General features: G+C 56.0%; 401 protein-coding genes, 18 tRNA genes, 7 rRNA genes, 6 pseudogenes, 1 riboswitch and 1 other annotated feature (2 of these 434 running past the window's edge). Of the genes and pseudogenes, 250 read left to right on the top strand and 182 right to left on the bottom strand.

The genetic code is table 11. From position 1 onward, the window contains the following. From ispD to rpoS, 6 genes are all read left to right on the top strand, one after another. A protein-coding gene (ispD, locus tag CPA59_RS18015) for a 2-C-methyl-D-erythritol 4-phosphate cytidylyltransferase (protein ID WP_107760278.1) crosses the window boundary here: on the top strand, positions 1-561 show its 3' portion. 168 nt of this gene lie to the left of the window's left edge; 561 of the gene's 729 nt are visible here — the last part of the coding sequence; the start codon falls outside the window, past its left edge; it ends in the stop codon at positions 559-561. Between the two features lie 3 nt (positions 562-564). After that, complete coding sequence (ispF, locus tag CPA59_RS18010; protein ID WP_038666217.1) at positions 565-1,062, top strand: 2-C-methyl-D-erythritol 2,4-cyclodiphosphate synthase; 498 nt, start codon at positions 565-567, stop codon at positions 1,060-1,062. Beyond that, entirely contained in the window at positions 1,056-2,105 is a 1,050-nt protein-coding gene (gene truD / locus CPA59_RS18005; protein WP_049853870.1) for a tRNA pseudouridine(13) synthase TruD, read from the top strand. The genes ispF and truD overlap by 7 nt, the downstream gene beginning before the upstream one ends. A gap of 121 nt (positions 2,106-2,226) precedes the next feature. After that, positions 2,227-2,853, top strand: coding sequence for a protein-L-isoaspartate(D-aspartate) O-methyltransferase (locus CPA59_RS18000; RefSeq protein ID WP_038920051.1), 627 nt, complete (start codon positions 2,227-2,229; stop codon positions 2,851-2,853). 307 nt (positions 2,854-3,160) lie between these two features. Beyond that, positions 3,161-4,381: a murein hydrolase activator NlpD gene (gene nlpD, locus CPA59_RS17995; RefSeq protein WP_038920050.1), complete on the top strand. Its 1,221-nt coding sequence runs from the start codon at positions 3,161-3,163 to the stop codon at positions 4,379-4,381. 53 nt (positions 4,382-4,434) lie between these two features. Further along, positions 4,435-5,427: an RNA polymerase sigma factor RpoS gene (gene rpoS / locus CPA59_RS17990; protein WP_107760276.1), complete on the top strand. Its 993-nt coding sequence runs from the start codon at positions 4,435-4,437 to the stop codon at positions 5,425-5,427. A gap of 76 nt (positions 5,428-5,503) precedes the next feature. Here the strand turns inward: rpoS and proS are convergent, their stop codons facing one another. The 6 genes from proS to metN all read right to left on the bottom strand — a co-directional run bounded on the left by proS (position 5,504) and on the right by metN (position 11,120). After that, positions 5,504-7,222 carry a proline--tRNA ligase gene (gene proS, locus CPA59_RS17985; RefSeq protein ID WP_107760274.1) on the bottom strand — a complete coding sequence of 573 codons (1,719 nt, stop codon included), beginning with the start codon at positions 7,220-7,222 and terminating at the stop codon, positions 5,504-5,506. Positions 7,223-7,337: 115 nt separating this feature from the next. Further along, a complete protein-coding gene (gene tsaA, locus CPA59_RS17980) occupies positions 7,338-8,045 on the bottom strand; it encodes a tRNA (N6-threonylcarbamoyladenosine(37)-N6)-methyltransferase TrmO (RefSeq protein ID WP_033569274.1) in 708 nt (235 codons plus the stop codon). Then, positions 8,042-8,449, bottom strand: a complete 408-nt coding sequence (rcsF, locus tag CPA59_RS17975; protein WP_038666231.1) for an Rcs stress response system protein RcsF — start codon at positions 8,447-8,449, stop codon at positions 8,042-8,044. The genes tsaA and rcsF overlap by 4 nt, the downstream gene beginning before the upstream one ends. Before the next feature lie 114 nt (positions 8,450-8,563). Continuing rightward, the gene (locus CPA59_RS17970) at positions 8,564-9,379 is read right to left on the bottom strand and encodes a MetQ/NlpA family lipoprotein (RefSeq protein WP_038920047.1); all 816 of its coding nucleotides are present in this window, start codon (positions 9,377-9,379) and stop codon (positions 8,564-8,566) included. A 63-nt stretch (positions 9,380-9,442) separates the two neighbouring features. Beyond that, on the bottom strand, positions 9,443-10,096 hold the full coding sequence (locus CPA59_RS17965) for a methionine ABC transporter permease MetI (protein WP_038920045.1): 654 nt from the start codon (positions 10,094-10,096) through the stop codon (positions 9,443-9,445). Continuing rightward, positions 10,089-11,120: a methionine ABC transporter ATP-binding protein MetN gene (gene metN, locus CPA59_RS17960; RefSeq protein WP_107760272.1), complete on the bottom strand. Its 1,032-nt coding sequence runs from the start codon at positions 11,118-11,120 to the stop codon at positions 10,089-10,091. The genes CPA59_RS17965 and metN overlap by 8 nt, the downstream gene beginning before the upstream one ends. A 180-nt stretch (positions 11,121-11,300) precedes the next feature. On the opposite strand from metN, the gene gmhB reads away from it, so the two are divergent. The 9 genes from gmhB to CPA59_RS17910 all read left to right on the top strand — a co-directional run bounded on the left by gmhB (position 11,301) and on the right by CPA59_RS17910 (position 19,398). Continuing rightward, positions 11,301-11,867 (top strand): D-glycero-beta-D-manno-heptose 1,7-bisphosphate 7-phosphatase, encoded by a 567-nt coding sequence (gmhB, locus tag CPA59_RS17955; protein WP_038920043.1) that lies wholly within the window; start codon positions 11,301-11,303, stop codon positions 11,865-11,867. Positions 11,868-12,236: 369 nt separating this feature from the next. Beyond that, positions 12,237-13,778 (top strand): 16S ribosomal RNA (locus CPA59_RS17945). A gap of 69 nt (positions 13,779-13,847) precedes the next feature. Continuing rightward, positions 13,848-13,924: transfer RNA gene (locus CPA59_RS17940), tRNA-Ile, on the top strand. A 112-nt stretch (positions 13,925-14,036) separates the two neighbouring features. Continuing rightward, a tRNA-Ala gene (locus CPA59_RS17935) sits at positions 14,037-14,112 on the top strand. A gap of 167 nt (positions 14,113-14,279) precedes the next feature. Further along, positions 14,280-17,185: ribosomal RNA gene (locus CPA59_RS17930) — 23S ribosomal RNA — on the top strand. A 119-nt stretch (positions 17,186-17,304) separates the two neighbouring features. Next, a 5S ribosomal RNA gene (gene rrf, locus CPA59_RS17925) occupies positions 17,305-17,420 on the top strand. 14 nt (positions 17,421-17,434) lie between these two features. Further along, positions 17,435-17,510 (top strand) — tRNA-Thr (locus CPA59_RS17920). A gap of 42 nt (positions 17,511-17,552) precedes the next feature. Beyond that, a 5S ribosomal RNA gene (gene rrf, locus CPA59_RS17915) occupies positions 17,553-17,668 on the top strand. Together the 16S, 23S and 5S rRNA genes with 3 tRNA genes alongside form the textbook arrangement of a ribosomal RNA operon. A gap of 425 nt (positions 17,669-18,093) precedes the next feature. After that, the gene (locus CPA59_RS17910) at positions 18,094-19,398 is read left to right on the top strand and encodes an MFS family transporter (protein WP_107760270.1); all 1,305 of its coding nucleotides are present in this window, start codon (positions 18,094-18,096) and stop codon (positions 19,396-19,398) included. Here the strand turns inward: CPA59_RS17910 and CPA59_RS17905 are convergent. The 5 genes from CPA59_RS17905 to trxC form a co-directional block, all read right to left on the bottom strand. Continuing rightward, a complete protein-coding gene (locus CPA59_RS17905) occupies positions 19,395-19,718 on the bottom strand; it encodes a YfiM family lipoprotein (RefSeq protein WP_038921106.1) in 324 nt (107 codons plus the stop codon). The two genes, CPA59_RS17910 and CPA59_RS17905, sit on opposite strands and share 4 nt — an antisense overlap. Positions 19,719-19,835: 117 nt before the next feature. Next, a complete protein-coding gene (gene pssA / locus CPA59_RS17900; RefSeq protein WP_107760268.1) occupies positions 19,836-21,191 on the bottom strand; it encodes a CDP-diacylglycerol--serine O-phosphatidyltransferase in 1,356 nt (451 codons plus the stop codon). A 154-nt stretch (positions 21,192-21,345) separates the two neighbouring features. Continuing rightward, the gene (locus CPA59_RS17895) at positions 21,346-24,012 is read right to left on the bottom strand and encodes a bifunctional acetate--CoA ligase family protein/GNAT family N-acetyltransferase (protein ID WP_107760266.1); all 2,667 of its coding nucleotides are present in this window, start codon (positions 24,010-24,012) and stop codon (positions 21,346-21,348) included. 33 nt (positions 24,013-24,045) lie between these two features. Then, positions 24,046-24,762: a tRNA-uridine aminocarboxypropyltransferase gene (locus tag CPA59_RS17890; RefSeq protein WP_107760264.1), complete on the bottom strand. Its 717-nt coding sequence runs from the start codon at positions 24,760-24,762 to the stop codon at positions 24,046-24,048. 87 nt (positions 24,763-24,849) lie between these two features. Further along, positions 24,850-25,275: a thioredoxin TrxC gene (gene trxC, locus CPA59_RS17885; RefSeq protein WP_038666248.1), complete on the bottom strand. Its 426-nt coding sequence runs from the start codon at positions 25,273-25,275 to the stop codon at positions 24,850-24,852. 242 nt (positions 25,276-25,517) lie between these two features. On the opposite strand from trxC, the gene CPA59_RS17880 reads away from it, so the two are divergent. Continuing rightward, complete coding sequence (locus tag CPA59_RS17880; protein WP_038920038.1) at positions 25,518-26,621, top strand: tRNA/rRNA methyltransferase; 1,104 nt, start codon at positions 25,518-25,520, stop codon at positions 26,619-26,621. 92 nt (positions 26,622-26,713) lie between these two features. On the opposite strand, the gene emrB is transcribed toward CPA59_RS17880, so the two are convergent. The 12 genes from emrB to CPA59_RS17820 all read right to left on the bottom strand — a co-directional run bounded on the left by emrB (position 26,714) and on the right by CPA59_RS17820 (position 41,504). After that, positions 26,714-28,246, bottom strand: a complete 1,533-nt coding sequence (gene emrB, locus CPA59_RS17875; RefSeq protein ID WP_038920037.1) for a multidrug efflux MFS transporter permease subunit EmrB — start codon at positions 28,244-28,246, stop codon at positions 26,714-26,716. Between the two features lie 17 nt (positions 28,247-28,263). Continuing rightward, a complete protein-coding gene (gene emrA, locus CPA59_RS17870) occupies positions 28,264-29,439 on the bottom strand; it encodes a multidrug efflux MFS transporter periplasmic adaptor subunit EmrA (RefSeq protein ID WP_038920036.1) in 1,176 nt (391 codons plus the stop codon). Positions 29,440-29,610: 171 nt separating this feature from the next. Then, positions 29,611-30,123, bottom strand: a complete 513-nt coding sequence (gene mprA, locus CPA59_RS17865) for a transcriptional repressor MprA (protein ID WP_013319204.1) — start codon at positions 30,121-30,123, stop codon at positions 29,611-29,613. 173 nt (positions 30,124-30,296) lie between these two features. Next, the gene (gene ygaH / locus CPA59_RS17860) at positions 30,297-30,638 is read right to left on the bottom strand and encodes an L-valine transporter subunit YgaH (RefSeq protein ID WP_038920035.1); all 342 of its coding nucleotides are present in this window, start codon (positions 30,636-30,638) and stop codon (positions 30,297-30,299) included. Further along, positions 30,635-31,396 (bottom strand): AzlC family ABC transporter permease, encoded by a 762-nt coding sequence (locus CPA59_RS17855; protein ID WP_237431846.1) that lies wholly within the window; start codon positions 31,394-31,396, stop codon positions 30,635-30,637. Before CPA59_RS17855 ends, ygaH begins: the two co-directional genes overlap by 4 nt. A 99-nt stretch (positions 31,397-31,495) precedes the next feature. Continuing rightward, positions 31,496-32,698 carry an MFS transporter gene (locus CPA59_RS17850; protein WP_107760262.1) on the bottom strand — a complete coding sequence of 401 codons (1,203 nt, stop codon included), beginning with the start codon at positions 32,696-32,698 and terminating at the stop codon, positions 31,496-31,498. Positions 32,699-33,012: 314 nt separating this feature from the next. Continuing rightward, a complete protein-coding gene (gene proX, locus CPA59_RS17845; protein WP_049854380.1) occupies positions 33,013-34,011 on the bottom strand; it encodes a glycine betaine/L-proline ABC transporter substrate-binding protein ProX in 999 nt (332 codons plus the stop codon). A gap of 121 nt (positions 34,012-34,132) precedes the next feature. Continuing rightward, complete coding sequence (gene proW, locus CPA59_RS17840; RefSeq protein ID WP_107760260.1) at positions 34,133-35,350, bottom strand: glycine betaine/L-proline ABC transporter permease ProW; 1,218 nt, start codon at positions 35,348-35,350, stop codon at positions 34,133-34,135. Beyond that, positions 35,343-36,545, bottom strand: coding sequence for a glycine betaine/L-proline ABC transporter ATP-binding protein ProV (gene proV, locus CPA59_RS17835; protein WP_038666265.1), 1,203 nt, complete (start codon positions 36,543-36,545; stop codon positions 35,343-35,345). Before proV ends, proW begins: the two co-directional genes overlap by 8 nt. A gap of 696 nt (positions 36,546-37,241) precedes the next feature. Then, positions 37,242-37,958 carry a GntR family transcriptional regulator gene (locus CPA59_RS17830; RefSeq protein WP_107760259.1) on the bottom strand — a complete coding sequence of 239 codons (717 nt, stop codon included), beginning with the start codon at positions 37,956-37,958 and terminating at the stop codon, positions 37,242-37,244. Positions 37,959-37,975: 17 nt separating this feature from the next. Continuing rightward, positions 37,976-39,778, bottom strand: a complete 1,803-nt coding sequence (gene atzF / locus CPA59_RS17825; protein WP_107760257.1) for an allophanate hydrolase — start codon at positions 39,776-39,778, stop codon at positions 37,976-37,978. Positions 39,779-40,019: 241 nt separating this feature from the next. Then, complete coding sequence (locus CPA59_RS17820; RefSeq protein ID WP_049854384.1) at positions 40,020-41,504, bottom strand: NCS1 family nucleobase:cation symporter-1; 1,485 nt, start codon at positions 41,502-41,504, stop codon at positions 40,020-40,022. A gap of 152 nt (positions 41,505-41,656) precedes the next feature. Between CPA59_RS17820 and CPA59_RS17815 the strand changes: the two genes are divergently transcribed. The 3 genes from CPA59_RS17815 to puuE are packed head-to-tail and all read left to right on the top strand — an operon-like array spanning position 41,657 to position 44,127. Beyond that, the gene (locus CPA59_RS17815; RefSeq protein WP_038920026.1) at positions 41,657-42,400 is read left to right on the top strand and encodes a GntR family transcriptional regulator; all 744 of its coding nucleotides are present in this window, start codon (positions 41,657-41,659) and stop codon (positions 42,398-42,400) included. Continuing rightward, positions 42,397-43,134 (top strand): allantoin racemase, encoded by a 738-nt coding sequence (gene hpxA / locus CPA59_RS17810; RefSeq protein WP_107760255.1) that lies wholly within the window; start codon positions 42,397-42,399, stop codon positions 43,132-43,134. Before CPA59_RS17815 ends, hpxA begins: the two co-directional genes overlap by 4 nt. Before the next feature lie 45 nt (positions 43,135-43,179). Next, entirely contained in the window at positions 43,180-44,127 is a 948-nt protein-coding gene (gene puuE / locus CPA59_RS17805; RefSeq protein ID WP_107760253.1) for an allantoinase PuuE, read from the top strand. 54 nt (positions 44,128-44,181) lie between these two features. On the opposite strand, the gene hpxZ is transcribed toward puuE, so the two are convergent. Genes hpxZ through CPA59_RS17785 form a run of 4 tightly spaced genes read right to left on the bottom strand, consistent with a single transcriptional unit; the run spans position 44,182 to position 47,800 of the window. Continuing rightward, complete coding sequence (gene hpxZ, locus CPA59_RS17800; RefSeq protein ID WP_107760251.1) at positions 44,182-44,562, bottom strand: oxalurate catabolism protein HpxZ; 381 nt, start codon at positions 44,560-44,562, stop codon at positions 44,182-44,184. Then, the gene (locus CPA59_RS17795; RefSeq protein ID WP_107760250.1) at positions 44,559-45,971 is read right to left on the bottom strand and encodes an AtzE family amidohydrolase; all 1,413 of its coding nucleotides are present in this window, start codon (positions 45,969-45,971) and stop codon (positions 44,559-44,561) included. The genes hpxZ and CPA59_RS17795 overlap by 4 nt, the downstream gene beginning before the upstream one ends. Continuing rightward, positions 45,968-46,165 carry an oxalurate catabolism protein HpxX gene (gene hpxX, locus CPA59_RS17790; RefSeq protein WP_038666285.1) on the bottom strand — a complete coding sequence of 66 codons (198 nt, stop codon included), beginning with the start codon at positions 46,163-46,165 and terminating at the stop codon, positions 45,968-45,970. Before hpxX ends, CPA59_RS17795 begins: the two co-directional genes overlap by 4 nt. A gap of 45 nt (positions 46,166-46,210) precedes the next feature. Further along, positions 46,211-47,800: a gamma-glutamyltransferase family protein gene (locus tag CPA59_RS17785; RefSeq protein ID WP_107760248.1), complete on the bottom strand. Its 1,590-nt coding sequence runs from the start codon at positions 47,798-47,800 to the stop codon at positions 46,211-46,213. Between the two features lie 161 nt (positions 47,801-47,961). Between CPA59_RS17785 and CPA59_RS17780 the strand changes: the two genes are divergently transcribed. From CPA59_RS17780 to hpxK, 7 genes are all read left to right on the top strand, one after another. Then, positions 47,962-48,801, top strand: coding sequence for a MurR/RpiR family transcriptional regulator (locus CPA59_RS17780; protein WP_038920019.1), 840 nt, complete (start codon positions 47,962-47,964; stop codon positions 48,799-48,801). Between the two features lie 266 nt (positions 48,802-49,067). Beyond that, positions 49,068-49,859 (top strand): transporter substrate-binding domain-containing protein, encoded by a 792-nt coding sequence (locus tag CPA59_RS17775; protein WP_082170957.1) that lies wholly within the window; start codon positions 49,068-49,070, stop codon positions 49,857-49,859. A 9-nt stretch (positions 49,860-49,868) separates the two neighbouring features. Then, positions 49,869-50,534, top strand: coding sequence for an amino acid ABC transporter permease (locus CPA59_RS17770; RefSeq protein WP_038666293.1), 666 nt, complete (start codon positions 49,869-49,871; stop codon positions 50,532-50,534). After that, positions 50,534-51,190: an amino acid ABC transporter permease gene (locus CPA59_RS17765; protein WP_107760246.1), complete on the top strand. Its 657-nt coding sequence runs from the start codon at positions 50,534-50,536 to the stop codon at positions 51,188-51,190. The genes CPA59_RS17770 and CPA59_RS17765 overlap by 1 nt, the downstream gene beginning before the upstream one ends. Then, a complete protein-coding gene (locus CPA59_RS17760; protein WP_033570587.1) occupies positions 51,171-51,902 on the top strand; it encodes an amino acid ABC transporter ATP-binding protein in 732 nt (243 codons plus the stop codon). The genes CPA59_RS17765 and CPA59_RS17760 overlap by 20 nt, the downstream gene beginning before the upstream one ends. A gap of 62 nt (positions 51,903-51,964) precedes the next feature. Further along, the gene (locus CPA59_RS17755; protein ID WP_042860844.1) at positions 51,965-53,209 is read left to right on the top strand and encodes an alanine--glyoxylate aminotransferase family protein; all 1,245 of its coding nucleotides are present in this window, start codon (positions 51,965-51,967) and stop codon (positions 53,207-53,209) included. Beyond that, complete coding sequence (gene hpxK, locus CPA59_RS17750; protein WP_100850030.1) at positions 53,206-54,471, top strand: allantoate amidohydrolase; 1,266 nt, start codon at positions 53,206-53,208, stop codon at positions 54,469-54,471. The genes CPA59_RS17755 and hpxK overlap by 4 nt, the downstream gene beginning before the upstream one ends. Positions 54,472-54,923: 452 nt before the next feature. Here the strand turns inward: hpxK and CPA59_RS17740 are convergent, their stop codons facing one another. Together CPA59_RS17740 and CPA59_RS17735 are read right to left on the bottom strand one after the other, a co-directional pair. Then, positions 54,924-55,691: an amidohydrolase gene (locus tag CPA59_RS17740; RefSeq protein WP_107760242.1), complete on the bottom strand. Its 768-nt coding sequence runs from the start codon at positions 55,689-55,691 to the stop codon at positions 54,924-54,926. After that, a complete protein-coding gene (locus CPA59_RS17735; RefSeq protein WP_049842434.1) occupies positions 55,679-56,836 on the bottom strand; it encodes a pyridoxal phosphate-dependent aminotransferase in 1,158 nt (385 codons plus the stop codon). The genes CPA59_RS17740 and CPA59_RS17735 overlap by 13 nt, the downstream gene beginning before the upstream one ends. Positions 56,837-57,025: 189 nt before the next feature. On the opposite strand from CPA59_RS17735, the gene CPA59_RS17730 reads away from it, so the two are divergent. From CPA59_RS17730 to CPA59_RS17720, 3 genes are read left to right on the top strand one after another with little or no spacing between them, the layout of a single operon-like run. Beyond that, the gene (locus CPA59_RS17730; protein WP_107760240.1) at positions 57,026-57,640 is read left to right on the top strand and encodes a methylthioribulose 1-phosphate dehydratase; all 615 of its coding nucleotides are present in this window, start codon (positions 57,026-57,028) and stop codon (positions 57,638-57,640) included. Continuing rightward, positions 57,637-58,329, top strand: a complete 693-nt coding sequence (gene mtnC, locus CPA59_RS17725; RefSeq protein WP_038920012.1) for an acireductone synthase — start codon at positions 57,637-57,639, stop codon at positions 58,327-58,329. Before CPA59_RS17730 ends, mtnC begins: the two co-directional genes overlap by 4 nt. A 14-nt stretch (positions 58,330-58,343) precedes the next feature. Continuing rightward, positions 58,344-58,886 carry an acireductone dioxygenase gene (locus CPA59_RS17720; RefSeq protein WP_038666316.1) on the top strand — a complete coding sequence of 181 codons (543 nt, stop codon included), beginning with the start codon at positions 58,344-58,346 and terminating at the stop codon, positions 58,884-58,886. 61 nt (positions 58,887-58,947) lie between these two features. On the opposite strand, the gene mtnA is transcribed toward CPA59_RS17720, so the two are convergent. Then, the gene (gene mtnA, locus CPA59_RS17715; protein ID WP_038920010.1) at positions 58,948-59,979 is read right to left on the bottom strand and encodes an S-methyl-5-thioribose-1-phosphate isomerase; all 1,032 of its coding nucleotides are present in this window, start codon (positions 59,977-59,979) and stop codon (positions 58,948-58,950) included. Between the two features lie 146 nt (positions 59,980-60,125). Between mtnA and mtnK the strand changes: the two genes are divergently transcribed. Next, complete coding sequence (gene mtnK / locus CPA59_RS17710; protein ID WP_049842437.1) at positions 60,126-61,328, top strand: S-methyl-5-thioribose kinase; 1,203 nt, start codon at positions 60,126-60,128, stop codon at positions 61,326-61,328. 63 nt (positions 61,329-61,391) lie between these two features. On the opposite strand, the gene fadE is transcribed toward mtnK, so the two are convergent. Beyond that, positions 61,392-63,836: an acyl-CoA dehydrogenase FadE gene (gene fadE, locus CPA59_RS17705; protein WP_107760238.1), complete on the bottom strand. Its 2,445-nt coding sequence runs from the start codon at positions 63,834-63,836 to the stop codon at positions 61,392-61,394. 345 nt (positions 63,837-64,181) lie between these two features. Between fadE and lpcA the strand changes: the two genes are divergently transcribed. Continuing rightward, positions 64,182-64,763 (top strand): D-sedoheptulose 7-phosphate isomerase, encoded by a 582-nt coding sequence (gene lpcA / locus CPA59_RS17700; RefSeq protein WP_022634611.1) that lies wholly within the window; start codon positions 64,182-64,184, stop codon positions 64,761-64,763. Between the two features lie 61 nt (positions 64,764-64,824). Further along, positions 64,825-65,592 carry a class II glutamine amidotransferase gene (locus tag CPA59_RS17695; protein ID WP_038666330.1) on the top strand — a complete coding sequence of 256 codons (768 nt, stop codon included), beginning with the start codon at positions 64,825-64,827 and terminating at the stop codon, positions 65,590-65,592. Here CPA59_RS17695 and dpaA read toward each other — a convergent pair. Next, positions 65,563-66,288: a peptidoglycan meso-diaminopimelic acid protein amidase gene (gene dpaA / locus CPA59_RS17690; protein ID WP_038920007.1), complete on the bottom strand. Its 726-nt coding sequence runs from the start codon at positions 66,286-66,288 to the stop codon at positions 65,563-65,565. The two genes, CPA59_RS17695 and dpaA, sit on opposite strands and share 30 nt — an antisense overlap. Positions 66,289-66,676: 388 nt before the next feature. On the opposite strand from dpaA, the gene dinB reads away from it, so the two are divergent. Continuing rightward, positions 66,677-67,735 (top strand): DNA polymerase IV, encoded by a 1,059-nt coding sequence (gene dinB, locus CPA59_RS17685; protein WP_049854396.1) that lies wholly within the window; start codon positions 66,677-66,679, stop codon positions 67,733-67,735. Positions 67,736-67,801: 66 nt separating this feature from the next. Here the strand turns inward: dinB and pepD are convergent, their stop codons facing one another. Next, positions 67,802-69,262, bottom strand: coding sequence for a beta-Ala-His dipeptidase (gene pepD, locus CPA59_RS17680; protein WP_049854397.1), 1,461 nt, complete (start codon positions 69,260-69,262; stop codon positions 67,802-67,804). A 238-nt stretch (positions 69,263-69,500) separates the two neighbouring features. Continuing rightward, entirely contained in the window at positions 69,501-69,701 is a 201-nt protein-coding gene (locus tag CPA59_RS17675; protein WP_038920004.1) for a hypothetical protein, read from the bottom strand. Between the two features lie 243 nt (positions 69,702-69,944). Here CPA59_RS17675 and gpt point away from each other — a divergent pair, with 243 nt between their 5' ends. The 14 genes and pseudogenes from gpt to CPA59_RS17600 all read left to right on the top strand — a co-directional run bounded on the left by gpt (position 69,945) and on the right by CPA59_RS17600 (position 82,651). After that, complete coding sequence (gpt, locus tag CPA59_RS17670; RefSeq protein WP_038920003.1) at positions 69,945-70,403, top strand: xanthine phosphoribosyltransferase; 459 nt, start codon at positions 69,945-69,947, stop codon at positions 70,401-70,403. A 157-nt stretch (positions 70,404-70,560) separates the two neighbouring features. Then, positions 70,561-71,811, top strand: coding sequence for an esterase FrsA (gene frsA / locus CPA59_RS17665; RefSeq protein WP_038920002.1), 1,251 nt, complete (start codon positions 70,561-70,563; stop codon positions 71,809-71,811). Between the two features lie 101 nt (positions 71,812-71,912). Then, entirely contained in the window at positions 71,913-72,452 is a 540-nt protein-coding gene (locus CPA59_RS17660; RefSeq protein WP_049854398.1) for a YfiR family protein, read from the top strand. Between the two features lie 4 nt (positions 72,453-72,456). Beyond that, positions 72,457-73,725, top strand: a complete 1,269-nt coding sequence (locus CPA59_RS17655; RefSeq protein WP_049854399.1) for a diguanylate cyclase domain-containing protein — start codon at positions 72,457-72,459, stop codon at positions 73,723-73,725. A 156-nt stretch (positions 73,726-73,881) separates the two neighbouring features. Beyond that, positions 73,882-74,241, top strand: coding sequence for a sigma factor-binding protein Crl (crl, locus tag CPA59_RS17650; protein ID WP_038666354.1), 360 nt, complete (start codon positions 73,882-73,884; stop codon positions 74,239-74,241). A gap of 126 nt (positions 74,242-74,367) precedes the next feature. Beyond that, complete coding sequence (gene proB, locus CPA59_RS17645) at positions 74,368-75,471, top strand: glutamate 5-kinase (RefSeq protein WP_038919997.1); 1,104 nt, start codon at positions 74,368-74,370, stop codon at positions 75,469-75,471. A 10-nt stretch (positions 75,472-75,481) separates the two neighbouring features. After that, complete coding sequence (gene proA, locus CPA59_RS17640; RefSeq protein WP_107760234.1) at positions 75,482-76,735, top strand: glutamate-5-semialdehyde dehydrogenase; 1,254 nt, start codon at positions 75,482-75,484, stop codon at positions 76,733-76,735. Between the two features lie 155 nt (positions 76,736-76,890). Continuing rightward, positions 76,891-76,966: transfer RNA gene (locus CPA59_RS17635), tRNA-Thr, on the top strand. 306 nt (positions 76,967-77,272) lie between these two features. Further along, positions 77,273-77,410, top strand: a pseudogene (locus CPA59_RS23350) (cell filamentation protein Fic); the annotation flags it as partial. 397 nt (positions 77,411-77,807) lie between these two features. Next, positions 77,808-78,818: a hypothetical protein gene (locus tag CPA59_RS17620; protein WP_102802223.1), complete on the top strand. Its 1,011-nt coding sequence runs from the start codon at positions 77,808-77,810 to the stop codon at positions 78,816-78,818. Between the two features lie 106 nt (positions 78,819-78,924). Next, positions 78,925-79,161: an AlpA family transcriptional regulator gene (locus tag CPA59_RS17615; RefSeq protein WP_012768679.1), complete on the top strand. Its 237-nt coding sequence runs from the start codon at positions 78,925-78,927 to the stop codon at positions 79,159-79,161. Between the two features lie 128 nt (positions 79,162-79,289). Next, positions 79,290-80,699 (top strand): YfjI family protein, encoded by a 1,410-nt coding sequence (locus tag CPA59_RS17610; protein WP_102802222.1) that lies wholly within the window; start codon positions 79,290-79,292, stop codon positions 80,697-80,699. A gap of 227 nt (positions 80,700-80,926) precedes the next feature. Next, positions 80,927-81,550, top strand: coding sequence for an inovirus Gp2 family protein (locus CPA59_RS17605; RefSeq protein ID WP_102802221.1), 624 nt, complete (start codon positions 80,927-80,929; stop codon positions 81,548-81,550). 259 nt (positions 81,551-81,809) lie between these two features. Continuing rightward, positions 81,810-82,651, top strand: a protein-coding gene (locus CPA59_RS17600) for an IS5 family transposase (protein ID WP_102802220.1) whose coding sequence is annotated in 2 segments (ribosomal slippage) — positions 81,810-82,155 and positions 82,155-82,651 — 843 coding nt in all. Because the reading frame shifts where the segments join, the coding sequence is not laid out codon by codon here. A gap of 10 nt (positions 82,652-82,661) precedes the next feature. Here the strand turns inward: CPA59_RS17600 and brxL are convergent. From brxL to CPA59_RS17550, 10 genes are all read right to left on the bottom strand, one after another. Beyond that, positions 82,662-84,746 (bottom strand): protease Lon-related BREX system protein BrxL, encoded by a 2,085-nt coding sequence (gene brxL, locus CPA59_RS17595; protein WP_107760232.1) that lies wholly within the window; start codon positions 84,744-84,746, stop codon positions 82,662-82,664. A gap of 10 nt (positions 84,747-84,756) precedes the next feature. Then, positions 84,757-87,354 carry a BREX-1 system phosphatase PglZ type A gene (gene pglZ / locus CPA59_RS17590; protein ID WP_107760881.1) on the bottom strand — a complete coding sequence of 866 codons (2,598 nt, stop codon included), beginning with the start codon at positions 87,352-87,354 and terminating at the stop codon, positions 84,757-84,759. 197 nt (positions 87,355-87,551) lie between these two features. Then, entirely contained in the window at positions 87,552-91,094 is a 3,543-nt protein-coding gene (pglX, locus tag CPA59_RS17585) for a BREX-1 system adenine-specific DNA-methyltransferase PglX (RefSeq protein WP_107760231.1), read from the bottom strand. Between the two features lie 45 nt (positions 91,095-91,139). Continuing rightward, positions 91,140-94,781: a BREX system P-loop protein BrxC gene (gene brxC / locus CPA59_RS17580; protein WP_107760228.1), complete on the bottom strand. Its 3,642-nt coding sequence runs from the start codon at positions 94,779-94,781 to the stop codon at positions 91,140-91,142. 11 nt (positions 94,782-94,792) lie between these two features. Continuing rightward, on the bottom strand, positions 94,793-95,395 hold the full coding sequence (locus CPA59_RS17575) for a DUF1788 domain-containing protein (protein ID WP_107760226.1): 603 nt from the start codon (positions 95,393-95,395) through the stop codon (positions 94,793-94,795). Next, on the bottom strand, positions 95,392-95,994 hold the full coding sequence (locus CPA59_RS17570; RefSeq protein ID WP_107760224.1) for a DUF1819 family protein: 603 nt from the start codon (positions 95,992-95,994) through the stop codon (positions 95,392-95,394). The genes CPA59_RS17575 and CPA59_RS17570 overlap by 4 nt, the downstream gene beginning before the upstream one ends. A gap of 228 nt (positions 95,995-96,222) precedes the next feature. Further along, positions 96,223-96,741: a Mov34/MPN/PAD-1 family protein gene (locus CPA59_RS23345; RefSeq protein WP_159077957.1), complete on the bottom strand. Its 519-nt coding sequence runs from the start codon at positions 96,739-96,741 to the stop codon at positions 96,223-96,225. Continuing rightward, a complete protein-coding gene (locus CPA59_RS17560; RefSeq protein WP_158653990.1) occupies positions 96,719-98,587 on the bottom strand; it encodes a ThiF family adenylyltransferase in 1,869 nt (622 codons plus the stop codon). The genes CPA59_RS23345 and CPA59_RS17560 overlap by 23 nt, the downstream gene beginning before the upstream one ends. Beyond that, positions 98,580-99,746, bottom strand: coding sequence for a hypothetical protein (locus CPA59_RS17555; protein WP_102802212.1), 1,167 nt, complete (start codon positions 99,744-99,746; stop codon positions 98,580-98,582). The genes CPA59_RS17560 and CPA59_RS17555 overlap by 8 nt, the downstream gene beginning before the upstream one ends. Before the next feature lie 3 nt (positions 99,747-99,749). Further along, positions 99,750-100,289: a hypothetical protein gene (locus CPA59_RS17550; protein WP_233788994.1), complete on the bottom strand. Its 540-nt coding sequence runs from the start codon at positions 100,287-100,289 to the stop codon at positions 99,750-99,752. Between the two features lie 688 nt (positions 100,290-100,977). On the opposite strand from CPA59_RS17550, the gene CPA59_RS17545 reads away from it, so the two are divergent. The 8 genes from CPA59_RS17545 to CPA59_RS17510 all read left to right on the top strand — a co-directional run bounded on the left by CPA59_RS17545 (position 100,978) and on the right by CPA59_RS17510 (position 106,779). Further along, entirely contained in the window at positions 100,978-101,844 is an 867-nt protein-coding gene (locus tag CPA59_RS17545) for a GTPase family protein (protein ID WP_102802211.1), read from the top strand. 96 nt (positions 101,845-101,940) lie between these two features. After that, entirely contained in the window at positions 101,941-102,762 is an 822-nt protein-coding gene (locus CPA59_RS17540; protein ID WP_102802210.1) for a DUF932 domain-containing protein, read from the top strand. Positions 102,763-102,792: 30 nt separating this feature from the next. Next, positions 102,793-103,266: a DNA repair protein RadC gene (gene radC / locus CPA59_RS17535; RefSeq protein ID WP_012768688.1), complete on the top strand. Its 474-nt coding sequence runs from the start codon at positions 102,793-102,795 to the stop codon at positions 103,264-103,266. Then, a complete protein-coding gene (locus CPA59_RS17530) occupies positions 103,266-103,667 on the top strand; it encodes a type IV toxin-antitoxin system YeeU family antitoxin (protein ID WP_102802209.1) in 402 nt (133 codons plus the stop codon). Before radC ends, CPA59_RS17530 begins: the two co-directional genes overlap by 1 nt. Before the next feature lie 25 nt (positions 103,668-103,692). Beyond that, positions 103,693-104,013 carry a TA system toxin CbtA family protein gene (locus CPA59_RS17525; RefSeq protein ID WP_102802208.1) on the top strand — a complete coding sequence of 107 codons (321 nt, stop codon included), beginning with the start codon at positions 103,693-103,695 and terminating at the stop codon, positions 104,011-104,013. A 117-nt stretch (positions 104,014-104,130) separates the two neighbouring features. Then, positions 104,131-104,964: a DUF4942 domain-containing protein gene (locus CPA59_RS17520; RefSeq protein ID WP_102802207.1), complete on the top strand. Its 834-nt coding sequence runs from the start codon at positions 104,131-104,133 to the stop codon at positions 104,962-104,964. Positions 104,965-105,068: 104 nt separating this feature from the next. Beyond that, a complete protein-coding gene (locus CPA59_RS17515) occupies positions 105,069-105,716 on the top strand; it encodes a DUF4433 domain-containing protein (RefSeq protein ID WP_102802206.1) in 648 nt (215 codons plus the stop codon). A 13-nt stretch (positions 105,717-105,729) separates the two neighbouring features. Beyond that, positions 105,730-106,779: a macro domain-containing protein gene (locus tag CPA59_RS17510; protein ID WP_102802205.1), complete on the top strand. Its 1,050-nt coding sequence runs from the start codon at positions 105,730-105,732 to the stop codon at positions 106,777-106,779. A 74-nt stretch (positions 106,780-106,853) separates the two neighbouring features. Here CPA59_RS17510 and CPA59_RS17505 read toward each other — a convergent pair whose 3' ends face one another. Beyond that, positions 106,854-108,173, bottom strand: a complete 1,320-nt coding sequence (locus tag CPA59_RS17505; protein ID WP_102802204.1) for a site-specific integrase — start codon at positions 108,171-108,173, stop codon at positions 106,854-106,856. Positions 108,174-108,397: 224 nt separating this feature from the next. Further along, a pseudogene (locus CPA59_RS17500) lies at positions 108,398-109,036 on the bottom strand (site-specific integrase); the annotation flags it as partial. Positions 109,037-109,412: 376 nt separating this feature from the next. Between CPA59_RS17500 and CPA59_RS22935 the strand changes: the two are divergent. Next, complete coding sequence (locus tag CPA59_RS22935; protein WP_038666397.1) at positions 109,413-109,592, top strand: hypothetical protein; 180 nt, start codon at positions 109,413-109,415, stop codon at positions 109,590-109,592. Here the strand turns inward: CPA59_RS22935 and CPA59_RS17490 are convergent. Continuing rightward, positions 109,589-110,338 (bottom strand): SDR family oxidoreductase, encoded by a 750-nt coding sequence (locus CPA59_RS17490; RefSeq protein WP_038666400.1) that lies wholly within the window; start codon positions 110,336-110,338, stop codon positions 109,589-109,591. The genes CPA59_RS22935 and CPA59_RS17490 overlap by 4 nt on opposite strands. Before the next feature lie 158 nt (positions 110,339-110,496). Here CPA59_RS17490 and CPA59_RS17485 point away from each other — a divergent pair, with 158 nt between their 5' ends. From CPA59_RS17485 to CPA59_RS17450, 8 genes and pseudogenes are all read left to right on the top strand, one after another. Further along, positions 110,497-111,408: a LysR family transcriptional regulator gene (locus CPA59_RS17485; protein ID WP_107760222.1), complete on the top strand. Its 912-nt coding sequence runs from the start codon at positions 110,497-110,499 to the stop codon at positions 111,406-111,408. Positions 111,409-111,502: 94 nt separating this feature from the next. Next, positions 111,503-111,824: pseudogene (locus CPA59_RS23340) on the top strand (transposase); the annotation flags it as partial. 18 nt (positions 111,825-111,842) lie between these two features. Beyond that, positions 111,843-112,109 (top strand): type II toxin-antitoxin system RelE/ParE family toxin, encoded by a 267-nt coding sequence (locus tag CPA59_RS17475; RefSeq protein ID WP_107760220.1) that lies wholly within the window; start codon positions 111,843-111,845, stop codon positions 112,107-112,109. Between the two features lie 132 nt (positions 112,110-112,241). Continuing rightward, positions 112,242-112,691 carry a hypothetical protein gene (locus CPA59_RS17470; RefSeq protein WP_236883914.1) on the top strand — a complete coding sequence of 150 codons (450 nt, stop codon included), beginning with the start codon at positions 112,242-112,244 and terminating at the stop codon, positions 112,689-112,691. 503 nt (positions 112,692-113,194) lie between these two features. Beyond that, complete coding sequence (locus CPA59_RS17465; protein WP_174213751.1) at positions 113,195-114,340, top strand: D-alanyl-lipoteichoic acid biosynthesis protein DltD; 1,146 nt, start codon at positions 113,195-113,197, stop codon at positions 114,338-114,340. 126 nt (positions 114,341-114,466) lie between these two features. Further along, entirely contained in the window at positions 114,467-115,585 is a 1,119-nt protein-coding gene (locus tag CPA59_RS17460; protein WP_049854404.1) for a cytochrome c552, read from the top strand. After that, on the top strand, positions 115,582-117,018 hold the full coding sequence (locus tag CPA59_RS17455; RefSeq protein ID WP_038919977.1) for an AMP-binding protein: 1,437 nt from the start codon (positions 115,582-115,584) through the stop codon (positions 117,016-117,018). Before CPA59_RS17460 ends, CPA59_RS17455 begins: the two co-directional genes overlap by 4 nt. 18 nt (positions 117,019-117,036) lie before the next feature. Next, positions 117,037-117,258 carry an acyl carrier protein gene (locus tag CPA59_RS17450; RefSeq protein ID WP_033570547.1) on the top strand — a complete coding sequence of 74 codons (222 nt, stop codon included), beginning with the start codon at positions 117,037-117,039 and terminating at the stop codon, positions 117,256-117,258. Between the two features lie 316 nt (positions 117,259-117,574). Here the strand turns inward: CPA59_RS17450 and CPA59_RS17445 are convergent, their stop codons facing one another. Continuing rightward, the gene (locus CPA59_RS17445; protein ID WP_049854405.1) at positions 117,575-118,624 is read right to left on the bottom strand and encodes a GlxA family transcriptional regulator; all 1,050 of its coding nucleotides are present in this window, start codon (positions 118,622-118,624) and stop codon (positions 117,575-117,577) included. 171 nt (positions 118,625-118,795) lie between these two features. On the opposite strand from CPA59_RS17445, the gene CPA59_RS17440 reads away from it, so the two are divergent. The 9 genes from CPA59_RS17440 to CPA59_RS17400 all read left to right on the top strand — a co-directional run bounded on the left by CPA59_RS17440 (position 118,796) and on the right by CPA59_RS17400 (position 128,241). Further along, positions 118,796-119,584 (top strand): alpha/beta hydrolase, encoded by a 789-nt coding sequence (locus tag CPA59_RS17440; protein ID WP_049854406.1) that lies wholly within the window; start codon positions 118,796-118,798, stop codon positions 119,582-119,584. Between the two features lie 305 nt (positions 119,585-119,889). Continuing rightward, entirely contained in the window at positions 119,890-120,513 is a 624-nt protein-coding gene (locus CPA59_RS17435) for an FMN-dependent NADH-azoreductase (protein ID WP_038919973.1), read from the top strand. Positions 120,514-120,536: 23 nt separating this feature from the next. Then, complete coding sequence (locus tag CPA59_RS17430) at positions 120,537-120,845, top strand: YciI family protein (RefSeq protein ID WP_038919972.1); 309 nt, start codon at positions 120,537-120,539, stop codon at positions 120,843-120,845. A 505-nt stretch (positions 120,846-121,350) separates the two neighbouring features. Beyond that, a complete protein-coding gene (locus CPA59_RS17425; RefSeq protein ID WP_107760218.1) occupies positions 121,351-123,042 on the top strand; it encodes a sensor histidine kinase in 1,692 nt (563 codons plus the stop codon). Then, positions 123,036-123,761 (top strand): two-component system response regulator BtsR, encoded by a 726-nt coding sequence (btsR, locus tag CPA59_RS17420; protein ID WP_042860807.1) that lies wholly within the window; start codon positions 123,036-123,038, stop codon positions 123,759-123,761. The genes CPA59_RS17425 and btsR overlap by 7 nt, the downstream gene beginning before the upstream one ends. Before the next feature lie 286 nt (positions 123,762-124,047). Beyond that, positions 124,048-126,195 (top strand): carbon starvation CstA family protein, encoded by a 2,148-nt coding sequence (locus CPA59_RS17415; RefSeq protein WP_107760216.1) that lies wholly within the window; start codon positions 124,048-124,050, stop codon positions 126,193-126,195. Between the two features lie 99 nt (positions 126,196-126,294). Continuing rightward, a complete protein-coding gene (locus CPA59_RS17410) occupies positions 126,295-126,498 on the top strand; it encodes a YbdD/YjiX family protein (RefSeq protein ID WP_024106984.1) in 204 nt (67 codons plus the stop codon). Between the two features lie 33 nt (positions 126,499-126,531). Then, positions 126,532-127,494 (top strand): GTPase, encoded by a 963-nt coding sequence (gene yjiA, locus CPA59_RS17405; protein ID WP_038919968.1) that lies wholly within the window; start codon positions 126,532-126,534, stop codon positions 127,492-127,494. Between the two features lie 300 nt (positions 127,495-127,794). Continuing rightward, complete coding sequence (locus CPA59_RS17400; RefSeq protein WP_038666446.1) at positions 127,795-128,241, top strand: hypothetical protein; 447 nt, start codon at positions 127,795-127,797, stop codon at positions 128,239-128,241. 102 nt (positions 128,242-128,343) lie between these two features. Here the strand turns inward: CPA59_RS17400 and eutR are convergent, their stop codons facing one another. The 7 genes from eutR to ytfQ all read right to left on the bottom strand — a co-directional run bounded on the left by eutR (position 128,344) and on the right by ytfQ (position 137,912). Further along, complete coding sequence (gene eutR, locus CPA59_RS17395) at positions 128,344-129,387, bottom strand: HTH-type transcriptional regulator EutR (RefSeq protein WP_038919967.1); 1,044 nt, start codon at positions 129,385-129,387, stop codon at positions 128,344-128,346. A gap of 222 nt (positions 129,388-129,609) precedes the next feature. Beyond that, positions 129,610-130,965: an aldehyde dehydrogenase family protein gene (locus CPA59_RS17390; protein WP_049842449.1), complete on the bottom strand. Its 1,356-nt coding sequence runs from the start codon at positions 130,963-130,965 to the stop codon at positions 129,610-129,612. A gap of 529 nt (positions 130,966-131,494) precedes the next feature. Then, entirely contained in the window at positions 131,495-132,919 is a 1,425-nt protein-coding gene (locus CPA59_RS17385) for a phosphatidylserine decarboxylase family protein (RefSeq protein ID WP_107760214.1), read from the bottom strand. A 437-nt stretch (positions 132,920-133,356) separates the two neighbouring features. Continuing rightward, the gene (gene yjfF, locus CPA59_RS17380) at positions 133,357-134,346 is read right to left on the bottom strand and encodes a galactofuranose ABC transporter, permease protein YjfF (protein ID WP_100850014.1); all 990 of its coding nucleotides are present in this window, start codon (positions 134,344-134,346) and stop codon (positions 133,357-133,359) included. After that, positions 134,333-135,370 carry a galactofuranose ABC transporter, ATP-binding protein YtfT gene (gene ytfT / locus CPA59_RS17375; protein ID WP_038921093.1) on the bottom strand — a complete coding sequence of 346 codons (1,038 nt, stop codon included), beginning with the start codon at positions 135,368-135,370 and terminating at the stop codon, positions 134,333-134,335. Before ytfT ends, yjfF begins: the two co-directional genes overlap by 14 nt. Before the next feature lie 13 nt (positions 135,371-135,383). Next, positions 135,384-136,886 carry a galactofuranose ABC transporter, ATP-binding protein YtfR gene (gene ytfR / locus CPA59_RS17370; protein ID WP_107760211.1) on the bottom strand — a complete coding sequence of 501 codons (1,503 nt, stop codon included), beginning with the start codon at positions 136,884-136,886 and terminating at the stop codon, positions 135,384-135,386. 69 nt (positions 136,887-136,955) lie between these two features. Next, positions 136,956-137,912: a galactofuranose ABC transporter, galactofuranose-binding protein YtfQ gene (gene ytfQ / locus CPA59_RS17365; protein ID WP_038919962.1), complete on the bottom strand. Its 957-nt coding sequence runs from the start codon at positions 137,910-137,912 to the stop codon at positions 136,956-136,958. Between the two features lie 599 nt (positions 137,913-138,511). Here ytfQ and CPA59_RS17360 point away from each other — a divergent pair. From CPA59_RS17360 to mgtS, 3 genes are all read left to right on the top strand, one after another. After that, positions 138,512-138,859 carry a DUF3168 domain-containing protein gene (locus tag CPA59_RS17360; RefSeq protein ID WP_107760209.1) on the top strand — a complete coding sequence of 116 codons (348 nt, stop codon included), beginning with the start codon at positions 138,512-138,514 and terminating at the stop codon, positions 138,857-138,859. A gap of 104 nt (positions 138,860-138,963) precedes the next feature. Further along, complete coding sequence (locus CPA59_RS17355; protein ID WP_107760207.1) at positions 138,964-141,132, top strand: discoidin domain-containing protein; 2,169 nt, start codon at positions 138,964-138,966, stop codon at positions 141,130-141,132. 714 nt (positions 141,133-141,846) lie between these two features. Then, entirely contained in the window at positions 141,847-141,942 is a 96-nt protein-coding gene (gene mgtS / locus CPA59_RS22930) for a protein MgtS (RefSeq protein ID WP_022634566.1), read from the top strand. A gap of 87 nt (positions 141,943-142,029) precedes the next feature. Here mgtS and CPA59_RS17350 read toward each other — a convergent pair whose 3' ends face one another. The 4 genes from CPA59_RS17350 to CPA59_RS17335 form a co-directional block, all read right to left on the bottom strand. Further along, a complete protein-coding gene (locus CPA59_RS17350) occupies positions 142,030-142,623 on the bottom strand; it encodes an ankyrin repeat domain-containing protein (protein WP_107760205.1) in 594 nt (197 codons plus the stop codon). A gap of 60 nt (positions 142,624-142,683) precedes the next feature. After that, a complete protein-coding gene (gene katB, locus CPA59_RS17345; protein ID WP_369831438.1) occupies positions 142,684-144,159 on the bottom strand; it encodes a catalase KatB in 1,476 nt (491 codons plus the stop codon). Between the two features lie 514 nt (positions 144,160-144,673). Beyond that, the gene (locus tag CPA59_RS17340; protein WP_197724572.1) at positions 144,674-145,171 is read right to left on the bottom strand and encodes a MarR family winged helix-turn-helix transcriptional regulator; all 498 of its coding nucleotides are present in this window, start codon (positions 145,169-145,171) and stop codon (positions 144,674-144,676) included. 379 nt (positions 145,172-145,550) lie between these two features. Beyond that, entirely contained in the window at positions 145,551-146,324 is a 774-nt protein-coding gene (locus CPA59_RS17335) for a (S)-acetoin forming diacetyl reductase (protein WP_038666476.1), read from the bottom strand. Positions 146,325-146,672: 348 nt separating this feature from the next. Here CPA59_RS17335 and CPA59_RS17330 point away from each other — a divergent pair, with 348 nt between their 5' ends. From CPA59_RS17330 to cybB, 3 genes are all read left to right on the top strand, one after another. Beyond that, positions 146,673-147,326, top strand: coding sequence for a hypothetical protein (locus CPA59_RS17330; RefSeq protein WP_038666480.1), 654 nt, complete (start codon positions 146,673-146,675; stop codon positions 147,324-147,326). Positions 147,327-147,433: 107 nt separating this feature from the next. Next, positions 147,434-148,063 (top strand): LysE family translocator, encoded by a 630-nt coding sequence (locus CPA59_RS17325; RefSeq protein ID WP_038921090.1) that lies wholly within the window; start codon positions 147,434-147,436, stop codon positions 148,061-148,063. A 385-nt stretch (positions 148,064-148,448) separates the two neighbouring features. Further along, a complete protein-coding gene (gene cybB / locus CPA59_RS17320; RefSeq protein WP_049854417.1) occupies positions 148,449-148,982 on the top strand; it encodes a cytochrome b561 in 534 nt (177 codons plus the stop codon). Between the two features lie 82 nt (positions 148,983-149,064). Here the strand turns inward: cybB and CPA59_RS17315 are convergent, their stop codons facing one another. Further along, positions 149,065-149,574, bottom strand: coding sequence for an SRPBCC family protein (locus CPA59_RS17315; RefSeq protein WP_107760201.1), 510 nt, complete (start codon positions 149,572-149,574; stop codon positions 149,065-149,067). 1,797 nt (positions 149,575-151,371) lie between these two features. On the opposite strand from CPA59_RS17315, the gene pncC reads away from it, so the two are divergent. The 13 genes from pncC (at position 151,372) to luxS (ending at position 161,126) form a co-directional block, all read left to right on the top strand. Then, positions 151,372-151,860 (top strand): nicotinamide-nucleotide amidase, encoded by a 489-nt coding sequence (gene pncC, locus CPA59_RS17310; protein ID WP_038919955.1) that lies wholly within the window; start codon positions 151,372-151,374, stop codon positions 151,858-151,860. Between the two features lie 109 nt (positions 151,861-151,969). Further along, positions 151,970-153,046: a recombinase RecA gene (gene recA / locus CPA59_RS17305; protein WP_038919954.1), complete on the top strand. Its 1,077-nt coding sequence runs from the start codon at positions 151,970-151,972 to the stop codon at positions 153,044-153,046. 43 nt (positions 153,047-153,089) lie between these two features. After that, on the top strand, positions 153,090-153,578 hold the full coding sequence (recX, locus tag CPA59_RS17300; protein ID WP_049854419.1) for a recombination regulator RecX: 489 nt from the start codon (positions 153,090-153,092) through the stop codon (positions 153,576-153,578). Between the two features lie 137 nt (positions 153,579-153,715). Beyond that, the gene (alaS, locus tag CPA59_RS17295; RefSeq protein WP_107760199.1) at positions 153,716-156,343 is read left to right on the top strand and encodes an alanine--tRNA ligase; all 2,628 of its coding nucleotides are present in this window, start codon (positions 153,716-153,718) and stop codon (positions 156,341-156,343) included. Between the two features lie 321 nt (positions 156,344-156,664). Beyond that, complete coding sequence (gene csrA, locus CPA59_RS17290) at positions 156,665-156,850, top strand: carbon storage regulator CsrA (RefSeq protein ID WP_005972168.1); 186 nt, start codon at positions 156,665-156,667, stop codon at positions 156,848-156,850. Positions 156,851-157,155: 305 nt separating this feature from the next. Beyond that, positions 157,156-157,248 (top strand) — tRNA-Ser (locus CPA59_RS17285). A 7-nt stretch (positions 157,249-157,255) separates the two neighbouring features. Next, positions 157,256-157,332, top strand: a tRNA-Arg gene (locus CPA59_RS17280). A gap of 76 nt (positions 157,333-157,408) precedes the next feature. Further along, positions 157,409-157,485, top strand: a tRNA-Arg gene (locus CPA59_RS17275). A gap of 57 nt (positions 157,486-157,542) precedes the next feature. After that, positions 157,543-157,619: transfer RNA gene (locus CPA59_RS17270), tRNA-Arg, on the top strand. Between the two features lie 180 nt (positions 157,620-157,799). Continuing rightward, entirely contained in the window at positions 157,800-158,366 is a 567-nt protein-coding gene (gene yqaB, locus CPA59_RS17265; protein ID WP_038919951.1) for a fructose-1-phosphate/6-phosphogluconate phosphatase, read from the top strand. Continuing rightward, a complete protein-coding gene (locus CPA59_RS17260) occupies positions 158,363-158,791 on the top strand; it encodes a YqaA family protein (protein ID WP_107760197.1) in 429 nt (142 codons plus the stop codon). Before yqaB ends, CPA59_RS17260 begins: the two co-directional genes overlap by 4 nt. Positions 158,792-158,871: 80 nt before the next feature. Next, positions 158,872-160,425 (top strand): glutamate--cysteine ligase, encoded by a 1,554-nt coding sequence (gene gshA, locus CPA59_RS17255; RefSeq protein ID WP_100850006.1) that lies wholly within the window; start codon positions 158,872-158,874, stop codon positions 160,423-160,425. Positions 160,426-160,610: 185 nt separating this feature from the next. Further along, positions 160,611-161,126, top strand: coding sequence for an S-ribosylhomocysteine lyase (gene luxS, locus CPA59_RS17250; RefSeq protein ID WP_013319092.1), 516 nt, complete (start codon positions 160,611-160,613; stop codon positions 161,124-161,126). An 81-nt stretch (positions 161,127-161,207) separates the two neighbouring features. On the opposite strand, the gene CPA59_RS17245 is transcribed toward luxS, so the two are convergent. Further along, on the bottom strand, positions 161,208-162,002 hold the full coding sequence (locus CPA59_RS17245; RefSeq protein ID WP_038666514.1) for an inner membrane protein YpjD: 795 nt from the start codon (positions 162,000-162,002) through the stop codon (positions 161,208-161,210). 172 nt (positions 162,003-162,174) lie between these two features. Between CPA59_RS17245 and ffh the strand changes: the two genes are divergently transcribed. The 5 genes from ffh (at position 162,175) to rplS (ending at position 165,716) form a co-directional block, all read left to right on the top strand. Next, positions 162,175-163,536 carry a signal recognition particle protein gene (gene ffh / locus CPA59_RS17240; RefSeq protein WP_038919949.1) on the top strand — a complete coding sequence of 454 codons (1,362 nt, stop codon included), beginning with the start codon at positions 162,175-162,177 and terminating at the stop codon, positions 163,534-163,536. Between the two features lie 159 nt (positions 163,537-163,695). Next, on the top strand, positions 163,696-163,944 hold the full coding sequence (gene rpsP / locus CPA59_RS17235; protein WP_012768742.1) for a 30S ribosomal protein S16: 249 nt from the start codon (positions 163,696-163,698) through the stop codon (positions 163,942-163,944). Between the two features lie 18 nt (positions 163,945-163,962). Continuing rightward, positions 163,963-164,511, top strand: coding sequence for a ribosome maturation factor RimM (rimM, locus tag CPA59_RS17230; protein ID WP_033570517.1), 549 nt, complete (start codon positions 163,963-163,965; stop codon positions 164,509-164,511). Positions 164,512-164,549: 38 nt separating this feature from the next. Beyond that, a complete protein-coding gene (gene trmD / locus CPA59_RS17225) occupies positions 164,550-165,305 on the top strand; it encodes a tRNA (guanosine(37)-N1)-methyltransferase TrmD (protein WP_038919947.1) in 756 nt (251 codons plus the stop codon). A gap of 63 nt (positions 165,306-165,368) precedes the next feature. After that, positions 165,369-165,716 carry a 50S ribosomal protein L19 gene (gene rplS / locus CPA59_RS17220; protein ID WP_022634545.1) on the top strand — a complete coding sequence of 116 codons (348 nt, stop codon included), beginning with the start codon at positions 165,369-165,371 and terminating at the stop codon, positions 165,714-165,716. 76 nt (positions 165,717-165,792) lie between these two features. Here the strand turns inward: rplS and CPA59_RS17215 are convergent, their stop codons facing one another. Both CPA59_RS17215 and CPA59_RS17210 read right to left on the bottom strand, forming a co-directional pair. After that, complete coding sequence (locus tag CPA59_RS17215) at positions 165,793-166,743, bottom strand: cyclopropane-fatty-acyl-phospholipid synthase family protein (protein ID WP_038919946.1); 951 nt, start codon at positions 166,741-166,743, stop codon at positions 165,793-165,795. A 404-nt stretch (positions 166,744-167,147) separates the two neighbouring features. Continuing rightward, positions 167,148-167,498 carry a DUF2799 domain-containing protein gene (locus CPA59_RS17210; RefSeq protein ID WP_107760196.1) on the bottom strand — a complete coding sequence of 117 codons (351 nt, stop codon included), beginning with the start codon at positions 167,496-167,498 and terminating at the stop codon, positions 167,148-167,150. Positions 167,499-168,139: 641 nt separating this feature from the next. Between CPA59_RS17210 and CPA59_RS17205 the strand changes: the two genes are divergently transcribed. Continuing rightward, entirely contained in the window at positions 168,140-169,204 is a 1,065-nt protein-coding gene (locus CPA59_RS17205; RefSeq protein WP_107760194.1) for a 3-deoxy-7-phosphoheptulonate synthase, read from the top strand. Positions 169,205-169,216: 12 nt separating this feature from the next. Continuing rightward, a complete protein-coding gene (gene tyrA / locus CPA59_RS17200; protein WP_038919943.1) occupies positions 169,217-170,338 on the top strand; it encodes a bifunctional chorismate mutase/prephenate dehydrogenase in 1,122 nt (373 codons plus the stop codon). Between the two features lie 106 nt (positions 170,339-170,444). On the opposite strand, the gene pheA is transcribed toward tyrA, so the two are convergent. The 3 genes from pheA to bamD all read right to left on the bottom strand — a co-directional run bounded on the left by pheA (position 170,445) and on the right by bamD (position 173,336). Beyond that, the gene (pheA, locus tag CPA59_RS17195) at positions 170,445-171,602 is read right to left on the bottom strand and encodes a bifunctional chorismate mutase/prephenate dehydratase (protein WP_107760878.1); all 1,158 of its coding nucleotides are present in this window, start codon (positions 171,600-171,602) and stop codon (positions 170,445-170,447) included. A gap of 22 nt (positions 171,603-171,624) precedes the next feature. Next, positions 171,625-171,752: a sequence feature (Phe leader region), on the bottom strand. Positions 171,753-171,966: 214 nt separating this feature from the next. Next, entirely contained in the window at positions 171,967-172,302 is a 336-nt protein-coding gene (gene raiA / locus CPA59_RS17190; RefSeq protein ID WP_038919942.1) for a ribosome-associated translation inhibitor RaiA, read from the bottom strand. A gap of 299 nt (positions 172,303-172,601) precedes the next feature. Beyond that, a complete protein-coding gene (gene bamD / locus CPA59_RS17185; protein ID WP_038919941.1) occupies positions 172,602-173,336 on the bottom strand; it encodes an outer membrane protein assembly factor BamD in 735 nt (244 codons plus the stop codon). A gap of 133 nt (positions 173,337-173,469) precedes the next feature. Between bamD and rluD the strand changes: the two genes are divergently transcribed. From rluD to CPA59_RS17135, 9 genes are all read left to right on the top strand, one after another. Beyond that, positions 173,470-174,447, top strand: a complete 978-nt coding sequence (rluD, locus tag CPA59_RS17180; protein ID WP_049853574.1) for a 23S rRNA pseudouridine(1911/1915/1917) synthase RluD — start codon at positions 173,470-173,472, stop codon at positions 174,445-174,447. A gap of 19 nt (positions 174,448-174,466) precedes the next feature. Beyond that, complete coding sequence (gene yfiH / locus CPA59_RS17175; protein ID WP_038921087.1) at positions 174,467-175,192, top strand: purine nucleoside phosphorylase YfiH; 726 nt, start codon at positions 174,467-174,469, stop codon at positions 175,190-175,192. 134 nt (positions 175,193-175,326) lie between these two features. Continuing rightward, on the top strand, positions 175,327-177,900 hold the full coding sequence (gene clpB, locus CPA59_RS17170) for an ATP-dependent chaperone ClpB (RefSeq protein ID WP_038919939.1): 2,574 nt from the start codon (positions 175,327-175,329) through the stop codon (positions 177,898-177,900). 454 nt (positions 177,901-178,354) lie between these two features. Next, positions 178,355-179,896: ribosomal RNA gene (locus tag CPA59_RS17160) — 16S ribosomal RNA — on the top strand. Between the two features lie 86 nt (positions 179,897-179,982). Beyond that, positions 179,983-180,058 (top strand) — tRNA-Glu (locus CPA59_RS17155). A gap of 193 nt (positions 180,059-180,251) precedes the next feature. Further along, a 23S ribosomal RNA gene (locus tag CPA59_RS17150) occupies positions 180,252-183,157 on the top strand. 120 nt (positions 183,158-183,277) lie between these two features. Further along, positions 183,278-183,393: ribosomal RNA gene (gene rrf, locus CPA59_RS17145) — 5S ribosomal RNA — on the top strand. Between the two features lie 66 nt (positions 183,394-183,459). Beyond that, positions 183,460-183,536, top strand: a tRNA-Asp gene (locus CPA59_RS17140). A gap of 241 nt (positions 183,537-183,777) precedes the next feature. Next, on the top strand, positions 183,778-184,569 hold the full coding sequence (locus CPA59_RS17135) for an endonuclease/exonuclease/phosphatase family protein (RefSeq protein ID WP_107760188.1): 792 nt from the start codon (positions 183,778-183,780) through the stop codon (positions 184,567-184,569). 123 nt (positions 184,570-184,692) lie between these two features. Here the strand turns inward: CPA59_RS17135 and tnpA are convergent, their stop codons facing one another. From tnpA to gloB, 3 genes are all read right to left on the bottom strand, one after another. Continuing rightward, entirely contained in the window at positions 184,693-185,151 is a 459-nt protein-coding gene (gene tnpA / locus CPA59_RS17125; RefSeq protein ID WP_038918153.1) for an IS200/IS605 family transposase, read from the bottom strand. 186 nt (positions 185,152-185,337) lie between these two features. Further along, positions 185,338-186,738, bottom strand: coding sequence for a murein transglycosylase D (gene mltD, locus CPA59_RS17115; protein ID WP_038919937.1), 1,401 nt, complete (start codon positions 186,736-186,738; stop codon positions 185,338-185,340). Positions 186,739-186,808: 70 nt separating this feature from the next. Beyond that, positions 186,809-187,564, bottom strand: a complete 756-nt coding sequence (gene gloB / locus CPA59_RS17110; protein WP_107760184.1) for a hydroxyacylglutathione hydrolase — start codon at positions 187,562-187,564, stop codon at positions 186,809-186,811. A 46-nt stretch (positions 187,565-187,610) separates the two neighbouring features. Here gloB and CPA59_RS17105 point away from each other — a divergent pair, with 46 nt between their 5' ends. Then, positions 187,611-188,333 carry a class I SAM-dependent methyltransferase gene (locus CPA59_RS17105; protein WP_049853593.1) on the top strand — a complete coding sequence of 241 codons (723 nt, stop codon included), beginning with the start codon at positions 187,611-187,613 and terminating at the stop codon, positions 188,331-188,333. A 31-nt stretch (positions 188,334-188,364) separates the two neighbouring features. Here CPA59_RS17105 and rnhA read toward each other — a convergent pair whose 3' ends face one another. Next, entirely contained in the window at positions 188,365-188,931 is a 567-nt protein-coding gene (gene rnhA, locus CPA59_RS17100; RefSeq protein WP_161131269.1) for a ribonuclease HI, read from the bottom strand. Here rnhA and dnaQ point away from each other — a divergent pair. Further along, complete coding sequence (gene dnaQ / locus CPA59_RS17095) at positions 188,885-189,619, top strand: DNA polymerase III subunit epsilon (protein ID WP_038919932.1); 735 nt, start codon at positions 188,885-188,887, stop codon at positions 189,617-189,619. The two genes, rnhA and dnaQ, sit on opposite strands and share 47 nt — an antisense overlap. Before the next feature lie 130 nt (positions 189,620-189,749). Next, positions 189,750-189,826, top strand: a tRNA-Asp gene (locus CPA59_RS17090). Between the two features lie 52 nt (positions 189,827-189,878). Here the strand turns inward: CPA59_RS17090 and nrdF are convergent. The 7 genes from nrdF to CPA59_RS17055 all read right to left on the bottom strand — a co-directional run bounded on the left by nrdF (position 189,879) and on the right by CPA59_RS17055 (position 196,052). Then, the gene (nrdF, locus tag CPA59_RS17085) at positions 189,879-190,841 is read right to left on the bottom strand and encodes a class 1b ribonucleoside-diphosphate reductase subunit beta (protein WP_038919931.1); all 963 of its coding nucleotides are present in this window, start codon (positions 190,839-190,841) and stop codon (positions 189,879-189,881) included. 39 nt (positions 190,842-190,880) lie between these two features. Then, positions 190,881-193,028 carry a class 1b ribonucleoside-diphosphate reductase subunit alpha gene (gene nrdE, locus CPA59_RS17080; RefSeq protein WP_107760182.1) on the bottom strand — a complete coding sequence of 716 codons (2,148 nt, stop codon included), beginning with the start codon at positions 193,026-193,028 and terminating at the stop codon, positions 190,881-190,883. Further along, positions 193,007-193,414 carry a class Ib ribonucleoside-diphosphate reductase assembly flavoprotein NrdI gene (gene nrdI / locus CPA59_RS17075; protein WP_049853598.1) on the bottom strand — a complete coding sequence of 136 codons (408 nt, stop codon included), beginning with the start codon at positions 193,412-193,414 and terminating at the stop codon, positions 193,007-193,009. Before nrdI ends, nrdE begins: the two co-directional genes overlap by 22 nt. Positions 193,415-193,424: 10 nt before the next feature. Continuing rightward, the gene (nrdH, locus tag CPA59_RS17070) at positions 193,425-193,658 is read right to left on the bottom strand and encodes a glutaredoxin-like protein NrdH (protein WP_038919929.1); all 234 of its coding nucleotides are present in this window, start codon (positions 193,656-193,658) and stop codon (positions 193,425-193,427) included. Between the two features lie 250 nt (positions 193,659-193,908). Further along, positions 193,909-194,703 (bottom strand): adenosylmethionine decarboxylase, encoded by a 795-nt coding sequence (gene speD / locus CPA59_RS17065; RefSeq protein ID WP_038919928.1) that lies wholly within the window; start codon positions 194,701-194,703, stop codon positions 193,909-193,911. A gap of 29 nt (positions 194,704-194,732) precedes the next feature. Next, on the bottom strand, positions 194,733-195,596 hold the full coding sequence (speE, locus tag CPA59_RS17060) for a polyamine aminopropyltransferase (RefSeq protein WP_038919927.1): 864 nt from the start codon (positions 195,594-195,596) through the stop codon (positions 194,733-194,735). 108 nt (positions 195,597-195,704) lie between these two features. After that, on the bottom strand, positions 195,705-196,052 hold the full coding sequence (locus CPA59_RS17055; protein ID WP_013319060.1) for a YacC family pilotin-like protein: 348 nt from the start codon (positions 196,050-196,052) through the stop codon (positions 195,705-195,707). 238 nt (positions 196,053-196,290) lie between these two features. Here CPA59_RS17055 and CPA59_RS17050 point away from each other — a divergent pair, with 238 nt between their 5' ends. Together CPA59_RS17050 and CPA59_RS17045 are read left to right on the top strand one after the other, a co-directional pair. Then, positions 196,291-197,898 carry an iron ABC transporter permease gene (locus CPA59_RS17050; RefSeq protein ID WP_038921085.1) on the top strand — a complete coding sequence of 536 codons (1,608 nt, stop codon included), beginning with the start codon at positions 196,291-196,293 and terminating at the stop codon, positions 197,896-197,898. Between the two features lie 7 nt (positions 197,899-197,905). Beyond that, positions 197,906-198,970, top strand: a complete 1,065-nt coding sequence (locus tag CPA59_RS17045) for an ABC transporter ATP-binding protein (RefSeq protein WP_038919926.1) — start codon at positions 197,906-197,908, stop codon at positions 198,968-198,970. Between the two features lie 169 nt (positions 198,971-199,139). Here CPA59_RS17045 and CPA59_RS17040 read toward each other — a convergent pair whose 3' ends face one another. Both CPA59_RS17040 and CPA59_RS17035 read right to left on the bottom strand, forming a co-directional pair. After that, on the bottom strand, positions 199,140-199,472 hold the full coding sequence (locus CPA59_RS17040; protein WP_038919925.1) for a hypothetical protein: 333 nt from the start codon (positions 199,470-199,472) through the stop codon (positions 199,140-199,142). A 156-nt stretch (positions 199,473-199,628) separates the two neighbouring features. Then, positions 199,629-200,081, bottom strand: a complete 453-nt coding sequence (locus CPA59_RS17035) for a GNAT family N-acetyltransferase (RefSeq protein WP_038919923.1) — start codon at positions 200,079-200,081, stop codon at positions 199,629-199,631. 150 nt (positions 200,082-200,231) lie between these two features. Here CPA59_RS17035 and hpt point away from each other — a divergent pair, with 150 nt between their 5' ends. Next, entirely contained in the window at positions 200,232-200,762 is a 531-nt protein-coding gene (gene hpt / locus CPA59_RS17030; protein WP_038669363.1) for a hypoxanthine phosphoribosyltransferase, read from the top strand. Positions 200,763-200,806: 44 nt separating this feature from the next. Here hpt and can read toward each other — a convergent pair whose 3' ends face one another. Beyond that, entirely contained in the window at positions 200,807-201,448 is a 642-nt protein-coding gene (gene can, locus CPA59_RS17025; RefSeq protein ID WP_038919922.1) for a carbonate dehydratase, read from the bottom strand. 127 nt (positions 201,449-201,575) lie between these two features. Here can and CPA59_RS17020 point away from each other — a divergent pair, with 127 nt between their 5' ends. After that, positions 201,576-202,499 carry an ABC transporter ATP-binding protein gene (locus CPA59_RS17020; RefSeq protein WP_038919921.1) on the top strand — a complete coding sequence of 308 codons (924 nt, stop codon included), beginning with the start codon at positions 201,576-201,578 and terminating at the stop codon, positions 202,497-202,499. Next, the gene (locus CPA59_RS17015) at positions 202,496-203,266 is read left to right on the top strand and encodes an ABC transporter permease (protein ID WP_038919919.1); all 771 of its coding nucleotides are present in this window, start codon (positions 202,496-202,498) and stop codon (positions 203,264-203,266) included. The genes CPA59_RS17020 and CPA59_RS17015 overlap by 4 nt, the downstream gene beginning before the upstream one ends. Before the next feature lie 68 nt (positions 203,267-203,334). On the opposite strand, the gene panD is transcribed toward CPA59_RS17015, so the two are convergent. The 9 genes from panD to thpR form a co-directional block, all read right to left on the bottom strand. Continuing rightward, complete coding sequence (gene panD, locus CPA59_RS17010) at positions 203,335-203,715, bottom strand: aspartate 1-decarboxylase (protein WP_033569519.1); 381 nt, start codon at positions 203,713-203,715, stop codon at positions 203,335-203,337. Positions 203,716-203,740: 25 nt separating this feature from the next. Beyond that, a complete protein-coding gene (gene panC / locus CPA59_RS17005) occupies positions 203,741-204,595 on the bottom strand; it encodes a pantoate--beta-alanine ligase (RefSeq protein ID WP_038919918.1) in 855 nt (284 codons plus the stop codon). Between the two features lie 15 nt (positions 204,596-204,610). Continuing rightward, positions 204,611-205,405 carry a 3-methyl-2-oxobutanoate hydroxymethyltransferase gene (gene panB / locus CPA59_RS17000; protein WP_107760180.1) on the bottom strand — a complete coding sequence of 265 codons (795 nt, stop codon included), beginning with the start codon at positions 205,403-205,405 and terminating at the stop codon, positions 204,611-204,613. A gap of 160 nt (positions 205,406-205,565) precedes the next feature. After that, a complete protein-coding gene (gene folK, locus CPA59_RS16995) occupies positions 205,566-206,054 on the bottom strand; it encodes a 2-amino-4-hydroxy-6-hydroxymethyldihydropteridine diphosphokinase (RefSeq protein WP_038666614.1) in 489 nt (162 codons plus the stop codon). Next, positions 206,051-207,454, bottom strand: a complete 1,404-nt coding sequence (gene pcnB / locus CPA59_RS16990) for a polynucleotide adenylyltransferase PcnB (protein WP_072093487.1) — start codon at positions 207,452-207,454, stop codon at positions 206,051-206,053. The genes folK and pcnB overlap by 4 nt, the downstream gene beginning before the upstream one ends. Before the next feature lie 68 nt (positions 207,455-207,522). Beyond that, positions 207,523-208,431 (bottom strand): tRNA glutamyl-Q(34) synthetase GluQRS, encoded by a 909-nt coding sequence (gluQRS, locus tag CPA59_RS16985; RefSeq protein WP_107760178.1) that lies wholly within the window; start codon positions 208,429-208,431, stop codon positions 207,523-207,525. Positions 208,432-208,523: 92 nt separating this feature from the next. Continuing rightward, on the bottom strand, positions 208,524-208,979 hold the full coding sequence (gene dksA / locus CPA59_RS16980; RefSeq protein ID WP_012768782.1) for an RNA polymerase-binding protein DksA: 456 nt from the start codon (positions 208,977-208,979) through the stop codon (positions 208,524-208,526). A 189-nt stretch (positions 208,980-209,168) separates the two neighbouring features. After that, a complete protein-coding gene (gene sfsA, locus CPA59_RS16975) occupies positions 209,169-209,870 on the bottom strand; it encodes a DNA/RNA nuclease SfsA (RefSeq protein ID WP_038919914.1) in 702 nt (233 codons plus the stop codon). A gap of 12 nt (positions 209,871-209,882) precedes the next feature. Beyond that, a complete protein-coding gene (thpR, locus tag CPA59_RS16970; protein WP_049853587.1) occupies positions 209,883-210,416 on the bottom strand; it encodes an RNA 2',3'-cyclic phosphodiesterase in 534 nt (177 codons plus the stop codon). 213 nt (positions 210,417-210,629) lie between these two features. Between thpR and hrpB the strand changes: the two genes are divergently transcribed. The 5 genes from hrpB (at position 210,630) to fhuB (ending at position 219,642) form a co-directional block, all read left to right on the top strand. Continuing rightward, positions 210,630-213,071: an ATP-dependent helicase HrpB gene (gene hrpB / locus CPA59_RS16965; protein ID WP_107760176.1), complete on the top strand. Its 2,442-nt coding sequence runs from the start codon at positions 210,630-210,632 to the stop codon at positions 213,069-213,071. 104 nt (positions 213,072-213,175) lie between these two features. Then, positions 213,176-215,677, top strand: coding sequence for a bifunctional glycosyl transferase/transpeptidase (mrcB, locus tag CPA59_RS16960; RefSeq protein ID WP_038919912.1), 2,502 nt, complete (start codon positions 213,176-213,178; stop codon positions 215,675-215,677). A 232-nt stretch (positions 215,678-215,909) separates the two neighbouring features. Continuing rightward, positions 215,910-216,707: a Fe3+-hydroxamate ABC transporter ATP-binding protein FhuC gene (fhuC, locus tag CPA59_RS16955; protein ID WP_038669366.1), complete on the top strand. Its 798-nt coding sequence runs from the start codon at positions 215,910-215,912 to the stop codon at positions 216,705-216,707. An 11-nt stretch (positions 216,708-216,718) separates the two neighbouring features. Further along, entirely contained in the window at positions 216,719-217,630 is a 912-nt protein-coding gene (fhuD, locus tag CPA59_RS16950; protein WP_107760173.1) for a Fe(3+)-hydroxamate ABC transporter substrate-binding protein FhuD, read from the top strand. Beyond that, positions 217,627-219,642, top strand: a complete 2,016-nt coding sequence (gene fhuB, locus CPA59_RS16945) for a Fe(3+)-hydroxamate ABC transporter permease FhuB (protein WP_107760171.1) — start codon at positions 217,627-217,629, stop codon at positions 219,640-219,642. The genes fhuD and fhuB overlap by 4 nt, the downstream gene beginning before the upstream one ends. A gap of 70 nt (positions 219,643-219,712) precedes the next feature. On the opposite strand, the gene hemL is transcribed toward fhuB, so the two are convergent. Continuing rightward, complete coding sequence (gene hemL, locus CPA59_RS16940; protein ID WP_038919910.1) at positions 219,713-220,993, bottom strand: glutamate-1-semialdehyde 2,1-aminomutase; 1,281 nt, start codon at positions 220,991-220,993, stop codon at positions 219,713-219,715. A 178-nt stretch (positions 220,994-221,171) separates the two neighbouring features. On the opposite strand from hemL, the gene clcA reads away from it, so the two are divergent. Next, complete coding sequence (gene clcA / locus CPA59_RS16935; RefSeq protein WP_049853584.1) at positions 221,172-222,569, top strand: H(+)/Cl(-) exchange transporter ClcA; 1,398 nt, start codon at positions 221,172-221,174, stop codon at positions 222,567-222,569. A gap of 80 nt (positions 222,570-222,649) precedes the next feature. Beyond that, the gene (gene erpA, locus CPA59_RS16930; protein WP_038666648.1) at positions 222,650-222,994 is read left to right on the top strand and encodes an iron-sulfur cluster insertion protein ErpA; all 345 of its coding nucleotides are present in this window, start codon (positions 222,650-222,652) and stop codon (positions 222,992-222,994) included. 72 nt (positions 222,995-223,066) lie between these two features. Here erpA and btuF read toward each other — a convergent pair whose 3' ends face one another. Both btuF and mtnN read right to left on the bottom strand, forming a co-directional pair. Continuing rightward, positions 223,067-223,885 carry a vitamin B12 ABC transporter substrate-binding protein BtuF gene (gene btuF, locus CPA59_RS16925; protein ID WP_038919908.1) on the bottom strand — a complete coding sequence of 273 codons (819 nt, stop codon included), beginning with the start codon at positions 223,883-223,885 and terminating at the stop codon, positions 223,067-223,069. Between the two features lie 50 nt (positions 223,886-223,935). Beyond that, positions 223,936-224,637, bottom strand: a complete 702-nt coding sequence (gene mtnN, locus CPA59_RS16920) for a 5'-methylthioadenosine/S-adenosylhomocysteine nucleosidase (protein WP_038919907.1) — start codon at positions 224,635-224,637, stop codon at positions 223,936-223,938. A 313-nt stretch (positions 224,638-224,950) separates the two neighbouring features. Between mtnN and dgt the strand changes: the two genes are divergently transcribed. From dgt to CPA59_RS16885, 7 genes and pseudogenes are all read left to right on the top strand, one after another. Next, positions 224,951-226,468 carry a dGTPase gene (dgt, locus tag CPA59_RS16915; RefSeq protein WP_100849989.1) on the top strand — a complete coding sequence of 506 codons (1,518 nt, stop codon included), beginning with the start codon at positions 224,951-224,953 and terminating at the stop codon, positions 226,466-226,468. 164 nt (positions 226,469-226,632) lie between these two features. Further along, positions 226,633-228,081 (top strand): serine endoprotease DegP, encoded by a 1,449-nt coding sequence (gene degP / locus CPA59_RS16910; RefSeq protein ID WP_107760169.1) that lies wholly within the window; start codon positions 226,633-226,635, stop codon positions 228,079-228,081. A 173-nt stretch (positions 228,082-228,254) separates the two neighbouring features. Then, positions 228,255-229,412: a CdaR family transcriptional regulator gene (locus CPA59_RS16905; RefSeq protein WP_038666661.1), complete on the top strand. Its 1,158-nt coding sequence runs from the start codon at positions 228,255-228,257 to the stop codon at positions 229,410-229,412. A gap of 286 nt (positions 229,413-229,698) precedes the next feature. Beyond that, complete coding sequence (locus tag CPA59_RS16900; RefSeq protein ID WP_107760167.1) at positions 229,699-230,709, top strand: sulfate ABC transporter substrate-binding protein; 1,011 nt, start codon at positions 229,699-229,701, stop codon at positions 230,707-230,709. Between the two features lie 97 nt (positions 230,710-230,806). Beyond that, positions 230,807-231,619, top strand: a complete 813-nt coding sequence (cysT, locus tag CPA59_RS16895) for a sulfate ABC transporter permease subunit CysT (RefSeq protein ID WP_038919903.1) — start codon at positions 230,807-230,809, stop codon at positions 231,617-231,619. 9 nt (positions 231,620-231,628) lie between these two features. Further along, positions 231,629-232,513: a sulfate ABC transporter permease subunit CysW gene (gene cysW, locus CPA59_RS16890; protein ID WP_107760165.1), complete on the top strand. Its 885-nt coding sequence runs from the start codon at positions 231,629-231,631 to the stop codon at positions 232,511-232,513. Then, positions 232,503-233,456 (top strand): annotated as a pseudogene (locus tag CPA59_RS16885) (sulfate/molybdate ABC transporter ATP-binding protein); the annotation flags it as partial. The gene cysW and the pseudogene CPA59_RS16885, both read left to right, overlap by 11 nt. A gap of 87 nt (positions 233,457-233,543) precedes the next feature. Here the strand turns inward: CPA59_RS16885 and CPA59_RS16880 are convergent. From CPA59_RS16880 to CPA59_RS16860, 5 genes are all read right to left on the bottom strand, one after another. Then, positions 233,544-233,978 carry a DoxX family protein gene (locus CPA59_RS16880; protein ID WP_042860738.1) on the bottom strand — a complete coding sequence of 145 codons (435 nt, stop codon included), beginning with the start codon at positions 233,976-233,978 and terminating at the stop codon, positions 233,544-233,546. A 326-nt stretch (positions 233,979-234,304) separates the two neighbouring features. Beyond that, positions 234,305-234,380, bottom strand: a tRNA-Lys gene (locus tag CPA59_RS16875). A gap of 7 nt (positions 234,381-234,387) precedes the next feature. Then, positions 234,388-234,463, bottom strand: a tRNA-Val gene (locus CPA59_RS16870). A 43-nt stretch (positions 234,464-234,506) separates the two neighbouring features. Beyond that, positions 234,507-234,582 (bottom strand) — tRNA-Val (locus CPA59_RS16865). Positions 234,583-234,626: 44 nt separating this feature from the next. Continuing rightward, positions 234,627-234,702 (bottom strand) — tRNA-Val (locus tag CPA59_RS16860). Positions 234,703-235,020: 318 nt separating this feature from the next. Here CPA59_RS16860 and gltX point away from each other — a divergent pair. Continuing rightward, positions 235,021-236,436, top strand: a complete 1,416-nt coding sequence (gene gltX, locus CPA59_RS16855; RefSeq protein WP_038919899.1) for a glutamate--tRNA ligase — start codon at positions 235,021-235,023, stop codon at positions 236,434-236,436. A gap of 90 nt (positions 236,437-236,526) precedes the next feature. Here gltX and CPA59_RS16850 read toward each other — a convergent pair whose 3' ends face one another. After that, positions 236,527-237,795 (bottom strand): O-acetylhomoserine aminocarboxypropyltransferase/cysteine synthase family protein, encoded by a 1,269-nt coding sequence (locus CPA59_RS16850; RefSeq protein ID WP_107760163.1) that lies wholly within the window; start codon positions 237,793-237,795, stop codon positions 236,527-236,529. 273 nt (positions 237,796-238,068) lie between these two features. On the opposite strand from CPA59_RS16850, the gene CPA59_RS16845 reads away from it, so the two are divergent. Next, positions 238,069-238,144 (top strand) — tRNA-Ala (locus CPA59_RS16845). A 47-nt stretch (positions 238,145-238,191) separates the two neighbouring features. Continuing rightward, positions 238,192-238,267: transfer RNA gene (locus CPA59_RS16840), tRNA-Ala, on the top strand. Between the two features lie 134 nt (positions 238,268-238,401). On the opposite strand, the gene ung is transcribed toward CPA59_RS16840, so the two are convergent. Beyond that, a complete protein-coding gene (gene ung / locus CPA59_RS16835) occupies positions 238,402-239,088 on the bottom strand; it encodes a uracil-DNA glycosylase (protein WP_038919897.1) in 687 nt (228 codons plus the stop codon). 429 nt (positions 239,089-239,517) lie between these two features. On the opposite strand from ung, the gene grcA reads away from it, so the two are divergent. Beyond that, on the top strand, positions 239,518-239,901 hold the full coding sequence (gene grcA / locus CPA59_RS16830; protein ID WP_033569543.1) for an autonomous glycyl radical cofactor GrcA: 384 nt from the start codon (positions 239,518-239,520) through the stop codon (positions 239,899-239,901). A gap of 234 nt (positions 239,902-240,135) precedes the next feature. On the opposite strand, the gene srmB is transcribed toward grcA, so the two are convergent. After that, positions 240,136-241,488, bottom strand: a complete 1,353-nt coding sequence (gene srmB / locus CPA59_RS16825) for an ATP-dependent RNA helicase SrmB (protein ID WP_038666687.1) — start codon at positions 241,486-241,488, stop codon at positions 240,136-240,138. 134 nt (positions 241,489-241,622) lie between these two features. On the opposite strand from srmB, the gene CPA59_RS16820 reads away from it, so the two are divergent. Further along, the gene (locus CPA59_RS16820; protein WP_107760161.1) at positions 241,623-242,366 is read left to right on the top strand and encodes a tRNA1(Val) (adenine(37)-N6)-methyltransferase; all 744 of its coding nucleotides are present in this window, start codon (positions 241,623-241,625) and stop codon (positions 242,364-242,366) included. 70 nt (positions 242,367-242,436) lie between these two features. On the opposite strand, the gene nadB is transcribed toward CPA59_RS16820, so the two are convergent. After that, complete coding sequence (gene nadB, locus CPA59_RS16815; protein ID WP_049854677.1) at positions 242,437-244,038, bottom strand: L-aspartate oxidase; 1,602 nt, start codon at positions 244,036-244,038, stop codon at positions 242,437-242,439. Positions 244,039-244,395: 357 nt separating this feature from the next. On the opposite strand from nadB, the gene rpoE reads away from it, so the two are divergent. From rpoE to acpS, 11 genes are all read left to right on the top strand, one after another. Continuing rightward, positions 244,396-244,971, top strand: a complete 576-nt coding sequence (gene rpoE / locus CPA59_RS16810; RefSeq protein ID WP_022634480.1) for an RNA polymerase sigma factor RpoE — start codon at positions 244,396-244,398, stop codon at positions 244,969-244,971. A 49-nt stretch (positions 244,972-245,020) separates the two neighbouring features. After that, positions 245,021-245,686, top strand: coding sequence for an anti-sigma-E factor RseA (rseA, locus tag CPA59_RS16805; protein WP_049854665.1), 666 nt, complete (start codon positions 245,021-245,023; stop codon positions 245,684-245,686). After that, the gene (gene rseB / locus CPA59_RS16800) at positions 245,686-246,636 is read left to right on the top strand and encodes a sigma-E factor regulatory protein RseB (RefSeq protein WP_107760159.1); all 951 of its coding nucleotides are present in this window, start codon (positions 245,686-245,688) and stop codon (positions 246,634-246,636) included. Before rseA ends, rseB begins: the two co-directional genes overlap by 1 nt. After that, positions 246,633-247,103 (top strand): SoxR-reducing system protein RseC, encoded by a 471-nt coding sequence (gene rseC / locus CPA59_RS16795; RefSeq protein WP_107760157.1) that lies wholly within the window; start codon positions 246,633-246,635, stop codon positions 247,101-247,103. The genes rseB and rseC overlap by 4 nt, the downstream gene beginning before the upstream one ends. A gap of 261 nt (positions 247,104-247,364) precedes the next feature. Next, on the top strand, positions 247,365-249,164 hold the full coding sequence (gene lepA / locus CPA59_RS16790) for a translation elongation factor 4 (protein WP_042860728.1): 1,800 nt from the start codon (positions 247,365-247,367) through the stop codon (positions 249,162-249,164). Between the two features lie 16 nt (positions 249,165-249,180). Continuing rightward, positions 249,181-250,149, top strand: coding sequence for a signal peptidase I (lepB, locus tag CPA59_RS16785; protein ID WP_038919888.1), 969 nt, complete (start codon positions 249,181-249,183; stop codon positions 250,147-250,149). A 180-nt stretch (positions 250,150-250,329) separates the two neighbouring features. After that, positions 250,330-251,010 carry a ribonuclease III gene (gene rnc, locus CPA59_RS16780; protein WP_013319008.1) on the top strand — a complete coding sequence of 227 codons (681 nt, stop codon included), beginning with the start codon at positions 250,330-250,332 and terminating at the stop codon, positions 251,008-251,010. After that, entirely contained in the window at positions 251,007-251,912 is a 906-nt protein-coding gene (gene era, locus CPA59_RS16775; protein ID WP_038666713.1) for a GTPase Era, read from the top strand. The genes rnc and era overlap by 4 nt, the downstream gene beginning before the upstream one ends. Before the next feature lie 11 nt (positions 251,913-251,923). Continuing rightward, on the top strand, positions 251,924-252,658 hold the full coding sequence (recO, locus tag CPA59_RS16770; RefSeq protein WP_107760155.1) for a DNA repair protein RecO: 735 nt from the start codon (positions 251,924-251,926) through the stop codon (positions 252,656-252,658). 71 nt (positions 252,659-252,729) lie between these two features. Further along, the gene (pdxJ, locus tag CPA59_RS16765) at positions 252,730-253,461 is read left to right on the top strand and encodes a pyridoxine 5'-phosphate synthase (RefSeq protein WP_038919886.1); all 732 of its coding nucleotides are present in this window, start codon (positions 252,730-252,732) and stop codon (positions 253,459-253,461) included. Beyond that, positions 253,461-253,841, top strand: coding sequence for a holo-ACP synthase (gene acpS, locus CPA59_RS16760; RefSeq protein ID WP_038919885.1), 381 nt, complete (start codon positions 253,461-253,463; stop codon positions 253,839-253,841). Before pdxJ ends, acpS begins: the two co-directional genes overlap by 1 nt. A gap of 43 nt (positions 253,842-253,884) precedes the next feature. Here acpS and CPA59_RS16755 read toward each other — a convergent pair whose 3' ends face one another. Continuing rightward, positions 253,885-254,145, bottom strand: coding sequence for a YfhL family 4Fe-4S dicluster ferredoxin (locus CPA59_RS16755; RefSeq protein ID WP_107760153.1), 261 nt, complete (start codon positions 254,143-254,145; stop codon positions 253,885-253,887). Between the two features lie 348 nt (positions 254,146-254,493). Between CPA59_RS16755 and pdeH the strand changes: the two genes are divergently transcribed. Then, a complete protein-coding gene (pdeH, locus tag CPA59_RS16750; RefSeq protein ID WP_107760151.1) occupies positions 254,494-255,285 on the top strand; it encodes a cyclic-guanylate-specific phosphodiesterase in 792 nt (263 codons plus the stop codon). Between the two features lie 775 nt (positions 255,286-256,060). Beyond that, on the top strand, positions 256,061-257,578 hold the full coding sequence (locus CPA59_RS16745; RefSeq protein WP_038666731.1) for a bifunctional diguanylate cyclase/phosphodiesterase: 1,518 nt from the start codon (positions 256,061-256,063) through the stop codon (positions 257,576-257,578). 13 nt (positions 257,579-257,591) lie between these two features. Here CPA59_RS16745 and CPA59_RS16740 read toward each other — a convergent pair whose 3' ends face one another. Both CPA59_RS16740 and CPA59_RS16735 read right to left on the bottom strand, forming a co-directional pair. Continuing rightward, the gene (locus CPA59_RS16740; RefSeq protein ID WP_038919882.1) at positions 257,592-258,440 is read right to left on the bottom strand and encodes an HlyD family efflux transporter periplasmic adaptor subunit; all 849 of its coding nucleotides are present in this window, start codon (positions 258,438-258,440) and stop codon (positions 257,592-257,594) included. Then, on the bottom strand, positions 258,427-260,613 hold the full coding sequence (locus tag CPA59_RS16735; RefSeq protein ID WP_107760149.1) for a type I secretion system permease/ATPase: 2,187 nt from the start codon (positions 260,611-260,613) through the stop codon (positions 258,427-258,429). The genes CPA59_RS16740 and CPA59_RS16735 overlap by 14 nt, the downstream gene beginning before the upstream one ends. A gap of 725 nt (positions 260,614-261,338) precedes the next feature. Here CPA59_RS16735 and CPA59_RS16730 point away from each other — a divergent pair. The 4 genes from CPA59_RS16730 to tadA all read left to right on the top strand — a co-directional run bounded on the left by CPA59_RS16730 (position 261,339) and on the right by tadA (position 263,983). Then, positions 261,339-261,680: a tryptophan synthase subunit beta gene (locus CPA59_RS16730; RefSeq protein ID WP_038921083.1), complete on the top strand. Its 342-nt coding sequence runs from the start codon at positions 261,339-261,341 to the stop codon at positions 261,678-261,680. Between the two features lie 130 nt (positions 261,681-261,810). After that, positions 261,811-262,734, top strand: coding sequence for an N-acetylmuramic acid 6-phosphate etherase (gene murQ / locus CPA59_RS16725; protein WP_255412239.1), 924 nt, complete (start codon positions 261,811-261,813; stop codon positions 262,732-262,734). A 37-nt stretch (positions 262,735-262,771) separates the two neighbouring features. Further along, positions 262,772-263,416, top strand: a complete 645-nt coding sequence (gene yfhb, locus CPA59_RS16720; protein ID WP_255412238.1) for a phosphatidylglycerophosphatase C — start codon at positions 262,772-262,774, stop codon at positions 263,414-263,416. A 63-nt stretch (positions 263,417-263,479) separates the two neighbouring features. Continuing rightward, positions 263,480-263,983, top strand: a complete 504-nt coding sequence (gene tadA, locus CPA59_RS16715; RefSeq protein ID WP_038919879.1) for a tRNA adenosine(34) deaminase TadA — start codon at positions 263,480-263,482, stop codon at positions 263,981-263,983. A gap of 11 nt (positions 263,984-263,994) precedes the next feature. Here the strand turns inward: tadA and mltF are convergent, their stop codons facing one another. Next, a complete protein-coding gene (gene mltF, locus CPA59_RS16710) occupies positions 263,995-265,452 on the bottom strand; it encodes a membrane-bound lytic murein transglycosylase MltF (RefSeq protein WP_107760147.1) in 1,458 nt (485 codons plus the stop codon). Between the two features lie 277 nt (positions 265,453-265,729). On the opposite strand from mltF, the gene purL reads away from it, so the two are divergent. From purL to glnB, 5 genes are all read left to right on the top strand, one after another. Further along, on the top strand, positions 265,730-269,614 hold the full coding sequence (gene purL, locus CPA59_RS16705; protein ID WP_107760874.1) for a phosphoribosylformylglycinamidine synthase: 3,885 nt from the start codon (positions 265,730-265,732) through the stop codon (positions 269,612-269,614). 718 nt (positions 269,615-270,332) lie between these two features. Continuing rightward, positions 270,333-271,766, top strand: coding sequence for a sensor histidine kinase KdpD (locus CPA59_RS16700; protein ID WP_107760145.1), 1,434 nt, complete (start codon positions 270,333-270,335; stop codon positions 271,764-271,766). 2 nt (positions 271,767-271,768) lie between these two features. Then, the gene (qseG, locus tag CPA59_RS16695) at positions 271,769-272,566 is read left to right on the top strand and encodes a two-component system QseEF-associated lipoprotein QseG (RefSeq protein ID WP_038919876.1); all 798 of its coding nucleotides are present in this window, start codon (positions 271,769-271,771) and stop codon (positions 272,564-272,566) included. After that, positions 272,563-273,900, top strand: a complete 1,338-nt coding sequence (gene glrR / locus CPA59_RS16690) for a two-component system response regulator GlrR (protein WP_038666757.1) — start codon at positions 272,563-272,565, stop codon at positions 273,898-273,900. Before qseG ends, glrR begins: the two co-directional genes overlap by 4 nt. Positions 273,901-273,985: 85 nt before the next feature. Then, positions 273,986-274,324 (top strand): nitrogen regulatory protein P-II, encoded by a 339-nt coding sequence (glnB, locus tag CPA59_RS16685; RefSeq protein WP_013318986.1) that lies wholly within the window; start codon positions 273,986-273,988, stop codon positions 274,322-274,324. A 125-nt stretch (positions 274,325-274,449) separates the two neighbouring features. Here glnB and pemA read toward each other — a convergent pair whose 3' ends face one another. The 6 genes from pemA to hmpA form a co-directional block, all read right to left on the bottom strand. Then, positions 274,450-275,550 (bottom strand): pectinesterase PemA, encoded by a 1,101-nt coding sequence (pemA, locus tag CPA59_RS16680; protein ID WP_038919875.1) that lies wholly within the window; start codon positions 275,548-275,550, stop codon positions 274,450-274,452. Between the two features lie 82 nt (positions 275,551-275,632). Beyond that, positions 275,633-277,288 carry a pectin acetylesterase PaeY gene (paeY, locus tag CPA59_RS16675; RefSeq protein WP_107760142.1) on the bottom strand — a complete coding sequence of 552 codons (1,656 nt, stop codon included), beginning with the start codon at positions 277,286-277,288 and terminating at the stop codon, positions 275,633-275,635. 77 nt (positions 277,289-277,365) lie between these two features. After that, complete coding sequence (locus CPA59_RS16670) at positions 277,366-278,544, bottom strand: polysaccharide lyase (protein WP_038919873.1); 1,179 nt, start codon at positions 278,542-278,544, stop codon at positions 277,366-277,368. 527 nt (positions 278,545-279,071) lie between these two features. Then, positions 279,072-280,274, bottom strand: a complete 1,203-nt coding sequence (gene pelE2, locus CPA59_RS16665; RefSeq protein ID WP_038919872.1) for a pectate lyase PelE2 — start codon at positions 280,272-280,274, stop codon at positions 279,072-279,074. Positions 280,275-280,691: 417 nt separating this feature from the next. Then, positions 280,692-281,870: a pectate lyase PelA gene (pelA, locus tag CPA59_RS16660; protein ID WP_038919871.1), complete on the bottom strand. Its 1,179-nt coding sequence runs from the start codon at positions 281,868-281,870 to the stop codon at positions 280,692-280,694. Positions 281,871-282,380: 510 nt separating this feature from the next. Next, positions 282,381-283,568: an NO-inducible flavohemoprotein gene (gene hmpA, locus CPA59_RS16655; protein WP_245167453.1), complete on the bottom strand. Its 1,188-nt coding sequence runs from the start codon at positions 283,566-283,568 to the stop codon at positions 282,381-282,383. Between the two features lie 335 nt (positions 283,569-283,903). On the opposite strand from hmpA, the gene glyA reads away from it, so the two are divergent. The 5 genes from glyA (at position 283,904) to CPA59_RS16630 (ending at position 289,493) form a co-directional block, all read left to right on the top strand. Continuing rightward, on the top strand, positions 283,904-285,157 hold the full coding sequence (gene glyA, locus CPA59_RS16650; RefSeq protein ID WP_038919869.1) for a serine hydroxymethyltransferase: 1,254 nt from the start codon (positions 283,904-283,906) through the stop codon (positions 285,155-285,157). 134 nt (positions 285,158-285,291) lie between these two features. Next, complete coding sequence (locus CPA59_RS16645) at positions 285,292-286,440, top strand: 3-phenylpropionate MFS transporter (protein ID WP_038919868.1); 1,149 nt, start codon at positions 285,292-285,294, stop codon at positions 286,438-286,440. Positions 286,441-286,485: 45 nt separating this feature from the next. After that, on the top strand, positions 286,486-287,148 hold the full coding sequence (locus CPA59_RS16640) for a DUF1007 family protein (RefSeq protein WP_049854672.1): 663 nt from the start codon (positions 286,486-286,488) through the stop codon (positions 287,146-287,148). Continuing rightward, on the top strand, positions 287,139-288,179 hold the full coding sequence (locus tag CPA59_RS16635) for a nickel/cobalt transporter (RefSeq protein WP_107760138.1): 1,041 nt from the start codon (positions 287,139-287,141) through the stop codon (positions 288,177-288,179). Before CPA59_RS16640 ends, CPA59_RS16635 begins: the two co-directional genes overlap by 10 nt. A 192-nt stretch (positions 288,180-288,371) precedes the next feature. After that, positions 288,372-289,493 (top strand): ABC transporter substrate-binding protein, encoded by a 1,122-nt coding sequence (locus CPA59_RS16630; RefSeq protein WP_038919865.1) that lies wholly within the window; start codon positions 288,372-288,374, stop codon positions 289,491-289,493. Between the two features lie 133 nt (positions 289,494-289,626). Here CPA59_RS16630 and CPA59_RS16625 read toward each other — a convergent pair whose 3' ends face one another. The 4 genes from CPA59_RS16625 to suhB all read right to left on the bottom strand — a co-directional run bounded on the left by CPA59_RS16625 (position 289,627) and on the right by suhB (position 293,592). After that, on the bottom strand, positions 289,627-290,418 hold the full coding sequence (locus tag CPA59_RS16625; RefSeq protein WP_038666793.1) for an ABC transporter ATP-binding protein: 792 nt from the start codon (positions 290,416-290,418) through the stop codon (positions 289,627-289,629). After that, positions 290,415-291,404 (bottom strand): iron ABC transporter permease, encoded by a 990-nt coding sequence (locus CPA59_RS16620; protein WP_255412307.1) that lies wholly within the window; start codon positions 291,402-291,404, stop codon positions 290,415-290,417. Before CPA59_RS16620 ends, CPA59_RS16625 begins: the two co-directional genes overlap by 4 nt. 96 nt (positions 291,405-291,500) lie before the next feature. Next, a complete protein-coding gene (locus CPA59_RS16615; RefSeq protein ID WP_038919862.1) occupies positions 291,501-292,625 on the bottom strand; it encodes an ABC transporter substrate-binding protein in 1,125 nt (374 codons plus the stop codon). 163 nt (positions 292,626-292,788) lie between these two features. Next, a complete protein-coding gene (gene suhB, locus CPA59_RS16610; RefSeq protein ID WP_038666804.1) occupies positions 292,789-293,592 on the bottom strand; it encodes an inositol-1-monophosphatase in 804 nt (267 codons plus the stop codon). A gap of 126 nt (positions 293,593-293,718) precedes the next feature. On the opposite strand from suhB, the gene trmJ reads away from it, so the two are divergent. The 11 genes from trmJ to sseB all read left to right on the top strand — a co-directional run bounded on the left by trmJ (position 293,719) and on the right by sseB (position 302,945). After that, a complete protein-coding gene (gene trmJ, locus CPA59_RS16605; protein WP_038666807.1) occupies positions 293,719-294,468 on the top strand; it encodes a tRNA (cytosine(32)/uridine(32)-2'-O)-methyltransferase TrmJ in 750 nt (249 codons plus the stop codon). A 125-nt stretch (positions 294,469-294,593) separates the two neighbouring features. Beyond that, positions 294,594-295,088 carry a Fe-S cluster assembly transcriptional regulator IscR gene (gene iscR / locus CPA59_RS16600; RefSeq protein WP_013318968.1) on the top strand — a complete coding sequence of 165 codons (495 nt, stop codon included), beginning with the start codon at positions 294,594-294,596 and terminating at the stop codon, positions 295,086-295,088. 56 nt (positions 295,089-295,144) lie between these two features. Further along, complete coding sequence (gene iscS, locus CPA59_RS16595; protein ID WP_033569585.1) at positions 295,145-296,359, top strand: cysteine desulfurase; 1,215 nt, start codon at positions 295,145-295,147, stop codon at positions 296,357-296,359. 24 nt (positions 296,360-296,383) lie between these two features. After that, positions 296,384-296,767, top strand: coding sequence for a Fe-S cluster assembly scaffold IscU (gene iscU / locus CPA59_RS16590; RefSeq protein ID WP_013318966.1), 384 nt, complete (start codon positions 296,384-296,386; stop codon positions 296,765-296,767). A 25-nt stretch (positions 296,768-296,792) separates the two neighbouring features. Then, the gene (iscA, locus tag CPA59_RS16585; RefSeq protein WP_033569586.1) at positions 296,793-297,116 is read left to right on the top strand and encodes an iron-sulfur cluster assembly protein IscA; all 324 of its coding nucleotides are present in this window, start codon (positions 296,793-296,795) and stop codon (positions 297,114-297,116) included. 97 nt (positions 297,117-297,213) lie between these two features. Further along, a complete protein-coding gene (gene hscB, locus CPA59_RS16580; protein ID WP_038666815.1) occupies positions 297,214-297,732 on the top strand; it encodes a co-chaperone HscB in 519 nt (172 codons plus the stop codon). 78 nt (positions 297,733-297,810) lie between these two features. Continuing rightward, positions 297,811-299,661 (top strand): Fe-S protein assembly chaperone HscA, encoded by a 1,851-nt coding sequence (gene hscA, locus CPA59_RS16575; RefSeq protein ID WP_107760134.1) that lies wholly within the window; start codon positions 297,811-297,813, stop codon positions 299,659-299,661. 1 nt (position 299,662) lies between these two features. Then, entirely contained in the window at positions 299,663-299,998 is a 336-nt protein-coding gene (gene fdx, locus CPA59_RS16570) for an ISC system 2Fe-2S type ferredoxin (RefSeq protein WP_013318962.1), read from the top strand. 11 nt (positions 299,999-300,009) lie between these two features. Then, positions 300,010-300,210 carry a Fe-S cluster assembly protein IscX gene (gene iscX, locus CPA59_RS16565; protein ID WP_013318961.1) on the top strand — a complete coding sequence of 67 codons (201 nt, stop codon included), beginning with the start codon at positions 300,010-300,012 and terminating at the stop codon, positions 300,208-300,210. Between the two features lie 99 nt (positions 300,211-300,309). Continuing rightward, positions 300,310-301,605, top strand: coding sequence for an aminopeptidase PepB (gene pepB / locus CPA59_RS16560; protein WP_038919859.1), 1,296 nt, complete (start codon positions 300,310-300,312; stop codon positions 301,603-301,605). Positions 301,606-302,147: 542 nt separating this feature from the next. Continuing rightward, complete coding sequence (gene sseB / locus CPA59_RS16550) at positions 302,148-302,945, top strand: enhanced serine sensitivity protein SseB (RefSeq protein WP_038666825.1); 798 nt, start codon at positions 302,148-302,150, stop codon at positions 302,943-302,945. A gap of 80 nt (positions 302,946-303,025) precedes the next feature. Here the strand turns inward: sseB and sseA are convergent, their stop codons facing one another. Then, positions 303,026-303,880: a 3-mercaptopyruvate sulfurtransferase gene (gene sseA / locus CPA59_RS16545; RefSeq protein ID WP_107760130.1), complete on the bottom strand. Its 855-nt coding sequence runs from the start codon at positions 303,878-303,880 to the stop codon at positions 303,026-303,028. Positions 303,881-304,161: 281 nt separating this feature from the next. On the opposite strand from sseA, the gene ndk reads away from it, so the two are divergent. The 10 genes from ndk to CPA59_RS16495 all read left to right on the top strand — a co-directional run bounded on the left by ndk (position 304,162) and on the right by CPA59_RS16495 (position 314,250). Then, the gene (ndk, locus tag CPA59_RS16540) at positions 304,162-304,593 is read left to right on the top strand and encodes a nucleoside-diphosphate kinase (RefSeq protein WP_038669379.1); all 432 of its coding nucleotides are present in this window, start codon (positions 304,162-304,164) and stop codon (positions 304,591-304,593) included. A 172-nt stretch (positions 304,594-304,765) separates the two neighbouring features. Continuing rightward, positions 304,766-305,944: a bifunctional tRNA (adenosine(37)-C2)-methyltransferase TrmG/ribosomal RNA large subunit methyltransferase RlmN gene (locus CPA59_RS16535; RefSeq protein WP_100849967.1), complete on the top strand. Its 1,179-nt coding sequence runs from the start codon at positions 304,766-304,768 to the stop codon at positions 305,942-305,944. A gap of 200 nt (positions 305,945-306,144) precedes the next feature. Beyond that, positions 306,145-306,900: a type IV pilus biogenesis/stability protein PilW gene (pilW, locus tag CPA59_RS16530; RefSeq protein WP_100849966.1), complete on the top strand. Its 756-nt coding sequence runs from the start codon at positions 306,145-306,147 to the stop codon at positions 306,898-306,900. Next, a complete protein-coding gene (rodZ, locus tag CPA59_RS16525) occupies positions 306,890-307,891 on the top strand; it encodes a cytoskeleton protein RodZ (protein WP_038919855.1) in 1,002 nt (333 codons plus the stop codon). The genes pilW and rodZ overlap by 11 nt, the downstream gene beginning before the upstream one ends. A gap of 36 nt (positions 307,892-307,927) precedes the next feature. Continuing rightward, positions 307,928-309,049, top strand: coding sequence for a flavodoxin-dependent (E)-4-hydroxy-3-methylbut-2-enyl-diphosphate synthase (gene ispG, locus CPA59_RS16520; RefSeq protein WP_049854858.1), 1,122 nt, complete (start codon positions 307,928-307,930; stop codon positions 309,047-309,049). Positions 309,050-309,201: 152 nt separating this feature from the next. Next, positions 309,202-310,476 (top strand): histidine--tRNA ligase, encoded by a 1,275-nt coding sequence (hisS, locus tag CPA59_RS16515; protein ID WP_107760128.1) that lies wholly within the window; start codon positions 309,202-309,204, stop codon positions 310,474-310,476. A gap of 13 nt (positions 310,477-310,489) precedes the next feature. After that, positions 310,490-311,110 (top strand): YfgM family protein, encoded by a 621-nt coding sequence (locus CPA59_RS16510; protein ID WP_038666844.1) that lies wholly within the window; start codon positions 310,490-310,492, stop codon positions 311,108-311,110. 10 nt (positions 311,111-311,120) lie between these two features. Next, the gene (gene bamB, locus CPA59_RS16505) at positions 311,121-312,302 is read left to right on the top strand and encodes an outer membrane protein assembly factor BamB (protein ID WP_107760126.1); all 1,182 of its coding nucleotides are present in this window, start codon (positions 311,121-311,123) and stop codon (positions 312,300-312,302) included. Between the two features lie 140 nt (positions 312,303-312,442). Next, positions 312,443-313,933, top strand: a complete 1,491-nt coding sequence (gene der, locus CPA59_RS16500) for a ribosome biogenesis GTPase Der (RefSeq protein ID WP_038919850.1) — start codon at positions 312,443-312,445, stop codon at positions 313,931-313,933. Between the two features lie 80 nt (positions 313,934-314,013). Next, positions 314,014-314,250, top strand: coding sequence for a zinc ribbon domain-containing protein (locus CPA59_RS16495; protein WP_107760124.1), 237 nt, complete (start codon positions 314,014-314,016; stop codon positions 314,248-314,250). Positions 314,251-314,389: 139 nt separating this feature from the next. Here CPA59_RS16495 and CPA59_RS16485 read toward each other — a convergent pair whose 3' ends face one another. The 3 genes from CPA59_RS16485 to xseA form a co-directional block, all read right to left on the bottom strand. After that, positions 314,390-314,758 carry a protealysin inhibitor emfourin gene (locus CPA59_RS16485; RefSeq protein WP_038919848.1) on the bottom strand — a complete coding sequence of 123 codons (369 nt, stop codon included), beginning with the start codon at positions 314,756-314,758 and terminating at the stop codon, positions 314,390-314,392. Continuing rightward, positions 314,739-315,788: a M4 family metallopeptidase gene (locus CPA59_RS16480; RefSeq protein WP_049854861.1), complete on the bottom strand. Its 1,050-nt coding sequence runs from the start codon at positions 315,786-315,788 to the stop codon at positions 314,739-314,741. The genes CPA59_RS16485 and CPA59_RS16480 overlap by 20 nt, the downstream gene beginning before the upstream one ends. A 91-nt stretch (positions 315,789-315,879) precedes the next feature. Next, a complete protein-coding gene (gene xseA / locus CPA59_RS16475) occupies positions 315,880-317,265 on the bottom strand; it encodes an exodeoxyribonuclease VII large subunit (RefSeq protein WP_107760121.1) in 1,386 nt (461 codons plus the stop codon). Positions 317,266-317,436: 171 nt separating this feature from the next. Here xseA and guaB point away from each other — a divergent pair, with 171 nt between their 5' ends. Both guaB and guaA read left to right on the top strand, forming a co-directional pair. Continuing rightward, positions 317,437-318,900, top strand: coding sequence for an IMP dehydrogenase (gene guaB / locus CPA59_RS16470; RefSeq protein WP_038919844.1), 1,464 nt, complete (start codon positions 317,437-317,439; stop codon positions 318,898-318,900). Between the two features lie 87 nt (positions 318,901-318,987). Next, positions 318,988-320,565 carry a glutamine-hydrolyzing GMP synthase gene (gene guaA, locus CPA59_RS16465; protein ID WP_038666867.1) on the top strand — a complete coding sequence of 526 codons (1,578 nt, stop codon included), beginning with the start codon at positions 318,988-318,990 and terminating at the stop codon, positions 320,563-320,565. 485 nt (positions 320,566-321,050) lie between these two features. Here the strand turns inward: guaA and CPA59_RS16455 are convergent, their stop codons facing one another. Further along, positions 321,051-321,467 carry a helix-turn-helix domain-containing protein gene (locus CPA59_RS16455; protein WP_049842601.1) on the bottom strand — a complete coding sequence of 139 codons (417 nt, stop codon included), beginning with the start codon at positions 321,465-321,467 and terminating at the stop codon, positions 321,051-321,053. 87 nt (positions 321,468-321,554) lie between these two features. On the opposite strand from CPA59_RS16455, the gene CPA59_RS16450 reads away from it, so the two are divergent. The 9 genes from CPA59_RS16450 to CPA59_RS16410 all read left to right on the top strand — a co-directional run bounded on the left by CPA59_RS16450 (position 321,555) and on the right by CPA59_RS16410 (position 329,999). After that, positions 321,555-321,761, top strand: a complete 207-nt coding sequence (locus CPA59_RS16450) for a hypothetical protein (protein WP_107760119.1) — start codon at positions 321,555-321,557, stop codon at positions 321,759-321,761. Position 321,762: 1 nt separating this feature from the next. Beyond that, complete coding sequence (locus CPA59_RS16445; RefSeq protein ID WP_038919842.1) at positions 321,763-322,770, top strand: NAD(P)-dependent alcohol dehydrogenase; 1,008 nt, start codon at positions 321,763-321,765, stop codon at positions 322,768-322,770. Then, positions 322,745-323,029, top strand: a complete 285-nt coding sequence (locus CPA59_RS16440) for a hypothetical protein (protein WP_159077956.1) — start codon at positions 322,745-322,747, stop codon at positions 323,027-323,029. The genes CPA59_RS16445 and CPA59_RS16440 overlap by 26 nt, the downstream gene beginning before the upstream one ends. Positions 323,030-323,087: 58 nt before the next feature. Continuing rightward, entirely contained in the window at positions 323,088-324,017 is a 930-nt protein-coding gene (locus tag CPA59_RS16435) for a LysR family transcriptional regulator (protein ID WP_107760114.1), read from the top strand. Positions 324,018-324,176: 159 nt separating this feature from the next. Further along, positions 324,177-325,346, top strand: coding sequence for an MFS transporter (locus CPA59_RS16430; protein WP_038919839.1), 1,170 nt, complete (start codon positions 324,177-324,179; stop codon positions 325,344-325,346). Positions 325,347-325,645: 299 nt separating this feature from the next. Continuing rightward, complete coding sequence (locus CPA59_RS16425; RefSeq protein ID WP_100849956.1) at positions 325,646-326,707, top strand: NAD-dependent epimerase/dehydratase family protein; 1,062 nt, start codon at positions 325,646-325,648, stop codon at positions 326,705-326,707. 26 nt (positions 326,708-326,733) lie between these two features. Then, positions 326,734-327,750: an AraC family transcriptional regulator gene (locus tag CPA59_RS16420; protein WP_049842600.1), complete on the top strand. Its 1,017-nt coding sequence runs from the start codon at positions 326,734-326,736 to the stop codon at positions 327,748-327,750. A 152-nt stretch (positions 327,751-327,902) separates the two neighbouring features. Continuing rightward, positions 327,903-328,784, top strand: coding sequence for an AraC family transcriptional regulator (locus tag CPA59_RS16415; RefSeq protein WP_107760112.1), 882 nt, complete (start codon positions 327,903-327,905; stop codon positions 328,782-328,784). Positions 328,785-328,946: 162 nt separating this feature from the next. Continuing rightward, positions 328,947-329,999 carry an aldo/keto reductase gene (locus tag CPA59_RS16410; RefSeq protein WP_107760109.1) on the top strand — a complete coding sequence of 351 codons (1,053 nt, stop codon included), beginning with the start codon at positions 328,947-328,949 and terminating at the stop codon, positions 329,997-329,999. Positions 330,000-330,053: 54 nt separating this feature from the next. On the opposite strand, the gene CPA59_RS16405 is transcribed toward CPA59_RS16410, so the two are convergent. Beyond that, on the bottom strand, positions 330,054-331,127 hold the full coding sequence (locus CPA59_RS16405; RefSeq protein ID WP_107760107.1) for an alkene reductase: 1,074 nt from the start codon (positions 331,125-331,127) through the stop codon (positions 330,054-330,056). A 189-nt stretch (positions 331,128-331,316) separates the two neighbouring features. Here CPA59_RS16405 and CPA59_RS16400 point away from each other — a divergent pair, with 189 nt between their 5' ends. Continuing rightward, positions 331,317-332,216 (top strand): LysR family transcriptional regulator, encoded by a 900-nt coding sequence (locus CPA59_RS16400; RefSeq protein WP_049854870.1) that lies wholly within the window; start codon positions 331,317-331,319, stop codon positions 332,214-332,216. Positions 332,217-332,355: 139 nt separating this feature from the next. Here the strand turns inward: CPA59_RS16400 and fabV are convergent, their stop codons facing one another. Together fabV and CPA59_RS23200 are read right to left on the bottom strand one after the other, a co-directional pair. Next, a complete protein-coding gene (fabV, locus tag CPA59_RS16395) occupies positions 332,356-333,552 on the bottom strand; it encodes an enoyl-ACP reductase FabV (protein ID WP_107760105.1) in 1,197 nt (398 codons plus the stop codon). A gap of 37 nt (positions 333,553-333,589) precedes the next feature. Then, positions 333,590-333,841: a TetR/AcrR family transcriptional regulator gene (locus tag CPA59_RS23200; protein WP_107760103.1), complete on the bottom strand. Its 252-nt coding sequence runs from the start codon at positions 333,839-333,841 to the stop codon at positions 333,590-333,592. Between the two features lie 401 nt (positions 333,842-334,242). Between CPA59_RS23200 and CPA59_RS16385 the strand changes: the two genes are divergently transcribed. After that, complete coding sequence (locus tag CPA59_RS16385; protein WP_038919832.1) at positions 334,243-335,016, top strand: DUF3750 domain-containing protein; 774 nt, start codon at positions 334,243-334,245, stop codon at positions 335,014-335,016. A 90-nt stretch (positions 335,017-335,106) separates the two neighbouring features. Here the strand turns inward: CPA59_RS16385 and CPA59_RS16380 are convergent, their stop codons facing one another. Continuing rightward, positions 335,107-335,814 (bottom strand): hypothetical protein, encoded by a 708-nt coding sequence (locus tag CPA59_RS16380; protein ID WP_049854872.1) that lies wholly within the window; start codon positions 335,812-335,814, stop codon positions 335,107-335,109. A 324-nt stretch (positions 335,815-336,138) separates the two neighbouring features. Between CPA59_RS16380 and CPA59_RS16375 the strand changes: the two genes are divergently transcribed. Then, entirely contained in the window at positions 336,139-336,531 is a 393-nt protein-coding gene (locus tag CPA59_RS16375) for a VOC family protein (RefSeq protein WP_038919829.1), read from the top strand. Positions 336,532-336,663: 132 nt separating this feature from the next. Here the strand turns inward: CPA59_RS16375 and CPA59_RS16370 are convergent, their stop codons facing one another. Continuing rightward, the gene (locus tag CPA59_RS16370) at positions 336,664-337,446 is read right to left on the bottom strand and encodes an NAD(P)H-dependent oxidoreductase (protein ID WP_100849953.1); all 783 of its coding nucleotides are present in this window, start codon (positions 337,444-337,446) and stop codon (positions 336,664-336,666) included. Positions 337,447-337,531: 85 nt separating this feature from the next. Here CPA59_RS16370 and CPA59_RS16365 point away from each other — a divergent pair, with 85 nt between their 5' ends. Further along, positions 337,532-338,428, top strand: coding sequence for a LysR family transcriptional regulator (locus tag CPA59_RS16365; RefSeq protein ID WP_107760100.1), 897 nt, complete (start codon positions 337,532-337,534; stop codon positions 338,426-338,428). A 33-nt stretch (positions 338,429-338,461) separates the two neighbouring features. Here the strand turns inward: CPA59_RS16365 and CPA59_RS16360 are convergent, their stop codons facing one another. From CPA59_RS16360 to CPA59_RS16335, 6 genes are all read right to left on the bottom strand, one after another. Further along, positions 338,462-339,649: an MFS transporter gene (locus CPA59_RS16360; protein WP_107760098.1), complete on the bottom strand. Its 1,188-nt coding sequence runs from the start codon at positions 339,647-339,649 to the stop codon at positions 338,462-338,464. A gap of 105 nt (positions 339,650-339,754) precedes the next feature. After that, entirely contained in the window at positions 339,755-340,423 is a 669-nt protein-coding gene (locus tag CPA59_RS16355; RefSeq protein WP_107760096.1) for an amino acid ABC transporter permease, read from the bottom strand. Between the two features lies 1 nt (position 340,424). Next, the gene (locus CPA59_RS16350; RefSeq protein ID WP_107760094.1) at positions 340,425-341,150 is read right to left on the bottom strand and encodes an amino acid ABC transporter ATP-binding protein; all 726 of its coding nucleotides are present in this window, start codon (positions 341,148-341,150) and stop codon (positions 340,425-340,427) included. Then, positions 341,128-341,829 (bottom strand): amino acid ABC transporter permease, encoded by a 702-nt coding sequence (locus tag CPA59_RS16345; protein WP_107760092.1) that lies wholly within the window; start codon positions 341,827-341,829, stop codon positions 341,128-341,130. The genes CPA59_RS16350 and CPA59_RS16345 overlap by 23 nt, the downstream gene beginning before the upstream one ends. Before the next feature lie 6 nt (positions 341,830-341,835). Beyond that, on the bottom strand, positions 341,836-342,594 hold the full coding sequence (locus tag CPA59_RS16340) for a transporter substrate-binding domain-containing protein (RefSeq protein ID WP_107760090.1): 759 nt from the start codon (positions 342,592-342,594) through the stop codon (positions 341,836-341,838). A 430-nt stretch (positions 342,595-343,024) separates the two neighbouring features. After that, positions 343,025-343,420: a hypothetical protein gene (locus tag CPA59_RS16335; RefSeq protein ID WP_107760088.1), complete on the bottom strand. Its 396-nt coding sequence runs from the start codon at positions 343,418-343,420 to the stop codon at positions 343,025-343,027. 419 nt (positions 343,421-343,839) lie between these two features. Here CPA59_RS16335 and CPA59_RS16330 point away from each other — a divergent pair, with 419 nt between their 5' ends. From CPA59_RS16330 to CPA59_RS16295, 8 genes and pseudogenes are all read left to right on the top strand, one after another. Next, entirely contained in the window at positions 343,840-344,661 is an 822-nt protein-coding gene (locus CPA59_RS16330; protein ID WP_159077955.1) for a bifunctional 2-polyprenyl-6-hydroxyphenol methylase/3-demethylubiquinol 3-O-methyltransferase UbiG, read from the top strand. 15 nt (positions 344,662-344,676) lie between these two features. Further along, positions 344,677-346,383 carry a carbamoyltransferase C-terminal domain-containing protein gene (locus tag CPA59_RS16325; protein WP_159077954.1) on the top strand — a complete coding sequence of 569 codons (1,707 nt, stop codon included), beginning with the start codon at positions 344,677-344,679 and terminating at the stop codon, positions 346,381-346,383. Between the two features lie 147 nt (positions 346,384-346,530). Continuing rightward, positions 346,531-347,925, top strand: a complete 1,395-nt coding sequence (locus CPA59_RS16320; RefSeq protein ID WP_255412237.1) for a Gfo/Idh/MocA family oxidoreductase — start codon at positions 346,531-346,533, stop codon at positions 347,923-347,925. After that, entirely contained in the window at positions 347,925-349,262 is a 1,338-nt protein-coding gene (locus tag CPA59_RS16315; RefSeq protein ID WP_107760079.1) for a multidrug effflux MFS transporter, read from the top strand. The genes CPA59_RS16320 and CPA59_RS16315 overlap by 1 nt, the downstream gene beginning before the upstream one ends. A 72-nt stretch (positions 349,263-349,334) precedes the next feature. After that, a complete protein-coding gene (locus CPA59_RS16310; RefSeq protein ID WP_107760077.1) occupies positions 349,335-350,537 on the top strand; it encodes a MalY/PatB family protein in 1,203 nt (400 codons plus the stop codon). A 65-nt stretch (positions 350,538-350,602) separates the two neighbouring features. Next, a riboswitch (TPP riboswitch) is annotated at positions 350,603-350,707 on the top strand. A 34-nt stretch (positions 350,708-350,741) separates the two neighbouring features. Continuing rightward, positions 350,742-351,536 carry a hydroxyethylthiazole kinase gene (gene thiM, locus CPA59_RS16305; protein WP_049854883.1) on the top strand — a complete coding sequence of 265 codons (795 nt, stop codon included), beginning with the start codon at positions 350,742-350,744 and terminating at the stop codon, positions 351,534-351,536. After that, a complete protein-coding gene (thiD, locus tag CPA59_RS16300) occupies positions 351,533-352,336 on the top strand; it encodes a bifunctional hydroxymethylpyrimidine kinase/phosphomethylpyrimidine kinase (protein WP_049854884.1) in 804 nt (267 codons plus the stop codon). The genes thiM and thiD overlap by 4 nt, the downstream gene beginning before the upstream one ends. A gap of 423 nt (positions 352,337-352,759) precedes the next feature. Then, positions 352,760-353,615: pseudogene (locus tag CPA59_RS16295) on the top strand (sugar phosphate isomerase/epimerase family protein). A gap of 132 nt (positions 353,616-353,747) precedes the next feature. Here CPA59_RS16295 and CPA59_RS16290 read toward each other — a convergent pair. The 5 genes from CPA59_RS16290 to CPA59_RS16270 form a co-directional block, all read right to left on the bottom strand. Continuing rightward, a complete protein-coding gene (locus CPA59_RS16290; RefSeq protein WP_107760074.1) occupies positions 353,748-354,728 on the bottom strand; it encodes a LacI family DNA-binding transcriptional regulator in 981 nt (326 codons plus the stop codon). A gap of 103 nt (positions 354,729-354,831) precedes the next feature. Continuing rightward, on the bottom strand, positions 354,832-355,986 hold the full coding sequence (locus CPA59_RS16285) for a Gfo/Idh/MocA family protein (RefSeq protein WP_107760072.1): 1,155 nt from the start codon (positions 355,984-355,986) through the stop codon (positions 354,832-354,834). Continuing rightward, positions 355,983-357,053, bottom strand: a complete 1,071-nt coding sequence (locus CPA59_RS16280) for a sugar phosphate isomerase/epimerase (RefSeq protein ID WP_100849944.1) — start codon at positions 357,051-357,053, stop codon at positions 355,983-355,985. The genes CPA59_RS16285 and CPA59_RS16280 overlap by 4 nt, the downstream gene beginning before the upstream one ends. A gap of 21 nt (positions 357,054-357,074) precedes the next feature. Further along, a complete protein-coding gene (locus tag CPA59_RS16275) occupies positions 357,075-358,322 on the bottom strand; it encodes an MFS transporter (RefSeq protein WP_038919810.1) in 1,248 nt (415 codons plus the stop codon). 270 nt (positions 358,323-358,592) lie between these two features. Continuing rightward, the gene (locus CPA59_RS16270) at positions 358,593-359,372 is read right to left on the bottom strand and encodes a TIM barrel protein (protein ID WP_107760070.1); all 780 of its coding nucleotides are present in this window, start codon (positions 359,370-359,372) and stop codon (positions 358,593-358,595) included. A gap of 304 nt (positions 359,373-359,676) precedes the next feature. Here CPA59_RS16270 and psiE point away from each other — a divergent pair, with 304 nt between their 5' ends. Then, a complete protein-coding gene (psiE, locus tag CPA59_RS16265) occupies positions 359,677-360,084 on the top strand; it encodes a phosphate-starvation-inducible protein PsiE (RefSeq protein ID WP_038669395.1) in 408 nt (135 codons plus the stop codon). A gap of 185 nt (positions 360,085-360,269) precedes the next feature. Here the strand turns inward: psiE and yegQ are convergent, their stop codons facing one another. The 9 genes from yegQ to CPA59_RS16220 form a co-directional block, all read right to left on the bottom strand. Beyond that, on the bottom strand, positions 360,270-361,646 hold the full coding sequence (gene yegQ, locus CPA59_RS16260) for a tRNA 5-hydroxyuridine modification protein YegQ (protein WP_038919808.1): 1,377 nt from the start codon (positions 361,644-361,646) through the stop codon (positions 360,270-360,272). A gap of 169 nt (positions 361,647-361,815) precedes the next feature. Then, positions 361,816-362,778 carry a glutathione S-transferase family protein gene (locus CPA59_RS16255; RefSeq protein WP_107760068.1) on the bottom strand — a complete coding sequence of 321 codons (963 nt, stop codon included), beginning with the start codon at positions 362,776-362,778 and terminating at the stop codon, positions 361,816-361,818. A 128-nt stretch (positions 362,779-362,906) separates the two neighbouring features. Then, positions 362,907-363,638, bottom strand: a complete 732-nt coding sequence (gene baeR, locus CPA59_RS16250; RefSeq protein ID WP_107760066.1) for a two-component system response regulator BaeR — start codon at positions 363,636-363,638, stop codon at positions 362,907-362,909. 18 nt (positions 363,639-363,656) lie between these two features. Then, positions 363,657-365,015 (bottom strand): two-component system sensor histidine kinase BaeS, encoded by a 1,359-nt coding sequence (gene baeS, locus CPA59_RS16245; RefSeq protein WP_107760064.1) that lies wholly within the window; start codon positions 365,013-365,015, stop codon positions 363,657-363,659. An 8-nt stretch (positions 365,016-365,023) separates the two neighbouring features. After that, on the bottom strand, positions 365,024-366,427 hold the full coding sequence (mdtD, locus tag CPA59_RS16240) for a multidrug transporter subunit MdtD (protein WP_107760062.1): 1,404 nt from the start codon (positions 366,425-366,427) through the stop codon (positions 365,024-365,026). 87 nt (positions 366,428-366,514) lie between these two features. Continuing rightward, positions 366,515-369,604: a multidrug efflux RND transporter permease subunit MdtC gene (mdtC, locus tag CPA59_RS16235; protein WP_107760060.1), complete on the bottom strand. Its 3,090-nt coding sequence runs from the start codon at positions 369,602-369,604 to the stop codon at positions 366,515-366,517. Next, a complete protein-coding gene (locus tag CPA59_RS16230) occupies positions 369,601-372,741 on the bottom strand; it encodes an MdtB/MuxB family multidrug efflux RND transporter permease subunit (protein WP_107760058.1) in 3,141 nt (1,046 codons plus the stop codon). Before CPA59_RS16230 ends, mdtC begins: the two co-directional genes overlap by 4 nt. Beyond that, positions 372,741-373,988: an MdtA/MuxA family multidrug efflux RND transporter periplasmic adaptor subunit gene (locus CPA59_RS16225; protein ID WP_107760056.1), complete on the bottom strand. Its 1,248-nt coding sequence runs from the start codon at positions 373,986-373,988 to the stop codon at positions 372,741-372,743. Before CPA59_RS16225 ends, CPA59_RS16230 begins: the two co-directional genes overlap by 1 nt. 212 nt (positions 373,989-374,200) lie before the next feature. Beyond that, on the bottom strand, positions 374,201-375,382 hold the full coding sequence (locus tag CPA59_RS16220) for a NupC/NupG family nucleoside CNT transporter (RefSeq protein WP_038911659.1): 1,182 nt from the start codon (positions 375,380-375,382) through the stop codon (positions 374,201-374,203). Positions 375,383-375,636: 254 nt separating this feature from the next. On the opposite strand from CPA59_RS16220, the gene CPA59_RS16215 reads away from it, so the two are divergent. After that, positions 375,637-376,599: an aldo/keto reductase gene (locus CPA59_RS16215; RefSeq protein WP_107760054.1), complete on the top strand. Its 963-nt coding sequence runs from the start codon at positions 375,637-375,639 to the stop codon at positions 376,597-376,599. Between the two features lie 139 nt (positions 376,600-376,738). Here the strand turns inward: CPA59_RS16215 and CPA59_RS16210 are convergent, their stop codons facing one another. From CPA59_RS16210 to sulA, 6 genes and pseudogenes are all read right to left on the bottom strand, one after another. Next, on the bottom strand, positions 376,739-377,077 hold the full coding sequence (locus CPA59_RS16210; RefSeq protein ID WP_107760053.1) for a spore coat protein U domain-containing protein: 339 nt from the start codon (positions 377,075-377,077) through the stop codon (positions 376,739-376,741). Next, positions 377,077-377,292, bottom strand: a complete 216-nt coding sequence (locus CPA59_RS16205) for a hypothetical protein (protein WP_049842594.1) — start codon at positions 377,290-377,292, stop codon at positions 377,077-377,079. Before CPA59_RS16205 ends, CPA59_RS16210 begins: the two co-directional genes overlap by 1 nt. 203 nt (positions 377,293-377,495) lie before the next feature. Beyond that, positions 377,496-377,837, bottom strand: a pseudogene (locus CPA59_RS16195) (spore coat U domain-containing protein). 127 nt (positions 377,838-377,964) lie between these two features. Next, positions 377,965-378,171, bottom strand: a complete 207-nt coding sequence (locus CPA59_RS23335; RefSeq protein WP_049842592.1) for a spore coat protein U domain-containing protein — start codon at positions 378,169-378,171, stop codon at positions 377,965-377,967. 769 nt (positions 378,172-378,940) lie between these two features. After that, the gene (gene ompA / locus CPA59_RS16185) at positions 378,941-380,005 is read right to left on the bottom strand and encodes a porin OmpA (protein WP_038919798.1); all 1,065 of its coding nucleotides are present in this window, start codon (positions 380,003-380,005) and stop codon (positions 378,941-378,943) included. A gap of 363 nt (positions 380,006-380,368) precedes the next feature. Beyond that, entirely contained in the window at positions 380,369-380,863 is a 495-nt protein-coding gene (sulA, locus tag CPA59_RS16180) for an SOS-induced cell division inhibitor SulA (protein ID WP_038919797.1), read from the bottom strand. A 219-nt stretch (positions 380,864-381,082) separates the two neighbouring features. Here sulA and CPA59_RS16175 point away from each other — a divergent pair, with 219 nt between their 5' ends. Then, positions 381,083-381,712: a TfoX/Sxy family DNA transformation protein gene (locus tag CPA59_RS16175; RefSeq protein WP_038919796.1), complete on the top strand. Its 630-nt coding sequence runs from the start codon at positions 381,083-381,085 to the stop codon at positions 381,710-381,712. On the opposite strand, the gene yccS is transcribed toward CPA59_RS16175, so the two are convergent. Beyond that, the gene (gene yccS / locus CPA59_RS16170; RefSeq protein ID WP_107760051.1) at positions 381,709-383,877 is read right to left on the bottom strand and encodes a YccS family putative transporter; all 2,169 of its coding nucleotides are present in this window, start codon (positions 383,875-383,877) and stop codon (positions 381,709-381,711) included. The two genes, CPA59_RS16175 and yccS, sit on opposite strands and share 4 nt — an antisense overlap. An 18-nt stretch (positions 383,878-383,895) precedes the next feature. Further along, a complete protein-coding gene (locus tag CPA59_RS16165; RefSeq protein ID WP_038919793.1) occupies positions 383,896-384,342 on the bottom strand; it encodes a YccF domain-containing protein in 447 nt (148 codons plus the stop codon). A 153-nt stretch (positions 384,343-384,495) separates the two neighbouring features. On the opposite strand from CPA59_RS16165, the gene helD reads away from it, so the two are divergent. Beyond that, the gene (gene helD, locus CPA59_RS16160) at positions 384,496-386,553 is read left to right on the top strand and encodes a DNA helicase IV (RefSeq protein ID WP_107760049.1); all 2,058 of its coding nucleotides are present in this window, start codon (positions 384,496-384,498) and stop codon (positions 386,551-386,553) included. A 75-nt stretch (positions 386,554-386,628) separates the two neighbouring features. Here helD and CPA59_RS16155 read toward each other — a convergent pair whose 3' ends face one another. Next, positions 386,629-387,087 (bottom strand): methylglyoxal synthase, encoded by a 459-nt coding sequence (locus CPA59_RS16155; RefSeq protein WP_038901741.1) that lies wholly within the window; start codon positions 387,085-387,087, stop codon positions 386,629-386,631. A 127-nt stretch (positions 387,088-387,214) separates the two neighbouring features. Continuing rightward, complete coding sequence (locus CPA59_RS16150) at positions 387,215-387,862, bottom strand: DUF2057 family protein (RefSeq protein WP_038919791.1); 648 nt, start codon at positions 387,860-387,862, stop codon at positions 387,215-387,217. A 267-nt stretch (positions 387,863-388,129) separates the two neighbouring features. Here CPA59_RS16150 and CPA59_RS16145 point away from each other — a divergent pair, with 267 nt between their 5' ends. After that, complete coding sequence (locus CPA59_RS16145) at positions 388,130-388,543, top strand: CoA-binding protein (RefSeq protein WP_107760047.1); 414 nt, start codon at positions 388,130-388,132, stop codon at positions 388,541-388,543. Positions 388,544-388,643: 100 nt separating this feature from the next. On the opposite strand, the gene hspQ is transcribed toward CPA59_RS16145, so the two are convergent. Then, a complete protein-coding gene (gene hspQ, locus CPA59_RS16140; protein ID WP_013318896.1) occupies positions 388,644-388,952 on the bottom strand; it encodes a heat shock protein HspQ in 309 nt (102 codons plus the stop codon). A gap of 204 nt (positions 388,953-389,156) precedes the next feature. On the opposite strand from hspQ, the gene yccX reads away from it, so the two are divergent. Further along, positions 389,157-389,435, top strand: a complete 279-nt coding sequence (gene yccX / locus CPA59_RS16135; RefSeq protein ID WP_038919789.1) for an acylphosphatase — start codon at positions 389,157-389,159, stop codon at positions 389,433-389,435. A gap of 16 nt (positions 389,436-389,451) precedes the next feature. On the opposite strand, the gene tusE is transcribed toward yccX, so the two are convergent. Together tusE and yccA are read right to left on the bottom strand one after the other, a co-directional pair. Then, on the bottom strand, positions 389,452-389,781 hold the full coding sequence (tusE, locus tag CPA59_RS16130) for a sulfurtransferase TusE (protein WP_024106754.1): 330 nt from the start codon (positions 389,779-389,781) through the stop codon (positions 389,452-389,454). Positions 389,782-389,950: 169 nt separating this feature from the next. Then, a complete protein-coding gene (gene yccA / locus CPA59_RS16125) occupies positions 389,951-390,607 on the bottom strand; it encodes an FtsH protease modulator YccA (RefSeq protein WP_038667004.1) in 657 nt (218 codons plus the stop codon). 247 nt (positions 390,608-390,854) lie between these two features. Between yccA and CPA59_RS16120 the strand changes: the two genes are divergently transcribed. Beyond that, positions 390,855-390,942 (top strand) — tRNA-Ser (locus CPA59_RS16120). A 153-nt stretch (positions 390,943-391,095) separates the two neighbouring features. Continuing rightward, positions 391,096-391,620, top strand: coding sequence for an isochorismatase family protein (locus CPA59_RS16115; protein ID WP_038919787.1), 525 nt, complete (start codon positions 391,096-391,098; stop codon positions 391,618-391,620). A 12-nt stretch (positions 391,621-391,632) separates the two neighbouring features. Here the strand turns inward: CPA59_RS16115 and CPA59_RS16110 are convergent, their stop codons facing one another. Next, on the bottom strand, positions 391,633-391,995 hold the full coding sequence (locus CPA59_RS16110; RefSeq protein WP_038919786.1) for a DUF4186 domain-containing protein: 363 nt from the start codon (positions 391,993-391,995) through the stop codon (positions 391,633-391,635). A gap of 209 nt (positions 391,996-392,204) precedes the next feature. Here CPA59_RS16110 and CPA59_RS16105 point away from each other — a divergent pair, with 209 nt between their 5' ends. Further along, complete coding sequence (locus CPA59_RS16105) at positions 392,205-392,633, top strand: universal stress protein (RefSeq protein ID WP_038919785.1); 429 nt, start codon at positions 392,205-392,207, stop codon at positions 392,631-392,633. Between the two features lie 48 nt (positions 392,634-392,681). Here CPA59_RS16105 and CPA59_RS16100 read toward each other — a convergent pair whose 3' ends face one another. The 3 genes from CPA59_RS16100 to ppk1 all read right to left on the bottom strand — a co-directional run bounded on the left by CPA59_RS16100 (position 392,682) and on the right by ppk1 (position 397,224). Next, positions 392,682-392,948, bottom strand: coding sequence for a DksA/TraR family C4-type zinc finger protein (locus tag CPA59_RS16100; protein ID WP_013318889.1), 267 nt, complete (start codon positions 392,946-392,948; stop codon positions 392,682-392,684). Positions 392,949-393,620: 672 nt separating this feature from the next. Next, on the bottom strand, positions 393,621-395,150 hold the full coding sequence (gene ppx, locus CPA59_RS16090; RefSeq protein WP_038919784.1) for an exopolyphosphatase: 1,530 nt from the start codon (positions 395,148-395,150) through the stop codon (positions 393,621-393,623). Between the two features lie 4 nt (positions 395,151-395,154). Next, positions 395,155-397,224, bottom strand: coding sequence for a polyphosphate kinase 1 (gene ppk1, locus CPA59_RS16085; protein WP_038919783.1), 2,070 nt, complete (start codon positions 397,222-397,224; stop codon positions 395,155-395,157). Between the two features lie 222 nt (positions 397,225-397,446). On the opposite strand from ppk1, the gene CPA59_RS16080 reads away from it, so the two are divergent. From CPA59_RS16080 to CPA59_RS16055, 6 genes are all read left to right on the top strand, one after another. Further along, positions 397,447-399,603: an ABC transporter permease subunit gene (locus CPA59_RS16080; protein ID WP_107760045.1), complete on the top strand. Its 2,157-nt coding sequence runs from the start codon at positions 397,447-397,449 to the stop codon at positions 399,601-399,603. Beyond that, positions 399,600-401,246 (top strand): phosphate ABC transporter permease PstA, encoded by a 1,647-nt coding sequence (gene pstA / locus CPA59_RS16075; RefSeq protein WP_107760043.1) that lies wholly within the window; start codon positions 399,600-399,602, stop codon positions 401,244-401,246. The genes CPA59_RS16080 and pstA overlap by 4 nt, the downstream gene beginning before the upstream one ends. A 46-nt stretch (positions 401,247-401,292) precedes the next feature. After that, entirely contained in the window at positions 401,293-402,108 is an 816-nt protein-coding gene (pstB, locus tag CPA59_RS16070; RefSeq protein WP_038919780.1) for a phosphate ABC transporter ATP-binding protein PstB, read from the top strand. 305 nt (positions 402,109-402,413) lie between these two features. Then, positions 402,414-402,863: a DUF4879 domain-containing protein gene (locus CPA59_RS16065; protein WP_049842591.1), complete on the top strand. Its 450-nt coding sequence runs from the start codon at positions 402,414-402,416 to the stop codon at positions 402,861-402,863. A 458-nt stretch (positions 402,864-403,321) separates the two neighbouring features. Next, positions 403,322-403,885, top strand: a complete 564-nt coding sequence (locus CPA59_RS16060) for a YolA family protein (RefSeq protein ID WP_174213750.1) — start codon at positions 403,322-403,324, stop codon at positions 403,883-403,885. A gap of 267 nt (positions 403,886-404,152) precedes the next feature. After that, positions 404,153-404,593, top strand: coding sequence for a helix-turn-helix domain-containing protein (locus CPA59_RS16055; protein ID WP_038919778.1), 441 nt, complete (start codon positions 404,153-404,155; stop codon positions 404,591-404,593). A gap of 58 nt (positions 404,594-404,651) precedes the next feature. On the opposite strand, the gene CPA59_RS16050 is transcribed toward CPA59_RS16055, so the two are convergent. The 6 genes from CPA59_RS16050 to ppiB all read right to left on the bottom strand — a co-directional run bounded on the left by CPA59_RS16050 (position 404,652) and on the right by ppiB (position 410,884). After that, a complete protein-coding gene (locus tag CPA59_RS16050; RefSeq protein WP_107760041.1) occupies positions 404,652-406,022 on the bottom strand; it encodes an L-serine ammonia-lyase in 1,371 nt (456 codons plus the stop codon). Positions 406,023-406,084: 62 nt separating this feature from the next. After that, positions 406,085-407,368: an HAAAP family serine/threonine permease gene (locus CPA59_RS16045; RefSeq protein ID WP_038919777.1), complete on the bottom strand. Its 1,284-nt coding sequence runs from the start codon at positions 407,366-407,368 to the stop codon at positions 406,085-406,087. A gap of 469 nt (positions 407,369-407,837) precedes the next feature. After that, positions 407,838-408,908, bottom strand: a complete 1,071-nt coding sequence (gene purK, locus CPA59_RS16040) for a 5-(carboxyamino)imidazole ribonucleotide synthase (protein ID WP_042860615.1) — start codon at positions 408,906-408,908, stop codon at positions 407,838-407,840. After that, positions 408,905-409,414, bottom strand: coding sequence for a 5-(carboxyamino)imidazole ribonucleotide mutase (gene purE, locus CPA59_RS16035; protein WP_038919775.1), 510 nt, complete (start codon positions 409,412-409,414; stop codon positions 408,905-408,907). Before purE ends, purK begins: the two co-directional genes overlap by 4 nt. A 242-nt stretch (positions 409,415-409,656) precedes the next feature. Continuing rightward, positions 409,657-410,379: a UDP-2,3-diacylglucosamine diphosphatase gene (gene lpxH / locus CPA59_RS16030; RefSeq protein WP_107760039.1), complete on the bottom strand. Its 723-nt coding sequence runs from the start codon at positions 410,377-410,379 to the stop codon at positions 409,657-409,659. A gap of 10 nt (positions 410,380-410,389) precedes the next feature. Beyond that, positions 410,390-410,884 carry a peptidylprolyl isomerase B gene (gene ppiB / locus CPA59_RS16025; RefSeq protein WP_038667053.1) on the bottom strand — a complete coding sequence of 165 codons (495 nt, stop codon included), beginning with the start codon at positions 410,882-410,884 and terminating at the stop codon, positions 410,390-410,392. Positions 410,885-411,222: 338 nt separating this feature from the next. Between ppiB and CPA59_RS16020 the strand changes: the two genes are divergently transcribed. Further along, on the top strand, positions 411,223-411,645 hold the full coding sequence (locus CPA59_RS16020) for a DoxX family protein (RefSeq protein ID WP_038919771.1): 423 nt from the start codon (positions 411,223-411,225) through the stop codon (positions 411,643-411,645). A 407-nt stretch (positions 411,646-412,052) separates the two neighbouring features. Then, positions 412,053-413,438 carry a cysteine--tRNA ligase gene (gene cysS / locus CPA59_RS16015; protein WP_038919770.1) on the top strand — a complete coding sequence of 462 codons (1,386 nt, stop codon included), beginning with the start codon at positions 412,053-412,055 and terminating at the stop codon, positions 413,436-413,438. A 177-nt stretch (positions 413,439-413,615) separates the two neighbouring features. On the opposite strand, the gene ybcJ is transcribed toward cysS, so the two are convergent. Both ybcJ and folD read right to left on the bottom strand, forming a co-directional pair. Continuing rightward, positions 413,616-413,828: a ribosome-associated protein YbcJ gene (ybcJ, locus tag CPA59_RS16010; protein ID WP_107760037.1), complete on the bottom strand. Its 213-nt coding sequence runs from the start codon at positions 413,826-413,828 to the stop codon at positions 413,616-413,618. Between the two features lie 6 nt (positions 413,829-413,834). After that, on the bottom strand, positions 413,835-414,704 hold the full coding sequence (folD, locus tag CPA59_RS16005; RefSeq protein WP_038921072.1) for a bifunctional methylenetetrahydrofolate dehydrogenase/methenyltetrahydrofolate cyclohydrolase FolD: 870 nt from the start codon (positions 414,702-414,704) through the stop codon (positions 413,835-413,837). Positions 414,705-415,084: 380 nt separating this feature from the next. On the opposite strand from folD, the gene CPA59_RS16000 reads away from it, so the two are divergent. Further along, positions 415,085-417,025, top strand: a complete 1,941-nt coding sequence (locus CPA59_RS16000) for a methyl-accepting chemotaxis protein (RefSeq protein ID WP_107760035.1) — start codon at positions 415,085-415,087, stop codon at positions 417,023-417,025. 11 nt (positions 417,026-417,036) lie between these two features. Here the strand turns inward: CPA59_RS16000 and hutG are convergent, their stop codons facing one another. Further along, on the bottom strand, positions 417,037-417,837 hold the full coding sequence (hutG, locus tag CPA59_RS15995) for an N-formylglutamate deformylase (protein ID WP_107760033.1): 801 nt from the start codon (positions 417,835-417,837) through the stop codon (positions 417,037-417,039). Further along, positions 417,834-419,048: an imidazolonepropionase gene (gene hutI / locus CPA59_RS15990; protein WP_107760031.1), complete on the bottom strand. Its 1,215-nt coding sequence runs from the start codon at positions 419,046-419,048 to the stop codon at positions 417,834-417,836. The genes hutG and hutI overlap by 4 nt, the downstream gene beginning before the upstream one ends. A gap of 249 nt (positions 419,049-419,297) precedes the next feature. On the opposite strand from hutI, the gene CPA59_RS15985 reads away from it, so the two are divergent. The 7 genes from CPA59_RS15985 (at position 419,298) to hutH (CPA59_RS15955) (ending at position 426,061) form a co-directional block, all read left to right on the top strand. Next, a complete protein-coding gene (locus CPA59_RS15985; RefSeq protein WP_049854916.1) occupies positions 419,298-420,662 on the top strand; it encodes a formimidoylglutamate deiminase in 1,365 nt (454 codons plus the stop codon). After that, positions 420,662-421,210 (top strand): HutD family protein, encoded by a 549-nt coding sequence (locus CPA59_RS15980; RefSeq protein ID WP_049854917.1) that lies wholly within the window; start codon positions 420,662-420,664, stop codon positions 421,208-421,210. The genes CPA59_RS15985 and CPA59_RS15980 overlap by 1 nt, the downstream gene beginning before the upstream one ends. Before the next feature lie 255 nt (positions 421,211-421,465). After that, positions 421,466-422,323, top strand: a complete 858-nt coding sequence (locus tag CPA59_RS15975) for a transporter substrate-binding domain-containing protein (protein WP_107760029.1) — start codon at positions 421,466-421,468, stop codon at positions 422,321-422,323. Positions 422,324-422,338: 15 nt separating this feature from the next. Next, positions 422,339-423,061 carry an ABC transporter permease gene (locus CPA59_RS15970; protein WP_038919763.1) on the top strand — a complete coding sequence of 241 codons (723 nt, stop codon included), beginning with the start codon at positions 422,339-422,341 and terminating at the stop codon, positions 423,059-423,061. Further along, positions 423,058-423,774 carry an ABC transporter permease gene (locus CPA59_RS15965; RefSeq protein ID WP_107760027.1) on the top strand — a complete coding sequence of 239 codons (717 nt, stop codon included), beginning with the start codon at positions 423,058-423,060 and terminating at the stop codon, positions 423,772-423,774. Before CPA59_RS15970 ends, CPA59_RS15965 begins: the two co-directional genes overlap by 4 nt. Beyond that, a complete protein-coding gene (locus tag CPA59_RS15960; protein ID WP_038919762.1) occupies positions 423,767-424,549 on the top strand; it encodes an ABC transporter ATP-binding protein in 783 nt (260 codons plus the stop codon). The genes CPA59_RS15965 and CPA59_RS15960 overlap by 8 nt, the downstream gene beginning before the upstream one ends. Before the next feature lie 9 nt (positions 424,550-424,558). Then, complete coding sequence (gene hutH / locus CPA59_RS15955) at positions 424,559-426,061, top strand: histidine ammonia-lyase (RefSeq protein ID WP_107760025.1); 1,503 nt, start codon at positions 424,559-424,561, stop codon at positions 426,059-426,061. Between the two features lie 90 nt (positions 426,062-426,151). Here hutH (CPA59_RS15955) and CPA59_RS15950 read toward each other — a convergent pair whose 3' ends face one another. The 3 genes from CPA59_RS15950 to CPA59_RS15940 all read right to left on the bottom strand — a co-directional run bounded on the left by CPA59_RS15950 (position 426,152) and on the right by CPA59_RS15940 (position 430,001). After that, complete coding sequence (locus CPA59_RS15950; protein ID WP_038919760.1) at positions 426,152-426,844, bottom strand: response regulator; 693 nt, start codon at positions 426,842-426,844, stop codon at positions 426,152-426,154. A 23-nt stretch (positions 426,845-426,867) separates the two neighbouring features. Beyond that, positions 426,868-428,481 (bottom strand): sensor histidine kinase, encoded by a 1,614-nt coding sequence (locus tag CPA59_RS15945; RefSeq protein WP_038919759.1) that lies wholly within the window; start codon positions 428,479-428,481, stop codon positions 426,868-426,870. A gap of 203 nt (positions 428,482-428,684) precedes the next feature. After that, complete coding sequence (locus CPA59_RS15940) at positions 428,685-430,001, bottom strand: PTS transporter subunit IIC (RefSeq protein WP_049854920.1); 1,317 nt, start codon at positions 429,999-430,001, stop codon at positions 428,685-428,687. Between the two features lie 406 nt (positions 430,002-430,407). Here CPA59_RS15940 and acnB point away from each other — a divergent pair, with 406 nt between their 5' ends. Then, a complete protein-coding gene (gene acnB, locus CPA59_RS15935) occupies positions 430,408-432,972 on the top strand; it encodes a bifunctional aconitate hydratase 2/2-methylisocitrate dehydratase (protein ID WP_107760024.1) in 2,565 nt (854 codons plus the stop codon). 334 nt (positions 432,973-433,306) lie between these two features. Here acnB and hutC read toward each other — a convergent pair whose 3' ends face one another. Then, entirely contained in the window at positions 433,307-434,056 is a 750-nt protein-coding gene (gene hutC, locus CPA59_RS15930; protein WP_038919757.1) for a histidine utilization repressor, read from the bottom strand. A 225-nt stretch (positions 434,057-434,281) separates the two neighbouring features. Here hutC and CPA59_RS23190 point away from each other — a divergent pair, with 225 nt between their 5' ends. The 8 genes from CPA59_RS23190 (at position 434,282) to hutU (ending at position 442,467) form a co-directional block, all read left to right on the top strand. Next, positions 434,282-434,494 carry a hypothetical protein gene (locus CPA59_RS23190; protein ID WP_049842567.1) on the top strand — a complete coding sequence of 71 codons (213 nt, stop codon included), beginning with the start codon at positions 434,282-434,284 and terminating at the stop codon, positions 434,492-434,494. A gap of 83 nt (positions 434,495-434,577) precedes the next feature. Then, positions 434,578-434,778, top strand: a complete 201-nt coding sequence (locus CPA59_RS23185) for a hypothetical protein (protein WP_255412236.1) — start codon at positions 434,578-434,580, stop codon at positions 434,776-434,778. Between the two features lie 359 nt (positions 434,779-435,137). Continuing rightward, positions 435,138-435,902 (top strand): YkgJ family cysteine cluster protein, encoded by a 765-nt coding sequence (locus CPA59_RS15920; protein WP_107760022.1) that lies wholly within the window; start codon positions 435,138-435,140, stop codon positions 435,900-435,902. Between the two features lie 570 nt (positions 435,903-436,472). Next, entirely contained in the window at positions 436,473-437,435 is a 963-nt protein-coding gene (locus tag CPA59_RS15910) for an ABC transporter substrate-binding protein (RefSeq protein WP_049842569.1), read from the top strand. Between the two features lie 96 nt (positions 437,436-437,531). Continuing rightward, positions 437,532-438,305 (top strand): ABC transporter permease, encoded by a 774-nt coding sequence (locus CPA59_RS15905; protein ID WP_369831437.1) that lies wholly within the window; start codon positions 437,532-437,534, stop codon positions 438,303-438,305. Then, positions 438,302-439,087 (top strand): ABC transporter ATP-binding protein, encoded by a 786-nt coding sequence (locus tag CPA59_RS15900; RefSeq protein ID WP_107760020.1) that lies wholly within the window; start codon positions 438,302-438,304, stop codon positions 439,085-439,087. Before CPA59_RS15905 ends, CPA59_RS15900 begins: the two co-directional genes overlap by 4 nt. A gap of 109 nt (positions 439,088-439,196) precedes the next feature. Further along, on the top strand, positions 439,197-440,753 hold the full coding sequence (hutH, locus tag CPA59_RS15895; protein ID WP_107760018.1) for a histidine ammonia-lyase: 1,557 nt from the start codon (positions 439,197-439,199) through the stop codon (positions 440,751-440,753). Positions 440,754-440,766: 13 nt separating this feature from the next. Then, complete coding sequence (gene hutU, locus CPA59_RS15890) at positions 440,767-442,467, top strand: urocanate hydratase (RefSeq protein WP_107760016.1); 1,701 nt, start codon at positions 440,767-440,769, stop codon at positions 442,465-442,467. 71 nt (positions 442,468-442,538) lie between these two features. On the opposite strand, the gene CPA59_RS15885 is transcribed toward hutU, so the two are convergent. Next, positions 442,539-443,132, bottom strand: coding sequence for a GNAT family N-acetyltransferase (locus CPA59_RS15885; protein ID WP_107760014.1), 594 nt, complete (start codon positions 443,130-443,132; stop codon positions 442,539-442,541). Between the two features lie 132 nt (positions 443,133-443,264). On the opposite strand from CPA59_RS15885, the gene CPA59_RS15880 reads away from it, so the two are divergent. Beyond that, positions 443,265-444,353: an iron-containing alcohol dehydrogenase family protein gene (locus tag CPA59_RS15880; RefSeq protein ID WP_107760012.1), complete on the top strand. Its 1,089-nt coding sequence runs from the start codon at positions 443,265-443,267 to the stop codon at positions 444,351-444,353. A 102-nt stretch (positions 444,354-444,455) separates the two neighbouring features. On the opposite strand, the gene pelI is transcribed toward CPA59_RS15880, so the two are convergent. After that, positions 444,456-445,490, bottom strand: a complete 1,035-nt coding sequence (gene pelI, locus CPA59_RS15875; protein ID WP_038667135.1) for a pectate lyase PelI — start codon at positions 445,488-445,490, stop codon at positions 444,456-444,458. A gap of 747 nt (positions 445,491-446,237) precedes the next feature. Here pelI and CPA59_RS15865 point away from each other — a divergent pair. After that, positions 446,238-446,573 carry a hypothetical protein gene (locus CPA59_RS15865; protein ID WP_225622596.1) on the top strand — a complete coding sequence of 112 codons (336 nt, stop codon included), beginning with the start codon at positions 446,238-446,240 and terminating at the stop codon, positions 446,571-446,573. A gap of 53 nt (positions 446,574-446,626) precedes the next feature. On the opposite strand, the gene CPA59_RS15860 is transcribed toward CPA59_RS15865, so the two are convergent. Together CPA59_RS15860 and CPA59_RS15855 are read right to left on the bottom strand one after the other, a co-directional pair. After that, positions 446,627-447,730 (bottom strand): M20 peptidase aminoacylase family protein, encoded by a 1,104-nt coding sequence (locus CPA59_RS15860; protein ID WP_107760009.1) that lies wholly within the window; start codon positions 447,728-447,730, stop codon positions 446,627-446,629. A gap of 485 nt (positions 447,731-448,215) precedes the next feature. Beyond that, a complete protein-coding gene (locus CPA59_RS15855) occupies positions 448,216-449,325 on the bottom strand; it encodes an ABC transporter ATP-binding protein (protein WP_107760007.1) in 1,110 nt (369 codons plus the stop codon). Positions 449,326-449,681: 356 nt separating this feature from the next. On the opposite strand from CPA59_RS15855, the gene CPA59_RS15850 reads away from it, so the two are divergent. The 6 genes from CPA59_RS15850 to CPA59_RS15825 all read left to right on the top strand — a co-directional run bounded on the left by CPA59_RS15850 (position 449,682) and on the right by CPA59_RS15825 (position 457,066). Next, positions 449,682-450,935, top strand: coding sequence for an extracellular solute-binding protein (locus CPA59_RS15850; RefSeq protein ID WP_038667165.1), 1,254 nt, complete (start codon positions 449,682-449,684; stop codon positions 450,933-450,935). A 73-nt stretch (positions 450,936-451,008) separates the two neighbouring features. Further along, positions 451,009-452,316, top strand: a complete 1,308-nt coding sequence (locus tag CPA59_RS15845) for a carbohydrate ABC transporter permease (RefSeq protein ID WP_049853666.1) — start codon at positions 451,009-451,011, stop codon at positions 452,314-452,316. Between the two features lie 10 nt (positions 452,317-452,326). Then, on the top strand, positions 452,327-453,238 hold the full coding sequence (locus CPA59_RS15840) for a sugar ABC transporter permease (protein WP_231348809.1): 912 nt from the start codon (positions 452,327-452,329) through the stop codon (positions 453,236-453,238). 5 nt (positions 453,239-453,243) lie between these two features. Next, the gene (locus CPA59_RS15835; RefSeq protein ID WP_049853667.1) at positions 453,244-454,443 is read left to right on the top strand and encodes an arabinogalactan endo-beta-1,4-galactanase; all 1,200 of its coding nucleotides are present in this window, start codon (positions 453,244-453,246) and stop codon (positions 454,441-454,443) included. Between the two features lie 133 nt (positions 454,444-454,576). Beyond that, positions 454,577-456,634 (top strand): beta-galactosidase, encoded by a 2,058-nt coding sequence (locus CPA59_RS15830; RefSeq protein WP_107760005.1) that lies wholly within the window; start codon positions 454,577-454,579, stop codon positions 456,632-456,634. Positions 456,635-456,751: 117 nt separating this feature from the next. Then, positions 456,752-457,066 carry a PTS transporter subunit EIIB gene (locus tag CPA59_RS15825; RefSeq protein ID WP_039691037.1) on the top strand — a complete coding sequence of 105 codons (315 nt, stop codon included), beginning with the start codon at positions 456,752-456,754 and terminating at the stop codon, positions 457,064-457,066. A 402-nt stretch (positions 457,067-457,468) separates the two neighbouring features. Here CPA59_RS15825 and CPA59_RS15820 read toward each other — a convergent pair whose 3' ends face one another. Then, entirely contained in the window at positions 457,469-458,740 is a 1,272-nt protein-coding gene (locus tag CPA59_RS15820) for a maltoporin (protein WP_038667196.1), read from the bottom strand. Between the two features lie 267 nt (positions 458,741-459,007). Here CPA59_RS15820 and CPA59_RS15815 point away from each other — a divergent pair, with 267 nt between their 5' ends. Further along, on the top strand, positions 459,008-460,081 hold the full coding sequence (locus CPA59_RS15815; protein ID WP_100850483.1) for a LacI family DNA-binding transcriptional regulator: 1,074 nt from the start codon (positions 459,008-459,010) through the stop codon (positions 460,079-460,081). Positions 460,082-460,177: 96 nt separating this feature from the next. Here the strand turns inward: CPA59_RS15815 and CPA59_RS15810 are convergent, their stop codons facing one another. Beyond that, positions 460,178-461,086 (bottom strand): LysR family transcriptional regulator, encoded by a 909-nt coding sequence (locus CPA59_RS15810; RefSeq protein ID WP_107760003.1) that lies wholly within the window; start codon positions 461,084-461,086, stop codon positions 460,178-460,180. Positions 461,087-461,221: 135 nt separating this feature from the next. On the opposite strand from CPA59_RS15810, the gene CPA59_RS15805 reads away from it, so the two are divergent. Continuing rightward, positions 461,222-461,373, top strand: partial view of an FMN-dependent NADH-azoreductase gene (locus CPA59_RS15805; protein WP_107760001.1) — the 5' end (the start) only. Its footprint extends 460 nt past the window's final position; only the first 152 of its 612 coding nucleotides appear in the window; its start codon is at positions 461,222-461,224; the stop codon falls past the right edge of the window.

Raw genomic sequence — 461,373 nt, 5'->3', positions numbered from 1 at the left:
GTGGTGATCGCCATCAGCGCCGATGACCGTTATTTTCCCGAACTGCCCCTCGCAACTGATCCGCGTATTCAGGTAGTGACCGGCGGCCGCCAGCGGGCCGATTCGGTGCTGGCCGGCTTACTGCAGTTGCCGCACACCGATTGGGTGCTGGTGCATGACGCGGCGCGGCCCTGTTTGCATCAGGACGATCTGTCCCGGCTGCTGGCGCTGACCGGGCAAAGTGAGGTCGGCGGCATTTTGGCGGCGCCGGTGCGTGATACCATGAAGCGAAGCCGGGATGGCGTCATCGACCATACGGTGGAGCGCGAGGCGCTGTGGCACGCCCTGACGCCGCAACTGTTCCCGCTGGCGCTGCTGCGGGGCTGCCTGGAGCGAGCGTTGCGCGAAGGCGCGACCGTTACCGACGAGGCGTCGGCGCTGGAATATTGCGGCTATCGTCCGCGGATTGTTCCGGGACGGGCAGACAACATCAAGGTCACGCGCCCGGAAGATCTGGCGCTGGCGGAGTTTTATCTGACGCACCGCCCGGATCATCATCAACAAGATAATAAAGGAGCCTGAGTGATGCGTATCGGTCACGGTTTTGATGTGCATAAATTTGGCGGAGAAGGTCCGCTGGTGATCGGTGGGGTACGTATTCCCTATGAGCGTGGCTTGCTGGCGCATTCCGATGGCGACGTGGTGCTGCACGCCGTCACCGATGCGTTGCTGGGCGCGGCGGCGATGGGCGATATCGGTAAACTGTTTCCCGACACCGATCCGGCCTACCGCGGTATTGACAGCCGCGAACTGCTGCGCGAAGCCTGGCGTCGCATCACCGCTAAAGGTTACCAACTGGGCAACCTTGATGTCACCATCATCGCGCAGGCGCCGAAAATGGCGCCGCACATCCCGCAGATGCGCGTCAACATCGCCGAAGATCTGCAATCACACATGGATGATGTCAACGTCAAAGCCACCACGACTGAACAGCTGGGCTTTACCGGCCGTGGCGAAGGGATTGCCTGCGAGGCGGTGGTGTTGCTGGTCAAGAGCGATGCTACCGGCGTGGTGGCATGGTAATGCGTGAATCACTGTTTTGGTTGCATGGCGAACCGGCCGCAACGGGGGTGCTGAAAGCATCGCCGGATGATTTTTTTGTCGCCGAAGATCTGGGATTTGCAGCGGATGGCGATGGCGAGCATGTGCTGGTGCGTGTGCGCAAACGCGGTTGCAACACCACGTTTGTGGCGGAAGCGCTGGCGAAGTTCGCCGGCATTCCGGCGCGTTCAGTCAGTTATGCCGGGTTGAAAGATCGCCATGCGGTAACCGAGCAATGGTTCTGCCTGCATTTGCCGGGCAAAGCGGAACCGGCGTGGGCGGCATTTGCGCTGGAAGGGTGCGAAATTCTTGAAGCGCAGCGCCATCGCCGTAAACTGCGTATTGGCGCGTTGCGCGGCAACCATTTTAGTCTGGTGCTGCGCGAAGTTAGCGACCGTGCCGATGTTGAAGCCCGTCTGGCGCTGATCGCCGGTGAAGGCGTGCCCAACTATTTCGGCAGCCAGCGTTTCGGTCGTGACGGCAACAATCTGGAACAGGCCCGCCGCTGGGCGAATGACGAGATTCGGGTTAAGGATCGCAGCAAGCGCAGCTTCTACCTTTCCGCCGTGCGCAGTGAGTTATTCAACCTGATGGCCAGTGCGCGTCTGGCGACGTATGGCGCAACGCAGGTGTTGACCGGCGATGCGCTGCAACTGGCTGGCCGCGGCAGTTGGTTTGTGGTCAAGCCGGAAGAACAGGCTGAGGCGCAGTCGCGCGTGATAGCCGGCGAACTGCAGATTACCGCCGCATTGCCGGGGCAGGGCGAATCAGGTGTGCAGGAACAGGCGCTGGCGTTCGAGCAGCAATGCCTGGAAGGCCAGACGCTGTTGTTGTCATTGCTGACGCGTGAGCGAGTGGACAGCGCGCGCCGCGCCGTCATGTTATATCCGCAAGACCTGCGCTGGTCATGGCGGGATGACGTCACGCTTGAGTTACACTTCTGGTTGCCGGCAGGGTGCTTCGCCACCAGCGTGGTGCGGGAGCTACTGCTTCCCGTGCAACAGGAAAACGAGTGGGCGGCCTGATAGCAGGCGGCTTTTTTCGGCTTCAGACGCGTGATTTATCCTGATACGGGCTGTCGATTTTCTTTGCTATCGGAGAACGGGGCGAATTGATGAGGTGGGCTAACGCCGGAGTTGACGGGGAATGGTGAATAAACGCGTGCAAACGTTGCTGGCGCAGCTTCACCAGCAGGGAATTCAGGACGAACGCCTGTTGCAGGCCATGGCCTCGGTTCCTCGCGAGCGTTTTGTTGACGAGGCGTTCGAACATAAAGCCTATGATAACGTCGCCCTGCCGATCGGTTCCGGACAAACCATCTCTCAACCTTACATCGTAGCCAGAATGACCGAGCTGCTGCGGCTGACGCCGGAGTCCCGCGTGCTGGAGATCGGCACCGGTTCCGGTTATCAGACCGCGATTCTGGCGCATCTGGTGCGGCATGTGTTTTCGGTGGAGCGTATTAAAGGCCTGCAGTGGCAGGCCAAGCGGCGTCTTAAGCAACTCGACCTGCACAATGTGTCCACCCGTCATGGCGACGGCTGGCAAGGTTGGGCGTCCAAAGGGCCGTTTGACGCCATCATCGTCACGGCGGCGCCGCCGGAGATTCCGTCCGCACTGATGGCGCAACTGGACGAAGGCGGCGTCATGGTCTTGCCCGTAGGCGAAGAGCAGCAGACATTACAGGTCGTTTTGCATCGCAACGGCGAGTTTATCGTTCAGACGGTGGAAATGGTTCGGTTTGTTCCGCTGGTCAAAGGAGAATTGGCCTGATACCGTTGCCAATCTCGGTAAAAAGTCCGTCTTTAAAATTTCAATACAACTGTCTTATGGTGATAACGGATTGATATTGATAGGCTGTGTCCCGTCGTTGTCCGTGATTCTGACCCTGTTGGTATGGCGTAACCGCCAGACAGACCTTATGGTACCGCCTGTTTGCGTCGACGAATAAAATAAACGGTAATCGTTTTACGTTCCTCGCTTCGCATGATTGCCTGCCTTTATCAGGGTGTTCCGAACGAAAATACGTGTCGGGACCGGACAGATTTCGTCATTTTTGGTTATAGGGGGAGTTTGGCGCATGGGAAGCCAAATCGTGAACTGGCGTCAGATCGCTGTGTGTTCGGTTATTACTCTGGGATTGGCCGGTTGTGCAAATGACAATAATCAGGCGGCCCCGATCAGCAGCGTGGGAGATAACGGCGCAGGAAGTCGTTCGGGCAGTACCACCACCTATTCGCCGCCGCCGCGCATTTCCAGCGTGGGCAGCGTGAGCAATAATACTCAAACCGTTCCTTCGGCGGGCATCAGCCGCCCTCCCAGCGATGCGGGGGTCACTACCCGTGAAGGTAAGATTGTCTATAACCGCAGCTATAACAGCATCCCCAAAGGGAGCTACAGCGGCAATACCTACACCGTCAAACGCGGGGATACCCTGTTCTATATTGCCTGGATTACCGGCAACGATTATCGCGAACTGGCGCAGCGCAACAACATTCAGGAACCTTACAGCCTGAATGTGGGCCAGTCGTTAAGCCTCGGCAGCAATATGAATGCCGGCGGTAGCACCCAGGGCATGGCGATTGCCAGCGCGCCGACGACGGTAACGACATCCGCACCGGTGGAAATCAGCCCGTCCAACAGCGGTCATATGCTGCCTGAAAATGCCGCTAAAGCCTCTGGCAGCGGCCGTATGCTGTCAGGCAACGCCACCGCCAGCAGCAGCGGTCATATGCTGCCGGCTAACGCAGCCGCCGCAGCTGCCGCGCAGCCGTCATCGGCAACACAAATGCAGACTACGCAGGTTGATTCTCAACCAACTAATGCGTATTCTGAAAGTTCGGGTAAACAGAATGTGGGTAAGATGTTGCCCACGGCGGGAGCCGCGACCACGCTTCCGACCACCGAACCGACGCAAACGAACACGGCAATTGCCAGCTGGCGTTGGCCTACAGACGGGAAAGTCATAGATAGTTTCTCAGCCTCAGAGGGGGGAAATAAAGGGATTGATATCGCCGGCTCACGTGGGCAATCCGTTATCGCTACCGCATCCGGGCGTGTAGTGTATGCGGGTAATGCGTTACGCGGTTACGGTAATCTGATCATCATCAAACATAATGATGATTACCTGAGCGCCTATGCCCATAACGAAACCATGCTGGTCCGGGAACAACAAGAGGTAAAGGCGGGTCAACAAATTGCTACCATGGGTAGCACCGGAACCAGTTCAGTACGCTTGCATTTTGAAATTCGTTACAAGGGGAAATCCGTAAACCCGCTGCGTTTTCTTCCGCAGCGATAAATCGGGCAGAGTATTTCGGTATTCTGCCATGGGATCACGGGTAGGAGCCACTTATGAGCCAAAACACGCTGAAAGTTAACGAGTTACATGAAGATGCTGAATTCGATGAGAATGGAATCGACGTTTTTGACGACAAAGCGCTGGCGGAGGAAGAAACCGGCGATAGCGACCTGCTCGACGAGGAATTGCTTTCGCAAGGAACTGCTCAGCGCGTGCTGGATGCAACCCAGCTTTATCTGGGAGAAATCGGCTACTCACCTCTTCTGACCGCTGAAGAAGAAGTTTACTTTGCCCGTCGGGCGCTGCGCGGCGATGTTTCGTCTCGCCGCCGTATGATCGAGAGTAACCTGCGGCTGGTGGTGAAAATCGCCCGCCGCTACAACAATCGGGGACTGGCGTTGCTGGACCTGATTGAAGAAGGAAACCTCGGTTTGATCCGCGCAGTCGAGAAGTTTGACCCTGAACGCGGGTTCCGCTTTTCGACTTACGCCACCTGGTGGATCCGTCAGACCATTGAACGGGCCATCATGAATCAGACTCGCACCATCCGTTTACCCATCCATATCGTCAAAGAATTGAATGTCTACCTGCGTACCGCACGCGAACTGTCCCACAAGCTTGATCACGAGCCCAGTGCGGAAGAAATCGCCGAGCGGCTGGATAAGCCGGTAGATGACGTTAACCGCATGCTGCGTCTCAACGAGCGCATCACCTCGGTGGATACGCCGCTGGGCGGGGATTCGGAAAAGGCGCTGCTGGATATTCTGGCCGATGAGAAGGATAACGGCCCGGAAGATACCACGCAGGATAACGATATGAAGCAGAATATCGTTAAGTGGCTGTTTGAACTGAACGCAAAACAGCGTGAAGTGCTGGCTCGCCGTTTTGGCCTGCTGGGATATGAGCCAGCCACGCTGGAAGATGTGGGTCGTGAAATCGGGTTGACTCGTGAACGGGTGCGCCAGATTCAGGTAGAAGGGCTGCGCCGTTTACGCGAGATCCTGCAGGTGCAGGGGCTGGACATCGAAGAACTGTTCCGCGAATAACTCGCACAATAACTAACATGGCAAAAAAATGGTGGGATACCCCACCATTTTTTATATCTGCAATTAGGTTCGTGCGTTATCGGGCACACTGAGACAGCAGGAACTCGACGATATCGCCGGCCTTGATCATCTCTTTTTCGCCTTTACGGCGGTGCTTGTATTCGATCTCGTCGTTATCCAGATTGCGATCGCCGATCACGATGGTGTGCGGAATGCCGATCAGTTCCATATCCGCAAACATCACGCCGGGGCGTTCTTTGCGATCGTCCAGCAATACATCGACGCCGTTGGCGCGCAGTTGCTGATAGATATTCTCGGCCACTTCCTGCACGCGGAAGGACTTATGCATGTTCATCGGCAGAATCGCCACCTGGAACGGCGCAATGGTGTCAGGCCAGATAATGCCGCGATCGTCATGGTTCTGCTCAATGGCGGCGGCGATCACGCGTGTTACGCCGATACCGTAGCAGCCCATGGTCAGCGTCTGATTGCGGCCGTCTTCGCCCTGAACCGTTGCTTTCAAGGCTTCGGAGTATTTCTTGCCCAACTGGAAGATGTGGCCGACTTCAATACCACGCTTAATCAGCAGCGTGCCTTTGCCGTCCGGGCTGCGATCGCCTTCCACTACGTTACGGATATCGGCAACTTGCGGCAGAGCGGTATCGCGTTCCCAGTTAATGCCGAAATAGTGTTTGCCGTCGATGTTGGCGCCGGCGCTGAAATCGCTCATCGCTGCCACGGTACGATCGACCACAACCGGCACCGGCAGATTTACCGGCCCCAGCGAACCCGGACCGGCCTTAACCACCGCACGGATTTCTTCTTCAGTCGCGAAGGTCAATGGGCTGGCGACCAGCTCCAGTTTTTCCGCTTTGACTTCGTTCAGTTCATGATCGCCACGCACCAGCAGCGCAACCAACTTATGGCCGCTTTCTTCGGTCGCTTTCACCAGCAGGGTCTTGACGGTTTTTTCCACCGGCACTGCGAATTGTTCCACCAGCTCGGCGATGGTTTTGGCGTTCGGGGTATCCACCAGCGTCATGGCCTGAGTCGGCGCCGCGCGGCCGTGCTCCGGCGCCACGGCTTCCGCCAGTTCAATGTTGGCGGCGTAATCCGACCCGGTAGAGAACACGATGTCGTCTTCGCCGCTGCTGGCCAGAACCTGGAATTCATGCGATGCGTTACCGCCGATGGAACCGGTATCGGCCTGTACGGGGCGGAAATCGAGATCCATGCGGCTGAAAATCTTGCTGTAGGCCGCGTACATGGCATCGTAAGTGACCTGCAGGGATTCCTGCGTGGTGTGGAACGAGTAGGCATCCTTCATCAGGAACTCGCGGGCGCGCATTACGCCAAAACGTGGGCGCACTTCGTCACGGAATTTGGTCTGGATCTGATAGAAATTCAGCGGCAACTGCTTGTAGGAGCTGATTTCATTGCGGATCAAATCGGTGATGACTTCCTCATGCGTTGGGCCGAGTACAAACGGGCGGTCGCCTCGGTCAACAAAGCGCAACAGCTCCGGGCCATATTGTTCCCAGCGGCCGCTTTCCTGCCACAGGTCGGCGGGTTGAACTACCGGCATCGAAATTTCGATGGCGCCGGCATTGTTCATTTCTTCACGCACGATGTTTTCGACTTTTTTCAGCACCCGCAACCCGGTCGGCAACCAGGTATAAAGGCCGGAAGCCAGTTTACGAATCATCCCGGCTCGCAGCATCAACTGATGGCTGATGACTTCGGCATCGGCGGGCGTCTCCTTCAGCGTGGAGAGCATGTATTGACTTGTACGCATGATGTTTGAGTTCCGTCAGAACAAATAAATAGCATTAACCACAACGTGGTTCAGGCAGAAAAAGTGGTTTAGTTTACCAGTGCGGGCCGTTCCCCAAAAGGCGCAGCCACGTTTTTTAACCGGCATCAAGGCTGATGACTTCCGTTTGACCGTCAATAACCTGCCATTTGACATTAAATTCCAGCAACCGCGCGGCATAGACCTTGAGGTCATCTTCTCCTTTGCGGTAAGCCGGGCGGGGGTCCTGCGCCAGCACCTGGCTAATGAAACGCCGCAGATTGGGGTGACGCTGCTGATGTTCCGTCAGTTGTTGCTCCGCCAGAACGGAAAAATGGATCGGCATATCGGCTTCGGGCGCCAACTGGGCAAAACCGGCCCGCGCCTGCGGCTGACTTTCCGCGAACGGCAGGTAGGGTTTGATGTCCACGACCGGGGTGCCGTCCACCAGATCCAGACTGCCCAGCTCCAGTATCACGCTATCCCGCATGGTGCGTATCGCTTTCAGTTCAACCAGCGACATACCGATCGGGTTAGGGCGAAACGTTGAGCGGGTAGCGAACACGCCCATGCGGGCATTGCCGCCCAGGCGAGGCGGCCTGACCGTTGGGCGCCAGCCCGCGGAGGCTGTCTGGTGGAAAATGAACAGCAGCCACAGGTGGCTGAAATCTTCGAGCCCGCGTACGGCCTCGGGTTGGTTATAAGGCGAGAGGAGATGTAATTCTCCGCCGCCATCCTTAATCAGACCGGGCTGTCGGGGTACGGCAAATTTTTCTTTATAAGGTGAGCGGATAACGCCGATCTGATTAAAGCAAAATTGGCTCATTGCGCGGAAACTTTCAGTGCATAACCCTGGCAGACAGCCTGACGGTAGCATCCCGCTACATTACTGATGATCTGGCAGTCATGCAGCAGCACGGCATTGGCTTTCATGGCGGTGGCGCGATTCTGCATTCTTCTACGGGCAGACGGAATGCTGGGCGGCGTGTCCTGCGCGCTGGCCTGGCAGGATGAACCAGACACTTCACCCATATCGCGGAACGGCTTACCTACCAACTCTTCGGCACTTTTATACAACACGGCAGGGGCGGGATGCGTGACCGGCTTCGGCTTCGGCGGAGGTTCCACAGCCACTGGTGTCTGCGGTTGTGGTGCCGGCGCAGCAGGTTTGTGCAGCAGGGAACATCCTGTCAGCGAAAACGCCAACAGCAGAACAGGTACAGCACGCATAAATTTTCCTCTGGCTTGGATAAAGTGCGGTTATTGAAGCAAGCAATACAGAAAATAACAAGACGGGCAGTTGCCCGTCTTTCATCTCTTTTATGCAAGAAAGTAAGTATTAACTTACCATCCTTTCACCGCGCCACCATTAAATGTTTTCAGCGCCGCCTGATTTACTTCGTCAGACTGATAAGCCTTTACGAATTTTTTCACGTTTTCTGCATCTTTATTGTCTTCACGAGCAACCAGCAGGTTAACGTACGGTGAGTCTTTTTCTTCTACGAACAAACCGTCTTTGGTCGGGGTCAGGTTGATCTGGCTGGCATAAGTGGTGTTGATGATGGCCAGAGCAATCTGATCGTCATCCAGAGAGCGCGGCAGCTGCGGCGCTTCCAGTTCGACCAGCTTCAGGTTTTTCGGGTTTTCAGTCACATCCAGTACGGTCGGCAGCAGGCCAACGTTGTCTTTCAGTTTGAGCAAGCCCACTTTCTGCAGCAGCAGCAGCGAACGGCCCAGGTTGGTCGGATCGTTCGGCAGGGCGATCTGAGCGCCGTTCTGCAGGTCATTCAGCGATTTGATTTTTTTGGAGTAACCGGCGATCGGATACACGAAGGTGTTGCCGACGGAAACCAGCTTATAGCCGCGATCCTTGATCTGCTGGTCGAGGTACGGTTTGTGCTGGAAAGCGTTCAGGTCGATATCGCCTTTGCTCAGCGCTTCGTTCGGCAGCACGTAATCATTAAAGGTAACCAGTTCAACATCCAGACCATATTTTTCCTTGGCGACTTTCTGCGCCACTTCCGCTACCTGCTGCTCGGCACCGACGATCACGCCCACTTTAATGTGGTTAGGGTTCTTCTGCTCCTGACCGCATCCGGCCAGCGCCAGCGCACCAATCAACGCACCAACCGCCGCGAGAGATTTCAATTTAATTGCCATTTTTTACCTCTGTTTAATGTTTTAACCTGCATCGAAGAATAATAGACGCGATGGTGAAACCCGTTATTTGTGGGTAACCGCGCGAACTGCTCTGTCACCAAAAAACTGAATGAGATAAACCAGAACCACCAACAGGACCAGCACGGTATTCATCACGGTGGCGTTATAGCCGACATAACCATACTGATAACCAATCTGCCCCAGACCACCGGCGCCGACCGCACCGCCCATGGCTGAATAACCTACCAACGTAATCAATGTAATAGTGGCGGCGTTGATCAGACCGGGCAGGGCTTCGGGTAGCAAAATCTTGCGGATAATCTGCAGCGGCGTAGCGCCCATCGCGCGTGCCGCTTCGATCAACCCGGTCGGAATTTCCAGCAGGGCGTTTTCCACCATGCGGGCGATAAAAGGCGCCGCTCCTACCGTTAACGGTACAATCGCTGCCTGTAGACCAATTGCGGTGCCTACAATCACTCGGGTAAAAGGAATCATCCACACCAGCAGAATAATGAAAGGAATGGAGCGGAAAATATTCACCAACGCGGAAATGCTGCGATAAAGCTTAGGATTGGCGATAATCTGCCCGGGGCGGGTGATATACAACAGCACGCCGACGGGCAAACCCAGCATAAAACCGAAAAAGCCGGACACGAATGTCATCACCACGGTCTCCCAAACGCCGCGGGCAATCAACCAGAGCATGGCTTCAGACATAACCCAATACCTCAATATTCACGTGATGTTGCTGCAGAAAGGCAATGGCTGCCTGGGTGTCGGTTTCCTGCCCGTGCATTTCGGCCAGCATGATGCCGAATTTCACACCGCCAGCGTAATCCATCTGCGCGCTGATAATGTTGTTGTTGACGTTGAACGTCCGGGCCACTTCGGACAATAAGGGCGCGTCGACCGACTGGCCGGTAAACTCCATACGCAGCAGCGGTACGCTGCCTGGGCGAGGCGTTGTCGACAGTCGCTGCTGATAGTCATCCGGAATATCCAGATGCAGGGTGGACTGGATAAATTTCTGAGCCAGCGGTGTTTTCGGATGAGAAAACACTTCGCTGACCGTATCCTGCTCAATCAGTTTGCCGTTACTGATAACCGCCACCTGATCGCAGATACGTTTAACCACATCCATTTCATGCGTAATCAACAGGATGGTCAGCCCCAGCCGACGATTGATGTCTTTCAGCAATTCAAGAATAGAACGGGTTGTGGCCGGGTCCAGTGCGCTGGTTGCTTCATCGCACAGTAGAACTTTGGGGTTGCTTGCCAGCGCGCGGGCAATGGCGACGCGCTGTTTTTGCCCGCCGGACAGATTAGCAGGATAGGCGTCATGCTTGTCCGACAGCCCGACCAAATCCAGAAGCTGATGCACCCGCTGTTTGATTTCAGCCGCGGGCGTGTTGTCCAGCTCCAGCGGCAGCGCCACATTGCCTAATACGGTACGTGAGGACAACAAATTGAAGTGCTGGAAAATCATGCCGATTTGGCGGCGGGTGCGCGTTAATTGGCTTTCCGACAGGCTCATTAGCTCTTTCCCGTCGATCAACACTTTCCCCTGCGTCGGTCTTTCCAGCAGATTCACGCAGCGAATCAGCGTGCTTTTACCTGCGCCTGATGCGCCAATCACGCCATAAATCTGACCCGCGGGCACGCGTAATGTCACGTCGTCCAGCGCAGTGACGGCGCGTCCTTTTTGCTGGAAAACCTTTGTAATATTAATCAGTTCAATCATAAGTTTTATCAAAGATGACGATGGCCGGACAAGAAACCATAATATTCCGACCCAATGTGGAGGGGATGTTAAGGCGTCTAGACGTCTAAGTCAATCGAGATCCCGTCAGGGATGACATTCTCTCTGGTGATGAAAACATGCGATACTAAGCACAATTTACGCCATCAGGAGCAAAGGTAAGTGGCAAACAGCGTCCCTGCAATTTTTCTCGACCGTGACGGTACCATTAATGTTGATCATGGCTATGTCCATGAAATCGATCAGTTCCAGTTCATTGACGGTGTGATTGACGCCTTGAATGAACTCAAAAAAATGGGCTTTGCTCTGGTGCTGGTGACCAACCAGTCAGGGATTGCCAGAGGTAAGTTTACCGAAGATCAGTTCATGCAACTGACCGAGTGGATGGATTGGTCGCTGGCCGACCGTGGTGTTGACCTGGACGGTATCTATTATTGTCCGCATCACCCTGATGCAGGTGAAGGGGAATATCGTCAACAGTGTGATTGCCGTAAACCTCAGCCAGGGATGTTTATCTCTGCGCAGCGTCATTTGCACATTGATATGGCCGCTTCTTATATGGTGGGCGATAAAGTTGAAGATATGCAGGCAGCGCAGGCAGCAGGGGTAGGAACGAAAGTATTGGTTAAAACCGGTAAACCGATCACCGAAGAAGGCGAAAAATTGGCTGATTGGCTAATAGATAGCCTGGCGGACCTGCCAAAAACGATCAAACAGCACGTAAAATAGCCGTAAGGGTGGAAAAATGCGCGAACGGAAAAAAAGATCGAGAAAGTGGTTGTGTAACCCGTTCGGATCCCTATAATGCGCATCCACTGACACGGCAACGGCGATGAGCCAGCGCGGTGTGAGGCGGAGAAAGCGAGAAAAAAGTCGTTGACTCTGAATGAGGAAAGCGTAGTATACGCCACCTCGCGACAGCAGGCTGTAAGCCGGTCGCACTGCTCTTTAACAATCAATCAGACAATCTGTGTGGGCACTCGCAGGACGCTTCACTAAAATATTTGTGAAAAGTCTTGAAGAGTGACAACAGTTAATTCATACGAACTAACAGTAAATTCTTTGAGCACGTTTTCTTCGGAAAACACATCAAACTTTAAATTGAAGAGTTTGATCATGGCTCAGATTGAACGCTGGCGGCAGGCCTAACACATGCAAGTCGAGCGGCAGCGGGGGGAAGCTTGCTTCCCCGCCGGCGAGCGGCGGACGGGTGAGTAATGTCTGGGGATCTGCCTGATGGAGGGGGATAACTACTGGAAACGGTAGCTAATACCGCATAACGTCGCAAGACCAAAGTGGGGGACCTTCGGGCCTCACGCCATCGGATGAACCCAGATGGGATTAGCTAGTAGGTGGGGTAACGGCTCACCTAGGCGACGATCCCTAGCTGGTCTGAGAGGATGACCAGCCACACTGGAACTGAGACACGGTCCAGACTCCTACGGGAGGCAGCAGTGGGGAATATTGCACAATGGGGGAAACCCTGATGCAGCCATGCCGCGTGTGTGAAGAAGGCCTTCGGGTTGTAAAGCACTTTCAGCGGGGAGGAAGGCGGCAAGGTTAATAACCTTGTCGATTGACGTTACCCGCAGAAGAAGCACCGGCTAACTCCGTGCCAGCAGCCGCGGTAATACGGAGGGTGCAAGCGTTAATCGGAATGACTGGGCGTAAAGCGCACGCAGGCGGTCTGTTAAGTTGGATGTGAAATCCCCGGGCTTAACCTGGGAACTGCATTCAAAACTGACAGGCTAGAGTCTCGTAGAGGGGGGTAGAATTCCAGGTGTAGCGGTGAAATGCGTAGAGATCTGGAGGAATACCGGTGGCGAAGGCGGCCCCCTGGACGAAGACTGACGCTCAGGTGCGAAAGCGTGGGGAGCAAACAGGATTAGATACCCTGGTAGTCCACGCTGTAAACGATGTCGATTTGGAGGTTGTGCCCTTGAGGCGTGGCTTCCGGAGCTAACGCGTTAAATCGACCGCCTGGGGAGTACGGCCGCAAGGTTAAAACTCAAATGAATTGACGGGGGCCCGCACAAGCGGTGGAGCATGTGGTTTAATTCGATGCAACGCGAAGAACCTTACCTACTCTTGACATCCAGCGAAGACTGCAGAGATGCGGTCGTGCCTTCGGGAACGCTGAGACAGGTGCTGCATGGCTGTCGTCAGCTCGTGTTGTGAAATGTTGGGTTAAGTCCCGCAACGAGCGCAACCCTTATCCTCTGTTGCCAGCACTACGGGTGGGAACTCAGGGGAGACTGCCGGTGATAAACCGGAGGAAGGTGGGGATGACGTCAAGTCATCATGGCCCTTACGAGTAGGGCTACACACGTGCTACAATGGCGTATACAAAGAGAAGCGACCTCGTGAGAGCAAGCGGACCTCATAAAGTACGTCGTAGTCCGGATTGGAGTCTGCAACTCGACTCCATGAAGTCGGAATCGCTAGTAATCGTAGATCAGAATGCTACGGTGAATACGTTCCCGGGCCTTGTACACACCGCCCGTCACACCATGGGAGTGGGTTGCAAAAGAAGTAGGTAGCTTAACCTTCGGGAGGGCGCTTACCACTTTGTGATTCATGACTGGGGTGAAGTCGTAACAAGGTAACCGTAGGGGAACCTGCGGTTGGATCACCTCCTTACCGAGCTGAAGCGCCTGCGTGGTGTCCACACAGATTGTCTGATGAAGTAAACGAGCGGTAAAACCTTATAGGCTTGTAGCTCAGGTGGTTAGAGCGCACCCCTGATAAGGGTGAGGTCGGTGGTTCAAGTCCACTCAGGCCTACCAGATTTCTCCTGATACTGCGTTGTGAAATAGCCCGCATACTGATGTATGCGCCGTCATTCCACGCCTTGTCTCAGAAGAAATTACGGGTAAAGGTTTACGTGTTGCATTCTATGGGGCTATAGCTCAGCTGGGAGAGCGCCTGCTTTGCACGCAGGAGGTCTGCGGTTCGATCCCGCATAGCTCCACCATTTACGAATGACTTCAGAGTATACTGGCGACAGTATGCTGCGAAGTATTCTGCTCTTTAACAATCCGGAACAAGCTGAAAATTTGAAACGACGGCATATGAATGTGAATTCATGTGTTGTTCGAGTCTCTCAATATACCCGCATCCCGAGACACTTTCGGGTTGTGAGGTTAAGCGACTAAGCGTACACGGTGGATGCCTAGGCAGTCAGAGGCGATGAAGGGCGTGCTAATCTGCGAAAAGCGTCGGCAAGGTGATATGAACCGTTATACCCGACGATACCCGAATGGGGAAACCCAGTGTGACTCGTCACACTATCATTAACTGAATCCATAGGTTAATGAGGCGAACCGGGGGAACTGAAACATCTCAGTACCCCGAGGAAAAGAAATCAACCGAGATTCCCCCAGTAGCGGCGAGCGAACGGGGAGCAGCCCAGAACCTGAATCGGCTTGTGTGTCAGTGGAAGCGTCTGGAAAGTCGCACGATACAGGGTGAAAGTCCCGTACACGAAGATGCACAGGCCGTGAGTTCGATGAGTAGGGCGGGACACGTGGTATCCTGTCTGAACATGGGGGACCATCCTCCAAGGCTAAATACTCCTGACTGACCGATAGTGAACCAGTACCGTGAGGGAAAGGCGAAAAGAACCCCGGCGAGGGGAGTGAAATAGAACCTGAAACCGTGTACGTACAAGCAGTGGGAGCACCTTTTGGGTGTGACTGCGTACCTTTTGTATAATGGGTCAGCGACTTATATTCTGTAGCAAGGTTAACCGTATAGGGGAGCCGCAGGGAAACCGAGTCTTAACTGGGCGTTAAGTTGCAGGGTATAGACCCGAAACCCGGTGATCTAGCCATGGGCAGGTTGAAGGTTGGGTAACACTAACTGGAGGACCGAACCGACTAATGTTGAAAAATTAGCGGATGACTTGTGGCTGGGGGTGAAAGGCCAATCAAACCGGGAGATAGCTGGTTCTCCCCGAAAGCTATTTAGGTAGCGCCTCGTGAATTCATCTCCGGGGGTAGAGCACTGTTTCGGCTAGGGGGCCATCCCGGCTTACCAACCCGATGCAAACTGCGAATACCGGAGAATGTTATCACGGGAGACACACGGCGGGTGCTAACGTCCGTCGTGAAGAGGGAAACAACCCAGACCGCCAGCTAAGGTCCCAAAGTCATGGTTAAGTGGGAAACGATGTGGGAAGGCCCAGACAGCCAGGATGTTGGCTTAGAAGCAGCCATCATTTAAAGAAAGCGTAATAGCTCACTGGTCGAGTCGGCCTGCGCGGAAGATGTAACGGGGCTAAAACCATGCACCGAAGCTGCGGCAGCGACGCTTAGGCGTTGTTGGGTAGGGGAGCGTTCTGTAAGCCGTTGAAGGTGGACTGTGAGGTCTGCTGGAGGTATCAGAAGTGCGAATGCTGACATAAGTAACGATAATGCGGGTGAAAAACCCGCACGCCGGAAGACCAAGGGTTCCTGTCCAACGTTAATCGGGGCAGGGTGAGTCGACCCCTAAGGCGAGGCTGAAAAGCGTAGTCGATGGGAAACAGGTTAATATTCCTGTACTTGGTGTTACTGCGAAGGGGGGACGGAGAAGGCTATGTCATCCGGGCGACGGTTGTCCCGGTTTAAGCGTGCAGGTGGGTGGACCAGGCAAATCCGGTCTGCTGTCAACACTGAGGCGTGATGACGAGGTACTACGGTACTGAAGTGACAGATGCCCTGCTTCCAGGAAAAGCCTCTAAGCATCAGGTAACATTGAATCGTACCCCAAACCGACACAGGTGGTCAGGTAGAGAATACTCAGGCGCTTGAGAGAACTCGGGTGAAGGAACTAGGCAAAATGGTGCCGTAACTTCGGGAGAAGGCACGCTGGGCATGGTGAAGTCCCTTGCGGATGGAGCTGAGCCCAGTCGCAGATACCAGCTGGCTGCAACTGTTTAATAAAAACACAGCACTGTGCAAACACGAAAGTGGACGTATACGGTGTGACGCCTGCCCGGTGCCGGAAGGTTAATTGATGGGGTTATCCGTAAGGAGAAGCTCTTGATCGAAGCCCCGGTAAACGGCGGCCGTAACTATAACGGTCCTAAGGTAGCGAAATTCCTTGTCGGGTAAGTTCCGACCTGCACGAATGGCGTAATGATGGCCAGGCTGTCTCCACCCGAGACTCAGTGAAATTGAACTCGCTGTGAAGATGCAGTGTACCCGCGGCAAGACGGAAAGACCCCGTGAACCTTTACTATAGCTTGACACTGAACCTTGAGCCTTGATGTGTAGGATAGGTGGGAGGCTTTGAAGTGTGGACGCCAGTCTGCATGGAGCCAACCTTGAAATACCACCCTTTAATGTTTGATGTTCTAACGTGGACCCGTGAACCGGGTTGCGGACAGTGTCTGGTGGGTAGTTTGACTGGGGCGGTCTCCTCCCAAAGAGTAACGGAGGAGCACGAAGGTTAGCTAATCCTGGTCGGACATCAGGAGGTTAGTGCAAAGGCATAAGCTAGCTTGACTGCGAGAGTGACGGCTCGAGCAGGTGCGAAAGCAGGTCTTAGTGATCCGGTGGTTCTGAATGGAAGGGCCATCGCTCAACGGATAAAAGGTACTCCGGGGATAACAGGCTGATACCGCCCAAGAGTTCATATCGACGGCGGTGTTTGGCACCTCGATGTCGGCTCATCACATCCTGGGGCTGAAGTAGGTCCCAAGGGTATGGCTGTTCGCCATTTAAAGTGGTACGCGAGCTGGGTTTAGAACGTCGTGAGACAGTTCGGTCCCTATCTGCCGTGGGCGCTGGAAGATTGAGGGGGGTTGCTCCTAGTACGAGAGGACCGGAGTGAACGCACCACTGGTGTTCGGGTTGTGATGCCAATTGCATTGCCCGGTAGCTAAGTGCGGAAGAGATAACCGCTGAAAGCATCTAAGCGGGAAACTTGCCCCGAGATGAGTCTTCCCTGGGAACTTGATTCCCCTGAAGGGACGTTCGAGACGAGGACGTTGATAGGCTGGGTGTGTAAGCGTAGCGATACGTTGAGCTAACCAGTACTAATGACCCGGGAGGCTTAACCTTACAACACCGAAGGTGTTTTGGTGAGAGAGACGAGAAAGATTCAGCTTGTTCGACGGATGGATTCTGATGGTTGTGCGGCGTGGTAGCGTGGGCATGACGGTTGGAATGAAAAGAATTTGCCTGGCGGCGAGAGCGCGGTGGTCCCACCTGACCCCATGCCGAACTCAGAAGTGAAACGCCGTAGCGCCGATGGTAGTGTGGGGTCTCCCCATGCGAGAGTAGGGAACTGCCAGGCATCAAATTATGTGTGCTGATATGGCTCAGTTGGTAGAGCGCACCCTTGGTAAGGGTGAGGTCCCCAGTTCGACTCTGGGTATCAGCACCACTTGTTTTAAATAGTGTTCGGCAAATTAAATAAAAGAATTTGTCTGGCGGCGAGAGCGCGGTGGTCCCACCTGACCCCATGCCGAACTCAGAAGTGAAACGCCGTAGCGCCGATGGTAGTGTGGGGTCTCCCCATGCGAGAGTAGGGAACTGCCAGACATCAAACAGCAAGAAAGGCCATCCATGCGGATGGCCTTTTTTCTTTTCTATGATCCGTCCTGAATAACGTTAAGACATGAGGTTCTACACGGGTAAAAGAAAGTATTGCCGCGGCACGATGGGGCACAATTCAGGTACGTTAAATGATGGCTTCTGTCCTGTTCAGGCAATGACTTTTCGAATGCCTTATGGCAAACGTTTTACTATAGAATCGCCATATTCACGGATTATATCCTTACCATATTCGCGGAATTCCCTGTTTTAATCGCAATGAAATAACCTCTGCTGTTATTTCATTGTAGAGTGACGCCGTCAGCTTAAATAATTACATGAGCCAGTTAGCCTTTGCCTGAACTACCGAGCCTGTTTTACTGTATCTGCTATAAGATAATCATTAAATAGCAGACAGGAAGGGTAACGCTTATATGGCAAATACAATAAACCCACAACAGGAAACAGAATCAACAACTATAAATACCGCCCGTCAACGCATCTGGGCGATAGTCGGCGCGTCATCGGGAAATTTGGTGGAATGGTTTGATTTTTATGTCTATTCGTTTTGTTCCCTTTATTTTGCGCATATCTTTTTCCCAACCGGTAATACCACAACGCAATTGTTACAGACCGCCGGCGTATTTGCTGCCGGATTTTTGATGCGCCCGATTGGCGGCTGGTTATTCGGCTATATCGCCGATAAATATGGCCGTAAAAAATCGATGCTGATTTCTGTGTGTATGATGTGCCTGGGATCCTTAGTGATCGCCTGCCTGCCCGGCTATGCGACGATTGGCGTCTGGGCGCCATTATTGTTGCTGATAGCGCGTTTGTTTCAGGGGCTGTCGGTCGGCGGGGAGTACGGCACCAGCGCAACCTACATGAGTGAGGTGGCGCTGGAAGGGCGCAAAGGATTCTATGCTTCATTCCAATACGTGACGCTAATCGGTGGTCAATTGCTGGCGTTACTGGTGGTGGTAATCCTGCAACAATTGCTTTCCGATACGGATTTGCGTACGTGGGGCTGGCGTATTCCGTTCGCATTGGGTGCGGCGTTGGCCGTGGTAGCGCTGTTTCTGCGTCGTTCGCTGAATGAAACCTCCGCCAGTGAAACCCGTGCCCGTAAGGATGCCGGATCGCTGCGCGCGCTGTGGCGTAATCGCAAGGCTTTCGTCATGGTGTTGGGTTTTACCGCCGGCGGTTCGTTGAGCTTCTATACCTACACCACCTATATGCAGAAATATCTGGTGAATACTGCCGGGATGAATGCCAAATCCGCCAGCGGGTTGATGACTCTGGCGCTGTTTGCTTTCATGCTGTTGCAGCCTTTGTTCGGCGCGCTGTCCGACAAAATTGGTCGTCGTAGTTCCATGCTGGTTTTTGGGGCGTTTTCGGCGTTGCTGACGGTGCCGATTCTGTCTACTTTGCAGGGCGTGACTAACCCGGTTATCGCGTTTGCTCTGGTAATGCTGGCTCTGGTGATCGTGAGCTTTTATACCTCGATCAGCGGCATTCTCAAGGCGGAAATGTTTCCTCCGGAAGTGCGCGCGCTGGGCGTTGGGTTGTCCTACGCCGTGGCGAACGCCCTGTTTGGCGGCTCCGCTGAGTATGTGGCGCTGTCGCTAAAATCGCTGGGTACGGAAGAGGCTTTCTTCTGGTATGTTTCGCTGATGGGCGCGCTGGCGTTTCTGGTTTCGCTCGGGCTGCATCACAGAGGGAAAGGCGAGACGCTCTAACGATGGGCTGCCTGCCATAAACAGTAGCCGGCCGTTGCGCCGGCTATATCCCAGGTGAAATCTTTCCAACTCCAGCCACTACCTTGCGGCCGGCTGTCGTAGGCTTCTTTGGCTGCGCCGATACTGACGGAAAACATCAATCCGAATGCGGCGCTGCGGTCGCGGCTCTGATGCTGATGTTCCACGAATTCACTGCCTGCGGCGCTTAGTAGCGCTGATGCCATGAAATGTTTCGCTTTGTCGGGCCCCGTCCACTGATCCTGCGCCATGTGCGCGCATCCTGAACAGACGGACAACAGTAATAGCAGCGCTTTGCGCATCATCTCCCCTCATGAGCTGTATACCGCCACTGGCCGAAGAAACCTGACAAAGCTTACTACAGGCATGATAATTCCCGGCAGAGCATTAACAAACTGTGCCGGGAATACGGCAGATGGTTACAAAATACGGCTGATCAGGCGATCGATGCGGATACGGCGCAGACGGCGGATAAGCTTGCGCACTTTTACCGGATATTGCGCGATACTTTGCAACTGCTGATAGTGCGTGATGATCTGGGTATGAGCGCGGATGCATTCCAGCTCTTGCTGACGCTGTACCTGTAATTCCTGCTCCGGGTCATGAATCAGAATGGCGTTTTCCAGATCCAGCCGCCAGGCGCGAGGATTGAGGTTGTTACCGGTCAGCAGTTGCCAGTTATCGTCCACCCACATGCCTTTGAGGTGAAAGCTGTTATCGCCGTCCTTCCACAGACGGATCATCAGTTGGTTGCTGTCGATGTATTTCTGCAACCGGCTCAGGAAACGACGCAGGTTGATTTCATACAGGTACGGCAGCGCGCCGATAATCCGGAACGGCTGATCTTCTGGGATGAAGAAGTCGTTTGCCGTCTTGTCGCCGATGATGATCTCGATCTGCTTGCCGTTGCGCAGCAGACGGATAATGTTGCGAACCAGCAGAGCCGGCAGATTGAAGTACGGGGTACACATCACCAAACGCTGCTCAGTGCAGTACATCAGGTGATGGATAGTCCGGTTCAGCGGGCTCTGTTTGCCCAGACCGACCAGCGGCGTCACCGTCAATTGGTGGTTGTTGTCGCCGACGCCAGGCAGCATATACGTTGCCGAACGCAATGACTGACGGAACTGGCGGATATCGTTTTTGATGTCGATGGTTTTGGGGCGAGACGAGCGGTCCAGCCGCTGCACGGCGGACGCAGCCAGCAGGTCCTGCACATAACGCGCCATCACATCAGCCAGCACGGGGTTATGAATCAGCTGATAGCGGTCATAACGGTATTTTTCATGCTGATGCAGGTAGACGTCGTTCAGACTGGCGCCGCTGTAAAGCACCGTGTCATCGATAATAAACCCTTTCAGATGCAGGACGCCCAGCGCTTCACGCGTATTGACCGGGACGCCATAAATCGGGAAGGGCGCATCATCGTACCGCTGCGCCATTTCGTAGTACCAGTCAGCGTTGGTGCTGTCGGCGGCAACGCCGATGCGGCCGCGCTGGGCGCGATGCCAGTCGACCAGTACGGTGATCTCCAGTTCCGGGCATTGGCGTTTGGCCTGATAGAGCGCCGACAGAATGCCTTCGCCGCCGTCATCGTGTTCCAGATACAGGGCTACCAGATAGATGCGTTTCTTCGCCTGCAGAATCTGTTCTGTCAGCGTAGTACGGAAAAGCGCTGGGCTGTGAAGCGTCTGGACGTCATCGGCAGACTGAGGAATTTTAGGCAGTTGTGCAAGGTGTTGTTGATATTTCGTACGCTTTAATTTTGACAACATCACAGTGCGATTCTTCTCTCATCGTGGGATGACCGCGTGGTCATAAATATACGTTAAGGCATAGCCGAATCGGGCGATGATACCACTACTTGGCAAGCGTTGTGAGCAAGTTTTACTGCCTGTAGCGAGATCCCGCCCGCATCTGCACGCCTGATTATGGCTGTGCGGACGAGTCCAGCGGCAGCTCCAGCGTCACAATACCGTCTTCCAGTTGCACATCAACGGCGAAGCCCAGTTTTTTCGCCAGCGTGACCATACCCTGATTCGTCGGCATGGTGATGCCGCTCAGACGCGCCAGACCGTGGGCGCGGGCATAGTGGATCAGTTTTTCCAGTAGTTTCCTGCCTAATCCCAGCCCTTTCAGATCGGATCGCACCAGTACGGCGAATTCCGCGTTGGTATTATCCGGGTCGGCGATGGCGCGTGTGACGCCGATGATCTCCGGCTCACCTTCCGTACCTGACCGCACAGCAATAAAAGCCATCTCACGATCGTAGTCAATTTGGGTCATATTGGCTAAATCTTCATGGGTAAATTCGTTGATTTCACTGAAATAGCGGTAATACAGATCTTCGCGGGTTACTTTGCCGATAAAATGGGCCAACAGCGGTTCGTCTTCGGGCAGGATGGGGCGGAACAGACAGGACGCGCCATCCTTGAGCCGGACGGTTTCTTCCAGTTCCTGCGGATAAGGGCGGATAGACAGACGAGACTGCGGGTCGCCGCTGAAAGGCGCCAGATGCAGCGTAACATCCAGCAGCGTGAATTCCTCGCCGGAGGCCAGCAGCGGGTGAATATCCAGACGCGAGATCTCCGGGCAATCCAGAATCAGGTTGGAAACCTGCACCAGCAACCGGCTTAGCGCCGGAATATCCAGCGGCTTGAGCGCGTTTTGGCTGCGGATTTTGCCGCTTTTCAACGCCTGAACGATTAGATAGCGCGCCAGCGCCATATTCAGCGGCGGCAAGGCCACCGCCGCCTGTGTTTCCCGACTCCATTCCATGCCGCCTTCACCCAGCATGATGATCGGACCAAAGATGGCATCCTGTTCAACCGCGATACGTAACTCCAGCGCGCCGGTACGATTAGCCATGCCCTGTACCAGCAAGCCGAGTACGCGTGCTTGCGGATTGGTATGTCTGACTCGTTCCAGCATTGCTTCCGCAGCCAGTTGCACCTCCTGAGCATTCTGCAGGTACAGCACGACGCCCTGAATTTCCGATTTATGGGGGATATCCGGGGATCGCAGTTTAAGCACGACCGGGTAGCCGATTTTTTCCGCGATGTACACCGCTTCGGTACTGTCGCCGGCAATCCAGGTTGGCAACGTATTCAGGCCATACGCCTGCAGAATCGGCTGGACCTCGTGGGTATCGAGCCGGGTGGCGCCTTCCTGCAGCGCCTGACCGATCAACCGATGCGCCTGTGCGGCATTGGCGGTGAGATCCGATGGCAGCGCCGGGGTTTCTTTCAGTTGCTTCTGGTTACGACGGTATTCGACGATATGCATGAACGCGATCACCGCGCCTTCCGGGGTGCGGTAAGTCGGGATGCCCGCCTCGTTAAACAGACGGCGCGCTTCCTGGGAAGAGAATTCACCGCACCAGTTGGTCAGCAACGTGATGCGTTTGCCGCGCGAATGTTGCTGCAACAGCTGAATAAGGCTTTCAGCGCTTTCCGTACCCGGCGCGGCGGCGCTCGGGGCGTGGATAATCAGCAACGCGTCGTAATCGTCGCTGTCCAGCAGCGCCGACAGCGCCGCCAGATAGCGTTGCGGCGTGGCGTCGTCGCGCAAGTCCAGCGGGTTGCCGACGGAGACGGTATCGGGCAACACGGCACGCAACGCCTGCTGCGTCGTCTCGCTCAGCGTCGCCAGCTTGCCCTGACGCGCAATTAACTGATCCAACGCCTGGGCGGCGGGCGATGCGCCGTTGCTGACGATCAGCAAACGCTCGCCGCGCAACGGGCGTAGGTGGCTGAGGGTTTCCACCGCCGAAAACAGTTCGTGGGTATCCTGCACCCGCAGCAGCCCGGCGCGCTGGATGGCGGCGTCGTAGGCGGCGTCCAGCCCGTGCTGGCCGTCATGCAACAGCTGTTGCGCCTGTCGGCTGCGCCCGCTTTTGATCACCAGAATCGGCTTGTTGCGGGATGCGCTGCGCGCTGCCGAGAGAAAACGCCGCGCGTCGCTGACATGCTCCAGATGCAGCAAAATAGCGCTGGTTTTACCGTCCCGCGCCAGAAAATCCAGCAGGTCGTCGACGTCAATATCCAGGCTGTCGCCGAGCGCGATAAAGTAGGAGAAACCGATGCCGCGCTGTTGCGCCCAGTCCAGTATGGTGTTGGAAACCGCCGCCGACTGGGAAATAAACGCCAGTTTGCCTTTTAGAATCGGCACCGGCGAAAAGCTGGCGTTGAGTCCCTGCCAGGGCGCCAGCAGGCCGAGGCTGTTTGGCCCCAGAAGCCGTACGGCATAGCGGGCGGCGCAGTTTTTCAATTCGGCGAATTGCGCCGGCGGCGCGGAAAGTATGATGACCGTTTTACAACCGCGCTGCCCCAGCGCTTCCAGCAGCGGCAGATTACGGTCGGCGCGGGTGCAGATAACGGCGAGATCGGGCGTCATCGGTAAGCTGGCGACATCACGGTACGCCAGTACGCCGCAGACTGCCTGATATTTGGGCGTAACCGGCAGCACCGGTCCGTTGAAGCCGCCGTCAAGCAGGTTGCGCATCATCAGAAATCCGGCTCTTCCCGGTTTTTCCGACGCGCCGATTACGGCAATCGAACGGGGCCGCAGCAGAGCCTCTAATCCGCGCTGACTCATCAGTTACTCCTGTTAGAAGACACCTGATTGATCTTAAACGTCTGTTGCCGGTTTTGCTGTGACAGTGGAAGAAATTTTCTTTTTCGCGTGATGGGCTTTGCCTGCCAGATAGTGGCGGCGAAAACGGTCGAAATGCTGCGCCAGCGCTTCGGCGGCATCGTTATCGCCGGCCTGACGCAGCAGGGCGATGGCGATTTCCGCCGTGCAGTGCTGCCCGGCGCTGCTGGCCTCCCGTAGCTGGTAGCTGGACAAAGCGCCCACGCTTAACGACAGGATCGGCAACGTATCGAGGTACGGACTTTTGCGAAACATTTTTCGCGCTTCCGGCCAGGTGCCGTCCAGCATCACGAACAGCGGCGGTTTGCCGTCGGCGGGCAGTTGGTGACAGACCTGACGGCCGCTTTCATCGTCGTCCGCCAGAAAGACCAGCCAGGGTTGATACTCTTCTGTTTGCAGGGCGGCAAGCAACGCCGGGTCCGGCTCGGTACGGGACCACAGAAAGGCATCAGTCTGCGGCAGGACATCGGCAATCAGGCGACCGGTATTACTGGGTTTCATCGGTTCGGTGTCGAACATCACCAGACAGAAGCGGCTGCGGGCGGTGCGCGGCGAGAGGGTGTCGCACAGGCAGTGGACTTCCGGCAGCAGGCAACGCTGGCAGCGGATGACACGGCAGCCGCGGGCGCGAAACGGGCGCGTGGAAAGAGCAAGGCGTTGCTGGCGCAGACGCAGGACGGCGTTACCGGTCATGATTTTCCATTAAAAAGGGACATTCTAAACGACCGGGCTGCCGACCTGAAGCCCCGCGTGTTGGCGGGGCGTCTGGTGAGGAATGATTTACAGCGATTCACTAAGCCAGCTTTCAAAAGGGGCTTTGGGCATGGCGCCGTTGAGCATATCAACCACTTTGCCGTGTTTGAACAGCATGATGGTAGGAATGCTGCGGATACGGAAGCGGGCGCTCAGGCCGGGTTCCGCTTCGGTGTTGACCTTGATGAAGCGGATTTTGCCGCCGTTTTCGTCGGCGACGCTTTCAAATACCGGGGCAAAGTTAACGCACGGTCCGCACCAGGGCGCCCAGAAATCCACGACCACCGGCAGATCGTCCTGCAACAGTTTATCCAGCGTTTCTTCAGTGGCGTTAATCACCTTGCCGCTGAACAGCGCCTGACCGCAGCGGCCGCATTTGGCGTGTTGATGATCATTGCTGCGTTCTTCTGGCAGGCGGTTGGTGGCGTTGCAGGATGCACATACCGTATTCATAAACGGGCCTCGGTAGCAAAAGGGCTGGAATCAAGTGTACTGTTGACGGAAGCGCGCCCAGCATACGCGAAGAGATCAACAGACGGTGGTGCGAAAGCAGGATAAGTATGGATAGCGGGTCGAACGCCAACAAGGCGTTTTACCCAATGGTTATAATAGTTAGTGACTTTTATGATCGGGTTGGTGGCTAAGCCGGTGGACATAGGGTAATCTTCGCGCCCAGCGCGTAGGTGGAGAACAACATGAGCGATGAATTAAGTGGAAAGAGCGGCAAAGTCCGCGTCATGTACGTCCGCAGCGAAGACGGGGACGAGAAGAACGGTAAGCAGAAACGTACGCCGGATAAGCGTCGTGGCGATGGCGACAACCGTGGCCGTAAAGGGCGAGATAGCGCGCCGCGCGGCGGGCGGGACAGAGATAATAAAGATGGCGCCGAGCGTGGCGGCAAATGGCGTAGCGAGTCGGCGGGGCGTGAGCGTCCGCGTCCACCGCGTCGCGAGCCGGTTGATCATGCGGATTCTCCGTGGAAAACGGTATCGCGCGCACCGGGAGAAGAGCCGGATCACGGCGGTATCAGCGGTAAGAGCCAGATCGATCCGGAACAGATTCGTCGCCAGCGGTCGGAAGAGACCCGCGTCTACGGAGAAAATGCCTGTCAGGCGCTGTTCCTGAGCCGTCCGGAAGCGATTGTGCGCGGTTGGTTTCTGCAGGAAGTCACGCCGCGTTTTCGTGAAGCGCTGCGCTGGATGGCGGCCAATCGTAAGGCTTACCACGTGGTGGAAGACGACGAGCTGATCCGCGCGTCCGGTACGGAGCATCACGGCGGCGTGTGTTTCCTGATCAAGAAACGTCGTGGTCTGGATGTGACGGCGTACCTGCGCGAAGCCGGGGATACCGACTGCGTGCTGGCGCTGGAAGATGTCGGCAATCCGCATAACCTGGGCGGCATCATGCGTAGCTGCGCCCATTTCGGCGTGAAAGGCGTGCTGGTGCGCGATGCATCGCAGCTGGAATCCGGCGCGGCGGTGCGCACGGCGGAAGGCGGTGCCGAGCACGTGAAAGCGATCAGCGCTGACGGTCTGGTCGATGCGCTGGCGCAGTTCCGTGCCGCCGGTTACACCATCGTCACCACCTCCAGCCACAAAGGCACGACCTTGTCGAAAGTCTCGCTGCCTGCCAAAACGGTGATTGTGCTGGGGCAGGAAGGGGATGGCTTGTCTGACAACGCCTGGCAGCAGGGCGACGTCAAAGTGTCGATTGACGGCACCGGCAACGTGGAAAGCCTGAATATCTCGGTCGCGACCGGGATCCTGCTGGCGGAATGGTGGCGCCAGAATCACGGCTAAAACCCTGAGTCGTGTGATGTCGTGCGGCAATAAAAAAGGTGGCGTAGCCACCTTTTTTGCTTTTGCGCTTTAGCTCTGCTCGGCGTGGGAAATCAGTGTGCGCCGCCAGCCGAGTGACTGCCGAATGGCGGTTTGGCGAACCACACCAGCACGATCAGCACGACGAACACCCCGGCCGACAGCCAGAAGATTTCGTTGGCGCCGATAATCAGCCCCTGCGCCGTGATCTGCTGAGCCAGATAGCTGGATACCTGCTGCTGACTCATTCCCATCGCTTCCAGTTGCTGATAGGTCTGCTGCGCCAGCGGGTTGTAGGGATTGATCACCTCGCTAAGCTGTTCGTGATGCAGCGCTTCCCGACGCTCCCACAATGTGGTGGTGATCGACGTGCCGATGGAGCCCGCCAGCGTACGGGCAAAGTTCGACAGACTGGAGGCGGCCGCCATCCGTTCCGGCGGCAGGCCGGAGAGGGTGATGGTGGTCAACGGCATGAAGAAACAGGCCACGGCGAACCCTTGCACGAACTGGGGCCAGGCGGACGCGCCGAAATCCATTGCCGGCTCAAAGGTGTAGGCTCGCCAGTAGAAACAGACCGCATACATGATGAAGCTGAACGTCACCAGACGGCGCATATCGAGCTTATGCATGAACCGCCCGATGATCGGCGAGAGAATCACCGGCATCAGGCCCACGGGAGCGGAAGCCAGCCCGGCCCAGGTGGCGGTATAGCCGAACACGACCTGCAGCAACTGCGGCAACAGTACGATGGCGCCGAAATAGAGCATGAACGCCAGGCTGGTGCACAGGCAGCCGATAGTAAAATTGCGCATTTTGAACAGCGACAGATCGACCACCGGGTGATCGTCGGTCAGCTCCCAAACCACCAGCACGGTGAGCGAAATCACCGCAACCACCGCCAGCACCACGATTTCCGTCGAGTTAAACCAGTCCAGCTCTTTGCCGCGGTCCAGCATCATCTGCAGGCAGCCAATACCCGCCGCCAGCAGAATCAGCCCAATGGTGTCGATGGGGCGAATTTCGGTTTTGGTTTCGCGCCCGCGTAGTGTCTGCAGGGTGATCAGCACCACCACGATGCCTAACGGCACGTTGATGAAGAAGATCCACCCCCAATGGTAGTTGTCGCTGATCCAGCCGCCGAGGATCGGGCCGAAGATCGGGGCAACCACCACCGTCATTGACCACAAAGCCAGCGCAATGCCTCGTTTGGCAGGCGGGTAGTTATTCAGCAGCAGGCTTTGGGACAGCGGAATGATCGGCCCGGCAACCAGACCCTGCAGCATACGGGAAACGATCAGCATTTCCAGACTGGTGGACATGCCGCACAGCCAGGAGGTCAGGGTAAACAGCACGGTGGCCCAGATAAACAGGCGCACTTCGCCGAATCGTTTGGCGAGCCAGCCGGTGATGGGGATGGAGATGGCGTTTGCCACCCCAAAAGACGTGATGACCCAGGTGCCCTGTGAGTTGGATGCGCCGAGATTCCCGGCGATGGTCGGAATAGCTACGTTGGCAATTGTCGAGTCCAGCACCTGCATGAACGTCGCCAGCGACAGGGCGATCGTCATCAGAGCCAGCGTCATGCCCTCAAGTGGTTTTCTTGTCACGCTGCTCTCCTCTGGGGTCAGCCAGCGTTGGCGCCGATGATCTGGTCGATCATCTGATCAACCGGCGTCAGATCCAGATCCAGTGCATCACTCTGATAGGCCGGTGTCGCGCGGGACGCATCGGACAGCACCTTGCCGTCGGTATTGGCGGTATCCACTTTAACCAGCATCGACAGGCCGATACGCAGCGGGTAATCGGCCAGCTGTTTCGGATCCAATTCGATACGCACCGGCAGGCGCTGTACTACCTTGATCCAGTTGCCGGTGGCGTTCTGGGCCGGCAACAGCGAGAAGGCGCTGCCGGTTCCCATGTCCAGACCCACCACTTTGCCTTTGTACACCACGCTGTCGCCATACAGGTCGCTGACGATGGCCGCCGGCTGACCGATGCGCATATTGGCTAACTGGGTTTCCTTAAAGTTGGCGTCGACCCACAGCGGAGCGGCCGGCACCACCGCCATCAGAGCGGAAGACGGGGTGACGCGCGCGCCCAGTTGCACGCTGCGGCGGGAGACATAACCATCCACCGGGCTGACGATATGGGTGCGTTTGAGCGCCAGCCAGGCGTTGCGCAGGTCAGTGGCGGCCTGAGCAATGGCGGGCTGCTGCTCTAATGGGGTATTCAGCACCAGCGCCTGAGTGGCGGCATACTGCTGTTTGGCCGCTTCCAGCGACGCTCTGGCGCTGGCGACCTGATCGCGCGCATGTTGCAGGTCTTCCCGGCCGATAGCATTGGCCCGCCCCAGCGCTTCACGGCGGTTCAGGTCGCTGATAGCCTTATCCAGCGCAATCTGCTGCAGGTCGATGTTGGCTTTGTACTGGCGGACGTTGATCATCTGCTGATGAACCTGACGCACGCTGTTGGCCAGAGTGGTTTTCGACCGTTCAAAGGCCTGCTCGGCGTCGGTTGGGTCGAGCTCTACCAGTACGTCGCCTTTTTTAACGAAGTCGGTATTGTCGACGTTGACGCGGGCGACGCTGCCGTTGACCTGCGACATAATTTGAATCTGGTTGCCTGCGACGTAGGCATCATCGGTTTCCTGATGGTGCCGCAACACCAGATACCAGTAGGCAAACCACACACAGCCAATAAAGAAAAACAGAATCATCAGCAGCGTGAGAATTCCCTTACGCGATTTTCTGGACTTCGATGGCATAGTTGGTGGAGTCTGCTTTTCCACGTTGGCACTCATGGTTCTCTCCCAGTTAAATTTCTTTTTTTTCGGCCTTTCATGGCCTTTGATTGCCTTTCATGGCGATATCGCGCGGTGACGGTTTTTTAAAAAAAACACGACTCCCCCTGCAAACCATTAAGGTTTGCAGGCAACGATGGCGATGGTCTCTGTCAGGAATGGCGACGGGCGTTAAATGCCGTCCTGATCCATTTCATCAAGACGCTGTAACAGCTTGCGCATCAGCACTTCCAACTGATCTCTTTCACTGTCTTCAAGGGCGGAGCAGAGAATATTCAGGCTTCGGTGCTGAGGCGGCAGCAGTTCGTCCAGAAAGGCTTTACCTTTCTCGGTCATGTACAGGTACAGACAGCGGCGGTCGCTGTCGCTTTCGCGTCGTTCGATCCAGCCGCGTTTTTCCAGCTCATCCGCGATGCGGGTGGCGTTGGTGCGCGAGGAACCGAGCGCCGCACTTAATTCGGAAGGCTGAATGCAGTAGTTTTCCTGCGATTCAAGCGTAAGCAGCGCCATGAACAGGGTTTCATTGATATCCTGTTCTTTCAGCATACGGTTGCGGTGTTCCAGTATTTTGGTTTGCATATGCAGGAATAAACGCAGCAGCAGGACTTCACGATAAGGGAAATCCGGGCGGCGTGAAGCCCGCATACGCAGCATGTCTTCAATTGGGGCGAATGAACTTTCCATAGATGTCAACCTTATTAATCACGACCCGTATAGTAACGAATGTTACTAATTAGGTAAATGCGAGAAACTTGTCGATTAGTGCTTATTTTGTCACTGGTCGAAACATGTGCAGGTGGTACGGTCTGTCGCCGTTTATTGTTTTTGGCTGTGCGAGTGACGTTAGCCGGTTACGTTCAGGCCATCGTCTGAAACCATTTAAACACTATGCCGTAGCACAGCGCGCCCAACAGCGTCGACAGTACGATGCTGCGGGTTTTGTAAAAACAAAGCGTCAGCAGGGCGAACCCTGCCAGCGTTGGCAACAGTCTTTCTGTGTGCTGCATGATATCCGGCAGGGCGGACACCACCAGCAGAGCGCAAATGGAAGCAATGCCGATACTGTCGAGCAGCAGGGCGGTTTTGCCCCGACGCAGGTTACCGGACGCCCGGTCGGCGCCCAGCCGCAGCGGCAGGTATCGGAACAGAAAGTTAACTGTTCCCACCAGTAAACCAATCAATAATACTGAAGTATTCATCGCGTTTCTTCCTTTACTGATGCCGGTTGATACAGCGATGCCAGACAACCGCCGCCGATGCCGATCAGGATGGCGGCGGGAATGGACGATACCAGCAGCCCCAGACAGGCGCCGCCCAGCGCGGCGGCTACCACCAGGCTCTGACGGCGTTTGAAGGACGCGAGCAGGAAACTCAGAAACAGCGCCGGCAGCATAAACGCCAGTGCGGCCTCGACCGCGGGGTAACCTTCCAGCGGGCCATTGCCGAATACCGCGCCGAGCACGGTGCCGGCGACCCACGACAGCCAGGCGCTCAGCGCCACTCCCAGCATCCAGGACTCGCTCCAGCGCCGGTTATCCCGCGACAGCCGCGCCGTCGCGGCGGCGAAGACCTCATCGGTCAGTCCGAATGCCCACCAGACGGTTTTGCCGGTCGGCAGTCGCTGCATAATACGGCGGCGCAGCGAGGGGCCGTACAGCACATGGCGGACGTCCATCGCCATTACGGTCAACGCCGCCACCCAGATAGACGCGCCCGCGCTCAGTAGCGCGGTAATGACGAACTGGCTGGCGCCGGCGTAAATGATGCAGGAAAGAAAAATGGCTTCCAGCGGCGTGAAACCCAGCTTGACGGCGTTCAGGCCAAAGGCGAACGCCACCGGCACGTAACCGATGACGATCGGCAGGCTGTCAAACAGACCGCTGGCAAAAGAGGCGTCGGCCGTCGTGCGGGCATCAGTCTGGCTGGAAGAAACGGAGTTCACGGTGTCTGGGCTCATCCACGGATTGAAAAAATATACTGGTCGAAAAAACAACATCATAGGCGCAAACCGCCGTCAGCGATAGCGCTTTACCGTCAATTGGGCGGCGGCGGGGCGTCATCCGTGCGTCTCCGGCTGCGAAGATTCGTAATGATGATTTTGCCACCACACCAGCAGCGCCAGCAGACTTAGCGCGCCTCCGGCTCCCGATACCCCCAGCCAGCCGAAATGCTGATAAGCGTAGGCGGAAATCAGCGAGCCGAGGGCGCCGCCGATAAAGTAGCTGGTCATGTAACCGGCGGTAAGACGGTTGCGCGCGTCCGGCAACATACGGTAAATCGCGCTCTGGTTGGTGACATGCAGCCCCTGAACCGCCATATCCAGCGCCACAATGCCGATCAGCAACGGCGCTATGGCGCTGACGCCGGCGGCGATCGGCAGCCATGACAGCGCCAGCAGCAACAGCCCCACGGTGGTGGAGAGTTTGGCTTTGCCCTGATCCACCAGACGGCCGGCCCGGCTGGCGGACAACGCGCCGGCGGCCCCCGCCAGACCGAATAACCCGATCACGGCCTCGCTGTAATGGTAAGGAGGAGCGGAGAGCAGGAACGCCATCGATGTCCACATGATGCTGAAATTGGAGAAAGAGAGCGCGCCCAGTATCGCGCGGGTGCGCAACGGGCGGGAACTGCCGAATAACTGGAAGATGGAGATCAGTAACTGTGGATAGTTAAGGTTGGTTGACGGGTGATAACGCGGCAGCGCGCGCCACATCAGCAACGCCATTCCCGTCATCAGCAGGCTGGCGACCCAGTACACCGTGCGCCAGTCTCCCAGCGACGTCAGCGCGCCGGCCAGCGTTCGGGCCAGCAGGATCCCCAGCAGCAGGCCGCTCATGATCGTGCCGACGACCTTGCCGCGGCTTTCCGGCGAGGCCAGCGTGGCGGCCAGCGGCACCAGAATCTGCGCCACGACCGAGAACAGGCCGGTAATGGCGGTGCCGGCCACCATCAACCACAGTGAAGGGGCAGAGGCGGTAATCAGCATGCCGCCTGCCGCCAGCAGGGTCATCCCGACGATCAAACCGCGGCGCTCGAAGCGGTCGCCCAATGGCACCAGAAACATCAGGCCGCAGGCATAACCCAACTGGGCGGCAGTGACGATAAAACCGGCCTGATTGACCGACAGGCTGAATGCCTGGGCGATGGCGTCCAGCAGCGGCTGGGCGTAATAGTTACTGGCTACCGCCAACCCGGTGGCGGCGGACATCAACAGCGTCAGTGCCGGGCTCAGGCCGGCGGTGGTGGTAGATGCAGACATGCGAGAAATGTTAACTTAATGTTAAATCGGATTTATTAATTTAGTATTGAACAGTCACGCCGGAGAATCCAGCAATTTATCTTATAAATTTCCCTGAAAATAATCAGGAGTTTTATCAGCCAGACCGGAAGAAGCCTATTATTCTCCGCTTCCGACAAAGGGTAAGCGTTTACTTTCGGGGCGATAAAAACTGATAAGGCGGAAACCGATAAAAAGGGAAAACGGCGAAGGAAAAGCGGAGTCGATCCGAAACGGCGGGTAAGACATAGAGGATACCCTGGCGGGCATCCTCTGGATTATGGTGGCGTAGCGACTTACTTTGCCGCCGCGCGGGCGGAATTAATCCAGCCGTCAAACTGCGCCTGATGCGCGTTGATCCAGCCGTTGACGTGGCGCTCGATAGCTTCCTGAGACGCTTCGCCCTGATGCATGCGCAGGTTCTGGGCGTTGATGTCCGCCAGCGGCAGTTTCATGGTGGCGAACAGGGCGGCCGCGGCCGGGTTTTTCTCCGCCCACGCCTTGTTGGCGACGATGCGCATAGTGTTGACCGGGAAACCGTAGTTGGCGCCGTTAGGCAGTTTGGTGTCGGTGCCTTTCTGCTTGCCGGGCAGCGAGGAGAACGGCACCTGCAGCCACACCACGTCACGTCCCGGCACCAGTACGTCGCTCACCCAGTACGGCGTCCAGGTGAAGTACAGGATCGGTTTGCCCTGCTTGTAGCGGGTAATGGTATCGGCGATCAGCGCCGCGTAGTTGCCCTGATTGTGGTTGACGGCGTCGCTCAGCCCGTAAGCCTGAATCTGGTGATTGATGACGCTGTCGCAGCCCCAGCCGGGGTTACAGCCGGTCAGGTCCGCCTTGCCGTCGCCGTTGGTATCAAACAGTTTCGCCAGTTTCGGATCCTTAAGCTGATCCAGACGGGTGATGTGGTACTGGTCGGCGGTTTTCTTGTCGATCAAATACCCTTGCGCCGCGCCCGAAACGTAGACGCCCTGACGGTAGAATTTGGTATCGCCGCCGGCAGCCTGATACATGTCGTCGTGCAGCGGTTGCCAGTTGACGGCGGTAAAGGTGGCGTCACCGGCGGCAATCGAGGTGTAACCGACGTTGTAGTCCACTTCGCTGGGCTTATCGACGGTATACCCCAGTTTTTCCAGCGCTTTGCTGACCAGCAGGGTCTGGAACGTTTCTTCGGAAATGGTGCTTTGCACCGGTTTGACGGTGATGCCTTTGCCGGGAAGGTCGTCGGCGGCAAACAGGCTGGTACTGAGTACGGTAGTCAGGGCAAGCGTTGCCATGCTGATGTTACGCATACGGATAGTCCTCATATTGTCTTATTCAATAAGCAGTCGTGAACGACGCACAGACACCTGTGTCAGAGCGTGCGGCCAGCCGGCGCCGGCCGCAGGGTCAGGTGGTGCGGTCCGGGCGCGGTCAGGCCCGGGATTTGATGAAGGGGCGAACCAGCAGTCCCAGCGGGCCGTGGTGGTACCAGTGACGGTTGCCGCGGCTGCGGGCGTCGCGCCCCAGCGACTGGGTCAAACGATCCAGAATAATGGCCAGAATTACGATGCCGACTCCGCCGATGGACGCCAGCCCCATGTCGAGGCGGCCGATGCCGCGCAGCACCATCTGTCCCAGCCCGCCGACGGCGATCATCGAGGCGATCACCACCATCGACAGCGCCAGCATCAGCGTCTGGTTGATGCCGGCCATGATGGTCGGCATCGCCAGCGGCAACTGCACCTTAAACAGCATCTGGCGCGGGCTGGCGCCAAAAGATTGCGCCGCTTCCACCAGGTCCGCCGGTACCTGACGGATGCCGAGGATGGTCAGGCGAACAATCGGCGGCAGGGCGAAAATGATGGTCACCACCACGCCCGGCACGTTACCGATGCCGAACAGCATCACGATCGGCACCAGATAGACGAACGCCGGCGTAGTCTGCATGGCGTCCAGCAGCGGGCGCACGATACGAGCCGCGCGATCGCTGTGCGCCAGCCAGATCCCCAGCGGCAGGCCGATGATCACGCAGAAGAACAGCGCGGTCAGCACCAGCGCCAGCGTGACCATTGCCTGCGACCAGGCCCCGATGGCGCCGATGGCGACGAGCGACAGCAGTGTCGCCACGCCCATGCCGAAACTGGACACCTGCCAGGCCAGCAGCGAGAACACCAGAATGGCGATCGGCGCGGGCAGGCCGGTCAGCAGTTGCTGAAAGCTGGTGAGGATCACGTCGACCGGTACGCGAATGCCCTGAAACAGCGGGCGAAAATGCAGTACCAGCCAATCGATGCCTTCGGTCACCCAGCGGTCGAGCGGCACCAGCGTATGGCGGAACGGATCCATCAGGTTGATGTGTTCCTGTGTCGGTGTTGGCGCGCTGTTCAGCCAGTCGCTGCCGCTCTGGTGTACATCGCTGGCGGCGGGCGGCGGCGCATTGCTCCAGGCGTCGGCGGCGTTATCCGTCGGCGTGGCGTTGCCTGCCGGCGCTGATGACGCCGCCCAGGGGTCGGCCTGCGCTGGGGTACCCGAGGAGCCCGCCGTAGCGGCATGCCCGCCCGGTGTGGCGGCGGCGTGGTTGTGGCCGGCGTTGGTCGCCGAATCCGGCGTTTGGGTGTCGTCCCAGGGGTTTTGCGTGGTGTCAGTCATTCAGCGTACTCTCCTTATCCAGCGCCTGCAGCAGCATCCCTTTGGAGATAATGCCGAGATATTCATGGTTTTCGTCCACAACAGGTACCGCGCAGGGTGCTTGCGCCACCTGAGATATCAGCTCGTTGAGCGACATCTCCGCGGGGACCGGCGTCGGGGCGGGCAATAATGCCTGCTCCAGCGGTTGCTGCTCGCGCAGCGCCTGTTTGAGGGAGTCGATGGAGACTACGCCGATGAACTTGCGCCCCCGCTCCAGCACATAGCCGTACTCGCGATCCTCCTCTTGCAGGATCTTGAGCGCGGATCGCGGGCCAACGCCCGGCGTTTTGCGGATCACCGCGACCGGGCGGCGGCGGGCGATGTCTTTGGCGCTGAACACGTGGCTGATATCCACGCCGCGGAAGAAGGTGCGCACATAGTCGTTAGCCGGGTTATTGAGAATCTCATCCGGCGTGCCGACCTGAATCACCTCGCCGCTGTGCATGATGGCGATGCGATCGCCGATGCGCATCGCTTCGTCCAGATCGTGCGAAATGAACACGATGGTGCGTTGCTGGCGCGCCTGCAGCTTGATCAATTCATCCTGCATCTCGGTGCGGATCAACGGGTCGAGTGCCGAAAATGCCTCATCCATCAGCAGGATATCGGGGTCGTTGGCCAGCGCGCGGGCCAGGCCGACACGCTGGCGCATCCCGCCGGAGAGTTCGTCCGGGTAGGCGTTGGCGTACGCCTCCAGGCCGACCTGCTGCAAGGCGCTCAGCGCTTTCTGCTCGCGTTCCACGCGGGGCACCCCGGCCAGATCCATGCCGAATGCGGTGTTGTCGAGAATATTCAGGTGGGGCATCAGCGCGAAAGACTGAAACACCATGCTGATCTTCTTGCGGCGGATCGCACGCAGCGCGCCGTCCGGCAGGCGAGAGATATCCTCGCCGTCGATCAGTACCTGACCGCGAGTGGGTTCTATCAGGCGATTGAGAAGGCGTACCAGAGTGGATTTGCCGGAACCGGACAATCCCATGATCACAAAAATCTCGCCTTCTTCAATGGCCAGACTGGTGTCTTTTACCCCCACCGTCAGACCGGTTTTCTCAAAAATCTGATCCTTATTCAGCCCCTGTTCCAGGAGCCTGAATGCCCTATCGGGATGCTCGCCAAATATTTTATATAGATGTGTTACTTCAAGTTTAATTGCCATGTAATTAGGGGTTTCCTGTGTGGTTTAATTGTTTTTTCTCGCTGCCTCATGGTGGGTGACACTTTTTATACCCTACCATAAACCGACGCTCTGACAACCCTTTGGTGAGGATTGATGTCCATTTTTGGCGATTTGATGGCAATATTTATTCGAATTAATTCTTTATTTATGAAAAGTGAAAGAGAAATTTTCTGTGCGTAAAATTGTTTATTTTTATTTTAAATTCATGTCGTTATTGTTTTTGTTGTCTGGGGTTGAATTGAATTTTTGAAAAGGGATTTCATCAGAAAAACAATGATTTTTGCAAGGTGTAAGATGAGTGAAATAATAATGTCATTTAATGCGAAATTCATATGGATTGAACGGATTGCGTCAGTGGTTGAAATGGGATATTTATGGTTTGAGTGGTCGTTTTGAAATGAGTTTTGGCGCTAAAAAATAGTCTGGTTTGAGCGGCGATTTTGACGGGGATAATGCGGTGTGATATGCCGTATTATCACGATGAAATAATCGGATGATTCTGAGTGTTTATCCCCGAAATAATGTAAGGGGACAGAAAGGCGGCCACCGGGTGAATCCCCGGTGGCTTACGTTGGTCAGCGACGGGAGTGAACGGAGCAGACACCGCGCCAGCGGCGCGAATAATCGCGGAATGTAATCAGGAAATACTGCCGGGCTCGGCCGGCAGTATCGATGTCAATCGTTGGCCTGATTTCTGGCTTGCTGCAACAGATGCAGAGTAATGTTGCGAACCTCGGCTTTGCTGCCGGCGATATGTTCGGCAAGCAACCGGCAGGCTTGCCCGCTATTCTGAGCGAGGATGGCTTGCAGGATGGCGGCATGTTCCTGATAAGTGGCCTGAATGCGATCCTGACGGGTGAAATCCAGCCGGCGGATAATGCGAATTTTTTCGGTGACGTCCCGGTGCACGCGCGCCATTTCCCGGTTGCCGGCGGCCGCGACCAGCGCCAGGTGAAAGGCTTCATCCTGCCGGGAAACCTGCTGGCCGTCATCCTGCCGCGGGTCGTCTATCCAGTACTGATGCAACGGCTGGAGCAGCGCGGCGCAGGCGTCAGGCGACAGCAGGCACAGCCGCTGCACCGCTTCCCGCTCCAGTACGATGCGCAGGTCATACAGTTCCTCGAAGTAAGCGAAATCGAACGGTTTGACCTGCCAGCCGCTGCGGTAGTACACGCTCACAAACCCCTCGGTTTCCAGCCGGAACAGCGCCTGACGGATCGGCGTGCGGCTGACCGACAGGCGTCCCGCCAGTTCGTTCTCGGTAAAGCGATCTCCCGGCAGCAACCGAAAATCGAAAATATCCTGCTTGAGCCGTTGGTAAACCTGTTCCGCCAGTACCGGCGGTTTGCTTTTATGACGTGCGTTCCGGTCGTCGGGCGCAGAGAATTGCATCCTGTTTCCTCCCGTTGTCAGGCTGGTGAGCGTTGGGTTACAAAGGCGCGCCAACCGCCGAATTCGGTAATGTCCCGCGCGCCGTTAAGCGCCGCCGGTTCACAGATGAAACCTTTGACCTGACGGCCATCCGCCAGCGTCAGCGTGCCGATGCCGAGCGGTGCCGGGACTTCCGCCACCAACTCGCCGAAGCGTGCCAGCGGGACATCCCACAGCTCCACCGTAATCGGCTGCCCCTGACCGGTGTTGACCAGTCCGGGCTTGGGCGGCTGGGTATTCGCCAGCGCGTACAGGCGGTAGTCGGCTGATGTGACGGTTTCTTCCACTTTGACGGCGTTGCGGGTCAGCAGCTGAAAATTGAGCGGCATACCGCTTAAGTGAGCGCCTACTACGGCGAGTCGTACATGATGAGGAGAGGCTGTTTCCTGCGGCGGAACCGGCGGCAGGGTATTGCCGGTAGCGCCCAGCGGCAGCGCCGTGACTGACTGCCAGCGCTGACCGAACGCCGCCAGCGCGGCGTCGTGCCAGGCCGGCGCAATCAGTGTGATGCCGGCGGGCAGGCCATCGTCGCGAAACGGCGCCGGCAGCGCCAGCCCGCACAAATCCGCCAGATTGGTGAAGTTGGTGTAGAAGCCGAACTGTGAGTTGTAGGCCACCGGCTGTTGTTTCATCTCTTCCAGCGTATGAATGGTCGGCGCGGTGGGCACCACCAGCGCGTCAAACCCGCTTAACCGGGCGGCAATGTGCCGGGCCAGCCCCGCTCGCAGGTATTCCGCTTCAAACACCTCGCAGGCGCTGTAATCGGCGCCTTTGGCGATGATGCTGCGTACGGTCGGGTCCATCGCTTCCGGCTGTTCGTGCAGCAGGTCGCCGACCGCCACGGTGCGTTCCGCTACCCACGGCCCTTCATATAATTGACGCGCCAGCTGTTCGAACGGGCTGAAATCCAGCGGTTCCAGCGTCGCGCCCATTGACTGCAAGTGCGACAGCGCCTGTTGAAATGCCTGCTCCGCCTGCCGATCGCCAAAGAATTCCAGCGGATGCGGCACCGCCAGCCGTAACCGGGCCGACATCGTCGCCGGCGTGGTGCGGGGATGATGACGCGAATAGGCGTCGTCTTCGTCATAGCCGCCGGCCTGCGTAGCGACGAGCCAGGCATCGGGCACCGTCAGTGCGAACACCGACACGCAGTCGTTCAGACGGCAGGCGGGCACGACTCCCTGCGTCGACAGCCAGCCTTTGGTGGGTTTCAGACCGACGATATTGTTGAATCCGGCCGGAACGCGGCCGGAGCCAGCCGTGTCGGTGCCCAGCGCGAACGGCACCAGCCCGCGTGCGACTACCGAGGCGGAACCGGAGCTGGAGCCGCCGCTGACGTACTGCGGATTAACGCTGTTGGGAACCGCGCCAAACGGTGAGCGGGTGCCCACCAACCCGGTGGCGAACTGGTCAAGGTTGGTTTTGCCGAGCACGATGGCGCCGGCGGCTTTCAGTCGTGCGACCACCGTGGCGTCTTGCGCCGCGGTGTAAGTAAAAGCCGGACAGGCGGCGCTGGTGGGCCAACCGGCGACATCAATATTGTCTTTGACCGCAAACGGAATGCCGTAAAGCGGCAGGCGTTGGGCGTCAGGCTGGCTGAGCAGGTGGGTGATTTGCTCATGCAGTCGGGCTTCGTCGGGCAGATAAATCCACGCCGGGTCGTCAGCGCGCAGCGATCTCCAGACGGTCAGCAGGGTTTCAGTCAGGCGGTTCGGGTGCTGCTGGTGGTGGCGCTGCCACTGAGGCAACGTGAAGCCGGTATAAACAGTCTGCGATGTCATGCAATGCATTCCAGTTGGTATACAAGATGGAATGCAACATTCAAACCTTATGCCAGTTTTTTAATGCACTGTTTTTGCTTGCTTTATGGTCAGACAAGCCCGGTCTGGCAGCAGAAGAACGCACCGCGATGGCACAGCCGCATCCGGTGCGGGCTCGAAAACAGGGCATACGGGCATATGGAAAGGAGCATGGAAAGGAGCAAAGACGGATCGCGACGCCGCGCCGCGATCCCGGTGTGATTTATTCTTTACCCAACACGAAACCTGACATGCCGCTGGCGGCCGGCATGACGGCCTTTTCGCGGCGCGCCAGATAGCGGTAGCTGCCGGCGCCCAGCGCCACGCCGATAAACCAACTGAAATTGGCGACCTCATGCCAGGCCGGCACAAAGCTTATCACCAGCCCGATAGCCACCGAGGGCAGCAGCGCCAGCACCGCGTTCGGGTTGATGCCGTTGCGATACCAGTAGCGCCCGCTGGGGGTGTCGTTGAACAGCGCATCTACGTCGATCTTGCCGCCTTTGATCAGGTAGAAATCCGCCAGCAGGATGCCGAACAGCGGGCCGATAAACGCGCCCAGCACATCGAGCGTGTAGTGAATCAGTTCCGGCGAGTTGAACAGGTTCCAGGGAGTCAGCAGCACCGAGCCGACCGCGGCGATCATCCCGCCGGTACGGAAACTGATGCGCTGCGGCGCGCAGTTGGAGAAGTCGAACGCTGGAGAAACGAAGTTGGCGACAATGTTGATGCCGATGGTAGCGACAATCATGGTCAGCAGGCCTAACGCCACCGCCACGCTGTTGCCGACGCGGCTGACGGTTTCGATCGGGTCGGTGATCATCTGGCCGAACAGCGACTGGGTGCCGGAGACGATCACTACCGTCACGATGGAGAACAGCAGGAAGTTGAACGGCAAACCCCAGCGGTTGCCGCGACGGATTTCCTGCATGCTTTTACCGTAACGGGAGAAATCGCCGAAGTTGAGCAACGGACCGGAGAAATAGGACACCACCAGCGCCGTGGCGGTGATCATCTGCCAGACCTGCTCGCCGCTGCTGAGGGATTTGCTGCCCAGCGTGAAGGAGATATTCTCCAGCCCGGTTTTGTATACAATCCATCCGGCCAGCGCCAGCATCACTATGTAGACCGCCGGGCCGGCGATATCAATAAAGCGCTTGATGGCGCTCATGCCGTGCCAGAACACCATCGCCTGCAGCAGCCACATCACGCCGAAGCACAGCCAGCCCAGCGCCGACAGACCGAGCCAGTGGCTGGTGGTCAGCGGCGTGAGCGACGGCACGAATTTCAACAGCACCAGCATCAGCGCGTTGGCGGCCAGATAAGTCTGGATGCCGTACCAGGCGAAAGCGATCAGCCCGCGGATCACCGCCGGAATGTTGGCGCCGAACACGCCGAAGGACTGACGGCAAATCACCGCATAGGGTACGCCGCTGAGCTGGCTGGGTTTGGCCACCAGATTGGCGCACAGTTGCACGATGCAGATACCCGCCAGCAGGCACAGCAGCACCTGCCAGCTGGCCAGACCCAGCGTAAAGAAGCTGGCCGCCACCACGTAGCCGCCCATGCTGTGTACATCCGACATCCAGAATGAAAAGATGTTGTACCAGGACCAGCTTTGTACACGCGTCGGGGCCAAATCTTCATTGCACAGTCTCGGGCTGTAATGCGCCGGGGTGTTTCCGGCGGACGTCATGTTTTCTGGCATGGAATCTGCTCCTTTTGGTGACGATAAAAATAAAGGTGAAAAAATCAGGCAGTGGGGTGTTGCAGGATTTGGGCCAGATCAGTGAATTTTGTATACAATAAATTTATTTTGTGTGTACGATTTGGCGATGAACGTGATGACGGAAGAAACCGATGAGCGATATTTACGGTCTTGGAAATGAGACATTTTTCGAGCAAAAAGATGAAGTTATCTATCAGGCACTGTTAAACGCGATCGTCGAGCATCAATTGTTGCCCGGCGCTCGCCTGCCGGAGGAGGCGCTGGCGGAGGTGTTCGGCGTCAGCCGTACCGGGATCCGCAAAGTGCTGCAGCGTTTGGCGACGGTGCAAATGATCACACTGTTGCCCAAACGTGGTGCACAGGTGGCGACGCCGACGGTGGAAGAAGCGCGTGAGATCTTTCAGACCCGTAGCCTGATGGAGTGCGCCAACCTGCCCGCGGTGATCGCGCACTGCCAGCCGCCGCATCTGGCGGCGCTGGAGAAACTGATGGCGGCGGAAGAGAAGGCGCATCAGGATCGCAACGGGCCGGAGGCGATCCGCCTGTCGGCGGCGTTTCACATCCAGTTACAGGCGATTTCCGGCAACAGCGTGCTGACCAGCATGGTGTCGCAACTGACGTTGCGATCGTCGCTGGTGATCGCCGCCTACGGCGCGCCCTGGCAGCAGGGATGCCGCTGTCACGATCATCACGATCTGCTGGCGTTGTTGCGTAACCGGGATCTGGCGGCGCTGACCAGCGCCATGCAGCAACATTTCGACGATATCGTCGCCAGCCTGCGTTTTGACGGCGACGGCGCGACCACGCCGGATTTCTCGCGGTTGTTCAGCCATCTGAAGCCGTTCGGTCGTAATAAAGAGGAGCAAGCCGAATGAGCCAATGCGTAATTCAGGTGATCAACCCCAACACCAGCCTGGCGATGACCGAAACCATCGGCGCGGCGGCGCGGCGAGTAGCTGCTCCCGGCACCGACATTCTGGCGGTATGCCCGCCGCAGGGCGTGCCGTCGATAGAAGGACATTTTGACGAAGCGGTGGCGACGCTCGGGGTGCTGGAGCAAATTCGGCTGGGCCGCGAGCAGGGCGTCAGCGGCCATGTCATCGCCTGTTTTGGCGACCCCGGCCTGCTGGCGGCGCGGGAACTGGCGCGCGCGCCGGTGGTGGGCATCGCCGAAGCGGCGATGCACCTGGCGACGCTGGTGGCGACGCGCTTTTCCATCGTCACCACGCTGCCGCGCACGCTGATCATCGCCCGTCATCTGTTGCAGTGCTACGGTTTCGAGCATCACTGCGCCGCGCTGCACGCCATCGACCTGCCGGTACTGGCGCTGGAAGACGGCCAGGGGCTGGCGCAGCACAAGGTGCGGGAAATGTGTATACAGGCTAAGCGACAGGATGGATCCGGCGCCATTGTGCTTGGCTGCGGCGGTATGGCCGATCTGGCGCAGGCGCTGACGCAGGAACTGGGGATTCCGGTTATCGACGGCGTGGGCGCGGCGGTGAAAATGGTGGAGTCGTTGATCGGGCTGGGGCTGACCACCAGTAAACACGGCGATCTTGACTATCCGCTGGACAAGCCGTTGACCGGCGCCTTCGGGGCTTTGCGTTAATCGGCGGCGTACGACGTTGCGGTCACCACAATAAGGAAAGAAACCATGACACTCTCTCAGCAATGGGGCTCTGACCCTGACTACCCGCGCGACCTGATCGGTTATGCCGGTAAACCGCCGCACGCCCGCTGGCCCGGACAGGCGCGTATCGCGGTGCAGTTTGTGCTCAATTACGAAGAAGGGGCGGAAAACCATGTGCTGCACGGCGACGCCGGTTCCGAGCAGTTCCTGTCCGATATCATCGGCGCTGCCAGCTACCCGGCGCGGCATATGTCGATGGATTCGCTCTATGAGTACGGTTCCCGCGCCGGTTTCTGGCGTATTCATCAGGAATTTCAGCGCCGCGGCCTGCCGCTGACGGTGTTCGGCGTAGCGATGGCGCTGGCGCGCAATCCGGCGGTGGTCGAGGCCATCAGGGCGGCGGACTATGACGTGGTCAGCCACGGCTGGCGCTGGATTCACTACCAGAATATGGATATCGACGCCGAGCGCGCGCATTTGCAACAGGCGATCGCGGTGCACACGGAATTGTTCGGCCGGCCGCCGCTGGGCTGGTACACCGGGCGCGACAGCCCCCACACCCGGCAACTGGTGCTGGAGCAGGGCGGTTTCCTGTACGACAGCGACTACTACGGCGACGACCTGCCATTCTGGCTGCCGGTGCGGCGAGCGGACGGCGGGGTGCAGCCGCATCTGATCGTTCCCTATACGCTGGACGCCAACGACATGCGCTTCGCCTCACCGCAGGGTTTCAATAGCGGCGAGCAGTTTTTCAGCTATCTGAAGGACAGCTTTGACGTGTTGTATGCCGAAGGGGATGAGGCGCCGAAGATGATGTCTATCGGCATGCACTGCCGCCTGCTGGGACGGCCGGGACGTTTCCGGGCGTTGCAGCGTTTCCTCGATTACATCCAGCAGCACGAGCGGGTGTGGGTTTGCCGCCGTCAGGATATCGCCGAACGCTGGTATCGGGCACATCCGTATCAGGGGTGATGAGGCGCCACCGGCCTGATACGGCAATCTGCCGGCCTGATAAGCCGTATCGGGTTACGCCATCAGGCTGACGTGGGCGGCGACAATACGCCAGCCCTGCGCGGTGCGCAGCCAGGTTTGCATCTGGCGGCCGATTTTCTCACTGCCTTCACGACGAAATTCGGTGCTGGCGACCGCCATATCGCGGCCGTAGCTCGTGATCACCGTGTTTTGCAACCGGCGATCCAGCCCGGCCGACGGGCGAGCGGCGCGAAACTCGCGGATCTGTTCGATGCCGTACAGGTTTTCCGACGCGCCGTAGCGTACGGTGCATTCATCGTGCCAGAACAGCTCGTCCAGTACCTCGATGTCGTTGCCGGTGAGCGCCTTTTCATAACGATAAAACGCGGTGGTGATCTCGGCCAGAACGTCAGGCAGATTGATCTCGGGTGTCATACGGAAGCTCCTTGTGAATGAAGGGACACGGGCGGTAAAACCCGGGCAATGCCTTGTTGTTCCAGACGCCAGGCGGCGCGCAGCGCGACATCTTCCCGCCACGGCGCAGCGATCAACTGGACGCCGATCGGCAGCCCGCCGGCGGTTGCCAGCGGTACCGTCACCACCGGCAAGCCGACGAACGAAATCGGCTGGGTCAGCATTCCCATGCTGGCGCGGATCGGCAAATCGGTGTGATTGATGCGCATGGTTTCCTGACCAATGGGCGTTGCCGGGCATGGCGTGGCCGGCGCGATCAGCAGATCGGTATCGGCGAACAGCGCCAGCATGTCGCGGCGGAAATGATCGCGGAAACGCTGCGCCTGCACGTACCAGGCCGCCGGGATCATCGCCCCGGCCAGTAGCCGTTCGCGGGAGAGCGGTTCAAACAGATCCGGCGTGGCGCGCAGGGCGGGCAGATACTGGTTGCCGCCTTCGCTGGCGGAGAGAATAAACGCCGCCGTACGCGCCAGCGCGGCATTATCCAGCGCCACGTCATCAGCGGCGTTTAACGCATTCGCCACCTGTCGTACCGCGGCGGCGGCCTGTTCATCGCACCATTGCGCGAAGTAACCGCCCAGCACCCGGCTGCGCAGCGGCGTCTCGTCCGTCAGCGACGGTACGGTCGAGCGCAGCGGTTGAATCGCCTGAAATCGATCCGCCGGATCGAATCCTTGCAGCTCGTCATACACCAGCGCCAGATCTTCAGCGCTGCGCGTCAGCGGGCCGATATGATCGAGGCTGCCGACAAACGGCTGGGTGCCGTGGCGCGACAGCCGGCCGAAGGTGGGCTTCAGCCCGAAGATCCCGCAGAGTGAAGCGGGAACGCGGATCGACCCGTTGGTGTCGCTGCCGAGCGAGAAATTCACCAGTCCAGCCGCCACCGCCGCCGCCGATCCACCGGAAGATCCGCCGGCGATACGCGTCAGATCGTGTGGATTGCGGGTGGCGCCGTAGTGACTGTTTTCGGTGGTAAAACCGTAGGCGTAAGCATCCATATTCAGCAGCCCGGACAGCAGCGCGCCGCAGGACTGTAACTGACGCACCGCAAACGCGTCCTGCGTTGCCGGCGCGCGCTGGCTGAATAGTCTGGCGCCGGCCAGCGTGGTTTCGCCGGCGACGTCAAACAGGTTCTTCACCGCGTAGGGGACCGCCGCCAGCGCGGGCAGCGCCTTCCCCTGATGCCGCTTGCCGTCGATGTCGGCGGCTTCCGTCAGTATACGTTGCGCGGTGACGCCGGTATAAGCGTTGACCGCCGGATTGCGCCGTTCGATTTGCGCCAGCGTGTCGCGGGCGATGTCGGTGGCGGAAAGGTGACCGCCCGTCAATTCGGCCCGTAGCGCGCGGATAGACAGTTGAGCTGGGTTCATGGCCGGTACACTCCCGCCACTTCCTGGCGCTCGTCCAGCGGGAACGCCATCAGCGGCTGCGCCATCGCGGCGATGCGTGTGAATTGCACCTGCAGTTCCTGACGACGGGCATCATCCAGCTCTAGTTGCAGCAGGGTTTCCATCTGTTGCAGGTACGCGGCCAGCGCGTCCTGATCGATATCCTTTTTTTCCATGAGCAAAGACCTTATCGGGGGGGGGAGATTAGCCAGGTAGCGAGATTAAAATCCGGCGGCGCTGCCGTTGCTGCGCGGATCGCTGGCACCTTCCAGCATGCCGTTGGCATGACGGACGATGGCGCCGGCATGGCCGACGGTTTCGCTAAATCCGGTGAGCAGTTCCACGTCGTGGCCCAGCGTGCGCAGTGCCTCGACGGTGGCCGGGGTGAAGCGGTCTTCCAGTTTCAGCGTGTCGGAAGACTGGCCCCAGGTACGGCCCAGCAACCAGCGTGGCGCGGTAATCGCCTGTTGCAGCGGTACGCCCTGCATCACGTGGCGGATGAACAACGCCGCCTGCGTCTGCGGCTGGCCGTCGCCGCCCATCGAGCCGTAGACCATGGTGCGTCCGTCAGACAGTCGCGCCGCCGCCGGATTAAGGGTGTGAAACGGCTGCTTGCCCGGTTCCAGCGCCAGCAGGTGATCCGGATCCAGACTGAAGGAAGCGCCGCGGTTTTGCCACAGCACGCCGGTGCCCGGCAACACCATGCCGCTGCCGAATTCGTGATAGATGCTCTGGATAAACGACACCGACAGGCCGTGGCGATCGCATACGCCCAGCCAGACGGTGTCGCCCGGACCCTTGCCTTGTCCCCAGGGCGCGGCGGAGCGGGTGTCGACGTGCTTGCTCAACGTATCCAGATGGCTGGCGGATAGCAGCGCCTGAATATCCTGCGTAATCCGTTTCGGGTCGGTGATGTATTTGTCGCGCAGCCTGAAAGCCAGCTTGGTGGCTTCCACCACGCGGTGTATGGTCTGGCTGTCGCTGAGGTCTGCCATCCCCAGTCGGTCGGTGATGCCCAGAATCGCCAGCGACACCAGCCCCTGCGTCGGCGGCGCCAGATTGAACACCTCGCCTTTGCTGTGTTTCAGCACCAGCGGCGTGGCGCGTCGGGCACGGTAGTTCGCCAGATCGTCAGCGGTGACCGGCATACCCAGCTCCGCCATTTGTGCCGTCATGCGCGCCGCCAGCGCGCCGCGGTAAAAGCTGTCCAGCCCGTCCTGCGCCAGTTGCTGCAGCGTGTCGGCCAGATCCGGCTGGGTAAAACGACTGCCGGTGCGCGGGATGACGCCCTGCGGTATGAACACGCGGCAGAATTCGGCGAAATCGCTCAGTTCGTGATGACGGCTGATCAGCGCATCTTCCTGCGACTGGGTGACCGGAATGCCGTGGCGGGCATAGCCGATGGCGTCTTCCAGCAGGCTGGCGAGCGGCAACGGGCGGCTGATGTCCAGCTCGGCGGCATACGTCAGCGCTTCCTGCCAGCCGCCCACGGTGCCGGCTACGGTCAGCGCCGCCGTTGGGCCGCGGTGTGGAATGCGGCTGGCGCCGGCGTACCGATCGCGGGTCGCCAGAGAACCGGCCGCGCCGCTGGCGTCGATGGCAATCGGGTTGCCCTGCGGCGGCACAATCAGCCAGAAACCATCACCGCCCAGACTGTTCATATGCGGGTAAACCACCGCAATCGCGGCCGCGGCGGCGACCATCGCTTCGATAGCGTTGCCCCCGGCGCGCAGAATACGTTGCGCGCTGGCGCTGGCAAGATGATGCGGCGTGACCGCCATGCCCGACGGGGCGATATTGCTTTGCATCATGAGGGATAAGGCTCTTGTTGGACTGTAGGGTGGTCGATGCTAAGCAAAAGCCGTTCCACCTTTTCTGCTTGCTGCCGACCGACGGTTGTATGCTATGTTCAGCATAGCGCCGAAAGGATGAAACAAAAGTTACAGGATTCAAAAAAATGGCAGAGACAGGCATGAAACAGATTGATGAACGGCTACGCAGTCAGTACAGCGAGTTGTCGCCGCAGGAACAGCGGGTGGCGGAGTTTATCTTCGATCATCTGGATGACCTGATCAGCTATAACAGCGCCGAACTGGCGCGGCTGAGCGGCGTGTCCAAAGCCACGGTCAGCCGCCTGTTCCGCCGCCTCGGTTACCCCAGCTACCGGGAGATGCGCGATGAGCTGCGCACCCTGCGCCAGAGCGGTATGCCGCTGACCGATAACCGGGACGCGGTGCAGGGCAACACGCTGCTGGCGCGCCATTACAAACAGGAAATGGCTAACCTGACGCAGTGGGTCAACCAGATCGATCCGCAGCAGTTCGGCGCGCTGATTGCCGCGTTGCAGCAGGCGCGGCGCGTCTGTGTTCTCGGGCTGCGCAACAGCTACCCGGTGGCGCTGCACCTGCGCCAACAATTGCTGCAAATCCGCCCGCAGGTGCCGCTGCTGGCGCAACCCGGCCAGACACTGGCGGAAGAGCTGGCGGATCTGGATGAACGGGATGTGGTGGCGGTGGTGGCGTTCCGCCGCCGTCCGCGCCTGATCCTGCCGCTGTTGCAGCAATTGCGCGCCCGGCAGATTCCGGTGTTGTTGCTGTGCGAACCGCAGGCGCATACGCTGCCGCCGCTGGCTTCCTGGGCGTTGACCGCGCCACTGGACAGCGTATCGGCCTTTGACAGCTACGCCAGCGCCATGAGTCTGGTTAACCTGATCAGCAACGCGCTGCTGCATCAGATGCTGGCGGAGGGCCGTCAGCGCATCCACGATATTGCCGACCTTTACCTGCAACTCGACGAACTGGAACAGCGATAAACGCGCGCCTCGCTGGTGCGATTGTTCTGTTTTGGTGCAACTCTTTCCCGTTTTTATGCCCTGTCATTGTGCGTTGCGGACGGCGGGTCCGGACGCATTCGCTCACTGAACGATAGCGTTGCTCAGCCTGTCTCTGCCTTTGCTATTAGTGGTGATGTCGCGATGTGATATCTGGCATGCATCTTGCTTTTCTTTCTGCAACGAAGGTTTCAATATTTTTATTGAAGAATCTTTGGTTTCAAACTAACTTGACCGGGGGCACAGCAATGAAGATCGGAAAACGTTTTTTGGCGGTAGTTGGCGCAGCGCTGTTGATGGTTCAGGCCGGACAGGCGATGGCGGATCAGTTGCAGGATATCCAGAAACGCGGCGTGCTGCGTGTCGCCGTGCCGCAGGATTTCCCGCCGTTCGGCTCGGTCGGCACCGATCTGCAGCCGCAAGGCTATGACATCGACATGGCGCGCTATCTGGCCAGTGAGATGAAACTAAAGTTGCAGCTGGTGCCGGTAACCAGCGCCAACCGCGTGCCCTATCTGCAAACCGACAAGGTGGATCTGGTGATTTCCAGCCTGGGTAAAAACGCCGAACGTGAAAAAGTGATCGATTTCAGCCGCGCCTATGCGCCGTTCTTCCTCGGCGTATTTGGTCCGAAAGACACCGCTGTCGGCGCGCCCGAGGCGTTGCAGGGCAAAACCGTCGGCGTGACCCGCGGCGCGGTAGAAGACATGGTGCTGACCGAGATCGCGCCCAAGGCTGCCGACATCAAGCGCTACGAAGACAACAACACGACGCTGTCTGCCTACCTGTCCGGTCAGGTGCAATATATCGCCACCGGCAACCTGGTGGTGGCGGCGATTGCCGAGAAGAACCCGGCCAACGCGCCGGTGGCGAAATTCATGCTGAAAGACTCGCCCTGTTACATCGGCCTGAAGAAGGACGAGCCGGCGCTGAAGGCGAAAATCAACGAACTGATTGAAAAAGCCGTCAAGGACAACACGCTCAACGGTCTGTCCGAGAAATGGCTGAAAGCGCCGCTGCCGGCCAATCTGGGCGCGTAAGGATAAGCCATGACCTACCAGCTTCATTTCGCGGCGCTATGGCCTTACTGGCCGGAGTTATTGGCCGGCCTGTGGGTCACCGTGCAACTGACGACGATGGCGACGATCGGCGGGATCGCCATCGGCATCTGCGGCGCGGCATTGCGCAGCGGTAAGCCGACCGTGGTCAGCCGCCTGTGGGGCCTGTACGTCGAGGCGATCCGCAATACGCCGTTTGTGGTGCAACTGTTTTTCATCGTGTTCGGTCTGCCGGGGCTGGGGCTCAAACTCACAGCCGGGCAGGCCGCCCTGCTGGCGATGCTGGTCAATCTGGGGGCTTACAGCACGGAGATTATCCGCGCCGGCATCCAGGTGACGCCGAAAGGCCAGTGGGAAGCCGCGCGGGTGCTGGGGCTGTCGCGCGCCCAGACATTTACACGGGTGATTCTGCCGCCCGCGCTGCAACGGATTTATCCGGCGCTGGTTAGCCAGTGCATCATCGTGATGCTCGGTTCGTCCGTGGTATCACAGGTGTCGTACGAAGAGCTGACCTTCGCCGCCAATTTAATTCAGTCCCGGACCTTCCTCAGTTTCGAGGTGTATCTGGTGACCACGCTCTGCTATCTGGCGCTGTCGATGCTGATGCGTCAGCTGCTGTTGCTGGCCGGGCGACGCTTTTTGGGGACGCCGCGCTGATGATGACGTTTACTGACTGGGATATTGTGCGCAACCTGCTGCTGGCCGGGCGCTGGACGGTACTGCTGTCGCTGGCGGCGTTTTTCGGCGGCGGGCTGGTCACGTTGCCGTTGCTGCTGCTGCGCCTGACCAAACGTCCGTGGCCGCTGCGTCTGACCCGGCTGTACGCCGATGTGTTTCAGGGCACGCCGCTGCTGATGCAATTGTTTCTGGCGTTTTTCGGGCTGGGACTGTTCGGCATCGACGTCAGCCCGTGGACCGCCGCCGCGCTGGCGCTGACGCTGTTTACCAGCGCATTTCTGCTGGATATCTGGCACGGCAGCGTGCAGGCGCTGCCGAAAGGACAGTGGGAAGCTTGCCGCTGTCTGGGGATGAGCTTCACGCAGACGCTGACCCGGGTGATCGCCCCTCAGGCGATGCGTATCGCCATCGCGCCGACGGTCGGCTTTTCGGTGCAGGTGATCAAGGGCACCGCGCTGGCGTCGATCATCGGTTTCGTCGAACTGACCAAGGCCGGCACCATGCTCAATAACGTTACCTTCCAGCCGTTCAAGGTGTTCGGGCTGGTGGCGCTGGGCTATTTCCTGCTGTGTTACCCGCTGTCGTACTACAGCCGTTATCTGGAGAAGAAATTCAATGCCGCTCATCACCATTAATCAGGTCCATAAATATTACGGCCAGAACCACGTGCTGAAAGGGGTGGATCTGGATATCGACGTGGGCGAGGTGATCTCTATCATCGGCCGTAGCGGCTCGGGCAAAAGCACGCTGCTGCGGTGCATCAACGGGCTGGAGGGCTATCAGGACGGCAGCATCAAGCTCGGCGGCATGACCATTACCGACCGCGACTCGCAGGCGCGGGAAATTAGCCGTTCGGTCGGCATGATTTTTCAGAACTTCAACCTGTTCCCGCACATGACCGCGCTGGAAAACGTGATGCTGGCGCCCAAACTGGTGCTGGGTAAAAGCGCCGCCGAGTGCCGTGAGCTGGGCGTGAAGATGCTGGAGAAAGTCGGGCTGGGCGAGCGCATCGATTACTACCCGTCCAGCCTGTCCGGCGGCCAACAACAACGCGTGGCGATCGCCCGCGCGCTGGCGATGAACCCGAAGGTGCTGCTGTGCGACGAGATCACCTCCGCGCTGGACCCGGAACTGGTCGGCGAAGTGCTGAAAGTGCTGGAGCAACTGGCGGCCGAAGGCATGACGCTGATTCTGGTCACCCACGAAATGAATTTTGCCCGTGAGGTCGGCGATCGGGTGGTGTTCATGCATCAGGGCAAGGTGTGGGAACAAGGAAAAGGCGATGAACTGTTCGCCAACCCGCAGACCGCTGAATTGAAGCAGTTTATCGCCTCGGTGCGGCTGTAACGCCGTGAGCCGTATGAGCCATTACGATTTTAATGTTATCAAGGACATCAGGAGTTCATCACATGCATAACGACCTGTTTGCGCAGATCAATCCGCCCCATCGTCTGCTGATGGGGCCCGGCCCGATCAATGCCGACCCGCGCGTACTGCGCGCGATGGCCAGCCAACTGGTCGGGCAGTATGACCCGGCGATGACCGAGTACATGAATCAGGTGATGGCGTTGTATCGCCAGCTGTTCCGCACCGACAACCGCTGGACCATGCTGGTGGACGGTACATCCCGCGCCGGTATCGAGGCGATTCTGGTCTCGGCGATCCGCCCCGGCGATCGCGTATTGGTGCCGGTGTTCGGCCGCTTCGGCCATCTGCTGTGCGAGATTGCCCGCCGCTGCCGCGCCGATGTGCACACCATCGAAGCGCCGTGGGGCGAGGTGTTCACGCCGGACCAGATCGAAGACGCCATTAAACGGGTGAAACCGCGTCTGCTGCTTACCGTGCAGGGCGATACCTCCACCACCATGTTGCAGCCGCTGGCGGAGCTGGGCGCTATCTGCCGTCGTCATGACGTGCTGTTTTACACCGATGCCACCGCGTCGTTCGGCGGTAATCCGCTGGAAACCGACGCCTGGGGGCTGGATGCGGTCTCCGCCGGGTTGCAGAAATGCCTGGGCGGGCCGTCCGGCAGTTCGCCGGTGACCCTCAGCCCGCGTATGGAGGCGGTGATTCGTCAGCGCAAATGCGTGGAGCAGGGCATCCGCACCGTCGATCATCAGGACGGCGACGACGAAATGATTTATTCCAACTACTTCGACCTCGGCATGATCATGGACTACTGGGGGCCGGAGCGGCTGAACCACCATACCGAGGCCACCAGCATGCTGTTCGCCGCCCGCGAATGCGCCCGCGTTATTCTGGAAGAGGGGCTGGACGCCAGTATCGCCCGCCACCAGTTGCACGGTAATGCGCTGCTGGCCGGCATCGAAGGCATGGGGTTGCAGCCGTACGGCGATATCGCCAACAAGATGAACAACGTGCTGGGCGTGGTGATCCCGCAGGGGGTCCACGGCGAGCAGGTGCGCAAGCTGCTGCTGGAGGATTTCGCCATTGAGATCGGTACCTCGTTCGGGCCGTTGCAGGGCAAGATCTGGCGCATCGGCACCATGGGCTACAACGCCCGTAAAGACTGCGTGATGCAGACGCTGACCGCGCTGGAAGCGGTGTTGAACCACCTTGGCTTCCGTTCCGCGCAGGGTGCGGCGTTGCAGGCCGCCTGGGATGTGTACGCCGCCGCACGGGCGCCGGCATGAGCGAGGTGCTGATGGAAAGCGTAATGACGGACCTCGACGCGCAGACGGCGGCCCGCCGGGTGATGGCGCGCTGCGATCGGCTGGCGGCCATCAGTGAAACCGCCGGCCAGCTTACCCGGGTTTATCTGTCTCCCCAGCATCTGCAGGCCAACCAGCAGGCGGGCGAGTGGATGCGGGAAGCGGGCATGCGCGTGTGGCAGGACAGCGTCGGCAATATTTGCGGCCGCTATGAAGGCTGTGCGCCGGGCGCGCCGGCGCTGTTGCTGGGATCGCACCTCGACACCGTACGCAACGCCGGCCGTTACGACGGTATGCTGGGCGTGCTGGCGGCGATTGAAACCGTGTCATTTCTGAATCAGCGTGGCGTTCGTTTGCCGGTGGCGCTGGAGGTGATCGGTTTTGGCGACGAGGAGGGCACCCGCTTTGACGTCACGCTGCTCGGCAGTCGCGGACTGACCGGCACCTGGCCCGATGGCTGGCTGTCGCGCCCGGACGCCAACGGCATTACCGTCGCGCAGGCGCTGGCGCAGGCCGGGCTGGATCCGGACGCCATCGCACAGGCGGCCCGTCCGGCAGCGGATATTCTGGCCTATCTGGAGTTGCACATCGAGCAGGGGCCGTGTCTGGAACAGGCCGGGCTGGCGCTGGGCGTGGTGACGGCGATCAACGGCGCGCGGCGGCTGAACTGCACCTTTATCGGTCATGCCGGCCATGCCGGTACGGTGCCGATGTCGCAGCGGCAGGACGCGCTGGCGGCAGCGGCGGCGTGGATGACCCAGGCCGAGCAGGTGACGCGCGACAGCGATCCCTATCTGGTGGCGACCTTCGGCACCTTGCAGTGCCTTCCGGGCGCCGCCAACGTGATTCCCGGTGAAGTCAGGCTGACGCTGGATATCCGCGGCCCGGACGACAAACCGCTGGATGCGTTGTTGCAACGGCTGCTGACGCTGGCGCACGACATCGCCATGCAGCGCGGCTGCGCTTTCAGCGCCGAAGAGTATTACCGCATCGCCGCTACCCGTTGCGACGACGATCTGCAACAGCGGCTGTCCGCTGCGGTGACGCAGGTGCAGGGCGATAATTTGCATCTGCCGAGCGGCGCCGGCCATGACGCCATCGCCATCGCCGAATGCTGGCCGGTAGGGATGCTGTTTATGCGTTGCAAGGGCGGCGTCAGCCACCATCCTGACGAGTCGGTGCTGACGGACGATGTAGCGCTGGCGGTGCAGGCGCTGCTGCTGACGGTGTTGGGATACCGATAATGAGGCTGTTGACAAACAGCTATATTGTCTTGTGAATGGTGAAGTTTGTTGGGGCAGGGAATAATTTCGTGCGGGATAAACGGTGTAATTTCTTTGCTGCTTCATCGCACGCACGACAAGGAGAGGTGCAAGCGCCACCTCTCCTTGACCACTGGCTGGTGGCTAAACTGCGGCGCTACGCGCTACCTTCGGCGTTCGACTTCGCGGTTCGGGCCGCCCGTGACGTGATTACTCGCCCCATCCCTGGGGCTCGCCCTACGGGCCAGCGTAAACGCTGTTCAAAAACGCTCCCGACGTTTTTGTCCAACACGGCACGGGCTTTCGCGACGTCCTGTCGCTCACCCGGCGAAGCCGCCCACCTCAGCGCAGTTTTTGACGCCGGAAAGATGCTTTGTCCTGTATTTAATACGTTTGTTAGCAGTCTGAATCCAAAGCGCTCTTGACTCTTGATATCACACACTGAACTTATCGGCGTCGCGCCAGGCCGGGAAGGCTTCACGGTAGCTTTGCAGCGTTTCCAGCGACAGTTCGGCGTCAAGACGCGCGGGTTGATGTTCCGGCGCGGAAGTCAGAATCGCGCCCTGTGCGTCGATAATCAGGCTGTCGCCCTGATAGCTGTGGCCGTTGCCGTCGATGCCGACGCGGTTGCAGCCTGCCACATAAGCCTGATTTTCAATCGCCCGCGCCGCCAGCAGCGTTTTCCAGTGCAGCGCGCGCGGCGCCGGCCAGTTGGCGACGTACAACGCCAGATCGTAATCCTGACGGTTGCGGGACCACACCGGGAAACGCAGGTCGTAGCAGATCAGCGGCAGAATACGCCAGCCGCGCCACTCCACGATTTCCCGCGTCTGGCCGGACTGGTAATACTCGTGCTCGCCCGCCATGCGGAACAGGTGGCGCTTGTCGTACTGGTACACCCGACCCTGCGGGTCGGCCAACAGAAAGCGGTTGACCGCGCCTTTGCCGGTTTGCACCGCCACGCTGCCGCCCACCAGCGCATTGCTGCGCTGCGCCCACTGTTTCAGCCAGGCTTCCACCACCGACTGTTCCAGACTGCTTTTGGCCGCTTCCATCGCGAAACCGGTGGTGAACATTTCCGGCAGCACGATCAGATCGCGGTCGGTAATCTCGCCTAACAGACCGTCGAAATGGCTAAGGTTGGCGGGGCCGTCCATCCAGACCAGCGGTTGTTGTAACAGGGTGACCTTTAAAGTTGACATAAGCGCTCCGCGGCAGCATCCAGGGTTGATTCCTGTTTGGCAAAGCATAACCGAATCAGCGTATGAGGGAAGGGGGCTGCGCAGAAAACGGACAGCGGAATCGCCGCCACGCCGACGTGCTCGGTCAGCCAGCGGCAGAAACTGACGTCATCCTGGCTGGAAATGGCGCGGTAGTCCGCCAGCAGGAAGTAGGTGCCTTCGCAGGGCAGAATATCCAGCCGGCTGGCGGCCAGCGCGTTAACGAACCGGTCGCGTTTGGCGCGATAGAAGTCGGGCAGTTCGCGCCAGTGCTGCGGCTGGTGTTGCAGCATATCGGCAATCGCCAACTGCGCCGGCGTATTGACGGAAAACGTCAGGTACTGATGAACCTTGCGCACCTCGGCGCTGAGCGCCGCCGGCGCGACGCAATAACCCACTTTCCAGCCGGTCATATGATACGTTTTGCCGAAGGAGGACACGGCAATCGCCCGCTGGCGCAGTTCCGGATGCGCCAGCACGCTGGCGTGACCGTCGGCGGCGAAACAAATGTGCTCGTACACTTCATCGCTCAGCACATAGATGTGGCGACTGGCGATGGCCTGCCAGAGCTGGCGGAAATCCTCCTGCTGCCAGACGGTGGCGGATGGATTGTGCGGCGTGTTGACGATCACCAGCCGGGTGCGATCGTTCAGCAAAGCGCCGAAAGCGGCCCAGTCGACGCGAAACGCCGGCGGCTGCAGGGCGATCCGCTTCAGTACGCCGCCGGCCAGTTGCACCGCCGGGGCGTAACTGTCGTAGCTGGGATCGAAGCAGACAACTTCGTCGCCGGGCCGCACCAGCGCGCTGATGGCGGCGAACAACGCCTCGGTGGCGCCGGCGGTGACCGTGACCTCGCTATCGGCGTCCGGCTGCCAGCCATACAGCGTCGCGGTCTTTTCCGCAATCGCCTGGCGCAGCGGCGCTACGCCGGTCATCGGCGCGTACTGATTGGCGCCCTGACTGACGTGATAAGCCAGACGCTGTTTCAGGTAGTCCGGGCCGTCAAAATCCGGGAAGCCTTGCGACAGGTTGATCGCCCGATGCTGCTGCGCCAACGCGCTCATCTGGGTAAAAATGGTGGTGCCGAGGGAAGGGAGTTTACTGTCGGGGATCAGTGCGGCGCTCATGGCTGAAAAGGACTCCTGCAAGCCTGTATTGCTGCCACTATATACAGGATGCTAGTATTTGGCAATCAAGACGCTTGGACGTTTAAACGGCTAAATTCCATAATTCTCTAAGCCATAACCAAAAATGATAAGCAGACTAATTAATTGGTTTGACAATTGCATGACAGCTTCACCTGCACAGGATGATTTATGAGTGATACTTCACAACTGGCCGCGCTGGTGGCGGCCTGCCACTCGATTGGCGAGAAAGGCTGGTGCCCGGCGACGGGCGGCAACATGTCCGTTCGCCTTGATGAACGGCAGTGTCTGATTACCGAATCCGGCAAGGATAAAGGCAGCCTGTGCGAAGACGATTTTCTGCTGGTCGATATCGCCACTAATCATGTGCCGAGCGGCCGTACGCCATCGGCGGAGACCGGGCTGCATACGCTGCTTTACCGCTTATCTCCGGCAACAGGCGCGGTGTTGCATACCCATTCGGTCAACGCCACGGTATTGTCGCGGGTGGAAAAAAGCGATGCGCTGGTGCTGCAAGGGTATGAAATGCAGAAATCGCTGAGCGGTCAGCGTACCCATCTGGATCAGGTGGCGATCCCGATTTTCGACAACGATCAGGATATTCCGGCGTTGGCGCAGCGGGTGGCGGCCCGTCATGAGGCGGCGCCGCTGCGCTACGGTTTTCTGGTGCGCGGGCACGGCCTTTATTGCTGGGGCAATGACGTTAAAGAGGCTCGTCGCCATCTGGAAGGGCTGGAATTCCTGTTCCAGTGCGAACTGCAACGACGTTTGCTGGAGGCTAAATGATCAAAGCGATTGTCACCGATATTGAAGGCACCACCAGCGATATTCGCTTTGTCCACAACGTGCTGTTCCCGTACGCCCGTGCAAGGCTGGCCGATGCGGTGGCGCAGGCGGACCGTGACCCGGAGATTACGGGCGCGCTGACGGTGCTGCGTCAGGAACTGGGGCAGCCGGACGCTTCGCCCGCGCAGCTGTTGGCCGCACTCAACCAGTTTATGGATGAAGATCGCAAATCGCCGGCGCTGAAGTTGTTACAGGGCATCATCTGGCGCAGCGGCTACCGTAACGGCGATTTTCGCGGCCATGTTTATGACGACGTAGCGCCGCAACTGCGCGGCTGGCGCGAGCAGGGCATCGCGCTGTATGTCTACTCGTCCGGTTCGGTGGAAGCACAGCATCTGTTGTTTGGTCACAGCGACGCCGGCGATTTGCGGCCGCTGTTCAGCGACTATTTCGACACCCGCGTCGGCGCCAAGCGCGAGACGGCGTCGTACCAGAACATCGCTCGCGCTATCGGGTTGCCCGCCGGTGCGTTGCTGTTCCTGTCCGATATTCGTCAGGAACTGGACGCCGCCGAACAGGCGGGCTGGCATACCTGCCAGTTGATCCGTGACGACGCGGATACCGACAGCCGTCATCGTCAGGTAAACCGTTTTGATCAGATCGATCTGAATGCCTATCAGGCCAACTAACAGGAGAACCCGTCATGAGTGCTTTAACCATTTTCAGCGATACGGATGCCCGTCAGCCGGTCTGGCAAAGCCGCGATGCGGAGGCGATTAAACAGCAACTGAGCGCCATCAATGTGCGTTTTGAACGCTGGCAGGCGGATCGTGAACTGAGCGCCAGTCCTGCCGCCGAAGAGGTGCTGTCCGCCTATCAGCATGAGATTGACAAACTGGTGGCGGAAAAAGGTTACCAGAGCTGGGATGTTGTCAGCATGCGTGCCGACAACCCGCAGAAAGCGGCGCTGCGCACCAAGTTTCTGTCGGAACACACCCACGGCGAAGATGAAGTGCGTTTCTTTGTCGAAGGCGCCGGGCTGTTTTGCCTGCACGTAGACGGCCGGATTTTCCAGATCCTGTGCGAAAAGAATGACCTGCTGTCGGTGCCCGCCGGTATTCCGCACTGGTTCGACATGGGATCCGAGCCGCATTTCACCGCCATTCGCCTGTTCGACAATCCGGATGGTTGGATTGCCCACTTCACCGGCGATGCCATCGCCGATGCCTATCCGAAACTGGCGTAACCCCGCATTAAGCCGTGTCTGCCTGTGCCAGACACGGCTTTTGGTTCCTATTCCTTTACTCTCATCCAGCCAGCGAGCGCTGAAAAACGCCGTTGCGTACGTGTTCCGGGGTGATCACGCCGCAATCCAGAACCCAGCCGCTGATAAGCGCTGCCGGCGTGACGTCGAACGCCGGGTTGTAAACCGGCGCGTTATGCGGCGCCCACTGACACTGACCAAAACTGCCGGACACGCCGGTGACTTCGCTGGCGACGCGCTGCTCGATCGGAATGGCATTGCCGTCCGGGCAGTGCGGATCATGGGTGGTATGCGGCGCGGCGACGTAAAACGGAATACCGTGGTAGTGCGCCAGCACCGCCAGGCTGTAAGTGCCGATCTTGTTGGCGACGTCGCCGTTGGCGGCGATGCGATCCGCACCGACCCAGATGGCGTCGACCCGGCCCTGCGCCATCAGCGAGGCGGCCATCGAGTCGCAGATCAGATGATACGGAATCCCCAGTTCGCCCAGCTCCCAGGCGGTCAGGCGGCCGCCCTGCAGCAGCGGACGGGTTTCATCCACCCAGACGTTTTCCACCTTGCCCTGCTGGTGAGCGCGCAGTATGACGCCAATCGCGGTGCCGACGCCCGCCGTCGCCAGCCCACCGGTGTTGCAGTGGGTCAACAGGCGACTACCCGGTTTCACCAGCGCGGCGCCGTTGTTGGCAATACGCTCGCACAGCGCTTTATCTTCCTCAATCAGCCGCAGCGCTTCCTGCGTCATGGCGCTGATGAAATCATCGGCGGCCAGCGCCTGCTTCATGCGATCCAGGTTGTTCATCAGGTTGACGGCGGTCGGGCGGGAAGCGCGCAACGTATCCAGCGCCTGCGCCAGCTGCGGCCGCGGCAGACCCTGCTCCGCCAGCAGCGCCAGCAGCAGGCTGGCGGACAGCCCGATCAGCGGCGCGCCGCGTACCCGCAGGGTGCGGATATGGTCGACCAACGCATCGGTATCCGGGCAAGGACACCAGATTTTTTCCTGCGGCAACGCCTGTTGATCAAGGATCCAGAGCTGATTATCAACGACGTTGAGGCTGGTGGTGTTAACGGTCTGCATGGGTGGTTAAATCCGTGTTGCGTTATTGCATCAGGATTCTTATTCTGCCAATATGCGATACAGAAGTATAGACGTCCAAACGCTTTTATGTCTAAAAGTAGGGCGCGCATAACAGCAAACACAAACGCACATCAATGAGGTGGGTCATGTCGCTTTACCGTACTTTTAACGCGGACGATGCCGTGCAGTACGCCCGTCAGTATGGCGGGGTTACCGATCCGCAGTCGTTGGTTACCGCCGATGAAATCGGCGACGGTAACCTGAATCTGGTGTTCAAGATTCGTGATACGCAGGGCGTTAGCCGGGTGATCGTCAAGCAGGCGTTGCCGTATGTCCGGTGCGTCGGCGAATCCTGGCCGCTGACGCTGGATCGCGCCCGCATCGAAGCGGAAACGCTGCTGGCGCACGCGCAGTATTGCCCACAGCACACGGTAACGGTGCTGCATCATGATCCGGAACTGGCGGTGATGGTGCAGGAAGATCTGTCTGACCATGAAATCTGGCGGCGTGAACTGGTGAAAGGGCGTGACTATCCGCAGGCGGCGGCGCAACTGGGGGAATACCTGGCGCAAGCGCTATTCCACCACACGGATTTCTACCAGTCGCCCCATGATAAGAAGGCGGCGGTGAGCCGTTTTACCAACCCGGAACTGTGCCAGATCACCGAAGATCTGTTTTTCACCGATCCCTACATCGATCATGAACGCAACCAGTTTGACCCGGCGCTGCTGCCTGATGTGCTGGCGTTACGCGATGATCAGCCGCTGAAATGCGCCGTCGCCGCGCTCAAGCATGCCTTTCTGAGCAAAGCGGAAACGCTGCTGCACGGCGATATTCACAGCGGCTCGATTTTCGTGGCGGAAAACCGCCTGAAAGTGATCGACGCCGAGTTCGGTTTCTACGGCCCGATTGGGTTTGATATCGGTACGGCGCTGGGCAACCTGCTGCTGAACTACTGCGGGCTGCCGGGATTGCTGCCGCCGCGCGAGGCTAGCGCCGCACGCGAACGGCGTCTGGAGGATATCGTGACGCTGTGGCAGACCTTCGCCAGCCGTTTTGCGGCATTAGGCCGCGAGAAGAGCCGGGATCCGGCGCTGGCGGTGGAAGGCTACGTTGAGCGATTCCTGCAGCAGGTGTGGCAGGATACGGTGGGGTACTGCGGCACCGAACTGATTCGTCGCACCATCGGGCTGGCGCATGTCGCTGACCTCGATACCATTGCCGATGACGCCGCCCGTCAATCCTGCCAGCGTCATGCCATTCAGCTTGGCAAGACGCTGATTCTGGCCGCCGCGCACATCGACGGCCCGGAGGCTTTACTGGCACGAGTGCGTCAAAGCGGCGCCTGATTCGGATAGCGCATAGCAGAAAAATGGCGCCTCTGTGCAGACAGCAAAGGCGTCGTTATTGTTTCAGGCGGCCGTATCGGCAGGCTGTCGTCGCTCTGCCGCCGCCTTGTGCGCGCTCAGCGCGTCCGGTGCGAAGTCGTCAACGTTGATGGAACGCAGCCGACTGGCTTCCGCCTGCATCAATACGCTGGCTTCTTCCGGCGTAATCACCCCTTCCGCCAGCCCATGTTCCGCCAGTTTATCCAGTTGCATGAAAGGCAACGGGTAACCAGCCGACTGCGACAGCCGTTGATGGATCGGCTCGGCAGCCAGAATATCCTGCAACGATTGCTCCAACTGCGCGGCCGGGTGGTGAGCCCCTGCTTTCAGGTACAGACCGCGCCCCAGTCGGCTGCGGGTCGCCGACGGCGCCTGCAACAGCCGCGCCAGTTGATGGTCCAACTGGTCGGTGGGTGCCGGGCTGGTACGGCCCAGCGGGAAGATGACCGCCCGCAGCAGCCCGGCTACCAGCCGGTTGGGGAAATTACGCAGTAGCTCGGTCATCGCCTGTTCCGCCTGATGCAGACAATCCTGCACGCCCCAGTGCACCAGCGGCAGATCGGCCTGCTGACGGCCCTCCTCGTCGTAGCGTTTTAGCGTGGCGGACGCCAGATACAGTTGACTCAGTACGTCGCCCAGCCGGGCGGAAAGGCGCTCGCGGCGTTTCAGGCTGCCGCCCAGCACGCCCATCGACACATCCGCCAGCAGCGCCAGATTGGCGCTTAGCCGGTTCAGGCGCTGATAGTAACGGCGGGTGGCGTCGCTGACGGGCGCACGGCTGGTGCGCCCGTTGGTCAAGCCCAGCCACAGGCTGCGCATGGTATTGCCGCCGATATGTCCCAGGTGGCCGAACAGCGCCCGGTCAAAGGCTTTCAGGTCGTTGTCCTGCGCCGCGCCCATCTCTTTCAACACGTACGGATGGCAGCGGATGGCGCCTTGCCCGAAGATAATCATGCTGCGGGTCAGGATATTGGCGCCTTCGACGGTGATGGCGATCGGCGCGCCCTGATAGTGACGGGCGACAAAGTTGGACGGACCAAGGCAGATGCCTTTGCCGCCGGTGACGTCCATCGCGTCGATGATGCCGCGCTGACCGCGATGGGTGCAGTGATATTTGACGATGGCGGACAGCACCGACGGCCGTGCGCCTTGCATGATGCCGCTGGTGATAAGCGTAGCGGCGGCGTCCATTACGTAAGCGTTGCCGGCCATGCGGGCCAGCGGCTCTTCAATACCTTCCATTTTGCCGATCGGCAGTTTGAACTGGCGGCGGATGCGGGCGTAAGCGCCGGTCGCCAGCGCCACGCTTTTCAGGCCGCCGGTGGCGTTGGACGGCAGGGTGATGCCGCGACCGACCGACAGACATTCCATCAGCATACGCCAGCCCTGGCCCGCCATCTGCGGCCCGCCGATGATGTAGTCCAGCGGAACAAAAATGTTTTCGCCCTGCGTCGGGCCGTTCTGGAACGGGATATTAATCGGAAAGTGACGGCGGCCGATTTTCACGCCTTCGGTACGGGTGGGGATCAGCGCGCAGGTGATGCCGATGTCGTCGCGGTCGCCCAGCAAATGGTCCGGGTCGTACAAACGGAACGCCAGACCCAACACGGTGGCGACGGGAGCCAGCGTAATGTAGCGTTTGTTCCAGGTTAGCCGCATCCCCAACATCTGCTGGCCTTGCCACTGGCCGTAGCACACCACCCCCAAATCAGGGATGGCGCTGGCGTCGGACCCGGCTTCCGGGCTGGTCAACGCGAAACAGGGGATTTCGTCGCCACGCGCCAGCCGCGGCAGGTAGTGATCCTTCTGTTCGTCGGTGCCGTAGTGCTGCAGCAGCTCTCCAGGGCCGAGCGAGTTGGGCACCCCGACGGTGATCGCCAGAATGCTGGATACCCCGGCCAGTTTTTGCAGCACCATCGCCTGGGCGTAAGCGGAAAACTCCAGTCCGCCGTACTCTTTTTTGATGATCAGCGCGAAGAAACGGTGCTGTTTCAGGAACTCCCACAGCACCGGCGGCAGGTCGGCGCGTTCGTGGGTGATTTCAAAGTCATTCGCCAGACGGCAAGCTTCTTCCACCGGCCCGTCCAGAAACGCCTGTTCTTCCGGCGTCAACGCCGGGCGGGGATAGGCGTGCAGGGTATGCCAGTCGGGCGCGCCGCGAAACAGTTCGCCTTCCCACCAGGTGGTGCCGGCGTCAATGGCTTCTTTTTCCGTTTTGGACATGGGCGGCATCACGCGCCGGAACGCCGTCAGCGCCGGTGCGGAGAGAAACCGTTGCCGCAGCGGCGTCGCCAGCAGCGGCAAGAGCAACAAGCCCAGCGGAATCAGCAGCCAGGCCGACCACAGATTCAGCGCCGCCATAGCGACGACCCAAAGTACAATCAACGCACTGCTCAGCCACAGCGACAGCCGGTGGTAGAACAGGGCGCCGATAAGCATCAAAACGATCAGGACACTGACTGCAACCATGGTTTTATTCTCCAGTCCGTATAATCAGTTCACGCTTGGTGGTCTGACCTGTTGGTATAATGTGGTTTTAGTTCAGTGAAATGTTTTTATCAATTCTTTTACAACGCAATTACAACTTGACTCACAAAGTCACATCCGAACGACACCGCTGACGCGCGATGCCGCCGTTTGGCAATTGTCTGCTTCTCGTGGTTTGGGCGATCCGCTACACTGCACGGCAGCACAGGTTATGTCCCTTCATGCCGGGTATCGCCGGCGCAGCCTGACTACATTGCGCTGCCGCGGCTCGTGCATCATCAAGGGGCACAGCCTAAATATCATGATGTCATTGAATGAGAGGATTCCATGTACCAGGACTTAATCCGTAATGAGCTGAAAGAGGCGGCGTCCACGCTGAACACATTTTTAAGTGATGATGCCAATATTCAGGCGATTCAGGATGCGGCCGTTTTGCTGGCGGATGCCTTTAAGGCGGGTGGAAAGGTGATCTCCTGCGGCAACGGCGGCTCTCACTGTGATGCCATGCATTTCGCGGAAGAACTGACCGGCCGTTATCGCGAAAACCGCCCCGGTTATCCGGCTATCGCCATTTCCGACCCGAGCCACCTGTCCTGCGTCAGCAACGATTTCGGCTATGACTTCGTGTTCTCCCGCTATGTGGAATCGCTGGGGCGTGAAGGGGACGTACTGCTCGGCATCTCCACCTCCGGCAATTCCGGCAACATCATCAAAGCGATCAGCGCCGCACGCGCCAAGCGTATGAAAGTGATTACGCTGACCGGTAAAGACGGCGGCAAGATGGCGGGCACCGCGGATGTGGAAATTCGCGTGCCGCACTTTGGTTACGCCGACCGCATTCAGGAAGTGCACATCAAGGCGATCCATATTCTGATTCAATTGATTGAAAAGGAAATGGCCGGCAACTGATCGCCGGTCATCGCACACAGCAGCTACAAGGATCAGACGCCGTTAATTAAAGGAATCGGACATGTGTGAACTGCTTGGGATGAGCGCCAACGTCCCAACGGATATCTGTTTCAGTTTTACCGGCCTGATGCAGCGGGGCGGCCGTACCGGGCCGCACCGCGATGGTTGGGGAATTACCTTCTACGAAGGCAACGGCTGCCGTACCTTCAAAGACCCGCTGCCCAGCTTCAACTCGCCGATTGCCGAACTGGTGCAGAACTATCCCATCAAGTCCTGCGCGGTGGTGTCTCACATCCGCCAGGCTAACCGCGGCGCGGTGGCGCTGGAAAACACCCACCCGTTTACCCGCGAGCTATGGGGCCGAAACTGGACCTTTGCCCATAACGGCCAGCTCAAAGGGTATCGCCGTCTGAAAACCGGCCATTTTCGTCCGGTCGGAGAAACCGACAGCGAATACGCCTTTTGCTGGCTGCTGTATCAGCTGTCGCTGCGTTATCCACGCACGCCGTCCAACTGGCCGGCGGTATTCCGTTACATCGCCACGCTGGCGGATCAACTGCGTAAAAAAGGCGTGTTCAATATGCTGCTGTCGGATGGGCAGTTCGTGATGGGGTTCAGTTCGACCAAATTGCACTGGATCACCCGGCGGGCGCCGTTTGGCAAGGCGACCTTGCTGGATGATGATGTGGAAATCGACTTCCAGCAGCAGACCACACCCAACGATGTGGTCACGGTGCTGGCGACTCAGCCGTTGACCGGCAACGAAACCTGGCACCCGATTGCGCCAGGCGAGTTCGTGTTATTTTGTTTTGGCGAGCGTGTAATTTGACTCAGGCTGACCGACGGGCGCGGACTGGTTAACCACGTACTGCCCGTTGAGCACCGACACCGCCGGCGGCTGGTGGGTCCGGTTGAAGTAGGCGTAACCCGGCTGCAGCTGACTCCAGAATTTGTAGTAGCTGGAGCGGCTGTGGCGCTTCATGTTCTGCTCGTTCATGCGGAACGGGTAAATCGCCAGCTCCACTTTCTGCTGCCCGTTGCGCAGCGCTTTCTCCACGTAAGTGTAAATCTCTTCGATATATTTGTTGGTCATGGCATAGCAGCCGATAGACACGCACTCGCCGTGGATCATCAGGTAACGGCCGGAATAGCCGTGCGCGCGATCGTACTCGTTCGGGAAGCCGACGTTGATAGCGCGATAATAATGGCTGTCGGGTTTCAGTTGCTTCAGATCAACCTGATAAAACCCTTCCGGACTTTTAAAATCGCCCTCGGTCATTTTGGGGCCGAGGCCGCCGGAATATTTACAGATCGGGTAACTCTGCACCAGCTTGTACTCGTCGCCTGTTCTGGTGTAAAGCTCCAGTACCCGTTCTTCCTTGAAGATCTGAATATAAACCGGTGATCCTGCCACCTGCTGTTTCATTTCTGTCGTCGCCGGCGACACCTGATTGGCGTAACTGTTGCTGATGGCGACGGAAGGCAAAATAAACAACATCGCAAGCGAAAGCGCGACTTTGTGCATTGTTAATCCTGATTATTGGAGCTGTTATTTTATACCCGTCATACTTCAAGTTGCCGGTGCGTTGTTCAACACGCGAGCGTATTGTCCGGTAAATCGAATAATCTTGGGTATATCTGATACGGTGTGTGGCGGTGCCGCCCCGCATCTCTTATCTGTCAGGCTTTGTCCTGCCATTAGGCTATGCCCCATAGCGAGGGATAGCCTGATGTCAAGTCGCGCAACCACATTATCACCGTATCCGTTTTATTCAGGAAGGAAAAAAGAATAAAAAATCGGACTATTCCGGCCAATAGCGCCCGCCGCTCATCTGATGCAGTGGAACCTTTAAGCGAAGGTGTTGCCTGTTGTAATATTGATCTGTATATTTATACAGTGATTTGGAGGGGCGATGCGCAAGATCATTCATGTCGATATGGATTGCTTTTACGCCGCGATAGAGATGCGGGATAATCCGCGCCTGCGTGATATTCCGCTGGCGATCGGCGGCAGCGCCGATCGGCGCGGCGTGATCTGCACCGCCAACTACCCGGCCCGCCGTTATGGCGTACGCAGCGCTATGGCGACCGCCACCGCGTTGCGGCTTTGCCCTCATCTGACGCTGCTGCCCGGTCGAATGGAAGTTTACAAAGCCGCCTCCTACCAGATTCGGGAGATCTTTTCCCGTTACACCTCGCTGATTGAGCCGCTTTCGCTGGATGAAGCTTATCTCGATGTGACCGACAGCCTGCATTGCGGCGGTTCCGCCACCCTGATGGCGCAGGAAATCCGCCAGACGATTTTCGACGAACTGCACCTGACCGCTTCGGCCGGCGTCGCGCCAATCAAGTTTCTCGCCAAAGTCGCTTCCGAACAGAACAAACCCAACGGGCAGTATGTGATTTCACCGGCGCAAATGGAGGCATTCCTGCTGGCGTTGCCGCTGGAAAAAATCCCCGGCGTCGGCAAAGTGACCGCCAAACGGCTGGCGGAGTGCGGGCTGCTCATCTGCGCCGATGTTCGCCGCTATGCGCTGACTGAGCTGTTGCGGGAATTCGGTAAATTCGGTCGGGTGCTGTGGGAACGCTGCCACGGTATTGACGAGCGTCAGGTGTCGCCGGATCGTCTGCGTAAGTCGGTCGGCGTTGAGAAAACGCTGGCGCAGGATATTCACGACTGGACCGCCTGCGAAGCGTTGATTGAGCGATTGTATGACGAACTGGAACTACGCCTGCGGCGTGTTCGCCCGGACCTGCATATTGCCCGACAAGGGGTAAAGCTGAAATTCGACGATTTTCGCCAGACGACGCAGGAACATGTCTGGCCGGTGCTGAATAAACCGGATTTGCTAAGGCTGGCGCGGGAGAGTTGGGAACAGCGGCGTGAAGCGCGGGGCGTGCGGCTGGTGGGGTTGCATGTTTCGTTGATCGACCCGCAACTTGAACGGCAACTGGTATTCCAGTGGGATTGACGCCCTGCGGCGAGGGCATCGGCATTTGGCGGTGATGCCCGACGGATCGGGCATCACCGGCGCGGGTTACGCGCGTTTCGGAATGGCTTTCAGCAGTGCGGTCAGCAGTTTCCAGTACTGGCCGACGCTGGCGATGTGAACCTGTTCATCCGGCGAGTGCGGACCGGTGATGGTCGGCCCAATGGAAACCATATCCATGTCCGGATACGGTTTCTTGAACAGACCACACTCCAGCCCGGCGTGGATCACCATGATGTTAGGCGTTTTGTCGAACAGCTTCTGGTAGGTTTCACGCACCAGATGCATCACCGGCGACTGGGCATCCGGCTGCCAGCCGGGGTAACCGCCTTTGGCCTGGGTGTCGGCGCCCGCCAGTTGACCCAGTGAAGTGAGCATGCTCACTACGTAGTCTTTGCCGCTGTCGACCAGCGAACGAATCAGGCAGTGAATTTCCGCCTGCGTGTCGGTCATGCCGACCACGCCGACGTTCAGCGACGTTTCCACCACGCCTTTCACGTCGTCGCTCATGCGGATCACGCCGTTCGGCGTGCTGTTCAGCAGGGCGATGAAACGATCTCGGCTGGCGGTGGTCAGCGCTGCCGCCGTGCCGTCTGTGGCTTCCAGCAGCAGGGTGATGTTCTTTTCCACCGCCGCGAGTTCGTGCTTCAGCACGGCCAGGTAGGCTTGCGCCGCGGCTTTCAGCGCGTCCGCCTTGTCGGCTGATACCGCCAGAGTGACGGCGCCTTCACGCGGAATGGCGTTACGCAGCGTGCCGCCGTGCAGGTCGATGACCCGCAGGTCCAGTTCTGCGGCGTGCTGGGCCAGAAAGCGCGCCAGCAGTTTGTTGACGTTGCCCAGCCCCAGGTGGATGTCGCAGCCGGAGTGGCCGCCTTTCAGCCCTTTGATGACCAGTTTCAGCGTCTGATAACCGGCCGGAACCGCTTCGCGTTGCAGCGGCAGACGGGTCAGGAAATCAATACCGCCGGCGCAACCCATGTAAATTTCGCCTTCCTCTTCGGAATCGGTATTGATCAGAATGTCGCCCCGCAGCCAGTTGGGTTGCAAGCCGAATGCGCCGTCCATGCCGGCTTCTTCCGTCATGGTCAGCAGCACTTCCAGCGGCCCGTGCTCCACGCTGTCGTCAGACAGCACTGCCAGCGCCGAGGCCATGCCGATGCCGTTGTCAGCGCCCAGCGTAGTGCCGCGGGCCTTGATCCATTCGCCATCGATGTAAGGTTGGATTGGGTCTGTGGTGAAGTCGTGTACTGTGTCGTTGTTTTTTTGCGGCACCATGTCCAGATGCGCCTGAATCACCACCGGTTTGCGGTTTTCCATGCCGGGCGTCGCCGGTTTGCGCAGCAGAATATTGCCCACCTGATCGCGCTCCGTATGAAGGCCTCGCTCCTGCGCCCAGGACAGAATGTAAGCGGCCAGCGCTTCTTCATGATAGGACGGGTGCGGAATAGAACAGATTTTGGCAAAAATGTCCCACAGCGGCTGTGGGGAGAGTTGAGACAAGGCAGACACTATTTAACCTCTCCAGTTAAGCATCCACGCGACGGATGGCGTGCGATGCCGAAAAACCGTTATTGATCGCCTGAAAACGCAGGCACGCTAAGACAGAATAACACTTTCCCACGATCGGGGAGAATGTCCGCGGCATAAGGATTATGAATAGTAAGAGAGGATAAACGATGAACGAACGTAAAGGATCAGGGAGAGGGAAGACGGGGAAGAGAACGCGCGCTCTTCCCATGATTCGGCCTTAATCGTAGTCGTTGCGACGGCGTGCGCTGGAGGGCTGCTCGTCCCGGCGAATCTCGACGGGGATCAGGGCGGGCTGGCGCCGCATTAACAGACGCAAGCTGATGCTCAGCTCAAAACAAAACAGTATCATCAACGCGAGGCCGGATACGGGGATGAACACGTCCAGTTGTGCAAGGAGGAAGCTGTCGAAAATAGTCATGAGTGTTCTCCTGGCTGTGGTTATTCAACCTGTTTTTAACGTATCAGTAACATCTAGTCTAATAACTTTTTTACATTATAGCGGCTTGATTGATTACGCAGCGTTACCATTTGATTGGCGTATGGCGCACATATTGTATAAATACTGGTTTTTGTCCGATCAGCTATCTATAATCTCGCGCAACCTTATTTTCCCCTTCCGACTCTGATTAAGCCGACTTCACCGTTGGCTGGGATATGTTTTATGAGTGAAAAGTACATCGTCACCTGGGATATGTTGCAAATCCACGCCCGTAAACTGGCTCAGCGTTTGCTGCCGGCCGAACAGTGGAAAGGCATTATTGCCGTGAGCCGTGGTGGTCTGGTGCCGGGGGCCCTGCTGGCCCGCGAGCTGGGTATCCGCAATGTGGATACCGTGTGCATCTCCAGCTACGATCATGACAACCAGCGCGAGCTGAAAGTGCTGAAACGGGCTGAAGGCGATGGCGAAGGCTACATCGTGATCGATGACCTGGTGGATACCGGCGGCACCGCCAAAGCTATCCGCGACATGTATCCGAAAGCTCACTTTATCACCATCTTCGCCAAACCGGCCGGCAAACCGCTGGTAGATGACTACGAAGTGGATATCCCGCAGGATACCTGGATTGAACAGCCGTGGGACATGGGCGTGGTGTTTGTACCGCCTCTGGCCGGCCGTTAATCCCGCCACATCGCTTTTTACGCGCCCGGTTATGCCGGGCGTGTTTGTTTCTGTGACCGGGATTGGCGCGCCGTATTTGTTTTTCACCGCTGCGGTTCGGTACACTTTTCCCTCATACCATTATCTTTCTTGTTTTGATTCGTCCACGGAGGCTGCTGTGATTAAGGCCAACCTGTCCGAAACGTTGTTTAAACCGTCGGTAAAACATCAGGAAACTTCTACGCTGATCCAACGTTCGCGCAATGCGGCCGGCGTGGCTGCCATGCAGTCGGCGCTGGAGGGGGAAAACACCCGCAACTGGTATCGGATGATCAACCGGTTGTTATGGATTTGGCGCGGCGTGCATCCGTGGGAGATTGAAGAAGTATTGGCGCGGATTGCCGCCAGCGAAGCGGAACGCAGCGACGATCAATTGCTGGATACGGTCATTGGCTACCGGGGCGGCAACTGGATATACGAATGGGTATCGCAAGGCATGCGCTGGCAACAGCAGGCTGGGCAGTATCCGCAAGGCGAGCAGGCCGGGCAGTGCTGGCTGAACGCCGCTAACCTGTACAGTATCGCCGCCTATCCTCATCTCAAAGGCGACGAACTGGCGGAACAGGCTCAGGCACTGGCCAATCGCGCTTATGAAGAAGCCGCCAGTCACTTGTCTTACGAACTGAAAACCCTGACCCTGCCGGTGGAAGGCGGGGGACAGGTGACGGCGTTTCTGCATCTGCCGGCTCAGGGGCAGGCGCCGTTCCCGACCGTATTGATGTGCGGCAGTCTGGATACGCTGCAATGCGATTATCATCGCTTGTTTCAGGACTATCTGGCCCCGGCGGGGTTCGCGATGCTGACGGTGGATATGCCGTCGGTGGGATTGTCTTCGCGCTGGAAACTGGATCAGGATTCCAGCTTTCTGCATCAGCAGGTGCTGCGGGCTTTACCGGATGTGCCGTGGGTTGATCACACCCGCGTCGGCGCTTTCGGTTTCCGTTTCGGCGCCAATATCGCGGTGCGGCTGGCTTATCTGGAGGCAAACCGGTTGCGGGCGGTCGCCTGTCTGGGGCCGATCGTCCATCATCTGCTTTCGGACGCCCGGCGCCAGCAGCAGGTGCCGGACATGTTTATGGATGTGCTGGCGAGCCGCCTTGGCATGACCTATTCCTCGGACGCCGCGTTGCTGGTGGAAGTAGGGCGCTATTCCCTGAAAACGCAGGGATTGCTGGGGCGACGTTGCCCAACGCCGATGTTCTCCGGCTACTGGAAAGACGACCTGATCAGCCCTAAAGAGGAGTCGATGCTGATCGTCAATTCGTCGCTGCAGGGTAAATTACTATCGCTGAATTTTTCGCCGGTGTACCAGACGTTTCATCTGGCGCTGCAACAGATGACAGACTGGTTACGTCGCCAGTTGCGGTAGCCTTTGCATCGTGTGAAAAAATTATGCCGTGGCGTCTGGTTCGCCGCCGCGGTGTCAGCTACTGTATGGCAACTTCGTTTCAACGGACGACCAGAACTAACATGGTAGGAAAAGCGACATTATTTGCCGTGATGGTACTGGCATCCATGCTGATTTGCCCCTCGTTAAGGGCGCAGGCGCCGCATGATGACCTGACGCAGGTTTCGGATGTCGATGTGCGCCGCACGGTATCCGGTATCATCAGTTATTCCCACTGGCCGCGTCTGAACGGGCTTCCCACGCTGTGCGTGTTCTCTTCCGCGCATTTTTTGTCGGGGTTGACCATGCCGGCGGAGGCACAGGAAAAGCGGCTCTTTAACACGGTGACCGTCAAAGACACTCAGGAGCTGTTTGCTTCCGATTGTGACGCGGTGTACTTCGGTGAAGAAACGGTCTCTGAGCAGGTGGATATCGCCAGTTACGCCGTCGGCCATCCGCTGATGACCATTGCCGAGCAGTCGCCCGACTGCCATGAAGGCAGCGCGTTCTGCCTGGTGTTCGCCGGGAAGACCGTCGGGTTCTCCATCAACATGGAGGCGCTGTCCCGTACCGGGGTCAGGGTGAATCCGGACGTGTTAATGCTGGCCCGGGTCCGGAACTGAACCGATGGCGATACCTGTACCGCACGCTTATCGACAGAAAACCTTCAGGCAGGCGCTGACCCGCATCAATACGCTGGGGGTGGTGATCGCCATGGTGTTTTCATGGCTGTTGATTACCGTCGCCTCCATGTTCTGTTTCAAGCAATATGCTGAGAAAAACCTGCAGCTGCTGGGTTATACCCTGAGTCGCAACGTCGAAGCGGCGGTAGTGTTTCGCGATGTGACGGCGGCAAACGAAACCTTGAGCAGTTTGGGGCGGCAAGGACAGTTCAGCAGCGCGCTGCTGACGGATGCCAAAGGCAAGCCGCTGGCGCAGTGGAGCGCAGGAGAAGCAGCAACGCCGGATTGGCTCAGTCATCTGACGTCAAAGTGGCTGTTTCCCGGTAGCGTGATACAGCCCATCACCCACCGCGGCCAGCGGATCGGGTATCTGGAAATCAGCGGCGCGGACACGCCCGCCAGAAATTTCGTGTTCTTCTCGTTGGGTTCGCTGACCTTATGCATGTTGCTGGCGTCGCTGCTCGCCATCGTGATTTCCCGCCGCCTGCACCGCGGGTTGATCCTGTCGCTGCATCATATTGCCGAAGTGGTGCATGATATCCGCGAAAATCGCCATTTTTCCCGCCGGGTGCCGACGGTCAAACTCGCCGAGCTGGATGGTTTTGGGCGTGACCTCAACAGCTTGCTGGATGAAGTTGAATCCTGGCAGCGCCAGATGCAGCACGAGAACGATTCGCTGCTCAGACATTCACTGCACGACTCGCTGACCGGGCTGGCGAATCGCACCGCTTTTCTCAGCGCGCTTGCCGGCGTACTGCAGGATCCGCAATACCAAACCAACACCGCGCTGCTGTTTATGGATGGCTACCGTTTCAAGAAAATTAATGACACTTACGGTCATGGCGCGGGCGATCAGGTGCTGCTGGCGGTAGCCAACCGGCTGACGCACTGCGCGTGCAACCAGGATTTACCGGCCAGGTTGGCGGGCGACGAGTTCGCGTTGATTCTGGTGGGAGTACACGACATGCAGGATGCGCAGCAACGGGTGGAGGCGATCCGGCAGATTATGCTTGAGCCGGTTATTCTGCCGGACGGGCAGGAAGTCGTGATGTCGCTCAGCATCGGCGTGGCGCAGGCATTGCCGTCGATGACGCCGGAAATGCTGATCGAACTGGCTGACAAGGCGATGTATCAGGATAAACAGCGTCAGCGTCGTCATGATTTTGAACGCGTTTTACGCTACTTTGATGAAGACGCGACGGTGAATCAGTAGTGTTGCTTATCAATATGATGCACATTGGTGTGACACGGCTCGCGCCCTGAAACGTCGGATGCGAAAAAACTTGAACCCATGTTGGAAGTCCGGCAGGGTTGACCCATCTTCGATCGCTGTGAATGCTTGGAAGTCTTCTGATTTAAGGAGGGTGTCATGGCAGTGAAAAGCAGGCTTATGAAGCGCTTTGCTTCGTTGGGGCCTTATTTGCGTGAAGGTCAGTGCGAAGAAAACCGTTTTTTCTTTGATTGCCTGGCGGTTTGTGTCAATGTAAAACCTGCGCCGGAAAAGCGAGAGTTTTGGGGCTGGTGGCTTAATCTGGAGTGGCAGGAGCAAACCCTGTTCTATGCCTACCGCATCGGTCTGTTTGACAAGGCTGGCAACTGGCGCGAAGAAAACATCAAAGATACTGAGGTACATGAGAAAGTGCTGGCTACCCGTGAAGATTTCCACACCCGCCTGCAGGCGCTGGTAGAACAACTCGACCCACCTTTTTCCCTCTCCGCACGACCGTGATGCTGTCCGGCATCGCGCCGGAGCCTGGGGTTTTCGCGTTGTGCCGGTTGGCATAGCGCGTCTCTCCTGTTACAACGTTTTTTTCATCCTTAATTATTTATTGTTCAACGCAACGGCAGAAAAATTATGAGTGGCAGCCAGACCTTGGTTGTAAAACTGGGCACCAGCGTGCTGACCGGCGGTTCGCGCCGTCTCAACCGTGCCCATATTGTCGAACTGGTGCGCCAGTGCGCCCAGCAGCATGCCGCAGGGCATCGCATCGTGATTGTGACTTCCGGGGCGATTGCCGCCGGCCGCGAGCATCTGGGGTACCCGGAACTGCCACCGACCATCGCCACCAAGCAGTTGCTGGCCGCCGTAGGGCAGAGCCGGTTGATTCAACTGTGGGAACAGCTGTTTTCCATCTACGGCATTCACGTCGGTCAGATGCTGCTGACCCGTGCCGATCTGGAAGATCGCGAACGCTTCCTCAACGCCCGCGACACCATGCGCGCCTTGCTCGACAACCATATCGTACCGGTCATTAACGAGAATGATGCGGTTGCCACCGCTGAAATCAAAGTCGGCGACAACGATAACCTGTCGGCGCTGGCCGCTATGCTGGCGGATGCCGACAAACTGCTGCTGCTGACCGATCAGGCCGGGTTGTTCACCGCCGACCCGCGTTCCAATCCCGATGCGGAGCTGATTCGTGAAGTGCAGGGCGTGACCGACGAACTGCGCCAGATTGCCGGCGGCAGCGTGTCCGGCCTCGGTACGGGCGGGATGTCCACCAAACTGCAGGCGGCGGATGTCGCCTGTCGTTCCGGCATCGATGTGATCATCGCCGCCGGCAACCGGGTCGGCGTGATTGCCGATGTGATTAACGATGTATCGGTCGGTACCCGTTTCCACGCGCTGGAAACCCCGCTGGAAAGCCGTAAACGCTGGATTTTTGGCGCGCCGCCCGCCGGTGAAATCACCGTTGACGACGGCGCGCTGTCCGCCATGCTGGAGCGCGGCAGTTCGTTGCTGCCGAAAGGCATCCGCGACGTGGCGGGCAATTTCTCCCGCGGCGAGGTGATTCGCATCCGCAGCCTGAACGGGCGTGACCTGGCACATGCCGTCACCCGTTATAACAGCGATGCGCTGCGTATGATCGCCGGGCATCACTCTCAGCAGATTGCGGAGATTCTGGGTTACGAATACGGCCCGGTGGCCGTCCACCGCGACGACATGATCATTATTTAAGGAGCAGGCGATGCTTGAGCAAATGGGTAAAGCGGCCAAAAAAGCCTCTTATCAGCTGGCGGCGCTCAGCACCAGCCAGAAAAATCGGGCGCTGATGACGATAGCGGATCTGCTGGAAGCGCAGCATGACGTCATTCTGGCCGCTAACGAGCAGGATCTGGCGCAAGCCAGAGCAAACGGCATGAGCGAAGCGTTGCTGGACCGTCTGCAACTGACCCCGGCGCGCCTGAAGGCGATTGCCGATGATGTGCGTCAGGTTTGCCGTCTGAACGACCCGGTAGGCGAAATCATCGACGGTCGCATTCTGGATAACGGTTTAAAACTGGAACGACGCCGCGTGCCGCTGGGCGTGGTCGGCGTAATCTATGAAGCCCGTCCGAATGTCACGGTGGATGTCGCCAGCCTGTGCCTGAAAACCGGCAATGCGGTGATTCTGCGCGGCGGCAAAGAGACGTATCGCACCAACGCGGCTACCGTGCAGGTCATCCAGCAGGCGCTGACCGAATGCGGTTTGCCCGCTGCGGCGATTCAGGCGATTGAAAGCCCGGATCGTGAACTAGTTAACCAACTGCTGAAACTTGATCGCTACGTCGACATGCTGATCCCTCGCGGCGGCGCCGGCTTGCACAAGCTGTGCCGCGAGCAGTCCACCATTCCGGTGATCACCGGCGGCATTGGCGTGTGCCATATCTATGTCGACGAGTCGATGGAGTTCGAACCGGCGCTGAAGGTGATTGTTAACGCGAAAACCCAGCGTCCCAGCACCTGCAACACGGTGGAAACGCTGCTGGTGCACCAGGGCATTGCCGACGCTTTCCTGCCGGCGTTGAGCGAGCGGATGAAACAGGTGGGCGTCAGTTTGCATGCCTGCCCCGCATCGTTGCCGTTGCTGACTAGCGGCCCGGCGGACGTCACTGCGGTAGCTGCCGCGAATTATGACGACGAGTGGCTGTCGCTGGATCTGAACGTGAAGCTGGTCGCAGACATTGACGACGCCATCGATCACATCCGTGAGCACGGCACCCAACACTCCGACGCTATCCTGACCCGTTCTCTGAGCCGTGCCGAACAGTTCGTGCGCGAGGTCGATTCCTCGGCGGTGTACGTCAACGCCACCACCCGTTTTACCGACGGCGGTCAGTTCGGGCTGGGCGCGGAAGTGGCGGTCAGCACCCAGAAACTGCACGCGCGTGGCCCGATGGGGTTGGAAGCGCTGACCACGTACAAATGGATCGGTTACGGCGACGATTTGGTTCGCGCTTGATCCACATCAAGGCCCGGCGGCCGTGTTTTCACCCCTGTCGGGCCAGTCGTTTATAAAATCGTCAGACGGTACCTTGAAGTCTTGACTTGCCAGAACGATTTTACTAGTTTGTCACCCCGTAGTTCATCGTCATGCGTTCGCAGGATGATTCCCTCGCCGATATAGCTCAGTTGGTAGAGCAGCGCATTCGTAATGCGAAGGTCGTAGGTTCGACTCCTATTATCGGCACCATAAAATCAGTAAGTTACGATATCATCCCTCTCTGAAATCTCCTTTTCTTGCTCTCGGGTACACTCTCGGGTACACAAATTACAATGTATAGGTTATCTCCGTGGTTTTTCACAAAATTCCCACCATCTCATTTTGCGATGCTTGCTTTGTAGCATCCAACGAGTTTGGGCCTGCCAGTTTTGTTTCCTCAGGGCTCGATTGGGATGCGCTGTCACGCGACGATAACCGTTCGTTGCCCGCTCTGCCTATCTGCTGAATGAGCAGCAACAGGCGAGCCTTATCCTCTTTGCTGTCGCGCACTGCCCGATGCTGGCAGGGAAGGGATTGCTGGATTACAGCCTGTGGAATAAGCATAAGGCGTTTTACTTCAAGGCAATTCAGGCGGGCGTATCAGGAAACTACAGCCCCATGATGCAACTGGCGAGCGACATAATGTCAGATTAACAACGGGCGAGGCCGACGGCTTTCGCCTGTGTCTGATTTTTTTGAGTTGCTGCTCAATTTGTTGCACAGAAACACCCGTTTCAATAGCGGTTGATCTGGTAACGGCAGGTAGATTTGTGCTTTAGTAATCTGGTTATGTGCTGTTTTTTGTCATGCTGAAAGCCCCATTCTTTCAATCCTGATTTAAGTTTGAATAGGAACAGCCCGCAAAGCCAGATACAGCTTTAAGTAGCCTATATTGATTAGGTCATCTTATTGGCATAGATTGATGTGTCACGCTGTATTCTTGTTGACGTAAAGTGATGGAAGATTCTTTTTGATTTTTTTGAAATAAATTTAAACATAACGGCTTGTCCTGATAGAATTTTTGGTAATGACAATATGTTGGCGGTGATAAATGAAAGAAAATTCTGATTTCCTTGATGCTATTAATTCTTTGCTTTATTCCTGCGATGCTGAACGGCTTGATATTTCTGATGATTTCTATCGCGTTGATGATTTCTCTAAGAAATCCCATGTAAAAATCGAAGAGATAATAGATGTATGGTTGAGTGGTAAAATAAAAATATATGTTTATCTTCGTTCTGTGTATTGCAGGATTAACCGTTATCCTAATAAAGAAGAGAATCGCTATGATACAAGTGAGATTGCTTTTGGTAGAGATTTTTATCAAGATGAGAGGAGTCCTCAGGATGCAATAAGAAAATTTATACCTTGTAAATACTCTGAAATTAGAGAGTATATGGATTTTAGCGGGAGTAGCAGTTTCAAATACGTTTACAATGGATATGCTAGTGGTTTTTGGCGGTTACAGCCGACTGGTACCACCCATTTTGCAAGGGATAATTACAACCTTAAAAATGCTAATGATGAATGGGTTTCAATCCCCGGTGAAGTTGATGTTTTTGGTAGAGATAAAAGGGATTATCTTCTGTTTAACACCGATGTTTATATTCCATTTGAACAGTTATATATTTCTAGTTCTGAGTTTAAAATAATAAAAGAATTTTTTTCTTACAATGAAAGTAATGAAATGGAAAGGTATGACCCACCTTATAACCGAATCGCAATGGTTCTTCTTATAAATAAAATTTTCAGTGTTAATGGTCATGTGACTTACTCAAATGTTAGTACAGCTCTTTCAAGTAATGGAATCAATGTTGGGCAAACAACCATAAAAAAAGTCCTTGAAGAAACATTTGAGAAAAGAGATAAGCCTTACAAAATACAGCCCCAGCATTCCAGGATAGCCGCTTGCTTAATCACGCTTCATTGCAAAAGTAAAAATATTCCTAAAACACCATCTAATGTAGCTCGAATATTGAACGATCTTGTCAAGTCATCACCAAGAGAATGGTGTATCGTTTTTACCCCCGAAATTGCTGCTAACATTATGAAAGTAAAGTGATAAATAGCTCTTGCTAAAGGCTTATTAAGCCTTTAGCAAGAGCTCCTCAGCTTTTCTCCACACTCGCACTGATTCATGCTGCACTTGTCGAAACAAAGGAGGCAGTATGAGTACAACATTTATTTCCCCAACCCCAGAACAACGTTTGCAAGTCCTGCGTAATTACGGTGAGAAAGGTGATCGTCTCGTGCGTGAACGGGAGCGACAACGTATTACGTCCATTTCCCGCTCTACCGCGTGGAAACTGGAGCAGGTAGGTAAGTTTCCGTTGCGCAAATCGCTTGGCGCTAAATCCTGTGGATGGCTCTTAAGTGATCTGCTTTGTTGGATCAATGAGCGCTAGCATCAGGCTTTTTTTTACATTTATTTTTTTCCTGAAATACCCATGTTCATCCTGCTATTTCCGCTATTAATAGCGGAATGGCAAGATGAGGGAGATCGTTTTCAACATTAACTGAACAAGAGGTGTCTATGCTGTGTAGTCGTCCTTTTCCCGTGCATGTGTTTCCGCCGATCATCAAAAACGCGGTTTATGAAGTGGAGCAGCATACGCAGGCTCCCCAGGCTTTGATTGTTACAGCGATACTGGGGGTTATTTCTCTTGCCTGCCAGAACCGGATTGATGTATGCCGACAAAGTAATTTGCGCGGACCGGTATCGCTTTTTTTATTGACGCTGGCGGAATCTGGTGAGCGAAAAAGTACGGTGGACAAACTACTGATGAAACCATTATATCAACTGGAAGAAGAATGGTTTGAAAAATATACCCAAGACCTGATTATCTGGCGGAATGAGGATACGGCTTTTAATATTGCAAAGAAAGCACTGATTTCAAAAATTAAATCAGAAATTCTCCGCAACAAAGATCATTCTACAACGGATGAACGACTGAAAGCACTCCTTGCGGAGACCCCGAAAATACCGGTCAGGTTCAAGCAGATTTTCAACGATGCCACACCTGCGGCAATAAAAGACTATCTCTGCGGACGTTGGAGATCTATTGGTCTTATGTCTGATGAAGCTGGTATTATCTTTAATGGCTACGCGCTGAATGAACTGCCTTTCATCAATAAAATGTGGGATGGCGGAATGTTTTCCGTGGAAAGGAAAAAAGAGCCTGAGAAATTAATTAGAGACGCCAGAATGACGCAGTCGCTGATGGTTCAGCCTGATGCTTTTAAGGGCTATATCGAGCGGAAAGGCGATATGGCAAAAGCGATAGGTTACTTCGCACGGTGTCTGGTGTGCCAGCCTGGCTCAACACAAGGCTACAGACAAATTACCAGCCCTGTTGTCTCAAGTGAGCATCTGCCGATATTTCATCAGCGACTGATAGATATCGTTAATGAGAGCATAGCTAAAAACGATGAAAATGAGCGTCAATGCCTGCACTTCTCTCCTGAAGCAGAAAAACGCTGGATCGAATTTTATAACAAAGTCGAGTCGGAAATGGGCCTGATTGGTTTCCTGTCTGATTTTAAGGATTATGCGTCCAAGATAGCAGAGAACATGGCAAGGATTGCTGCACTGCTGCATTATTTCAACGGTGATGAAGGCGACATATCCCTTAATGCGGTGGAATCAGCCGTAGCGATAAGCGCCTGGTATGTGGATGAGTATGTAAGGATTTTTTCTAAGCCAGAGCCCCTGCTGCTGGTCAGTTCCGAAGCGGATGAACTTTACGCGTGGATAAAAGATTATTGCTACAAGTGTTTCGTTCCATATATCAGGAAGACAACCATCCTGCAATATGGTCCGAACCGGTTCAGGAACCGGAGTAAAGTGAATGAACTACTCAGTACGCTTTACTCGCAAAAGAAAATACTGACAGAGAAAAGAGGGAAAACCATTTTTATACAACCTGTCGTTAATTTTATGTAACGGATAAACCTAATTTCAAACGATAATCATCGTTTTATTAAAGAGACATCGTTGCAACTAATTGCAGAGTAATTTTTGAACAGTAATCGTAGGCTGTGGCTATTCTTTTTCTGAAATAGAGTGTCGGATAGTTATTATATTATCATTAGCAATATCTGTATATCCATCACGTTAATAAGACATAGCCAGTAATGCTATGACTGTTATCCATCGAGGAATAATTTATTATGAATCTATACGATAGCGAGTATGGAAGTCATGTTAAATCATACAAAGAAAGAATTATCGACGTTATTAATAAGGCTGTTAAAGAACACAACCGTACACTGGCAGTACGGGTGGATCTTCATGACCCGGCTATTCTGGATAATGGTGATACCATTTCCTGTATCGCTAATACTGATTCAGGTGCTATATCAAGATTTACTAATTCACTAAAAGCAAAATTAATAGCAAATGAGCAGCGCAAGTACAGAGAAGGTAAACGGGTGCATCCTAACACGCTGAGGTATGCATGGGTAAGGGAATTTACCCAGAATGGTAAACGTCATTATCATGTATTTCTGTTCCTGAACAAAGATGCCTATTACCACCTGGGAGATTTCAATCTGGATGAAGATACGCTAAGAACCATGATTACCTCGGCATGGTGTAGCGCATTAAACCTGACTCCCGAAGAGGGACAGCACCTGGTGCAATACCCCCTTAATGGTAAATATACCCTGAACCGTGACGATATTCTCAATGGCATTTACACCAGCGACTTACTGAACCGGATTGATTATCTCACCAAGGTGAAAAGTAAGGTTTTTGGTGAGGGCGATCGTAACTTTGGCTGTAGCCTAAGCTAATTTATTTTTACAGTATTGGCCTTTCTCGCATAAGAAAGGCCAACGCTAAAGTAGGTAGCGATTTAGTCGACTAATTAATCTGTTTAGGTCTGCCACTCAGAAGAAAAAATAACATCCAGAATTTTGGTCGAGCTCAATAAAGTCTCAAGAGCTGATTTTTTGATATTATTAAAAATAAATTTGTTATCAACTAGGGTGTGTCCCGTAACTATTTTTTGTACAATCAGGGACATGATTTCACCACAAAAAGTCCTTTAATTTGGCTCGTTACGATTTTCCCGATGACGCCTGGGCGTTGATTTCTCCCATGCTGCCACCTGAAAGAGGCTCTTCCCGAGGCGGGCGTCCTTATTTTGCGCACAGACATGTCATGAATGGCATATTTTGGGTGCTTTGCTCTGGTGCACCCTGGCGGGACTTACCTGAGCGTTATGGTCAATGGAAAACCATTTACAACCGCTTCAATCGGTGGTCTAAAGCCGGAATAATGAACAGCATTTTCAATAAATTACTCCAGATTCTGGATGAAAAAGCGCTGATTGACTGGGATGTTATCGCGCTGGATGGCAGTAACGTTCGCGCCCTGAAAGCGGCCTCGGGTGCGAAAAAAAACATCCCGATGAATGCGAGGACCATGGGCTGGGTTGCTCTCGCGGCGGCTTTGGCACCAAAATCCATCTGGCAACAGATGGCACAGGATTACCGCTGAGTTTTTGCCTGAGCGGTGGACAGGCCCACGAAAGCCGATACGCGGAAAGGTTGCTCAACCGGGTCTGGATTATCCGAAAAAGCGGGCACCTGAAATCACGTCCGAAAGCGGTGCTGGCGGATAAGGGTTATTCAGGTAAAAACCTTCGCATTCATTTGAAAATGAAAGGAATAAAAGCAGTTATTCCGTTTAAATCGAATGAGAAGGCCAGTCAGGACGGACGTCGCCCCCTCGACACGCGCCTGTACAAAAAACGCAATGTCGTGGAGCGTTGCTTTGCGATACTTAAAGAAAATCGCCGTATTGTCACCCGCTCGGAGAAAACAGCCAGAAACTACCTGAGTATGCTAAAACTGGGAGCGATCAGGTTATTTTTAAAGCGGTTAAGTTAAGGGACACAGCCTAGTTGAATCCTAGTGTTTTATACACAGCATCCACCGGGTCAGAGTAAAAGCTCACTTGGAACTTGGTAAATAACTCTGCCGGAACAGTCGGAATATCTATCGCGGAAGACATCGGTAGAAGGACCTTTTTCGCGCCGCTGTCGAAGGCGAGTTGTAAGCTAGTCGCCAGATCCTGAACAGGGTTGATTACTCCACCGAGCGTCATGCTGCCTAATACGACCATTTGTTCTTGGACGGGTTTCGCCAGTAAAACGGAACATAGGGCAATAAGTGCTGCCAGACTGGTCGCGGTACTTGGTCCGGTATTGTGCAATTCGACTACGTGCAGGTGGAACTCATGTTCAGAATATTTCGCTGTTGCGCTAACACGGCTGAGGTTGCCTTTGAAATAGTCAAATCCAACCCGGATAGCTTCCTTCGCCGAGGTGCTTGATCCCAGACCAGAAACGCTATGCTTACCATTACCTGCGGTCATCTGGGTTTCAAAGCGATACAGACCTGTCATGCCACTTTCTGCTTGTGTAACCAAATGCACAACGCCGGGTTTCGGCATACCGGCGGGAATTAATTCGCTGCCACCCTGTTCTGGTACGCTGACGAAGAACTCTTCCAGCGTCTCGTTATCGATATAACTGAAATTCACATCGAAGAACTCAAGTCCGCCCAGCTTTTTAAGCTGTTCTTTGACTCGACGGCGAGCTTCCATGGCGTAGGTCAGACAAATTCGGACATCTTCTTTGCTGTAAGAACCATCGGGGTGAAGAAGTTTCAGTAAACCTGAAACAGTGCGCCTTACCGCGATAACGTCGCGTTGGTTGAGGTTATTACCCAGCTTGTAGAACTTATCAATCGCGTCGGAGAAGCTGCGCTTACGCATTTCCCGCATGTATTCGGCGAGATAATCTGTGATAAGGCCGTAGCGATTGGTAAAGAATTCCGGGCGCATTTTCGGGATTTCCCAGCCGGGGATATAGGCATGGAAGCGGTCGAAAAACGCCGTGTCGATCATAGCCGCAGGGAAGGGGGCTAACAGATGGCTGGTTTTGACTAACGTCTCAACGCTTTGATTAATGTTGCCGACGAACACCATCGATGCTTTGCCTTCAATCGAATCTCTGCCACGGGAAAATGAGCCAGACGCCATGTAATCTTTCATGATTTGCACGCCGTCTTTGTCTTTGAAAGTGATCCCTGCCACTTCATCAAATGCGATCACATCCCACATGCCAACCAGGCCAATCTGGCGGCTGGCCATGTTGTAAAACAGGTTTGCTACCGTGGTTTGACCGCCGGAAACTAACAGTGAGTTTGGCGAACACTCTTTATAGACGTGACTTTTACCGGTACCGCGTGGGCCAAGTTCGCAGACGTTATAGTTGTTTTCTACGAAAGGGATCATACGGGTGATCAGATGCCACTTGGTTCGCTGCTCAATGTTGGCGGGTTCCATACCCACGGAACGCAGCAGTACATCAATCCACTGGTCACGGTTGAAGTGCGTACGTGCGGTAAACACCTCTTCCATATCCATATTGGGCATCTGGATAGGTTTGAGGGTCATCAGGGAGAAAGGTGACGTTTTCTGTCCTTCCTCAAAAAAGTAGTTCACGGTGATCATGCACCAGATGCCGCCGGTCAACAGCTTCTCGTTGTCCTTAACCATCTGCGGTGGAACCAGTGCATCTTTTATACCGAGGTTGGAGAGCTGGGCTTCGTAAACGTCTTTTTTCTGATTGAGCTTTACCGATACTTTATCGATGATCTTGTATGAACCGCGTTCACGAATAAGTGATTTCACCTTCTCTGCTTCATCAGGGCGGACGTAGTTATCAGCCAGAATGCGTTTAACGTTCTGCAAGCCTTGCTCGACGATCTGGTCATCGTCGGAAGCGCAGTACATACCGAGCAGATACTCCAGCACATAGACCGGGACGTTAGCTCCTTCCTTGAGCTGCTTGGTCAGATCCTTACGCACCACGCGGCCGCGAAAATGCTGATTCAGTAAGGCGTCCAGATCGTAACCTTCTGCGACGAGTTCCCCTTCGGATACAGCTGGAACGGGTAAGTCATGATGGGTTTGCATATCGCCTCACTTAAAAGAAATCATCCTGAAATGCCAGATCGATAATGACAGGGTACTTCTGGTAACCCGTTTCCGTTTGCGCATCTTCCAGTATCAGCCAGTATTCATTACGGCGATTAAAATTCGCGCCAATCAGCTTCAGCGTAACGTCACGCACGCGTTTTTCCATTGTGTTGTTATCGCTGTCAAAGCAGATTCGCTCTTTACCGGATACCACATTATTGGCGTTGTCGACGATAAAGATGTTCAGGGTGCGCGGTTCGTATAACTCACCTACCGGATGGGTTTGCAGCAGGCTGACTTTATCAATGTTATTGACGAGTTTGATTAGCGGATGGTAATTCACGATGTCTACCGGACGACGCTGAGGTTGCTTCTCGGCTGCCGTTTTCTGCAGCGCTTTTACCTGCAATACGGGAACGCAGACTTCCTGTGGCATAGTTCCACCGTGTACAAACCGTGCGCCGCCAGAAAAATGGAAACGTTGGATCCCTTTCGGGATCAGGAACTCGCTGCTATCGCTGACGCCTGCTGTATCCGCCACTTTTCCTTTCCAGCAAAAATCATCGGCAGTAAGCTGATGGCCGATAATAAAGCGTTTGTGGTTTTTAATCGTATTGTCTGGCTTGATCTGCAGCGTTGTTTTATCCTGGCCGGAAAGGGGCTGCTGCTGGAACAGGAAACCGTGGTCCGCCGTGACGATAATGCGTGTACCGTGGAGACGGTTTATCACTCGGGTCACCAGGTCTTTCAGTTCAACCACTGCGTTGCGACACGCTTCGAAAGTCTTCTCCTCCGTCGATGCGCTATCACCCATGGCATCAATGGTGTTATGCCAGATATAAACGACTTCGTAATCGCGAATAAGATCCCGTCCTTCCTGATTTTTCCATTTGAGAAGATCGTCGGATTTTACTGCCATCCCTTTATATTTCTTAAGAATGGTATCGCGATTAGGCGTACCTGAGGTAGACAACCCGTCCGCATAAACGATGTCACCATTACCCGGTTGGTAGTACATCTCGTCGTGAGGCAGCAATGCCGCCATACCCAACTGGGTATAGCTGGGTAACACGCCTAACTGGGAACGCAATTCGGCAGTAAAGCGTTTTTCTGTATTGATCTGGTTGCCCAGCTCTTCTGCCACTTCATAACGCAGCGCGTCGGAGATAATCACGAATACGCGCTTGATCTGTGGATTGTTAAACTGCGGCTTAACGGCCTCATTATAGAAGTTCTGCTGTTGCGGAACGCCTGCAATACGCCACTCCTGCATAAGGTTTTCGGCTTCCAGAACCTTATTCCAGCTCCGGCTTAATTCTGCCAGGTACCAGTTGGAATACAGTACTTCGATATAGTCATCTAGGCTTTTTAGGATCATTGCGCCTTTGCTGTGAACCAACAGCGCGTATTCGTTAAACAGGCGGTAAGCCTGATCAAAGCGGAACAGCTCCTCGCAGTACGCTTTCCAGAACGTTGCGCTGTCCTGATAGTGGAAACCGTCAATATGACGATTACGCAGATTCAGCAGCCGCTCAGCCTGACGAAGCGCGTCATAGATGGCGTAGTATTCCTGACGCGTCTGGCACCAGTATTTGCTCTGTCGTTCGGACAGAAGCTTCTTGAAGGCTTCACGGTCAAGCGTGGTGCTCTCTTCCAGAAGCTGCGTCACCAGCGCATGAATAACGGTCTGTTCAATGCTCAGTGTGGTTTCGCACTCGTGCAGATCATACGGCGAGCTGAGACGGTACTGGTCTTCTGGTCGCAGCGCATCTTGCATCTGTTGTGCGCAATAATCATAGGCGTCTTTGTAGCGACGGTCGGCACGCCAGGTGACCATGAAGGCCAGCGCGGAGGCTCTGCCGGACGGCGTGGCCAGCATATTTTTTTCCAGCCATTCGCGTTTCTGCGGATCAGCCTGCGCGGAGAGATCGGTACAGAATAGCTTGAGGATCAGGTTTTCCAGCGAAGGATGCTCGGCCCGGTAGCCCATTTCCTGATTCAGAATGTCCCACAGCACGCCTTCCAGGTCGTGGCGTTTAAGAATTGCCAGCGTGTTCTCCAGGTCGCTGTCGTCATCTTTCTGCTGATTAACGTATTGGGTAATCAGGCTGAACAGAATCTCTTCCGTTTTTGCTGTTTTTACGCCAGCGCTGACTGCAACCATCTTCTTATCAAGAGAGGCTTCGTTTTCCTGCTCAGTGACCAGACCTTTCAAGGCAGAAAGACGTTTAGTGCTGAAAAATGCCTTGCGGCGTTGGATATGTTCGCGTAGGCCAAGCTGCGGAATACCTAGCGTATTCAGTGTGATGGCAGCGAAATCGGCGTGGAACTCCGTACTATAAAGACGAATATCCAACAGCCAGTCAGACTCTTTTGGGGGGACATCGTAGGGGAACCACAGCAAAAACTGCTGTTCAGGCTCATCAACCTCAATGCGCTTTTTCACCGCCAGTTGTGACTGGTCGGTCATATCGAGCAGCGTGACGTTCTCCAGTTCGATGTTACCTAGCTCTTCGAGAAAACGCTTATCGGGATCGTGCCAGAAAACGATGCGATGTTCGGCGAATTTTGCTTTAAGCCCGGCAATAAGTTCCTGATTTTGCAAGGTCACAATCCCAAGTTGATTCTTTAAATTTGACGATGTCAGAACGCTGAACATAAGAAACCTACGTTCCGCGTTCTGACACAAAGCCACATTTTATCATGAACTGGAGGTGACGGATTCCTGAATAAGGCAGGTTTCCCGTATCGAGATCACCACCGGGCTAAAGCCCGGTGGTGTGGGAAGGTATGCTATCTGACTTACATCACCTCAGGTGCACTGCCGGTAATGGCTTTCACATCCGCCAGCAGATCGCCAAACTTGCCGTAGTTAAACTTAACACCGTCGTCGAGATCAATACTGATTCTCTTATCAGCATAGTGGCGTAAGCGATCGTCGAAGCTGCGCAGTTCGTTGAATTTCTTGCTCAGGTTGTCACGCTCACGCTTGAGGCGCGTGGCTTCGCCGCCGGAAGCACCATCGACCTGTTCGTTCAGGCGATCGATATTGGCCTGGTAGCGTGCCAGCAGCGGCACCACGTATTCACTACGCATTCTCGCCAGCGTCGCGTAGTTGTAGCGATGCAGATACACCAGGCACTCAAACGCTTTCTCTTTACCGGAGCTGAACAGCCAGTAGATCGGACGCTTTTTATACATCTTCATATGATCTTTCCAGAACTGGGTGGAAAGATAGCGGCGGATGGTATCCAGCGCAGATTCACCTTTTTTCGGCTTGATCGCGTATAAACAGAGACTTTCGGCGATAAATTCGAGATTTTCCTGCAAGTGTTCTTCGCCCCAGACGGTGCGAACAAACTCTTTGACGCGAGAGGTGACGTCATCGTCAAACCACTCGTCATCCATCAGAGGCAGGATGCCGTCTTTATCGGCAGGGAAGGTTTTGTAGGCACCTTCAGCGACCAGTTCAGCAAAGCCTTTGTTGCCTTCGTGGGCGTAGACTAGGCCTTCGCGATCGAGGGAGTAGCGGCCCATCATGCAGCCGATGGAAAAACTTAATAAATTAAAGATATTGAAAATGCAATTAACAATTGAACTTTCCCTTGGCTCAAATGAAACATTCAGAGCTTGGGAAATTATTATATCGATATTTTTTTCAATTTTTTCTTTTTCAGTGATTTCATTTTTTATATATATGTCAATATCATTCAATGAACTCATCAAAACATTTTTTGTTAAATGAAATGTCGGTGATGTTTCATTTAAGGAATATAGTTTTTTCTCGAGACTGACAGCACTCTTTCCAAGAGTACCTAACTCTTTTTTCTGTTCTTCGGTTAGTGCAAGTGGTAATGAAAGCAAACTCTCAATTTTAATTCTTGGTGATGGTGAGTAAGCTTTTAGAAAAACTTGAGCTTGCTCTGAATTTAGATAAGCGAGAATATAATATAAATCCCCATCTGAAAATGCCATAGACCCCGTGGTATCAAATAAATATCCATGTTCAACGTACCTAAAAGATAAACCTCCATTACTGAAAGCTGACCATGTTATGCCCTCTTTTAAAGAGTACTCACCATTATAATTATGAGATCTAACTCTCCCTGAAACAATATCTTTATGATTTTTTATTTCTTCGCCATCTTTTTCCCAATTAACAATCCATTCATTATTGCCATACCACTTTCTGGCTTCTCCTCCTTTTTGATAAGGATACCATTTATTACTATCTTGTTTTAAATTATATATTTTTCTATTATTTACTTCCCACCAAAATCGCAGGAATCTATCATTGTCAGCAGTGGTCATGCCTTCCCTAGCATCCAAATAAGAAGACAATGGATTGTATTCTTGGAAGAAATCCACTTGGCGCTTTGTTAATTTAAAGGCTAGTTCTTGATTTGGAAGTTTATTAAAATAAACTAATGGCTTATTTATACTGTTACTTTTTATACTTGAGGGATCGTAACAAGAAGGTGTATTTTCAATGCTTTTGTAACTACATGAATACAGTTCTAATTTTTCATTGCAGATAATAAATGCAGATGTTTGGAAAGAGATTCCCATAACACCATTATCCATATGTAGTAAGTTTTCAACATATGCATTAGAAAACAGATCACGTCTCAATTTGGTGAAGTTAGATAAATACATCCATGTATGCATGGTAACGTATGCTATACGAGAATAGTTCTTAGCGAGTCCTTTTCCGGCGAGAAGAAAAGCTGAATAAAGATCAGATTTACCATAATTATAAAAATCCGAAATGAATTTTTTTAAAGTTGGGTATAAAAAATTACTACCCATATACGGCGGATTCGCCACCACCGCATCATACCGCTGCGCCAAGATCCACGCCTGCTGAATATACGGAATAAACGCTTTCGCTGCGGCCTTCTGCTGGAAGTCACCTTCCTGTTCCAGGCGATATAGCGCATCGAGAAACGCCTTCAGTTCCGCTTCTTCTTCCTGCGGCACCTGAATCAGCGAGCCCAGCGTTTTGGCGTTCACAAAGCGCTTCAGCGTGCGCATCAGTAGCTGATATTCTGCACTGCCGGTATGCGCTAATGCGGTATTTTCGGCAAACATATCTCCCATGCTGCCGGTCTGATTCTGCTGGTGGAAGTTCAGTTGCTGCCACAACTTAGCAATATCCAGATGCAGGCTTTCCTGCAGGGAGATAATATTCAGACACACATCGCGGGTGAATATCCGTCGGTCATCCTTTCGAGCCATCATTAATAATGCAAAGCCGGAAAGCTGGGCAGCACGGTCGTCAATGTCGAGACCAAAAATATTATTTTCCAGAATCAGCAGTGGAATATCACGGGCGCGATAGCCGCGCTCTTCGTAGATATTTTTCAGCACGTTATAGGCTTCAATCAAAATATGCCCGGAGCCGCAGGCCGGGTCGAGCACCTTAATGCTTTCCGGTTCAATGCTGGCAGGCGTAATGGCCGCCAGTTGTGCCTGCACTTCCGGCATCTGTTCGGCTGGCTCAATGTAGTAGTCCATTTTGCTTTTCAGCGGTGAGTCTGGGTAGGTCTGCAACCACTGGCGGCCGACGGAGTTTTGCACCAGATACTGTACAATCCAGTTTGGGGTAAACAGCTGGGTGGCGGCAGGAATATCTTCGCTCTTTACTACCTTGCCGATAACCGCATCTTTTTTCTCAGAGATATAAAACTGATACAGCCAGCCGATAACCTCAACGTCTTCCCAGTCTTCTTCCGGAATACCGTCCACCAGACCGCGCAGAATCGAGTCAGTACGGGTCAGGTTATCCGGCAGCAGCAGTTCAGCTTCATCGTCGACCGCTTCAAACAGGAACGGCATCGCGCGGTGCAGGGCGTGGCACTGGGCCAGCAGCAGGTCACGGTAGATGGCTTCGTCCTGGTTACCGGACAGCTTCATTTCGACCAGCTGTGCCTTTTTCTCCGGCAGTAGCGCTTCCGCCACTTCCGGCACATGGTCCAGCACTTCAAAGCCGGTCGGGTTATCCGGGTGCGAGAGCATACGAAAGCCGTGGTCAAGATAACCGTGGATTTCCATATAGCGAATGGCGCACAGGCGGTTGAACCAGGTGTAGGCACAGTGCTCAACCAGCACGTCAAAGCCCTGCTCGCGGGCGTGTTTGACCAGACGATCGCGGCGGGTGAGGGTGGACTTGGGGTAGTCGAACTGACCATAGCGCACGGTTTCGCCGACGATCTCGGCATCCGCAATTTGCAGAGTGCCTTTTTTATCGGCGGAAATCCCCAGCGTGGTCAACTTCTGGATCACCGCATCGCGGAACTGGTTACGGGCCTGTGGTGCGTATTTTTTGATGTTATTGGTATTCATGGAAAATCCTGCAAAGGGCAGCAGAGCGCTGCCCTAAAATGGGGGTTACTGAAGACGAATCCGGTCACCTGCCTCAATGGCTGCCAGCAGCGCAGTACGAAGCGTATCCAGCGCTTTTTCCACCTGCTCGGCGGTTTCCAGCACTTCACCACAGGTGGCTTTGCGCATCTCGCTAGCAACATTCACCAGATGTGTTTTTTTCGGTACCGGTTGGATAACGGGTTTTTCTACCACAACATAGGTCTGTTGTGATTCTGCAGCGTGTGTAGCGTCATTCGCTGCCCGTAGCTGGGCTTCCTGTTTTTTACGCAGCTCGTCGATCCACTGGTTAATCTTCTTCTCGGCATCCGTTTGCAGCGCCATTGTCTCTTGCTGTTCCGCCAGAATTTCCGGAATCGAATGGCTGACCTCAGCGCGCTTTCTGGCTTTTTGCATCGGCAGCAGAACGCTGTTTTGCAGCTCCGATGTGGCATGCGCTTCCTGCAAGCGTTGACGGCTCTCTTCGATGCGGGCATCAATACGTTCCAGGGCGTGCTGGCGGTGTTGTTCGACTAACTGATGGTTGACGTTTTGGACCTGCTCAATCAGCGGCGTGATGCGACTGAGGTGCTTATAAGGCTCCGGCATCTGCCAGATGCTTTCCAGCTCACCCAGCGCTTTTACCGCCACGGCGTCTTTTTCCAGCGCGCTGCGGTTGGATTTAAAGCTGCCATTCAGCGCAGCCCCCAGCTTTTGCCAGGTGGCGAACTGCTTGCGGTAGAAATCGACCAAATCTTCACGATCTTCACTGAAATCCAGCAATTCATTGGCCTGACTGGTGACTTTCTCAATCAGTGCAAAATCTTCTTTTTCGCTGAGAATGGAATTCAGCAGGCGCAGGCCTGACTCAATCTCTTCTTTTCCTGGATTGTTGCCACCTTCAGCCTTCGCTCTGAAGACATTCAGTTCTTGCTTCCAGTCATTGAAGACCTGGCGGATATGTTCAACCAGGGCCGGTTCTTCACGTTCGCTAAACGGCTGCTGGGCAATTTCCGCCATAGTTTGTGCGGCTTTGCGAATTTGTGATTCGTCGTGACGACGAATTTTGTGCAGACGTAACTCACTGTGACGACGGCTGTTATTAAACAGCTCCCACACCTGCTTACGCTCAATATTGTTATTCTGCTGGCTAAAGCTGAATTTGCCTTTGCGTGCCAGGCGAGCAACCAGCAGCTTCACTTCCTCTTCTGGCCATCCATAAGGACGACGGGCAAAGTGGTTCAGAATATCGCGTAAATAGACGGGCTTATTGTATTCGATGTTCATGCTGACCCAGGTTTCCACCTCGCGCATTGCGTCGGGGTTGGATTCCTCCAGTTCGCCCAGATCCAGCTCCGCATCATTCTCCACCGTTAGTAGCGCATGGATTTCACGTGCGATATCGCCATTGAACTGACGCAGCATTTTTAGTTTGGCAAACGTATTTTCAATCACATAGCGGCAGGCTTCATCCACAATGCTGGATGGCGTCGAAGATTTCTTCGGTAAACGCTCGCCAATCGCCCAGACGTCTGCTTCGGCAATAAGCGACTCTAGCTGGACGCGCAGCATTTTTTCGCGAACGCTATTTTCGCGGGCTTTTTCTGAAAGCAGGCTGGCCTGTTCAGGGCGCTGCCCGGCGTTGTCTCTGAGGAATTTTTCAGTCTGGACAACTAAATCGATATCGGTCCAGGTGCGACCCTCATCAGGCAGCCGAATCAAAATACAGCCATCACCTTCTGAGGTATAAGGACGACAGGCGGCGTCGCTGTTATAGAACGTATAGCTCGGATCTTTTGGCGTGAGGATTTTCACCACCAGATCGTTAAGCATCGCGCCGTCTAACGGGTGCCCGTTCAGGAAGCGGCTGATATCAAAGTCCTGCTTATTCGCCGGGTAGCGATATTTGCGGTTTTTCAGAATGTCATCAAAGATAATTGATGCCAGTTTTTTGTTGATTGCGGAGAAATCGACTTCGACATTGCGGATCTCATTCTCGATCTCTTTTTCTTCGTTGGTCAGGAACACGTATTTGTCTTCAACACGTGCAATCAACATTTCCCGTTCCAGCTTGTTCAGGCTTGTTTCAACGCGACGGCGCAGATCGACTTTATCAGCATCGATTTTATCAATGGAAAGGGTGACCAGATTATCGAGTGTACTTTTCAGCACATCGACATAGCGGATCAGGAACAGCGTTTTCAGTAAGTTGCCATCGAACTCATCAAGAATGCCATTCTGACAGGCCTGAGTGATGGTGCGGCTGACGGCCGGTTCCAGGAAGCTCTCAATCGCGGCATAAAAACGCCAGAACGGTACCAGAGAATCCAGACCTTGCGGGGCGATTTGCTGCGCCGCAGTCTGGAATGCTTCTAACTGTGAGCGTTCACCCATGGCTAACTGTTTACCGGCGGCACCTTTAGTACGAATGGATTCAAAAACCTTCTGCAGAATCTGGTAGTGCCACGGAACAAACGGGTAGTTATCAATAAATTCTTCTTCACTGGTGTAGGGGCGCAAAGAAGCGGTGGTTGTGGGATCAAAGGCAAGCTGGTTGCGCAGAATGTCGCCTTTTTCCTGCCAGACTTTAGCCAGCGCCGGTTTTGCGGCATCGGTTTTCACCAGCAAACGTTTTTGGATAACTTCGGAGGTGTTGGAGCTTGAAAGCTGCAAACGGGTAGAGAAACGGCCCTGGATTTTAGAGAAGTCCTGTCCGTCACGGCTGCTCATTCCACCAATGGCCGCATTAATATCCGCCTGGGAGGTAACAATAACCCAGGCGCGTCCACCGCAGATAACACCGAGGTTTTCAGTGATAGTCTGCAGCTTCAACATCATCTGGGTATTTTTACCGATGAACTGGCCGACTTCATCCACCATAAAGAGGATGTTTTTGCCATTTTCATCCAGCCACTCTTTGACCCACTGGCAAAAATTATTGATATCTAATGGGAAATTCTTATCCAGTTGTTCCACCCATTGACGCGAGGCGTCAACGCTTTGACCGGTGGCCTGGTTTAGGGCTTCTGCCATTTCATCGCTGATGAAATAGTAGGAATCACGTTCTTTTTCCCAGCTTGAGCCAGTGATAGCAGAGAATGCGGTCTTAAACGCGTCGTATTGGCCGCGTTTAGCCAGCTCACGCTCCAGATGAGCGATGTGTGGAAAATCAGCACAATAACCAACCCGCTCGTTAAACACCTTCAGGAAGACTTTTAGAATGGCGTCTTCTTTGTCGTCGACGTTAGCGCGAGAATCAATATTGAACAGAATTACTTCCGTCGGATGATGGACCGCTTTGTTGATATCAGCGAGGAACAGAGCATCTTTGATTTTGTCTTCAAAGAAAGCGTAGGCATGACGTTCTGTACCATTATGGCTGACTTTGCGGTTGGACAGCAGATACGACAGGATCTTGATAAAGTGCGATTTACCCGAGCCAAAGAACCCCGATACCCATACGCCAATTTTATTTTCCATGAGTATGCGCTCCGGACCGGTTGCCGGAACATAAGATTCAAAGAAATGGCGAAGATGTCCTTCCAGTTCCCGGGTGATGACATATTCATCAAGCTCAATCCAGGCACTAGCATCGTCCGTTTGCTCGGCTTTTACAACGCCATTGATATTTCGGTCCAGACGTTTCTCAAAGATCTGTTCAATATTCATTGCTGTGCTCTTTAACGAGGATTCAATGTCGCCGCTGGCCCACTTTCAGGCACCAGTCTGAAGGCGCGATAATAATTTCGAGAATCAATACCTGCCAGGGGGGAGAGATCGTGTCCGCTATAGGTTCCCGGATAAAACATCAGCAGGGGGGTAAAACCCATCACGTCCTGCAAGGCGCTCATCAGCTCATGGCCACGAACCAGCGGCCAGGCATTACCCATGCCCGTCAGGATGACAAATTCTTGATTCTGAAGATCGACTTTTTTTGCTATGTAATCCGCGATCTTTTTTTGATTCAATAAGCCTACGAGTTGTTTTTTCAGCGCTTCGGTACCTACTTTCACTTCCTGCTGACAGACGCGCTCAAATAACCCACGCACAGTGAGCATGTCGATAATGATCTGAAAGATGTTGAGGTGCACGAACTTGTGATCCTTTTCCAGATTACGGAACAGATACTTCAGGTGTTCACGTACCTGCAGCTCATTCTGAGCAGGATAATCAAAAATCCAGAACCCAATCTCATTGCCGGAGCCGTGATTTTTGAGGAAGCGTTCTTCGCTAATGCGGCTCTGAACCTGTGACAGGCGGTATTCAAGCACGGGATCGATCACCGTTGCCCCTCCAGAATAGAAACCAATTCCTGTTGCCCAAGGCGCTGTAAGGTCGCCTGAGTTTCTGGTAAAAGAAAGACGGACTGTAGATTGCGTCGACGCGGTGTATCCAGATAGCCCGCTTCAGCCAGTGCTTTGATCAGGTTGTTACCCATTTTTTTGATGGATGAATCTGAGTAACTGGTGAGTACGGGCTGCTGACGAAGATGGCTGGTCACAAATTCATCCCAGCTATCCATAGGGAGCTTTTCTTTAAACTGTCTGCGCAGGTCGTTCACCACTTCTGCCAGGAAGTCTTTAACAACCGGTGAATGGAGTACCAGAGCGACAAACAGCAATTGCTGACGTTCGCGCTCGCTTCCCTCAGCAATGAGCATCCACGCGGCTTTATCAAGCGTATTCAGGCGTAGTCTTATCGTTGTGGCATAGCGCTTAGCCGTATTGGCAGAGGAGGCTTGTAGAATGTTATGACCCACGATCTGCTCTTGCCAGGTCAGTTCATCGGGATCGGTAAGCATGAGCTCAGCGATGATTCGACTTTCCCTGCTCATCAGCGGTCCGCCTAACAGGTCTCCAATCCATGCCTTGTCGTTTTTCATCGCCATATTTACCTTCTAAAGACTGCTATGTAGCTTGCAAAAAAACAAACGATGATTCTAATGGGGTGAGGGGCGGGATGCCATGAGAAAAGGTAACTAGTCAGCCCGAAAGTCAGATTTAGTTGACTACTAATGATTTGTCTCTGCTGTGATTTATAAATCTGTAAGGTGAAATGTGTGATTCATGGACGTCGTTTCACTACAATGGCACGTTATGGGCAGAGAAATTCAACAGCGACTGCTGTGAGGCAGTCCATCGGCTCCCTGGTATACGAACTCATATAGTTCTTTCCCATTGGTGGCTGAGATATGAAGCAGTGATGCATCGGCTTCACTGGAGAGAATCAACATCAGAAACATCGGTAAATCATGTTTCGAAGACTGAAACAGTGATCGGATTGTGGACTTATCTTTCGGCGACGGGGTTGGATGTCGCTCGTAGTGACTGTGCCATTCACCGATGAAATGCTGCCCCCTACGAAATCGGCGTTCGATTTCTTTCCTGCCTCTGGCTCGGTCCGGAATAAAGCTGATCGGAGTGGCGCGATCACCGCCGCCAGGCAGAGATATTGCCGACACCTCGACACTGCTCCCGGCTAGGGTGCGAGTAAAAAGCATCCCCCCCGATTCCTTAGCTGCCGATGTGGTTTGTCTATATCCCCACAACTGAGCGAGTACTGCTACTGGTAAGTGCACTGTTAGCCCCAGCTCCGGACAGTAGTATTTATGCCCTAACTTTCCAGCCATCGACACCCCCAGCGTATTCAAGCTCCACAACCCGATCGCCTGCGCCAGGATCCCCAAACGCTCCAATCCATGATTCATTCCACTGTCCTCCCTGTTTAATAAGCTCCCGAGAGCTACCAATCCATACAAAGGCTTTGGGAGCCGCTTCATCATCAATCAGCGAGAGGACCACACGCGCCGCTAAGGCCTGTATGTGCGTCAGAGGGACAACGCCGTAGGGCTGGAATACACCGCCGCAGGCGGGTACCTGGTGAGTTGTCTGAGTGCCATACCAACTGGTAACCGGTATACGTAATGCCCCCACGCGCTGACCGGAGCAATAATGCAAGCTGTTGAATGCTTCGGAACCACTTGGATTGACAATCACATGCCCGGCCATTGCGTGGGCCTCGACCATCGCGAATACGATTGGAGGAGCAGAGGATGTCAGAGACTGTGCTTGTAGCAACTGCTGATCTGTCGTCCAATCAGCGGTGCAACTAACAACGATATCTGCACGACACATGGACTCCAAGCACTCGCTCTCCACGGATGTCCACGTGTTGGCATTCGCGGTGATGGTGGCGTTCGGAAATGCGCTGGCGAGCGTGGACTTTAAAGCGGCCACCTTCGGCATTCCTGCTGAATTAAGGCCTAGAACGTGACGTGAGCAATTTTCCGTCCCCAGCAGATCATCATCCCAGAGGTCTATGGTAGTGATGCCGGACTGCAGTAGTAATTTGGCGATTGCGGCACCAACAGATCCGCATCCGATGACAGCCACTCTGTGTTGAGAGAGGCTACTTACTGCAGGGTTCTTGTCTCGGCCATATACCCAGCTGTTATCCATCCGCCAGATCAATTGCCCGTAGACCTTCATCGTGCAACATCGGTTGACTAGCACCTGTAGAGGCAATGCATCCCTGAACCCTGTCAGAATGGGCCGAGATGCCCAATCATTCTGCTTAGGGCTTATCAGGTTTCGCTCAAATCGCAACCCAACCACACAGGGGCCTGTCGACGTCTGCATCGATACCAATGCGCCTGGCTGCCGAATCTTGTCATTCATCAAGACATGACACAGCATCGTGGCCAGCTGTTCTCGAGAGCGCTGATCCGGGACCATAGCGAGCAGATCAGAAATGGTCGAGGGATAGTCGGAGGGGGACCAAGCACCATCAATTACAAATAGCATCGACTTGCAGATCCCGGCTAGCATTCGCTCCCGCTGCTTGCATTTCTTTACTCTCCGCGCTTTTACCTTTCCTTGACGCTTCCCTTCCCCGTGAGGCACCAAGATCTGCCGGTTATCAAGCCATCGGATTAAATCAGCCTCACAGTCCGCATATACCAAGCCTACCTTGGTGCTGAAGCAGTAGATCTCTCGACTGGCCTGGTTATTCAAGTCACATAGGCTTATCGCCCTGCAGGTGAACTGTTTGCAGTGATAAGCCCAGTAACTCAATATTTCAGCTTGGAAATCGCGATCGAGCTCACCCGTTACTGCTTTGCGGAGAAGGTCTTCCGCCCGGGCAAGCAGGTACTCGAGGTATTTATAGTTCGTTGTATCAATGATGGCGTTCGATGGCAGTAGGCATAGCCGCCCATGGGCTTCGATATGGGGAAGCTCGAGCGGCTTAATGTCCGGAGTGGACACGTAGATTTCCGGGGGGCAACCCTCAATCGATTTACGAAACTGCAGTCGGAGCCGGACCGGGCGGCCTTGATGTCTGACATTGATTGGGATCTCCCAGCCAAATGCTGGCTCCTCTGGGCATGTTGACAGCTGATCTGCGGTTAGCCGATAACCGCCGTACTGGCGGAGCAGATCAGTGACCTGCTCCTCGGCGCGCGTGGCATCAAGCATACCCGCGTCCATCATCACTCAGGTTTACCGAATTCTTACCGGCCCCCGACAATGATAACTTTTTGAGGGCATTCTTCGTCAGCCCATCACTGGTGATCCAAAACTCCAAAGGCGTTTCTTCGCCATCTTTTTGATGGTCCGCAACGCATGTAAAGTTTGCTTTATCAGAGCGCAGGATCTTGCGATATTTCTTCATGGCAGCAAATGATGGAGGATCTTTATCATCGTCATGGATCGGCTTGCTACTTGAAACAATGAACGCTCCATCATTAGCTTGGCTCAGAGCGTTCCATGCGGCTTCAGATACTTCTGCCGTTTCATTGGCCGCTTTTTTGTCCTTCCAGCTATCATGAGATAGTGATCGCCATGAGCAATGATGCGGGGCTTGCAGCAAGTCGTATGCAAGCCAGTGCGTATTCCCATCAGCTGCCAGGTGTTCCCACAGGAGATCCCAGCAGACCACTTTGGCATCTCCGCCGGTGAGAAACTGGATTGACTGTCCGTCGCCCGTGATCTGATAGTTCATAATGACACTGCTCTCGTTCAGACCAAGAGCCACTTCTTGTTCTTCAATATCCGATTTCGGGGCAGGACCTAAAACTCGGGCGCGAAATACCGATGAGGATTTGTTGTTGATGCGACTAATCTCAGAATCTCGCGGGCACAGGATCTGGTGGGTGTTATCGAGGTTTCCATCTTCATCTTCGGTCAAGATCAGAACCTGGTTACCCACACCCTGAATGTATTGCCGATCTTGATACAGCCGAATGCGACGGCGGATCTCTTTGTGAAGAGCACTCGCATCCTCAGTGAGCTTGTGGTCCGTTTGATTGGCCCGTTTAAATACGATCGGACTAGCCCAGATCTCATTGATGAAGATCTTCTTACTTTTGTCTGCGTAATCTTCCGGCGTGCCGAGGTAAAAGTGTTCCCGGATCCCGCCGCAGTGGTCGTCGTGAGCGTGAGAACAAACAAAGACATCCACATAGGGACGCCCTTTCTCATCCGTCAGTAATCGTTCGGTGAGCATTGAGACGACATCCGGATAGTCATCCCCAGCCCTAATGCGACAGTCAATCAAGATCCGCTTACTGTCCTCAGTTTCAATCAGTGTCATGTCTCCATTCCCAACCGGGAAGAAGGTTATTCTTGCTGCCATGGCTCACTCCTCTGCTTTGGTTTTTTCCTGCGATGATTCTTTCGATGCTTTAGCTGTCCTGCTGAGCTCTATACCAAAAAGGCTCTGACCGAGGTCCTCCATCTTGGCCATGAATCGATCCACATTGATCCCGGCAAAAAGAGCAAAGACCAGGTACCCATAATCTCCCGCTGCACCGCCCTGCTGGGACGCATCCAGAACTACCAGCCCCGCTCGAAGACACAGGTACGCGGCCAGTCCGCAAACCGCGCTGGTGAGAGGACGCAGGTAATACCAAGGCAACCACCGGGGGTCCCAGCTATTCCGGACACAGTGATTCAGGTAAACAGCGCGTAGACAGTAAAGGCTGCCCCCAAGGCATCCGGTCAAGACGCATTTAATGCCCAGAAGGTTATCGACTATCCAGGAAGGAAGTCCAGAAGGCGCGTGCAGATTGCTATACACATAGATTAGGAGACAGAGGATCAGAATCAGATATAGAACAACCCTGACGATCTCGGAGTGAACAGTAGTTGTTTTTGGTGGTGTATCTTCAGTGCTCATTGACTGCCTCACGACCAGAAATGAGTACCGATATTACCATATATAAATCATGGTTATTAGACCCGCCATCATGCTTTCCTTATGTGGAATCTGTACATGCATACGAGCAAAGAAAAGCGCCGATGATAGTATCGGCGCTTGAGAGATGATGCATTGCGATGTACTTTCACATATATCGCCTAAGAGCATTAAACTCTTTGCCAGTAAGGCTTATAGCTGACACATCACCAAACTATGCTTCAATATGGAATAAGTCTGATAGGATTCTTTTTAATGAATTAGCTTCAACAACAAAATATCATGATGATTTATTGTGCAATCATTTAATCAGTAAATTTAACTTTGGAAAAATAAGGAAAGCCTTTAGCCTTAAATACAGAAAAACAGACATGAATTCCTTCCTTACTTCGATTATTCGAATGGTGGATACTACATTTTTTGTTCCGGAGTATATGAATAACCTAGGATGACCGGAGAGATTAAAAGCTATCATTATCGAAAACAATAAAGACAAGGCGAACTATTTAAGCGTTATAGCCTCTAATAAAACGGCTCATCGCCAGCCCCCCGCTCTGGAACGGCACACTCCATTTTTTTAAATTATTTCAGATAGATATCATCTCCCCGAACCTTCCCTTTAACGGCAGCGCCTCACGGTGCTGCCGTTTGTGTTTACCGAGGACATGATATGAATCATCAGGATGGGCCTGCGCCGTTGCGTCAGGCGTTGTCGGGGTTGCCGGAGTGGGTGACAGCGCAAATCTGGCAGCATATCCGGCAGTTAACCCACTACGAGCCGGTTATCGGCATTATGGGCAAGACCGGTGCGGGCAAGAGCAGCCTGTGTAATGCGCTGTTTGCCGGTGAGGTGTCGCCGGTCAGTGATTTGGCGGCCTGTACCCGTGAGCCGTTGCGTTTTCGCCTTAACGTGGGTGAGCGTTGTATGACGCTGGTAGACCTGCCCGGTGTCGGTGAAAGTGAACGGCGAGATGCGGAATATGCCGCGATGTATCGCCAGCAACTTCCGCATCTCGATCTGGTGCTGTGGCTAATCAAGGCCGATGACCGGGCGCTGGCGGTGGACGAGCACTTTTACCATCAGGTGATTGGCGAAGCCTGGCGGCACAAGGTGTTGTTTGTGCTCAGTCAGGCGGACAAGATTGAACCCACCGAGGACGGCGTGAAGGCGTTGTCTGCCACACAGAAGCAGAGCCTTGCGCGCAAAATCGCCCTGCTGCATACCCTGTTTTTGCCGGTGCATCCGGTCTGTGCGGTTTCGGTGCGGCTGCGCTGGGGGCTGTCGCACATGGCGGCGCTGATGGTGGCAAGCCTGCCGCGTGAAGCCAGCAGCCCGCTGGTCACACAGCTACAGCCGCCCTTTCGTAGTGAACGCGTTACACAAAAAGCCCGCGATGATTTTGCCGATACGGTGGGCAGCACGCTCGATACCGTCAGCCGTCTGTCGCTGATACCGGCCACGGTGCGCACGCTTATCCAGACGCTGCGCGATACCGTGGTGTCCGTGGCCCGCGCCCTGTGGTCGGTGTTCTTCTGAATCGTTAATTCTGCATTACCCATCCGTTTTCGTTTTCCGAGCCCGGTCGCCTGTGCGTCCGGGCTTTTTATTTTCAGCCATCTCAAGGAGTCTGCCATGACCCGTCTGGCCTCGCGCTTTGGCGCAGCAAACCTTATCCGCCGTGACCGTCCGTTAACCCGCGAAGAGCTGTTTCGCACCGTACCCAGCGTGTTCAGTGAAGACAAACATGCGTCACGCAGTTCACGCTATACCTGCATTCCCACCATCATCCTGCTGGAGAGCCTGCAACGTGAAGGCTTTCAGCCGTTCTTTGCCTGCCAGACCCGTGTGCGCGACGACAGCCGCCGCGAGCACACCAAACACATGCTACGCCTGCGTCGGGAAGGGCAAATCACCGGCCATCAGGTGCCGGAAATCATCCTGCTCAACAGTCATGACGGCTCCAGTTCGTACCAGATGCTGCCGGGGCTGTTCCGGCAGGTGTGCCAGAACGGGCTGATTTGCGGCGAAAGTTTTGGCGAGGTGCGGGTGCCCCATAAAGGCGATGTGGTGGGCCGGGTGATTGAAGGCGCGTATGAGGTGCTGGATACCTTTGAGCGCATCGAGGAAAAACGCGATGCCATGCAGTCGTTGCTGTTACCGTCTCCGGCGCAATCTGCGCTGGCAAACGCCGCGCTGACGTACCGTTTTGGTGAGGCGCATCAGCCGGTGACGGCAGCGCAAATCCTGACGCCGCGCCGCTGGCAGGACGACCGGCAAGACCTGTGGACTACCTTTCAGCGTATTCAGGAGAACCTGATAAAGGGCGGGCTGCCTGGTCGCAACCCGCAGGGGAAACGGGCCCGCACCCGTGCCGTCAGCAGCATCGACAACGATGTGCGGCTCAACCGGGCGCTGTGGGTGCTGGCGGAGTCGCTGCTGCAACATGCCGACTAAATCCTGTTTGTGTTTTCAGGGAGACCCCCGATGAATCAACCGGTTTTACCCACTCCGTTTACCGAACATGAGCAGCGCATCATCCGCCGGGCCCAGCGCCTGCTGGAGCGCCACCTGCGCCAGCCGGGCGAGCCGTTTACCGCCTCATCCTATACCCGAATGTGGCTGCAACTGCATCTGGCTCCGCTGGAGCGGGAGGTGTTCATGGTGCTGTTTCTCGATAACCAGCATCGCCTGATAGACCGGGAAATCATGGCGCTGGGCAGCATTAATCATGTCGATATTCCCATCAGAGAAATCGTCAAGGCGGCCCTGCGCCACAATGCGGCGGCGGTGATCCTGGCGCACAACCACCCCTCCGGCCATGCCGAACCGAGCACGCCAGACCGGGCGCTTACCGAGCGGCTGAAAAGCGCTCTTGAGCTGGTGGATATCCGCACGCTGGATCATCTGGTCATTGGCGGCAATCAGGTGGTGTCGTTCGCCGAACGCGGCTGGCTGTAATGCCTTTTACCGTCATTCCATCAACCTGTCAGGAGAAAAGAACCTTGTCATTATCGGATGCCCCGGAATGGGGACTTGAACACACCCTGAGACCGCGCTTTGGAGCCCGGCTGGTACAGGAGGGGTGTCGCCTGCATTTTCTCGCCGACCGTGCCGGTGTGACCGGCACTTTCAGTGCAACCGTGGCCTGCCATCTGGAACACCGTTTCCCACTGCTGGTGAGACAACTGGAGCAAAAGCTTGTGACCGGTGAGCTCGATCCCTACCGACAGCAACGCGTCACGCTGCATGACGGCGTACTGACCTGCGAGGCCGATACACTGGGTAGTGCTGGCTACGTCTATATCACGATTTACCCGACCACGGCGGCCACACCGACAACCACATTCCCTTTACCTTAAGCGTTTATCTTAAGAGAGCCTATCCATGCAAACACCATCCCCCTCCCCGGCGCGGGAGGCATCGTCATGCCTGTCACCTGTAAATGTCTGGCAACAGTTATTAACTTACCTGCTGGACAAGCACTACGGGCTGACGCTCAACGACACGCCGTTTTGTGAAGAAGCTGAGATCCAGGCCCACCTCGACGCCGGAGTTTCGCTGCCGGACGCCGTGAACTTTCTGGTGGAGCGCTATGAGCTGGTGCGCATCGACCGCAGCGGTTTTAGCTGGCAGGAGCAAAAACCGTTTCTGAACGCGGTCGATATTCTCCGCGCCAGACGCGCCACCGGCCTGCTCAAACCATAAAGACTGCGAGCTGCTTTCCAGTCACACAACGCCAAACCGACTTATCCTTCCCCCCGATGCATAATGCGCCAGCCCTTACCGGCTGGCGCATTGGCTGTTATGTATGGACAACACACTATGAAAACTGAACCCGAGGTGTTAACCGACCACACCGAGCTGATTGGCTCGACCAACATTGCGCGTATCGTCACTGGACGTGATGTCGCGCTGCAACAGATAGAACAGCTCATTACCCGGTTACAGGCCATTTCAACGCTAACGGCGACTATCGGTGGCGGCACCGTTGAAGACTGGGCATTAAAACCCGGGCATCGCTACGATTGCTGGCTGACAGAAACGCCTGACAAGGCGATGCCAGCCATTATCCGCACGCTGGACAGCCATATCTGGCGCGACCTGATGCTGAAATCCGGCATGTTGTCATTGATGGACGCACAAGCCCGCAGCCAGTGGCATAAGAATCTGGACGAGGGCGACCTGCCGACCATCAGCGAAGCCAATATCCTCAGCACGTTTGAACAGCTTCACCAGAGCAAGCGGGAGGTATTCGAGCGTGGCGTAATTAATGTATTCAAAGGGCTATCGTGGGATTATAAAACCAACCATCCCTGCTACTTTGGCAAGAAAATCATCATCAGCAATCTGGTGACATACCACCGTTGGGGCTTTGGCCTGAACTGGGGCTGGCGACGCGATCAACTGGCCGATCTGGAGCGGATGCTGTCCTTGCTGGATGGCAAACCCATTCCTGATAACCGGAGCGATGTGACTATCCGGCTAATGAACCATATTCGCGATAACCCCCACCATCAGCAGTACGAAGATGCGTATTTTAGTGTGCGTTACTTTCAGAAAGGCACCGGGCATCTCATCTTTAAACGCCCTGACTTGATCGAGCAGATGAACGATATTATCGCCAAACATTATCCGGGGATGTTGGCGGCGAGGTAGTCATTTCGTTTCTGGCAAGCTTAGGACTCATGCCTATTCCCGCCCTCAAAATTTGTTATTATTGCGGCAGATTAGCATTGAATTGCTACAAGGAGCTGGTTTGTATGCCGATCCCTGAACGTCCCAAGATTTACCACATCCTTCACATTGATCGGCTTCATTCAATCATTGCCGAAGGGTTGTTGTCTGACGAGCAAATCTCGGTTCGTCATGGTGCCGGTACAATGATAGGAATGAGTAGCATTAAACAGCGTCGGCTCAATGAGTTGACGCTTACAAACCATCCCAATCTGTATGTGGGACAATGTGTACCTTTTTATTTTTGTCCCCGCTCTGTCATGCTATACCTGATATACAGAGCCAATCATCCAGAGTTGGCTTACCGTGGTGGTCAGGAACCTATTTTGCATCTTGAAGCTGACCTCTATACAACCATTGCATGGGCGGAGCAACATCGCCAACGCTGGGCGTTTACGTTATCTAATGCCGGTTCACTTTACTTCGAAGATCGTTGTCAACAATCCCAGCTTGGAGAACTGAACTGGGAAGCGATACAAAGCAATCAGTGGAGCGGCGGTAATGGAACTAAAGAGGCGAAACAGGCTGAGTTTTTGATTGAGCGCTGTTTCCCTTGGCATTTAATTGAGCGCATCGGTGTTCATTCACCTTTGATTTATCAGCAGGTTGCTAACATGATCCCGCTTGATGGGCATCGTCCTCCTGTTGAGGTGAAACGAGAATGGTACTACTGATGAGGATTTCATAATGATTGAATACAGACAGGGCGACATCCTCCAGGCAGAGACTGAGGCTATCATCAATACCGTCAATTGCGTTGGCGTAATGGGGCGAGGCATTGCATTGCAATTCAAAAATGCCTACCCGGATAACTTCAAAGCTTATGCTGCATCCTGTAAAGCGAAACAAGTTGTTCCAGGCAAAATGTTCGTCTTTGAGACCGGGCAGTTAACAAACCCTCGTTATATCATTAACTTTCCGACCAAACGCCACTGGAAAGGGAAAAGTCGTCTTGAAGATATTGCCGCCGGGTTGGACGATTTGGTCGCCGTTATCCGGCAACATGATATTCGCTCCATTGCCATTCCCCCATTGGGGAGTGGCTTAGGCGGTCTGGACTGGCAAGATGTTAAGCCCCTGATTGAGTCTGCCGTTCAACCGCTTGAGTCAGTACTAATTGCGATTTACGATCCCAACGGTGCACCGTCATCGGAACGTATGGTACATAAAACAGAAGTGCCAAAGATGACAGCAGGGCGAGCCGCGCTGGTTGAACTGATGCAGCGTTATCTTAATGGGTTGTTAGATCCGTTCATCTCTTTGCTGGAATTACATAAGCTGATGTATTTCATGCAAGAATCCGGGGAACCATTACGTCTTAAGTACCAGAAAGCGCATTATGGGCCTTATGCGGAAAACCTACGGCATGTGCTTAACGCGATTGAAGGGCATATGATCTCTGGGTATTCAGATGGCGGTGATATGCCTGATAAGCAACTCTCGCTGGTTCCCGGAGTGGCAGAAGAGGCAAAAGCGTTTCTTGAGCAACAAGAAGAGACTTACCGCCGCTTTCAGAAAGTCTCGGATTTGGTGGCAGGTTTTGAGTCGCCTTTTGGTCTGGAACTCCTTTCAACGGTTCACTGGACAATGCAACATGAATCGCTGACGTCCCCTGAAGATGTTACTGATTTTATCTATGCCTGGAATGAAAGAAAGCGGCAGTTCACACCACGCCAGATATCTTTAGCGGTAGATACGTTGCATCGCAAGGGGTGGTTAACCTCTACCGCTGCTTAGGTTCAGTCTTTGCTTAATGACTCGCATGGCTCTTGCTGTTCACTGTACTAAGAGCCATGCCCCTTATGTGGTTTTTATTTACCACCAAACTGAACTTTAACGACATTATCTGGCCTCGATACCGAGGAGGTAATGATTTCCTGTTGAATAAAATCCCCCCAGCGTAGAAATAGCTTTTTCAGTTTGTCCGCTTGTTGCCCAACTTGATAAGTCCGAATTAATCGATCTTTAGGTACGTGGTTTAGCAGAAGCTCTATCAAGCGTTCTGGTGCATCCAGATATTCCGCACAACCCGTGGCCACGCTACGACGTAAGTCATGAGGAGAGAAGGGCGCAAGTTCCGCAAGATATTTAGATCTTACACGCTCCAGAGCACGAGTAAGGGCATCACCGGTTATAGGAAATCCAGGCTTGCTGGTGGAACCGAAAACATATGCCCCTTCCGCGATCACGCGCTGTTCTTGAATAAGGGATAGGGCGCGGGGATGTAGTGTGACAATATGGCTTTTGCCATTTTTTGTAGCTGGAATAGTCCAGCGATCACCGTTGATTTGATCCCAGCGCATTTCTGCTGCTTCTGAGCGACGAACACCCGTGAATATGATCAAGCGAAGTGCATTCGCAACGGATAATGACATTACCACGCTGGATGCTATTCCTCGTCCACCTGCTGCAATGGAGCCACCACCAACAGAGGCTTCATCGAGTGCTTTCCAAAGCATGTGGAGTTCGTCTTGTGGCAACCAACGTTCACGAGGTTTACCCATTGATGCACCAAACATGGCAGGTTTGAGCAGACGAGTAGGGTTATGTTCAATCAGCCCTTGTAACGTGGCATGATCAAGGGTCAGATTCAGGATGATTAATCCTTTGCGAACCCCTTCTGCGCTTTCCTTTCTCACGCGGCTGAGATGCTCGAAAATCACAGAGCGTGAAAGATCGTTAACGCGCATATTACCCAACGCCTTTTCAAGATGGCGGCGATAGGTGCCTTCATAGTCAGTAATGGTGCGGGCACTGATGGGTTTACTCTCAGTTCTGAATGCCAACCAGTTTTGCCACAAGTCAGCGAATATTGGCATTTGCTCGTTTTGCTGTTTCTCATTTTTTTTGACGTAACGAGGATCAATGCCCTTCTTCACCAATTCAGCTGCGTCGGCATGGGCCTGACGAGCCTGAGCCAGGCTCATAGCAGGGTAGCTACCCAATGTCAGTTTGATTTGCTTTTGTGCAATCCTGTAACGATAAATCCAGCTTTTACTCTCGCTGCCATAGCGTATGCGGACGTAGAGTCCTCCGCCTGCTTTTGATTTGACTGAGACAACATTTTCTTTCTCTTCTTCAGTGACTGAAAGGGATGCCAACTGTCGATCCTGAGTGATGATGATTGCCATAATAGGTCCTTTCTGGGGTACACTCTCGGGTACACATTTAGCATGATATCAGGGGAAACGACAGCGAACGAGTGGAAGCCAAAAAATTGATTAATCATTTGATTTTAAAAAATAAAAAATCAATTCTTGAAGAGTGTAAACAGAGGAAAACATTGGTCTATTGAGTTCGTAATGCGAAGGTCGTAGGTTCGACTCCTATTATCGGCACCATCTAAATCAATCGGTTACCTTGATTTCATATAAATCACATTCCCTCCTTGTGCCATATTTGTGCCATTTCGTTCTAAAATCGCATCGATTTTGCAGGCGTGTTCACTCAGATGCCCCGCCGACAAATGAGCGTACCGCTGTACCATTTCCAGCGTTTCCCACCCGCCCAGTTCTTTTAATGCGAGCAGAGACACGCCCGACTGGACAAGCCAGCTTGCCCATGTGTGTCTTAAGTCGTGGAATCGGAAGTTGCTAATGCCTGCCCTGCTGAGCCTTCAGTATTTGCAGAGCGGTCTCATTAAGCGGAACGCCTATCGTGTTACCTGCTTTGGTTTCATTCGGATGCATCCAGGCGATCCGTTTTCCGAGGTCCACTTGCGACCATTCGAGATCGGTAACTTTTGATCGTCGCAGCTTGGTTGTAATTGCAAACACAACCAGTGGGAAGAAATGCGGCGCGATGTTGGCAAATAACCGCTTTGATTCTTCCTCTGTCAGCCAGCGTATCCGTCCGTTTTAATCCGCGGTGTGGAGATCTTTGGTGCCTGGTCGAGCCACTTCCATGTGACGGCAAGATTCAACAGCGCGCGGATGAAAGCGAGGTGGGTATTGCACGTCGCCTTCGCTGCGGTTTTTCCCTTATACTCGGGTATCTACAAAGATGGAGTGAGTTATTTTTTAATATTATCAATAAAATAAGACACATGTTCTATTCCTATTACCGAACCATATAAATCAATCGATTACCTGAATTTCCTGCACTGGTTTTTACTCTGAGCTACGCCGGGGTTACGGTTCTCGGTACATTGGGCCGTTTACAGGCCGCTGTTGATTGGCTTGAATCGCTATTGCGCCGGCGAGCAGCGTGTATTTATCACAGCCGGTGGGTGGGCGTATTTAGTGGCTTGAGCCTGGAGGGAATGCTGTCAAGTACGTGGACTTGGTCCAGCGCCAGCCAACGGGCCAGTTGCATAAACTCCACCACTTCAAGCCTGCGCTCGCCATTCTTGATTTCGGCAATGAAGGATTATGGCTTGTACGCCAGCGTTGCTGTTGTTCCAGGTAGGGCTGTTCCAGATGAAAAAATGGCGGGCGATTCAGTTGTTGCGCGCCGGTAAGTCCTTGTGGTGCTATGGGCTCCTCCTGTGCCCGGGCCGCTGGCAGGGCGCAGAGCGCTATCAGCAGCAGCCCGATTGTTTTGACTCTTAAATCTGCGCCATGCCGCCATCGACAAACAGTTCGATGCCGTTAATAAAGCTGGCTGAACCGGAAGCGAGAAAAGCTACCGCTTTGCCAATTTCTTCCGCTTCCCCCAGACGTCCGAGTGGTACCTGAGCTGCCAGCGCGTCGTATAATCCCTGACGATGCTCGTCGGCGACCAGCCCGCCCAAGCCTGGCGTACGTATTGGGCCGGGGCTGACGACATTAACCCGAATGCCGCGTTCTTTGAGATCCAGCAACCATGAGCGCGCAAAGTTACGCACCGCCGCTTTGCTGGCGCTGTAAACACTAAAACTGGCCGTGCCCTGGACCGAGGTCGTTGAGCCAGTGAGGATGATGGATGCGCCATTGGTCAGTAGCGGCAGTGCTTTTTGCACGGTGAATAACACCCCGCGAACGTTGGTGCCGAAGATACGGTCAAAATGCTCTTCGGTAATCGCTCCCAGCGGCAACATGTCGCCACCGCCGGCATTGGCGAAGAGAATATCCAGTTGCCCGGTACTTTTCGCAATTTGCGCATACACCTTGTCCAGATCCGCCAGTACTGACGCATCGGCGCGAATACCGGTTGCACTGCCGCCGATATCAGCGACCGCCGAGTCGAGTTCTGCCTGACGACGACCGGTTATGAATACGCGTGCGCCCTGTGCCGCCAGCTCTTTGGCCGTTGCCAGGCCAATTCCACTCGTACCCCCGGTGATCAGGGCGATTTTTCCGTTCAGTTGTTTGCTCATTTTCATCTCCTCAGTATCAAATTCAGATTAATGGGTACGCTTGATGTGCTGCCTATGGCGCTACAGTAGCGCTGTCTTTTTTATTGATAAATAGTGAAAAATAAAAATAACTATTCACCATTGTGTATAATCTGATGGCTATTGTACGGAGGATTAGGATGGATCAACTGATGGCAATGCGGGCGTTTTCCCGGGTAGTGGAAGCGGGTAATTTCACCCGCGCGGCGGACTCACTGGCGATGCCCAATGCCACAATGAGTAAACTGATTCAGGAGCTGGAAGCGCATCTCGGCGTCCGTTTATTGCACCGCACGACTCGCCGCGTTACTGTGACTCCCGAAGGTCGGGAATATTATGAAAAGAGCACACGGATACTGCGCGATCTGGAAGATATTGACGGCGCATTCAATGCCGTGCGAAGCAAACCACGTGGACAACTGCGCATTGATATCGGCGGTTCCACTGCCTGCGATGTACTGATCCCCGCGCTGCCTGATTTCCTGACGCGTTATCCCGATATCCACATCGATTTAGGTGTCTCGGACCGTACCGTTGATCTGATAAGCGATAATGTGGATTGTGTCATTCGCGGCGGTCCGCTGGAAAATTCGTCCCTTATTGCGCGCTATATTGGCTCGGCAACGTTTGTAACCTGCGCCACGCCGTCTTACCTGAAATGCTACGGGACACCTTCCTATCCGGAAGAGCTTAAAAACGGGCATCGTCTGGTGAGCTTTATCTCGCCACAGAACGGCAAAGCCTCTCCTTTTCGCTTTGAACGTCAAGGGGAAAAAAAAGAAATTAAAATTGATCACCGTATCGGGATCAACGAAAGCAATGCCCATCTGGCCGCCGCCCTGGCGGGGATCGGTATTGTTCAGACATTCAGCTATTCTGCTGGTAAGGCTATTGAGGAAGGCGTTTTGACAGAAATTCTTCAGGAATGGCGTCCAGCCCCGTATCCTTTCCACGTTGTTTATCCGCAGAATCGTCATGTCACACACCGGCTACGCGTGTTTATCGAATGGCTGCTGGAAATATTTCCGCAGCGAGTGAAGGGAGCCGGCTAGTGGTTATGTCGAGCGGAAGGCGGTGCAGCAGCAAATTAGCTGTGACTCACGTACTCACGAGTAGCCGTAGCATAGTCAGGCTCTATCAATATGCTGGAGCACGGAGTTACTGACCCGTATCGTCAACCGGCTTTTTGACGTGACACTTCACCGCTCCACCTTGCACCGATACTTCAAACAGGCGGGTATGGTCTGGCGCAGAGCCGCGCCGACGAGCATTACGACGCACATACCGGCGAGCCAAAACCCTCACCGTGGTGGTCGATAACGACATCATCCATAAAAGCCGCAAAGTGGAGAGCTGGCTGGCGGAGAACAGGAAGTTCCGGCTGCTGTTTCTGCCGACCTATTCGCCGTGGCTGAATCCGATAGAGCGACTGTGGCTATCGTTACACGAAACGATAACGCGAAACCATTAGTGCCGGTCGATCTGGATGAGTTATAAGCTGGAGTTTGAAGAGCTCGCGCTGAAAGAATTTAAGAAACTGGGCGCGCCGGTGCGGGAACAGTTCATCAAAAAGCTGAAAGACGTGTTGCAAAATCCCCATCTTCCCGCCAATCGGCTGCATGGCATGACGGACTGCTACAAAATCAAACTGCGTTCCGCAGGCTATCGGTTAGTGTATCAAATGCTTGAGCATGAGGTCGTGGTGTTGGTTCTGGCGGTGGGCATCGCTGGTTTACCTGGCGGCGAAAGATAGGCTCTAAGCCGAATCAGCGTGCGGTATGGCTAAAAGGTGATGAGCCACTCACCACCCGTTCACTCGTTGATAAACAATCCGTTTATCAATGGTATATAGACCACACTTAGTGTGAGGTACTAGCTTACCCCTATGACAAGAAAAGCTTTTGTGTCCTTCATTCAGGCTGAGATGCAATCCATGCGAAAATGTATTCTTTTTTTTGCCATGACAATCCTGTTGACAGGGTGTATAGCAAAATCACAGGCACCCGATCCGTTACAGGTTCAGCTTGCTAATTATGGAACGCTACCCGGCGACTATAAGCAAAGCATTAAAAATCATTTTTATTATCGCTTAAAAGATCCCTACAGTGCCCATTATAAATTTTTTGAACCTTATAAAGGTTATTCGTGGGTCATGAATGTTCCAGCCGATAAAGAACAGTTAATGTTTGGCTGGATTATCCCTGTATCGGTCAATGCTAAAAATGGATTTGGTGCTTATGCCGGCACGGTTAGAGTTATGATTATTTACTCGAATGGTCAGTATCACGATCTTTCCACCATAAAAGGAACAACGAAAATTACGCGCGTACCATAAATATTTTTAGGTAACGGAGAGGCTCGTGTAAGTCTCCCGGCAATCCGAACCGGGTCTGGATGGTTGACTCACCAAGCCAGAAAGGAAGAGAACCACGATTGATAAGCGCTGGCTCGTCAGTTGGCGATGTTGCACTCCTGCTTTGCCACGGCATACCCGGTTTTATCAGAATGATGCATGATCCGATCCTGTAATCTGCCAAAAGTTCGATTTACCCCCAAAACCCCTTCATGCCCTGAAACCGGCGTACCGGACGGAAAGTGTATAACGGTGTCGCCTGGCAATGGCACCATCTCCTGCATTACCCCTTTTTCCGCTCATCCCAGTACCGGTATGGGGCTTATACTTAAGACGGGCTAAACCCTGTACATACCGTTACACAGCAGTACTCATCATCGAATATTAGCTTGGTATATAGTGTCGAAAAAAACAGTAGTCGATTCACTGTGAAGATAAAAAATTAACAATTTTTAAACAATTTGATACGATGTGGTTTTACTTTTATGATAAAAATTAAAAATACTATCTGCCTACATATCCTGATGGCGACCCTGGCCATCCTGTTTCTGAGCGTTCCCCCGCTGGTGACGAGCTTTGATCCGCCGCTAACATTCCAGCCGCTGATTAAAACCCTGGAAGGAACGCCAAAAGAGCTGAAGGAGAAAATGGCCACCATTTCCCATGCGTTGCAGGGAAATGCGATTTTTTTCATCGGTGCTTCGGAAGTATCCACATCTGAAGATGAACATTACGCGGTATATAATTACTTTAATAACCAGTTAAAACGACCGGTAGTCGCCTATGGTGATGCTTATATCGATAACGTCGCGCATTTTTTACTGCTCTCACGTTTTAAAAATGACCTGAATGCGAACAGCAAGGTGGTTTTACAACTGGCGCCGGATAGTTTTTACGGCGATGGCCTCCCACCGGCAGTTTTTGCCGACAATTTTCCGGCATCCGTTTTTAATCCCCTGATGGAAGATGCTCAGGCACGAAATTTTCTGGTTGATTATTTGCAGCATCATATTAATGAGGAAGAGATCAGCCATTTAACTTTTGCTCAAATGGGCATTTATGGCTGGAACCTGAATATTGTCTGGCAGGAAATAAGCTATCAGTTTGCGATCTTCTGCGAGATGGTAAAGAACGACTGGCTGGCAATGTTGGGAATTGTCCCTCAGCCTTCACAACCGTGGCCCACTCCGCCTGCGACTGAAATCGTTCCCGATTGGGATAACGAACTGGCTCACGCCCATGAACTGAATAAGTCTCGCCAGCAAAGCGCGGAGACATTGTGGATGGATAAGTCTGTATTCGATGAGGATCCCACGCAGGATGTGTGGGATGACGCACCGCTATATCCCACACAAATGGAAGCCTTCCAGGCGACCATCAAACTGCTGAAAGAGCGTCACGTTCAGGTTGTGGTGATTGTCGATGCGATTAATCCGTGGGCGATTAAAAACTCTGAGAAATTCCAGTCTATTGATAAGCAAATCAGGTCGGAGCTGGAGGCGAATCAGGTGCCTTATCTGGATATGTACGCGCAACCTTATCAGAACGGCTGGAATTGGGATCGCCTGCACCCGACAGACCCGGCATGGGTTGTGATGGACCGTTTTATTGCTGAGAGTTTTAAACGATGAAATACGCTATTCGCCTCTTTTTTCTTTATCTCTTTCTGGCGGTTACCATCGTCGCGTGGACCTCTGTTGATGACAGCATGAGTTTAAAAGTACATTTTGAATATCAAAAGTTCTGAAGGATGAATGATGTATAGCTCCGGAACATTTTTTTTCTTTCTGTTTTTATCAGCACTGCTGTTTGCGCTGGTTAATCGGCTATTTAATTACCGACTGACTTATTTATCCGCTTTTTCGGTGCTGACAATATTAGGCTGGGGATATATTTTCCAGGGTGATTATATTGTGCCCGTGGCAGTTTTCCTGGGCTTTTATATTCTGGTCACGCTGAAAGAGAAAGGGTGGTTAAAAACCTGGCAGGCGGTCTGCCTGACGTTGCTCCCGTTGTTTTTGGTGAAATTGCACCTCAACAACCATCTGGGTATGCTCGGCTTGTCTTTTATGACTTTCCGCGCTATTGATGTATTACTTTATCGCACCAAAAAAGATAGTCAGAATTTCCTGTATTACTTTTGCTATCTTTTCCTGCCATTTATTATCACGGCCGGTCCGATGTATCGCTGGCGGACATGGACTAATGATATTAATAAACAGGTTTTTACTATCACCCGTGAGCAGTTTTTACCCGCCATGGAGCAAATTTTTGTCGGTATTATCCAGAAGTTTTTATTAGCCATGCTTATCGACAACCTGGTTATTCAGTCATGGAGTCATCGTCCATTTACGTTAAGCGTTGGCGTCGTTATGTCGCTGGCCTACAGCGCGTATCTTTATTTTGACTTTGCTGGGTACAGTAATATGGCGATTGGGGCCGGGCGCTTGTTTGGCCTGAATATCCCGGCGAACTTCAATATGCCCATTCTGGCGAAAAATCCACAGGATTTCTGGCGTCGCTTCCATATCAGCCTGTCTGAATGGTTGAGGGACGTGGTCTTTATGCCGATTTATATGAATTTGATGAAGCTCGACTTTTTCCGCCAGAACAAAACGCTGGCGCAGAATATCGGCATTTTTTGCACCCTGTTTTGTATGGGGGCATGGAACGGACTCGAACGACACTATATCATTAGCGGCGCGCTGTTTGGCGCCATTTCCGTTGCACACAACATGCTACAGTGGTCAGCCAAACGCAGTCCGACGCTCAGCAACTGGTTACATTATCCAGTTATTGTGTTTTTGGGACGAATTCTGACGCTGGCAAGCGCCGCTGTCTCCCTTTACATCTTTAGCGGAATGTCACCTCTATGAACCTTCACTCCGAGCTTCAGGAACTGCAAGATTTCTTGCGTACGGCATTACTTGAGCCCGCGAACCCACATCAGTTGGCGATTAGCGGTAGCGACGAAGCGATGACCTGGCAACAGCTATCCGTAGCCGTTACCGACTGGTCGCAGCGCTATCAGCAGTGCCGGCAGCCTGCCGGGACACCGGTAGTTTTATACGGACATCAGCAGGCTGAATTTGCCGTGGCTATCTATAGCTGCCTATTGCATAACATTCCGTATATCCCGGTGGACTGCATCTATCCTCAGGAGCGGCTTAAAGAGATTTGCCAGCTGGCGAGCGCCCCTTACTATTACGATGTGGCGACAAAGCAGTTCGTTGCAACCGGTGAGCTTGGTCAGGTGCTGGTCGAACAGGATCTCGCCTATATCATGTTCACCTCTGGAAGCACCGGAAAGCCTAAAGGGGTGCAGATCGGGCGTGAAAGCCTGTGGCACTTCATGAAGTGGGTGCGTCAGGACTTTTCACTGCCTGAAGTGCCGGTGCTGATGAACCATGCGGTGTTCAGCTTCGATCTCTCGTTGATCCCGCTGCTGGCGAATCTGGCAACCGGGGGGCATATCGTTCTGAATGCGAAAGAGGATATCGCCGCGGAAAACTGGCTTGAGCGACTGAAAAACAACGGCGTTTCCGTCTGGGTTTCAACGCCTTCGTTTGCCTACCAGAGGCTGCTCTCTCCGCAGTTCAACAGTGAATATTTACCTGAACTCAGCGTCTTCGTGTTCATCGGCGAAGTGTTAAACAAAGCGCTGGTAAAACAGTTACGCCGTCGCTTCCCGCACGCCAAAATTCTTAACTCGTATGGCCCAACGGAAGCCACCATTGCGACAACCGTCATTGAAATCACCGATGAAATCCTGCACAGCGAAAACGACCTGTTGCCGATCGGCGTGATGATGCCGGACACCAGAATGGAAATCACCGCAGACGGTGAGCTGGTGATCTGGGGCAAACATGTGATGCGTGGCTACCTCGGGCTCTCGAAGGAGAACGCAGAGAAGTTGCTGCATCGGGAGAGTGAAGCGTTCCGGGGTTACAGAACCGGCGATCTGGGCTATGAAGACGATGGTATCCTGTACTGCCAGGGCCGAAATGACAGCCAGATCAAGCTGAATGGCTACCGTATCGAAATCAACGAGATTGAAAATCGCCTGCTGGCGATGTCCGATATCAGCGAAGCGGTGGTGCTGCCGCTGATGAAATCGGGCGGCGGCGTTCTGCGTATTGCGGCGTTTTGCGTGACGAACTTAGCCCCTGAAGCGATTAAAACCTCGCTTTCGAAGGTGATTCCACCCTATATGGTGCCTTCTCAAATTATAATTAAAGACGCGCTGCCGCTTAATCCTAACGGCAAAATCGACCGTAAGCTGCTGGATACCCATGCCCGCACTAACTGATCACACCAGGAAAAAATGATGGAACAAGAAATACTCGCCCTGTTTGAAAAGGTCTTATCCCGCAAAGTAGGCTTTAACGATGAGCTGATTGAGTCCGATATTCTCGACTCTATTCTGGCGGTAGATCTGGTGCTGGAAGTACAGGACGTTTACGGCTGCATGATCCCACCGACCGAAGTCGCCAACGTTCTGAAGACTCCGGCGGATTTGGCTCGTTACATTGAAGAGAATCGCGGCTAACCCTTAACCGGCGAAGGCTTTCGTACTTTCAAGACCCTGGATGTCATCATTCAGGGTCTTTTTTTCAGGTGACGCGGATAAGAAAAGCAGCAGAAGCATCAGCCTCCAGGCTGTCCCGCCGCTATGGCTTTTGCCGACATCTATCACTGGTTCAATCTTGAAGGCCTGCCTCACCGGTTATCCATATATCCGATGCGATCCACCCGGTTAATAAAGGGGGGATGAAGATGAAAGCGAATTGCCGGGCAGCGCGATTTTGCCCGGCAACCCTATTTTTCCCGGCCACCATATAGAAACGGTGCGAGCATCACGCCGCTCAGGATTGGTCGTGGTTATCCGATATTATGTTTTTATCGTTTCTCAGCAAATTATCATTTCTTAATAGCGCCCACTTTCGATACTGGATTGGCGCCATTCCCATCAATTGTGAAAAGGCGCGCCTGAAGGCGGTGTCTTCACTGTAACCACATTCCCGGGCCACCTGTTTGATGTTGGCTGCCGGGTTTTCGAGAAGCAGACAGGCCGTTTCGATCCTAACGCGTGTAATAAAGTTTTTGGGGCTTTCGTTAGTCAGCTCCTTAAGCTTTCTGTGAAGCGTCCGATCGCTAAAGTTCAGGGCGCTGGCTAATTCCTCCGCGGTCATGGACGGGTTTTCGTATCGGATCAGGTGTTCAGCACGCAGCAGCAAAGGATCAACCGTATTCATAAATCCTTGCGGAGCATAAATACGTTGCGACAAGGGCTGGCTGTCGGCAACGGCGATATCTGCCGCCAACTTGGCGACGTTGGGCCCAGCTTTATGCCGAATAATATGCAGGGCAAGCTCAACCCAGGATAAGGGGCCGCCGGTGGTTATGATGCCATCCTGTTCCTCCAGCGCTTTGCCCCATACCGGTTTTGCCTTTGGGTATTTTTGCTTGAAAGTATGGTAGAGCCACCAGGTCGTGCTGCAAAACCGGCCATCCAGCAGCCCGGCATCCCCCAGAATGAAACTCCCTGCGCATGCGCCGCCTATCAGCGAGCCACGCTGGTATTGTTCTCTTAGCCAGCTTGCCGATTCGCTGACCGATGACGTTGCTACCGGCAATTTATCGGGGCCGAGCACCATTCCCGTTGCCAGAACCACGTCGGATTTGCCGATTGCCTCAAACGAACTGTCGACATGAATAAGCCTTCCCTGCGCGTCGCGTACTGGTTTTCCGTCGACGCTGACAATGGCTGTTTCAAAAGACAGGTCAGGGGGAGAGGATAACGGGTTCTTCTCGGGCCGTGCCATCAGCGCCTGATTCACAATCCAGAACATATCGGCCAGTCCCGCTATGGCCGACAGCATACTGCCCGGCAACGCCAGAATTGAGATACGCATGGTGATTTTCTCCCGTCATACAATTTGGCGAATTTTGCATGAACTATGTCAAGTTTGCCACCTTACCACAAGCGTTTGCGCAGGCTAAACTTCAACCATTCCGTATCGTCAGGGGAATACCGGCACCAGGGAAAACCCGGCGATCAAGATTAATCCGCCAAAGGAGAGCATATGACCGATTCCCGCATGACATGGCTGCACAATCTGGTTATCGCCGTGGTTCTGACGCTCTGCTTCAGTGTTCAACAGGCTGCGGAGGCTGCGAAAATTAATAATATGAATATCAAGAATATCGTGTTGGTGCATGGCGCATTCGCGGACGGCTCCAGTTGGTCGTCCGTAACGGCCAAATTACAAGGCATGGGATACCATGTCACCGCCGTGCAAAACCCTCTTACCTCTTTGGCCGACGATGTCGCGGCGACAGAGCGCGTGTTGCAAAGACAGCAGGGAGACGTCTTGCTGGTGGGGCATTCATGGGCGGGAGCCGTCGTCACCCAGGCGGGGAATGCGCCGAACGTTCGCGGCATCGTCTATTTATCGGCGCTGGTTCCAGACAGCGGAGAATCCGCCGCTGACTTATTGCAACGGCTGGGCGCGCCGATGGAAGGGATGGCGCCGGATGCCAATGGGTTAATCTGGCTGGATAATCCGGAACAGTATCGTGCGGTGATGGCAGGGGACGTGCCGTTAAAAAAAGTACTGGAATTAACCGCGGTACAACAGCCAATCGCAGCCAAAGCGTTTGGCGATAAGGTTCAGCACGCTGCGTGGAAAGATAAACCCACGTGGTATTTGCTGACGGAGAATGACCACGCATTACATTCATCGGTTCAGAAAAAAATATCCGACCACATCGGCGCAAAAGTCATGTCGATTTCATCCAGTCACATGTCTCTGGTGTCGCACCCTGATGCTGTCGCGAATTTTATTGATAGTGCCGCCAAAGCAATTAAATGATTATACCCGTCATACTTCAAGTTGCAGATGCGTTGGCTTTATTACTCGGCCCATCCCTGGGCCTCGCCCCTGCGGGGCCGCGGTAAACCGCGTTCAACGCTGCTCCCGGCAGCGTTGTCGCTCACCCCAGTCACTTACTAATGTAAGCTCCTGGGGATTCGCTGCGTCGCCGCGTTACAAGACTCATTATGAGTCTTGCCCTGAAGGGCCAACGCTTTGCGTTGTTCAAAACGCAACACGTTTTGTCCTGCAACTCGAATTATTTAGGGTATAAACGGTAACGTTAAAATAAAGGAGAAGTTATTGTGAAAATCTTACATATAGACTCCAGTATTCTTGACGACGGTTCAGTAACACGGCAGATTTCCGCTGATGTTATTGCGCAGTTGATCAAACACTATCCGCAGGCCACCGTGTCTTACCGTGATGTCGTTAAACATGAAATACGCCATCTGACCGGTGCTATCGCCGCTGGTTTTCGCCAGATAGCGTCAGCGTCGGTGGACAGTTCGACGTTGCAGGAGCATATGATCTCTGAACAGCTGGTGTCAGAGTTTCTGACCAATGACGTAATTGTCATCGGCGCGCCGATGTACAATTTTTCAGTACCCAGTCAGCTGAAATCGTGGCTGGATAGAATTGCACAGGCAGGAAGGACATTTAAATATACCGAAAAAGGGCCGGTAGGCTTGTCCGGCGGCAGAACCATCATTGTGGTATCTGCGCGCGGCGGATTTTATACCGAGCAGCCTTTTGCCGGTATGGACTTTCAGGAACGCTATCTCCAGGCCTTTTTCCGGTTTCTCGGTATTAACGATATTTATTTCATTCGTGCGGAAGGCGCATCAAAAGGCGATGAAATAAAAAATCATGAAATCCAAAATGCGAAGGCGTCCATCCAGACAATCATCGACTCCCTTGCCGTCTAATTTACTTAATTAAGGTGGTAGCTATGTTATATGCAATTACGCTTGAGTATGCCAGCCCCAAAAACGAACTTGAAAAGCATATTGATTCACATAAAAAATGGCTGGCTGATAATATCAAACAAGGGACCGTGATTTTTGCTGGTCCATTAGAAGACGGAACCGGCGGGTTTATTCTGGCTTATGCCACGGATAACGCGGCAGTGCGTGCCTCGTTGTCAGACGACCCGTTCGTCAACCTGGGTTTGGTTAAGGTGGATATAAAAGCGATTGAACCGGCAATTTGCTCTGGGCACTTTTATTCCGGATGGGCCGGGAACGCAAAATCGTTGTAATAATCTGAATCCCCCAATGAATGATTTCTGTGCTGGCGAAACGATAATATCATCCGGAAGTCAATTCTGTATTGACGTGTAATACAGTCTGTTTTCAATGCAATATATGGTGTCGGGTTGGTTTTTTACTTGCTGCATCATGTTTAATTCAATGTCGGGGTTTTAGTTAAATATAATATTTTTAGTTTAATACCGTACATACCCTAAATCATTCGGGGGGCGGTAATACCGTATATCCCCAGCCACGGACCTGAGTCTGTGGTTGGGGAGCATTGCCGGTGCCAGTCTGAACAACGTTTGCTGCACTCCCGAAGGGGAAAGGCCCAGGAAGTGGGCCGGGCAAAACAGCCGACTCGTTCTTAACGAGGAGTGTGACGGAGATACAAAACCGGCGGGGATACAAATAAGTGAATCTCGTCAAAGTAACGCCGCGCTTTTGTGTTAGGGTATGCTTCCCTGAGCATCGCCAGATTTCCGGTTTTTTTGCCCCGTCCGAGTTTTTATCATGTATGAGTTCAAACTGGTTTTACTGTTGCTCCAGCAGATGTGCGTCTACCTGGTGATCGCCTATCTGCTCAGTAAAACGCCGCTGTTTATCCCGTTGATGCAGGTGACGGTTCGGTTGCCGCATAAGCTGTTGTGCTACGCCATGTTTTCCATGTTCTGCATCATGGGCACCTATTTCGGGCTGCATGTGCAGGACTCCATCGCCAATACGCGCGCGATCGGCGCGGTGCTGGGCGGCCTGCTCGGCGGGCCGGGCGTGGGCATGCTGGTGGGGATGACCGGCGGGCTACACCGTTATTCGCTCGGCGGCATGACCGCGTTCAGCTGTATGGTGTCGACCATCGTCGAAGGGTTGCTGGGCGGCATGGCGCACCGTTTGCTGATGCGTCGCGGGCGGGTCGACCGGCTGTTCAATCCCTTTACCGTGGCGGGGGTGACGTTTATCGCCGAATTGCTGCAAATGGCGATTATTCTGTCGCTGGCGCGGCCGTTTGATGATGCGCTGAAACTGGTCAAGGACATTGCCGCGCCGATGATTGTCACCAACAGCATTGGCGCGGCGATGTTCATGCGCATCCTGCTGGACCGGCGCGCCATGTTCGAAAAGTACACCTCGGCGTTTTCGGCCCGGGCGTTGAAAATCGCCGCCTGTACCGAAGGTATCCTGCACCAAGGTTTTAACGAAGAAAACAGTATGCGGGTGGCGCAGGTGATCTATCAGGAGATGGATATCGGCGCGGTGGCGATCACCGATCGCGAAAAGCTGCTGGCCTTTATTGGCATCGGCGACGATCACCATCTGCCGGGAACGCCTATCGCCTCGGGCCATACCCGGCGCGCCATCGAGCACAACGAAGTGGTGTACGCCGACGGCAACGAAACGCCTTACCAGTGTTCGTTGCAGTCCACCTGCCGGTTGGGGTCGACGCTGGTGATCCCGCTGTGCGGCGAGAATCAGCAGGTGATCGGCACCATCAAACTGTATGAAGCCAAAAACCGGCTGTTCAGTTCGATCAACCGTACCTTCGGCGAAGGCATCGCCAGCCTGCTGGCCGCACAGATCCTGGCCGGTCAGTATGAGCGCAGCAAGCAGTTGCTGACGCAATCGGAAATCAAGCTGCTGCATGCCCAGGTCAACCCGCATTTCCTGTTTAACGCGCTCAACACGCTGCTGGCGGTGATCCGCCGCGACAGCGAACAGGCCGGTCAACTGGTGCAATCATTGTCGACGTTCTTTCGCAAAAACCTCAAACGCTCTGAAGAGATCGTCACGCTGGCCGATGAAATTGAGCATGTGAACGCCTATCTGCAAATCGAGAAAGCGCGTTTTCAGGAGCGGTTGCAGATCCGCTTCAATCTGCCGCAGGCGCTGATGTCGATGCGATTGCCGGCGTTCTCGTTACAGCCGCTGGTGGAAAACGCCATTAAGCACGGTACCGCGCATCTGCTGGGTACCGGCGTGATCACCATCAGCGCCAGCCAGCAGGGCGATCGTCTGTTGTTGAGCATTGAGGATAACGCCGGTCTGTACCAGCCGCGTACCAACTGCACCGGGCTGGGGATGAATCTGGTTGATAAGCGCATCCGCAGCCGTTACGGCAACGACTATGGCCTGAGCGTGGAATGCGAGCCCGATCGCTACACCCATATCCATCTAACCCTGCCTTGCGAGGAACGCCACTCATGCTGAGCGTGCTGATTGTTGACGATGAACCGCTGGCGCGGGACAACCTGCGTTGCCTGCTGGAGCAGGATGACGGCCTTGAGCTGGTGGGGGAGTGCGCGAATGCGGTGGAAGCGATCAGCGCCATCCACCGGTTTCATCCCGACGTGGTGTTTCTGGATATTCAGATGCCGCGTATCAGCGGGCTGGAGATGATCGGCATGATCGATCCGGACAACATGCCCTACATCGTGTTCATTACCGCCTACGATGAATATGCCATCAAGGCGTTTGAGGAACAGGCGTTCGACTATCTGCTCAAGCCGATCGACCCGCCGCGGCTGGCGAAAACCCTGCGTAATCTGCACCGGGAGCGCCCCGTGCAGAATGTCGATAAACTGCCCGACCATCAGGCCGGCCTCGACTACATCCCTTGTACCGGGCACAGCCGTATCTATCTGATGAAAAGCAGCGAAGTGCAGTTTGCCAGTTCGCGGCAGAGCGGGGTGTATGTGACCGGCCCGCAAGGGGAGGAGTGCTTTACCGAACTGACCCTGAAAACGCTGGAAAGCCGCACCCCGCTGGTACGCTGTCATCGGCAGTATCTGGTCAATATGGACCATCTGCGCGAAATCCGGCTGGAGGAGAGCGGTCAGGCGGAAATTGTGCTGAAAAGCGGCCAGCCGTTGCCGGTCAGTCGCCGCTACCTGAAAACCCTCAAGCAACTGCTCGGCCTTAAAGGCTGAAAGCCGGGTCCGTATTGGTACGGGCCGGCTGACCTGCTGTTTTTCCGCTTTTCTGTCACCGTATTTTCGACCGACGCGTTGGCTGGCGTCGGCGTATCTCTTGTCCGGTTTTTCCTGCCCGTCGAAGCGTGAATTTTCGTCAGTTTAGGTAAAAATCCGTCACCGCTTATTCCGGTATGCGACCGGTCGTCGGCTTATCCGACCGCTAACCTAAATTCCGCTTTTACCCGACTTGTTGGCTGAATAAAGTCACGAAACGTTACTACTACATAAGAAGAGTAAAGAGATGAAAGATAAACTTCTCAAGCATCTTCCCTGGGTATTGCTGGGGTTCATCGGGGCCTGTTGTCTCGGCGTGGTCGCGCTGCGTCGCGGCGAGCACGTCAGCGCCATGTGGATCGTGGTGGCCTCGGTAGCGGTCTACCTGGTCGCTTACCGTTACTACAGCCTGTACATCGCCCGCAAGGTGATGGAGCTTGACGCCAACCGCGCCACACCGGCGGTGGTCAACAACGACGGGCTCAACTATGTGCCGACCAACCGCAATGTGTTGTTCGGCCACCACTTCGCGGCTATCGCCGGCGCCGGTCCGCTGGTAGGTCCGGTACTGGCGGCCCAGATGGGCTACCTGCCCGGCACGCTGTGGCTGCTGGCCGGGGTGGTGCTGGCGGGCGCGGTGCAGGACTTCATGGTGCTGTTCATGTCGACCCGCCGCAATGGCGTATCGTTGGGTGAAATGATCAAAGAGGAAATGGGGCCGGTGCCCGGCACCATCGCGCTGTTCGGCTGCTTCCTGATTATGATCATCATTCTGGCGGTATTGGCGCTGATCGTGGTGAAAGCGCTGGCGGAAAGCCCGTGGGGCGTATTCACCGTCTGCTCTACCGTGCCGATCGCGCTGTTTATGGGCATTTATATGCGCTTCCTGCGCCCCGGTCGGGTAGGGGAAGTGTCGGTGATCGGCATCGTGTTGCTGCTACTGGCGATCTGGTTCGGCGGCGTTATCGCTAACGACCCGTACTGGGGCCCGGCGCTGACCTTCAAAGACACCACCATCACCTTCGCGCTGATCGGCTATGCCTTCATCTCCGCGCTGTTGCCGGTGTGGCTGATTCTGGCGCCGCGCGACTATCTGGCGACTTTCCTGAAAATCGGGGTGATTGTCGGTCTGGCTATCGGCATCGTGATCATCAACCCTGAGCTGAAAATGCCGTCCATGACGCAGTTTGTCGATGGCACCGGGCCGGTGTGGAAAGGCGCGCTGTTCCCATTCCTGTTTATTACCATCGCCTGCGGCGCGGTATCGGGTTTCCATGCGTTGATCGCTTCCGGCACCACGCCGAAGCTGCTGGCTAACGAAACCGACGCCCGCTTTATCGGCTACGGCGCGATGCTGATGGAGTCCTTTGTCGCCATCATGGCGCTGGTCGCCGCGTCGATCATCGAACCGGGTCTGTACTTCGCCATGAACACCCCGCCGGTGGGGCTGGGCATCACCATGCCTAACCTGCATGAGCTGGGCGGCGCCAACGCGCCGGCCATCATGGCGCAACTGCAAGACGTCACCGCGCATGCGGCGGCCACCGTCAGCTCCTGGGGCTTTGTGATTTCGCCGGAGCAGATTCTGCAGACCGCGAAAGACATCGGCGAACCGTCCGTGCTCAACCGCGCCGGCGGCGCACCGACGCTGGCGGTAGGTATCGCGCATGTGTTCCATCAGATTATCCCGAGCGCCAACATGGGCTTCTGGTATCACTTCGGTATCCTGTTCGAAGCGCTGTTCATCCTGACCGCGCTGGATGCGGGCACCCGTTCCGGCCGCTTTATGCTGCAGGATCTGCTGGGCAACTTCGCGCCGTTCCTGAAAAAGACCGATTCGCTGGTGGCGGGTATCGTCGGTACCGCCGGTTGCGTCGGCCTGTGGGGTTACCTGCTGTATCAGGGCGTGGTGGATCCGCTGGGCGGCGTCAAGAGCCTGTGGCCGCTGTTCGGCATCTCCAACCAGATGCTGGCTGCCGTGGCGCTGGTGCTGGGCACCGTAGTGCTGATCAAGATGAAACGCACCCGTTATATCTGGGTAACGCTGTTGCCGGCGGTCTGGCTGCTGATTTGTACCACCTGGGCGCTGGGTCTGAAGCTGTTCAGCAATGATCCGCAACTGGAAGGCTTCCTGTATCTGGCTCGCGCTTACAAACAGCGTATTGCCGAAGGCACCGACCTGAGCGCACAGCAGATCAGCAACATGCATCACATTGTCGTCAACAACTATACTAATGCTGCGCTGAGCGTTTTGTTCCTGGTGGTGGTGTATAGCATAATTTTCTATGGCATCCGCACCGCGATGAATGTGCGCAACTCGTCGGAACGTTCCGACCGGGAAACACCGTATGTGCCGGTGCCGGAAGGCGGCGTGAAGATCTCATCCCATCACTGATAGACTACGGGGATGACGTCGCCGGCAGGCGCCTGTACGGGTCTGCCGGCGTTCATGTCCTGCCGGCGCGCAGACCAGCGGATACAAAGAGAGGGCGATATGTTCGGAAACCTTGGGCAAGCGGGAAAATATCTGGGGCAGGCCGCCAGAATGCTGGTGGGCATCCCGGATTACGATAACTATGTGCAGCACATGCAGACCAACCACCCGGGCAAGGACATCATGAGCTATGAGGAGTTTTTCCGTGAACGCCAGCAGGCACGCTACGGCGGCAGCGGCAAAGGCGGTTTCCGGTGCTGTTAAGCGCGCAGGCGCGACAAGGAGCTTTTTCCTATTATGACCAACGTATTACCCGCGACTATTCTCACCGGTTTTCTCGGCGCCGGTAAAACCACGCTGTTGCGGCATCTGCTGTATGCCGACCACGGTGAGAAAATCGCCGTGATTGAAAATGAATTCGGCGCGGTCGCCATTGACGACGCCTTGCTGGGCGACCGGGCGACCCGCATCACCACGCTGAGCAACGGCTGTATCTGCTGCAGCAGCGCCAACGAGCTGTCCGATGCGCTGCATGACCTGCTGGACGGTATTGACCGCGGCGAACTGCTCTTCGACCGGCTGGTGATCGAATGCACCGGTATGGCCGACCCGGGGCCGGTGATTCAGACCTTTTTTTCCGATGAACGCCTGAGCCAGCGTTTCCTGCTGGACGGCGTGATTGCGCTGGTGGACGCGGTGCACGCCGACGAGCAGTTGAGCCGGCATACCGTGGCGCAGGCTCAAGTGGGCTATGCCGACCGTTTGTTGCTGACCAAGACCGACCTGGCGGGCGATACGTCGGAACTGGAGGCGAGACTGACGCGCATCAATGCGCGCGCCGGCCTGCATCGGGTGGTCAACGGTCAGATCGACCACCGCCAGATCTTCGGCGTCGACGGTTTCATGCTCAACGATCGCCTGTCGGTGTCTCTGCCGCGTTTTCGGCCGTTGATCGAACAGGATAACGCCATCACCTCGCTGGTGGTGCGGCTGACGCGCCCGGTAGACATGGCGGCGGTATCGGCGGTGATGGAGCAGTTGTTGCTGAACTGCGCCGACAACCTGCTGCGTTATAAAGGCGTGCTGGCGATCGACGGCGATGACCGTCGCCTGTTGTTTCAGGGGGTGCAGCGGCTCTACAGCGCCGACTGGGACCGGGAATGGCGCGCCGATGAACCGCGCGAAAGCGTGATGGTGTTTATCGGCATCCGGTTGCCGGAGGACGACATTCGCCGCGCGTTTGATGCGCTGAGTGCATGACCTGACGCTTGCCGGATGAAAACGCATCCGGCAATGCTCCTGCTGCTCTTTCCCTGTTTCAGCACACCGCCTGTCTGATCTTCTCCTTGCCGCGCGTGCGGTGATGCCGCAAAGGGATAACCGACCTCATCAGGCACGAACCTATCACCGTTCTGGCATCAATCGTCAACACCCACACCGCCGGGCTGGTGGTCCATCACTTCTATTTTAAACCGCTTATTATAGTCAATAAATTGATTTTTAAAGATATTTGTATGATTATCTGACGGCTAATCAATTTATTCAGAAGGATATTGAATCATGAAAAAGGTTACCAAAATTTTAGTGGCTACGGCTTCGCTGCTGGCGTCTTACTCGGCGATGGCCGGCTGGCAGCCGTATAAAACCGTGACGCTGGATGGGTATAACAATACCGTTCCGGGAGGAAGCGCCTACAATGAAACCACGATTGCATCGGGGGTTTATCGTTTTCGCATCGACCCGACGTCGGCTGGGATTGACTATGCCACAGGGCAGGCCGGTAATACGCGTTCAAAATCGGCGGCGCTGATGGTGTATGACCGCACCAGCACCACTGACAAGACCGCCGCTGTCAGCTATTACGGCCTGAATGACGACGGGATGCATGCCGCCGCCATCATCCATGCGTTCCCGCAAACCGGGGGCTTCGACTTGTACCTCCAGGACTGGCAGCGCGTGGACAATTCGGGCACGGTGAAAGTCATCATTGAAAAATGGCAGGATTGATCGCCTGATAATCGCCTGAGATGACGAGCCGATTTCGGTCGGCTTGTCATACACCGCCTGATACCTATGTCCCCCAGACCACCGCTTTCCCTTCTTTCTATCCTATCCGGCTAATCGTGCTTTTAGCGTTACCGATGGTTTTTCATCAAACAGCCGCTGGTAGTCGCAGGCGAACTGGCTCAGATGCCAAAACCCCCACTGCATGGCGGCATCCTGCACGGTGCGGTGGTGGGAATAAGGGCTGACCAGCTCGCGGCGTACCGCGTTGAGGCGGATCATCTTCAGCCAGGCGTTAGGGCCGCACCCCATCACATCGCAGAACGCGTTTTGCAGCGTGCGGCGGCTGACGTGCAGGCGGCGGCACAGGTCGAGCACGGTGACCGGTTCCGACTGCTGGCTGAGGACGTATTCTCTGGCGCGGCCGATCAGGCTGCGGTAACCGATGCGTTTGTCGGTGTGCGCGCTGCTGGCGACGGCAGGCTGGGCGCTTTCCAGAAACGAGATCACCGTGGTCAGCAGGTTGTGCTTCAATACCTTGACCGCATTGCTATGGCGCAGGCGTTGCGGTTCATGACCGCCATACCAGAGCGCTTCGCGCACAAACGACCAGAAGATCTCGCGCCGGCGCGGCTCCACCAGCAGCGTGGCGCTTTGCGACAGCAGGCGGGTCAGGTGTTCCGGCTCTTCCAGTACGTCGGTGTATTGCAGCAGTTCGTCGCGGGAGACTACCACCCCCAGAATGGCGTAGTCATCCGGCGTGTTCAGTTCGAACTCTTTACCGCCGGGGCTGACGGCAATCGCGCTGTTGCTGATGGGATGGGAGCCGATGAACCCCGTCCCGACATGACGGGCCGGGATGCCGAACCAGAAGGAATCCGGCCACACCATGCAGGACTGGCGCAGCGCCAGACTGGTGTATTCGTGACAAAGCTGGATGCCGTCGAGCAGGATTTCTTGCAGTTCGCCGTTGAAATGCCCCGGCGAAACCTGATCGTAAATCTGCTGCCAGGCGGTAATGGTGCGGGACTGGGCGTAGACGTCCTGCGTCTGGCGTTGATGCACGTTATCGCCCGGCGACACCACTGCTGTTGCCGGAAGACGGCGCAACGCATCCAGATGATGCAGGTTGACCGGATTGTGTTTCATCGTCAGCTCCCCTCCGTGACAATATCGGGCGAGGTCCGCAAGGCATGATGGCCGGGCTTTGCCGGCGACAGGGCTTATGCAGACCTGCGCATTACCCGTTATACGGCATTCGGTTGGGGAGGAACAGGCGCTGCGGCACACTTTATTCCATCCCCTGTTTCCCCCTTGCTCCCTGTTGCTGTGTCGTGTCGCCGCCGGCTGTTGTCGGCGGCGAACGTGCGGTCAGGCGATACGGAACATGTCCACCAGTACGCAACGGCGCAGACGGACAAAGGTGCGCGCCGAGGTCACGCCTTCGCCGGTCGGGGTCGAGATGGTCATCGAAGTCCAGCCTTCGCCGCCCAGTCCCAGCCCGGCGATACAGGGGCCGTTTTTCACAAAGATGCTGGTATTGATGGCGTTAGCCATTCGGTTCAGGTTCCTGATGTTGGTGGAGTGCATCGCCGCGGTGTGGCGACAGCCGTTTTCCAGCGTAACCGCCAGCGCGATCGCGTCGTCCACGTTCTTCACCCGCACCACCGGCAGTACCGGCATCATCAGTTCGGTGACGGCGAACGGGTGGCTGGCATCGGTTTCCGCCAGCAACAGACGGGTATACTCGTTGACCTCCAGCCCGATGGCGGCGGCGAGTTTAGTGGCGTCGCGGCCGACATAGTCGCGGTTGACGCGGCCTTTACCCTGCGCGTCGATATCGCTTAGCAGCACCGGCAGCAAGCGTTCAGTCTGTTCGGGCGTGAGCAACACCGCATGGTTGCGCTGCATTTCCGCCAGCAGCGCATCGGCCACGCTGTCCACCACGATCAGCACCTTCTCGTCGGCACAGATGATGTTGTTGTCGAACGAGGCACCCTTGACGATAGCGCGGGCGGCTTTCGGGATATCGGCGGTTTCATCCACCACCACCGGCGGATTGCCCGCCCCGGCGGCGATCAGCCGTTTGTCGGTGTGCTTGCGCGCCGCTTCTACCACCGCTTCGCCGCCGGTAACCACCAGCAGGCCGATGCCGGGATAGCGGAACAGGCGTTGCGCGGTTTCGATATTCGGGTCGGCGACGCTGACCAGCAGGTTCTCCGGGCCGCCCGTCGCGACAATCGCTTTATTGAGCAGGCTGATGGTGCGCAGCGACACCTTTTTCGCCGACGGATGGGGCGCGAACACCACGCTGTTGCCCGCCGCGATCATACTGATGGCGTTATTGATCACCGTAGCCGCCGGGTTGGTGGACGGGGTAACCGAGGCGACGACGCCCCAGGGCGCGTTTTCGATTAGCGTCAGGCCGTTATCGCCGGTCAGCACTTCCGCCGACAGGCATTCGATTCCCGGTGTATGGCGCGCCTGAGACACGTTTTTGATGTATTTATCGACCACGCGGCCCATGCCGGTTTCGGCCACCGCCATTTCCGCCAGCACCTGCGCGTAGCGCTCGCCGGCGACGCGAATCGCCTTGATCACCTGCTGGCGCAGTTCAACGCTGGTCAACTGTTGCTGGGCCTGCGCCGCGGCCTGAACCGCATCGTCAAGCGAGTCGAAAATACCGCTCGGCGCGTCAAACATCACCGGGGTGGGCATCGGTACCATCGGTTCAATCACGGGGTATTCCATAGGGTCTATCCTCTTGTTATGTCACCTGTTTAAACCACGTCAGTCAAAAGTACGGATGAGGTAAAAGTGCTGATGCGGCAAAAGTACGGATGCGAATTCGGTGTCTGGTTCAGGTCGGACAGCGTCCGGTTCGGCAGCTGCAGACCACGCTTTACCGGCATGGAAAACGGGTGCCGATGGGCGGCCTGCGTCATTTCGCCGCGCTCGGGGGGAATCTCATCCCTGAGAGAACCCTTCCATTATTCAGGCCTGGCCCCTCTGACGGGCCGGTCTGATGTCTCCTGTGTTGACTTGTGGTCATTGTGGCAACGGCGCGCCAAAGCGAATAACAAAAATCGGCATCCGGCGGCAAAAGGTGAAAGGGATCACGAAAAAAGAAACGCCGGATGAGCAGATAAAGGAAGCGCTGGTGATGAGGTGGGGGCCCGGCCCGGGCAGCAGGTGACGGGAACGGCGCTGCTCCGGATAAACGGGCCCGGCCGCAGCCGGAGCCCGATGCGGGCGCTTATTGGCCTTGGTGATCCAACGCGGTGGCGATCACGCTGCCCAGCGGGGTGGGATTTTTATCGTTGCGGTGACGGGCGGCGTCGATGGCCCATTTTTCCAGCGCCACCCGATCTTTCTGGAAGATCATCATGTGGGTCGAACCGCCGAACTCGAAGTGACCGATTTCGACGCCGCGGGTGATGCTGACCGGCTCGGCGCTCTCTTCAACGATAAAGGTGCTGGGTTCGATTACGCAACTGGATACCTCCACCATGCCGATGCAGATCAGCGCCACGTAACCGCAGGTCTTGTGCCGGAAGATAAACACCGCGCGCGCGGCCACATGGCCGAGATAAGGTTGCGACTCGGTGCCTTCCCAGGTGCCCTGATCTTCGCCCTGCCCCGGACGCTGGGCGAAGTAAGTGCCTGGTTCGACCCAGGAGCGCACCAGAAAACCGTCCAGCGGCGCGTTCCAGCGATGGTAGTGGGTGGCGGAGAGGAACCCCTGATAGAGCTGTCCTCCCTCGAACAGTTTGGCCCATTGCCGCTGCCCGCCGAACAGATCGAGCAGCGAATAGGGTATGTCTTTGACCCAGAATCGGCTCTCCAACTGTAGCTTGTCGGCATGGCGCCACGGCGTGGTTTCACAGCCGATGTCGATCTGCGTTTTCGGATCGCCCTGGAATGGGCGAGCGCCGGGCACGAACTGACGGATAAAGAAATCGTTCCAACTGGCGAAACCGTAGCCCGGCAGTTTGGGATCGTGCTGCATCTGGTGCCAGACGCCGGCCTGGTGCGCGGCTTTGGAGATCCAGGAACCCGCTTTTTCCGGCTGTGCGATATCGAGTTTGTCGAGCGAGGCGCTGCTTTTCAGGAAGCTGTTCCAGGCGTCCAGCACCTGGCGGAACTGCTGATTGAAGGTGGCGTCGTGGAACAGCGCCACGCCCGCTTCCGTTCCCATCGCCACCGCCAGAAACGCATTCATCGGCGTCCCGACCTGCGCGGTGGTGTTGAATGACGGCGAGGTGGTGATGATTTCGTTGAGGATCTCGAAGAAGCTGTCATAGCTGTCGATCCAGGTGGCGTCGCCGTCGTCGCTGATTTCCTTACGGGTGGATTCGGGCAGGGAGGCGACATAGGCGTTGGACTGTTCGATCATGCTATTGAGCCACATGCGGTAGACGCTGTGGTTAGTCACCCAGTTTTTAAAGTTCTGGAGCACCGGCTGCATCGGCGTCAGGGTATTGTCCTGTTTTCTTTTGGCGATATGTTCGCGCAGCGGCGTCAAAAATCTGGCTGTGGCCCATACCCGATTGGGTACCCAAAATCCCATCTGGATCGGCCCGGCGTTATCAAGGGTCAGCAGGTTGTGTCCGCTGCTTTCGTAATGCGGCTGCTGTTCTGCTGCAGATGTACTTGCTGTGTGGCTTTTGGCGCGAGTCATGGCATTTCCTCTCGATAGAACGTGTCAGTGTCGAAAATGAATGTGCGTCGAAAAATAGATGTGCGTCGAAAAATGAACGTACAGCCACCCGAAAAAATCGTTACGCAGGCCAACCGTCGGGCTGACGGCAGCCTATCGTTATGTTTTAACCGCGTACGACCTGGTGGGGTGAAGAAAGGAAAGCGAAGGGTGGCAAGGGCGAAAAGCGCTATGGCTATATATGCCGGGTCGTTGCCCGGTGACCACATGCGCTATCTCTGTATTCAAGCATAGGCGGACTCCGGGCGATGGCAAGTTTGCCGCCGGCGTGGACATTGGCTGAAAACATGGGCGACCTGCTGTGGGAGGATTAATGCAGAGCGCGCAAACGTAGGGTGAGGTCTGGGAAGATGAATCTCACACCTACGTTTGGGGCGGGATTACCGGGTCTGCCGTCATCAGTGCGGGGCGATACGGCGCACCGGTGCGTTTTGGCGGTTTTCCCACAGCGCGGTCAGCCCGCGTTGCAGGGCGATGAACACAAACAGCAGCACGCCGATGGCGATCTTGGTCCACCAGGAGCTCAGTGTGCCGTCGAAATTGATATAGGTTTGAATCAACCCCTGAATCGCCACGCCGAACAGCGTGCCGAGCACGGTGCCGACGCCGCCGCTCAGCAGGGTGCCGCCGATCACCACCGAGGCGATGGCGTCCAGTTCGACGCCGACCCCGGCCAGCGCATAACCCGCCGAGGTGTAAATGGAAAACACGATGCCGGCGAGGGTCGCCAGCCCGGTGGACAGCATGTAAATGCGGATGGTGGTGCTGCGGGTGGAGATGCCCATCAGGTTAGCGGAGGTGCTGTTGCCGCCGATGGCGTAGACCTGATTACCGAAACGGGTATGGCGCGCCAGCACGATGCCGACGGCGACCACCAGCAGCATCAGCAACCCCATCGCGCTGAGCCGACCGCCGCCGGGGATGATCCACGCCAGACTGGAAAGCGTCTCATAGATCGGGTGGTTGATCGGCAGGGATTCTTTCGACACCAGATAGCTGGCGCCGCGCAGGAAGAACATCCCCGCCAGCGTGATAATGAACGCCGGGATTTTCAGCGCGTCGATAAGCAGGCCCATGAACGCGCCGAAGGCGCAGCCCATCAGCAGGATCAGCGGGAACGCCGCCAGCGGCGACAGCCCCCAGACGCCGATGGCTTTGGCAAGAAACACGCCGGTGAAGGCGATCACCGACCCGACGGACAGGTCGATGCCGCCGGAGAGGATCACAAAGGTCATGCCGACGGCGATGATGCCGAGAAAGGCGTTGTCGGTGAGGATGTTGCAGATCACCCGGGTGGAGGCGAAGCCGGGAAACTGGGTCAGGCAGTACAGGTAACCCAGCACGAATACCGCCAGGGTGATCATCAACGGCAGATTACGCTTTATCATGATGGCCAGCTCCTTTCAGCAAGGTCATGAAACGGGGCGACTGGACGATCAACACGCACAGCACCACGATGGCTTTCACCACCTGATTCAGTTCCGGCGGAAAGCCGGACAGCAGAATGCCGGTGTTCATGCCCTGAATGATCAGCGCGCCCACCACCGAGAGCGCCAGATTGAAGCGCCCGCCCATCAGCGAGCCGCCGCCGATGACGACCGCGAGAATGGCGTCCAGCTCCAGCCACAGGCCGGCGTTGTTGGCGTCGGCGCCGCGAATGTCGGCGGTGACGATCACCCCGGCGATGGCGGCGCACAGCCCGCTCAGCATGTACGTCATCGTGACCATCGCGCGGGTGCTGACCCCGGCGTTTTTCGCCGCCCGGATGTTGATCCCCACCGATTCAATGAACAGCCCCAGCGCGGTTCGCCGCACCAGCAGCCAGAACAGCATCAATGTGACCAGCGCGATGATCACCGGCGTCGGGAACCAGAACAGCGCGCCGCTGCCGAGCCACGCCAGCGGCGGCGAGTTGAAGGTGACGATCTGCCCGGCGGTGATCAACTGGGCGATGCCGCGCCCGGCCACCATCAGGATCAGGGTGGCGACGAACGGCTGGATCTTCAGCACCGCGACCAGAATCCCGTTCCACAGCCCGGCCAGCATGCCGACGCCGAGCGCCGCCAGCAGCACCACCGGCAGGCTGTAGCCCTGCACGGTAAGCGACGCGGCCACCGCGCCGGCGATCGCCATGATGGCGCCGACCGACAGGTCGATGCCGCCGGTGGCGATCACCAGCGTCATGCCGATAGCCAGCAGCGCCACCGGCGCCGCCCGGTTGAGAATATCGATCGGGCTGCCGAACAGGCGGCCATCCTGTACTACGATCTGGAAAAAGTGGCTGGCGACCAGGCTGTCCACCAGCAGCACCAGCGCCAGCGCGACGATCTGCGGCATACCTTGCGGCAACCGTAACGGCGGCCAGCGAAACGGGCGTTTGTCGGAGCCCGGTGTGAGCAGTGATCGAGGCATCACCATGCCCTCCTTATGCCGCGATGGCATTCATGATGGCGGAAACGGACAGCTGGTCGAGCGGGATTTCCGCCACCTGCCGCCGGTCACGCATAATCAGTACCCGATCGGCGTATCCCACCAGTTCCTCCAGCTCGGATGAGATCACCAGCAGCGCCAGCCCGTTGGCGCACAGACTTTCGATCAGGCGGATGATCTCGGCGTGGGCGCCGACGTCGATACCGCGCGTCGGTTCATCGAGGATCAGGAATTGCGGCTTGGTCAACAGCCAGCGGGACAGCAACACTTTCTGTTGATTGCCGCCGGACAGCAATTCGATGGGCTGTTCGGCGCTCGGCGTGCGAATGCCAAGCTGGCGGATGAAGCGCTCGGCGATGGCCTGCTGCTCCTTGCGGGGGATCGGGCGTAGCCAGCCGCGCTGGGCTTGCAGCGCCAGAATGATATTTTCCCGCACCGAGGCGGCGGCGATGATGCCGTCGGTTTTGCGATCTTCCGGGCAAAAGCCGATGCCAAGGCAGGAGGCCTGATGCGGCGAGCGCAGCGCCTGCGGCTTGCCTTTGATCACCGCATCGCCGCGATCGGCCGGTTTGATGCCGAAAATCACTTCGGCGGTTTCCGTACGACCGGATCCCAGCAGCCCGGCAAGGCCGACGATTTCGCCGGGGCGCACCGCCAGTTCGAACGGCTCAATAACGCCTTTTTTGCCGTAGCCTTTGAATTCCACCACCGGCTTGTCGCTCAGCAGCGTGCGGCCGGCGCGTTGCAGCGCGTTCTGCTCCAGCTCGCGTCCCAGCATCATTTTCACCAGTTCTATCTGCGGCAGCGAGGCGGTGTCGCGGGTGCCGACGAACGCGCCGTTGCGCAGCACCGTGATGCGGTCGGTTACCTGATACACTTGGTCGAGAAAATGCGTGACGAAAATCAGGCTGACGCCCTGATCGCGTAGCTGACGCATCAGGGTGAACAGCATCTCCACTTCCTGAGTGTCGAGGCTGGCGGTGGGTTCGTCGAGGATCAATACCTTGGCGGAAAGGTCGATCGCGCGGCAGATGGCGACGATTTGCTGCATCGCCACTGAAAAGCGGTTCAGCGGTTCGCGGACATCCAGTTCGAAACCGTAGGAGGACATCAGCGCGGCGGCGCGTGTTTCCATCTCTTTGCGCTGCAGTAATCCAAAGCGCCTGGGTTCGCGGCCGATAAACAGGTTATCCGCCACCGACAGGTTGGGCAGCAGGTTCACCTCCTGATACACCGTGCCGATTCCCAACTGCTGGGCGTGAGCGGTGTTTTTGGGCGAGATGGGCTGGCCTTCGAGGTAGATGGCGCCCGCATCGCGCTGGTACACCCCGGTGAGGGTTTTAATCAGCGTGGATTTCCCGGCGCCGTTTTCCCCCAGCAACGCCATGATTTCCCCGCGCCGCAGGCTGAAGTCCACCTTATCCAGCGCTTTTACCCCGGGAAAGTGTTTGCTCAGCCCTTCCGTACGCAGGATGTCCTGATTGTCGAAACCGTTCATGCGATTCTCCCTCACAAAACAGGCGATGTCCTGCCACGGCGGCGGCAGGACGGGGATGACGATAAACGATCAATATCCCATGTTCTTTTTCTTATCGAGCTCGGCCTGAGCGCTGTCGGGTTTGAACAACGTGGACGGCGTCAGAATCAATTTGGGCGGCAGCGTGCCATCCTTTTTATATTTTTCCAGCGCGTCAAACGCCGGTCCGGCCATATTCGGCGTCAGTTCGACCGAGACATTGGCTTCGCCTGCCAGCATGGCGCGGAAAATATCCGGTACGCCGTCAATCGAGCCGGTCAGAATATCTTTGCCCGGCTTTAATCCGGCTTCCTTAATAGCCTGAATGGCGCCAATGACCATATCGTCGTTATGGGCGAAGACCATGCAGATATTTTTGCCGTTGTTTTCCGACTTGATAAAACTTTCCATCACCTGCTTGCCGCCGCTACGAGTGAAATCGCCGGACTGAGAACGGATGATTTTAATCGTCGGCGTTTTGGCGATGGCCTCTTCAAATCCTTTTTTACGGTCAATGGCGACGCTGGCGCCGACGGTGCCTTCCAGTTGAACCACATTACAGGTTTTGCCGTTTTCGTTTTTAATCAACCAGTCGCCAATCAATGCCCCTTCTTTGATATTGTCGGCGCGTACGGTGGTGAGATAGAGCGACTCGTCTTTGACGTCAATGCCGCGGTCCAGCAGGATCACCGGAATCTTGGCTTCTTTGGCTTCTTTCAGCACCGGTTCCCAGCCGGTCGCCACCACTGGCGCGATGAAAATGGCGTCCACCCCTTGCGCGATGAAGGAACGTACCGCCTTGATCTGGTTTTCCTGTTTTTGCTGGGCATCGGCAATTTTCAGGTTAATGCCGCGTGTTTTCGCCTGTTCTTTTGCGACGGTGGTTTCAGCCGCGCGCCAGCCTGATTCCGAGCCGACTTGAGAAAACCCCACCGTTAATGGCGCTGCCAGCGCGACGGATGACAGGGACGCACACACAGCTGAAGCTAAAATGACGCGTTTCCACATAAAAGTGTCCTCTCTGGTAATCATTGGCTATCGGTCTTCGTTCTTGGGGACAGCGGTATTATTCGGTATTCAGAATTGTCGCCCGTATTCGGGATGCGTCAGGCGGCGTTATTTTTCCTCCGTCAAACCGTCATGACAAAACAGTAGTTTTTGCCACGAGGAGAGGGTCAGGGCGTATTCGCTGATCTTATGGATAAAATAGCCATCAGCGGGGAATCTGTGACTCCACGCAAATATTGTTTTAGGTCATTTTTTCGGTATTGAACGGATGATCGCCATATTCTGCTAGCGACGTCATGTTTTTTTTAAATAGCAGTATTTATCACGCCGGGTGATGTGTTGTGGACAGCCGGCGTATTTCCCGTCGACCTGATTTTTTTACCGTGTCTGGGGCCGGCATATGGATATTTGGGGCATTCTGCTTTTTGGCTTGTTGCCGGCACATGGCACAACATGAACCATGCGAACATCGGGTGATTTCTCTTTATTATAACCATCGAAACGACGCGATGTTTCATTCATGGCTTAACCTTTTTAACGGCTGTTTGCTGATAAAAACAGGTTTGCGATAGGCGTACTTTAAAATAAGGCTGACAGAAATGACTGAAGAAGATATTTATCCGTTGCTGGGGAAACTGGCTGATGGACGTGTTTATTCCTATGCCGTACCTTGTTGTTCATACCATTCGCCTCAGCAGCAATGTGCATTCATTCTTTTTTCCCTGAGTCAGGAAAATAATTATGACAGCGTGCAGCAACTGGCGAACCAGCAAATTACCGTCAGCGTTGATTGCTATGCCCATACCGTAGCGGCGGCCCGCGCTTTGCGTGAGCAGGTACGCACGGCGCTGGCTGTATTGAAACCGCATAAAACGGTTGAATATAACGACTTTGACGTGGAGTACGAGCAGTTTCGTATGACGCTGGAGGTTAATATTTCCCGTTAGGTTTAATTCTCCTTTTACTTGATTTTTTATTGCTGAATATTCTGTGAAATAAAATTCATGGTGAAAGTTGTTTTATTTTTTTTCTGAAAATAAAGGAAATCTTTATGTGGTATAAAACGGGAAACTTGTCTCTTTTTTCCGGCAGTAAAGTGGTACTGGGAAATAACACCGCCTGGGCGGATAAAAATAACGGCGTGGCCGCGGGCGGCATGCTGCTGATCTTTGCCGACTGCAAAATCCGGATTTATGAAATCGAGTCGGTGGTTTCGGATACCGAACTGGTGCTGGCCAGCGAATATATCGGTTGTACCGAAAATCACGTGGGTTATGCCATCCCGGTATTCGGCAGCGGCGATACCTTTGATCACGCCGCTTATGTGGCCCAGATTGCGGCGATGCTGGCCGGTTATCAGGCGCAACTGGCGCAATGGAAAACGGTGCTGACCGAGCGTGGTCAGGTGACCCTGACGGACAGCAACGGCCAGAGCGTGGTGGTGAAAACCCTGCCGGATCTGACCGATGCGATCGGCCGGATGATGGACAAAACGCTGAACGGCGCGGATATTCCGGATAAGGCGAAGTTTGTGGCGAACCTGGGGCTGAGCGATGTGGTGCGTCAGTCGGACCTGGTCAATCACACCCATACCGCCACCCAAATTACCGATTTTACCGATGCGGTGCGCAAAGTGTTGGTGAGTACGCTGGCGGCTGGTCAGGGCGTTTCTCTGGCGTATGACAACAGCAGCAACCACCTGACTATCAGCGCTACAGGGACAGGCGGTTCCGGCTCTGGCAGCCATTACACGGTCGTTACCCGTATTGGTGCGACAGCAAACCAGATTCATTCGTTTCCTTTTACGGCTACTGGTCAGATGGACTATGGCTTTGATGCCTATGCGCTGAAGGAAGAAACCGGGCTGACCAGCCAGTCCGTCACGCTGGAATCTTTCGATGCTGTCAGCAAATCCAAATATGCTCAAACGGCATCTTTGGTTTGGGACGGGACGGTAAAACCTTATACTGGCGGCCAGTTTTCACTGGCTCAGGATGGGACGCTGTATTCCAGTGTGGTGGCGACGGAAGCTGGCGCGTTGTCAGTCAATTTACTGCCGACTTTACTGGTGCCCAAGCTGACATCCAATACATCGGCGTCGGGTGTGACGGTATCTCAAAGCAGTGTGTTCAATAATGATCCCAACTGGTTCGGTTGGAAGGCGTTTGACCGTAATGTGACGGGTGATAACACTCGATGGTCATCGCAAGGTGCTGCTCCGCAGTGGTTGTCGGTAGCGTTCGGCGACGCTAAAACCATCGATTCGTATTTTATTATTACGCATCAGAATATTGCTGCGGGTGGTGTTCCGAAAGACTGGGTCTTGCAGGGCAGCGATGATGGCGCCACTTGGGTAACTCTGGACTCCCGTAGCGGCATGACGTTTACCGCTAATGAAAAGAAAATTTTCAGCATTGCGCCGGCGACCTATAAAACGTTTCGGGTCAATGTAACTGCGGTGAACAGTTCCAACTTTGTGTCAATTACCGAGCTGGGATTGATGATTCGTACTCAGAAGGTGTTGCTGCGTGCAGGCAATGATTACTACACCAGCGTCAATGGCGTGCTGAGTGCGGTAAATGCGCCGGTTCAGGCTGGAGATATTACTGCTCAGGGCTTTATCGACTCAGGAAAAATCAGTGCGACCGCTCTGGTTGGTAAACTTCCGCTTAGTGTAGTGGCTGAACAAGGCGGGGACGTGGACGTACTGTTTTCACCGGCGCCGCAGATTATTTTGCCGCAATCGCTGATTAACGGTACATCCTGGCAAAGCATCAATTCGGCACAGCTGTCGACGGTTTTATCAGGCAAAGGGGCGGTGTCCGTTGCGGTTTCACGTGATTTGAATGATTGGGTGATCTGGAACGGTAGCGCCTGGGTATCGGTTGGTGCATTGTCTTCAGATGCGGTTGGCGCAAGTAAGTTGGCTGCAAATGGGATGTCTTCGTCGGTGCTGAATCAGATTACGGCCGCACAATGGGCTCTGCTGTATCCCGCCACCAACGGCGCGCCGGATAATCTGGCGTTTGCACTGGCGCTGAATGTGCCTGATCCATCAGTGGATAGCGTGGCGATTGATTCGCTGGTCTTGAATGTGAATAACATTTCAGCCTGGAAGAAACAGACCGAGGCTGAAGTGGAAATCCGCTGGTATCCCGACAAAGTGACGTTCAAAACCGTCGCTGTGGGTAACTACAAGCTGGCCTATCAGCAACCGTAACGGCGTATCGTTTTCGTCGACGCCGGTTGTCGCACGCGGGCTGTCAGAGCAGCCCGCGTTTTCATTGCCCGCATTCTCATGGCGGCAGGGCGGTTTCGCCGCACATCACCACAGGGCGTAGCTGTTGTATCCGGCAATCCTTATTTTCACCGGTCTTCTCCCTGCAATTGCGGTGCGGCAGGTTATATATCCGTCATACTTCAAGTGACAGGTGCTGTCGTATGTCAGCCTGGCTTATAACTGTTTTTTTAAGGTTGGTATTTTTATTCGATTTTTTGTAATGACAGGCTGTCGGTCAGCGTTTTCAAAAAGCATTACATTTTTTCTGTGTTTTATTGTGTTGCTGACAATAAATGGTGTTGCTGACAATAAATATAGGTTTTTATTATTATCAATAAGCTGCATTACAATTAAATATATATTTAGGCGTATAGTTTTATCCGTGAGCAATGCCTGGTGGATGACTGATAACTGCTTTTGAAATAAGTGGTTACGGTGAGAGTTATTGGGTGAGTCGGCGGCGGTGAGTCCGACATGACGCTGGCAAAAGAGAGTGAGGACCTGTTGTTTGGCGTTTTTCGTCCTGCTCTGATTTTTTATCAATAAACGAGATATTAATGTTTGCTTAACTTTCGGCCGATAAAATCATCGTGTAGTGAGTGAAAGCGTAGTTAAACCATGAGGTCGTTTTACATGCAGATGTAGGAGGTTGTTATGATTGAACAGGTCACTGTTTATTTAGCGATACTGGCCGTTATCGTTGTTCCGGGATTTCTGGCCGCTTTTCTGAGCCCCAAATGGGATGACTGAATAATGCTAACCCAGCCTGATATCACACGCCCCGCCTGAAGGTTATTGATTCATGCGGGGCGTGCTATTTTAGGTGACGCACTTCGCTTATTGCCCTTTTACTTCCCCTTTTCCCAACGCCTGCACGCTATTGCCCATCGCGTCGGTGGCATTCATATCCGCGCCCTGTTCCTGTAACGCCTTGAGAATTTCCGCACGCTGAAATAACGATGCATACATTGCGGCGGTCTGCCCGGCGTTGTTGCGGGTATCCGGATTACATTTGGCCGCCAGCAGCAGGTGGGCAATTTTCAGCTCGCCTTTGAACGCCGCGCCCATCAGGGCTGTATTGCCGCGATTATCCTGCTGGCAAGGGTCGGCGCCGTGGTCGAGCAGCAGCGAAACCGTGTCGTAATGGCCGTGGTAAGCAGCCAGAATGACCGCGCTGTAGCCCTTTTCATCACGCGTATTGAGGTTATAACCAGCGCTGATGAATTCCCGGATCACGGCGTCGTTGCCAGTGCGGGCGGCATCCCACAAATACTGATTAAGCTGATTCTGAACCTGGCGCTCGTTTAGCGACGGCGCGGCGGGCGCGCTGGAGACTGATACCGGTGGGGTGACCGGCGCCGCGGGTTGCTGCGCCTGCGCCGTTGTCAGCGTCAACGCCAGCAGGCAGAGCAAGGGACGAAATGGTTTCATGATGACGGTTCCCTGGTCGTTGGCGCCGCCCGGATGTGATGTCCGGACGGCGACGTTCAGTTAGTCAGCCAGTTTGCTGGCCAGTGACTGCACTTTGCTCAGGTCGCCTTTGGCGACGCTGGTCAGACGGGTACCGTAGGTCGCGTCAGCCTTGTAGAAATAGGAAAGCATGATGGTTTTGCTTTCGGTATCGGCCATCGCCAGCGCGGAACCCAGGCTTTGCACCAGATCGTCCTGATCTTTCTTGCTGTAGGAGCGATACAGTTCGCCGGTCTGCTTGAAGTTCTGCTCCTTCTGGATCTTGCGCTGCTGGGTGGTGCCGTTGAGCGGCGTCTGGCTATAGCGCGCGGAGGCCAGTTCTTCACGCGGATACAGACGGCTCGGCTGGTAGTTCACCCCTTTATCTTGCGTGTGACCGCTGTTCAGGCTGCCATCCTGATTGATGTTGTTGGCTTTTTTCAGCGGGGCATTGATCGGCAGGCTCAGGCCGTTAGCGCCCAGCCGGTACATCTGGGTATCGGCATAGGAGAACAGGCGGCCCTGCAGCAGTCGGTCTTCAGACGGTTCGATTCCCGGCACCAGATTCGCGGGCGCCATGGCGACCTGCTCGGTTTCCTGGAAGAAGTTGTCCGGGTTCTTGTTCAGCACCATCTGACCGATTTTACGTTCGGGCACGCCCGGCCAGATTTTGGTGGCGTCCAGCGGGTTGAAATCAAACTTAGCCAAATCTTCCGGCGTCAGCACCTGAATGTAGAGATCCCATTTCGGATAATCGCCGCGGTTGATGGCTGCCACCAGATCGTTGGTCATGTGGCTGTAATCCTTACCCTGAACGTCCTCCACCTGTTTCGGGTCGAGATTTTTCACGCCCTGCAGGGTCTTCCAGTGGAATTTGACGTAATGCACTTCGCCTTTGGCGTTAACCAGCTTGTAGGCATGGACGCCGTTGCCGTCCATGTTGCGATAGCTTGCCGGCGTGCCTTCGTTGGAGTAGAGCAGGGTCAGGGTACGGATGGATTCCGGAACGTGAGAGAAGAAATCGAACCGGCGTCCGTCATTATCCTGATTGGTGCGAGGGTCGGGTTTGAACGCATGCACCATGTCCGGGAATTTGATGGCGTCGCGGATGAAGAAGGTGGGAAAGTTATTGCCGACCAGATCCCAGTTGCCTTGCGTGGTATAGAACTTGGTGGCGAAGCCGCGCGGGTCACGCAGGGTTTCCGGAGAATGGTTGCCGTGTACTACGCTGGAGAAACGTACGAATACCGGTGTTTCGCTGCCTTTTTTGAACACCTCGGCGATGGTCAGGTCCGAAATATCTTCGGTAGCGGTGAACTCCCCGTGTGCGCCGGTGCCGCGTGCGTGTACCACGCGTTCCGGAATGCGTTCACGATCAAAACGTTGCAGTTTTTGCAGCAGCTGAACATCCTGCAACAGAACCGGACCGTTGGGGCCGGCGACCTGTGAGTTCTGGTTGTCGCCGACCGGCGCGCCGTTGTCACGAGTCAGGGTATCGGCCATCGCCGGATAGGTCATTAACAGTGAAGACACGATCACCAGCGGCTTTTTCCAGCTGGGGACACGATGTGTGGCGGTGTGATTGCTCATAACTTTCCTCATCTTCCGTATGATTATTATCAACAATAGGGTTTGGTTATTGCTGTGAGTCCATTGCACTGCTTGAAGCTATAAGCAGAGAAAATTCACCATCAGGAACGCGGAAACAAAGTGGTGAATGTGGTTTACCTGTCGTCATGACCGGCAACGGTTTTTCGCTTATGGGCGGCGGCGTGGTTGCCACCGGTGTTACTGGAGAGTCGCAAAGGCCCACAGCAACAGCAGGTACTTTACCGTTTTTGACACAACGGATAACGGCAGTTGTTTCTATCGAATTAATAGGCATGCCCTGAATAGGGAATAGGAAAAACGGTGAAGACAACCACGGACAACGCAGGAAAAGGGAATTGCGCATGGGGATGAAGGAGGTGAGTAAAGCGTCATACCGGAAAGCCCGCGGTGCTGCTGGAAACGGGCTTTCCGGTACGGTGGTTCAGTCGAACGATTCTGTTTGCGAACTGAAGCGCTTGATCGGCACGCTGCCACGATGGTTGTTGCCTTCAACCAACGTTTTCATCATCTGAATAAAGGTCTTTCTTGACGCCGGCGGTAACGGCGCCAGTAATTTCATCTGCGCCTGATGCATGTCGGCGGCGGTTTTGTTCAGAATTTTTTTACCCCTGAGCGTGATTTCCACCGTTTTGCGACGGCGATCGGAATAGTGGATTTCGCGCCGGACATAACCCTTGAGCTCCAACTGTTCAATCGTGCCGGCCAGCGTGGTGCGGTCGGTCCCCAGCTCGGCGCCGAGCGTGGTCTGGTCCAGGCCGCCGCGGGCGCCGACTACCGTCAGCAGGCCGTATTGCAGCGGGGTGATGTCGCCCCTGAGCGCTTCAAAGAATACCGTATGGTGAATCTGGTTTAGGCGACGAATAAGGAAACCGGGGCGTTCCCACAAATCGTCGGTGTTGATTTCATCGTCTTGCATCATCCTGACTCCTTTGTATGACGGCGGCTGCATGATGGAGACGGTATGACGGCGACCGTCAGCCTACATCAATGTCCCTGTGCGCACGATGCCATGCGTTCTTATTCGGGGTGATCTGGATATTCAGGGGCATAGATACATGTGGCGTCGTGCACGACGTTGCCAGCATGAGGCGACGCTCTGGTCATAGCCTGCCAACCGGGTTGCCACCATAACACAACTCTGGTTAATTTTTCTTCTGTGTATCGGAACAGGATTCAGACAGGAAACATCCTCAGCGCACGTTAAGACGCGTGAGGATGTAAGAGGGCGCGACATGCAGATATGCAAGGTCGCGCAATCGTGCAGATTCAGTTGAATAACATATCAACTGAATACGGTATCAGTTGAATACCATACCGCCGTCGATCAGCAGGGCCTGACCGGTCATGTAGTCGGAATCCGGGCCGGCGAGGTAGGAAACGCAGGCGGCGACGTCTTCCGGTTCGGACAGCCGGCCCAGCGTGATGCGTTTGGCGAATTCCGCCGTACCGTAGCCGAGCGGTTTGCCGGCGGCTTCGGAAATCTGGCGGTCAATCTCTTCCCACATCGGGGTTTTGACGATGCCGGGGCAATAGGCGTTGACGGTAATGCCTAGCGGCGCCAAATCGCGGGCGGCGGTCTGGGTCAGGCCGCGCACGGCGAATTTGCTGGAGCTGTAAACCGCCAGTTCCGGGTTGCCGACGTGACCGGCCTGAGACGCGGCATTGATGATCTTACCGCCCTGACCCTGAGCCTTGAAGGCTTCCACCGCGGCCTGGATTCCCCAGATAACGCCTTTTACGTTGATGTTGTAAACCTTATCGACGATTTCCGGCGTGATATCTTCAATCAGTGTGGTGGGGGCGATACCGGCGTTATTGACGATGACGTGGAAACCGCCCAGTTGTTTGTGCGCGGTGCGTACCGCATCGAACACCTGATCGCGGTTTGAGACATCCGCGGTAAGCGCGATGGCGTTACCGCCGTGGTGTCTGATTTCCTGCGCCACCTGACCTGCGGTATCGCTGTTGTAGTCCACGACCGCTACGGCAAAACCGTCTTTCGCCAGACGAAGAGCGATGGCCTTACCGATTCCCTGGCCTGCGCCAGTGACCAATGCTACCTTCTGTTTCATGGTCTTTTCCTGTGTTGTGAATGAAAGAATAGCCACTGCAGGCAGGCTAGCGCGCGATAACAGGAATGAAAACTTATAGTAAATATCGAAAACTATCATTTTAATGGATTAACTTTTTTTATTTGAAAATAAACCTGTTAATTACCACTATTACCTGTTGGTCTTTATGCAGCTTTATTCTGAGCGATGAGCCAGAAGCTGAAGGAACGATTTGTCTCGCGCGGTAAAGCGTGGTCTGGAAAAGATTGGTCTGGAGAAGGCGGAGCACACAGTGTACCCTGCGAAGAACATCATCCGGGTCATGTCCCGCCGATATCTGTCTTGATGACTGTTTAAAAGCCGGTAACCATGAGCTACATCGATACCATCAAACACGAACTGGTTGGTTTCCTTAACGGATTGCCAATCTATCATCCGCTTGAAGAGGTGACGGATTCGCCCTGGGGCGCGGATGACTTTTCCTGTACGCCAGACAATCTGATTATCGGTGGCGGCGCAGGCGAGCATCCGGCGCTGGTCATCCACCAGTTGGGGGCGCTGGTGGCATCTTATCTGTTGCTGTGTCTGCAAAAACACAATGAATTTTTTCCCGAACAGCCTGACCCGCTGCCGGCAATCTCGGTAGATCGGCTGTACGAAATGGCGGAGCGGCAGCGCTCGCTGGAGTTTTGCGGCTGGTCGATGAACCATGTTAAGGAGTTTGTCGATCTGGCTCGTTCGCCGCTGCATCCCAACCCGTTATCGGAATTGGGGGTTGCCGAGGAGTGGGTGGAGCACTCTATCGGCGAGTTCGTTTATTATTCGTTACCGGAGCTTAACCCGCTCGATGCCAAAATAGCGCGGCTGCCCGGCATGGGAAGCTGGTTTCCCGGTTACTGGATGTGCAATGTTACCTGTCCGCCGCCAAACTATGTCAAAACACGAAAGCAGTCGTTACTGTCTGGCTCATTTCAGGATCACGGTTTTTTCCGCTGGGATTACCGCTATCCGCCGGAAGAGTAATCGGCGGCGCCGGTGGGGCGTGATGGCGGCCGGCACGAAATGAGATTGAGGCGGCCTCCAAAAACAGTTACATCTGAGGACTGTCTGCTGTTTGCCGAGGTTTGATGATGGTCAGTTCGTCCCAGTTGTTACCGTTTGCCGCCATTGCGTTAGGGCTGGTGTTGACGCCCGGTCCGAATATGATTTACCTGCTCTCGCGTACCGTCTGTCAGGGGCGGCGAGCTGGTCTGGTGTCGCTGTCTGGCGTTGCGTTGGGGTTCTTGATTTATATGAGCGCTGCGGCGCTCGGTATTACCGCTATCATGATGGCCGTACCGCTGGCCTACGATGTGCTGCGAATCGCCGGCGCGTGTTATTTGTTGTGGCTGGCCTGGCAGGCTGTGCGCGGCGGCGCATCGCCTTTTCAACTGCGCGAACTGAAGCCGGACAGCAATCGCCGCCTGTTTGTCATGGGGCTTGTCACTAACCTGCTGAATCCTAAAGCAGCAATACTTTATCTTTCGCTGCTGCCGCAATTTATTCGCCCGGAGCAGGGGAGCGTACTGGGGCAGTCGCTGACGCTGGGCATCACCCAGATAGCTATCAGCATGACGGTCAATGCGTCGCTGGTGATGGCGGCGGGGTATATCGCCGCCTTTCTGGCGGAGCGCCCGTTGTGGCAACGCGTGCAGCGCTGGCTGATGGGAACGGTGTTGGCCGGGCTGGCGGTAAGAATGCTGGTGGATAGCCGGCGCTGATCGGTGCGATGGCGGTCAGCGCTGACCGCCCTCTCTGTATGCACGGGCGCGCTTTTTGCCGTTTCTTTCCCTATCCGATAGCCCCCGTTCGACAATGTTATCCCTGTCAAATTCGACTTACATCCTGCCAACCAACCTTACCGACAGATGACAGTTCTATACACTGCAACTGGTAATGTTTGTCTCAACCCTTGTTGATGTTGTGTTATTCATCCCTGTCAGAGAGTAGTCATTTTCCCGCCTTCCCATTAAGGCGGGATTTTTTTGTCCAAAAGAACGTTTCGCTGCTGTCAGTCAAAAACTAATGCTAGCTTAATAGAGTGAAGCTAGGCTGTATGCGTTTTATATTCACACAGATTGTATGCTCATACAGAGAAGGAATTCCATGAAGACCAAGTATCATTCATCTCAGATTGTGTTGCACTGGCTGGTATTGCTGCTGGTGATCGTCACTTATGCCGCTATGGAGCTGCGTGGTTTCGCTCCGCGCGGGAGTAGTGCGCGAGCGCTGATGTCGACTATTCATTACAGCTGCGGCGTGTCCGTGTGGGTGCTGATGATCCTGCGGGTTGTGCAACGCTTTCGTTATCCTACTCCGCCTATCACCCCACAGCCGGGGCGGCTACTGGTGATTGCGTCCCATTCCGTGCATGGTTTTATTTATCTGATGTTTCTGGCGTTGCCGGTGCTGGGCGTGCTGGGCATGTACTATCGCGGCGCCGACTGGTCGGTGTTCGGTATTGCGATGCCGTTCGCTGCCGAATCGGATGAAGATATCAAACAGACATTGCTGAACATTCACGAACTGATTGCCAACGCCGGGTATTTCCTGGTGGGGCTCCATGCGGTAGCCGCCCTGTATCATCACTATGTGGTACGCGACGATACGCTGCTGCGGATGATGCCCGACAAGAAATAATACCGAGGGTTGTTAATACGACAGACGGCGGGTTTTCCCGCCGTCTGTTTTTTTATGAATGTCTGGATAATAAATGTGGGGCTTAATGCCCATCAGGCGGCATGGCGCCGGAGCCAGGCTGTTCCGCCATCTGTTTGAAGCGTAACAGCGTTTTGTGCAACATCTCTTTAGGCAGCAGTTGAAACACCTGGCTGAGGGTGCGTCCCAAAAAACCGCCTGGAGGATCGAAACGAATGCTGAGGGTTACTTCGGTGCCGTCACTGTGCGGAGCGGGACGAAACGAGAGACGTCCTTCATTCGGGATTCTGGCGCCCGGCAGCGAGCGCCAGTGAATAAACTGGCCGTGTTGTTCATCCACGATACGCGCCTGCCATTCGATATACTGGCCGAGCGGCGCTTTCATCCGCCACAGAGAATCCGTGCGGTTGATGATATCGATGTGGGCGACATGGTTCATCAGCACCGGTAGCGTTTTGGGATCGCGCCACAAATCGAACAGCACATCCGCCGGGCGGCAAATGACCAATGAACTACTGAGTCGGTCGGCGTGATTATCCGTTATGCCAGATCGACGTAAGAATGTGGGTGGCACGTTGTCTTCCCCTCCTGATTTGCCTGAGACAGACTCTGTTCTGCTATTGCTATAAGCGCTTATTGTCATAACCGCTCGAAATAGGCGAGTGAACCCTGTCTTTTACCGGACGTAGTCGTGTCTTCTGGCGAGTGTACGTGATGCCTGGGGAAACCTGCAAACCTACAGGAAGTAAAAGCCTGCTTTAGCTGATTGCCAGACCGCCGTTACCGATATCGGGTTGGGGAGGATGCGCATTCTCACAAAAACAGAAGAATAATGACCGCTGCCAGAGCAGGTTGGCGGATATCTGTTACACTTTTACTTAGTGTTAATTGACTGCCGTGCCATGTTATAGAGTAAGGAATTTTTTTTCGATTTTCATTTTTATTTGGCCCATCTTTTGATGGGCTTTTTGTTTTCTGATGATAATGACGATAGGGATTATTTTTGTGTGTTGGGTTTTCTGTTTTTTTCTGCTGTGATGGTCACGAAAATAAATGAGATAAATTGTTTTTTTAAGGTTGGTTTAATCTCTCTGGTGTAATTTTATCAGCAGGTAATGATTTTACCGCGCCACAACACCAGGTTTTTTTATAATTATTAGATAGTATTCGCCCACCTCTCGGTGGGCTTTGTTTTTTTGTCTTTTTTTATTTTTAGTGAACGGCTACGTTAAAAGTTGTTTTTTTTCTTTTTTCCTAATGTTGGCTTAATATTCATATCATAGAATTCTTATCAGGCAGCGGAACGCTGCCAACCTGTGTCTTCAGGATGCTTCATGCCAGAGAATAGTGTCATTTTCGCCCACCTTTTGGTGGGCTTTTTTTTGCTTTTAGTACAGTGGTTTATTTTGATTTTTATGGTGGATTTTTTTATCAATATTATGAGTGGTGAGATAAAACTAAGGTTATTTTAAGGAATGGCTGGTAAATTTATTTTCAGACAGTGGATAACTGTCGTGCCAGTACTACCAAATCTTTGCTGTTGAAAAACCCAATAGCTTTGCCCACCTTTTGGTGGGCTTTTTTTTATGTCTGTCAGCTGTCGCCGTATTCCAACATGACAATAGTTCAGCAGGGGATAATCATATCGTAAAATAAAAAATATTTTCTTTATGGGATAAGGTTATTGATTTCCCCGCCGATAAATAAAAGAGAAAAAGAGCACTCCAGAAAATAAGATATCATTGCAAAACGCACTTAAAGCAGAACAAGATGCGAAAACTAAATGGGAGAGTGTCGCGCTAATGACCCGCCAGGGATGAAACACCGATAACAAGGCTTTTATACCCAGGGAATTTCGAGTTTGCAGGACGCAGGCGAACAACTGAACCCTCAGTCGCTTGGCAAACAGTGACGGGGAAACGAAGCAGCCAATGCGTCAGCAGCTTGAAAGATAACAGGTATGTCGTGAAGTCGATTCGCCTGATGTGTTAATCCACCATGTAGCCAGTGGTATTTCGCAACACGGCGCCACGCCTTTCTTGGGTTTCCTACCCAACTGGCCTGTCAACCGGCAGGCCAGCATTATTTCAGGTCCAGAAACCACGTCTGCCGGGATTCATCGGCCGTGTCTTGTTACGCCAATAAAAAAAGCCCCGAGGCGGGGCATGCATGTCGTAAAAACGCTATCGCCGTTATTATTGTGTGTCAATCATATATAGGCTGGTTGACAATAATAAGACAAAGGGCCGCGCTATGTTGCGTGCCGTCTCGCATTCCTGTTAAGCAACGGGGCTGCACGAGGAAAAGTGCTACCCTGAGGGAGAATGTGTTCATTACTATTGAGCCGCAATGGATAAAACAGGGTGCTGCGATGACAGAAACTGAAATCTTGCGACTGAGCGCGCTGGTGGGAGAACGTCTGAAGGCGCGTCAGGCGAAAATGACCTGTGCCGAGTCCTGTACCGGCGGATGGCTGGCCAAGGCGATTACGGATGTGCCCGGTAGTTCGGCATGGTTTGACTACGGCTTTGTAACTTACAGCAATCAGGCCAAGCAGGCGCTGATCGGCGTGCAGGAAAATACACTGACGCAGTTTGGCGCGGTTAGCCGCGACGTCGTGAACGAAATGGCGACAGGGGCGCTGAGCCGCTCCGGTGCGGATATCGCCGTATCGATCAGCGGTATTGCCGGGCCGGACGGTGGAACGCCAGACAAACCGGTGGGCACCGTATGGTTTGGTTTTAGCGATAAAAACGGCAACAGCGTGGCCCAAAGAATGCAGTTTGACGGCGATCGCCATGATGTTCGTTTGCAGGCGGTGGCGTTTGCCCTGCAGACGCTGCTGGAGAGATTTTTATAAAATAGGCTTGATGCTGTATGAGTATACAGTATAATGCGGCCATCGGTTCGGTGAATCATGAATAAGCAACAGCGTAGAGGCAGCGGCAGGCTGCGCGACAGGAGCAGAAATGGCTATTGATGAGAACAAACAAAAGGCACTGGCGGCGGCGCTGGGCCAGATCGAAAAGCAATTCGGTAAAGGTTCTATCATGCGTTTGGGCGAAGATCGCTCAATGGATGTTGAAACGATCTCCACGGGCTCCCTGTCGCTCGATATCGCACTGGGTGTCGGTGGTTTGCCGATGGGGCGTATTGTCGAAATCTACGGTCCGGAATCCTCCGGTAAAACCACGCTGACGCTGCAGGTTATTGCGGCCGCACAGCGCGGAGGCAAAACCTGTGCGTTCATCGATGCTGAGCACGCGCTGGACCCGATCTACGCAAAGAAACTGGGCGTTGATATCGATAATCTGCTGTGTTCCCAGCCGGACACCGGTGAGCAGGCGCTGGAGATCTGTGATGCGCTGGCTCGCTCCGGTGCGGTGGACGTGATTATCGTTGACTCCGTGGCGGCGTTGACGCCGAAAGCAGAGATTGAAGGGGAAATCGGTGATTCGCATATGGGACTGGCGGCGCGCATGATGAGCCAGGCCATGCGCAAACTGGCCGGTAACCTGAAACAATCCAATACGCTGCTGATTTTTATCAACCAGATTCGTATGAAGATTGGCGTCATGTTCGGTAACCCGGAAACCACGACCGGTGGTAACGCGCTGAAATTCTATGCTTCCGTCCGCCTGGATATCCGCCGCATCGGCTCGATTAAAGAAGGCGAAGAAGTTGTTGGGAGCGAAACCCGCGTCAAAGTTGTGAAGAACAAGGTTGCCGCACCGTTCAAACAGGCCGAATTCCAGATTCTGTATGGCGAAGGGATCAACACCTACGGTGAGCTGGTTGATCTGGGCGTGAAATACAAACTGATTGAGAAAGCAGGCGCCTGGTACAGTTACAACGGCGACAAAATCGGTCAAGGCAAGGCTAACGCTTGCAATTTCCTGAAGGAAAATCCGGCTATCTCCGCTGAACTCGACAAGAAACTGCGCGAAATGTTGCTGCACAAGGATAATGAAGCCGTGCCGAGTGTTAGCGGTGAAAGCGCCGAGTACGATGCAGAAGCCGCTGGCGAACTCAACGACGATTTTTAATGAAACGTCGTAGCATGAGCAGCACATTCTCGGGATGACAGGTATGTCGAAAGTATTCCGTTATGCGATGAATGTGCTGGCTGTGCGAGATCATAGCGAGATGGAATTGCGCCGCAAAATTGCGGCGTATTTGCAGACAAACCGCGAATGCGACAATGCAGACGACTGCTCTGTGTTGTCCGAGCTCAATACCCAAATCGAGCAGGCGGTGGACAGTTGTCGGCAACAGGGCTGGTTGGATGATGCACGCTATGCCCTGCGTTATATTAGTAGTCGCTGTCGTAAAGGGTACGGTACTCAGCGTATTTGTGCCGAGCTCAGCCAGCGGGGCATCGATAAGCCTACCCAGCGCATGGCGTTACAATCTTGCAACATTGACTGGTATCTACAGGCGGAAGCAGTGGCGATCCGTAAATTCGGCTCACCGTTGCCAATGAACTGGCAGGAACGTGCCAAAGTTCAGCGTTACTTGCTTTACCGCGGTTTTTCCCACGACGAAATTCAGTCGGTATATATGAATTTTTCCGATTGAACGCATACGGGATTTTACTTCCCCCCTAAGAAAATTTATCTTATTCCCACTTTTTTGTTCGCGTTTGGCTCGGTCACATCAGCATGCTGCATCTACCTTGCCCGCGACTGTTCTTTTAGCTTGATTTCAGGACAATTATGAGCAAGAGCACCGCTGAGATCCGTCAAGCGTTTCTCGACTTTTTCCATAGTAAAGGACATCAGGTTGTCGCCAGTAGTTCTCTGGTGCCAAACAATGATCCTACGTTGCTGTTTACCAATGCCGGGATGAACCAGTTCAAGGATGTTTTCCTGGGGTTGGACAAACGTAATTATGTGCGAGCCACAACCTCTCAGCGTTGCGTGCGCGCCGGCGGCAAGCATAACGATCTGGAAAACGTGGGTTACACTGCGCGTCACCATACCTTCTTCGAAATGCTGGGTAACTTCAGCTTCGGTGATTATTTCAAACGCGACGCCATCACTTATGCCTGGGAACTGTTGACCAGCCCGCAGTGGTTTGGTCTGCCCAAGGAAAAACTGTGGGTTACGGTTTACGCCACTGATGATGAAGCCTATGACATTTGGGCGAATGAGGTTGGCGTACCTCGCGAGCGCATTATCCGCATCGGCGACAACAAAGGCGCGCCGTACGCGTCGGATAACTTCTGGCAGATGGGCGATACCGGTCCTTGCGGCCCTTGTTCTGAAATTTTCTACGATCATGGCGATCACATCTGGGGTGGACCGCCGGGAAGCCCGGAAGAAGATGGCGATCGCTATATCGAGATCTGGAACCTGGTATTCATGCAGTTCAACCGTCAGGCCGATGGCACCATGCTGCCGTTGCCGAAACCATCGGTTGATACCGGTATGGGACTGGAGCGTGTTTCCGCCGTCCTGCAGCATGTGAATTCCAACTACGAGATCGATCTGTTCAAGACACTGATCGCGGAAGCTGCCAGCGTGGTGGGAACCGATGATCTGAACAACAAGTCGCTGCGCGTTATTGCCGACCACATTCGTTCCTGTGCATTCCTGATTGCCGATGGCGTCATGCCGTCGAATGAAAACCGCGGCTATGTGCTGCGTCGAATCATTCGTCGTGCTATCCGCCACGGTAATATGCTGGGTGCGAAGGAGACCTTCTTCTATAAGCTGGTTGGTACCCTGATTAAGGTGATGGGGCCAGCTGCTGAAGAGCTTAAACGCCAGCAGAGCCTGGTGGAACAGGCGCTTAAGAATGAAGAAGAGCAGTTTGCCCGTACGCTGGAGCGCGGGTTGTTGCTGCTGGACGAGGAAATCAAACAGCTTAAGGGCGATACCCTGAGCGGCGAAGCGGCTTTCCGTCTTTATGACACTTATGGCTTCCCGGTCGATTTGACCGCGGATGTTTGCCGTGAGCGTAATCTGAAGGTGGATGAGGCGGGTTTTGAACGTGCAATGGAAGCGCAACGTCAGCGCGCGCGCGACGCCAGCGGCTTCGGCGCCGATTACAACAGTCTGATCCGTGTGGATGAGTCTACAACGTTCTGCGGTTACGAACGTACTGAACAGCAGTCGAAGGTTGTGGCGATTTATCGTCAGGGCGAGTCCGTGCAGGAAATCCAGGCGGGCGACGAGGCGGTCGTGGTTCTGAGCGAAACCCCGTTCTACGGTGAATCCGGCGGTCAGGTTGGCGATCAGGGTGATTTGACGTCGGCGACGGCCCGCTTCTCTGTCACTGATGCCCAGAAATATGGTCAGGCTATCGGCCATATCGGCAAACTGACTCAGGGCTCTCTGCGGGTGAACGACAAGGTGGATGCCGTGGTGGATCATGTCCGCCGTGACCGTATTCGTCTGAACCACTCAGCGACCCACTTGCTGCATGCGGCCTTGCGTCAGGTATTGGGCGAACATGTTGCGCAGAAAGGTTCGCTGGTCAATGACAGCTACCTGCGTTTTGACTTCTCTCATCCGGAAGCGATGAAACCAGAGCAGATTCGTCAGGTGGAAGATATCGTCAATACCCAGATTCGTCGTAATCTGCCGGTAGAAACGGACGTGATGGCGCTGGATGCGGCCAGAGCGAAAGGCGCGATGGCGCTCTTTGGTGAAAAGTACGAAGAGAATGTCCGCGTGCTGTCGATGGGGGATTTTTCCATCGAACTGTGTGGTGGTACCCATGCTCGCCGCACCGGTGATATCGGCTTGTTCCGGATCGTATCTGAATCGGGTACGGCTGCGGGTATTCGCCGTATTGAAGCGGTTACTGGCGAGAATGCAATTGTCGCTCTGCACCATCAGAATGATTTGCTGCATGAAGTAACGCAACTGGTGAAAGGCGACAGCAACAATCTGGCAGACAAAGTGCGTTCTTTGCTGGAACGTACCCGCGGGCTGGAAAAAGAATTGCAGCAGTTGAAAGAGCAGCAAGCCGCGCAGGAGAGCTCTTCGCTGTCCAGCAAGGCGAAAGATATCAACGGCGTGAAGCTGCTGGTGACGCAGTTAAACAATGTTGAGCCCAAGCTGTTGCGGACGATGGTCGATGATCTGAAGAACCAGTTGGGTTCTGCGGTGATTGTGCTGTCGACGGTGGCGGATGGCAAAGTCAGCCTGATCGCCGGCGTGACCAAAGAATTGACCGATCGCGTTAAAGCGGGCGAGTTGATTGGCTTTGTGGCAAACCAGGTCGGCGGTAAGGGTGGTGGTCGTCCGGATATGGCGCAAGCAGGCGGAAATGATGTCGATGCGTTGCCATCGGCGTTGACCAGCATTGAAGCCTGGGTGGTTGATAAGCTATAAATATTAAATACGTGTTATCCCGGCAAAAACGCCATGACTATGAGTGGTTTTGGCGTTTTTAGCTTGCGGTAAGGATGGCCGTAAACAAGACTGTTCATAGGTCGTCTGTGGGGCTCCAGAGACGGTCTATGAGGTGAGGTCTGGTTGTGATAACAAAAAGCGCAAGCTGTCTTATATCGACTAAACTGAACATTAGTAACAGACAATGAGTGAGATGATGAGACATTTTCGTCATCCAGGTTTACGTTTTCCCCAACCATGATGGATAATGACGGGAGAACGGAGAGACCTGACTCTTTATAATCTTTCAAGGAGCAAAGAATGCTTATTTTAACTCGTCGAGTTGGCGAAACCCTCATGATCGGCGATGAGGTTACGGTTACCGTACTAGGAGTAAAGGGCAATCAGGTTCGTATCGGTGTTAACGCGCCGAAAGAAGTCTCTGTACACCGAGAAGAGATTTACCAGCGTATTCAGGCAGAGAAGTCTCAGCCTACCTCCTATTGATTGAATAGCGTCTCGTGTTGGCGAGGCGCTGTTGTTCACGTGTTTCTGTTTGCTCCCTGTATTTTCCTTTTTTGCCAATGAATAGTCTCCCAGGCATTTGCAGTTGTGAATGCAAATAACTGGTTGTTTTATTGGCGATAAAGCATGCTTTTTGTCGTTAATCTGTTCTTGTTGGGTGCGAAGTGTTCAAACGGAACTGATATCGGAAAAATTGTTTGACTTATAAGTCCGGGAAAGTAATATGTGCGCCACGCAGACAGGTGAGCGCTGAATGAAAACGAAATTCAGTGATTGCCAGTCGGTACGGTGAGGTGGCCGAGAGGCTGAAGGCGCTCCCCTGCTAAGGGAGTATGCGGTCAAAAGCTGCATCGAGGGTTCGAATCCCTCCCTCACCGCCATTAAGATGCATCCGTAGCTCAGCTGGATAGAGTACTCGGCTACGAACCGAGCGGTCGGAGGTTCGAATCCTCCCGGATGCACCATTTAATGTGACGCGTTACCTGACAAAAGCACTGTCAGTTATACAATTTAAGAGAAGTTTGCAGTAAGTCTTGAAATGCATCCGTAGCTCAGCTGGATAGAGTACTCGGCTACGAACCGAGCGGTCGGAGGTTCGAATCCTCCCGGATGCACCATTCTCCTGATGCTGTTTCCTCTTGTTGTAAAATCATAGTCAGAAAGATTTCTAAAATGCATCCGTAGCTCAGCTGGATAGAGTACTCGGCTACGAACCGAGCGGTCGGAGGTTCGAATCCTCCCGGATGCACCATCTTCTTCAAATCCATCCCGGCTTACTTCCAAGGTCATCGTTTTTCTTTTATCGAATCTCCTGGTATTTTTCCTGTCTGATATATCTATTTCACTGTTTTTACTAAGGTTATTGAGTAAGCGACAATGTTTTGACTTTGCGTTAAAGTAATCGTCTCTTTTCGGTGGGTACGGAGTCATGATGTACGATCGCTATCAGGGCCTCATCTTTGACATGGATGGCACCATCCTCGATACGGAGCCAACCCATTGCCGTGCATGGCAACAAGTACTGGCAAAGCATGGTATGAGCTATGACAATGATGCCATGACAGCGCTGAACGGCGCGCCGACCTGGCGTATTGCCGAAGTGATTATCAACCAGCATCAGTCGGATCTTGATCCGCATAAGCTGGCGGCGGAGAAAGCGTCCCTGACCGAAACCATGCTGATGGACACCGTACAGCCACTGCCGTTGATTGACGTCGTCAAAGCGTATCATGGCCGTCGCCCGATGGCTGTTGGCACCGGGAGTACGCATGGTTTGGCCGATCGTCTGCTGCGCCATCTTGGCCTGCGGGATTATTTTTCTGCGCTGGTCGGTGCTGATGATGTGCAGCGGCATAAACCGTTCCCGGATACCTTCCTGCGTTGCGCAACATTAATCCAGGTTGCCCCTGAGCACTGCGTCGTGTTTGAAGATGCCGATTTTGGTCTTCAGGCTGCCGCCAGTGCAGGTATGGATGTGATTGACGTAAGAACGCTGTGAGCGAGTTTTGGGCGGCCTTTTCCCTGTTCTGGAGCAGTTTCCTGAGCGCGACGCTGTTGCCGGGCAGTTCGGAAGTCGTACTGGTCTCGTTGTTGTTAACTCACAGCACCAGCCCATTGCTGCTGATTGTTATCGCTTCCATTGGTAATACCTTGGGCGGGATCACCAATATTGTTGTCGGGCGCCTGGTACCCGAACTTAAGCCGCAAAAAGGATTGAATACCGCCCGACGCTGGTTGCAGCGTTACGGCACCGCAGCATTATTATTTAGCTGGGTGCCGGTAGTCGGCGATATATTGTGCGTATTGTCAGGGTGGCTAAGGATGCCTTGGGCAAGTTCCGTAATATGTATTTTTATCGGAAAAACGTTGCGCTATCTGGTAGTGGCCGGCGTGACGCTGAAATGGACGATGGGAACCGGGTGAGTTGTAATCACGATTGTTGTCCCCATATACCATCCATTATTCTTATTAACATGACTAAATCTTCATAGCGGGAGGTCAATTTGATCCCGGACGTATCAAAAGCGCTGTCCTGGCTGGAAAAACATCCTCAGTCGATAAAAGGGATCCAGCGTGGTATTGAGCGTGAAACACTGCGCGTGATGGCAAATGGACATCTGGCGAAAACAGGACATCCGGAGAAGCTGGGGGCGGCGCTGACTCACCCCTGGATTACCACGGATTTTGCTGAAGCATTGCTGGAATTCATTACGCCGGTTGACAAGGATATTGATCACCTTCTCGCCTTTTTGCGTGATATTCATCGTTATGTGGCGCGTCATCTGGGTGATGAGCGCATGTGGCCGTTAAGTATGCCTTGCTTTATTGAAGCAGGGCAGGATATTGAACTGGCACAGTATGGTTCCTCGAATATTGGTCGTTTCAAAACGCTATATCGTGAAGGACTGAAAAACCGGTATGGCGCGTTGATGCAGACCATTTCCGGCGTGCATTATAATTTTTCGCTGCCGTTGGCATTCTGGCAGGCTCGTGATGGCATTACCGACGCCATCAGCGGCAAGGAAGCGATTTCCGCCGGGTATTTTCAACTGATTCGCAATTACTACCGTTTCGGCTGGGTAATTCCGTATCTGTTTGGCGCCTCGCCGGCGATTTGCTCCTCTTTCCTGCAGGGCAAAGAAACCCACCTGCCGTTTGAGCGTTCGGAAAAAGGAATGCTCTATTTGCCGTATGCTACATCGTTGCGTTTAAGCGATTTGGGCTATACCAACAAATCGCAGAGCAACCTTGGAATTACCTTCAACAGCCTGGAAACCTATGTTTCAGCGCTGAAAAAGGCGATTCACACGCCGTCTGAAGAGTATGCGGGGATTGGTCTCAAAAAAGAGGGGAGTTATCTGCAACTGAATACCAATGTGTTGCAGATTGAAAACGAATTGTATGCGCCGATCCGGCCTAAACGCGTCACCCGTCCGGGCGAGTCGCCTTCCGATGCGCTGCTGCGCGGCGGGATCGAGTATATCGAAGTGCGTTCGCTGGACATTAATCCGTTCTCGGCAACCGGCGTCAGCGCCGAACAGGCTCGATTCCTCGACCTGTTCCTGATTTGGTGCGCGTTGGCGGATGCGCCGGAAATGAGCGAAGCGGAACTGCTCTGCACACGTAAAAACTGGAACCAGGTGATTCTGGAAGGCCGTAAGCCAGGGCAGACGGTAGGCATGGGCTGCGATACGACGCGTCAGACGATTGCTGAGGTTGGGCGCTCGCTGTTTGCGGATCTGCGGCGTGTTGCGGAATTGTTGGATCAAGGACACGCTAAGCCGTACTATCGACAGGTCTGCGACCAACTGGTGGAAGGGTTCGACGACCCGGACAAAACGTTCTCCGCACGGATTCTGGCGATGATGCTGGAAAATGGCAGCGGCGGCGTTGGTCTTCAACTAGCCGGACAATACCGCGAGCAACTGTTGCAGGAGCCGCTGGAGATTTTGTCTGAAGCCCAGTTTACTTCGGAGTGCGAGCGTTCATGGCAGCACCAGCGTCAACTGGAGTCGGAAGATACGCTGAGCTTTGATGCATATCTGTCCAGACAGTAACGCCGGTAGCCGGTGACGTAGCCGGTAAAAGAAAAGGCCACTCGATTGTCATCGGGTGGCCAAAGAAACATCTCTGATAATAGGGATGATGATAATAAATGCGCGTCTTTCATTTGTTATGACCGGTACCGGTAAGAAAAGTTTCCTGGAAACGAGAAATAAATTTTTCATGAGGAGGTGGCAACATGCCATTACTGGATAGTTTTACTGTCGATCATACTCGTATGGCTGCGCCAGCCGTTCGGGTGGCCAAAACCATGACAACCCCTCATGGTGATACGATTACCGTGTTTGATCTGCGTTTCTGTCGTCCTAACCAGGAGATCATGCCGGAGCGCGGTATCCATACTCTGGAGCACCTGTTCGCTGGTTTCATGCGCGATCACCTTAACGGCGATGGCGTGGAAATCATCGATATCTCTCCTATGGGTTGCCGTACCGGCTTCTACATGAGCCTGATTGGTACGCCGGAAGAGCAGCGCGTGGCTGACGCCTGGAAAGCGGCCATGACTGATGTGCTTAAGGTCACCGATCAGCGTAAGATTCCGGAACTGAACGAATATCAGTGCGGCACCTATGAAATGCATTCCCTGACCGAAGCGCAGGACATTGCACGCCACATTCTGGATCACGACGTGCTCGTCAACAAAAACGACGATCTGGCATTGCCGAAAGACAAACTGGCGGAATTGCACATCTGATTGCGTTCAGCGTATGTGCAGCAAAAAGAGAGCCGCGGCTCTCTTTTTTTATGTGCTGGATAAAGTCAGTCGCGGAAGCGGTCAATGCGCCAGGAAGTTCTGGATTACCCGGCTGCCGAAGTAGGAGAGCGTCAGCAACAGTGCGCCGATCAGGTTGAACCACACTACCCGGCGCCCACGCCAGCCTTCGTGATAGTGCCCCCAGAGCAGCAGAATGTAGACAAACCATGCCAGCAGGGAGAACAGCGCCTTATGCAGGTTCTCTTTGTTGCTGAGCAAATCGTTCATGTAGATAAGGCCGGTGCATAACGTCAGCGTCAGCAGAATGACGCCAATCTGGGTAATGTGGAACATCTTGCGCTCGATGCCCAGCAGCGGCGGCATGTCGGCGGTAAATCCCAGTTTCTTGGTTTTCAGCATGTAATCCAGCAACGCCAGTTGCAGCGCATACAACGCGGCAATCATCAGCGTAGCGTAGGCAAACAGCGCCAGACCGATGTGCACCATCAGACCGGGCATCGCTTCGAGGTGGGTAATAAACTCACCCGGCATGAAACTGGCGAACGCCAGATTAATGAACGCAAAGGTATAGACGATGGGCAGCAGAAACCAGCCGCGATTACGTGACGCCACAATGGTCATCACCGTACAGATAATCAGGCTGATGAGGGACCCGATGTTCAACAGACTCAGGTTTTGCCCAACCTGGACATCGAAAATACGCTGATACAAGGCCACTGCATGGCAGACCAGGGCGATCGTAGCGGATACCACTGCCAGACGGCGGTAGGTTCCGTTTTTTCGCACCAGACTGGGAATAATCAGCCCCAGACTGAGGAAATAGGCCGCTAAAGCTACAATGGCGAAGACAGACATAACGATAGGTTATTCATTATCAACTGAGTAAAATGAAAGGTCAGTATAGCCTTAGTCGCCACCGCCACCAACCAGTTATCCGTGCCGGCGCACGCAGATTGGTCTGGCTTTCGTGTTATACTCCCCGCTGTTCGCGTCGCGGTAGCGGCCAGTTTCACATTGAGCATGAGATATGTTTGAAAATTTAACCGATCGACTATCGCGCACTCTGCGCAATATCAGCGGCCGTGGGCGGCTGACGGAAGACAATATCAAGGATACGCTGCGTGAAGTCCGTATGGCGCTGCTGGAAGCGGACGTGGCGTTGCCGGTGGTGCGTGACTTCATCAACCGTGTAAAAGAGCAGGCGGTTGGTCACGAAGTCAACAAGAGCCTGACGCCGGGACAAGAGTTCGTCAAGATTGTTCAGAACGAGCTGGTGACCGCCATGGGCGAGGTCAACCAGGCGCTCAATCTGGCTGCTCAGCCGCCGGCGGTGGTGCTGATGGCGGGTCTGCAAGGGGCGGGTAAAACTACCAGCGTTGGTAAGCTGGGCAAATTCCTGCGTGAAAAACAGAAGAAGAAAGTGCTGGTGGTGTCGGCGGACGTGTACCGTCCGGCGGCGATCAAGCAGTTGGAAACGCTGGCGCAGACCGTCGGCGTCGATTTCTTCCCCTCGGAAGCGCATGAAAAACCTATCGACATCGTTAACCGTGCGCTGCAGCACGCCAAACTGAAATTCTACGATGTTCTGCTGGTGGATACCGCCGGTCGTCTGCATGTCGATGATGCCATGATGGATGAAATCAAGCAGGTGCATGCGTCGATTAATCCGGTGGAAACGCTGTTTGTGGTTGACGCCATGACCGGTCAGGATGCGGCGAATACCGCCAAAGCCTTTAACGAGGCGCTGCCGTTGACCGGGGTGATTCTGACCAAGATTGATGGTGATGCCCGTGGCGGTGCGGCGCTGTCTATCCGCCATATTACCGGTAAACCAATCAAATTCCTGGGTGTCGGCGAAAAAACCGACGCGCTGGAGCCGTTCTACCCGGACCGTATCGCTTCGCGCATTCTCGGTATGGGCGATGTGCTCTCGCTGATTGAGGAACTGGAAAGCAAGGTCGACCGTTCTCAGGCCGAGAAACTGGCTAAAAAGCTGAAGAAAGGCGATGGGTTTGATCTGACCGATTTCCTGGATCAGCTAAAGCAGATGCGCAATATGGGCGGTATGGCCAGCATGATGAGCAAGCTGCCGGGTATGGGGCAGATTCCGGATAACGTGAAATCGCAGATGGATGACAAGGTATTGGTGCGAATGGAGGCGATCATCAATTCCATGACGCAACAGGAGCGCGCCAAGCCGGAGATCATCAAAGGTTCGCGTAAGCGACGTATCGCGATGGGGTCCGGCATGCAGGTGCAGGATGTCAACCGACTGCTGAAACAGTTTGATGATATGCAGCGCATGATGAAAAAGATGAAGAATGGTGGCCTGGCCAAGATGATGCGCGGCATGAAAGGGATGATGCCGCCGGGTTTTCCAGGCCGCTAAGTCGGGGAAATGTGACCCCAACAGAAAAGTCGGTGGTGTGAATGCATGGTTTTAGATTGCTTTTTGCACCAAAATGAGTAAAATCTTCGGGCTTTTTATATGACACTGGGCCCCGTTCCTCGATGGGGCCCGGTTGTTTTATTAACTAAAGAGGATGTTATGGTAACAATTCGTTTGGCACGTGGCGGCGCTAAAAAACGCCCGTTCTATCAAGTCGTTGTGACCGATAGCCGCAATGCGCGCGACGGTCGTTTCATTGAGCGCGTAGGCTTCTTCAACCCGATCGCTACCGGTAAAGCTGAAGGCCTGCGCCTGGATCTTGATCGTATCGAGCACTGGGTTGGTCAGGGCGCAACCGTTTCTGATCGCGTTTCCGCGCTGATCAAAGACGCGAAAAAAGCAGCGTAATCTGTTGCGGTGGTGGTAATGAGCAAGCAACTCAGCCCGAAAGCCCCGGTCAACCCGATTACATTGGGGAAAATGGGGTCGACGTACGGCATCAAAGGTTGGCTCAGGGTATTTTCATCCACCGAAGACGCCGAAAGCATTTTTGATTATCAACCCTGGTTCATCCGGAATAAAGGGCTGTGGCAACCGATCGAAATCGAGAGCTGGCGGCACCATAATCAGGACCTGGTCATCAAGATCAAAGATATTGACGATCGGGATGCGGCGAATTTACTGACCAATTGCGAAATTGTCGTGGATTCTGCCCAACTGCCTGAGCTGGGTGAGGGTGATTATTACTGGAAAGATCTTATTGGCTGCGACGTCGTCACCGTAGGTGGCTATGAACTGGGAAAAGTCATCGACATGATGGAAACCGGTTCTAATGACGTTCTGGTGGTAAGAGCTAATCTGAAAGATGCTTACGGAGTCAAGGAACGGTTGATTCCGTTTCTGACTGAACAGGTTATCAAGCACGTTGACCTGTCTACGCATCGTATTGAAGTAGACTGGGATCCTGGTTTTTGAACTCTGTAGAGTCTGCAGTCAATGAGTGGAACGGCGCTATGTGGATTGGGGTAATTAGCCTGTTTCCTGAGATGTTCCGCGCCATTACTGATTATGGAGTCACAGGCCGGGCAGTTAAAAATGGCCTGCTGAGCGTACAGTACTGGAGTCCTCGCGACTTCACTTACGATCGGCATCGCACGGTGGACGATCGCCCTTACGGCGGCGGTCCCGGTATGCTGATGATGGTGCAACCCTTGCGGGATGCTATCCATGCAGCAAAAGCAGCGGCAGGCGAAGGGGCTCGGGTGATTTATCTGTCACCGCAGGGTCGCAAACTGGATCAGCAAGGCGTACGTCAACTCGCCGCACATCAGAAGATGATTCTGGTTTGTGGAAGGTACGAGGGCATTGATGAGCGTGTCATCAAAACCGAAATTGACGAAGAATGGTCAATCGGCGATTACGTTCTCAGTGGTGGCGAACTACCAGCAATGACGTTGATTGATTCTGTCGCCCGGTTTATTCCCGGCGTACTGGGTCATGAAGCTTCGGCACAAGAAGACTCTTTTGCCGATGGGTTGCTGGATTGTCCTCACTATACCCGGCCTGAAGTGTTGGAAGGTATGGATGTGCCGGCGGTATTGCTGTCGGGCAACCATGCGGAAATACGCCGCTGGCGTTTGAAGCAGTCGCTGGGCCGAACCTGGCTTAGAAGACCTGAACTTCTGAAAAGCCTAGCTCTGACTGACGAGCAAGCAGCGTTGTTGGCTGAATTCCAACAGGAATATCAGTCCGAACAACATGAGTATTAGGGGGCCGTTGCGGCAGCGCCGGACGAACCCATATATCAGTTTACCTAGGGTAAGAGACATATTATGAGCAATATTATCAAGCAGCTTGAACAAGAGCAGATGAAGCAAGACGTACCTGCGTTCCGTCCGGGTGACTCCGTGGAAGTTAAGGTATGGGTCGTTGAAGGTTCCAAAAAACGTCTGCAGGCATTCGAGGGCGTGGTTATCGCAATTCGTAACCGCGGTCTGCACTCTGCATTCACTGTTCGCAAGATTTCCAACGGCGAAGGCGTAGAGCGCGTATTCCAGACGCACTCTCCGGTAGTGGACAGCATTACCGTTAAGCGCCGTGGTGCTGTGCGTAAAGCCAAACTGTACTACCTGCGTGAGCGTGCTGGTAAGTCTGCTCGTATCAAAGAGCGTCTTAACTAAGCATACGCTTTCGCAACATCCGAAAGCGATAAGGGGTGGCATTTGCCACCCCTTTTTCTTTGGCGCCTTACTTGCGTTATGCGGCGTTTTCCATTTTCCGGGCGATCACGGTAGGGTACATCCGCATGCGATCATCAATAAAATGTATGTCGCTGAATCCTGCTTGCTCCAACTGGCGCTGTGTCTGAGCATAGGTGCGGAATGCGGTCCATCTGGCTTCCAGAATACGTGAGAACAGCAAATGCTGTAAGGGGAGTAAGCGCTGCTCTTCCTCGGTGACCTGCCAGGTCGATTCTGCCGATAGCACCGGGGGCGGCGTCAGAAAACTGGTGATCAGCGTACCCCCGGGTTTTAGTGCCTGATTAAATGCCCGATAGAGGTCCGTCACTTTTTCATCATCGTGTTCATAAACGTTGAGCCCATTACTGGTCAGGACATCCACGGGCTCAGGCAATTGTAATGACCAGGCATCGCACTGCAGCAACGTGATGCGATCGTCGCAATGCTGTTGTTTAGCCAGCGAATTCGCGGCTTCCAGCGCCTGCAGATCCAGGTCTACGCCGATTAACCGCACATCTTGATGATGCGAGTAATCCAGCAACAGCAAATCTCCCATCAGCCCGCAGGGAACAGAGGCAAATACCATTCCGTCGCGTAGGCGTGATTGTAACTGCTGGCGGAAAATACCAAACCGCTCACGGGTGGCAAGCACGGCGGGTAATCGCTCGTAAATCAATTTTTCCAGATCACTGTAGGATGACCGCGTCGCGAAAGCGGAAGGATTAGTGACCAGGTGGTGGGTCCAATAGGCATTCAACCCCCGGTGTACCAGAAGGAATTTCCCGAGGTCGAATGTCGCCAGTTCTTCGGCAATCGCGATTTGCTCTTCCACCGTCGCTCCGGGGAGATCGCCGGCCTGGCGAATTCTTGATCTGACAGCATCGAGAGTAGCGTAATGATCATCAGGTGAACTTGGGTGATGAGACAGTAGTTGTCCTTGTCCGGAATGCGATGACGTACTTTTCATAATGAAGTCCTGTTTGCCAGCTTATTGCGTGGATAGATGAGGTGAATGTCTGACCAGGGCAATGATGGCAATGCAAAACGAATGTGTGCGTTCAATTCCATTTGGCACCAGTGGTTTGTTGCGGATTGTTATGATTTAGTTGGGTTATTATAAGTTTGATTTATCACCAACGGTAGATGATTTATCCGAAAGCCATCTCAGCAGGTAACAAAACAGGCTGGATACTCAGACCGACTGCCGATGGGCGTGCCTGAAATGGCTGGCGAGCGTGAGTATGATGGATGCCTGCCAGCGACACGCTGGCCGGTTCATACAGATCTACCCAGGAGCTTAATAGAGGTCATTTGCAGGGAGAGGGGCAAAGAGTGGGGGGCGAAACAGCAGGCTGGCCTGTTATGACCAGTCTATTTATCCACCGTGTTTTGCCATACCTTTTTCAACTTTTCTGCGTCATTGACGCCATCACAGCCAGCCGGGAAGGATTTTCCCGCTCGCCCCCAGGCTGCGACATTATCGGGGTGGCACCATTCCGTCTGTCCGGCTCGATACCCATTCAGATAGGCATGACGATCTACATCCGGATTGCCAAACCATTCCGACAGTGTCTCGTTATCCCTGACAACCATACCGCTGGTGGCGTCCTTATATCCCGCTTCATACCAGAAATCGGACTCGCCTTTAGTCGGCGATACCGACGGAACGGACTGGCAGCCGGTGAGGAGCAACAACCCTATCAACACTATACCGTTTCTCATGATTGAACCTGTTTTTACAGCATCAGAATGGAGAGATACGGCCTAATATTACGCAATTTCCTGTTTTTCCTTTAATGATTTCAGTGCCCTGTGCTTGATTGGCGTTCTTCACTCAGTTCAGCGACGATACGTTTCCGCTTTCCCGAACACAACAACATACGGTGATAGCTGCGGCTGGGACGTGCTGGCATGATGCTGAATAATACGGTGTATAATTTTGTTTACGGTTGTAGCGTCACCGATGGTCGGCATTTTCGTCAGTCACGTGGTTTACCGCGGTTTAAACCGGTCGCCAGCATCTGTCCTGTGAAGGCCCGTAATCAGCATTCGTCAAATATCACCAGTAACATCATCAGGCTGTGAAATCATTTCAGATCTGCTGATTCTCTGCCGCTGAATACCTGAGAAACGGCGGCAGGTTGATAACGTCCAGCGCTTTCAATGAATTACTGTATTCGATGGTAAGACGCGCCCGATAGGCGAACGTTATTTTTGTGATTTCTAACCGGTTTTACGGGAGTAATTTTAACTTTACACCTATGGCTTGAAAAATTTACGACCTGTGTGTTAAGGTGTGAACCTGTTACTGACAATGACGAAATCGCTCCCCTTATACCAAAGGAACACACAGGATCATCATCATGCAAAAAGACACGCTCAATAATATTAATATCAGCGCCGAACAGGTTCTTATTACTCCCGACGAACTGAAAGCCAAATTCCCGCTCAATGAGCCGGAGCAGCAGGCGATTGCTTTGTCGCGTAAAACCATTGCTGACATTATTCATGGCAACGACAAACGTCTGCTGGTGGTGTGTGGTCCCTGTTCCATTCATGATACGGATGCCGCGCTGGATTACGCGCGTCGTCTGCAATCCCTGTCAGCCGAATTGAGCGATCGGCTGTATATCGTCATGCGTGTCTATTTTGAGAAACCCCGTACCACTGTCGGCTGGAAAGGGTTGATCAATGATCCCTACATGGATGGTTCCTTTGATATGGAGGCGGGGCTGCATATCGCCCGCGATTTGCTGCTTAAGCTGGTAAACATGGGGTTGCCGCTGGCGACCGAAGCGCTGGACCCGAATAGCCCGCAATACCTGGGGGACTTGTTCAGCTGGTCGGCGATTGGCGCCAGAACCACCGAATCCCAGACTCACCGCGAGATGGCTTCCGGGTTATCAATGCCGGTGGGTTTCAAGAACGGCACTGACGGTAGTCTCGGCACCGCCATTAATGCCATGAAAGCCGCATCAATGCCGCATCGTTTTGTCGGTATCAATCAGAGCGGTCAGGTTTGCTTATTGCAGACGCAGGGAAATCCGGATGGGCACGTGATCCTGCGTGGCGGCAAAAAGCCGAATTACAGCGCGGAAGACGTGGCTGAGTGTGAAAAACAGATGCGCGATGCAGGACTGAATCCGGCGCTGATGATAGATTGTAGCCACGGTAACTCCAGCAAAGACTACCGTCGGCAGCCGCTGGTGGTGGAGTCGGTGATCGAGCAGATCAAATCCGGTAACCGTTCTATTATCGGGCTGATGCTGGAGAGCCATATCCACGAAGGCAATCAGTCTTCCGAGCAACCGCGCGCCGACATGCGTTACGGGGTATCGGTGACGGATGCCTGCATCAGTTGGGAAAGTACAGAGACATTGCTGCGCTCGGTTCATAAAGAGCTGAGTGCGCGAAGCACCAATCAGTAAGGAGAAGAACAGATGGTCGCTGAACTGACCGCATTGCGTGATCAGATAGATGAGGTAGATAAAGCATTATTGGCGTTGTTGTCGCGTCGGCTGCGTCTGGTGGCGGAAGTCGGCGAGGTAAAGAGCCGTTATGGTTTGCCAATTTATGCGCCTGATCGGGAAGCAGCGATGCTGAGTTCACGACGTAAGGAAGCGGAAACGCTGGGTGTTCCCCCGGATTTGATTGAGGATGTTCTGCGTCGGGTGATGCGGGAGTCCTACGCCAGCGAGAATGACAAAGGGTTTAAAACGTTGTCTCCGTCGCTGCGCCCGATTGTGATCGTGGGAGGGCGTGGTCAGATGGGGCGCCTGTTTGACAGAATGCTGACGCTGTCCGGCTATCAGGTACGTATCCTGGAGCAGGAGGACTGGCCGCAGGCGGAGACGCTGCTGGCGGATGCCGGCATGGTGATCGTCAGTGTGCCAATCCATGTCACCGAACAGGTTATTGCCCGTCTGCCCCAACTGCCGGATGACTGTATTTTGGTGGATTTGGCGTCGGTTAAGAATGGTCCGCTGCAGGCGATGCTGGCGGCGCATCAGGGGCCGGTGCTGGGGCTGCACCCGATGTTCGGCCCGGATATCGGCAGCCTGGCCAAACAGGTTGTCGTGTATTGTGACGGACGCCAGCCGGAGGCCTATCAGTGGTTGCTGGAGCAGATCCAGGTGTGGGGCGCCCGGCTTCATCGCACCAGTGCGGTGGAACACGACCAAAACATGGCGTTCATTCAGGCGTTGCGCCATTTCGCGACATTTGCCTATGGCGTGCATCTGGCGGAAGAAAATGTGCAGCTGGAACAATTGCTGGCGCTTTCTTCGCCGATATACCGGCTTGAACTGGCGATGGTGGGGCGGCTGTTCGCGCAGGATCCGCAACTCTATGCCGACATCATCATGTCTTCCGGCAACAATCTGGCATTGATAAAACGTTACTACCAGCGTTTTGGTGAGGCGATTTCATTGCTGGAAGCGGGAGATAAAGCTGCGTTTGTCAGCAGCTTCAAGAAAGTCGAACACTGGTTCGGTGATTATTCGCGGCGATTCATGGCCGAAAGCCGTACTCTGCTGCGTCAGGCGAACGATATCCGCCAGTAGCGCAAAGGGCCTTGATGGTTTCCTGAAAAACCACCCTCGTTGAGAGGGTGGTTTTTTTATTGACGGGGTAGTCCATAGCTCCTGGCGGATACTGATGCGAAGTGGGTTATGCCGGTTCCACAGGCACCACATTTTCGCTGGGATAGCAGCCCAAAACCTTGAGCGAGCGGGTAATCGCGGCCAGCCCCTGCAGCGCTTTACGGGTATTGTCGTTGCGCAGATTGGCCTGCACATCAATATAAAACATCTCTTCCCACGGATTGCCGTTTATCGGCCGCGATTCCAGTTTTGTCATCACGATGCCGTGTTCGCGCAGCACCAGCAGCGCTTCCACCAGTGCGCCGGATTGCTGTCCGGTAGCCATGATTAAGGTGGTTTTAGCCGGCACTTGTTCGGTGACGTCGATCGGCTTGCGGGCCAGTACGATGAATCGGGTGATGTTTTGCACCTGATTGGCCAGATTCTGCTCCAGCGCCTGTAACTGATAAAGCATTCCACCGGCTTCGCTGCCCAGCGCGGCGGCATGCGGGGAATTGAGCTCGGCGACTTTCGCCATCGCGGCGGCGGTGCTTTCGCAGTACTCGATTTTCCAGTGCGGAAAACGGTTGATGAAATGGCTGCACTGCTGGAAAGGCTGCGGGTGGCTGTAAACGGTCTGGATCTGGTCCAATTGCGTATCCACCGCAACCAGCACGCAATGGTCGATAGGCGTGGTCAGCTCACCGACGATGGATAACCCGGTGTGCTGCAGCAGGTCGTAGACATCGTTGATTGAACCTGAGCTGGTGTTTTCTATCGGCAGCACGGCGTAATCGGCCTGGCCGGTTTCAACCAGGCTGATGATGTCCTGAAAACGCTGGCAGCCGCATTCAATAATCTGGTCAAAATGGCGCGCGGCATACTGACGGGCGGCTAAATGAGAGTAAGAGCCTTTGGGGCCGAGAAAAGCGACGCGGGCGGAATGCGACGCGCCAGAGTTGAGGTGCTGTTGCAGCAGCGCCTGCTGGGTCAGTACCGAATCTTCAATAATCAACTGGAACAGACGGGTAATGTAGTGACCGTCGAGCTGCCGCTTTTTACCTTCTTCTGCCAGCCGGGACAGTAAATTCCGCTCACGCTCTTTATCGCGAATAGGGCGATGAGAGTGCTGTTTGGCTCGCGCTACATCCAGCGCCAGCTCCCTTCGTTGTGCCAACAGTTCGAGCAGTTGCATATCCAGCGCGGTAATGCGCTCGCGCAGCGCCAGTAATGGATTATCGGTCATGGTGTGTACCTGTTTGCTGTCCAATAAAAAAGCCTCCTGATTCAGGAGGCTTTTTTTGTTCGTCTTCGTATTCTTACTCACACGACAAATCGCCCCCCCGGATCGGGGAGAGTAAAGAAGAATACGAAGAAAAACGGTTGTGGCGTCATGTCACCAAATCCTTGTTGGGAATGTTGATTAAGGTAACTGTTGCCTTTTCATCCTGTCAATACAAAATCGCCGGGAGCGATGCGCTCGCGTAGCGTTGTTCCATCAGGGAAGAGGAAACGTGAACCGTAAAAAACGCGCCTTGCGGCGCGTTTCAGGCAACGGACAGGATCTGTCATTAAAAATGGAGACGCGGTGGGCGCGTCATCAGGTACTGCTATTCTGCCGGGGCCTGCTGATTGACATCTTTGATGCAACTGTCCGCACGGCGGGCTTCGCCTTTGTGCTGGACCTTGTTCAGCTGTCGTTCCAGTTTTGTGATGAGTTCATTGACAGCGGTATACATATCTTCGTGTTTGGCGCTGGCCACCAACGGGCCATTGGGCGTACTGATGGTGGCGTCGACCACAAAACCCTGCGGCTCTTTAGACAGGATAATGTGCGGATTGATCAGGTGAGTCTGCCATTTATCCAGTTTGCTGAGACGGTCTTCGACATGCTGACGTATTGCGGGGGTAATATCCATCTGCTTGCTGGTAATGTTGATAGTCATAAAAACTTACCTCTCTGCCTTTTCCGTCTTGGGTGATTTCAGCATACCCCTAGTCGATGCAAAGTGGGTGATTTTGATCACCTTTTCTGGTCACTTTTCCGTCATGTGAATTGATTTGTGAGCGGCTTTGGGGAACCGGTGCGGCGCGCTTGTCGCCTTGCCAGGGCTGTGCCATTATCTATTGGATGTATTGGCGGGATTATCCGGTTACATTCAGGATGACTGGTCATAGATCGAAAAAACGGGGCGAAAAAAACGGCAACCGAAGTTGCCGTGGTAATAGGGTTTCAGGCGTCTCTTCAGGCAGAAGGGTTGGCGGCGATGATTTTAGCCACCTTGTCGGCCTGCGCAGTCAATCGCAGTTCCCGATAGGCATTTTCCATCAGCGGCAGCGCGGTGCGCGTTGCCTGCGTATCCGGATAGTCCTTCAGCATTTGCTCTACGCGGTTAACCACTGCGACATAAGCGCCGCGTTTCGTGTAATACTGTGCGACAGAAAGCTCATATTTGGCCAGACGTTCTTTCAGGAATGCCAGGCGCTTGCTGCCGTCTGTGGCGTATTGGCTGTTCGGGTAGCCCTGAAGCAACTGGCTGAAAGCTTTAAACGCTGAACGAGCATACTGAGGATCGCGGTCTGAACGGTCGACGCCGAAGAAGCCTTGCAACATGCTGTCATCCTGCGCCATGTTGGTCAGCCCGCGCATATAGAGGACATAGTCCACGTTCGGGTGCGTCGGGTTCAGGCGGATGAAGCGATCAATCGACGCCTGAGCCAACGGCAACTCGGCGGATTTGTAATAGGCGTAAATCAGGTCCAGTTGGACCTGCTGGGAGTAAGGGCCGAATGGATAACGGTTATCCAGCGCTTCCAACTGCGTGATGGCGGCTTTAAAGTTGCCGTCCTGCAGTTTCTCCTGGGCGGTGGCATACAGTTCTGAAGGTGGACGGTCGGGAACCGCATCTTTGGAATTGGAGCAACCAGCCAGCGTCAGGCTCAACGTGGCAGCAGCCACCAGGTATTTCATACGCGTCATGACGATTTGATTATCCTCAGAGTGTTTTTCCGGGAAACTGTCCGTTAAGCTCCCGATTAAGACCAGCTACAATGGTACATTATTTTAAACGGCATCGCCGTTAAAACCCAACGTTAATAAGAAGCAGCATACTATGTCCCAACAAGTACAACTCACCGCGACGGTGGCCGAATCCCAACTTGGACAACGTTTAGATCAGGCTTTGGCCGAATTGTTCCCTGATTATTCACGTTCCCGCATAAAAACGTGGATTCTGGAACAGCGGGTACAGATTAACGGCAAGATGGTGGATAAACCAAAAGAGAAAGTGCTTGGCGGGGAATCTGTCGCTATTGATGCTTTGATCGAGGAAGACGCCCGCTGGGAAGCGCAGCCGATCTCGCTGGATATCGTCTATGAAGACGAAGACATTCTGGTGATCAATAAACCGCGCGATCTGGTGGTACACCCTGGCGCCGGTAATCCTGACGGCACCGTGCTGAACGCGCTGTTGCATCACTATCCGGAGATTGTCGATGTGCCGCGTGCGGGGATTGTCCATCGCCTGGATAAGGACACCACCGGCTTGATGGTGGTGGCCAAGACTGTACCGGCCCAGACCCGGCTGGTGGAATCATTGCAGGCGCGTGAAATCACCCGCGAATATGAAGCGGTAGCGATCGGCACGATGACGGCGGGCGGCACGGTAGAGGAGCCGATTGCCCGCCATTCCACCAAACGCACGCACATGGCGGTACACCCGATGGGGAAACCGGCCGTGACGCACTATCGCATCATGGAACATTTCCGTGCGCATACCCGGCTGCGGCTGCGGCTGGAAACGGGCCGGACCCACCAGATTCGCGTCCACATGGCGCACATCAACCATCCGCTGGTAGGCGACCCGTTGTATGGCGGTCGTCCGCGTCTGCCCAAAGGGGCTTCCGAGGCATTTATCGAGACGCTGCGCAATTTTGATCGCCAGGCACTGCACGCCACCATGTTGCGCCTTTATCATCCTATCAGCGGTATCGAGATGGAGTGGCATGCTCCCTTGCCGCAGGATATGGTGAATCTGATTGCCGCGTTGAAAGCGGATACCGATGCGTTTAAAGATCAACTTGACTGGTGATGGCATGGCGTCTGACAACATGATGTTAATACCCGACTGGCCTGCTCCGGCGACGGTTCGAGCCTGTAGCACCACTCGTCTTGGCGGCGTCAGTGGCGCGCCGTATGACTCGCTCAATCTGGGTAATCATGTGGGAGACGATCCGCTGCATGTGCAGGATAACCGGCAACGTCTGGTTGCCGCGGCCGGATTGCCGGTCATGCCGCACTGGCTGGAACAGGTGCATGGCACAGAGGTGATTAACCTTGATCAGACATCGCCTGCGTCACTGACGGGCGATGCCGCTTATACCACCCGTAAGGATCGGGTATGCGCGGTAATGACCGCCGATTGTCTGCCGGTCCTGTTCTGCTCTGTTGATGGACGCGAAGTGGCGGCGGCGCATGCCGGCTGGCGTGGCTTGCAGGCAGGCGTGTTGGAACAGACGCTGCGTCATTTTCGTGCTCGCCCGGCCGACATTCTGGCATGGATGGGGCCGGCGATCGGTCCGCAGCAATTTGAAGTCGGGGGTGAGGTCCGTGAGGCTTTTATGCAGGGCGACCCCGCCGCCGATTGCGCTTTTATCCCCCGTAATGGTAAATTCCTCGCCGATATTTACCAGCTGGCCCGTTTACGTTTACAGGCCGCTGGCGTCAGCCAGGTGTTCGGCGGCGACGACTGTACGGTCAGCGACGCCGGCCGGTTTTTCTCCTATCGACGCGATGGAACAACCGGACGTATGGCAACTTTGATTTGGCTGATATAACCTATTGAATTAAGACGATCCGGAGGATTAACGTTTTTCCTTCTATTATTACTGGCAAAATCATCTTGAATTTTTGAGGGATGACCTCACTTAATCTCCAGTAGCAATTTTGACCAGTATGTATGGGAGGAGTTATGCGTCTGGATCGTCTTACCAATAAGTTCCAGCTTGCCCTCGCTGATGCCCAATCTCTCGCCCTCGGACGAGATCATCAATTCATTGAGCCGCTGCATTTGATGAGTGCCCTTCTGAATCAGGAAGGGGGCACCGTCGGCCCGTTATTGACAGCAGCTGGGGCAAATGTGAGCCGTCTTAAAAGTGAAATTGAACAGGCAATCAGCCGATTACCACAGGTGGAAGGCACCGGTGGCGATGTTCAACCGTCCAGCGAGCTGGTACGGACGCTCAATATCTGCGACAAGCTGGCGCAGAAAAAGGGCGACACATTCATTTCTTCAGAATTATTCGTGCTGGCGGTGTTTGAATCGCGCAGCGCATTGGGTGATCTGCTAAAAAATGCAGGCGCCACTCAACAGAATGTCACTCAGGCTATCGAGCAGGTTCGCGGCGGGCAGCAGGTCAACGAGCAGAGCGCCGAAGATCAGCGTCAGGCACTGAAAAAATTCACGATTGATCTCACGGAGCGTGCCGAACAGGGCAAGCTGGACCCGGTGATTGGCCGTGATGAGGAAATTCGACGCACTATCCAGGTGCTGCAGCGCAGAACCAAAAACAACCCGGTTTTGATCGGCGAGCCTGGCGTCGGGAAAACCGCCATTGTTGAAGGGTTGGCGCAGCGTATCGTCAATGGCGAAGTCCCTGAGGGGCTGAAGAATAAACGCGTGCTGGCGCTTGATATGGGTGCGCTGGTGGCGGGAGCCAAATATCGCGGTGAGTTCGAGGAACGTCTGAAAGGCGTGCTGAACGACCTGTCCAAACAGGAAGGTAACGTCATCCTCTTTATCGACGAGCTGCACACCATGGTCGGTGCCGGCAAGGCTGACGGCGCGATGGATGCCGGCAACATGCTCAAGCCGGCGCTGGCGCGCGGCGAGTTGCACTGCGTAGGGGCGACGACGCTGGATGAATACCGGCAATACATTGAAAAAGACGCCGCCCTTGAGCGCCGTTTCCAGAAAGTGTTTGTCGCCGAACCGACTGTTGAAGACACCATCGCCATTCTGCGCGGTCTGAAAGAGCGCTATGAGCTGCATCATCACGTGCAAATCACCGATCCGGCGATTGTCGCGGCGGCCATGTTATCGCACCGATACATTTCCGATCGGAAATTGCCGGATAAAGCGATCGATCTTATTGATGAAGCCGCATCCAGTATTCGTATGCAGATCGATTCCAAACCGGAGCCGCTGGATCGCCTTGATCGCCGAATTATCCAGCTGAAGCTGGAACAACAGGCGCTGAAGAAAGAGTCTGATGAAGCCAGCCTGAAACGTCTGGAGATTCTGAATGCCGAGCTGGAGCAGAAAGAGCGCGAATACTCAAAACTGGAAGAAGAGTGGAAAGCCGAGAAAGCATCGCTGACGGGCACACAAAATATTAAGGCGGCGCTGGAGCAGGCAAAAATTTCTCTGGAACAGGCAAGACGCCAGGGGGATTTAGGCCAGATGTCGGAATTACAGTACGGCAAAATTCCTGAATTGGAAAAACAACTGGCCGCTGCCACACAGGTTGAAGGCAAAACCATGCGCTTGCTTCGTAACCGGGTAACGGATGCCGAGATTGCCGAAGTGCTTGCCCGCTGGACCGGTATTCCGGTTTCACGGATGCTGGAAAGCGAGCGGGAAAAACTGTTGCGCATGGAGCAGGAGTTGCACCAGCGGGTGATTGGACAGAACGAAGCGGTGGAAGCCGTCGCCAATTCTATTCGCCGCAGCCGTGCCGGATTGTCGGATCCCAACCGCCCCATCGGTTCGTTTCTGTTCCTCGGGCCGACCGGCGTGGGTAAAACCGAATTATGCAAGACGCTGGCGTCTTTCCTGTTCGATAGCGATGACGCCATGGTCCGTATTGATATGTCCGAGTTCATGGAGAAGCATTCGGTTTCCCGTCTGGTGGGCGCTCCTCCGGGATATGTCGGTTATGAAGAAGGTGGGTATCTGACTGAAGCGGTACGCCGCCGGCCTTATTCCGTCATCCTCCTGGATGAAGTGGAAAAAGCGCACCCTGACGTGTTCAACATTCTATTGCAAGTGCTGGATGATGGCCGACTGACTGATGGACAAGGCCGCACGGTGGATTTCCGCAACACGGTGGTGATCATGACCTCCAACCTGGGCTCGGATCTGATCCAGGAACGGTTCGGTGAGATGAATTACAACCAGATGCGTGACATGGTGTTGAGTGTCGTCAGCCATCATTTCCGTCCGGAGTTCATCAACCGTATTGATGAGGTTGTGGTATTTCATCCGCTGGGTAAAAACCATATTACTTCAATTGCGCAGATTCAGTTGCAGCGGCTCTACAAACGGATGGAGGAGCGCGGCTATACCGTCACAATATCCGATGCGGCGCTGGAATTGCTCGGTAACTCAGGTTTTGACCCGGTGTACGGCGCCCGGCCGTTGAAACGCGCCATCCAGCAGATGATTGAGAATCCGCTGGCGCAGCAGATATTGTCAGGGGCTTTAGTTCCCGGTAAACCGGTTACCCTGGATGCAGATGACGAGGCGATTGTTATTCGCCAGTAATCGTTATTCTTATGATGAAGCCCGGCTAATGCCGGGCTTTTGTTTTATTTATCGCCTAATGGAGTGGTAAATCGCCATTAATTGTGGTTTTGGTTCAAAATGTGAGCGGTTGAGTTTTTTTTTGAAAATTAGTCTTGTCAGGCCAGAAGAACTCCCTATAATGCGCCTCCACTGACACGGCAACGGCGACAAGCCAGCGCGGTGTGAGGCGGAGAAAACGAGAAAAAAGTCGTTGACTCTGAATGAGGAAAGCGTAGTATACGCCACCTCGCGACAGCAGGCTGCAAGCCGGTCGCACTGCTCTTTAATAATCAATCAGACAATCTGTGTGGGCACTCGCAGGACGCTTCACTAAAATATTTGTGAAAAGTCTTGAAGAGTGACAACAGTTAATTCATACGAACTAACAGTAAATTCTTTGAGCACGTTTTCTTCGGAAAACACATCAAACTTTAAATTGAAGAGTTTGATCATGGCTCAGATTGAACGCTGGCGGCAGGCCTAACACATGCAAGTCGAGCGGCAGCGGGGGGAAGCTTGCTTCCCCGCCGGCGAGCGGCGGACGGGTGAGTAATGTCTGGGGATCTGCCTGATGGAGGGGGATAACTACTGGAAACGGTAGCTAATACCGCATAACGTCGCAAGACCAAAGTGGGGGACCTTCGGGCCTCACGCCATCGGATGAACCCAGATGGGATTAGCTAGTAGGTGGGGTAACGGCTCACCTAGGCGACGATCCCTAGCTGGTCTGAGAGGATGACCAGCCACACTGGAACTGAGACACGGTCCAGACTCCTACGGGAGGCAGCAGTGGGGAATATTGCACAATGGGGGAAACCCTGATGCAGCCATGCCGCGTGTGTGAAGAAGGCCTTCGGGTTGTAAAGCACTTTCAGCGGGGAGGAAGGCGGTAAGGTTAATAACCTTACCGATTGACGTTACCCGCAGAAGAAGCACCGGCTAACTCCGTGCCAGCAGCCGCGGTAATACGGAGGGTGCAAGCGTTAATCGGAATGACTGGGCGTAAAGCGCACGCAGGCGGTCTGTTAAGTTGGATGTGAAATCCCCGGGCTTAACCTGGGAACTGCATTCAAAACTGACAGGCTAGAGTCTCGTAGAGGGGGGTAGAATTCCAGGTGTAGCGGTGAAATGCGTAGAGATCTGGAGGAATACCGGTGGCGAAGGCGGCCCCCTGGACGAAGACTGACGCTCAGGTGCGAAAGCGTGGGGAGCAAACAGGATTAGATACCCTGGTAGTCCACGCTGTAAACGATGTCGATTTGGAGGTTGTGCCCTTGAGGCGTGGCTTCCGGAGCTAACGCGTTAAATCGACCGCCTGGGGAGTACGGCCGCAAGGTTAAAACTCAAATGAATTGACGGGGGCCCGCACAAGCGGTGGAGCATGTGGTTTAATTCGATGCAACGCGAAGAACCTTACCTACTCTTGACATCCAGCGAAGACTGCAGAGATGCGGTCGTGCCTTCGGGAACGCTGAGACAGGTGCTGCATGGCTGTCGTCAGCTCGTGTTGTGAAATGTTGGGTTAAGTCCCGCAACGAGCGCAACCCTTATCCTCTGTTGCCAGCACTACGGGTGGGAACTCAGGGGAGACTGCCGGTGATAAACCGGAGGAAGGTGGGGATGACGTCAAGTCATCATGGCCCTTACGAGTAGGGCTACACACGTGCTACAATGGCGTATACAAAGAGAAGCGACCTCGCGAGAGCAAGCGGACCTCATAAAGTACGTCGTAGTCCGGATTGGAGTCTGCAACTCGACTCCATGAAGTCGGAATCGCTAGTAATCGTAGATCAGAATGCTACGGTGAATACGTTCCCGGGCCTTGTACACACCGCCCGTCACACCATGGGAGTGGGTTGCAAAAGAAGTAGGTAGCTTAACCTTCGGGAGGGCGCTTACCACTTTGTGATTCATGACTGGGGTGAAGTCGTAACAAGGTAACCGTAGGGGAACCTGCGGTTGGATCACCTCCTTACCGAGCTGAAGTGCCTGCGTGGTGTCCACACAGATTGTCTGATGATAAGAAAGAGTCAAAAGCGTCTTGCGAAGCTGACAAGTGATGTCCCCTTCGTCTAGAGGCCCAGGACACCGCCCTTTCACGGCGGTAACAGGGGTTCGAATCCCCTAGGGGACGCCAGTATGACTGACAGTGGGTGAAAGGCACGGTCAACGCTAACCTAAAACTGATTAGTGATAGTCAGGTTTATGTTATCTGCTCTTTAACAATCCGGAACAAGCTGAAAATTTGAAACGACGGCATATGAGTGTGAATTCATGTGTTGTTCGAGTCTCTCAAAATACTTGCATCCCGAGACACTTTCGGGTTGTGAGGTTAAGCGACTAAGCGTACACGGTGGATGCCTAGGCAGTCAGAGGCGATGAAGGGCGTGCTAATCTGCGAAAAGCGTCGGCAAGGTGATATGAACCGTTATACCCGACGATACCCGAATGGGGAAACCCAGTGTGACTCGTCACACTATCATTAACTGAATCCATAGGTTAATGAGGCGAACCGGGGGAACTGAAACATCTCAGTACCCCGAGGAAAAGAAATCAACCGAGATTCCCCCAGTAGCGGCGAGCGAACGGGGAGGAGCCCAGAACCTGAATCGGCTTGTGTGTCAGTGGAAGCGTCTGGAAAGTCGCACGATACAGGGTGAAAGTCCCGTACACGAAGATGCACAGGCCGTGAGTTCGATGAGTAGGGCGGGACACGTGGTATCCTGTCTGAACATGGGGGGACCATCCTCCAAGGCTAAATACTCCTGACTGACCGATAGTGAACCAGTACCGTGAGGGAAAGGCGAAAAGAACCCCGGCGAGGGGAGTGAAATAGAACCTGAAACCGTGTACGTACAAGCAGTGGGAGCACCTTTTAGGTGTGACTGCGTACCTTTTGTATAATGGGTCAGCGACTTATATTCTGTAGCAAGGTTAACCGCATAGGGGAGCCGCAGGGAAACCGAGTCTTAACTGGGCGTTAAGTTGCAGGGTATAGACCCGAAACCCGGTGATCTAGCCATGGGCAGGTTGAAGGTTGGGTAACACTAACTGGAGGACCGAACCGACTAATGTTGAAAAATTAGCGGATGACTTGTGGCTGGGGGTGAAAGGCCAATCAAACCGGGAGATAGCTGGTTCTCCCCGAAAGCTATTTAGGTAGCGCCTCGTGAATTCATCTCCGGGGGTAGAGCACTGTTTCGGCTAGGGGGCCATCCCGGCTTACCAACCCGATGCAAACTGCGAATACCGGAGAATGTTATCACGGGAGACACACGGCGGGTGCTAACGTCCGTCGTGAAGAGGGAAACAACCCAGACCGCCAGCTAAGGTCCCAAAGTCATGGTTAAGTGGGAAACGATGTGGGAAGGCCCAGACAGCCAGGATGTTGGCTTAGAAGCAGCCATCATTTAAAGAAAGCGTAATAGCTCACTGGTCGAGTCGGCCTGCGCGGAAGATGTAACGGGGCTAAAACCATGCACCGAAGCTGCGGCAGCGACGCTTAGGCGTTGTTGGGTAGGGGAGCGTTCTGTAAGCCGTTGAAGGTGGACTGTGAGGTCTGCTGGAGGTATCAGAAGTGCGAATGCTGACATAAGTAACGATAATGCGGGTGAAAAACCCGCACGCCGGAAGACCAAGGGTTCCTGTCCAACGTTAATCGGGGCAGGGTGAGTCGACCCCTAAGGCGAGGCTGAAAAGCGTAGTCGATGGGAAACAGGTTAATATTCCTGTACTTGGTGTTACTGCGAAGGGGGGACGGAGAAGGCTATGTCATCCGGGCGACGGTTGTCCCGGTTTAAGCGTGCAGGTGGGTGGACCAGGCAAATCCGGTCTGCCGTAACACTGAGGCGTGATGACGAGGTACTACGGTACTGAAGTGACAGATGCCCTGCTTCCAGGAAAAGCCTCTAAGCATCAGGTAACATTGAATCGTACCCCAAACCGACACAGGTGGTCAGGTAGAGAATACTCAGGCGCTTGAGAGAACTCGGGTGAAGGAACTAGGCAAAATGGTGCCGTAACTTCGGGAGAAGGCACGCTGGGCATGGTGAAGTCCCTTGCGGATGGAGCTGAGCCCAGTCGCAGATACCAGCTGGCTGCAACTGTTTAATAAAAACACAGCACTGTGCAAACACGAAAGTGGACGTATACGGTGTGACGCCTGCCCGGTGCCGGAAGGTTAATTGATGGGGTTATCCGTAAGGAGAAGCTCTTGATCGAAGCCCCGGTAAACGGCGGCCGTAACTATAACGGTCCTAAGGTAGCGAAATTCCTTGTCGGGTAAGTTCCGACCTGCACGAATGGCGTAATGATGGCCAGGCTGTCTCCACCCGAGACTCAGTGAAATTGAACTCGCTGTGAAGATGCAGTGTACCCGCGGCAAGACGGAAAGACCCCGTGAACCTTTACTATAGCTTGACACTGAACCTTGAGCCTTGATGTGTAGGATAGGTGGGAGGCTTTGAAGTGTGGACGCCAGTCTGCATGGAGCCAACCTTGAAATACCACCCTTTAATGTTTGATGTTCTAACGTGGACCCGTGAACCGGGTTGCGGACAGTGTCTGGTGGGTAGTTTGACTGGGGCGGTCTCCTCCCAAAGAGTAACGGAGGAGCACGAAGGTTAGCTAATCCTGGTCGGACATCAGGAGGTTAGTGCAAAGGCATAAGCTAGCTTGACTGCGAGAGTGACGGCTCGAGCAGGTGCGAAAGCAGGTCTTAGTGATCCGGTGGTTCTGAATGGAAGGGCCATCGCTCAACGGATAAAAGGTACTCCGGGGATAACAGGCTGATACCGCCCAAGAGTTCATATCGACGGCGGTGTTTGGCACCTCGATGTCGGCTCATCACATCCTGGGGCTGAAGTAGGTCCCAAGGGTATGGCTGTTCGCCATTTAAAGTGGTACGCGAGCTGGGTTTAGAACGTCGTGAGACAGTTCGGTCCCTATCTGCCGTGGGCGCTGGAAGATTGAGGGGGGTTGCTCCTAGTACGAGAGGACCGGAGTGAACGCACCACTGGTGTTCGGGTTGTGATGCCAATTGCATTGCCCGGTAGCTAAGTGCGGAAGAGATAACCGCTGAAAGCATCTAAGCGGGAAACTTGCCCCGAGATGAGTCTTCCCTGGGAACTTGATTCCCCTGAAGGGACGTTCGAGACGAGGACGTTGATAGGCTGGGTGTGTAAGCGTAGCGATACGTTGAGCTAACCAGTACTAATGACCCGGGAGGCTTAACCTTACAACACCGAAGGTGTTTTGGTGAGAGAGACGAGAAAGAATTTGGCTTGTTCGACGGATGGATTCTGATGGTTGTGCGGCGCGGTAGCGTGGGCATGACGGTTGGAATGAAAAGAATTTGCCTGGCGGCGAGAGCGCGGTGGTCCCACCTGACCCCATGCCGAACTCAGAAGTGAAACGCCGTAGCGCCGATGGTAGTGTGGGGTCTCCCCATGCGAGAGTAGGGAACTGCCAGGCATCAAATTGTGGTGTAAGAAAACACCGGTTATCGGATTGACTCCTCTGATAACGTACAGAATCGGTGGTGCGGTAGTTCAGTCGGTTAGAATACCGGCCTGTCACGCCGGGGGTCGCGGGTTCGAGTCCCGTCCGCACCGCCAACATATAAAAGCCCTGAGCATAAGCTCGGGGCTTTTTGCTATTTTCCCTGCTCATCATTCTCTGACTGACGCTGGCGATCGTTTTTAACTCGTAATCGATCTTTTCAAAGCTATCATCTGCCGCATTACATGCTATTCGATCTTGATACCGAATTTTTCATCTGACGAGTTATACCCATTGAAACTCGAAGATAAAAACCCTATAACGATTAACAGTTCATCGGTTATAAGCAGGAACAATGTGCGTAAGAAAACCTATGCCATGAGGTACGTTGCCGGACAGCCTGTTGAACGTATCTTTCAGCCTGCGGCAATGCATTATTTAAAACAGCAGCCTGCATCTTCGGGTCCTCTGATGCCAACGGAGGATCGCTTGCGGGTGATGGTGTGGAATATTTTTAAACAACAGCGTACGAATTGGCTCTCGGTCCTGAAAGGTTTTGGCGAGAACACCCAGTTGATGCTGTTGCAGGAAGCACAATCAAGTCCTGAACTGATTCGTTTTGCCACTACGCATTATCTTTCTGCCGAACAGGTACCCGCTTTTATTCTTCCCTCTCACCCTTCTGGTGTGATGACGTTATCATCTGCACAACCTATGTATTGTTTTCCGTTGCGCGAGAGAGAGCCGTTGATTCGTCTGGCTAAATCAGCGCTGATCACTGTGTATTCACTGAGCGATGGGCGTTTATTGATGGTCATAAATATTCATGCTGTCAATTTTAGCCTGGGTGTTGAGGCTTATACAAAACAGCTGGAAACTATTGGCGAACAGTTGAAGCGCCATAACGGACCAGTGGTGATGGCGGGGGACTTTAATGCCTGGAGCCAGCCCAGAGTGAGCGCGCTTTATCGGTTTGCCCATCGAATGGGGCTTGGAGAGGTGGTGTTTTCTGACGATCAGCGGCGCCGCGCATTTGGCCGTCCGTTGGATTTCGTCTTTTATCGCGAGCTGGGGGTGGCAAATTCGTCGGTGCTGGTTACCGACGCATCCGATCATAACCCTTTGCTGGTGGAATTCGATGTTTCCTGAGCTCCTGCTGCACCAATAAATATCCTCCGGCATAGCCGGAGGTTTTTCAGATGCGCCTATAAGGCTCTGTTACCAGCCGCGCCCTAACAGGCGCATACGATCTGACATTTGCATCAAACTTCGTTACTTACGGCCCGTAAACGGGCTACCCGGATAAGGGATCGACAACTGCTCTCCCATTTTATCCTCTTCAAGCTGGTGCTTTATGTATTCCTGTATCTTCGCCGTGTTCTTCCCTACCGTATCTACGTAATATCCCCGGCACCAGAACTCCCTGTTCCTGTATTTGAATTTCAGATCTCCAAACTGCTCATAAAGCATCAGACTGCTTTTCCCTTTCAGATATCCCATAAAGCCGGATACGCTCATTTTGGGCGGGATTTCCACAAGCATATGGATATGATCTGCGCAGCATTCCGCTTCCAGAATACGTACGTTTTTCCACTCACACAGCTTTCTTAAAATGCTGCCTATCGCCAGGCGTTTCTCCCCGTAGAACGCCTGTCTTCGGTATTTTGGCGCAAAAACTATGTGATATTTACAGTTCCATCGGGTGTGCGCTAAGCTCTTTTCGTCCCCCATTGGGACCCCCTTTTGATTTCTTGTTGAACTTTTGCAGTTGCCAGACCGCAAGGTGTTTTAACAAATCAAAAGGGGTTTTGATAACTGGCTCAAAGCTGGAAGCTTTACGGAACCCCCAGCCTAGCTGGGGGTTTTCTATAGACAATAAAAAAACCGCCGTAAATGGCGGTTTTTTACTTACAAGTATCAGGAGTCCGGTGATTGTCTGTTGGTGACATAAAGTGTCAGCCTGTCGCCTGGCTGGAGGTTGGCATCTTTGATGACCGTATTCCAGCGCATGACATCAGCAATGTTAACGCCATGGCGTTTGGCAATGCTTGCCAGCGAATCACCTTTGCGAACCTGATAAACAATCGAGTTCGACTTGTTGTTGCTTGCTACGACACCGGCCGTCACGGGCACCGTTGCTTTGGCAACCTGCAATGTTTGACCCACCTTCAGAGCGCTGCCCTTGAGGCGGTTCCAGCTTTGCAGATCCTGCGTGCGGACATTCATTCGTTTGGCGATGCTTGATAACGTATCACCTGCGCGAACTTTGTATCCTACAGAGCGAGTCGCGACCGCCGGTTGCGCGGCTTTAGCCGGTTGGACAGCGGCAATGTCACCGTCTGCCAGCGAGTCTTTCAACTGTCCCACATGAGACTTGGGTACCATAATGTAATGCGGCCCATTTGGCGCAGTAACATCACGTGTGTAACCCGTGTTGTAGCTCTTCAGCTTGGTGACAGATAATCCCGCCAGTTCAGCTGCTTGCGTCAACTCCATCTGCTGACCCAGATCTACTCGCGCCAGGGCGCGGTTTTCATTGGGCTTAGGCAGCTCAACTCCATATTTTTTGCTGTGCTTGAGAATATCGCTCAGCGCCAACATCTTGGGTACATAGGTTGACGTTTCATACGGCAACGCCAGCGCCCAATAATTAGTTGGACGGCCTTTCGCTTTATTCGCTTTCACCGCTTGCATGATTCGCCCTTCACCCGCGTTGTAGGCAGCCACGGTTAGTAACCAATCGCCGTCAAACATGCGGTTCAGGCGCTGCATCATATCCAATGCAGCGGTCGTGGATGCAACAACATCACGACGTCCGTCATACCATTGGGTATGTTTCAACCCATAATTGCGCCCGGTGCCAGGAACAATCTGCCAAAGCCCTACGGCGTTGGATGATGACCTGGCGTTTGGGTCAAAAGCGCTCTCCACTATGGGTAGCAGTACCAGTTCCATCGGCATCTTACGTTCTTTAATCTGCCCGACTATCCAGTACATGTACGGCTCTGCCCGTAATGTTACATCGTGGAGATAGCTCTTATTTTTTAAGTAACGCTGTTTTTGCTCGCGGATCCGGGTGTTTTCCGGAACCTCCATCTTCAGCTCGTCGCCAATGAAGTTCCACAGATCTCGTTGCGCGATGCTGTCATCATCCAGCCACCGCGCACCGGTCTCTCGACCATCTGTGTACTTTCCTGCTTCACTTTGACCTGCCGAAGACAGACTCTGTGCATGCTGTCTGGGTTGGGAGGTGTCATTAGGCGGCACCTGGCAACCGGTCAGCACGACTGAGGCGATAAATATCGCTTTAGTCTTCATATCTGTGTCAATAGTTGCTTAAAAGACAAACAATGATACTTTGATTGGCAATTCAGTACAACAAAAACCGTCAGAATCGGTCTTTCATGGCGCGTAAGTGCGCAAAAATCTGCCAATCACCCTTGTGGTCCGTATTAATGGACAATTTTCTTTGCAAATCAATGTCATGGTAACGTAAAAAAATATTTATTCTTCGTTCCCGCCCCAGTGTGGAAGGGAGGGATGATTCTCCTTTTTTACGTAATTGCCTGATTTTAAGTAGATAATCATGGATATTCGCATCTTCTGGCCAAACGTGGTGCGCGAACTCCAGATTGGATAATGTGTACTCGTGTGCACAACATACTTGGGTTTCATCGGGTAAATCAGCCAACTTGATCAATGATTCGAACATTTGTTGTGCTGTACCTTCAAAAATGCGACCGCACCCAGCAGAAAATAATGTATCGCCACAGAACAGATATGGGCGGCTATGATACGCGATATGTCCTGCGGTGTGCCCGGGCACGGAAAAAATAGAAAATTCCGAGCCGGCCGCAGTAATTACGTCGCCTTCCTGTACTGTATGTGTCGCGCCACACGGTTTGGTTTCCTGTGGGCCGTAAATTTGTATGCCGGGGTAGTGTTCCGCCAGTTGGCGAACGCCGCCAGTATGATCATTATGGTGATGGGTCAACAGAATGGCGACAGGGAACAGCTTGTGATCTTCCAACGCCTGTAGCACGGGTGCGGCTTCGCCCGGATCCACAATCACGCATTGCTTTTCATCGTTGGCCAGTAGCCAGATGTAGTTGTCTTTGAAGGCCGGTACACTGATAAGATTCATGCTGCATCCTCATTTTTTGCGATTAGCCTGCGGAAGATACTAAAACATGAAGCCAGCACAAACATCCCAGAAGATCGTAGCGCCTGATAGTTGGGAGGCGATTCCCTGGGGAGAGTACTATCTTCATACGCTGAATTCGGCGCTGTCCCCGTGGTGGAGTCGGATATTTGGATTCCACCTGCTGAAAATCGGCCGGTTGAGTACGGCGATTGACAGCCAGACGTGTACGATTCCGCATCAGGTCAACGTCAGCCGGGAGCCGCAAGCGGCGCATGTCATGGCGGATCCTTACCAGCTTCCGTTTGTCGAGAAGTCGGTGGATGCCTGTCTGCTGGCTCATGTGCTGGCTTATTCTGCCGATCCTCACCGGATTGTACGCGAGGTGGACCGGATCTTGATTAACGATGGCTGGATCATCATCAGCGGGTTCAACCCGGTCAGTCTGGTTGGTCTGGGGCGTCTGGTGCCCGGTATGCGCCGGCGTCAGCCGTATTGCAGCCGGATGTTCAGCCAGATGCGTGTGATGGACTGGCTAAGCCTGCTGAATTACGAGATTGTGCATCATAACAGTTTGCAGGTGCTGCCCTGGCGTCAGCCCGGCCAGGGCAAGTGGAACAATACGCTGCCGCTGCTGGGATGTCTGAACCTGATTGTCGCGCGCAAACGCACGATTCCGCTGACCATGACGCCGTCCAAAACCCTGCTGAGGAAATCACCGCTGAATCGCCCGGTCGGGGCGACGAAAAGCTATCGTTATCGGCATGATTGAACGTCAGTCAGGGGGGCTCGTTACGGTAAGGCTACTCCGGCTGATAGCCGGTGTCATCAAGCGTGGGTGCGCTGGCAGCCTGGCGGGCCAGTTCATCACAGCGTTCGTTTTCCGGATGGCCTGCATGGCCTTTCACCCATTGCCAGTGCAGGGTATGACGCTGAATAGCCTGATCCAGCCGTTGCCACAGGTCGACGTTTTTCACTGGTTTTTTATCCGCGGTTTTCCAGCCGCGCTTTTTCCAGTTATGGATCCAACTGGTAATGCCCTGGCGGACGTACTGGCTGTCGGTAGTGATGGTTACCTCGCAAGGTGTGGTCAGGGTTTCCAGCGCGACGATTGCCGCCATCAATTCCATCCGGTTATTGGTGGTGAGCCGGTAGCCTGCGCTGAGGGGTTTTTCGTGTTGCTTGTAACGCAGCAGCGCCCCGTATCCACCTGGACCGGGATTGCCGAGACAGGATCCGTCGGTGAAAATCTCTACCTGTTTTAGCATCTCTGGTAGACTCTTATTCATGGTCAAAAGTACAAGTCTGACATAAACGAAACCGATGAGCACTGTAATTACACGACAAATCGTTCTTGATACTGAAACCACCGGTATGAATAAACTGGGGGTTCATTATGAAGGGCACAAGATTATTGAGATCGGTGCGGTCGAGGTGGTGAACCGTCGTCTGACCGGGCGCCACTTCCATGTCTACCTCAAACCGGACCGGTTGGTGGATCCGGAGGCCTATAACATTCATGGCATCAGTGATGAATTCCTGGCGGATAAGCCGACTTACGGCGATGTCGTCGATGATTTTCTCGATTTCATCCGCGGCGCCGAGCTGGTGATCCATAACGCGGCGTTCGATATCGGCTTTATGGACTATGAGTTTCGCTTACTGAAGCGCGATATCCCGAAAACCGAGACGTTCTGCACCATTACCGACAGCCTGCTGATGGCGCGCCGGTTATTTCCCGGCAAACGTAATAACCTGGATGCGTTGTGCGATCGTTACCAGATAGATAACAGCAAGCGTACGCTACACGGCGCGTTACTCGATGCCGAAATTCTGGCCGAAGTTTATCTGGCGATGACCGGCGGTCAAACGTCGCTGGCCTTTTCGATGGAGGGCGATACCCAGCAGCAGGCGGCGCAAGCGGAAACCATCCAGCGCATTTCACGCCCGGCATCGGCTCTGGCGGTGTTGTATGCCAGTGACGAAGAACTGGTGGCGCATGAGCAACGTCTGGATTTGATTGTGAAAAAAGGCGGCAGTTGCCTGTGGCGTAACTGAGTTTATGGTCTTTGATCACAAAGGCGGCGCTGCGCTGAAAATGTAAGCAAACAGAAGCAGTTAGTGATAAAAAGCATTGACGCAACCGATGGCGCCCCGTAGTATGCACCTCGCTCACTGAGCACAGCGCGGTGCGGTAGTTCAGTCGGTTAGAATACCGGCCTGTCACGCCGGGGGTCGCGGGTTCGAGTCCCGTCCGCACCGCCAACCATTCCGAAGCCCTGAATCATCTGATTCGGGGCTTCTTCGTTTCCGGGCCTCAGAAATCCCAGTCTTCGTCTTCGGTTTCCACCGCTTTGCCAATCACATAGGATGAGCCTGCCCCGGAGAAGAAATCGTGATTTTCCTCTGCGCCCGGCGACAGGGCGGCCAGAATAGCCGGATTGACGTCGGTCATGCTGGCGGGAAACAGCGCTTCATAGCCCAGATTCATCAGCGCTTTGTTGGCGTTATAGTGCAGGAACTTCACTACATCATCGCTCCAGCCGACGCCGTCATACAGTTCGTGGGTGTAATCCACTTCATTGTCGTACAGAGTTTGCAGCAAATCGTAGGCGAAGGCCTGCAAATCCCGTTGTTGTTGCGTACCCACGTGTTTTAACCCCTGCTGGTATTTGTAGCCGATATAATACCCGTGCACCGCTTCGTCGCGGATGATGAGGCGAATCAGGTCGGCGGTATTGGTCAGCCGGCCGCGGCTGGCCCAGTACATCGGCAGGTAAAAACCGGAGTAAAACAGGAAGGACTCCAGAAAGACGCTGGCGATTTTCTTTTTCAGCGGGTCGTCATGCTGGTAATGCGAAAGGATCAGCGCCGCCTTGTTTTGCAACGGCTGGTTGCGTTCGCTCCAGCTATAGGCGTCGTCCACTTCGCTGGTCAGACACAGGGTGGAAAAGATGGCGCTGTAAGAGCGGGCGTGGACCGCTTCCATAAACCCGATGTTGGAGAGCACGGCCTCCTCATGCGGCGTCAACGCATCGGCCATCAGCGCAGGGGCGCCCTGAGTATTCTGCAATGTATCCAGCAGCGTCAGGCCGGTAAACACGCGCAGCGTGAGTTGACGTTCGATATCGCTCAATTGCGCCCAGGATGGCATATCGTTGGACAGCGCGATTTTTTCCGGCAGCCAGAAATTGGTGGTCAGCCGGTTCCAGACCTCCAGATCCTTGTCATCCTGCGGGCGATTCCAGTTAATGGCCTTCAGGGGCGAAAGCGGACTCATGCAGTTATCTCCGTTGTTCATGTGGTGCAGCAGCGTGTATTAGAGCGAGCAGGACACACAGCCCTGAATCTCGGTGCCTTCCAGCGCTTTTTGGCGCACGCGAATGTAGTACAGGGTCTTGATGCCTTTTTTCCAGGCGTAGATCTGCGCTTTGTTGATATCGCGGGTGGTGGCGGTATCGGGGAAAAATAGCGTCAGCGACAGCCCCTGATCGACATGACGGGTCGCCACGGCATAGGTGTCGATGATTTTCTCCGGGCCGATTTCATAGGCATCCTGATAAAAGCGTTGGTTGTCGTTGGTCATGTACGGTGCAGGGTAATAAACTCGCCCCAGTTTGCCTTCCTTGCGAATTTCGATGCGCGAAACAATCGGGAGGATGCTCGCCGTAGCATGATTGATATAGGAAATCGAACCGGTGGGCGGCACCGCCTGCAGGTTTTGATTGTAGAGCCCGTGGCGCATCACCTGCGCTTTCAGTGTCAGCCAGTCTTCCCGTAAGGGAAGCGCAATGCCGGCGGAAGCGAACAGGTCACGCACGCGTCCCGTGGCCGGTTGCCACTCCTGCGACAGATAACGATCAAAAAATGCGCCGCTGGCGTACTGCGAATCAGCGAAACCGGCGAAGGTTTGGTTATGCTCCTGTGCCAGCAGGCTGGAGGTGTGCAAGGCGTGATACGTCACGGCATAAAAATAGAGGTTGGTAAAATCCAGCGCCTCTTCCGAACCGTAAAACAGCCCTTCACGCGCCAGATAGCCGTGCAGGTTCATCTGCCCGAGCCCGATGGCGTGAGACTCAGTATTGCCGTTGGCGATAGACGGCACCGCGCCGATATGGCTCATATCAGACACGGCTGTCAGCGCCCGCACGGCAATTTCCACTGAACGGGCCAGGTTGCCGCCATCCATCACCCGGGCAATATTGAGCGACCCGAGGTTACAGGAAATGTCCTTCCCGACCTGACGATAATTCAAATCTTCCTGATACTCGCTGGCGCGGCTGACCTGCAGAATCTCCGAGCACAGGTTGCTCATGGTGATGCGCCCGGCCACCGGGTTGTGGCGGTTCACGGTATCTTCGAACATCAGGTAGGGATAACCGGATTCAAACTGGATCTCGGCCAGCGTCTGGAAAAACTGACGGGCGTTGATGGCCCACTTGCGAATCCCGGGGTGACTGACCAACTCGTCGTATTTTTCGCTGACGCTGATTTCCGACAGCGGCATGCCATACACCCGCTCAACGTCATAGGGTGAAAACAGGTGCATATCCTGATTGGCGCGGGCCAGCCGCAGTGTAATATCCGGAATGACCACCCCCAGCGACAGGGTTTTGATGCGAATTTTTTCGTCGGCGTTTTCCCGGCGAGTATCAAGAAAGCGCAGGATATCCGGATGATGGGCATGCAGATAAACCGCTCCGGCCCCTTGCCGGGCGCCGAGCTGATTGGCGTAGGAAAAGGCGTCTTCCAGCATTTTCATGATGGGGATGATGCCGGATGACTGGTTTTCGATGCGTTTTATCGGCGCGCCGGTTTCACGGATGTTGGTCAGCATAAAGGCTACGCCGCCGCCGCGTTTGGAGAGCTGCAGCGCGGAATTGACCGCCCGGCCGATGGACTCCATGTTGTCCTCAATACGCAGCAGAAAGCAGGACACCAGCTCGCCGCGCTGCTGTTTGCCGCAATTGAGGAAGGTCGGCGTGGCAGGCTGGAAACGACCGCTCATCATTTCATCCACCAGTTGGCGCGCCAGTTGGACGTCGCCCCGCGCCAGCGTCAGCGCCACCATGCAGACCCGATCGTCATAGCTTTCCAGATACTGGCTGCCGTCGAAGGTTTTCAGCGCATAGCTGGTGTAAAACTTGAAGGCGCCCAAAAAGCTCTGGAACTGGTAGCGATGTTTGGCCGCGCGCTGGAACAGATCGGCGATGAAGTCAGGCTGGTAGCGCGTCAGCACCTGGGGTTCGTAATACCCTTCCTGTTGCAGCCAGCGCAGTTTCTCTTCCAGAGACGGGAAGCGGCGGGTGCGCGGCAGCACGTGATCGCGGAAATAGGCCTGAATCGCCTGTCGATCCTGTTCAAACTGAATACGGCCATCGGCGTCATAAATGTTCAGCATGGCGTTGAGCGCATGGTAATCCAGCTGGCTGGAAGGCGCTTCGGTCAGGAATTCTGCTGTAGCCAAAATTGGGTCACTCCTCTGCGTACGTTGTCTACATCTTCCGGGGTGCCAGACAGCTCAAAGCGGTAAAGGCAGGGAACCTGGCATTTGGCGGCGATAATGTCGCCGGCGATGGCGTAGGCGGCGCCAAAGTTACGGTTCCCGGCGGCGATGACGCCGCGCAGCAACGCACGGCGCGATGATTGGTTCAGAAAGTGGATGACCTGACGGGGCACCGCGCCGTGTGTACTGCCGCCGCCGTAGCTGGGCACCACCAGAATGTAGGGGCTGGCGATATCCGGCATTGGCGCTTCGGCCTGCAGTGGTATCCGCATCGCCGGCAACCCCAGACGACCGACGAACCGATGCGTGTTTTCCGACTGGCTGGAGAAATAGATGATCGGATTCATCATCGTTGTCTCAGGCTGTGACGGCGCGCAGCGAGCGGAGTTTATCCGGGCGGAAACCACACCAGTGCGCCCCGTTGGTCTCCACCACCGGCACCTGACGGTAGCCGAGCGCCAGTACATGTTCCCGCGCCTGCTCATCGCTGGAGATATCGATCTTGCGGTAGGTCACGCCATAGCTATCCAGCGTGCGGCAGGTAGCGTCGCATTGGGGGCAGTCTGCTTTGCTATAAACGCTAATGATCATGATTCGTATTTACCTTTGTCATCGAAAGTGAGAGAGTCAGGGCGCTTTTGGGGGAGCCGGTTTTCAATGCATAGTTCAATACATGGTTCAATGCATACGGGCGAACCGTTGCTGTCCGTCTCGCAATAAATACTAGATATTGTGTTTTAAAATATCAACCACGCAATATATAGAGGTTTTGGCAAAGTGAACCTGGGAAAGGAATTGGTCGGCGAAGGAAACCTGAGGGCGGGCGCCCTCAGGTGAATGGTCAAACGGTCGCGATGTTTCTGCCGTAATAGATCTCCTGCATCTCTCGATACAGCAAATCGGTAATACGTTTGCGCTCTTCCGGGCTCAGTTCTTGCGGACTAACGTTAAACAGGTAGTGCTTCAGGTCGAAATCCTTCAGCAGCATTTTGGTGTGAAAAATGTTTTCCTGGTAAACGTTTACGTCCATCAGGTGATAGAGCGATTTTATGTCGTCAGACATGAAGTTCTGAATCGAATTGATTTTGTGGTCGATGAAATGCTTGACGCCGTTGATGTCGCGGGTAAAACCGCGCACACGGTAATCGATGGTCACGATGTCCGATTCCAGCTGATGAATCAGATAGTTGAGCGCTTTGAGCGGCGAAATGACCCCACAGGTAGATACTTCGATATCCGCACGGAAGGTGCACAGGCCGCCGCCGGGGTGGCTTTCCGGATAGGTGTGTACGCAGATATGGCTCTTGTCGAGATGCGCGACGACGGAGTTCGGTAGCGGGCCGGGATGTTCGGAGGTATCCACGTCGCGTGGGTCCATCGGTTCCTCGCTGACCAGAATAGTGACGCTGGCGCCCTGTGGTTCATAATCCTGGCGGGCAATATTCAAAATGTTGGCGCCAATGATGGAACAGGTTTCACTCAGGATTTCTGTCAGACGGTTCGCATTGTACTGCTCATCAATGTACGCGATATAGCCATCGCGGTCGGCAGGCGTTTTGGCGTAACAGATATCGTAGATACAAAAACTCAGGCTTTTGGTCAGATTGTTAAAGCCATGTAGTTTCAGCTTTTGCAATTTAATTCACCCCCTTATGGATGCCGTGGTCAGCGGGCGGCTGACAGGGCATTCAGTAAATATTGCGGCAGGGCAAAGCTGCCGGTATGAATGGCCGGATTGTAATAACGGCATTCGATTCCCGCGGCGTCGAACCGCTGCTGCAGGCTATTTTGATCGATCGTACGCAATGCCGGGTTGTTGCTGGCCCAGGCAAAGGTCATGATTCCGCCGTAGTAAGTCGGAATGGCGGTCTGATAAAAACTGACGTCGCTGAAATAGCGGCTCAGTTTCTGATGGCTGTTGACCGCTTCATCCTGCTGCAGGAAGCAGACGCCGTTCTGCGCCACGAAGATTCCCCCGTCGTTCAGGCAGCGTGCGCATCCCTGATAAAAGTCCGAGGTAAACAGACTTTCGCCGGGGCCGATAGGATCGGTGCAGTCGGAAATGATGATATCGAACTTTTCCTGACAGGCGTTGACGAAGTTAACACCGTCGTCAATCACCAGACGAAAGCGCGGGTCATCGTAGGCGCCGGCGCTGTGGTTGGGCAGATACTGACGGCAGAACGCCACCACGCCGGCATCGATTTCCACCATCGTGATCTGTTCCAGGTTACGGTGGCGGCAGACTTCGCGCAGCATGCCGCCGTCGCCGCCGCCGATGATCAGCACGCGTTTAGCGTTGCCGTGGGCCAGCAGCGGAACATGGGTCATCATTTCGTGATAGATGAACTCGTCGCGTTCGGTGGTCTGCACTACGCCATCCAGCGCCATAATCCGGCCCAGCGCGGCGTTTTCGAAGATGATCAGATCCTGATGGTCGGTTTTTTCATGATAGAGCACCTGGTCTATCGAAAAGTACTGACCAAAGTTGGCATGCAGGGTCTCATACCAAATTTCTTTCTGGGACATGTTAGGGCTTCCTCCGCGATAACAGCCATGAAAATTGGCGCGCTATGATAGCTAACTCTCATGGTGCTTGCACGGTCAAATTTCACGCAATGCGGAGGATTTTACGCTTTACTGAGTATTCGCGAGTAAACTTAGCGAATTTCGTGCCAGATACTGGCATTTCTTCGGGGTGGGGATGGCGATGCCGCTCAGGTCGCGGTAACTGGCTTCGCCAAGGGCGATCATATCGAACTGATTGTAGTTGCTCAAATCCCAGCGATTTTGCTGGGCAAAGATCACCAGCGCCCGGCGGATTTGCTCGTTGGGGAGATCTTTGTAACCACAGTTGTTTTTCAGATAAACAAAAATGGCGGTCAGATCGGCGAGGTCTTCAGCCTCGAAATCATTCAATGCCTTACTGGCGGAGGAGAAGCCCAACAGCGAAAGCAGGAGCAGCACCAGCGCGGAATGTTTCATAATTCAACCTGTTTCATCTTTCATCAGATGACGTTATCACAGTTACCGGCCCGGATTTCAAGTTTTATTAAGATCAGCGTGATATCCGCAAGAGGCGAAGAACCGCGCCGGGCGGGGCAAACGGAGGGGTGTATGTTCAATGGCGCAATTACCGGCTATTTATCAGCGATTGACACCATGACGCCAGCGTCTGGCTTTGATATTAATAGTGCAGTTTAAATTTATCTCACGATTTCTCATGACTTCAGGTATCTGGCGCATCAGTAGTGTGCTGTTGGCAGGAATACTTCTATTCCCGCTGGTAACCATGGTCGGGATGGCGTTGTCCGCTCCTGGCGACGCGGTGTCGGCGCTATGGCATGCTCTGCCCGTTTATGGCACGAACTCGCTGATGCTGGTGGCGGGCTGCGTGCTGTTCAGCCTGCTGTTTGCGTTGCCGCTGGCCTGGCTGATGTCGCGCTACCGTTTCGCCGGTCAGGTGTGGCTGCATCGCGCGCTGTTGCTGCCGCTGGCGATGCCCGGTTATCTGCTGGCTGCGGTCTATGGCGACGCGCTGGGGTACGAAGGGCCGGTCAAGCAAACGCTGTACGCCCTGTCGTTTGATACGGACGTTGCGCCCCAGACATTCTGGCAACAGGCGCTGATGGTGGCGTGCGCCAGCCTGTGTCTGGCGCTGGTGCTGTTTCCGTATGTCTACCTGCTGGTTCGAACGGCGCTGATGTCGCAACCGGTCAGTCTGCAACAGGCTGCCCGGCTGATGAACCAGACCCGCGCTCAGGTATTCTGGCGTGTCGTTTTTCCCATGGCCCGCCCGGCGATCGCGCTGGGTATGGTGCTGATGGCGTCGGAAGCGCTCGGCGATTACGGTATTTCCGCTTACTTCTCTTTGCAAACGATCACCACGGCCGGTCTGGACCTGTGGCGCGACAAGGCGCAGCACGGTACGGCGGCATTATTGATGTCGTTGCTGTTGCCGCTGGTGTTCCTGATCTGGTTTCAGGCGCGTCGCAGCCGCGCCCGTCAGTTGCGTTACCAGAAAAACTGCGGAATATGCCCGAACAACTTGCCGGTGCTGCACGGGTGGCCGCGTTTTCTGACGATGCTGTTTGGTGGCGCACTGGTGGTGATTGCGTTTGTGGTGCCGGTCGGTCGGATGGTGGGGTGGGCGATAGTGTCCGAAGCGCCAATCTGGAGTTTGCCGTTTTTGCTGGCGTTTACCAGTAGCTTCATGGCGGCCTCCTGCGCGATGTTGCTGGTGATTGGGCTGGCGGTGGTGTGTACGTTTGATTTCCAGGCAATCGGCAATCCCGCTTACCGTAACCCGCTGCGCTGGCTGAATCTCAATCGGTTATTGCCCTCAACGGCGTTGGGTATGGGCCTGCTGGTGCCGTTTCTGGGGCTGGATGCCTGGCGCGCCACGGCCGGCGGTGTGGTGGACGACCCCTGGGCGGGGTCAGTGCTGGTGCTGATTCTGGCTTACTGCATGCGTTTTAGCGGTTTGCTGATTGACCGGTTGCAAGTCCGTATGTCCCGTCTGTCGGGGGCCATGACTCATGTCAGCCAGTCGCTTGGCTATACGCCGGCCCTGCAGGTGCTGTGGGTTTATCTGCCGCAGTTGCGTCACTGCATGATTGTCGGCGTATTGCTGGTGTTTACCGAAAGCCTGCGTGAGCTGAATGCATCGCTGTTGTTGCAGCCGTTTGAAGTGGAAACCATGGCGACCTATGTGTTCCGCTTCATGATGGATGAACGGCTGCCGCTGGTGGCGACCCCCGCGCTGATGCTGGTGGGCGTGGGGATGATCCCGCTGTTTGGGATAACCCGATTGATGAGAATGGAAGGATAGGTAAGTTATGGCGACCCCGGAGATACTAACGATAGCCTCGCTCAGTTGCCGCTATCCGCAACTTTCCGTGCTGGAAAACGTGAGTTTTTCGGTGCATGAAGGCGAAATGGTGTGCCTGCTTGGGGCCAGCGGCGATGGTAAAACTACGCTGCTGAAATCGATAGCGGGTCTGCTGCCGCAGGAACAAGGCAGAATAGTCATCGCCGGTCAGAAGGCGGACTCCCTGGCGCAGGGCGCCGAGTCATCGCCGCGCGTCGTGGGGATGGTGTTTCAGGATGATGTGCTGTTTCCCCATCTGACGGTCATGGAGAACATTACCTTCGGGCTGCGCGGCAGGTCATCGGAAGAGGTCAGCACTCTGGCGATGGATGCGGTAGGGTTGATGCAACTGGAAACCTTTACCCGGTGTTATCCTCATGAACTGTCCAGAGAGCAGAATCAACGGGCGGCGCTGGCCCGTGCGCTGGCGTGCCAGCCTAAACTGTTGCTGCTGGATGAGCCTTTTTCCTCCGTTGACAGCCAAATCCGTTACCGCTTGATCAGCGAGCTGCGCCAGATTCTGCGGCAGCGTCAGATCGCCACGCTGTTTGCGACATCCGATCGGGAAGACGCCTTCGCCTTCGCCGATCACCTGATCCTGATCCATGACGGCGGTATTGTGCAGCAGGGGTTTTCCGCCGATCTCTACTACCGGCCGGTCAATCGTTATGTGGCAAGTTTTATGGGCAACACCAATTACCTGCCGGTGAAGATCAGCGGTGACCGTCAATGGCAGAGTTTTCTCGGCGAGCATCAGGCGACGCGAGCGTTGAAACTGCCGCATGGCGCACGTTATGACTGGCTGGTTCGTCCGCAGGAAATTGCGCTGGCGCTGGATGAGGAAGGCTCGGGCGTAATCGAAGATCGGTTGTTTATGGGAACCAGCAATTTTTACCGCGTCCGGGTCAATGAGCTGGAGCTTCAGGTGCAAAGCGGCAACTGGTTTGAACCGGGGCAGCCGGTCCGGCTCAGTATTCGCACCGATCAACCGGTTCTGTTTCCGCCGGAAACGGCGATCGGTTCGCAGGAGTAGCGGGCGTCAGGCCCGCCTCGTCCGTCGAACGCCGGGAGCGCCTGCTAACGACCTTGTTCAACACAGGCGCTCACCGTTCTGCTTTTTTCTCCGGGCTACCGGCATGGTCATCAATGCTTCGGTACTATCAGTTTCAGTACTATCAATTTCAGTACTATCACACGCGATGCTATTTGGCTGCATTCGGCGCGTGTGGTTCAGGCTGAGGCATGGGGGGAATTTCCCGCACGCTGATGCTGACTTCATAGGTTTTGCCATTGCCTTGCGGCACATTGGCGACTAGCTTGTTGACGGCTTGCACCGGGTCGGTCGCCTGCAGCGACGCCTGGTACAGCGCAGGCATCGGCGGCGGGAATCCGGGCGGTGGTGGAAATGCGCCGGGTTTGCTGAATGCCGGCGGCTCGGCGCCTTCCGGATGAGCGGAGGCCACGGATACGGCGGAAATCAGAGAAATACCGGCGATAAGCGCTGCAGTACGGCAAATTTTCGATAGTGATGTCATGTTACACCTCTCCATAGGTTGGTCATGACATATGAAAAACCTTGTACTGATGCAGCGCAACGCGTTTTACCCTCTTTTATCTGCCGATAACGAAATCCTGACTCTCTTGCGAATACGTTGATATTTTCACCACACTCGGCAAACCTCTCGCAGACCTCAACGCTCCAGCGCGAGAAAGTCGCCCGCCAGAATGTGCCAGGCGCTGGGGTGGGCTTCAAAGCCGATTTTGGGGTAATAATCCACGGCCTGAGGCGCGGCAATCAGAATCAGACGACACTGTGGTTTGAGCTGCTGTACGGTATGCGCGATAAGCTGACGACCGATGCCGCCATGCTGACAAGTTTCATCCACCGCCAGGTCGGACAGGTAGCAGCAAAAGTGATAATCCGTCACGCTGCGCGCCACGCCCACCAGTTCATCGCCGCGCCATGCCGTCACCAGCAGGTCCGTTTCGGTTAGCATGCCCGCAAGGGTATCCCGCTGATCCAGCGGTCGTCTCGGGCCCAGCGAGGTTCGGTTTAGCAGATGGATAAACTGATCGACATTGATGGGATCATTCACTTTATAGGTGATGGCGCTGTCAGCCATTGAAGACGATAAGGATGTCATGCTCTCTCCGCTAGTGGGGTGGGTGAACCCAGGCTTTCTGTTATACTGCGCGCCGTGATGAATTGCGGCACAGCCTGGCTGTGTGTCAGCATCGGAGTATGGCCCCAGAGGCCGATACTGGATACCTTTTTTCTGTGAGTTGTCAGTATGATGAAACATACGGTGGACGTCATGATCTCCGAGCGGGAGGTCAAGGCGCGGGTGGCCGAACTCGGACGCCAAATCAGCGAGCATTACCGCAACAGCGGCAGCGACATGGTGCTGGTGGGACTGCTGCGCGGCTCCTTTGTGTTTATGGCCGATCTGTGCCGCGCCATTGACCTTTCCCACGAGGTGGATTTTATGACCGCCTCCAGTTACGGCGGCGGCATGAACTCGTCGCGCGACGTGAAGATTCTGAAGGATCTGGATGAAGATATCCGCGGCAAAGACGTGCTGATTGTCGAAGATATCATTGACTCCGGCAATACCCTGAGCAAGGTGCGGGAAATTCTGCAACTGCGCGAGCCGAAGTCGCTGGCCATTTGTACGTTGCTGGATAAGCCGTCACGCCGTGAAGTTCAGGTACCGGTAGAATGGGTTGGTTTTTCCATCCCTGATGAGTTTGTGGTGGGGTATGGCATCGATTATGCCCAGCGTTATCGCCATCTGCCGTTTATCGGCAAGGTGATTCCGCAGTAAAGTGTGAAATCGCGCCCATGCCGGCATGGGCGCGATAGGAATGATTACAGCAGCGACGAGACCGCCCGGCGGTAACGCTGCTCCAGCGTCTCGCGGCTGGTGGCGGTGACTTCCAGGTCACGCAGACGACCATCCTGAATCCCGTAGACCCAGCCATGAATCGTCACCTTCTGGCCGCGTTTCCAGGCCGACTGCATGATGGTGGAGTGACCCAGGTTGTACACCTGTTCCACTACGTTGATTTCACACAGTTTGTTAATTCGCTGTTCGGGTGGCAATTCTCCCAGTAATGAGCTGTGCTTATACCACAGGTCACGGATGTGGAGCAGCCAGTTGTTGATCAACCCCAGTTCCGGGTTTTCAACCGCGGCCTGCACGCCGCCGCAGCCATAGTGGCCGCAAATGATGATGTGCTCCACTTCCAGAACCTCAACGGCGTACTGCACTACGGACAGGCAGTTAAGATCGGTATGGATCACCAGGTTAGCCACGTTGCGGTGAACGAACAGTTCGCCCGGTTCGAGGCTGGTCAGGCTTTCTGCGGGAACCCTGCTATCAGAACAACCAATCCACAGAAAGCGGGGACGCTGAGCTAATGCCAGTCGTTCAAAATAATCAGGGTCTTCTTTCACTATCGTTTCAGACCATTGCTGGTTATTGGCGATCAGCGTTTCTATCGTTTTCATGAAAGTAAATGACCTGTAACAACAAAAGGGCGGTGAGGGGTAATATAGAGCAATCACAGGGGTTTTGAAATCGAAAACTGGGTCCGACCAGGACTCGCTCAACTGATAATAAGGCACGCTTTCAGCTATGACATATGCACTGGAATTGATGAATGTGACCAAAACGTACCCGGGGGGCGTTCGCGCGCTGCGCGGTATCGACCTGCGCGTTGAAGCCGGGGATTTCTATGCTCTGCTGGGCCCTAATGGCGCAGGCAAGTCCACCACCATCGGCATCATCAGTTCACTGGTCAACAAGACCGACGGCAGGATTCAGGTGTTCGGCCACGATCTGGACCGGGATATTGTGAACGCCAAGCGGCAACTGGGGCTGGTGCCGCAGGAATTCAACTTCAATCCGTTTGAGACCGTGATGCAAATTGTGGTCAATCAGGCCGGTTACTACGGCGTTCCCCGGCAGGAGGCGTTGCGGCGCGCCGAAAAATACCTCAACCAGCTCGACCTGTGGGGCAAGCGCAACGAGCGCGCCCGCATGTTGTCCGGCGGGATGAAGCGCCGGCTGATGATTGCCCGGGCGTTGATGCATGAACCCAAGCTGCTGATTCTTGACGAGCCGACCGCCGGGGTGGACATCGAATTGCGTCGCTCAATGTGGGGGTTCCTCAAAGAACTCAACGGGCAGGGCACCACCATCATCCTGACCACCCATTATCTGGAAGAAGCGGAAATGCTGTGCCGCAATATCGGCATCATCCAGTCCGGGCAACTGGTGGAAAACACCTCGATGAAGGCGCTGCTGGCCAAGCTGCAATCGGAAACCTTCTTTTTCGACTTGGCGGCGAAGAGCGCCCTTCCCAGGCTGGAAGGCTATCAGCACCGACTGGTGGATACCTCTACGCTGGAAGTGGAAGTGAGACGCGAGCAAGGGCTGAACGGCATTTTCAGCCAGCTCAGCGCGCAAGGCATTCAGGTTCTCAGTATGCGCAACAAGGCCAATCGCCTGGAAGAACTGTTTGTCGCGCTGCTCAATAACAACGGAGATAAAGCATGATGGGGTTATATTGGGTAGCGTTGCAGAGCATCTGGAGCAAGGAAATCAACCGCTTCGCCCGGATCTGGATCCAAACGCTGGTGCCGCCAGTGATTACGATGTCGTTGTACTTCATCATTTTCGGCAATCTGATCGGTACCCGCATCGGCGAGATGAACGGCTTTAGTTACATGCAGTTCATCGTGCCGGGGCTGATCATGATGTCGGTGATTACCAACGCCTATGCCAACGTCGCGTCGTCATTTTTCAGCGCCAAATTTCAGCGCAATATCGAAGAGCTGCTGGTGGCGCCGGTGCCGACCCACATCATCATCGCCGGTTATGTCGGCGGCGGCATGGCGCGCGGCATCTGCGTCGGCGTGCTGGTCACGGCGGTGTCGCTGTTCTTTGTGCCGCTGCACGTCCATGCCTGGTGGATGGTGGTGGTGACACTGTTGCTGACGTCGATGCTGTTTTCGCTGGCGGGGCTGATTAACGCCGTATTCGCCAAAACCTTCGACGACATCAGCCTGATTCCTACCTTCGTGCTGACGCCGCTGACTTATCTGGGCGGCGTGTTCTATTCGCTGTCGTTGCTCTCGCCGTTCTGGCAGGCGGTGTCCAAACTGAACCCGGTCGTTTATATGATCAGCGGTTTCCGCTTCGGATTCCTGGGTATTCATGATGTGCCGCTGCCACTGACGCTGGCGGTGCTGCTGGCGTTTATCGTGGTGTTCTACGGGCTGAGCTGGTGGTTGATTGAGCGTGGGCGCGGCTTGCGCAGTTAATCAGGCGTTTTTGTCGGATGTGAAGCGGGATGGCGTGTGCCGTCCCGCTTTTTTATCGGCGCAATAATTCAGGCGATCTGCACCGGAATGGCTTTGGCGGTGCGCTGCAACGTATTGTTGTCGCCAAAATAGGCGACCTTCGGGCGGTGCTCGCGCGCCTGCTCATCCGGCATCTGCACATAGGAGCAGATAATCAGCTTGTCGCCGACGCAGGCGCAGCGTGCGGCCGCGCCGTTGACGGAAATGATGCGGGAGCCGCGTTCAGCGGCGATCGCGTAGGTGGAAAAACGATGGCCGTTGTCCACGTTGTAGATGTCGATCGCTTCGTATTCAAGAATACCGGCGGCGTCCATAAAATCCTGATCGATGGCGCAGGACCCTTCATAATGTAAATCTGCCTGGGTTACCTTCACCCGGTGCAGCTTACCTTGCAGCATGGTTCGAATCATCGGTCTGTCACTCTGGTTGGAAAAATCAGGTGGTCAAATCCACCTGCTGGTTGTCAATCAGGCGCGCCTTGCCCAGCCAGGCCGCCATCAGCACCACGGCACAGGTGCTGTCGATGGTCAGCGGCTGCAGCGTTGCGGCGTCGCGGATAAATAGCTCGTCGGGCGTGAATCCGGCTTCGCGCAGCGCCTCTGATGCGTTGGCGAGCATATCATCAATTTGCCGGTCGCCGTTGGATAATTGCTCTACCACCTCGTTCATGATGCGGCGAAGCTGTGGTGCCTGCTGACGCTCTTCGGCGGTGAGGTAACCGTTGCGAGAACTAAGCGCCAGGCCGTCTTTGGCGCGCACGATAGGTACGCCGACGATGCTGATGTCGTAGTCCATGTCGGCCACCATCTGACGGATCAGCGCCAGTTGCTGGTAATCTTTTTCGCCAAAGCAGGCTACATCCGGCTGCACCAGATTGAACAGCTTGCTGACGACGGTGGAGACGCCGCGAAAATGCCCCGGACGGCTGGCACCTTCCAGCATCTGCGACAGCCCCGGGACTTCCACGAACGTCTGCTGTTGCAGGCCGTTAGGGTAGAGAGTGTCGGGGGCGGGCGCGAACACCAGGTCAACGCCGCGCCGCGTCAGCTTCTCGCAGTCTTCCTGCAGGGTGCGCGGGTAGCGGGCCAGATCGTCCGCCCGCTCAAACTGCAATGGGTTGACAAAAATACTGACCACCACGATGTCGGCCCGAGCCCGGGCCTCGTCCACCAGCGTCAGGTGGCCGTCATGCAGGTTGCCCATGGTGGGCACCAATGCGATGCGTTTTCCTTCCTGACGCCAGCGGCGGAGTTCGCGGCGCAGCAGCACCGGCGTTTCAATAATCAACACACGCTTGCTCCTGTGTTAAACAAAACTGTATTGCTCGTCGGGAAAGGTTCCCTGTTCGACTTCCTGCACATACAGGCGAACGGCGGCGCGGATATCCGCTGCTTCCGCCATGAAATTGCGGGCGAACTTCGGCGTATGGCCGCCGGTCACGCCCAGCGCGTCGTGCATCACCAGAATCTGGCCGTCGGTGACATTGCCGGCGCCGATGCCGATGACCGGGATACTGAGTGCGTCGGTCACTCGCTGGGCCAGCGATACCGGCACGCATTCCAGCACCAGTAACTGAGCGCCAGCCTGTTCCAGCGACAGCGCGTCTTCCAGCAGCTGGCTGGCGGCGGCTTCGTCACGCCCCTGGACTTTATAGCCGCCAAAGATATTGACCGACTGCGGGGTCAGCCCCAGATGTCCACACACCGGGACGGCGCGTTCGGTCAGCATGCGCACGGTCGGCACGAGCCAACTACCACCTTCGATCTTGACCATATTGGCGCCGGCGCGCATCAACGCCGCGGCTTGCTGGCAGGCTTGTTCCGGCGTGGCGGCGCCCATGAAGGGGAGATCGGATAACAGCAGGCAATGCGGTGCGCCGCGCCGTACGCAGCGGGTGTGATAAACCATATCGTCAATGGTAACGGGCAGGGTCGAATCGTGGCCCTGCACGGGCATACCGAGAGAGTCCCCCACCAGCATTACGCGGATACCCTGTTCATAAAACAACTGGGCGAAGCTGGCGTCGTAAGCGGTCAGTGTGGCGAACTTTTTCTGTTCCTGTTTCCACTGGCGCAGATGAGAAATCGTCGTCGCTTTCATGGCAACCTTCCTGAGTCAACTCAAGGGCATTTCAAAGGTGAGTCATTCTAATGGAAGGCAGGCATCAGGAACAGCGATCTATTTCTATTTGTAAAACAAGAGATTGGTACCTATCCGGCGCCAACCACGCGTCGCGGTCGGCAGGAGAATGGGGGGATGGTTATTGGTCGGCCCACAGGGTCAGGCCGTTGCGGGGCACCTGCTGTAACCGCGTCGCCAGCGCTTCTCCATCGGGAAACACCAGTTCCGGCGCCAGTTCAGCCAGCGGGTAGAGCATGAACTCACGGTTTTTCATGTCATAGTGCGGCACCGTGAGTCGTTCGGTATGCAGCGTCAGGGAGCCAAACAGCAGAATATCAAGGTCGAGAGTACGCGGTCCCCAGCGGTGATCCTTACGTACTCGTCCTTGTTCCTGCTCAATGCGCTGGGTATGGTCCAGCAGCGTTTCCGGCGGCAACGCGGTCTGTAACTCGGCGACCGCATTGAGATAATCAGGCTGATCCTGCGGCCCGAGCGGGCGGCTGCGATAAAATGACGAACAGCGCGCCAGCCGGGTGTGCGGAATGGCGTCCAGCGCGGTTAGCGCCGCGCGCACCTGTTGCAATGGTTCGGACAGGTTGCTGCCCAGCGCCAGATAAACCCGGATCACCGGGCGTTGTCCCGGCGGGCAGGGCGCTTGCGCGGGCGACGTGAGCGGCGATGCGGCGTCGGGCCGTCATCCAGCGTGTTCAGCATCACCTGCTGGCGCGGCGGCGCGGCGACCTGAAACTCGCCCCACCACTGCGCCAGGCGTTGTAGCTCATGATGGTTTTCGATTTCCGCGCGCAGGCAGAGCAGGTCATACGCGGCGCGGAATTTCGGGTGTTCCATCAGCTTGAAGGCGCGTTTGCCCTGACGGCGCGACAGACGCAACTGCAATTGCCAGATATCGCGGACAAGCGAGGTAATGCGTTTGGGGATCGCCAGCGAGCGGCACTGTTCGTCCAGTACGTCGTTCATGGCTAAGGCGAACGCCTCGAAGTAGGCCAGCCCGCTCTCCTGCGTCAGTTTCTGGGCGTGCTCCACCAGCGGGTACCACAGCATGGCGGAAAACAGAAACGCCGGGTTGACGCGCATGTCGTTCTGGATGCGTTGATCGGTGTTTTTCAGCACCTGCACGATCATCCGCTCCATCGTACTTTCGCCGTTAGCGGTGAAATAACGGCTGATCAGCGGAAACAGCGGCTGAAACAGCTGGTATTCGCACAGCAACTGATAGGTCGGATAGCCGTAGCCCGCCTGCAACAGTTTCAGGGATTCTTCAAACAGCCGCGCCGGCGGAATATCGTGCAGCAGCGAGGCCAGACGGGGAATCGGCTCGGCGGTTTCCGGGCTGATGCGCATACTGAGTTTGGCGGCGAATCGCACGGCGCGCAGCATGCGCACCGGGTCTTCGCGGTAGCGGGTTTCCGGTTCGCCAATCAGGCGAATCAACCCCTGACGCAGGTCGTTCAGGCCGTTGGTGTAGTCACGAACGGTGAAGTCGGCGATGCTGTAATAGAGGCTATTGATGGAGAAGTCGCGCCGCTGGGCGTCTTCCTCGATGGTGCCGAAAATGTTGTCGCGCAGCAGCATACCGTTGTGGCCTTGCTGGGCGGCGTTTTTCGTTTCCTGTTCCTGATGCTGTTCGTGGTGGCCGCGGAATGTCGCGACTTCAATGACTTCGGGGCCGAACATCACATGCGCCAGACGGAAACGGCGGCCCACCAGCCGGCAGTTGCGGAACAACTTGCGGACCTGTTCCGGGGTGGCGTTGGTGGTGATATCGAAGTCTTTGGGTTTTTTGCCCAACAGCAGATCGCGGACGCCGCCGCCCACCAGATAAGCCTCATAGCCCGCTTTGCTCAGGCGATACAGTACTTTCAGCGCATTCTCACTAATGTCGCTACGTGAAATGGCGTGCTGGTCACGGGGAACGACCGTCATCGCCTGCGGCGGATTGTCCGCCCTGGCGGGCTCATTCTCACGATTCAGTACCTTGCGGCAAAAATTAGCTACCCGGGTAAAGATAATACACCTCGATAATCATTGGAAAATTAACGGCACAACAAAAAATAGCGGCTAATCATAGCTCACCCTCAGCCCTTTGAGAATGCTGATGTTATTTCCGGCGATGTAAGAGCGGCTTCGACAGGGACCGTAGCCAGCGACCAGTGCGCGACGGCCCACGCGAGCAACGCGTCCCGATCGAGGTCCCGCCAGTGCGCAGGCAATGGCTGGCGCAAAAAGGCCAGCGCCTGTGCCAGCACGGCCCGAGGATCGCCATCCGGCAGCGCCGGAGCATGGTTCTGCTTGGAGAGCTTATTGCCGTCGCAATTGAGCGCCAGCGGCAGATGTACGTAGGCCGGAGCCGGATAATCCAGCTGGTGGTACAGCGATAACTGGCGCACCGTCGGTTCGATCAGGTCCGCGCCGCGTACGATTTCGGTGACGCCCTGATCGTGGTCGTCGACCACGACGGCCAGATTGTAGGCAAACAGGCCATCGCGGCGATGGATAATAAAGTCTTCTCGCGCCAGCATCGGGTCGGCATCAATCTGCCCGCGCAAGCGATCGTGAAAGCTGAGAACCGGCTGGCTCTGGCGCAGGCGCAACGCCGCCTGATTGGACGGCAGGCCGCGATCGCGGCAGTGACCGTCATAGTGGCCGCCAATCTGCTGGATGCGTTGCCGGGTACAGGTACAGTAGTAGCATTTCCCCTGACGCTGCAGGTCGGCCAGCACCGCGCGGTAAAGATCGTGGCGGCGGGACTGGTACACCACGTCGCCGTCCCAGAGCAGGCCATACTGTTCCAGTTGGCGGAGAATGCGTGCGGCGGCGCCGGGCACTTCGCGCGGCGGATCGATATCCTCGATACGCACCAGCCAGCGTCCGCGGCCGGCGCGGGCCTGCAGATAGCTGCCCAGTGCGGCAATCAGGGAACCAAAGTGGAGATCGCCAGACGGAGAGGGCGCAAAACGTCCGACGTAAGGGCGTGATTCAGGCATACGGCGACATCATGCCGGTTGAAGGTGATGCTGACTGGTCATAACAAGCGAAAACCCGGCGGTAGGGCGTTTGCTCTCCCGCCGGGCTGATATCATCCGGCCATCTGCTTTTCGCGGATTTCGGCCAGCGTTTTGCAGTCAATGCACAAATCGGCGGTGGGGCGGGCTTCCAGACGACGGATACCGATTTCCACGCCGCAGGACTCGCAATAGCCAAAGTCCTCGTCTTCGATTTTCTGCAGTGTTTTGGCAATCTTCTTGATCAGCTTACGCTCGCGATCGCGGTTGCGCAGTTCAAGGCTGAATTCTTCTTCCTGCGCGGCACGGTCTACCGGGTCCGGGAAGTTAGCGGCTTCATCCTGCATGTGCGATACGGTTCGATCGACTTCGTCCCTGAGTTGATTGCGCCATGCTTCAAGAATACGCCTGAAATGAGCCAGCTGAGCGTCGTTCATGTATTCTTCGCCCGGCTTCTCCTGGTACGGCTCCACTCCGGCAATCGCGAGAATGCTCAGAGAGGATGTCTTACGGTTTTGCCCTTCTTGCATGTTGCTTCTCCTACATAAACACGACACGCAGTATCGACTCCCCCAGGGGGGAAAAACAGGCCGCTATAAATAACAGATGGAGGTTAGGTTGGCAATGATTCCCGACACCGGCCTGACAAAGTGTGAGAAACGGCATAATCCCATCAGATAATACATAACGTGCGGCAGAATTAGCTCGCTGTCGTCACGTTATTGAAACGGTAACAATTGCCCCAGCGTCATGCCATCAGGGGTGATATGGGCACCGTAACACAGAATTTCAACCCCCTGCTGCCGGGATAGTTGTAATAATTCGGCGTAATGTCGGTCAATGTGTTGCGCCGGCGAAATCCGGTCGATGCCGGAGTGCAGCGCGGCGAAACACAATACGGCACGACGACCCTGCGCCGCCACCTGTTGCAGTTCCCGCAGATGCTTTTGCCCTCTGAGCGTTACCGCATCGGGAAAGTAACCACATCCGTGTTGCAATAATGTGACGGATTTGACTTCAATATAGCAGTCCGCCCGGTCCTCTGCCTGCAATAACACATCTATCCTGCTGTTTTCCGAACCATAGCGCACTTCGGCGCGGATAGTGGTGTAACCTGTGAAATCGGCCAGCCGGCCTGCGTGCAGCGCCTCAAGCACCAACTGATTGGCGCGCAGGGTATTTACGCCGATCCAGTGTCCCTGCGTGGTTTGCGTCAGTTCCCAGGTATGGGGGTACTTGCGTTTCGGGTTATCCGAAGTGGAGTACCAGACGGTATCGCCCGGTGCGCCGCAGCCGGTCATCGCGCCGGTATTGGGGCAGTGCAGCGTCAGGGTTTTCCCGTCAGGAGTCACCACATCCGCCAGAAATCGTTTGTAACGTTTGAGCAGCGTGGCGGGTTGCAGGCGTGGGGAAAATTGCATGAATGATGTCTCTCAGGAAGTCAGCAGCGGCCAGTGGGCGATGGGGTGATAATGGGTTCGCCCCGCGTCGGCGCGCGATTCGTACAGAAAAAACCGCTCGACCGGCACCGTCCAGCCGAACGTGGCGGCCGGCACCGGCACCGGGCGGGTGGCGCCGCGCAGCAGCGTGATATGCGGATGAAACGGCTGAGGGGGTTGATAACAACCGTTACGTGCCGCCTGCGAGCGTAACATATCCGCCAGTTGCAGCAATCCTCGCGGCGCCTGACGACAACCGAGCCACACCACGCCAGGTCGGGGCCAGTGGCCGGCGTCGTTCAGAGTCAGGGTAAACGCCGGCTGGCGGATACGGCCGGCCAGCGTCTGCAAAATCTGCATTTTGGCGTCGCTGACCTCGCCGAGGAATGCCAGCGTCAGGTGCAGGTTGGCTGCCGCCACCGGACGCCCGGCTTCGGGAGCGAATTGCGCGGCGCGCCAGTGTACGATCTGCTGGCCGATCGCGTCCGGCAACGACAAGGCAAAAAACAGGCGGCGGGTCGGGGTCATGGCAATCTCTCCGTTCTGCGGGGTTCCGATGCTACAATGCCCGCCGCATAAAGTTAAGGTTGCGTTCCGCTATTCGCCGTGTTCAGACGCCGGCCGGCGCGCCGCTTTTCTATTTATTGAGATAATGTCTTTCGATAACGTCCGGCTAGTGTTGTGCAGTTGTTGTGCTGTATTGCTGTGCCGCCGGATTCAGCCATGATTACGGAGAGTTGTGTGAGTCTACCCCCCGTCAGCGCCGTACTGGATGACGTCATCCAGGCGTTGCATACCGCGCCGCAGGTGTTGCTGCATGCCCCGACCGGCGCAGGAAAGTCCACCTGGTTGCCGTTGCAACTGTTACAGCAGGGCGGGCTTCCCGGCCGCATTATTATGCTGGAGCCGCGTCGGCTGGCGGCTAAAAGCGTGGCTTTCCGGCTGGCGGAGTGGCTGGGGGAAACGCCGGGGCAGACCGTCGGTTACCGCATGCGTTCGGAAAGTCGGGTTAGCAGCCAGACCCGGCTGGAAGTGGTGACGGAAGGCATTCTGACCCGGATGCTGCAACATGATCCGGCGCTGGATGGCGTTTCGCTGGTAATGCTGGACGAATTTCACGAACGTAGTTTGCAGGCCGATCTGGCGCTGGCGCTGCTGCTGGATGTCCAGCAGGGGCTGCGCGATGATCTCAAGCTGCTGATCATGTCCGCCACGCTGGATAATTCCCGGCTCTCTTCTTTATTACCGCAATCGCTCAGCGTGTCGTCGCAAGGGCGCTCCTGGCCGGTGGAACGGCATTACCAGCCGATTGGCTCGCAGGAGCGGCTGGAGGAGGCGACGGCCCGGCTCATTTACCGTCTGTTGCAGGACGAAACCGGTTCGTTGCTGGTATTTTTGCCGGGCGTGGCGGAAATCAAACGGTTGCAGACGCTACTGGAAAACGCGGTGCCGGCTGAGGCGGATATCTGCCCGCTGTACGGCGCGCTGACGCTGGCGGAGCAACAGAAAGCGATTCTGCCGGCCGCCGCCGGGCGGCGCAAAATAGTGCTGGCGACCAACATCGCGGAAACCAGTCTGACCATCGAAGGTATTCGGGTGGTGGTGGATTGTGGTCTGGAGCGGGTGGCGCTGTTTGATGTCAAAACCGGGCTGACTCGCCTGATGACGCAGCGTATCAGCCAGGCATCGATGGTGCAGCGCGCCGGACGCGCCGGGCGACTGGAGCCGGGCGTGTGCTGGCATCTGTTCGCCCGCGAGCAGGCTGAACGCGCGGCGGCGCAAAGCGAGCCGGAAATTCTGCACAGCGATCTGTCCGGGGTGCGGCTGGACCTGCTGCAATGGGGCTGCAACGACGTCGCGCAGCTCTGTTGGCTGGATACGCCGCCTCAACCCGCGCTGCTGGCGGCGGACCGTTTGCTGGCGCAACTGGGCATGCGCGATGCGCAACAACGGCTGACGGCGGACGGGCGTAAGATGGCGGCGCTGGGCAGCGATCCACGGCTGGCGGCGATGTTGCATGCCGCCGGGCAGGATGCGGATGCGCTGGCGACGGCGGCGTTGCTGGCGGCGATCATCGAAGAGCCGCCGCGCGCCGGGTCGCCGAATCTGTCCGACGCCCTGCATCGTCCCGCCGGCCACTGGCAGCGCCGGGCGCAACAGCTGGCGCGCCGTGCCGGCAAGACGTCAGGCAAAGTGAATGAACGTCTGGCCGCAGGGTTGTTGTCGGCGGGATTCGCGGATCGCATCGCCCGGCGGCGTGGTCAGGATGGGCGCTATCAACTGGCGAACGGGTCCGGAGCCAGTCTGCCGCCGGAAGAGGCGCTGGCGGCGTCGGAATGGCTGCTGGCCCCGGTTCTCATGCAAAGCCCGCACAGCGCCGACGCCCGTATTTTACTGGCGCTGCCGATTGATATCGACCAACTGGCGCGGCAGCGGCCGGAACTGGTGACAGAACAGAATCTGATGCACTGGGACGAAGAAAAAGGTACCCTGCGCGCCAGCCTGCGAACGCAGATCGGTAGCCTGACGCTGTCGTCCCGGCCATTAGCTAAACCGTCGGACGAGGCGTTGCAGCAGGCGATGCTTAACTGGTTGCGTGAGCAAGGGCTGTCGGTGTTGAACTGGGACGAACCGGCGTTGCAACTGCGCCAGCGGTTGCTGTGCGCCCGGCAGTGGTTGCCGGAGGTGGCGTGGCCGGCGGTGGATGACGCCGCCCTGCTAGTGTCGCTGGAGCTATGGTTGCTGCCGTCGCTCAACGGCGTGCGGGATCGTCGCACGCTTAATCAGATCAACCTGAGCGAAGCGCTGTGGCGTTTGCTCGACTGGTCGCAGCGCCAGCGGCTGGATAGCGCGCTGCCCAGCCATTACACTGTGCCCGGCGGCAGTCGCTTGCCGATCCGTTATGATGCTGATCAGCCGCCGGTGCTGGCGGTGCGGCTGCAGGAGATGTTCGGCGAACAGGCCAGCCCGTTGCTGGCTGAAGGGCGGGTGGCGCTGGTGCTGGAACTGCTGTCTCCGGCGATGCGGCCGTTGCAGATCACCCGCGATCTGGCGGCGTTCTGGAACGGCGCCTACCGGGAAGTGCAGAAAGAAATGAAAGGGCGCTATCCCAAGCATGTCTGGCCGGACGATCCGGCGAATACGGCGCCGACCCGGCGCACCAGAAAATACCAGAATACCTAATTTCAGATGTTTCCCCCTTCCTTGCGCAGCGTGGGAGACACAGAGTAGACGGCCACGGCGGGCAATCCGACGGCCGTCAGTAACCTGATGGAGATGTCACTGTAATGTCTCGGGATGACCGCGAACCTATCGGGCGCAAACGTAGTGCGTCACGACAAACTCCCCCTCGCAGGCAAGCGACTCGCCGTCGCAGGGATGATGACTACGACGACGATTATGAAGAAGAGTACGAAGAAGACTATGACGACGATGAGGATGACGAGGAAGAAGTCATGAGCAAGCGGCCGCGTAAGAAGCGCCGCTGGCTGGGGTTGCTGATCCGGCTATTCCTGATTTTCGTGGTGGTGATGTCGATTTATGGCGTTTACCTCGACGGGGAAATTCGCAGTCGTATCGACGGCAAAGTGTGGCAACTGCCGGCGGCGGTGTATGGCCGCATGGTCAACCTCGAACCGGGCATGGCCTACAGCAAGAAAGAGATGGTCAATTTGCTGGAAGGCATGCAATACCGCGAGGTCAGCCGCATTACCCGGCCGGGCGAATTCACGGTACAGGCCAACAGCATCGAAATCCAGCGGCGTCCTTTCGACTTTCCGGACGGCAAGGAAGGCCAAATCCACGCCAAAATGATCTTCAGCAGCGACCGGTTATCGCAGATCCAGAACATGGATAATCAGCGCAATTTCGGTTTCTTCCGGCTCGACCCGAAACTGATCACCATGTTGCAGTCGCCGAACGGCGAACAGCGGCTGTTTGTGCAGCGTTCCGGTTTTCCCGACCTGCTGGTGCAAACGCTGATCGCCACCGAAGACCGCCATTTCTACGAGCATGACGGCATCAGTTTCTACTCCATCGGCCGTGCGCTGATCGCCAACCTGACGGCGGGGCGGGCGGTGCAGGGCGGCAGTACGCTAACCCAGCAACTGGTGAAAAACCTGTTCCTGACCAACGAACGCTCGTTATGGCGTAAAGCCAACGAAGCCTATATGGCGTTGATCATGGATTACCGCTACAGCAAGGATCGCATTCTGGAGCTGTATCTGAACGAGGTGTACCTCGGTCAGAGCGGCAACGATCAGATCCGCGGTTTTCCGCTGGCCAGCCTTTACTATTTCGGGCGGCCGGTAAACGAGCTGAGCCTCGACCAGCAGGCGATGCTGGTGGGGATGGTGAAAGGGGCGTCGCTCTATAACCCGTGGCGCAACCCGCAGGTGACGCTGGAGCGTCGTAACCTGGTGCTGAAACTGCTGCAGAACCAGCAGGTCATCGACGAAGATCTTTACAACATGCTGAGCGCCCGTCCGCTGGGGGTTCAGCCGAAAGGCGGGGTGATCAGCCCGCAGCCGGCGTTCATGCAGATGGTGCGCCAGGAACTGCAACAGCGGTTGGGCGACAAGGCGAACGATCTGTCCGGGGTGAAAATCTTCACTACGCTGGATCCGGTGTCGCAGGATGCGGCGGAAAAAGCGGTGGAAGACGGCATTCCGGCGCTGCGTGCGGCGCGCGGCGTCAAGGATCTGGAATCGGCGATGGTGATTGTCGATCGCTTTAGCGGCGAGATTCGGGCGATGGTGGGCGGTTCCGACGCGCAGTTCGCCGGTTTCAACCGCGCCATGCAGGCGCGCCGTTCGGTCGGTTCGCTGGCGAAACCGCCTACTTACCTGACGGCGCTCAGCATGCCGGATCGCTATCGCCTCAACACCATTCTGGCGGATGAGCCGATTTCGCTCAAACAGCCGAACGGTACGATTTGGGAACCGAAAAACTACGATCGCGAATTCCGCGGTCGGGTGATGCTGGTGGACGCGCTGGCGAACTCGCTCAACGTGCCGACGGTCAATCTGGGGATGGCGGTCGGTCTGGATCAGGTCAGCGATACATTGCAGAAGCTGGGGATCCCGCAGAACCAGATTCAGGCGGTGCCGGCGATGCTGCTCGGCGCCATCAGCCTGACGCCGATGGAAGTGGCGCAGGAATACCAGACTATCGCCAGCGGCGGTAACCGCGCGTCGCTCTCTGCGCTGCGTTCGGTGATCGCCGAAGACGGCAAAGTGCTGTATCAGAGCTTCCCGCAGGCTGAACGGGCCGTGCCGTCACAGGCCGCCTACCTGACGCTGTACGGTATGCAACAGGTGGTGGAACGCGGCACCTCGCGTTCGCTGACGGTGAAATTCGGTAATTACCACCTGGCGGGGAAAACCGGTACCACCAACGACCTGCGCGACAGCTGGTTTGCCGGCGTCGACGGCAAGGAAGTGGTGATCACCTGGGTTGGCCGCGACAACAATGGCCCGGCGAAACTGACCGGCGCCAACGGCGCGCTGACTATTTATCGCCGCTATCTGGAAAACCAGACGCCGTTGCCGCTGATGCTGACGCCGCCGGAAGGCATTACCACCATGACGGTGGACGGCAGCGGCAACTTTATCTGTAACGGCAGCGCCGGTCGGGCATTGCCGGTGTGGACGGATAACCCGCAGGCGTTGTGCCAGGCCAGCCAGCAAGCGGTGCAGCAGCCGGCCAATTCGCCGAACGGTCAGCCACAACAAAATCAGCAGGAAGGCGGCAGCGTTCCCGACTGGATTAAGCAGATGTTCGGGCAGTAAACGCCTAACGATATGTCAATACCCACGCCCGGTTCGCCGGGCGTGCTTTTTTCCTTCCTTCCTCCGCTATTTTCCCGGCGCCCGTATTTCATGCGCCCGTGTCTAAATCGGTTGCGGATAGCCTCGGCTTACGCCTATCATTCAATCTTTATAAGAATCATTATCGTTTTCATATTCGCCCGCCGTGATAACTGGCGGACGAACCGAATACCTTCAACGCACGAACTTCATGATGCAAAAAGCTATGATGCCGCCGGAGATCACCTTCCGGCTGAACGAGGTCAGCTTTTCCGTGGCTGACCGGGTACTGCTGCATCCGCTGACACTGACTTTTCCCGCGGGAAAAGTCTGCGGCTTGCTCGGTCATAACGGGTCCGGCAAATCCACCCTGTTGAAAATGCTGGGACGCCATCAGGCGCCTTCCGGCGGTTCGGCGTGGCTGGCGGAAAAACCGCTGCTGGAATGGGGCGGTAAGGCGTTCGCCCGCCAGGTCGCCTATCTGCCGCAGCAATTGCCCGCCGCCGACGGCATGACGGTGCGCGAACTGGTGGCGGTTGGTCGCTACCCGTGGCACGGCGCGCTGGGGCGTTTTGCACCGGCCGACCAGCAGAAAGTGGATGACGCCATTGAACTGGTGGGGCTGTCGCCCTTTGCCCACCGACTGGTGGACAGCCTGTCCGGCGGCGAGCGGCAACGCGCCTGGCTGGCGATGACCGTGGCGCAGGACAGCCGCTGTCTGCTGCTGGACGAACCGACGTCGGCGCTGGATATCGCCCATCAGGTGGAGGTACTGTCGCTGATCCGGCGGATGAGCCAGCAACGCGGTCTTACGGTGATTGCCGTGTTGCACGACATCAACATGGCGGCGCGTTACTGCGACGAACTGGTGGCGCTGCGTCAGGGGCGGGTAGTGGCGCAGGGAACGCCGCAGGCGCTGATGCAGGCGGAGGTGCTGCAGGCTATTTACGGCATCCCGATGGGGGTGTTGCCCCATCCGGTCGAAGGGACGCCGGTCAGTTTTGTGTGTTGAATGAGTGTCGTATGCTGAACAAGATGATGGGTAGCCCGAACAAACCGGATGCGCTCCGGCGCCGTCTGCTGGCGGCAATGCTGGTTGCCCCGTGGTTTTCTCCTTTTAGTACCCACGCTGCCGCGGTGGATAGCCAGCGCATCGTGGCGCTGGAATGGTTGCCGGTAGAACTATTGATGGCGCTGGGCGTCATGCCTATGGGCGTGGCGGATATCCACAACTACCGCCTGTGGGTGCAAGCGCCGGCGTTGCCGGCCAGCGTGGTGGATGTCGGCCTGCGCACCGAACCCAACCTCGAACTGCTGGCGCGGCTTAATCCCTCGCTGCTGCTTTATTCGACGGGGTATGGCCCGGCGGCGGAACAGCTTGAGCGCATTGCGCCGTCACTGGGCTTTGCGTTTAGCGACGGCAATGGTAAGCCGTTGCAGGTCGCAAGACAGTCGCTGACGACGCTGGCGGAACGTTTGGAGATGAACGCCGCCGCTGAACGTCATCTGACGGCGTTCGATCAGTTTATGGCGGAAGCCCGCGTCAGATTGCAGCCCTATACCCGCCGTCCGCTGTTGCTGTTTTCGGTGCTGGATGAGCGTCATGTGCTGGTGGTGGGAAAAAACAGCCTGTTTCAGGACGTGCTGGATCAGCTTGGCATTGAAAACGCCTGGCAGGGCAGTACCAATTTCTGGGGCAGTACGGTGATTGGCATGGAACAACTGGCGTCAGTCGGTCATGCCAATGCCATTTGCTTCGAACATGGCAACGATGGGTTGATGTCGCGGGTCAGCGCTAATCCTGTCTGGCAGTCGCTGCCGTTTGTTCGTGACCAGCGTTGGCAGCGTGCCGAGGCTGTCTGGCTGTATGGCGCCACCCTGTCGGCGATGCGTTTCTGCCGTCTGCTGGACGGGGCGATGGAGCGGCTGACATGACCGTGGAGAATGCCGTGAATATGCCAACGCGTGCGTCGAAGTCCGGTTTGCTGGCGGGGGTAGTGGCGGCGCTGTCGCTGCTGGCTATCCTGATGGCGTTCTATAATCTGCGTCAGCAGTTGCCGCTGGCGCTATGGCGGCAGGGCGCGCTGTCGCCCGATGTCGCCGATCTGCGTCAGTTGCTGTTCCATTACAGCCTGCTGCCGCGCCTGACGCTGGCGTTGCTGATCGGCGCCGGGCTGGGGCTGGTGGGCGTGCTGTTTCAGCAGGTATTGCGCAATCCGCTGGCCGAGCCGTCAACGCTCGGGGTGGCGAGCGGCGCGCAGTTGGGGCTGACGGCGGCGACGCTGTGGGCGTTGCCCGGCGGCTGGCTGACGTCGCAACTGGCGGCGATGGCGGGCGCGTTGCTGGTGGGCGCGCTGGTGTTTGGCGTAGCCTGGGGCAAGCGGCTGTCGCCGGTCACGTTGATTCTGGCCGGGCTGGTGCTGAGTTTGTATTGCAGCGCCGTCACGCAACTGCTGGCGCTGTTTCACTACGAGCAATTGACCAACCTGTTTCTGTGGAGCAGCGGTTCGCTCAATCAGCAAGACTGGCAGAGCGTAATGCGGGTGCTGCCGGCGCTGGTCGTCGGTGTCGTGTTGACGCTATTGCTGGCGCGTCCGCTGACGTTGCTGGGGCTGGATGACGGCGTTGCCCGCAATCTGGGGCTGAGCCTGTCAGTAGCCCGCGTCGGCACATTATTGCTGGCGATTTTCCTCAGCGCGCAGTGGGTCAACGCCGCCGGCATCATCGGGTTTATCGGCCTGTTTGCGCCGCTGATGGCGAAAATGCTGGGCGCGCGCCGATTGGGGCAACGTCTGTGGCTGTCGCCGTTATTGGGCGCGTTGCTGCTGACACTGACCGATCAGATCTTACTGTGGCTGGCGGGCGTCTGGCGTGAGGTGCCGACCGGCGCCGCCACTGCGTTGATTGGCGCGCCATTATTGTTGTGGCTGCTGCCGCGTTTGCGCTCTACCGCGCCGCCGGTGCTGCGGGACGGGCAGAAAGCGCTGACCGAACGCGCCAACTGGGGCGGATGGTGGTTGGCGGGGCTGGTTTTGCTGCTGGCGGTGGTAGCGGTGGCGCTGTCTCTGGGGCGCGAACCCGCCGGTTGGTACTGGGCGAGCGGCCAGGAGTTCTCGGCGCTGTTGCCCTGGCGCTGGCCGCGGGTGACGGCGGCGCTGACCGCGGGTGTGATGCTGGCGATGGCCGGTAGCCTGATTCAGCGTTTAACCGGTAACCCGATGGGCAGTCCGGAAGTGCTGGGGATCAGCGCCGGCGCGGCGTTTGGCGTGGTGGCATTGCTGTTTCTGGTGACGGGCAACGTCACGGACTGGATGCTGCCGGCCGGTACGTTCGGGGCGGCGGTCACGCTGCTGCTGATCATGATGGTGGCCGGGCGCGGCGGTTTTTCGACGCAACGCATGCTGCTGGTAGGGATTGCGCTGGGCACCGCGTTTACCACGTTGATCAGCCTGCTGCTGGCCAGCGGCGATCCCCGCGGCGGAAGCCTGCTGACCTGGCTGTCCGGCTCGACCTATCAGGTGACCGGCGCGCAGGCGATGACGTCTGCGGCGGTGGCGCTGCTGGCGTTGCTGGTGGTGCCGCTGTGTCAGCGTTGGCTGCGCATGCTGCCGTTGGGTGTGACCACGACCCGGTCGTTGGGGGTAGCGGTGACGCCGGTGCGTTTGCTGATTCTGTTGCTGGCCGCGGTATTAACGGCGGTGGCGACCATGACGGTGGGGCCGATGAGTTTTGTCGGGCTGATGGCGCCGCACATGGCGCGCATGCTGGGGTTCAATCGCGTGATCCCGCAGTTGGCCTGCTCGGCGCTGGTCGGCGGTGGTTTAATGGTGCTGGCCGACTGGTGCGGCCGGATGCTGTTGTTCCCAAATCAGATTCCTGCCGGTTTACTGGCGACCTTCATTGGCGCGCCCTATTTTATCTGGCTGCTGCGCCGTCAGGCACGGTAAAGCGGGAAGGAATAGCCGGTGGGGAAGGTCCCACCGGCACAGGGAGATAGCGTTTACAGGGAGATAGCGCTTACAGTTTGGCGAAGCAGCGACGGGCGGCGTCGACGGTGTGCTCAATATCCTGCTGACTGTGCGCCAGCGACATGAATCCCGCTTCGAACGCCGACGGCGCCAGATAGACGCCTTCTTCCAGCATCAGGTGGAAGAAACGTTTGAACCGTTCCACATCACACTTCACCACATCCTGATAGCAGGTCACCCGATCGGCATCGGTAAAGAAAATCCCGAACATCGCGCCGACATGGTTCACCACCAGCGGGATCCGCTGCGTTTTCGCCGCCGCCAGCAGGCCGTCCGCCAGTTGAGTGGTCAGTTCGGTCAGTTTCTGGTGGACGCCGGGCTTGGCGACTTCGCTCAGGCAGGCGAAACCGGCGGCCATAGCAATCGGGTTGCCGGACAGCGTACCCGCCTGATACACCGGACCGGTCGGCGCCAGCGCTTCCATGACGTCGCGGCGGCCGCCAAACGCGCCCACCGGCATACCGCCGCCGATAATCTTGCCGAGGCAGGTGAGGTCAGGACGCACGCCGTAGTACGCCTGCGCGCCGCCCAGCGCCACGCGAAAGCCGGTCATCACTTCATCGATGATCAGCAGCGCGCCGAATTCATCGCACAGCGCACGCAGCCCCGGCAGGAAATCCGGCAGCGGCGGAATGCAGTTCATGTTGCCGGCCACCGGTTCGACGATAATCGCGGCGATGTCCTGCGGGTATTGTTCGAACGCGGCGCGTACCGAGGCCAGATCGTTGTAGGTGCAGGTCAGGGTATGGCGGGCGAAATCGGCCGGTACGCCGGGAGAATTGGGTTGCCCCAGCGTCAGCGCGCCGGAACCTGCTTTCACCAGCAGGCAGTCGGCGTGGCCGTGATAGCAGCCTTCGAATTTGATGATTTTGTCGCGGCCGGTGAACCCGCGCGCCAGACGGATGGCACTCATGGTGGCTTCGGTGCCGGAGTTAACCATGCGCACCATCTCCATGCCCGGCACCAGCGACGTGACCAGCCGCGCCATATTGACTTCCATTTCGGTGGGCGCGCCAAAACTCAGGCCGCGCTCAGCCGCCTCGATCACCGCCTGACGAATGGCGGGATGGTTGTGGCCCAGAATCATCGGCCCCCAGGAGCCGACATAATCGATATAAGATTTGCCATCCGCGTCGTAGAGTCTGGCGCCTTGCGCACGTTCGATGAACAGCGGCACGCCGCCTACGCCGTTAAATGCGCGCACCGGCGAGTTGACTCCCCCGGGAATCAGTTGACGGGCGGCGGCATACAGACTTTCAGATTTATTCATTGCGGCTTCCTGATTGGATTTGCATAGCGAGTGGCGTCCATTCTAATGATCTGACCCACGTTATGAAATCGTCAGACACATTTTAGGCCGCAGTGGCCGGGATTCAGGCTGGGCAAGACGGCGGATACGGGACTAGAATGGTCGCCTTGTCCGTCATGCTAACCCTGATATTGCTGTCATGCCTTCTTCCTTTTCTTTACCGGCCGCGGTACGCAGCGCCGCTATCCGACAACTCGTTCGCCGCGATAAAACACCGGTGTATATCCTGATGATGGCTGCCCTGACCGGCACGCTGGTTGGTTTGGTCGGCGTGGGATTCAATCAGGCGGTCAATGTGGTGCAACATTGGCGGCTGACTTCGCTGTCGGCCTTGTCGGCGAGCGATTGGGTGTGGCCGCTGAGTATCCTGATATCAGCCTTGCTGGCGGCGATCGGCTACTGGTTGGTACGGCGGTTCGCGCCGGAGGCGGGTGGTTCCGGCATTCCGGAAATCGAAGGCGCGCTGGAAGATTTGCGCCCGGTGCGCTGGTGGCGGGTGTTACCGGTGAAATTCTTCGGCGGTATGGGTACGCTGGGCGCAGGCATGGTGCTGGGGCGGGAAGGGCCGACGGTGCAACTGGGCGGCAATATCGGCGGCATGGTGGCCGATCTGTTCCCGGGGCGGAAAACGGAAATGCGCCATTCGCTGCTGGCGACCGGCGCAGCGGCGGGATTATCGGCAGCCTTTAATGCACCGCTGGCCGGGATTCTGTTCATCATTGAGGAGATGCGCCCGCAGTTTCGTTACAGCCTGATTTCCATCAAGGCGGTGTTTATCGGCGTGATCATGGCCAGTGTGGTTTATCGCTTGCTGGAGGGCGATCAGGCGGTGATCGATGTCGGCCGGCTGCCGTCCGCGCCGGTCGGTACGCTGTGGCTGTATTTGCTGCTGGGTATTTTATTCGGCGCGGTGGGGGTCTTATTCAATGCGCTGGTGCTGGGGGCGCAGGCGCGTTTCCTGCGTTTCCACAGCCATTCAATGCCGCGTTTTCTGCTGGTCGGGCTGGCGGCAGGCGGTGTGTCCGGGCTGATGACGCTGGCGTTCAGCGACGCGACCGGCGGCGGTTTTGCGCTGATCCCGATTGCGGCGGCGGAACACTATGGCGTAGGGATGTTGCTGACGATTTTTCTGGCGCGGGTGGGCATGACGTTGCTCTGCTTCTGCTCAGGCGCGCCGGGCGGCATCTTTGCACCGATGCTGTCGCTGGGCACGTTGCTGGGCGCGGCGTTCGGCATGGTGTGTGCGCATGTGTTTCCGGCCTGGGAGTTGGGGGCAGGTACGTTTGCCGTAGCGGGCATGGGGGCGCTGTTCGCCGCGTCTGTCCGCGCGCCGTTGACCGGCATCGTACTGGTGCTGGAGATGACCGATAACTACCAACTGATTTTGCCCATGATCATCACCTGCCTCGGCGCTACGCTGGTGGCGCAGTTTCTCGGCGGCAAGCCGCTTTATTCCTGTATTCTGGCGCGCACGTTGGCACGTCAGGCGCAGCAGGAAGCCTCCGTCGTCGCGCCGAACGTCGGTATCAAATCTTGAACGTTGCCGGGTGCTGTTGGATAATAAAACGATAACGAGGGCTGTTGAATACCGCCCGGTATTGAATTGGGAGTAAAAAAATGAGCGATGATGTAGCACTGCCCCTGCAGTTTACGGATGCGGCGGCTAACAAGGTGAAACTCCTGATTGCTGATGAAGATAATCCGGAACTGAAACTTCGGGTTTACATCACTGGCGGCGGCTGTAGCGGCTTCCAGTACGGTTTTACCTTTGACGATCAGGTTAACGACGGTGATATGACCATTGAAAAGCAAGGGGTATCCCTGGTGGTCGACCCGATGAGCCTGCAATATCTGATCGGCGGTTCGGTGGATTACACTGAAGGGCTGGAGGGCTCCCGCTTTGTGGTGACCAACCCGAACGCGAAAACCACCTGCGGCTGCGGTTCCTCTTTCAGCATCTGACGGCATTTGGCGTTAAGAAAAACCCGTGGCCTGACCGGCGCACGGGTTTTTTTATGCGTAGCCGACAGCGCGTCAGCGCCGCCATGCGGCGAATTGCCGGCACAGTTGCTCTGCGGCGAGCATCAACCGCGGGCCGGTGCGGCTAAACCAGTCTTCGTTGACTGCGATCACCTCGGGGTTCAGTTGCGGTCGCCAGAATGCCGTAACCTGCTCCGCCGCGCCGGGCGGCCCGCTGATGACGATGACCTGCGGCTGACGCCGGATAACCTGCTCGCGGCTCACCTGCGGCCAGGGCATTGGGCTGTCGGCGAATACGTTGTCGCCGCCGCACAGGCTGACCACCTGGCTTTGCAGCGTCGCGCGCGATGAGGTAAATAGCGGCTGACTGCCGAATTGCAGGAACACCCGCACCGGCGTGCTCTGCCCGTACTGCTGCGCCAGCGTCTGTTGCTGCTGGCGGAATCGCTGCGCCGCTTCCCGCGCCTGTTCCGGATGCGGGCTGTACTGCGCCAGCATCTCCAACTGGCGCGGAATGTCGTCGAGCGTGGCCGGATCGAGGTACAGGATGCGGATGCCGAATGACGCCAGTTGCTCCAGCGGCCGCTGGGCGTTGCCCTCTCGCCAGGCCAGTACCAGATCCGGTTTCAGCGCCAGAATACGTTCCAGATTGATGCCCTGCCAGTTGGCGACCTGCTCGATGCGCCCGGCTTCGGGCGGATAGTTGGACCAGGCGCTGACGCCCACCAGCCGCTCGCCCATCCCGGCGGCAAACGCCATTTCGGTGGCGTGCGGCGCCAAACTGACGACGCGCTGCGCCACCGGCTCCGCCCGACAGGGGACGAGCCACAGCAGCGCCAGACAGCACAGAGCGTGAAAATACCAGGGCTTCAAAAAGCGTCTCCCGTTAAGCTACCGGGGCCGTGACCCCGGTTTGGGATGGATTAGCGCTGTTGCGCCAGTGACTGCAGCATGGTTTCCACCATGCGGGTGGATTGTTTGGCGGCGGTCGCCAGGAATTCGTCAAAGCTGAGGTGTGATTCCTGATCCGCCACGTCGGAAATGGCGCGCACGACCACAAACGGTACGCCAAACTGATGGCAGACATGGCCGATGGCGGTGGCCTCCATTTCCACAGCGATCGCCTGCGGGAAGGTCTGACGGATACGCGCCAGCGGCTCTTTACCGTTGATAAAGGCGTCGCCGCTCACCACCAGCCCGCGAACGGCGTTCAACTGCAACTGGCCGATGGCGCCCTGCGCCAGCGCGATCAGTTTTTCATCGGCGGTAAACGAGGCCGGGCAACCCGCCATCTGGCCGGGTTCGTAGCCAAATGCGGTAACATCGGCGTCGTGGTAGCGCACTTCGTCGGACACCACGATATCGCCCACCTTGAGTGAAGACGCCAGACCGCCGGCGGAACCGGTATTGATCACCACGTCCGGCTGGCAGTGTTCCAGCAGCAGCGTGGTGCCCAGCGCGGCCGATACTTTGCCGATGCCGGATTTCAGCAGCGCGATCTCCACGCCGTGCAACTGGCCGCTGTAGATCTCGCAGCCCGCGCGCTGGAAGGTCTGGCGGTTCTGGATCTGTTCTCTCAACAGCGTCACTTCTTGTTCCATTGCGCCAATAATGCCAACTTTCATAGGGTTCCCCACCGATTTGTCCGAAATAACAAAAATATGCCGTCTGGCAGATTGCTGACAAACACCTTAATTAATGACACCGTTTATCCCGCATGAAATCATTCACTGATTCAGACAGATATCCCCGTCCGCCAAACCAACCGGCTGTTTGTCAACACCCTCTAGTCTATCACGGCTTAGGCCGTGCAGCGATTGTGCCCCCGCCGGGGACGTGCTATGACTGAGTTGGCGCCCCGCCTGTTGGCATCAACGCCCGCGGTACGACGTTCAGGCGCGGGGCACCGCCTAATCAGGGCATTACATGGAGAGCAGTATGTCTGATATCGATTTTTCGAAGAAAATCAGTTTTCAGCGGCCTTTCAGTAAACCGAAAGACAAAAAAGATGCCTACGCCATCGAGAGGGAGTTCGAAAGCGACCGCGGGCGTATCATCAATTCCGCCGCCATCCGTCGGCTACAGCAAAAAACCCAGGTTTTCCCGTTGGAGCGCAACGCCGCCGTACGTTCCCGTCTGACGCACTCGATGGAGGTGCAGCAGGTCGGGCGCTATATCGCCAAGGAAATCCTCGGGCAACTGCGCAAAAACGGGCAATTGGGCGCGCTGGGGCTGGCAACGCTGGAAACGCCGTTTGAAAGTCTGATCGAAATGGCCTGCCTGATGCATGACATCGGCAATCCGCCGTTCGGGCATTTCGGCGAGGCGGCGATCAATAATTGGTTCAGCCAGCGGCTGGCGCCGGAAGGTAAACCGCCGGGCGCCAGCGAAGATCCCTGTCAGGTGGCCTGCCTGCGGCTGGATGACGAGGGAGACGCGGAACTGAATGCGCTGCGTAGCCGTATCCGCCATGATCTGAGCAATTTCGAAGGCAATGCCCAGGCGATCCGCTTAGTGCATTCGCTGCTCAAGCTTAATCTGACCTATGCCCAGGTCGGCTGCATTTTGAAATACACCAAACCCGCCTATTGGGCGCAGCCCATCCCGCCCGATTACAGCTACCTGATGAAAAAAGCCGGGTTTTACCTGTCGGAAGAGGCGTTTGTCCGGCAACTGCGCAGCGAGCTGGGGATGGGCGAGTTTCACCGTCATCCGCTGACCTACATTATGGAAGCGGCGGATGATATCTCCTATTGCATCGCCGATCTGGAAGATGCGGTGGAGAAGAAGATCGTGACTTACCAGCAACTGTACGAGCGGCTGGAGGACGCCTGGGGAGCGCGGGCGGAGAAGGACGTGTTCAGCCGTACTATCGAACGGGCGTACACCGAACGGCAGCATATGCAAGGGCGTAGCGAGAGTGACCAGTTTTTCATGAAACTGCGTGTGAACACGGTCAACACGATGGTGGGATACGTGACGCGGCGTTTTATTGAGCACTTGCCGGCGATTTATGACGGTAGCTTTAACCGTTCGTTGCTGGAAGAGGACAAGGACGACTACGGGCGGTTATTAAAGATCTTTAAAGATGTCGCCAGAAAGTTCGTTTTTAATCACCACGAAGTTGAACAACTGGAACTGCAGGGCGATCGCATCATCAGCGGCCTGCTGGAGATCTACAGTCCGTTGCTGAACATGCCGTACCGCGATTTTTGCCAGTTGGTGAATGACGATACCCACAAGCGCTATCCGATCGAAACCCGGTTGTACCACAAGCTTTCCAGTAAGCATTGCCACGCCTACCGCGAGGCGACTTGCGCCTTGTCGGCATTAGCCGACGCCGAACAGGAGGTGTGGGAGTATTACTACCGCGCCCGGCTGATTCTCGATTACATCAGCGGGATGACCGACTTATACGCCTACGATGAATACCGTCGGCTGATGGCGGTGGATTGAGAGCGGTTGACGAGAGGGAATGTTTTGTAAATACGGTCAATATTTCCTTACTCTTCACCATCTTGCACAGAGCGTGCGCTGCTGCGCATAGTGATTTCATTCCACCTGACCGCTGAAGGTAGCCGTCAGAGTTTGCACGTTGACTGAATGTGAGACATATCGCTATGAAAAGAAAATCGTTGATGCTGAGCGCGCTGGCATTAAGTCTGGCGATGGCCGTGGGGACGCTGCCGGGTACCGCCGCCGCCGCAGAATCGGTGTCTGCGTCCGGCGCGCAGTTGCCGAGCCTGGCGCCGATGCTGGAAAAGGTGATGCCGTCGGTGGTCAATATTTCTGTTGAAGGACATACCACCGCCAGCCGCGGCGCCAGCGCACTGCCGCAAATGCAGCCTTTCTTCGGCGAAAACTCGCCCTTCTGTCAGGAAGGCTCGCCTTTCCAGTCTTCGCCGATGTGTCAGGGCGAAGGAGACGATGACGAGAGCGATGGGGACGGCGCGCCGCAGCAGGCATTCCAGGCGCTGGGCGCCGGGGTGGTTATCAATGCGGCCAAAGGGTATGTGGTGACCAACAACCACGTAGTGGAAAACGCCGACAAGATTCAGGTTCGCCTCAGTGACGGCCGCAAGTTCGACGCCAAGGTCATCGGTAAGGATCCACGCTCGGATGTGGCGCTGATCCAATTGAAGGATTTCCGTAACCTGACCGAAATTAAGATGGCGGACTCCGATCAACTCCGCGTGGGGGATTACGCGGTGGCGATCGGCAACCCTTATGGGCTGGGGGAAACCGCTACCTCCGGGATTATCTCCGCGCTGGGTCGCAGCGGGTTGAATATTGAAAACTATGAAGACTTTATCCAGACCGACGCCGCCATCAACCGCGGTAACTCCGGCGGCGCGCTGGTCAACCTGAATGGCGAACTGATTGGCCTGAATACCGCGATCCTCGCGCCGGGCGGCGGCAACATCGGCATCGGTTTCGCCATTCCCAGTAATATCGTGAAAAACCTGGTCAGCCAGATTGTCGAATACGGTGAGGTCAAACGCGGCGAACTGGGGATTTTGGGCACTGAGCTGAATTCCGATATCGCTAAAGCCATGAAAGTGGATGCCCAGCGCGGGGCGTTCGTTAGCCAGGTGCAGCCGGATTCCGCCGCCGCCAGAGCCGGTATCAAGGCCGGCGATGTGATTGTGTCGATGAACGGCAAGCCTATCAGTAGCTTCTCTGCCCTGCGTGCCCAGATTGGGTCGCTGCCGGTGGGCAGCAAACTGGCGCTGGGGCTGATTCGTGAAGGGAAACCGGTGACGGTGGAGGTGACCCTGCAACAGAGCACGCAATCGCAGGTGTCGTCCGGCAACCTGAATTCCGCGATCGAAGGGGCTGAGTTGAGCAATACCCAGATCAACGGTCAGAAGGGCATCAAGGTTGATAAGGTGAAACCGGATTCCGCGGCGGCGAAAATCGGCCTGAAGCCTGATGACGTCATCCTCGGCGTGAACCAGCAGCCGGTAGAAAATATTGGCGAGCTGCGCAAAATCATCGACAGTAAACCTCCGGTGCTGGCGCTGAGCATTCGACGCGGCAACAGCGATCTCTACCTGTTGATTCAATAACCTGACTATGGGCATGACCGGGCGCTTCGACATCCGGTCATGCCATTTCCCGCCTGTTTTGTGAGTTCTTCCACAGATTCTGTGTGATTCCCCGGTTTTTGTTCATTTGCACAATGTATGACGCGATACCCGGCGCTATGCTGGTGCGGTTGTCTCTATCCCTTGAGGTTGAAATGGCGTCATACCACCTGAATAACAAACTGGCACAGGAGATCGTCGCGCGCACCATGAAAATCATTGATAGTAATATCAATGTGATGGATGCGCGTGGGCGGATTATCGGCAGCGGCGATCGGGAACGTATTGGGGAATTGCATGAAGGCGCGCTGCTGGTGCTGTCGCAGGGACGGGTGGTGGATATTGATGATGCGGTGGCGCGGCATCTGCACGGCGTCCGGCCGGGCATCAACCTGCCGCTGAAAATCGACGGCGAAATCGTCGGCGTGATTGGCCTGACCGGCAACCCTGGTCAGTTGCGCCAGTACGGCGAACTGGTGTGCATGACGGCCGAGATGATGCTGGAGCAGGCGCGATTGCTGCACATGCTGGCGCAGGACAGCCGTTTGCGGGAAGAACTGGTGCTGAACCTGATCCGTACCGATGATCTGTCGCCGGCGCTGATGGAATGGGCGCAGCGCCTCGGCATCGACCTCAATCAGCCGCGTGTGGCGGCGGTAGTGGAGGTCGATAGCGGTCAGCTAGGGGTGGACAGCGCGATGGCCGAATTACAGCAATTGCAGACGTTGCTGACGACGCCGGAGCGCAACAATCTGATTGCGATTGTCTCGCTGACGGAGATGGTGGTGCTGAAACCAGCGCTGAACAACCACGGCCGCTGGGATGCGGAAGAGCATCGTCGCCGCGTCGACACGCTGTTGTCGCGTATGGAAGAGAGCAGCCGGTTACGGGTACGGGTGGCGCTGGGCAACTATTTCACCGGTCCCGGCAGCATCGCGCGTTCCTATCGTACCGCCCGAACCACCATGAGCGTCGGCAAACAGCGAATGCCGGCGCAGCGCAGTTACTTCTATCAGGATCTGATGCTGCCGGTGCTGCTCGATAGTCTGCGCGGCGGCTGGCAGGCCAACGAACTGGTGCGTCCGCTGGCCAGGCTGAAGGCGATGGACAGCAATGGCCTGTTGCGCCGTACCCTTAACGCCTGGTTTCGCAACAATGTGCAGCCGGGAGCGACCGCCAAGGCGCTGTTTGTACATCGCAATACGCTGGAATACCGGTTAAACCGTATATCCGAACTGACCGGACTGGATCTGGGCAACTTTGACGATCGGCTGTTGCTGTATGTCGCGCTGCAACTGGATGAAGAGCAGTAATGCTCGTGTCGATGACGACGAGAAGCGGCGGGCGGTTGGCCTGCCGCTTACCTTAGATTCAAATGCACTGTTAAGCCGCCAATAATATAACCCGAGAGCATAAATTATCTCGAAACAGTATTTTTTCCCTCCCGCCTTATCCACTATTGTCCCTTCCATAGATAAAACCGGATACAGTTGCGTCGTTTAGCCGCTGTTCCGGTTGCATGATGACAGGCCGCCGGACTCTGGGGCTCTTTTGAACGCTCGCGCAGGCAACGGGCAGACTTTGAGGGGAGTAATAATAATGTCAATGCGTCGTTTGGGATGGTCGCTGGCTACTGCCGCGTTGTTATTTTCGGGTATGGCTTCGGCTGCCACGGAACTGCTGAATGTGTCTTACGATCCAACCCGCGAATTTTACCAGCAATATAACGCGGCGTTTATCAAACACTGGAAAGAAACCACCGGCGAAACGATTTCCGTCAAAAACTCCCACGGCGGTTCAGGCAAGCAGGCTCGCTCCGTGATCGACGGGCTGCAGGCGGATGTTGTGACGCTGGCGCTGGCGGGCGATATCGATGCGCTCAATCTCAATCAGCCGCTGATCGACCCTAAATGGCAGGCGCGTCTGCCGGACAACAGCACGCCTTATACCTCCACCATTGTATTTCTGGTACGCAAAGGCAACCCGAAACATATCAAGGATTGGGACGACCTGATTAAATCTGACGTGCAGGTCATCACGCCGAACCCGAAAACCTCCGGCGGCGCCCGCTGGAACTTCCTGGCGGCCTGGGCTTATGCCAAGCATCTGCCGGGCGGAACCGATGAAAGCGCGCAGAAATTCGTGACCGAACTCTACAAGCATGCGCCAGTGCTGGACACCGGCGCGCGTGGCGCAACCATCAGCTTTGTCCAGCGCCAACTGGGCGATGTGCTGATTGCCTGGGAAAACGAGGCGTATCTGTCGCTGAAAGAGCAGGGCGGCGACCAACTGGAAATCGTCACGCCGTCTCTGTCCATTCTGGCGGAGCCGCCGGTAGCGGTGGTCGACAAAGTGGTGGAGCGCAAGGGGACGCGTAAACAGGCGGAAGCTTATCTGAACTACCTCTACAGCGACGAAGGGCAGCGTATCATCGCACAAAACTTCTATCGCCCGCGCAACGCCAAAATCGCTGAGGAATTTAAGTCTCAGTTTGCGCCGGTGAAACTGGTGACGATCGATGAAGAGTTCGGCGGCTGGAAAAGCGCGCAGCCTAAATTCTTCGATGATGGCGGGGTGTTCGACGCTATCTTCAAACAGATTAATAAATAAGTTGTATTCTGAGCGTTAAAACCGCCCCCATCGGGGCGGTTTTGCCACGTTGGTTGTCTGAGTCGGCAATCCGTGTTTCATCATTGAAAGGCTTGTTATGTCGCGACGTATTTCACCGGTCATTCCCGGTTTTGGTCTGACTCTGGGCTTTAGCCTTAGCTATCTGGGGCTACTTGTCCTAATCCCGCTGGCGGCCATGTTTCTGTACGCCAGTCAGTTGACGCTGACCCAGTTCTGGGAACTGATCACCAGTCGCCAGGTGCTGTTTTCCCTGCAATTATCCTTTGGTTCCGCGCTGACGGCGGCATTCATCAACGGCGTTCTGGGGACGTTGCTGGCCTGGGTGCTGGTGCGTTATACCTTTCCCGGCAGGAAGATTATCGATGCGATGATCGATATGCCGTTTGCCTTGCCTACCGCCGTGGCGGGGATTGCGCTAACGTCGCTGTATGCGCCGAACGGGCTGATCGGCTCGCTGTTTCCTTTTCGTATCGCCTACACGGGGATTGGCATCACGCTGGCGCTGATTTTCGTCACGCTACCGTTTGTGGTGCGCACGCTGCAGCCGGTGTTGGCCGATATTCCCAAAGAAGTGGAAGAAGCATCCGCCTGTCTGGGCGCCAACCCGTGGCAGACCTTCCGCCATGTCCTGCTGCCGGCGATTCTGCCCGCCTGGCTTACCGGTTTCGCGCTGGCATTCGCTCGCGGCGTGGGGGAGTATGGCTCGGTGGTGTTTATTGCCGGCAACATTCCGTTCAAGACGGAAATCCTGCCGCTGCTGATTGTTTCCAAACTGGACCAGTACGATTACAAGGGCGCGACCGGTATCGGCGTGTTCATGCTGGTTGTCTCTTTCATCATGCTGTTGCTGATTAACCTGCTGCAACGGCGCATTCAACCGAAGTTATAAAGGATGAGCATGGATCACAGTATTTCTACGCCTGTGACGGTGCGTCCGTCCTCCGTCAGGCGCCCTGTTACCTTTTATGTGCTCACCACGCTGGCGTGGGCGGTGTTTTTACTGATTCTGGTATTGCCGCTGATCATGGTGGTAACCCAGGGATTGCATAACGGTATCGGCGCGTTCTGGCATGCGATCACCGAACCGGATGCGGTGTCCGCGCTCAAGCTGACGCTGCTGGCGACGGTCATTTCAGTGCCGCTGAATATGGTATTCGGGTTGGCGATCGCCTGGAGCGTCACCAAGTTCGAATTCCGCGGCAAATCGCTGCTGCTGGCACTGCTGGACCTGCCGTTTTCCGTGTCGCCGGTGGTAACCGGCCTGATGTATGTGCTGCTGTTTGGCGCCCAGAGCAAGCTGTATCCATTCCTGACCGAACATAATCTGGAAATCGTCTATGCGGTGCCCGGCATCGTGCTGGCGACCATGTTTGTCACCCTGCCGTATGTGGCGCGCGAGCTGATTCCGCTGATGGAGCAGCAGGGCAGTCAGGAAGAGGAGGCGGCCAGACTGTTGGGCGCGAACGGCTGGCAGATGTTCTGGCACATCACATTGCCGAATGTGAAATGGGCGCTGATTTACGGCGTAGTGCTGTGTACCGCCCGCGCGATGGGCGAGTTTGGCGCCGTGTCGGTGGTGTCCGGTCATATTCGCGGCCTGACCAATACCTTGCCGCTGCATATCGAGATTCTTTACAACGAATACAACATTGTCGCTGCGTTCAGCGTGGCGATTCTGCTGCTGGTGATGTCGCTGGTGGTGCTGTTGCTGCGCCAGTGGAGCGAAGCGCATTTGTCGAAACAACAAGAGAAACAACAGGAGCTGACCGGTAATGAGCATTGAGGTTCACAACGTTAACAAACAGTTTGGTCAGTTCCGGGCCCTCAATCAGATCAATTTATCGATCCAGAGCGGCGAACTGGTGGCGCTGCTGGGGCCGTCCGGTTGCGGCAAAACCACGCTGTTGCGCATTATCGCCGGCCTGGAAACGCCGGACAGCGGCAGCATTGTGTTCCACGGCGAAGATGTGTCGGGACACGATGTGCGCGATCGTCATGTCGGCTTTGTTTTCCAGCACTATGCGCTGTTCCGGCATATGACGGTGTTCGATAACGTGGCGTTTGGGCTGCGCATGAAACCGAAAGCGATACGGCCGTCAAAGCGGGATATCGAAAGCAAGGTGCGCGAACTGCTGAATATGGTGCAACTGGAATGGCTGGCGGATCGCTACCCAGAGCAGTTATCCGGCGGTCAGCGCCAGCGTATCGCCCTGGCGCGGGCGCTGATTGTGGAGCCGCGCATTTTATTGCTGGACGAGCCGTTCGGCGCGCTGGACGCCAAGGTGCGTAAAGAACTGCGCCGCTGGCTGTCGCGTCTGCATGAAGAAATTAACCTGACATCGGTGTTTGTCACCCATGATCAGGAAGAAGCTATGGAGGTGGCGGACCGCATCGTGTTGATGAACAAGGGCGTCATCGAGCAGATTGGCACGCCTGATGAGGTGTATAACCGCCCGGCCACCGAGTTTGTCTACAACTTCCTGGGTGACAGCAACCGATTGAAACTGGCTGGTCATGATCAGACGATTCAGTTCCGTCCGCACGAGGTGGCGTTGTCGAAGCAGACGCAGGCTGACTTCCAGCCGGTGGTGGTCAAGGATATCCGTCCTCTGGGCGCACTGACGCGGCTGGTGCTGAAGGTTGACGGCAACAATGAATTGATTGAAGCGGAAGTGGCGCATGATGACGAGGTGCTGGCCGGGTTGCACCGCGGCGATGTCGTACAGTTCAAGCCGAAACGCTATAACCACGACTGGGAAATCTGACCATAAAAAAACGCCCGCAAGGGCGTTTTTTTCAAGAGCATACGGAGATTAACGGTAGTCTTCGTTAGAAACCACGGAGTAACGGCCGCTGCCCACCAGCATAATCACCAGACTGCACAGGAAGTAGAACGCTTCCCCTTCCAGCCCCCATGCGCCCACATTGGTGATGGTGAATAATTTGCCCATGGTGACCAGCAATGTCGCGACCAGCAGGTTAAACGCCACCACGGCCGCAGAGATACGGGTCAATACGCCCAAAACAATCAGGATGGGGGCGAGTACTTCGCCGATGTAGGCGCCGTAGGCGATAAAGCCGGGCAGACCGTGCTGCGCCAGCATGCCGGCGATCCAACCCACGCCGTTTTCGATTTTGGCGACGCCGTGAAACAGCAGCAGAATACCGACGGTCAAACGCAGCAACAGTTTGCCGCCGTCCGGATGGTCGGTTAAACCGGTAAAGAATTTATTGGCTTTGGCTATCATCGTCTTACCCTTATAAGAATGCGTTTTATTACGATGCTAGTGTCGTCTTTTGGCGACGGAATAAAAAACCAATACATTTGACGTTCCTTATCAAAAATTTTGCGTGATACGCGGTGAGTTTTTGAACATTGCGAGAGCGGATACGGCCTGGCGGGTGTTTGAATGCGGGTGGCGATAAAGTGCGCTATTCGTAACGAGAGGACAATCTGAAGGTGATCGGAACAGAAATTAAAAGAAAACGGCACGAGAAATAGGAATTACCCTGCGCGGTAGCGCACGCGGTCTTCATGATTCTTGAGGAAAATGACCGGACTGGTCGAGGTAATTGGTGGGTCGTGCAGGATTCGAACCTGCGACCAATTGATTAAAAGTCAACTGCTCTACCGACTGAGCTAACGACCCGCAGAAGTGGTGGGTGATGACGGGATCGAACCGCCGACCCCCTCCTTGTAAGGGAGGTGCTCTCCCAGCTGAGCTAATCACCCACTTCTGTACTTCATTGTCATAAGAAGACCGCTGGTATGAGAATGGTGGGTGATGACGGGATCGAACCGCCGACCCCCTCCTTGTAAGGGAGGTGCTCTCCCAGCTGAGCTAATCACCCAATCTCAATTCTTCTTACTTTACACAGCGCGGCACTCTAAAGAGTGGTGGGTGATGACGGGATCGAACCGCCGACCCCCTCCTTGTAAGGGAGGTGCTCTCCCAGCTGAGCTAATCACCCCCGCTGTGTGGAGTCGCATTATAGGGATACTTGAATATGAGTCAACGCTTTTTAAAACGAAAATAGTCGTTCGTTGTAAAATTAGTCGATATGCCGTATTTATGGGCGTTATCGTTGAATCCCTGCGCATTTTACCGGAGTTAGGCTTGAGTCGACGCGGTTATAGCGTTGAGGAATCGGGGTGGAGTGATAGAATATTGCCCACTTTAAGCAGGCTGTGTCGCGCGCTGACAGCGCTCACCCTTGATGGCGGGGCACAGTCCGGAATCCTGGTTGGTGTTGACCGACCGTTGCTGTCTAATGAAGGCCGTAATCCCAATGAAAATCAAAACCCGCTTTGCGCCCAGCCCGACTGGTTATCTTCACGTTGGCGGTGCCCGTACCGCACTGTATTCCTGGTTGTTTGCCCGTCATCACGGCGGCGAGTTTGTTCTGCGTATTGAAGATACCGATCTGGAGCGTTCGACCAAAGAGGCGATTGACGCCATTATGGATGGCATGAACTGGTTGAATCTGGACTGGGATGAAGGCCCGTACTATCAGACCAAACGTTTTGACCGCTATAACGCGGTTATCGATCAGATGCTGGAAAATGGCACGGCGTATAAATGCTATTGTTCCAAAGAGCGTCTGGAAGCCCTACGCGAGCAACAGATGGCTGACGGCGATAAGCCGCGTTATGACGGCCGTTGCCGCGACTCCCACGAACATCACGCGGATGATGAACCGCATGTGGTGCGTTTCCGTAACCCGCAAGACGGTTCGGTTGTCTTTGATGATCGCATTCGTGGTCCTATCGAATTCAGCAACCTTGAACTGGATGACCTGATCATCCGTCGTACCGACGGCTCGCCGACCTATAACTTCTGTGTGGTGATCGATGACTGGGATATGGGCATCACCCACGTTATTCGCGGTGAAGACCATATCAACAACACGCCGCGGCAGATCAATATTCTTAAAGCGCTGGGCGCGCCGGTGCCGGAATACGCGCACGTTTCCATGATCCTGGGCGATGACGGCAAGAAACTGTCCAAACGCCACGGCGCGGTGGGGGTGATGCAGTATCGCGACGACGGCTACCTGCCGGAAGCGCTGCTCAACTATCTGGTGCGTCTGGGCTGGGCTCACGGCGATCAGGAAATCTTCTCTATTGATGAGATGAAACAGCTGTTCTCGCTGGATGCCGTCAGCAAATCCGCCAGTGCGTTCAATACCGAGAAGCTGCAGTGGCTGAACCACCACTATATTAATCACCTGCCGCCGGAATATGTGGCGACCCATTTGTCCTGGCACATCGAACAGGCGGGCATCGATACCCGTACCGGCCCGCAACTGAGCGAACTGGTGACGTTGCTGGGTGAACGTTGCAAGACGCTGAAGGAAATCGCCGAGTCCTGCCGTTACTTCTATGAAGAGTTCGCCGAGTTTGACGCCGATGCGGCGAAGAAACACCTACGTCCGGTAGCGCGTCAACCGCTGGAACTGGTGCGCGACAAGCTGGCGGCCATCACCGACTGGACGCCGGAAAATATCCACCATGCCATTCAGGGCACGGCTGACGAGCTGCAGCAAGGGATGGGGAAAGTCGGGATGCCGTTGCGTGTGGCGGTAACCGGCGCCGGCCAGTCTCCGGGCGTTGATGTGACGGTGCATGCCATTGGTCAGTCGCGTACGCTGACGCGCATCGAGCGGGCGCTGGCGTTTATCAGCGAGCGTGAAGCCCAGCAATAATCGCTTCGAACGATGCTGTTGTTAACGAAAACCCTGGCTTGCCAGGGTTTTTGCTTTTTGTCTTGGATGATTCGGTGGTGTATTGGCATGTCAGGCATTCAGCGCCTGCTCCAGATCGTCCAGCAGGTCCTCAATGGCTTCAATGCCGACCGACAGGCGAATCATTTCCGGTTTGACGCCGGCTTTGGCTTGTTCTTCGGGCGTCATCTGGCGGTGAGTCGTCGAGGCCGGATGGCAGGCCAGCGATTTGGCATCGCCGATATTCACCAGACGCTTGAAGATCCCAAGGGCATCATAAAACCGCACGCCCGCTTCGTAACCGGCTTTAAGGCCAAACGACAGAATGGCGGATGGCGTGCCACCCAGGTATTTCTGCGCCAGCGCGTAGTGCGGATGTTCCGGCAGCCCGGCATAGCTAACCCATGCTACTTTAGGATGGGAACGCAGGTATTCCGCAACCTTACGGGCGTTTTCCACATGGCGCTCCATGCGCAATGGCAGCGTTTCCAACCCCTGTAATAATAAAAAGGCGTTCATCGGCGACAGGGCCGAGCCGGTATTGCGCAGTGGGACGGTACGGACTCGGGCTATGAAGGCGGCAGGACCAAATGTCTCGGTATAGACCACGCCGTGATAAGCCGGCTCAGGCCGATTCAGTCCAGGAAATTTTTCCGGATACTGTTGCCAGGGGAATGTACCGGCGTCCACGATCGCGCCGCCCAGCGAGTTGCCGTGGCCGCCAACATACTTGGTGATGGAATGCACCACGATGTCCGCGCCGAACTGGATCGGCTTGCATAGCACCGGCGATGCCACGGTGTTATCCACTACCAACGGTACCCCATGCTGGTGGGCGATATGCGCCAGCGCTTCGATGTCGACGATATTGCCGGCCGGATTGCCGATGCTCTCGCAGTAGACCAACCGGGTTTTGTCATCGATCAGTTGCGCGATAGCTTCGGGCGAGTCATCGCTGGCAAAACGGACTTCTACGCCGAAACTTGGCAGCATATGGGCAAATAGCGTGTAAGTACCGCCATACAGCTGCGGGGTCGACACGATATTATCGCCTTGTCGGGTGAGCGTCTGCACCGCATAGGTAATAGCGGCGCTGCCGGCGGAAACCACCAGTGCTGCGATTCCCCCTTCCAGCGCCGCCAAACGTTGTTCCAGCACATCATTGGTAGGATTCATTATCCGCGTATAGATATTGCCCGGCACATCGAGGTTAAACAGGTCCGCGCCGTGCTGCGCATTGTCGAATTCAAACGCGACGTTTTGATAGATGGGTACGGCTACTGCTTTGGTGACCGGATCGGCGCTAAAACCGTGGTGCAGGGCGATAGTGGCATCTTTCATGTTTGGAAAACTCCAGCAAATAGAAGGGGGTGACGCATTGTTGGGGTTTTCGCGAAAAGTAAGAAAAACTTTTTTGTCATAAGCTAATCTCAAACAGGCTTGATTAGCGGTGGTTTTTACGCCTGAAAGTACGCGGCTTTTTTCCGTACGTTGCCATTCTCACCGCACTTTGACGGCTTTTTCAGCGGTTGATCGGATAAATGGATTTTGGCGTTGACAGGGTTGGGGGCGTTGCATATCATGCGACCCGTTCACACGATACAGTGTCGATACGGGGCTATAGCTCAGCTGGGAGAGCGCTTGCATGGCATGCAAGAGGTCAGCGGTTCGATCCCGCTTAGCTCCACCAAATCTTCATCCCATAGAGATTTGGTTTTTGACGGTATTATCTGGTGTGGGGCTATAGCTCAGCTGGGAGAGCGCTTGCATGGCATGCAAGAGGTCAGCGGTTCGATCCCGCTTAGCTCCACCAAATTCCTTTCGCAGTATCATCCTGTTTATTTCTCTGACGTTTACTCCCGTTTTTTCCGTTTTACACCAAAATTTATGGTCATTGTCTCCGACAAGCTAAAAGCCTCTAGCCAGCAAAGACAATGACGCGGCGTATTACGTATTTTCCGGCAAACGGGGTGTCCAGTCGATCGGCGAATCGCCCTGTTGTTCCAGCAACTGATTGGTTCTGGAGAAATGGCGGCACCCTAAAAAACCGCGGTGGGCAGATAATGGCGAGGGATGCGGCGCCTTCAACACATGATGCCGCTGCGTATCAATAATGCTGCCTTTTCTTTGCGCGTGCGATCCCCACAGCAGGAATACAATCCCTTCCCGGTGTGCGTTCAGCTTTTCGATCACCTTGTCGGTGAAGGTTTCCCAGCCCAGATTGGCGTGCGAATGCGCTTTTCCTGCTTCCACCGTCAGCACGGTATTGAGCAACATCACACCTTGCTGCGCCCAGCTCTGCAAAAAGCCGTGAGACGGAATTTCAAATCCGGGGATATCGTTAGCCAGTTCTTTGTAGATATTGACCAGCGACGGCGGCGCCGGCACGCCTGGGCGAACCGAAAACGACAGCCCATGCGCCTGATTCGGGCCGTGATACGGGTCCTGCCCCAGGATCACCACTTTGACATCGTGGAATTCAGTAAAACGAAAGGCGTTGAAGACGTCTTTCTGCGGCGGGTAGATCACCTTGCCAGCTGTACGTTCCTGATGAACGAACGACAACGTATTGACGAAATAGGGTAGTTCTTTCTCTTGGGCCAGCACGTCGTGCCAGGTCAGGGAAGTGGTCATGGGAGGCTCTTTGTTCAATACGGTAGTGAGTTCAATGCGCTAGTGGGCCGTCGCCTGAATGCCATCTGGCGACAGCGCAGCCTGATTAGTCAGTCCTGATGGGTAAGCTTACCGTCAAAGCTGAACAGGGAAAACCATTAACCGCGTTTGGCAGGCGATGAATCGCCTTTTGCTGATTTTTTTTAAAATTTACAAAAATAATTGCATTCGTGTTTTTGGCGTAAATTGATATAAAACAAACGATTATAAATTTCATGCCAAATGATGCCCGGTTAAAATTGACTTATATCAAAGAGTGGCTGGGAAAGGACTGGTATACAGATAGCCAGATTCGGTTGGTTTTGCGCTGGCGTTAATACCGTTGGCGATTTGTTACCAACCGTGGATTTTGTATTCGGTTCAATAAGACGCCGCTTAACGGAGGCAATAATGGTTACAGGTATTCAAATCACCAAAGCAAATAACAATGCCCTGGTTAACTCTTTCTGGCTGCTGGATGAAGAGAAATCTCAGGCGCGTTGCGTGTGCGCTAAATCCGATTTCAACGAAGATCAGATCGTTGCCGTCAGCGATCTGGGTCAGTTCGAATATCGCGAAGTGCCGCTGGAAATCAAACCGGAAGTGCGTGTCGAAGGCGGTCAGCATCTGAACGTGAACGTGCTGCGTCGTGAAACGCTGGAAGATGCGGTTAAACATCCGGAAAAATACCCGCAGCTGACCATCCGTGTGTCCGGCTATGCGGTACGTTTCAACTCGCTGACGCCGGAACAGCAGCGCGACGTGATCACCCGTACATTTACCGAAAGCCTGTAAGCTCGTCGGTAAAAAAGACCACGGTCTGGTTAATGCCGGTCACCTAAGGTGTCCGGCATTGTTTTTTCTGGGGAGTGAGTTCCGGTCGCTGTGGTTGATAGCGTGGAGCGGATTGATTTTGAAGAAGGGAACGTGCTGTGACATTAGGACGCACGTTCTTCTTACCGATAATGAAAAGGGAGCCGGTTGGCTCCCTTTTTTGTATCAACAGATCATCGTATCAACAGGCCTGATTCAGCTGTTATCCGCCGGTTTTTCTTTCTGCGGCTCCGCCGGCGTTTGGGCGCTGGGCTGGCGGCGTTTACCGATATTTTTACTGTCGCGATGGCGCACTTTGACCTTCGCTTTCTGTTTTTCTTTCTCTTTTTGCTTCAGCTCTTTGCGCTTGGCCAGCACTTTTTTAGACGGCTTGCCGGTGGTTTTGGGGCTCGGCGCTCGGGTAGTTGGACGCAGTTCATCGACCACGCGCGCTTTTAGCGGCTCATTCAGATAACGGCCGATCTTCTCCAGCAGCAGGTAGTCATGCGCCTCCACCAGCGAGATGGCGCAACCTTTACGACCGGCGCGGCCGGTACGTCCGATGCGATGCAGGTAAACGTCTGAAGTGCGCGGCAAATCAAAGTTGAACACGTGGCTGACGTCCTGAATATCCAGCCCGCGGGCGGCGACGTCGGTGGCGACCAACACTTTTACCCGACCTTCGCTCAACCGTTTGATGGCTTCGTTGCGTTTGGCCTGCACCATTTCCCCTTCCAGATAGCAGGACTCAATGCCCGCCGCCCGCAGCCAGTCCACCAGTTCATGCACTCGCTCGCGCTTACGCACGAACACGATCGAACGGGTTACGTCCGGCTGCTTGAGCAGGTGACTCAGTAGGGCGGTTTTGTGCTGAACATCGTCGGCGCGGTAGTACCACTGCAGGATTTTTTTGCGTTCGCGTCGTGACGGTTCGGCTTCCACTTCGATCGGGTCGTTCAGCAGACGCTCGGCGAAATCCTGAATGGCGTCGCCTTCCAGCGTGGCGGAGAACAGCATGGTCTGCTTGCGCCAGCGGGTTTCTCCGGCGATATGCTCGATATCCTGAGCGAAGCCCATGTCCAGCATGCGGTCGGCTTCATCCAGAATCAGGGTTTCCACCGCGCGGCAGTCAAAATTCTCTTCTTTGATGTATTGCAACAGGCGACCAGTGGTGGCGACCACCACATCCTGATTCTCGCTGAACACTTCGGCGTGATTCATGTAGGCCACGCCGCCGGTGATGGTGGCAATGTCCAGATGCGTGTGGGCGGCCAGCGCACGAGCCTGATCCGCCACCTGCATCGCCAGTTCCCGGGTCGGGGTCAGAATCAGGATACGCGGCGGGCCGGATTTTTTACGCGGAAAATCCAGCAGATGCTGCAATACCGGCAGCAGATACGCCGCGGTTTTACCGGTTCCGGTCGGCGCAGAGCCCAGTACGTCCCGTCCTTCCATCGCCGGGGGAATAGCCTCGGCCTGAATGGCGGTCGGGCGGCTGAAGCCCATGTCGCGCAGGGCGTCAAGCAGGCTATCGTCAAGATCAAACTCGGAAAAATTGGTCGCAGTCATGGTCTACCTCTGTTCGGGGCGCTGATTATAGACGCATTGGCGGGGTTGTTCATCTGTTTAAGCGGCCTCGACCACTTTTCCCGGGCTGGCGTTTCTCCTATGCTAACCCCGGTTCAGCAATAAATGGCACAACAATGACGTCTTTGCAGCATACACCAGCGTTGCGCGCGGGTGGTTTTACCTTCAAACAATTTTTTGTGGCGCACGACCGCTGTGCGATGAAAGTCGGCACCGATGGCGTGCTGCTGGGTGCGTGGGCGCCGTTGCGGGAAGAGTCGCGGATTCTGGATATCGGCTGCGGTTCCGGTCTGATTGCGCTGATGCTGGCGCAACGCAGCGGTGGGCGAGTTCCGGTGGATGGGGTAGAGCTGGACGCCGCCGCCAGCGAGCAGGCGGCAGACAATGCGGCGGCGTCGCCCTGGGCCGAGAGTATACGGATTCATCAGACCGATATTCTTGCGTATGCCCGTACTGCCGCATCGCGCTATTCACTGATTGTCAGTAATCCGCCTTATTTTACCCCCGGCGTCGACTGTGCCTCAGCCCAGCGTGCGCAGGCGCGTTATACCGCCACGCTGACTCATCAGACGTTGCTGGATTGCGCCAGCCGGTTGCTGACGTCAGACGGGCGATTTTGTGTGGTGTTGCCGGTACAGGCGGCGGACAACTTTCTGACGCTGGCGCAGCAGCTGGCGTGGCATGTCGATGCCTGGGTTGACGTCGCGGATAATGCGGCCCGGCCGGTGAACCGGGTGCTGCTGTCGTTGGGGCGACAGCACACGACGCTGGACCGGACATCGTTAATCATCCGTGACGACAGCCGTCGGTATTCGGCGTCGTTTCAGGCGCTGGCGCGGGATTTTTATTTATCGATGTGAGCTTGTTATCCATGTGAACGTGTTCATGGAATTTGTAGAAGGCGGCCGGGCGCTGGCCCGGCATTCATCATCAGGGATGCAGGATGGTGGGATGCGCCTTTTCCGCTCGCTGCGGATAATCAAGCGTATAGTGCAACCCGCGGCTCTCTTTGCGCGCCAGCGCGCAGCGTACAATCAATTCCGCCACCTGAACCAGATTGCGTAACTCCAGCAGATTGTTGGAGAGGCGGAAGTGGGCATAATACTCGCTGATTTCCTGCTGTAGCAGCGTGATACGTCGCTGCGCGCGTTCCAGTCTTTTCGTCGTGCGCACGATGCCGACGTAATCCCACATCAATAACCGCAGTTCGTGCCAGTTGTGCTGAATCACGACTCTTTCGTCCGAGTTTTCCACCTGGCTTTCGTCCCAGTTGGGCAGCGACTCGACCAGTGTTTTCTCCGGCAAATGCTGCAGAATATCCCCGGCGGCAGACCAGCCATACACCAGACACTCCAGCAGCGAGTTGGACGCCATGCGGTTGGCGCCATGCAGGCCGGTATAACTGACTTCGCCAATCGCGTACAAACCGTCCAGGTCGGTGCGTCCCTGTTGGTCAACCACCACGCCGCCGCAGGTGTAGTGCGCGGCGGGGACGATGGGAATCGGCTCGCGGGTCAGATCAAGGCCCAGCGACAGCAGTTTTTCATGGATAGTAGGGAAATGCTGCGTAATGAAATCCGCCGGTTTGTGGCTGATGTCCAGATACATGCAATCCGCGCCCAGTCGTTTCATTTCGTGGTCTATCGCCCGGGCGACAATATCCCGCGGCGCCAGCTCCGCCCGTTTATCAAAGGCTGGCATAAAGCGGCTGCCGTCCGGGCGCGTCAGCCAGGCGCCTTCGCCGCGCAGCGCTTCGGTCAGCAAAAAATTGCGGGCCTGCGGATGGTACAGACAGGTGGGGTGAAACTGGTTGAATTCCATGTTCGCCACCCGGCAACCAGCGCGCCAGGCCATAGCGATGCCGTCGCCGGAAGAAATATCGGGGTTGGTGGTGTACTGGTAGACCTTGGACGCGCCGCCGGTGGCGAGCACGACGGCTTTGGCGCGGCACGATTCGACATGCTCTTTTTCCCTGTTCCACAGGTAAGCACCTACCACCCGTTTGTGGCCGGGCAGGCCGAGCTTGCTGGAGGTGATCAAATCCACTGCATTACAACGTTCCAGCAATACGATATTGGGATGCTGTCTCACCTGGCTGACCAGGGTGGTTTCCACCGCTTTGCCGGTGGCGTCCGCAGCATGCAGGATACGGCGATGGCTGTGACCGCCCTCGCGCGTCAGATGATAGCGCGCTTCGCCGTGCGGTGCGGTTTCGGTATCGAACCGAACGCCCTGATCGATTAGCCATTGCACGCAATGACGGGCGTTACGGGCAATAAACGATACCGCTTCCCGGTCGCACAAGCCGTCGCCGGCAATCAGAGTATCGTCGATGTGGGCGTCGACGCTGTCGGTTTCATCGAACACAGCGGCGATCCCGCCTTGTGCATAAAAGGTGGCGCTTTCGCTTAGCGGCCCTTTGCTGAGCACCATCACGCGGGCATGAGGCGCCAGACGCAGCGCCAGTGATAACCCGGCGGCGCCGCTGCCGATGATCAGCACATCACAATGGTAGTCTTTGAGAGGCGACATAATAGTCTTGTTTAATTTATAAAACTGTATTTTTGAATTTAGCACGGAATTTATCTTAAATGCAGTTTTTTGTTTTATAAATTAAACAAGACTGATGCAAAATAGCAGAACGGGGTGCCAGCAGCAGGCTTTTGACGTATGATTTTTGCGGCTGTACGGGGCAGCAATGAGAATAAAACCCCGGAGGGCGGCACGGCGGTATGCGACGGGGATCCGGCAGGATGCAAAAAATGCTTCATGCAACGGAACTTTATGACGTAAAAAGACTCCAACCCGGTGCTTGCTCGATTGCAGATATATGGCTGGCAGTACGTGGCTTAGGCGTGGCGACACGGTTTTGGGGAGACATGATCTCGGATGAGCGAGCAGTTAGCGGATCAGGTGCTGGTTGAGCGGGTCCAGAAAGGCGACAGAAAGGCGTTTAACTTACTGGTCGTCCGTTATCAGCATAAAGTGGCGAGCCTGGTATCGCGTTACGTTCCCGCTGGGGACGTGCCCGATGTGGTGCAGGAGTCGTTTATCAAAGCCTATCGCGCGCTGGAATCGTTTCGTGGCGAGAGCGCCTTTTATACCTGGCTGTATCGTATTGCCGTCAACACGGCGAAGAATTATCTGGTGGCTCAGGGGCGGCGTCCGCCGTCCAGCGATGTGGACGCCAACGACGCGGAAAATTACGAAAATGCCAGCGCGTTGAAAGAAATATCGAACCCTGAGAACTTAATGTTGTCTGAGGAATTACGACGGATCGTTTTCCATACTATCGAGTCATTGCCTGAGGATTTGCGTCTGGCAATTACGCTGCGTGAACTGGATGGGCTGAGCTATGAGGAAATTGCCGCCATCATGGATTGCCCGGTCGGCACTGTCCGCTCGCGTATATTCCGCGCACGGGAAGCGATTGATAATAAAGTGCAACCGCTTATTCAGCGTTAGCTTGTTCTTAACGTTACTCATGACGGGTTTGACAAGGTAAGGTGAAGTTATGCAGAAAGAAAAACTTTCCGCTTTAATGGATGGTGAGGCAGTGGACAATGCACTGCTGGGCGCCTTGTCGAAAGACGACAAGTTGCAGCAAAGCTGGCAGCGCTACCATCTGGTGCGTGACACTCTGCGGGGCGATGTCAGCGAAACGCTGATGAATATTGATATCGCCGCTCGGGTAGCCGCCGCCCTCGAACAGGAACCGGTGCAGTTCAACCCGCAGGCGGTGCCGGAATCCCAGCCTCATCCCCGCACCTGGCAGGCGTTGCCGTTCTGGCACAAGGTTCGTCCTCTGGCCAGCCATCTGACGCAGATTGGTATGGCGGCTTGTGTTTCGCTGGCGGTGATTGTCGGTGTGCAGCATTACCAGCAAAGCAATGTGATGAGCGACAGTGTGGCGGATACGGCGCCGGCGCTCAGCACATTGCCTGTGATGGGCGGTTCAGCTTCTCCGGTCAGCCTGAGCGTGCCGGCTGAGAACAGCGTAGCGCATACCGGGCAGCGTCAGATGCAGGCGCAGCATGAGCGCATCAATGCGCTGTTGCAGGATTATGAACTGCAACGCCGCGTGCATTCCGATCAGCTCCAACTGCAACAGCAGGGGAGTCAACAGCAAGCCGCCGTACAGGTGCCTGGTACTCAGTCATTAGGAATTCAGCCGCAGTAATGAAGCGTTCCTGGTTTGCCGCATGCATATTGTTAGGCAGCCTGTCTTATTCCTCCCTCGCCCCGGCAAGTGATTCCGGGGCGTTGTTGCAGCAGATGAGCAGCGCCAGCCGATCACTGAACTACGAGATTTACTACATCAGCGTTTCCCGGCAGGGCATTGAGTCATTACGCTACCGTCATTCGGTGCAAAATGGCGAGACGCTGGCCGAGCTGATCCATCTGGACGGGCCGAAGCGTGAAGTGATTCAGCGCGGCAGCGACATCAGCTATTTCGAAGCGGATGCCGAACCGTTTACCCTGTCGGGCGACCATATTGTCGACTCGCTGCCGGCCCTGATTTTTGCCAATGTGGAACGGTTGTCCGCTTATTACGATTTTATTCCTACCGGCCGTATTCGTCTGGCGGACAGCCAGGGCGATGTGGTGAGAATCGTCTCCCGGGACGGCACCCGTTTCAGTTATATCGTCTGCCTTGATGCCGAGTCGCGTTTGCCGTTGCGGGTTGATCTGCTTGATCAGAATGGCGATCTGCTTGAACAGTACCGGGCGATTTCCGTAACGGTGGATAAAAATGTGCGGCTTGCCATGAAGCCGATGGATAAGATCAGCCAGCCGCCGCTGCTCAGCATTCCCACCACTGCGACCGCGAATTTCAACTGGGTGACGGAGTGGCTGCCGGTTGGCGTAGAAGAAGTGTCACGCAGTCAGCGGCCGCTGCCGGGGGTTACCGGTCCGGCGGAATCGCGTCTTTACAGCGATGGATTGTTCAGTTTTTCCGTCAATATCAGCCCGGTTGGGGAGAATCATCCTGACCAGAATGCATCGCTGGGCCGTAAAACTATCCATACCGAAGTGCGGGATAACCGGGAAATCACCGTGATTGGCGAACTGCCGCTGGCGACAGCCAAACGCATCGCGGATAACGTGATCTTCAAGGCGCAGCCATGATCAAAGAGTGGGCCACGGTGGTTTCATGGCAGGCCGGTATCGCTGTGTTGCATTGTGAACAGCGCTCCGGTTGCCAGAGCTGTCAGTCTCGCTCGTCCTGCGGCACCGGCGTGTTGAACCAGATTGGCGCAGCGGCAACGCATCAACTGACCGTCCCGTATTCGCAGCCGCTACTTCCTGGTCAACGGGTGGAAATCGGCCTGGCGGAATCAAGCCTGCTGCGTTCGGCGATGCTGGTTTATCTGTTGCCATTGCTGGGGCTGATGCTGGGCGCCGCCTTGATGCAATACTGGCTGGGCAGCGAACCGGCGACCGTGGCGGGGGCATTTGCCGGCGTGGCGGTGAGTTTCGCTGCTGTAAAGCGTTTATCGGCGAAAATCGGCAATAATCAGCGTTATCAGCCGGTGATTCTGCAGGTTTCTTTGCCCGAAAATCTGTTGCGTACCGATATGACGCCGGGGCGTTGAAACGCAGGCGGCTTGCTGGCTGGCTGGCCTGCCCGCCTCCCGATTTTTCGCTTTTAATGACTTTTTACCTCTGCTTTCATCTTCTCATTCGCAACCTTGCCATAATCAAGGAATTGATTCGGTGCGCCATGACTAGGTTTTCCACCGTCTGGCATGTAGAATGCTGCGATTCAGGTATATGACAGTGGCTATGGCTGTCATCACATTGCGCGTGCCGTTCGGCAAGAATTTCAGAAATACCAAGGTAGAAAAACTTTTATAATGAAGCATATACGAAATTTTTCCATTATTGCTCACATCGACCACGGTAAGTCGACGCTCTCTGACCGCATCATTCAAATTTGTGGTGGCTTGTCCGAACGTGAAATGGAGGCGCAAGTGCTGGACTCCATGGATCTGGAGCGCGAGCGCGGTATTACCATCAAGGCTCAGAGCGTGACGCTGGATTACAAAGCCTCTGACGGCGAAACCTATCAACTGAACTTTATCGATACCCCGGGCCACGTTGACTTTTCCTATGAAGTTTCCCGCTCGCTGGCCGCTTGTGAAGGGGCGCTGCTGGTGGTGGACGCCGGTCAAGGGGTTGAGGCGCAGACGCTGGCCAACTGCTATACCGCGCTCGAAATGGATCTGGAAGTGGTGCCGGTGTTGAACAAGATTGACCTGCCGGCCGCGGATCCGGATCGCGTCAGCCAGGAAATCGAAGATATCGTGGGTATCGATGCCACCGACGCGGTGCGCTGTTCCGCCAAGACCGGCGTAGGCGTGCCGGATGTGCTGGAGCGTCTGGTGCGCGAGATCCCGCCGCCGGAAGGCGATCCTGACGCGCCGTTGCAGGCGTTGATCATCGATTCCTGGTTCGACAACTATCTGGGCGTGGTGTCGCTGATCCGTATCAAGAACGGTACGCTGCGCAAAGGCGATAAGGTCAAGGTAATGAGCACCGGTCAGGTGTATAACGCCGAGCGTCTCGGGATTTTCACGCCCAAGCAGGTGGACCGCGACGCGCTGCAATGCGGCGAAGTAGGCTGGCTGGTGTGCGCCATCAAAGACATTCTGGGCGCGCCGGTGGGCGATACCCTGACGCTGGCGCGTAAACCGGCTGAAAAGCCGCTGCCGGGCTTTAAAAAGGTTAAACCGCAGGTGTACGCCGGTCTGTTCCCGATCAGTTCCGACGACTATGAAGCCTTCCGTGATGCGCTGGGCAAACTCAGCCTGAACGATGCGTCGCTGTTTTACGAACCGGAAAGCTCCACTGCGCTGGGCTTCGGTTTCCGCTGCGGTTTCCTTGGTCTGCTGCACATGGAGATCATTCAGGAGCGTCTGGAGCGTGAATACGATCTCGACCTGATCACAACCGCGCCGACGGTGGTGTACGAGGTGAAAACTACCGGCAACGACGTGATCTATGTCGACAGCCCGTCCAAACTGCCGCCGGTCAATAATATCGAAGAACTGCGCGAGCCGATTGCCGAGTGTCACATGCTGCTGCCGCAGGAGTATCTGGGCAACGTGATCACGCTGTGCGTGGAAAAACGCGGTGTGCAGACCAACATGGTCTATCACGGCAATCAGGTGGCGCTGACTTATGAAATTCCGATGGCGGAAGTCGTGCTCGACTTCTTCGATCGCCTCAAGTCCACTTCTCGTGGTTATGCTTCGCTGGATTACGGCTTCAAACGTTTCCAGGCATCGGACATGGTGCGTGTGGACGTGCTGATCAACAGCGAACGCGTGGATGCGCTGGCGCTGATCACCCACCGTGATAATTCGATGTATCGCGGCCGTGAGCTGGTGGAAAAAATGAAAGACCTGATCCCGCGTCAGCAGTTCGACATCGCGATTCAGGCGGCGATCGGCAACCATATTATTGCCCGCTCCACCGTAAAACAGCTGCGCAAGAACGTTCTGGCGAAGTGTTACGGCGGTGACGTCAGCCGTAAGAAAAAACTGTTGCAGAAACAGAAGGAAGGGAAGAAACGCATGAAGCAGGTAGGGAACGTCGAGCTGCCGCAGGAAGCGTTTTTGGCCATTCTGCATGTTGGAAAAGAAAGCAAATAAACCCTGAGGAGTTGGCATGGCCAATATGTTTGCCCTGATTTTGGCATTGGCGACGCTGGTGACCGGCATTGTCTGGTGTCTGGAACGGTTCAAATGGGCGCCGGCGCGTCGCGCCAAGATTTCCGCTCTGAGCCAGCAGGTTAATGGGGCTGTCGACGAGAAAACGCTGGCTAACAGCATCAAACAGCCGGGCTGGATCGAGACGTTTGCCTCGGTTTTCCCGGTGCTGGCGCTGGTGTTTGTGGTGCGTTCATTTATTTTCGAGCCGTTTCAGATCCCTTCCGGTTCGATGATGCCGACGCTGTTGATCGGGGATTTCATTCTGGTCGAAAAATTTGCTTACGGCATCAAGGATCCGATAACCCAGACCACCTTGATTGAAACCGGGCACCCGAAACGCGGTGATATCGCGGTATTCAAATACCCTGAAAATCCGCGTCTGGATTACATCAAGCGTGTCGTAGGCCTGCCGGGAGATCGCGTCAGTTACGACCCGATCGCCAAGCAGGTCACCATTCAGCCGGGGTGCGGCGACAAGCCGAGCTGCGGCAGCGCCTTGCCGGTGACTTACAGTAATGTGGAACCCAGTGATTTCGTGCAGACGTTCAGCGGAACCGGGCGCGAAATGACCAGCGGTTTCTACCAGATTCCGGTTGGTCAGAAGAGTGAAGGCATTCGCATGGCGGTTCGCAAGGAAACGCTGGGCGAGGTCACTCACAATATCCTTACCGTGCCGGGCGCTCAGGATCAGCTTGGGCTTTATTACCAACAGATGCGCCAGCCGCTGGGGTCCTGGGTGGTGCCGGCCGGCCACTACTTCATGATGGGCGATAACCGTGATAACAGCGCGGACAGCCGTTATTGGGGATTTGTGCCGGAGCGGAATCTGGTGGGTAAGGCGACAGCTATCTGGATGAGTTTTGAAAAACAAGAAGGTGAATGGCCTACCGGTGTACGTTTAAGCCGTATCGGTGGAATTCATTAATTGAATGTAAATAAACTCGCAGCATATTTGCGACTTCCGTTGTAGAATATTTCTGAATAATAAATGCTGGCTCCCGGGCGGGAGCCACTGCAAACGAAACAGTTTTGACTTTTTAGTGGCAAGACAGGGCTGTTCCGTATGCTGTTGTTTAAAAAGGCATTATAGATCTATTGGTAACACATGAACCCCATCCTGATAAATCGTTTACAAAAAAAGCTGGGCTATACTTTCCAACAATATGACCTTTTATTGCAGGCGCTGACTCACCGTAGCGCCAGCAGTAAACATAACGAACGGCTGGAGTTCCTGGGGGATTCTATCCTGAGTTTCGTTATCGCCAATGCGCTGTACCACCGGTTTCCGCGTGTTGACGAAGGCGATATGAGCCGAATGCGCGCTACGCTGGTGCGCGGCAATACGCTGGCGGAGATTGCCCGAGAGTTTGAACTGGGCGAATGCCTGCGTCTTGGTCCCGGCGAATTGAAAAGCGGCGGTTTCCGCCGTGAGTCGATTCTGGCGGATACCGTGGAAGCGTTGATTGGCGGGGTGTTTCTGGACAGCAATATCCAGACCGTCGAGCGGCTGATTCTGCAGTGGTACCAGACTCGTCTGGATGAGATTAGCCCAGGCGACAAGCAAAAAGATCCGAAAACCCGCCTGCAGGAATTCCTGCAGGGACGCCACCTGCCGTTGCCTACCTATCTGGTCGTGCAGGTGCGTGGCGAGGCGCACGATCAGGAATTTACCATTCATTGCCAGGTCAGCGGGTTTAGCGAGCCGGTAGTGGGTACCGGGTCAAGTCGTCGTAAAGCTGAACAGGCTGCGGCGGAACAGGCCCTGAAAAAGCTGGAGCTTGAATGAGCGAAGAACAGACCTATTGCGGCTTTGTCGCGATTGTTGGCCGGCCGAACGTCGGTAAATCCACCTTGCTGAACCAGTTGCTGGGGCAGAAGGTGTCCATTACCTCTCGTAAGCCGCAGACGACGCGTCACCGTATTATGGGTATCCATACCGAGGGGCCGTATCAGGCTATCTATGTGGATACGCCCGGGTTGCACATTGAAGAAAAGCGCGCCATCAACCGCCTGATGAACCGTGCGGCCAGCAGTTCGATCGGCGATGTGGAGTTGATCATCTTTGTGGTGGAAGGTACCCACTGGACAGACGATGACGAAATGGTGGTGAACAAGCTGCGCGACCAAAAAACGCCGGTGTTGTTGGCCATCAACAAAGTGGATAACGTGGCGGATAAAACCAAATTGCTGCCGCATATCCAGATGTTGAGCGAAAAGATGAATTTCCTCGATGTGGTGCCGATCTCCGCGGAGAAGGGGACCAATGTCGATACCGTCGCCGCAATTGTGCGCAAACATCTGCCGCAGGCCATTCACCATTTCCCGGAAGACTATATTACCGACCGCTCACAGCGTTTCATGGCGTCGGAAATTATCCGCGAAAAGCTGATGCGCTTTCTGGGCGAAGAGTTGCCGTATTCGGTTACGGTGGAAATCGAGCGTTTCGTTGCCAATGAGCGCGGCGGTTACGACATCAACGGCCTGATTCTGGTGGAGCGTGAAGGCCAGAAGAAGATGGTGATCGGCAACAAAGGCGCCAAGATTAAAACCATCGGCATCGAAGCGCGTCAGGACATGGAACAGATGTTTGAGGCCAAAGTTCATCTGGAACTGTGGGTGAAGGTTAAATCCGGCTGGGCAGACGATGAACGTGCGCTGCGTAGCCTGGGTTATATCGACGATCTGTAAGGTGTGCGCCGATGGAAGGCTGGCAGCGCGCGTTTGTCTTGCATGGGCGACCTTACAGCGAAACCAGCCTGTTGCTGGATCTGTTTTCTGAAAATGAAGGCCGCGTGCGGGTGCTGGCGAAAGGCGCCCGGGCGCGGCGTTCCAGTCTCAAGGGCGCTCTCCAGCCTTTTACGCCGCTGCTGGTGCGGTGGGGCGGGCGCGGCGAAGTCAAAACCCTGCGCAATGCCGAACCGGTTTCTCTGGCGTTACCGCTGAGCGGCCCGTTGTTATACAGCGGCTTGTACGTGAACGAGTTGCTGACCCGGGTGCTGGAACTGGAAACCGATTATTCCGCTCTGTTTTTCGATTATCTTCATTGCTTGCAACAGTTGGCTGCCGCCAGCGGCTCGCCTGAGCCAGCCTTGCGCCGCTTCGAACTGGCGTTGCTGGAGCACCTCGGTTACGGCGTGGATTTCCTGCATTGTGCCGGCAGCGGCGAACCGGTTGCCGATACCATGACCTACCGTTACCGGGCGGAAAAAGGCTTCATTGCCAGTCTGGTTGTGGATAACGTCAGTTTCACCGGGCGCGAGCTGCAGGCGTTGGCGTCAAGAGAGTTTCCCGATATCGACACCCTGCGCGCCGCCAAACGTTTTACCCGCATGGCGCTGAAACCCTATCTTGGCGGCAAGCCACTGAAAAGCCGTGAGTTATTTCGGCAATTTATGCCAAAACCCTATAAGACGGCGCCGGGCGGCAAGATCTAGTACCGTCAGGGTATCGTCATGCGCAGCCGGGGTGTACACTGCGGCGGTCATTTATTGTTGAAGGATGGATCATGGCTGAGTTGTTGTTGGGCGTAAATATTGACCATATCGCCACCCTGCGTAATGCTCGTGGCACGGCGTATCCCGATCCGGTACAGGCGGCATTTGTGGCGGAACAGGCGGGAGCGGACGGTATCACCGTACACTTGCGTGAAGATCGACGCCATATTACCGATCGCGATGTGCGCCTGCTGCGCCAGACCATCCAGACCCGCATGAATCTGGAGATGGCGGTAACGGATGAAATGCTGGCGATAGCCTGCGAACTGAAACCGCACTTTTGTTGCCTGGTGCCGGAAAAACGGCAGGAAGTGACGACGGAAGGCGGACTCGACGTGGCCGGTCAGCTCGACCGTATTACCGCGGCGGTGACGCAATTGCGCCAGGCCGGTATTCAGGTGTCGCTGTTTATCGACGCCGACCACGCCCAGATCGACGCGGCGGTAGCCAGCGGCGCTCCTTATATTGAAATCCATACCGGCGCCTATGCCGACGCGGAAAACGATGCGGCCCGGCAGCAGGAATTTGAGCGTATCCGTGAAGCGGCGGCCTATGCTGCGGGCCGGGGCATTAAGGTTAACGCCGGTCATGGTCTGACCTATCATAACGTCCAGCCGATTGCGGCGCTGCCGGAAATGCACGAACTGAACATTGGTCACGCCATTATCGGACGTGCGGTGATGAGCGGTCTGTCGTCGGCGGTGGCGGAAATGAAAACCCTGATGCGGGAAGCCCGTCGCTGATGGCGATTCTGGGTCTCGGCACGGATATCGTCGAAATCGCCCGTATTGAAGCGATCACCGGTCGTTCCGGTGATCGTCTCGCCCGCCGCGTGCTCAGTGAACAGGAGTGGTTGCAGTATCAGGCTCACTCGCAGCCGGTCCGGTTTCTGGCCAAGCGTTTTGCGGTCAAAGAGGCCGCCGCCAAGGCATTTGGCACCGGCATTCGAGATGGTCTGGCGTTTGCGCAGTTCGAAGTCGCGAATGATCCGCTGGGTAAACCGTGCCTACGGTTTCTGGCGCGCGCCGCAGAACTGGCCGAGGAAATGGGTGTTCGGCACGTGCATGTTTCGCTGGCGGATGAGCGCCACTACGCCTGCGCTACCGTGATTATTGAAAATTAAAATTGAGCGGCATCGGCCTGGTCGATATTACAATGATCGGCAATTACAACCGATCGGCATGGTGCAGCAGGACAAATTTTTCCCACAGTTGATCGTGGTTTTCCAGGTGGTTAGTGTCTTTGAGAATGGTGTTGTCTATCGGGCAGACCTTCTGACAGGTTGGCGTATCATAGTGCCCGACGCACTCGGTACAGCGTAACGGGTCAATTTCATAGATCTCATCCCCCATCGATATCGCCTGATTGGGGCATTCCGGCTCACACATATCGCAGTTAATGCATTTCGCGGTAATCAGCAGCGCCATGTTTTCTTTCCTTTCATAAATCAGCCGCCGATTATACTCTTCTGCGAGCCGGTTACACAGCCTGGTTACGGCATAAACGGTGCAGGCGGAGAAGGGCTAAAAAAAACAGCCTATTCGTTTGATTGAGAGACTATACGACGAAGACATTAATCACTATTATGCGATCGTAATGCATAATTTCTCATAGCTTTTTGATATAAAAAAACAAATATTCCCATGCAATGTATCCGTCATATTCGCTTTGTACTGTAGCTCGCATTACAGTTGGCCCGGATAAAGATTGTCGGGGCAAGGTCGATAAACTCATGTATGCATGTGGTATACTTTTATTCGTAAGCATATCCTTCAATGGCGGAACATATAGTGCAGCAAAATAGTCACTTTAATCAGCCCGGCTCTGAAGCCTCCATCACCGTGGAGGCACAGTTTGCAGACGCTGATTACTGGCACAGCTGCCACAGGCGGTACAGATTCCAGCCCATTTACCGTACTTCCGGTCGTCTAATGGGAATTGAATTGCTGACAGCCGTTTTTCACCCGTCCATGCCGCAAAAACTTTTATCTCCTGAACACTACTTTGCCCGCCTCAATGTCGAAGAACGCTTAAATATCGTTATTGAACAACTACAACTGCTGAGCCAATGGCATGAACGCTTTGTTCGGGACGCGCTGCGCGCATCCGTCAATATTGATGGGCTGACGCTGCTGGCGTTGCAGGGAAACCGCAAAGCCAAGAAACTGCTGACGACCATGCCCTGGTTGCGTTTTGAACTGGTTGAAAGCCTGGCGGTTCTACCTCACGACACACTGGCGACACTGCCCGAAGCGGGGCGGCTCTGGCTGGATGATTTTGGCTGCGGCGTGGCGAATTTCTCCTCGCTGTCGCCGGCAAGGTACGACTGTATCAAGATCGCCCGCGAGCTTTTCATTATGCTGCTTAAGAGCAAAGAGGGGCGGCAGCTGTTTCCGTCACTGGTCACTCTGATTGCCACTTACTGTAATGATGTCGTCATTGAAGGGGTTGAAACTGAAGAAGAGTGGGAAATCGTCAGACAATCTAATGCCTCGGCAGCCCAGGGGTATTTCTTGTCCCGACCTCAACCGTTTGAAAATTTGGAAGATCTTCGGTCAGAGTTGTAATCATCCCTTCGCTTATGCCCGCTTTGTTGCCTTTACCCGGGTATGTCATGTATTCAGACTCCCTGGAAACCTGCCGACGTTCTCATCAGCTCGTTGAGGGTAAAAGAAAAATTCATACTCCATCAATATACAGTATAAAATAAATGATTAGATTGCTAGTCATGGGATTTTCATTTTTTATGCCTTGTTTTTTATATAAATATAGTGTTTTATGTGGCCGAGGTTCTGTTTGCTGAACAAGTAAACTGTGACGGCAGTCGAAAAAAACAGCAATCATAAGAGAAAGAACTGATTGATTTTATTGTTGCAATTATTTGATTTATAAAGACAAAAAAATAAATGTTTGCTACCAACGATCAAAAAACGGCTGGTGATAGTTATTTTTGATTAAAATGGTGGGACTTATCGGTATAATTGATTTGCTTACGAAAAATTGATAGTCAAAATACTGCGCTACGAAATCTGTAAAGAGCTGTATCAAAATATTAGCCAGGCTTATGTCTATAACTATCATTAATATAACTGATTAAGCTAATTCTCTTGATTCTATTATTTAGGTCTGCACACGGCGATATAATGGAGGCTTTATGCTGTCGTTTTTATGGCTATGAACCTGTCCTGCAGAGCTGGATAGTTTTTTCATTCATCCTTTCTACTCTCCGGAAATGTGCCAACCCTGAAAATCCATACGAGGGGAGTTATTACCGGGATTTTTCGTCTTCAGTGATGCGATTTGTTCGATCAGGACCGTTCCGGGCCTGAGGAGAGTGTTATTGTGTATGAAATTATAATAACCCTATTAATAGTACTCTTAGGGATTTCTTCTGCAAGGAGCCGCAAATTCCAGGAAAAAGCTAACGCGGAACAAAAAAAGCAGGACTTCCTGAACATGGTGTTCTTTGCCGCCGAATACAGCCCATCATCCATTATGATCGCTAATGAAAGCTGTGAAATCGTGTACGTGAACCGGCAGTTCACCGTGATGTCGGGTTATGAAGCGGAAGAGGTGATCGGGCGCAAGACGAATATATTAAGTTCCGGCATGACCAACGCCAGCGTGTATGAGGAACTGTGGTCCACCCTGAATAAAGGCGAGATTTGGAACGGCGAGTTTATTAATCGTAAGAAAAACGGACAGTTATATTGGGAAAAAGCCAGCATTGTTAAAATATATAATAAAGCCAGCGATGCGGTTCAGTATGTCAGCATAAAAATGGATATCACTGAGCGCAAGACTCAGGAACACCATGACAACTCCTACAACCGCGCGCTGGAATTGCTGTCGAGCGGCGCGCCGCTGAAGGACATTCTGGATGCGATCATCTTCAGCGTAGAGGAGAAAAACCCCGGGAGAATTGTCTGCTCCGTTCTGCTGGTTGACAAGGAGAAGAAGTGTCTGACCCTTGGCTCGGCTCCCAGTCTGCCCGGTTTTTACAAGAACGCTATCCATAATGTAAAAATTGCCGATGGCGCCGCCTCGTTTGGTTCGGCCGCCTACTCCGGCAAGCGCGTGATTGCGGAAGATATTTCCACCCATCCCCATTGGGCGTTGTATAAAGGCCTGGCGTTGTATGCCGGCTTGCGTTCCTGCTGGTCTGAACCTATTTTCGGGCAGAATAAGGAAATTCTTGGGGTGCTGAGCGTGTATCACCGCAAGGTTTATTCTCCGACAGAGGACGAAATCGCTTCGATTGAGAAATCAGCGCAACTGGTGGCGGTGGCGATCGAGCGTTATCGGGCGATTGATATGCTGCGTCGCAGTGAAGAGCATTATCGACAACTGGCGCACTACGACTCCCTGACTTCGTTGGCCAACGGGCTGACTTTTGCCGAGCAAATGGAGCAGGCTATCCAGCTGTCTCGCCAGACCCATCGCAAGATCGCGTTAATGTTCCTCGATTTGGATAAGTTCAAGCAGATTAATGATACCTTCGGTCATGCGACCGGGGATTTGCTGTTGAAGGAAGCCGCGGCGCGTATGCGAGGCGCAGTGCGTGAAACAGACACGGTGTACCGCCGCAGCGGCGATGAATTTATTATCCTGCTGCAGGGGATCAAAGAGGTCGAGAACACGTTGTATGTCGCGGACAAGATACATCATGCCCTCAATGAACCGTTTTATATTGAGGGCAAGAAGCTGGATATTTCATGCAGCATCGGGATTGCGCTGTATCCGGAACACGGTACGGATTCGCTGACGCTGGCTATCAATGCCGACGCGGCGATGTATCAGGCGAAGGCTCTGGGACGAAGCCAGACCCAGATCTATCATGACTTGAACACCCACCAGTAAACGCCGATTCGCGTTATCTTTCCCGCAGCGCTTCCGCCCGAGCTTGCCGAATCGGTTTCAACAGATAGCTGAGCAACGTTTTCCTGCCGGTAATGATATTCACATTGGCGGCCATGCCGGGAAGAATCAGCAGCGGCTTGTCGATACTCCCCAGATAGTTTTTCTCCGTACGCAACCGAACAAGATAAAAGCTGTTACCGGCCTGATCGGTCACCATATCCTGGCTGATCTGATCGATATACCCCTTTAGCCCGCCAAATGTGGTGTCGTCATACGCAGTGAACGTCATCATTGCTTCCTGTCCAGGGCGCAAAAACGCCATATCCTGCAGCCTGACCCGCGCTTCGATCAGCAGCTTGTCATCCAGCGGCGTGATTTCCACCAGCGTTCGGCCGGGAGAAATCTGCCCGGTAGTGGCATCGACCAGAATGTATCTGATAATGCCCCGCACGGGAGACACCACCAGCGACAGCTTATCCGCCTTGTTTTCACCGGCGTCAGACGTGTTCGTGTTGGAAGACTGGACATGCTCCAACCTCATCAGGGGCTCGCCGACATTGACGATCTGCCCTTCGCGGATATACATGTCGCTGAGTTCGCCCGTTTCCTGCGCCTGAACCCGATAGCGCTGCGACTGGCTGACCGTTTTCCCTGTCGCATGCACCACCTCATCAATTTCGGCAACCGCCGCCCAACCGACCAGAAAGACCGCAAAAGCCAGCATGATCCAGATCGATAGTCGGATGATGCGGGGCGTATCTTCCACCAGCGCCTGACCCACGTCCGGCAGCGCCTGAGGATCCTGCGGGTGATGGCTGGAGAAATACGCGTTAAGATGTTGCATGAACTTAGCGAGACGCATTGATCTGCCCCTTCTTTAATGCATCCAGCACAATGGCTTTGGGACCATCGGCGATAATGCGTCCTTTGTCCACGATCACCAGCCTATCGACCAGCGTCAACATGGAAACCCGGTGTGTCACCAGCAGCAGCGTCTTGTTGACGAGACAGGTTTGCAGAGCCTGTTTAAACCGGTCTTCGCTGCTGTTGTCCATGGCGCTGGTAGGTTCGTCCATCACCAGAATCGGCGGATCAAGCAGCAGCGCGCGTGCAATAGCTACCGCCTGCCGCTGGCCGCCCGACAGTTGCATACCCCGTTCGCCCACCTGCAGGTTATAACCGTCCGGGTGCAACCGGGCGAAATCATTCACGCCGGCGATATCCGCCACGCGCAGCATCGCGTCGTCTTCTACATAGCGGGCGCCGCAAATCAGGTTGTCCCGCAGCGTACCGCTGAACAGTTGGATATCCTGCGGCACATAGCCGATGTGGTGACGTACATCGGCGATATCGAGCTGACGGGCATCCACGCCGTCGATCAGCAGGTTGCCGTTGGTCGGTTGATAGAGGTTGGCGATCAGCTTTTCCAGCGAACTTTTACCAGAGCCGGTACGACCGATAATGCCGACTTTTTCGCCGGGTCGGATCGACAGATTGATATCAATCAGGGCGCGATTCTTCTGTTCCGGATAACGGAAGGTGACATCACGAAACTCGATACTGCCCTGAATGCTTTCCCGTTTTAGAGGGTAGGGCTGTTCGCCTCGCTCCTGCGGTAATTCCATCAGACGTTGGGTTTCTTCCAGCGTCAGACGCGTCTGCTGATAGCGGGTAAACAGTTCGGACAGCGGCCCCAGCGTCATCAGCGCCCGGCTGTTTAGCAGATAACAGGCGAACAGCGTGCCCAGGGTTAGTTGGTTGTCCAGCAGCAGATATACCCCTGAGACAATCACCACTATACCGGCGAGATGCTGACATGATTGCGTCAGATGGGTGGCGATGGCCGATAACGTTTTCACCCGCGAGTCCAGCCGGCTGATGTCGCCGCTGATTTGTTCCCACTGGCGCTGGCGTTCGCCTTCCGCATTATTAATTTTGACGGCATCCAGCCCGCCCAGCGTTTCGGTCAGCAGCGCTTGTCGTTCGTCTGTCAGACGCCGGGAATGGACCAGCGCCGCCGTGATCGGCTTTTGCAACAGTCCGTTGATCAGCAGGACCAGCGGCAGCGTCAGCAATGGTATCCAGACCAGCGGACCACCCAGCATGCCGAGCAGAATCAGCATCAGCAGCGTGAACGGAAAGTCGATCAGCGTTCCCAGCATCAGCGACGATAACGTATCGCGCAAGGCCTGAAATTCCCGTACCCGGTGCGCCACCGCGCCGGTCCGGGCCGGAAAGGCCGACAGCATCATGCCGGTCAGGCGTTCAAACAAGGTGGCGGAAAGGATAAGGTCGGTCTTTTTCCCGGCGATATCGACGCAAATGCTGCGTAATACCCGCAGGATAAGGTCAAAGAGTAAGGCAATGCCGACGCCGGAGGCCAGCACCCACAAGGTGGTTGTGGTTTGATTGGGGATTACCCGATCGTAGACCTGCATGACGAACAGCGGGACAAACAGCGCGATGATATTAATCAGCAGGCTGGCGACCACGGCATCCAGATGCAGACTGCGCGATAGCTTCAGCGTGTCCCGGAACCAGGCCTTGCTTCGCGGCAGCAAGGCTGTCGGAGCGGCTTCGAAGCGATGAGCCGACTGGGCGAACATCACCAGCCCCAGATAGTTTTGCTGCAACGTATTGTGGTCGACCGTAATTTCGCCGCCTTCGGTTTCACCTGTCATCAGGCGGGCGTTGCCGTCTGCCGTCCAGCCCAACAGGATGGCGGCGCGCCCTTCGCGCAGTAACAGCATGGCGGGCAGCGACATCGCCGGAATGGCGTTCAGCGAGCGTTTGAGTATCCGGGCCCGTAAACCGGCGCGAGCCGCGGCGCGCGGCAACAAACTGGCGGGCAAACGCAGGTCTTCAAGCGGTAGCCCTGCGGTCAGCGTAGCGCGGCTGGTCGGCTTTCCCTGCAGCCGACACAGAACCAGCAGGCTGTCGAGCAAAGGGTCGTCGTGGCGGATGCGGGGATCCTGATGTTGCGGGGAATGATGATAATCCTCGCCGCCCGGTGGCTGCTCATGGTGTGTATTCATGTCGCTGCGCGTTCCTTAGCCATCGTGACCGCCTGCAGGCAATGCGATCACAGATAAAAAATAGAAAAAAGTGAGCAATATGGCCTGATTTTGTTGTTTTTTCAGGTTTTGACTGGCAAGCATTATTCATGGCGAACCTTGCCGGACGCAACCTTTCATTTCAAGGCCGCCTGTCGGAGTCATGCCGGGTTTGAGGCCGTCCCGTCGATCCGCTCTGGCTGGAAATCATTCATGGCGGTCAATATAACTGACATTTTGATACGACATAATACGTTTGGTAATCAGTAAGCTGATAATGCTCTGCACGCGATTCAACCGGTCGTAAAACGCGGAGCTCGGGCAGAGAATCACGTGGATAGCTTGCCCGGCGGTGGTGAAAATGCCATGCTGGTGGGTGGCCTGACGTGATGTGCCGATGAGGGATCGCGAGCTTGTTCAGGCCCCGTCGTGCGGTAGGTAGTATGCCCGTGCGGCGGCACTGATTCCACCCGACAGATGGCAGGCGGTGCGTCAACGTGTCATTCGGATCGGATGGAGAAGATGGGTTTCGATGCCGGCACTCCCTGGCAGAAGCGTGCGTGCGCGTTGAGACGTGCTAGCGTGGTCGTCCTCTGCTGGTGGCCGGACGTGCGATTATCGTGCGCGGTAACATCTGAAATCCTAATCAGGAGTAGAGAGCCGCCTTGCCGGGTGAGTTCTCTTTTGCAAATAAAAAAGGGCTTGGTATGTTTTATATTTTGCGTGACAGCAACGGCCATCTCATCAGGGTAGAGGAATCGCCGTTTCCCGAAATGAACGGCGAACTGCCGGATGGTTCTGTTGAAGCAATGGCGTGGCTGAATAATCAGCAGGCTATTCTGGCTAACATCGAGCGACTGCGCAGCAGCGATCTGGAAATGGTGCGTGTACTGGAAGATCTGATTCAGGTGTTGATCACCAAAGGTCAGATTAACATCACGGATTTCCCGGCGGCTGCACAGCTTAAACTCATCAACCGGGCACAGGCGCGTGAAGCGTTGGGTGATCTGGATTCGCTAATCCGCGAAGATGAGGACAAAATATTCTGATGTTGAGAAGTACTGACAAAACGGCTTGCCAGTTAACTTGCAAGCCGTTTTTTATTGGCTCGGCAGAGTGTTACCTATGAGCGCCGGTTGGCGGCGATCAACGCAGCTTGATGAGCAAGGCGACTGAATAATGATGAAAGACGAAAAAAGTATGGATTTCGGCGCGCTGGTGTCGGAAACACGTAATCCGGCGTCCATGAATCTGGATCAACTGTCTACGCTGGAGATGGTGTCATTGTTCAATCAGGAAGATCACCGGGTGCCGGAGGCGATCCGTGACGTTTTGCCGGCGATAGCTCAGGCGGTGGATGCCGCTGCTGGCTGCCTGAAGACCGGCGGACGAATTATTTACCTGGGGGCCGGCACCAGCGGCCGTCTTGGCGTACTGGATGCGTCGGAATGTCCGCCTACCTTTGGCGTGCCGCATGGCCTGGTAGTGGGATTGATTGCCGGCGGCCCCGGAGCCTTGCTGAAGGCGGTTGAAGGCGCTGAAGATGACCCGGCGTTAGGCGAAGCGGATTTGATCGCGCTGACGCTAACCGCTCAGGATATGGTTATCGGCCTTGCTGCGTCGGGGCGAACCCCCTATGTGATTGGCGGCTTGCGCTATGCGCGTGCGTTGGGCTGTCGTACCGCCGCCATTTCCTGCAACCCGCATTCGCCGATTGCGCAGGCTGCGGAGATAGCCATTTCTCCGTTGGTGGGACCGGAAGTGTTGACCGGCTCCACCCGGCTGAAATCCGGCACGGCGCAAAAACTGGTGCTGAACATGATTTCCACCGGCGCGATGGTGCGCTTGGGCAAGGTGTATCAAAACCTGATGGTGGATGTGAAAGCCACCAACGTGAAACTGGTGGATCGCGCCTGCCGTATCCTGATGGACGCCACCGGCGTTGATCGGGATACCGCGCAGCGCTGTCTGACGCAGACCGATTATGAGGTTAAACCGGCGATAGTGATGGTGGTGACCGGCTGCGACGCGCAACAGGCCAGACAGCGGCTGGCTGAGAAAGACGGCTATCTGCGCGATGCGCTGGGCGTGGAGAAGGCCTAATGCCATCAGCACTGATTCGAACCACCGGAGCACGAGCATGTTGAATTTATCGCCGACGGCCATGCGCGTTGTGTTCTTCGATCTGGACGGCACATTGCATCGTCAGGATCTGTTCGGCAGTTTTCTGTGGTTCTTGATCCGCCATTTACCGTTGAATTTGTTGCTGGTTGTTCCTTTGTTGCCTTTGCTGGCGGCAGGATTGACCATCAATGGTCGCGCCGCTCGCTGGCCGGTTAGTCTGTTGCTGTGGGCGATCACGGCGGGACGGCGTGAAGCGCGGCTGCGACAGCTGGAGCAGGCGTTTGTGGTCTGGTTCCGCCGGCGGGTCACTGCTTTTCCTCTGGTTCACCAGCGTCTGGAAGGCTATCTGGCCGACAGCCGGTCGCAGGTCTGGCTGGTGACCGGTTCGCCGCAGCGGCTGGTCGAACAAGTCTACCGCGATGCGTCGTTTCTGCCTCAGGTCCAGTTGATCGGCAGCCAGATGACGCGGCGCTGGGGCGGTTGGGTGTTGAGCCTGCGTTGTCTGGGGCACGAAAAAGTCGTGCAGATGGAGCGCCGACTGGGGGCGCCGCTTGAGCTTTACAGCGGCTACAGCGACAGCCAACAGGATAATCCGCTACTCTTTTTCTGTGCGCATCGCTGGCGCGTGACGCCGGCCGGTCATCTGCAGCAACTGGAATGACTCGCCGCCGCTGGCATGTATAATGCGCGCCGCACGTGATGAGGGCGGAAGCCAAGAGGAATGATGAGTAATCCAATGGATGATGAATTCTGGATGCGTCATGCACTGACGCTGGCGCAACGGGCCTGGGACGAAGGCGAGGTGCCGGTCGGCGCCGTGCTGGTGCAGGGAGATAAGATCATCGGCGAAGGCTGGAATCGCCCGATTAGCCGGCACGATCCCACCGCCCATGCAGAGATCATGGCGTTACAGCAGGGCGGACAGGCGCTGCAAAACTACCGCCTGTTGGATACCACGCTGTACATCACGCTGGAGCCATGCGTGATGTGCGCCGGCGCCATGATTCACAGCCGCATCAACCGGCTGGTATATGGCGCGGCTGACGCCAAGACCGGCGCGGCCGGTTCACTGGTGGATATCCTGCGCCATCCGGGCATGAACCATCATATCGCCATTACCGACGGGGTCCTGGCGGATGAGTGTTCTGACCTACTGAGCCGTTTTTTCCGTATGCGCCGTCAGCAGCAGCGTGACGCGCGCTCCGCCGAACGGGACTCGTCCGACTGAGCGGCCGTGCGTCAGCGGGAAGGATTGGCGGTTAACTGTTCCGGCGGTACGGCGGGATAAGCGCTGGCGGCCAGTTGCTGTTGTAACGCCCGGCTTTCTTTCTCCGAAAGATACCCGACCAGACTAACCATGTAGCGCCGGATGTTTTCCACGTAGTTGTAAGCCTCCTGACCGCGGGCGTAACCGTTGGGGGTCTGGGCGTAGTAGCGTTTCTGGCTCAGCATCGGCAGGCGTATTTTGACGTCGGCCCAACTGTCAGGATTCCCTTTCTGTTTTTCCGTCAGTTTGCGGGCATCCATCATATGGGCGTACCCCATGTTATAGGCGGCCAGCGCAAACCAGATGCGTTCGTCCGTCGGGATGGTGGCCGGCACCTGCTGCATCATCTGATTCAGGTATCTGGCGCCGCCGCGGATACTTTCTTCCGGGTTGAGTCGATCCGCCACATCCAGGCTTTCTGCGGTATTGCGGGTCAGCATCATCAAACCGCGCACTCCGGTCGGCGAGGTTGCCAGCGGATTCCAGTGCGACTCCTGATACGAAATGGCCGCCAGCAGTTTCCAGTCGATTTCTCTGGCGTATTTCTCGAACAGCGGACGCAGGCCCGGCAGGGTATTGTCGATGGCGCTGAGGAAGGTGGTGGTATCCACATAGTCGAACTCGCCGACATGCCCGAGGTACTTCTCTTCCAGACGGGCGAGGGTGCCGTCTTCCATCATCTGGCTGAAGAAGTCGAGCAGCGCGGCGGAGAGGCTATCGTCATGGTTTTGCCGCATATACCAGGTGACCGGCTCTTCGTCGCTGAGGTCGAACGACACCGCCAGCTGTGGGTGAATACGCTGCATCAGGCCGATGTTTATTGAGTCGGCGATGGTGTAATCCAGTTTTCCTTCCGCCACCTGTTTTAGCAGGTCCAGCTCGGACAGGTCGGTGGCGACCTCCCAACTTAGCTGCGGGTATTTATCGGCTTTGAAATCGCGCAGCGTGGCGGCGTGCGCCGAGCCGGACAACACGGTCAGCTTGCCCTGCAATTTGTCCAGCGCGCCGGGGCGAGCCGTACCCATGCGATAGACCAGTTGCTGCGACACCGAATAATAGGAAGGGCCGGCCCGGAAACGGCTCAGGCGCTCCCGGTTGTAAATCAGACCGGCGGCCAGCAGGTCGGCATTGTCGTTATCCAGATCGCTAAATAAGTCGTCGACGTTTTGGCGCACCGATACCACCAGCCGCACGCCGAGGTAGTCGGCGAACCGTTTGGCCAGTTCGTAGTCCAGTCCGGTGGGGGAACCGTTGCTGAGCGTATAGGTCAGCGGAGAGGTCACGGTGCTGATGCGCAGCTCGCCACGTGAAAGGATTTGCCTTAGCTGAACATCCTGGTGACTGCGCCAGGGAATATTTGGCCACAGTGCCAGCGTCAACAGCAAAGCGATCACCCCGATGAAAACATAATTTATCGTTAAACGCTTCAATGAGTTGTCTCTCGGCGGCCGGTTGGCCTGTCTGTCTGTAACGGCAGTTTCTTATGCATCTGTCCCAGAGTCGGGGGGCATTTTGCTTAACAAACCGCCAGTGTGCAACTTTTATTAGTTTGCCTACTGTTTGACCGCAAGGTGCTCTCAATGTTTAACAATCGCTACGCAAACGGTTTCGTCGCGCGCCACTATTCTCTATAATAGCGCGCGTTTCCCCCCTGTAGCGCCCTGACGCACTGTCTCCGGTGCCTCGAAGACGAGAGAAATTTAGATGATGGAAATACTGCGTGGTTCACCCGCCTTATCGGCTTTTCGTATCAATAAACTGTTGGCCCGGTGCAAGGAGTATCACCTGCCCGTCAGCGACATTTATGCCGAATACGTCCACTTCGCCGATGTGAACGCTCCGCTAAACCATGAAGAACAGTCACGACTGAGCCGACTGCTGAAATACGGCCCTTCTCTCGCAGAGCACGAGCCTACCGGGCGGCTGATTCTGGTGACCCCGCGTCCGGGCACCATTTCTCCCTGGTCTTCCAAGGCGACCGACATCGCGCACAATTGCGGTTTGCAGAAAATCCGTCGTCTGGAGCGCGGTCTGGCGTTTTACATCCACGCGCCGACGCTCAGCGATGCGCAGTGGCGGGAACTGGCCGCGCTGCTCCATGACCGCATGATGGAAAGCGTGTTTGACGACCTTCAACAGGCCAATCTGCTGTTTTCCCAGCATCAGCCGGCTCCGCTGAAACGGGTGGAAATTCTGCTGCAGGGCCGCCCCGCGCTGGAGGAGGCCAACCTGCGTCTGGGTCTGGCGCTGGCCGACGACGAAATGGATTATCTGCTGGATGCTTTTACCAAACTGGGACGCAATCCGACAGATATCGAACTCTACATGTTCGCGCAGGCGAATTCCGAGCACTGCCGTCACAAAATCTTTAATGCCGATTGGATCATCAATGGCGAGACGCAGCCGAAGTCACTGTTCAAGATGATCAAAAACACCTTTGAGCATACGCCGGACTATGTGCTGTCTGCTTATAAGGATAACGCGGCGGTGATGGAAGGGTCGGCTGTCGGCCGTTTCTTCCCTGATCCGCAGGGCGCTTACGGCTACCATCAGGAAGACGCGCATATCCTGATGAAAGTGGAAACGCACAACCACCCGACCGCCATTTCACCGTGGCCGGGCGCGGCGACCGGTTCCGGCGGCGAAATCCGCGATGAAGGCGCCACCGGGCGGGGGGCAAAACCAAAAGCCGGTCTGGTGGGATTCTCAGTATCCAACCTGCGCATTCCGGGCTTTATCCAGCCGTGGGAGCAGGATTTCGGCAAGCCGGACCGTATCGTCAGCGCGCTGGACATCATGACCGACGGTCCGCTGGGCGGCGCGGCGTTCAATAACGAATTCGGCCGTCCGGCGCTGACCGGTTATTTCCGTACTTATGAAGAAGCGGTGGACAGCCATAACGGCGTTGAAGTGCGTGGTTATCACAAGCCGATCATGCTGGCGGGCGGCATCGGCAACATTCGTGCCGATCATGTGAAGAAAGGCGAAATCAGCATCGGCGCCAAGCTGATCGTGCTGGGCGGCCCGGCAATGAACATCGGTCTGGGCGGCGGCGCGGCGTCTTCTATGACCTCCGGCCAGTCTGACGCGGATCTGGATTTCGCCTCGGTACAGCGTGATAACCCGGAAATGGAGCGTCGCTGCCAGGAAGTGATCGACCGCTGTTGGCAGCTCGGCGAACAAAACCCCATTCTGTTTATCCATGACGTCGGCGCCGGCGGCCTGTCCAACGCCATGCCGGAACTGGTTAGCGACGGTGGTCGCGGCGGCCGTTTTGAGCTGCGCGATATCCTGAATGACGAACCGGGCATGAGCCCGCTGGAAGTCTGGTGTAACGAGTCGCAGGAGCGTTATGTGCTGGCGGTAGCGCCGGAACAACTGGCGCAGTTTGATGAAATCTGCCGTCGTGAGCGCGCGCCTTATGCGGTCATTGGCGAAGCCACGGAAGAACAGCATCTGACGCTCGGCGATCGCCATTTCAACAACAAGCCGATCGATATGCCGCTGGACGTGCTGCTGGGCAAAACGCCGAAAATGCTGCGTGATGTTGAGCGCAAAGACGTGGAAGGCACGCCGTTGAATCGCGAAGGTATTTATCTGGCGGACGCGGTTGAACGTGTGCTGCACTTGCCGGCGGTGGCCGAGAAAACCTTCCTGATCACCATCGGCGACCGTACGGTAACCGGGATGGTGGCGCGCGATCAGATGGTCGGGCCGTGGCAGGTGCCGGTGGCGGACTGTGCCGTGACTACCGCCAGTCTGGATAGTTATTACGGTGAAGCCATGTCCATCGGCGAACGTGCGCCGGTGGCGCTGCGTAATTTCGCCGCTTCGGCGCGGCTGGCGGTCGGGGAAGCGCTGACCAACATTGCAGCGACGCATATCGGCGACCTGAAACGGGTGAAACTGTCCGCCAACTGGATGGCGGCGGCCGGGCATCCGGGCGAGGACGCTGGTCTGTATGAAGCCGTGAAGGCGGTAGGTGAAGAGCTGTGTCCGGCGTTGGGGCTGACCATTCCGGTGGGCAAAGACTCCATGTCGATGAAAACCCGCTGGCAGGAAAACGGCGAAGACAAATCGGTAACGGCGCCGCTGTCGCTGGTCATTTCCGCCTTTGCCCGCGTGGAAGACGTGCGTCATACCGTCACGCCGCAGTTGCGTACCGACAAAGATAACGTACTGCTGATGATCGATCTGGGCGCCGGGCATCACGCGCTGGGCGCTACGGCGCTGGCGCAGGTTTATCGCCAACTGGGTCGTAAAACCGCGGATGTGCGTAATCCGGCCCAACTGGCGGGCTTCTTCAATGCGATGCAGGCGCTGGTGGCGAATCAGGCTCTGCTGGCTTACCACGACCGTTCAGACGGCGGCCTGCTGGTCACGCTGGCGGAGATGGCGTTTGCCGGGCATTGCGGCGTCAAAGCCGACATCGGTTCCATGGGCGAAGATGCGCTGGCGGTGCTGTTCAACGAAGAACTGGGCGCGGTTATCCAGATCGAAGCTTCCCGCCGTGCTGAAGTGGAACAGGTACTGGCTGAGCATGGTCTGGCGGATTGCGTGCATTATCTGGGACAGGCGGAAGTCGGCAACCACTTCATCATTCATAGCGGTAACGATGTGGTGTATCACGAAAGCCGCACTACGCTGCGCAACTGGTGGGCTGAAACTACCTGGCAAATGCAGCGTCTGCGTGATAACCCGCAGTGCGCCGATCAGGAACATCACGCCAAATCCGATGACAACGATCCGGGGCTGAACGTGGCGCTGACCTTCGATCTGCGCGAGGACATTGCCGCGCCGTTCATCAGTCGTCAGGCGCGCCCGAAGGTGGCGGTACTGCGCGAGCAGGGCGTCAACTCTCATGTGGAAATGGCCGCGGCGTTCCATCGCGCCGGGTTTGACGCCATTGATATTCATATGAGCGATCTGCTGGCCGGTCGCCGTGACCTGCAGGACTTCCAGGCGCTGGTCGCCTGTGGCGGTTTCTCTTACGGCGATGTGCTGGGCGCCGGTGAGGGCTGGGCGAAATCAATCCTGTTCAACGATCGGGTGCGTGATGAATTCGCCGCTTTCTTCCTGCGTCCGCAAACGCTGGCGCTGGGCGTATGTAACGGCTGTCAGATGATGTCCAACCTGCGTGAACTGATTCCGGGGGCGGAGCACTGGCCGCGTTTTGTGCGCAACAAGTCAGACCGTTTTGAAGCGCGTTTTAGCCTGGTGGAAGTGACCAACAGCCCATCGCTGTTCCTGCAGGATATGGCCGGTTCCCGTATGCCGATCGCCGTATCTCACGGCGAAGGCCGCGTAGAAGTGCGTGACGACGGTCATCTGGCTGCGCTGGAACAGCATCAACTGGTGGCGTTGCGTTTCGTTAACAACTACGGTCAGGTTACGGAAGATTACCCGGTTAACCCGAACGGTTCGCCGAACGGCATCACCGCGGTAACCAGCGTCAGCGGCCGCGCTACGGTGATGATGCCGCATCCGGAGCGTGTGTTCCGTACGGTCAGCAACTCCTGGCACCCGGAAGAATGGGGCGAGGACAGCCCGTGGATGCGTATGTTCCGTAACGCACGCCGTCAGTTGGGGTGATGCGATAAAGTAATGCATTGATAATAAAGGGGCTTCGGTCCCTTTATTTTTTGTCTCAAATCAGCGACAACGCCGTATTAGCATGTCGCTAAAAGGTGACATTTATCTATTTGATTTTTAATGGTTGTTTTTGTTACCCATCAGGATGTCTTTTTTTAGCGACAAAAAGCTAAATTTCCGCCGGGTTGAAGGGCCTGCCGGATCGTTGCTGCGATAATTTTGGGTATGGTTATTTTATTTTTATTTGTATTTCAGTGTCTTGTTTTATTTTATTGATAATTGGCACGGTAAGTGCATAATAGCGTCGCTGCTCATTCAACTGGTTATGATGGCATGGTGAACGTCATATTCATGCTCATAACACCCGGAATGATGCCAAAAGATAAGGTGCCTATCGTCCAGCTTTATTGATAACTGCCTTCGGGCTTTATCGCACATCGGGCGACACGTTGAGTGAGGCACCGCCTATTCAGAGACCCGGTCAGACAGTTACTGTGTGACCGGGTTTCGCTTTTTGGGGCCGCCGCTTTTGATCTGTTCGACACTATTTTGCGAGCCGACTCATGCTTTGCGGCCGGATTTTGCATTGCTGCACGGCATGATTGCGTGCGATTTTCCGCGATCCTGACGGTCTGCTTTTGAGGTGATGCGGATAACGCGTACAATGACGCGTTATTGCGAGCGATATATCAGGCGGACTGTTCTGGCAGGTAACGATATGATTTCGTTGAAACGTTGGCGTTTTTTTCCACGCTCTTTGCGGCAGTTGGTCATTATGGCGTTCCTGCTGGTTTTGTTGCCGCTGTTGGTGCTGGCTTATCAAGCCTACGAGAGTCTGGATCACCTCAGCGAACAGGCCGCCGGAATCAATAACACCACACTGGCCGATGCCCGGCGTAGCGAAGCCATGACCAGCACCGCCGTCAGCATGGAGCGCAGCTACCGCCAGTTTTGCGTGCTGGGGGATCAAACCCTATCGCAACTGTATCAAAACCAGCGCAAGCAGTATTCCCAGATGCTTGACGCCCATGCGCCGATTCTGCCTGACCCTTCCTATTATCAAAATCTGCGGCAATACCTGACGCAACTGACGGATATCCGTTGTCAGAATAACGGTCCGGCGGCGGCATCCGCCACGGTGCTGGATAATTTCTCCCGCACGAATGCCCAGATGGTGCAGGCAACCCGCGAAGTGATTTTCTCGCGCGGGCAGCAGTTGCAACAAGACATTGCCGAGCGAGGCCGTTTTTTCGGCTGGCAGGCGCTGGTGTTGTTCCTGGTCAGCGTGCTGCTGGTGATGCTGTTTACCCGGATGATTATCGGGCCGGTGAAAGGCGTCGAGCGCATGATCAACCGGCTGGGAGAAGGCCGTCCATTGGGACGAATCGCCAGTTTCAGAGGGCCGACGGAAATTCGTTCTCTGGCGCAGCGAATCATCTGGCTGAGCGAGCGGCTGTCCTGGCTGGAAGCGCAACGTCACGAGTTTTTGCGCCACTTGTCCCATGAGTTGAAAACGCCGCTGGCGAGCCTGCGTGAAGGTGCCGCGTTGCTGGCGGACGAAGTAGTCGGCACGCTGACGGCTGACCAGAAAGAGGTGGTGGCGATTCTCGATAACAGCAGCCGCCATCTGCAGCAACTGATTGAACAACTGCTCGACTATAACCGAAAACTGGCGGATGCGCCGGCCGGGCTGGAGCAGGTGGATATCGACGATATCGTCAATATGGTCGTATCTGCTCACAGCCTGCCGGCGCGTGGCAAACTGATGCAAACGCATATTGAACTGGATGCGAAGGCGTGCCGGGCGGAAACCACGCTGTTGATGCGGGTGGTGGATAATCTCTATTCCAATGCGGTGCACTACGGACTGGAATCCGGTAACATTTGGATCCGCAGCCGTCAGGTCGAGGGCCGGGTTCAGATCGATGTCGCCAACAGCGGCACTCCGATTCCTGAATCGGATAAAAGCATGATATTCGAGCCTTTTTATCAGGGAACTCACCAGCGCAAGGGCGCAGTAAAAGGGAGTGGCCTGGGATTGAGTATTGCGCAGGATTGCATCCGCCGTATGCAAGGGGAGCTGAATCTGGTCACGGTGGATTACGCCGATGTCTGTTTCCGTATTGAATTACCATTGAACACTGAGAATTAACCATGATTGCACGGTTGTTAAGCCTCCTGTCGTTACGAGGTCCGGTGATGTTGTTGTCCGGCCCGGAGGCGGTTGCCGCGCTGAAAAAGCTGCTGATCCTGCCGTGGCTATTTTTGATGGCTGTTTTACTGGCTGGCTGCGCTCAGGATAACGACAATACCCCCGCCGAGCGGCGAGGGACAGAGATAGTCAGTCCGCCTAAAGAGCAGGTGGCGGATTACCGCACCATGTCCTGTGGGCGGTTGTGGCAACTCCATAACACCGATGCGATGAACAACGCGTTGTACTGGTTACGTGTGATGGATTGCGCTTCACGCATGACGCCGGCGCAGGCCCGGCAGCAGACGTTGTTGGTGGGAGAGAATGACTGGAGCGGTTTGTTCCGTCAGGCCATCTTGCTGGATAATGCCGAAACCACAGTGCAGGAGCGCCGCCAGATTATTGAACAACTGAACCGTCATCGGCTGAATGTGCCGCTGACGTTGCTGCCGCTGTTTCAGGTCTGGCTGGATAAACAGAACCTGATGTTGACCCTGGCCGATGAGCGCCAGCGCTTCCAGCGCACACAGGAAAACAGCGACAAACAGCTGGAAGTTATGCATGAACAGCAGAATCAGTTGCAATCCCAGTTGGAAGCCACGACGCGTAAACTGGAAAATTTGACCGATATCGAACGTCAGCTCTCATCGCGTAAGCCGGTTCAGGGCGATTTGCCGGATGGCGAAGGGCGTCGGGCGGTAAAAAGCGGTGAAAGCGAAACGCCGCCCGCTGTGGTGAAAAAAGGAATGAAAAGCGAATGACCACCCGAAAATCCGCCAGCCTGCTGTTAGTGGATGATGATCCCAGCCTATTGAAATTACTGGGAATGCGCCTGACCAGCGAAGGGTTTACCGTCACCACGGCAACCAGCGGTCAGGACGCGTTGCGGTTGTTGCTGCGGGAAAAAATCGATCTGGTGATCAGTGACTTGCGCATGGATGAAATGGATGGGTTGGCCTTGTTTGCCGAAATCCAGAAAAATCAGCCGGGAATGCCGGTGATTATCCTGACTGCGCACGGTTCTATCCCTGAAGCGGTGGCGGCAACGCAGCAGGGCGTATTCAGCTTTTTGACCAAGCCGGTTGATCGCGACGCGTTATACAAAGCGATTGATGATGCGCTTAAGCTGTCGCCGCCGGCAAGCGATGAGAGCTGGCGCGCAGCGGTAGTGACGCGCAGTCCGATTATGCTGCGCCTGCTTGAACAGGCCAAAATGGTGGCGCAGTCGGATGTCAGCGTATTGATTAACGGTCAGAGCGGCACCGGGAAAGAGGTGCTGGCGCAGGCGATTCACGCCGCCAGCCCCCGGGCGGGAAGGCCGTTTATCGCCATCAACTGCGGCGCATTGCCGGAACCTTTGCTGGAATCCGAATTATTCGGTCATGCCCGCGGGGCCTTTACCGGCGCAGTCAGCCAGCGCGAGGGGTTATTCCAGGCGGCGGAAGGCGGTACGCTGTTTCTGGATGAAATCGGCGACATGCCGCTCGCGTTGCAGGTGAAGCTGTTGCGCGTATTGCAGGAGCGTAAGATCAGGCCGCTGGGCAGTAACCGGGATATAGACATCAATGTGCGGATTATTTCCGCCACCCATCGTGATTTACCTAAAGCGATGGAGAAAGGGGAGTTTCGTGAGGATCTTTACTATCGCCTCAATGTGGTGAATCTCAAACTGCCTGCGTTGAATGAGCGAGCTGAAGATATTCCGCTGTTGGCCAACCACTTGCTGCGTGAAGCGGCGGCACGACACAAACCCTTTGTACGCAGTTTTTCGACGGACGCCATGAAACGCCTGATGGCGGCCAGTTGGCCGGGCAACGTGCGGCAACTGGTCAATGTGATTGAGCAATGCGTCGCGCTGACCAGTGCGCCGGTAATTGGCGATGCGCTGGTGGAACAGGCGCTGGAAGGGGAAAATACGGCGCTGCCTACGTTTGCCGAAGCGCGTAATCAGTTTGAGCTCAATTACCTGCGCAAATTACTGCAGATCGCCAAAGGTAACGTGACACAGGCGGCGCGCATGGCGGGGCGAAACCGTACGGAATTTTATAAATTGCTGGCGCGGCACGAACTGGACGCCAACGATTTTAAAGAATAGTGTTAAGTTATTGTGAATTGCATGGCCGATCATGATTTCGCCGTGCTGGCTCTGGCCGCTACATAGTGATGATTAGGATTTCACCATGAAAAAAATTGATGCGATTATTAAACCATTCAAACTGGATGATGTACGCGAAGCGTTAGCCGAGGTTGGCATCACCGGGATGACGGTCACGGAAGTAAAAGGATTCGGACGCCAGAAGGGCCATACGGAGCTGTATCGCGGCGCCGAATACATGGTGGATTTTCTGCCGAAAGTGAAAATTGAGATCGTGGTGTCCGACGATATCGTTGATACCTGTGTGGAAACCATCATGAGCACCGCGCAGACCGGCAAGATCGGCGACGGCAAGATCTTTGTCTTTGATGTAGCTCGTGTAATCCGTATCCGCACCGGCGAAGAGGACGAAGCCGCCATCTGACAGCGGTCGTGTTTTTCGTGTTTCGGAAAGACAAACAGCCAGCCGCTAGCGGCTGGCTGTTTTGTTGTCAGCCTTAAACCACCTCCTGGGGGAGGTGGCGATTGTGGCATCAGACTGGCAATCCGTCAGGGGAGTGTCGGCGTCCAGTCGCCCAGTACTTTGCTCTGGGTGTACTCTTTCGCCTGTGCGTCGGTCAGTTGCCGACGGTCTTTGCTCACCGCCGCTCCCGCACCATAGGATTTGTACTCGAAGAAACGGGAATCTTCCGGATTGAACCAGATGGTATTGCCGTCTTTGTCCTTGCCGGACATCTTGTCCCAACCATAAATATGGTTATCCATACTGGTGTTCAGGAAAACGGTCTGACCAATAGCGTTCGGATCCGCGTAACGGCCATCAGAGAACGTTGTTGTCGGATGCCAGGGGCGACCCAGCCCGTAGCTTTTTGCCGGTACCGAATCGCTTTCCCGAATCACGCGGCTGTTGGTGATCACCAGACCATACTTCTGATTGATGTTGGTGCTGGGCGCAGTCAGGTAACCGGAGATACCGCCGCTTTTCACATCAGCGCGATAACGGGAAACCAGATCGCAGTTGTCGAACAGCGCGGTGCCGTCGCCAAAGATAAAGTCAACTGTGCCGCTGATACGGCAATCGGAGAAGAAGCTGCGGCCGCCGGAAACATACAGCGTGTCCTGATAGCCGATCAGGCTGACGTCTTTGAAGTAGGCGCGGTCGCCGCTTTTGTTGACGTACAGCGCTACCGCCTGCGTATCCTTGATTTTACTGCTGTCGCTGTCGCTTTTGGCCTGATTGGCCGGGAAATCAAAGTCGTTGCGAATGGTCAGCGATTGGGCGCTGAAATCCTTGGCGCTGATGGTGATGGTGCTGCTGCCCGCCGTTCCCCATTTGCTGCCGTCCGACTTCAGGGTGCCCGCCGCCGTAGCGGCGGCAATGACGGCACCGCTACGGCTTTCGCCTTTCAGGTGCAGGTTACTGCGGGTAATCGTCAGGCGTTCGTTATAGACGCCGTTCTTGATCAGAATGACGAACGGCGTACTGCCCGCCGGGGCGCTGGCAATCGCGTCGGCAATGGTTTTGAACGTTTTGCCGTCGCTGGCGGATTTTGACACCACAGCGTTGTAGGTTGTCGCTGCCTGTGCCTGATGTACGCTGGCGGCGATAATCAGCGACAGCGCGAGGGTTCCTGAGATCGTTTTTAACATACACATATTCCTTTAGTGGTGGATGACAGAGGTCCAGGTGCTTCATGCACGAGTAACGTCCTATAAAACCTATTTCACAGCATTACCGACCAGTCGGTTGCAGCTTGCCCGCCAGTTCCCGCAGCGAAGGCGTGGCGCTGATCTGGTCGGCGACTATCGTCGCGACCGCCTGCGCGCCTTTCTGCTGGAAGTGGGTGGTGTCGGGCTGAGTCAGGCTGCCTGCCTGGTCGCGGTAATAGGGGTAACGTTCCGGGTCTACCGCTAGCCAGTATTGCTGCCATTGCTGGCCGTCGCCCTGATTGGCCAACGCCAGCGTCGCGGTTTCCACATCCAGCAGCGGCACTTTGTTCTTGCTGGCCGTATCGCGGATGGTCTGCGTGTAATCGCCGATAAAGGCATAACCGCCGGCTTTGTTCTGTTTTGTCAGGTGGCTGTGGACCGCCGGTGTCCCGTTCTTTCCTTCGGCGTTTTTGACGCGCGCCGTCGGGGTCAGCAATACCGGTATCATCCGATGCGCCCGCGCGTAACGAATGTAGCGTTCCAGTGAGATCTGGAAAGACATATCCGGTTTGCCCTGCGGGTATTGCGGCTTGCCGTCGGCGCTGTTGGGGTAAGTACAGAGGTTGGCGACATCCGCCGCGCCGCGAACCGCTTTCTGGCTATCGCAGTTCTGATCGTTGTGCCCCATACCGATAAACAAATAATCGCCCGGCCGCATGAAAGGCTCCATCTGGCGGAACCAGCCTTCGTAGTAGAAATCGCGTGAGCTGCGTCCGGAGCGGGCGCCATTCACGACGGCGATCTGACTGCCGGGGCGGAACTGCTGTTCAAATACCTGTCCCCATCCCATCCGGGGGAAGCGTGCTTTTTCATAGGTTGCCGCGGTTGAATCGCTGACGATGAAAATTCGGGTACGCGCCCGCTCAAGCGCTTTGCGATGCTGACTGGCGCTGGTCAGGTCCAATGGCTCGTAACTGCCGGAGGCATTCAGCCCGATAATCGGACGAAACGCGATGTCAGTCAGCACGGTGTGGCCGGCCTGGCCGCTGTCATTGTGGTAATTGCGGGCATGATTGATGACCTGCAAAACCTGGGTAAAAGCCGGGGTTTGCGTATCCGGATAGGTTAACGGGTCGAACTGGGCGGGAACGGTGATACCGGCCTGCTTCAGCGCATCGTCGAAACCGGCATGGAATTCGCGGTAGGCGGTTTCCCAGGATGCGGCCGACAATGCCGGCAAGGCAGTGGCATCGATCAGTTGCTGCGGGCCAATATAGCCCGCTGACGCGGCAACGTCAGACAGAATGCGATCGGTCAGCGGATTGATATTAATGTGATTTTCATGACCATCACGTAATTGTGGAACCAGCGCGCTCAGGCAGACGGCGCGAAGCTGGTTGCTGGCAAGACAGTTTTGCCCGCCAGCTTCGATGGCGGACAGGCGCAGAGGCGTAACCAGCGAAGATACGTCGGCATAAAATCGCCCCTGAATGTCGGTTTTTACTTTGCGCTCTACGCCGCGCTGGTCTTTGATCAGCAGCGTGGCGGGAAACCGTATGTCGCGGTAGGCCACTCTGCCGCTAATCAGGGTGTTGGGCGCCAGGGTAGCGACATTGAGTGTCGGGTTCGAGGGGGTAACAGATGTTTCCGGAGCGGTGCTTTCAGCCTGCGCAAAAGAGATGGGCAGACAAAGCAGGGAACCGAGAAAAAGGGTACGTTTCCAGGTAATTATTAGCATGATGATGACCTCTTCTCCCTGCGATTGATGCAAAAAACGGCCACTTTTTCAAGTGGCCGCTGTTGCCGGCAGAGAAATTACAGTTTGCCGTAGCCTGCGTTGCTGTTGATGCTGCTAGCCAGGCTGCTCGTCATGGTCTGAGCCGAATATTTGTACGGCAGAGTCGGTTTGTAAGCGGTGAGGCCGCAGGTATCCAGGTTCGTGGTTGACGAACCGTTAACCAGCGAGCCTTTATCGGAGAATACCTTGCTGTTAAAGGCTTTCACGATGCTGCATTCCGGGTTTTTGCCATCGATGCTCTTCAGGTTGGAGAGCGTGAAGGAGTTGGCTTCAGACAGGATGCTGCCGCTGGTGCCGAGACCGAAGCTGTACAGATACGGGTAGACGCTGTGCTTCACGTCGCCCAGATACACGTTGTTGTAAGCGTGGATGCTACCAAAGCGGACACGCGGAGTACGCTCGGTAACGCGGTCGAACACGTTGTTGTGGAAGGTCACGCGCAGTTTGCCGGAGTCCTGTGAGCCATTGCTGTCGCTGTGGCCGATCAGGATGGTTTTGTCGTGCAGTTCGAAGCGGCTGTAAGAAATGGTGACGAAGTCGGACCCTTTCTTGATATCCAGCGCGCCGTCGTGCTGGACGTATTTTTCACCGTTTTTGGTGGTGTATTTGTCATCGGTGAAGCTGCCGTCGCTGATGGTGACATGGTCAACCCAGACGTGGTCTGAGTTATCAATCACCGCGGCGTCCCACTCGGCGTTCCAACCATCCCCTGTTTCGTAATGCGGCGCCACATCCACCGGCGTTTCGAGATACAGGTTACGCAGAATAACGTTGCTGACGCCTTTCACTACCAGCGAACCGTTGGTGAACTTGCCGTTGCTGCCGATACCGATGATGGTGGTATTGGACGGAATGCTGATCTGGCTGCGGGCCTTCTGATCGTCAAAGCTGGTGTAGGCTTTGCCGCCGCTGATATCAATCGCCCCTGTTACCTGGATGATCTTGGGATCGGTATCCGTACCGTTCAGCGCCGCTTTGAATTCGCTGATGCTTTTTACTGCATAGATTTTGGCTGAGGTTGCTTTGGCGCCGCCGGTGGTGCCGTTGCTCTGCGTTGCCCAGCCGGTTGAGGCCGCTTCTGTCGCTTTAGTGGTTTGCAGGCTGGCTGCGTGGGCTGCGGAAGTCATCATCGCGGTGGCGATAATGGCTGCCAGTAGGCTTTTGGTTCCTGCAGAAGACACACGAGTGTTGTTCATAGACCGTTTCCTTGCGCTGTAGGCGCTAATCCAATTGCATTGTTGAAAATTAAAAAGTGTTTGTGAAAAAAATGAAATGCCATTTTGTCCTTTGGCAAGGCGGATTTTTAAGCGTTTTTGATTGTTTGTTTTGTGATCAAAATCTCGTTTTTTTTATGAGGGTGATTAATTTTATCTAAAGTGTGATCGAGACCGGTAACTTTTCATAATGGATGTTGAATTAAATTTTCTTTTAAATTCAGTGATATGGTCCGGTGTTTTTATCTGGAATAACTAAAATAGTTAACAATTGATTCGATTTTTATTAAATAGAATTTTATTAATCTGAGGTTCTTACTAATGCCGGTTTATCCCTGTCTTTCATGGGAAACCCGGTCGGCTGCTGGATGGCGCGCCTGCGGCAAGGCTGGATTAGCCAGAACTGTATTGGGACGATCTTTGGAGAAAACAGCAGCGATATGAGTGATGGGGATGTGGGGAAAGTAAAAGGCCACTCTTGCAGTGGCCTTGTGCGATGGAGCGGAAAATTACAGTTTGCCGTAACCCGCGTTGCTGCTGATGCTGTTTGCCAGGCTGGTGGTAATGGTCTGGGCTGAATATTTGTACGGGATCTTGGCGGTATATGAACTGAAGCCAAAGCCGCAACCATTCAGATTGTACGAAGCGCCGTTGATGATCGAACCCTTATCAGAGAAGATCTTACCGTTAAACGCTTTGACCACGCTGCATTCCTTGTCGCGTCCGCTGATCTTCTTAAGGTTATCAATGGTAAACGCGTTGGACTCAGACAGCAGGCTACCGCTGGTGCCGATACCGAAGCTGTACTGATAGCGGTAGGCTTTGTGGTTGACGTCGCCAACGTAAACGTTGTTGTAAGCGTGGACGCTACCGAAGCGTACGCGCGGGGTACGTTCGCCGACCCGGTCAAACAGGTTGTTGTGGAAGGTCACGCGCAGTTTGCCGGAATCCTGCGAACCATTGTTGTCGCTGTGGCCGATCAGGATGGTTTTGTCGTGCAGTTCGAAGCGGCTGTTGGAAACGGTCACATAGTCGGAGCCGCGTTTGATATCCAGTGCGCCATCGTGCTGGACATATTTTTCGCCGTTTTTGGTGGTGTATTTGTCATCGGTGAAGCTGCCGTCGCTGATGGTAACATGGTCAACCCAGACGTGGTCTGTGCTGTCAATCACCACTGCGTCCCATTCTGCGTTCCAGCCATCCCCTTCTTCGTAATGCGGCGCTACGTCTACCGGCGTTTCGATATACAGGTTACGCAGGATAACGTTGCTGACGCCTTTCACCACCAGCGAGCCGTTGGTGAATTTGCCTTTGCTGTCGATACCGATGATGGTGGTATTGGACGGAATGCTGATCTGGCTGCGGGCTTTTTGATCGTCAAAGCTGGTGTAGGCTTTGCCGCCGCTGATATCAATTGCCCCTGTTACCTGGATGATCTTGGGCGACGAATCGGTTCCGTTCAGCGCCGCTTTGAATTCGCTGATGTTTTTCACCGCGTAGATTTTGGATGATGACGCTTTGGCGCCGCCGGTAGTGCCGCCGCTCTGCGTCGCCCAACCGGTTGAGGCCGTTTCTGTCGCCTTGGCGGTTTGCAGGCTGGCAGCGGAAGCCACGGAAACCATCATGGTGGTGGCGATAATCGCCGCCAGCGCGCTTTTGGTTCCCAGGGCTGAACGTCCTGTTGTTTTCTGTGTTGAACGTGAGTTGTTCATGACAATTTTCCTTTTCCTTGTGTGCTCAGGGAGCGATCCAATGGTGTCTATTTGTTACTCGTGTGTCTAAAAACGAAATACCATTTCACCTTTTGTCTTGGCGAATGTTTATGCGCTTTTGGTGTCTATTTTGTGAGCTACATCACGACGATGGTAATGGCGTTTATTAATAAAAAATAACCTATTGACTGCATTTGTAACTTTGTGTTACGTGAATTTGTTTTTGTTTTTAATTAAAATCAATGAATTATGTTTTTAATCTCAATGCCTTGGGTGATTATAGTTAATTTATATTGATGATTTGGTCGGCGGCGTGAGCACGAAATTGGCATGAAGAAAGGGCAGGCGGATGAAGCCAGGGGGGACAAGTAAAAACGGCCGCCCGTGGGGCAGCCGTGGTGAACAAAAGAACGGGAATTACAGCTTGCCTGAACCGGCGTTGTCCGTAATGGATTGCGCCAGTTCGGTGGTCATCGGCTGAACGGCGTAAACGTAAGGAATCGCGCTGGTGTAGGCGCTGAAACCGCAACCGGACAGATCGGCGGCGCTGCCATTCAGGACGGAACCATTGTCGGAGAAAATGGAGCCGTTGAATTTCTTCACCACCTTGCACGCTTTGCTGGCGCTCAGGTTGGCGATGGTGAAGCTGTTGCCTTCGGACAGCACGCTGCCGCTGGTGCCGATACCAAAGCTGTACAGGTAACGGTACACCGGATCTTTTACGTCGCCTTTGAAGACGTTGTTGAAGCTGTGGACGCTACCGTAGCGTACGCGCGGCGCGCGCTCGGTTACGCGGTTGAACACGTTGTTAAACAGCGTGACGTGCAGCTTGCCTTTATCCTGAGCGGAGTTGGTGTCGCTGTGACCAATCAGCATGGTCTTGTCGTGCTGATCGAACAGGCTGTTGGAGATGGTAACGTAGTCGGAACCGCGTTTGATATCCAGCGCGCCATCGTGCTGGACGTAAGTTTCGCCGTCTTTGGTGGTGTACATGTCATCAGTAAAGCTGCCGTCACTGATGGTGACGTGGTCGACCCACACGTGGTGAGCGCCGTTGGTGATGTTCATGCCATCCCATTCGGCATTCCAACCGTCGCCTTTTTCGTAATGCGGTTCTACGTCAATTGGCGTCTGGATGTAGACGTTACGGATGATGACGTTATTGGTGCCGTCGGTACCGTCGATAATCAGAGAACCGTTGATGAATTTGGCGTCGGCGCCAATCCCGATCACGGTGGTGTTAGCCGGAATGTTGATCTGGCTGCGGGCTTTCTGGTCAGCAAAATCTTTGTAGGGCGTACCGCCGCTGATATCGACCGTGCCTTTGATCTGGATGATTTTTGCGACGGCGCCGGCGCTGAGTGCGCTGGTGAATTCGCTGATATTGGTAACGACGTAGATATTATCGCTGGTTGCGGCGGCGCCGCCGGTGGTGGAACCGTTTTGCGACGCCCAGCCAGCGGCGGGAGCGGATTCCAGCGCTTTGCTGTTAACCAGTTCGGCGGCGGAAACGCCAGAGGTCATCGCGCCGGCGATCAGTGCAGCCAGCAGACATGTTGAGGAGCGGGTAAAAGAACGTCCTGAAGCTTTGTTCATCGTATTTTCCTTACTAGAATCCTGTGTTGATTGTTAAAAATAATTTCCATATACATCGATGGGTTATTTTTATTTATTGCCCCCCAATGGCAGCCTGTTAGGCGTCTCATCACCTATTAATAATATTTAATTATCAATGTTGAAGTGTCGGCGATGCTGCCACTTAAGGGCCGCCAATGAATACGATCTATTTATTTGTTTTTCAATATCTGTTGATAATGAAATGGTGTTTTAAATGTAACATTGTGTTTTTTATTTCTTATTTATAAAGGCAGGCTTAACTATTTTTCCGTTCGGGAATAAAAAGCGAGCAGAGGGGCGGGGGCGTTGTTTTTCCTGGCCGGTTTTTATTTGTCAGCATGACGCGATGGTAAATGAAACGATTACGAAACAGCAGCGGTTAACCCGTCAGGTTATTTCTGCCCCGGTATTTGTTTTTGGGAAATAAATGGAAATAGAACAGGCCGAATTACCGGCCTGCTGGTGTGAATGAATATAACCTTTTACCGGTTATATCACCTTGTGCGGACCAAAGCATTCGTAATGAATCTGCGATTCGGTAATCCCCAATTCCAGCAACTGCCGGGCGGCAAATTGCATAAAGGCGACCGGGCCGCATAAATAACAGTGCAGGTTTGTCACCGGCAGTGGTTCCGGAAGATCATTCAGCGCCATCAGTCCGTGAAAAACCTGCGCGGGAGGTGCTGCTTGCGATGATGCTTCCCGATACCAGACATAGGATTGCAACTGCGGCAGCGTCGCGGCAATGTCGGCGACTTCATCGGCAAAGGCATGTACCTCTGTATTTTCAGCCGCGTGCAACCAGAAGATATCTGCCTGATGCTGCTGATTTTTCAGACTATGCAACATGCTGAGCATCGGCGTTTGACCGACACCGGCGGAAATCAGCGCCACCGGCGTCTTTGGCGCGACCTCAAGATAGAAATCGCCGTGCGGGGCCGCCAGCTCAATCACATCGCCTTCACGGGCGACATCGTGCAAATAGCCCGATACGCTGCCCATCGTTTCCCGCTTGACCGCAATACGGTAATAGCGCCCGTTGGGTTCATTCGTTAGTGAGTACTGACGAATCTCCTGATATTCAAAACGTTTATCGCGGATGTATACCGCCAGATACTGACCGGGACGGAATGCGGCGACCGGGCCGCCATCCACCGGTTCCAGCGTAAAGCTGGTGATCAGGCTGCTCTGCGGCTGTTTCGCCACGATACGAAACGGTCGTGTGCCATGCCAGCCGCCGTGTTGTCCGGTGCTGTGCTGATAAATGTCGCTTTCCCGCTGAATAAACACATCCGCCAGCACGCCGTAGGCCTTGCCCCAGGCATCCAGCACCGCCTGACCGGGCTGGAACATTTCTTCCAGCGTTGCCAACAAGTGAGCGCCCACTGTCTGGTACTGTTCCGGCCGGATATTGAAGCTGGCATGCTTTTGGGCGATGCGCTCTACCGCAGGCAACAGCGCCGGTAGGTTTTCGATATGTGTCGCGTAGGCGCAAATGGCATTAAACAGAGCTTCACGCTGATCGCCATTGCGCTGATTACTCATATTGAAGATATCTTTCAGTTCCGGATTATGGCGGAACATCCGCTGATAAAAGTGAGCGGTCAGCGCCGGGCCGGTTTCGGCCAGCAGGGGAATGGTGGATTTGATGGTGGCGATGGTTTGTTGATCCAGCATGGTGAACCTCATTGTTGTCTTTAAGTTGTATTTAAAATGCATCTTATTGAAAAGGGCGTTGCCTGTAAATCCCCTGTGGTGGTCAGGCGTGGGGCCGGGGTAACGCACAAGGGCAAAGGCGCATGAAAAAAATGCAGGTTGCGGATGAGAAAAAGTCAGCCAGAATGGCGAATCCCGGAAAGACGGAAAGCCTTGCGTAGCCTGTAGCTAATCGTTTGCGTAAAAACCTCTGTCAAGCCCTATCATCGCCAGTCAAAAACGGTTTACACTATGTGCCCACGGCCCTTTGGGTGATTTTTAATAAAGAAGCAAGTTAGCTGAGTCAGGAGATGCGGATGTTAAAGCGTGAAATGAACATTGCCGATTACGATGCCGAGCTATGGCAAGCAATGCAGCAAGAAGTGGTGCGTCAGGAAGAGCACATTGAACTGATTGCGTCAGAAAACTATACCAGTCCACGCGTCATGCAGGCCCAGGGGTCTCAGCTGACCAACAAATACGCCGAAGGGTATCCGGGCAAACGCTACTACGGCGGTTGCGAATACGTTGACGTGGTTGAACAACTGGCGATCGACCGCGCCAAGGAACTGTTTGGCGCCGACTACGCCAACGTACAGCCGCACTCCGGCTCTCAGGCTAACTTCGCTGTCTACACCGCGCTGCTGCAGCCGGGCGACACCATTCTGGGCATGAACCTGGCGCACGGCGGCCACCTGACTCACGGTTCACCGGTCAACCTGTCCGGTAAACTGTATAAGGTCGTGCCTTACGGTATCGATGACAGCGGCAAGATCAACTATGACGAAATGGCCGAGCTGGCCCGCACTCACCAGCCGAAAATGATCGTGGGCGGCTTCTCCGCGTATTCCGGCATCGTTGACTGGGCGAAAATGCGTGAAATCGCCGACAGCATCGGCGCTTATCTGTTCGTCGACATGGCGCACGTCGCTGGTCTGGTCGCCGCGGGCGTTTATCCGAACCCGGTTCCGCACGCTCACATCGTGACCACCACCACCCACAAAACCCTGGCGGGTCCGCGCGGCGGCCTGATCCTGGCGAAAGGCGGCGACGAAGATCTGTACAAGAAACTGAACTCCGCCGTATTCCCGGGCGGCCAGGGCGGCCCGTTGATGCACGTCATCGCCGGTAAAGCCGTGGCGCTGAAAGAAGCGATGGAGCCGGAGTTCAAAACCTACCAGCAGCAGGTAGCGAAAAACGCCAAAGCGATGGTAGAAGTGTTCCTGTCCCGCGGGTTCAACGTGGTGTCCGGCGGTACCGATAACCACCTGTTCCTGCTGGATCTGGTCAGCAAAAACCTGACCGGTAAAGACGCTGACGCGGCGTTGGGCCGCGCCAACATCACCGTAAACAAAAACAGCGTGCCGAACGATCCGAAGAGCCCGTTCGTGACCTCCGGTATCCGTATCGGTACGCCGGCGGCAACCCGTCGCGGTTTCAAAGAAGCGGAAGTGCGCGAACTGGCCGGCTGGATCTGCGATGTGCTGGACAACATCAGCGATGAAGCGGTTATTGAGCGCGTCAAACAGAAAGTGCTGGATATCTGCGCCCGTTTCCCGGTTTACGCCTGATAGCCTGCCTGATGCGTCCGAGTTGCTCGGGCGCGCCGCCAACGCCAGCCTTCGGGCTGGCGTTTGTTTTTCTGCTTCCCGTTGCTTCCGCTCCGGCTCTCTGACAGAGTAACCGACCGTAGAGGAGAGGCAATATGGTTCTGCAATCAACGTACTGGCTGGCGCTCGGCTATTTCACCTATTTCTTCAGCTATGGCATTTTTCTGCCATTCTGGGGCGGCTGGCTCAAAGGCGAGGGACTATCCGCCGAGGCGATCGGCATTCTGCTCGGCGCCGGGCTGGTGGCGCGGTTTGCCGGCAGCCTGTTCATTACCCCGCTGGTGAAAGACCCCGCCCGGCTGATTACCGTACTGCGGTTGCTGGCGTTGTTGTCAGTGCTGACCTCCATCGGATTCTGGCTGGGCAGCGCCTGGTTGTGGCTGATGCTGGTGATGCTCGGCTTCAACCTGTTCTTCGCGCCATTGATTCCGCTTACGGATGCGCTGGCGGCGACCTGGCAAAAACAGATCCCGCTGGATTACGGCCGGGTGCGGGTGTGGGGCTCGGTTGCGTTTGTGATTGGCTCCGCCGTGACCGGGCAACTGGTGGCGGTTTGGGGGCATCAGGCGATTCTGGCGACACTGGCGGCGGGGCTGCTGTCGATGCTGCTGGGTATGGCGTTGCGGCCGCATGTGATGCCCGCCTCAGTCAAACGACACCAGACGCAGACGGCCGCCACGCCGTGGCTCGTCTTGCTGCGCGAACCGGCGGTCTGGCGCTTTCTGCTGAGCGTGTCCTTGTTACAGGGCGCTCATGCTGCCTACTACGGCTTTAGCGTCATTTACTGGCAGCAGGCGGGGTATTCGGCGGCGGTTATCGGTTATCTGTGGTCGCTGGGCGTGGTGGCGGAAATTGTCATTTTTGCGCTGAGCAAGCGTCTGTTCGGGCACTGGAGCGCGTCCGGGTTGCTGATGCTGTCCGCGCTGTGCGGCGTGGTGCGCTGGAGCCTGATGGGCGCGACGGTGTCGCTGCCGTGGCTTATCGTGATGCAGATTTTACATTGCGGCACCTTTACGGTTTGCCACCTGGCCGCCATGCGGTTTATCTCCTCACGCGACGATGCGGACGTGCTGCGCTTGCAGGCGGCCTATTCGGCGCTGGGCACCGGGGGCGCGGTCGCCGTGATGACGGTGGTGTCCGGCTTTCTGTTTGAGTACCTTCAGGGCGGAACCTTCTGGGTGATGGCGTTGCTGGTGCTGCCGGCGTTCATGCTGCGCCCGCAGGTAAGCACTCGCTCGCGCTGAGTAAGACGGCGCATCAGTGACAGGCGAAAACGGTCAGGATAGAAAATGTTACATTATAACAATTTAGGCTTTTCATTCCGTTGGGTAAGCTGCCTGCTGTTGACCACGGTGGCGGTATCCGGCCCGGCGCTGGCCCATCCGCACAGTTTTATCGATATGAAAACCACCGTGGAAGGGAAAGACGATCAGATAACCGGATTGCGCATGAACTGGACTATGGATCCTATTACTTCCGCCGATTTGCTGTACGACGCCGGCAATGCCGCCAAAGACTCGGAGGTGTGGAAAAAACTGGCCGCCGAGGTGATGGCGAATGTGCTGGGGCAGCACTACTTCACGGATATTTATCGGGATGGAAAGCCGGTGAAATACCAGCCGTTGCCAACGGAATACCATCTCTCCCGCGCAGGCAACAAAGCGGTGCTGGAGTTTGTGTTGCCGCTGGCGCACCCGCAACCGCTGGCGGGCGCGCCGTTACTGATTTCCACCTATGATCCCACCTATTTCGTGGATATGTCCTATAAGGACGATAACGCGATTCAGGTAGCCTCTGCGCTGGCCGCGCGTTGTAAAACCACGCTCATGACGCCCAAACCGGATGCGTCGCTCCAGTCCTACGCGCTGTCGCTGGACAAGAACGCCAAACCGACTAAAGACGTGGAATTGGGAAAACAGTTTGCTCAACAGGTCACGTTGCAATGCCGGTAAATCATGCGCACGTGACCCGACATTATCTGCGCTGGTGGCCGCTGGCGCTGTTTTTACTGCTGACAGGCGCGGCGGCATGGCAGGCAATGGTCTGGTGGCCGTCGATTCTGATGCAAAACATTGAATGGCAGAGGTCGCTGCATCAGCAAATGTCGGATTTGATGGAGCAAGTGCGGGCGCAACCTCATCAGGCCGGCTGGACGCTGGTGATGTTCAGCCTGGCGTATGGCGTGCTGCATGCGGTTGGCCCTGGTCATGGCAAAGTGGTGATCGCCACCTATCTGGCGACCCACCCGTCCCGGCTGAAAAGCAGTTTGCAACTGACCTTTGCCTCCGCCTTGTTGCAAGGGACGGTAGCGATCGTACTGGTGACGCTGGTGCTGGCGGTGTTGCAGCTTTCCAGCCGTGCTTTGCACATCGGCAGTTTCTGGATGGAGAAAAGCAGCTTTGTGCTGGTGGCCGGGCTCGGCGGCTGGCTGTGCCTGCGCGCATTCAGACGTCTGCGGGCGTTGCTGTTTTCCCGCGCCAAACCGCGTATCCGCTCGTTAACGCCGCTTGATGCGTCGGCGTCCGGCGTCCGGCTGGCACCTGCCGTAGGCCATCAGCACGATGAACACTGCGGTTGCGGTCATCAGCACGTGCCGACGGCAGAAGCGCTCAATCACGGCGATGGCTGGCGTACCCGTCTGATGGTGGTGTTGGCGATGGGATTGCGCCCGTGTTCCGGCGCGATACTGGTATTGCTGTTCGCCAAAGTGCTGGACGTGTTTGTCTGGGGCGTGATCTCGGCCCTGACCATGGCGCTGGGGACCGCGCTTACCGTCTCGCTGCTGGGCGTGGCGGTGCTGTTCTGCCGCCGGCAACTGGAGCGTTTAAGCCGCGCCGGCGCGTTTTCCTCTCCACGCTGGCAAGCGCTTGTCTGGTCGGTGTTGTCGCTGGCGGGCGGTATGGCGCTGACCTTTGCCGGCATTGTGCTTTACCTCTCCACGCAACCGGATGTGATGGGCGGGATTCGGCCGCTGATGGGGTAGCGCCCCGCCGCGAATCAAGCCTGTTTCGTTGCTCTACGGCGGTCATGTTTCCGCCGTTCGATCACCATCACGTATCGATAAATATCCTGTCTTTTCATGTAAAAAAGATTGCCCGAATGTAACCGTAACTTTATTATTTACATTGAATGATAATGACTCTCATTATCCGTAAAACAGGCAGGGAATAACAGAATGAAAAAGTGGTTGTGTGCCGTTGGCATGGCGTTGGGGCTGGTTTCGGCAGTCCGGGCTGCCCCCATTGTGGTGGAAGACGTTAGCGGCAGAAAAGTCGAGATCAAGTCTGAAGTTAAGCGCGTGATTCTGGGGGAAGGGCGGCAGATTTATCTGCTGGCGGCGTTTGATACCGATGCGCCGTTCCAGCGCGTGGTCGGCTGGCGTGACGACTTGCCGAAAGCCGACTATGACGGCTATCTGGCTTATGAACATAAATATCCGCAGATTAAACAACTGCCGACCTTCGGCGGCGCCAAAGACGGCACCTTCAACGTTGAGCAGGCGGTGAACCTGAAGCCGGATCTGGTGTTGATGAACCTGGAAGCGAAAGCCGCTACCGATGAAGCCAAACTGATTGAAAAACTCAGCGGTCTGGGCATTCCGGTGGTGTTTATCGACTTCCGCGAAAAACCGTTTGAAAACGCCGAGAAAAGCATTCGCATTATGGGCCAGCTGCTGGGCAAACCGGCGCGCGCCGAAGAGATCGTTCAGTTCCGCCGTCAGCAGATTGATATCGTGACCGATCGCCTGAAGAACTATCAGGGGCCGCGTCCGAAGGTGATGATCGACCGCGCCGGTGGCTATGACGAAGAGTGCTGCATGTCATTCGGTAATGAAAACTTCGGGAAAATGGTGGAAGTCGCGGGCGGCATCAATATCGCCAAAGGCATTATCCCCGGTACTTTCGGCACCCTGAATCCGGAGCAGATTATCAGCGCGCGTCCGGACGTGGTGATCGTCACCGGCGCCAACTGGAAGAACTACAACACCGCCAACGGCTGGGTTGGCGTAGGGCCGGGGGCCGACCAGCAACAGGCGCTGCAGCGCTTGCAGAAGCTGATGGAACGCTCCGCATTCAAAACGCTGCCGGTCGCCACCAACGGCAAGGCGCATGCCATCTGGCATCAGTTCTATGACAGCCCGTATCAGTTTGTGGCGATTCAGGCGATGGCGAAGTGGCTGCACCCGGACTTGTTCAAAGATATCGATCCGGATGCCACCTTCCGTACTTTCCATGAGAAATTCCTGCCGTTGCCGTACCAGCCGGGTTACTGGGTGACGCTGCCGGCGAAATCCTGACCAGCGATGATGCCGCCTTTATCGGGCGGCTGATCGCAACAGAACGGCAATAACCAAACGTGAAGAAAAAACGTGAATAACAAAACGCCCCGATCATCTGCATGGTCGGGGCGTTTTTTATGAGCTGCGTGGTTTACAGGGTTGGTTCGGCAACCAGCCCGTCAATCATCACCTGCGGAATACCGCGAGAGCAGCGTTCGATGCGGCCGCGAACGCCGTACACCTGCGCCAGGCTCTCTTCACTGATTACCTCGGCCGGCTCGCCATCGGCGATCAGCTTACCGTCTTTGAGCATCAGCACGTGGTCGCCATGACGCAGCGCGATATTGATGTCGTGCACCACCACTACCGTCACGATATTGCGCTTGCGGGTTTCCTGACGTACCAGATCCATCACGTGGAACTGGTAGTTGAGGTCGAGCGCGCTGAGCGGCTCATCCAGTAACAGCAGCGAAGGCTGACGGATAAGCGACTGCGCCAACCCGACCAGCTGTTTCTGACCGCCGGAAAGCTGGTCCAGATAGCTCATCGCCAGATGCGAAATGCCCAACTGCCTGAGCAGCGTCAGCACCTCGTCTTCGTTGCTGCTGTGATGCAACCCGCCGGACGCGCGCTGGGCGACGATAATCGATTCCAGTACGTGCAGATGCACGCCAGCAGGCAATGACTGCGGCAGATACACCACTTTTTCCGCCCGTTTGGCGAACGGCAACTGCATCAGGTTGACATCATCCAACAGCAGATCGCCTTGCGCTTGCCCCAGCCCGGCCAGTGCGCGCAGCAGCGTCGACTTGCCGCTGCCGTTCGGCCCCAGCAGTACGGTGATCCTGCCGCGCGGCAGCAGCGGAACCGACAGATCGTTAATGACGGTTCGTCTGGGGTAGCCCGCTGAAAAACGAGAAATCGCCAGTCCGTTGTGACTCATACGTTCCCCCGGTTACGCAGAATGATGCTGAGGAAGAAAGGAACCCCTACCAGCGAAGTGACAATCCCTACCGGAATGATGACGCCCGGCAGCAGGTTTTTGGATACAACGGATGCCAGCGACAGCACCAGCGCGCCGGTCAGGGCGCTGGCCGGCAAATAGAAGCGGTGATCCTCGCCGAAAATCATGCGGGCAATATGCGGCGCCACCAGACCGATGAAGCCAATCGGCCCGACGAACGCTACCGACAGCGCCGACAGGAAACTGATGCGCAGCAGCGTGGCCAGACGCAAACGGCGCACGTTGATGCCGAAACTGATGGCGCGATCTTCGCCCAAACGCAATGCGGTCAGCTTCCATGAGCTCATCATGGATAGCGGCATCACGATAGCCAACACCGCCAGCAGAATGCCGAATTTTTCCCAGGATGAGCGCGCCAGGCTGCCCATGGTCCAGAACACCAGCCCCTGCAACGTATCTTCGTTGGCGATGAATTGCAGGATGGACACCAGCGCGTTAAAGGTGAACACCAGCGCGATCCCGAACAACACCACGCCGGATGTCGCTACCTTGGTCCAGCGGGTAATGCCGTCGAGCAGCAGCGCCGCCAGCAGCGCGAACAGGAAGGCGTTGGCTGAAATGAACCATTGCGCCGGAATACCCGGAATACCGATCCCCAATACGATTGCCAGCGCCGCGCCGAATGCCGCCGCGGAGGACACGCCCAGTGTGAACGGGCTGGCCAGCGGGTTGTTCAGGATGGTTTGCATCTCTGCGCCCGCCAGCCCCAACGCCAGACCGACCACCACCGCCATCAGCGCATACGGCAGGCGGATGTCCCAGACGATGACGCGGCTACCGGCGTCTGCGTTGGCGGGGTCGGTTAGCGTTTGCCACAGCACATCCAGCGGCAGGCCGGAAGGACCGAGCACAAAGTCCAGCAGCAGGGAGGCGACAATCGCTACGACCAGCACCGCCATCACCATCAGCCGATGGCGAATGATATGCCGATAATGGGTTAGCGCGCTGTTTTCAGCCGTGCTGACACGGCTGATAGGGGATTCGGTGGTTACACTCATGAATTACTCGGCCAGTTTGCGGGCAAACACAAAGTTGTTGTCAGGCAGGGTGGTGAAATGGCGAACGATATAGTGATAGGTATCGTCCGGGTTCAGCGTACTGAACTGCTTCGGATACACCGCTTTGGCCAGATACTCCATACCGACGATGTTGTACGGATGGTTATAGAAGTGGTGGTATACCCCGTAAACCTGACCGGCTTTAATCGCAGGAACCTGGTCGATGCCGGTACGGCTCAGCAGCGCTTTGGCTTTGTCCTGAATGTCGCTGTTGCTGGCGTCATAGCCGAACGGCAGAATCTTGCTGGTGCCGTTGCCGCGTTTGGAACCGGTCATGATGTAGGTATCGGGTTTTTCGCTGATCACTTTTTCCAGTGAGACAAAGCCGGACGCGCCCGGCAACAGTCCGGAACCGATGTTCTTCGCGCCGATGCCTTCCAGCAAGCCGCCCCAGCCGCTGTGGGAATGGGTGAAGCAGCAGGCATCGGTGTTGCCGGCGATAGGCTCAATGAACACGTTAGGTTTGGTGGCGATGCCTGCAGTCACCTTCTGGATGTTGTCAAAGTGCTGGCGGTAAAAGTCGGTATACGCTTTGGCGTTTTCTTCACGGTTTAGCACCTTGCCAAGCAGATCGACGCTGGGCGCGGTATTTTTGGCCGGATTGATTTCATAATCCACAAACACCAGCGGAATGTGCAGCGCGTTCAGTTTGCCGATCACGCCGTTTTCCATCAGAGCCGGTTTGGCACGCAGTTGGGCGATCATCAGGTCAGGTTTTTTGGCCAGAATACTTTCCAGTTCCACTTCACCCTTGTCGCTGAAACCCATGTCCAGAATGCTTTCAGACTGCGGCCATTTGCCTTTCAGCAGATCCCAGGTGGCGGTGTCCTGTTTTTTCGGCAAATTGTTCCAGGCGACCAGACGGTTAAACGGGTTATCGCGGTCCAGCAGCGCCATCGCCATGATATCGCGGCCGTCCTGCAGCACAATGCGCTGTGGTTCCTGTTTGATGGTGACGCTTTGTCCGTCGATATCAGTAACGGTGAGGGGATATTGGGTGGCGAAGCTGGTGAAGGAGGTGGTCAGTGTGGTAGCCAGCAAAAGGTGACGCCATGATTTCTTTAACATGATTCTTCCTGTCATGAACTGCTGATAGACGGGGATAATCCCCGACGCAAATGAATGAGTTTAATAATTATTATCATATAAAATTAAACTTTCACTCAACAGGGCTGAGTTGTAAAGAAAAATAATAGCAGGGGCATGCCTGACGACATGCCCACAGAAGGTGTTAACGCTTCAGCGCGTCGCTCAGTTGCTCGCGGATGGTCGACAGCAGGGATTTCACCACGCGCGGGTTACCGGCGACGATGTTGCCGGAAGCGAGATAGTTGTGGCCGCCGATGAAGTCGGTAATGATGCCGCCGGCTTCACGCACCAGCAGTTCGCCGCCAGCGAAGTCCCACGGTTTCAGACCGATTTCAAAGAACCCGTCCACACGGCCGGCCGCTACATAAGCCAGATCGAGCGCGGCGGAACCGGTGCGGCGAAAGTCGGCGCACTGGCCGAACAGCGCTTCCAGTACGCGCAGATAGCTGGCGCTGTGCTGTTTGTGCTTAAACGGGAAACCGGTCGCGAGAATAGTGCCGTCCAGATCGCGGGCGTTGCTGCCGCGCAGACGGTAGCCGTTCAACTGGGTACCCTGACCGCGGGTGGCGGTGAACAGCTCATTACGCATCGGATCGTAGACCACGGCCACTTCGGTGCGGCCTTTGACGCGAACGGCGATGGAAACGGCAAAATGGGGAAGACGTTTGATGAAGTTGGTTGTGCCATCCAGGGGATCGATAATCCATTGTACGTCCTGATCTTCGCCAACCAGTTCACCACATTCTTCACCAATAATGGTGTGCTGCGGATAGGCTTTGCGGATGACCTCAATAATCAGGCGTTCTGCATCACGGTCAACGTTGGTGACAAAATCGTTACTGCCTTTCTGGCTGGCCTCAACGGCGTCAGGCGTTTCATAGTTTTTAGCTATCAGGTTGCCGCCTTTGCGCGCTGCGCGCACGGCGATGTTAAGCATCGGATGCATGGTATCGTCCACAAGAATGTTAAAGAACAGAAAACGGCGCGGAGTATAGCAGATAGCGGGAGAAAGAGAAAACAGAGAAGTTTGTGTTAATATACGCCGGTTTTCGTTTCATATGACAGAGTCCGCATGTTACAGAATATACGCATTGTGCTGGTGGAAACTTCACATACCGGCAATATGGGGTCAACGGCCAGGGCGATGAAAACCATGGGGTTGACCAATCTCTGGCTGGTCAATCCGCTGGTCAAACCCGATTCGCAGGCCATTTCGTTGTCTGCCGGCGCCAGTGATGTTATTGGCAACGCCACCATCGTTGATTCTCTCGATCAGGCGCTGGAAGGCTGTGGTCTGGTGGTGGGCACCAGCGCCCGTTCCCGTACCTTGCCCTGGCCGATGTTGGAGCCGCGCGAGTGCGGCGTGCGCAGTATTCAGGAAGCGCAGCGCGCGCCGGTGGCGATTGTGTTCGGTCGCGAGCGCGTGGGGCTGACGAATGAGGAACTGCAGAAATGCCACTACCATGTGGCGATCCCCGCTAATCCGGAGTACAGCTCGCTCAATCTGGCGATGGCGGTACAGATCCTGTCCTATGAGGTGCGCGTCGCCTGGCTGGATCGCCAGCAACAGGGCGAGCCGGCGCATGAGGAGAGTCCATACCCGCTGGCGGATGATCTGGAGCGCTTTTATCAGCATCTGGAAGAGACGCTGCTGCACACCGGTTTCATTCGCCAGGCGCATCAGGGGCAGGTGATGAACAAGCTGCGCCGGTTGTTTACCCGCGCCCGTCCGGAAAACCAGGAGCTCAATATTCTGCGCGGCATCCTGAGCGCGATCACCAAGACCGCCTCGTCGACGGACAAGCCGCAGGACAATAGTTGAGTTATTTACTCGGTTAAATAGTTGACTGAAACACTCGGGAATGTCAGACTCATGACTGTGCTATGTATGATTGACTCATAATACTTGTCTTAATAATACATGTTTATCTTACGGATACCATTAACATGAGACTGACATCTAAAGGCCGCTACGCCGTTACCGCCATGCTCGATGTGGCGCTGCATTCAAAAGAAGGCCCGGTTCCACTGGCTGACATCTCTGAACGTCAGGGTATTTCGCTTTCTTATCTGGAACAGCTGTTTTCTCGCCTGCGCAAGCATGGGTTGGTTGCCAGCGTGCGTGGCCCGGGCGGCGGCTATTTGTTGGGTAAAGATGCCGCCGAAATCGCTGTCGGTTCGGTCATCTCCGCCGTGGATGAATCCGTGGACGCCACCCGCTGCCAGGGGAAAGAAGGGTGTCAGGGCGGCGATCGCTGTCTGACCCATACGCTGTGGCGCGATCTGAGCGACCGCATCAGCGAGTTCCTCAACAACATCACCCTGGATGAACTGGTTAATAACAAAGAGATTCTGGACGTCGCGGATCGTCAGGATGCTGACGTGCGTCGTACCGCCAACGGACGCATACAAGAAACCATTAACGTCAACTTGCGTGCCTGAAAAAAAAGAACAAAACGCCTTGAACGTTTTGAAGTGATGTACGGAGTTTAAGAGCAATGAAGTTACCGATTTATCTGGATTATTCCGCCACGACGCCGGTCGATCCGCGCGTGGCGGAAAAAATGATGCAGTTTCTGACCCTGGACGGCACGTTCGGCAACCCCGCTTCCCGCTCCCACCGTTTTGGCTGGCAGGCGGAAGAGGCGGTGGATATCGCTCGTAACCAGATTGCTGAACTGGTCGGCGCGGATCCGCGTGAGATCGTTTTTACTTCCGGCGCCACCGAGTCCGACAACCTGGCTATCAAGGGCGCGGCGAACTTCTACCAGAAGAAAGGCAAGCACATCATCACCAGCAAGACGGAACACAAAGCCGTGCTGGATACCTGCCGCCAGTTGGAGCGCGAAGGGTTTGAAGTGACTTACCTGGCGCCGCAGCGTAACGGCATCATCGACCTGAAAGAGCTGGAAGCCGCCATGCGCGATGACACCATCGTGGTGTCCATTATGCATGTGAACAACGAAATCGGCGTGGTGCAGGATATCGCTGCCATCGGCGAAATGTGCCGTAGCCGCGGCATCATTTTCCATGTCGACGCGACCCAGAGCGTGGGTAAACTGCCGATTGACCTCAGCCAGTTGAAAGTCGACCTGATGTCCTTCTCCGGCCACAAGATTTACGGCCCGAAAGGGATTGGCGCGCTGTATGTGCGTCGCAAGCCGCGTGTGCGCATCGAAGCGCAGATGCACGGCGGTGGCCACGAGCGCGGCATGCGTTCCGGCACCCTGCCGGTGCACCAGATCGTGGGCATGGGCGAAGCCTACCGCATCGCCAAAGAAGAAATGGCGGAAGAAGCGGCACGCCTGCGTAGCCTGCGCGATCGCCTGTGGAACGGTATCAACGATATTGAGGAAGTATACCTGAACGGCGACCTGGAACAGGGCGCGCCTAATATCCTGAACGTCAGCTTCAACTACGTGGAAGGCGAATCGCTGATCATGGCGTTGAAAGATCTGGCGGTGTCTTCCGGCTCGGCCTGTACTTCCGCCAGCCTGGAGCCTTCCTATGTGCTGCGCGCGCTGGGGATGAACGATGAACTGGCGCACAGTTCCATCCGTTTCTCACTGGGCCGCTTCACTACTGAAGAAGAAATTGACTACACCATCGATCTGGTTCGCAAATCCATCGGCCGCCTGCGCGACTTGTCTCCGCTGTGGGAAATGTTCAAGCAGGGCGTGGATATCGGCAGCATCGAATGGGCGCATCATTAATTCGCAGGAATCAGGACGTATATTATGGCTTACAGCGAAAAAGTAATTGATCACTATGAAAACCCGCGCAACGTCGGCTCGTTTGATTCGTCGGATCCGAGCATCGGCAGCGGTATGGTAGGCGCACCGGCCTGCGGCGACGTCATGAAGCTGCAGATTAAGGTTAACGAGCAGGGAATCATCGAAGATGCCCGCTTCAAAACCTACGGTTGCGGTTCCGCTATCGCCTCCAGCTCGCTGGTGACCGAGTGGGTGAAGGGCAAGAGCCTGAACGAAGCCGAATCCATTAAAAACACCCAGATCGCCGAAGAACTGGAACTGCCGCCGGTGAAAATCCACTGCTCGATTTTGGCTGAAGACGCCATCAAGGCCGCCATCGCCGATTACAAGAGCAAACGCGACAAATAACGGGCAGATGAATTAGAGGTTTGCTATGTCGATTTCCCTGAGCGACAGCGCTGCGCAACGCGTCAATGCCTTTATGGTCAATCGCGGCAAAGGCATCGGCCTGCGTCTGGGTGTGAGAACATCCGGTTGTTCCGGTATGGCGTATGTGCTGGAATTTGTTGATGAACTGAACACCGATGATGTGGTGTTTGAAGACAAGGGCGTGAAGGTCATTATTGATGGCAAAAGCCTGGTCTACCTTGACGGCACCGAACTGGATTTCGTCAAGGAAGGGCTGAACGAAGGCTTCAAATTCAATAACCCTAACGTTTCCAGCGAGTGCGGTTGCGGCGAAAGCTTTAACGTCTGACCGCCGGTCGGCCTGTTGACCGACTCCCGCCGCTTTGTGTGCTCCGGCATGTAAAGCGGCGGGCGCGCATTGATTGTCTGCGAACTCAGAGCACACTATGGATTACTTTACTTTATTCGGGCTGCCGATTCGCTATAACGTGGATGGCAGCCTGCTTGCTTCCCGGTTTCAGGAACTGCAGCGCCAGTTTCATCCCGACCGCTTCGCCGCCAGCCCGGAACGTGAACGCATGATGGCGTTACAACAGGCTGCGACCATCAATAATGCCTATCAGGCGCTGAAACATCCGCTGAAACGCGCGGAGTATATGTTATCTTTGCACGGTTTTGATTTAAGCAACGAGCAGCATACGCTTCATGACACCGCATTCCTGATGGAGCAGATGGAACTGCGCGAAGAACTGGACGAGATTGAACGTCGTCCGGATGCGGAAACCGCATTGGCGGCATTTGCACAGCGTCTGAATGGGATGATCCGTCAGCGCAGCGAGCAAATGCAGCGCGAGCTGGATGAGGAATCCTGGCCGGATGCGGCGGATACGGTACGTAAACTGCGCTTTTTTGATCGACTCCGGCAGCAGGTTGAACAACTCGAAGAACAATTGCTGGAACGATAAGTAAAATTCAATCCGGCGGGACCGTCGTTGGCCATATGGCCGTATCGTCGCCCGCCCGCCAATTGATGGAAGCTCAATATGGCCTTATTACAAATCAGTGAGCCGGGGCTGAGTGCGGCGCCGCATCAGCGTCGTCTGGCCGTCGGGATTGATCTGGGGACCACCCATTCCCTGGTCGCCACCGTCCGCAGCGGTGAGACGCAAACGCTGCCCGATCATGACGGACGCGATCTGTTGCCGTCTGTCGTCCACTACCATGCCGACGGGCTGACCGTTGGTTGGGAAGCGCGCCAGCAGGCGGCGGCCGACCCGGTAAACACCGTCAGTTCCGTCAAGCGGCTGATGGGACGCTCGCTCTCCGATATCCGTCAGCGCTATCCCCATTTGCCTTATCGGTTTGAAGCCAGTGAGAATGGCCTGCCGGTGTTGCAGACCGCCGCCGGCCCGCGCAACCCGATTCAGGTGTCGGCCGATATCCTGACGGCGCTGACCCGGCGTGCCGAAGAGGCGCTGAATGGGCTGCCTGACGGGGTGGTGATTACCGTGCCGGCCTATTTTGACGACGCCCAGCGTCAGGGCACCAAAGACGCGGCCCGGCTGGCCGGTCTGCATGTGTTGCGCTTGCTTAACGAACCTACCGCGGCGGCGATTGCCTATGGGCTGGATTCCGGCCAGGAAGGCGTGATCGCCGTGTATGATCTGGGCGGCGGCACTTTCGACATCTCTATTCTGCGTCTTAGCCGCGGCGTGTTTGAAGTGCTGGCCACCGGCGGCGACTCCGCGCTGGGCGGCGATGATTTCGACCACTTGCTGGTCGAGTGGATTCGCGAGCAGGCCGGGATCACGGCCCGAGACGATCATCAATTGCAGCAGGTGCTGCTCAATACCGCCATACAGACCAAGATTGCCTTGAGCGACGCACAAACCGTGCCGGTATCGGTGGCGGGCTGGCAAGGCGACATCACCCGCGAGCAGTTCAACACGCTGATTGCGCCGCTGGTGAAACGTACGCTGTTGTCCTGCCGTCGCACGTTGAAAGACGCCGGCGTTGACGCGGATGAGGTGAAAGAGGTGGTAATGGTCGGCGGCTCCACCCGTGTGCCGCTGGTGCGTGAGCAGGTAGGCGAATTCTTCGGCCGCACGCCGCTGACGTCTATCGATCCAGACAAGGTGGTGGTTATCGGCGCCGCGATTCAGGCCGATATTCTGGTGGGCAACAAGCCCGACAGCGAAATGCTGCTGCTGGACGTGATTCCGCTGTCGCTGGGGTTGGAAACCATGGGCGGGCTGGTCGAGAAAGTGATTCCGCGCAATACCACCATCCCGGCGGCGCGCGCGCAGGAATTCACCACCTTCAAGGACGGCCAGACCGCGATGATGATCCATGTGTTGCAGGGCGAGCGTGAGTTGGTGCAGGATTGCCGTTCGCTGGGGCGTTTCACGCTGCGCGGCATCCCGCCGATGCCTGCCGGCGGCGCGCATATCCGGGTGACGTTCCAGGTGGACGCCGACGGGTTGCTGAGCGTGACCGCGATGGAAAAATCCACCGGGGTGGAAGCCTCCATCCAGGTGAAGCCGTCCTACGGTTTGAGCGACGACGAGATCGCCGCCATGATTACCGATTCCATGCAGAACGCGCAGAGCGACATCGGCGCGCGTCTGCTGGCCGAGCAGCGCGTGGAAGCGGCGCGCGTGCTGGAAAGCCTCAATAGCGCGCTGGCGACGGATGCCGCCTTGTTGAACGACGAAGAGCGAGCCGCGATCGACGTCGCCAGCCTTCAACTGCAACAGGCCGCGCAGGAAACCGACGCCTCAGCCATTGAGGCCGCGATTAAAACATTAGATCAACAAACCCAGGAATTCGCCGCCCGCCGTATGGATGAGTCTATCCGCCGCGCGCTGGCGGGGCATTCCGTGGACGAGGTATAACATGCCCAAGATTGTTTTTCTGCCGCATCAGGACTTGTGTCCGGAAGGGGCAGTTCTGGAAGCGAGCAGTGGTGAAACTATTCTGAACGTGGCGTTGCGCAATGGCATCGAGATTGAGCACGCTTGCGAAAAATCCTGTGCCTGCACCACCTGTCACTGTATCGTCCGTGAAGGATTTGATTCGTTGGCGGAAAGCACCGAAGACGAAGACGACATGCTGGATAAAGCCTGGGGGCTGGAGCCGGAAAGCCGTCTGGGCTGCCAGGCGCGCGTCGCCGATGAAGATCTGGTGGTGGAAATTCCGCGTTATACCATTAACCACGCACGCGAGCATTGATAGGGGGAGTCATGGGACTGAAGTGGACCGATAGCCGTGAAATCGGCGAAGCGCTGTACGATCTCTATCCTGATGTCGATCCGAAGACCGTGCGTTTCACCGATTTGCACCGCTGGATTTGCGAACTGGATGAGTTTGACGACGAGCCGGAAGCCTCTAACGAAAAAATCCTGGAAGCGATCCTGCTGGTGTGGCTGGACGAAGCCGAATAACCAAACTGGTCAACGGGCTGCCTTGAGGCGGCCCGTTTTCTCTTTTTTATCATGGCGATAATGGGCTGATGATAATCAGGCCCAATCTGGAGTAGATGTATGACAACTGAAGCGATGCTGATTACGCTTTCCCATCAGCCAGCGGACGCCCGCTGGGGTGAGAAAGCCTCGTTAACCGCCAATGAGCAGGGATTTACCATTCATCTGTCCGGCGATAAACCGCTGACCGTCATCCAGCGCGCGGCCCGCAAAATCGACGGGCAGGGCATTAAACACGTCAAACTGGCCGGTGAAGGCTGGGATCTGGAAAGCAGCTGGGCGTTCTGGCAGGGATATCGCGGTCCGAAAGGCAAACGCGCGGTGGAGTGGGCGACACTGGCGGACGCGCAGCGACAGGAGCTGGATCGTCGTCTGAAGATCGTTGACTGGGTGCGCGACACCATCAACCTGCCGGCGGAAGATCTGGGGCCGGAACAGCTGGCGACCCGCGCTATCGACCTGCTGTGCAGCGTGGCGGGCGAGGCGATTTCTTACCGCATTACCAAAGGCGAAGATCTGCGTGAGCAGAACTACGCCGGCCTGCATACGGTAGGGCGCGGTTCCGAACGTTCGCCGGTATTGCTGGCGCTGGATTATAACCCGAGCGGCAAGGCGGACGCGCCGGTGCTGGCCTGTCTGGTCGGCAAAGGCATCACCTTTGATACCGGCGGCTACAGCCTGAAAGGCAGCAGCTTCATGGATTCCATGAAGTCCGATATGGGCGGTGCGGCGACGGTGACCGGCGCACTGGCGCTGGCGGCGGCCCGCGGCCTGCAGCAGCGCGTGAAACTGTACCTGTGCTGCGCCGACAACATGGTGAGCGGCAATGCGTTCCGTCTGGGCGATATCATCCGCTATCGCAACGGTAAAACCGTCGAAGTGATGAATACCGATGCCGAAGGGCGTCTGGTGCTGGCTGACGGCCTGATTGACGCGTCTGAACAGAACCCGCAGTGGATTGTTGACTGCGCGACCCTGACCGGCGCCGCCAAAACCGCGCTGGGCAATGATTATCACGCGCTGTTCAGTTTCGATGACGCGATGATCGATTCACTGATGGACAGCGCCCGCCGTGAAGGCGAACCGTTCTGGCGCCTGCCGCTGGAAGAATTCCACCGCCAGCATTTGCCGTCCAACTTCGCCGAGCTGAATAACGTGGCCGGCGCGGCGCATACCGCGGGCGCCAGTACGGCGGCGGCGTTTCTGTCTCACTTTGTGAAAAACTATCAGCAAGGCTGGCTGCATATTGACTGTTCCGCCACCTACCGCAAGTCGGCGGTAGAACAGTGGTCTGCCGGCGCAACCGGTCTGGGCGTGCGCACGCTGGCCGACTTCCTGCTAAGCAAAGCGGGTTGAGCCATCTGTTCAGACAGGCAGAGATGCTAAAACAGGGAACGGACGCTGTTTGTAAGGTTGCAGGCAAACCCTATAAGTGAAAAACGAAGGGTTTTTCTGGCGTCAAAAACTGTGCTGAGGTGAGCGACTTCGCCGGGTGAGCCGCATGGACGCGGCGAAAGCCCGTGCCGCGCCGGACAAAAACGCCGGGAGCGTTTTTGAACAGCGTTTGCGCTGGCCCGAAGGGCGAGCCCCAGGGATGGGGCGAGTAACCGCGTCACGGGCGGCCCGAACAGCGAAGTCGAACGCCGAAGGCACCGCGTCAGCGGCACAGTTTAGCCACCAGCCAGTGGTCAAGGAGAGGCGGCGCTGAGCCTCTCCTTGTCGTGCGTGCGATGGAATGGCAAAGAAACTACACCGTTTATCCCGCACGAAACTATTCACTGACCAGACAAAATTCACCGTTCGCAAGACAACACGGCTGTTTGTCTACAGCTTCACTGGGAGCAAATGCTCCCCCCTAGTGTTGTACTTACCGCTAACGTTAAGCGTTGAGGAGAGTTATGGAGTTTTCACCCCACAATCGGCTGGAAGAGGTGTTAAAGCTGGCCGCATCGGAACCGGCGCACCGGCCCGAGTTTTTCAGCGAACTGCTGGAGGCCACGGTGTATGTGCTGGGCCACAGCGAAGAAGACCAAACGTTTGGCGAAGGCAGCCTGCAGGCAGGCAGCGGGCTGCAGTTGCAGCACTGGGAAAAACCGGACGGCCATTCCGCGATTCCGTTCTTCTCGTCGCTGGAGGCGCTGCAACTGGCGGTGACCGACGAGCAGGCGTTTCTGGCGCTGCCGGTCAGAACGCTGTTTGATATCACCCGTGGCGCAACGCTGTTTCTGAACCCCAAGCTGCCGTATGGCAAAGAATTTCTGCCGCAGGAGATCGAACACCTGTTGTCCGGCGAGGGCAGTAGTCTGGTGCAGCAGCACATTCTGGATGGCGGCACCGAACTGAAAATCGGTATTCCGGCCGAGATGCCGGCGCAGATGATCGATTCTCTGACCCAACTGTTCAGCAAACACCGTAACGTAAAACGGGCGTTTTTGGCGCAGATTCAGGAGCCGGATGAAGAGCAGCCGCACCTGCTGATCGGTCTGGATGCTGATGGCGACGACTTAGACGAGTTGATTCAGGCGGCCGGATCGGTGGCGACCGATACCCAGCCGGACGATCGCCCGATCGATCTCTGTCTGGTGAGCAATGAGCAACCCGGCATCAGCCACTTCCTGATTCGCCATACCACGCCGTTTTACGAGCGGAAATGGGGCAGTTTCCTGCGCGAGTTCAAGAATAGCGGCCAGGCATAGCTCACGGCTAAAGGCGGAACGAAACGAATAAAAAAACGGCACGGGCGGATTTGCCCTGTGCCGTTTTTTTTACCGGCGAATCACCCGGTGACGACGGGCACGTCGTCCCGTGCGCCCCATTCGCTCCATGAACCGTCATAGAGCGAAACCTGCGGCGCGTTGAGCACAAACAGCGCCAGCATCACCACCGATGCCGTCACGCCGGAGCCGCAGCTGGCGACAATCGGGCGGCGGATGTCGACGCCGGCCTGATGAAAGATAGCGGCCAGCTCGTTTGTCGGCTTCAGCGCGCCGCTCTCAACCAGCAAGTTCCACGGAACGTTGAAACTCCCCGGAATATGACCGCGGCGCAGCCCTGGCCGCGGTTCGTCCACCTCGCCGAGAAAACGGGGAGCGGGGCGGGCATCGACAATCTGCTCGTCGCCGGTTTGACACAGGGTCAGCACGTCATCCAGCGAACGAATGGCGCCGGCGGCGGGCGTCCGGGCGTGAAACACCTGGGCGGTCGGCGAGACGTTGCCCTGTTCCAGCGGCATCCCTTGCTGCTTCCAGCCCGCCAGACCGCCACTCAGGATCGAGATGCGGGCAGCGCCTGCCAGCCGCAGCATCCACCAGGCGCGCGGCGCGGAAAACAGGTTGCCTTCATCGTAAATCACCAGATGCTGCTGCTCGTTCAGCCCCAGTTTGCCCAGCGCGTCGGCAAAGGCGGCGATGTCCGGCATCATGTGCGGCAGCGGGGTTTGATGGTCGGAAAGGGATTCGATATCGAAAAAGACGGCGCCCGGCAGATGCTCCGCCCGGTATTCGGCGGCGATATCGCGCGTATCATTGCCCGGCGGCAACATGCGGGCGTCAATCAGGGCGATATCAGCATCGTGGCGATGGTCGTTCAGCCAGGACGCGCTAACAAACAGTCCGGCGGCGGATGTGGACATAAAACCTCCCCGTGTGGGCCGGTTCTTCGGCCCCGAATGAGACAAGATATTGCATTGTCTGGAATTTTTTTGACCCGGGCAAGACGTCTGACGTTAACGCCGCGTCTGGATCAATCCTGTTATATACGTATGGGTAATCAGGATAAATTTTTTTTACGAAAATGTTATTTTCCCGATGGGAAAGTCATGGCGGTGCCTCTATAATCTGCGCCACTTTACACTGGCTGGTATTATAATTTTATCAAACCGGCTGTTACTGAATGTTGTTGGATGAGGCCAATATGACGGTAGAACGTACCTTCTCTATTATCAAACCGAACGCAGTTGCCAAAAACGCAATCGGCGCGATTTACGCCCGTTTTGAAAGCGCGGGTTTCACTATTATTGCTTCTAAAATGCTGCACCTGAGCCGTGAGCAGGCGGAAGGTTTCTACGCCGAGCATCAGGGCAAACCGTTCTTTGACGGTCTGGTGGATTTCATGACCTCCGGTCCGATCATGGTTCAGGTACTGCAGGCCGAAAACGCGGTGCAGCGTAACCGCGATATCATGGGCGCCACCAACCCGGCCAACGCACTGGCTGGCACGCTGCGTGCGGATTACGCCGACAGCTTCACCGAAAACGCGGTGCACGGTTCTGATTCCGTAGAGTCCGCCGAGCGTGAAATCGCTTATTTCTTCAGCGCGGACGAAGTTTTCCCGCGTACCCGCTAATTCTGGCGAAACACCGCCTTCCCCGGTAAAAAATGCGGCTGAGGTAGCGCGGGTGTTATAAAATTTGTACAATGCCGCGCCCCGGATGAGCACGTGCTCAGCCGGGGCGTTTCTTTATTATCCGTTTCCCTTTCGCGCCATAACGTGTAACAACGAGGCCATGAGTCAATTTATGTCTGAGCAAACCGTATCTCCCGTCGTCGCTGTGGCTGACGCCATCGCCGTTGCCGCTAACAGCAATGAAAAAATCAACCTGCTGGATTTCAACCGTCAGCAAATGCGCGCTTTTTTCGCCGAACTGGGTGAAAAGCCGTTCCGCGCCGATCAGGTCATGAAATGGATCTATCACTACTGCTGTGATGATTTTAACCAGATGACCGACATTAATAAGGTGCTGCGCGGCAAGCTGCAGGCGATTGCGGAAATTCGGGCGCCCGAGGTGGTGGACGAACAACGCTCTTCCGATGGCACCATCAAGTGGGCGATTCTGGTTGACGGTCAGCGCGTGGAAACGGTGTACATTCCGGAAGAAGATCGCGCCACGCTGTGCGTCTCCTCGCAGGTTGGCTGCGCGCTGGAGTGCAAATTCTGTTCTACGGCGCAGCAGGGCTTCAACCGCAACCTGCGCGTATCCGAAATTATCGGGCAGGTATGGCGCGCGGCGAAAATTATCGGCGCCGCTAAAGTGACCGGTCAGCGCCCGATCACCAACGTGGTGATGATGGGGATGGGCGAACCGCTGCTGAACCTGACCAATGTGGTGCCGGCGATGGAAATCATGCTGGATGATTTTGGTTTCGGCCTGTCCAAACGCCGCGTTACGCTGTCGACTTCCGGCGTGGTGCCGGCGCTGGATAAGCTCGGCGACATGATCGACGTGGCGCTGGCGATTTCCCTGCATGCGCCGACCGATGAAATCCGTAACGAAATCATGCCGATCAACAAAAAGTATGATATCGAAACCTTCCTGTCCGCCGTGCGTCGCTATCTGGAGAAATCCAACGCCAATCAGGGGCGTGTGACCGTGGAATACGTGATGCTGGATCACATCAACGACGGTACCGAGCATGCCCACCAACTGGCCGAGTGCCTGAAAGATACGCCGTGCAAGATCAACCTGATTCCCTGGAACCCGTTCCCCGGCGCACCTTACGGCCGCAGTTCCAACAGCCGTGTCGATCGTTTTTCCAAGGTGCTGATGGAGTACGGCTTCACCACCATCGTGCGTAAAACCCGCGGTGATGATATTGATGCCGCCTGCGGTCAGTTGGCGGGAGAAGTGGTGGATCGCACCAAACGTACGCTGAAGAAAAAGATGCAACACGACACGATTGCGGTAAAAACCGTCTGAAATTGACGTCAAATCAACCTGCCTTCTCAGGAAAGCAGGTGATAAATGCGTTTTCGGGGCTTATCATACGGTGTGGTCATTGATGACCTACAACTGCACCGTGTAGGCCGCCATCGGTGGCGGGCTGTCACGGGTGGCAGATTGCGGTAACATGTCACGGATTCGACGAGCCAGGATGGCTCGCGAGAGGAGTGTCAGGGATGAAACGGATGTTACTGGGTAAAGCCGTGGCGTTGGCCGCAGGCATGGGATTGCTGGCTGGATGCGCGCAAACGCCATCGCAACAGGTGAGTCCCGCGGCGGCGCAGACGCGGTTGCAACTGGGGCTGGAGTATCTGGCCCGTAATAATCTTGATGCCGCGCGCGACAATCTGCAAAAAGCGGAACAACTCGCGCCGGATGATTACCGGACCCAGTTGGGAATGGCGCTGTACGAGCAGCGCATCGGCGAGAATCAGGCCGCTGAGACACGTTATCGTCGCCTGCTGCGGCAGGCGCCCGCCAACGGCGGCGTAATGAATAATTACGGTGCGTTTCTCTGTGGTTTAGGGCAGTATGTAGCGGCGCAACGGCAGTTCGCAGCTGCGGCGCAACTCCCTGATTACCATCAGGTTGCCGATGCACTTGAGAACGCGGGATATTGTTTCCTCAATGCCGGTAAGCCGGATGAGGCGAGTCAGTGGCTCAGCCGTGCGCTGAGATACGATCCCGCCAGGGGAAACCGGCTTCTGGCGGAAGCGAACAGCCGCTTTGCCGCCGGGCGCTATGATCAGGCGCGATTGCTCCTGAATATTTACCAGCCATTGCTTACGGCAAACGCCGAAAGCCTGTGGCTACAGATTCGTTTCGCCGCGCTGGCGGGGCATCATGACGAGGTTAAACGTTATGGCGGATTGCTGGCGCGAAGTTTTCCACAATCCAAACAGTACCAGCAGTTCTTAGCTAATGAATACTGAAGCCACTCAAGATAATACTGCAGCAACGATAATGACCCCTGGCGAACGTTTGCGTGAAGCGCGCGAGCGGTTGGGACTGACGCAACAGGTTGTTGCAGAACGGTTGTGCCTGAAAGTGTCGACCGTTCGCGAAATAGAAGACAACAATACGCCCGCTGGCCTTGCTCCTACCTTTTTGCGCGGTTATATCCGCTCTTATGCCCGACTGGTTCACCTCCCTGAAGACGAATTGCTGCCGATGCTGGAAAAACAGGTCGTGCCGAGTCGCGTCTCCAATGTGGCGCCGATGCAGAGCCTGGCGTTGGGCAAAAGCCGCAAGAAGCGCGATGGCTGGCTGATGCTGTTCACCTGGTTGATTCTGCTTGGCGTACTGGGCCTGACGGTGGCCTGGTGGTGGCAGAACCATCAGGCGCAGCAGCAGGAAATCAATTCGATGGTGGATCACGCCAACGCGTCCCAGAACCGTAAAGACGGGCAGGCCGCTGATGCGAACAGCGATCCGGAACCGGTGGATAACGATGAAAGCGTGGCGGGCGCGCCGTCCGGCAACGGGCAGCCTATCGTACTTAACTCGCCTGCCGCCGCGCCTTCACAGCCTGCCGTTGCTACGCCAGTCGCTCCGACGACTAACGCGCCTGCCAGCGCGGCGCCTCAGGCTTCGACATCGGTTTCAGATCAGCCGTTGCTGAATCAGTCTGCCACCGCGCCGGCCAGTACTGCGCCAGCGGCTGATGCTTCCGGCGCGCCGGGTGCCATCGTGATGCGCTTTACCGCGGATTGCTGGCTGGAAGTGGTCGATGCGGCCGGCAAGAAACTGTTCAGCGGCGTGCAGCGTAACGGCAATGTGCTGAACCTGACCGGCCAGGCGCCGTACCGGTTAAAAATCGGCGCGCCGGGCGCGGTGCAGGTCGAGTTTCAGGGCAAACCGGTGGATTTGAGCCGTTTTGTCAAAAGCCATCAGGTGGCTCGTATTACGCTGACGGCTCAGTAATCGTGCCGTCGCACTGGCAATTGTGGAGAAGAAGTGATGCATAACCCCGCACCCATCAACCGCCGCAAATCAACCCGGATTTACGTCGGCAAGGTGCCTGTCGGTGATGGCGCGCCGATTGCAGTGCAGTCGATGACCAATACCCGCACTACCGACGTTGACGCCACGGTCAGGCAGATCAAGTCGCTGGAAAGGGTTGGCGTGGACATCGTGCGCGTCTCGGTACCGACTATGGACGCCGCCGAAGCATTTCGTCTGATTAAACAACAGGTGGATGTGCCGCTGGTGGCGGATATCCATTTTGACTACCGTATCGCGCTGAAAGTGGCGGAATACGGGGTCGATTGCCTGCGCATCAACCCCGGCAATATCGGTAGCGAAGAGCGTATCCGTTCGGTAGTGGATTGCGCGCGCGACAAAAATATTCCGATCCGCATTGGCGTGAACGCCGGTTCGCTGGAAAAGGATCTGCAGGAAAAATACGGCGAGCCGACGCCGGAAGCGCTGCTGGAATCCGCCATGCGCCATGTGGATATTCTCGATCGTCTCAATTTCCACACCTTCAAGGTCAGCGTCAAAGCGTCGGACGTGTTCCTGGCGGTGCAGTCCTACCGCTTGCTGGCGTCCCGTATCGATCAGCCGTTGCATCTGGGGATCACCGAAGCAGGCGGCGCGCGCAGCGGCGCGGTGAAATCCGCTATCGGCCTTGGATTGCTGCTTTCTGAAGGTATCGGCGATACGCTGCGCGTCTCGCTGGCGGCCGATCCGGTGGAAGAGGTCAAGGTCGGTTTCGATATTCTCAAGTCTCTGCGTATCCGTTCCCGCGGCATCAATTTCATTGCCTGCCCGACCTGCTCTCGTCAGGAATTCGACGTGATCGGCACGGTGAACGCGCTGGAACAGCGGCTGGAAGACATCGTCACGCCGATGGATGTATCGATCATCGGTTGCGTGGTCAACGGTCCAGGCGAAGCGCTGGTATCGACGCTGGGCGTAACCGGCGGCAACAAGAAGAGCGGTTTTTACGAAGACGGCGTCCGCCAGAAAGAACGTTTTGACAACGACGATATGATCGACCAACTGGAAGCCAGGATCCGCGCCAAGGCGTCTATGCTGGATGAAAAACAGCGTATCGCCGTCAATATGGTGGATAAGTGATCCGGTCTGCGCGAATGCGATCCGGCACCAATTCCTGAATTGAAGCGCCCGATGATAGCGGCAGCGACATTGAAGACATTGCGTCGTTGCTCCTATAATCGGGTCTATTTTTTAAAAGCGCATTAATTTCTGAAAACGCATAGAGAACTGACGTGGCAAAGAATATTCAAGCCATCCGTGGCATGAACGACTACCTGCCAGCCGAAACGGCACTGTGGCAGCGTATTGAAGACAGCCTGAAACAGGTACTCCGCGGGTACGGCTATAGCGAAATCCGTATGCCGATCGTCGAGCAGACCTCGCTGTTCAAACGTGCGATCGGCGAAGTAACCGATGTGGTTGAAAAGGAAATGTACACTTTTGAGGACCGCAATGGCGACAGCCTGACTTTGCGTCCCGAAGGCACGGCAGGGTGTGTCCGCGCCGGAATCGAGCACGGCATTCTGTACAATCAAGAGCAGCGGCTGTGGTATATCGGCCCGATGTTCCGCCACGAGCGTCCGCAGAAAGGGCGTTATCGCCAGTTCCATCAGTTGGGATGTGAAGTGTTTGGTCTGAAAGGACCGGATGTGGATGCGGAACTGATTCTGATGACCGCCCGCTGGTGGCGCGTGCTGGGTATCGATCAGCACGTCAATCTGGAACTGAACTCGATCGGCTCTTTGGACGCCCGCGCCCGCTATCGCGAAGCGCTGATTGCCTTCCTGGAAGAGCACAAAGATCAGCTGGATGAAGACTGCCTGCGTCGTATGTATACCAATCCGCTGCGTGTGCTCGACTCCAAGAATGCTCAGGTGCAGGCGTTGCTGGATAACGCACCGGTGCTGACCGATTATCTGGATGACGACTCTCGCGCGCATTTCGATGAATTGTGTGAACTTTTAACCCAGTCCGGCATCCCATATAAGGTTAATCCGCGGCTGGTTCGCGGACTGGACTATTACAACCGTACCGTTTTCGAATGGGTTACCAGTAGTCTGGGGTCTCAGGGGACGGTGTGCGGCGGCGGTCGTTATGACGGCATGGTCGAACAGCTTGGCGGCTCCAGTACGCCGGCGGTGGGGTTTGCCATGGGGCTGGAGCGTCTGGTGCTGCTGGTGCAGACCGTCAATCCGGCGTTCGCGGCGCAGCCTGGCGTAGACGCGTACCTGATTTCATCCGGTGCCGGCACGCAGCATGCAGCGATTCAGCTGGCAGAAAAAGTGCGCGACGCGCTGCCGCAGTTGAAGCTGATGACCAACTACGGCGGCGGTAATTTCAAGAAACAGTTTGCCCGCGCGGACAAGAGCGGGGCGCGGGTTGCGCTGGTGCTGGGCGAAACCGAAGTGGCTGCCGGGCAGGTGGTGGTGAAAAACCTGACCAGCGGCGAGCAGGAAACCCTGGCTCAGGCGGATGTGGCGGCGCGTCTGGCGGCGTTACTGAATTAAGGAGAAAGGCAGCGTGGAAGTCTATAGCACTGAAAACGAGCAGGTTGAGGCGATTCGCCGCTTCTTTATCGAGAATGGCAAGGCGTTGGCTATCGGCGTGGTGCTGGGTATCGGCGCCCTGGTAGGCTGGCGTTTCTGGCAAAACCATCAGGAAAGCAACGCGATGGCGGCTTCCGCTGCCTATCAGCAAGTGACCGAATCTCTGTCTGCCGGTACGCCGGAAGGCGTTGCCGGCGCTGAAAAGTTTGTCACCGGCGATCATGGCAATTACGGCGCGCTGGCTTCGCTGGCGCTGGCGCACCAGTTCGTTGAAAAAAATGATATCGCCAAAGCCGAGCAGCAGCTCCGTCAGGCATTGAGCCAGACCAAAGATGGCGATTTGCAGGCGCTGATCAATCTGCGCCTGGCTCGCGTACTGTTGCAGCAGAAGAAGCCGGATGATGCGTTGAAAACGCTCGATGCCATCAAGCTGGAAGGCTGGACGGCGATGGTAGCCGATGTTCGCGGCGACGTACTGGCGAGCAAAGGCGACAATCAGGGCGCGCGTGATGCCTACAACAAAGGCATGGCGGCGAAACCTTCTCAGGGGCTGCAATCCCTGTTACGTATCAAACTGAACAATCTGCCCAGCTAAGAGGGACTTCATGCAACTGCGTAAAACACTTTTGGTCGGACTGGTTTCCGTCACCCTGCTGAGCGGCTGTTCGCTGTTCGATCGCGAGGAAGACGTGGTCAAAATGTCTCCGCTGCCGCAGGTGACCAACCAGTTTACCCCCACCAAAGTCTGGAGTCGCTCCGTTGGAGACGGTACCGGTGAGTTCTACTCCAACCTGCATCCGACCTGGCAGGACAGCCGCGTGTATGCGGCCGATCGTCACGGCACGGTAAAAGCGCTGGATCTTAATAGCGGCGAAGAGAAATGGCGCGCCGATCTGGCGGAGAAAACCGGTCTGCTGTCCAGCAACCGTCCGGCGCTGCTGTCGGGCGGCGTGGCTGTGTCGGGCAACCATGTTTATGTCGGGAGCGAACGCGCGCAGCTGTTCGCCCTGAACGCTGACGACGGTACTGTGCAGTGGCAGACCAAAGTGGCGGGTGAAGTATTATCCAGCCCGGTGGTCAGCGATGGCGTGGTGATCGTTCATACCAGCAACGGCATGTTGCAGGCGCTCAGCGAGTCTGACGGCACCATCAAATGGACCGTGAATCTGGATATGCCGTCGCTGTCGCTGCGCGGCGAGTCTGCGCCGGTGACGGCGTTTGGCGCGGCGATTGTCGGTGGCGACAACGGGCGTGTCAGCGCGGTAATGATCAATCAGGGTCAGTTGATTTGGCAGCAACGTATCTCCCAGCCGGGCGGCGCGACTGAAATCGCTCGTCTGAACGACGTCGACACCACGCCGGTCGTGGCAGGCAACGTGGTGTATGCACTGGGATATAATGGCAACCTGACCGCACTGGATCTGCGTTCCGGGCAGATTACCTGGAAGCGTGAAATTGGTTCGGTGAATGATTTCATCGTCGATGGCGATCGTATTTATCTGGTCGATCAGGACGATCGCATTACGGCGCTGAACACCAACGGCGGCGTGGTGATCTGGCGGCAGGGCGATCTGCTGCACCGTAACCTGACGGCGCCGGCGTTGTATAATGGATATCTGGTGGTCGGCGATGCCGAAGGCTATCTGCACTGGGTCAACACGACTGACGGCCGCTTTGTGGTCCAGCAGAAAGTAGATAGCTCCGGCCTGCTGAGCAAGCCGGTGGTCGCCAGCGACAAGCTGCTGGTGCAGGCTAAAGGCGGCGAGGTTTACGCCTTTACCCGTTAACCGCTTCGCATGACCGGGACGGGCGGTGTATCCGCTATCCCCATAACGGCTCCTGATACTGTCAGGGGCCGTTTCGTCTTTTATCATCAGCAGTCCTTTCTGCTGTAACGAATTGAAATATAAGCAATGAGGTTGTAACAATGATACCTGTCGTCGCGCTGGTCGGGCGCCCGAATGTGGGGAAGTCCACGCTGTTTAACCGTTTAACGCGTACCCGTGACGCATTGGTGGCGGATTTCCCTGGGCTGACGCGTGACCGCAAGTATGGTCGTGCTGAGGTGGAGGGAAATGAATTCATTATTATCGATACCGGCGGTATCGACGGTAATGAAGATGGCGTGGAAACGCGCATGGCCGAGCAGTCGCTGCTGGCGATTGAAGAAGCGGATATCGTGCTGTTTCTGGTGGATGCCCGCGATGGCCTGATGCCGGCGGATCACGCCATTGCTCAGCATTTGCGTACGCGTGAAAAAGACACGTTTCTGGTTGCCAACAAAGTCGATGGCATCGATATCGATACCGGTATTGCCGATTTCTATTCGCTCGGGCTGGGCGAGGTGTATCCGATTGCGGCGTCGCATGGTCGTGGCGTCACTTCTCTGCTGGAAAAGGTGCTGTTGCCGTTTGCCGTCGATCCGGTGCAGGAAACGCGTGAACTGACCGAAGAAGAAGCGAACGCGGCTTACTGGGCGGAACAGCTCGGTGAAGGCGACGGCGATGGCGAAGAAGGTGAAGACGATGCGCTGAATCTGGAAGGGCTGCCGATTAAACTGGCTATCGTCGGCCGTCCGAATGTCGGTAAGTCAACGTTGACCAACCGTATTCTCGGGGAAGAGCGGGTGGTGGTGTACGACATGCCGGGCACCACGCGCGACAGTATCTACATCCCGATGGAGCGCGATGGTCGTGACTACGTGCTGATCGATACTGCCGGGGTACGTAAACGCGGCAAGATTACCGATGCCGTCGAGAAGTTCTCGGTGATCAAGACATTGCAGGCGATCGAAGACGCTAACGTGGTGCTGCTGGTGATTGACGCCCGCGAAGGGATTTCCGATCAGGATCTGTCGCTGCTGGGCTTTATCCTCAACTCCGGCCGTTCGCTGGTCATTGTGGTGAACAAGTGGGATGGACTGTCGCAGGAGGTCAAGGAGCAGGTGAAGGAAACCCTCGACCTGCGCCTCGGTTTCATTGATTTTGCCCGCATTCACTTTATTTCGGCGCTGCATGGTAGCGGTGTGGGCAACCTGTTTGAATCCGTCAACGAAGCCTACGAGTGTTCCACCCGCCGTGTGGGAACCGCGATGCTGACCCGCATCATGCAGATGGCGGCGGACGACCACCAGCCGCCGTTGGTGCGTGGCCGTCGTGTGAAGCTGAAATACGCCCATGCCGGGGGATACAATCCGCCGATCGTAGTGATCCACGGCAATCAGGTCAAAGATTTGCCTGATTCCTACAAGCGCTACCTGATGAACTACTACCGGCGCTCGCTGGATGTCATGGGAACGCCGATTCGTATTCAGTTCAAGGAAGGGGAAAACCCGTTCGCCGACAAACGCAACACGCTGACGCCGAATCAGCTGCGCAAGCGTAAACGCCTGATGCAGCACCTCAAGAAAGGCAAGTAAGCATAGCGGTGTAAACCCGCTGTTATATCGGGGCAGGAGCGATTCTGCCCCGTTTTTCATGTGTGATCCGGAGAAGGGCGATGGACGCTTATTGTCCCGAGTGTCAGCAGTCGATGGTGTGGTGCGGCAATGAACAGTACCGTTGTGAGGCTTGCCAGCGAGATTTGCTGCGTTTGGCGCTGTGTCCGCAATGCGAACAGCCGTTGCAGGTATTGCGCGCCTGTGGGGCGGAAAGTTATCTGTGCGCCGACGGTCTCGGGCTGATTTCACGTTCCCGCGTGGTCATTCGTTACCAGCCTAAGAGCCTATCTCAATAGGCGTAATTGGCGCAGCCAGTTTGGACACGGACAGCGCGGAGAACCCGGAGCGTACACGTAGTACGTGAGGATTTCGAGTACTGCCCAGGGCCAAAATGGCAAGTAAGATAGCCCTATTGGGATAGGCTCTAAGTAGCCGTCAGGAGGTTTGATCGTCGTCCAGACCATTGCGCCACAAGGCTTCCAGCTCCGATGGCGCGCTCTGCTCGGGGATCAGCAATACCCAGTCCGTTTGGCGGGTATCCGGCGTATTGCAGTAGTGAATATGGATACGGTAGTAGAACTGATCTCCGCGGCCGGGAGAGTCTGGCTGACCGGGTTGCTGCGCTGCCGGCAGAACGTCACGCAGCATGGCGCAGAGTTTCTCCTTCTTGGCGGCGGGGACTTCGGCCAGCGCGAAGCGGCGCAGGCCGGCCAGTCTGGGGATCCAGGCGAAACCGCCCTCGCGCGCCAGTTCAATAATCACATCATCCGTCAAATCGGGCAGGTTATTCCTGTTCGTGCTCATTAAGAATTCCCGTGTCGACCCCGACCTGATGCCAGGCACGCAGCACAGCGTCGGCTACTGCTTCATTAAAGCGCTTTTTGGCGTGTTCCACGGTAAATCTGGCAAAGATGGAGAAATCCGCATTTTGCGGCAGCGCTTTGTCGCACAGGGCGTCGTACCAGATACGCCCGGTTTTTTCCCAGGAGTAGCCGCCCAGCGCCATAGCCGCCAGATAGAAGGCACGGTTGGGAATTCCGGAGTTCAGGTGTACGCCGCCGTTGTCCTCGCGGGTATTGACGAAATCCCGCATATGGGCAGGTTGTGGGTCGGTGCCCAGCAACAGGTCGTCATAGGCGGTGCCGGGACGCGCCATGGAACGCAGGCCCTTACCATCGATGCCGTCGGCCAGCAGTCCTTCACCAATAATCCAGTCCGCCTGCTGTACCTTCTGATTGCGGTAGTACTGTTTGACCATAGAGCCAAACACGTCCGCGAGTGATTCGTTAAGCGCGCCGGACTGGCGGAAGTACAGCAGGTTGCTTTCACTTTCCACCACGCCATGCGACAGCTCATGGGCGATCACATCCAGCGCGATAGTGAAACGATTGAAGATTTTGCCGTCGCCGTCGCCAAACACCATCTGCTGCCCGTTCCAGAACGCATTCTGGTAATCCTTGCCGTAGTGGACGCTGCCGATCAGCGGCAATCCTTTGTTGTCCAAAGAGTTACGACCGAAGATTTTCCAGAAGAAGTCATAGGTAATGCCCAGATAGGTATAGGCTTCATCAACAGTGATATCGCCATTTCCCGGCTGACCTTCCGTCCGTACTCGTTTGCCGGGCAATGTCTGCTGGTGCTCTGCGTCGTAGATATTGCGCTGTATCTTGCCGGCAGGGTGTTCCTCATGGTCATCGGGGTGGATGACTGGGGCCACCATCAGTGACTGCACGTGCATCAGAGTTTGTTGCGCGCAACGACGTTCCTCATCCGATCCATTGTTGATAATGCGATGCAGAATATAGGGCGGAATGATGTTACGGGCGGATTGCATACTTCATCTCCTTATGCCTTGCAGTATGGTTTGCAACATATTATCAACACTGATCTATCACAGTTATGACACGATAAGTATAGCCTAATCACTAAATATTTTTCGTCTGGCGTCTGACGCGCGGTTTAGTAGATTCTTTTTTGATTTCAGTGATCTGACTCTCTACCCAGCCATCCTGCAGCCGAGTTTTCAAGATATCGCCCTTGATGGCCTGAGCGGTGTGTTTCATGACTTTGCCATCCGGGGCGGTGGTGACGCTGTAGCCGCGGGCCAGCGTCGCCAGCGGGCTGACGGCTTCGAGATGGGAACAGGCTTCGCCAAATCGTTGTTTATGCTGATTAAGTTGCTTTTCCAACGCGGATTGCATGCGGTAGCGCAACTGCTGCACCTGCTGCTGCGCACGGTGCAGGCGTGGTTGCGGTTGATGCTGCCGTAGCCGCAGGACAACACGTTCCTGACGGCGAGTCTGTTGACGCAGTTGCAACTGGATGGCTTCGTCCAGACGCTGACGCAGGCGAAGTAATTGCGTCTGCTGGCGGGCCAGACGCAGTTGCGGATGTTGCTGATGCAGCCGATGCTGCAACCTGACGAATTGCTGCTGACGTTGCGCCAGATAGTAGTCCATCGCCATTTCCAGCCGCTGGCGCTGAGACTGAATCTGCCGCAGCAGCTCCAGTTGGTTACGGCTGACCAGTTCCGCTGCCGCAGAAGGCGTCGGCGCGCGCAGATCCGCCACGAAGTCGGCGATGGTCACATCGGTTTCGTGACCGACTGCGCTGACAATCGGGATGCGGCTGGCAAAAATAGCTCGCGCCACCCGCTCATCGTTGAAGCTCCACAGGTCTTCCAGCGATCCGCCGCCGCGGCCGACGATCAGCACATCGCATTCCTGACGCAGATTGGCTAGCTCAATGGCCCGCACAATTTGAGCCGGCGCATCCACGCCCTGCACCGCAGTCGGGTAGACAACCACCGGCAGCGAAGGGTCGCGCCGTTGCAGAATATGCAGGATATCGTGCAGCGCCGCGCCGCTGGCGGAGGTAATGACGCCAACCTGACGCGCCGGTTTGGGCAGCAATTGCTTGTACTGTTGATCGAATAGCCCTTCCGCCGACAGGCGCTGTTTCAACTGCTCGAATTGCTGTTGCAGCAGGCCGTCGCCTGCCGGGTGCATGCTTTCAGCCAGCAACTGGTAGTCGCCGCGCGGTTCGTACAGTGTGATGGTGGCGCGAATCAGCACCTGCTGCCCGTTTTGCGGTCGGAAGGTGACCCGCCGATTGCTGGTGCGAAACATGGCGCAACGCACCTGAGCGCGCTCGTCTTTCAGCGTAAAGTACCAGTGACCGGAGGAGGGCTGGGAGAAATTGGATATTTCACCGGAGAGCCAGATCTGGCCCATTTCACCTTCCAGCAACTGTTTTACCGTCTGATTCAGGCGGCTGACGGTAAATATGGCGGATGACGGCAATGAGGACATTGTGACCCGGATCAAATAGTAAAACAGAGAGTTAATCCATCAATACTACCGGTCAGTGGGCGGTTCGCAAGCATTTTTATAAAAAAATACTGGAGGCAATCGATTTCGCCCTGTATAATGCCGCGGCAATATTTTATCTAATTCCCATCCCATTTCCGGTGAGATATTGCCATGTTACGTATCGCTAAAGAAGCTCTGACCTTCGATGATGTTCTCCTCGTTCCAGCCCATTCCACGGTTCTGCCCAACACGGCCGATCTGAGCACGCAACTGACTCAGCGCATCCGTCTGAACATTCCCATGCTGTCCGCCGCAATGGATACCGTGACCGAGTCCGGGCTGGCTATTGCGCTGGCGCAGGAAGGCGGCATCGGTTTTATTCACAAGAACATGCCGATTGAGCGCCAGGCGGAAGAAGTCAGCCGCGTGAAGCGCCATGAAAGCGGCGTGGTGGTCGACCCGCAGACCGTAACCCCGGAAACCACGCTGCGTCAGGTGAAAGAACTCACTGAACGCAATGGTTTCGCCGGTTATCCGGTGGTAACGAAAGGCAATGAGCTGGTCGGTATCATCACCGGTCGTGACGTGCGTTTCGTCACCGATCTGGACCGCCCGGTCAGCGCGGTCATGACCCCGAAAGAACGTCTGGTGACGGTAAAAGAGGGCGAAGCCCGCGAGGTGGTGTTGCAGAAAATGCACGAGCGCCGCATCGAAAAAGCGCTGGTGGTGGATGCGCAATTCCGTCTGGTCGGGATGATCACGGTAAAAGATTTCCAGAAAGCTGAACGTAAGCCGAACGCCTGTAAAGACGAACACGGTCGTCTGCGCGTGGGTGCAGCAGTTGGCGCCGGCGCCGGTAACGAAGAGCGTATCGACGCGCTGGTCGCCGCCGGTGTGGACGTGTTGTTGATCGACTCCTCGCACGGTCACTCCGAAGGCGTGTTGCAGCGTATCCGCGAAACCCGCGCCAAATACCCGGAGCTACAGATCATCGGCGGTAACGTGGCGACGGGCGCTGGCGCACGCGCGCTGGCCGAAGCCGGCGTGAGCGCGGTGAAAGTGGGTATCGGCCCCGGCTCCATCTGTACGACCCGTATCGTGACCGGCGTGGGCGTACCGCAGATTACCGCGATTGCCGATGCGGTTGACGCGCTGGAAGGCACCGGCATTCCGGTGATTGCCGACGGCGGTATCCGTTTCTCCGGCGACATCGCCAAAGCCATCGCCGCCGGCGCCGCCTGCGTGATGGTCGGTTCCATGCTGGCCGGCACCGAAGAATCGCCGGGCGAGATCGAACTGTATCAGGGCCGCGCGTTTAAATCTTACCGCGGCATGGGCTCTCTGGGCGCGATGTCCAAAGGCTCGTCCGACCGTTACTTCCAGTCTGACAATGCCGCCGACAAACTGGTGCCGGAAGGTATCGAAGGCCGCGTGGCTTATAAAGGCCGCCTGAAAGAGATCGTACACCAGCAGATGGGCGGCCTGCGCTCCTGCATGGGTCTGACCGGTTGCCCGACCATCGACGCGCTGCGCACCAAAGCCGAATTTGTGCGCATCAGCGGCGCCGGTATTCAGGAAAGTCACGTTCATGATGTGACCATCACCAAAGAGTCGCCGAACTATCGCATGGGCTAAGCGCGTTACCGGCTGATTTAATGTTACGAACCCGGTAAACTTGCCGGGTTCAATTTTTCTTTCGCTCCGTAGTGGAATACGCCTCTCATGACAGAAAACATTCATCAACATCGCATTCTTATTCTGGATTTCGGTTCGCAATACACGCAGCTGGTGGCACGTCGCGTGCGTGAGCTGGGCGTATACTGCGAACTGTGGGCATGGGATGTCACCGAAGCGCAGATTCGCGAGTTCAACCCGAATGGCATCATCCTTTCCGGCGGCCCGGAAAGTACCACCGAGTTCAATAGCCCGCGCGCGCCGGAATATGTTTTCCAGGCAGGCGTGCCGGTACTGGGCGTATGCTACGGCATGCAGACTATGGCGATGCAACTGGGCGGCAAGGTAGAAGGCTCCAGCGAGCGTGAGTTCGGTTATGCGCAGGTGGAAGTCAAGACCAACAGCGCGCTGATCCGCGACATTCAGGATGCCGTCAGCGCTAGCGGCGCGCCGTTGCTGGATGTGTGGATGAGCCACGGCGACAAAGTCACCGCCATCCCGGCTGACTTCGTGACCGTTGCCAGCACCGACACCTGCCCGTATGCCATCATGGCTAACGAAGAAAAACGTTTTTACGGCGTGCAGTTCCACCCGGAAGTGACCCACACCCGTCAGGGCCAGCGTATGCTGGAGCGTTTTGTGCGCGACATCTGCCAGTGTGAGGCGCTGTGGACCCCGGCAAAAATCATCGACGACGCAGTTGAACGCATCCGCGTGCAGGTGGGTAAAGACAAGGTGATTCTCGGCCTGTCCGGCGGTGTCGATTCCTCGGTGACCGCATTGCTGTTGCACCGCGCCATCGGCGATCGCCTGACCTGCGTGTTCGTAGACAACGGTCTGCTGCGCCTGAACGAAGCCGAGCAGGTGATGGAGATGTTCGGCGATCAGTTCGGCCTGAACATTGTCCATGTGCCGGCGGAAGAGCGTTTCCTGTCCGCACTGGCGGGCATTGACGACCCGGAAGCCAAACGCAAAACCATCGGTCGCGTATTCGTGGACGTGTTCGACGAAGAAGCGGGTAAGCTGACCGACGTGAAATGGCTGGCGCAAGGCACCATCTATCCGGACGTGATCGAGTCCGCCGCTTCCGCCACCGGCAAAGCGCACGTCATCAAATCGCACCACAACGTCGGCGGTTTGCCGGACGACATGGCGCTGGGGCTGGTTGAGCCGCTGAAAGAGCTGTTCAAAGACGAAGTGCGCAAGATTGGTCTGGAACTGGGCCTGCCGTACAACATGCTGTACCGTCATCCGTTCCCGGGGCCGGGTTTGGGTGTGCGCGTACTGGGCGAAGTGAAGAAAGAGTACTGCGATCTGCTGCGCCGTGCTGACGCTATCTTCATCGAAGAGCTGCACAAAGCGGACCTGTACGACAAAGTCAGCCAGGCATTCACCGTGTTCCTGCCGGTGCGTTCCGTCGGCGTAATGGGCGACGGCCGCAAATACGACTGGGTCGTTTCACTGCGCGCGGTTGAAACCATCGACTTTATGACCGCGCACTGGGCGCACCTGCCGTACGAATTCCTCGGCCGCGTCTCCAACCGCATCATCAACGAAGTCGACGGGATTTCAAGGGTCGTCTATGACGTGTCCGGCAAGCCGCCGGCTACGATTGAGTGGGAATGATCCAAGTTTCTTCAGAAACAATCGCCAACTATCGAAAAATCACCACGACAGTTTGATTCTTCATTAAATTGATTGTGGTGACTATCGGTGGCTACCGCCAGTCAGCAGAACCGGCTGGCGGTAGAGGCGACGGTAAGCCAAAAGACCCGGATTAACACCCTGCCGTTGATGATTGATTCTGTTTCGGTCGTGACGGTAAAAATTCCCTCCCGAAGTTAGACGTGATGCGGCTTTCATTGCATCTTTAGACTTCCTGACCCCTGACGGTAACAACCGCCATTGAACAGGAGGAAAAACGTGATGCTCTCCGACGCCGCATTGCGTACTCTCAAGCCCAAAGCCAGTCCGTATAAGGTTTCCGACCGGAACGGCATGTATGTCATGGTATCGACTGCCGGTACCGTCACTCCCTGACAAGCGAGCCGTCCATTTCCTCTTGTGACATAGCATTGCGTTGACCTGGCGGTTTTAGTCTGGGCTTTGCTTTATTCCCCTATGCCATTTGACCGTCTGGCGTCCATCACACGATGCAAGTGAGTTTCTATCCAGTCGGTAAGAACCGACACCTGCTCTGCGGCCTCTGAACCTAGAGGCGTCAGGCTGTACTCGACATGAGGCGGCACGACTGGATAGGAAACACGGTGGATGAATCCATCCATCTCCAGGCATTGCAATGTTTGCGCCAGCATTTTTTCACTCACTTTGGGTGAACGCCGTCGCAGCTCACTAAAGCGCAGTGTGCTGCCGCGTAAAGCCAGCAGGATGAGTACCCCCCACAGACTCGTCATGTGCTTCAGTACTTCTCTTGAAGGGCAATCCACGGTCTGCAATTCGCCTCGACGGACTTGCTCTGATAATGAAGGTTGCAGGCCATCGGTCTGAAAAACTGGCAAATCACTCATATACTTACCTTTTTGTGCGTACTTTCTAAAAGTTAGTTAGGAATATACACTTGCGCCTCAGTCAAAACAACCACACAGGAACGCATCATGATTCTGGTTACCGGCGCCTCTGGCCATCTTGGTCAACGGGTGCTTCATCATCTTAGTGAAACACTTACCATTCCGATCTCCGGCATCGTTGCCGCCGGTCGTGTTGCTACGGTCACGGACGATTTCCAGCAAATCACCGGAATCGCCCCGCAAACTTTCAGCGACTGGCTGAATGCTAATCAAACCTGGTTGGGGGAGCTCTGACATGAAAGCAGTTGTTTCTAATGCAGCACGTGGACTTGATGGCTTGCGTATTGTGGAGATGGACGATCCGGGATTGCCAGGCTCGGGTGAAATCCGGGTCCGTATCCACGCCAGTTCGCTCAATTACCATGACCTCGGTGTCGTCAGTGGTCATATGCCGGTAGCGGATAACCGTATTCCCATGTCTGATGGGGCAGGTATCGTGGAGGCTGTCGGAGACGGCGTGACTGAATTTGCCGTGGGTGACCACGTGGTCTCAACGTTTTTCCCCCAATGGCTGGATGGAGTGCCCACCGTCGCAGGTTTTGCGACAACGCCGGGAGATGGTGTCGATGGCTTTGCGCGTGAATACGTCGTCATGCCAGCCACCGCTTTTACCCGCGCTCCTCTGGGTTACAGTCATGTTGAAGCGGCGACGCTGACCACCGCAGGCCTGACTGCCTGGCGTGCTCTGGTGGTTAATGGTCAGATCAAGGCTGGCGACAGCGTCCTCGTCATGGGTACGGGGGGCGTTTCAATCTTCGCGTTGCAGTTTGCCAAGGCGCTGGGCGCCACGGTCATTGCAACGTCGTCGTCCGATGAAAAGCTGGCCCGTGTGCAGCAGTTGGGAGCTGATCATCTGATCAACTACCGCAAAGACCCCGAGTGGGGGACGAGCGTACAGGCCATCACCAATGGGCGAGGCGTTGATCACGTTATTGAAGTTGGCGGTGCCGGAACCTTAACGCAATCCATCCAGGCTGGGCGTGTCGGTGGGCATATTGCCTTGATTGGCGTGTTGAGCGGCACTAACGGCGTGGTGCCGACTGCCGAGTTGCTGATTCGTCAGCAACGCCTGCAAGGGCTCATCGTTGGCAACCGTCAGCATCAACAGGATCTTGTGCGGGCGATTGACGTGATTGGCGTTAAGCCTGTCATCGATCGTACTTTCCCGCTGGCAAATATTGCCGATGCCTTCCGTTTGCAGCAGGCAGGCGGCCACTTTGGCAAGATTGTCCTTGAAATCTGATGGGCGTTACTGCAGTGAAACATTCGTTGATGAAAAAATGATCATCGCCATGTCGTTTGCCAGCCTGTTCAGTGGGGTAGCGCAAGCCGGTGAACCGCCGGCGTCGACAGTGTCTCCGTCAGTGAAAGCAAGTCAATCCGCTAGCAACAAGCAGCGCGTGACCGATTATATGCATGCCTTGTTTGTCGAGCGGGATCTGGGGAAGGTTGAAACGTTCTGGGGTAAGGAAATGATCCAGCACAATCCCACGATGATTTAAGCTTGGTGTAGAGTCAGACATTGATAAACTCACGTTTTTCCATCAATGAGTCAACTTTATGGCTACCTTGTTTTCAGCAGAATCCTTGCGGGGTATTACCAACTTTGTTATCGCGGCACAGTCCCGTAGTTTTACTGAAGCCGCCGAACACTTGGGCATTACCAAATCTGCGGTAGGAAAAAGCATCGCCCGGCTTGAAGAAAGACTGGGTACCCAGCTCTTTCACCGCTCCACGCGCAAGCTGAGCCTGACGAGTGATGGAGAGGCTTATCTGAAAAGTTGCCTGTCGGCGCTGGATATTCTGGACTCGGCTGAACACGCGCTGTGCAGAAAGCAGGAAGTGCCTGCCGGCTCGGTGCGTATAGACATGCCGGCCTCATTTGGCCGAAATCTGATGATGCCGGTGCTGCTGGATGTTCTGGCCCGCTATCCTGCTCTGCGGCTCATTCTTACTTTTAACGATCGGCTGATTGACCCGGTGGAGGAGGGGATTGACCTGATTCTGCGTCTGGGCGAACTGCAAAGTACCGATGAGCTGATTGCTCGGCGTCTCAGCAGACAGCGGCTCATTCTGTGCGCCGCGCCTGCCTACCTTGAACGCTACGGGGAACCTGCCGATGTGGAGTCCCTGAAAAAGCACAGCTGCATTATGGGATATCGGCGGGGCGCGCCGCTTGCCTGGCGTTTCAGGGCTGAAGACCAGCGGGAAATTCGTTTTGTGTCAGCTACGGCCCATGAGATCAGCGATGGGGATGCGAAACTTCAGGCCTGTCTGGCGGGCGCAGGAATAGCTCAGTTCCCGGAGGCTATGGTTATCCGGTATCTTGAGCAGAGCCTTCTCGTGCCTCTCCTGGCTGAATACACTCCCGAGCCCGTCGAACTGAACATCGTCTGGCCCAGAACAAAACACCTTTTCCCCAAGATACGGCTTATCGTCGATGAGCTACTTAAAAAAGCCGAAGACGGACACTTCGGACCGTTAAGGTAGAATTCATGTCTACACTCAGGCGATTTTTGGGATGTTTATCACCTTTACATAAACTTTTACTCTGTCATTTCCGTTGCTGCCTGCACCGATACGCAGGTTTACCGGTATGTCACCCCGCGTGTCGGTACAGGCAGTTTTTTTCTGAACAGGATATTTGTTATGCCATTAGCTCTTCTGGCTCTGGCGATAGGTGCATTCGGTATCGGAACCACTGAATTCATTATTGCCGGCCTTCTCCCCGTTATAGCCAAAGAATTTAGCGTCAGCATTCCCGTTGCCGGCAACCTGGCAACCGCCTATGCGTTGGGCGTGTTTGTTTTCGCCCCGGCACTGATTGTTTTGGGAGCCAAAGTACCGCGAAAAGCCATGCTCGTTTTTCTGATGCTGCTGTTTGTAGCGGGTAACCTCATCACCGCTTTTGCCCCTTCCATGAGCATGGCGATTCTAGGCAGGATCATCACCTCCATGACGCACGGCGCCTTCTTTGGTATTGGCTCAATTATCGCCGCAGACATGGTTGCGCCCTCTAAACGCGTCAGGGCAATCGCATTCATGTTTATGGGACTGACACTGGCTAACCTGATAGGCGTACCAGCCGGGACGTGGATTGGGCAGCACATTTCGTGGCGCGACTCTTTTATGGTTATCGCTGTTATCGGGGCCATAACGGCTATCAGCGTGGTTACGCTTATTCCGCATCAGCCCCGGCCGGAAAACCAGAATTTTGCCCAGGAGTTTTATGCATTTCGTAACGTCAACGTACTGCTGGCAATGGGGATCACCATTTTCGGACCGGGGGCTTTTTTCACCTCCGTAACCTACATCGCGCCGATGATGACCGAGCTGGCTGGATACCGTGAAAGCAGCCTGGCCTGGCTGATGCTGCTCTTCGGTTTGGGGCTGTTTGTCGGCAACCAACTGGGCGGGCGATATGCCGATCGCGCCTTAATGCCCATGCTTTACGTGACGCTGGCGGCGCAGGCGGTGGTGCTGGCGATTTTTACTTTCAGCGTTCACAGCCAGATAATCTCTGCTGTCTGTATTTTTCTGATGGCGGCTTTTGGGTTCGCGACCGTTTCGCCTATCCAGAAACTGGTCATGGATAAAGCCAGGGCAGCCGGTGCGCCGACTCTCGCATCTGCCGTCAATATTGGGCTTTTCAACCTCGGGAACGCCGTTGGCGCATGGCTTGGCGGAGCCGTCATCGCCGCCGGTTTTGGCTTGCAGTCACCGAACTGGGCCGGTGCCGTACTGTCTGCCATCGCGCTTATCCTTGCCGTTTTATCCGGCCTGACGGATAAAACAGGCCATACTGCCGAGCAGTGCTGAAGACGCCGCCGCAGAGGTTGTGATCACCGGGAAAGCAATGGCTTTCCCGCAGAACCCTGACATCGAATCCTCAATGGGATAATGCTGAGGCAGGCGCGATGACGCGGAACAGCAGGTCTCTTCTGAAAACCACCGCCGGAATCGCCACTCTGGCGCGCGCTGAAGAATATTGGCGCACATTGCATATCACCTGGCGCGGACTGCGAGTGTTCTGGCGCGTATTACGAGAGAGAATGTCCTCAGAGTTTGCCGGCTGACACGTGGCCGCCTGGCATGCATCACACTATGAGGAATTCATCATGCTCGACATCGATAAAACCAAACCCGTTATGGTGACCGGCGCAACGGGCTATGTCGCCGGCTGGCTCGTCAAACGCCTGTTGGAAGAAGGCGTCACCGTTCACGCCGCCGTGCGAGACCCGAACGATGTCCGGAAGATCGGGCATCTGAATGATATGGCGGCAGGCAAACCCGGTACGCTTCGCTTCTTCAAGGCGGATTTGCTTGAACCGGGGTCGTATGCGGAAGCCATGAAGGGGTGCGGTATCGTGTTTCATACCGCGTCCCCGTTTAAGCTCGATATTCGTAATCCCCAGAAAGAGCTGGTTGATCCGGCCCGGCTTGGGACGCGAAACGTGCTGGAAACCGTCAACAAGGTCGAGTCAGTCAGGCGTGTTGTCTTGACCAGCAGCTGCGCTGCGATTTACGGCGATAATGCCGATATCGAGAATACGCCGAATCACATTCTGACGGAGGAGATCTGGAATACCAGTTCGTCGCTGGAACATGTTCCCTATTCTTATTCCAAGACCGTCGCAGAGCGTGACGCCTGGGATATCACCACAAAACAGTTGCGCTGGGATTTGGTTGTCATCAATCCAAGCCTGGTTATCGGCCCGGGGACCAATCCGTATGGCACCTCGGAGAGTTTCAATGTGGTGCGACAGTTGGGGAACGGGCGAATGAAAGCCGGTATTCCCGATATCGGCTGTGGCGTGGTCGATGTGCGGGACCTGGCCGAAGCCCACCTGCGGGCGGCTTACCTGCCTGGCGCCAGAGGGCGGTTCATCATTTCCGGGCACAATACCTCGCTTCCGGAGATTGCCCGCGCGCTGCTGCCGAAATACCAGGCTTACCCCATTCCGCGCCGCATTCTGCCCAAATGGCTGGTCTGGCTGGTCGCCCCGCTGGCCGACAAGAGCACCACGCGTAAGTTCGTGTCCCGCAACGTTGGATATTCATGGCAGGCGGATACCAATAAGAGCGTTCGCGAGCTTATGATGGTTTACCGGCCGCTGCAAATATCAATTCAGGATATGTTTCAGCAGATGATCGATAGCAACCAGATTCCTGGGTATTAAGTGTCCGTTGTTTGGGGAGAGCAGAGATGAAACGCGCCACGCACTTTTACGTTCAGCCCGGCTGGCGATTGCTGATGTGTGATATGGGATTTAATCCCGATCATGTGCTGCGCTTGGCCGGCCTTCCGGCGGACTTGCTTTCCCGTAAGGAGGCAAGCATCACCGCCGCACAATATTTTCAGTTGTGGCAAGCCCTGGAGGATTCGGCCGGGGCGGTTGCGTTGCCGCTCAAGGTTGGGCAGGCGATTTCCGTCGAAGCCTTCGATCCTCCGATTTTCGCGAGCCTGTGCAGCCCCAATCTCAATGTCGCCATGCAACGCCTCTCTTCGTTCAAGAGACTTGTCGGTCCTTTGATCCTGACGGTCGATGTCGGCCCCGTACAGACATCCGTAACACTGGAGTGCTACGGGAACGAGGGGCAGATTCCGAAAAGTCTGGCGCTCGGCGAGCTGGTCTTCATCACGCAATTGGTCAGGCTGGGCACGCGTCATCGGGTGGTTCCGCGAGAGGTGATTCTGCCGGCTATTCCTGAGCGCCTTGATGACTATGTCGATTATTTTGGTGTATTGCCGCGCAAAGGGGCGGCGATCCGCGTCTCTTTTTCGCATCAGGATGGCGTCCGGCCGTTTCTTACCGAGAACGAGCCGATGTGGAAGCATTTCGAACCTGGCTTACGCAAGCGGTTGTCGTCTCTGGACGCGATGGCGACGATGCGCGACCGCGTCAAGGCGATGCTGCTTGAAAGTTTGCCTGCCGGAGAGTACTCGATAGAAGTCGTGGCAAAACGTCTGGCGATGAGTCGGCGCTCGTTGCAGCGGCAACTGAGCGAAGAATCGACCAGCTTCACCGAAGTTCTGAACCTCACCCGCCAGCAACTGGCGCAACATTACCTCGGTCACCTTAGTATTTCGCAAGGCGAAATTGCCTTTCTGCTCGGGTTTCGGGATGCCAACTCGTTTATCCGAGCCTTCAAGGTGTGGACTGGCGTGACCCCAGGGGAGTACCGGTATCGCGTGGCCGCTGATGCGGTAAAGACAACTTGATGCCTGTTCCAATACAGCGGCGGTAGCGAGATAGCCTCTTTTTTCACGGCTGGCGTCGGATGGTGTTCGTGAACCGATTCGCCCCTGTAGCCAGATCGTCTTATTTCATTCACAGGAGATTTATCATCAAGTCGGTATGCCATCCTCATGACATGCGTATTCCCCTGACGGCTCTGATTGAGGGATGTACCCGCTGGGTGCCGGACGAAGGGGAGGAGGTTACCGGAATTCCGGGGCTCAGTTTCTACCGGAGCCTGTGGCCGACCACGCCGCACGCCGGCATGTACGAAGCCAATCTTTCCATTGTGGTTCAGGGCCGCAAGCAAGTCGTGTTGGGTCAGGAGCCTTATGAGTACGATGCGTCCCACTTCCTGATTAACTCGCTTGAGCTTCCGGTGGTAGCCAGAGTGATTGAAGCCAGTCCGGAACAGCCCTATTTATCGTTGCTGCTGAATATTGATTTGGTCGTTGTGCGTCAGTTAATGGTGGATATGAACCTGCCGCTCGCGCTGACCCATTCTCCCGCGAAGGCAATAGGACTCGGCGCGACGTTTTTTGAACTGCTGGATGCGGTTTTACGGTTGGCGCGTCTTATCGATCGTCCGGACGATATTCCTGTGCTTTCCGGGCAGATTCAACGCGAGATCCTGTATCGGCTGTTAATTTCAGAACAAGGCCCGCGCCTTCGTCAGATGGCCTTTGCAGACAGTCATGGTTTCCAGATTGGGCAATCTATAGCCTGGCTCAAACAGCATTTTCGGGAACCGTTTCGCATAGAACAACTGGCTTCGGCGGCGGGGATGGCGGTGTCTACATTACACCACCATTTCCGTGCAACGGTCGGTATGACGCCTCTCCAGTATCAAAAACATCTTCGATTGCAGGAAGCACGGAGACTGATGCTGATTGAGGGAGCGGATGCCGGTACGGCGGCGATCCACGTGGGTTATGAAAGCCAGTCGCAATTTACGAGGGAGTACCGCCGTATGTTCGGCAATTCCCCCATGCAGGATATCAAGTCCCTGCGCCGATGACGCAATACCGATATTTTCCCGCCGCCAGAGGATCAGGCAAAAAATAGGCAGGATCGCGTTAACGGATTTGCGGGCGTTCTTTTAAAAATACAGGACATAGATGCAGCCGGGGATCTTACCGTCCGCTTCCATTTTATTACTGTGTAGATAAAGGAGCGCCTTATGCGTTACAACCGTCTCGGCAATACCGGTCTTCTTGTTTCCGAGTTAAGTCTTGGCACCATGACGTTTGGTCAAAGCCGGTGGGGCGATATTGGCGGCGTGGAACAGGACGTCGCGGATCGGATCATCAGGCGCGCGTTGGATGGCGGTATCAACGTGCTCGATACCGCCGACGTCTATTCGGACGGGCAATCTGAAATTATGACGGGGAGGTCGCTGCGGAATCTCGGCGTGCGGCGTGAGGACGTTATCATTGCCACTAAAACCTACGGTCCGGTCGGTGATGGCCCGAATGACCGGGGATCGTCAAGGGCGCATATCCTCGACAGCGTTACCGCCAGCCTCAAAAGACTGCAATTGGATTACATCGACCTCTATCAGCTCCACGGTTTCGATCCTCTGACGCCAATTGAGGAATCGCTGCTGGCACTCGACTATGTGGTCAGGCAGGGAATGGTTCGCTATGTCGGCGTCTCCAACTGGGCTGCCTGGCAAATGGCCACGGCCCTCGGCATTTCCGCCCGTCTCAACCTCACCAACATTACCGCGGTACAGGCTTATTACTCGCTGGTTGGCCGTGAACTTGAACATGAGATTACGCCATTTCTCGAATCGACAGGGATGGGGCTGATTGTCTGGAGCCCGCTGGCAGGCGGTTTGCTGAGCGGCAAGTTTGGCCGCGACGTCAGTGCGGGAGAAGGAAGCCGCCGCAACACGATGGCGTTTCCGCCGGTAGAGACGGAACGGGCTTATGACATCATTGATGTACTTCGGTCTATTGCGGATGCCCGTTCTGTCTCAGTGGCGCAAGTGGCGTTGTCCTGGCTTCTCCATCGCCTGACCGTCACCACCGTGCTGATTGGTGCAAAAAGCGTCGGGCAGCTTGAGGATAATCTCGGCGCAACCGACCTTGTTCTCTCAGCCGAAGAGCTGGCGGTGCTTGACGACGCCAGCCGGTTACCGCTGATCTACCCTCGCTGGATGAATGAGGTCTACAACGTGGATCGCTTTAATCAATTCTGGAAAGTCGCCGCTGAGCGCAGGACGCGGTAGCGTAGTCGGGCATTGCAGCACGACGCGCTATTTTTTGAACCATCACCTTGTCCTTCAGGCTTTGCCGGCTGCCGACAGGGTCGGATAGTCGGTGTAGCCCTGCGCGTGGCCGCCAAAGAAGGTGTTGCGATCCGCATCGTTCATCGGCGCATGGGCACGCAGGCGTTCGACGAAATCCGGGTTCGCCAGCACCATCTGTCCGTAGGATTCCATATCCGCCAGCCCCGACGACAGGTCGGCGCCAATCTGTTCGCGCGCTCGCCCAGGACGATTCAGAATCAGCGGCTGTCGCCAGCGTTGGCGAATATCCGCCAGCAGCGCTTCATTGCCTTGATCCATGATATGCAGGTACGCCAGTCCCAGTTGGTTGAGCTCAGTGACCAGATAGCGATAAAGCGCCGGTCCTTCTTCCCCTTCATCGATACCCCATAACGCGGTGCCGGGCGACAGACGAATGGCGGTTCTGTCCGCACCGATTTCATCGGCAATCGCCGCCGCCACTTCGAGAGCAAAACGAGCCCGGTTTTCGATGGCGCCGCCATACTCATCAGTGCGGGTGTTGGCGTTTGGCGCAAAGAACTGTTGGATCAGGTAGGCGTTTGCACCGTGGATCTCGACGCCGTCAGCGCCGGCGTCGATCGCCCGGCGGGCGGCAAAACGGAAATCAGCCACGGTTTGGCGCACTTCCGCGGTAGTCAGCGCGCGTGGAGCGGGAATGTCCTGCATCCCTTTGGCCGTGAACATCGGCGCGCCCGGCGCAATGGCGGAGGGGGCTACGCTCTGACGGTGGTGTGGAGTGTTGTCGGGATGCGACATGCGTCCTGCATGCATCAGCTGAATGAAGAGACATCCCCCGTTATTGTGGACTGCGGAGATCACGTCGCGCCAGCCTGCGACATGCGCCTCAGTGTAGATGCCCGGCGTGGTCAGGTAGCCCTGTCCGTCATCGGAAGGCTGCGTTCCTTCGGTGATGATCAGACCGATACTGGCGCGCTGAGCGTAGTATTCCGCCGCCAGACGGCCTGGAGAGCCGTCATATTCCGCACGGCTGCGGGTCATCGGCGCCATGACCAGACGGTTTTTCAGGGTGTAGCGACCAAGCTGGGTGGGGGTAAATAACAAACTCATGTGAATTCCTTCTTCGGTGGCTTATTGGCGGCTTCGGTAGTGGGATGCGCGCGCTATGTTGTGACAACTGAACGCTGTGACAACTGAATGCTGTGACGACTAGTGATCTACAGGCGCATCATCGGCGAAAAATATGTCGGGATAAATTGGGTAAAATGGAAAACATTGATCCAATAATGGGATAATAAGATGGCGCTTCTCAATGACATGGCACTGTTTGTCGACGTGGTGAAAGCCATGAGCTTTCGGCGCGCATCTGAGGCGACAGGGGTGCCGACCTCAACATTGTCCCGGCGTATCAGTACGCTGGAAAAGCAGATAGGATTGCGGCTGTTACACCGCACGACACGCAGGATCGAGTTAACGGAATCCGGCCAAATCTATTACGAGCGGTGTCGCCGTATTGTCGAAGAAGCGCAGCTGGCGCATGAACAACTGGGCGAGATTCTGGCTCAGCCCAACGGCGTGCTACGGGCTTCTTTGCCGGTGGATTTCGCCATTACCTATATGGCGCCGCTGATGGTTGAGTTTGCCGCCCAATACCCGGGCATAACCTTTGAGTTTGATCTGACTCCCCGGCGGGTTGATCTTGTGGCGGAGCCTTTTGACGTCGCCATTCGTATCGGAGAGCAAAAGGATTCGAACCTGATTGCTCGCCAGCTCGCGAGTCTGCCGGCTTACCTGTATGCCTCGCCCCGCTATCTGGCGGCGTCCGGCGAGCCGTCGCATCCGTATGAACTCGGGCGGCATGAATGTCTGGGGTTTCCGAAAAATGGCCTGTGGAATTTGAATCATCCCGCAACGGCGGAAAATGCCGAAGTGACGGTAAGCGGGAGATTTGTGCTCAATAACGTCGGTATGATCCGGCGTCTTGCCGTATTTGGTCAGGGGATTGTGCTGTTGCCGGAGGAAGTGGTCGCCGAGGATGTGGCTATGGGGCAACTGCAACGTATATTGCCGCAATGGCAGGGGGCGCCGGTATCCGTCTATGCGCTGACCGAAACACGGCTGTTGCCGGCGAAAACGCAGCGTTTCATTGAATTCCTGCGGGAACGGCTGGGAACGGGCTCAGCCAAAAAATCCAGATAATGAAGCGAAATACCGCGACCTGATGCTGATTCCTGCCCGGTTGCACATCAACGGCAACCGGGATTACATCGCTTCTGACGGGGTTCGACGGTTTTATCGCGCAACCGCGTCGCCCCGATTTAAGACTGTCAGAAATAGATTATTTCTCAATCAGGCTGGGGATGAGGACGTTCGGATTGACATCCTCAGCGTAATCCACCCCGTCAATGTTAAAACCAAACAGCCGCAGAAATTCCTCTTTATAACCGGCAAAGTCGGTGACCTGATAAAGATTATCGGCAGTCACATTGTGCCAGTGTTGGTTGACGTAAGCCTGAATGTCCGTGGCCAGTTCTTTATAGTCGGTACGCAGGCGGCCTTCGGCGTCAATAATGGGGGAGGCGCTATACAGCGAATCGCTGAAAAGCCCGTAAATCTGTTCGATGCATCCCTCATGCGTTCCCTTTTCTTTCATCACTTTGAAAAGTAATGACAAGTAAAGCGGCATGATGGGGATCGCCGAGCTGGCCTGGGTGACGACGGCCTTCAGTACGGATACGTAGGCATCCCCACCGATATCAGCTAATGTTTCTCGGATATTTAATACTTTTTTATCCAGGTCTTTTTTAGCGGCGCCGATTGAACCATTCCAGTAGATGGCATGCGTGATGTCCGCGCCAAGATAGGTAAACGCCGTTGTTTTGGCGCCATGAGCCAATACGCCGGCTTCGTTGAGCGCGCTTATCCACATTTGCCAGTCTTCGCCCCCCATCACCGCTACCGTATTCTCGATCTCTTCCGCGGTTGCCGCTTCGAGCGCGAATTCTTTCACCAGTTCTTTGTCGGTATCAATGCCCGGTAAACGAATGTCGGCTCCGATCGGTTTTAACACGGATGAATAGACCTGACCGGTTTTGGGGTGGGTACGTCTGGGCGCGGCGAGGCTGTAAATCACCAAATCGACCTGGCCGAGGTCACGTTTAATGGTGTCGATGGTTAACGTTTTTATCTCATCGGAAAACGCATCGCCGTTGATGCTTTTGGCATAAAGCCCTTTCTCGTGGGCAAACTTTTCAAACGCAGCGGTGTTATACCACCCTGCGGTTCCCGGTTTACTCTCGCTTCCCGGGCGTTCAAATGCGATGCCGAGGGTGTCCGCACCGGCGCCAAATGCGGCGGTGATGCGCGCCGCCAGGCCATATCCGGTAGAGGCGCCGATAATCAGCACCTTTTTGGGGCCATTCGCGACGGGATTATTGGCGGTGACATAATCGATTTGCTGTTTGACGTTGGCTTCACATCCAGCTGGATGGGCGGTAATGCAGATGAAACCTTTAATCCGTGGTTTGATAACCATAGATATTCTCCTGAGTAATTTAGATATTGTCTTATCACTAAAAAAGAAACCGACAGTCGCCATGCTTACAGCCTGGTGATAAACAGGGGTTCTTTATTTTGGTATGGGCATAACCGGTTGATTTGGAAACAAGCGCCTCGCGCTGAATCATGTCTGTCGTGGTGGCGCTGAAACTATCGGTCAGGAATATTTTGCGCGCGGCTTCCAGAACGTGCTGCGCTTTAGGACGACGCTCGCCGTGATTGGCCCGTGTATCAACGCCATGTAGATTGGCTGCATCGGTTTGCATACTGGGGGTTTCCATTCTGCCCTCTCAGAGCGTTGAACACGGATAATTGACCACGGACAGTTGAACATGACTAGCTGAACACGGAATTTCCGGATCGTACCGTACCGTTTAGTTCGATTCAATGCGTGCAGCGCTATAGCGATACGACTGGGGCGAGGCAATCGTAAAGAAAAGGGGAATTATTTTTTATAAATCAGACTACTGCCGGATATCGCTCCGGTTGCTACAGGAGCAATACCGCTGCGTGAATCGCGGTGGCGGCGGTAAGTCGCTTGGGAAAACCACCGCTCGTATTTCCTGTCGCCCGTTCTGCTTCGGCTGCTGCGGTTGTGGTTAGACAGCGCGGCGCGATAGGCTTAATCTGCTTTAATTCCCCCGCGTTTCATGGAGAAACCCCATCAATGCACTACCTCAAAGTCGTGGGCTTCGTTTTTATCGGCGTGTTGATCCTGTCGTTTGGACAAAGCCTGGCGCAGGCCACGTGGGGCACAGAACGAGTATCCGGAAAAAACATCTGGGCGTCGCGGCGCGATTCGGCCGGCGTGGCGCCGGATCCGGCGGCTTTACGCGATACCGCGATCGTACAGGTTTATACCGCGCCCACCTACGGCTGGCGCGGGCTGGTGGCGGTTCACCCCTGGATCATCGTCAAACAAGCCGGGGAAACCCGCTACCAGCGTTACGAGGTGATCGGCTGGGGCGGCGATGATGTGATCCGCCGTAACTATACCGTCCCTGACGGATTCTGGTTTGGTTCAACGCCGCGGTTGCTGGTTGAACACCGCGGGGCAAGCGCGGCAGAGATGATCCCGAAGATAGAGGCGGCGATCAAAAGTTACCCCTGGCCGCATACCTATCACGCCTGGCCCGGCCCCAACAGCAATACCTTTATGGCGCATATCGGCCGGGAAGTGCCGGAACTGAAGCTGGATCTGCCAGCCAACGCCATCGGTAAGGATTTTCGGGCGTTAACGCATCCGGTTGGGTTGCCGCCCTCGGGAAGAGGTGTGCAGGTGTCGTTGCTGGGCGTACTGGGCCTGACGCTGGGCGTGGAGGAGGGCGTTGAAGTCAACATTCTGGGGGCCAACCTGGGGGTGGATTTCAACCCGCCGGCGCTGCGTTTGCCGTTTATCGGCCGCCTGGGGTATGACAATACCAAAACGCACGAAGGGTGACCGTCATGCCTGACCCAGAATGTATCCACCGACAATATGTGGATACATTCGCGTTCAGCTCCGATTCGGCATACGTATCAGGACGCTTTTTTAGGGGTACTGAACCAGCGTCCCCCCAACCATTTCAATGATTTTGTTACGGTCATCCTTACCCGACGACGTATAGTAGCGGTCAGCAAACCAGCGCTGCTTACCTGTGCCATGCGCAAATTCCTGTGTGACTTCTGCATCGTTTTTCATGACCCCATTGATGACAATACCCAAGCTGACGCAAATACCATCGGGCACCTGACTGCCAGCGCGGGGGGGTAATCCATGAGTACGATAAATGATCCGGCAATTTGCGAGGCCGTTGGGGTTAAATTGCGACACGCTGACGCCAGTGGCGGCTCCCCGATTAACCAGTCTTTGTAGCACCGCTTCATACCCTGCGTGCCACATGTTGACGTTATGGGATATTGGGGTCAGATAGGCGGCGTGGTTGCTTTGCCCGCCGCATTCGCCATTGACCAAATGGCCCTGAATCCAAATTGAGTTGTCCGGCGCGGGGTTTGCAGGCATCCAGCCATTCAGACCGGAGGGATTGTTCCAGTCCGGGGGGACTAAACTGGCCTGATTGACATAAATCAGTTGCCCCCAGGTTCCATAGTGATTAATGACGGGGCCAAACTGGTAACTATGTACGCCGCCGCCCAGATTGCTACCAAACGCCTGGCCTGATTGATCCGCCCAGCCGTTGATATTGCCATTATCCATCACATTATCAGCATCACCGGTATACCAGCCATTGATTGGCATTGTTTACTCCATAACACCTAAGGTGTGAATTGTGGATTGGAGATGTGACTCTATCGGCGAACGGGGGAAGAAACCTGGGCGGGATGATGGACAATAGCGCGGTATTTATTTTCTGCGCCTTATTATTACCCGATGGCGTCATACCGACTTCACGCGGGTTCTAGCCAATAAAAAATCATTTTTAATGAATAACTAAGCGTTGGCTTATAGATCTGGATCATCTTTTCCCACAGGCAACGCGATTATGTTGGTCATTCCGCCTCGTCGGACGTGAGGTAAATCGGGGCGGAAAACCACAGAATTCAATCGCCAAAGGGAGGGAACATGCTGGATCATTTGAGTATTCCGGTGTCGGATCTGCGTCGTAGCCGGCGGTTTTATGAACAGGCGTTAAAGCCATTAGGGTATGAGCAGGTCAAAGACATGAAATTCGCCGTTAGTTTCGGCGTGTTGATGGGGTACGGCCAGTCTTCCGATCCTGGCGGTGAATTCTGGATTTTTCAGGGCGAGGTAGCGTCGCGTCCGCCGGTGCATTTTGCCTTCAGCGCAGAATCAAGAGCGGAGGTGGATGCGTTTTTCGCCGCGGCGGTGGCGGCGGGCGGCGAGGATAATGGCCAGCCCGGCGTGCGGGCCAAATACCATCCTGATTACTACGCCGCCTTTGTGCGCGACCCGGACGGTTACAACATCGAAGCGGTGTATCACCGGGCGCCGTAACGGGTAGATGGCCTGCTGCAGGCAGGCTACCCCGATCAAAACCGTGGCGGGAAAGGGAAAACGTTCTCTCTTCCCAAAAGCGGATTTCCCAAAAGCGGATTTCCCAAAAACGAACTCCCCAAAAACGAAAGATCAGGCGCGGTCGATGTGGATGCCAAAGCCGCTGCGGTCGGGCTGGATGTCCGGTTTCAGCGTTAATGCCGGGATAGCGTAGTCGCCGGCATTCTGTTGCCGAAACCGTATTGGTTCGTCGCGCCACAGCATATCCAGACGCTGTTTCAACGCATCGCAGGTTTGCGCGTAGCGCGCGTCATCCATCCGGCTGGTGTGGTAGACCACAAACGGCGGCATCACCTCAAAGCCAGGGTAATACAACACGCCGTGCTGGATGGGAAACAGTAAATCGTCGATCGGCCCATTGATGCCGCGCGGACCGTAGTGCGATTCCCAGCCGCCGGTGGTGACCAGCAACATGGCGCGTTTGCCTTGCATTGACCCCTCCCCGTAGCGATCCCCCCAGTGTGTTGCCGAATGCTCCCCGACGCCATAGGCAAAACCGTAGGCGTAGACCCGGTCGATCCAGCCTTTGAGAATCGCGGGCATGGTGAACCACCACAGCGGGAACTGCAGAATGACGGTATCGGCCCAACGCAGTTTGTCCTGCTCGCGGGCGATATCCGGCGACTGTGTGCCCTGAGTAAATGCCCGCTGTGAATCCAGCGACGGGTGGAACGGGGCCTCCGCCTGCCGGTCGGTGTTGTCGAAGGCATCCAGCGTGGTTTTCCACTGCATGGCGTACAGATCGGATACCTGAACCTGATGACCGGCGCTTTCCAGATGGCTGACGACCACATTTTTCAGCGAGCCGTTGAGCGAGCGAGGTTCGGGGTGGGCATAAACCAGTAAAACTTTCATCACATCGTCTCCTTGTTGACAGGAGCACAGCATAGGAGGCGGTCTGTTATAGTTGAAATGAATGTTCATTATATCAGGCATAGTCATGAACAATATCAGAAGACTGGATCTGAACCTGCTGCTGACGCTGGACGCATTGCTGGCGGAGCATCACGTTACCCGCGCGGCGCGGCGACTGAACCTGTCGCAGCCGTCGGTGAGCGTACAACTGGCCCGGCTGCGGGAGATTTTCGACGATCCCCTGCTGTTGCCCGGCCCCAGAGGCATGAAGCCGACCGCCAGAGCCGATGAGTTGCGGGAGCCGTTGCGACAGGCGCTGGAATCGCTTGAGCACGCCATTGCGCCTTCCGCGACTTTCGACCCGGCAACCGCCGATAATACGTGGCGGGTGTCCGCCTTCGATTATGGCGAGTCGACCATTGTGCTGCCGGCGCTGAGCCAGTTACGCCGTGAGGCGCCGCATACCCGGCTGGCGATTCTGGAAACGCCGCCGTCCGCCATGTTGCGGCTAATGGAACAAGGCGACATCGATCTGGCGCTGCACACCAGCGACATGGCGCCGTCGGGAATGCGCCGCCGGATACTGTTCCGGGAACACTATGTACTGGCCGGTAGGGTCGGGCACCCGCATTTGGCCCATCCGCTGACGCTGGACCAGTTCAGCCGGCTTGAGCACGTGATGGTATCGCCGGACGGCGGCGGTTTTCACGGCGCAACGGATGGGGCGCTGGCGGCGATGGGGCTGGCGCGTAAGGTGGTGCTGTCGGTGCCGCACTTCCTGTTTATGATGTCGGTGCTGGCGACCACCGATCTGGTGGCGATGCTGCCGTCCCGGCTACTGCGCGACCAGCCCGGTCTGCAGGTTGCCGCGGCGCCGATCGAGATTCCGGGGTTTGAGATGGCGATGTACTGGCATGAGCGCTGGCACCGCGATCGCGCGCATCAATGGCTGCGGGGGCTGATCGCCCAGGCGGTGGCGTGAGCACCCGCTCCGGGGTAGCCCGCCGGCATAAGGCTAAGGGGATGACGGCGCCGATTTTTGCCGGACAAGATGATTAAGCTGGCTGATGCCCGCCGCCGCGAACAGCGCTACGGCGCCGCAAACGATCGCCATCGATACGGCATGGCTGGACGCCTGCAAGGCGCTGGTCAGCAGCGGGCCGATAATTTGCCCGACGCCGTAGGTAAGGGTGACCAGCCCGAGCATATTGATGCTGTGCGGCGCATGCAGCCTGCGCGCCAGCGGCATCACCAGCGATGTGGTGCCCATGAAGGTGGCGCCAAAGCCGAGGCCGCTGATGATCAGCAGCAGCGGGGAGTCGCTAAACAGCGTCAGCAGTACGCATCCGCCCTGAACCAGCAAATTGGCGGACAGACAAGGCAAGGTGCCCCAGCGGCGGGCCGCCCACAGCCAGAAAAAGCAGCCGGGAACGACCGACAGCCCGACCAGCGACCATAAATGCGCCGCGAGCAGCGACGTGCCCTGCGTTTTCACCATCAGCGGCAGATAAGTCGCCACAATGATGTAGCCAAACCCCGCCAGTCCGTATAGCGTCGCCAGCTGCCACCAGCTCATCGCCTGGTCGGCAGGCGGCGGCGCGGTGTGCCGGGCGGCGCTGTCCGCCTGACGGGGATAGAGCAGCCACAGCAGCAACAATAGCGCGACGGACAACAGACCGGCGCCCCACCATAACCCGCTGGCGGTCAACCCTTGTTTCAGGCCGATAATCACATATTCGTTGCCGAGCAGAATGCCGACGCCGACCCCGGCATACAGCGAGGCGATAACCCGGCTGTCGTGTGTGTGTTGCAAAACCAGCATCGAACCGAAGATCATCGCCGCCGCGCTGGCGACGCCGGCCATAAAGCGAATCACCACCGCCAGCATCACCGGCAGGTCGGGCGCCATGGCGAAAATCAACACGCCGGTGGCCGCCGCGCCGATGAACAGCATCAACGCCGGATGGGATGTCCGCCCCAGACGGCTGAACGAAAACAGCAGACTGCCGAACAGGTAGCCTGCGTAGTTGGCGCTGGCGATATAGGAAAGCTGGCTGAAGGTGAACCGGTTTTCACCGATCATTACCGGCAGCAAAGCGGTAAACAGGAAGCGACCAATGCCCATGCCCAGCGTCAGTATGGTCATGCCGAACAGCGCGGCTTTCAGCCGTTGTCCGGCGCTCATGTGCGGTGTGGTATCCATCAGGTAGCGGCAGTGAAGGGTGGTAAATGAAAGGTAAATGCAATGTTGCCTAAAGGCAAACAAAAGTGCAGAAAGGGCGTACCTGCCCGGGGACTCAAATTTGATTTATTCAGCGATGCCCAGTTTGCGTTCAATTACCCTGGATAGCATGACGATAAAAGTAATGAAAACCAGATAAACCAACGCAGCAAATAAATAGGCATCGAAAAACTCAAAATTCGTTGAGGCCACCTCCTGAATGCGGGAGAAAAATTCAGTGTACTGGATAAGAAAAGCAATAGAGCTGTCTTTAATATTGTTAATTACCTGATTAGTCAGTGCAGGTACAGAGGTAATGAAAACCTGAGGTAGTATAATTAATCGGAAAATCTGCCACCGGCTAAACCCCTGCACGATGGCTGCCTCAGTCTCATATTTTCTCAGTGAATTGTAAGCTGTTGTCATATAGGACGCATTATAGGCTCCGATGTTAAGTGTAAAGCCTGTTACTGCCACAACGAAAGACGACAGGTGGATGCCTGTCTGTGGTAAACCATAATAAATGACAAATAAAATAAGAATTAATGGTGTGCCGATGAAAAAATCCATATATATTTTTGTCATACGTTTAACTGTAGATTGATTACTGATGCTTAGGGAAAAAATGACAATGCCCCAGAGAAGACCCGAGAAGGAAACAATAATAGCAAGTTTACATGTTTCAACGATCCCGTCAAAAACCAGCGGAAGTTGTTCCATCAGATCAGTATAGAAATTAACCCATCCATCGGACATATTATTGCTCTCCAAAAAAATAATGAATGTCCGGATCGGCATCAAGGGATGAGAGTTCATCAAAAGACCCTTCTGCACGGATCCTACCGTAATTTAGGAAAGTAACTCTGTCACAAAGTTGTTTAGCAAGACGTATGTCATGAGTGACACATAGTATTGTCACTTTTCGCTCATTAAGCTGCTTAATGAGCGAACCCACTTCACGGGTCATCAGCGGGTCAAGGGCTGACGTAGGCTCATCGAACACAATCACTTCAGGGTCCGTTACCAGAGCACGAATAAGTGCGACACGCTGCTGTTGCCCACCAGAGAGCTGTGAAGGATATTTCATGCTGTGTGCAGTCATATCCAGCCTTTCCAGCTCGTATAAAGCTTTATCTCTGGCATCATTATGGGGAATGTTAAATACCTTACGAAGAGCCAGAGTAATGTTATCCATAACATTCAGATGGCGGTATAATGCGTAATTCTGGAAAACAAAACCAACTTTTTTCCTGAATTCAAGGGTGTTGAATTTTCTATCATTAACATCTTTGCCATGAAAGAATATATTGCCTGTATCTGGGGTTTCAAGTTGAGCCAGACAACGCAGTAGTGTCGTCTTGCCGCAGCCAGACGGGCCCATGACTATTTTTACCTCTCCGTACTTAATCTTTAAGTTGATGTTGTCTAAAACCTTTTTGCTGTTGAATTCTTTACTTACTTCACTTAATTCTATCAATGCCATACATTTTCACCCTCACTCTATTTAATTCATCACTTGTCATTTTGAATTTCATTTCAATCAGCCTGGCTGCAACAAGAGATAATTTGTAAATGAGAAAGTAAAATATTCCTGCAATGGTATAAATTACCAGGCCGTTCATGGTGACAGCGGTCAGGGTCATTGCCTGTTTTGTAATTTCAGATATACCCACGGTATAGGCAAAAGGTGTAGCTTTCAATACAGATGAAAATTCGTTTAATATCCCAGGGACAGCGAAACGGAGCATTTGAGGGAACTCTATGTTGCTTAAGATCTGTAGCTTACTTAAACCAGCCGCTTTAGCAGCTGTAATTTCTGATGGCTCTACCAATTGAAGCGCGCCGCGGAACACTTCCGCAAGATAACCGCCGCTGATTAATCCAATACTAAGATTCATTGCGAGCAATGGGGAAATACTCAGGCCTGTTGCCGGAAGACCAAAATAGACGAGAAAAACGGCTATTAAAACTGGAACTCCACGAAAAATGAAAACCAGGAAATCCAGAGTTTTCTTCATTGATGGAAAAGCCAGTCGCCGTAAAACGGCGACTGTCAATCCGGTAATCAATGCTGAGGTAAAACACGTAAATGTAACAATGAGCGTGTTTACGATACCCTCAAGCAAAAAATAACATGCATTTATCATATCTTGCGATGGCATGTGCTGTTATTTCATCCATTTATCTACGATGCCAGATATTTTTTCCTCGCCTTGCTCATTAAGCCAGGCGTTAAAATCATCCCGCACCGGCGAACCTTTCTTAAAAGCAAACCCAAGATGGTCAACACCTTTAAATACATAGCGGCTTTCAATAGGCATTTTTTGTTTATTCTTATAGTTAAAGTAAACCGGATCCTCTATGAATGCCAGGTCTACATTTCCATTTTTCAAATCGGCAATGGTTTCATTATAAGAGGGGTAAAGCTTTACTTTGCTTAATGAGTAATATCCTTTGGGTTCAAGAGTGGTTTTTATTAGGTCAGCATAAGCCATTCCCCGGGGGAACCCTATTGAATATTTTTTTAACTCATTCAGATCGCTCAGATCTATTTTACGATTCGCCAGACTGACCAGATTAAAGGAGTTAACATAATATGGAGATGAAAAATCCATTACTTTCTTACGTTTGTCTGTTATGGATATTCCTGAAAATGCTACATCTGCCTGACCGCTGGCTACCGCGCCAAGCATCCCATCCCATGAGTACTCTGTTATTTTTAGCTCGCATTTCCTTTCCTGACAGTAAGAAGAGAAAATCTCCAGATCAATCCCTTCCAATTTCCCGTCAGTAGTTTTGGATAGCATCGGTGGCGAGGCAGGGGACACGGCGACATTAAGTGTCTTTCCATTAACGGGATTGGCTGCGACAACAGTAAATGAGGTTATTCCTAAAATCATCACTAAAAGAAATTTTTTTAATAACATACAGGGCTCCTGGATTTAATCGGGGATACATAAATTTTTGAATTAACTGTAATAAGAAAAGTATGACCACTATTGCCGCCGTAAAAGGTTATAAGCAGCATTTCATCCAGAGGAAGGGCGTCGCCAACATACCAGACTCCAGTATGTGCTCCGTTTAATCTTAATATTATCTTATATGATAAGATGATAAATATCTCAGTGTCGTGAATGTCAGATATGCGATTATCACCTTACCAAACTACCAAGTGTTCAATATAAACAACGTTTTCTGTTTGTGCAAATTTTGTTCGTGCTTCGACTCAGGTGAAAGGCTTTATGATATGCGGTGCGGGCAGGTATTTCAGCGGTCTGCTGTTTTGTACCACGTTTAATCCAGCAACAGTATGATTGAAGGAGCCTGGCTAACCATAGTACTACACATACGATTATTCTAATTGTGACAAAAATATATTCTGATAATGGTTTTATTGTTTTTAACAAGAAGAAAAATCTTAATTATATGGATGTATTTTCTTATATTATGTGCGATACAGCAGTAAATAAATTCCCTGAAGCGTTGGCGGTTTTTTATCAACAGCCGCAGTTGTTGTTGCCTTGCCACCGTGCCGATGAACAGCATCAATGCCGGATTAGATGAGGTTTGCCCCAGACGGCTGAATAAAAAACAGCAGACGGTCAGACAGGTAGCCTGCGTGGTTGGCGCTGGCGATGCTGGCAATATAGGAGGCTGGCTGAAGGTGAATTGACGTTCGCTAATCATCACCGGCAACAGGGCGGTAAGCAGAAAACAGCTAATGCTCGTGCCCGGGACAGCCTGTGTAGTCATGACGTGAATTGTCGGGATTTCCCGGTTTTTCCTGGCTTCACGCCGACAGATAACGATGCGATGGAGATATTATGAATTTTATTATCATTATCATTCTGGCGAAAATATCGTGAAGTGAGTCGGTAGGAATATTCCAATTTTTAAATTTGTGCATTATCACTAATAAATGGTCTGAGTGAAAAACATAGTGATGTATTGTGAATACAACGCATTAAATGTAAGTCGATTCGTTAATCATCTTTGGTGGAAATATAGGTTATCACTGCCCATAATCTCTTTTTTAAATTGTGAGCGTTGTAATTAATAGCGTGTTCCCATAAATAACATTCGTTGACATCTATGATTTCGTAAACTACCATCCCCGGCGAATTATAGTTTTTCATGTTTCATTCTTTTATTTCAATAAAAGGAATTATCAGTTGAAAAACTTTTATGATAGTAAGAATATTCAGTTCTGGGATGAGCTGGCCCGAATTCATTCCGGGCAATCCGATTATGATGTTGGCAATTATGACCCGTGGCGATATCAGCTAAAAGATATCGAGCTGTCTGAGTTAGGCGATTTACATAATAAAAAAGTACTTCATCTGCAATGTCATATTGGCTTGGATAGCTTTGCCCTTGAAATAATGGGAGCGGATGTTACCGCAATTGATTATTCAGTTGAAGCCATTGAAACCGCAAATGCAATAAAACTTAAATTTGGTCTTAAATCGAATTTTTATTGCGCCAGTGTTTATGATGTTTCTGAGCTGAAGCTGGGCGAATTCGATCTGGTTTTTACCTCTTACGGTGTTCTGGTCTGGCTTCAGCACCTGAATTTGTGGGCGAAAACTATCGCTTCACACCTGAAACCCGGCGGCGAATTACTGCTGATTGACGAGCATCCTGTCGCAAAAATGTTCAGTAATCCTCATCAGGATAATGCACCGCTTGATAGCAATGCCTTATTCTCTTCTGTTCAGTCCGGTGCGCCGGTAAAAGCAAATTATAAATACTCTTATGCCAATGACCATCGCCAGATAGAGAATCAGGAACAATATGTCTGGTTTCACAGCCTGTCTGAAATTATCACCAGTCTGACCAACGAAAACCTGTGTATAACGGCTTTTCGGGAGTTCGATAAAGGTTTCTATAAAGCATTTTCTCAACTATCGCAGCATGAAGACGGCTGGTGGCGCTTCAATAATGGGCTTTCAGCTATTCCATTGACGTTTTTATTGCGGGCAAAAAAGTATTAGAAAAAAGGGATGGTTATGCAAGAGCTAATTTTAGCAGTAAATCTTCCGGTACTGGCGGATGGAACAGTAACTTACGATGGCAATGTGGTGCTGGCGACCCGCGACAAGGTGATTACCGCCATTGCGGAGGAGCGGGTTTCAAGGAAAAAGTATGATGGCCGGGTAACCTGTGCCGTCCGGGAAATTTTGCAACGCAATAAACTGGCGCTGAGTGATATTTCCGCTATCTCCGTTGTGAGCTTTGGACAGCCGATGAATGGCGCGCACGAGCTTGACGGCAAACTTAAACAGGAGATCGACGCGTTATTTCCGGGGTTTGATAACATTCATGCCGTGACGTCGCATCATTCGGCTCATGCGTTAAGCGCGGTCAGCCAGACGGATGTCAAACGCGCCTTGATCGTGGTGGCCGACCATACGGGGAATCTTATTGGCGAAAGAGCCGATGCGGTGATGCTGGAAAATAATGCGGCGGAGCAAGTCAGCTATTATTTGTACGAGAATAATGATTTGACCCTCCTCGCTCAGGATAATGCGCAACCTTGCGATCAGGGATATGGCCGGTTTTATGGCGATATTACCTGTTATCTGGGGTTTGACAGTTATCGTGAATCGGGAAAAACCATGGGGCTGGCCTCTTTCGGCAATCCGGCGGTATTTTCAAACTATTCGCCGTTTATTGAAACGCCGGCCGGAGAAATATCCGCGCTGAAAGATGAACGCTATGCCGATGATTGCACCAAGGATCTGAAAGCATGGTTTAAAAAGCAGGGTATGGATATTCCGGAGCGGCGGCGTAAAGGAGAAGTTATTCGTCCGTTTGATATGCATCTGGCGGCCTGGGCGCAGGATCAGCTGCAAAAATCGATTATTCGGCGGGCGAAGGCGCTGATTGAGCAATACCACATCGATACGTTGTGCGTCGCGGGCGGCGTGGCCATGAATTCCGTGATGAACCGTAAACTGGAAGAGGAATTGGGCATTACGGTTTACGTACCGCCTTCTCCGGGCGATGCCGGCCTGGCGCTGGGCGCCGCCGCGGAATATTTCTGGAAGAAAGATCACCGGGTTCCGCAATTTGAGAGTTCCCCTTATCTGGGGCCGGTTTATTCTGAAGAGGATATTGCCGGCAGCCTGCGCGCCTGTGAAGACGAATTTCGCATTCAACGTGTCAGTGAGCCGGAATATCAGGCCGCTCGTCTGATTGCGGAAGGAAAAATTATCGGCTGGTTCCAGGACCGCAGTGAATACGGGCCACGAGCGCTGGGTAACCGCAGTATTCTTGCTTCGCCTTCCAATAGCTGGACGAAGGAAATTCTCAACAGTCAGATAAAATTGCGCGAGTGGTTCCGACCTTATGCGCCCGTGGTGCTGGAAGAAGCCGCCGATAAGTATTTTGATATGCTGTCGCCGGTCCCTTATATGATGAAAGTCGCGCCGGTGAAAACCCAGGCCAAAGTCGATATGCCCGCCTGTATTCATGTCGACGGCACGGCCAGATTGCAGACCGTCTCCGCTGAATCCAATAAAAAGTTCTACCAGCTGATTAAGGCGTTGGGGAACCTGACCGGCGTGCCTGTGGTGCTCAATACCAGTTTTAATCTGGCCGGAATGCCGATCGTTGAATCGCCGGATGATGCTATTGACTGTTTCAGGCATGCCGTTGGTATGGATGCCTTGTTTATCGGCAATTATCTGCTGGAAAAGAAACAGAACCATTAATGCAAGGATTTGAGCGACTATCTTATGTTGACGAATAATAACGTTGTCAATTTGCTGCTAATCGGGTTCGGGCCTCACGCCAAAAGAATATATTATCCGCTGCTGGAGGCGTCCTGTGATGATCCCTCATTAAACTTATGCGCCGCGGTGGATTTTATTTCAGCAAAGCGGGGAATAGAGGCGTATCTTGCGGGCAAACGGCTACAGCCGGAAATCCTTTATTTTAATGACAGCGATAACAGCCAGACTGAATTAGGCGCCGATGCCAGAAAACGTCTGGATGACGTGGTGATAAAATACGCGATTAATGGCGTGATCATCGCCACCGAACCGCTGGCCCATACGCCGTATGCCCGCTGGGCGCTGGAGTCCGGTTTGTCTGTTCTGATGGATAAACCGATTTCATCTTATGAAGGCATTTCCACCTCAATTGAGAAATCGATAAAGATTGCCGAAGATTATCATGCGCTGAATGCCCTGTATCAAAAACAGCGGCGTGATAATTCCTGTCAGGTGTTTTCTCTCATGGCGCAGCGGCGCTATCAGACGTCGTTTAATCTGATCAAGCGTTATATTGCCGAGTGCTTTGCGCAGACCCATTGTCCGGTAACCAATGTGCAGACCTTTCATTCGGACGGTCAGTGGCGTATGCCGACGGAAATGGTGGAGCAGCATTACCATCCTTACAATCAGGGTTATGGAAAATGCTCGCACAGCGGTTATCACTATTTTGATATTGTGCCTTTTGTACTGGAAGCCGGATTTGGCGAAGGCAAACAGTTCGATAATATTGACGTCTTCTCGATGGCGATCCGGCCGGATGATGTGCTCAGTCAACTAGAGCTCGATGATTATCGTGCGCTGTTTGGGCAACGTCGTTTCGACGAATCCAACCATTATGATGAAAAACAGTTGGGGCTATTGCTGGGAACATTTGGCGAAGTGGATTGCAGCAGCAATATCTGTTTTAAATGCGGCGACAGGACGCTGACCGCGGCGTCCATTAACCTGTGTCATAACGGCTATTCGCAGCGAAACTGGGTAACGGCGGCGGGGAGAGATCTCTATAAAGGCAATGGCCGCGTTTCTCATGAGTCGCATATCTTTCAGCAAGGGCCGTTCCAGTCGATTCACTTTCATTCCTATAAGTCGGATGAGTTGCCCGACGATGCGTCGGACGAGCGGCATCGTGTCGGCACGAAAGAGCATCTGGAAATCTATATTTTCCGCAATGACAAAATGCTTGGCGGAAAACATGTCGAAGTGTTCGATATCGACGACATTATTGCGATGGAAGGCGGACGAAAAGGATTGAAAGGAAAATCCAAAGCCAAGGCGTTTTATGAATTTATTGCCGGCATGCGGGGCGAGATTGCGGCGGGCGATATGGTGTCTGATTTCAGTAAACATGAGGTGGGCGCGATGCTGACGTCGGCGATTTACCAGTCGATCAGCCATCGTTACCATCGGCTGAATCCGTTGATTAATCGTCGTTTCAAAAGCCGGGCCGCGGTTCTGCGGGCAGAAGCGCTCGTACCGTGATGGGGCTGAAAAAAGAGAGTCGTGGGTTGAAAAAAGAGCGTGTTGGGTTGAAGAAAGAGCGTGTTGGGTTGAAGAAAGAGAGTGTTGGGTTGAAGAAAAAGAGTATGGGGCGGGTTGCCGGCCTGTTTCCGTTAGTGATTGCCGCGCCGCTGGGGCTGGATATCTGCCTCCCCGGCGTGCCGCTGATATCCCATGAACTGGGCAGCATGCCGGGGATGACGCAATGGATTATCAGCGGATTTGTGCTGTGTTTGAGCCTCAGTCAGCTTTTCTTCGGGCCGCTGGTCGACCGCCTCGGCGCGCAATGCGTTTTGTTGTGCGGCAGCCTGGTTTACGCGTTGAGCGCGATCGGCGTGTATTTTACCGACACGATCACCTGGTTCATCGCGCTGCGGCTGGTGCAGGGATGCGGGGCTGGCGCGATGGCGGTTGCCGCGTCGGCCAGCGTGCCGCTGCGCTTTCAGGGGGTGGTCATCGGGAAGGTATTTAGCCTGCTTAACGGCGTGATAAGCCTGGTCCCGGTGCTGGCGCCGGTGATAGGTGGACTGCTGATCGTACACTATGGCTGGCGTTCCAGTTTTTATGCGCTGGGCGCTTTCGCGCTGCTGTGCGGCGTACTGGTGCTGTGGAAACCGCTGCCGGCTGCGTGCGGCAGGGCGCGTGATGGCGCACTGTCCCCGACACCGTCGTTAAGCGTTTTCTCCGGCTATCTGACTGTTTTTCGGCACCCCGAGTTTCGGTTGGGGTGTTTTGCCGCCAGCTTCGGTTTTGCCACGCAACTGATTTTCTTTTCCAGTTCACCCATCGTACTGATCGACACGCTGCATATCCCGGTGGATCAATTTGGATACTATTTTGCCGTCAACGCTCTGGCTATCACCGGCGGAAGCCTGCTGACCGCCCGGTTGCTGGGGCGAGTGAAAGAGACGGTGATTCTGTATGGCGGCGCAGTGCTGATGTTACTGGCCATGAGCGGCTTTATTCTGACGATCCATGTGCTGACCGTGTCGGTCTGGCCTTATCTTCTTTCAGCCACGCTGGGTAGCCTGGGGTTCGCCGTACTGATTGCGACCGGGGCGGCGGTGGCGCTGTCTCCGTTCACGTCGCTGGCCGGGCAGGCCTCCGCGCTGATGGCGGCGATACAGATGTCGTTCTCTTCGCTGGTTGCCTGGGCCGTGATGAACAGCTGGCGCGACGATTGGTCGCCGATGATTGCCGCCTATTTTCTGTTGGCCGTAGCGCTGCTGCTACAACTGCAGGCTTACCGGATGACGCGTGTCAGACGGCATCAATCGGAGCCGGCGGCGCTCGAAAAAACGTCCCCGAATTCGAATTGATCCCCGCTGGAGTGATGTCCGGCATGGGGGCGATATCTGGCAGCGGGATGATATAGGGAATTGGAGTGAGGTATGACTTGCCGTTTCGATGAGGTTATCGATTTTTCGCATTCTCATTTATTGAAATGGGAATACCCTTCTCCGTATCTGCCGCACCCCGCCTCACGGCCGCCGCTGCCTTTGTGGATTGCGGATATGGATTTTAGGTGCCCGGATGAAGTGCAACAGGCGCTGCACGACGCCATCAACCAGGGCGTTTTTGGCTATACGCGAGCCAGCGAAACCCTGTTTGACGCCATTATCCAATGGCAGTTGCATCATCATGGCTGGCGAATTCATGAAGACTGGATCGTGCAGAGTCCGGGGGTGGTGAACAGCCTGAGCATGATTGTGCAGACGTTTACCCAGCCGGGGGAGGGGGTGTTGATCCAGCCGCCGGTTTACGGGCCGTTTTATCACAGCGTAACGATGAACGACCGCCAGGTGGTGACGGCTCCGCTCACCGAAACGGCATCAGGGTATACGCTGGATCTTGATGCCTTTGAACAGGCGATCACGCCGACGACGCGGCTGTTTTTTTTATGTAATCCGCACAACCCGACCGGGCATGTCTGGAGCCGGGACGAGCTGCTGGCGATGGGCAACATCTGCCGGCGTCATGGCGTGATGGTCGTTTCCGATGAAATTCATCAGGATTTGATCATTAACCCCGCGAAACGGCATCAGCCGTTTGCCGGCATTAACGACGAATTCGCCGACCACAGCATTACCTGCACATCGCCGAGTAAAACCTTCAATCTGGCGGGATTGCACACCTCCAATCTGTTCATTCCCAATAAGACGATACGCGACGCGCTGAAACGAACCTATGCGCGCTGTTCATTGTATATCCCCAATATGCTGGGGCTGGCGGCCTGCGAAGCGGCTTACCGTCATGGCGGGCCGTGGTTATCCGCGTTGCTGGACTATTTGCGCGATAACCGGGCGTTGTTGCAGGCGAACCTTGGCCCGGACTCACCGGTCCGGCTGTTCGACGCCGATGCGCTCTATCTTGGCTGGCTGGATTTTCGGGAAAGCGGCATTGCGCCGGCCGATTTACCGGCGACCTTGCTTAACCGGGCCGGGCTGTGGCTGGATGATGGCGCGAAGTTCGGCGCGGCGTACGCCGGGTTTGCCCGGATTAATTTTGCCTGCCGACGCGCCCTGCTGCATTCCGCACTGGCGAAATTAGCCGATATGTTTACGGCGAGGGGGAAAACAGGAGGGCTGGTGTAGCGCGGCGCGGCATGGCGTCTTTTTTCCGCCATTGACCTTTTTAGCCAATGCTTCCAATAATGGCGTTCGTTGACTCGGGGTGCCGCGTTCCTGTCATGGAAAACGGCTGAGATATACCCGTATTACCTGATCTGGATTATGCCAGCGTAGGGAAGTCACGGTATCCCGCCGGTACCGCCTTCTTTCACGCCGGTTGGGAGGTTTATGAACGCTCGACCTGTACTTTTCCCTGCCGCGTCCGTCGCGGATTCCCTTGATGCTTTCCGTTTGCGCGCGCCGCTGGTGCACTGCCTCACCAATGAGGTGGTGCAGGGGTTTACCGCTAATGTGCTGCTGGCGCTGGGCGCCTCGCCCGCGATGGTGGTGGACGCGGGCGAGGCGGCGCAGTTTGGCGCGCTGGCTGATGGGTTACTCATTAATCTGGGTACGCTTGAAGCCGACCGTGCGCAGGCGATGCGCGCGGCGGTCGCGAGCGCCATCGAGGTCGGCACGCCGTGGGTGCTGGACCCGGTAGCGGTGGGCGGCCTGCGTTTTCGCACCGAGTTTGCTTTTGAACTGTTGGCGATGAAGCCGGCGGCGATCCGCGGCAACGCCTCCGAAGTCATGGCGCTGGCCGGCGAACGTTCGGCCGGGCGCGGGGTGGACAGCGGCAACGATGTGCTGGCGGCGCTGCCTTCAGCCGTTACGCTGGCGCGCCGCTGGGCCACCTGCGTGGCGGTAACCGGCGAAGTGGATTACGTGACCGACGGCGAGCGAGTGCTGGCGGTACCCGGCGGCGATCCGCTGATGACGCGGGTGGTCGGCACCGGGTGCGCGCTGTCGGCGGTGGTGGCCGGTTTCTGCGCGCTGGAGGGCGACCGGCTCAGTCATATCGCCGCCGCCTGTGCGGTGATGTCGCACTGCGGGCAACAGGCCGCGGCACAGGCGCACGGGCCGGGGAGTTTCATCCCCGCGTTTCTGGATGCGCTGTATACCCTGAACCGGGAGGCGCTGGCATGAAACGTATCAACGCGTTGACTATCGCCGGCACCGACCCGAGCGGCGGCGCCGGTATTCAGGCCGACCTGAAAACGTTCTCGGCGCTGGGCGCCTACGGCACCAGCGTGATTACCGCGTTGGTGGCGCAGAATACGCGCGGCGTGCAGTCGGTCTATCGCATTGAGCCGGCGTTTGTCGCCGCCCAGCTGGATTCGGTTCTGAGCGATATCCGTATCGATAGCGCCAAAATCGGCATGCTGGCGCAGACGGATATCGTGGAAGCGGTGGCGGACCGGCTGCAGCGCTATCCGGTGCCGTATGTGGTGCTGGACACGGTGATGCTGGCGAAAAGCGGCGATCCGCTGCTGGCGCCGGAAGCGGTGGCGGCGGTGCGCCAGCTGCTGCTGCCGCGGGTGTCGCTGATTACCCCCAATCTGCCGGAGGCGGCGGCGCTGTTGCAGTGCGCGCCCGCCGACGATGAGCGGGGCATGCGACGGCAGGGGGACGCGCTGCTGGCGATGGGATGTCAGGCGGTGCTGATGAAAGGCGGTCACCTGAGCGACAGCGAAAGCCCGGACTGGCTGTTCATGCCGGATGCGGAGCCGGTGCGGCTGAGCGCGCCGCGCGTCAACACCCGGCATACGCACGGCACCGGCTGCACGCTGTCGGCGGCGCTGGCGGCGTTGCGCCCGCGTTATGACAACTGGCCGGATACCCTGTCCGCCGCGCGGGCGTATCTGCAAGGCGCGCTGGAACAGGCGGATTCGCTGGAGGTCGGCCACGGCATCGGCCCGGTACACCATTTTCATCGCTGGTGGTGACGCATTTATTGATTGTCGGCGGTGGAAAAGGCCGTCGGCAATGGCCGCATCGCATCCAGGATCCACGCCTGACAGCGTGATTGCCGCAACAGCCAATGCGCATCGACTGAAAAGAGCATGTTATTGCAGCCAGATAAAAATGTATGGCCGTAAGCACCGCCTTATTCTGAAAACAGCGGCAGAATATTAAGGGGGGGGGTATTACGATATTCCTGTGTTGCCGTTTTTTTTGATGTAAGCCGTGAATCGCCAACGCCTTGTCGTTGGCGGTTGAGATATTTTTTCTTTCTGATTAACATGAAAAGTAATCGATTACTTTTTGTGGGAAACCTAATGGCGAAGGCCGGGAAATGCGTTTCGGCCGGCAGGAGTAATTGAGACATTGATAACAACAAAACAAGGAACATCTATCTGGAGAGTCTTATGTACCTGAAGCGATTTTTACGTTTATCACTTTTTATCTCGTTGTTTACCCTCAATGCGTTGCCATTACTTGCCAGAGCGAACCTTGAAGCGGGAAAAGGGAATGTGCCCATCGCGCTGCAAATGTACACCCATGCGTAATGTCGGCTTGTTGGAAGAACAGTTCGCAATGGCTAATAAGGCGGGATTTAATGCCGTCGAGTTGGTCGGCGACCATAATGTGTCATCTGACGAGATGAAAACGCTGCTTGAGAAATATAACCTGAAGGCGATATCGGCGCATGTTCAGCTCACGAGTTTGCGACAGGACAGTCAAGGCGTGGTCGCGTTTAACAATGCTATCGGTAATCGTGTCTTGATTGTTCCCTGGATTGAACCGGCTGACCGGCCGGACAGCGCGCAGGCATGGAAAAATATGGCGCAGGAGCTGGATAATCTGGCGCGCCATCTTAAAAAGCAGGGGATGACGCTGGGCTACCATAACCATGATTTTGAGATGAAAAAGTACAATGGCAAAACGGCGCTGGAAATTCTTTTTGATCATGCCCCCAATCTGGCGATCGAACTGGATATGGCCTGGGTGACGCGAGGCGGTCAGGACCCGGCGCGTCTGCTGAAAAAATATAAAGGGCGGGTGTTTGCCGTTCATGCCAAGGACCACGCACCGATTGGCATTCGTAATGATGAAATGAATTTTGCGCCGGCCGGGGAAGGTATTCTGACCTGGGATGAAATATTCCCGGCGGCAGAAAAAGCGGGCAAAGTCTGGTTTATCGTTGAACACGATGCCCCCAAAGATCCCTATTCGATTATCACCACCGCCAGGAAATTTCTGCTAAAGCATGTCAATCCCTAAGATGACATGATCTTTTTTTGAGTAGCTACAGACAACCTATTATGAGGTTGTCTGTACCACAGTCCGCGTTAATCAAAGAGAGCGTTATTGTTTTTCAGACCATCTGCCGGTCAGCGTGTAACGCATAATATCCTAACCGGATGCCCGGGAAATAAATTGCCAGTCCAGGATTCTTTTTTCAGGAAGGCTGTCAGGCTCGTTGATTTTTTGCAGCAGTAATTTTACGGCCTGCCGGCCAATTTCCTGTGAAGGCTGCTGGACGGTGCTTAATTGCGGCGAAGTAATATAGCTTAATTCGGTACCGTCAAAACCGATCACGGCGATATCTTTCGCCACCTGCAATCCCGCGTCTTCAATCGCTTTTAACGCCCCGGCCGCCAGTGTGTCTGATACGGCAAATACCGCATCCGGTTGTATTTCCTCATCAAGCAACGATAGCATGGCTTTTTTTCCCGCTTCGTAACTGAGTTCACTGGCATAAATAACCGAAGCGTAATGAAGGGCGTGTTCGGCAATCATTTCCCGATAGCCCTGTTCCCGAAGTTGGGCATATTTATAATTCAGGTCGTGATTGATCATGGCAATACGCTGGCGGTTATTGTTTAGCAGATGCTCAAGCACAAAACGGGAGGCCAGCCGGTCATCAATTCCGACGCTGGAAACCGCCGCCGCATCGGCGTATTCGGCACACTGCACCCAGGGCGCATCGCCTATCATCGTGGTCAGTTCCGGCAAACGGGATAACGCGTCCATGGTAATGACTCCATCGACCATTTTCCCGGACAATAATGACAGGCTGGATTTTGCCCGCGCGGTATCCGAGCCGGAATTACATAACAGGATGCGGTATCCGTTTTGCTCCGCTTCGGATTCAATGCCTTTTACCACATCGGCACAGAATGGATTGGCGATATTGGAAACCATGACCAGCAGCATATGACTTTTCGCGGTGCGTAATTGTCTGGCGAGTAAATTGGGCTGGTAATTGCTTTGTTGGATGGCGTTCAGTACACGTTCACGGTTTTGGGGCTTAACGGAGTCCTGATTATTCAGCACCCGCGATACGGTTGCCACGGAAACGCCGGCAAGTCGTGCGATTTTTTGAATCGACATAATGGGAAAACATTCCTGAACATGAGCTCTGCGCACAGGCTATCACAGTTTGTTTTCTCGAAAAAATCGATAGTCCGGCCGATATCCGCCGGACTATCGGGGATTATGCCGGTATGGCGATCCAGCGTTGTTCCTGATGGCTGCGCACTATCGCATCGATGATGAACATAATCGTGGCGCCGTCGTGGAACGTCGCGAAGTCGCAGGGATCGACCTGCGGCTGCTTGCCGTCCCGCAGATAGGTATAAAAGCGCAGCATCATGTTTTTAAACGCATCAGGCCAGCCTTCAATGTGGCCGCCGGGAAAATGGGCCTGGCTGGACACATCCGCATTCATCAATCCCGGATCATCGCACAGTAACTGATTGGGGCGGTCACGCTGCCCGATCCACAGATTTTGCGGCAGTTCCTGATCCCAGGCCAGCGAGGCCCGCCCGCCGTTAACTTCAAAGTGAAGGCGGTTTTTTCTGCCGGCGCTCACCTGAGATACCGTCAGGCTGCCGCGGCTGCCGTCATCAAAACGCAGCAGGATGGCGGCGAAGTCTTCGGTGGTTACGGGCTTGTTTTCATATTCCGCCGCCGCTGCGTCGGGGCCGCCGAAGGTGGCTGCCGCATGGCGGCTGGCCTTGCGCGTAGGGTAGACGGTGGAGAGGTCCGCCATCACTTCGACGATTTTGCGGCCGGTGACGAACTGTATGGTATCGCACCAGTGGGAGCCGATGTCGGCGACGGTGCGGGACAGACCGCCTTTGGCGGCATCGACGCGCCAGTTATAGTCGGTTTCGTAGAGCATCCAGTCCTGCAGGTAGCCGCCGTGTACGGCAAACAGGCGGCCCAGCGTCTCCTGGCGGATCATGCTGGCCGCCTGCTGCACCATCGCGAAGTGGCGGTAAACAAAGCTGACCCCATGAACGATGCCTTTTTCCTGCGCCAGCGCAACCAGTTCGCGGGCTTCCTCGCTGGTCATACATAGCGGTTTTTCGGAAAAGATATGTTTACCCGCCAGCATCGCCTGGCGATTGATGGCGGCGTGCAGGTAATTGGGCGTGCAGTTGTGCACCACCTCCAGACCGGGATGATTCAGCAGCGCGTCAACGTCGCCATAGGCGTGGGGGATAGCTAACTGACGGGCCTTTTCCTGCGCCAGTTCAAGGGTGCTGTCACATAACGCGACCACATTGACAAACCCCAAACGCCGGATAGCTTCGATATGCGCAGGCCCGATGAAACCTGAACCGATAATGCCGACATTGATCATGACGCGTCTTCTCCTTTCAGTCCCAGCATGTTCCTGATGGCCTGGCGATCGCTGGTGGTGGCCGCAAAGTCATCAAACGCTTTTCCGGCCACCGGGATGATGTGGTGACGGATGAATTCAGCGCCTTCCCGCGCGCCGGTTTCCGCCTCTTTCAGGCAACATTCCCATTCCAGAACCGCCCAGCCCGGATAGTCATATTGCGCCAGCTTGCTGAAAATGGACTTGAAATCGATCCGGCCGTCTCCCGGCGAGCGGAAGCGCCCGGCGCGTTCTGTCCAGGGCTGATAGCCGCCATAGACGCCGCTTTTGCCGCTGGGGGTAAACTCGGCGTCTTTCACATGAAAGGCCCGGATTCTGTCGTGGTAAATATCGATAAAGGCGAGGTAATCCATGTGCTGTAACAGCATATGGCTGGGGTCGTACAGCACGTGGCACCGTGGGTGGTTATCGACCGCAGCGAGAAAACGCTCAAAGCTGATGCCGTCGTGCAGGTCTTCCGACGGGTGTAATTCGTAACAGACGTCGATACCGTGGTGATCAAACACATCCAGAATAGGGCGCCAGCGCCGGGCCAACTCGTCAAACGCTTCCTGGATTAACGCCTCCTGGCGCGGCGGCCACGGGTAGAAATAGGGCCAGGCCAGGGCGCCGGAGAAGGTGGCATGGGCGCGCAATCCCAATTTTTCCGACGCCGCGGCGGCGTTTTTTAATGCGTTGACCGCCCATTGTTGCCGCTCCGTGTGGTGGTGGCGAACCGCCGGCGGGGCAAAGTCGTTAAAAGCGTGGTGGTAAGCCGGGTGTACGGCAATCAGCTGGCCTTCGAGATGGGTGGAGAGCTCGCTAATGACCAGCCCGTGCTCAGCCAGACGTCCGGCGACGTCATCGCAATAGGTCTGGCTGTGCGCGGCCGTTTCCAGATCAAAGATGTGCGGATGGTTACAGGGGATCTGGAGCGCCTTGAAACCGAGGCCGGCCGCCCAGCCGGCCAGCCCTTCCAGTGAGTTAAAGGGCGCCTGTTCCCCAATATACTGCGCGAGAAATAACCCCGGCCCTTTTATTGTTTGCATGCTGCCTCCCGATGTAATGGCTTAACGGTTGTCTTGCTCTTGATATTTAAAGGAAAGAAGGAAAATAAACGCGATGACGGCGGCCATAACGGCCGGGATCCACCAGAAGGTGACCCAGTTGTGTACGTCGGGCGGCGTGGTTTGGCCGAGCAGCCGGTTATACAGCGCGCCGGAGATTTGCGAGCCGAGCAACATGCCAATGCCGTAGGTAAACATGACAATCAGGCTTTGCGCCTGACCTTTGACCTTTTCGCCGGCAACGCGGTCGGTATAGATAAAACCGATGACAAAGAAAAAGTCGTAGCAAACGCCATGCAGCAGGATGCCGAGATACAACAGCCCGCGCCCTGTCTCGCTGACGCCAAGGGCAAACAGCGCATAGCGGAGGAACCACGCCAGCATACCGATCAGCAGCATGTATTTGATGCCCAGGCGGCGGAACAGCAGCGGGATAATCAACATGAAAAAGATTTCCGACATCTGGCCGAACGACATCGCCGTACTGACGTCTTTAATGCCGAGATCCGCGAGGAATGACGCGGTGTAGGCGTAGTAAGTGCCCAGCGGAATGGAAATCAGCGTGGCGCAGACAGCAAAAATCAGAAAATGGCTTTTCTTCAGCAAAGCGAAGGCGTCGGCGCAGAACAGATCGCGCAACGCCAGCGGCTGGCCTTTGGCCGGCGCTGGCGTATGGGGTAAGGTCAGGCTATAAACGGCCAGCATGACAGAGCACGCCGCGGCAAGCTGGAAAATCATCACGCTGGCGGCAATACCGGTAACGCCAATCAGGATCCCGGCGACAATCCAGCCTATCGTGCCGAACACCCGGACCACCGGAAAGGTTTTTTCCGCCTGCGCCAGACTGTGGAAGGCGATGTTGTTGGTCAGCGCCAGCGTCGGCATGTAGCACAATGTGTAGGCGAACAACAATGCAATCAGCTGTGCGCCGTTTTCACTGGTCAGCGCCTGCGGAACACACCACAGGATCGCCGCGCCGGCCAGATGCATTACCGCCATCACTTTCTGCGAAGGGAAAAAGCGGTCAACCAGCATGCCAAGCACAAAAGGGGACAGGATGGAGGCGATAGGCCCGGCTGAGAAAGCGTCGCCAATCAATGAAGACATGTTGTGCTGTGTCATCACCAGCCCCAGCGTGACCGACCAGCTTCCCCAGATAAAAAATTGCATAAACATCATGAATGACAGCCGGGGAACGAGCAGTTTATGCGGTGATGTTTTTAATTCGGTACTCATCATTGAAGAAGCCATATTCTCCCGCCTTTTAAAAGTAATCGATTACAAAACATCTTCAGGTAGAAAGTAATCGATTACTTTAATGAACTCTCTGAGTACGTTTTGGAAATGCGAGATTTATCACAGGAAACTATGGCTGGCAAACCCGTGACGGCGATGAAGCTGTGCTGGCGATCGAAAATATACGGTATCAGGACGGGTAGGCAGCAGCATTCAGCGTCTATCAAACCGGGCATGGCGCGACCGACGCCGCTTGTCTTCTCCGGGCCGCGCCAGCCGGGTGGGTCAGTCCAGCGTAAAATGCGCCCGAAACTGCGCCAGCGCCTCTGCGCTATCCCCCAGCGCCGATGCTTCCAGCGCTATCGGCCCGCGGTAATCCACCTCACTCAGCGTTCTGGCAATGTGGCGGTAATTGATCTCTCCGGTTCCCGGTTGGTGACGGCCCGGCACATCAGCCACCTGAATTTCCCCGATAAAGGGGTGACAGCGGCGAATCAGCTCGGTGAGATTGCCTTCGCCAATTTGTGCGTGGTAGAGGTCGAGATTCATCTTTAGGTAAGGGCTATTGACGGCGGAAACCAGCGCGAACGTTTCACTGGCTTTGGCAAACGGCGTTCCCGGATGGTCAACCTCCACATTGAGGTTTTCCAGCGTAAAGACGCGGCCGTATTGTTCGCCCAGACGGGCAATTTCATGCAGCGCGGCGGCGGCGTTTAACCACATCGAGCCGGTGAGGTTTTCGACCGGCGTTACCGGCAGCCCACTGGCATCCAGCGCGCTGCCGGTGAGATTAAGGTTCAGGCAATCCAGCTTGTCGGCCGCGATCAGCGACGCCCGCGCGGTCTTTAATAGCATGCGGATCCCCTCGCTATCGGTGAGGTTTCCGGCCAGAAAGCCGGACATGGCGGTAAAGCGGGCGCCGGTTGCGGCCAGTGCGTCGATATCCTTGTGTTCCCAGCTCCACATTTCAACACCGAAGCCCAACGCGTGAATATGCCTGACGCGTTCGATGAACGGGCGTTGCGGAAAAACCATTTCGGCACAGACGGAGAGTTGATTTTTCATGTTGTTGCGTGACCTCACGGTGGCGTTGCGTATGCCATGCGCGCTATAGGGGCGTGTATCTGCGAGCGCTTGCTCCTCGCAGACGCCATTGCGCGGATAAATTGGCGAATGGGTAAAAATATTGCATAGACAGTCCGCCCATGACCCGGTAATTTTGTGATCTACGTCAGATTATTGCCTGCGGCAGGGCTAGCGATCACCGGATTTTGGGGTGATGTTTTTTCTGAACGATCGTTTTTCTCTGAATGGTTACTTTTTTCTGAATGGTCGTTTTTCTCTGAGTGAGATTGTTGAGGAGATACTCATGGCGGGTTCAGCGCGCGCGGTCATGATTGCCAAAGGGCTGCAGACCATACTCAATTGCGGCCTGTTGGTGCTGGCGGTGATTCTGGTTGTCTTTCTGGGCAAGGAAACCTGGCATCTGGCTACGGTACTGCTGGTCAGCAATGAGAAAGAGTCGTCCTACATGCTGATCGAAAGCCTGGTGATTTATTTTCTCTATTTCGAGTTTCTGGCGCTGATCGTGAAGTATTTCCTGTCCGGCTATCACTTCCCGCTGCGCTATTTTATCTACATCGGCATTACCGCCATCGTGCGGCTGATCATCGTCGATCATAAAAACCCGGCGGATACCTTCACCTACGCCGGGGCGATTCTGATACTGGTGATCACGCTCTATCTGGTCAACAGCCCGCGCCTGAAGCGGGAATAACCAGAAAAGAAAAAGCCAGCTCAAGGGAGATTGAGCTGGCCAAGGAGGTGGTTCCTAGTAGCATAACTACGCTTATTTTTCGTTTTGTATTTTCTCAGCGCTGCAATAGTAACCAGTTAGCCAGGCCATTGATGTGATCTGATTCTAAAAAATGTCACAATTGGCACCATACTGTCACTTTTTTGTTATTTTGCGTGCGGATTGCGGGTGCTGGTACCCGGCAGATTTCGCAGCAGCAACGCGTATTCCAGCGCGATGTCGTCCGGCACCGGCAGATACACCGTATGGCCGTCGCCCGGCGCGACATCGATCGGCTGGCCTTTCGTGTTGAACAGGGTTTCGATGGTGAACTGGACGTTGCCGCCCGGCGTCATCATTTCCACGCTGTCGCCGCGGGAGAACTTGTTCTTGACCGCCACTTCCGCCAGCCCGTCGCGCCGCTCGCCGGTAAACTCCCCGACAAACTGCTGCTGGTCCGACACCGAGTAACCGTAGTCGTAATTCTGGTAATCCTCGTGGACGTGACGGCGCAGGAAGCCTTCGGTGTAACCGCGGTGCGCCAGCCCTTCCAGCGTTTGCAGCAGCGTCGGGTCGAACGGCTTGCCCGCTGCGGCATCGTCAATGGCGCGGCGATACACCTGCGCGGTGCGGGCGCAATAGTAGAACGATTTGGTGCGGCCTTCGATTTTCAGCGAGGCGACCTGCATGTTGGTCAGGCGTTCCACGTGCTGAATGGCGCGCAGGTCGCGCGAGTTCATGATGTAGGTGCCGTGTTCGTCTTCAAACGCGCTCATGTATTCGCCCGGACGCTGCTTCTCTTCCAGCATGAATACCTTGTCGGTGGGCGCGCCGATGCCCAGCGTCGGTTCCACCTGGACGGCGTCGAGCTGCGTGACGGCAATCGGCTCGTGGATATGCACGATGTTGCCCACCGTGTCTTCTTTGCCTTCCTGCACGTTGTATTCCCAGCGGCAGGCGTTGGTGCAGGTGCCCTGATTCGGGTCACGCTTATTGATATAACCGGACAGCAGGCAGCGGCCGGAATAGGCCATGCACAGTGCGCCGTGGACGAAGATTTCCAGTTCCATTTCCGGCACCTGGGCGCGGATTTCCTCAATTTCTTCCAGCGACAGCTCGCGCGACAGAATCACCCGGCTCAGCCCCATCTGCTGCCAGAATTTCACCGTCGCCCAGTTTACCGCGTTGGCCTGTACCGACAGGTGGATCGGCATCTGCGGGAAGTTTTCCCGCACCAGCATGATCAAGCCCGGGTCGGACATGATCAGCGCATCCGGGTTCATTTCGACAACCGGTTGCAGATCGCGCAGGAAGGTTTTCAGCTTGGCGTTATGGGGCGCGATGTTAACCACCACGTAGAATTTTTTGCCCAGCGCATGGGCTTCGCTGATGGCTTGCGCCAGCGTCTGGTGGTTGAATTCGTTGTTGCGCACGCGCAGGCTGTAGCGGGGCTGGCCGGCATAAATCGCATCAGCGCCATAGGCAAAGGCGTAACGCATATTTTTCAGCGTACCGGCCGGAGAGAGTAATTCCGGTTTGAACATGGTGTTTTCTCAAGTCTGATCACAGGTCAGGCTGTTCCCGGGCGGGAACAGTAAAGGCGGCAGATTCTAACGCCAACGGCGGGAAAAATCAGTAGTCAGCTTACAAAAAGTAAGCCTATTGACGTGCCGGGCTGTCGACGGCCGGACAACAGTCCGGCCGTTTACGGCGTCAGGCGGTACGGATACCGGCGGAGGTGCCTGCCAGCTCGCGCTGGTGCGTGCGTTCAAAGTCCACCAGCGGCCCTTTCGCGATGATAGCGGTAGGGTTGAGCCAACGGATACTGTAGTAACCGGCTTTGATGTGATCCAGCTTGACCGTTTCTTTGACCCCCGGCCACTGATACAGCTCGCGCAGGTAACCAGAGAGGTGCGGGTAATCCTCCAGACGGCGGATGTTGCATTTGAACGCGCCGTGGTAAGCGGCGTCGAAACGCACCAGCGTCACGAACAGCCGCCAGTCGGCTTCGGTCAGCGTGTCGCCCGCCAGATAGCGGTGGTGGGCCAGGTGGGCTTCTACCGTATCCAGCGAGGCAAACAGGTTGGTTACCGCCTGGTCGTAATGCGCCTGGGTTTTGGCGAAACCGGTTTTGTACACGCCGTTGTTGATGTTGTCGTAAATCAGGCTGTTCCAGCGGTCGATTTCCGGCTGCAGCTCTGCCGGGTAAAAGTCCAGCCGGTTGCCGGTCAGGTCATTGAAGGCGTGGTTGAGCAGGCGAATGATTTCCGACGATTCATTATTCACGATGCGGCCTTCTTTGCGGTCCCACAGCACCGGCACCGAGACTTTGCCGGTGTAGTGCGCATCGCTGGCGGTGTAGAGCTGGTGCAGATAACGCACCGGCGCCACTGTGTCGCCGGCATCCTGCGGGGTGCTGAATTCCCAACCCTGTTCGCCGATGCAGGGGGCCGCCACCGACAGCTGAATCACGTCCTGCAGGGCTTTCAGGTTACGGTAGATCAGCGTGCGGGATGCCCACGGACAAAGGTACGAGACGAACAGTTGATACCGCCCGGCTTCCGGCGCCAGCGATGTTGCACGAAATAGGGTTTCCTGACGGTGAAACGCGCCGCCTTTGATTTCTTCGGCCGCTACCTCGCCATCGACCCACTTGCCATTCACTAATCCCGACATGCTTACCCTCATCATGATTATTATGTTCAATGATTATGCTAGCAGCCAAACGCCAGGAGAAAATTGCAAATTTTTAACCGAGTCGGACAGTTTCTTTGACGGCTTGCCCGTCTGTGCGGGCGGGCTGCCTACATTTCCTGGCTGGCGGCCGCTTCCCAGCGGTAACCGATACCGTATACCGTGCGGATGAACGACGTTTCCTGATCAAACATTTCCAGCTTGCGGCGCAGGTTCTTGATGTGGCTGTCGATGGTGCGGTCGGTCACTACCCGGTAGTCGTCGTACAGATGGTCGAGCAATTGTTCGCGCGAAAAGACCCGTCCCGGCTCGGCGGAGAGGGTTTTCAGCAGCCGAAATTCGGCGGGCGTCAACTCCAGATGGCGGCCGAGGTAGCTGGCCTGATAACGGTTCTGGTCGATCAGCAGCGCGGGCAGCGCATCGCCCGGCAGCGGCTCATGTTGCCAGCGGCAGCGGCGCAGCAGGGTTTTCACCCGGGCGACCACTTCGCGCGGGCTGTAGGGTTTGCAGATGTAATCGTCGGCGCCGATTTCCAGCCCCAGCAGCCGGTCGATTTCATCGGTACGGGCGGTCACCATGATGATCGGCACGTTGGAAAAACCGCGGATGGCGCGGCAGAGCGTCAGGCCGTTGCGGCCCGGCAGCATCAAATCCAGCAGAATGAGCTGGCAGTGATGTTCCCGCACCCAGGGTTCAACCTCTTCGCCCTGCGTCAGCCAGTGGGTACGGTAACCCGCCGACTGCAGGTAATCCACCAGCAACTGGGCCAGTTTGGGCTCATCTTCAACGATCAGCACCGGCAGGTTTTCATCACCAGCCGCTGCAGGAGACGATGCTGTCATGTCGGTTACCTGCCTGTATCAGGATAGGTGCAACGGAAGCTCGACAGTAATTTGCACGCCGCCGAGCGCTGAATGATCAGCATACAGGCGTCCATCGTGCGCCTCAACGATATTGGCGCAAATCGACAACCCCAGACCCGAGCCGCCGCTGGCGCGGTTACGCGAGCTTTCCGCGCGGTAGAAGCGTTCGAAGATCAGCGCCAGCTGTTCATCGCTGATGCCGGGGGCGCTGTCGCGCCAGTGGATAATCAGCCGTTGCTGGCGCAGTTCGGTTTCCACTTCCAACTGGCCCTCGTTGTCAGTATAACGCAGGCTGTTTTCCATCAGGTTGTTGAACAGCTGGTTCAGACGATCCGGGTCGCCAAACACCACGGCTTCGGGGTGAAGGCGGGTGGTCAGCCGGATGCCTTTTTGCTGAAAACGCTCCCTGAACGCCGCCACCGACACCTGCAACAGGGCGCTGGCGTTGACGGCGGCCTTGCGATAAGCCAGTGCGCCCAGATCGGACAGCGACAGCTGATGCAGGTCGTCCACCAGCTTGGTCAGCAACGCGACCTCCGACTGTAGCGAGCCGAACGCCGCGGTGTCCGGCCGGCGCACGCCGTCCTGCAACGCTTCCAGTTCGCCGCGCAACACCGCCAGCGGGGTACGCAGTTCGTGCGAGATATCCGCCATAAACGCGCGGCGCGACTGCTCGTTTTTCTCCAGCGCCGAGGCCAATTGGTTAAAATCCTGCGCCAGACGCCCCAGTTCGTCGCGTCCGTTGGCGGAAACCCGGGTGCCGAAATCCCCGACCGCCAACTGGTGGATGCCGCTGACCAGCCGTTTGACCGGCGCCAGCAGGCCGCGCGACATCATCCAGGTCACCACCGCGGCCAGCAGGGTGGTGAAGGCGACAATCAGCCAACTGGTACGCTGTTGCTGGCGGTCGAAGCTGATATCGGCGCTACGGGTCAGCCCTTCCACCGGCGCGGCCACCAGCCAGCCGACGGTCTGTTTTTTCACGGTCAGCGGCTGCCAACTGCTGCCGGCAGGCATCGGGATCGGCGGGCCGATCAGTCGGCGGCGGTTCTCATCCATGATCCAAAACCGGGTGCGCCAGCCCTGCATCGCTTCGTCGTTGTTCTGTTCCATCGAGCGCAGCATGGGGAAAATGCCGCGCTCGTTGTTGTGCAGAAAATCCCAATTGCCGTACTGCTGGTATTGATCTTCCAGCCAGCCGCGAATTTGCACCACCCGCTGCTCGTTGCCGTGGCGGATATAGTCGATAAACCCTTTCTCGAAACTAAGCCGGACGCCAAAGTGCATGATCACCAGCACCAGCATGCAGGTGGAAAAAATCGCCAGAAATAGTCGGGCGGTAATGCCGAATCTCATCATTCACCTCATGAGGAACGCGTCAGCGTCGCCTGTTGAACGGTATCGGACGGCACCCGGTTGAAAATCAGCGCCGGGAACGCCATCACCACCACCATGCAGAGATAGGTGTAAAGGAATACGGTGTGGGTTTCCGGTGCGCCGCTCACCAGATGCTGGTTGGCGAAAATCCCCAGCAGCAGGCCGGCGATGGTCACCCCCATACTGGTGGATAACTGCATCGACATCGACAACAGGCTGTTGCCGCCGCTGGCCAGGGAGTCCGGCAGGTCCTTGAGCGTCAGGGTATTCATGGTGGAAAAGCGAATACCGTTCACCATGCCCACCAGCAGCAGTACCACCGGCATCATCCAGTGCCAGCTCATTAGCGCCACCAGCGCAAACAGCAGGGTAGCGAGCGCCAGCGCCAGGGTGGAGGCGATCAGTACCGCGCGGTAGCCGAACCGGTTAACGATAATCACCACCAGCCGTTTCATCCCCATGTTACCCAGCACCAGCGGAATCATCATCATGCCGGCGTGAAACGGCGTGTATCCCAGCCCGATTTGCAGAAACACCGGGGTCATGAACGGCAGCATGCCGCTGCCGATGCGCGCCAGCCAGCCGCCGAACAGCCCGATGGTAAAGCTGCGGGTGTCGAACAGACGCAGGTTGAACAACGACTGCTCATTGTTTCTGGCGTGCAGCCAATACCCCAGTAGCGCCAGCAGGCCGGTCAGCACCAGCGCGCTCAGCGCCGGCGCCGACAAACCGAGGCTTTTCTGGCCGTCCAGCGCCAGCGTCAGGGCGCCCATGGCGATGACCAGACAGACAAAGCCGCGCAGGTCGAAACGACGCGGCGGCATGGTGAAATTGGGCATCAGCCACCAGGTGGCGAGGGCGCCGACCAGGCCGACCGGAATATTGATCAGGAAAATCCAGTGCCAGCTGGCGTACTGCACCAGAAAGCCGCCGAGCGTCGGTCCCATCAGCGGGCCGATCTGCCCCGGCAGCGTGACGAAGGTCATCGCCGCCATGTACTGATCGCGCGGCACCAGCTTCATCACCGTCAGCCGGCCGATCGGCACCATCATCGCGCCGCCGACGCCCTGAAGCACGCGGGAAAACAGCAGTTCGTTCAGGGTGGTGGAGCGAGCGCACAGCAGCGAGCCGAGGCTGAACAGCACGATGGCGGAAAAGAAGACGTTCCTCACGCCTAGCCGGTCCGCCAGCCAGCCGCTGGCAGGCAGCATCATCGCCACCGTCAGCACATAGGCCACGATCACGGCATGCATACGCAGCGGGCTTTCATTGAGGCTGACAGCCATGGAGGGCAGGGCGGTGTTGACGATGGTGGTGTCCAGCGCTTGCATAAAAAAGCCGAAGGCCACAATCCACAATTGCCAGCGAACGGAGGCGGGCTGATTGGTCATGCTTGGTGTTACTCCCGGGAATATCCTGTCCCTTGCAGGCGCCGGGGCGAACCCCGGCGAATTGTTACAGGTACGGCTAGCGCGGCATCAGGCCGACGGTTCGGTATGTGTGGTCGCGTCAGGGCGTTCGCGGCGACGCCATTGCAGGCGATCAAAGAACAGGTACACCACCGGCGTGGTGTACAGCGTCAGCAACTGGCTCATCACCAGCCCGCCGACGATGGTGATGCCGAGCGGCTGGCGCAGCTCCGAACCGTCGCCGCTGCTCAGTACCAGCGGTAGCGCGCCGAACAGCGCCGCCATCGTGGTCATCATGATCGGGCGGAAACGCAACATGCAGGCGCGGAAAATCGCCTCGCGCGCCGGCAGTTTTCCTTCGCGCTGCGCCACCAGCGCAAAGTCCACCATCATGATGGCGTTTTTCTTCACGATGCCGATCAACAGCAGAATGCCAATCAGCGCGATCAGGCTGAACGGTTTGTCAAACAGCTCCAGCGCCAGCAGCGCGCCGACCCCGGCGGACGGCAGCGTCGAGAGAATGGTTAGCGGGTGGGCGACATTCTCGTACAGTATCCCCAGCACGATATACACCGTCAGGATCGCCGCGATGATCAGCACCACCTGCGAATGTTGCGACTGCTGGAACGCCAGCGCGGTACCGGCAAACTGGCCCCGCACGGTGGGCGGCACCCCCAGCGCGGTCATGGTGCGCTCGATGGCGGTGGTGGCGTCCGACAGGCTGGCGCCTTCCGGCAGGTTGAAGGAGAGGGTGGCGGCGGCCGACAGCCCCTGATGGTTGACCGCCAGCGGCGCGTTGGCCGGCTGCCAGCGGGCGAAGAACGACAGCGGTATCGGCTTGCCGTCGTTGTTGATTACAAACATCTTATCCAGCGAACTCGGGTCCTGGGTGTAGGCTGAATCCACCTCCATCACCACCTTGTACTGGTTCATCGGCTGGTAGATGGTGGAGATCTGGCGCTGACCGAAGGCGTTGTTCAGCAGCGTGTTGACGCTGGAGACGTTGATGCCGAGGCGCGCCATCGCGTCGCGATCGTACACCATCATCAGCTCGGCGCCCTTGTCCTGTTGGTCGGAACTGACGTCCGCCAGTTGCGGCAGCTTGCTCAGGGCATCGCGGATTTTCGGCTCCCAGGTTCTCAGCACCGACAGGTCATCCGACAGCAGCGAGAACTGGTAACCGGCGTTGGACTCGCGCCCGCCGATGCGTACGTCCTGCACCGCCATCAGGTACAGGTTGGCTCCCGGTTCTTTCGCCAGGTTGGCGCGCAGCCGGGTTATCACCTGCTGGGCGCTGACGTCACGCTGGGCCAGCGGCTTCAGGCTGATGAACATCGAGCCGCTGTTGGTGCGCATGCCGCCGGTGAAACCGGTGACGTTATCCACCGCCGGGTCGGCGCGCACGATGGTCATGAAATCCTGCAGTTTGCGCTTCATCGCCTGGAAGGAGATGCTCTGGTCGGCCTGAATAAACCCCATCAACCGGCCGGTGTCCTGCTCGGGGAAGAAGGTTTTGGGAATGCTGATGTACAACCAGACGCTCAGGCCGATAGTGCCAAGCAGCACCATCATCACCCAGCGCGAGTGGTTCAGCACCCAGCGCAGGCTGCGGCCGTAACCTTGTTGCAGCCCGAGCAGGAGCCGGTTGAAGCCGCGGGTGCGCGGCTGGCTGCGGGGCGCGTGATGGCGCAGCAGCCGGGCGCACATCATCGGCGTCAGGGTGATGGACACCAGCAATGAAATCAGGATCGCCACCGACAGCGTAATCGAGAACTCGCGGAACAATCGCCCCGGCAGGCCATCCATGAACAGCAGCGGAATAAACACCGCGATCAGCGACAGGCTCATCGACACCACGGTGAAGCCGACCTCCCGCACCCCTTGCAATGAGGCTTGCAGCGGTTTCATGCCTGCTTCGATATGGCGGGAAATGTTCTCCAGCACCACGATGGCGTCATCCACCACGAAACCGGTGGCGACGGTCAACGCCATCAGCGACAGGTTGTTAAGGCTGAAACCGCACAGGTACATGGCGGAGAAGGTGCCGATCAGCGACACCGGTACGGCGATGGCTGGAATCAGCGTGGCGCGCCCGGAGCGCAGGAACAAAAACACCACCAGAATCACCAGCGACACGGCGATAGTCAGCGAGCGCTCGACATCGCGCAGCGAGGCGCGAATGGTGGGCGAGCGGTCCTGCGCGACATTCAGGGTGATTGACGCGGGCAGCAGGGCTTGCAGTTCCGGCATCGAAGCGCGGATGGCATCGACGGTGGAAATGATATTGGCGTCCGGCGCCCGGCGGATCATCACCAGAATGGCGGGTTTGGCGTTGGTCATCCCGGCGTTGAGCACGTTCTGCACCGAATCTTTCACTGTCGCCACGTCGCTCAGGCGCACCGGCGCGCCATTGTTGTAGTGGACGATCAGCGAGCGATAGGCGTCGGCGGTTTTCAGCTCGTCGTTGGTCTGAATCTGGTAGTGAGTGCTGCCGCTGTCGACGCTGCCGAGCGGCTGGCGCACGTTGGACTGGGCGATCGACTGGCGCACGGCGTCCAGCGATACGCCCTGATTGAACAGCGCCTGCGGGTTGAGCGCCACTCGCACCGCCGGCAACGAGCTGCCGCCGATGGTGACGTCGCCGACGCCGTCGATCTGCGAGACGCGCTGGGCAATCTGGGTGGAGGCGTAGTCGTACAACTGGCCGGGACCATAGGTGTCCGATGTCAGCGTCATGATCATGATCGGCGCATCGGACGGGTTCACTTTACGGTAGTAAGGACGGCTCGGCATGCTGCTCGGCAACAGGCTTTGGGCGGCGTTGATCGCCGCCTGCACGTCGCGGGCCGCGCCGTTGATGTCGCGCTCCAGCGCAAACTGCAGGATGATGCGGGTATTGCCCAGCGAACTCATCGACGTCATTTCATTGACGCCGGCGATGCGGCCCAGCGAGCGCTCCAGCGGCGTCGCCACCGACGACGCCATGGTTTCCGGCGATGCGCCGGGCAGGGTGGCGGTGACCGAAATCACCGGATAATCCACCTGCGGCAGCGGCGACACCGGCAGCAACTGATAGCCGAGCAGGCCGCACAGCGCTATCGCCAGCGCCAGCAACGTGGTGGCGACCGGACGATGGATAAACAGCGCGAAGAACTTCACTGTACTTCCCCTTCCTGCGGCTGGCGGCGACGCAGACGATGCGCCAGGCGGTCAAACAGCAGGTAAATCACCGGCGTGGTAAACAGCGTCAGCACCTGGCTCATCACCAGCCCGCCGACCATACAGATGCCGAGCGGGCGGCGCAGCTCCGCGCCTACGCCGGTACTGAACATCAGCGGTACGGCGCTGAGCAGCGCCGCCATCGTCGTCATCAGGATCGGGCGAAAACGCAGCAGACAAGCCTGATAAATGGCCTGATACGGCGTCATGCCCTGTTCGCGTTCAGCGGCCAGCGCAAAATCGATCATCATGATGGCGTTCTTCTTCACGATGCCGATCAGCAAAATGATGCCGATGATGGCGATGATGTTCAGGTCGCTGCCTGCGATCATCAGCGCCAGCAGCGCGCCGACCCCGGCGGTCGGCAGGGTGGAGAGGATGGTGACCGGGTGGATAAAACTTTCATACAGCACGCCCAGCACGATATACATCGCCACGACCGCGGCCACCACCAGCCAGATGGTGCTGGTCAGCGCCGACTGGAACGCCAGCGTGCTGCCCTGAAAGCGGGTAATGATGTCGCTGGGCAACTGCATCTGCTGCTGCGTTTCCTGGATGACTTTCACCGCATCCCCCAGCGCGTAGCCGGGCGCCACGTTGAACGAAATGGTGGTGGAGGGGAACTGATCGATGTGGTTGATCGACAGCGGCCCCTGACGCTCTTCCACCGAGGCGATGCTACTGAGCGGCACCACGCCGCCGCTACTGTTGATCAGCCGGATATCGTCCAGCGCCGCCAGTCCGTTGCTGCTGTCGTGATGCTGTTCCAGCACCACCCGGTACTGATTGGACTGGGTATAAATGGTGGAGATCAGCCGCTGGCCGAAGGCGTTGTACAGCGCGCTGTCCACCTGCGACATGGTGATGCCGAGGCGGCTGGCGCTGTCGCGGTTGACCTTGAGGTAGGCCACCGCGCCGCTGTCCTGCCAGTCGCTGCTGACATCCTGCAACTGCGGCAGTTTCTGTAGCTCGGCGGTCAGCTTCGGCACCCAGGTGCTGAGTTCATCCAGCGACATGGTTTGCAGGGTGAACTGATACTGGGTGCGGCTGACCTGGGTATCGATGGTCAGGTCCTGCACCGGTTGCAGATAAAGCTGAACGCCGGGCAGGGCGGACATTTGTTGTTGCAGTCGTTCAATCACGCCCTGAATACGGTCGCTGCGCTCCTCCAGCGGTTTCAGGTTGATCTGCAATCTGCCGCTGTTGAGCGACGGGTTGGTGCCGTCGACGCCGATAAACGACGAGACGCTTTCCACCGCCGGGTCCTTCATGATCAGCGCGGTGACCTGCTGCTGTTTGTCCACCATGCCGGTGAACGAGATGGTTTGCGACGCCTGGACGGTACCCTGAATGATGCCGTTGTCCTGTATCGGGAAAAAGCCTTTGGGGATCACGATATACAGCAGAATGGTCAGCACCAGCGTGCTCAGCGCGACGCCGAGGGTAATCCACGGATGACTAAGCACCCGCGTCAGGCCGCGGCCGTATAGCGCGATCACGCCATCAAAGAAGCGCTCGCTGGCGCGGGTAAAACGGTTCTGCCGGCTCAGCGACTGGTGGCTGAGCAGGCGAGCGCACATCATGGGCGTCAGCGTCAGCGACACCACGGCGGAGATCAGGATCGACACCGCCAGCGTAACGGCGAATTCGCGGAACAGACGGCCGATGATATCGCCCATGAACAGCAGCGGGATCAGCACCGCGATCAGCGAAAAGGTCAGTGAGATAATGGTAAAGCCGATTTCCCCCGCGCCTTTCAGCGCCGCCTGCAGCGGTTTTTCGCCTTTCTCGATATAGCGGGCGATGTTCTCGATTACCACGATGGCGTCATCCACCACAAAGCCGGTGGCGATGGTTAGCGCCATCAGCGTCAGGTTGTTGATCGAGAAGCCGAGAAAATACATGGCGGCGAAGGTACCCACCAGCGACAGCGGCACCGCGATGCTGGGGATCAGCGTCGCCACCGCGTTACGCAGAAACAGATAAATCACCATCACCACCAGTGCGATAGCCAGAATCAGCTCAAACTGCACATCGTCTACCGACGCGCGGATGGTGGTGGTGCGGTCGGTGAGCAGAGCAACGTCCACCGATTTGGGCAAACTGGCTTTCAGCGTCGGCAACAGGCTGCGGATATGGTCGGCGGTGGCGATCACATTAGCCCCCGGCTGACGCTGAATGTTGAGGACAATCGCCTGATTCTGGTTGGCCCATGCCGCCAGATGGGTGTTTTCCGCCGCCTGTTCTACCGTGGCGACATCCTGTAGCCGCACCGGCGCGTTGTTTTTCCAGGCAATGATCAACTGGCGGTAGTCGTCGAGCGAACGCATCTGGTCGTTGGCGGATAGCGTGACCGCACGCGCCGGGCCGTCAAAACTGCCTTTGGGGGTGTTGACGTTGGCGGCGGTGATGGCGGTGCGTACCGTTTCGCTGCTCAACCCATAGGCGGCGAGCGCGCCCGGATTGAGTTTGACCCGCACCGACGGCCGTTGTCCGCCGGCCAGAGTAACCAGCCCGACGCCTTCCACCTGAGCAATCTTCTGCGCGATGCGCGTTTCGATCATGTCCTGCACCTGCGTCAGCGGCAGGGCGGTGGAGGTGACTGCCAGCGTCATGATCGGCGGATCCGCCGGGTTGACTTTGCTGTAGGTGGGCGGGAACGGCAGATCGCTGGGCAGCAGATTGGTGGCGGCGTTAATGGCCGCCTGCACATCCTGTTCCGCTACGTCCAGCGGCAGCGAAAGCTGGAACTGCAGCGTGATCACCGATGAACCGCCGGAGCTTTGGCTCGACATCTGCTTGAGGCCGGACATGCTGCCGAACTGATGTTCCAGCGGCGCGGTGACCGCCGAGGTCATCACGTCCGGACTGGCGCCGGGGTACAACGTCACCACCTGAATCGTCGGGTAGTCCACTTCCGGCAGCGCCGAAACCGGCAATGCGCGATAGCCGACGATCCCGGCCAGCAGGATAGCGATCATCAGCAGCGTGGTGGCGATCGGCCGGAGAATAAACAGGCGCGACGGCCCGCCGCCATCAAGCGGCGCGGCGTCCTGTAACGGCGTCGTCTCCTGCATCAGGATTTCTCCGCTTTATGCTGACGTTTTTCCGTGCCGGCGGTGGATTTGGCATCCGCCGTCGCGGGCGCCAGTACTTCAACGCGCGCGCCTTCGGTCAGGCGATCGATCCCGTCGGTGACCACCCGTTCGCCGGCGTTCAACCCGGTCGAAACCACGGTTTGCTGGCCGTACTGAATACCGGTGGTGACAAGGTGTTTGCTGACCTGATCCTGGTCGTTCAGTACCCAGACAAAGCGCCCTTCGTTACCCATCTGGATCGCGGATGATGGCGCCACCACCACATTTTGCAGGGTATCCACTTTCATCTTGATGTTGACGAACTGGTTGGGGAACAGCGCATCGTCGGTATTGTCGAAGCGGGCTTTCAGCTTGATGGTGCCGGTGGTGGCGTCGATCTGGTTATCCATGCTCAGCAGTCGGCCCTGAGAGAGAATGTGCTGATTGGCGCGATCCCAGGCTTCCACCAGTACCGGCTGACCGGATTTCTGCGCTTTCAGCACGGTGGCGATATCGCTTTCCGGCACGGTGAAAACGGCGTCGATCGGGTGGGTTTGCGTCAACACCAGCAGATTATCGGTGCTGGTGACGTAGTTGCCGATGTCAATCTGACGCAGGCCGACGCGGCCGCTAAACGGCGCGGTGATGCGGCTGTAATCCAACTGCAACTGCGCGCTGGCGACCGACCCCTGATCCGATTTCACCGTCGCTTCATACTGGCGCACCAGCGATTCCTGGGTGTCCAGTTGCTGACCGGAAACCAGACTGGTTTTGGACAGTTGCCGGTAGCGGGCCAAATCCTGACGGGCGTTGACCAGCAGCGCCTGATCTTTGGCCAGTTGCCCCTGTGCCTGCGTCAATGCGACGTCGAACGGGCGCGGATCGATTTCCGCCAGCAGGTCACCTTCCTTAACCTGTTGCCCTTCCTGAAAGTGGATCGCCATCAACTGGCCGCTGACCCGGCTGTGCACCGTGACGGTATTGGCGGCGGTAACCGTACCCAGACCCGACAGGTAATAAGGCACGGAGGACGAAGAAGAGAGTGCGGCCTGTACCGGCGGCGGCGCTGAAGAGCCGCCGCGGCGACCGCCGCCGCTTCGGCCTTGTCCCTGATGGGTGGCTTGCTGTGTGGCGGTCCCCCCGTTGGCGGATTCTGATTGTGATGTATGGAAATAACGCCAGGCGAAAAAAATGGCGGCAATAACAACAGCCAGTATCAGGAAGCGAGATAAGCGTGTGGCGTTCATAGCTATGGAAGGAACCTCCAATCAGCACAGGCCAAGATAAGCCCATGAAACACTGAATATTATGATACTAGTTTAAACAGCGAACGGAGGACAAAAATGGAGGAAATATGGAAGATATGTCAGGGTTTGTAGAAAAAGAATCCCCGGCGCGGTAAACGCCGGGGATGGTATGCCTGGTGTGTCAGCGAGATGTCATTCTCAAGACGGCTGGATTACAGCACCAGACCGGCGACGGCGGCGGACAGCAAGCTGACCAGCGTGGAGCCGTACACCAGCTTCAGGCCGAAACGGGAAACGGTGTTGCCCTGCATTTCGTTCAGCCCCTTGATCGCCCCGGCCACGATGCCGATCGACGAGAAGTTGGCGAAAGATACCAGGAAGACCGACAGGATGCCCACGCTACGCGGCGACAGCTGACCGGCCACTTTCTGCAGTTCCATCATGGCGACGAATTCGTTGGATACCAGTTTGGTCGCCATAATACTGCCGACCTGCAACGCTTCGGCTTTCGGAATGCCCATCACCCAGGCGAGCGGATAGAACGCGTAACCCAGCACTTCCTGGAAGCTCAGACCGAATACGGCGCTGAACAGGGCGTTGATGCCGGCGATCAGCGCGATGAAACCGATCAGCATAGCGGCGACGATCACCGCAACCTTGAAACCCGCCAGAATGTATTCGCCCAGCATTTCAAAGAAGCTCTGACCTTCGTGCAGGTTGCTCAGGTGCAGCTCTTTTTCTTCGTTGGTGTCGTAAGGGTTGATGAGCGACAGCACGATGAAGGTGCTGAACATGTTGAGCACCAGCGCCGCCACGACGTATTTGGCGTCCAGCATCGACATGTAGGCGCCGACGATTGACATCGATACCGTGGACATGGCGGTGGCGGCCATGGTGTACATCCGTTTCTCGGACATCTGCCCCAGAATGTCTTTATACGCGATGAAGTTTTCAGACTGGCCCAGAATCAGCGAGCTGACGGCGTTGAAGGATTCCAGTTTGCCCATGCCGTTGACTTTGGACAGGATGGTACCGATCAGACGGATGATGAACGGCAGGACTTTGATGTGCTGCAAAATACCGATCAGCGCGGAAATGAACACGATCGGGCACAGTACTTTCAGGAAGAACACGAAGCTATTGTTACCGATATTGCCGAAGACGAAGGTGGTGCCTTCTCCAGCGAAACTGAGCAGCTTGTCGAACAGACCCGCAAAGCCTTTTACGAAACCCAAGCCTGCGCTGGAATAGAGGAAGAAATAGGCAAGCAGAATTTCAATGACTAAAAGTTGAACAATATACCTGACGCGAATGCTTTTACGATCGCGGCACACCAGCAGTGACAGGCCGGCGACAACGAGCAGCGCCAGAATAAATTGCAGAATGTTGGACATGTTTGCTCCAAATTATGATAGGGGCCGATTTTTGGTCGTCATTTTATGTAACGATTGCGCTTAAAATGAGACGTAAGGCGCAAAAGCGAGATTATATCGCGGAAAATAACCTAAACTAAAGCGTGGGTCTCATAGCATTCACTTCTGTCTGGGTGATGTCGGGACGATTTCATCATGTCTGACCGGAAAATGCTGTGATGAAGATTCCCCGCCGGCAACCTCGTCGGGCTGGGAAACAACACAAGGAGATGACAATGCCTGCGTCTGACGCATTACGAGAACTGGGACATTCAGGAATTCGGGTGCCGTTGCTGACTTTTGGCGGCAACGTGTTTGGCTGGACCATTGACGAGTCAGCCTCGTTTCGGGTGCTGGACGCCCTGCTTGATCAAGGGCTGCACTTTATTGATACCGCTGATATGTATTCGACCTGGGCGCCGGGCAATAAAGGCGGCGAGTCGGAAAGCATTATTGGCAACTGGCTGAAACAACGTGGAAACCGCGATCGGGTGATTATCGCCACCAAAGTGGGCAAGGACATGGGCGGCGACCGGCACGGGTTGTCGGCCGTTTACATCCGTCGGGCGGTGGAAGATTCGCTGCGTCGCCTGCAGACCGATTATATCGACCTGTATCAATCCCATGATGATGATAAAAGCACCCCGCTGGAAGAGACGCTGTCGGCGTTCGACGCGCTGATCCGTGAAGGCAAGGTACGCGCCATCGGCGCATCCAATTATGACGGCGAACGTCTGGCGCAGGCGTTGCAGGTTAGCAAGGATAACCACCTGGCGCGTTATGAAACCCTGCAGCCGGAATATAACCTGTACGATCGCCAGCACTATGAATCCACGCTGGCGCCGGTGGTGAAGGCCAAAGGGCTGGGCGTGATTGGGTATTATTCGCTGGCGAGCGGCTTTTTGTCCGGCAAATATCGCTCGGCTGCCGATGCCGCAAAAAGCGCGCGCGGTCAGGGCGTGGTGGAACGTTATCTCAACCCGCGCGGTCTGGCGATTCTTGAGGCACTTGATCAGGTGGCCGAGGCGCATCGCACCACGCCGGGTCAGGTCGCGCTGGCATGGCTGATTGCCCGGCCCGGCGTGACGTCGCCGATAGTCAGCGCCACGTCGGTCGAACAGGTGGCGGAGCTGGCCAGCGCTACCCGGCTGACGCTGACGCCTCGGGAGATTGAACAACTGAATACCGCCAGCGCCTGATCGACGGGCGTACGCTGCTGTGGCGGCGTGGTATGACAGGGCGGGGAGCCGGTATCGGTTCCCTGCCCTGTTCGTTTTGGTCTTTATCAGATTTGAATGCGTGCCCAGGCTGCCGTGTCCTGCATGATGGGGGGACAGCTTAGTAAGTCAGCGTGATCGTTACGGTATCGGTTAAGTCCCTGCCGGCATCGGCGCCATCTGCCGCCGGTTGCCGAGATCGTTCGTGCCGCATCAGATTGATGCTGTAAGGGGGATTTTGGGTGCGCTGTACGGCGATGATGTTGCTGCTGACGGACGTGAATGCCGAAGGGAAGGCGGCCGAACCGAAATCGACATCCGGTGCGCTGATAATCAAACAGTCCTTCATCACCACCATATTTACCGCCAGCGTGCCGTCAGCGGGGGAATAATCCGGCACTTCATCAATAATAATGCGATAGGCTGTTTGCTGGCCGGCAGGCGGCGTGGTGAGCCTCATCACCGGATTAATTGCCGTTTTGCCGCTGGAATGGGGGTAAAGGACGGGCTGGCGATGACGTCATTTGGGTCATGATAAACATCGTGATTATTTTCCTGATGCCAGGCTACAACCTGTATCTGTAATTTTGTATCCTGGTGCGATTTATTTCCCAGCCAGACGGTGGTGCTGCGTTGGTTGGCTTCAATGGTTTGATAAATCGGCCAGACCGGCATGGGAGATAAACATTAAAACAAGCAGGAAAATTATTGTCGTCCGTTTCACATTTTCTCTAATTCAATATGAAATGGTTACCGTCATCTTATTCGTATCGGTACCTATGACGGGTTGCTGAGCTTGTCTAAATAACCAGTCATAAACGATATGCCACTGTATTTTTTTCCGGAAATGAACTCACGCTATATGTCAACGTGCTGTTTCACCAGATAGCGGAATAATTGGTATCCTGATAAAGCTGGTAGGCAATTTTATCTGCGGTATTCGTGTTTTTCAGATAGCGAGCAGAACTGCCGCCGCTATTTTAGTCGTAATCAAGCGTGATAGTCATGGACGAGTCTGGCGTACAGGTCACCACAATCGATCCGGCTCCTTCACCGCCTGCGGCATGGCGATTATTCGGGATTTCCGTATGCATTCCGAAATCAATCGTTCCCAGATCGCCGGAATAGAAGCCCATCGTGGTACCGAAGGCACAACCGGCAATGATGGTGGCGAAAACGTTAATGGTGGCCGTTCTGGTCTTGCTGACGGCATCAACCATCAGAAATAACTTCGCTGACCTATCCACTCGCAGTTAAAAAATATGGCTACCAGAAAAGCGTGGCGACAACGGTGTTGGTATAGGTTCCTATCGCTGGACTGGCGTTGCTTTGATCTCCCGGCAGTATTCAACCATAAACCGTAATATCCTGTGCGGTACCATTGGCGTTAATCTGTACGCTGCCGCCAATGGTTATTTCATTGGTGCGCGCGCTGTCTGAATATAAGCGATAGGGAATTTTGGTGGTTCTGCCGTCGCTGGAAACGCTGCGTAGTGCGCCGCTGGAATATAATCCACCGTCAGATGCGGAGCCGGACTTAACCCTGCTCTGCATCTGACGGTGGCGCTGCCAGTGGATGCCGAACCGGCTATACTGGCGCCTACGTTATTTTCTTTCATGTTAGCTGTGACCTCATTTGAATAACATCGACATATTACGGTGTACTTTCATCTGTGCATATTCACAGAGATTTAAAAGTTTTAATGTTAAATCTATTTCCTTCTGATGTGTTTACCCTGAAATTTGGATGTCAGAATGATATGGTTTTTATATGCTGTATATTTTCTCCATTGTCTTCACTCTTGATGACGACTCTTCTCATTCGTTCACCGGGACACTTTTAAAATCAGAAGTTAATGAGATTATCCGATGAGTTAATAAAGTCGATGTGTCTATTTTTTCAATCGAAAAACGTTGTCTTTAAAATTCAGTATTAAGACTGACAGCCAGTCTGCAATCCTGAGAGGGGAAAGTGAAAAAAAATCCGTTTTTCGATGACAGGAAACATCATTTTTTTGTGTCATTTTTGTCGCTTACTTAAGTAAGCATGGTATCGCTATATTTATCGGTTTATCTCTGTGAACGAAGACGTTGCATTTGCTGAGTAACATACCACTCGCCTGGTATCGCTATAACATTCATATCATTGATTTATTCTATGAGGGGAAAGCGAAATCCTCGGGGTAGGATAACGTTATTGATGGGAAGTATTGATTTGTGGAAATAAAAAACAGTCTCTGTAAAACAGAGACTGTTTTCTGTGGAAGTGACAGCAACCTTATGGAGATTACCGCACTTCTTGTAAGTGCAATCTCAGCGGCAATTAAGCCTGAGGCTGAGTCACTACGTCTTTGATACCTTTTACTTCGATCTCTACGCGACGATCCGGTGCCAGGCAATCGATCAGTGCAGCGCGAGCTTTCACGTTAGTGCAGGTAGAACCGCTAACCGGGTTAGCTTTACCCATACCGCGAGCAGAGATCTTGTTAGCCGGGATACCTTTGTGAACCAGGTAATCAACAACGGTCTGTGCACGTTTGGTGGACAGAGTCTGGTTGTACTGGTCGGAACCCAGACGGTCGGTGAAGCCCAGAACCACTACGGAACCGTCTTTCGGATCCAGAGTGCTCAGCTGAGAGTACAGCTGGTCCAGAGAACGCTGACCTTCCGGTTTCAGAGTTGCTTTGTTGAAGTTGAACAGTACGTCAGACTTCAGAGTGAAGCGTTTGGTCTGAACAACCGGAGCCGGGGCCGGAGTCGGGGCCGGAGCTGGAGCAATAACCGGAGCCGGAGCAGCAGTTTCCTGACCGAAACGGTAAGAAACGCCCACGCTCAGCAGGCCATTGTCCGGACGACCGCCAACGGTGGACGCGTCGCCGATGTTGTTCACCCACTGGTAATCCAGACGGGTTGCCCAGTTTTTGGTGATAGCGTATTCAACACCCACAGCTGCCAGCGGAGAAACGCCGGTGTCGTGGTCGTTCAGGCCGGAATTGTCGTGGCTGTCTGCACGCCATACAAAACCACCCAGACGGGTGTAGATGTCCAGATCGTCAACGATCGGATAGCTCAGTTTAGCTGCCAGCTGAACGCCTTGAGCTTTGAAGCTGCCCTGGTTGCCGCCGTTATACTTCATACGGCCCAGCCAGTCGTAGCCCATTTCAAAACCCAGGTACGGGTTAGCCTGATAACCGCCGAATGCGCCAGCACCCAGTTGGCTCTGCGCAGCGTTAGTCACGTTGTAACCATTGCCGTTCAGGCCGGTATCGTGGTACTGGGACCAACCCAGTTTACCACCTGCGTACCAGGTGTTATCGTTCGGTGCGGCTTGTGCTACGGTAGCAAAGCCAGCCAGTGCCACTGCAATCGCGATAGCTGTTTTTTTCATTTTACGCCTCATTATCATCCAAATCGGCAATTAACTCTGAAAGCTAATCAGCCTTTGGTTAAAATCCTTTCTCGGAGATATTGCCCTTGGTCTAATTACTTGCTGCCAGTGAACTGACGTTATGAAAGGGCAACTCCAGCGAGCTAAAGTCTACAACGTGGTGAGAAAGTTACAAGTATGATGTGACAGACACCATGAAAAAATCAGTCGTTCATACATAATTACTAACAAATAATGGACGATTTTGTCAGATTAACCAGATGTCTCTTGATATTAACACTTCGCAATAACATCCCGGGCACTGTATTTCCGGGGGCTACGGGTAGCCTGCTACATCCCTGTAAGAAAAGTCCTAATATTCATTTAATGATACAATCTTGAGTGAATTTTTAGTGTGGAAAATGGTCTTGTGATTGTTTTTTCCTCTGGACGCATAATAAATCCATAGGTATTTCCATGCTGTGCCGCTCTTTGCAACCGCATTTTTTGTTCATCATCCAGCTCATTTGGCAGCCAGCACAATACGACGCTGTAATTACCCGTCAGTAATGCTTTCTCCATTGCGTCAACGGTAGATACCGGATTGATGCGATGCAGTTCAATCATTTTCTCCAGCGGCAATCCTGCCTGTTGCAGCCACAAGCGGCTGAGTTTCTGCTGTGGGGAAAGCCAGAGCAACCAGCGCGACTGCGATCCCAGTTGCTGTAATAAAGGAAGCAACAGCGGCGTCAGCATGGGATGATCATCACCATAGACGATTTCGCTGATGAACCCGCTGGAGGCGGTTTTCGGCATCGCGTTATGACCCAGGTGTGACGAGTGGCAGACATGGCGGGAACGGATGGTTTGAGTACGCATGATTTCTTTACCTCACAGCATTACTGTATGTGTGTACAGTATCTTTTGTGTGAGCAAAGATCAACCGGAATTTCTGAAAGCGCTTCGCATAATCGTTATGTCGCTGCCTGCATAACATTTTTTGTATTTGAAGACGCAGTTTTGCTGTGTTTAATTAATTGTTCCAGTTACGGATGTCTCTGGTAAACAGGAAAAAACGTTCAATACAAGGAAAAAGTAATGAAAGGACTATGCGAAAAAAGGATTTTGCAGGCGAAATCAGTGTTTGCTCCGCTGGGAAATATTCTCTCCCGATCTCAGTTCGGCGGTTATAGCATTGCGGCGGACGGCGTGATTTTTGCGCTTGTTTCCAGCGGAGAACTCTATTTGCGTGCGGCACAGCATAACGAGGACTTTTTCCTTGACCGGCAGACGCCCAAACTGATTTATACCAAACGCGGCCTGCCGGTACCGCTTAATTACTATCTGGTGGGTGAGGTGCTCTGGCGGGATGAGCCGGGGCTGCTGGAACTGGCATCGCAGTCTCTTCAGGGCGCCCGGCAGGATAAAGCCGCCAAAAAACGCTGCATCAGGCTGAAAGACCTGCCGAATATCAATCACGATCTGGAACGGCTGCTCTGGAAGGTGGGGATTAGAAACATCGATGAATTGCACCGACTCGGAGCGAAAACCAGCTATCTTAAGCTGCGTTCCGTCAGCCAGAACCTGAGTGTTAATGTGTTGCTGGCGCTGGCCGGCGCCATCTGTGGCGTCCATCAGGCCGCGCTGCCGCAAGGCATGCGCAGCGAACTGATTGAATGGTTCGAGAGCACGAGCCCACGTGCTTTCAGGCCTCCCCGGCTCAATTAGTGCATCGAGGTCTGTTGTCGATTCTCTTCGGCAATCATCTGGTTTTTTAGCTGCGTCAGTTCCGGCAGCAGGCCAATGATTAGATTAACCTGTTGTAATACCAGCTGTTCTTTACTGTCCTGCTCTGGTGACTGGGCATGGATGCGGTTTTTCAGCGCCTCCAGTTCTCTGTCCAGCGCGGCCTGGTCGCCATTGTCCTGGTGCAGGGCGTCGTCGACGTAACAGACGGCATCATTCAGCAATTGCAGGGTTTCGGCCGATCGGATGTGCTCGCGGTGCGCGCCCAGAGTGGAGATATACCCCAACAGGGTGTGATTGAGGCACATCAATCTGAAGGCGTTTTCCAGCGTGTTCGGTCGGGCATGCGGTTCGGCGGACATATTGGACACCACCGAAGCCAGCTCCGCGTCGCTGTTGTGGGCGTCGCGACGGGCAATACGATAAGGAAGCCCGTTGTCTTTGCCCTGATGATACTGAACCATGATGGCGTCGAGATAACGGCAATTATTGTTCATGGCCTTGTCGATCACCGCAGGCAAACCGCGAAATTTCCAGTCCGGCCAGATAAAGCTGACCGCCGCCCAGGCAATGCCGCAGCCCAGCAACGTATCGACCACTCTGGGAATGGCGACCTCCAGTCCTTCGCCCAGCAGATTAAAACACATCAACACCAGCAGGGTGATAAACAGCGTGGCCTGCGCATATTGCACGGTACGGAAGGCGAAAAACAGTACGCCGCTGATGACAATCAGCGCCAGTTGCCCTTCCAGCGACGGAACGATATACAGCAGCGGTACGCCGATGAGCACACCGCCCAGCGTGCCGACAATACGCAGCGCCAGGCGCCGTCGAGTGGCGTTGTAGTTCGGCTGACAGACAAACAGACTGGTCAGCAGAATCCAGTAGCCGTGGTGCAAACCGGCCAGTTGAATAATGGCGTACCCGATGCATAGCACCAGCGACATGCGTACCGCGTGACGGAACAGCGACGACTGCGGCGTAAGATGGCGGTTGAGACGCAGCCTGATATCGCTCCAGCCGGCGATTTTATCATCCGATAACCGGTTTTCTGCCGGGAGATGGTGATTATGGCGTTCGAGCGTCTGTTCGGACTGAATATTGATTAACTGGGCGTCAATCGCGCGCAGATTATTGAGCAGATGGCGTAATGCCTTGATGGATAAGGTTTCCGCGCCCTGAAAAGCCAGCCTGTCGATAGCGGCGTCCAGATGGGAGAAGGCGCGCTCGATACGGTAGTCATGCAGGTATTTTTGCTGCAGCAAAATGGACTGCGAAACTTGCTGGCAGGCGCGGGACAACATGAACAGCAAGCGCTGGAACCGAAAAGGCACGTCGCTGTAGCGTAGCGTGTGGCGCAGTTGTTCATACTGGATATGCGCCGAGCTGGCTCGTTCGTGGATATCCTGCGCGACAAAATAATAGTGCAGCGTGCGTCGGGTGCCGCGCTGGCCACGATCGCCGCGCAGCCGCGTCAGCAGCGACGCCTTGGCCTGATTGAGCGTATCGACCAACTGACCGTTGGCCATCGCTACGTCGATCAACGGCTGATCGTTGTCGTCGATATCGGGGTCGAACAGGTTGGATTTGGTTTCCAGATAGTGAGCCAGTTGCTGGTAGCAGCGGGCCAGATTGTCCTGCAGTGGCCGGATAGGGAACAGCAGGTGGCCGAGCAGCGTCAGCAGGTTATACCACAACGCGCCCAGCAACAGCAGGAACGGTTGTTGATACCAGTCGCTATAAAGCGAAATGCCCAGCATGGTATAGATGGCGATCAGCAGTGCACCGAAAGCGATGGTAGCGTAGCGTTGCCCCAGCGAGCCCAGCAGAATAAAGCTCCAGGTCGAGATCGCCAGGCCGACGATAAATAACCAGGGGTACGGGTAGAGCAGTTCGATCGACACCGAGGCGACCAGAAAGCAGGAGAGCGTAATCAGCAGATTAAACAGACGGCCGGACAAGCGGTCATCGAGGTCGGTCAGGGCGGCGGCCACCACGCCCAGCGTCAGGGGAATAGTGCTGGTGGGCACACCCAGCCACCAGGGCAGGATCGCCACGCCGCTGAGTGCGATCAGGATCCGCAGGTTATACAGCCAACTGCTGTTGTAGATGACTCGACGCAGGTTGGTCGAAACGCTCAGTTGCACGATGATGGTCCGTTGCGGTTACTGATAACGCCGGCGGGCGTTGGCTTCTCTGGCGGCTTGCGCCTCTTCCACCGACACCACGCGACGCCCCACCGGCCAGAGGGCGATGGCGGCAATCTTGAAATTGGCGATCCCAACCGGAATGCCGATGATCGTCAGGCACTGGGCGATGCCGCTGACGATGTGCGACAGGCACAGCCACCAGCCGAAAACGATCAGCCAGAAGACATTCAGCAGGGTGCCGCCGGCATTGAGCAGCGAACTTTTTTGCTCCGGCCGCAGCTCATCGACATGGATGGCCTCGTTGCCGTATGGCAGCAGAGAAAGTTTGGTAATTTCCCAGCATGAGCGGGTCAGCGGCAGGGTAAATACCAGCACAATGCTGACGACGGTGGCCAGCAGCCAGGCGAGCGTCGTGAAAAAACCGCCCAGCACGAAATTCAGGATATTGAGTACGGCTCGCATGATATGACTACCCTCGGTCAAACCCTATGATGGGAAACGAATTATCACATTATTAGCCGGGTTATTCTAACGTGTTTTTCTGGCTAGAGCGCGAAGTCGGATAGCGGTTACACTACAACTTTGAACATTTCTTCTGAAAATGGCGCAGGGCTCATGGAACTGAAATCGACCGCGTTGGGTAAGCATCTGGCGCAGCATCCCTACAACCGTGTGCAATTGCTGAATGCCGGCGTCAATGTCAGCGGTGATCGGCATGAATATCTCATTCCGTTTAATCAGTTACTGGCGATTCGCTGCAAGAAAGGGTTGATCTGGGGCGAGCTGGAATTCGAGTTGCCGGAAAACAAGGTGGTGCGCCTGCACGGTACGGAGTGGCAGGAGACCCAGCAGTTTTTTCGTCATCTGTTCAAGTCCTGGCAGAGCTGGAGCCAGGAGATGAGCGATGTCTGCAAAGACGTATTGCAACAGTTGGTGGACGCAATTGCGGAGCAGGAAACGGCGGATGGCTGGTTCAGCCGTCAGACGCTGACGCGCGTGCAGCAGGATATCCGGGCGGGGTTTGCCGCGCTGCCGTTGCCGCTGGCGCGTCTGGACGAATTTGAACATTGCCGGGACAACTATCAGCGTTGTCTGCGCTGGTTGGAGCAGGGGGACGCATTGCGCCAGCAAGCTAACCAGCGCTGGACGGAAACGATTCTGGCGGAGCAGAAAACGTTTTTCGATACGGTGGAAAGTTCGCCGCTGAATCCCAGCCAGTGTCAGGCGGTGGTGAATGGCGAAAACGCCGTGCTGGTGCTGGCCGGCGCCGGCAGCGGCAAAACGTCGGTACTGGTGGCGCGTGCCGCCTGGTTACTGCATCGGGCCGAGGCGTCGGCGCCGCAGATCCTGCTGCTGGCGTTTGGGCGGCAGGCCGCGGATGAAATGAACAGTCGTATCCGTGAGCGGCTGCATAGCGACGAGGTCCAGGCCAAGACCTTCCATGCGCTGGCGCTGCACATCATTCAGCAGTGCAGCCGTAAGGCGCCGGTGATCAGCCAACTGGAAACCGACGGTGCGCACCGGCGCGCATTTCTGATCCAGCACTGGCAGCAGCAGTGTGACGAAAAGAAAACTCAGGCGAAAGGGTGGCGGCAGTGGCTGACCGAAGAACTGGAGTGGACTCTGCCTGAGGGGAATTTTTGGCAGGATGCGGCTATTGCGTCGCGGCTGGCCGGCCGGCTGGAGCGGTGGCTGGGGCTGATGCGGATGCAAGGCGGTACCCAGAGCGAAATGCTGGCGCTGGCCGATGACGAAACGCGCCCGCTGTTTCAGCAACGGTTGCGGCTAATGGCGCCATTGCTGAAAGCCTGGAAAAAAGCGTTGAAAGACGAAGGGGCGGTGGACTTTTCCGGCCTGATCCATCAGGCGGTCAACTGCCTGGACAAAGGCCGTTTTGTCAGTCCGTGGCGGCATATTCTGGTGGACGAGTTTCAGGATATTTCTCCCCAGCGCGCCCGTCTGCTGGATGCGCTGCGACGGCAAGCTCCCGATAGCAGCCTGTTTGCGGTTGGCGATGACTGGCAGGCGATCTATCGCTTCAGCGGCGCGGAACTGACGCTCACCACCGCATTTGAACAGCACTTTGGCGAAGGCGCGCAGTGCGTGCTGGATACCACTTACCGCTTTAATCACCGTATCGGGGATATTGCCAGCCGCTTCATTCAACAAAACCCGGCCCAACTGAAAAAAGCACTCAATAGCCTGCGGGACGGCAATAAAAAATCGGTGGTGTTGCTGGCGCAGGAACAGCTCGATGCTTTGCTGGACAAGATGAGCGGGTATGTGACAGCGGAAGCGCGCATTCTGGTGCTGGCGCGTTATCACCATTTGCGGCCTGATATGCTGGAAAAGGCGCAGACCCGCTGGCCGCATTTGCATCTTGATTTCATGACTATTCATGCCAGCAAGGGGCAGCAGGCGGACTATGTGATTGTGCTGGGGCTGCATGAAGGGCGTGACGGTTTCCCCGCGCCGCCGCGTGAATCGGTGCTGGAAGCGGTACTGTTGCCGCGGCCGGAGCCTTTCCCGGATGCGGAAGAGCGCCGATTGTTATATGTGGCGTTGACCCGGGCGAAACATCAGGTGTGGCTGCTGTACGATCGTGATGAGCCCTCGGTGTTTGTGGACGATTTGCATCAGTTGGGCGTACCGATGCAGCGTAAACCGGGCTAACGGCAACGTCGTCTGTTTACCTTCGGAAGGGAAAACTGGCCGGGCAGCCGGCCAGTTCTGGCGTAAAAACGGCGGTTACTTCAAACGGCCCTGAAGATAGCGCTGGTAATCCGGAATCGTGACGGAAACCGGCTGGCGGAACAGGGTGGAGTTAATCAGGAAGTCTGCTGTGGAGCGGTTGGTGGCGACCGGAATATTCCACACCGTTGCCAGGCGCAACAGCGCTTTGACATCGGGGTCATGCGGCACGGCGTTCAGCGGATCCCAGAAAAAAATCAGCATGTCGATTTTCTCCTCGGAGATCAGGGCGCCCACCTGCTGATCACCGCCCATCGGCCCACTTAACATGCTTCTGACCGGCAGGCCGGTATGCAGTTGAATCAGGTTGCCTGTGGTGCCGGTCGCATACAAATGGTGTTCCGCCAGTTGGGTTTTGTTGGCGCTAACCCACTCCAGCAGGGATTCTTTACAGTGATCATGCGCAACCAGAGCAATGTGCTTATGCACCTCGATTGTGCGGGTGGTGTACTCCATGGCGACATCCTTCGAACAGTATAGTTTTTACAGATTACGGAAACACGGTTTCAGTGGAAAGCGGCAGACTGAAAAAATGCGAGCATCTTTCCAAAAACAGCGTTTTTTGCCTGTAAAATCAGCATGCTTAGTGGGCTTCTCTTTCCTTCGCCCATTCCAGAAATCGCTGGCGCGTTCCTTTGTCGGCTTGCTGAAACCAGTACTGCATGATGCCGAGCGGATCCAGCGGATTGGCTGGCGTGTTGGTAGTGGCGGAAGTCTTCGCGGGGGATTGCAGCGCGAAGGTGATGACAGCTGCCGGTTGGCTCGAACGGTTGTAGTCAGCCATGCGTTTTTCGATTTCACCGGACAATTCCACTTCGCCGGCGCGCAACACATCGGTGCGGATCGGGATGGGCAGATTTTTGCTGTCCACCAGTTGATAATCGGGTGACTGGCTGAAATCCCGCTGCGCATTCGGGCTTTCCAGGTCCGGAAGGCGGATGGAAACTTCGTTGAGGTTGTGTGCGTCGAATACGGCAATCAGACCGGGCGAGCGATAGGTTTGTTTTGTCCCGGCGGATGATCCAACCGTTCGCAGCGCCTGAAAAACGATTTGATGATACCCCTTTTCCAGTTCGAGGCTGTCTGCGCCGTTGAGCAGCGAACCGGAGACCTTTTTCCCATCGACCATCATCAGCTCAATATCGGGCCTGAGTTTCAGCGTCGTCGCCATCGCCAGAGAACTGAGCGTGAGCAACCACAGCGTGGCGGCGATAGCGGGAATTGTTTTCATACATGCCTCATTACGGATCTGATCGCCGTATTGTTCAGTAATGGACAGAATGTGTCAAAATTTAAAAAATGAAATATTTGGTTATTAATGCGTAATAAGGTAGCACGACGCGCTTGTGGTGAGCCTGCCGATGGATTTTACCGGCACGACATATCGGCGCTGGTATTCTGCGTTACACTGATAACAGGCAGCGCCTGACGCCTTCGGGTTTTCCGGCATCATGTCTGAGAGCGGGCGTTCATCGGGTCAACGGTCACGGAGTCAACCATGCAAGACAGCGATATTAAAGCGGTACTGAACCAGGTGAAAACCATTGCGCTGGTCGGGGCTAGCGAGAACCCTTCGCGCCCCAGTTACGGAGTGATGGCTTATCTGCTTGGGCAGGGATACCGGGTGATTCCGGTCAGCCCGCGTCTGGCGGGGCAAACCCTGTTGGGGCAAGCCTCCTATGCGTCACTGAGCGATATTCCGGAACCGATTGATATGGTCGATGTCTTTCGCCAGCCGGACGCCGCGTTTGAAGTCGCACAGGACGCGGTAGCTATCGGTGCGCGGGTGCTGTGGCTGCAAATCGGCGTCATCAATGAAGCCGCGGCGGTACTGGCGCATGATGCGGGACTGACGGTAGTGATGGATCGTTGTCCGAAAATTGAAATTCCCCGATTGGGGCTGGAAAAATAAGCGGCCTGCCTCGTTTCCCGGTGGGGAGCATTTCCCGGTGGAGGCAATACTGGTGGTAAACGCGCGGCTGGCGGCAAACGAGCGCCGCAATCATTACATGTCAGTGCAGCAGGCGCGGGGCGCGGCGTCGGATCGTGGCGGCCAGTTCATCCAGCGATGGGTGCTCAGAAGGATTGGGGTCTTCATTGACCAGTTGCTCTTCCGCCAGATAGGTATGAATCGGGCGGCCCTGCTCATCTTCCATCACCACGTGATACCAGGGCGCCGTTCGCAGGGTATCATTGACCGCAAGCTCCTCCCATTTCGGTTGCTCAAGGGAGTATTCAGGATCAATGTCGATGACGACGCCGGGGTACCCCAGTAGTTTATGACGAATCTGCTGTCCGATGGTGAATTTACAGTTAATCATATGACCTCCCGAGAAACGTATTACGTACCCTAAATGGGGGGATGGCGCGTGGTTTTCAAGTCATCAGGTGCGGTGGCGATCTTCATCAGGACGGCTTAGCCAGTCGGTCTGTTTATTGTACTAATAATAGGCTGAACGATGGCGAAAATGCGTTAACTCTGACGTATTTTTACACTGCATTCAGTGGCGTTTGAGGGGGAATAGATGTCGACGGTATCCGTGATTGCCTGGGTTTACGGAATGGTGCAAGGGGTGGGATTTCGTTATCACACCCAGTTGCAGGCTCGCCAGTTGGGGGTACGCGGCTACGTCAGAAACTGCGATGACGGCAGCGTGGAGGTGGTCGCCAGCGGCGAGACGCATGCCGTAGAGCAACTGGTGGCCTGGCTAAAGCAAGGAGGGCCGCGCCATGCCCGGGTGGACAAGGTGCTGATGGAGCCGCACCCCGCCACCGATGAGCGCGATTTTACTATTCGCTATTGAACCCGCGCCTGAATATTCAGATGCATTTCACCGGTTTCGGCAGCCCGGCAATTTTGGTCGCCTGTTTGGCTGGGCCCTTGGGAAACAGGCGGTAGAGATAGCGGCTGTTGCCTTTCTCCTCGCCGTATTTCTGGGCCATCGCTTTAACCAGCATACGGATGGCGGGCGAGGTATTGAATTCGATGTAGAATGCCCTGACAAAGCGCACGACTTCCCAGTGCGCATCAGTGAGCGTGATGCCTTCCTGTTCCGCCAGCATGGGGGCCATGCCTTCCTGCCAGTCGCTGCTGTCTTTCAAATATCCCTGGGCATCGGTATCGATGACCCGGTCTTCAAACACTAACATATTGCCTCGGTATGACGTGAAAACACGCCTAGTCTAGCAAACTTTGCCGCGCACACAGAAGATGGCGCAAGGTGCTGTTTGAAACGTACCCTGCGGTCTTCATGCTCGCAAAAAAACGACAAGGCGCCCGAAGGCGCCTTGTCTGGAGGAGTCCGATGTCAGCGTCCGATTACTCTCGTGACATCCCCAACAGGCTCAGCAGGCTGACAAACAGGTTGTAGATGGAAACATACAGGCTGACTGTCGCACGAATGTAGTTGGTTTCGCCGCCGTGGACGATGTTGCTGGTTTCCCACAGAATCGCACCGGCGGAGAACAGGATAAACATCGCGCTGATAGCCAGATGCAGCCCCGGCAGATTCAGGAACAGGTTGGCAATCGTCGCCACCAGCAGCACCACGAAGCCAGCCATCAGCATGCCGGACAGGAAAGACATGTCCTTGCGGGTGGTCAGCACGTAGGCGGAGCAGCAGAAGAACACCAGTGCCGTGCCGCCCAGCGCCAGCATGATGATGTCGCTGGCGCCGGCAGCGATAAGCGTGCTCAGCAATGGGCCGAGGGTATAGCCCATAAAGCCGGTCAGTGCGAACGCGGCCAGAATACCCGCCGGGCGGTCCGCCAGACGATATGTCAGGAACATCAGGCCGTAAAAGCCGACCAGCGTCAGGATCAGACCCGGCGATGGCAGGTTCAGTACGGTGCTAAGGGTGGCGGTGACGGCGGAAAAACCCAGCGTCAGCGACAGCAGGAAATAGGTATTACGAAGTACCTTGTGGGTACTGAGTAGCGATTGCTCGCGAGTGGTGGAGGCAATAATGCGGTCCATAATAACGACTCTCTCTAGTTAAGGGGGCCATTGTTGTCTTTAAAGAGAGTAAGTAGTTGCATTATGTTATTAAAGCCGTTTTACCCTTCTTTACGCTGTTGACGATAAAAGTACACTGTTGATAATCAACGCTTGAGCCTGATGGCGATTTTGTACGCTTTCAATCGGTTGCTGCCTGTTTTTCAGGCGATTGAGCGATGTGTCGCTTTACAATATCCGGCACACTGTTTATAGTTCGCGTCGTTGCGGAGGAGTGGCCGAGTGGTTGAAGGCACCGGTCTTGAAAACCGGCGACGCGAAAGCGTTCTAGAGTTCGAATCTCTACTCCTCCGCCAAAATTCTTAACGGGCCAGCATTATGCTGGCCCGTTTTCGTTTGCGCCGATGTTCCAGTCTTCGAGCCCGCTTCCAAATTTCCGCTCATGTCGTTATAGCCTGCCCGGTGACGCTGTATGATAGTGCCTTGCGCTATGGGTTCTGGAGAAAAACATGCAGGTGTTAATCGTTGTTGATATGCAGAACGGGGTGTTCGCCACGCCGCGTTATCAGCAGGATATCGTGGTTGAGCGTATCAATCGGTTGATTGACGCGGCGGATCAGACCGTTTTCATTCAGCATGCGGACGCAGATATGCCGCCCGGCAGCGAAGCATGGCAGTTGTTGCCCTCGCTGCATCGTCCCGCGAACGCGATATCCGTCACCAAAACCGCCTGTGATGCGTTTTATCGCACTGAGTTGGCAGACACGTTGAACCGTCTTGATGTTCGGCATTTCACCGTATGTGGTTGCGCTACCGACTATTGCGTCGATGCCACCATCAAAAATGCCGCCAGCCGCGGCTACGCCCAGACGGTAGCGGGCGATGCCCATACCACGGCGGACCGTCGGGCGGTTAGTGCGGCACAATTGATTGCCCAGCATAATGATGTCTGGCGCGATTTCATCATTCCCGGCAATACGCTGCGGGTGGAAGACACCGAGGTTATCCTGCGCGCGTGGCAGGCCCCGGCCTGATGCGTGCGCTGCTTAAGGTGAACTGAGCAGATCGTTTTCAAGCCAACGCAGAATCACCTCGACGATATAGCGCTGTTCATCATCGTTCAGTGGGCGGTGCTGTTCGATGTGATGCCATTTCTCCAGACAGCCCCGGCAGCAGGTTGCGGTGGCGTGCTGAGCGATAAACACCGGATGGCCACGCATCGGGGTTTGTTTGCCGTCGTTGGCGGGCTCCGCCGGCGCCAGCCGTTGAGCGATAAAATCGGCGGCGTGAGACGCAATCAGCGTCTTGCCTTTGCTGAAGCAATAGTCGCGCTCTTTGGCGCCCAGATGAAAACGCTGGCGGAAGCGGGAGCGTGACAGCCGGGAAAACAGCTCATCAAGTGTTGTCATGCCCGAAATCTGTGGGTAATGGTCTGAGTGGGCCAAGACTACTCCCGACGCCGGGTGAGGGCAAGGTCCACAGGATAACCGTTTGTATTGTATTGGTAATATTACGGCGCAAATCCGGCGCCGCTTCACAAATACCTCAAAAACGACGTCGTGCGACCGCAAACGGGGCTACGCTTTCAATACAGCGGTGGCTAACTCAAGGGGGCATGATGTACAAGACCATTTTAGTACCCGTGGATATTGACGAAGAAGCGTTGACCCAAAAGGCGTTGTCACATGCCGTGGCTCTGGCCAGGCAGTCCGGCGCTACCGTCCACCTGTTTCATGCACTGCCTGACGCTTCGGCGTTCATGTCGGCGTACTCGTTTGGCATCAAGGAGTTTGAGAATGAGGCGGTGATCAAAGCGGATGAGAAGCTGCATACCTTGATGAAAACCATCGATTTGCCGGCGGACAAGCTGTCTCACAGTATCAGTTTCGGTATTCCGCGCGATGAAGTGTTGGAACTGGCTCAGGAAATTGAAGCCGATCTGATTGTGATTGGTTCGCGTCGCCCGAATGTGAAGACCTATCTGCTGGGGTCGAACGCTGCGGCGATCGTCCGCCATGCCCAGACATCGGTGTTGGTGGTGAGGTAAACCGGCCGGCGAGGCCCGGTGCCACGCTGGCATTAGCGGCCTCGTCTTTCAGCGTAACTGGCTGTCTTTGCTGCCGCGTCGGTTATAACCGCTGTTGACGGCCTGTTTCTTATCCAGCTTTTCCTGACACTGCACGCAGAAGCGAACACCCGGTAGCGCCAGACGGCGTGCCTGCGGGATGGCTTCGCCGCATTCCTCGCAATACTCTGCGCTGTCGCCCTGATGCAGCAGGCTGCGGGCGCGGGCGATTGCATCATCCACCGTCGCGTCGATTTGCTCCTGCACTGCACCGTCATTAGACCAGCCACTGGCCATGACGCACCTCTATTGTCAGTATGGGACCCTATTATTTTTGTGAAACCTATGTCTGTGTGAAACCTATTGCCAGCATAAAACATATGCAGCATGGAAACGCATTCTGAGTATGGCATGAAATGACGGGTGGAACGCGCGGGGGCCTAAAAAAGCATAACGTCATCCGACTACGGCACAGGGGGCAATAGCTTTCGGCATTTGTCACGACATCAACAGCATCAACAAGATGCTATTCGCGTTGGGGAGTCACGGTCGTCGAAGCGACAGCAGGTGCAACAGACTGTTCGACACGTGGTTGCTGTGTGTTCTGGTGATGGAGAAAAGCGCCGATGGCGGAATAGGCAAAACGACCAAGCAGAATAATAAAACTAATCATTAGTACAGTACGGGCTATGCGCGTACCGGATCGTCGTCGCTGACGCAGGGCTATGCGCCGTTTGTGGATAATGGTGGACATGGATGCTCTATTTCCTGTTATCGCGGACATTCGCTGTATTTTATTTAGGCACAAGCCTGCGGGATGGTCAATGTGAGTGGGGCAAAAAGCGTGGAGTGGGGTAGCCAGACGTGCTGTTGATGATGATTCTGTGAATGGTGTCACGGAAAAAAGCAAATGCACCGTAATAACAGGCCGGACAGCAAACCCGGAGGCGCTGCCGGCCTGGAAAACAATCAGACCAGTTCTTCTTCGATGTGCAATTTCCAGCCGCTAACGTCTTCCCAGTATTGCTGTTCTCGTTCCAGATCAAGCTGTACCAGCATGTTCTGGTTGAAGAACCCGTGCGGGAAGATCAGCGTCCACGCCGTTTCGCTGGCGATAAGACGTAGCGTTTTCGGCGTGGTGGTCGCCTGACGCTGGTTGTTCAGCAGGGTGGCGAGGCGCAACAGTTGCACCATCGGCAGGTACTGCTTCTTTTTGAACAGGTTGAAACGCGGCAACTCTTCCAGCTTGACGGCCTTGCGATGCAACCGCACCGTCAGGGCCAGCAACTGCTGCTGCTCCTGATTGAAGCCCGGCAGGTTGGTGTTTTGCAGAATATAGGCCGAATGGCGATGCATACCGCTATGGTTGATGCCCAGCCCTACCTCATGCAGCATGGCCGACCATTTCAGCAACGCTTCCAGTTGCGGATGCACCAGCGACGGGTTCTGCTGCGCCCATTGGGCATAAAGCTGTTCAGCGGTTTCCCGCACGCGTTTAGCCTGCTCCCGGTCGATATTGTAGTGGCTGGCCAGACTTTGCGCGGTACGGATACGGATATCCTGATGGCGGAAGCGGCCTTCCATTTCGTACAACACCCCCTCGCGCAAAGCGCCGTCCGACAGGCGGAGCTCCTTGATCGCGAGCGCGTCAAACACGCCGCACAGGATGGCGAAGCCCGGCACCAGCACGCTCTGACGATCTTCGGTCAGACCGGGCAGGCTAACCGCACGGAAGTTTTTGAATTGCAGGATGCGCTCGCGCAGCATTTCCAGCCGTTCCGGGGTGATCAGCCCGTCCTTTTCCCCCATCGCCACCAGAATTTCACACGTGGCTTTGATGGTGCCGGAAGCGCCCAATGCATAGTCCCAGCCGTAAATACGGTATTCCCACGCCAGGGTTTCCAGCTTCTGGGCCGCCGCCAGCCGGGCGCGCCGGAAGTTGGCCTCGCTGATTTCGCCGTTGGGGAAAAACTGCTGGGCGAAGCTGACGCAACCCATGCGGCGGCTTTCCACCAGCATGGGTTCAAAGTCCTCGCCGATCACCAGTTCGGTAGAGCCGCCGCCGATGTCGATCACCAGCTTGCGGCCTTTTTCCGGCTGGGTGTGTTCCACCCCCATGAAGATCAGACGGGCTTCTTCATGGCCGGAGATGATCTCGATCGGGTAGGGGATAATCTTAGCGGCGCGGCGCAGAAAATCCTGCGCGTTGACCGCCTGCCGCAGGGCATGAGTACCAACAATCGACACGTTAGTAGCGGGAAAACCCTGCAGTCGCTCGGCAAACAGCGCCAGACAGCTCAGCCCGCGCTGGATGGACTCCTCGCTCAGCCGGTTCTGGCTGTCCAGCCCGTCGGCCAGATGCACGCGTTGTTTCAGGCGACTGAGTACCTGCAGTGCGCCATTGACGACGCGGGCGACCACCATGTGGAAACTGTTGGACCCCAGGTCGATAGCCGCGAATTCCTGGGGTTGTTCGGTATTGTGATTCGTTAAAGGCATTGGGTCAGGCCTGTTCTCCGGGTTGCTCAAGCGCCTTGATATAGTCATAGATGGCATTCTGGGCGCGTATCTTGCGCCGGTTGCCGCGGGTGACGTAGCGATTGCTCTGTTCCTTGTCTACCACACGGGTTTTTACCGTATCGCTGAACAAAATATCCAGAATGTCCAGCACCCGGCCCTTAAGCCTGTGATCAAGCACTTCCACCGCGACTTCGATACGGTAATCAATATTGCGTGTCATCCAGTCGGCGGACGACAGGAAGACCTTGTGGTCGCCGCCATTGTGGAACACATAGACGCGATCGTGCTCCAGATAGCGGTCCAGAATACTGATGACACGAATATTATCGCTGATCCCGGGGAGTTCTGGAATCAGCGAACACATGCCGCGAACCAGCAGGTTGATTTTTACCCCGGCGCTGGAAGCGGCGTACAGACGGTCTACCAGTCCTTTATCCACCAGATTATTGATTTTTAGGGTGATTTTCGCTTCCTGACCCGATTGTGCGTTAGCGATTTCCTGATCGATCATCTGATAGAGACGAGCGCGGGAATTTTGCGGCGACACCAGCAGATGGTCGAAGCTGACCGGCCGGTACGGGTTTTCAATGAAGTTGAACACCCGGCGCACTTCGTTGGTGATGCGTTCGTCGGCGGTGAGCAGCGAGTAATCGGTGTACAGGCGCGCGGTTTTCTCATTGAAGTTGCCGGTGCCGATGTGGGCATAGCGCACGATGTTGTCCCCTTCCTTGCGGGAAATCAGGAACAGTTTGGCGTGAATCTTCAACCCCGGCACCGAGAAGATAACGTGAACGCCCGCTTCCGTCAGCCGTTTGGCCCAGTGAATGTTGGCTTCTTCGTCAAAGCGCGCCTGCAGTTCCACCACCACCGTGACCTTTTTGCCGTTGTGGGCGGCGTGGATCATCGAGTTGATGATGCGGGAATCTTTCGCCACGCGGTAGATATTGATCCTGATCGATAACACGCTCGGGTCGAAAGAGGCCTGACGCAGCAGTTCCAGCACATGCTCGAAAGTATGGTACGGATAGTAAAGCAGCACGTCGCGGTGACGGATGGCGTCAAACCCGTTGCGGAACTGGCTGAACCAGCTATGGCGCAAACGCGGCAGCGGCTTGTTGACCAGATTGGCGCGGCCGATATTCGGGAAACCGATGAAGTCTTTGAAATTGTGATAGCGGCCGCCGGGGATCACCGAGTCGTAGGAGGAGATATCCAGCTTGTTCAGCAGGCACTCCACCATCGCGTCCGGCATATCGCGCTGATAGACGAAGCGCACCGGCTTGGCGGTCAGACGCTGCTTCAGGCTGGAGGACATCAGTTCCAGCAGACTCGATTCCATTTCGGTGACCAGATCGTATTCGGCGTCGCGGGTCATTTTCATCGAGTAGGCATTGAGCGCGTCGAAATCGAAAAAGCCGCGGAAAATATCGTCCAGACAATAGCGCAGAATATTGTCGATTAGAATCATGGTCTTGCGGCGGTGCGGCGCTTCCGGCGGAAGGTCGACGAAACGCGGCACTTTGTCGGACGGGATTTCCAGCAGCGCGTAATCGGTCTTCTCGCCCCGGATGATTTCCACCGCCAGATAGGTGTAATCGTCTTTCAGAAATTCCACCAGATTGGTTTCCGGCAGAATCAGAATCGGCGTGATATGCGGGCGCAGATTTTGCCGGAAGTACTCGCGCAACCAGATTTGCTGGTTGGGGGAAACCTGACGCTCGTTCACCAGAAAGATCTGGTTGCGGGCCATTTCCAGCAGCAGTTCGTTGTACAGATTGTCGAACAGTTGGTCGGTTTTCAGTACCCGGGTCTGAATTTTGCCGAGCAAATGGCGCAGTTCGCCGGCGGAGCCTTGTTCTTCGTTGATCAGGATGCGGCGCTTCAGGTCGGCAAAGCGAACTTTGTAGAACTCGTCCAGATTGTTGGAATAGATGCCGAGAAACCGCATCCGTTCGATTAACGGATTGGTTTTGTCCGCCGCTTCCTGCAACACACGCTCATTAAAGGATAACCAACTCAACTCTTTTTCTATGTAGAGTTTGTCCTGACTCATTGTCGCTCCGTTACACTATTTTGACTTAAGTGTAGCTAATATCCACGTTCATTATGGCGCGCAAATGACGATAAAAGCGAATGCGCGTATCGACTTACCATTGTCATATTACAGGCGTAAAGGCAACATATGTTACCCCGTCAGTGACGGGGAATTTAACTTCCTCTTCATTTACGCAAGGGGACGGACAGATTCACGACACGGCAGGAACAACGGCGACGCATGGCAGACACAGGCAATTTACCTTACCGGGACAGGCAGCGGGCGTTTATCGACCGGCTGACGCGACGGATTGTGGTGGGGAGCGGGTGGCTGGTGTTGCTGGCGCTGCTGCTGATCTTTTTCTATCTGTTGTATGTGGTGATCCCGCTGTTTTCCTCCGCGTCGATTCGGCCGCTGGCGCCGGTGGCGGTCGATACCCGCGAGCCGGCGCTGGCGCTCGGCATCAACGACAACGGGCGCTGGGCTTTCCGGGTGGATACGGCCGGTTACGGCGAATTCATCGCGCTTGAACGCGGTCAGTCCGTAGCGCGCGTGCCATTAGCGCCGTCGGTAGCGCTGGCGGCGATGAGCGTCGGTGAGCGCCCGCTACTGGTCATGGGGCAGGCTGACGGCGCGCTGAGCGTGGTGCGTCCGGAAATGCCGCTGTCCGGCGCTGGCGCGCCGCAGTGGCGATATCCGCTGGGTGAGCGCCCGCTTCTGCTGGCCGGCTCGCTGCCGCCGCTGCGGCAATTGGCGGTCGCCGAGTCAGGCGATGTGCTGCGGGTGGCGATGATTGGCGGCGATAACCTGTTGCAGCTCTATTCGCTGACGGCCGCCGGCGCACAGTCCGTCGGGCAGGCCACGCTGACCGAACCGGCAGAACAACTGCTGCTGACGCCGGACGGGCAACAGCTCTATACCCTGAACGGCAATCGTCTGACGGTATGGCAACACGGTGAGCAAGCGCTTACCGCTCGCGAAACGGTGACGTTGCCGGGAACGGCGCCTTTGTCGTTATCACTGCTGGCGGGCGGCCATTCGTTGCTGGTGAAGTCCGCCGATGGGCGGGTCAGCCAGTGGTTCGATACCCCGGCGGCGCAAGGGCCGCGTCTGAGTGAGATTCGTACTTTCCCCACGGTAGGACGGCAGTTGCAACTGGTGATCGAACCGCGTCGCCGCGTTTTCGCCACCCTCGACCCACAGGGGCATTTCTCGCTGTTCGCCAGCAAACAATCCGGCGAGCTGATGAGCGCCTTGCTGGCGCCGCAGGCCAGACTGGCGGCGTTTTCTCCCCGCGGGCGGGCGCTGCTGGTGGAAACGGACGCGGGCTGGCAACCCTATCAGTTGGATAACGCCTACCCGGATATCGGCTGGCGCGGGCTATGGCAGAAACTCTGGTATGAAAACTATCCCGAACCTGATTATGTCTGGCAGCCGACTGCCGCCGACGACAGTTATCAGGCCAAATTCAGTCTGGTCCCGTTGTTGACCGGCACCTTCAAAGCCGCCCTCTACGCCATGCTGTTCGCCGCGCCGCTGGCGCTGGCCGCCGCGATTTACACCGCCTGCTTCATGGCGCCGGCGCTACGGCGCTGGGTTAAACCCGCGATGGAAATCATGGGCGCGTTGCCGACGGTGGTGATCGGGTTGATTGCCGCGCTCTGGCTGGCGCCGCACATGGCCGCCTATCTGGCCGCCATTCTGCTGCTGCCGCCGCTGTGGGTGCTGGCCGTGCTGGGATGCGGTTGGTTGCTGGAGCAATTGCCCGGGCGCTGGCGACGCGGCGTGTCGACGGGCTGGGATGCATTACTGCTGATACCGGCGATGTTGTTGATGTTGGCGCTGGCCTGCTGGCTGGGGCTGTGGCTGGAAATGCGCCTGCTGGGGCAGCCGCTCTGGCAGTGGATGGGCGATCATTTCAGCCAGCGTAATACGCTGGTGGCCGGGGTGGCGTTGGGGTTTGCGCTGATCCCGCTGATTTTTTCGCTGGCGGAGGATGCGCTGTTCAGCGTGCCGGCGCGGCTGAGTCAGGGGTCGCTGGCGCTGGGGGCGACGGCGTGGCAAACGCTGTGGCGGGTGGTGTTGCCGTCGGCCAGTTCCGGTATTTTCGCCGCGCTGATGCTTAGCTTCGGCCGTGCGGTGGGCGAAACCATGATTGTGCTGATGGCGACCGGCAACACGCCGGTTATGAACAACAGCCTGTTTCAGGGGTTACGATCGCTGGCGGCCAATATCGCCATCGAGATGCCGGAAGCGGCGATGTCCAGCGCGCATTATCGGGTGCTGTTTTTGGCCGCGCTGGTGCTGTTTGTGTTTACCTTTGTGGTCAATTCGCTGGCGGAGGTGATTCGCCAGCGTCTGCGTCGCCGCTATCGCGATGAAGGAGAATTGTCATGAAGCGCTGGTTCGGCACCGGAACGCCCTGGGTATGGCTGACGGCATCCGCCATTACCTTCAGCCTGATTGCCATGATCGCGGTATTTGTGCTGCTGATCGGGCAGAGCGCGCGCTATCTGTGGCCGCAGCCGGTGTGGTTGTTTAGCCTGCAGGATTCGCAGGGCAGTGCGCAGCAACTGATCGGCGAACGCTACGACGCGCAGCGTCTGACCCGGCAACAACTGACGGATGCCGGCGTCGAGAATGCGCCCGCCGAAGGCGCTACCCGCTATCTGCTCAAGACCGGGTGGCGGGAGTTTTACGGCCAGAGCTTTCAGACGGTGCTGTCCACGTCGGTGACGGATGCCCGCCAGCCCGCCGACGTGCTGGCGGTGCGCCGCACCACCAACGGTATGGCCTATGGCTATCTTGACGGCATGACCGAGGACGGACAGCCGCTGGTGTCCGACAATCTGTCGTCGACGCTGCAACAACGCATTTTGCAGGTGCGGCAATTGATGGCGCGCGCCCAGACCCTGCGCCTGGGGGAGATGAACCGGGTTAATCAGCAGTTCGACGCGCTGCGGCTACAGGAAGAGAAACTGCGCCGGGAAAACCGCTTGGGCGATCAGGCGCAGGCGCGCCTCAAAGCGGAACGCACCGAGCTGGAGCGTCATTTCAACGCGCTTAACCAGCAACTGATAGCGTTCAATGCCGACATCAACCGTAGCGCCGTTCTGCTGCGGGATGCGCAAGGACAGCGGCATACCATTCCGGTCAGGATGATCGACCGGGCCTGGTACCCGAATGCGATGACAATCCCTGAAAAAGCGCAGCAGACGCTGCAGGTGCTGGGCACTATGCTGACCCGGTTCGAGCCGGACGACAGCAGCCCCGGCCAGCTGTTTCCGGCAATTTTCGGCACCGTGCTGCTGGTTATTTTGATGTCGGTTATCGTGATGCCGCTGGGGGTGGTGGCGGCGGTCTATCTGCACGAGTACGCCGACAACAACAGCCTGACGCGCTGGGTGCGGATTGCCGTGGCGAATCTGGCCGGGGTGCCGTCGATCGTTTACGGCGTGTTCGGGCTGGGATTTTTTGTTTATCTGGTAGGCGGTACGCTGGATAGCCTGTTTTACGCCGAGTCGCTGCCCAACCCGACGTTCGGCACGCCGGGGCTGCTGTGGGCGTCGCTCACGCTGGCGCTGCTGACGCTGCCGGTGGTGATTGTGTCCACCGAAGAGGGGTTGTCGCGTATTCCGGTGTCGGTGCGTCATGGCTCGCTGGCGCTGGGGGCGACCCGGGCGGAAACCCTGTGGCGCGTGGTGTTGCCGATGGCGGTGCCGGCGATGATGACCGGGCTGATTCTGGCGGTGGCGCGAGCGGCGGGGGAAACCGCGCCGCTGATGTTGGTGGGCGTGGTGAAGTCGGTGCCGGCGCTGCCGGTGGATGATATCTTTCCCTACCTGCATCTGGAGCGAAAATTCATGCACCTGGGATTCCAGATTTATGATCTGGCGTTTCAGAGCCCGGATGTGGAAGCCGCCCGTCCGCTGGTGTACACCACCGCGCTGTTGCTGGTGCTGATTGTGGTGGCGTTGAATCTGGCAGCGATCGGCATTCGCCATGTGCTGCGTGAAAAATACCGAGCGATGTCACTCTGAGTGGCGGGAGAACCGTGGTGGGAGAACCGTAGTGGGAGAAATAGTGATGGGCATGCCTAAACAGCTGGAACGACTCCCCGTGATGGACGTCCACCGGTTGACGGATGATCAAACGGCTTTGTCGGTAGACGGGCTGAATCTGTATTACGGCGACAAGCAGGCGCTGAGCGATATCTCCCTGCGTATTCCGAAACACCGCGTGACCGCGTTGATTGGGCCGTCCGGGTGCGGTAAATCCACCTTGTTGCGTTGCTTTAACCGCATGAACGACCTGATGGATACGTGCCGCATTGAAGGCGATATCCGCCTGCAGGGCATGCCCATCAACGATCCGGCGGTGGATGTGTCGACGCTGCGCCGCCGGGTCGGCATGGTATTCCAGCGCCCCAATCCATTCCCCAAATCCATCTATGAAAACGTGATTTACGGCCTGCGCCTGCAGGGCGTGAAAGAGCGGCGTACGCTGGATGAAGCGGTGGAAAATGCGCTGCGGGCCGCGGCCTTGTGGCATGAGGTGAAAGACCGGCTTGGCGACAATGCGCTGACGCTCTCCAGCGGCCAGCAGCAGCGGCTGGTGATCGCCCGCGCCATCGCCATCGAACCGGAGGTGCTGTTGCTGGATGAACCCACCTCGGCGCTCGATCCGATCTCGACGCTGGTGATCGAAGAGCTGATCGGCGCGCTGAAACGCCGCTTCACGCTGGTGCTGGTGACGCACAACATGCAGCAGGCGGCGCGGGTGTCCGATTATACGGCGTTTATTCATCATGGCCGGCTGATTGAATATAACGAAACCGACGCGCTGTTTACCGCTCCGGCCGAACGCCGTACCGAAGACTATATTACCGGTCGTTTCGGTTAAGCTGCGCCTCACGATAACGGCATGTTTTCGTGAGGCGGTTTGCTCACTACGTTATGCTGCGATACGTTCATTTGTTCATAACCTTATCTTTCAATTAAATAAAAATAACGATAAATAAACATGTTCTTCTGTGGCGACAATGACGCCAATTTTACTTATTTCCTTTATTTGATCTGGGTCAGCTTTATTTTATTTATTGCATAACCAAAATTGTTTATGCCTGTTTTTGGCTAGATGGAATTGATTAGGTGAATTACTATTTCTTTCGCAGCAATTGGCTGTACATTTAAATGGAATTGCTAGGGATGAAAAAGTCTATAAAAATGGGGTTGGCTCTGGGATTGCTTCTGGCTACAACGTCTTCTGCGTTCAGTGCGCCTGCGCCTGCTCTGAGTGGATTACGTATTAAAGTATTATCAGGGGTATATGGCGGCACCTGGCAATATGCTCCCGTTAACGCGGTTTCGATCGGGCCGGGCTACGCGGGCGGCACACTGCAGATTGCCGTTGTGGAAACCGGATATGGTGGTAATCGTATTGGTTGGATCAACGGCGAACAAAAGAAACCCGATTCGGTGAAACTGGCGTGTCTGGTGAAAGGCGAGATGACGGACAATTGCCCCAGAGGTGCCACGGGCGCGGGATGGATTGCCTATTTTAGCGCGAACTATCAGACATCAGTGACTTTCCGCTATCAATCGACATCGGCTAATTTCCCCTATAAAACCTTGAGCACGTCACTCACGATCAAGTAATTTTTTTCAAAATACCGTCTCGATAAGACTACACCTTACAGGCAGCACATACGCTGCCTGTTGTACCAACAGTTATGCTAACAGTTGTACTGACAGGTTTATATCCAGATAGGTTTACATCCTGACAGCCCGCCTCATTTACTATTTTGTCGCAGACAGTATTCGAAATCCTTACGTGTTCCATGTCAGACGTGCGTTATTATTCCATTTTATCCTGAGATTAAAGGTAGTAAACCCAAGAAAAATAAACACGCGGTAATATTTCTTTTCTAATTTGTTTTGATTTATATTTCCCGACTGGTTTTTATTTTTGTTTTATTTATATTTTCTTTTATTTTTATTTGTTTCTTAAATGATGTTGCTTATCTCATTTTTTTACTGGAGGCAATTTTTTGTGCTGATTAGTATTTCATTGCAGCAATGGGCTGCATATTTTAATGGAACCACTCAGGATGAGAATGTCTATAAAAATAGGTTTTACGCTGGGTATGGTCGTGGCGGCACTATCGCCAGTTTATGCTCAAACCTCTGATGAGCCGGTACAAACCGTCATTACCGCGCTCGATTCTCCGTTTATCGATCATCCGCTGTCAGCCGGTTCAGAACAGGACGTGTCCTCTTCCGAACATAAAGCGCTGCGCGCGCCGGCGCCGGCGTTGAGTTCAGTGCAGGTGTACGCGGTGTATTCTTCGCTGAAAGGCGGCTGGCAGGCGGTGCCGACCAATACCTTTACACTGTCAGGTTATGCGGGTGGCACCACGTTGCGCATCGCCGTGCTGGAAGTGGGGTATGGCGGTAACCGCATTGGCTGGCTGAACGGCGGGCAAACCAGCCCGTATCAGGTTAACCCCGTTTGTATTGTTAATGGTCGTTATACCGAAAGCTGCCCGGCTGGCTACACCGTTGCGGGTTGGATGGCGTATTTCAATGCAGACAATATGTCGTCGGTGGTATTCCGTTATCAATCCACATCGACCAATTTTCCGAATCGCACGCTGAGCACGTCGCTCAATATTCAGTAAGTGCCATACAACATTCAGTAAGTGCCATACAACGGGCGGCGTATGCGCTGCCTGTTGTTTTAAACAGTTTGTTTTAAACAGTTTGTTTTAAGGCGTGATTCATCAGACGGAAATAACGTACCTGAGTCGGATAAATGGGCGTATTGAGCCGCATTTTATGTGTTGGATCAAAATAATTGATACGCGTCATTAATTATCCGTGTGATTGAACCCGGCGGTGATAAAATAGCGTCGGTTTTCATTCACGCGTATTAAACGGTAGGCATTATGAGATTCAGCACCATGAGCGAAGGTGACATCATCACCGAGCTTTGTCGGCGGATAAAAGACGCGCGCATTCAGCAACGCCTGTCGCAGGTGGATTTGGCCGAGCGGGCTGGGCTTGGCATCGCCACCATCAAGCGGGCGGAAATGGGCGAGTCGATTACCCTGAGCAGCCTGCTGGCGATTCTGCGCGGGTTGAATCGCTTACATCAGCTGGAAGGCGTGCTGTTTGATACCGAAGTCGAGAATTTTAATGCGCGCCTGAATGGCGGGCAGCCGCGCGCGCCGTTGCGTATTCGTAAGAAAAACGCCGATGTCGCCGCGCCTGTGGCTGCACCGGAGTCGATGCCCAAACCGGTCGCCAGCGCGCTTGACTGGTATGTTTCCGCCGCCGAAAACAACCTGATCTGGTCCTGGCCGGATAGCGAGAAAAAACCTTCCTGAAAAAACGCCGGGCATTAACCCGGCGCGTGATTCTGTTTTAACTGCCTGTGATGAACGCTTACTCGCACTGCACCACTTTGATCGCCAGACCGCCGCGGGAGGTTTCGCGGTATTTGGCGTTCATGTCTTTACCGGTTTCGTACATGGTTTCAATCACTTTATCCAGCGAGACGCGGGGTTCGCTGGCGCGGCGGATCGCCATGCGCGCGGCGTTGATGGCTTTGACGGAGGCGATGGCGTTGCGTTCGATGCACGGTACCTGAACCTGACCGGCTACCGGGTCGCAGGTCAGCCCCAGATTGTGTTCCATACCGATCTCCGCGGCGATGCATACCTGTTCCGGGTTGGCGCCCAGCAGTTCCGCCAGACCGGCCGCCGCCATTGAGCAGGCTACGCCCACTTCGCCCTGACAACCCACTTCCGCTCCGGAAATAGACGCGTTCATCTTGAACAGAATGCCGATGGCGCCGGCCGCCAGAAAATAGCGCAGACAGGTGTCCGGCGTTACCGGCTGGATGAAACGGTCATAATACGCCAGTACCGCCGGAATGATGCCGCACGCGCCGTTGGTCGGCGCCGTCACCACCCGGCCGCCGGCGGCATTTTCTTCCGACACCGCCATGGCGAACATGTTTACCCAATCCATCGCGTCCATCGGGTCGTTGGAGAAACGGCCGTTGGTGAACAGCAGGCGGTGCAACGCCGAAGCGCGACGCGGCACCCGCAGCGGGCCGGGCAGGACGCCTTCGGTGTTCATGCCGCGATGAATGGCATTCTGCATGGTTTGCCAGACGCTGGCGAAATAGGCTTCCAGCGCGTCGCGGCCGTGCATGGCGATTTCGTTTTTCATCACCACCGCCGACAGCGACAGGCAGTTGTCGTGGCAGTGCTGTAACAATTGCCGGGCGGAATAGAACGGCCAGGGGGCGCGCTCTTCCTGCGTCATCGGCTGGCCGAAGTGCTCCTGATCGACCACGAAACCGCCGCCGATGGAGTAGTAGGTTTTGCTGTACAGCACCTTCTGGCTGGCGTCGAGCGCGCGGATCGTCATGCCGTTTTCATGCAGCGGCAGGTTCTCCGGCTGAAAGCGCAGCGCGCTGTCCAGCGGGAAGCTGACGTCATACCGCCCGTTGAGCAGCGGCAGACGGCGGGTATGCTGTACCTGTTGAATAAACGCCGGGATGGCGTCGATATTCACGCTGTCCGGCAGGTTGCCCGCCAGTCCCATAATGATGGCGATGTCGGTATGGTGGCCCTTGCCGGTCAGGGCCAGTGAGCCGTAAACATCAACGATAATGGCGTCAACCGATGAAATCAAAGACAGGCTGACCAGATCGTCCGTGAACATGTTGCCAGCTTTCATCGGGCCAACGGTATGCGAACTGGAAGGGCCGATACCAATTTTGAAAATATCAAATACGCTGACCATAGGGGGTTCCTTTCAGCTGACGCAGGCAGCCGGGCCGCCTGCGTCGGGAGGGTACGGAGGTATTACTCGAACAGGGTGTAGACGATAGCGGTGATGGCGATCAGACCCAGCAGGGTGACGAACACATTGCTCAGCGTGCCGCTGTACTGGCGCATGGCCGGCACTTTACGGATGGCGTACATCGGCATCAGGAACAGCAGACAGGCGATAACCGGGCCACCCATCGTTTCAATCATACCCAGAATGCTTGGGTTAAGGGTGGCGACCAGCCAGGTGGTGACCAGCATGAACAATGCGGTGATGCGGTTCAGTTTGGTGGTCGAGACGGTCTTGCCGCGGCTGCGCAGCATTTTCACCATCATGCCGTTAAGGCCTTCGCCGGCGCCCAGATAGTGGCCGAGGAATGACTTGGAGATAGCGATGGTGGCGATGACCGGCGCCATATACCCCATGACCGGGTTGTTAAAATGGTTAGCCAGGTAGGACAGAATCGAAATGTTCTGCGTCTTGGCTTCCATCAGCTCCGCCGGAGAGAGCGCCAGTACGCAGCTGAACACGAAGAACATCACGGTCAGCACCATCATGGTGTGGCTGCAGGCCAGAATGCGGGAGCATTTTCTCTCGGCGTTGTCGCCATACTCGCGGCGTTTGGCGACCGCGAAAGATGAAATGATCGGCGAATGGTTGAAGGAGAACACCATTACCGGAATCGCCAGCCACAGCGTCGCCAGCATGCCGTTGCCGGTGGTGCTGTTGGTCAGGGAAATATTGTGGAAGACCGTGGTATTCCAGTGAGGAATTAAATACAGCGCCAGCATCATTAATACCGCTACGAACGGATAAACCAGCACGCTCATGGCTTTTACAATCATGGCTTCGCCGAAACGGACAATAAACATCAGCCCCAGAATCAATATCAGCGACAGAATCGCCCGCGGCGGCGACGGTAAATGCAGCTGGTGAGTAATAAAGCTGTCAACGGTATTGGTAATGGCTACGCTGTAAACCAGAAGAATCGGATAAATGGCGAAAAAATAGAGCAGGGTGATTAATTTTCCCGCACCGGTGCCGAAATGTTCTTCTACCACTTCGGTAATATCTTCACCGCTTTTTTTGCCGGATAAGACAAAACGGCATAATGCGCGATGAGAATAATAGGTCATTGGAAAAGCAATAATTGCCATGATAATCAACGGAATCAGACCGCCAATACCGGCATTGATGGGCAAAAACAGCACGCCCGCCCCAATTGCCGTGCCGTACAGGCCCAGCATCCAGACGGTATCGCTTTTACGCCAGCCTGAAGCTTGCTCCAGTACCTGACTGCTGTCTTGAATTGTGCTCATGCGTGTTTCTCCTTGGTGAACACAGAGTATAAAAAATACCGTACCGGCGGCAGGCCAATACAGAGATAATTCGCAGGTGTCACACGAGACATCATGTGAATCGGGGTAATCTTTTTTGTGGCTGCATTCTATATCCTGACCGTTGAGGAATAATAGTGAGGCGATCACACAAATGAATTAAGGTCAATTATTTTAACCTCAATTAATTAAAAATAAAATATCAGGATTGATGCGTTAAATTTTTTATTTTCGACGGTATCTTTTTTGATGCGTTAATGCGGTTAATTGAGGGGGTAATAAAGCGTAAATATATTTCATGAGAAATAGCGACAGGTGAAATAAATAACCAATGAAACATATTTAATTTGGAGACGGTGAAAATAATAAACCCAATCATCATAATGTCACGTAAAAATCTTGCTTCAGGTACCGGCGAGCCGACGCCGGCCCGCCAGTATCATTAAATGACTCAGCAGCTCAGTTGCTGCTGGGCCCATACCAGCCCGGACTGATAGGCGTCCGGCAACAACGGCGCCAGTGCGCGCAGCGTCTGATTCAGCAGCGCGGCATCCGGGTGATTGAGGTTCAGGTGACCCACCTTGCGGCCCGGGCGCACCTCTTTCTCATACCAGTGCAGGTGCACCAACGGCAGCGCCAGCCAATCGATATTCACGTCGGTGCCGATCAGGTTGACCATCACCGACGGGCTGGCGACGACCGGGGCCGGTAACGGCAGGTCGAGAATCGCGCGCAGGTGCAGTTCGAACTGACTGATGGAGGCACCGTTTTGCGTCCAGTGGCCGCTATTGTGCACGCGCGGCGCCAGCTCGTTGATCAGCAGGCGATCGCCCACCACGAAGCATTCCATCGCCATCACGCCCACGTAGCCGAGACGATGCATAATTGCCGACAGCATCTGTTCCGCCTGCTGTTGCAGGTGCGGCTGCGGTTGCGGCAATGCCACGCTGGCGCGCAGGATGCCGTCTTCATGCAGGTTGCGGGTCAACGGGTAGAATACGCAGTCGCCTTTTACGTTGCGCGCGCCGACCAGCGATACCTCGCCGGAAAACGCGATGCCCTGTTCAACGATGCACTCGCCGTAGCAGTCGGCAGGCAGGCTATGCTCTTCGCCGGGACGAATACGCCACTGACCGCGGCCGTCATAACCGCCGACGCGGCGTTTAACGATCGCCAGTTCGCCCAGCGCAGCGAATACCGCCGGCCATTCCTGCGCCGAGGCCAGCAACTGCCAGGGGGCGGTGGCCAGATTCAGTTCGTCCAGCAACTGTTTTTGGGTGTAGCGATCGGCCAGACGCGGAAAAATATCACGGTTGACGAACGCCGGGTGCTGCGCCAACTGGCGGGTCAGCGCCGTTTCCGGCCAGCGTTCGATTTCAGCGGTGATGACGCTGTGTTGCACCGGCACCGATTCCGGCTCCGCATCCAGCCCGACCGGATAAACGGCGATGCCCAGCGGCTCGCCGGCCTGGCGCAACATACGGCCCAGTTGGCCGTTACCCAGTACGCAAACCGGTTTCATGCATCCTCCCGCGGATCCGGGTGGTTCAGCACCTCGTCGGTCTGCGCCTGACGCCAGGCGGCCAGACGAGAAGCCAGCTCGCGGTCGTGACGCGCCAGAATCTGCGCGGCCAGCAGGGCGGCGTTAGCGGCGCCGGCTTTGCCGATGGCCAGGGTGCCGACCGGAATGCCGCGCGGCATCTGCACAATCGAATAGAGGCTGTCGACACCGCTTAACGCGGCGCTCTGCACCGGCACGCCCAGCACCGGCACCAGGGTTTTAGCCGCCAGCATACCCGGCAGGTGAGCGGCGCCGCCCGCGCCGGCGATAATAACGTCAAAGCCATTCTGGTCCGCCTGTTCGGCGAAGCTGAACAGTTTATCCGGCGTGCGGTGCGCGGAGACGACTTCAACGTGATAGGGCAGATTCAGCGTGGTGAGGATCTCTGCAGCAAACTGCATGGTGGCCCAGTCACTCTTTGAACCCATGACAATAGCGATTTTCGCCGGGGCAGCGTTGGATGACATGCCTGTAATGCTCCTGTGGTTTGCATGACGGTGGTGATTCATGTCGATGATCGTGCATGACAGTAGATGATCGAGCATGACAGTAATCGTGCATGATGCGGTCATTGCGCGGTACAACGGCGACCTGAAACCGGAGCCGCAGGTCGCGAGGGCGTAGAGCATACCATGAGCCAGAGGGGAGGAAAACGGTTGCGTGGCGATGAAATGGGCCGTTAAGGGGGGAAATCAGTGTAAATGTCGCATTACAACGGAAATGAAATCAGACGGACGTCGTCCGCGGTCACCCGCAGCAGAGAACCTTCCTGATGCCAGGCGCCCAACACGGCGCGCTCGGCGCACACGCCGGCCTGATCGATCGGATGAATCGCCGGGCGGTGGGTATGACCGTGGATCATCAGCGTGGCCTGATGGTGCCGCAGGCGGGTCATCACTTCATCGGCGTTGACGTCCATAATGGTCATGGATTTGTGCTGGTTGGCCTGCTGGCTGGCGGCGCGCATACGGGCGGCGATGCGCAGACGAAGGGACAACGGCAGCCACAGGAAAAGCCGCTGGATAAGCGGGTTATGCACCTTGCGGCGGAAGTTCTGGTAGGCGTGATCGTCGGTGCACAGGGTATCGCCGTGCAACAGCAACGTGCGACGGCCATAGAGGTCAAGCACCGTTTCCGTGGCGAGCAACTGCAGGCCGCTCTGGCGGGCGAAGCGCGCGCCAAGCAGAAAGTCGCGGTTGCCGTGGGCGAAATAGCAGGGTACGCCGGTGTCGGCCAGCGTCTTCAACGCCTGCGCCACCGTGGCGTGCAGCGGGGCCGGGTCATCGTCGCCAATCCAGGCGTCGAACAGATCGCCGAGGATGTAGAGCGCGTCGGCGCCGGGCGCGTCTTCACGCAGAAAACGCAGAAAACCGGCGGTGATCGCCGGTTCCTGTTCGCTCAGATGCAGATCGCTAATAAACAGCGTGGTCATGCAGCCGGCGTTACTCGCTGACGGTTACGCTGGTAACGACTACGTCTTCTTTCGGTACATCCTGATGCATACCGCTGCGGCCGGTGGAGACGGCTTTGATCTTGTCGACCACGTCCATGCCTTCCGCCACTTCGGCGAACACGCAGTAACCCCAGCCGTTTACGCTTTCAGATTTGAAATTCAGGAAGTCGTTGTCCACCACGTTGATGAAGAACTGGGCGGTCGCTGAATGCGGATCATTGGTGCGGGCCATAGCCAGCGTGCCGCGGTTGTTGCCCAGACCGTTGTTGGCTTCGTTCTTGATCGGCGCGTTGGTGTCTTTCTGGTTCATGCCGGGTTCGAAGCCGCCGCCCTGGATCATGAAGCCGTTGATCACACGGTGAAAGATGGTGTTATCGTAAAAACCGCTGCGGCAGTAGTTCAGGAAGTTTTCCACGGTAACCGGTGCTTTTTCCGGGAAGGTATTGATGACGATGTCGCCGTGGTTGGTATGAAACGTAATCATAGATGAACCTTACTTAGCCATAGTACACAGAATGATGAGAGATATTCACCGAGGCGCCAAGTCGCCAAGAGCGCTCTTATAACATAAGTGAATGGCTGAGTCAGCACAGGGGCGAAGCTGGCGGAGAAATGTGGAGACAGGCATGGAAAATCTTTCAAATAAACTCATTGATTCTCGGTATTTAGTTGAGTTTATTTGAAAAATATTTTTGTTGCGCTAAATCAATAACTGGTTTCATTTTGATATGTTTTTTTACTTTCTAAACTTATCCTTGTTGTAGTTGATAGTCACTCTCGTTAACACGTTGCTCACTCAATAATCATACAGGTAGGTAAATTATGTTGGACCGGATTAATCAGCTGTTAGACAAACCGGATTGCGGCAAGCTGGTTTTGCGACTGTCATTCAGTATTTTGATGCTGTTCCACGGTGTTCATAAGCTAATCGCCGGCGTCGGTGGTATTCAGGGGATGCTGGCGGCTCACGGTCTGCCTGGGTTTATCGCCTATGGCGTGTTCATGGGGGAAGTGTTGATGCCGGTACTGATGATTCTCGGCATCCTGACCCGTCCGGCCGCGCTGATCTTCTCGTCCACTATGGTGGTGGCGCTGCTGCTGGCTGAGCCGCAGGCGTTGTTCATGCTGGAAAAAACCGGCGCATGGGGCGCGGAAGGCGTTGCGGTCTATTTCTTTGCCGGTATCGTGATTGCGTTGCTGGGCAGCGGCAAATATTCCGTAATGAGTGACCCGCGCTGGCGCTAAGCTGGATATACGGTAACGGATTTATCCGGCTGCGACTGGCAGCCAAGCAAACCCGGCGATATCGCCGGGTTTGTGCGTTTAGGGGCCGCTCAGGACGCGAAACCGCAGGGGATGCCTAATATTAGGCGCACCCGCTTGCAATAGGGCAGGGTTCAGGTTTCAATACGCAGCTAAAAGCCTATCCCAATTAGGCTATTTTACTTGCCATTTTGGCCCTGGGCAGTGCTCGAAATCCTCACGTACTACGTGTACGCTCCGGTTTCTCCGCGCTGTCCGAGTCCAAACTGGCTGCGCCAATGACGCCTATTGAGATAGGCTCTACGTCCGAAAACCGGATAAAAACCGACTTTATTACGCGTACCGCAGACAACGATGCACATCTCCTGCGAACACCATGGAATGCCCTGATGCTAAAGATCTTTAATACCCTGAGTCGTCAAAAAGAGGAATTCAAACCCATCCACGCTGGCAAGGTTGGCATGTATGTGTGCGGGATAACCGTTTACGACCTGTGTCATATCGGTCATGGGCGGACGTTTGTGGCATTTGACGTGGTGGCGCGCTACCTGCGCTATCTGGGTTACGACGTAAAATATGTGCGCAATATCACCGATATTGACGACAAGATCATCAAACGTGCGACGGAAAACGGCGAAACCATCACGCAACTGACCGATCGCATGATCGGTGAAATGCATACCGACTTCGATGCGCTGAATATCCAGCGCCCGGATGAAGAGCCCCGTGCGACGCATTACATGGCGGAAATCATTGAGCTGGTGGAAAAATTGATCGCCCGTCGTCACGCTTACGTGGCGGATAACGGCGACGTGATGTTTTCGGTGGATACCGCGCCGGGTTACGGCGCGCTGTCTCGCCAGGATCTGGAGCAACTGAAAGCCGGGGCGCGGGTGGAAATCACCGAGGTGAAACGCAACCCGATGGACTTCGTGCTGTGGAAAATGTCCAAAGCGGGCGAACCGAGCTGGCCGTCGCCGTGGGGCAATGGCCGTCCGGGCTGGCACATTGAGTGCTCGGCGATGAACTGCAAGCAGTTGGGGGAACATTTCGACATTCATGGCGGCGGGTCCGACCTGATGTTTCCGCACCACGAAAACGAAATTGCCCAGTCTACCTGCGCGCACGGCGGCGATTATGTGAATTACTGGATGCATACCGGCATGGTGATGGTCGATCGGGAGAAGATGTCCAAGTCGCTGAACAACTTCTTCACCATGCGCGATGTGCTGACGCACTACGATGCCGAAACCATCCGCTATTTCCTGATTTCCGGCCACTATCGTAGCCAACTGAATTACACGGAAGAAAACCTCAAACAGGCGCGCGCCTCGCTGGAACGCCTGTACACCGCGCTGCGCGGCACCGATGCCGCCGCACCGGCGGCGGGGGGCGATGACTTCGAAAGCCGTTTCCGCGACGCGATGAACGATGACTTTAATACGCCGGAAGCCTACTCGGTGCTGTTCGACATGGCCCGCGAGGTTAACCGCCTGAAAGCGGAAGATGCGGCGGCGGCCAACGGTCTGGCGGCGGCGTTGCGTAAGCTGGCTGGCGTACTGGGGCTGCTGGAGCGGGATCCGGAGCTGTTTTTGCAAAGCGGCGCGCAGGCCGATGACGGCGAAGTGCAGGAAATCGAAGCCCTGATCAAACAGCGCAACGATGCCCGTCAGTCCAAAGACTGGGCGCTGGCCGATGCGGCGCGCAACCGGCTGACGGAAATGGGCATCGTGCTGGAAGACGGCCCGCAGGGCACTATTTGGCGTCGCAAATAATCCTGGCGTCGCAAATAATCCCGGCGTCGCAAATAATCCTGGCGTCGTAAATAATCGCGGTTCGCCAGACGGCGTTCCTCCAATAGAAAAGGCCCGGTTTTTCCGGGCCTTTTTTCATCGTTGGACTGCTACGACATTGGGTTGCGACGATATGAAGTCGTTACGAAAACCGGCGCGTCACGCCTGAACGGTAACGGACTCTCCGTTAAAACTCACAACCTGACCCGCGACGATCTTGCAGCGCTTGCGGGTTTCGGTCTGGCCGTCGACGGTCACTTCACCGGCGGCAATCGCCTGCTTGGCGGCGGCGCCGCTTTCGCTCCAGCCTTGCAGTTTCAGCAGGTCGCACAGTTCCACGTGCGGGTGTTTTTCCAGATGGAATACGTTCATGGGGGATTACGCCTGTGCCGTTGTGTCGTGGTATTCCTCGCAGGCCTGCAAGGTGTTTTGAATTAGCGTCGCGACCGTCATCGGCCCTACGCCGCCCGGCACCGGCGTGATGTACGCGGCGCGCTCTGCGGCTTCGTCAAACTTCACATCGCCTACCACTTTGCCGTTTTCCAGCCGGTTGATGCCGACGTCAATCACGATGGCGCCCGGTTTGATCCACTCGCCCGGAATGAACCCCGGCTTGCCGACGGCCACGACCAGCAGGTCGGCGTGTTCGACGTGATGACGCAGGTCTTTGGTGAAGCGGTGGGTGACGGTGGTGGTGCAGCCCGCCAGCAACAGTTCCATGCTCATCGGGCGGCCGACGATGTTGGATGCGCCTACCACCACGGCGTTGAGGCCGAACATGTTGACGTCATAACGTTCAAGCAGCGTGACGATGCCGCGCGGGGTGCAGGGGCGCAGCAGTGGCGCGCGCTGGCACAGCCGGCCGACGTTATACGGGTGGAAACCGTCCACATCTTTGTCCGGCGCGATACGCTCGATGACCTTGGTATTATCGATTCCCGCCGGCAACGGCAACTGAACCAGAATACCGTCGATGGCGGCATCGGCGTTCAGTTCGTCGATCAGCGCCAGCAGTTCCGGCTCGGTGGTGGTGGCCGGCAGGTCGTAGGAGCGGGAAACGAAACCGACTTCCTCACAGACTTTGCGTTTGCTGGCGACATAAATCTGCGAGGCGGGGTTGTCGCCCACCAGCACGACCGCCAGCCCCGGCGCGCGTTTACCTTCGGCCAGTCGTTGTTTTACGCGCACGGCCACTTCGTCTTTTACCTGCTGCGCAATCGTTTTACCATCAATAATTTTTGCAACCATGTACAGAAAATCCATCATTTTCAATGCGGGGGAATGCGCCTATTTTGGCAGAAGCGGCGCGGGCTGTCAGGCGTTGTATGGTGATTAATTGTGATGTCTGGCTTGTCAATGACGTAGCGCTTCAGGAATGGGCGCGGTTTAACGGTTTTCTGGCGTAAATCGGGGGTATATCAATCTATAAGAACAAATTATTGCGGTGTATTTCTCCCAGGCCGATGTACCACTTTAGGAGGGGTAAAGTTTCAGTGTCGAAGGACGATGAAAATTGAATTATTAATTTTCGTGTTGATTATTTCTGGCGTGATGACATCAACGCATATCTGGGATCAAACTACTACCCGGGATAAAGCGATCACCCGGGATCAAACAAGGGGCGGTACATGCTTCGATTATCCTCTCTTTCTATTCGTTACAAGTTTGCTCTGGCGTTAATGCCGCTACTGGTCGCTCTGCTGTGGTTCTCCGCCAGCGGCGTGCTGGAGCGCCGTCAGACGGAGCAGGACATGGCGCAGTTTTCCCAGTTGCTGTCACTGGCGCAGCGGGCCGGTAATGCCGCCCACGCCCTGCAACGCGAACGCGGCATGAGTTCCGGCTTCATCGGCAGCAAGGGGCAGAAATTCGCCGATCCGCTGCGAACCCAGCGTGTTGAAACCGATAAAGCATTAGCCGCGTTGTGGGAAAGTCAGTCCGCGCTGGCCTTATCCAGCTCCGCTGGGGGTATCGCGCAGCGTCTGAACCGTTTGCAGGAGCGCCTGCAAACACTCTCCTCGCTGCGCGCTCAGGTAGACGGTTTCTCGCTGCCCACGTCGCAAGTGGTGGGGTGGTACACCGCCAACGTCAGCGACCTTATCGCACTGGTGGGCGATATGAGTCACCTGGTAACGAATGGCGGGCTGGTAACCCGCGTGGCGGCCTATTACAACGTGCTGAATATCAAGGAACAGGCGGGCATCATGCGCGCATTGTTGTCCGAAGTGTTCGCCGTGGATCGTTTTGCGCCGGGTCAGTACGAGCGTTTCAGCCAACTGGTCGGCATGGAAAGCGCGTACACCAATGCTTTCAATCAGTTCGCCCAACCGGCGCTCAGTCAGCGTATGCAGGACTCACTGAGCAGTGCGGCGGCGCAACCGGCGCTGAAAATGCGCGATACCGCGTTTGCCAAAGCCGCGACCGGAGGATTTGGGGTTGACGCCAACGAGTGGTTCACACAGCAGACACAGCGCATCGACCAGTTGAAAGCCATTGAGGATGCGGCATCGACGGATTTGCTGAGCTGGGCGGACACGCTGGAAAAACAGGCCCGGCTGAGCGGGTACGGTTATCTGGGCGGCGCGGTGGCGGCGTTGTTGCTGGCGCTGCTGCTGGCGGTGCTGGTGGCGCGCAATGTCTATCAGCAATTGACCTCGACGCTGAAAACCATTGATGAAATGGGCAATGACCTGACGTGTCGGCTGGATGTTCAGGGTAAAGATGAACTGTCGCAGTTGAATCGGGCCTATAACCGGTCGCTGGAAAATATCGAACATGTGGTGTGTACGATTAAGCAGAGCGCCGGGTTGGTGGAGCGCGCCAGCAATGAAATCGCACAGGGTAATCAGGATCTGGCGCAGCGGACCGACGAACAGGCGGCGTCGCTGGTGGAAACCGCCAGCAGCATGGAACAGATTACCGTGGCGGTGAAACAGACCGCCGATTACGCCGCTCAGGCGTCGGAACTGATGAAAATCATGGAAGAGCAGATTGGTGTGGCCGATCAGGTCACATTGCAGGCCAGCGAAACGATGGCGCTGATTCGCCAGTCCAGCGAGCAGATGTCGCAAATCACCGCGGCGATTGACGCCATCGCGTTTCAGACCAACCTGCTGGCGCTCAATGCGTCGGTGGAAGCGGCCCGGGCAGGCGAGCAAGGGCGTGGGTTTGCCGTGGTGGCGACAGAGGTGCGCAATCTGGCCCAGCGCAGCGCCGGCGAGTCGCAGCGTATCAGGGAGCTGATTTCCGGCAGTATCGACCAGGTGCATGCAGGCGTGACGCTGGTTACGCGCAGCAGCGAAACCATGAAGCAGATCATGACCAGTACGTCGCAGGTGCGGGATTTTGTCAGCGATATCGCCACCGCGGCGCGGGAGCAGTCGCTTGGCGTGGATCAGGTGCATCTGGCGCTGAATCAACTGGAACAGGTGACGCAGCAGAATGCGGCGCTGGTGTCGCAGGCGGCCAGCGCCAGCCAATTGCTCGACAGGCAGGCCGGCGACATGAAAGAAACCGTCGATCGCTTTGTGGTGGCCGATAGCGGTAATGCCCGGGTGGGCCTGCCTCTGTGATAAACCGGCGGTCAGCCGTGATGCAGCCTGGCCGCCGTGTCCATAAAGGTACGCACGATGCGTTCCAGCATCGGTTGCAGTTCCCGCGCTTTGGCCGGTTGCCAGGCGAACGGCGCCTGTTCGCTCATATAGTTGCACTGCGCCAGTTCCAACTGCAGCGCATACTGATGCTGCTCCGGCTGGCCGTAGGCTCGGGTGATATAGCCGCCGCGGAATCGGCCGTTCAGTACCCAGCTCCAGCGGTACTGTGACTGACACGCCTCCAGCAGCGCGGCTTCGATTTCGGGCGCGCTGCTGAGGCCGCCATTGGTGCCGAGGTTCAAATCCGGCAGTTGGCCGTCAAACAAACGTGGAATACGTGAAGCGATGGAGTGGGCGTCGAACAGCAGCGCATAGCCGTGGCGCTGCTTGATACGCGCCAGTTGCTGCTGGATTTGCTGATGATAAGGCTGCCAGATATCGCGCAGATAACCGGCACGCACTGTTTCCGACGGCGCGCGGTCGGCCAGGAATGCCGGGGTACCGTCGAACAGCACGTCCGGAAACAGGCCGGTGGTGGCGGTGGTATACAGCGGCTGATCGTCGGCCGGACGGTTCAGGTCGATGACAAAACGCGAATAGTTGGCCGCCAGCACGCTGGCACCCAGCCCGCGGGCGAAATCGTACAGTTGCGGGATATGCCAGTCGGTATCCGACAGCGGCCGCGCGGCCGGGCTGAGCCCGTCGGCCACCTCCGGCGTCAGGTTGGTGCCGGCGTGGGGAATGCTGAGCAGCAGCGGGCTGTCGCCCTCGATAAAGGTAAACGGGGTCATGGGCGTTGTTCTCCGCGAAAAATCGTAGTGCAGGGCAGTTGACCGCCCAGCCAGTAAACCAGTTCCGCCGGGCGCGCCAGCGGCCAGTGTACGAAATCCGCCACCTTGCCGGTTTCCAGCGAGCCGTGGCTCTGCTCCAGCCCCAGCGCGCGGGCGGCGTGCAACGTTACTCCGGCCAGCGCTTCTTCCGGCGTCAGTCGAAACAGGGTGCAGGCCATGTTCAGCATCAGCCGCAGCGACAGCGCGGGCGAGGTGCCGGGGTTGCAGTCGCTGGCGATCGCCATCGGCACGCCGTAGCGGCGAAATAGCTCGACCGGCGGGCATTGCGTTTCCCGCAGCAGATAATAGGCGCCGGGCAACAGCACCGCGACGGTACCTGCCGCCGCCATTGCCGCCACATCCTGCTCGGTGGCGTATTCCAGATGGTCGGCAGACAGCGCCTGAAAGCGTGCGGCAAGCGCGCTGCCATGCAACGACGATAACTGCTCGGCATGCAGTTTGACCGGCAGTTTATGCGTTTGCGCTGCCTGAAACAGCCGCTCTACCTGCGCCGGGCTGAACGCCAGATGCTCGCAGAAGGCATCGACGGCGTCGGCCAGCCCTTCGCTGACCACCGCTGGCAGCAGTTCGCGGCAGACCAGATCGATCCACGCCTCCGGTTGCTGCCGGAACTCCGGCGGGATGGCGTGGGCGGCCAGACAGGTCGAGACGATCTGCACCGGTTGTTGCCTGCCCAGCGCGCGGATCACCCGCAGCATTTTCAGTTCGCTGTTCACATCCAGCCCGTAGCCGGATTTGATCTCCAGCGTGGTGACGCCTTCGGCCAGTAACGGCCGCAAGCGTGCGAGCGCCGAGGCGAACAGGCTGTCGTGGTCCGCCTGCCGGGTAGCGTTGACGGTGGCGAGAATGCCGCCGCCCGCCGCTGCGATATCGGCATAGCTGACGCCGTTGAGGCGCTGCTCGAATTCGCCGCTGCGATCGCCGCCAAACACCAGATGGGTATGACAGTCGATAAAACCGGGCGTAATGATGCCGCCGCCAAAATCGGTGACGCGCGACGGCGTGATAGCGGGCAAGGCTTGCCGCGCACCCAGCCAGACGATGCGGCCGTCGGTAACGGCCAGCGCGCCATCCTCAATCACCTGATAGCGGCCGCCGCGCAGGGTAACCAGATCGGCGCCTAGCCACAGACTGTCACAGACTATCGTCATCCTGTTCCCTCTTGCTGTTATAGTCTTGTATAGACAAGTTATACGCCCCACCGCAGGATTTCAGCAAGCTGTGACGGAATAGGAATTTCTTATTCACTTTCTCCGTCACAGTATCGGCTGTTAACCGGTTTCTGCGGCGAAATAAAAAAGCCTTATGTCATGCGCTGCCGACTTTGGTGTATAGATATGTCTATACATTCGTTATCAATGAACAATGTTATCAACGATAATCACCGACAGGATTTCGCTATGTCCGTTTATTTTGCCGCGCGCGCGTTGCTGCCGCAGGGAATGGCGCGCAATGTGCGTCTGGAAGTGGATGAACTGGGTTGCCTGCAGTCCGTGACGCCGGATGCGACGCCGGAAGGCGCACAACGTCTGCCGGGCATTGTGTTGCCGACGATGGTTAACCTGCATTCGCACGCTTTCCAGCGCGCGATGGCCGGGCTGGCGGAGGTCGCGGGCAACGCGCAGGACAGCTTCTGGACCTGGCGCGACCTGATGTACCGCATGGTCGCGAACCTGACGCCGGAGCAGGTGGGGGTGATCGCCACCCGGTTGTATATCGATATGCTCAAGGGCGGTTACAGTCAGGTGGCTGAATTTCACTACCTGCACCATGACCCGCACGGCAAGCCGTACCGCCAGCACGACATGCTGCGTCATCTGCTGGCGGCGGCGCAGCGGGTCGGCATCGGCCAGACTCTGTTGCCGGTGCTTTACAGCTACAGCGGATTCGGCGCGCAGCCGCCGCATCCGGGGCAAGCGCGTTTTATTCAGGATGTGGATCACTACCTGAGTCAGCAGGAAACGCTGGCGGCGCTGATTCAGCCTTATCCGCTGCTCAATCACGGGCTGTGTTTCCATTCGCTGCGCGCGGTCAGCCACAACCAGATGGAGGATGTGCTGGAAGCCAGCGACAGCAGCCTGCCGGTGCATATCCATATCGCCGAACAGCAAAAAGAGGTGGACGATTGCCTGAGCTGGAGCGGTGAACGCCCGGTGCAGTGGCTGTTCAACCGCTTCGCGGTGGATGCCCGCTGGTGTCTGGTGCACGCCACCCATCTGGATGAGCAGGAACTAAGCCGGTTGGCCGGCAGCCTGGCGGTGGCGGGATTGTGCCCGACCACCGAAGCCAATCTCGGCGACGGTATTTTCCCACTCGACCGTTACGTGGCGCAGGGCGGGCGCTGGGGCATCGGCTCCGACAGCCATGTGTCGCTGAATGTGCTGGAGGAGCTGCGCTGGCTGGAATACGGTCAGCGCCTGCGCGATCGCCGTCGCAACCGGGTGGTGACGCCGCAGCAACCGGCGGTGGGCAGCCTGTTGTACGCGCAGGCGTTGCAGGGCGGCGCCCAGGCCTGCCGGGTGCCGGTCGGCGAATTGAGCGCCGGCTGGCGCGCTGACTGGCTGGTGCTGCGCGAAGATGCGCTGTTGAGCGCGGTGGCTGACGACAGCCTGCTCAACCGCTGGCTATTTGCCGGCGATCGTCAGCAGATCCGTGATGTGTGGGTGGCGGGTAAACCGGTGATTGAAGACGGACGGCACGCGCTGGACGAGGAGGTTGACGCCCGGTTTGTCGAGGTGATGCAGTCGTTGCAGGCGGTGCTGTGATGCAAACGTTCAGTCTTAATACCCTGCCGGTCAGCCGCTGGAAAAACGGCGGCGGCGAAACCCGGGAAATCTGCCGGATACCGTCGGACGAACCCGGCGACGATTTTGCCTGGCGCGCCAGTATCGCCACCATCGAGCGCGACGGCGATTTTTCCTGTTTTCCCGGCGTGGACCGGGTGATTACCCTGTTGTCCGGCGACGGCGTGGAGCTGTGCGGTGAAGACTGGCGACACCGGCTGACGCTGCATCAGCCGTTCGCCTTCGCCGGCGAGCAGGCGATCACGGCGCGGCTGTGCGGCGGCGTCAGTCTGGACTTCAATATCATGGTCGATCGCCGTCGCTACCGGGCGGAGATCGCGGTTGTCAACGGTACGGCGGCGCAAACGCCGGCGGCGGACGGTGTGGCGTACGTACTGGCGGGGCACTGGCGATCCGGCGTACATCGGCTGGCTGCCGGAGACGGCGTCTGGTGGCGGTCTTCAGGCGTGGACTGGACGCCGGATGACGACAACGCCGTGTTGCTCCTGACCACGATCCACGCACGATAATCTGCTCTGTGCATCACCCTGATGCACAACAATTGGGCACCGCCGTTGTGCGGTGCCGCCCCGAATCGGTCTTCCCGATGTCGAATGTGTTTTCCCTATGCGCCGTTATTCCCTGACGGCCGCTGCCGGGCGGGATTGGCCGGACTTACCGGCTGAGATTGGCCTGCTAATCGCAATCATGGCCCGAATCTTGCTGCTTAATTGATGTTGTATATACATGTAATTACTTTGACGGTTAAACACCAGGGGGAAGACATGAAAAAGAGCGGATTGGTTCTACCTGTGATTGCCTTATGTGTAGTGAGCGCGTCGGCCGCCTTCAGCGCGGGCGTGCAGGCCAAAGAGTGGAAGTCGGTGACTATCGCGACGGAAGGCAGTTACGAACCCTGGAACCTGACCTTGCCGGGCGGCAAGCTGGGCGGGTTTGAGCCGGAACTGATGACGATCCTGTGCCAGCGGATGAACCTCCAGTGCAAGCTGGTGGTGCAAAACTGGGACGGCATGATCGCCGGTCTGCAGGCCGGCAAGTTCGATGTGATGATGGACGCCATCGTGATTACCCCGGAGCGCAAACAGGTGGTGGATTTCTCCCTGCCGTATGCGTCCACGCCGGCCAGCTTTATTACCGTCAAAGGCAAGCTGGCGCTGCCTGTCGAGGCGGATAAAGCGATGATTAAACTGGCGAGTGATCCTGACCAGATTAAGCCGGCGGTTGCCGGCCTGCGCGGCGCGTTGCAGGGCAAAACCATCGGTATCGCCTCCGGCACCGTCTACACGCCGTTCATCGACGCCTACTTCCGGGACGTCGCCACCGTGCGCGAATACACCGCATCCGCCGACGCCATTCTCGATTTGCAGGCCGGGCGCATCGACGCGGTGTTTGACGATGTCACCTTCGCCAACTCCATCCTCAGCAAGCCGGAAAACAGCAACCTGACGCTGGGCGGTCCGCAACTGACCGGGCCTATCTGGGGAGAAGGGGAAGCACTGGGCTTTCGTAAAAGCGATCCGGAGCTGAAGGCCAAATTCGATGCGGCCATCAAGACCGCGCTGGCGGACGGAACGGTGAAAACGCTCAGCGAGAAGTGGTTCAAAACGGACGTCACCCCCTGAGACTGAGGAAACGCTATGCTGGCCCTGTTAGATTTCAGCGATCAGGGGTGGGGCGGCCTGTTGGCGATGGCCGCGCTGACCACTTTGTGCCTGACGATGGCGGCGTTGCTGATCGGCGCCTTGGTCGGCGCCGCGGTCGCCGCGGCCAAACTGTCCACGCGCCGACTCTGGCGCGTGGCAGGGGAAACTTATTCCATTGTGTTTCGCGGCATTCCGGAACTGCTGATCATCTATCTGTTCTATTTTGGCGGTTCCGGCGTGCTGACGCAGGTTGGGCGCTGGTTCGGGGCCGAGGGATTTATCGAACTGCCGCCTTTCCTGATCGGCGCGCTGGCGATTGGCCTGATTTCCGCGTCGTATCAGGGCGAGGTGTACCGCGCGGCGCGTCTGGCCGTGAATAGCGGCGAACTTGAGGCCGCCAGCGCGATGGGTATGCCGCGCTGGCGCATCGGGTGGCGGATTCTGCTGCCGCAGGTGATCCGCTTTGCCCTGCCGGGGTTGTCCAATGTCTGGCAGATGAGCCTGAAGGATTCGGCGCTGGTTTCGGTAACCGGCATTGTCGAACTGATGCGCGCCAGCCAGATGGCGGCCGGCTCGACCCGCGACTATTTTCTGTTCTACCTCACCGGGGCGGCGATCTATCTGATCCTGACGGTGTTCTCCAATACCGCGTTTGCCCGTCTGGAGCGGATCTTGTCCCAGCCTTATCGCCGTAAGGCGATTCAGGAGCCGTCATGATCGATATTGCCTTTCTGACGCAGACGTTCCTGCGATTACTGTCGGCGCTGCCGGTGACGCTGGGGCTGTTTTTTTCCTCGTTCGCGGTCGGGGCGGTGCTCTCGGTGCTGCTGGTGGCGATGCGGGTTAGCGCGGTCTGGCCGCTGAGCGGGTTTGCCCGTTTGTATATGCTGATCTTTCGCGGTACGCCGTTGCTGATTCAGCTGTTTCTGGTCTATTACGGGCTGGGGCAGTTCAGCACGGTGCGCGACAGCCTGTTCTGGCCGGTGCTGCGCGACCCTTTCAGCTGCGCCGTGCTGGCGCTGGCGCTGTGCACCGCCGGTTATACCGCGGAAATTCTGCGCGGCGCGCTGCTGTCCATTCCCGCCGGGCAGATTGAAGCCGGTCAGGCGTGCGGTATGTCGCGCTGGCTGCTGCTGCGCCGCATCATCGCGCCGGTCGCGTTGCGTCACGCGCTGCCCGCCTGGTCGACCGAGGCGATTTTGCTGATCAAATCCACCGCGCTGGCCAGTCTGGTCACGGTGTGGGATGTCACCGGCGTGGCGCAACAGATTATCCAGCGCACCTACCGCACGCTGGAGGTGTTTGTCTGCGCCGCGCTGATTTACCTGTTGCTGAACTTCATTATTGTCAGGGTGTTTGCCTGGCTGGAACGCGCCTTGTCGCCGAATCTGGCCGCCGTGCCGACGTCTCCCGGGAGAGAGCATGAATAAAACCGCCCCCATAACCTTATCGATGATCGATATCCGCAAATCATTCGGCGCGCTTGAGGTGCTCAAGGGCATCTCGCTGGATGCGCGCAAAGGCGAGGTGATTTCGCTGCTGGGCGCCAGCGGGTCGGGCAAGAGCACCTTTTTGCGTTGCATCAACCTGCTAGAAACGCCGGACGACGGCACGGTCGCCGTCAGCGGCGAAATGATCCTGATGAAGCGCCATAAACTCGGCCATCAGGTCGCGGCCGACCGGCGTCAGGTGGAACGGCTGCGCACCCGGCTGGGGATGGTGTTCCAGAATTTCAATCTGTGGAGCCACATGACGGTGCTACAAAACGTCATCGAAGGACCGTTGCATATCCTCAGACGTTCGCGCGCCGAGTGCGTCGGGCAGGCCGAGGCGCTGCTGGCGAAAGTCGGGTTGTATGAACGGCGGCATTTTTATCCGACGCAGCTGTCCGGCGGTCAACAGCAACGGGTGGCGATTGCCCGCGCGCTGTCGATGGAGCCGGACGTCATGCTGTTCGATGAGCCGACCTCGGCGCTGGACCCGGAACTGGTCGGCGACGTGCTGAAAGTGATGCGCGGGCTGGCCGAAGAGGGGCGCACGATGCTGGTGGTCACCCATGAAATGGGATTCGCCCGCCACGTGTCCAGCCGGGTGGTGTTCATGCATCAGGGGCGGATTGACTGCGAGGGCGCGCCCGATGCCATGTTCGGCGGCGACAGCTCGCCGCGTTTTCAGCAATTTATCGCCAGTCACCAGACAGTATAGGAGGACGGCATGGACATTGAGATTTGCTGGGGCGATGCCCCGCTGGTCTGGCATGAACTGGTGCAGGTGGCGCGCCACGGCGCGCGCCTGAGCCTGAGCGATGCGGCCTGGCGGCGTATGCGCCAGTCGCGGCGTATCGTCGAACAGATTGTGGACAGCGACACGCTGGCCTATGGCGTGAATACCGGGCTGGGCGCGTTATGCAATGTGACCTTGCCGACGGCGGATCTGGCGCGGCTGTCGCGTAATACCTTGCTGAGCCACGCCTGCGGCGTGGGGCCGCGGCTGTCCGTCGAACAGACCCGCGCCATCATGTGTGCGGCGATCGCCAATTACAGCCACGGCAAGTCGGGGATTCAACCGGATATCGTGCAGGCGCTGCTGACGCTGCTGAATCAGGGCGCCACGCCGTGCGTGCCGTCGCAGGGCTCGGTCGGCTATCTCACCCATATGGCGCACATCGGGCTGGCGCTGATCGGCGTCGGCGAGGTGGAACTACAAGGGCAGGTGCTGCCTGCGCCGGAAGCGTTGCAGCGCATTGGCGTCACGCCGGTGACGCTGGGGGCGAAAGACGGGCTGTCGCTGGTCAACGGCACGCCGTGCATGACCGGGCTCGCCTGTCTGGCGCTGGATGACGCCGCGCGGCAACTGGACTGGGCCGATGTGACCGGCGCGATGAGCTTTGAGGCGCTGCGCGGGCAGATCGTGGCGTTTGACCCTGAAGTACTGGCGTTAAAACCGAGCGCAGGCATTCAGCAGGTCGGGCAGCGCGTGCGCGCTCTGCTGGCCGGGAGCCGGATCATCGCCGAGAGCGAAGGCATTCGCACGCAGGATGCGCTGAGTTTACGCTCCATCCCCCAAATTCACGGCGCCTGCCGCGATCAGTTTGCGTCGGCGGCGCAGCGCATCGAGATGGAGCTGAATGCCGCCACCGATAACCCGCTGGTGCTGGGCACGCCGGAACAATGGCGGGTGGTGTCGCAGGCGAACCCGCATGGCGAAGCGGTGGCGCTGGCGGCGGACAGCCTGGCGCTGGCGTTATGCGAGCTGGCGGGCGTGGCGGAGCGCCGGTTGGACCGGCTGATCAATCCGCTGGTGAGCGGGCTGCCGCCGTTTCTGGTCGCCCAGCCGGGGGTGAATTCCGGCATGATGATCGCCCAGTATGTGGCTGCCTCGCTTTGCGGCGAGAACCGTCTGTTGGCGCAGCCCGCGGTGGTGGATAACTTTGTCACCTCCGGCCTGCAGGAAGATCACCTCAGCATGGGCACCCCGGCGGTGCTCAAGTTATTGAAGCTGGCGGAAAACGTCTGGCACGTGCTGGCGATCGAGTATCTGCTGGCGGCGCAGGCGCTGGATTTTCTCGGCCCGGATAATGCCGGCGTCGGCACCCGCCAGGCGTGGCGGTTGTTGCGTCAGCAGGTTGCCGTCTGGCAGGAAGATCGCTGGCTGGCGCCGGATATCGCCAGCGCGGTGCAGGTGCTGCGGCAGCAGGATCTCTGTTGGGGCGACTAGCCCTGCCGAATGGGCAAGCAGAGCGATACAGACATGCCCGCATAACCGATAGCGGGACCGGGGGAGGGCAGGCAACCGGCGCGTTGCCGGTTAATTGAATGTCAGACGGTAAAAGCGCTGGGGGCGCCCGACGGTGCCGTGCTGAATGTGCGCTTCCAGCAGTTTGATGTTTTTGCAGTATTCAAGGTAGCGCCGGGCGGTGGATTTGCTGATGCCGATCGTGTCGCTCAGGCTGTCGGCGGTGTGCTGCACGTTTTCGCCGGAAAATGCCGCTCGCACCTGATTGAGCGTCAGTTCATCAATGCCTTTCGGGTAGATGAATCCCGCCGGCGCGCTATAGGGGATTGACTGACGTATCACGCGGTCGATCTCTTCCTGCGGCAGATGCGATTTCTGGCGTACCTTTCTGTTGAACATCAGATAGTTTTTTAACGCTTCTTCCAGCCTTTCCAGCATGAACGGTTTGACCAGATAGTCACAGGCGCCGTGGCGTATCGCCGTTTTAATCGTGTCGATGTCGTTGGCGGCGGTGATAAAAATGACGTCGATATCCGGCTGCGTGGTTCGCAGATGTTTCATGATGTCGATCCCCGTGCCATCGGGCAGATAGTTATCCAGCATCACGAGATCGGGTTTTTGGGCGGCGATGGCTATCCGGGCATCGGCAAGGGTATCGGCGCTTCCTAACAGCAGAAATTCTGGGTGTTTTTTGATGAAGCTGGCAATGAAGAAAGCCATGTCGTGATTATCTTCAACCAAAAATACGCTGATCTTGTTTTCCATAGCGTCAATCTTCTAACTCTTTGTTAAATCTTGGGGATGTAAACTGAAAAAACCGCACCGCCGTTATCGTCGGCCGCATCGACCAGACACTCGCCCCGCGCTTTCTGCACCAGTGACTGCACCAGATACAACCCTACGCCGTGATGACGGCCCGGTTTGCTGGTCGCGCCCTTCACAAACAGCGTTTCCGCCGCTATCTGGCTGAGGCCAGGGCCATTATCCTGCACCGATAGCACGATTTCATCGCTGCTGTCATTGAGATACAGCTCGATCGACTGGGGATGGGCGGGCGTTTTCACCGTCGCTTCCAGCGCGTTGTCCAGCAGATTACCGATGATGCAGGCCATCTCCTCGGCGCTCAGCGGCGCGTCCGCTCCGGTGTAATAGGATAGCGGGTCAATACGCAGATCGATGCCCAGTTCGCCCGCGCGCCCCACTTTGCCGAGGATCAACCCGGCAACGCACGGGCAGTGAAAGGATTTGATAATCGCATCATAAAACTGCTGCAGCTGGGCATTCTCCTGCGCGACGTACTGACTGACCCGCTCATATTCTCCCAACTGGATCAGACCGTAGATAACGGCCAGCCGGTTTTTGAATTCGTGACTGATCACCCGCAGTTCTTCGCTTTCATGTTTAATGTGGTTGACCTGCTGGGTCATCAGGGTTTCGTTGGTCTTTTCCCTTAGACTGATCACAAAACCGGCAAACTCATCCTGCTGATTGAGGATGATGGTCCGGTTGGCGATAAACGTCGAACCGTTAAAGGCGACGTCCACATCGTGGCACTCCTGACGCTCGGCGGATAAGAAGAAATCGGCCGGTACCACATAATCAGTAATCTTGTGTCCGGTCAGCGGGCCGTGGGGATGGTCGATGGAGAGCATCTTTTTGGCGGCGTTGTTGATGGCGATGATGCGCCCTTCCGGGCTGACGGCGATCACGCCGTCGTAAATGGCGTGCAGAATAGCCCTGCGCACCTGATATTTATAGTTGATCATTTCCGGCGTCAGGCCGGACATCTGTTTTTTCAGCAGGCGGTAGGAAAACACGCCGCCCAGCAGGATCAGGATAAATACGGAAATCAGCAGGCCGAAGAATGGGGAGAAATAGTCCGCCAGTAGACCCCGGCGGTGCGCTTCCGTATACCCGACCGACACGTAGCCGATATATTTTCCATCCAGAATAAACGGCGCGCGCGTTTTTACCGAGGCGCCGGAATAGCCGGTATTGTTAACCGTATAGCTTTTCCCATCGCGCAGCAGGGTGATGTTGCCGATATCCTTGATGGCCAGGTTCACCTGAGCGGGGTCGGGATGGTAGAGACGGATGTTATCCGTGTCGCTGATGACAATAAAATCCGCATCGCTGCGGGCGTAGCGCTGATCGATCAGGCTACGCAGCGCCGCCTGATCCCGGTTGTTGACCGCCTGTTTAAGCGCGGAATCCTGCGAGAGGATCAGCGCCAGATTTTTGGATTTATCCGCCACGTCGTTATAGAGCAGGTTGCTGATAACGAGAAAAACAGCGCAGCCGGTCACCACCACCACGGCCAGCGAGGTGATGAAATAGTAAAGTATTATCTGATATTTATAAGAACTGCTCGGCTCGCTGCCGGCGGTTATGGCCTCGGACATGGTGGGTTCCGTCAGTCATGGTTGCACAGGATAAATACCGCATCACCCTGTGGGGGGCTGTCGGGGGCAAAGATACCATCGCCAGATGGAAAGGTTGCCGATTGCTCGCGAGCCGCAGGAAAACGGTGTTACGCGCTGCTGGGGCTGCGCGATGCTATTGAAACAGATAGGTGGCCTGATTGCGCCAGGCCACGTCAATGTTTTTAGTGATTCAACAACGATAACGCGCTGTGCAGCGAAAGACCCAGCAACGTAAAATCGGTCGTCGAGTAGGTGGTCGGGGCATCGACGCCGGCGTCGTGGATCGGCTGGAAAATGAATGCGGAGCCGGCAATGGAGATGATGCCGCAGGCCACGGCGCCGATTATCGCGCCGCGGATACCGCCGGTGGCGTTACCGATGATGCCCGCGCCGCCGCCGCTGGCAAACGTGAACAGCAGGCTGGGAACCATCGCCGGATAACCAAATACCGGCAACAGAATCATGGTCAGGAAGCCGCTGACGGTACAACAGATAAAACCGATGAAAACGGCGTTGTTGGAATAAGGAAACAGCGAATAGATTTCAATCGCCGGAATCGATTTCTTGATGACTTTATCGCTGATGCCTTTAAACGCCGGAATCAGCTCTTCAATAAACATATGTACGCCGCGGGTCAGCATGTAGACACCCGCTGCAAACAGCCCGGCTTGTTTCAGCAGGAACAGAAATATATTGGTATGGCTGTGATCTTTATTGCCTGCGTCCGCGATCGCCTGCACATGATCGGCGCCGGCGACCAGCGCGGAGACAACAAAGAACAACAGCATCACAAAGAAAGTCGAAACCTGTTTGTCTTTTAAAAAACCAATGCTGGTCGGAATGGCCAGTTTTTCCGCATCATTTTCTTTATTACCCAGTTTTTCCCCTAACCAGCCGGCCAGCATATAGCTGGTGGAACCGAACTGGCCGATAGAGAAATCGCCGGATTGTCTCAATGCGTCGCAGTTGTCAATTTGTCGGCAATAGCGTACCAGCAGCGCCGGAGAAATAACACACCATACTCCGGTAATCAGTGTCGCCAGGATAGCGGAATTAGAAACGGAGATGCCGTGCAGCATGGCAATGATCGTCAGGCAGCTCACCATGAAGAAAACATGATGTCCGGACAGGACGATATATTTCAGCGGAGTGATTTTAGCCAGCACAATATTGAAAAACATGGCGCCGATAAGGCCGGCGGCGATGGCCGAAGAATAGAGCTGGCCCAGTTTTTCCATGGCGACAACGATAACGACTTCGTTGTTAGGCACAATGCCCTGAACGTGAAAGGCGGTGAGGAATATTTTTGAGAAATTATTCAGTGCCGGAGAAATAAGCAAGTTTGCACTGGCAAAAAGAATGACAAAGCCCAGATAGGTTTTGATTGTAGAAGTAATAATATCGTTAATATTCTTCTTTTGAATGATATTTCCCAGCATGGTAAAAAGACTCACCAATATGGCGGCGTCTTTTAGTAGCTCGATAAGAAATTGAAACACAGGATTCCCCTTTATTCATAATCTTTTGACCGGGGTAAAGTAACTGCGATCCTGTCAGTGAAAGTTGATCGGCGATCACATTGATGGATAAATAAAAAGAATTAAATGAATTTTATGCTTTTAATTATTATTCCATTGATTTGTTATTTTTCTTTATTTACCGTCATCCGGCATTCGAATTTAGCGGCTTTTATCTATTTCATGTTAAATGACATAATTGAAAATGTTAAGTGAAATGATTATTTAATTTATTTCAGCAATGCTGAATCGCCAGTCAATGCAATTCTTTGATTTATTGTGAACGGCCTGAGTATTTTCTATTTGAAAAACGTGAGTAACCGCCAGCAGGAATAGTGCTGATTAACTCGATTACGAATGAATTATCTGAGCTTATGAGGAACGTGCTGTGTTGAAAGAATATCGTGAGCATGTCGCCGAACGTACCCGGCAGGGTACCGTACCCAAACCGCTAGAGGCTTCGCAAATGGCGGCACTGGTGGAATTGTTGAAAACTCCCCCCGCCGGAGAAGAAGAGTTTTTAGTCGATCTGTTAGTCAATCGTGTGCCGCCGAGTGTTGATGAAGCGGCCTACGTCAAAGCCGGTTTCCTGGCTGCCATCACCAAAGGCGAGACCGTTTCTCCGCTCATTACCCCGGAAAAAGCCACCGAGCTGCTGGGCACCATGCAAGGCGGCTACAACATCCAGCCGCTGATTGAAGCGCTGGATAATCCCGCCCTGGCCCCGGTCGCCGCCAACGCGCTATCTCACACCCTGCTGATGTTCGACAATTTCTACGATGTGGAAGAAAAAGCCAAAGCCGGCAATACCCACGCGCAGCAAGTGGTCAAATCCTGGGCCGACGCCGAGTGGTTCCTGTCCCGCCCGAAACTGGCGGACAAGATTACCGTCACCGTGTTCAAGGTGACCGGCGAAACCAACACCGATGACCTGTCTCCGGCGCAGGACGCCTGGTCGCGTCCGGACATTCCGCTGCACGCGCTGGCGATGCTGAAAAACGCCCGCGAAGGCATCGAGCCGGATCAGCCCGGCGTGGTCGGTCCGATCAAACAAATCGAAGCGCTGAACCAGAAAGGGTTCCCGCTGGCCTACGTCGGCGACGTGGTCGGCACCGGCTCGTCCCGTAAATCCGCCACCAACTCGGTGCTGTGGTTCATGGGCGACGATATCCCGAACGTGCCGAACAAACGCGGCGGCGGCGTGGTGCTGGGCGGCAAGATCGCGCCGATTTTCTTCAACACCATGGAAGACGCCGGCGCGCTGCCGATCGAGGTGGATGTCGCCGGACTGAACATGGGCGACGTGATTGATATCTACCCGTACCAGGGTGAAGTGCGTCACCACGACAGCAACGCATTGCTGGCCAGCTTCGAACTGAAAACCGACGTGCTGCTGGATGAAGTGCGCGCGGGCGGCCGTATTCCGCTGATTATCGGCCGCGGCCTGACGTCCAAAGCGCGCGAGTCGCTGGGCCTGCCGCACAGCGACGTGTTCCGTCACGCCAAAGACGTGGCGCCGAGCAGCCGCGGCTTCTCGCTGGCGCAGAAGATGGTCGGCCGCGCCTGCGGCGTCGCCGGCATTCGCCCCGGCGCTTATTGCGAACCGCGGATGACCTCGGTCGGCTCGCAGGACACCACCGGCCCGATGACCCGCGACGAGCTGAAAGACCTGGCCTGTCTGGGCTTCTCCGCCGATCTGGTGATGCAGTCCTTCTGCCATACCGCCGCCTATCCGAAGCCGGTGGACGTCAACACCCACCACACCCTGCCGGATTTCATCATGAACCGCGGCGGCGTGTCGCTGCGTCCGGGCGACGGCGTGATCCACTCCTGGCTGAACCGCATGCTGCTGCCGGATACGGTGGGCACCGGCGGCGACTCCCACACCCGTTTCCCGATCGGGATTTCCTTCCCGGCCGGCTCCGGTCTGGTGGCGTTTGCCGCCGCCACCGGCGTGATGCCGCTGGATATGCCGGAATCGGTGCTGGTGCGTTTCAAAGGCCAGATGCAGCCGGGCATCACGCTGCGCGATCTGGTGCACGCGATCCCGTACTACGCGATCAAGCAGGGCCTGCTGACCGTGGAGAAGAAGGGCAAGAAAAACATCTTCTCCGGCCGCATTCTGGAAATCGAAGGGTTGCCGGACCTGAAGGTGGAGCAGGCGTTCGAACTGACCGACGCCTCGGCGGAGCGCTCGGCGGCGGGCTGTACCATCAAGCTCAACCAGGCGCCGATCGTCGAGTACCTGAACTCCAACATCATTCTGCTCAAGTGGATGATTGCCGAAGGCTACGGCGATCGCCGTACGCTGGAGCGTCGTGTGCAGGGCATGGAAAAATGGCTGGCGGACCCGCAGCTGCTGGAAGCCGACGCCGATGCGGAATACGCCGCGGTGATCGACATCGATCTGGCGGATATCAAAGAGCCGATCCTGTGCGCGCCGAACGATCCGGACGACGCGCGCCTGCTGTCCGATGTGCAGGGCGACAAGATTGACGAAGTGTTCATCGGCTCGTGCATGACCAACATCGGTCACTTCCGTGCCGCCGGCAAACTGCTGGATCAGCACAAAGGGCAACTGCCGACGCGGCTGTGGGTGGCGCCGCCGACCCGCATGGACGCGGCGCAACTGACCGAAGAGGGCTACTACAGCGTATTCGGCAAGAGCGGCGCGCGGGTCGAAATCCCCGGCTGTTCGCTGTGCATGGGCAACCAGGCGCGGGTGGCGGATGGCGCGACGGTGGTGTCGACGTCGACCCGTAACTTCCCGAACCGTCTGGGAGCGGGCGCCAATGTGTATCTGGCGTCAGCCGAACTGGCGGCGGTGGCGTCGCTGCTGGGACGTCTGCCGACGCCGGACGAATACCAGCAGTATATGGTGCAGGTGGACAAGACCGCGGACGACACTTACCGCTATCTGAACTTCAATTTGATTGACCGCTATATTCGTTAACGGCGTTGTCATGGCATTGCATTTCGGCGGTGTAAAATAGTTAACGATAACCAATAGCTACTGAATAAAAGCGGGTGGTTTTGGCACTGATGTGGAACTTGTCTCCCCTTGTGATGCAACATTGCCGATTCCGCCCGCTTTCCTGGCTATTGATCATGCTATTTGCCGATCATGCCATTTATTGATCATGCTATTTGCTGCTCATAATATTTATCGCTCGTGGTATTGCTTGCAGAACCTGATTTTTACCATGCTGGTAACGGCATGGTAAAAATCAGGTTTTTGTTTTTTTAACCGGCGGGTTGCAGCGGTCAGAATTATCAGGGAGTAGCGACTAGCCGCCAAAACGGCCGAATAGCTGATAGCGGGAACCGGGATAAAACAGACGCGCGGCGGTGACGACCCGCGAGCCGTGCCAGGTGCGGCGGCGGATCAGTAGACAGGGCTCCTGCTCGCCCAGCGCCAGCAGGTCGCGCTGATGCGGTTCGGCGGCGACCGCTTCCACCCGGTGCTCGCCGGCGGTCAATGGCGCGACGCGGCTCAGGTAGCTGTGCGGCGTATCGCGGGTGAAATCCTGCTGTAGATAGTCCGGCGCCACCTGCGGGTTGACGTAACGGATTTCCAGCTGTACCGGTACGTCATTTTCGTAATGTACGATTTGCGAGTAAAACAGCGGCTGGCCGGGGGCGATATCCAGTTGCGCGGCCTGATCGCCATCGGCGTTAAGGGTTTCCAGCACCAGCACCCGGCTGCTGTGACGATGACCGCGGGCGGCGATTTCATCGGCGATGTTATGCACTTCCAGCATCGCGGTGTGCGCCTTCTGTTCCGCCACAAACGTGCCCACGCCCTGCATCCGCACCAGAAATCCTTCGCTGGTCAGTTCCCGCAACGCCCGGTTGATGGTCATACGGCTGACGCCCAGTTCATTCACCAGCTCGCTTTCCGACGGCACCCGCTGATGCGACTGCCAGACGCCGCTGCGAATCTGGCTGATAATCGCCTGTTTTACCCGCTGGTAGATCGGCGCGGGGGTATCACTCATGGCGGCGGCAAGTTGGGAAGCGGTTTGCAGGTCGGTCAAGGCGTCATCCTCAAAGGCAACAGATGATCGCAGTGTAGCGAACAACGACCAATCCTGTATAGACAACCTGTTCTCTTCGGCAACAAAACCGCTGACGGAAAATGTCATCACATCCGGTTACGTTTTGGCGTTCCCACGGAAAGACGGTCTGTAACACAGTAAGTTACATGCTGTCTGGCACGGTATTGCGTGCGATAACCTGGATAACCACCGAGGAAGAAGATCATGAATAAACGCCTCTGCCTGCTGCTGGCTGTGTTACCTGCGACCGCGATGGCAAATCTGAAAACGGTAACCACGCCGGGCGTCGCGCCGGATGCCGTCACCGCGGTAAAAATGCATTTCAACGGAAATATCAATCAAGAAAAGATTAACGAGCTGACGATGGCGCTGGACGAAGCCAATATGCGCTTCAAAAACGCTCATGATCTCTATTGATATATCAACAGCGCGGGCGGCGATCTGGATAGCGGGCACGCCGCCTATCTGGCGATCAAAAGCTCGCGTATTATTACGTCGACATGCTGAAAAATGTTTACCGCCAGTGTACGACCCTGAGCGATGAGGCGATGAACAAGGCGTTATACAGCGAAGACGCCCATCTTTTTCTGAACAATCAGGAAGCGGAGAAGATCGGAATAGCGACCGCGACCGAAGATCGGATTCACGCCGCCGAGTTTGCCTATTTTATCAGTGATGGGCAGGACAGAAATAAAGGGTAATTGCATGCTTGCGCGCGGTGTTTTTCATCTTCGCTTAGGGTAGGCGCGGCTTTACCCATCCTTTCATTTTACAGGCAGTCGATCATTCGATTGCCTGATCCTCTCACGAGCCAGCGAATACGGCTCAGGCCAGTAATTACCTGGGCTGCGCGGTATCTCCCCACATTTTGTAAATTTATCAAAATATCGATCCTTAACGTTATATTGACGTTATCTTTACGAAATTCTGAGTCTGAATAGTGGCTTCAGTCGCCATCAGAAGAGGACGTTTTCATCGGTTTCAATCGCTCACTGAAACGGCCTCCGTCAGCTCTCTTCCTGTTTTGTGCGCATAGGTTTTAAATAAGGGTTAATCATCAATGGATACATCGTTTTCCTGTGTAGGATGCGGCAAATGCTGCATGGGGCATCATGTACCCCTGACACTGGCTGAAGCCCGTGAATGGGCGTTGGACGGTGGGCAAATCATTATTCTTGCCGAAGGGTTTCTGCAAAATGGCATCGGTATCCTGCCGGAACAGCGCCAGCATGCCCAGTCGCGCTCCTGTGACGTGATCAGCGGCGAAACCCGGGCGTTTATCGCGATCACGTTTGCGGCCTACAACCCTGATTCCTGCCGGCATCTGGATGAAGATCTGCGCTGCCGGATTTATGATCGGCGCCCGCTGGTGTGCCGTATTTACCCGATGGAGATCAACCCGCATATTCCGTTGCGGCAGGCCAGTAAAGACTGCCCGCCGGAAGCCTGGTTGCAGGGAGAAGCGCTGATTGTCTCGGACCGGTTGGTGGACAGCGAAACGCAGGCGCTGATCGAACGCTCCCGTCAGGCGGATCGCGAAGATGTTCATATTAAGGCGTCGATTTGCAACTGGCTGGGGATCGCCACCAGCGCGCTGAAAGGCGATGGCTTTACGGCTTACCTGCCGGATATGAGCGCCTTTACATCGGCGCTGGAGCTGGCCGGGCAATTCACCGCCGAAGAGCATGCCGAAGCGGCGGTCAGCCGGGCATGGCAGTTCCATGTTTCCGACGAAGATGTGCTGGCGTCGTTACAGCTGGCCGGCGCCCAGGCCATCACGGGGCCGTCGCAGTATTATGGTTTTATCGGCTTGCGCGCCGCCTGATGGCGTAATGCCGTTTACAGCTGTTGACAAACAGCCGGGGTGTTTTGTGAATGGTGATGCCTGTTTGACCAGTGAATGGTTTCGTGCGGGATAAGCCACATTGTTTCTCTGTTATTTCATCACTCGCACGACAAGGAGAGGCTCAGCGCCGCCTCTCCTTGACCTCTGGCTGGTGGCTAAACTGTGCCGCTACGCGCTTCCTTCGGCGTTCGCCTTCGCTGTCCGGAGCGGCACGGACTTTCGCCGCGTCCATGCGGCTCACCCGGCGAAGTCGTCCGCCTCAGCACAGTTTTAACGCCGGAAAACCCATTCGCCTGATACTTAAATTGGTTTGTCAACAGCCTCAAACAGCGCAATGCCATTTGCATGACTGAAAACAGGGCAGGGCGCACCGTTATAGGGCGTTCTGCTGTGCTTCCTCCGGGGTTGATGCCCATTCCTGCCGCATGCTTCCGCTGTTTTTCCCGTCCGTTCGCCAGTTTAGCTGTGCTGGCATGACCCTTGCTTGTATAGACAAGACTATAACACTTGCGGTCCATCGCTTTTTCTTTTCCTGACAGGAGCAGAAACATGAGTACAGCATCAGGTCGTACCGGTTGGAAAATCTCGTTGATGGCAGTTTGTCTGGTCGCCGCCGTTTCCGCGCAGGCAGAGGAAACGCCGGTGGCTATCGGCATTTCCGGCTGGACCGGCTTCGCGCCGCTGACGCTGGCGGACAAGGCCGGCATTTTCCAAAAGCATGGACTGAAAGTCGATCTGAAAATGATCCCGCAGAAGGACCGCCATCTGGCGGTGGCGTCCGGTGCGATTCAGTGCGCCGCCACCACGGTGGAAACCTACGTTTCCTGGGCGGCCAGCGGCGTGATGCTCAAACAGATCGTCCAGCTCGACAAATCGTATGGCGCTGACGGGCTGGCGGTGCGTAACGGCATCGCCAGCGTGCGCGACCTGAAGGGCAAAACCATCGGCGTGGATGCGCCCGGCACTTCGCCGTATTTCGCGCTGGCGTGGATTCTGGATAAAAACGGCATGAGCCTGAAAGACGTAAAAGTGGCGACGTTGTCGCCGCAGGCGGCGGCGCAGGCGTTCGTCGCCGGGCAGAATGACGCCGCCATGAGTTACGAGCCTTATCTGTCCTCCGTGCGTCAGCAGCCGGACAAAGGGAAAATTCTGGTTACCACCCTCGATTACCCGATGGTGATGGACACCCTCGGCTGCACGCCCGCATTCCTGAAACAGCACCCGCAGGTAGGGAAAGCGCTGGTGGAGAGCTATTTTGACGCGCTGGAGATGATCAAAACCCAGCCGGACAACGCCTACGACATCATGGGCGCGGCGGTGAAATCCAGCGGTAAGGAGTTCGCTCAGTCGGCTCAGTACCTGCGTTGGCAGGACCGTGAACAAAACCGCGCCTTCTTCAGCGGCGAGATCGCCACCTTCAGCCAGGAGGCGGCCAAACTGCTGCTGGAGGCCAAAGTTATCCGCCAGAAGCCGGATATTTCCGCGCTGTATGACGCCAGCTACGTGAAGTAACCGATGAAGGAGGCGGACATGAGCAGTCTCACCCAAGCGGCGAAGTTAGCCCCGGCGGCGTTGCCGGAAGCGCCGACACGCGTGCACAACCCACTGATGGTGCCGCTGCGCCCGGTATCGACGCGCCTGCGCTGGACGCTCGGCATCGGTTTCTTCGTGCTGTTTATCGGCCTGTGGTCGCTGGTGACGTTCAGCGGCGCGGTGTCCGTCACTTTTCTGGCTGACCCGCTGACCATGTTGCATGAAGGCGTGCTGCTGTTTACCGATTACGGCTTTCAGCAGGACATCGGCATGACGGTGATGCGCGTGGTGGCCGGTTTTCTACTGGCGGCGCTGATTGGGGTGCCGCTCGGCATCCTGATGGGGGCGTACAAACTGGTGGAAGCGTTCTTCGAACCTTTTGTGTCGTTCTGCCGCTATCTGCCCGCGTCGGCGTTCGTGCCGCTGTTGATCCTGTGGGCCGGTATTGGCGAGATGCAGAAGATCCTGGTGATTTTTATCGGCTCTTTCTTCCAGATTGTACTGATGGTGGCGGTCAGCGTCGGCAGCGCCCGCCGCGATCTGGTCGAAGCCGCCTATACGCTCGGCTGTTCCAGCCGCAGCGTGGTCACCCGGGTGCTGATCCCCGGTGCCGCGCCGGATATCGCCGAACTGTTGCGGCTGGTGCTGGGTTGGGCCTGGACCTACGTGATCGTCGCCGAGCTGATCGGCGCGTCGAGCGGCATCGGCCACATGATTGTCGACAGCCAGGCGTTGCTCAACACCGGGCAAATCATTTTCGGCATTATCGTCATCGGGGTGATTGGGCTGCTGTCCGACTTCCTGTTCAAGGCCGCCAACCGCCGTTTATTCGCCTGGAGCATACGATGAAATACAGCAAACTGACCATTCGTCAGGTGGAGCGGGTGTTCACCGGTCCGCACGGGGATGCGATACCGGCGTTGCAGCCCATCGACTATCAGGTGCATGAAAACGACTTCGTCACCATTTTGGGGCCGTCCGGCTGCGGCAAGTCGACCTTGCTGCGCATCATCGCCGGGCTGGACGCGCCGACCCGCGGCGAGGTGTGGCTGGACGGCGCGCTGGTGGACGGCCCCGGCGCCGATCGCGGCATGGTGTTCCAGAGTTACACCCTGTTTCCGTGGCTGACGGTGCGCGAGAACATCTGTTTCGGTTTGCAGGAGCGCGGCATCAGCAAGGCGCAGCAGCGTGAACGCAGCGATTATTACCTGCATCAGGTGGGGCTGCACGGATTCGAACACCACTATCCGCGCCAGCTTTCCGGCGGTATGCAGCAGCGCACCGCCATTGCCCGCGCGCTGGCTAACGACCCGAAAGTGCTGCTGATGGACGAGCCGTTCGGCGCGCTGGATAACCAGACCCGCGTCATGATGCAGGAACTGCTGTTGTCGGTGTGGGAGTCGTCGCGCAAGACGGTGTTATTTGTCACCCACGACATCGACGAGGCGATTTTTATGGCTAACAAGGTGGCGATTTTCAGCGCCCGGCCGGGGCGGATTAAAACCGAAGTGGCGGTGGATTTTCCCTGGCCGAGAGACTATACCCTTAAAACCTCGCCGGAATTTATGGCGCTAAAAGCGCGGGTGACGGAAGAGATTCGCAGTGAAACCCTGCAGTCGCTGGCGCATTGAGCGGCCCGTCTGCCGGGGAATGCAGGATGAGACATGCGTACCGGCTGGATAATGGAAAATACGTCAGCCGGATTTTTTTAGTTCTACTTGTCTATACAGGATTAGATATATGTCACAAACCCGAAGCTATTGCCTGACGCCCGGCGCGGTGGACCTCGCCACGCTGCGCGCCATTTATCAGGGAGAGGTTACCCTGACGCTGGAAGCGCAGGCGCGCGCGGCGGTCGCGGCGGCGCAGGAAACGGTGCAGGGCATTATCCGTCAGGACCGGGTGGTCTATGGCATCAACACCGGTTTTGGCAAGCTGGCCCAGACCCGCATTCCGGCGGACCGGCTGGCGGAGCTGCAACGCAATCTGGTGCTGTCGCACAGCGTGGGCATCGGCGACCTGCTGCCGGATGACGTGCTGCGTCTGGTGATGGCGACCAAAGTCGTCAGCCTGGCGCGCGGGCATTCCGGGGTGCGGTTGCAGGTGATCGATACCTTGCTGGCGCTGTTCAACGCCGGGGTGATGCCCTGCATTCCGGAGAAAGGCTCGGTAGGCGCCAGCGGCGATCTGGCGCCGCTGGCGCATCTGTCGCTGCTGCTGCTGGGAGAAGGGCAGGCGCGGGTCGACGGCGTGCTGATCCCGGCGGCCGACGGGCTGGCGCGGGCCGGCGTCGAACCGCTGGTGCTGGGGCCGAAAGAGGGGCTGGCGCTGCTCAACGGTACCCAGGTATCCACCGCGCTGGCGCTGCGCGGGCTGTTCGAGGCCGAGAAAGTGTTTGCCGCCGGGCTGGTGGCCGGCGCGTTGTCGCTGGAGGCGATCAAAGGCTCGGTGAAGCCGTTTGACGCCCGCATCCATCAGGCGCGCGGCCAGCAGGGACAGATTGCGGTAGCGGCGGCGGTCAGCGCCTTGCTGACGGACAGCGAAATTTTGCAGTCGCACGTCAACTGCGGCCGGGTACAGGACCCGTACTCCATTCGCTGCGTGCCGCAGGTAATGGGCGCGTGTCTGGACAATCTGCAGCACGCTGCCCGCGTGTTGCGCATCGAAGCCAACGCCGCGTCGGATAATCCGCTGGTGTTTCCGGAAACCGACGAGGTGATCTCCGGCGGTAATTTCCACGCCGAACCGGTGGCGTTCGCCGCCGATATCATCGCGCTGGCGGTGGCGGAGATCGGCGCGATTTCCGAACGGCGTATGGCGCTGCTGCTCGACAGCACGCTGTCCGGGCTACCGCCGTTTCTGGTTAACGACGGCGGCGTCAACTCCGGCTTCATGATCGCCCAGGTAACCGCCGCCGCGCTGGCGTCGGAGAACAAGTCGCTGGCCCATCCCGGCAGCGTGGACAGCCTGCCCACCTCCGCCAATCAGGAAGACCATGTATCGATGGCGACCTACGCCGCCCGCCGTCTCGGCAGCATGTGCTTTAACACCGCCACCGTGGTGGGAATTGAAGCGATGGCCGCCGCGCAGGGCATCGATTTCCATCGCCCGCTGAAAAGCTCGCCGTTGCTGGAGCGCGAACTGGCGCAGGTGCGTGAACAGGTCGCGTTTCTGGACCACGACCGCCTAATGGCGACCGATATTGACCTGATGCGCCAGTGGGCCAGCCGTGAGCGCTGGCCGTCCGTCATCACCGCATTATTGCCCAGTTATGCCGCCGAACCGGCGCTCGTTTGATAAGGAATCCGCCATGACCACCTCTTCTTCGACTACGTCTTCTGTTGCTCGTGTCGTGCGTGCGCCGCACGGAACTGAACTGCACTGTGAAAACTGGCTGATCGAAGCCGCCTACCGCATGATCCAGAACAACCTCGACCCGGACGTGGCCGAGCGCCCTGAGGATCTGGTGGTGTACGGCGGCATCGGCAAGGCGGCGCGCAACTGGGCCTGCTTTGACGCCATTCTGACTAGCCTGCGCCAGCTGAAAGCGGATGAAACCCTGCTGGTACAGTCCGGCAAGCCGGTCGGGGTGTTTCGCACCCACGCCGACGCCCCCCGGGTATTGATCGCCAACTCGAATCTGGTGCCGCACTGGGCCACCTGGGAACACTTCCATGAACTGGATAAGGCCGGGCTGATGATGTACGGCCAGATGACCGCCGGATCGTGGATTTACATCGGCGCGCAGGGCATCGTGCAGGGTACCTATGAAACCTTCGCCGAAGCCGGCCGCCAGCATTATCACGGCGACCTGAGCGGCAAATGGATCCTCACCGCCGGTCTCGGCGGCATGGGCGGCGCCCAGCCGCTGGCCGGCGTGCTGGCCGGAGCATCGGTGCTGGCGGTGGAGTGTCAGGAATCCCGCATCGATTTTCGGCTGCGCACCCGCTATCTGGATTACAAGACCGATAGCATCGACGACGCGCTGGCGATGATCGCCGATGCCTGTGCACAGAAAAAAGCCATCTCCGTCGGCCTGCTGGGTAACGCCGCCGAGGTGTTGCCGGAGCTGGTGAAACGCGCCAAAGCCGGCGGCATGAAACCGGATATCGTTACCGATCAGACTTCCGCCCACGATCCGCTCAACGGTTATCTGCCGGTGGGCTGGAGCGTGGCGCGCTGGCAACAGGAACGCATCAGCGACCCGGAGGGGGTGATGAAAGCCGCCTGCGCCTCGATGGCGGTGCATGTGCAGGCGATGCTGGATTTTTGCCACATGAGCGTGCCCACCGTGGATTACGGCAACAATATCCGCCAGCGCGCGTTTGATGAAGGCGTGCGCGACGCCTTTGATTTCCCCGGTTTCGTCCCGGCCTATATCCGCCCGCTGTTTTGCGAAGGCAAGGGGCCGTTCCGCTGGGTGGCGCTGTCCGGCGATCCAGAGGACATCTACAAGACCGACGCGAAGTTGAAGGCGCTGTTTCCGGATAATCACCATCTGCACCGCTGGCTGGACATGGCGCGCGAACGCATCGCTTTTCAGGGACTGCCGTCGCGCATCTGCTGGTTGGGGCTGGGGGAACGGCATCTGGCCGGGCTGGCGTTCAACGAGATGGTGCGCAACGGTGAGCTGAAAGCGCCGATCGTTATCGGCCGCGACCACCTGGACTGCGGTTCGGTGGCCTCGCCCAACCGGGAAACGGAAGCGATGCAGGACGGCTCGGACGCGGTGTCCGACTGGCCGCTGCTCAACGCGCTGCTGAATACGGCGGGCGGCGCCACCTGGGTCAGCCTGCATCACGGCGGCGGCGTCGGCATGGGCTTCTCCCAGCACGCCGGGATGGTGATCGTCTGCGACGGCAGCGAACAGGCCGATGCCCGGCTGGCGCGGGTGCTGTGGAACGACCCGGCTACCGGGGTGATGCGCCATGCTGATGCGGGTTACGACGTTGCTAAAGCCTGTGCGGCGGCGCATCAGTTGAATTTGCCGATGGTGAAGTCGCACGAGTGAAGTAAAAATCAGGCGCTAAAAAAGGGCGGTCGGCAGACCGTCCTTCTATGACCGACTACGGACGTGCCGCGCTACCGCAGGGCTTTTTTATAGATCAGGCTCGCTATCCCGCCGATATCTTTGCGGGAATCCAGAACGAAACCGTTTTTTTCATAAAGACGCTGGGCGGCGGTCTGCGCTTCGGCGGTGTCCAGAATCATTGATCGGACGCCGCCGATGCCCTGCGCAAACGCGAATAGCTGATCCAAAATCGCCTGAGCGATGCCGCCCTGTCTAAATCCGGCGGCCACCCGCATTCGTTTAATCTCGCAAACCGAGTCGGACAGCAGGCGGATCGCCCCCATGCCAATCACATATTCCGGTTCTGCTTCCGTCGTGACGGCGACAAGAAAACGGGCGCGGTGTTGAGGGTAGTGCTCGGCAATGGCGTACAAATCGGCGTCCAGCGATGTATCAGGAGACAGCGAGCCGCTTTCCCGCAAGCCGGCGAAATGCAAGGCGATAACCTGTTCGCTATCCGCAGGCTGTATTTCTCTGATCGAAAACATGGTCTTTCTCCCGGTCAATGGGCAGTAGCCGTCATCGGGCGCGATGGCGCTGAACCCGGCGGTGCCCGCACTGATGCGCTTGGGTATAAGCCGACAAGGGGCAGCCTGTGCGTTCATGGCGGCCTGCGCCTGCCGGCCCGAGGCAAAAGTGGATAAGACAATGATATGGTGCCCGGTGTGTGGTTTTGTAGTGTAGTAATGATTTGTTATTCATAACACTTTTTATAACCACAGCAGGCAGGAATTATCATAATGCAGCAGGTTTTCTTTCCGGCCACGGTGTTGCGTGGCGCCGGAGTCAGTCAACAGTTGGGCGGGATTTGCGCCCGTCTCGGGAGTCGGGTGCTGGTCGCGGGAGGGCATCAGGCGCTGGCGGCGGCGCAGACTCTGATTATCGAACAACTGCGGCAGTCTGGGGTGACGCTGACCGCGGTGGAGTGGTCTGGCGAGCAGTGCAGCGTCAGTCAGATTGAGCGGCTGTGCGCGCGGGTGCGCGAAACCGACAGCGATGTGTTGCTGGCGGTAGGCGGCGGCAAGGCGCTGGACACCGGTAAAGCGGTGGCGTTCCAGTGCGGCATTCCGGTGGTGACGTTGCCGACGATTGCCGCGACCTGCGCCGCCGTGACGCCGCTGTCGGTTCGTTATCACGACGACGGTCATTTCCACGATTTGCACCACCTGCCGGTAGCGCCGGCGGCGGTAGTGATCGACAGTGCGCTGCTGGCGCGGGCGCCGCTGCGCTGGCTGGCCGCCGGGCTGGGGGATACTCTGGCGAAGTGGTATGAGTTTCGCGCTATCGATAACGGCGGCAACGACAGCGGTTTTGCCGCGTCGTCGCGCGCCAACAGTGAAATCTGCTTTCGGTTGATCGAACAGTACGGCGAGGAAGCCTGCCGCGCCGTGACGGCCGGGCAGCACAACGACGCGCTCGATCAGGTGCTGGACGCTATCTTCCTGTTCGCCGGGCTGACCTCGCTGATGGCCAGCGGCGCGCACGCGGCGGCGGCCCATGCGTTGTACGAAGGGTTTACCGTCTGCGACAAGACCCGCGAATTCGGCCACGGCCTGCTGGTCGGCTTCGGCAATCTGTGCCTGCTGGCGCTGGAGCAGCGCAGCGATGAAGAACTGCTGGCGGCGATTCGGCTGGCTCAGGTCTGTGCGGTGCCGTTGACGCTGGCGGCGATCTGCCCGGATTTGTTGGAGGAGGAACTGACGGCGATCGTTCGCGCATCGGTTGATGCGCCGGATATGGCAACGATGCCGTTTACTGTGACGGAGCAGCAGGTGCGTCAGGCGATACGCCGGGTAGAGGCGCTGGCGGCCCGTGTAGCGGAGTGACCTCGGTCACTGACAATAAAAAAGACCGGGCGGGTAGCCCGGTCTTGTCTGGTTGATACGCCAGGAAGCCCGTGTTGTGTTTCAACCGGTCAGACGACCCTGTCAGAGTTTGCTGACGCCTGAACGGCTAACCTTACAGTTGGCGGTGTCCCATTTTTCACCGTACTTCTCTGATGTTCCCTGGCCTTTCACCACGCCTTTGAACTCTTCGCAGACTGGCGGTTTGCCTTCTTTGTAGTCTTTGATTTTCAGACCACTGATGGTTGCCACGTCGCCGTAGTTGCGGTTAACGCCGGCGATGCTGTCAATGGTGCCGTTAACGGTAGCGCTGGTAACGGTCAGGAAACGCGGGCCGCCGTTGTTGGAGCAGTCGCCGCAGGAGCGCCACAATTTCCCGTGTTCACCGGTCAGGGTGAAGTTGCCTTTCACCACCGTGGTGCTGTTTTTGGAATTGTGCTGCAGCACTTTGTCCGGCTTGCCGCCGTAACCATTTTTGGCGTTATGCGCGATCCCGCCGACGATGGTCATGGTTTTGCCGTTATTGGTTGCGGCATCTTCGCAGATGTCTTCCCAGATCACGTTTTCAATGGTGCAGTTGCCGCTGTCGCAGTGAATGCCGTCCGCGCCGCCGGAGGCGGAAATACGCAGGTTTTTCACCGTAGCGTTTTTCAGAATGATCAGCGGTTTTTGTTTATCGCTGTCATTCGGGCAGGAGGTGCCGATGGTCACGCCGCCGCAGTCCACCGTGCGGTTTTCGAATGTGGCGCCCGGCTTACACTCGGAACTGGCTTTCGCTGCGCGCAGCGGGCCGGTGTTCGGCGCGGTGGTGACGGCATTTGATTCGATCTGAGCCTGGTCTTCGCTTACTACGTCCACCCAGTACCAGTAGTTGAGGCCGCTATTGGTGTCGGCATCTTTAAAGGTACGGGTTTCCGCGTCCAGTACGGCGATACGTTCACGCAGGTCAGGATTGCTGGTGGTGCCGCGATAAACTTCCTGACGCGCCACTTTACTTTCGTCGGTAGACCAGCCCAGATAATTAACATCGCTTTTCTGGGACAGCATCAGTGTGGTTTGGGCGGCGAATGACGGTGCCGCCAGAGTGAGTGCACACAGAGGTATTACATACTTAAACATACAATCTCCTTGTAAATCCCACAGGTATTGACTCTCATTCAGTTGAGAGAAAGAAATAAAAGCGGGTACTTCCTGAATGTATCGTGATTACTATAGAGCAAAAAATAAAAATGGCGAGAAAAATAAACCGCTGTTTTGAAAATTAACCTGATGTGAATATCATCTATTTTATTTTCTAATTTTGAAAAGAGATTTATGTCATTTTTATTTATGAAACACTCGCAATATTGTAAAAATGAATGTGATAGGGATCCATTTTTTATAGTTGTCTGATTGATTTTTGCTCCATTGCAAGAGCTGGGAAGAGAATGACTATGTGTTTGGTCGGCTTTATGATAATACCGTCGTGCAGTTTATTCAGCGGTAATCGTAATGTGAATAATTTGTTTATTTTTGATGGTCTGGCTGGCAGGCGGCGGTTATTACGTCGACAGGCGGAGGCCAGTCGCCGGATGAAAGAAACCCTGGCGGCATACGTGCGGCCATGCCGGAAGCAAAGGATGGCAACGTGTCTGCAACGCGAAAAACGACAGGTATATTCAGATATGCCGCTTTGCCGCTGAATAGGCATTTATAGGGGTTATGCCCTAAATAATTCGAGTTGCAGGACAAAACGCGCTGCGTTTTGAACAACGCAACGCGTTGGCCCTTTAGGGCGAGGCCAGGAAATGGGCCGAGTAACGCAGCCAACGTACCTGCGACTTGAAGTATGACGGGTTTATGCACGTTTTAATAGGGATGTCTGTGATGATGATAAATAAAGCCGCTTTCTGTGCGTTGATTGCCGTCGTGTTATCGGGATGTGGCGGCAGCGAACCGACCGAGCAGGATATTCGGCACGCGGTTGACGATATGGTGGCTCAAACTAATCAGGAAATTAAAAAAAAAGTCGGCACGCTTTTTAATGATGAGATGGTGCTTAAAATCAATTCGTTAAAAAAGCTGAATTGCATCAGAAGTGAAAATAAAGGCTATCAATGCAATGTCGATTTGGATATGTCATTGCCACTGGTTGGAAACAAAAAAGAGATCGTCAATTTTACTTTTATTCGGGAAGACGGTTCGTGGACGCTGGTTAAATAATTCGTGCCTTTCCTGATAAGCGTCCCCGGCGTATTGCCGGGGACGCCCTGATATTATCCCAGCATCTTTTCCACGCAGCGTTTGAATACCTGCACGCCGGTTTCCAGCGACGATAATTCAAAATGCATGTCCGGATGGTGCAGCCCCGGTTTGAGATTGGTGCCCAGCCCCCAGAAGCCAGCTTTAATCTGTGGCTTGAGGCGCGGATAGAAGAAGAAGTCTTCTCCGCCTGCGGTGCTTTTGGGCGCGGTCAGACCGGCTTCGCCCAGCACATCCACGATCGCCGCGCTGATCAGCGCGGTGGCGTCGTCATGAATATCCGCCGCCGGAATCTCTTTTAGCAGTTTGATCTCGGCCGTTGCGCCGTAAGCCGCCGCGCTGTACTCAATGGCGCGGATCACTTTTGCTTTCAGCTCGTCCATCGCGTCATTCAGCGACGAACGCAGGTCCCAGCATACCGTGGCGTTATCAGGAATGGAGTTGGTCACGCCGGCGTCGCACAGAAAACGGGTAGCCTTGGCGCTCCAGGTCAGGTGCGGCGCCAGCGGAACCGCCTTCACCGCCATGACGGCGTTGGCGGCGGCTTCCAGTGCGTTCACGCCCAGATGCGGCCGCGCGCCGTGCGCCGGTTGGCCGTGAAAGGTGACTTCCAGCGTGCTGCTGGCGGAATAGTGCATCGCCGGTATCGCCTCGCCCAGCAGGCACTCTTCCACCGGGCGCAGGTGAAAGCCGAGGATCATGTCCACGTCGTCGATGGCGCCGCCTTCCACCATGGCGATGGCGCCGGTACCCAGCTCTTCGGCGGGCTGAAACAGGATCTTCAGCCGTCCTTTTTTCACCACGCCATCGCGCATCAGTTCCTGAGCGGCGGTCAGCACCACCGACGAGTGGGCGTCGTGTCCGCAGGTGTGGCGGGCGCAAAACTCACCGTCAATGATGTGACCCAATGCATCCATATCGGCGCGCAGCGCCAGCACCGGGCCGGGCACGCCGCTGTTCAGTTCCGCCACGATGCCGGTGGTGCCGTTGACGCCGCGGGTGAGACGGTAGCCCGCTGCTTCCAACTGCGCGGCCAGATAATCGGAGGTCTTGAATTCCTGGAATCCCAGTTCCGGAATGGTGTGCAGGTAACGATAGTGATCGAATACGTTGGACATAACGTCCCTCTTGGTGTTCGTCAAAATGATGGTCAGACCGCGTGTATTCCGCGGTCGATATCAACAGTAAGAGCCATCCAGCAGGAGTCATCCAGCAAGAGTTATGCCAGATGAAAGCGATGTGCGATGAACGCGATGCCAGATAAATAGGAACAATAGGAGATAAGGAACACGGTCTGGCGCGCGATTCCCACTTAGCGACGCGAGTTATTCACCGTGCGTTGCCGGCATGATAAACCCCCTTTCGCCACAAGGTAACGCGATGCCCCATCAGGGCGTCTATCCTCACCGAACGCGGGCATTGCCTGCACCTGACAGGTGCCTGTTGGGATAGGCGTTGATTGGTCTGACGGCGCGAGTTATCCATCTCCGCCGCGGGATGAGAAGGCGATGGCGGGGTAGGGTGGCAAGGTCAGCTGCGCGGCGTAGCGGGCATCGGTTTGATGCCGTTCCGCGCAGTGACGCGGGTAGCGGTGGCGATGACGTCAGTGCATGCCGGGAACGGCGGCGTCGGCGTTGATGCGCAGACCCTCGGCGTCGAACACCAGACAGTGAGCGGCGTCGAAACCGACGGTAATCGCCTGCCAGGGGCGGAACTGCACGTCGCCGGGCAGCAGGATTTTGACGCCATCGTGGCCGTAGCACTGGCCGAACAGGTAGGTGTTGTTGCCCAGCCGTTCCACTACTTCGCACTGAAAGGCCAGCGTGGCCTGATGCGATGGCTGAATGCCAAGGTGCTCGGGGCGAATTCCCAGCGTGACGGCGTCGCCGGGCTGTAGCGGCGTAGTCTCGATGTTCAGCGTCAGCGTTTTATCCGCCGTCAGCGTCACGGTCAACTGATGCGGCTGCCAGGCGACGACGGTCGCGGGCAGGAAATTCATTTTGGGCGAGCCGATAAAACCGGCGACGAAGCGATTGACCGGGTTGTAGTACAGCGCCATCGGCGAGCCGGTCTGCTCCACCTTGCCGTTGTTCATCACCACGATTTTGTCGGCCAGCGTCATCGCCTCCACCTGGTCGTGGGTGACATACACCATAGTGGTTTTCAGCTCCTGATGCAGCTTGGCGATGTGCAGGCGCATGTCGACCCGCAGTTCGGCGTCGAGGTTGGAGAGCGGTTCATCGAACATGAACACTTTCGGGTTGCGCACGATGGCGCGACCAATGGCGACGCGCTGGCGCTGGCCGCCGGACAGTTGGTTAGGCTTGCGGTCCAGCAGGTGGGACAACTGCAAGGTTTTGGCGACCATTTCGACCTGATGGCGAATCTCCGCCTTCGGCACCTTGTTGACCTTCAGCCCGTAGCCCATGTTTTCCGCCACCGTCATGTGCGGGTAGAGCGCGTAGGACTGAAACACCATCGCCACGCCGCGGTGGGCCGGCGCGACGTCATTCATCACTTCGTCATCAATCAGAATTTTGCCATCGCTAATCTCTTCCAAACCGGCGATCATCCGCAGCAACGTAGACTTGCCGCAGCCGGAAGGCCCGACAAACACCGCGAATTCACCCGCCTGAATATCCAGATTGATATTGTGCAGCGTTTCCGTTTTGCCAAAGCGTTTGGTGACATTTTTTAAGCATATGCTGGACATCCGTTTTTCCTCAACGGGTTATCAATACGGTGACCGCAGTGGCGGGCCGGGTAGTGCTGATAAGTGTATGTACTACGTATAACAAATTTTTGAACCAGCCTGACGGCGCTTTTACGTTGAGATGACTATAACCACCTTGTTTTTAGCGCCCTATCGGCATGTTTCATTTCTGCAATTGTGATCACACAATAGTCACTTTCCTGTCGTCATATCCCCACTGGTAGCGTAGCGTATAACATCATCGCTGGTGAAAAACCGGGTGTTTAAAGCCCTATAAAATCAGCCACGATGTTTTTGTTAATGCGAAGTGCCAGGTTTTTTGCTTAAAAATGTTATACCTTCACATGAGGTCGATAATGAAAACCAAAACGCTTACCGCCCTACTGCTCTCCGCCACCGCTGCCGGCCAGCTGGCGGCCTTTCCGGTACATGCCGCGCAGCAGCTGACCGTTTGGGAAGATATCCGGAAATCGGATGGCATCAAGGACGCCATCGGGGATTTCGAAAAACAGTACAACGTCAAAGTGAACCTGCAGGAAATGCCGTATGCCCAGCAGCTGGAAAAACTGCGGCTGGACGGCCCGGCGGGCATCGGCCCCGATGTGCTGGTGATCCCCAACGATCAACTGGGCGGCGCGGTGGTGCAGGGGCTGATTGCGCCGCTGAAACTCGATCAGGCGGCGCAAGACAGCTTCACCGATGCGTCGATGGCGGCATTTCGCATGAACAACCAGGTGTACGGCCTGCCGAAAGCGGTGGAAACCCTGGTGCTGATTTACAACAAGGAGCAGGTGAGCAAACCGCTGGCCAGCTTGCAGGAGTGGTATGACTTTTCCCGGCAGCAGCAGGCGCAGAATAAGTTCGGGCTGCTGGCGAAGTTCGATCAGATCTACTACAGCTGGGGCGCGATCGGGCCGATGGGCGGCTATATTTTCGGCAAAAATGACAAAGGCTTCGGCAAAAACGACAAAGGCGGCCTCAACCCGTTGGATATCGGCCTGAACACGCCGGGCGCGGTGGACGCGGTGACGCTGCTGCGTAAGTTTTACGCCGATAAGCTGTTTCCGGCGGGGATCATTGGCGATAACGGGCTGAACGCCATCGATTCACTGTTCACCGAGAAAAAAGCGGCGGCGGTTATCAACGGCCCCTGGGCGTTCCAGCCCTATGAAGCCGCCGGCATTCACTACGGCGTGGCGCCGCTGCCGCTGCTGCCGGACGGCAAACCGATGAGCTCGTTCCTGGGCGTGAAAGGGTATGTAGTCTCGACCTGGAGTAAGGACAACGCGCTGGCGCAACGGTTTATCGAATTCATCAACCAGCCGCGCTACGTGAAGGTCCGCTATCAACGCACCGGCGAGATCCCGCCGCAAAAAAGCATGATTGACGATCCGCTGATTAAAAACGACGAGAAAGCCAGCGCGGTCGCCATCCAGGCCGCCAGAGCCGTGCCGATGCCGGGCATTCCGGAAATGGGCGAAGTCTGGGGGCCGGCCAACGCGGCGCTGGAGCTGAGCATGACCGGCAAACAGGAGCCGAAAGCGGCGCTCGATAACGCCGTGAAGCAAATCAAGATGCAGGTCGAGGCGATGCAGGCCAGCAATCAGTAATAACCGTCATCCGTTAACGCAGTAGGCCACACCGAGCGGGAGGGCGACCTCCCGCGACTAGAAGGAGCAGCGTGTGATTATCAGTTCCGGCGAACCCCTGTCCGGGGAAAAGCGCACCCGACGCCACGCCTGGGTAGCGGCGTTGTGCGCGGTGCTGCCCGGCGGCGGGCAGTTTTATCATCGCCAGTGGGCGAAGGGCATGATTTTTCTGGTGCTGCTCGGCAGCTATCTGGGGGTGTTTCATGACTTTCTGCGTACCGGCCTGTGGGGCGTGTACACCTTGGGGGAAGAGGTGCCGCGCGACAACTCTATCTTCCTGCTGGCGGAAGGGATCATCAGCCTGCTGATTATCGCCTTTGGCGTGCTGATCTACGCCTTGTCGATAAACGATGCCTGGCGTAATGGCAAACGGCGGGATGACGGACTGGCGCTGAACAGCGTGCGGCAGCAGTACCGCCTGCTGCTGAGCGAAGGCTTTCCTTACCTGATGATTACCCCGGGCTTCATTCTGCTGGTGTTCGTGGTGATTTTCCCGATCCTGTTCGGTTTCGCCATCGCGTTTACCAATTACAACCTGTACCACACGCCGCCCGCCAAACTGGTGGAGTGGGTCGGGATGAAGAACTTCGTCAGCATTTTTACCCTCAGCATCTGGCGCTCGACCTTTCTGGACGTGTTGCAATGGACGGTGGTCTGGACGCTGCTGGCGACCACGTTGCAGTGTACGGTGGGGGTGTTGCTGGCGATTTTGGTTAACCAGAAAGATCTGCGCTTTAAGCCGCTGATCCGCACGATTTTCATTCTGCCGTGGGCGGTGCCGGGGTTCGTCACCATTCTGGTGTTCGCCGGCATGTTCAACGATTCGTTCGGCGTCATCAATAATGCCATTCTGGCGTCTGTGGGCATCAGCCCGAAAGCCTGGCTGACCGATCCGTTCTGGACCAAAACGGCGTTGATCATGATGCAGACCTGGCTCGGATTCCCGTTTGTGTTCGCCATGACCACCGGCGTGTTGCAGGCCATTCCGGACGATCTGTACGAAGCGGCCACGATGGACGGCGCCAGCCGCTGGACGCAACTGCGCACCATTACGCTGCCGCTGGTGCTGTACTCCATCGCGCCGATCATCATCACCCAGTACACCTTCAATTTTAACAATTTCAACATCATCTATCTGTTCAACAACGGCGGACCCGCCGTCGCCGGTTCCAATGCCGGGGGCACCGACATTCTGGTGTCCTGGATTTACAAACTGACGATGTCGTCGTCCCAGTATGCGATTGCCGCCACCATCACCATCCTGCTGTCGATTTTCGTGGTCGGGCTGGCGCTGTGGCAATTCCGGGCGACCCGGTCATTCAAGAACGATGAGATGGCATAAGGGGAGAATGATGGCGACGACTCAAGGCATCAACCGTCAGGATATTCATCGTCAGAGCGCCGAACGTCAGGGCGTGCATCATAAAAGTATCAAACGCGAGAAAGCCCTTCGGCTTGCGCTGTCCTGGCTGGTGATTATCGCGGTGTCGGTGGTGATCATTTATCCGCTGGTGTGGACGGTCGGGGCGTCGCTCAATGCCGGCAACAGCCTGTTGAGCACCTCGATTATTCCGGAAAATCCGTCCTTTCAGCATTACGAGGAGCTGTTCAACGGTCAGGTCAATTACCTGACCTGGTACTGGAACTCGATGAAAATCAGCTTCCTGACCATGGTGCTGACGCTGGTAAGCGTCAGTTTTACCGCCTACGCGTTTTCGCGTTTCCGCTTCAAAGGGCGGCAAAACGGCCTGATGCTGTTTTTGCTGTTGCAGATGATCCCGCAGTTCTCCGCGCTGATCGCCATTTTTGTGCTGTCGCAGCTGCTGGGGTTGATCAACAGCCATCTGGCGCTGGTGCTGATTTATGTCGCCGGCATGATCCCGATGAACACCTATTTGATGAAGGGCTATCTGGACGCGATTCCCCGCGAGCTTGACGAATCGGCGCGCATGGACGGGGCGGGCAATTTCCGTATTTTCATCGAGATCATTATTCCCTTGTCCAAGCCGATCATCGCCGTGGTGGCGCTGTTTTCCTTCACCGGTCCGCTGGGGGATTTCATCCTGTCCAGCACCATCCTGCGCACCCCGGATAAGTACACCCTGCCTATCGGTTTATACAACCTGGTGGCGCAGAAAATGGGAGCCAGTTACACCACCTACGCCGCCGGCGCGGTGCTGATTGCCGTGCCGGTCGCGCTGCTTTACCTGATGCTGCAAAAATATTTTGTCTCCGGCCTTACCTCAGGCAGTACCAAAGGATAATCGCGATGAAAAAGATGATACCCGCATTACTGGCTGTTTCCCTGTCGCTGGGCGCGATGCCGCTCATGGCGGCGGAGTCTGTCGTTATTAAACCGCTGCGCAATGCCCCGGCCGATTTTATCAAGGGCGCGGATATCTCCACGTTGCTGGAAGTGGAGCGTCAGGGCGGCGTGTTTTATGACGAAAACCACGTGCGCGTCGACCCGGTCGCGCTGCTGAAAAAGAATGGCGTTAACTACATCCGGCTGCGCTTGTGGGTTGACCCCCGCGATGCTGCCGGGCGTCCTTACGGCGGCGGCGATAACGATCTGGCGACCACATTGACGCTGGCCAAACGCGCCAAAGCGCAGGGTATGAAGCTGTTGCTGGATTTCCACTACAGCGACTTCTGGACCGACCCCGGCAAGCAGTTCAAGCCGAAAGCCTGGGCCAGCCTGTCGTACGATCAACTGAAAGTCGCCATTCATGACTATACCCGCGACACCATCGCCCGTTTCAAGAAGGAAGGGGTGCTGCCGGATATGGTGCAGATCGGCAATGAGGCTAACGGTGGCATCCTGTGGCCGGAAGGCAAAAGCTGGGGGCAGGGCGGCGGCGAATTCGACCGGCTGGCCGGCCTGCTGAACGCCGCGATCGCCGGCCTGCGTGAAAACCTCAGCTCGCCGGGGCAGGTCAAAATCATGCTTCATCTGGCGGAAGGCACCAAGAACGACACCTTCCGCTGGTGGTTTGATGAAATCACCAAACGCGGCGTACCGTTCGATGTGATCGGCCTGTCGATGTACACCTACTGGAACGGCCCGATCAGCGCGTTAAAAGCCAACATGGACGACATCAGCCAGCGCTACAACAAGGACGTCATTGTGGTTGAGGCCGCCTACGGTTACACCCTGGCTAACTGCGATAATGCCGAAAACAGCTTTAGCGAAAAGGAAGCGACGGCGGGCGGTTACCCGGCCACCGTACAAGGGCAGGCCGATTTCATCCGCGACCTGATGCAAAGCGTGATTGACGTACCGAAAAAGCACGGTAAAGGCGTGTTCTATTGGGAACCGACCTGGATAACGCCGCCGGGAAATACCTGGGCCACTGAAGCCGGTATGAATTACATCAACGACCACTGGAAATTGGGCAACGCCCGTGAAAATCAGGCGTTATTTAATTGTCAGGGGGAGGTGCTGCCTTCGATAAAAGTCTTTAAATAAATACCCGTCATATTTCACGTGCAGGCGCGTTGGCGGCCCCGGCTTATTGTTGGGGAATGATGTGGTTGCCGCCTGCCTGCATAGTGAAATAGCGGGAATATACCGTCTGCCTATTTAGTATTAAGGATGTTTTATGAAACGATTTCCGCCTTTGAATCCGAAGGTCGATGGGTTATTACATGGCGCTGATTATAATCCGGAGCAATGGGAGAATTACCCCGGCATTATTGACGACGATATCGCCATGATGAAACAGGTAAAATGCAATGTAATGTCGGTCGGTATTTTCAGCTGGGCCAAACTGGAGCCGCAGGAGGGCGTGTACCGGTTCGACTGGCTGGATGAGGTTCTCGATAAATTATACCGGCAGGGTATTTCGGTGTTTCTGGCGACACCCAGCGGCGCACGCCCGGCCTGGATGTCGCAACGTTACCCGGAAGTGCTGCGCGTAGGGCGCGATCGGGTGCCGGCGCTGCACGGTGGTCGTCACAATCACTGCCTGTCATCGCCGGTCTATCGGGATAAGGTTCAAAAAATCAATACATTGCTGGCGGAGCGCTACGGGCGTCACCCGGCGGTGATCGGCTGGCATATTTCCAATGAATACAGCGGCGAGTGCCATTGCGAGCGCTGTCAGCAGGCGTTTCGCACCTGGCTGCAGGCGCGTTACCAGACGCTGGATAACCTCAATCACGCCTGGTGGAGCGATTTCTGGAGCCATACCTACAGCGACTGGTCACAGATTGAATCGCCGGCGCCGCAGGGCGAAGTGTCCATTCACGGGTTGAACCTTGACTGGCGACGCTTTAATACCGCGCAGGCGACCGATTTCTGCGCGCAGGAAATCGCCCCGTTGAAGCGGGTGAACCCGGCTATCCCGGCGACCACCAACTTCATGGAGTACTTTTACGATTACGACTACTGGCAGCTGTCGCGCGTGCTGGACTTCATCTCCTGGGACAGCTACCCGATGTGGCACCGGGACAAGGACGACGCCACGCTGGCCTGTTATATCGCCCTGTTTCACGATCTGATGCGTTCGCTGAAGCAGGGCAAGCCGTTTGTGTTGATGGAATCGACCCCCAGCGTCACCAACTGGCAGCCGCTCAGCAAGCTCAAGAAGCCGGGTATGCATATTCTTTCCTCGCTGCAGGCGGTGGCCCATGGCGCGGATGCGGTGCAGTACTTCCAGTGGCGCAAGAGCCGCGGCTCGGTGGAGAAATTCCACGGCGCGGTGGTGGATCATGTCGGCCATATCGATACCCGCGTCGGCCGCGAAGTGGCGCAGCTCGGCCAGATTTTGTCGCAGCTGGATGCGGTGGCGGGCAGCCGGGTAGAGGCGCAGGTAGCGATCCTGTTTGACTGGGAAAGCCGCTGGGCGATGGATGATGCGCAGGGGCCGCGCAATGCCGGGTTGGAGTACGAAAAAACGGTGGCGGAACACTACCGCCCGTTCTGGGAGCAGGGGATCGCCGTCGATGTCATCAACGCCGACTGCGATTTCAGCGGCTACCGGCTGTTGATTGCGCCGATGCTGTACATGGTGCGGCCGGGGTTTGCCGAGCGCGTCGAGCAGTTTGTGCGGCAGGGCGGGCACGTGGTGGTGACCTACTGGAGCGGCATCGTTAACGAAAGCGACCTGTGTTATCAGGGCGGATTCCCCGGCCCGTTGCGCCCGGTGCTGGGCATCTGGTCAGAAGAGATCGACTGTCTGGCCGACGGCGAATATAACCGGGTGTTGGGGCTGGCGGACAATGATATCGGGCTGAAAGGGCCGTATCAGGCGCGCCACCTGTGCGAGTTGATCCACCTTGAAGGCGCGACGGCGCTCGCCAGCTACTGCGACGATTTCTATGCCGGCCGGCCGGCGGTGACGGTAAATCACGTCGGCGCAGGGAAAGCCTGGTATGTGACCTCGCGTAACGATCTGGCGTTCCAGCGCGATTTCTTTGCCGCCATCATGCGTGAGCTGGCTCTGCCGCGGGCGCTGGATATCCCGCTGCCGCCGGCGGTGACGGCCCATCGCCGTACCAACGGCGACGAAGAGTTTATCTTCATCGAAAACTACAGCGCGTTGCCGCAGCCTATCCAGTTGCCCGCCGGGTATAGCGATATGCTGACCGGGTTGCCGCTGGTGGATGTTGTCCTTTCCGCCTGGGATTGCCGGGTGATTCGTCGCCGTCTGGTCTGACGGCGTTCAGCCTGCGCCCATCGCCGCTGCCGGCATGGGCGCTTTCTTCTGGGCGATGAACCGCCACGCCGGCGGGCGTCGCCGCGTACCGTACGATACCTTCAGAGGAGTATGCTCATGGTCAGTCTGCATTCTGTTATGCGTTATTTTTCGCATCCGAAACCGACGCCGGAATTAAGCGACGACGATAAACAGCAGATTCAGCGTCTGCTGCGGTTATTTGGCGGGCGGGATAATATCGAGCAGGTCGATGCCTGTATTACCCGGCTGCGTGTGACGGTAAAAAACCTGAGTCTGGTTGATTCACAAGGATTACAACAGGAAGGCGCGTTGGGCGTCATTATTCTTGGGCAACAGGTTCATGCCATATTCGGTAAGCAGTCGGATGCCTTACGTAAATTACTGGAGGAACATTTCTCCCGGCCGGAATAGCCGCACCGTCAATAAAAGCCATTAAATTGAGTCAGATAATAAATACGAAATATACGGATATACCCAAAATAATTCGAGTTGCGGGACAACACGCTGGCGTGTTGAACAACGCAACGCGTTGGCCCTTTAGGGCAAGGCTCAGAATGAGCCTTGTAACGCGGCAACCGAGTGAATCCCCAGGAGCTTACATAAGTAAGTGACTGGGGTGAGCGAGGACAGCCAACGCACCTGCAACTTGAAGTATGACGGGTATAAATAAAAAAGAGGATAACCCGGCGATTATCCTCAAAACGATTACAGCGATATCGTAATTAAACAGGGAAAGCAATAATGATGAAGAAAAACAATGATGAAAATAAACGTCCGGAGAAACGCAATATCTGTGGCGATTAGCACCAGGTATTACCACCAGGCTTCCACCTGTACGCCAACGTTCCAGGTGTTATTGGCGGTGCCGTCTTTGAACGGTTTGCCGTCCTGACTGTCGTTCAGATAAGAGGTGTAGAGGCGCAATTCCGGGCGCGACATAAATGCCGGGCCTGCCGCCAGCGCCAGCGCCAGTGTGTATTTCTCACCGCTTTGTTTAAACGAGGTGCCGTTTTTGAAGTTGTCTTTCTGGGTGAAGGCGCCCACTTCGCCAATGCCGCGCACATAATCGGTAAACTGATATTGCAGGCGTCCTACCAGCGACAGCAGCCGGGTGGTGTCGGTCGCTTCGTTGATGTGGTTAGCCGAACCCCAGGTCAACACGTGGTTGAACGATAACCGACTGGTGAGCGGGATCAGGCCGGTGTTGATGGCGCGATAACCGGTGGCGCTGTTGACCTGATTCCACATGTCGTACCAGCCGCCGCCCTGCGACACCATGTTTTGCGCCAGCCCTTTGTTGGCGTACTGCAGCACCACTTTGTTATAGCCGCCCAGCATGTCCTGACTGATTTCGCCGGTCAGCATTACGCCGTTGTCCGCGTCATACAGGCCGCCGAAGTCTTTCTGTTTTTTGGTGGTGTTCGGCATGGCGTAGTCGATGCCGAATTCCGTCCAGGCGCCTTTCCAGGGTTTCAGCCCGGCATAGCGAATATCGGCATAGTTGATGTTGACGTTGCTGTTGCCGTTGATGCGGTCGTCAACCGCGTTGGCGTCGCCGCGGATCCAGGCGACCGAAAGCGCGCCGGGGCCGAGCGTATAGTTTTCGATCCCGGCGCCGGAACCGGAGATATTCCAATATTTGGTATCGATAATGTGCAGGTCGTGACGCTGATAGTAGCGTTTACCGCCCCAGATCACGGCGTTAGGGTCGCCGGGGACCAGCCCCTTGATTTGCAGGTTCAACTGGCGCAGGCCGAACTGGGCGTCATCGCCGATGGTGGTTTCGTTATCGTTGGAGCCATCCGACACCATGCTGACCATGCTGTCGACGTAGAAACTGACGTCGTTTTTCTTGTACACCTCCGAGCCCAGTTCCACTTCGCCGTAGGTATCGTTTTCGTTACCCAGACGGCCCACTTTGTTTTTTTGCCATTGCGACATGCCGCCATCATTGGACACCCCCACGCCGCCGCGCAGATAGCCGTGAAAATCAATGGGGACGGTGGTGGCCTCTGCTGCCAGCAATGCCGGAGAGGTCAGTATGGCGGTGAGTGCGGTAGAGAGAGTAAGGAGTTTGGTGTTCATGGTGGCCTCTTGTTGTTATGTATTACGTTCACATTACGCGTTCAATAAAATGCCTAAGCGTAAATACGAGCAACGGATTCGTTGTTTTATTGTGATTTAATGCAAATAAATCATTTTGTTTTGTAATGATTGGTGATGCGTGTCACGGGTTTTTGATATGTGAACGTAATACTTGCATGTAATTTGGCCTGAGTGGGGTTCAGAACATGGTTTTTTCGCCGGGCCAACTGCTACAATCCCGGTAAAACCATGATGGGAAACCTGACCATGAAGTCGAAAAGCGCTACGTTAGAAGATGTTGCCCGCCACGCGGGTGTTTCTTATCAGACGGTATCGCGGGTGTTGAACAAATCTGCGAATGTCTCCGAGTCCACGCGCCGCAAGGTAGAGCAGTCCATCGAGCTGTTGCGTTATGTTCCCAACCGGCTGGCCCAGCAACTGGTGGGTAAACAGAGCATGACGATAGGGCTGGTGACCACGTCGCTGGCCTTGCACGCGCCTTCGCAGGTAGCGGCGGCGGTGAAAAGATATGCGAATATGGAAAGCTATCAGGTGCTGATTTCCATGATTGATGAGAACGTCAATCATAGCATTCAGGATTCTATCAATGAACTCAAGTCACAGCGGGTTGATAAGGTTATCATCAACGTGCCGCTGGAGACGGAAGAAGCAGAGCACATCGCCGCCGACAATGACGATATTCTCTGCTTGTTTCTGGATGTTGACCCTTACAGTTCGGTATTCAACGTGTCGTTTAATCCGGCGGACGGCACGCGGGCCAGCGTGAAGTATCTGTATGAACTGGGGCACCGCGACTTTGCTTTACTGGCGGGGCCGGCCGGTTCGGTTTCGGCGCGCTTGCGACTGAAAAACTGGCTGGAAACCCTGGATGGGTACGGCCTGACGCCGACAACGGTGATTCACGGCAATTGGGATGCGCAAAGCGGCTACGCCGGCGCACTGCAGATGCTGCGCGAAACGCCGCAGTTCAGCGCGGTGCTGGTCGCCAACGATCAAATGGCGCTCGGCGTCTTGAGCGCTTTTCATCAGAATCAGCTGACCATCCCCGGCCAGAAATCGGTGATTGGTTACGACGGCACGTATGAAAGTTCGTTTTTCCATCCGGCGCTGACCACCGTCTCGCTGGACCTCGACCTGCAGGGCAAGGAAGCGGTGCACCGTCTGCTGAACGCCAACGACAGCGACATGCAGCGGTCGTCGTCCATCCTGCCGGCCAGGCTGGTGATCCGTAATTCCACCGGTCCTCGCATTGATGAACAGCGCGATTTACAGCAAATCGCCGAAGAACTGCGCTTGATTGCGCATCGGTTGAGTCAGTAGCATTTTGCGGCACATCGCGGCTGGCGTTGTCGCCAGCCGATCAGGGTAAGGCCGGGCGTATGCTGCCCTGTCGTTAGGTGCGCTAAACCCGTGCGTTCAGACCGGGCGATGGCGGGAACAGGCGGTCATGCGTTCGATAAGCCAGCGGCCTGCGGGGCCCGGCGGGTTATCAATGCGGTACACGGCCGACATCAGCATGGACGGCTCGTTGACCGGTTCATCCTCAATGATAAGCTTTACAAGGCGGCCGCTCTCAAGGTCCGACTGGATGGTATGCATCGGCATGCCGCCCCATCCCAACCCATTGAGCAAAAAAGCATGTTTGGCAAACAGGTCCGCCAGCCGCCAGGTTTTGGGGGACATGACGCCAAACTCTCGCCCTTTGGAGTGCTCAGAGCGATCGGTCAGTACCAGTTGGACATGGTTGGCGAGTTCCTGTCTGGGGATCGGCCCCTGCAACGCGGCGAGCGGGTGGTCCGCGGCGGCGACCATAGCGAAGGCGATGTGGGCTAAGGGTTCGGTGACGATGCCCGGCGGCGTCACCGGAAGAAAACCGACGATGCCGACGCTGGCGTGCCTGTCCAGTACCGGCTGATACGCCGCTCCCAGCGCTTCAACATAGACGCGTAATGGCACGTCGGGAAACTGTTCACGGAACGCTTTGGCCGCGTCAGTCAGCACGTCAATCGGGAAGAAGACGTCGACCACGACGGTCAGTTCAGGCTCCAGCCCGGCGGCCATGCCTTTGGCGCGTGATTTCATGGCGTCAACGCCGGCGACGATATTGCGGGCGTTGGACAGTAACGCCGTCCCCGCCGGCGTCAGCCTCGGGTAGCGGCCGCTGCGATCAAAAAGCGTAACATCAAGCTGCTCTTCCAGACCGCGCACCAGCTCGCTGATGGCGGACTGCGCACGCCTGAGCCGACGCGCCGCCGCCGAGAAGCTTCCTTCATCAACCGCAGCAATGAATGTTCGTAATTGATCCAGCGACACGCCATCGAGCATAGGGAATCCTGATGTATCTGATATGGAGATGGTATATATAATAATATAACGTCTATTCAGATTATTTGCAGGGTGAAATACTCCAGTCGTCATCCATACGCCGGCCTGTTCCGGCCTTGTTCAGGAGATCTACCTGTGAGCATTCTGCATATTGATTCCAGCATTCTCGACAGCCATTCCGTGAGCCGCGCGCTGTCAGCCGACATTGTGGCCAGACAACGCGACATTCATCCGGGGAAAACCGTTATTCGTCGGGATCTCGTCGCTGACGCGGCATTACATCTGTC

It is taken from the genome of Dickeya sp. Secpp 1600, assembly GCF_003049805.1.
GTDB lineage: Bacteria > Pseudomonadota > Gammaproteobacteria > Enterobacterales > Enterobacteriaceae > Dickeya > Dickeya fangzhongdai.
The sequence above is the reverse complement of the archived record's forward strand: the minus strand, read 5'-3'. Positions and strand labels throughout refer to the sequence as shown.

What these genes read in the sequence shown, in the direction of transcription:
- dpaA (WP_038920007.1), bottom strand. Translation starts at nt 66,288, where the DNA reads ATGCACAAAGTCGCGCTTTCGCTTGCGATGTTGTTTATTTTGCCTTCC.
- mtnN (WP_038919907.1), bottom strand. Translation starts at nt 224,637, where the DNA reads ATGAAAGTTGGCATTATTGGCGCAATGGAACAAGAAGTGACGCTGTTG.
- hpxK (WP_100850030.1), top strand. Translation starts at nt 53,206, where the DNA reads ATGAGCGAGGTGCTGATGGAAAGCGTAATGACGGACCTCGACGCGCAG.
- proV (WP_038666265.1), bottom strand. Translation starts at nt 36,545, where the DNA reads ATGGCAATTAAACTTGAAGTAACACATCTATATAAAATATTTGGCGAG.
- acpS (WP_038919885.1), top strand. Translation starts at nt 253,461, where the DNA reads ATGGCGATTCTGGGTCTCGGCACGGATATCGTCGAAATCGCCCGTATT.
- panB (WP_107760180.1), bottom strand. Translation starts at nt 205,405, where the DNA reads ATGAAAGCGACGACGATTTCTCATCTGCGCCAGTGGAAACAGGAACAG.
- clpB (WP_038919939.1), top strand. Translation starts at nt 175,327, where the DNA reads ATGCGTCTGGATCGTCTTACCAATAAGTTCCAGCTTGCCCTCGCTGAT.
- purL (WP_107760874.1), top strand. Translation starts at nt 265,730, where the DNA reads ATGGAAATACTGCGTGGTTCACCCGCCTTATCGGCTTTTCGTATCAAT.
- CPA59_RS17430 (WP_038919972.1), top strand. Translation starts at nt 120,537, where the DNA reads ATGTTATATGCAATTACGCTTGAGTATGCCAGCCCCAAAAACGAACTT.
- panD (WP_033569519.1), bottom strand. Translation starts at nt 203,715, where the DNA reads ATGATTCGAACCATGCTGCAAGGTAAGCTGCACCGGGTGAAGGTAACC.
- CPA59_RS17390 (WP_049842449.1), bottom strand. Translation starts at nt 130,965, where the DNA reads ATGGTACCGATGCCCACCCCGGTGATGTTTGACGCGCCGAGCGGTATT.
- hscB (WP_038666815.1), top strand. Translation starts at nt 297,214, where the DNA reads ATGGATTACTTTACTTTATTCGGGCTGCCGATTCGCTATAACGTGGAT.
- CPA59_RS16900 (WP_107760167.1), top strand. Translation starts at nt 229,699, where the DNA reads ATGTCAATGCGTCGTTTGGGATGGTCGCTGGCTACTGCCGCGTTGTTA.
- CPA59_RS17400 (WP_038666446.1), top strand. Translation starts at nt 127,795, where the DNA reads ATGAAAAAGGTTACCAAAATTTTAGTGGCTACGGCTTCGCTGCTGGCG.
- hscA (WP_107760134.1), top strand. Translation starts at nt 297,811, where the DNA reads ATGGCCTTATTACAAATCAGTGAGCCGGGGCTGAGTGCGGCGCCGCAT.
- yqaB (WP_038919951.1), top strand. Translation starts at nt 157,800, where the DNA reads ATGTACGATCGCTATCAGGGCCTCATCTTTGACATGGATGGCACCATC.
- CPA59_RS16905 (WP_038666661.1), top strand. Translation starts at nt 228,255, where the DNA reads ATGGCGTCATACCACCTGAATAACAAACTGGCACAGGAGATCGTCGCG.
- CPA59_RS16380 (WP_049854872.1), bottom strand. Translation starts at nt 335,814, where the DNA reads ATGCCAATCAATGGCTGGTATACCGGTGATGCTGATAATGTGATGGAT.
- CPA59_RS17785 (WP_107760248.1), bottom strand. Translation starts at nt 47,800, where the DNA reads ATGATGCAAAGCAATATCGCCCCGTCGGGCATGGCGGTCACGCCGCAT.
- CPA59_RS15820 (WP_038667196.1), bottom strand. Translation starts at nt 458,740, where the DNA reads ATGAACACCAAACTCCTTACTCTCTCTACCGCACTCACCGCCATACTG.
- mtnC (WP_038920012.1), top strand. Translation starts at nt 57,637, where the DNA reads ATGATCAAAGCGATTGTCACCGATATTGAAGGCACCACCAGCGATATT.
- CPA59_RS15850 (WP_038667165.1), top strand. Translation starts at nt 449,682, where the DNA reads ATGAAAACCAAAACGCTTACCGCCCTACTGCTCTCCGCCACCGCTGCC.
- CPA59_RS17465 (WP_174213751.1), top strand. Translation starts at nt 113,195, where the DNA reads ATGATAAAAATTAAAAATACTATCTGCCTACATATCCTGATGGCGACC.
- pheA (WP_107760878.1), bottom strand. Translation starts at nt 171,602, where the DNA reads ATGACCGATAATCCATTACTGGCGCTGCGCGAGCGCATTACCGCGCTG.
- CPA59_RS17490 (WP_038666400.1), bottom strand. Translation starts at nt 110,338, where the DNA reads ATGAGCAAACAACTGAACGGAAAAATCGCCCTGATCACCGGGGGTACG.
- CPA59_RS16315 (WP_107760079.1), top strand. Translation starts at nt 347,925, where the DNA reads ATGGGGCTGAAAAAAGAGAGTCGTGGGTTGAAAAAAGAGCGTGTTGGG.
- CPA59_RS16345 (WP_107760092.1), bottom strand. Translation starts at nt 341,829, where the DNA reads ATGCCATCGCAAGATATGATAAATGCATGTTATTTTTTGCTTGAGGGT.
- erpA (WP_038666648.1), top strand. Translation starts at nt 222,650, where the DNA reads ATGAGCGATGATGTAGCACTGCCCCTGCAGTTTACGGATGCGGCGGCT.
- hpxX (WP_038666285.1), bottom strand. Translation starts at nt 46,165, where the DNA reads ATGGAAAAAAAGGATATCGATCAGGACGCGCTGGCCGCGTACCTGCAA.
- CPA59_RS16350 (WP_107760094.1), bottom strand. Translation starts at nt 341,150, where the DNA reads ATGGCATTGATAGAATTAAGTGAAGTAAGTAAAGAATTCAACAGCAAA.
- CPA59_RS16645 (WP_038919868.1), top strand. Translation starts at nt 285,292, where the DNA reads ATGGTTCTGCAATCAACGTACTGGCTGGCGCTCGGCTATTTCACCTAT.
- pstB (WP_038919780.1), top strand. Translation starts at nt 401,293, where the DNA reads ATGGGCATGCCTAAACAGCTGGAACGACTCCCCGTGATGGACGTCCAC.
- CPA59_RS17470 (WP_236883914.1), top strand. Translation starts at nt 112,242, where the DNA reads ATGACAAGAAAAGCTTTTGTGTCCTTCATTCAGGCTGAGATGCAATCC.
- rseB (WP_107760159.1), top strand. Translation starts at nt 245,686, where the DNA reads ATGAAGCGTTCCTGGTTTGCCGCATGCATATTGTTAGGCAGCCTGTCT.
- CPA59_RS17820 (WP_049854384.1), bottom strand. Translation starts at nt 41,504, where the DNA reads ATGCCAGAAAACATGACGTCCGCCGGAAACACCCCGGCGCATTACAGC.
- psiE (WP_038669395.1), top strand. Translation starts at nt 359,677, where the DNA reads ATGGCGGGTTCAGCGCGCGCGGTCATGATTGCCAAAGGGCTGCAGACC.
- CPA59_RS17560 (WP_158653990.1), bottom strand. Translation starts at nt 98,587, where the DNA reads ATGCTTGATGCCACGCGCGCCGAGGAGCAGGTCACTGATCTGCTCCGC.
- CPA59_RS17730 (WP_107760240.1), top strand. Translation starts at nt 57,026, where the DNA reads ATGAGTGATACTTCACAACTGGCCGCGCTGGTGGCGGCCTGCCACTCG.
- rplS (WP_022634545.1), top strand. Translation starts at nt 165,369, where the DNA reads ATGAGCAATATTATCAAGCAGCTTGAACAAGAGCAGATGAAGCAAGAC.
- CPA59_RS17550 (WP_233788994.1), bottom strand. Translation starts at nt 100,289, where the DNA reads ATGAGCACTGAAGATACACCACCAAAAACAACTACTGTTCACTCCGAG.
- thiD (WP_049854884.1), top strand. Translation starts at nt 351,533, where the DNA reads ATGAAACGTATCAACGCGTTGACTATCGCCGGCACCGACCCGAGCGGC.
- grcA (WP_033569543.1), top strand. Translation starts at nt 239,518, where the DNA reads ATGGTTACAGGTATTCAAATCACCAAAGCAAATAACAATGCCCTGGTT.
- metN (WP_107760272.1), bottom strand. Translation starts at nt 11,120, where the DNA reads ATGATTGAACTGATTAATATTACAAAGGTTTTCCAGCAAAAAGGACGC.
- CPA59_RS17620 (WP_102802223.1), top strand. Translation starts at nt 77,808, where the DNA reads ATGAAAGAAAATTCTGATTTCCTTGATGCTATTAATTCTTTGCTTTAT.
- CPA59_RS16230 (WP_107760058.1), bottom strand. Translation starts at nt 372,741, where the DNA reads ATGCAGGAGACGACGCCGTTACAGGACGCCGCGCCGCTTGATGGCGGC.
- gloB (WP_107760184.1), bottom strand. Translation starts at nt 187,564, where the DNA reads ATGAATCTTATCAGTGTACCGGCCTTCAAAGACAACTACATCTGGCTA.
- proB (WP_038919997.1), top strand. Translation starts at nt 74,368, where the DNA reads ATGAGTGGCAGCCAGACCTTGGTTGTAAAACTGGGCACCAGCGTGCTG.
- CPA59_RS17350 (WP_107760205.1), bottom strand. Translation starts at nt 142,623, where the DNA reads ATGAAACCATTTCGTCCCTTGCTCTGCCTGCTGGCGTTGACGCTGACA.
- CPA59_RS15910 (WP_049842569.1), top strand. Translation starts at nt 436,473, where the DNA reads ATGAGTACAGCATCAGGTCGTACCGGTTGGAAAATCTCGTTGATGGCA.
- lepA (WP_042860728.1), top strand. Translation starts at nt 247,365, where the DNA reads ATGAAGCATATACGAAATTTTTCCATTATTGCTCACATCGACCACGGT.
- CPA59_RS15905 (WP_369831437.1), top strand. Translation starts at nt 437,532, where the DNA reads ATGGTGCCGCTGCGCCCGGTATCGACGCGCCTGCGCTGGACGCTCGGC.
- CPA59_RS23185 (WP_255412236.1), top strand. Translation starts at nt 434,578, where the DNA reads ATGCTGAAAAATGTTTACCGCCAGTGTACGACCCTGAGCGATGAGGCG.
- truD (WP_049853870.1), top strand. Translation starts at nt 1,056, where the DNA reads ATGGTAATGCGTGAATCACTGTTTTGGTTGCATGGCGAACCGGCCGCA.
- CPA59_RS16365 (WP_107760100.1), top strand. Translation starts at nt 337,532, where the DNA reads ATGAACAATATCAGAAGACTGGATCTGAACCTGCTGCTGACGCTGGAC.
- CPA59_RS17515 (WP_102802206.1), top strand. Translation starts at nt 105,069, where the DNA reads ATGCCGATCCCTGAACGTCCCAAGATTTACCACATCCTTCACATTGAT.
- CPA59_RS17460 (WP_049854404.1), top strand. Translation starts at nt 114,467, where the DNA reads ATGTATAGCTCCGGAACATTTTTTTTCTTTCTGTTTTTATCAGCACTG.
- iscA (WP_033569586.1), top strand. Translation starts at nt 296,793, where the DNA reads ATGTCGATTTCCCTGAGCGACAGCGCTGCGCAACGCGTCAATGCCTTT.
- CPA59_RS16620 (WP_255412307.1), bottom strand. Translation starts at nt 291,404, where the DNA reads ATGGTGATGGCGGTGCTGGTCGTAGCGATTGTCGCCTCCCTGCTGCTG.
- nlpD (WP_038920050.1), top strand. Translation starts at nt 3,161, where the DNA reads ATGGGAAGCCAAATCGTGAACTGGCGTCAGATCGCTGTGTGTTCGGTT.
- CPA59_RS17675 (WP_038920004.1), bottom strand. Translation starts at nt 69,701, where the DNA reads ATGACTATTTTCGACAGCTTCCTCCTTGCACAACTGGACGTGTTCATC.
- CPA59_RS17610 (WP_102802222.1), top strand. Translation starts at nt 79,290, where the DNA reads ATGCTGTGTAGTCGTCCTTTTCCCGTGCATGTGTTTCCGCCGATCATC.
- CPA59_RS15950 (WP_038919760.1), bottom strand. Translation starts at nt 426,844, where the DNA reads ATGGAAAACAAGATCAGCGTATTTTTGGTTGAAGATAATCACGACATG.
- proS (WP_107760274.1), bottom strand. Translation starts at nt 7,222, where the DNA reads ATGCGTACAAGTCAATACATGCTCTCCACGCTGAAGGAGACGCCCGCC.
- rseA (WP_049854665.1), top strand. Translation starts at nt 245,021, where the DNA reads ATGCAGAAAGAAAAACTTTCCGCTTTAATGGATGGTGAGGCAGTGGAC.
- radC (WP_012768688.1), top strand. Translation starts at nt 102,793, where the DNA reads ATGAATCAACCGGTTTTACCCACTCCGTTTACCGAACATGAGCAGCGC.
- emrA (WP_038920036.1), bottom strand. Translation starts at nt 29,439, where the DNA reads ATGAGTGCCAACGTGGAAAAGCAGACTCCACCAACTATGCCATCGAAG.
- fhuB (WP_107760171.1), top strand. Translation starts at nt 217,627, where the DNA reads ATGACCGTGGAGAATGCCGTGAATATGCCAACGCGTGCGTCGAAGTCC.
- CPA59_RS16535 (WP_100849967.1), top strand. Translation starts at nt 304,766, where the DNA reads ATGTCTGAGCAAACCGTATCTCCCGTCGTCGCTGTGGCTGACGCCATC.
- CPA59_RS17775 (WP_082170957.1), top strand. Translation starts at nt 49,068, where the DNA reads ATGAAGATCGGAAAACGTTTTTTGGCGGTAGTTGGCGCAGCGCTGTTG.
- CPA59_RS16110 (WP_038919786.1), bottom strand. Translation starts at nt 391,995, where the DNA reads ATGACAACACTTGATGAGCTGTTTTCCCGGCTGTCACGCTCCCGCTTC.
- rpoS (WP_107760276.1), top strand. Translation starts at nt 4,435, where the DNA reads ATGAGCCAAAACACGCTGAAAGTTAACGAGTTACATGAAGATGCTGAA.
- rluD (WP_049853574.1), top strand. Translation starts at nt 173,470, where the DNA reads ATGTCCCAACAAGTACAACTCACCGCGACGGTGGCCGAATCCCAACTT.
- CPA59_RS16145 (WP_107760047.1), top strand. Translation starts at nt 388,130, where the DNA reads ATGCAAGACAGCGATATTAAAGCGGTACTGAACCAGGTGAAAACCATT.
- brxC (WP_107760228.1), bottom strand. Translation starts at nt 94,781, where the DNA reads ATGAATATTGAACAGATCTTTGAGAAACGTCTGGACCGAAATATCAAT.
- cybB (WP_049854417.1), top strand. Translation starts at nt 148,449, where the DNA reads ATGAAGACCAAGTATCATTCATCTCAGATTGTGTTGCACTGGCTGGTA.
- pelI (WP_038667135.1), bottom strand. Translation starts at nt 445,490, where the DNA reads ATGTTTAAGTATGTAATACCTCTGTGTGCACTCACTCTGGCGGCACCG.
- fadE (WP_107760238.1), bottom strand. Translation starts at nt 63,836, where the DNA reads ATGGTTGCAGTCAGTGTCCTGATCGTTTTGATGCTTATCGGCGCCCTG.
- CPA59_RS17540 (WP_102802210.1), top strand. Translation starts at nt 101,941, where the DNA reads ATGACCCGTCTGGCCTCGCGCTTTGGCGCAGCAAACCTTATCCGCCGT.
- CPA59_RS17850 (WP_107760262.1), bottom strand. Translation starts at nt 32,698, where the DNA reads ATGTCTGCATCTACCACCACCGCCGGCCTGAGCCCGGCACTGACGCTG.
- ytfQ (WP_038919962.1), bottom strand. Translation starts at nt 137,912, where the DNA reads ATGTGGAAACGCGTCATTTTAGCTTCAGCTGTGTGTGCGTCCCTGTCA.
- CPA59_RS16205 (WP_049842594.1), bottom strand. Translation starts at nt 377,292, where the DNA reads ATGCCGGTCTGGCCGATTTATCAAACCATTGAAGCCAACCAACGCAGC.
- recX (WP_049854419.1), top strand. Translation starts at nt 153,090, where the DNA reads ATGTCGAAAGTATTCCGTTATGCGATGAATGTGCTGGCTGTGCGAGAT.
- rodZ (WP_038919855.1), top strand. Translation starts at nt 306,890, where the DNA reads ATGAATACTGAAGCCACTCAAGATAATACTGCAGCAACGATAATGACC.
- xseA (WP_107760121.1), bottom strand. Translation starts at nt 317,265, where the DNA reads ATGTCCTCATTGCCGTCATCCGCCATATTTACCGTCAGCCGCCTGAAT.
- yccX (WP_038919789.1), top strand. Translation starts at nt 389,157, where the DNA reads ATGTCGACGGTATCCGTGATTGCCTGGGTTTACGGAATGGTGCAAGGG.
- CPA59_RS17780 (WP_038920019.1), top strand. Translation starts at nt 47,962, where the DNA reads ATGAAACAGATTGATGAACGGCTACGCAGTCAGTACAGCGAGTTGTCG.
- qseG (WP_038919876.1), top strand. Translation starts at nt 271,769, where the DNA reads ATGATTGCACGGTTGTTAAGCCTCCTGTCGTTACGAGGTCCGGTGATG.
- CPA59_RS15865 (WP_225622596.1), top strand. Translation starts at nt 446,238, where the DNA reads ATGATGATAAATAAAGCCGCTTTCTGTGCGTTGATTGCCGTCGTGTTA.
- CPA59_RS16275 (WP_038919810.1), bottom strand. Translation starts at nt 358,322, where the DNA reads ATGGCTTCTTCAATGATGAGTACCGAATTAAAAACATCACCGCATAAA.
- dnaQ (WP_038919932.1), top strand. Translation starts at nt 188,885, where the DNA reads ATGAGCACTGTAATTACACGACAAATCGTTCTTGATACTGAAACCACC.
- CPA59_RS16215 (WP_107760054.1), top strand. Translation starts at nt 375,637, where the DNA reads ATGCCTGCGTCTGACGCATTACGAGAACTGGGACATTCAGGAATTCGG.
- der (WP_038919850.1), top strand. Translation starts at nt 312,443, where the DNA reads ATGATACCTGTCGTCGCGCTGGTCGGGCGCCCGAATGTGGGGAAGTCC.
- CPA59_RS17205 (WP_107760194.1), top strand. Translation starts at nt 168,140, where the DNA reads ATGCAAAAAGACACGCTCAATAATATTAATATCAGCGCCGAACAGGTT.
- crl (WP_038666354.1), top strand. Translation starts at nt 73,882, where the DNA reads ATGGCAGTGAAAAGCAGGCTTATGAAGCGCTTTGCTTCGTTGGGGCCT.
- trmD (WP_038919947.1), top strand. Translation starts at nt 164,550, where the DNA reads ATGTGGATTGGGGTAATTAGCCTGTTTCCTGAGATGTTCCGCGCCATT.
- pdeH (WP_107760151.1), top strand. Translation starts at nt 254,494, where the DNA reads ATGGCGGAACATATAGTGCAGCAAAATAGTCACTTTAATCAGCCCGGC.
- mtnA (WP_038920010.1), bottom strand. Translation starts at nt 59,979, where the DNA reads ATGCAGACCGTTAACACCACCAGCCTCAACGTCGTTGATAATCAGCTC.
- mprA (WP_013319204.1), bottom strand. Translation starts at nt 30,123, where the DNA reads ATGGAAAGTTCATTCGCCCCAATTGAAGACATGCTGCGTATGCGGGCT.
- CPA59_RS16065 (WP_049842591.1), top strand. Translation starts at nt 402,414, where the DNA reads ATGAAAAAGTCTATAAAAATGGGGTTGGCTCTGGGATTGCTTCTGGCT.
- CPA59_RS17050 (WP_038921085.1), top strand. Translation starts at nt 196,291, where the DNA reads ATGACTTCAGGTATCTGGCGCATCAGTAGTGTGCTGTTGGCAGGAATA.
- CPA59_RS17340 (WP_197724572.1), bottom strand. Translation starts at nt 145,171, where the DNA reads ATGATGCAAGACGATGAAATCAACACCGACGATTTGTGGGAACGCCCC.
- nadB (WP_049854677.1), bottom strand. Translation starts at nt 244,038, where the DNA reads ATGTCGCCTCTCAAAGACTACCATTGTGATGTGCTGATCATCGGCAGC.
- CPA59_RS16375 (WP_038919829.1), top strand. Translation starts at nt 336,139, where the DNA reads ATGCTGGATCATTTGAGTATTCCGGTGTCGGATCTGCGTCGTAGCCGG.
- ndk (WP_038669379.1), top strand. Translation starts at nt 304,162, where the DNA reads ATGACGGTAGAACGTACCTTCTCTATTATCAAACCGAACGCAGTTGCC.
- CPA59_RS17765 (WP_107760246.1), top strand. Translation starts at nt 50,534, where the DNA reads ATGATGACGTTTACTGACTGGGATATTGTGCGCAACCTGCTGCTGGCC.
- ung (WP_038919897.1), bottom strand. Translation starts at nt 239,088, where the DNA reads ATGACCACTTCCCTGACCTGGCACGACGTGCTGGCCCAAGAGAAAGAA.
- lepB (WP_038919888.1), top strand. Translation starts at nt 249,181, where the DNA reads ATGGCCAATATGTTTGCCCTGATTTTGGCATTGGCGACGCTGGTGACC.
- thiM (WP_049854883.1), top strand. Translation starts at nt 350,742, where the DNA reads ATGAACGCTCGACCTGTACTTTTCCCTGCCGCGTCCGTCGCGGATTCC.
- CPA59_RS16410 (WP_107760109.1), top strand. Translation starts at nt 328,947, where the DNA reads ATGCGTTACAACCGTCTCGGCAATACCGGTCTTCTTGTTTCCGAGTTA.
- CPA59_RS17355 (WP_107760207.1), top strand. Translation starts at nt 138,964, where the DNA reads ATGTGGTATAAAACGGGAAACTTGTCTCTTTTTTCCGGCAGTAAAGTG.
- CPA59_RS15885 (WP_107760014.1), bottom strand. Translation starts at nt 443,132, where the DNA reads ATGAACGCACAGGCTGCCCCTTGTCGGCTTATACCCAAGCGCATCAGT.
- CPA59_RS16175 (WP_038919796.1), top strand. Translation starts at nt 381,083, where the DNA reads ATGAAAGGACTATGCGAAAAAAGGATTTTGCAGGCGAAATCAGTGTTT.
- CPA59_RS17525 (WP_102802208.1), top strand. Translation starts at nt 103,693, where the DNA reads ATGCAAACACCATCCCCCTCCCCGGCGCGGGAGGCATCGTCATGCCTG.
- CPA59_RS17855 (WP_237431846.1), bottom strand. Translation starts at nt 31,396, where the DNA reads ATGAGCCCAGACACCGTGAACTCCGTTTCTTCCAGCCAGACTGATGCC.
- degP (WP_107760169.1), top strand. Translation starts at nt 226,633, where the DNA reads ATGAAAAGAAAATCGTTGATGCTGAGCGCGCTGGCATTAAGTCTGGCG.
- alaS (WP_107760199.1), top strand. Translation starts at nt 153,716, where the DNA reads ATGAGCAAGAGCACCGCTGAGATCCGTCAAGCGTTTCTCGACTTTTTC.
- pelA (WP_038919871.1), bottom strand. Translation starts at nt 281,870, where the DNA reads ATGAACAAAGCTTCAGGACGTTCTTTTACCCGCTCCTCAACATGTCTG.
- csrA (WP_005972168.1), top strand. Translation starts at nt 156,665, where the DNA reads ATGCTTATTTTAACTCGTCGAGTTGGCGAAACCCTCATGATCGGCGAT.
- iscX (WP_013318961.1), top strand. Translation starts at nt 300,010, where the DNA reads ATGGGACTGAAGTGGACCGATAGCCGTGAAATCGGCGAAGCGCTGTAC.
- mtnK (WP_049842437.1), top strand. Translation starts at nt 60,126, where the DNA reads ATGTCGCTTTACCGTACTTTTAACGCGGACGATGCCGTGCAGTACGCC.
- mdtD (WP_107760062.1), bottom strand. Translation starts at nt 366,427, where the DNA reads ATGACCAATCAGCCCGCCTCCGTTCGCTGGCAATTGTGGATTGTGGCC.
- iscR (WP_013318968.1), top strand. Translation starts at nt 294,594, where the DNA reads ATGAGACTGACATCTAAAGGCCGCTACGCCGTTACCGCCATGCTCGAT.
- CPA59_RS15855 (WP_107760007.1), bottom strand. Translation starts at nt 449,325, where the DNA reads ATGTCCAGCATATGCTTAAAAAATGTCACCAAACGCTTTGGCAAAACG.
- CPA59_RS16150 (WP_038919791.1), bottom strand. Translation starts at nt 387,862, where the DNA reads ATGAAAACAATTCCCGCTATCGCCGCCACGCTGTGGTTGCTCACGCTC.
- CPA59_RS23200 (WP_107760103.1), bottom strand. Translation starts at nt 333,841, where the DNA reads ATGCAAACCGATGCAGCCAATCTACATGGCGTTGATACACGGGCCAAT.
- CPA59_RS17660 (WP_049854398.1), top strand. Translation starts at nt 71,913, where the DNA reads ATGGTAGGAAAAGCGACATTATTTGCCGTGATGGTACTGGCATCCATG.
- CPA59_RS17210 (WP_107760196.1), bottom strand. Translation starts at nt 167,498, where the DNA reads ATGAGAAACGGTATAGTGTTGATAGGGTTGTTGCTCCTCACCGGCTGC.
- purE (WP_038919775.1), bottom strand. Translation starts at nt 409,414, where the DNA reads ATGTCATCCAACGCTGCCCCGGCGAAAATCGCTATTGTCATGGGTTCA.
- CPA59_RS17795 (WP_107760250.1), bottom strand. Translation starts at nt 45,971, where the DNA reads ATGAACCCAGCTCAACTGTCTATCCGCGCGCTACGGGCCGAATTGACG.
- CPA59_RS16445 (WP_038919842.1), top strand. Translation starts at nt 321,763, where the DNA reads ATGAAAGCAGTTGTTTCTAATGCAGCACGTGGACTTGATGGCTTGCGT.
- CPA59_RS16635 (WP_107760138.1), top strand. Translation starts at nt 287,139, where the DNA reads ATGCCGGTAAATCATGCGCACGTGACCCGACATTATCTGCGCTGGTGG.
- CPA59_RS16355 (WP_107760096.1), bottom strand. Translation starts at nt 340,423, where the DNA reads ATGTCCGATGGATGGGTTAATTTCTATACTGATCTGATGGAACAACTT.
- sfsA (WP_038919914.1), bottom strand. Translation starts at nt 209,870, where the DNA reads ATGCAATTTTCCCCACGCCTGCAACCCGCCACGCTGCTCAAACGTTAC.
- ppx (WP_038919784.1), bottom strand. Translation starts at nt 395,150, where the DNA reads ATGCCTTTAACGAATCACAATACCGAACAACCCCAGGAATTCGCGGCT.
- CPA59_RS17570 (WP_107760224.1), bottom strand. Translation starts at nt 95,994, where the DNA reads ATGAAAAACGACAAGGCATGGATTGGAGACCTGTTAGGCGGACCGCTG.
- CPA59_RS17055 (WP_013319060.1), bottom strand. Translation starts at nt 196,052, where the DNA reads ATGAAACATTCCGCGCTGGTGCTGCTCCTGCTTTCGCTGTTGGGCTTC.
- hutU (WP_107760016.1), top strand. Translation starts at nt 440,767, where the DNA reads ATGACCACCTCTTCTTCGACTACGTCTTCTGTTGCTCGTGTCGTGCGT.
- CPA59_RS17735 (WP_049842434.1), bottom strand. Translation starts at nt 56,836, where the DNA reads ATGAGCGCCGCACTGATCCCCGACAGTAAACTCCCTTCCCTCGGCACC.
- CPA59_RS16625 (WP_038666793.1), bottom strand. Translation starts at nt 290,418, where the DNA reads ATGAGTCACAACGGACTGGCGATTTCTCGTTTTTCAGCGGGCTACCCC.
- helD (WP_107760049.1), top strand. Translation starts at nt 384,496, where the DNA reads ATGGAACTGAAATCGACCGCGTTGGGTAAGCATCTGGCGCAGCATCCC.
- ispG (WP_049854858.1), top strand. Translation starts at nt 307,928, where the DNA reads ATGCATAACCCCGCACCCATCAACCGCCGCAAATCAACCCGGATTTAC.
- CPA59_RS15965 (WP_107760027.1), top strand. Translation starts at nt 423,058, where the DNA reads ATGATCGATATTGCCTTTCTGACGCAGACGTTCCTGCGATTACTGTCG.
- CPA59_RS17455 (WP_038919977.1), top strand. Translation starts at nt 115,582, where the DNA reads ATGAACCTTCACTCCGAGCTTCAGGAACTGCAAGATTTCTTGCGTACG.
- CPA59_RS16735 (WP_107760149.1), bottom strand. Translation starts at nt 260,613, where the DNA reads ATGAATACACACCATGAGCAGCCACCGGGCGGCGAGGATTATCATCAT.
- CPA59_RS16485 (WP_038919848.1), bottom strand. Translation starts at nt 314,758, where the DNA reads ATGAGCACGAACAGGAATAACCTGCCCGATTTGACGGATGATGTGATT.
- bamB (WP_107760126.1), top strand. Translation starts at nt 311,121, where the DNA reads ATGCAACTGCGTAAAACACTTTTGGTCGGACTGGTTTCCGTCACCCTG.
- CPA59_RS17520 (WP_102802207.1), top strand. Translation starts at nt 104,131, where the DNA reads ATGAAAACTGAACCCGAGGTGTTAACCGACCACACCGAGCTGATTGGC.
- CPA59_RS16700 (WP_107760145.1), top strand. Translation starts at nt 270,333, where the DNA reads ATGATTTCGTTGAAACGTTGGCGTTTTTTTCCACGCTCTTTGCGGCAG.
- CPA59_RS16405 (WP_107760107.1), bottom strand. Translation starts at nt 331,127, where the DNA reads ATGAGTTTGTTATTTACCCCCACCCAGCTTGGTCGCTACACCCTGAAA.
- trmJ (WP_038666807.1), top strand. Translation starts at nt 293,719, where the DNA reads ATGTTACAGAATATACGCATTGTGCTGGTGGAAACTTCACATACCGGC.
- yfhb (WP_255412238.1), top strand. Translation starts at nt 262,772, where the DNA reads ATGTTGAATTTATCGCCGACGGCCATGCGCGTTGTGTTCTTCGATCTG.
- CPA59_RS16740 (WP_038919882.1), bottom strand. Translation starts at nt 258,440, where the DNA reads ATGCGTCTCGCTAAGTTCATGCAACATCTTAACGCGTATTTCTCCAGC.
- hutH (WP_107760018.1), top strand. Translation starts at nt 439,197, where the DNA reads ATGTCACAAACCCGAAGCTATTGCCTGACGCCCGGCGCGGTGGACCTC.
- CPA59_RS17450 (WP_033570547.1), top strand. Translation starts at nt 117,037, where the DNA reads ATGGAACAAGAAATACTCGCCCTGTTTGAAAAGGTCTTATCCCGCAAA.
- tusE (WP_024106754.1), bottom strand. Translation starts at nt 389,781, where the DNA reads ATGTTAGTGTTTGAAGACCGGGTCATCGATACCGATGCCCAGGGATAT.
- rpsP (WP_012768742.1), top strand. Translation starts at nt 163,696, where the DNA reads ATGGTAACAATTCGTTTGGCACGTGGCGGCGCTAAAAAACGCCCGTTC.
- srmB (WP_038666687.1), bottom strand. Translation starts at nt 241,488, where the DNA reads ATGACTGCGACCAATTTTTCCGAGTTTGATCTTGACGATAGCCTGCTT.
- CPA59_RS15825 (WP_039691037.1), top strand. Translation starts at nt 456,752, where the DNA reads ATGGTCAGTCTGCATTCTGTTATGCGTTATTTTTCGCATCCGAAACCG.
- CPA59_RS15970 (WP_038919763.1), top strand. Translation starts at nt 422,339, where the DNA reads ATGCTGGCCCTGTTAGATTTCAGCGATCAGGGGTGGGGCGGCCTGTTG.
- CPA59_RS17555 (WP_102802212.1), bottom strand. Translation starts at nt 99,746, where the DNA reads ATGGCAGCAAGAATAACCTTCTTCCCGGTTGGGAATGGAGACATGACA.
- CPA59_RS17215 (WP_038919946.1), bottom strand. Translation starts at nt 166,743, where the DNA reads ATGAAAAGTACGTCATCGCATTCCGGACAAGGACAACTACTGTCTCAT.
- pemA (WP_038919875.1), bottom strand. Translation starts at nt 275,550, where the DNA reads ATGTTAAAAACGATCTCAGGAACCCTCGCGCTGTCGCTGATTATCGCC.
- CPA59_RS17530 (WP_102802209.1), top strand. Translation starts at nt 103,266, where the DNA reads ATGCCTTTTACCGTCATTCCATCAACCTGTCAGGAGAAAAGAACCTTG.
- era (WP_038666713.1), top strand. Translation starts at nt 251,007, where the DNA reads ATGAGCGAAGAACAGACCTATTGCGGCTTTGTCGCGATTGTTGGCCGG.
- CPA59_RS16360 (WP_107760098.1), bottom strand. Translation starts at nt 339,649, where the DNA reads ATGGATACCACACCGCACATGAGCGCCGGACAACGGCTGAAAGCCGCG.
- bamD (WP_038919941.1), bottom strand. Translation starts at nt 173,336, where the DNA reads ATGACGCGTATGAAATACCTGGTGGCTGCTGCCACGTTGAGCCTGACG.
- murQ (WP_255412239.1), top strand. Translation starts at nt 261,811, where the DNA reads ATGATGAAAGACGAAAAAAGTATGGATTTCGGCGCGCTGGTGTCGGAA.
- CPA59_RS15900 (WP_107760020.1), top strand. Translation starts at nt 438,302, where the DNA reads ATGAAATACAGCAAACTGACCATTCGTCAGGTGGAGCGGGTGTTCACC.
- CPA59_RS16385 (WP_038919832.1), top strand. Translation starts at nt 334,243, where the DNA reads ATGCACTACCTCAAAGTCGTGGGCTTCGTTTTTATCGGCGTGTTGATC.
- katB (WP_369831438.1), bottom strand. Translation starts at nt 144,159, where the DNA reads ATGACCTATCCGGCGATGGCCGATACCCTGACTCGTGACAACGGCGCG.
- CPA59_RS23335 (WP_049842592.1), bottom strand. Translation starts at nt 378,171, where the DNA reads ATGCAGAGCAGGGTTAAGTCCGGCTCCGCATCTGACGGTGGATTATAT.
- CPA59_RS17105 (WP_049853593.1), top strand. Translation starts at nt 187,611, where the DNA reads ATGAAGCCAGCACAAACATCCCAGAAGATCGTAGCGCCTGATAGTTGG.
- CPA59_RS17695 (WP_038666330.1), top strand. Translation starts at nt 64,825, where the DNA reads ATGTGTGAACTGCTTGGGATGAGCGCCAACGTCCCAACGGATATCTGT.
- CPA59_RS17445 (WP_049854405.1), bottom strand. Translation starts at nt 118,624, where the DNA reads ATGCGTATCTCAATTCTGGCGTTGCCGGGCAGTATGCTGTCGGCCATA.
- CPA59_RS16370 (WP_100849953.1), bottom strand. Translation starts at nt 337,446, where the DNA reads ATGAAAGTTTTACTGGTTTATGCCCACCCCGAACCTCGCTCGCTCAAC.
- CPA59_RS15975 (WP_107760029.1), top strand. Translation starts at nt 421,466, where the DNA reads ATGAAAAAGAGCGGATTGGTTCTACCTGTGATTGCCTTATGTGTAGTG.
- CPA59_RS16155 (WP_038901741.1), bottom strand. Translation starts at nt 387,087, where the DNA reads ATGGAGTACACCACCCGCACAATCGAGGTGCATAAGCACATTGCTCTG.
- CPA59_RS16165 (WP_038919793.1), bottom strand. Translation starts at nt 384,342, where the DNA reads ATGCGAGCCGTACTCAATATCCTGAATTTCGTGCTGGGCGGTTTTTTC.
- CPA59_RS23345 (WP_159077957.1), bottom strand. Translation starts at nt 96,741, where the DNA reads ATGGCTGGAAAGTTAGGGCATAAATACTACTGTCCGGAGCTGGGGCTA.
- iscU (WP_013318966.1), top strand. Translation starts at nt 296,384, where the DNA reads ATGGCTTACAGCGAAAAAGTAATTGATCACTATGAAAACCCGCGCAAC.
- mgtS (WP_022634566.1), top strand. Translation starts at nt 141,847, where the DNA reads ATGATTGAACAGGTCACTGTTTATTTAGCGATACTGGCCGTTATCGTT.
- CPA59_RS16730 (WP_038921083.1), top strand. Translation starts at nt 261,339, where the DNA reads ATGTTTTATATTTTGCGTGACAGCAACGGCCATCTCATCAGGGTAGAG.
- yjfF (WP_100850014.1), bottom strand. Translation starts at nt 134,346, where the DNA reads ATGATAAAGCGTAATCTGCCGTTGATGATCACCCTGGCGGTATTCGTG.
- CPA59_RS17245 (WP_038666514.1), bottom strand. Translation starts at nt 162,002, where the DNA reads ATGTCTGTCTTCGCCATTGTAGCTTTAGCGGCCTATTTCCTCAGTCTG.
- CPA59_RS16630 (WP_038919865.1), top strand. Translation starts at nt 288,372, where the DNA reads ATGAAAAAGTGGTTGTGTGCCGTTGGCATGGCGTTGGGGCTGGTTTCG.
- CPA59_RS16880 (WP_042860738.1), bottom strand. Translation starts at nt 233,978, where the DNA reads ATGATAGCCAAAGCCAATAAATTCTTTACCGGTTTAACCGACCATCCG.
- gpt (WP_038920003.1), top strand. Translation starts at nt 69,945, where the DNA reads ATGAGTGAAAAGTACATCGTCACCTGGGATATGTTGCAAATCCACGCC.
- CPA59_RS17385 (WP_107760214.1), bottom strand. Translation starts at nt 132,919, where the DNA reads ATGACTCGCGCCAAAAGCCACACAGCAAGTACATCTGCAGCAGAACAG.
- CPA59_RS15960 (WP_038919762.1), top strand. Translation starts at nt 423,767, where the DNA reads ATGAATAAAACCGCCCCCATAACCTTATCGATGATCGATATCCGCAAA.
- brxL (WP_107760232.1), bottom strand. Translation starts at nt 84,746, where the DNA reads ATGCAAACCCATCATGACTTACCCGTTCCAGCTGTATCCGAAGGGGAA.
- CPA59_RS17505 (WP_102802204.1), bottom strand. Translation starts at nt 108,173, where the DNA reads ATGGCAATCATCATCACTCAGGATCGACAGTTGGCATCCCTTTCAGTC.
- hpxZ (WP_107760251.1), bottom strand. Translation starts at nt 44,562, where the DNA reads ATGACACCCGAGATCAATCTGCCTGACGTTCTGGCCGAGATCACCACC.
- CPA59_RS17330 (WP_038666480.1), top strand. Translation starts at nt 146,673, where the DNA reads ATGAGCTACATCGATACCATCAAACACGAACTGGTTGGTTTCCTTAAC.
- CPA59_RS17035 (WP_038919923.1), bottom strand. Translation starts at nt 200,081, where the DNA reads ATGACATCCTTATCGTCTTCAATGGCTGACAGCGCCATCACCTATAAA.
- CPA59_RS16495 (WP_107760124.1), top strand. Translation starts at nt 314,014, where the DNA reads ATGGACGCTTATTGTCCCGAGTGTCAGCAGTCGATGGTGTGGTGCGGC.
- pelE2 (WP_038919872.1), bottom strand. Translation starts at nt 280,274, where the DNA reads ATGAACAACTCACGTTCAACACAGAAAACAACAGGACGTTCAGCCCTG.
- CPA59_RS16425 (WP_100849956.1), top strand. Translation starts at nt 325,646, where the DNA reads ATGCTCGACATCGATAAAACCAAACCCGTTATGGTGACCGGCGCAACG.
- hpxA (WP_107760255.1), top strand. Translation starts at nt 42,397, where the DNA reads ATGAGCCAATGCGTAATTCAGGTGATCAACCCCAACACCAGCCTGGCG.
- CPA59_RS17020 (WP_038919921.1), top strand. Translation starts at nt 201,576, where the DNA reads ATGACATATGCACTGGAATTGATGAATGTGACCAAAACGTACCCGGGG.
- fhuD (WP_107760173.1), top strand. Translation starts at nt 216,719, where the DNA reads ATGCTGAACAAGATGATGGGTAGCCCGAACAAACCGGATGCGCTCCGG.
- CPA59_RS17755 (WP_042860844.1), top strand. Translation starts at nt 51,965, where the DNA reads ATGCATAACGACCTGTTTGCGCAGATCAATCCGCCCCATCGTCTGCTG.
- CPA59_RS17740 (WP_107760242.1), bottom strand. Translation starts at nt 55,691, where the DNA reads ATGTCAACTTTAAAGGTCACCCTGTTACAACAACCGCTGGTCTGGATG.
- ompA (WP_038919798.1), bottom strand. Translation starts at nt 380,005, where the DNA reads ATGAAAAAAACAGCTATCGCGATTGCAGTGGCACTGGCTGGCTTTGCT.
- CPA59_RS15835 (WP_049853667.1), top strand. Translation starts at nt 453,244, where the DNA reads ATGAAAAAGATGATACCCGCATTACTGGCTGTTTCCCTGTCGCTGGGC.
- CPA59_RS16400 (WP_049854870.1), top strand. Translation starts at nt 331,317, where the DNA reads ATGGCGCTTCTCAATGACATGGCACTGTTTGTCGACGTGGTGAAAGCC.
- CPA59_RS16290 (WP_107760074.1), bottom strand. Translation starts at nt 354,728, where the DNA reads ATGTCGATTCAAAAAATCGCACGACTTGCCGGCGTTTCCGTGGCAACC.
- CPA59_RS15920 (WP_107760022.1), top strand. Translation starts at nt 435,138, where the DNA reads ATGGATACATCGTTTTCCTGTGTAGGATGCGGCAAATGCTGCATGGGG.
- CPA59_RS16055 (WP_038919778.1), top strand. Translation starts at nt 404,153, where the DNA reads ATGAGATTCAGCACCATGAGCGAAGGTGACATCATCACCGAGCTTTGT.
- CPA59_RS17720 (WP_038666316.1), top strand. Translation starts at nt 58,344, where the DNA reads ATGAGTGCTTTAACCATTTTCAGCGATACGGATGCCCGTCAGCCGGTC.
- CPA59_RS17760 (WP_033570587.1), top strand. Translation starts at nt 51,171, where the DNA reads ATGCCGCTCATCACCATTAATCAGGTCCATAAATATTACGGCCAGAAC.
- CPA59_RS17615 (WP_012768679.1), top strand. Translation starts at nt 78,925, where the DNA reads ATGAGTACAACATTTATTTCCCCAACCCCAGAACAACGTTTGCAAGTC.
- CPA59_RS17890 (WP_107760264.1), bottom strand. Translation starts at nt 24,762, where the DNA reads ATGACCGGTAACGCCGTCCTGCGTCTGCGCCAGCAACGCCTTGCTCTT.
- CPA59_RS17770 (WP_038666293.1), top strand. Translation starts at nt 49,869, where the DNA reads ATGACCTACCAGCTTCATTTCGCGGCGCTATGGCCTTACTGGCCGGAG.
- CPA59_RS17545 (WP_102802211.1), top strand. Translation starts at nt 100,978, where the DNA reads ATGAATCATCAGGATGGGCCTGCGCCGTTGCGTCAGGCGTTGTCGGGG.
- rcsF (WP_038666231.1), bottom strand. Translation starts at nt 8,449, where the DNA reads ATGCGTGCTGTACCTGTTCTGCTGTTGGCGTTTTCGCTGACAGGATGT.
- suhB (WP_038666804.1), bottom strand. Translation starts at nt 293,592, where the DNA reads ATGCATCCGATGCTTAACATCGCCGTGCGCGCAGCGCGCAAAGGCGGC.
- can (WP_038919922.1), bottom strand. Translation starts at nt 201,448, where the DNA reads ATGAAAACGATAGAAACGCTGATCGCCAATAACCAGCAATGGTCTGAA.
- CPA59_RS17360 (WP_107760209.1), top strand. Translation starts at nt 138,512, where the DNA reads ATGACTGAAGAAGATATTTATCCGTTGCTGGGGAAACTGGCTGATGGA.
- CPA59_RS23190 (WP_049842567.1), top strand. Translation starts at nt 434,282, where the DNA reads ATGAATAAACGCCTCTGCCTGCTGCTGGCTGTGTTACCTGCGACCGCG.
- atzF (WP_107760257.1), bottom strand. Translation starts at nt 39,778, where the DNA reads ATGACATCGCAGACTGTTTATACCGGCTTCACGTTGCCTCAGTGGCAG.
- guaA (WP_038666867.1), top strand. Translation starts at nt 318,988, where the DNA reads ATGACAGAAAACATTCATCAACATCGCATTCTTATTCTGGATTTCGGT.
- nrdF (WP_038919931.1), bottom strand. Translation starts at nt 190,841, where the DNA reads ATGAGTCCGCTTTCGCCCCTGAAGGCCATTAACTGGAATCGCCCGCAG.
- CPA59_RS17655 (WP_049854399.1), top strand. Translation starts at nt 72,457, where the DNA reads ATGGCGATACCTGTACCGCACGCTTATCGACAGAAAACCTTCAGGCAG.
- dksA (WP_012768782.1), bottom strand. Translation starts at nt 208,979, where the DNA reads ATGCAAGAAGGGCAAAACCGTAAGACATCCTCTCTGAGCATTCTCGCG.
- CPA59_RS16335 (WP_107760088.1), bottom strand. Translation starts at nt 343,420, where the DNA reads ATGACTACACAGGCTGTCCCGGGCACGAGCATTAGCTGTTTTCTGCTT.
- nrdH (WP_038919929.1), bottom strand. Translation starts at nt 193,658, where the DNA reads ATGATCATTAGCGTTTATAGCAAAGCAGACTGCCCCCAATGCGACGCT.
- CPA59_RS16480 (WP_049854861.1), bottom strand. Translation starts at nt 315,788, where the DNA reads ATGCAATCCGCCCGTAACATCATTCCGCCCTATATTCTGCATCGCATT.
- cysS (WP_038919770.1), top strand. Translation starts at nt 412,053, where the DNA reads ATGCTAAAGATCTTTAATACCCTGAGTCGTCAAAAAGAGGAATTCAAA.
- gltX (WP_038919899.1), top strand. Translation starts at nt 235,021, where the DNA reads ATGAAAATCAAAACCCGCTTTGCGCCCAGCCCGACTGGTTATCTTCAC.
- CPA59_RS16105 (WP_038919785.1), top strand. Translation starts at nt 392,205, where the DNA reads ATGTACAAGACCATTTTAGTACCCGTGGATATTGACGAAGAAGCGTTG.
- rnc (WP_013319008.1), top strand. Translation starts at nt 250,330, where the DNA reads ATGAACCCCATCCTGATAAATCGTTTACAAAAAAAGCTGGGCTATACT.
- CPA59_RS16050 (WP_107760041.1), bottom strand. Translation starts at nt 406,022, where the DNA reads ATGGTCAGCGTATTTGATATTTTCAAAATTGGTATCGGCCCTTCCAGT.
- dgt (WP_100849989.1), top strand. Translation starts at nt 224,951, where the DNA reads ATGTCTGATATCGATTTTTCGAAGAAAATCAGTTTTCAGCGGCCTTTC.
- CPA59_RS17895 (WP_107760266.1), bottom strand. Translation starts at nt 24,012, where the DNA reads ATGAGTCAGCGCGGATTAGAGGCTCTGCTGCGGCCCCGTTCGATTGCC.
- folD (WP_038921072.1), bottom strand. Translation starts at nt 414,704, where the DNA reads ATGGTTGCAAAAATTATTGATGGTAAAACGATTGCGCAGCAGGTAAAA.
- hutI (WP_107760031.1), bottom strand. Translation starts at nt 419,048, where the DNA reads ATGACGATAGTCTGTGACAGTCTGTGGCTAGGCGCCGATCTGGTTACC.
- ffh (WP_038919949.1), top strand. Translation starts at nt 162,175, where the DNA reads ATGTTTGAAAATTTAACCGATCGACTATCGCGCACTCTGCGCAATATC.
- recO (WP_107760155.1), top strand. Translation starts at nt 251,924, where the DNA reads ATGGAAGGCTGGCAGCGCGCGTTTGTCTTGCATGGGCGACCTTACAGC.
- CPA59_RS17015 (WP_038919919.1), top strand. Translation starts at nt 202,496, where the DNA reads ATGATGGGGTTATATTGGGTAGCGTTGCAGAGCATCTGGAGCAAGGAA.
- CPA59_RS17485 (WP_107760222.1), top strand. Translation starts at nt 110,497, where the DNA reads ATGGATCAACTGATGGCAATGCGGGCGTTTTCCCGGGTAGTGGAAGCG.
- ppk1 (WP_038919783.1), bottom strand. Translation starts at nt 397,224, where the DNA reads ATGAGTCAGGACAAACTCTACATAGAAAAAGAGTTGAGTTGGTTATCC.
- CPA59_RS16210 (WP_107760053.1), bottom strand. Translation starts at nt 377,077, where the DNA reads ATGAGGCTCACCACGCCGCCTGCCGGCCAGCAAACAGCCTATCGCATT.
- purK (WP_042860615.1), bottom strand. Translation starts at nt 408,908, where the DNA reads ATGAAACCGGTTTGCGTACTGGGTAACGGCCAACTGGGCCGTATGTTG.
- lpcA (WP_022634611.1), top strand. Translation starts at nt 64,182, where the DNA reads ATGTACCAGGACTTAATCCGTAATGAGCTGAAAGAGGCGGCGTCCACG.
- CPA59_RS16080 (WP_107760045.1), top strand. Translation starts at nt 397,447, where the DNA reads ATGGCAGACACAGGCAATTTACCTTACCGGGACAGGCAGCGGGCGTTT.
- trxC (WP_038666248.1), bottom strand. Translation starts at nt 25,275, where the DNA reads ATGAATACGGTATGTGCATCCTGCAACGCCACCAACCGCCTGCCAGAA.
- CPA59_RS17045 (WP_038919926.1), top strand. Translation starts at nt 197,906, where the DNA reads ATGGCGACCCCGGAGATACTAACGATAGCCTCGCTCAGTTGCCGCTAT.
- yjiA (WP_038919968.1), top strand. Translation starts at nt 126,532, where the DNA reads ATGACCAACGTATTACCCGCGACTATTCTCACCGGTTTTCTCGGCGCC.
- CPA59_RS17410 (WP_024106984.1), top strand. Translation starts at nt 126,295, where the DNA reads ATGTTCGGAAACCTTGGGCAAGCGGGAAAATATCTGGGGCAGGCCGCC.
- tadA (WP_038919879.1), top strand. Translation starts at nt 263,480, where the DNA reads ATGAGTAATCCAATGGATGATGAATTCTGGATGCGTCATGCACTGACG.
- CPA59_RS17830 (WP_107760259.1), bottom strand. Translation starts at nt 37,958, where the DNA reads ATGCAATTCTCTGCGCCCGACGACCGGAACGCACGTCATAAAAGCAAA.
- hmpA (WP_245167453.1), bottom strand. Translation starts at nt 283,568, where the DNA reads ATGCTGGATCAACAAACCATCGCCACCATCAAATCCACCATTCCCCTG.
- CPA59_RS16430 (WP_038919839.1), top strand. Translation starts at nt 324,177, where the DNA reads ATGCCATTAGCTCTTCTGGCTCTGGCGATAGGTGCATTCGGTATCGGA.
- sseA (WP_107760130.1), bottom strand. Translation starts at nt 303,880, where the DNA reads ATGTCCACATCCGCCGCCGGACTGTTTGTTAGCGCGTCCTGGCTGAAC.
- glnB (WP_013318986.1), top strand. Translation starts at nt 273,986, where the DNA reads ATGAAAAAAATTGATGCGATTATTAAACCATTCAAACTGGATGATGTA.
- CPA59_RS15830 (WP_107760005.1), top strand. Translation starts at nt 454,577, where the DNA reads ATGAAACGATTTCCGCCTTTGAATCCGAAGGTCGATGGGTTATTACAT.
- CPA59_RS17440 (WP_049854406.1), top strand. Translation starts at nt 118,796, where the DNA reads ATGACCGATTCCCGCATGACATGGCTGCACAATCTGGTTATCGCCGTG.
- ybcJ (WP_107760037.1), bottom strand. Translation starts at nt 413,828, where the DNA reads ATGAACGTATTCCATCTGGAAAAACACCCGCACGTGGAACTGTGCGAC.
- fhuC (WP_038669366.1), top strand. Translation starts at nt 215,910, where the DNA reads ATGCAAAAAGCTATGATGCCGCCGGAGATCACCTTCCGGCTGAACGAG.
- ygaH (WP_038920035.1), bottom strand. Translation starts at nt 30,638, where the DNA reads ATGAATACTTCAGTATTATTGATTGGTTTACTGGTGGGAACAGTTAAC.
- CPA59_RS16020 (WP_038919771.1), top strand. Translation starts at nt 411,223, where the DNA reads ATGTTGGACCGGATTAATCAGCTGTTAGACAAACCGGATTGCGGCAAG.
- pglX (WP_107760231.1), bottom strand. Translation starts at nt 91,094, where the DNA reads ATGAATACCAATAACATCAAAAAATACGCACCACAGGCCCGTAACCAG.
- CPA59_RS16340 (WP_107760090.1), bottom strand. Translation starts at nt 342,594, where the DNA reads ATGTTATTAAAAAAATTTCTTTTAGTGATGATTTTAGGAATAACCTCA.
- baeS (WP_107760064.1), bottom strand. Translation starts at nt 365,015, where the DNA reads ATGAGATTCGGCATTACCGCCCGACTATTTCTGGCGATTTTTTCCACC.
- lpxH (WP_107760039.1), bottom strand. Translation starts at nt 410,379, where the DNA reads ATGACCACGCTGTTTATTAGCGATCTGCATCTGAGCGAACAGGAACCG.
- CPA59_RS16450 (WP_107760119.1), top strand. Translation starts at nt 321,555, where the DNA reads ATGATTCTGGTTACCGGCGCCTCTGGCCATCTTGGTCAACGGGTGCTT.
- CPA59_RS17965 (WP_038920045.1), bottom strand. Translation starts at nt 10,096, where the DNA reads ATGTCTGAAGCCATGCTCTGGTTGATTGCCCGCGGCGTTTGGGAGACC.
- recA (WP_038919954.1), top strand. Translation starts at nt 151,970, where the DNA reads ATGGCTATTGATGAGAACAAACAAAAGGCACTGGCGGCGGCGCTGGGC.
- hemL (WP_038919910.1), bottom strand. Translation starts at nt 220,993, where the DNA reads ATGAATAAATCTGAAAGTCTGTATGCCGCCGCCCGTCAACTGATTCCC.
- CPA59_RS16270 (WP_107760070.1), bottom strand. Translation starts at nt 359,372, where the DNA reads ATGAAAAATCAACTCTCCGTCTGTGCCGAAATGGTTTTTCCGCAACGC.
- luxS (WP_013319092.1), top strand. Translation starts at nt 160,611, where the DNA reads ATGCCATTACTGGATAGTTTTACTGTCGATCATACTCGTATGGCTGCG.
- ispF (WP_038666217.1), top strand. Translation starts at nt 565, where the DNA reads ATGCGTATCGGTCACGGTTTTGATGTGCATAAATTTGGCGGAGAAGGT.
- raiA (WP_038919942.1), bottom strand. Translation starts at nt 172,302, where the DNA reads ATGACTATCAACATTACCAGCAAGCAGATGGATATTACCCCCGCAATA.
- CPA59_RS16420 (WP_049842600.1), top strand. Translation starts at nt 326,734, where the DNA reads ATGAAACGCGCCACGCACTTTTACGTTCAGCCCGGCTGGCGATTGCTG.
- CPA59_RS18000 (WP_038920051.1), top strand. Translation starts at nt 2,227, where the DNA reads ATGGTGAATAAACGCGTGCAAACGTTGCTGGCGCAGCTTCACCAGCAG.
- CPA59_RS17910 (WP_107760270.1), top strand. Translation starts at nt 18,094, where the DNA reads ATGGCAAATACAATAAACCCACAACAGGAAACAGAATCAACAACTATA.
- glrR (WP_038666757.1), top strand. Translation starts at nt 272,563, where the DNA reads ATGACCACCCGAAAATCCGCCAGCCTGCTGTTAGTGGATGATGATCCC.
- pilW (WP_100849966.1), top strand. Translation starts at nt 306,145, where the DNA reads ATGAAACGGATGTTACTGGGTAAAGCCGTGGCGTTGGCCGCAGGCATG.
- CPA59_RS17605 (WP_102802221.1), top strand. Translation starts at nt 80,927, where the DNA reads ATGAATCTATACGATAGCGAGTATGGAAGTCATGTTAAATCATACAAA.
- yfiH (WP_038921087.1), top strand. Translation starts at nt 174,467, where the DNA reads ATGATGTTAATACCCGACTGGCCTGCTCCGGCGACGGTTCGAGCCTGT.
- CPA59_RS16100 (WP_013318889.1), bottom strand. Translation starts at nt 392,948, where the DNA reads ATGGCCAGTGGCTGGTCTAATGACGGTGCAGTGCAGGAGCAAATCGAC.
- hutH (WP_107760025.1), top strand. Translation starts at nt 424,559, where the DNA reads ATGGACATTGAGATTTGCTGGGGCGATGCCCCGCTGGTCTGGCATGAA.
- gluQRS (WP_107760178.1), bottom strand. Translation starts at nt 208,431, where the DNA reads ATGCCTGAATCACGCCCTTACGTCGGACGTTTTGCGCCCTCTCCGTCT.
- iscS (WP_033569585.1), top strand. Translation starts at nt 295,145, where the DNA reads ATGAAGTTACCGATTTATCTGGATTATTCCGCCACGACGCCGGTCGAT.
- pssA (WP_107760268.1), bottom strand. Translation starts at nt 21,191, where the DNA reads ATGTTGTCAAAATTAAAGCGTACGAAATATCAACAACACCTTGCACAA.
- yegQ (WP_038919808.1), bottom strand. Translation starts at nt 361,646, where the DNA reads ATGTTCAAACCGGAATTACTCTCTCCGGCCGGTACGCTGAAAAATATG.
- pncC (WP_038919955.1), top strand. Translation starts at nt 151,372, where the DNA reads ATGACAGAAACTGAAATCTTGCGACTGAGCGCGCTGGTGGGAGAACGT.
- CPA59_RS17815 (WP_038920026.1), top strand. Translation starts at nt 41,657, where the DNA reads ATGAGCGATATTTACGGTCTTGGAAATGAGACATTTTTCGAGCAAAAA.
- baeR (WP_107760066.1), bottom strand. Translation starts at nt 363,638, where the DNA reads ATGACAGCATCGTCTCCTGCAGCGGCTGGTGATGAAAACCTGCCGGTG.
- CPA59_RS16045 (WP_038919777.1), bottom strand. Translation starts at nt 407,368, where the DNA reads ATGAGCACAATTCAAGACAGCAGTCAGGTACTGGAGCAAGCTTCAGGC.
- proX (WP_049854380.1), bottom strand. Translation starts at nt 34,011, where the DNA reads ATGCGTAACATCAGCATGGCAACGCTTGCCCTGACTACCGTACTCAGT.
- yccA (WP_038667004.1), bottom strand. Translation starts at nt 390,607, where the DNA reads ATGGACCGCATTATTGCCTCCACCACTCGCGAGCAATCGCTACTCAGT.
- cysW (WP_107760165.1), top strand. Translation starts at nt 231,629, where the DNA reads ATGGATCACAGTATTTCTACGCCTGTGACGGTGCGTCCGTCCTCCGTC.
- CPA59_RS16280 (WP_100849944.1), bottom strand. Translation starts at nt 357,053, where the DNA reads ATGCAAACAATAAAAGGGCCGGGGTTATTTCTCGCGCAGTATATTGGG.
- hutG (WP_107760033.1), bottom strand. Translation starts at nt 417,837, where the DNA reads ATGACCCCGTTTACCTTTATCGAGGGCGACAGCCCGCTGCTGCTCAGC.
- CPA59_RS17880 (WP_038920038.1), top strand. Translation starts at nt 25,518, where the DNA reads ATGAGCGATGAATTAAGTGGAAAGAGCGGCAAAGTCCGCGTCATGTAC.
- dinB (WP_049854396.1), top strand. Translation starts at nt 66,677, where the DNA reads ATGCGCAAGATCATTCATGTCGATATGGATTGCTTTTACGCCGCGATA.
- CPA59_RS17510 (WP_102802205.1), top strand. Translation starts at nt 105,730, where the DNA reads ATGATTGAATACAGACAGGGCGACATCCTCCAGGCAGAGACTGAGGCT.
- CPA59_RS15985 (WP_049854916.1), top strand. Translation starts at nt 419,298, where the DNA reads ATGTCCGTTTATTTTGCCGCGCGCGCGTTGCTGCCGCAGGGAATGGCG.
- CPA59_RS16255 (WP_107760068.1), bottom strand. Translation starts at nt 362,778, where the DNA reads ATGTCGGGATTAGTGAATGGCAAGTGGGTCGATGGCGAGGTAGCGGCC.
- mltD (WP_038919937.1), bottom strand. Translation starts at nt 186,738, where the DNA reads ATGAAGACTAAAGCGATATTTATCGCCTCAGTCGTGCTGACCGGTTGC.
- CPA59_RS16670 (WP_038919873.1), bottom strand. Translation starts at nt 278,544, where the DNA reads ATGAACAACACTCGTGTGTCTTCTGCAGGAACCAAAAGCCTACTGGCA.
- CPA59_RS16755 (WP_107760153.1), bottom strand. Translation starts at nt 254,145, where the DNA reads ATGGCGCTGCTGATTACCGCGAAATGCATTAACTGCGATATGTGTGAG.
- CPA59_RS15980 (WP_049854917.1), top strand. Translation starts at nt 420,662, where the DNA reads ATGCAAACGTTCAGTCTTAATACCCTGCCGGTCAGCCGCTGGAAAAAC.
- CPA59_RS17475 (WP_107760220.1), top strand. Translation starts at nt 111,843, where the DNA reads ATGAGTTATAAGCTGGAGTTTGAAGAGCTCGCGCTGAAAGAATTTAAG.
- guaB (WP_038919844.1), top strand. Translation starts at nt 317,437, where the DNA reads ATGTTACGTATCGCTAAAGAAGCTCTGACCTTCGATGATGTTCTCCTC.
- CPA59_RS16115 (WP_038919787.1), top strand. Translation starts at nt 391,096, where the DNA reads ATGCAGGTGTTAATCGTTGTTGATATGCAGAACGGGGTGTTCGCCACG.
- CPA59_RS16225 (WP_107760056.1), bottom strand. Translation starts at nt 373,988, where the DNA reads ATGAACGCCACACGCTTATCTCGCTTCCTGATACTGGCTGTTGTTATT.
- ytfT (WP_038921093.1), bottom strand. Translation starts at nt 135,370, where the DNA reads ATGCCTCGATCACTGCTCACACCGGGCTCCGACAAACGCCCGTTTCGC.
- CPA59_RS16310 (WP_107760077.1), top strand. Translation starts at nt 349,335, where the DNA reads ATGACTTGCCGTTTCGATGAGGTTATCGATTTTTCGCATTCTCATTTA.
- eutR (WP_038919967.1), bottom strand. Translation starts at nt 129,387, where the DNA reads ATGAAACACAATCCGGTCAACCTGCATCATCTGGATGCGTTGCGCCGT.
- hpt (WP_038669363.1), top strand. Translation starts at nt 200,232, where the DNA reads ATGAAACATACGGTGGACGTCATGATCTCCGAGCGGGAGGTCAAGGCG.
- CPA59_RS16435 (WP_107760114.1), top strand. Translation starts at nt 323,088, where the DNA reads ATGGCTACCTTGTTTTCAGCAGAATCCTTGCGGGGTATTACCAACTTT.
- sseB (WP_038666825.1), top strand. Translation starts at nt 302,148, where the DNA reads ATGGAGTTTTCACCCCACAATCGGCTGGAAGAGGTGTTAAAGCTGGCC.
- fabV (WP_107760105.1), bottom strand. Translation starts at nt 333,552, where the DNA reads ATGGTTATCAAACCACGGATTAAAGGTTTCATCTGCATTACCGCCCAT.
- pepB (WP_038919859.1), top strand. Translation starts at nt 300,310, where the DNA reads ATGACAACTGAAGCGATGCTGATTACGCTTTCCCATCAGCCAGCGGAC.
- CPA59_RS16060 (WP_174213750.1), top strand. Translation starts at nt 403,322, where the DNA reads ATGTCTATAAAAATAGGTTTTACGCTGGGTATGGTCGTGGCGGCACTA.
- CPA59_RS16850 (WP_107760163.1), bottom strand. Translation starts at nt 237,795, where the DNA reads ATGAAAGATGCCACTATCGCCCTGCACCACGGTTTTAGCGCCGATCCG.
- CPA59_RS16285 (WP_107760072.1), bottom strand. Translation starts at nt 355,986, where the DNA reads ATGATCAATGTCGGCATTATCGGTTCAGGTTTCATCGGGCCTGCGCAT.
- btsR (WP_042860807.1), top strand. Translation starts at nt 123,036, where the DNA reads ATGCTGAGCGTGCTGATTGTTGACGATGAACCGCTGGCGCGGGACAAC.
- CPA59_RS15815 (WP_100850483.1), top strand. Translation starts at nt 459,008, where the DNA reads ATGAAGTCGAAAAGCGCTACGTTAGAAGATGTTGCCCGCCACGCGGGT.
- glyA (WP_038919869.1), top strand. Translation starts at nt 283,904, where the DNA reads ATGTTAAAGCGTGAAATGAACATTGCCGATTACGATGCCGAGCTATGG.
- cysT (WP_038919903.1), top strand. Translation starts at nt 230,807, where the DNA reads ATGTCGCGACGTATTTCACCGGTCATTCCCGGTTTTGGTCTGACTCTG.
- CPA59_RS16640 (WP_049854672.1), top strand. Translation starts at nt 286,486, where the DNA reads ATGTTACATTATAACAATTTAGGCTTTTCATTCCGTTGGGTAAGCTGC.
- CPA59_RS17905 (WP_038921106.1), bottom strand. Translation starts at nt 19,718, where the DNA reads ATGCGCAAAGCGCTGCTATTACTGTTGTCCGTCTGTTCAGGATGCGCG.
- CPA59_RS17040 (WP_038919925.1), bottom strand. Translation starts at nt 199,472, where the DNA reads ATGACATCACTATCGAAAATTTGCCGTACTGCAGCGCTTATCGCCGGT.
- CPA59_RS15945 (WP_038919759.1), bottom strand. Translation starts at nt 428,481, where the DNA reads ATGTCCGAGGCCATAACCGCCGGCAGCGAGCCGAGCAGTTCTTATAAA.
- ytfR (WP_107760211.1), bottom strand. Translation starts at nt 136,886, where the DNA reads ATGAACGGTTTCGACAATCAGGACATCCTGCGTACGGAAGGGCTGAGC.
- sulA (WP_038919797.1), bottom strand. Translation starts at nt 380,863, where the DNA reads ATGCGTACTCAAACCATCCGTTCCCGCCATGTCTGCCACTCGTCACAC.
- proA (WP_107760234.1), top strand. Translation starts at nt 75,482, where the DNA reads ATGCTTGAGCAAATGGGTAAAGCGGCCAAAAAAGCCTCTTATCAGCTG.
- paeY (WP_107760142.1), bottom strand. Translation starts at nt 277,288, where the DNA reads ATGCTAATAATTACCTGGAAACGTACCCTTTTTCTCGGTTCCCTGCTT.
- CPA59_RS22935 (WP_038666397.1), top strand. Translation starts at nt 109,413, where the DNA reads ATGGCTTGTACGCCAGCGTTGCTGTTGTTCCAGGTAGGGCTGTTCCAG.
- rimM (WP_033570517.1), top strand. Translation starts at nt 163,963, where the DNA reads ATGAGCAAGCAACTCAGCCCGAAAGCCCCGGTCAACCCGATTACATTG.
- CPA59_RS16820 (WP_107760161.1), top strand. Translation starts at nt 241,623, where the DNA reads ATGACGTCTTTGCAGCATACACCAGCGTTGCGCGCGGGTGGTTTTACC.
- CPA59_RS17325 (WP_038921090.1), top strand. Translation starts at nt 147,434, where the DNA reads ATGGTCAGTTCGTCCCAGTTGTTACCGTTTGCCGCCATTGCGTTAGGG.
- CPA59_RS16455 (WP_049842601.1), bottom strand. Translation starts at nt 321,467, where the DNA reads ATGAGTGATTTGCCAGTTTTTCAGACCGATGGCCTGCAACCTTCATTA.
- CPA59_RS16325 (WP_159077954.1), top strand. Translation starts at nt 344,677, where the DNA reads ATGCAAGAGCTAATTTTAGCAGTAAATCTTCCGGTACTGGCGGATGGA.
- thpR (WP_049853587.1), bottom strand. Translation starts at nt 210,416, where the DNA reads ATGACCCCGACCCGCCGCCTGTTTTTTGCCTTGTCGTTGCCGGACGCG.
- pdxJ (WP_038919886.1), top strand. Translation starts at nt 252,730, where the DNA reads ATGGCTGAGTTGTTGTTGGGCGTAAATATTGACCATATCGCCACCCTG.
- CPA59_RS17415 (WP_107760216.1), top strand. Translation starts at nt 124,048, where the DNA reads ATGAAAGATAAACTTCTCAAGCATCTTCCCTGGGTATTGCTGGGGTTC.
- speE (WP_038919927.1), bottom strand. Translation starts at nt 195,596, where the DNA reads ATGTCCCAGAAAGAAATTTGGTATGAGACCCTGCATGCCAACTTTGGT.
- tyrA (WP_038919943.1), top strand. Translation starts at nt 169,217, where the DNA reads ATGGTCGCTGAACTGACCGCATTGCGTGATCAGATAGATGAGGTAGAT.
- mrcB (WP_038919912.1), top strand. Translation starts at nt 213,176, where the DNA reads ATGTCTCGGGATGACCGCGAACCTATCGGGCGCAAACGTAGTGCGTCA.
- puuE (WP_107760253.1), top strand. Translation starts at nt 43,180, where the DNA reads ATGACACTCTCTCAGCAATGGGGCTCTGACCCTGACTACCCGCGCGAC.
- fdx (WP_013318962.1), top strand. Translation starts at nt 299,663, where the DNA reads ATGCCCAAGATTGTTTTTCTGCCGCATCAGGACTTGTGTCCGGAAGGG.
- rseC (WP_107760157.1), top strand. Translation starts at nt 246,633, where the DNA reads ATGATCAAAGAGTGGGCCACGGTGGTTTCATGGCAGGCCGGTATCGCT.
- CPA59_RS16000 (WP_107760035.1), top strand. Translation starts at nt 415,085, where the DNA reads ATGCTTCGATTATCCTCTCTTTCTATTCGTTACAAGTTTGCTCTGGCG.
- proW (WP_107760260.1), bottom strand. Translation starts at nt 35,350, where the DNA reads ATGACTGACACCACGCAAAACCCCTGGGACGACACCCAAACGCCGGAT.
- ppiB (WP_038667053.1), bottom strand. Translation starts at nt 410,884, where the DNA reads ATGATTACGTTTCATACCAACCACGGCGACATCGTCATCAATACCTTC.
- rpoE (WP_022634480.1), top strand. Translation starts at nt 244,396, where the DNA reads ATGAGCGAGCAGTTAGCGGATCAGGTGCTGGTTGAGCGGGTCCAGAAA.
- clcA (WP_049853584.1), top strand. Translation starts at nt 221,172, where the DNA reads ATGCCTTCTTCCTTTTCTTTACCGGCCGCGGTACGCAGCGCCGCTATC.
- tsaA (WP_033569274.1), bottom strand. Translation starts at nt 8,045, where the DNA reads ATGAGCCAATTTTGCTTTAATCAGATCGGCGTTATCCGCTCACCTTAT.
- CPA59_RS17425 (WP_107760218.1), top strand. Translation starts at nt 121,351, where the DNA reads ATGTATGAGTTCAAACTGGTTTTACTGTTGCTCCAGCAGATGTGCGTC.
- CPA59_RS15860 (WP_107760009.1), bottom strand. Translation starts at nt 447,730, where the DNA reads ATGTCCAACGTATTCGATCACTATCGTTACCTGCACACCATTCCGGAA.
- pstA (WP_107760043.1), top strand. Translation starts at nt 399,600, where the DNA reads ATGAAGCGCTGGTTCGGCACCGGAACGCCCTGGGTATGGCTGACGGCA.
- CPA59_RS15840 (WP_231348809.1), top strand. Translation starts at nt 452,327, where the DNA reads ATGGCGACGACTCAAGGCATCAACCGTCAGGATATTCATCGTCAGAGC.
- CPA59_RS17970 (WP_038920047.1), bottom strand. Translation starts at nt 9,379, where the DNA reads ATGGCAATTAAATTGAAATCTCTCGCGGCGGTTGGTGCGTTGATTGGT.
- CPA59_RS15810 (WP_107760003.1), bottom strand. Translation starts at nt 461,086, where the DNA reads ATGCTCGATGGCGTGTCGCTGGATCAATTACGAACATTCATTGCTGCG.
- CPA59_RS17335 (WP_038666476.1), bottom strand. Translation starts at nt 146,324, where the DNA reads ATGAAACAGAAGGTAGCATTGGTCACTGGCGCAGGCCAGGGAATCGGT.
- CPA59_RS16615 (WP_038919862.1), bottom strand. Translation starts at nt 292,625, where the DNA reads ATGTTAAAGAAATCATGGCGTCACCTTTTGCTGGCTACCACACTGACC.
- nrdI (WP_049853598.1), bottom strand. Translation starts at nt 193,414, where the DNA reads ATGAATCCGATCATCTATTTCTCCAGCCAGTCGGAAAACACGCATCGG.
- CPA59_RS16415 (WP_107760112.1), top strand. Translation starts at nt 327,903, where the DNA reads ATGCGTATTCCCCTGACGGCTCTGATTGAGGGATGTACCCGCTGGGTG.
- hspQ (WP_013318896.1), bottom strand. Translation starts at nt 388,952, where the DNA reads ATGATTAACTGTAAATTCACCATCGGACAGCAGATTCGTCATAAACTA.
- tnpA (WP_038918153.1), bottom strand. Translation starts at nt 185,151, where the DNA reads ATGGGGGACGAAAAGAGCTTAGCGCACACCCGATGGAACTGTAAATAT.
- CPA59_RS16220 (WP_038911659.1), bottom strand. Translation starts at nt 375,382, where the DNA reads ATGTCCAACATTCTGCAATTTATTCTGGCGCTGCTCGTTGTCGCCGGC.